Below are 461,373 nucleotides of genomic sequence, written 5' to 3' on the forward strand. Positions count from 1 at the left end.
ATCATCACTATTAGTGCTATCTTTGTCGATGGGTGTCCTTGTGAATGTGTCGATGTTTGTAAAATATGAAGAAAAATATAAAATAAAGAAGGAAAATGGCTATCCTTCGGAGAATATGGATAATAGCAAAAAAATATATGGTGTAAAAATGTAGGTCACTTTGATAGAGTATCTAAAACTCTAAGTCTAGGGTCTGCCCCCTAAGATACTTCTTTATTATCTTTCGGGTCAGCCCTTTTTTCATAGACTGCTTTACAGAGATTTTCAATCATGAATAGCCAAAAGGAGAGAGTGTATTGAAGAAAATCAAAAAAGTATTAGTAGCAAATCGCGGTGAAATTGCCATCCGTGTGTTTCGTGCATGTACGGAGCTTAATATTAGAACCGTCGCCATTTACAGTAAAGAAGATTCGGGAGCATATCATCGATATAAAGCTGATGAGGCCTACCTGACAGGAGAAGGAAAGAAACCAATTGATGCTTATTTAGATATAGAGGGGATCATTCGAATCGCAAAGAACGCCGATGTCGATGCCATCCATCCCGGTTATGGTTTCTTGTCCGAAAATATTCATTTTGCCAGACGATGTGAAGAAGAGGGGATTACCTTCATAGGCCCTCATTCAGAGCACTTAAATATGTTCGGTGACAAAGTAAAGGCACGTCATCAGGCCCAATTAGCCAATATACCGGTCATTCCTGGAACAGATGGCCCTGTAGAGACTTTGGAAGAGGTCATTGCCTTCGGGAAGGACCACGGCTTCCCGATCATCATCAAAGCTTCATTAGGTGGCGGAGGACGGGGAATGCGTATCGTCCGTAACCTGGAAAGCTTAAAGGAAGCTTACGAGCGCGCTAAATCTGAAGCAAAAGCAGCTTTTGGTAATGATGAAATTTATGTTGAGAAATTTGTTGAGAATCCTAAACATATAGAAGTTCAAATACTTGGGGACGAAGACGGCAATATTATTCACTTATATGAACGCGATTGTTCCATCCAGAGACGTCACCAAAAGGTAGTTGAAATAGCACCATCCGTATCTTTGACTGATCAGTTGAGAGAGGATATTTGTGAGGCAGCCGTCCGATTGATGGATAAAGTAAAGTATGTGAACGCAGGGACGGTTGAATTCCTGGTTGCAAATGAGCAGTTCTATTTCATCGAGGTAAATCCTCGTGTTCAAGTAGAGCATACGATTACGGAAATGGTTACCGGAGTGGATATCGTTCAATCACAATTAATGATTGCCGAAGGTCATGCACTACATAGTAGTAAGCTTGGCATACCTGTTCAAGAAGAAATCCGGACAAATGGGTTTGCGATTCAATCCCGTGTGACGACAGAAGATCCATTGAACAACTTTATGCCTGACACCGGGAAGATCATGGCTTACCGTTCAGGCGGCGGATTCGGGGTTCGATTGGATGCAGGTAACGGGTTTCAGGGAGCCGTCATTACTCCATACTATGATTCCCTTCTTGTTAAACTGTCCACGTGGGCTTTGACATTTGAACAAGCTGCATCCAAAATGGTCAGAAATCTTCAAGAATTTAGAATACGTGGAATCAAGACGAATATTCCTTTCCTCGAAAATGTCGTTAAGCATGAAAACTTTATAACAGGTAAATACGATACATCCTTTATTGACACGACACCTGAACTGTTTATTTTTCCGAAACGAAAAGACCGTGGCACAAAGATGCTTTCTTATATCGGAAATGTAACCGTGAACGGTTTCCCAGGAATCGAGAAGAAGAAAAAGCCTGTATTTTCAAAGCCCAGGATTCCGGCTCTTGACTTGAAACAAGACTTTAAACCTGGGACAAAGCAAATTTTAGATCAACATGGTGCCGAAGGGTTGGTTAATTGGGTCAAGGAACAAAACTCAGTGCTCCTTACTGATACAACTTTCCGGGATGCTCACCAATCTTTACTGGCTACGCGTGTCAGAACAAACGACCTGAAGCAAATTGCAGAACCGACATCTCACCTGCTTCCTGATATGTTCTCCTATGAAATGTGGGGAGGGGCAACGTTTGATGTAGCCTACCGTTTTCTAAAGGAAGATCCCTGGAATCGATTATTAACAATGAGAGAGGACATTCCCAATGTTCTATTCCAAATGCTGCTGAGAGCATCAAATGCCGTTGGATATAAGAACTACCCTGATAATGTCATTAAAGAATTTGTTGAGAAATCAGCATTCGCAGGTATTGACGTCTTCAGGATATTTGACAGTTTAAACTGGGTTAAGGGGATGGAAGTAGCCATTGATGCGGTAAGACAAAGTGGGAAAATCGCCGAAGCTGCCATTTGTTATACAGGGGACATTGAAGATCCTACCCGGACCAAATATAGTATTGATTACTATAAGAATCTGGCAAAAGAGTTAGAAGCAAGCGGAGCGCATATTTTAGCGATTAAAGACATGGCGGGGCTCTTAAAACCACAGGCGGCCTACCGACTTATTTCAGAACTGAAAGATACGGTCAGTCTGCCTATCCACTTACACACCCATGATACAAGTGGAAACGGTATATACACTTACGCAAGAGCCGTTGAAGCAGGTGTGGATATTGTCGACACAGCCCTTAGCACGATGTCTGGATTAACATCTCAACCAAGTGCCAATACACTTTATTACGCCTTGAAAGGAACCGAAAGAGAACCGAATGTAGATATTCAATCACTGGAGACTCTTTCCCACTACTGGGAAGACGTTCGAAAATACTATACAGACTTTGAAAGCGGCATGATGTCTCCTCATTCAGAGGTCTACAAGCACGAAATGCCCGGGGGACAATATAGTAACCTTCAGCAGCAGGCAAAAGCTGTAGGATTGGGTCATCGCTGGGAAGAAGTAAAAGAAATGTATGCAAGGGTCAACCACCTCTTTGGGGATATCGTAAAGGTTACTCCTTCATCAAAAGTTGTTGGGGATATGGCGTTGTTCATGGTTCAGAATGATCTGTCAGAGAAAGATGTCATTGAAAAAGGGGAAAAGATCGATTTCCCTGATTCAGTGGTTGAGTTATTCGAAGGATATCTGGGTCAGCCCCATGGCGGATTCCCGAAAGACTTACAAAGCGTGATTCTGAAAGGCCGCACACCATTAACCGTTCGACCTGGGGAGCTCCTAGATGACGTAGACTTCACAGCACTCAAAGAAAAGCTATTCGAAGACCTGCAACGCCCTGTCACCAGTTTCGATGCTCTTGGATATGCTCTATATCCTAAAGTGTTTATGGAATACGCACATACAATGGATCAATTTGGAGATATTTCCGTTCTCGATACGCCTACTTTCTTATTCGGAATGAGACTGGGTGAAGAGATTGAGGTTGAAATTGAAACCGGGAAAACACTTATTGTCAAGCTCGTTTCCATTGGCCAGGCTCAGGCAGATGGTACACGAATCGTCTACTTTGAACTGAATGGTCAGCCACGTGAAATTGTGATAAAAGATGAAAACATTAAATCGACAGTGGCAACCAAGATGAAAGCTGATGCTAAAAATGAGACTCATATTGGTGCTTCCATGCCTGGAACCGTGATTAAGGTAATTGCAGAGAAAGGAGAGGCGGTTGAAAAAGGGGATCACTTAATGATCACCGAAGCCATGAAAATGGAAACGACCGTTCAAGCTCCGTTTGCGGGGGTAGTGAAAGACATCTATGTGCAAAATGGTGACGCAATCAGCCCTGGTGACCTATTAATAGAAGTGCAAAAAGCATAAATAAAAAAGGATTCCGGTCATGACCGGAATCCTTTTTTGTTATGCTTTCAGCTTACTTCTTGAAATGAGCAGAATAAAGTAACAGAGTAATCCAAATAGACAAGAGATGATCAAAGCGTGCAATAAAGCTATACCTAAGTTTAATCTTGTGAACACCACGAGTGCTCCGGACATGACTTGAAGGGATACCAACGTAAATGCGATGATCCATCCCCAATAAATAACCTTTTGGTGCTTATGCTCTTTAATCGCAATATAAGTGATGTAAGAAATCCATAAGAAAATGAGTCCTGCTGCTGTCCGATGCCCCATTTGAATCCACTCATACAGATTGGATGGAAGACCCGGAGACGAGTTGACACATAACGGCCAATCTTTACACACTAAGCTCGAATCCGTGTGTCTGACTAAAGCACCGGTATAAACAACAATATAACTATATAGAGTGACTCCTATTGTATGGAATCTCATACGTTTATTAATGACCAATGAGTTGGCATCAAATTTCTGATCGACTTCAAAGATCAGAAGTGTTAATAATAGAATCGAAGCAAATGATATAAGTGAAATCCCAAAATGCAGGGCAAGTACGAAGTCAGATTGCCCCCAGAGTACAGCGGCAGCCCCGATTAAACCTTGCAATACTAAGAAAAAGAAAGAGAGTGCAGCAAGGAATTTTGTTTCACGCTTATAGCCAATCGCTCTCCATGACCATATCGATAATGCCAACACTAATAATCCTACACCGCCGGAGACAACCCGGTGTGCCAATTCTATGACAAGCTCGAACGTTATATCGCTTGGAATCAATTGTCCGTTACATAGTGGCCAAGATCGTCCGCAGCCCATACCGGATTCGGTCTTCGTTACGAGGGCTCCTCCCAATAGAACAAATAACATACCAAGAGTAGTGAGAACGGCAAGCCACTTTAATCCTTTGTGGACACCTTTATGCAATCTATTCACCTTCTTAATTAATAGACTCTACACACTTTCTAATTTATAAATATAGTAGAAAAATATATATGCCCCTACGATAATACATAAAAGGTCAGTAAAACTCAACCGATAAAATGTTACAGAATTATGAGCATGATAAATATTTATATGAAGAGAATAACTATTAGTAGATAATGACTAATTTGCAGAAAAACAAAATCTGTAAGCGCTTAGCATCGTTTTATGGTATGATGGGTTTAAAATGTTTGTAGAAATATGAAGAAACGTCTGCGTTTTTCTTTCTTCACAATTTCTTCACATTATTGTCTAATTCTCCCCCCAAAAGGAAAAAATATATGGTTTAATATAATATTGATAGCATATATACTATTTCTTATCTGTGCATGAATTAACAGATGGATATAGAAATAGTGAATCATTTCCTATATAGTATAGAGGTGGCAACTGGCCTCTGGCTTTTTATAGAGAGGAGGAAGAGAATGTCTAGTCGAATGATGACTAACGCTCAAGAAGCAGATTTGACAACCTCAACTGCTTGGAAGGATTTTTTAGCACTAATCAAAATTGGTATCGTTAATTCCAACTTAATTACTACTTTTACAGGTATGTGGTTAGCTTTTTACTTTACTAATACACACTTTCTAAATTCTCTTGATACGATGTTCCTGACATTGATTGGTTCTTCCCTTATTATCGCAGGTTCCTGCGCCATAAATAATGTATATGATCGAGACATCGATCCTCTGATGGAACGTACGAAGGGACGTCCTACCGTAACAGGTAAAATCAATGCACCTAAAGCATTGTCTATGGGATTAATTATGATTGCAGTGGGAATCATAATGTTATTTATGACCACCGTCACTGCAGGTGTGATAGGAATCATTGGGGTATTTAGTTACGTTGTATTATATACAATGTGGTCTAAGAGGAAATACGTAAGTAACACGATTGTAGGGAGTATCTCAGGTGCGGTCCCACCACTTATCGGTTGGTCAGCTGTAGATGCAAATCTGGATATCATCGCATGGGTTCTATTCCTGATGATGTTTATCTGGCAGCCGCCTCATTTCTACGCTTTAGCGATGAAGAGAGTGGAAGAATACAGAGCAGCGAATATACCGATGCTTCCCGTAGTAAAGGGATTTGCTACAACGAAGCACCATATCGTTGCATGGGTTGCAGCTTTACTGCCTCTGCCATTCTTCTTGATGGATTTAGGAATGTTCTTCTTTATCCTTGCAACAGCCTTTAACATTGGGTGGCTCGCACTGGGCCTCGCAGGTTACAAAATGAAAGATGATATTAAGTGGTCAAAACTTATGTTTGTCTATTCACTAAATTATTTAACTATCTTGTTTGTAGCGATGGTTATCGTTACCGTACTATAAGATTAGTGGGAATTCTTTCTGATAAGAAATCCAAATAGATATTTTTTATGAGTCCTTGTTTAATTCAAAAGTATATTACATGAAAGAGGGGTTTGATTAAGCTATGAAAGCAAGGCTATCTAAGTGGCGCTTATTCTCAATTGTAGCAATGTTAGCGCTAGTTCTTTCTGGTTGTGGAGAGCCATTTCTCTCCACATTACAGCCAGCTGGTGAAGTAGCACAGTCACAATATGATTTAATGATACTGTCTACATTAATAATGGTATTAGTAATCATTGTAGTAGTTATCGTCTATATGGTAGCGATTATTCGTTTCCGTAGAAAGAAGGGAGATACTACTATCCCGAAACAAGTTGAAGGAAGTCACACACTTGAAATCGTGTGGACAGTCATTCCAATCATCCTTCTTCTTATCCTGGCTGTTCCGACCGTAACGTCTACTTTCGAATTAGCTGATACAAAGGCTATGGATAAAAAAGACGCAGATGGTAATCGCGAAGCTTTAGTTATAAACGTTCGCGCAAACCTTTACTGGTGGGAATTTGAGTATGAGGATGAAAAAATCATCACTTCACAGGATTTAGTTGTACCAACCGATCAAAGAGTTTACTTCAATGTTACAGCTTCTGACGTTAAGCACTCTTTCTGGATTCCAGCTGCTGGAGGAAAGATTGATACAAACGTCGACAACGTAAACACATTTTTCCTTGAATTTGATGGAGAAAAGTCTAAAGATGCAGGCGGATTATTCTACGGAAAATGTGCTGAGCTATGTGGACCTTCTCATGCTTTAATGGACTTTAAAGTAAAAGCGCTTCCTAAGGACGAGTTTACGGCATGGGTAGAAGATATGAAAAATGCAGGAGAACCTAAACCATCTTCTGATTTAGCACAACAAGGACAAGAAATCTTCAATCAAAAATGCTTAAGCTGTCACGCAGTATCACCTCAGGATGGACGTCCGGAGTCAGCTCGTCTTGCTCCTAACTTAGCAACATTTGGTGAGCGTACTCGAATCGCAGGTATTCTGGATCACAACAAAGAAGAGCTGAAAAATTGGCTGGTAGATCCTGAACAGTATAAGCCAGGTAACAAAATGACAGGTACATATGGTAACCTGCAGGAAGACGAACTTGATGCCCTTGCAGAATATCTGATGGGATTAAAAGTTCAAGATTAATTGGGGATTAGTTAAAGGGAGGTTTAATCGTGAGTAGCTATGCACAGAAAAAAGGCTTCGGCGCGACTGTTTGGGACTATTTAACAACAGTAGACCATAAAAAGATCGCCATCCTTTACCTTATGGCTGGAGGATTCTTCTTCTTAGTCGGTGGATTAGAAGCTCTTATCATTCGTATACAGCTTGCTGTTCCTAACAATGACTTTGTTAGTGCTGGCTTATACAACGAAGTTTTAACAATGCACGGTACAACGATGATTTTCTTAGCGGCCATGCCGTTAATATTCGCATTCATGAATGCGGTTGTACCTTTACAAATCGGTGCTCGTGACGTTGCATTTCCTTTCCTGAATTCATTAGGTTTTTGGTTATTCTTCGCAGGTGGAGTTTTCCTTAACCTTTCATGGTTCTTAGGTGGAGCACCAGATGCCGGGTGGACTTCATATGCTTCACTCTCATTGGCATCTAAAGGACATGGTATTGATTTCTATGTACTTGGGTTACAGATTTCAGGTGCAGGTACATTAATAGGTGGGATCAACTTCCTTGTAACCATCATTAATATGCGTGCTCCGGGTATGACTTATATGCGTATGCCCCTATTTACATGGACAGTATTTGTTACTTCGGCACTTATTTTATTCGCGTTCCCTGCTTTAACGGTAGGATTATTCTTAATGTTATTTGATCGTATGTTCGGATCGAATTTCTTTGATGTAGCGAATGGAGGTAACACCATCATTTGGGAGCATTTCTTCTGGATTTTTGGTCACCCTGAAGTATACATCCTTGTATTACCTGCTTTCGGAATTTTCTCTGAGATCATTCCACATTTTTCCAGAAAACGTTTATTCGGTTACTCATCCATGGTATTTGCGACCGTACTTATCGGTTTCTTAGGATTCATGGTTTGGGCTCACCATATGTTTACAGTAGGTCTTGGACCAATCGCAAATGCCATCTTCGCCGTTGCGACAATGGCCATTGCCGTTCCTACAGGTATCAAAATCTTTAACTGGCTCCTTACGATGTGGGGAGGAAGTATCAGCTTCACGACTCCGATGCTCTACGCAGTAGCGTTTATCCCTACTTTCGTAGCAGGTGGAGTAACTGGAATCATGAACGCAGCTGCCACAGCTGACTATCAGTTCCATGATACGTATTTCGTTGTTGCCCATTTCCACTACGTAATCGTTGGTGGGGTAGTATTTGCTCTATTGGCAGGTACTCACTATTACTGGCCAAAAATGTTCGGTACAATGTTAAATGATTTCTTAGGGAAAATCGCTTTCTGGTTATTCTTTATCGGATTCCACTTAACATTCTTTATTCAACATTTCCTTGGTTTAATGGGTATGCCTCGTCGTATTTGGAAGTTCTTGCCTGGTCAAGGATTAGAAACAGGAAACTTAATCTCTTCTATTGGAGCAGGCTTCATGGGAGTGGCGGTTATTGTACTTGTTGTTAACGTCATCATGACTCAAGTCAAAGGGGTTAAAGTTTCTAATGACCCATGGGGAGACGGACGTACCATTGAATGGGCGATTCCATCACCACCACCATTCTATAACTTTAAGCAAACTCCGCTTATCCGTGGTTTGGATGCTTATTGGTTAGAAAAAATGGAAGGTAAAAAAGATTTAACACCGGCAGAACCTATCGGAGATATCCATATGCCGAATAACTCGATTTTACCGGTAATCATTTCACTTGGGTTATTCATAGCAGCATTTGGTGCTATGTATCATCCGGATGGTGATAAAGCATGGGCGATCCCTGTTCTGGTAATTGGAATGCTTATCACTTTAGGTGCAATGTTCTTCCGTTCTGTAATTGATGATCATGGATATCATGTTCATAAAGAAGATTTAATGGATGATGATAAAGGGGGTAAGGCATAATGCATGCTGAAGAAAAATTTACGCCAAAGACCTGGCCAGCCTCCCCTGAAAAGGCAACCCTTGAGGGGAAAAACAAGTTTATGGGCTTTTGGTTTTTCCTTGGTGGAGAAACGGTTCTTTTCGGATCTCTTTTCGCAACATATTTAGCGCTTAAAGACAGAGTACCCAGTGACAGTCATGCACTTGCTGCTGACATCTTTGATTTACCACTTGCATTTATTGCAACGATGTTACTTTTAACAAGTTCTCTTACAAGTGTTTATGCAATGTATCATATGAAGAACTATAATTTCCAACGCATGCAGGCTTGGTTATTAGTCACGGTTCTTCTAGGTGCAGCATTCCTTGGATTAGAGATTTATGAGTTTAATCACTACGTACATGAATACGGGCATACTTTTACTAGTAGTGCATTTGGTTCAGCCTTTTACACACTAGTTGGATTCCACGGAGGGCACGTAGCTTTCGGTCTCCTATGGATTGTAAGCTTAATGCTTCGTAACGCTAAACGTGGACTAAACCTTTACAATGCTCCAAAGTTCTATTTAGCTTCTCTATACTGGCATTTTATCGACGTTGTATGGGTATTTATCTTTACAGTAGTATACTTAATGGGAATGGTGGGATAAACTGATGGCGAATCAACAATCAAATTCAGGTAACCCAAGTGTAGATTACGAATATCGTCGTAAGAAAAATGCAGAGGACATGAGAATGCAGGTTACATCCTTCATGTTAATGATTTTCTTAACATTGGTGGCGTTCATTGCAGTGGCAGGAGATTTTGATAAGTACTTTATTGTACCTTTCATCCTCTTACTTGCGGTCGTTCAACTAATTTTTCAACTTTATTACTTCATGCATATGAGTCATAAAGGTCATGAAGCACCTGCATTGTTTCTGTACTCTGGTGCACTTGTTGCATTTATCACAGTGTTAGCATTTGTAACGATTGTATGGATCTAAAGAAAAAAGTCAGCCGGATGGCTGGCTTTTTTTGTGTGGAGTTTTGGTTTTCCCAATGTGCTTGTCGGGCCAACCCAGTCGGCTCCGCTTTTCATTGTCCAGCTCCAGCGGCTAGGCCCTCGAGGTCATAAGCCAATTCTGCCAAAAAGGCAAAAAACGCCTTTCCGGCAGAATCGTCCTATGCTTGTCGGGCCTGATCAAGCCGCTTCCGCTTTTATTGTCCAGCTCCGGGGCTTAGAGGCTCGAGGTCATAAGTCAAACATACCAAAAAGGCAAAGAGCGCCTTTCCGGTCTGTTCGTCTTATGCTTGTCGCCTCTGTGCAAAGCCCCTCCACTTTTCTAATTGTCAAGAACTTGTCATTACCTTCCGTTGAAGTGGGGGAGGGTTGTCAGTATAATGGGGATAGGTGTTAAATGTGAAATGAGGTGAGCAAATGCCTTTGGGTATTTTTGGTTTTATGGCTTTATGGAGCCCATTCTTTATATTGGCTTTAGTATTTATTACGGTCGTGTATTTCTTGATCACTGTCAAATGGAGAGACGGCTTTAAAGAAAGTGAAAAATTGACCAGCAAAGAAGCCACTTATTTTATTCTGGCAATGGTCCTATTTTATGGAATTAAGGGTTCGCCGGTGGAGGTACTAGGTACCATTTTATTTTCTGCTCATATGACTCAGATGGCGTTACTATATTTAGTGGTCACTCCACTGCTCGTATTGGGAATTCCTAAATGGGTCTGGAAAGCTGCAGTTGAGTTACCGGTGGTTAAGCAAGTATTTAAGTTTATGACAAAACCATTGATCTCTTTACTATCTTTCAATATCATCTTTTCGATTTATCATATCCCTCTAGTGTTTGATAATGTCCGAACTGATGCCACTCTACACGGTTTGGCAACCGTTATACTATTCTTATTATCTTTATTTATGTGGTGGCCTTTACTAAATCCAGTGGATGACGATATTGACTTAAGCGGGCTCAAGCGTATTGGATATATTCTTGGGAGTGCAGTCTTATTGACTCCTGCATGCGGATTGATCATTTTTGCAGAGAATCCTTTATATGCCCCTTACTATGATCCACAGGAGTTTCTTAAAGCGTTGGCACTATGTGTACCTGTTAACACTCTGGAAGGGTTGACGCTGACTGGTCCGGAGCTATTTACGGATATGTCTACACAAAATGATCAACAGCTTGGCGGAGTGATCATGAAGATTGTTCAGGAAATTGTATTTGGAGTTATGCTGTTCAACCTGTTTTTTCAATGGTATCGCCAAGATCAAGAGAAACAAGAAAAGCTCTCCTATGATCCCGTTGATCCTAAGTTGACAGAACAGTAACGTATGAAGGGATGATGAACGTCATTCCTCTGATTACATAGCATATTATCTTTAGAGAAGAGAGGAACAGAGATGGGTTTACCTATTTTACCTACCATTAGTACCACCTTTATTGTGTTGAGTGCAGTCACAGTTGCGATTGGCTGGTGGCAGATTAAACAGAGAAGAATTGAGCAACATCAAAAAACCATGACACTTGCAGGTGTTTTTGCGCTTATTTTTTTCATTATTTATATGAGTAGAACGATTTTTGTTGGAAACACGTCCTTTGGCGGCCCCGATAGCATCAAGATTTATTATACGATTTTCCTTGTTTTCCATATAACTTTGGCTACAACCGGGGCAGTATTTGGCTTGATGAGCTTGTGGACGGGCTATAAAGACCGTTTAGCAAGGCACCGTAAGCTGGGGCCGATTACGAGTTTTATCTGGTTCTTTACGGCTATTACAGGAGTCGCTGTGTATCTGCTTCTTTACGTATTCTATAAAGGCGGAGAAACAACTTCTGTCATTCGGGCAATACTCGGATATTAAACAAAAACCTATTATGTGATTCATCACATAATAGGTTTTTTTTGACTATTAAAAGGTGTGTTACTAAAGGGAATGGTAGAAGCACCGTCGAATGTAGAAATAGTAGAAGGGAGCAGATAAATCATGATTACAAAATTGAATCACGGGCAGTTTGAAGAATCTTTACAGTTATCCGAATATGCGTTTCAATATGTAGTACCAAGTGAAGACAGGAAGAGACGCCTTCAACAGACCAAAGATCATACTGTTTATGGAATATATGAAGAAGAGAACTTAGCTGCGAAGCTTCATTTGATCCCGCTCCAAATCCAGCTGGGTGAACATGTGTATCCGATGGGAGGTATTGCCGGAGTGGCCACCTATCCGGAGTTCAGAAGAAGAGGGTATGTGCGCCAATTAATGAATCATTCATTACGGAAGATGAAGGAAGATGGCACTGTCCTGTCCATGCTTCATCCATTTTCCATTGATTTCTATCGGAAATTTGGATGGGAAGTATTTGCATCTTTCCACAAGATACAGCTTGAGAAGAAGGATCTTGTACCATTAAAGCCTTACAGTGGCCGTATCAGGAGGTATAAGAAGGATACATACCCAAATGACTTGGAATCGATTTATGATCGCTATGCGGAGCAGCATAACGGGATGCTGGTACGTTCAAAAAACTGGTGGAGGGAAAGGAGCATCACCGATCTGTGGATAGCGATATATTATAACGATGCAGGGGAAGCAACCGGGTACCTTACTTATGAAGTGAAAAAGGAAAAGATGAAGGTGGAAGAGTTTGTTCCACTGACAAGTGATGCCAGAATTGGTTTATGGAACTTCATTTGTCAGCATGACTCCATGGTGAATGAAGCTGAACTTATATTGAACCCCTGTGAAGTGTTACCAATGATGTTGAAGGACCCAAGAGTTAAAGTGGAGAAGCACCCATACTTCATGGCTAGAATCGTCGATGTACAAAACTTCTTGAAGAGATATGTAAAAGAGATCGATTTTCCGTATCAACTTGTATTCTCCATTACGGATTCGACAGCGGATTGGAATAACAGCATTTTTATTCTTAATAAAAATGAAGTGATGGTTGGTGAAAAGATTGAGGCACCGATTTCGCTGGACATCAAAGCTTTCACAGCATTGATCTTTGGAGTGCATACCCCAGAGGAACTGGTCCAAATGGGAAAACTTCAGGCTGGGGAGGAGGATATTCATAAGCTCCAATCCTTATCCCAGGGGAAGCCTCCATTCTTTTACGATTTCTTTTAAGAGAAAATAAAGTATAAAAGACCAATTCCCTGCGAATGGGAATTGGTCTATATTCATAATTTGAAATTCGTTTTTATAATACCCGCCTCTTTAGCCGAATTAAACACGATAAGGATGAGCGGCCCGATAATAAAGCCCAATACACCAAAGAGTTTTAGGCCGAGGTACATGGCGATTAATGTAGCAAGCGGGGATAAACCAATGTGGGTTCCCATTACTTTAGGCTCTACCGTTCTTCTTATGATAAGAAGAATGGCTGCCAACACTGCGAGTTGAGTTCCTAATGCGATATTTCCTGTCAGCAGATGGAAAATAGCCCATGGTGCCAAAACGACGATTGATCCTATTAAAGGAATAAAATCAATCACCCATATGATAATCGACATCACAATCGCAACTTCTGGAGCAATGAATAGAAGTCCAATCAAGGAAACGACAAAGATGATGATACTCACCAGGAATTGCGCTTTAAAGAATCCAAAAATCACATAGGTGAGTCGGGAAGTCATAAACGCCACTTTCTCTGCTGTTCTTTCTGTCAGGTGACCATAAATGGATTTCTTAATTCGAGGTAAGTCTAACATGAAAAGAAAGAGAGCAATTAAGTATACGAGAAAACTCACTAAGTAATTGGGTATATAAGACAAAAACACACTTATCTTTTCAATATTGACAGAGTTGAGAATCTTCGTCTTTCCACTATTTAAAAAGCTTTGTACGTCTTCACTGAAGCTTCTCACTAGTTCATCAGGAAGATCCTCTGTCGCATTCAGCAGGCGATCCTCGTAATCAAGCCAAATATCGCTTAATTGGTTTACATATTTCGGTGCATCTTCTATCAGCTTAATACCTTCACCAACGACTTTTGTAGTAACGAAGAATGAGGATACGCTTATAAGTAGCAGGAACAGGATAAAAACTGAAAGTACCGCCATTCGACGTTTTGCAGAGAAACGATTTTGTATAAAGCTAACGGCAGGCTCAAGGAAAAGAGCTGTTATAATCGCAGTAATCAAGGGGACTGAAACAGGTAATATAAAAATAGCAACTATAGCCAGTATTAAGGTGATAAGTGTGATCAATAAAACTTTTTTCGTGAAAAACTTGGACAATGGTGTACCCCTTTCTAACAGAAACCTATTACTATCATTATATGAGAGAATGAGAAGAATGAACAGTAGGAAGAAAGTGAAATTCCGAAGCTTTTACATCTATTTATATTAGAGTCCAAGCGTTTCTAGAATAGGGCACTTAGTGGAGTTTGGATAAATGCTGAATGGGATGATAGAGAAAAGACTGTCCGAAGTTAGACAGTCTTTACATAAACTGATATTACCAGGCAAAGTTCGTTGCTTCTTTTTTAACATCTGCAATAAGTTTTTCACAAGAAGTGATCAGATGTTTAGGGAATTCTTCACCTTCCCCGTATTCTATACCGTGTGGGTAGTAATGTTTTCCTAATAATGGAGTCATAAGTTGAATAACGGCGTCATGCTTTCCGATATCTCCCTCAGTAGCAAGACCTTGGATTCGTAAATAGAAGATTCCTTCCCTGATTTCGAATTTACGATCGTATGTCACTCTTTCATAATCCCATTGACCTGCACGAACAAGTCCGTGAGATTCCATAATCTCGTCTAACCGGTTTAAGTCCACTTTTAAGCTTTCAAATTCAGTTCCTTCAAAACGCATAAAATTCCCTCCTATATTGTCCGGCATGAGGACTTACGAGCCCTGATGCTTTTCGTATGGTAGAAGCATTTATATCGGTGTATGTACAATGATACTAAATGCGGTATTTCTCATTCTTAATAATAGTGGAAAAACCTTTATCTTGCAATGTCTTCAATCATTTGAATTTGTCATTTTAAAAAAAATGAATAACCTGCAGGAGAAAGTGAAAGATATAGGAAGGAATTCGGAACGTATGAGGAGGATCCAAATGACAAAAATCAGGGACTTGATGACAAAGGATATTGAAACTTGTTCGTTACTGGACAATGTGTATGAGGTTGCTTTAAAAATGAAAGAACACAATGTAGGATCCATTCCCATCGTGGATGGTGATAAGATTGTGGGAATGATGACCGACAGGGATATCGTCCTCCGCTGTATTGCTGAAAAACATCCTGCTTCTTCAAAAGTAGAAGACATAATGAGTCAACACCTAATAACCGTAGGACCTGACACCGAAGCATCAGAAGCGGCCCACATCATGGCTGAGCATCAGATACGAAGACTTCCAGTCGTCGAGGGAGATAGATTGATCGGCATGATATCTTTAGGGGATTTTGCTATAAGGGAGTCCCTGGGTAGACAGGCCTACGTTGCGTTAGAAAACATATCCGAATCAAACTTCAGAAATAAACCGTTTTAATAGCGAGGGGATGGTCCAAACAGGATCATCTCTATTTATTTTGGTTCTAGAAACCTTTCCCCACCCGAGATTCATTTGTTTTAGAAGGAATGAAAATATGCTATCCTTTATACTAGACTGAAGTTTTTGAATCATAAACAATGGTATAATAATTCTAGTATTTGTGGCATATCCTGATAGAGAAAGTAGAGAGGAGGGAAATTTCTGAGAACCGTTTTGCGTATTTTGATCATTCTTGTCATTATTTTATTTATTGGTATTTATCAAGGTCAAAAACAAGAAAATGAGCCTCTTAAAGGACCAGAAACCCAAACTCTTAAAGAAGACAACGAAAACCAGTTAAATCAATCAATTGAAGCTCCAGGTGAACGACCTGCATCAGGTTTATCAACCTGGATTGGCAAAGATACGAAAAAGGTAATTGAAGCTTTTGGAGACCCAGAGCGGGTCGAACCAAGCTCATACGGGTATGAATGGTGGATCTACCCGATATCGGATAAACAATACATACAAATGGGCGTTAACAATCATAAAGTCGTTACGTTGTTTGCCATTGGGAATCAGGTGGATGTGGCTCCTTATAAATTGGGACAACGTTTGGAAGACATTTATCGTTTTACCATTGTGGATTCTGAAATCGTTGTAAATGACGAATCAGGTGCTTATCAGTTTGAATTAAATGAAGAGGACCTGAATACACGGCTTCTCGTAACCCTTGGAGATATTTATGCCCAGCTTTATCTGGACAAATTCACAGGAAGACTTACGAGTATCCGCTTTCTTGATAGTCAAACACTGATCGAGATGCATCCATATGAAATGATGTATAGAGGGGAATTGGCTGAGGAACAAGAGCCAAGCGAGGACGAATGGGATAAAGTGAATAGTGCAAGCGAACAGCAGATTTTTGATATTACAAATGTGATCAGACATCAATTCGAAGCAGATATACTAAAATGGGATGAAGAAACGGCAATGGTAGCAAGGGGTCATAGTCAAGAAATGTATGAAGAAGATTATTTCTCACATGATTCACCCACCTTCGGGAACCTAACTGAGCGTCTGGAAAGTGAAAATGTTATGTTCAAGACTGCAGGGGAAAACATCGCTTCCCAGTACTCGGACGCACCAGAAGCGGTTCATGGCTGGCTGAATTCAGAAGGCCACCGAAAGATTCTACTGGAACAACAATTCACCCATCTTGGCGTAGGGGTATATAAAAGGTACTACACACAAAATTTTATAGAGAAATTAGAAGACAAAGAATAAAAAGGTTGATTCCCTTACGTCTCAGGGAATCAACCTTTATTTTTGAAAAAAAGTCTACCGTTTCTTTTTGAAAATAAAAAATGACCCGGTAGAATGAGCAACAATCTTACCGTCTGAACTGATAACTTTCCCGTCCACTACAATGGTCTTGCTTCCCTGATGAACGACAGCAGCATGAGCAGTTAATCGGTCTCCTATCCCTGGTGCCAAGTAGTGAATGTTTAAATTTGTCGTTACAGCTCCATATCCTTCAGGAAGCATCATATTGGCTAATGTGCCCATAGCGGAGTCCACTAAAGTAGCGGTTACTCCTCCGTGAACGATCTGCAGTGAATTATGTGTAACGGGCGTAATCGGAATACTTATTTCGAAGTTCCCGTCTTTCACTTCGCGGTCCATGGCAAATATTCCGCCTATGATTGATCCATTTTCATTGCCTTTCTTACGTTTAACTCCTTCGAGAAGCTGTTTCAAGATTAGAAGATCCTCATCCGAAGCTCCTGTAAGACATTCATCTAACAACTGTTGTACCTGTTCTTTCATTTTCATACATCCTTTTCTTTATTCACAGCCAAAACATTCATTGGATACTGTAAAATCAACGTTACTATACATGTAAATATTACTACAAAAAGGAATGTATCACCATTCTTTTGAATCCTTCATAAAGTGTAGTAGGTAGATGCCTGTAATGGAGGTGTTCATATAATGGGTAAATCACTACACCCTAAGGTAAAAGAGTTTAAAGGATTTGTGAGAAAGCATCCGAAAATTGTGAAAGATGTGCGTAATGGTGATGCCAATTGGCAGGATCTCTTTGAAGACTGGTACTTACTGGGGGAAGATGATACAAGGTGGGATAAGTATAAAGATGAAGCCGCGAAAGAATCAAACCCAACCAACCAAGGAAGTAAAAGCGGCTGGATGGATCAGGTTGGAGATATGGTGAAAAAAATGGACGCTAATCAATTGCAACAACATATTAACAGCTTAAGTGAGGCCTTGGGAGCAGTACAAGGAGTACTTAGTCAATTTCAGTCAAATAACAATAGAGGATCAGGAACAGCAACCAAAACTGAAACACCATCTAAACCCTCCCATCCATTTTCATTCCGGAAAGATTAGGAGGGTGTCTAAAAATGCGAGCGGACATTATTGAGTATATTTATGCCAAAGAAGATCTGAAATTATTTTTAAGAGATCAGCCACAGTGGTATCGTACACTTTCTCGAAATCCCAATGAATTAGAGAAATTCGAAATTGCGTCGATTAACCATTTTCAAAAAACGATTCCTCATCGAGTACAAAAATTCTCAAACGGAGTCCAAATGGCCTCCATGATGATCAGTATGTTCCAATCAATGAATAGTGCCGAGAGTTGAGGCACTATTTTTTTGTGTGAAAGTCCAAAAAAAGTTTTGAGTAAAAAGCGAAACGGTTGGGCAAGGCTATTAGTAAGGAGTGGTGTACACGATGAAGAAAATCATATTTCTATCCATTGCTTTACTTATGTCATTAAGCGGCTGTAAGGAAAAAATGCCTGAACCGGAAAGCTTTACGTTTACTAAAAAAGTTGAGGCTGCGAAAGCTGAGGAAAAACCTCTTTCCATCAAACATATGGTACAAGGAAGTCAAGTGTATATTGAATGTATCGTTCCCAATGTAACATTCACATCAGAAAAAAGCGGAGCGAAAAAAGGAAAGATCGTCGTTCGTTCAAATACCGGCAATTTGTATAAGGAGTATCATACAGCCGCCTTTGTTGTAAAAGGGTTACCAAAAGGTGTGCATCTTCTCAACGTTGAAATAGTAGGGACGAATAACAAACCTTTAGGGATGAAAAAGCAGTTTTATGTGACGATTCAATAATCATTGTTTCCTAATGTCCGTCGTGAAATTTTTTTTCGCGGCGGTATTTTATGTGGATTCATACATCATTGGATAAAGTGGATAAAACCAAAAAATTCAATTTGCATATTCGCTTCCTTGCGTGAAACGTGTTAAAATATCGTTACGGAGGTGAGCGTTATGCTTGCTACTATAGAAAGAATGGAAATATTGGATTCAGCTGACGAATTATCTCAGTGGATTTTAGAATCTGATGTGGCAGAAAATTATCGTAAGTCTTTATATAAACTTCGCAACAATTCTGAAACTCAACGAAAAGTACAAACCTTTTCGCGAATGAAAGAAAGTTACGAAGAAGTTCAACGTTTCGGTCGTTACCACCCGGACTACAAAACCATCATGAAAGAAATCCGTGAAGTGAAAAGAGAAATGGACCTTGATGAGAATGTAGCGGAGTTCAGAAGAGTGGAAAACGAGCTGCAGGATCTGCTTGATCAAGTGAGCCTGCTAATTGGACATTCCGTGTCTAAAAATGTAAAGGTTCCTTCAGGGAATCCTTTCTTCTCAAGCGGAGGATCATGCGGAGGAGGCTGCGGATCTGGCGGAAGCTGCGGTTGTTCAGCCTAATCATATGGAAAGAAGAGCGGACAATGTGTCTGCTCTTCTTTTCATTTTGTGGTATTGATCCTTTTTCCTTACTGTCTTAACCGAACACAGTCCACACAGAGGTTCCCGCAGCAAAACATTTTTTCCTGGGGGACATAGAACCGATGCCGATATACATACAATGATCCTTCTTCCCTGAAAAAAATCGTATCAGAATGCAGTCTCTTTCCCCGCATCGCTCTAGCCGACCATTTTTTAATGGAGTACTCGATGTCACTCTTCTCTTTCTTGGATCTTATATAGATAAATGGGATGCCTGCGCTCCATTTCACATGCGCATCTTCAATCCCGTCCTCTTGTCGAAGTTGGTCGATAAAAAAGTCCCAAATCATATTCAAATCCATGGTGACCCTCCGTTCTGTCCTTCATTATGTAGTATTCACTGTACGCTTTGTTTAATGAAAGTTCACACCATTACGTATTGCTTACCGCCACATTATTATGCTAGACTTATAAAAAAGTGATTCCTAGAGGGGAAACTATATGTTAACGCAAAGACAAGGTTTAGTTGTTTGGTTACATAGTTTGAAGCATGCCAAGTCCCTGAGGCGATTTGGGAATGTTCACTATGTTTCGAAGAAAATGAAATATGTTGTACTTTATTGTAATCAAGATGAAATCGACACGGTAATGGAAAGAATAGCTGCCTATTCCTACGTGAAAAAGGTAGATCCTTCCCATAAGCCATTTATTAAGTCTGTTTATGAAAATTCCCGCCCGGATAAGGCAAAGGAATATGATTACAAAATGGGATTTTAATGTTTGCTGCCAAAGAGAGTTATTTTGGCAGCTTTTTTCTTAGGGGTGATACATCTCCCCATTACAAAAAGCTGCACGATTAACCTCCTTTATTGTAAAGGCAGTATATAATGATTTAATCGCAGTATTGCGATCAGATGCTGATAGTACAATGCTTTTTCCGGATAGAGAGTGGAGGGTTTCACATCCATTTGGATGATGACCCTGTCTAATTCCTTAGCCGTTTCTTCAAAAAGGGAGTAGCGCTGATTTGGTGTGATATTCGGATTTGGGATTCCTTCCCGGCAAACATAAATGGCTTGGAATTTGCCCTGTTCAGTAGGTTTCATCACGAGCGCCAGGGATGATACGGCACGGTTTTTAACAATAGTATGAAATGCCATCATATGCTGCAATCTCTCTTTATTGGCTTTTGCAAGCTCCATTAGTTCATAAATATCTGAATATCCTTCTCCTAATTCAATAAAACGTTGAATCATTCATTCAATCTCCTTTTCTTACCGAGTTTATCAATTCCTTATTATTTCAAACATATAGTGATAAGTAAAGATTCAAAATAACTTAGCGGGGTGATCGTGATGGTATGGTTATTTCTATTTATCGTCCTGGGATTATCAAGTTTGTATGTTATTGGCGAAAGACATGAAGCGAAAGAAATTGAATTAAAGAATAGTGATTCTTTTATCGTGACAGCCATTTTGTCTACGCTTGCGGCGCACGGAATTCTATCTCTGGTAGAGGAGGATGAATGGCAAAAATCTACGCTTCAAGATTTACAAGAAATTCTTTTAAGTAATGGCTTGGTGGATAAAAGTGAATGGGATCATATGCTTTCTGATCATTTAGACCAAGCGTCTTTTCCCGCAGGCAGTAAAGATCTAGATTTTGGTTAAATGATTGGAAATAATCTAAAAATATTCAACCATTAGCTGTCGGAATCTGCTATTCTTTATGTAACAGACGGAGTCAAGGAGTATAGTATGAAACGCATCCTATTTACATTTGGACTACTTATGATTTTGATTAGTTCCAGCATTCTTTTCTTTCAATGGATGGGATTCACAACAGAAAGTGCCGAAGAGTCTGGGGCTGTAAAGGTAAATCAATCTTATTCCATCACACATGAGGAAAACACATTTTTTGTGACACAAACCATTCATTTTTTATCAACAATCCCTAAACAAATAACCATTCAATGGCCAAGTGATGCAAAGGGTTTTTCATGTGTAAATGACAGAGGGGATAGGTGTTTAACGAAAGAAAATGGAGAATTCCAATTAAGTGATCTCTATAAAGACCTTAAAGAGATCACGATTACCTATTCATTCGAGAAGTCGATCAAAACAGAAGGTATGTTAGTGAAAGATTGGCACCCTGCACTATCTTCTATCAAAACGTTAAATACAGATATTCACATAACAGAAAAAAGTTTGAGGACTGGGAAATGGGTAGCAGGATATAAATCTGCCAGCCATAAAAAAAAGAACTATATAGATTATTATTCTTTCATTGGTCGGGGGGAGCCTTCCGCATTATACTGGACAGGGAATCCACTGATGGAGAAAGCTTCATCTACAGTGAGAATGTTGTACGATCGGACCGACATGAAAGAGGCTGAGGCAGTCCGACCAGGCTCATTTGAAGGATTTGTGACCGTCATCATCACGGATAAAATCCAGCACTATGTATCTCCATATTTGATTGTGAGGAACACAGCTGATAAGGAGCTGCTGAATGAACTGAAAGGGAGCTTACTGTATCAGCAGTATTATTCCACTGATGAAGAGGCTTGGCTTAAAGAATTTATCGTCAGTATCCTTTTGGGAAAACAACCGCACACTCCAAAATCTGCATGGGCTTATAAAGAAGTAATGGAAGGACTGACCTCTTCCCAATTGGATGCATTTAAACGGAGGATGGAAGAGGACAAGATCAAAACCGTTGATGCAACAAAATTAGATATGATGTTAGGAAAAGTTACAGGCTTTGACTCTACATTTTTTACTGAAAGTGTAAATGGAAAAGAGAATGTCCCAATGATTCTTAAAAGCAATAATCCTGTACTCCTCAACAAAAATTCACATAACCTGTCTTACATATTGTATAAACAGAAAGAACTTATTCAATTTCCACAAGCAGTTTCGGCTTTGGGGCTGGACATTCAAGAGATAAAGCCAAACGTATTTTTCACATCGTTGAATGGAAATACATTCAGGTTTTATGTGAATGAAGATTATTTTATTTATAATGAAGAAAATTACGGCTTAATAACGAATCCCATCCAAACGGTTGGGGGTTCCATTTATATGGATGTTCACTGGTTTGAGAAATTGTTCAAGGTAGAAGTGATGAATAAGGAAGCTTCCTCCGGATATGATGAAAGAACGTAAAAAGCCCTGCAGAACTTTCTGCAGGGTCCTTCTATATCCATTTCTGGAAAGAAGGCAAAGGGAGAGGAGAAACCGGAGGAAGAACTTATGGGGAATCGTAAGTCTTCTCCGCGGTTGGCAACAACATCAGTTAGGATGCTGTTACTTCCATTATCACCTATCAAAATGATTTTATACATGTTTTGGGGCAATTTCAGTATGTAGCGATATCTGTCGAGATATGATAGGATAGTGAAGAAAAAATACATATATGGTGGATGATTATGAGAGTAATATCAGGAACGTTAAAAGGAAGACCGTTGAAAGCTGTTCCTGGCAGCGGGACACGGCCTACAACAGATAAGGTGAAAGAGTCTATATTTAATATGTTAGGTCCCTATTTTGAAGGGGGCACAGGATTGGATTTATTTGCAGGAAGCGGTGGACTCGGAATAGAAGCCCTGAGTCGTGGACTCCATTCTGTGATTTTCGTGGACCGTGATGCAAAAGCATTTCAAACCATTAAGGCAAACCTCCACGATTGTGACCTGGTAGAGCAAAGCGAAGTGTATAGGAACGAAGCAACGAGGGCGTTAAAGGCAATTTTAAAAAGAGAGATAACCTTTGATTATATATTCCTTGATCCTCCTTATAAACAGCAGAAGCTTCAACAACTCCTGGAATTCATCGACGAGCACAATCTTCTGAATGAAAGCGGTTACGTCATGTGTGAACATGGGTCGGAGATTACACTGGGAGATAGAGCCGGGGGCTTGGAGAAAATAAGGGAAGAAACGTATGGAATTATAAGAATCTCTATTTTTTCCAAGGGGAACGAAGGAAGAAACGATAAATAGCTAGGGGGTAATATGATGACGAGCATTGCAGTGTGTCCGGGTAGTTTTGATCCCATTACATATGGACATTTAGATATCATTACACGGGGTGCGAAAGTTTTTGATCAAATTTATGTGGTGGTCTTAAATAACTCTTCTAAACAATCACTATTCTCTGTAGAGGAAAGAATTGAATTGATTCGTGAGGTTACGGGAGACATTCCTAATGTAGTTGTCGATTCTTTTCAAGGGCTCTTAGTTGATTACGCAAAGAAAGTCAATGCGAAAGCAATCATTAGAGGATTGCGTGCAGTATCAGACTTTGAGTATGAGATGCAGATTACCTCAATGAACAGGGTTTTAGAAGATGATATCGAGACGTTCTTCATTATGACGAATAATCAATATTCTTTCTTGAGCTCGAGTATAGTAAAAGAAGTGGCTAAGTATGGAGGCAACATATCCGAATTAGTACCGAAACGGGTGGAAGAATCATTAAAGGAAAAATTTAGTGATTTAAATAAGCCCTAATAATGAATACAGGGTTGATCCAAGTGTGCAGACTTTACCCTTCTCAGCTTGTGAGAAGTATATTGTCATAGCCAAAGGGATCAACCCCATTCTTTATTTTTAACCTTTTCTTCTTACATACAGAACAACATAGAGAATCAAACTGAATATCGTGATCAACGGACCTGCTGTCTTAAACCAATACAGCATTTCCGTCCAGAATGCATTGTTTTTCATGGCGAATACAGGGATGGCATTTGAGAGCTGCTCATCCGAAAATCTCTCGTATATCGGTTTCCAAATGATGATGGTCGTGACGGACGCGGCTATTCCATGAACAAATCGGGCATAGAAAAAGGGCTTGAACCGGATATCGGTTTCTGCTAATATGCTTGCCACTTGCGCTTGGACGCTGAACCCACTGAACCCCAATATAAAACTTGTAATAATGGCTTGCTGAAGCAGAGTAGCTTCATTTACTCCACTTGTCAGCTTAGAGCCTAACGTGATTTCAAACAAGCCTGAAATAAAAGGAATGCTTAATTGTTCTGGTAATTGGAGCAGAATAAATAGAGTTGAAAAGGCTTCAGCAATAAAGGTTGTAATATGCAAGTGATAAAGCATTTTATTGATGACCGAAAATAAGATAATGAAACCACCGATCATCAGTAAGGTTTGAATGGAAGAGGTGACAGCATCTCCCAAGAGTTTCCCTATAGGGCGCTTATCTTGCAGTCTTGTGCGATGAAGAGCAGAAAAGGCTTCCCGAATGATAAAGCCTTTTTTCCCGGAAGACCGATTTCTCAATTCTTCCTTCTCTTCTCCCCCATAGAATCTCATGACGACACCTACACAGATGTTTCCAATATAATGAGCGGCAGCTAAAACAATTCCGAGGGTAGCATTTTGAAAGAACCCAACCGATACAGCTCCAAATATGAATAAAGGATTGGAAGAGTTCGTGAAAGAAACAAGGCGTTCCGCTTCCAATTTCGTGATTTGTTCTTCCTGCCTCAGACGGGCCGTCAGTTTGGCTCCCGATGGAAACCCTGATGCCATTCCCATTGCCCACACAAACCCTCCGACCCCGGGGACCCGGAATAGTGGCCTCATCAAGGGTTCCAGCATGACTCCGATAAACCTGACTACACCAAAACCAATCAACATTTCTGACACGATGAAAAATGGCAATAACGAGGGGAATACGATCTCCCACCACATATCTAATCCCCGTATGGAGGCCTCAAGAGATTCTCCCGGCATTATGATGAGAGATGCCGCAAATAAAGTCACGCTCATCGATAAAGCCAAGGTTTTGATTTTCGATTTGAACAACCGGACTTCCCCCTCTTATGAAATAAGTTCCTTCTATATCAATTCCTTGTGAATCGGGAAAAAAATGATAAAATGGGATTAATTCAACTTGTCCTCATATTATTCAATATACTCATACATAATTGAAATAGACCATATGATGAAATGTACCGATAACTCGGCAAAAGGGGGAAGGGCATGGACAGACCCAAAATTGGATTAGCCCTCGGCTCGGGTGGGGCAAGAGGATTTGCACATTTAGGGGTTTTAAAGGCATTTGATGATGCAAAGATCCCTGTAGATATGATTGCAGGAAGCAGTATGGGGGCACTTGTGGGCTGCTTTTATGGGGTAGGGCATAAGATGGAAGACCTTTATAAGCTTTCCACCACCTTCAGAAGAAAATATTATTTAGACTTTACCGTTCCGAAGATGGGCTTTATTTCGGGTAAGAGGATAAAAGAATTCATTCAGCTTTTTACACATAATAAAAATATTGAAGATTTAAATATTCCCATAAGTGTTGTTGCCACAGATATTACGAATGGTGAAAAAGTGGTGTTTACGACCGGCCCTATCTCAAGTGCGGTCCGGGCAAGTATTGCGATCCCGGGTATATTTGTACCTGAAAGAATAAACGGACGCTTACTCGTGGACGGAGGAGTCATTGACCGGGTACCTGTTTCGGTTGTTAAAGAGATGGGTGCTGACATCGTCATCGGCGTCGATGTATCTCATGTGAAAAGGAATGCTGAAATCACAACGATTTATGACGTGATTATGCAAAGCATCGATATCCTTCAATTAGAAATCGTCGCACACCGTGAATTTGCTTCTGACTTTATGATCAGACCCCATGTGGAAATGTATAGCACCAGAGCCTTTAAGAATATTGATGAAATTATCGATATGGGGGAGGAAGAGGCGAAGAAGGTTATTCCTTCTATTCAGAAAGCTTTAGATAATTGGAAGGAGTAAAGAGCATGAAAACGAAAACATTAATCAGAACCTTAGTCATCATGACCATTATCATGGTTGCTACATCCTTTTATTATCTTCCCTTTTATGTAACGAAGCCGGGAGGGGCCCATGAACTGGATCCGATCGTAGAGGTGAAGAATGGCTATGAGGACGAAGGTGAACTAATGCTTACAACCGTCAGGATGGGAAGAGCAAATATATATGCCTATCTTTTGGCCAGCTTAAAAAAATACGAATATATCTTCCCGGTTGAGGAAATCAGAAGCCCTCATGAAAGTGACGAGGAGTATAATCTTCGTCAACTGCACCTTATGGCTGACTCTCAAAACCATGCCATTGAAGTGGCCTATAAAAAAGCGGGTAAATTCTATGAATACACCTACAAAGGTATATATGTACTGAATATTTATCCATCTATGCCGGCAGAAGAAGTCTTAATGCCTGGTGATCGTATTACAGCCGTTGATGGGAATACATTTCAATCTTCAGAGGAATTCATTGAATATGTCAGTAAGAAAAAAAGTGGGGATTCTGTGAAGATTACTTACGTTCGGGATAAGGAAGAAAAGGTGGAAACGATCTCCTTGGAGGCTTTCCCTGATATGCCGGATAAAGTTGGTCTTGGAATTACGCTAAGTGACGATAAAGAAATCAAAACCGACCCCTCGGTGAAACTGGATACTGAAGAAATTGGTGGTCCTTCAGCAGGATTGATGTTTAGCTTGGAGATTTATAATCAACTAACGAAGGATGACATTACGAAGGGTCATTCTATTGCGGGGACGGGTACGATTTCCGAAAAAGGGGAAGTAGGACGAATTGGCGGTATAGAGCAGAAGGTCATTGCTGCTGACAAAGCAGGGGCAGAATATTTCCTTGCTCCACATGAAACCGTTACAAAAGAAATGAAAGAAAAGTATCCTGAACTTGAATCGAACTATATTGCTGCCAAAAGGACTGCTGAAGACATTGGTACTGATATGAAGGTAATACCTGTGAAAACCTTTGATGAAGCATTAGCATTTTTACAAACATTAGCAAAATAGTCAAAGAGGCTGTATTAGGTCAGCCTCTTTCTATTTTTTTTATATCATTACAGGCGGTTGAGACCATTCCTGATGTAGCGATTTTTTTCGGGCTGACGCATTTTTTAAACCTAATGAAAATATTTCAGCGGCTCTGACATCTAATTCTATATCACTTTGATTAGCACTTGAAAGCTTACTGATTAAAGGCAAGGGCATTTCTTTTTTCTTAGAATGGAGAAATTCCCTTCCCATTTTATTCATTCCAAGCAGGCGGATATAGCTTGGGGAGGCGTGTCTGTTACGCATCTCTTCCTTGCGGGTATTCGTCAGAATATGCAGGAGCATTCGTTGAAGGCGTGTCCATGTATAGCGCTTTGTTTTAAGCTTCGTCATGAATTCTTCAAAGGAAGTCGAGGTTTTAACACACTCCTTCATCCGATTTTCTATCCCTTCTTCTACTTCATATATCTCCTTCAGTTCCTCTTTGGACGACGAAAGAAGCTTATACTGCAAAATCGTCCAATAATTTTCCCAGCGATGGAATCCTCCATACTCGAGTTGGTACTGAGCTAACTGATCAACGGATGTCGACGGGAGATAAGAATCAATCTTATGATCCCCCTCGCTCGTGAATATGTTTTTCCTTATGCTTGTTGCACTTGCAATTGAAGGAGAAGAGAAGTGTTGATCATGGTACCCGGCAGCTTCCCTTGTAATGGTGTACGCTTTAAGTGACGAGTGAATCTGGTTTCTAGCTTCCATATAATGAAACCCCAGTATATTATTCGGTTTACTTAAATCGATAACGGAGTCTCCGTTCCCTAGTGTTTGAAAGGCTTTGGCAAGGGCGGAAGGATAGCTCATGCCTTCCCGGATAAACCGACTGATATATGTATTATATTGCTCCCGATTTGCTTCAATGAATTCGACCGTTTTCTCAAAAGTATCAATATCCCCATCCTCGCTGCCGAAACAAAAACTCTCACAGCCTATGGAATCAAGGAGTGAAATGGCTCCCCTCGAAAAAATCTCAGCATGCTGAGTGGCAAAACAATAGGGAAGTTCAATCACGACGTCAACCCCTGCTTCTAAAGCCATTCTGGTGCGGGACCATTTAGAGACCAGCGCAGGCTCACCACGCTGCAGGAAATGCCCACTCATAACCGCAACCACTATATCAGCGCCAGTTGCATTCCTCGTTTCCCTTAAATGATGTAAATGACCATTATGAAAGGGATTATATTCTACTACTACACCTGTTGCTTTCATGAAATTCTCCACATCCTTTCTAAGTCAAAACTATCTGCTATGTAGATTATTATATAAGGAAATGATATAGATTCTCTCCTTTTATGACATAATCATAACTAATATTATAAAATATTTGAAAGTCCTTATATTTAAACGTTATAATTACAACACTATGGTTGTAAAGAGTGTAAAGAAAAAATATTGACAAACGGTATTATGAAAGCTATAATTACCTTTGTTGCCTTGAGGTGATTACATTGAAATGGTCAATAATACAATTACAAAAATTTAGAGACAAGGGACTTTCCATTGACGAAACGATTAATTTGGATGAATTGAAAGAAATCGATCCCCAAATTATAGAAGTCTCACCTATTCGAGTGTCCGGAAAGGCAGATATCGGTTCAAACCGCGTCACTTTCCATCTCCATATAGAAGGAAAGTTAGTATTACCTTGCTCAAGAACCCTTGTGGATGTTGATTTACCAGTTGACATTAATACGATTGAAACGTATCTTCTAAATGAAGCTGATTATGATCAGTATGGTGAAGAGGAAGTACATCGTATTCAAGGTGATGTTATTGATTTAAAACCGGCTATTAGAGAATTACTATTACTTGAGATTCCGATGCAAGTAATCAGTGATGAAGCGAGAGAACAAGATGAGATGCCTTCTGGTAAGAACTGGGAAGTGCTGACGGAAGAACAAGCTTATCAAGTCGAACAAGAGGAAGAGAAGAAAGTGGATCCTCGTCTCGCTGACTTAGCAAAACTTCTTGATCAAAACAAGAAATCTTAAAAGCGAAGTACCAGTTCGACTGGCTTCATAATGAGTATGAATCTCTTTTAAGGAGGTGGGAAGAATGGCAGTACCTTTTAGAAGAACATCTAAAACAGCAAAAAGACAACGTCGTACACACTTCAAACTACGTGTACCTGGTATGGTAGCATGCCCAAACTGTGGTGAAATGAAACTAGCACACCGTGTTTGTAAAGAGTGCGGAACGTATAAAGGTAAAGAAGTTGTAAACAAATAATATTGTTTACACCCGAAAAAAGCGTGAAAGAGGCCATGGCTCTTCACGCTTTTTTTATTGTCATTTTCAAGATAGACCTGTTCATCCCATACAGAAAACCTTACACTATAAGTAAGACAGGAGGGGTCTGAAAGTGGGAGAATATATCATACATATGAACAAAGATGGAATACTGCAGTTTATCATCAACCGCCCCGAGAAAAGGAATGCCGTCAGTTATGAAATTATGGAGGGACTCGAAAAAGCTTTAAATGAGTGTATATATAATGATCACGTGAAAGCACTCCTAATAACGGGAAGTGGGGATCGGGCTTTTTGTTCCGGTGGGGATTTGACTCAATTTCATAACCTTAAGACAGAGGGTGAAAGTTATGAAATGCTCAGTAAAATGGGGGGACTCATTACGAGGCTTGCCTTTCTGCCAAAGCCCACGATCGCCTTTATAAATGGAACGGCAATTGGCGGCGGATGTGAGATTGCAACGGCATGTGATTTTAGAATTGCTAAAAGAACTGCGAAAATGGGGTTCGTCCAAGGGAATCTAGCCATTACCACTGGCTGGGGAGGCGGAACCTTACTTCTTGAGAGGATTTCAGTGTCAAATGCGCTTTCACTCCTGATGACAGCCAGGGTAGAAGAAGCGGAATTCCTTCATGATATAGGGTTCGTAGATGAGTTAGTGGATGACATCATGCCAACCCATGAAATTCCCCTCATTAAAATGATCTCATTGAAATCAGAGGGGGTATTGAAGGCATATAAGCAGCAACTCCTTGAGAGATGGGATAAAAAAAGAGTAGAAGAGAATATCGTGAAGGAAATAAGGCAATGCGCTAAGCTCTGGGCAAGTGATGAGCACCATGAAGCAGTGGACAAATTCTTTGAAAAATAAGTGAAACATAACAAAATGGAACAGGTGAAGATTGACTCCCTGTTTCTATTTGTATGCTTAAAAAAATAGCGGTGCAGATTCTATCTTCTCTAGTAAGAGCATATGTATGGATAAACTGGATCTTACAGGGGGGATGGAAATGTCTTCGAATCGACAGGATGCATGGAGTCAAGATGAAGATGTATTGTTAGCGGAAGTGGTATTACGTCATATACGAGAAGGTGGTACCCAGCTTCAAGCGTTTGAAGAGGTAGGAAGAAAACTATCTAGAACATCAGCAGCTTGCGGCTTTCGCTGGAACTCATTTGTTCGCAAACAATATAAATCTGGAATCGAACTGGCTAAAAAACAGAGAAAGCAGTCTAAGAAATATTCTCCAATCGTTAAGGCAAACGAGGAAAAGCAGGAAGTGCCGAAACAACCAGTGGAGAGTTCCTCAGAGCTTGAAGTTCCGGAAGTGTTTTCAATGGGAAGCATGATAAATTATCTTCAAAAAGCAGAGGAAGCCGTTCGAAATGGGGAAAAAGTAAGGAATGAAAATACTCAGCTGCATGGACAAATCTCTTTATTGAAAGAGAAGCTTCAAGAGGTTGAAGAGGAGTTGAAAGAATACGAAGCAAAATTCAATCTCCTTGAAGAAGATCATAAGTCATTATTAGCTATTTTTGAAAAAGCAAGGAAAATGGCTCTATTGCAAGGAAATGAAGATAAGGTAAAGTTTCAGATGGATAAAAACGGAAACCTTCAGCGACTGAATAAATGAAGAGAAAAATAGGCTGGCTAAAGAATATCTTTAGTCAGCCTATCTTTGGGTTTGTATTAACTGATTTTCTGTTCCGTGACACCTTCAGGGAACCATACGTATGGGTTTTCACCTAAATCTCTTTCCACTTCGTATGTTACGGCTTCGAAGCCCATTTTCTCCCAGAACCCCTGGGATTTGATACGGGAATTTGTTTTAATGGGTAAACCAAAGCTTTTTGCGAATTCTACCAGCATTTTTCCATAGCTTTTGTTTTGATATTTTGGTAATACTTCAAGCTTCCATAGCTCCAAGTAATTTTGGGGAGGATCGAAGTACTGATCAAATCGGGCATTGCGCTGGTACAAACTCATTCTGGCAACCAGCGTATCGCCAAAGTAAATTCCATAAAATGGTGATTCACTGTCGTTTTCAATAATGTTTGCTTGTAAGTCTTCCAACATGGATAATTCCTGAACACCATATTCTTTAAATTTCTTAAACTCTTCGAGAGTTTTATAGTTTACTTTTAATTTCTCCACTTTCACTGCCATCGTATGACCTCCTAAATTGCTGAAAAATAAATCTGGAAAACATGATGAATCATGTATCCGTTTGCAGCTGATCGTGTGATCAAGCAAGTATTTATTATTATTATATAACAAATAAACAAAAAATTCTGCACTTAATTAAGAAAACGTTTACAATAAAGAAGAAGGAATTCGACGATTTTTGTAGAATTCGTAATATGAACAGATGTGTTCTATAAAGAAAGGGGAGAGATTGTGCAGAAGATTCTAATTGCAAATAGGGGAGAAATTGCTTCAAGAATTATTAAAACCTGTAAACAATTAAACATTCAAACAGTCGCGGTTTATTCCGATGCAGATCAGGATATGCCCTTTGTTAAAGAAGCGGATATTGCTCACCGCATAGGTGAATCACAGGTGAACCGCTCATACTTGGTAGTGGACAATATACTCGAGGTAGCTAAAAAGGAAAAAGTGGATGGGATCCATCCCGGATATGGTCTCCTATCAGAAAATGCGGATTTTGCCAGAAGAGTTGCAGAAGAAGGCATCTCATTTATTGGACCTGCTCATGATATCATCGAAAAGATGGGCGACAAGGTAGAGGCTAGAAGAGTGATGCAAGATGCATCCGTACCAGTCGTTCCTGGAAGTGATGGAGGAGTGGACACCCTTGATGCTGCCAAGAGTGTAGCAAATGAAATTGGTTATCCTGTTATGTTGAAGGCCAGTGGTGGAGGCGGGGGAATCGGTATGATTCGCTGTGAAAATGAGCAAGCGCTCGTTCAAAGCTTCGATTCTACTAAAAACCGGGCTAAAGCCTATTTCGGGAAAGAGGAAGTCTTTCTTGAGAAATGTATCGAAAATGCGAGACACGTTGAAGTACAGATCTTTGGAGATCATCATGGGAATTTGGTGCATCTTTTTGAGCGTAATTGCTCTGTGCAAAGAAGAAACCAAAAAGTGATAGAAGAATCACCTTCCCCTGGCCTTTCTCAAGAAACGAAGGAGAAAATGTTTGCATCTGCCATCCAAGCTGGTAAAGCAGTAGACTATACGAATGCTGGAACAGTGGAGTTCATCGTTGATGATGAGGAAAATTTTTATTTTTTGGAAATGAATACACGACTTCAAGTGGAACATCCGGTCACTGAATCCATCACGGGATTAGATTTAGTGAAGTGGCAACTTTTGGTAGCTTCTGGTGAGCCTCTTCCTCTATGCAAACAGGAGGAAATCCATGTAAACGGTCATGCCATTGAGTTCAGGGTATATGCTGAGGATCCAAAGACTTTTTACCCGTCTCCAGGTCAGTTAACGACCTTACGATGGGGTAAAGGGGATGATGTACGAATAGACAGCGGTTATGAAGAGGGGAATAAAGTCACTCCTTTCTATGATCCGATGATCTCTAAATGCATCATCAAAGGAGATGACCGTGAGGATGCGTTACATAAAGCCAAGCTCTTCTTTGAAGGGGTAAACATTGAAGGGGTTAAAACAAATGTCACTCTCTTCAAGGATATCATTGAAGATAGAGGCTTTATTGAAGGAACTTATACAACGAAGTGGCTACAGGACTTTTTAACGGCCAACCAAACGTAAGATTAATAAATGCAGGACATTAAGGTAGTGTCTGTAAAGAATTCAACTAAAAGAGAACAAACTGGAGGAATCAATCATGAAGGAAATTACATCATCAATGGCAGGAACGGTTTTAAATGTACTGGTAGAACAAGGTGGAGAAGTGTCTGTTGGAGATACTGTCTTAATGCTAGAATCAATGAAAATGGAAATCCCTGTTGAAGCTGAAACGGGAGGTAAGGTTTCTGAAATTAAAGTGAGTGTAGGGGATTTTGTCAATGAAGGGGATGTATTACTCGTTATTGAAGGTTAACTCGAGTATGCAGACATTAAGTCAGAGATGATGTGTTCATCTCTGACTTGTTTACGCATTTACATAAAACGACGGAGGGGATATTATGTCGACATCTAAAACGATCATCAACACTCTCGAACAAACGAGAGAAAGAATCACTTCGGGTGGTCAGCCGAAATATCATGAGAAATTGAAAGAACAGAAAAAGATGTTTGTTCGTGATCGACTTCAACAATTATTTGATAATGGGGATTATCAAGAAGATGGTATGTTTGCAAACAATAAGGCAGAAGATCTGCCTGCGGATGGAGTCGTAACGGCAATCGGAAAGGTTGGAGGCCAGACTGTTTGTGTGATGGCCAATGATTCCACTGTTAAAGCAGGATCATGGGGAGCGAGAACCGTTGAGAAAATCATTCGGATTCAAGAAACCGCGCTGAATTTAAAAGTGCCTATCTTTTATTTAGTAGATTCGGCCGGAGCTCGTATTACCGATCAGTTAGATATGTTCCCTAATCGACGTGGGGCAGGTAAAATCTTTCACAATCAAGTGAAAATGTCAGGAATGGTTCCGCAAATTTGTGTTCTTTTTGGTCCTTCAGCAGCTGGTGGAGCGTATATCCCTGCTTTTTGTGACATAGTGATCATGGTTGATGGGAATGCGTCTATGTACCTTGGTTCTCCTCGAATGGCAGAGAAAGTGATCGGTGAGAAAGTAACGCTTGAAGAAATGGGTGGTGCAAGAATGCACTGCACTGTCAGTGGATGTGGAGATCTTCTTGCAGCATCTGAAGAGGAAGCGATTGAAGAAGCGAAGAGATATTTAAGTTATTTCCCAGCGAATTATGAGCACAAGCCTGCCGTTAAGGAAGGTCTCGCTCCTAAGCATGAGAAGCTGTTGGAAGACATTATCCCGGAACATCAAAATGCACCTTTTAATATGTACGATTGCATAGATACATTAATTGATGAAGGAAGTTTCTTTGAAATGAAAAAACTTTTCGCTCCTGAATTAATCACGGGCTTCGGGCGCATGGATGGTAAAGTGGTCGGGATCATTGCCAATCAGCCGAAGGTAAAGGGAGGAGTCCTATTCCATGATTCTGCGGACAAGGGGGCGAAATTCATTCAGTTATGTGATGCCTTCCATATTCCGTTATTATTCCTGGCCGATGTACCTGGGTTTATGATAGGGACAAAAGTGGAGAGAGCCGGGATCATCCGCCATGGAGCAAAGTTGATAGCTGCCATGAGCTCTGCAACGGTTACGAAGATATCTGTTATTGTAAGAAAAGCATATGGCGCGGGTCTATATGCAATGGCAGGTCCAGCTTTTGATCCGGATGTTTGTATTGCCCTCCCTACAGCCCAAATTGCTGTAATGGGACCGGAAGCAGCCGTAAATGCGGTTTATTCAAATAAGATACAAGCTATCGAAGATCCAAAAGAGAGAATTCAATATGTTCAAGAAAAGCAGAAGGAGTATAAAGAGCATATCGATATTTACAAATTGGCATCGGAATTAATTGTTGATGAAATTACAGCACCGAATGAGTTGCGTTCTGTATTAATTCAACGTTATAAACTTTATGAAACGAAAGATGTTCAATTTAGTGAAAGAAAACATCCCGTATATCCTGTTTAAACAAGGTTATGTATGGCTCGTTCCTTTGGGACGGGTCTTTTCTTTCGAGTGAAGGATGATTCTTTTAGCCTATGGTTTTCTAGTTGCCGAAAATTTGGTAAACTATTCTTAAAAACTTGTATGAGTAAGGAGTCATTATGAAAATAGGAATCATTGGAGGAGGAGCGGTTGGGCTTTTGTTTGCAGGGTATTTGGGACAAAAGTTTGATGTCACTCTTATTGTAAGGAGAGAGCTACAGGTTCAGAGCCTGTTAATGGACGGTATAACTGTACATAAAGGAGGCTCTTCATTCATAACGCGTGTCGACTCTGATCTTCTTACAGAAGTTCCCATGAAGTTTGACTTCGTCATTGTGGCAGTGAAGGAATATGATTTAAAACCCCTGGAAAAAGTGTTGGAGCTTATGGATAAGAATCAACCCCTATTATTTCTTCAGAATGGAATTGGTCATTTGGAATGGGTGGAATCTTTGCCCCACCACAATTTACTAGCGGGTTCCGTAGAGCATGGCGCTCTGAAAGAAAACGACCACGTGCTTCATCATTTAGGAATAGGGAAGACAAATCTTGCTTTAATTAAAGGAGAATGGGGAGCTGTAGAAGAATTAGTATCACAGAGTATTCCTTCTTTTCCATTTTTGTTAAAACAAGACTTTGAGGAAATGCTCCTAACTAAGTTATTCGTCAACGTACTCATTAACCCTCTGACGGCTTTAACCCGGGTAAGGAACGGGAAGCTTGTTGAGAACCCACATCTTCATCAATTACAAAGGGGCTTATTCCAAGAGCTGCTTCTCCTATATCCTCATATGGAAAGAATTATTTCCTTTGAAGGGGTGGTGGAGATTTGCAAAAATACATACGAAAACAGGTCTTCCATGCTAAAAGACATTGAATCTGAAAGGAAAACAGAAATAGAGTCTATCTTAGGCGTTCTTCTGGAAAAAGCACAAAGAGAACACCATTTTGTACCCATCATGAATGTAGTATACAGATTAGTTAAAGGAATTGAACGAGAAGGTCTGGGGGGATAAAATGGCTTCAATTTTTTCGACCATCATTGCCATATTTGTGTTAATCCCATTTTTGGGATATTTCATCAGTTTCATTCTAGCGAAAGAGATTATGAAGAACCATCGGAAAGCCGTTCATCTGGCCATAGATGTTACAACCTTTTTATTAATCGTCTCAGTTCACTTCATCGTCATTGCCATTTGGCAAACCTCATACCTATGGCTGATCTTCCTTATCATTTGCTCCATTGGAGTTTTATTTGCCATCCTGTACTGGAAAGCGAAGGGTGAGATCCATTACCCTAAGGTGCTGAGAGGTTTCTGGCGACTGAACTTTCTGTTATTCTTTACGGCGTATATAACACTGATGATCACAGGACTGATCCTCCGTATTCTGGATTTATATTAGAAAAAACAACAGGCAAGTTTTTTCCTTTTCTTCACGTGGAATGATATACTCATCGTTAGGATATAAAGTGCTAGAAAAGGAGTCATTCAAATGGAAGTGGAAAGCTTAAACATTCCAGCAATAAATAAGTTCGCCTCTCAATACTTAAAACAAGAAGAGCCAGTCACTTCTTTTTTTCACTATAATGTAAACAGTTCCTCCGTCTATTCTGACCGGATGAAAGATTTAGCTTCCCGTCAGTTTCAGAGAGAGGATCTTGCAGAATGTATATCTTCTTATATGAAGTCATTGCCGTCATCTGAAAAGGTAGAAGAATCGCTGGGGAAATTGAGAAACGATGCCGTAACCGTCATCGCTGGGCAACAGGCCGGTCTAATGACTGGTCCACTCTACACCATACATAAAATCATTTCGGTCATTCAACTAGCCAGGAAACAGGAAGCTGAGTTAAAGCATCCTGTAGTACCTGTTTTTTGGATTGCGGGTGAAGATCATGATTATCAAGAAGTGAATCATATTTACGTTGAAAATGGATCAAAGCTTGAAAAGATCGGATATCCGGAGAGAATAACAGAAAAGAAAATGACCTCTCATATTACGTATGAAAAAACAGTCATGAAGAAATGGCTTGATGACATATTAGTAATACTGGGAGAAACAGAGCATACAAAACAGCTGGCATCCGATCTGACTAAAATGATTGACGAAGAAGAGGATATTGTTCGATTCTTTGCCCATTTCGTGATGAGCTTATTCAAAGATTTCGGATTATTGGTCATCGATTCTGCTTATCCCCTATTAAGGAAGCTTGAAGCAAGACATTTTCACCATTTGATTGAAAACAGTCAACCCATCACTGATAAGGTGCTTGAGCAACAAGAAGAAATCCGGAAAAATGGGTATGGAACTCAATTGGACATTTCCCCATTAGCCGCTAATCTATTTATCCAGCTTCAGGATGAACGTGCTTTGTTAGAAAGAGAAGGGAATAAGTTCTTTGAGAAGAATAGCGGTAAAGCCTATTCTAATCTTGAACTACTTTCCATTCTGGATGAAAGTCCGGAATCATTCAGCAATAATGTTGTCACTAGACCCATGATGCAAGAATGGTTATTTCCAACACTCGCATTTGTGGCAGGCCCTGGTGAAATTGCCTATTGGGGTGAATTGAAAAAAGCCTTTGAATATGTGGACTTGAAAATGCCTCCAGTTGTCCCAAGGTTAAATATAACCATAGTGGAACGAGAGATAGATAAGAGAATCCAAGATCTTCAATTAACTCTGCATGGAGTGATTACAGAAGGAGTTTCTACGGCTCGTGATGCATTTTGGAAGTCCCTTGAGCGCCCTGATTTAAAGTTTGAAATGAATGAAATACAGGAAGAACTGCAGCGTAAATATGAAAAGATTCGCGAACAGGCAGTTAGTATCGATCAGGGGTTACATCCGATCATTGAAAAGAATCTTGAATTCCACTTGAGTCAATTCGATTATCTACGCAACAAAGTGGACAAAGCCTTGAAGGATAAGAATTCATTAACTTTTAATCAATTCATGAAGGTGGAAAACAGTATCAGGCCAAATGAAGGCCCACAGGAAAGAACTTGGAATGTCCTTTATTTCTTAAACAAATACGGACCTTATTTTGTGAAAGACCTGACACTTCTTGAATTCACATTTGATGGGACTCACAAAGTGGTCTATATCTAATTGAAGACTCGTACGATATTAATAGTCTCGACAAGCAAAAAAATAAAAGGACCTAATTCGTTTTATATTGCGAATTAGGTCCTTTTTACGTTGTATAAAGACAAATTTCACCTATGGAAATTGTCTGGAAAAGAGAGAAAAACACTAATGAAAAATAGAGGAAATATTTTGCAAATAAAGAATTTAGAAAAGAGTGGAGAAAAGTGGGGGGATGTGGTACATTTGTGTTAGAAAGTGGGGGCAGTGCATATGTTCATGGGCGAATATCAACATAACATTGATAATAAAGGCCGTTTAATCGTACCTGCCAAGTTCCGTGATCACCTCGGAGATTCATTTGTCATCACCCGAGGATTGGATCAATGTTTATTTGGTTATCCCATGGATGAGTGGCGAGCTCTTGAAGACAAGCTCAAAGCCCTACCACTGACAAAAAAAGATGCCCGTGCCTTCACTCGATTCTTCTTCTCGGGAGCAACTGAGAGCGAATTAGATAAAACGGGTAGGGTGAATATTCCTGCTACACTTGTGAATTATGCACAATTAGATAAAGAATGCATTATTTTAGGAGTTTCCAATCGAATTGAGATTTGGAGTAAATCATTATGGGAAGACTATTTCACACAGTCTGAAGATTCATTTGCTGAGCTTGCAGAGAAGATGGTAGGGTTTGATATTTAACCCCCACAAAACGTTCGATTGGAAAGGTGAAGTCAACATGTTTAAACATACAACTGTATTATTAAAAGAAACGGTGGATGGTCTGGATATTAAAGAAGATGGAGTCTATGTAGATTGTACTCTGGGTGGAGCAGGGCATAGCGAGTACCTCGTGAGCCAGTTATCACCGGAGGGGCATCTGTATTGCTTCGACCAGGATGAAACAGCCATCAACCACGCAAAAGAAAAGCTTTCATCCTATCAGGATAGAGTAACATTCGTTCAATCAAATTTCCGGAATCTCAAGGAAGAACTTGAACAACTAGGAGTACATAGTGTGGATGGGATTTTATACGACCTGGGTGTGTCATCGCCTCAACTGGATACTCCGGAAAGAGGGTTCAGTTATCACCATGATGCTCCTCTCGACATGAGAATGGACTTGCAAGGTGACGTAACTGCTTACGATGTGGTTAATCATTGGTCGTTTGAAGATTTGGTTCGTATTTTTTACCGATATGGGGAAGAAAAGTTCTCCAAGCAAATTGCGAGAAAAATTGAAGCGGCACGTGATAAAAAGGCGATTGAAACAACGAGTGAACTAGTCGATCTCATTAAGGATGGTATTCCGGCCCCTGCAAGAAGAAAAGGCGGTCATCCTGCTAAGAGAGTCTTTCAAGCCATACGAATTGCCGTAAATGATGAACTGGGAGCCTTTGAAGACTCACTTGAACAAGCGATAGAGCTTCTCCATAAGGGAGGAAGAGTGAGCGTGATTACATTCCATTCCCTCGAAGATCGCATTTGCAAGACGATGTTCAAGGAGAAGGCATCAGGACCTGACCTGCCTCCGGGATTACCGATTATTCCTGAGGGTTATGAAGCAGAACTGAAGCTTGTAACGAGAAAACCGATCCTGCCTAGTGATGACGAATTAGAAGAAAATAACCGCGCTAGGTCAGCTAAATTAAGAATCGCAGAAAAAAATATATAAATAGAAGGAAACAGGAGGGAGAATTTTGAGTAACTTAGCCAGAAAGTACGAGCAGCAAAAAGTTGAGAAAACCAATCAATCCGTTCAAGCCAATCCTAAGCGCCTTAGTGAAGAGAGAAGATCCGTCATCACACCGGGGGAAAAGATCCTTGTAGCCATTTTCGCAGCGGTATTTTGCTTCTTAGCCGTTCAGATTGTGACAACACAAGCTGCCATCTATGATGTGAATAAAGATGTTCAGCACGTTGAATCAACGATTGAAAAGCAGGAAAAGGCGAATAATGACCTTAAGCTTCAAGTAAGTGAGCTTAGTACGTATGAGCGTATTCTTGAAAAAGCGAAAGAGCTTGGACTTAATTTGAAAGAAAAGAACGTTAAGGTTGTTGAGCAGTAATGAAAAAAAGACCAAGTATGAACATAGGGGCAGCCATCCTTTTCGGGTTTTTCGGCTTGCTCTTTTTTGTATTAATGGTTCGCTTTGTCACCATTCAGGTCACAGGGGAAGCTGAAGGTAAAGTCCTGGCATCACAAGCGGCAAAAAAATATATAAAAAGTCACATTTTAGAAGCTCACAGGGGAACGATTTTTGACGGGAAAGGTGAAGTCATTGCCGAGGATACTTCTGCCTATACGCTCGTAGCCATATTAAATCCCAGCATCACGAGTGATCCGAAAAAACCTAAGCATGTAACAGATCCCCGAAAAACAGCAAAAGCTCTGGCACCATACCTTGATATGGAAGAGAGCAAAATATATGACCGCCTTAATCAAGAAGGACCATATCAGGTGGAATTTGGTTCTGCAGGCAGAGATCTATCTCATCAAATGATGCTCGAGATTAAAGAAGAAAACATACCTGGAATCACATTCAGGAAAGAAGCAAAGCGTTTTTATCCTAATGGCTCATTCGCACCTCATCTTATAGGTTTTGCACAAAAAACCACTGCGGATAATGGTGATTCCAAAACAGTAGGGAAAATGGGTGTGGAAGCAAGTTTTGATGATGTGTTAAGTGGCAAGGACGGTTCGGTGGAATATAAGAGTGATGTTTGGGGATATTTACTCCCTAATGCTGATGAGCATGTTACCGCTCCCCAAGATGGGGATGACATCTATTTAACCATCGATAAAAAAATTCAAACGTTCTTAGAAGAGGCAATGAATGAAGTCCAGAAAAAATATAAACCTAAAAAAATGTTTGCGATCGTATCAGACCCGAAAACCGGGAAAATTCTAGCAATGTCACAGAGGCCGACATTCCACCCGGATTCGAGAGAAGGTTTATTGGATAACTGGACGAATATCATCGTGGAGGATACATACGAACCAGGCTCGACAATGAAGTCCTTTTCACTTGCAGCGGCTGTGAATGAAGGAAAGTTCAATCCCAATGAACTGTATGAATCAGGTAAATATTATGTTGAAAATGTCCCTAATCCCATCAGAGATCACAATGGTGGGGAAGGTTGGGGGACGATTTCCTATTTAGAAGGGGTCCAAAGATCTTCTAATGTGGCATTTGCGAACCTTTTAGATAAAATCGGTTTCAAGAAATACGAAGATTACTTACATGAGTTTGGATTCGGAAAAGCAACCGATGTCGGATTACCGAATGAGGCGTCCGGATCTATTCTTTATCATTATCCAATTGAAAAGTATACGACCATTTTTGGGCAAGGTACCACCGTTACACCACTTCAAATGATTCAGGCAGAATCTGCAATAGCTAATAATGGTGAAATGATGAAACCTTATGTGATCTCTAAAATAGTCGACCCGAATTCAAAGGAAGTCATCAAAGAAACAAAACCTGAAGTTGCAGGGAAACCCATTTCAAAAGAAACGGCTGAAAAGACGAGAGAATATCTCGAAACAACGGTTACTTCAGAAGATGGTACAGGTACGAGATTTGCCATTGAAGGTTATCGTGTTGGAGGAAAGTCGGGATCCGGCCAGATTCCTGATCCAGAAACGGGTCAATACATGAGAGGGAAAGAAAACTATCTTTTTTCATTCATGGGCATGGCACCTATTGAAGATCCTGAGCTAATTGTTTATGTCGGTGTTCAACAGCCTGAGTTGGAGAATAGTGAAATAGGGTCTGACCCTGTATCGGCTATTTTTAGACCGGTTATGCAGAATAGCCTAAAGTACTTAAACATTAAACCTCAGGAAAAAGTGAGCTTGAAAAAGTTGACACTTCCCGATACGAAAGAAATGAGTATAGAAGAAGCAAAGAAAGCTCTGGAGGCAGCAGGAGCTGCACCTGTTGTGGTCGGTAATGGCTCTAAAGTAGAAAAGCAATTGCCACAAGCAGGCAGTGATATTCTGCAAGGGGAAAGAGTCGTAATCAAATCCGATGGAGACACCACGATTCCGGATATGAAGGGATGGTCTGTAAGGGATGTCTTTAAAGTGGCAAATCTTGCAGGTCTGAAAATCAATATGGTTGGAAACGGCTATGCTGTCAGTCAAAATATTCAACCGGGGGTTCCTGTGGGAAAAGAAGAGCCTCTAGTGGTTAATTTTAGTACTCCGGAAGAACAAGTACAGCAAGATGAAGATGAGAATACAGAAGAACCACCGCTGAACTAAATAAATAGGGCTGACTTATGTATGTGACTCACTCGAGAGCACCTGGATCGATTTCTTTTGAACCGATTTAGGTATGAGTGTCATTCACATCGAAGTCGCCCTTTTCTTATGGGAACAATCGATAAAATTGACGTGAATGATTGCGCCTCCCTTATCCTTTCATTGATTTCAAACATACCCAAATAAGTCCAAGCATATAATGGAACGAGCCATAGAAGGGGAGGTTCCATTAGTGAAAAGAGTATCCAATGTAACGGTAAGGAAAAGGTTAGCAGTAGCGCTTGTAGTAGGAGTCCTGATTTTCTCCATTATTGATATAAGGCTGGGGTATGTTCAGTTTTTTAAAGGGGACTGGCTTACGAGTTTAGCAAAAGACTCATGGAGTCGAAACATCCCATTTCAACCGGAGAGAGGGAAAATAGTAGACCGTAATGGGGTAGAACTAGCTGGAAACCAAAGTGCCCCGACGATATTTGTCGTTCCGAGACAAATCACAGACCCTCAGGGAACAGCGGATAAACTGGCAGCTGTCCTTAATATTTCAGTAGAATCTGCATATAAATATGTTACACAGAGAGATAGTATGGTGTTGATTAAAGAAGCGAGAAAGATCTCATATGAAAAAGCGAAAGAGGTCAGGGACCTAAATTTAAAAGGGGTCTACTTAGGCGAAGACTCTAAACGCTATTATCCATACGGCAGTTATTTATCCCATGTGCTTGGCTTCGCGGGAATTGATAATCAAGGGCTGATGGGACTTGAATTGTCATATGATGAGGAGCTTAGTGGAGATAAAGGGTATGTTAAATTTTTCTCCGACGCAAAAGGAAAACGAATGCCTGATATGGCAGATGACTTTGAAAAACCGGAAAACGGCCTGGATTTAAAGCTTACGATTGATACGAAAGTCCAAACCATCGTGGAGCGTGAATTGGATATTGCTCAAGCGACTTACAACCCCGATGGAATTATCGCCATTGCTATGAACCCTAAAAATGGCGAAATATTGGCGATGTCAAGCAGGCCGACTTTTGACCCGGCGAATTTCCGGAATGTACCCCAGGAAATCTATAACCGGAATTTACCGATTTGGAGCACATATGAACCTGGTTCAACGTTTAAGATCATTACTCTCGCTGCTGCGCTGGAGGAAAATAAGGTGGATCTTTATAAAGAAAAGTTCCATGATCCCGGTCATGTTGAAGTTTCGGGATCCACCCTTCATTGTTGGAAGCGCGGAGGACATGGAACCCAAACATTTTTAGAAGTGGTCCAAAATTCATGTAACCCGGGATTTGTCGAGTTAGGTGAGAGATTAGGGAAAGAAAAACTATTCAGCTATATTCATGATTTTGGTTTTGGACAAAAGACCGGCATTGATCTTCAAGGAGAGGGGAAGGGGATTCTCTTTAATCTTGATCGAGTCGGTCCTGTAGAACAAGCTACGACCGCCTTCGGTCAGGGGGTTGCCGTTACGCCGATTCAACAGGTAGCGGCTGTATCAGCAGCCGTCAATGGAGGAATCCTGTATCAACCGTATATCGCTAAGGAGTTGATTGACCCTTCAACTGGAGAAGTGGTGATGAGAAAGACCCCTCAAATGAAGAAGAGGGTCATCTCAGAAGAAACATCAAAACAAATTCGTGAAGCATTGGAAAGTGTTGTAGCGAAAGGGAGCGGTAAGAAAGCTTTTGTAGATGGTTATCGGGTAGGCGGGAAAACGGGAACCGCTCAAAAAGCAAAGGATGGAAAATACTTAGAAAACAATCACATCGTTTCCTTTATGGGAATAGCGCCTGCGGATGACCCTGAAATTGTCGTGTACGTGGCTGTCGATAACCCGAAAGGCACCATTCAATTCGGTGGAGTCGTAGCAGCGCCTATTGGAGGCAGTATCATAGGCGATAGTTTAGAAGCAATGGGAGTACCAAAACGTAAAGGTCAAATTGAGAAAGAGATGACGTGGACCGATATTCCATTAATTGAAACCCCAGACTTAGTTGGATTAACAAAAAAAGAGTTACAGCAGCAGCTAGTGAATCTTAATCTGGATGTAAGTGGAAGTGGAGATAAAGTGGTCAGTCAATCTCCTGATCCGGGAGTGAAGATCAAGCAAGGCTCAAAAGTGAGGGTGTATCTTTCGGAATGATTTATGGGGAGAAAATCAACATGATGGTGTATTTGTGATATACTCTTTATTTATGCTAGGGGCTTTATATCCGTAAGGGGGAGCCCCGTTTTTCTTTAATTAGTGTGACAGAGTGCCATTTTTTCATAATCATAACGAACTAAGTTAAAAGGTTTATAGCTTTCATACGCATTTTTTTGTAAAATATAAAAAGGTTGCTTTCTACCTGTGAGGAGTTGAAAAGATGAGATTGCACACTTTGCTGGAAGTACTGCCGTTTTTCTCAGTAGAGGGTGAAGGGAATCCAGCTATTTCAAACATCGCTAACCACCATAAGAAAGTGAAAAATGGCGATCTATTTATCTGTATTAACGGATTAGAGGTTGATAGCCATTCACTCGCCCCACTGGCAGAAAAGAACGGTGCAGCTGCGATTCTCGCTGAGAAGAGCATAGAAGCAAACGTGCCGGTTATTATCGTACCGGATTCGAAGAAAGCAATGGCCATTCTAGCCGACTACTTTTATAAGCAGCCCTCCCATCAGCTTTTGTTGGTAGGGGTGACAGGCACAAATGGGAAAACCACGACCACCCATCTAATTGACCAGGTGCTTACACACTGTGGGATGAAGACCGGTTTAATCGGTACAATGCACATAAAAGTGGGGGATGAGTTACAAGTAAGTCATAATACGACTCCTGACAGCTTAACGCTCCAACAAACGTTTAAACAGTTTTGTGATAAAGGGGTACGAAGTGCGATCATGGAAGTCTCTTCACATGCGTTAGATCAGGGGCGGGTTCACGGCTGTGACTATGATATTGCCGTGTTTACAAACCTGACTCAGGATCATCTGGATTATCACAAGTCCATGGACGATTACCGAAATGCAAAAGGCTTATTGTTTTCACAATTAGGGAATACTTATTTTAAGAAATCCCCCAAATACGCCATCATTAATAAAGACGATGAAGCAGCTGATTTTTTTATCAGAGCAACGGCCGCACATGTATTTACATATGGTCTGTCTCCTTCTGCTGACTTCTATGCCAGAGATATTGTCCTGAATGCAACAAAGTCTGCTTTTACACTCGTTTCACCATTTGGAGAAAAAGAGATGGTATTAAATTTAGCGGGGCAATTTAATGTATATAACGCTTTGGCTGCGATTGCAACAGCCAGTGCAGCAGGTATATCCATCGAGGACAGCGTAAGAAGCCTGGAGAGAGCACATGGAATCAGGGGCCGGTTTGAAACGATTTCGGAAGGCCAGCCTTTCTCGGTTATCGTTGATTACGCACACACTCCGGATGGTTTGAAAAATGTATTAGAAACCATACAATCGATTACCAAGGGAAAGGTTATTGTGGTGGTCGGGTGTGGAGGAGACCGTGATAAGATTAAGCGGCCTATAATGGCAGAGATTGCCTGTGAATACGGGGACTTTGCTATCTTCACCTCTGATAACCCAAGAACGGAGGATCCTGAAAGTATACTCGGGGATATGGAATCAGGAGTGGTCGGCAAACAGTATCAATTAATAGTTGATCGGAAAGAAGCAATTAAAGAGGCTTTAAGTCTTGCAAAAGTTGACGATATTGTTCTCATCGCCGGGAAAGGTCATGAAACCTATCAAATTATAGGAAACAACGTATACGATTTCGATGACCGCGAAGTGGCCAGACAAATCATAAAGGGGATGTAAGCATGCTCTTTTATGATGATGTAAAGAAATTATTTCCTGAAACATCAGGAATACATCTACCCGGCTTTGCGTTTCTAGTAGTTTCAAATTCAACTAGTATGGGAATGGAAAAGGGACTATATGTCCCTTTTGGTGATGAAATAAACCTTTTCGAAAGTATTGATTCAGGAGCGATTGCTTCAATTTGGCCGAAGAATAAAGAAGTACCTTCATTTGTTCCGAACCACTTTCCATTATTTATGGTTGAAGATGTTTATAAAGCATACATTGACTTACTAGAGGATTACACACAAAATTACAATCAAGAAAAGTGGGAAATTATGACGAAGTTTATTTTTAACAGCGAATCTGAACAAAACCAAGTAACAGACGTATCATCGAGTGAATCCGGTAACGGAAAGGGAGGGGAGTAATGATGATGGAACAAGTGATCTTTTTTACAATCATTATGGCATTTCTTGTAACAGTATTGCTTGCCCCCGTTTTCATCCCTTTCCTGAGAAGATTGAAGTTTGGGCAGAGTATCCGTGATGAAGGACCTCAGTCTCACCAGAAAAAGACAGGCACACCTACAATGGGAGGAATTGTGTTCCTGGTCTCCATCGTGATTACTACATTTGTAATGACTGGTAAATATTCAGAGCCTGGTCCTGAAACCTATTTAATGATTCTTGTGACGGTCGGTTTTGGGCTATTAGGCTTCCTAGATGACTTTATTAAAGTGGTAATGAAGAGGAACTTAGGACTCACATCCAAGCAAAAGCTTATGGGTCAGATTGTCATTTCTGTCATTTTTTATCTAATCTTTAAGCAAAATGACTTTCCGACTACAGTTTCGATCCCGTTAACGGATTTTTCATTTGAATTAGGTTGGTTTTATTGTTTATTCATTATCTTTTGGCTTGTTGGATTTTCAAATGCTGTCAATTTAACGGACGGCTTGGATGGATTAGTATCAGGAACGAGCGCCATTGCTTTTGGTGCACTAGCCGTATTAGCCTGGAATCAATCCCAGTATGATGTCGCGATTTTCGGAGTGGCAGTAGTCGGGGCAGTACTCGGGTTCTTAGTATTCAATGCCCATCCTGCAAAAGTATTTATGGGAGATACAGGATCTTTAGCATTAGGTGGAGCGATCGCGACGATTGCCATTTTAACCAAATTGGAAATCATCTTAATTCTTATTGGTGGAGTTTTTGTCATCGAGACACTATCCGTCATCTTACAGGTAGCATCATTTAAGACAACTGGAAAGCGAATATTCAAAATGAGCCCGTTGCACCACCATTATGAGTTAGTCGGTTGGTCTGAATGGCGGGTCGTTGTAACGTTTTGGACCGTCGGTTTGCTATTTGCCGTTTTAGGAATCTATATTGAGGTGTGGTTATAATTGAAGAAGATAACGAAGTTCAAACATAAAAAAGTTCTTGTTTTAGGATTAGCAAAAAGTGGGGTAAGTGCTGCCTCTCTTCTACATAAGTTAGAAGCATTTGTAACGGTGAACGATCAAAAGCCCTTAGCTGAAAACCCGGAAGCTCAAGGGCTTCTTCAGGAAGGTATTAAAGTAATTTGCGGAAGTCATCCCATCGAACTTCTTGATGAAGGTTTTCAGTATGTGATTAAGAATCCTGGAATACCTTATAACAACCCATTAATTAAGAAAGCAATCGAAAAGAACATACCCGTCCTGACAGAAGTTGAGCTTGCCTATTTAATTTCCGAGGCAGAATTGATCGGGATTACAGGAACAAATGGAAAAACCACGACGACGACACTTCTGTTTGAAATGCTTAAAGAGGCCGATCAAAAGCCTCTTATTGCAGGAAATATCGGAACGGTCGCTTCTGAAGTAGCTCAGGAAGCGAAAGAAAATGAAAAAATGGTAGTTGAGCTTTCATCTTTCCAACTGATGGGGATCGAAGAATTCGCTCCTCATATTGCCATCATAACGAATTTATATGATGCCCATCTGGATTACCATGGAAACCTGAATGAATATTGGAAAGCGAAATCCAATATAACGAAAAATCAAACACAACATGATTATCTCATCTTTAACGCTGATCAAGAGCATGTGAAAGATTCAGTTGCCTTTACAAAAGCGCAATTGATTCCATTTTCAACGAAGAAAGAAGTAGTGGAAGGGGCCTATATTAAAAACGGGGCAGTCTATTTCAAAGATGAGTTGGTTGTCGAAGTTGATTCAATTGTACTACCGGGTGCACATAACCTGGAGAATATCCTTTGTGCGGTTGCGGCGTGTAAAATCTATGGAGTGCAAAATGAAAGTATTAAGAAGGTCCTTGGCACCTTTACGGGGGTGAAGCATCGAACGCAATTTGTCCGGGAAGTGAAGGGTGTAAAGTTTTACAATGATTCCAAAGCAACGAATAGCCTGGCAACGAAAAGTGCTCTTCATGCGTTTGAGGGTCCCACGATCCTGCTTGCTGGAGGCTTGGACCGTGGAAATGATTTTGATGACCTGATTCCATATTTGAAGAATGTAAAAATGTTGATCACCTTCGGGGAAACGTCTGAGAAGTTCGCGAAAACAGGAGAAAAGGCAGGGATACAATCCATTATTCCTGTCGATAATGTTGAAAAGGCAGTTCCTGTTGCTTTTGGACATTCCGAAGAGGGAGATGTTGTTTTACTATCCCCAGCATGTGCAAGTTGGGATCAATATCGAACTTTTGAAGAACGTGGTGACATTTTTATTGAAGCGGTGCATAAGCTTTAATAAGGGCTTGTCCATAAAGAGCATCCATACTTTAACAACCAGTATACCAATCCAAGATAAGTAGTTTTCCTTGCTCGAACGGCTCAAAATTTGTCTATTCGAGGTGTTTAAGATTGCCTTTAAAAAAATCGACTCCCGATTTTATCCTCATTATGGTTACACTCACTTTACTTGCGATTGGACTGATTATGGTATACAGCGCAAGCGCTGTATGGGCTGACTACAAATTTGATGACTCCTTTTTCTTTGCCAAAAGGCAAGTGCTCTTTGCGGGCGTAGGGTTATTCGCTATGTTTTTCATCATGAATGTAGAGTATTGGACTTGGAAAAATTGGGCCAAAATCATCATCATCATTTGCTTTGTCCTTCTTGTACTGGTGTTAATCCCGGGTATCGGGGTTCTAAGGAATGGTTCCAGGAGCTGGATAGGAGTAGGGGCGTTTTCCATTCAGCCTTCTGAATTTATGAAACTTGCCATGATTGCGTTTCTCTCAAAGTATTTATCGGAAAACCAGAAGTATATTACTTCTTTTAGAAAAGGAGTCCTGCCGGCGCTTCTCTTGGTATTCTCTGCGTTTGGAATGATAATGCTCCAGCCGGATCTGGGTACGGGTACTGTCATGGTTGGTACTTCAGTAGTGATGATCTTTATTGCAGGAGCGAGGGTCATCCATTTTGTCGGTCTCGGGATGATTGGACTAGTCGGCTTCATTGGACTTGTTATATCTGCACCTTATCGCATTGCACGGATAACCTCTTTTTTAGACCCCTGGCAGGATCCATTGAATAGCGGCTTCCAGATCATTCAGTCACTATATGCAATCGGGCCGGGAGGTTTGTTCGGATTGGGACTGGGACAAAGCAGGCAGAAGTTCTTCTATTTGCCCGAACCTCAAAACGATTTTATTTTTGCCATTTTAGCAGAAGAACTCGGTTTTATCGGGGGAACACTGGTCCTGCTTCTGTTTTCTTTGATTTTATGGAGAGGGATCAGAATTGCTTTAGGGGCTCCTGACTTATTCGGAAGCTTTTTGGCGTTAGGGATCGTTTCAATGATTGCGATTCAAGTGATGATCAATGTTGGGGTCGTAACCGGCCTCATGCCGGTCACGGGCATCACACTCCCCTTTCTGAGCTATGGGGGCTCCTCATTGACCCTCATGCTAATGGCTGTCGGTGTGCTCCTGAATATTAGCCGCTATACGAGACGGTAATGACTTAACAAAGAGATTGACTGTGAAAAACAGGTCAGAAGAAGTGAATGGCAAAATCCTGACAGTCAGGAACCCATCATTCACATCCTCCCCTGTTATTTACGGTCAGTCTCTTTTTGAATGAAAGAAAAAACGCTGAAATTCCTTGTTTTTATTGAAATAACGATAGGATATTCATTGGTGAGATGTTACAATTAATTACATATACGTAATGCATTATGATCAGACCTTTTCAAAATAAAGGAGAGTTTATTACTTTTGTTAACCAAATCTTTTACAATTCAATGACATACCTTCTTTATGTAGAAAATGGTGTTTAAAATAGAGGACAAGAGTCTATTAAATAGGATGGCTTCTTTCTGAAAAGGAATGGACGTACATATACGAAAAGGTGTATGGACAATGTAGCTTAGAAAATGCTGGATTATCTTGATCCGCGACCTGAGAAAAAACACCGGTATTTCCATCCTTCAACTCTAAGGTAAGGGTTTCTTGTTCAACATTATGTCATATGGCAGAAAATAACGTTCTGTTCCTCTTTTAACATTTGCTGCCTTCATATACAATGTAAGGTATCCCAATGTAAAGAGTACTTTCATTATAAGACGTGGTGAGAATTCTCTTATTCATGACTTAATGAATACAAAGTGAAATTGAGGAGAACGAAATGAAAAAAGAAAATGTTGTTTCCCTTGAAGATCGTATTCCTAAATTAAAACAACACCGAAAAAAGAAAGCGAATCGCAGACTGCTGTTTTTACTTTCTTTGTTCTTGCTTATGATTCTATCGGTTGTTTACTTTCAATCACCTTTAAGTCATGTTAAAGAAGTGGTGGTGCACGGGAATGAACTTGTTTCAAATGAGGCGGTTCTTCAGAAAAGTGGAATTGACAGCGGAATGAATTTGTGGAGTGTAAACAAAGATAAAACCGTGAAACAACTAAAGAAACTTCCTGAAGTGAAAAATGCGACGGTGAAAATGTCCTTTCCGAATTCCTATGAAATACACATCCAAGAATATGATAAAAAGGCATATCTATCGAAAGATAATAAATTCTTTGTCATATTAGAGAATGGGAACGTTCTGAATAAAGGTACTGAGTCAATACCCGTTGATGCTCCTTTACTCAGAGGTTTCGAGGAAGATAAGGTTTTAGTGAAAATGGTAGAAGAATTAGGGGAGCTTCCGAAAGAAGTTCAGCACCTCATATCTGAGATTAACCTGGTTCCAAAGAAAACAGATCAATATCACTTGACCCTATTCATGAATGATGGATTTGAAGTCAGTGCCACCATCCGGACCTTTTCAGAGAAAATGGTGCATTATCCCTCTATTGTCAGTCAATTGGACCCTTCAGTAAAAGGTGTCATCGATTTAGAGGTAGGTTCTTATTTCAGGGCATATGAAACGGAAGGTGAACAAAGCGATGAAGAGGATGAGGGTGAGAGGTAAGCATGTAATCCTCTCTCTTGTTTGTCTGGTGTTAGGTTTCATCCTTGCTTTTTCATTTAGTCTGGCTAACACAGAGCAAGCAGAACTTGGGAATCGAACGAATGGACAGTGGAAACAGGAAGAAGCATTGAGGGATCAAATCCTTGAGTATCAGCAGAAAAATAATAATCTGCAAGAAGAACTCTATGAAAAACAGGAAAAGGTCGTCAATATGGAGAAGGAATTCTCTAAAGAGAAACAAATATATTTTAACCTCGCAGAAGATGCTGAGAAGTATCGTATGTACCTGGGCAAAACGAAAGTGAAAGGCCCTGGGATAAACGTGACATTATCAGACGCTGACTACGATTCCAATGAAGAAAACGCCAATAATTATATTGTCCATGAACACCATGTCTTTAAGGTGATCAATGAATTATACATTGCGGGGGCTTCTGTCGTAGCGATAAATGGACAAAGGCTAAAGCATGATTCATACATACTGTGTAACGGTCCCGTTATTCAAATTGATGGAATCGAATATCCCGCTCCGTTTGAAATTACAGCTATTGGAGATCCGGAAGTACTTTCATCAGCGATGAATATCACAGGCGGCGTTAAAGACCAGCTTGTAAATGATAATATCATTTTTAAACTGGAAAAAAAGAATGCGGTAATTTTAGAACCTAGCATTAGTGAATCATAAGCAATGAATGGTCCCAAGGAATATTCGGACTGTTCGAAAGAAAGGGTTAGCTGTGAAAGTAAGGTGCGATGAATGGACAACAAATTAAAAATAAGTTTCACCCTTATTACGATTATTATTGGGTTTATGATTGCTATACAGTTCCAAACAGTCAAAGAACCTGTTGTCCGGGATACACGAGATATATGGGAACTACGAAATGCATTATTAAAAGAAAAAGAAGTCAATTCCAATCTCTATGCAGAAATGCGTGCAGTTGAAGCAAAGTTGGAACAATATAAGACAGAACAACAGTCGAGTCCAGAACGTGCGTTAAAACAAACGTTAGAGGAATTGAAAACAGAAGCAGGTTTGACTGAGAAAACAGGACCTGGTGTCATATTAACGATTGAACCTGCCATGGAAGAAATCCTTCTTGGCGAAAAAGTTCAGAATATATCGCCGGAACTGTTGGAAAGACTGGTAAATGAACTGAATCGATATGAAGCAATGGATATTTCCATTGATGGTCATCGTTTAATCAATACCTCTGTCATTCGGGATATTAATGGAGAAACCAAGGTAGATGGATTTTCAATAAAGAAAATACCATTTGAAGTGAGAGTATTAACCAAAGACTTAGAGTCTGCAAAAGGGTTGTATAACCGAATGCAGGTATCCCAGTCTGTTGAGGACTTCTTTATCGATAATCTTCGAGTCTCAATTTCAAAGCCTTTAGAAAAAGTGGTGGTTCCACCATATGAAGATACCATCCGGGTCCGTTTAATGGAACCGGTGAAGGAATAGGAGGGAACGGGTAATATGTGGCTTCCCCTTTTAGGGTTGCTGGTAGGGGTCGTATTGGGGCTTCTTACAGATATTAGAATTCCAGATGAGTACTCGAATTATTTATCGATCGCCGTCCTGGCTGCGTTGGATACATTATTTGGCGGCATACGTGCCCACCTCCAGAATATTTATGATGATAAGGTCTTTGTTTCTGGATTCTTTTTTAATATTTTACTAGCAGCAAGTTTAGCTTTTCTAGGCGTACATCTTGGTGTAGACTTATATCTGGCGGCTGTATTTGCTTTTGGGGTAAGATTATTCCAGAACATTGCAGTGATTAGACGAATACTTATTAGCAATTGGTCAAATAATCAAGAAAAAAGAGAAAAAAATTAGAATTTTAAAAGGGAATCGTTTTTGTTACGACGAATATCATAATAAGATATACTTAGAATAGTGTTTTTCTAGGGTTGTTGTTCCAAATAAACATTCTTTAAGGAGGTGCCATAGAGTGAACAGCAATGAAATTTACGTTAGCCTAGACATCGGTACATCCACAGTAAAAGTAATCATTGGTGAAATGACAAATGATTCCTTAAACATAATCGGTGTAGGAAATGTGAACTCAGAAGGAATCAGAAAAGGTTCCATCGTAGATATAGACGAAACTGTTCATACAATCAAGAAAGCAGTTGAACAAGCTGAAAGGATGGTTGGTTTATCTATAAGCCAGGTCATCGTAGGTATTACCGGGAACCATGTGTCGCTTCAATCGTGTCATGGTGTAGTGGCAGTATCAAGTGATAATCGGGAAATCGGTGATGAAGATGTTCTAAGAGTGATGGATGCAGCCCAGGTTGTTTCTATTCCTCCAGAAAGAGAAATCATCAATGTAATCCCAAGACAATTCATTGTTGATGGATTGGATGAGATTACAGATCCCCGGGGAATGATTGGTGTTCGATTGGAAATGGAAGGCACCATCATCACGGGATCTAAGACGATTTTACATAATACTCTTCGTTGTGTAGAAAAGGCCGGCCTTGAAATTGTCGATATCGTTCTTCAACCTCTTGCAGCTGGTTCAGTTGCTTTGTCAAAGGATGAGAAGAGCCTGGGTGCTGCGTTAATCGATATTGGCGGCGGCTCAACAACGATAGCGGTTTTTGAACATGGTCACCTTAAAGCAACAACTGTACTGCCTGTAGGGGGAGAACATATTACTAAAGATTTATCGATTGGATTAAGAACCTCAACAGACGATGCAGAGAAAATCAAAACAAAATATGGACATGCTTATTATGACCATGCATCAGAAGATGAAGTGTTCAGCGTGCCAATTATTGGTAGCGATCAACACCAGCAATTTAATCAATTAGAAATTTCTGATATCATAGAAGCAAGGCTGGAAGAGATCTTAGACCTCATTAGCCATGAGCTGAAACGAATGGGAATCAGAGACCTGCCAGGTGGATATGTGTTAACTGGTGGTGTAGCAAATCTTCCAGGTGTGTTAGAATTAGCACAAATCGTTTTCCAAAATCGTGTACGGGTGGCAATTCCTGATTATATTGGAGTTAGGGAACCTCAGTATACGACTGCAGTAGGTTTGATTAAATACGCTCAAAAGAATGCTAGATTACAAGGAAGATCTGTTAGTGCAGAACCAGTGCCTGTAGAGGCTGCTGAGAAGCGTCAATCCAAACCAGCTAATAAAAAGCCAAAACCTGCGAAGGTAAAAGAAGAAGAACATGAAGATGAAAAGGCCATGTCAAAAGTGAAAAAGTTCTTTGGATACTTCTTTGAATAAATAAAGGAATCCATAGATTCGACGAGTTAGGAGGATTTGTCATGTTGGAGTTTGATACAAATTTAGATTCTTTAGCGACAATAAAAGTTATCGGTGTCGGTGGTGGAGGTAACAACGCTGTAAACCGCATGATTGAGCATGGTGTACAGGGTGTTGAATTTATCGCTGTCAATACAGATGCACAAGCTTTGAATCTATCAAAAGCTGAAATAAAAATGCAAATCGGTGGTAAATTAACTAGAGGATTAGGAGCAGGTGCCAATCCGGAAGTAGGTAAAAAAGCTGCTGAAGAAAGTAAAGAACAGATCGAAGAGGCTCTGAGAGGAGCGGATATGGTCTTCGTTACGGCTGGAATGGGTGGGGGAACCGGAACTGGTGCAGCCCCGGTAATCGCTCAAATTGCCCGAGAAATCGGAGCATTAACGGTCGGTGTTGTGACACGACCTTTCACCTTTGAAGGCAGAAAGCGTTCAAATCAAGCAAGCGGTGGTATCGCTGCAATGAAAGAAGGGGTAGATACCCTTATCGTTATTCCAAACGATCGTCTGCTTGAGATCGTAGATAAGAGCACGCCAATGCTTGAAGCATTCCGAGAAGCAGATAATGTATTAAGACAAGGTGTTCAAGGTATCTCAGATCTAATCGCAACTCCTGGTCTTATTAACCTTGACTTTGCCGACGTAAAGACGATCATGTCTAACAAAGGTTCAGCACTCATGGGCATCGGTGCAGCATCTGGTGAGAATCGTGCTACGGAAGCTGCAAAAAAAGCCGTTTCAAGTCCATTACTTGAGACATCCATTGATGGAGCTCAAGGTGTACTGATGAACATTACAGGCGGCACATCTTTAAGTCTATATGAAGTTCAAGAAGCTGCGGACATTGTAGCATCTGCTTCAGATCAAGAAGTAAACATGATTTTTGGTTCCGTAATTAATGAAGAATTAAAAGATGATATCGTCGTAACCGTTATTGCAACCGGGTTTAATGAAGAGGTCATTCAACCTCCAAAGCAAACTCGACCAACATTTGGTGGAATGAAACCAAATCAAAGTCCAAACCCAAGCCAATCTATCAAGCGCGAACAACCTAAACGTGAAGAGCCTCAACACCAAGAGCCAGTGAGAACCTCTTCCAATCAAAATCAGGGAGCGGAAGAAACACTGGATATCCCAACCTTCCTTCGCAACCGTAACCGCCGTCGATAATTGCTTGACCATAAGAAATGCTAAACAGCCCCGAAGGCATCGATGCCTTCGGGGCTGTTTGTATGCATATTTATTTCCCCATATCCAACTAATCAAAATTCACTCCCAAAGCTTTTTTTATACCTAGAATCTTGAATATATTTAGTGACATATTTCGTTCTTATCTCTGAAAAGTTTTCCTCTGAAGCATACAAAAAATGACAACCTTTTAAAGGGTATGTACGATATACTTCTGATAAGTCATTCCTATCTTGAAATTTAAGTAACTGTCACTGGGTGAAGTTTCAAAAGGAGGGTAGAGATTGACCTTATATCTGGATGTCATCTGGTTGTTAAATCTGTTGGTAGACTTTTTTTTATTATGGTTAACTGGAATCATCTTAAAAAGACAATATGCCCTTTGGAGAATTGGACTTGGCAGTTTGATAGGATCGATCATTATTCTACTGGCCTTTTCACCATTTGCAACTCTAATAGGAAACCCCCTTATAAAATTATTATTTTCAATTATCATGGTGTACTCAGCTTTTGGGTATAGAAGATTGCGCTATTACTTAACAAATCTTCTTATGTTCTATTTTGTTACCTTTTTTACAGGTGGGATATTAATTGGGACTCATTATTTTATAAGCTTCGACCCTGGTACAGAATCCTCCATGTTGCTTGCAAGCATCCGTGGATTTGGAGATCCGATAAGCTGGGTATTTGTTATGCTGGCCCTGCCTCTTGCCTGGTATTTTTCTAAGGGCAGAGTGGATAGCATTGAGCATGTGAAGATTCAGTATGATCAGCTTCTGAAAGTAACCATAAAAATTGAAGATTTTCAATGTACCGTAAATGGTCTGGTTGACAGTGGTAACCAACTTCAAGACCCCATATCCAAAAGTCCGGTCATGATACTCTCCATCGCTGAGATAGAGGGGGGAATTCCAGAAGAAGTGAGGGCACTATGCCATGATGTTGATGTAATCTTCTCTGGAGAGAAAAATATCGACACACGCTGGTCTGACCGGATGAGAATTGTCCCCGCCCAATCGGTTGGAAGAAAAAGTCAACTTCTAGCTGCTATAAAGCCTGATTCTCTCATTCTAAAGGATCATGAATCCGAGTGGGCTATCCCGAATGGACTGATTGCCTTCAGGGAGGAACCGCTTTCAGCAGATGGGAATTTTCAAGCGATCGTTCATCCGAAAATGGCTTCACGTAAGCCGGTACTAAACGTTTCTTAAATCAATTATTACTACTATACTCACAATTTAAAGAAATAGAAGGGGGAGCAACAATGAAAAAATTCAAATTTAAATTTTTATATTATTGGTACAAACTGTTAATCAAACTTGGACTGAAGACAGATGAGATTTACTACATAGGTGGTAGTGAAGCACTTCCCCCTCCATTGACGAAAGAGGAGGAAGAAGTATTACTCAATAAATTGCCTAAAGGTGATAAAGCTGCCCGCTCTCTGTTGATAGAACGAAACTTAAGGTTAGTCGTATATATCGCCAGGAAGTTTGAAAATACAGGAATTAATATTGAAGACCTGATCAGCATTGGTACGATCGGCCTGATTAAGGCAGTAAACACTTTCAATCCCGAGAAAAAAATCAAATTAGCTACGTATGCTTCCAGATGTATAGAAAATGAAATTCTTATGTACTTAAGAAGAAATAATAAAATCCGTTCTGAAGTTTCGTTTGATGAGCCACTCAATATTGATTGGGACGGGAATGAATTACTATTATCGGACGTACTCGGAACAGATGAAGATATTATAACAAAAGATCTTGAGGCGACCGTAGACAAAAAACTGCTCTTTAACGCTCTACACCAGCTTTCTGATCGTGAAAAACAAATCATGGAGCTCCGCTTTGGTCTAATGGGAGAAGAAGAAAAAACCCAAAAGGATGTAGCAGATATGCTTGGAATCTCCCAGTCCTATATCTCCCGTTTAGAAAAGAGGATTATTAAGCGTCTAAAGAAGGAATTTAATAAAATGGTGTAACCTGTCAAGAACTGACCTTCTCTATAGAGGAGGTCAGTTTTTTTGTTTAAAACCATTAAAAAAATTTTTTATATGAATTTATCCAGATACCTTAAGGGATTTGGAGGGTATGAACCATTGCTTGCCAGAATGAAATGCATATTTTTCCTCTTCAAGGAAATACTGAATTTTGTACAGCAGCTCCTACAAGGAGGGGAAAGAATGACACGTAATAAAGTCGAGATTTGTGGTGTAGATACTTCCAAATTACCAGTTCTCAAAAATGATGAAATGAGAGTACTATTCAAGCAAATGCAAGCGGGCGACATTACCGCAAGAGAAAAACTTGTAAATGGGAATTTGCGCCTCGTCTTAAGTGTAATTCAACGCTTTAATAACCGTGGTGAGTATGTTGATGATTTATTTCAAGTAGGGTGTATCGGATTAATGAAATCCATCGATAATTTTGATTTAGGTCAAAACGTTCGATTCTCTACATACGCGGTTCCGATGATCATCGGGGAGATCCGTCGATATTTAAGAGACAATAATCCAATAAGAGTATCCCGATCACTACGAGATATTGCGTACAAGGCTTTACAAGTTAGAGAGAAATTAATGGGGGAAACATCCAAGGAACCGACTGCAGAAGAAATTGCCAAAGTTCTTGATGTATCCCACGAGGAAATCGTATTTGCATTGGATGCCATACAAGATCCCGTCTCTTTGTTTGAACCCATTTATAATGATGGGGGAGACCCAATATTTGTAATGGATCAACTAAGCGACGAAAAGAATCGCGATTTCCATTGGATTGAAGAAATTGCTCTTCAAGAAGGAATGAGACGATTAAATGATCGTGAAAAATTGATTATCAGCAAACGCTTCTTTCAAGGGAAGACACAAATGGAAGTGGCTGACGAGATCGGCATCTCACAAGCACAAGTATCAAGACTCGAAAAAGCAGCAATCAAACAAATGAACAAAAATATTCAATAAGAAAGAAAAGCGGAGGCGGCTCGTTCAGCCCCGACAAGCACAATAGGGAAACCCCAAAAGGCGCATTTTGCCTTATGGGGTTTTCATATTGTGACCTCGAGCCTCTAAGCCCTGCAGCTGGAGCTGGACAATTGAAAAGCGGAAGAGGCTCTATTAGCCATCGCTACATGTCAGAAAAGAAAGGCAGATCTCCTTCAGGTAGGTCTGCCTTTTTTTTTTGTTGCATACACTAGTAATAACTACTTGAATTGGGTGAATGAACAGTCTTTGAATGGATAGTACACAAGGAGAAACAACAAGAAGAGAGGGTGAAATCAGATGGTGCGTATATCTGAATTTCAGGTGAAAGATGTCGTGAGTATATCCGACGGACGGAAATTAGGGAATATAGGGGATATAGAAATTAACCTGGATACTGGAAGAATTGAGGCCATTGTCATTGGAAGTGGAGGGAAGATACTGGGTTTCTTCGGAAAAGATGAAGATATTGTGATTCCTTGGAGCAGTATTGTGAAAATAGGGGAAGATGTTATTCTGGTCAGATATAAAGAAAGTCATTATATTCAAGGTCAACTGCAGGAACCGAAACAAGCCCCCGATACATGACGAATCTTCGGAGACTATGGTACACTTAATAAAAACGAAGGAGATTCAACGTGTCTAAGGAGCCTTTTAATAGAGAAACAGAATCTTATTATTCAATAAATTCATGGACGAAAGATAATCCTGGGCTAGTTGCAGGGATCACGACCAGATGGGGTGGTGTCAGTACAGGACCATTTCAATCTCTAAATATGGGATTGCACGTGGGAGACGATGAATCTTCAGTGGTTCGTAATCGTCAATTACTTGCTTCCAGTTTAATGATGCCTGTTGAATCGTGGGCAGCTGCTGAACAAACCCATGGAAACAACATTCATAAAGTAGGAGAAGTAGACAAGGGAAAAGGTTCAGAGCACTATCACACCAGCATCAAGGATACCGATGGTTTTATTACAGGAGATGAAAATATTCTTTTAACGATGTGCTATGCGGATTGTGTTCCCCTCTATTTCCTGGACAAAGATTCGGGTACAATCGGATTGGCACATGCCGGATGGAAAGGAACTGTTTCACAAATAGGGCCCAAAATGGTCGATGCATATATGGAGAAAGGTGCCTCCATGTCTTCCCTGGAGGTTGTGATCGGGCCATCCATATGTAAGAATTGCTATGTAGTTGATGACTACGTGATCGATAAAGTGAAAAAAACACTAGAAGATGAAAACAACTTACCCTATAATTTAAAGGAAGAGGGACAATATTACCTCGATCTAAAGAAGCTGAATGAACAGCTTTTAGTGCAAACTGGTTTAAATGCCGAACAAATCCACACTTCTAGTTATTGTTCATCCTGTCACAATGATTTTTTCTCCTACAGAAGAGATGGTGGGAATACAGGAAGAATCATGAGCTTTATTGGCTGGAAGGAGAAAAAAGATGAAGGTATCTGAAAAATTTAAAATCATCCGGAAAAATATTGAAAATGCATGTGAAAGCAGTGGAAGAAACCCTGAAGACGTTCATGTTGTAGCGGTCACTAAATACGTTTCAATTGAGAGAGCCGAAGAAGCGGTTAAAGCCGGTCTCATACACTTAGGTGAGAACCGTGACGAAGGACTGCTATCCAAATGGGATGTTCTACAGGACAAACCCCAGTGGCATTTTATCGGATCTCTGCAAACTAGAAAAGTAAAACACATCATTGATAAAGTATCATACATACATTCTCTGGATCGTCTGTCATTAGCCAAAGAAATTCATAAAAGAGCGGACAAGCCTGTGTCTTGTTTTGTTCAAGTGAATGTTTCAGGAGAAGATTCTAAACATGGGTTATCTCCTCAAGAAGTAAAACATTTTATCGGGAGTCTAAAAGACTTCGCAAATATTAAAGTCGTAGGATTAATGACGATGGCTCCACATACGGACGATGAACCATTCTTAAGGACTTGTTTTAGACAGTTGAAAACAATCCAGGAAGAAATCAACGCATTAAACCTTCCTTACGCACCTTGTACAGAATTATCCATGGGGATGAGCAATGATTACATGATTGCAATCGAAGAGGGAGCGACGTTTATTCGTATTGGAACTGCATTAGTTGGAAATGACTGAGAGGGGATGAATACAAATGGGTATCAAGTCAAAGTTTAAAACGTTCTTTTTGCTGGATGAAGATGAATATGATTATGAAGAAGAAAAGTTTGAAGAAGAATACGAGGAGAAAAAGCCCATGAAGTCGCAGCTTTCAAATTCGAAACAAAATGTTGTAAGTCTTCAAAGTGTTCAAAAGTCTTCCAAGATGATTCTGGTTGAGCCGAGAGTATACGCAGAAGCTCAAGAGATTGCTGATCACTTAAAGAATAGACGCTCTGTCCTGGTAAACTTACAGCGGATTCAACATGATCAAGCGAAACGCATTGTCGACTTTTTAAGTGGAACTGTGTACGCAATTGGCGGCGACATTCAGCGTGTTGGAGATAATATTTTTCTTTGTACGCCTGATAATGTGGAAGTGAGTGGGAATATCTCTGAATTCTTAAAAGAAGAAGATCTATCAGATTCGAGGTGGTAATGTAAATTATGGTGTTGCTTTATGAGATTTTATACAACCTTATTCGAATATACTCCTGGGCTTTAATCATTTATATATTAATGTCCTGGTTTCCAAATGCAAGGGAGACGTCTATTGGACAGTTCCTTGCAAGAATTTGCGAACCGTATTTAGAACCGTTCAGACGTTTTGTTCCATCGATCGGGATGATTGATATTTCACCAATCGTGGCATTCATTGTTTTGAGCCTGGCACAATCTGGTTTATACCAATTATTTAGATGGCTGATTTAATCGGCCAGTATGCGATCAAATATCCTTTAAAGAACTGAAACCGGATTGAACAGTTTCAGTTCTTTTATTTTGGGTAAATCACATAGGAGGTGAGCATGTGTCTTCAATTTATCAACATTTCAGGCCGGATGAGAAAGAGTTTGTGGATGCTGTACTGGAGTGGAAACTGGCAGTGGAAAACCAATATGCGGCGAAACGAACGGACTTTTTGGACCCAAGGCAGCAGCATATTGTCGAGTCCGTCATTGGGAATAACGATGAAATCATCCTTACCTTCTTTCCGGAAAATACGGAACGGAAAAGAGCTTTATTGTATCCCTCTTATTATCAGCCTGAGGAAGAAGATTTTGGTATTAAGTTATTTGAAATACAGTATCCGTCCAAGTTTGTTACAATAGAGCATAGACAGGTATTAGGGACTCTCATGTCATTAGGGTTGAAACGGGAAAAATTCGGGGATATTTTATCTGAGGACGATACCATTCAACTCATGCTCGCAGATGAGATTTCTGAATACGTCCGGATGGAACTCACACAAATAGGAAAAGCGAAGATTTCCATGAGGGATATTCCAATGAAGGATCGAATCGAGAGTAAGGAAGAATGGATGGAAAAAGTGACTACTATAAGCTCACTGCGGTTAGATGTCGTTCTCGCAGCAATCTATAATGATTCCCGCCAAAAAGCTCAAACATTGATCAAAAGCAATCATGTAAAAGTCAATTGGAAGACGGTCGAAAATGCCTCGTTTGAAGTAGAAGCCGGGGATGTAATTTCAGCAAGAGGGTATGGAAGAAGTAAGTTAATGTCAATTGAAGGAAGAACGAAACGGGATAAATGGCGAATTTCTGTTGGAGTACTGAAATAATTTAAGAAAATTAAAGGAATTCTCCCACATACTGTCGAAATTTTAGTTATAATAAATATGTAATTCACCAAGTACTGGAGGTGGCTCCCATGCCTTTAACGCCATTAGACATACATAATAAAGAATTTAGTCGTGGCTTTCGTGGTTATGATGAGGACGAGGTTAATGAATTTTTAGATCAAATTATTAAGGATTATGAAATTCTTATCCGCGAGAAGAAGGAAACGGAAGAACGTTTAAACTCCTTGAATGAACGTTTAGGTCATTTTACAAACATCGAGGAAACGTTAAACAAGTCAATCGTCATTGCTCAAGAAGCAGGGGAAGAAGTTAAGCGCAATGCAATGAAAGAATCGAAGCTGATCATTAAGGAAGCCGAGAAGAATGCGGATCGCATCGTTAACGAATCTTTATCTAAAGCCCGTAAGATTGCCATCGAGATTGAAGAACTCAAGAAGCAGTCAAAGGTGTTCCGAACTCGTTTCAAAATGTTAATCGAAGCCCAGCTTGATTTACTGGATACAAATGACTGGGATCAATTAATGGAATTAGATCTGGACGCAACAGATTTAAAAACTTTAAAAGAAGAAGAGACATTGTCTTGACGAAAAGCGCAATACTTTCATATAATTGAACAACAATCTAAATTGCCATATTGAAGGCTAAGACAGGGACAGTACGTTTCTTATGATATTTCCTTTCTAGCGAGTCGGGGACGGTGTAAGCCCGACAAGGAACAAAGGTACGGAAGATCACCCTCGAGCTCTACTCATGAAATTCACTTCTGGAGAGTAATGAATAGCGTCTTGTTCACGTTACGAATCAAAACGAGTGAAGATCGATTTAGATCTTTATGAGGGTGGTACCGCGGGAAAAGCTTTCTCGTCCCTTTCCAGGGATGAGGAAGCTTTTTTTGTTTCCAGTTGGAATGGCCTGATTAAGAATCGCGGGATTTAGAAAAGATGGCAATTAAGAGAAACGTTTAGGAGGAAGATTTCATGGAGTATAAAGATACATTATTGATGCCCAAGACGGAATTTCCAATGAGAGGAAATTTACCGAAACGCGAACCGGATACACAGAAGAAATGGGAAGACATGAATATTTACCAAAAAGTGCAAGAGAGAACGAGTGATCGTCCTTTATTTGTTCTTCACGATGGACCTCCATACGCCAATGGAAATATTCATATGGGTCATGCATTAAATAAAATTCTTAAAGACTTTATCGTCCGCTATAAATCCATGAGCGGATTTCATGCACCCTATGTTCCAGGCTGGGACACTCATGGTTTACCGATTGAGCAGGCGTTAACGAATAAAGGCGTGAAGCGTAAAGAAATGACTATCGCAGAGTTCCGTAAATTGTGTGAGGAATATGCTTATGAGCAAGTTGATAACCAACGCACTCAGTTCAAACAATTAGGGGTACGTGGTGATTGGGATAATCCATATATTACTTTAAAGCCTGAGTACGAAGCTCAACAGATTAAAGTATTCGGTGATATGGCGAAGAAAGGCTATATCTATAAAGGTAAAAAGCCAGTGTACTGGTCCCCTTCAAGTGAATCAGCCTTAGCAGAAGCAGAGATCGAGTATCAGGATAAGCGCTCTCCTTCCATCTACGTTGGTTTCGCCGTTACAGAAGGTAAGGGTGTTCTTGAAGAAGGGACTCAATTAGTCATCTGGACGACAACTCCTTGGACGATTCCTGCCAACCTGGGAATTGCCGTGCATGAAGATCTAAGCTATGTCGTTGTAAATGTGAAAGAAAGCAGCTATGTAGTGGCAGAGGATTTATTGGAAGAAGTTGCGAAGAATCTGGAATGGGAAGATTACTCAGTATCCAAAAAGCTTAAAGGTGCGGAGCTTGAACATATGGTGGCAAAACATCCATTATATGATCGGGATTCCCTAGTTGTACTTGGGGACCATGTTACGACTGATTCTGGTACTGGATGTGTTCATACCGCCCCAGGACACGGGGAAGATGACTTTCTGGTAGGAAAGAAATATGGCTTGGATGTGTTATGTCCGGTAGACGATAAAGGAGTCATGACCTCAGAAGCGCCAGGATTTGAAGGCTTGTTCTATGATAAAGCCAATAAGCCGATTACCGAAAAGCTACAGGAAACAGGAGCATTGTTAAAGCTTAACTTTATCACTCACTCCTATCCACATGATTGGCGTACGAAAAAGCCTGTTATCTTTAGAGCTACTGCACAATGGTTTGCGTCAATCGATAAATTCCGTAAAGAACTGCTGGAAGCCGTTAATGAAACGAAATGGGTACCTGCTTGGGGGGAAACACGCCTTTACAATATGGTCAGAGACCGTGGAGACTGGTGTATTTCAAGACAACGTGCATGGGGGGTTCCAATCCCGGTATTCTATGCGGAAAATGGCCAAGAGATCATTTCAGATGAAACCATTGAGCATGTATCAAAGCTTTTCCGTGAACACGGTTCAAACATCTGGTTTGAAAAAGAAGCGAAGGATCTTCTACCTGAAGGGTTCACCCATGAAGGAAGCCCTAATGGGAAGTTCACGAAAGAACAGGATATCATGGATGTCTGGTTTGACTCAGGATCTTCACATCAAGCGGTACTTGAAGAAAGAGATGACCTCAAGCGTCCTGCAGACCTTTATTTAGAGGGCTCTGACCAATATCGCGGATGGTTTAACTCTTCCTTGACTACAAGTGTAGCAGTGACGGGTAAAGCTCCATATAAAGGCGTGTTAAGTCATGGATTTGCTCTTGATGGTGACGGAAGAAAAATGAGTAAATCATTAGGGAACGTAGTTGTTCCTGAAAAAGTGATGAAGCAGCTTGGAGCCGATATCCTTCGCCTTTGGGTTGCATCGGTTGATTATCAATCAGATGTTCGGGTATCAGATCCAATCTTGAAGCAAGTGGCTGAAGTGTATCGTAAAATCCGTAATACGTACCGTTTCTTATTAGGAAACCTTTCTGACTTTGATCCAAGTACCGATGCGGTATCCTTCGATCAATTAAGAGAAGTGGATCAATTCATGCTTGTGAAGTTGAATGATCTTGTGAAAAATGTGAGAAATTCATACGACAAATATGAGTTTGCAAGCATCTATCACGCAGTGAATAATTTCTGTACGTTGGATTTAAGTTCATTCTATCTAGACTTTGCGAAGGATGTTCTATATATCGAGTCAGAAAATCATTTCGAACGTCGAGCCATTCAAACTGTGTTATATGAATCCCTGGTTGCTCTTACGAAACTGATGTCTCCGATCCTTTCTCATACAGCTGATGAAGTGTGGGCGTATATCCCTGGAGTAGAGGGAGAAAGTGTCCAACTGACTGATATGCCTGAAGTGCAAGAGTTAAGAAATGCTGATGAGTTGAAGAAGAAATGGAATGCATTCCTGGAGTTAAGAGATGATGTATTAAAGGGTCTCGAAGAAGCTCGTAATCAGAAGATGATCGGGAAATCATTAACGGCTAAAGTGACCCTGTACGTGAATGATGAAACGAAAGCTTTACTCGCTTCCATTAAGGAAGACTTAAAACAATTGTTCATCGTGTCCGCCTTTGAAATCGGTGGAGCAGTGAACGCGGCACCAGAACATGCATTAAGTCTTGGTGAAAACAATATTGTCGTCGAAAAAGCTGAGGGTGAAACATGTGACCGTTGTTGGGTTGTCACATCCACAGTAGGCGAGGATAAGGATCATCCTACGCTTTGCACACGTTGTGCATCAGTAGTGAAAGAAAGCTATTCTCACCTGGCATAATAACGAAAGGCTGACCCGCATTTTATGTGAGTCAGCCTTTTTTATTTGTCCTTTTCTAATTCCAAAATTGCTATATCTTGCAACACAATTTTCAGGTGTGTTTCCCCCATACTATAAATGGAGGGATCAAAGATGACATATGACCGATACACATCCATTGTTCAAGAGCTGACAACATCCTTGCAAGAGCTGGAGGCAAGTCGATCTCAACATCCTTTAATTCAGCAGTATATTGATGATGAAATTACCGAAGTGAAACAAGCCCTAAATCGTGTTAGAGATAATCAATACGGCTATTGTGAAATGAGCGGAGAAGAAATCCCCTTTGATTTCATAAAGATGAACCCGACCTGCACAACGCTTCATGGTGCATTGGAATGGAGACGATTTGGAAAGATCTCATCTTATTCCTGAGAACTTAAGCGCGGGTTTCATCGTTCCCATTTAGTTTAAGTGTCTTTATTTCCCCTTTTATGCTAAAATGCAAAGGTAATCATTTTACGATGTTCGGAGGTTGCCTTTGTGTTTTATTATTTATTGGCTTTGGTTGTGATTGGACTCGATCAATTAACAAAATGGTTGGTTGTGAAACGAATGACAGAAGGAGAAAGTATAAAGATCATAGACAATTTTTTATATCTTACTTCTCATCGAAATCAAGGTGCAGCATGGGGAATACTTCAAGGGCAAATGTGGTTTTTTTACATTATTACAGTAGTAGTGATTGTAGGTATCGTGTATTATATGCAAGTCCATGCAAAAGGGCATTCTTTATTCAGTCTAAGTTTAGCCTTTATGCTTGGTGGAGCTATTGGAAACTTTATTGACCGTGTCTTTCGAAAAGAAGTGGTTGATTTCTTAAATACATACATCTTTTCCTATGATTTTCCGATCTTTAATATTGCCGATGCAGCATTAACCATTGGAGTAGCATTGTTACTAATTTACATGTATTTAGACGAACGAAAAGCAAAGAAGGAGAACAAAAATGGAAGTAATTCAGCACAACATACAGCAGGAAGACCAGGGAGAACGAATTGATAAAGTCGTAAGTCAGTTGAACAAGGAATGGTCCCGTTCACAGGTTCAACAATGGATAAAAGAAGGTCATGTCAAAGTGAATGGTGAGGCAGTCAAACCTAATTTTAAATGTCCAGCGGATGCGTTAATCGAGGTTTCGATCCCGGAACCCGAAGAGTTGGATGTAGAGCCGGAAGACCTCAATCTTGACATTTCCTATGAAGATGGGGATGTCATCGTTGTAAACAAGCCAAAGGGTATGGTCGTTCACCCTGCACCTGGGCATTATTCAGGGACAATGGTGAATGGTTTGATGTATCATTGTAAGGATCTGTCAGGCATTAATGGAGTTCTAAGACCGGGGATCGTCCACCGTATAGATAAGGACACTTCCGGCTTATTGATGGTGGCGAAAAATGACATGGCTCACGAGCATTTGGTAAATCAGCTTGTTGAAAAGTCAGTTACAAGAAAATATACAGCCATTGTACATGGCTTGATTCCCCACGAATACGGCACCATTGATGCTCCGATCGGAAGAGACCCTAAAGATCGCCAAAGTATGGCTGTAGTGGATAATGGCAAACAAGCGGTGACACATTTCAGAGTGCTGGATCGCTATAAAGATTTCACATTGGTCGAATGTGAATTGGAGACGGGTCGAACGCATCAAATCCGTGTGCACATGAAGTATATCGGCTTCCCGCTTGCCGGGGATCCAAAGTATGGACCACGTAAGACATTGAGCATAGAAGGACAGGCCCTTCATGCTGGAGTGTTAGGTTTTGTCCATCCCAGAACAGAAGAATATATAGAATTCACCGCGGAGTTACCTCCAGATTTCACTAAACTTGTGAAGCATCTTGAAAATAATCGTTGACAAATTCCGACTCGACCTTTATGATTTAGTTAATTGAATAAGTAACCTTTAATACGGTCCCGTGAGGCTGAGAAGGAGCATGTACGACCAAATCGTTTTGGCGTGCAATCAGATTACAACGATAAGTGTACCCTCTCATCCCTACGGTGAGAGGGATTTTTTATTTTAAAGAAACGAGGTGGCGAAAGTGACAAAGAAAGCAACGGTATTGGATCAACCCGCCATTCGAAGAGCACTGACAAGGATAGCTCATGAGATCATTGAGCGCAACAAAGGAATTGAAGACTGTGTTCTTGTCGGAATCAAAACTAGAGGTATATACATCGCTAACCGATTAGCGGAGCGAATTCATGATATCGAAGGCGAAAAGGTTCCCGTAGGGGAAATAGACATCACCCTATACCGAGATGACTTAACAAAGAAAACAGAAGATCATGAACCAGAGGTAAAAGGTTCTGACCTGCCTGTTGATATTACCAACAAGAAAGTCATCCTGGTAGACGATGTATTATTTACAGGAAGAACGGTCCGGGCAGGCTTGGACGCATTAATGGATCTTGGACGACCAAGTCAAATTCAACTTGCAGTCCTGGTTGACCGGGGACATAGAGAATTACCGATAAGGGCAGACTTTGTAGGAAAAAATATTCCTACGTCAAGCTCCGAAAAAATCATGGTTGCCTTAACAGAGGTCGATCAGGAAGACATCGTTGCAATTCACGAAAAAGAATAACGTAAGTCCTTTTAAGAGTGGTCCCGTGAGGCTGACAAAGGATGGGAATGAAGGTAGTAATAGGCCTTCTTGTACCCTCTTTGTGCCCTCTTTAGGACAAAGAGGGTTTTTTATGGGGAAATTTGGGTATTAGAGGAGGAAACATAAATGAATCAAAATCATCAAGTTGTGTTAGATGTAGAAGAAGTACCGAAGTTAGGAAAATGGATCACATTGAGTATACAGCATCTATTCGCCATGTTTGGGGCTACGGTATTAGTTCCATTCCTGGTAGGGTTAAGCCCTGGGGTTGCCCTTGTCTCAAGTGGATTAGGAACACTTGCTTACCTATTGATCACAAGAGGAAGAATCCCTGCATATTTAGGATCATCCTTCGCATTCATCGCACCTATCCTAGCTGCAAAGAGCTTTGGAGGTCCTGAGGCGGCCATGATGGGAAGCTTCCTCGCCGGGATCGTTTATGGAATTGTAGCATTGCTCATTTCAAAGCTGGGGCTGAAATGGCTTGTGCGGATTCTTCCGCCGATCGTTGTAGGACCTGTGATTATGGTTATTGGATTAGGACTGGCAGGAACGGCTGTTAATATGGCCATGTATGAAAATCCCGGGGCAGAAGAATTGGTTTACAGCAACACACACTTCATGGTGGCCCTTGCCACTCTGGGCATTACCGTGATCTGCTCGATATACTTTAAAGGCTTTCTCGGAATGGTGCCGATTTTAGCCGGAATCGTTGGTGGGTATACCATAGCGGCTTTTGCGGGATTAGTGAACTTTCAACAAGTGTTGGATGCTCCCCTTCTTCAAATGCCGGACTTCTTTATCCCATTCGTTGACTACACGCCAAGCTTCTCTTGGGAAATCGTGTCCATCATGGTACCTGTTGCCCTCGTAACCTTGGCAGAGCATACAGGAGACCAGATGGTTCTAAGTAAAGTGGTAGGACGAAACTTCATTGAAAAACCAGGTCTTCACCGCTCGATTCTTGGGGATGGGGTAGCAACTGTGATTGCATCCTTCCTCGGTGGACCACCTAATACGACGTATGGTGAAAACATTGGAGTATTAGCCATAACACGAGTGTTCAGTGTTTTCGTCATAGGAGGAGCCGCGGTTCTTGCCATCATGTTCGGGTTTATCGGGAAGATAACAGCCTTGATCGGGTCGATTCCATCAGCCGTCATGGGTGGGGTGTCCATCCTTCTGTTCGGAATCATCGCCTCTAGCGGCCTGCGCATGCTGATTGATAATAAAGTAGACTTAGGAAACAAGCGGAACCTGGTGATTTCCTCAGTGATCCTGGTAATCGGGGTAGGAGGGGCATTCGTGAAGGTCAATGAGCAGGTATCCTTATCCGGAATGGCTCTTGCAGCGATTGTCGGAGTACTCCTTAACCTTGTCCTACCAGGAAGAGAAGAAAGCGAAGGGGAAAACAACTTATTCGAAGAAGAAAATGCTAAGCATGATGTTGCATAGAAGCACCTTTTAACATGGTCCAGAGAGTCTAAGAAGGGTGAATTTGAACAAGACAGGCACGTGGAAATTTTCGCACTGTCCCTGTTGGTATGTTCAAAAACACCCTGTCAGAAAGTTGGCAGGGTGTTTTTTTGAAAGAAGAGGAGAAAGGGTTGTCCCATGATGAAGAACTTGTTGACAATGAATGATTTATCGAAAGAGGAGATCATTGAAATATTAGATACAGCTGAACGCTTTAAAGGGGGAGAAACGTGGAAGGAAGGCTCCAATAAATATGTCGCCAATCTTTTCTTCGAGGCAAGTACACGGACGAAGTGCAGTTTTGAAATGGCGGAAAGGAAACTTGGGCTTGAGGTCATTCCATTTGAAGCACAGACTTCAAGTGTACAAAAGGGAGAAAGCCTATATGACACGGTGAAAACATTAGAAAGCATCGGGGTCGAAACCGTAGTCATCCGGCACTCCCTTGAACGGTATTTCGATGAACTGGCGTCACTTAACATAAGTGTCATCAACGGAGGCGATGGATGTGGTAATCATCCTACCCAATGCCTTTTGGACCTGCTGACCATTCGTCAGGAATTTGGAGGGTTTGAAGGACTGAAGGTATCGATCATTGGAGACATCGCCCATAGCCGGGTGGCAAGATCCAATGCAGAAGCGTTAACAAAGCTGGGAGCAGAAGTGATGTTCTCTGGACCAAAGGAATGGTTCCCATCAAAGGATCGACATCAATATAGGCCGATAGATGAATGTATATCAGATTCCGATGTGGTCATGTTACTGAGAATTCAACATGAACGACACGATAGTACATCAAGCTTAACGAAAGAGGAATATCATGAAAGCTTTGGCTTGACGGAAAGTCGAAAAGCACGAATGAAACCAACCGGTATCATCCTTCATCCTGCACCGGTCAATCGTGGAGTTGAAATGGCAGATTCATTGGTGGAATGTGATCAATCAAGAATCTTTAAGCAGATGGAAAATGGAGTATTCATCAGAATGGCTGTTTTAAAGAGAGCACTTGAAATCAACTAACTAGGGGGAATTTGAAATGAATTGGTTAATCCGAAATGCACGTATTCTAGCAAAGAATGGTGATCTTGAGATAGTGGATGTGAAGGTGGAGAATCAGAAAATCATCGAGATGGGAAATGACCTCAAACGTACCGACCACCAGGAATTTCAAGCAGATGGATTATTGATTTCCCCAGGATTTGTTGATCTTCATGTCCATTTAAGGGAACCGGGGGGCGAACACAAAGAAACGATCGAAACGGGCACAAAAGCTGCTGCGAAGGGTGGTTTCACGACCATCGCTGCAATGCCTAATACAAGACCCGTACCTGACTCAGTAGAAAATCTGCAAGCCCTTAACCAGAAGATCTCTGAAACAGCCAGTGTCCGCGTTTTACCGTATGCCGCCATCACAGAGAGACAAATGGGGAAAACGCTAAATGACTTACCTTCCTTAAAGGAAAATGGGGCATTTGCATTCACAGATGACGGGGTAGGGGTGCAATCGGCAGGGATGATGTTTGAAGCCATGAAGAAGGCAGCCGGCATCAATGCATCCATAGTGGCCCACTGTGAAGAGAATACCTTGATTTATGGAGGAGCGGTCCATGATGGATCATTCTCTAAAGAGCATAACCTGAATGGAATACCTTCCATCTGTGAAGCCGTACATATATCCCGGGATGTGCTGTTGGCAGAAGCAGCAGGCGTACATTATCACGTATGTCATATCTCAACAAAAGAGTCGGTAAGAGTGGTCCGCGATGCTAAAAAGGCCGGGATCAAAGTGACAGCTGAAGTAACACCACACCATCTTCTCCTATGCGAAGATGATATTCCGGGACTTGATCCGAATTTCAAAATGAACCCGCCTCTTAGAAGCAAAGAAGATCAACAAGCGTTAATAGAAGGATTGCTGGATGGCACCATCGACTTTATCGCGACGGATCATGCACCTCATACTGAAGCAGAGAAATCAGAAGGGATGCAGCTCGCTCCTTTCGGAATTGTTGGATTGGAAACAGCCTTTCCATTACTCTACACACACTTTGTAGAAAAGGGAATTTTCACACTAAAGCGGCTAGTTGATTGGATGACGATTAAACCAAGCACAGCCTTTAATCTTCCGTTTGGACTACTAGAAGTAGGAGGAGAAGCTGATTTTACGCTTATAGATTTAAATGAAAAAAAAGTGATTGACCCAGCTGGATTTTTATCAAAAGGAAAAAACACTCCATTTAAAGAATGGGAGTGCAAAGGCTTTCCGAAAGCTACTTTTTATCAGGGATCTCTTGTATGGAATGAAGGAGGAAACAAACAATGAAAAGACAACTCATTTTAGACGATGGAACGGTATTCGTAGGAGAAGGCTTTGGAGCGAACAAAGAAACGATTGGAGAAGTGGTTTTCAACACAAGTATGACAGGATATCAGGAAATTCTATCCGACCCATCATACTGTGGACAGCTTGTCACTTTAACCTATCCTCTCGTGGGGAACTATGGAATCAACCGCGACGATTTCGAGTCCATCACACCAGCAATCAAAGCGTTCATTGTGAGAGAGGTTGCGGACTTTCCTTCTAACTGGAGAAATGAATCAACATTGGATGAATTATTAAAAATAAAAGGTATTCCAGGAATTTCGGATATCGATACCAGAAAGTTAACAAGGATCATCAGACAGCATGGAGCAATGAAAGGCATCATTTGTTCAGCCGAGTTGGATTCAAAAGAAATGCTTGAAAAATTGCATGACACCTCTCTAAGAACAGATCAAGTCATGCAGGTTTCCACCAAAACAGCATATGCCAGTCCGGGAAGAGGCTATCGTGTCGTGTTAATGGATTTTGGGATGAAGCACGGAATCCTGAGAGAATTAAACAAGCGTGATTGTGACGTGATTGTGGTTCCTTACCATACATCAGCGGAAGAGGTTCGTCGCTTGCAGCCTGACGGGATCATGCTCTCAAATGGGCCGGGGGATCCGAAAGATGTACCGGAAGCGATAGAAACGATTAAAGAGCTCCTGGGAGAAATTCCACTCTTCGGAATTTGTTTAGGGCATCAATTATTTGCTCTCGCGTGTGGAGGGGACTCCTTCAAAATGAAATTTGGTCACAGAGGAGGCAACCATCCAGTAAAAGACTTGAAAACTGGAAAAGTAGCACTGACCTCCCAGAACCACGGCTATGCTGTAGATGAAAAGTCATTGTCAGGAACAAGACTTCAAGTTACTCACATGGCCATCAATGATGGGACAGTAGAAGGATTAAAGCATTTAGACTTCCCGGCCTTCACGGTTCAGTATCACCCGGAAGCATCTCCCGGACCGGAGGATTCAAATTACTTATTCGATGATTTCTTACAACTAATGAAAGAAGAGAAAAGAAAGGAGCTTCAACATGCCTAAGCGTACAGACATCAAAAGCATCTTAGTTATCGGAAGCGGACCCATCATCATAGGACAAGCGGCAGAATTCGACTATGCAGGAACTCAAGCGTGTATCGCCTTAAGAGAAGAAGGCTACCGTGTCATCCTCGTAAATTCAAACCCAGCTACAATCATGACCGACGCTGAAATGGCTGATAAAGTGTATATCGAACCACTGACACTGGAGTTTGTCAGTAGAATCATTCGTAAGGAACGTCCGGATGCCCTACTTCCTACATTAGGTGGGCAAACGGGATTGAATCTGGCTGTTGAACTTGCTAATTCAGGAGTTCTAGAAGAATGTGGAGTGGAGATTCTCGGAACGAAGCTTTCTGCGATCGAGAAGGCAGAAGATCGTGACTTATTTAGAAATTTGATGAATGAACTCGGAGAACCGGTTCCAGAGAGTGAAATCATCCGAACGGTGGATGAAGCGTTTCATTTCGTAGAAAGCGTCGGTTTTCCAGTAATCGTAAGACCTGCCTACACACTGGGCGGAACCGGAGGAGGGATCTGTCACAATGAAGAAGAATTAATCGAAATTGTAACCTCAGGCCTAAAGTACAGCCCGGTAACTCAATGTCTACTGGAAAAAAGTATCGCAGGTTTTAAAGAGATAGAATACGAGGTTATGAGAGATGCAGCCGATAACTCCATCGTAGTGTGTAATATGGAGAACATCGATCCCGTGGGAATCCATACGGGGGATTCAATCGTCGTAGCTCCAAGTCAAACCCTAAGTGACCGGGAGTATCAAATGCTCCGTAATACAAGCTTAAAGATCATCCGGGCATTAGGGATTGAAGGGGGCTGTAACGTCCAGCTCGCCCTTGATCCGGACAGCTTCCAGTATTACATCATCGAAGTGAATCCAAGGGTGAGCCGTTCCTCAGCACTTGCATCAAAAGCAACGGGATACCCAATTGCGAAGCTTGCAGCAAAAATTGCGGTAGGACTGACCCTGGATGAAATGATGAATCCTGTAACAGGTAAGACATATGCAGCATTCGAACCTGCACTGGACTATGTGGTGACAAAAATCCCAAGATGGCCGTTTGATAAATTTGAAGCTGCCAAGCGTAACCTCGGTACGCAAATGAAAGCAACCGGTGAAGTCATGGCGATTGGCCGAACGTTCGAAGAGTCACTTCTTAAAGCGATACGTTCCCTCGAAAGCAATACGTATCATATGGAGTTAAGTGATGCTGAACAATTTACAGACCAGTGGATCGAGAAGCGGATCCGCAAAGCAGGAGACGAACGACTCTTCTATATCGGGGAAGCACTTCGTAGAGGAGTGACGATTGAAACCATTCATGATTGGAGCAAAATCGATCTTTTCTTCCTGTATAAAATGAATAGAATCGTAAAATTCGAAAAGGAATTAACCTTACATCCCTTCAATCTTGAGCTGGGTCAAAAAGCAAAGCGAATGGGCTTCTCAGACATCACCCTTGCGAAGCTATGGAATAGTACAGAAGCAGAATTGTATAGCTGGAGAAAAGAAAATGAATTAACACCTGTCTATAAAATGGTAGATACATGTGCGGCTGAATTTGAATCAGAAACTCCTTACTTCTATGGAACCTATGAGGATGAGAATGAATCCAAGGTCACATCAAGGGAGAGTGTCATCGTTCTTGGGTCAGGACCGATCAGGATCGGTCAGGGAGTTGAATTTGATTACGCGACCGTTCACTCTGTCTGGGCCATTAAAGAAGCGGGTTATGAAGCGATCATCGTAAATAACAATCCAGAAACGGTTTCGACTGACTTCAGTATCTCGGATAAATTATACTTTGAACCTCTTACGGTAGAAGATGTGATGCATATCATCGATCTTGAAAAGCCTAAGGGAGTTGTCGTGCAGTTTGGTGGTCAAACCGCGATCAATCTGGCAGATGAGCTGGTGAGAAGAGGAGTCAAAATTCTCGGTACATCCCTTGAAGATTTAGATCGAGCAGAAAACCGGGATAAATTCGAACACACCTTGAATGAACTGGGCATTCCTCAACCTGAAGGGAAAACAGCGGTATCTGTAGAAGGAGCCATTTCCATTGCTGAAAGCATCGGTTACCCGGTTCTGGTAAGACCGTCATATGTCCTTGGTGGAAGAGCGATGGAAATAGTGTATCGGGAAGAAGAACTTCTTCAATACATGGAGAATGCAGTGAAAGTGAATCCACAGCATCCGGTTTTAATCGACCGTTACCTGATCGGAAAAGAAATTGAAGTTGATGCCATTTCTGACGGAATAGACGTAGTCGTCCCTGGAATCATGGAGCATATCGAACGGGCTGGAGTTCACTCCGGAGATTCCATCGCGGTGTATCCTCCCCAACAATTGACGCGGGAACAGAAACAAACCATTGTCGATTACACGACTCGACTCGCAAAAGGCCTAAAAATTGTTGGGTTATTGAATATCCAGTATGTCATCTCGAAAGGCGAAGTATTTGTTCTGGAAGTGAATCCACGCTCCAGCCGTACAGTGCCATTCATCAGTAAAATCACGAATGTACCGATGGCGAATATTGCAACCAAGTCCATCCTTGGGATATCCCTGAAGGATCAAGGATATGAATCAGGATTAATACCTGAAAAACATGGTGTATATGTGAAGGTTCCTGTGTTCTCCTTTGCCAAGTTGAGACGGGTGGACATCACTTTAGGGCCTGAAATGAAATCAACAGGTGAAGTGATGGGGAAAGACCTAACACTTGAGAAAGCCCTCTACAAAGGAATGGTTGCAGCAGGAATGCAAATGAAAGAATATGGATCTGTACTCATGACCGTAGCAGATAAAGACAAAGACGAAGCGGTTCTCCTGGCGCAACGCTTTATCGATATCGGGTACCAAATCCTTGCAACAAAAGGTACGGCCGAGCATTTGGCAAAAGCCAATATTGCCGTACGCGAAGTGGATAAGATCGGATCCAGCGGACCAACCCTGTTGGATATCATCCAAAGTGGAGAAACACAGCTGGTCATCAATACCTTGACAAAAGGAAAACAACCTGCCCGGGACGGATTCAGAATTCGCAGGGAATCCGTGGAGAACGGTATCCCATGTCTTACCTCCCTGGACACAGCAGAAGCCATCCTGAGAGTGATTGAATCGATGACATTCTCAGCAGATGCGCTCCCATCACAGTCGAAAACGAAAGAGGCGGTTTTTCAATGATCGTAAATGAAAAGATGGTGGTCCTTTCTCATGAAAGAATAGCTGAAAACATCTTTGAATTAGTTCTACAAGGGGAATTGGTAAGAGAAATCAAAGCTCCAGGACAATTTGTCCATGTCAAAGTAGGGACGGGGATCGACCCTTTACTGAGGAGGCCGATTTCCATCGCCTCCCATAATCACGAAGATCGCACGATGACATTGATCTACCGAGCTGAAGGAAAAGGGACGACAATTCTTTCACAAACGAAAAATAGTGAAATAATAGATGTATTAGGGCCTCTTGGAAATGGATTCTCAATGGAAAGTGACAGTAGGACCGCTCTATTAGTAGGTGGAGGAATTGGAGTTCCTCCCCTCTACGGTCTTTCTAAAAAGCTGGTCGAAAATGGTTGGAAAGTGAAACACATCCTTGGTTTTCAAACTGAATCCGTGAGCTTTTATGTGAACAAGTTCAAAGAATTGGGGGAAACCTCTGTAGCCACAGTGGATGGAACCCTTGGCACTTCCGGGTTTGTAACAGATGTCATTCATAATGAAACTCCGGATTTTGATGTGTTCTACTCCTGTGGCCCTACACCGATGCTGAAAGCACTTCAATCCCAATTGGGTGACAGACGCGGATTCATTTCTTTAGAAGAGCGCATGGGATGCGGAATTGGTGCTTGCTTCGCTTGTGTTTGTCACAAACAGGATGATCCACAAGGGTCAAGCTACGTTAAGGTTTGCAGTGACGGACCTGTATTTCCAGTAGGGGTGGTGCTTTTATGAAATCATTACAAATCGAATTACCCGGATTATCATTAAAAAACCCGGTCATGCCAGCATCAGGCTGCTTTGGCTTTGGTCGCGAATACAGTCAGTTCTATGATTTAAGCGAGCTAGGGGCGATTATGATCAAAGCGACTACGGAAGAAGCGCGCTTTGGAAATCCGACTCCCCGGGTTGCAGAAACGAATGCAGGTATGCTGAACGCGATCGGGTTACAAAATCCCGGACTCACAGGTGTAATGGAAAACGAACTTCCTTGGCTTTCCCAGTACGATGTACCGATCATCGCGAATGTGGCGGGGTCTCAGATGGAGGATTATGTGGAGGTGGCAAGAGTCATCTCGACGGCAGAAAATGTTAAGGCCCTAGAGTTGAATATCTCCTGTCCAAATGTAAAGACAGGGGGGATAGCCTTTGGTACCATTCCCGAAGTGGCAAAAGAATTGACCGAGAGAGTAAAAGAAGTCTCGCAGGTCCCACTTTATGTAAAGTTATCACCGAATGTCTCCAATATTGTCGAAATGGCTAAAGCTGTTGAAGCAGGGGGAGCAGACGGTCTTACGATGATCAATACACTCCTCGGGATGAGACTGGATAGGAAGACTGGAAAACCGATCCTGGCAAATAAAACCGGGGGACTATCCGGACCAGCCATTAAACCGGTCGCGATCCGCATGATTTATGAAGTAAGTCAACAGGTGGATCTTCCGATTATCGGAATGGGAGGCATACAAACTGCTGAAGATGTGATTGAATATTTTTACGCAGGGGCTAGTGCCATCGCCGTCGGGACAGCAAATTTCGTGGATCCATTCGTGTGTCAGCGTATTATAAATGATTTACCACCAATACTTGATGAACTGGGAGTGGACCATATATCCCAATTGACCGGAAGGAGCTGGGGGAAGCATGAATCAAAAGCCGTTTATAGCTCTTGATTTCCCAACGTGGGAGAAGACATCAATCTTCTTAGATCAATTTTCAGAGAGTTTAAATGTAAAAGTCGGTATGGAGCTATACCTTCAAAATGGACCGGTCATCATTGAAAAGATTTTAAATAAAAATCATCGTATATTCATGGACTTAAAGCTACATGACATTCCCAATACAGTTTACGGTGCTATGAAGGGCCTTGCCGGTTTCGACCTGGACCTGATCAATGTGCATGCTGCAGGTGGCGGTATGATGATGGAAAAGGCTTTAGAAGGTTTACATGCCGGCACACCTGCTAATCATTCACGCTCGAAATTGATTGCCGTCACTCAGTTAACATCAACAACGGAAGAACAAATGCAGGAAGAGCAACTAATACCTAAAACGATCAATGAGTCTGTCTTACATTATGCCAAACTGGCAAAAGTGGCGGGTCTTGATGGAGTGGTATGTTCTCCCCACGAATCCTCTCTGATAAAAGAACATTGTGGTGTAGATTTTATTCGGGTCACTCCGGGAATCAGGTTGGCAGATGATCAAAAAGGAGACCAAAAAAGAGTCACCACACCACGTATGGCAAAAGAAATGGGGTCTTCCTATATTGTCGTGGGAAGAAGTATTACTGGAGCAAGTAACCCGGTTGAAGCATATGAACGAATCGTACATGAATGGGAGGGACTCTGAATGAAACAGGAAATCGCCAAAAAACTATTAGACATCGAAGCCGTATTTTTAAACCCGACGGAGCCTTTTACATGGTCATCCGGAATCAAGTCCCCGATCTATTGTGATAATCGACTGACGTTATCTTACCCTGTAGTACGGGACGAAATCTCTACGGGTCTTGTTGAGATTATTAAAGAGCAGTTCCCGGATGTGGAAGTCATTGCAGGAACGGCAACAGCCGGAATTCCCCATGCTGCATGGGTAAGTGAAAAACTAAACTTGCCCATGTGTTATGTTCGCTCGAAAGCAAAAGCTCACGGAAAAGGAAAGCAGATTGAGGGGAAAGCTGCTCCTGGTCAAAAGGTGGTCGTGGTTGAAGACCTCATCTCGACAGGAGGCAGCTGTATCACGGCTGTAAAAGCCTTAAGAGAAGCGGGCTGTGACGTATTAGGGGTGGCTGCCATTTTCACCTACGAGTTAGAAAAAGGGAAAAGCATGCTGCAAGAACACGATATTAAGGCGTATGCTCTATCCGATTACTCAAGCTTATTGGATGTAGCGCTTCAAAACTCGATCATTCGGGAAGAAGAACTGGAACAATTGAAGCTTTGGAGTGAAAATCCGGAGAAATGGGGCAGTTAAGGTCGAAAGCAACTCTTTAGTGAGTTGCTTTTCGTTTTTTATTGGGGTAAAACAAAAGCACTCCCACCCAAAGCCATTTCAGAGTGAGTGAAAGTGCTTCATTATTAAATATCAATTCTTCAACGAACGGACCAAATCCAAATCAGGTGTCACATATACCGTTTGCTGTCCTTCATAAATGACAAAGCCCGGCTTGGCTCCTTTTGGTTTCTTTACCTGTTTGACTTCAGTGAAATCAACAGGCACGGAGCTTGATTCCCGTGCTTTACTAAAGTAGGCGGCAATTTTAGCTGCTTCTTTGATTGTTTTTTCAGAAGGATTCTGACTCTTGATTACAACGTGAGAGCCTGGAATATCTTTCGTATGAAGCCATATCTCTTCTTTCCCTGCGACTCTGTTGGTTAAATAATCATTTTGTTTGTTGTTTTTTCCGACCAATATTTGTGTGCCATCGCTGGAAGTGTAGGTTTCCAGAACTGGTTTTACATTGGCCTTTTTCTTTTTCATTTGCTTACGGACCCTCAGGTAGCCTTCTTCTTCCAGTTCTTCTCTGATTTCTTCAACGTCTTTTGTTGATGCCGATTCTAATTGTTGAAGTAATTGTTCTAAGTAGACAATCTCTTCGTCGGCTTTTTCAATTTGTTCATGAACGATTTTCACTGCATTCTTTGCTTTTTGGTAGCGTGAAAAATAGTTTTGGGCATTTTTTGATGGAGATTTTTGCGGGTTGAGTGGGATTTTAATACTTTCCCCGTTTTCATCATAATAATTTACCACGCTAACCTCAGTCATTCCTCGTTCTACCGCATGTAAATTCGAAGTAAGGAGTTCACCAAGCAATTGATAACGATCCGCCTGCTGGGCATCCTCCAACGTTTTCTTTAATTTTTCAATTTTATTTACATTTTTATCCCGTTCGTTTCGGATGAATCGTTCCAAGTCGTTTCCTTGTTGTTTCACCCGGTCTCGTGCTGCCTTCTGATAGAAGAACCGGTCCAATAATTCACTTAACGAAGGAAACGTTTGTTTCTCTCCTTGCAAATGTTCCAGATCCAGCCAGTAAAACGTTTCTTTTTCCCCACTAATGAGAGTTGGTGTAGAGTCATTCGATTTTGCATGCTGAATTAATTCTATGAATGATTCAGCGATCGTAGACTGGTTACCGATTCCTGCACGGTGAACAACTTCTTTTGCATAAAGAGGTGAAATACCTGCAAAAGCTTGGACAATCTGCTTATCCAGTTTGCCGGAGTTAAAGTCCAGTGCTCTCAGAACGTCTTCACTGGTAGCAATAAGTGGATTTTTTTTATCTTGTTGTGGTGGTAAAACATACGTATGACCAGGCAAAACAGTACGGTGTGTATTCATACTTGGTGATATATGCTTGATGCTATCCAGAATCATATTTCGTTCTTTATCAACCAGAATGATGTTACTATGGCGGCCCATTACTTCGATGATCAATTGCTTGTATGATATATCGCCGATTTCATTTCTGCCTTTCACTTCAATTATTATCATCCGATCCAATTCAACCTGTTTGATCCCCTCTACAATATACCCTTCCAGATGCTTTCGCAGGAGCATACAGAACATGGGAGGGACAGAAGGATTTTCATAGTTTTCATTTGTGATTTGGACCCTTGAATAACTGGGGTGGGCGGATAATAGAACTTTGTGATTCTTTCCATTCGCCCGGATGATCATGATGATTTCATTTTTATAAGGTTGATGTATTTTGTTGATGCGTCCGTGCAATAAATTCTCGTTCAATTCTTTTGTCATGCTTCTAGTAAATAATCCATCAAATGACATATATAACATCCTTTGCTTTAAACGATTTCGGTGTATTTTAAATCTACCAGGATTGATCTTGGTCTCTGTGTATCAAATGTAACCGATTTTACCCCTCTCACAGGTAAAATGCAAAACATACGTAAATCATATCATTTTTTAGGACGAGTCTGAATAAGAATGCTAAGAGAAGGACAACTTTTCGTATCGTAGGAGGAGAGTGACATGGTTGCATGAAATTTCATGAGATGAGACAAGAGGACATAGAGCAGTCATTAAATACCAATTATCAAGAGGGTCTTTCAACAGATGACGTAGCAAACAGACGGAAGCAATTTGGGTACAATCAATTGGAGGAAGCTGAGAAGCAGTCAGCTTTGTTATTATTTTTCAGTCAATTTAAGGACTTTATGGTTCTTGTGTTATTGGCAGCCACACTCATTTCAGGATTACTGGGAGAATACATCGATGCGATTGCCATCATTGCCATTGTGTTAATAAACGGTTTTTTAGGTTTTTTTCAAGAGCGTAAAGCAGAGAGGTCCCTGCATGCTTTAAAGGAACTTTCAGCACCTCAGGTTTCGGTGTTGAGAGATGGCAAGTGGATGAAAATTGTTTCTAAAGAGGTCATTATCGGTGATATCATCCGCTTTGGAAGCGGGGATCGTATAGGGGCAGATGTGCGCCTCATTGAAACGAACAACCTGGAAATAGAGGAATCTGCTTTAACAGGGGAATCTGTACCTGTTACAAAATCGACGAACCCTGTCATTGGTGAAAATATGAGTCTTGGAGACTTAGAGAATATGGCTTTTATGGGGACAATGGTCACTAGGGGTAATGGTATTGGTGTGGTGACTTCGATCGGAATGAAGACAGCCATGGGACAAATCGCTGATATGATTCAAAAAGCTGAAACGATGATAACCCCACTTCAAAGAAAACTTGAAGAATTAGGAAAAATACTGATTTCCGTTGCCCTCGTGTTAACGGCATTGGTCGTTGGAATCGGTGTGATCCAGGGTCACGATATGTACACTATGTTCTTAGCTGGGGTTTCTTTGGCGGTTGCGGCCATTCCAGAAGGCTTACCTGCCATTGTAACCGTTGCCCTTTCCCTCGGCGTTCAGCGAATGATCAAGAAGAAAGCCATCGTCCGAAAGCTGCCCGCTGTTGAAACATTAGGCTGTGCATCGGTTATTTGCTCAGATAAAACAGGAACTTTGACTCAAAACAAAATGACGGTGACACATCTCTGGAGTGGAGGCAGAACCTGGACGGTAACGGGAACCGGGTATGAACCTGATGGCCAATTTTACAGCGGAGACCAAAGGGTCACACCTCACAGTGAAAATGCTCTTCAACAATTATTAACCTTTGGTATGCTATGCAACCATGCGGAACTCGTAACACGTGAAGAAAACTTTGTAGTTGATGGGGATCCTACAGAAGGGGCTCTTCTAGTGGCGGGGTTGAAAGCTGGATTGAGCCGGGAATCTTTGCAGAAGAAATTTACGATAGTAAAAGAATTCCCCTTTGATTCTACTAGAAAGATGATGAGTATCATCGTGGTCGACCAAAACGGGAAACACTTCTCTGTAACGAAAGGTGCTCCCGACGTTTTAGTCGGAAAAAGCGAATCCATCTTGTGGGAAGGAAGACTTCAATATAAATCAGCTGAAATAACCCAAAAAGTAGAAGAGGCAATCAGTGAAATGTCGTCCAATGCTCTTCGAAACATTGCGATTGCTTATAAACCCCTCAATGAAAGATCCATCGAAGGGATCGAAGAAAATGACATTGAAGAAGGGGTGACCTTCATTGGCTTACAAGGTATGATTGATCCTCCAAGACCTGAAGTGAAACAGGCAGTGAAAGAGTGTCGCGCAGCCGGTATAAAGACGGTGATGATTACTGGGGATCATATCTTAACGGCTAAAGCGATTGCCCAACAACTGGGAATCTTAAAAAACAAAGATCGCGTTCTGGATGGAAAAGCGTTGAATCAAATGGAGGTACATGAACTGGAAGAAATCGTGGAAGAGGTTTCGGTTTTTGCACGTGTTTCTCCTGAGCATAAATTAAAAATCGTCAAAGCCCTGCAAAACCGGGGACATGTGGTGGCGATGACCGGGGATGGAGTAAACGACGCTCCGGCTATAAAATCTTCGGATATTGGCGTAGCCATGGGAATTACCGGGACAGATGTAGCCAAGGAATCTTCCTCACTTGTCCTGTTGGATGATAACTTTGCAACGATTAAATCAGCCATCCAGGAAGGCAGAAACATCTATGAAAACATCAGAAAGTTTATTCGTTACCTGCTGGCATCGAATGTGGGGGAAATACTCGTCATGCTATTTGCCATGATCCTGGCCCTTCCACTTCCATTGGTGCCGATTCAGATTCTTTGGGTGAACCTTGTGACAGATGGACTTCCTGCCATGGCACTTGGTCTCGATAAGCCAGAAGATGATGTCATGAAGAGAAAACCAAGGCACCCAAAAGAAGGCGTGTTTGCCAGAGGTTTAGGCTGGAAGGTAGTTTCAAGGGGCTTCTTAATCGGAGGTGTCACTCTGCTTGCCTTCATGTTGTCGTATAAGACTCACCCCGATCACTTGGCGTATGCCCAAACCGTTGCCTTTGCTACATTGGTTATGGCGCAGCTCATTCATGTGTTTGACTGTCGAAGTGAAGTTTCTGTATTTTCAAGAAATCCCTTCGGAAACATGTATCTTGTGTGGTCCGTGCTTTCTTCACTCGTATTGATGCTTCTCGTGATATACATCCCATCCTTGCAGCCGATCTTCCATACAGTACCGATTGTGTTAAAGGACTGGTTCTTGATCATTGGTTTAAGCTCGGTTCCGACGTTTTTACTGGCAGGGTCATTTTTTGCAAGAAAAAAACAGTGAAATGTGGTATAATCCAAAAGGTAATAGAGAATAGCCTCTATTACCTTTTTTATATAGTGCTTAGTGCAAGCATGAAATCAGTTGATCTACATACGAATATCGTCAAAAGATTGGATGTGATCGTAATGGTTGTCAGTATGACAGGCTTTGGAAGAAGCAAAGTAGACTCTGAACAACATAATGTAACGGTTGAAATGAAATCCGTTAATCACAGGTTTAGTGAATGTTTCATAAGGATGCCCCGACAATTAATGAAACTTGAGGATAAAATTAAAAAACAAGTATCCCAGTCCGTTAAGAGAGGGAAAGTGGATATTTTCATCACCATTACCGGTGATGGCTTAGTACATAAAAATCTACATATTGACTGGAAGCTCATTCAAGATTATTATCAGTTAGTAAATAAAGTGAAGGAAACCTTCTCCTTAAAAGATGAAATGCAATTATCCCACCTCTTAAACCGGGAAGAATTTGTGATGATCGAAGAAATGGAAGAGGAAAACGAAGAGCTTGAGCAGTTGGTATTAAAAGCTGTAGAACAAGCGGCGAATGACCTTAGACAAATGCGTGAAAAAGAAGGAGAGCTCCTCAGGAAAGATTTTCTCACTCATCTCAATCATTTTGAGACCAAAATCGGTGAACTTACCGATCATGCTCCTGACGTTATCAATCAGTATAGAGAACGTTTAAGAAAAAGGATTCTTGAATACAATGAAACTTCCTTCGATGAAAGTCGTTTACTTACTGAGGTTGCCATCTTTGCTGATAAATCGGATATTACCGAGGAACTCACGAGATTAGAAAGTCATATTCAGTACTTTCATTCCTCATTGACCGGTGAAGGACCTGTGGGCAGGAAGCTGGATTTCATGATTCAGGAAATGAACCGGGAAGTGAACACGATTGGTTCGAAAGCAAACGATTCCTTCATTGCCACGATTGTTGTGGAACTGAAATCAACCCTGGAGAAGCTAAGGGAACAAGTGCAAAATGTAGAATAAGAAGTTTAGTTTCCTGTCATTCCGGCGAAACTAAACTATTGATTAGGAGGAGCGTTATGTCGATCAAGCTCATCAATATAGGATTTGGAAATATTGTTTCAGCTAACCGGATCATCTCAATTGTAAGTCCCGAATCAGCACCGATCAAACGTCTGATTCAAGATGCAAGAGACCGGGGAACGCTTGTGGATGCTACATACGGAAGAAGAACAAGGGCGGTTATTATTACGGATAGCGATCACGTTATTCTTTCAGCTGTTCAACCCGAAACCGTTGCTCATCGTTTAACTGATAAAGAGGATATAGTAGAAGAAGGGCAGGGTAAATAAATGAAAGAAAAAGGATTGCTGATCGTTCTTTCCGGACCTTCAGGTGTAGGAAAAGGAACTGTTCGTAAAGCGATTTTTTCCCAAGAAGATACAAGGTTTGAATATTCCATCTCCATGACCACTCGGAATCCCCGGGAAGGAGAAGTGGATGGTGTAGATTATTTCTTTAAATCAAGAGAAGAGTTTGAAGTGCTTATAGAGCAAGGGAAACTACTGGAGTATGCAGAGTTCGTTGGAAACTATTATGGTACTCCTGTTGATTACGTTCGAGAAACACTTGATGCAGGAAGAGATGTTTTTCTTGAAATTGAAGTACAAGGTGCGCAGCAGGTCAGGGATAAATTCCCTGAAGGTTTATTTATTTTCCTGGCACCCCCTAGTCTTTCTGAACTTCAGAATCGCCTCGTAACAAGAGGGACCGAAACGGATGATTTGATCCAGGGTAGAATGAATACTGCAAGAAAAGAAATTGAAATGATGAATCTGTATGATTACATCGTTGAAAATGATCAAATTGAACATGCGGTAGGTAAGATTAAATCCATTGTTCAAGCAGAACACTGCAAACGGGAAAGAGTGCAACAACGATACTTAAATATGCTGGAGGTTGAATAAATGTTAAACCCATCCATTGATTCATTAATGAAAAAGATCGATTCTAAATATTCGTTAGTCAGTATTGCTGCTAAGAGAGCAAGAAACCTGCAAGATACCGGGGATTACCGCTTGAACCAATATGAGTCTCATAAATTCGTAGGAAAAGCCCTTGAAGAAATTCAGGCCGGTCAATTATCTATGAAAGAAAGAGATGCCAAAGCGGTTTATGCCGATGAATAAGCATCATCATGCTTAATGAAAAACTCTAGGGGGGTTGACTCGAAAGATTTCATAATCTTTCGGGACAACCCTATTTTCTTTTTCTATCAATATCCTTCATAATAAAGGAAGGATAAAGTGTAATGGGGGAAAGCTGAATGATCAAGGGGAAAAAAATACTATTATGTGTATCTGGTGGAATTGCGGTATATAAAGCGGCTGCTTTAACGAGCAAGCTGGTCCAAAGCGGTGCCGTTGTGAAGGTCATCATGACAGAATCAGCACGAAAATTTGTGGCTCCACTTACTTTTCAGGCATTATCCCGTCAAGATGTATACTGGGATACCTTTGATGAAAAGGATTCGTCTAAGATTGCTCATATCGACTTAGCTGATTGGGCAGATCTTGTACTGGTTGCACCAGCCACGGCCAATATCATTGGGAAGCTCGCGAACGGAATCGCAGATGACATGATTTCAACAACCATTCTGGCAACGACAGCGAAAGTATGGATTGCCCCAGCCATGAATGTACATATGTATGATCACCCGGCGGTGAAGCGGAATATTGATACCCTTTTTGAGTTTGGCTACCGATTTGTCGAACCAAGTGAAGGGTATTTAGCTTGTGGATACGTTGGAAAAGGAAGATTGGAAGAACCTGAGAAAGTAGTGGAACTGGTTGATCGATATTTTTCTAATCGTGATAGCGATAGGAAGATATTAGAGGGGAAAAGAGTCGTCATCACTGCCGGACCGACAAGAGAAATGGTCGATCCCGTTCGTTTTTTCTCCAATCGATCAACAGGGAAGATGGGCTACGCCCTTGCAGAGGCGGCTGTGTCTCTTGGAGCAGAGGTCGTCTTGATTTCCGGACCATCTCATTTACCAATTCCAAAGGGAGTTGAATTTGTCTCCGTCACAAGTGCTGAAGACATGTACAATGCTGTTCATGAGGTGTTTCCAACAGCGGATATCGTTGTGAAGAGCGCTGCAGTCGCTGATTATCGTCCGAAAGAAACCTTCCTTGATAAGCTGAAGAAAAAGGATGGGAATCTAGTGATTGAATTTGAACGTACCAAGGATATATTGATGAGTCTTGGTGAGCGAAAGGAACATCAATATCTTATCGGATTTGCGGCCGAAACAACAAACGTTTACGAGTATGCGAAAGCAAAGCTTGAGAAAAAGCGGGCAAATATGATTGTTGCAAATAATGTGAAAGAAGCAGGTTCAGGGTTTGGAACGGACACGAACAAAGTATCGATTGTAACAATGGATGGTCCCATTCGAGAGCTGCCATTATTATCAAAGGTAGAGGTAGCGAAAGAAATCTATAAAGAAGCGATCCGGCAAATAGAGAAGGGTTCCTCCCATGAACGTAGCTAGTGTCATCGTAGATGTTCCTGCCATGCAGACGGATCGAACCTACGATTATAGTATTCCGGATGAATGGAAAGGCAGCATCGTTCCCGGCATGAGAGTCATCGTTCCTTTTGGACCCAGGAAAATTCAAGGCTTTGTCATTGAACTAAAGGAAAAAGGCGAAGTCTCGAAACTGAAATCGATTGTAGAGCCGATGGACCTTGTACCGGTCCTGAATAAAGAACTGCTAACATTGGGGAACTGGCTGACAGAGAAGACCCTTTGCTTTAAAATCTCAGCATTTCAAGCGATGCTTCCAGCAGCCATGAAAGCGAAATATGAAAAAATCTTTCAACTTGAGGAAAATATGAGTCCGGTTGAACTTAACCTTTCGTTACAACGCTTCTTTCAGAATGGAAGAGAAGTGTCCTGGAAAGCAATAGAAGAAAATGGGATGCTCCCTCTTGTTCATAAAGAGGTAAAAAAAGGTACGGTTGAAGTGATTTACAGAGTGAAAGCGAAGGGGAATAAGAAAACGGTTCGAAAACTGTATCTTAATGTACCTGAAGATGACCTAGAGGAAGTGAAGAACAGTCTGCCGCCTCAAGCAAGTAAGCAGAAACAAATCATAGAATACATGAGTCATTCTGCTCCTGGTGGGGACGGGATACTTGCCGCAACACTCCTTGAAGAGATGGCGACTACTTCATCTACCGTGAAATCGTTGGTCAATAAAGGAGTTCTGGTTGAGAAGAACGTTGAAATGTATCGTGATCCCTTTGAAAATAGGACGTTTGAGAAGACTTTACCGCTTTCTTTAACGTCTCAACAGGACCATGCGATTCGTCCTATACTGACCACCATAGATGAAGACAAACACCACACATTCCTTCTTTACGGAGTAACAGGAAGTGGTAAAACGGAAATTTATCTTCAATCCATTCAACGGGTCTTACAAGAAGGGAAGGAAGCGATTGTATTAGTTCCGGAAATCTCGCTGACTCCCCAAATGGTTCACAGATTCAAGGGCCGGTTCGGAAATGATGTAGCTGTCCTGCACAGCGGATTGTCAGTTGGTGAAAAGTATGATGAATGGAGAAAGATTCAGCGGAAGGAAGTAAAAGTGGTGGTCGGTGCCCGCTCAGCTGTTTTTGCTCCTTTTGAAAATATAGGCATCATCATTATTGATGAAGAGCATGAAACAAGTTACAAGCAAGAAGAAAATCCGCGTTATCATGCCAGGGACGTGGCCATTTATAGAGGGGAATATCATCAATGCCCTGTCATTTTGGGAAGCGCAACCCCTTCTTTGGAATCCTTTGCACGAGCATCAAAAGGTGTATATGGGCTCCTCACATTGGATAAACGGATGAATGATGGCCCCCTTCCTTCCGTTGATATTGTGGATATGAGAGAGGAACTGAGGAAGGGAAACCGTTCCATGTTCTCAACGGAACTATTCGAAAAGCTTCAGGACCGAATGGAAAAGGGAGAGCAAACCGTCCTATTTCTTAATAGGAGAGGGCATTCATCCTTCATCATGTGCAGAGATTGCGGCTTTGTCCTTCAATGTCCCAACTGCGACATCTCCTTAACCTATCACCGTTTTTCAAACGGCATGAAATGTCATTACTGCGGCTATGAAGAGGGAGTTCCCACTACTTGTCCTGAGTGTACGAGTGAGCATATTCGTTATTTTGGAACAGGGACTCAAAAGGTAGAGGAAGAATTGACGAAGCTTATCCCCGATGCTCGAATCATTCGTATGGATGTGGACACGACCTCCCGAAAAGGGTCCCACGAAAAGCTATTAACAGCCTTTGGAGAGGGAAAAGCAGATATTCTTCTTGGTACGCAAATGATTGCCAAGGGTCTGGATTTTCCGAATATCACTCTCGTCGGGGTCCTCAGTGCGGATACGATGCTCCATCTGCCAGACTTCAGAGCAGCAGAGAAGACGTTTCAATTACTTACTCAAGTAAGCGGACGGGCAGGCAGACACACGTTGCCGGGAGAAGTAGTGATTCAAACGTATACGCCGGAGCACTATTCAATCGAGTTAGCGTCTCATCATGATTACAACCGTTTTTATCAACAGGAAATGATGATGAGGAAAATGGGCTCCTATCCTCCCTTTTACTACATCACGATGCTCACATTAAGTCATGAGGACTTAATGAAAGTTGTGGATATTGCAGAGAAGATGACGAATTATATCCGTTCAAAGCTATCCGAAACAACGACCATTCTTGGACCTGTGGCGTCACCGATCCCCAGGATAAAGAATAGATATCGGTATCAATGTTTGATAAAATACAAGCGGGAACCAAATCTTGGTACTACGTTAAAAACAGTATTAGATCAGTACCAGCAGCAATATGCGTCTCAAGGATTAACAATCTCCATAGATGTGAACCCTTATATGATGATGTAACTATATTTTTACGGAAAAATGGAGGAGACTTATGGCAATACTTCCAATTGTAATGCACCCTGACCCAATCTTAGAAAAAGAATGTGAGAAGGTAACGGCATTTGACAAGAAATTAAAAAAATTATTGGCAAATATGTATGACACAATGCTTGAAGCGGATGGTGTCGGCCTCGCCGCTCCTCAAGTAGGAATCGACCTTCAGGTAGCAGTGGTGGATATCGGGGATGATACTGGTACGATCGAGCTTATCAATCCGGAAATCGTCGAGGCAGACGGATCTCAAACCGATCTTGAAGGGTGCCTGAGCTTCCCGGGGTTATATGGGGAAGTGACCCGTCCCTATTCCATCAGGGTCAGAACGTTTGACCGAAAAGGAAGAATGATTGAATTTCAAGCCCAGGACTTTTTAGCCAGAGCGATTCAACACGAAATTGATCATCTTCACGGTGTTCTATTTACCTCAAAGGTAGAAAAATATGTGACAGAAGAAGAATTAGAAGGGTATGAAGCTTAATGACGAAAGTGATTTTTATGGGAACGCCTGATTTCTCCGTTCCTGTTCTTCAATCTTTATTGGATGAAAACTATGATGTGATTGCGGTCGTGACACAACCCGATCGCCCAGTGGGGAGAAAAAGGATCCTCACTCCGCCACCTGTAAAGGTAGCAGCTGAAAAGAACGGGATACCAGTGTATCAACCAGAGAAAATAAAGAATGAAGATGAGTTAAACAAAGTGCTTGCATTAGAACCTGACCTTATCGTAACGGCCGCTTTCGGACAAATTCTTCCCAATGCATTATTGGAAGCCCCTCAGTATGGATGCATCAATGTTCACGCCTCTTTACTTCCTGAACTTAGAGGGGGAGCACCCATTCATTATTCCATTCTTCAAGGAAAAGACAAAACGGGCATCACCATCATGTATATGGTCGAAAAGCTTGATGCAGGGGACATTATCAGTCAAGTGGAAGTGGATATTGAAGAGCGTGACCATGTCGGTACCCTTCACGATAAATTAAGCGTTGCAGGTGCAGCGTTACTGATTGACACGGTGCCCAAATTATTGGCGGGGGACATCACCCCGGTCAAGCAGGATGATTCAAAAGCGACGTTTGCACGAAACATCAAACGCGAACAAGAAAAAATTGACTGGAAGAAAAGTGGAGAAGAAATCTACAACCATATAAGAGGACTACACCCTTGGCCAGTTGCTTACACCACATTAGAAAATTCTGTGATCAAAGTTTGGTGGGGAGAAAAAGTCGGCGGAACTTCTGCTGCACCTGGCGAAATCGTGAAGATTGAAGAGGATGGATTCGTTGTTTCTACAGGGAATTCAGTGGGTATGAAAATCACCGATTTACAGCCTTCCGGGAAAAAGAGAATGAGTGCAAAGGATTATCTGCGTGGAGCAGGTTCCCACTTAAAAGCAGGAATGATGTTAGGAGAAAATAATGAGTAAACAAAATAAAACCGTCCGTGAAGCAGCACTTGATGTCATTGAAGCGGTGGAAAAAAATCAATCGTATAGTAATTTATTACTCAATTCTGTGATTGAAAAAAATCAGCTACCGAGTAAAGATATTGGACTATTAACGGAGCTGACATACGGAACCATTCAACGAAAAATGACGTTGGATTTCTATTTAGCTCCATTTCTTAAGGGTAAGCTGGATGAGTGGGTTCGTCATCTATTGCGTTTATCCCTCTATCAGCTTGTGTACTTAGATCGAATTCCTGACCGTGCTGTTTTCTATGAAGCTGTAGAAATTGCTAAGAAGAGAGGACATAAAGGCATTTCAGGATTGGTCAATGGGGTCTTGCGTTCAGTCCAAAGGAAAGGGCTTCCTTCCCTTGACGCCATTAAAGATCCAATCGAGCGGGTGGCCATCGAAACGAGTCATCCTTATTGGCTTGTGAAGAGATGGGAAGAGCAATTTGGCCTGGAGAAAACGAAAGAGATGTGTGAAACCAATTTAATCGCGCCTAAACAAACGGCACGGGTGAATACAACCAAAATCACACGAGAAGAGCTTATCCAACTCTTGACGGACAACGGAAATGAAGTGAAAGAAAGCCCGATTGTGCCGGAAGCGATCCAGTCACTTCGAGGGAATCTGGCAAAGACGGATGAATATCGTAACGGACAATTCACCATCCAAGATGAAAGTTCCATGCTTGTCTCCTATGCGTTAAAGCTGGAAAACAGGATGAAAGTGTTGGATGCATGCGCAGCACCAGGGGGGAAAACGACTCACATAGCCGAAAAACTATCAGGGACCGGAGAAGTCCATGCATTGGACCTACATAAGCATAAGGTCAAATTAATCGATGAAAATGCCACTCGTCTTGGATTGGACAACGTAAAGACGGCAACCCTTGATAGTCGAAAAGCAGGAGAGAAGTTTGATAAAGAAAGCTTCGATCGCATTCTGGTGGATGCCCCATGCTCTGGATTAGGTGTATTAAGAAGAAAACCGGATATAAAATATGCTAAAAAAGAATCGGATCTTCTATCACTGCAAAAGATTCAGTTGGACATCCTATCAGCCGTTGCACCATTGTTAAAAAAAGATGGACTATTGGTTTATAGCACATGTACTGTGGACCAAAATGAGAATGAAGGCACTGTGTCGGCTTTCTTAAGTGATCATCCAGAATTTGAGCCTCAACCATTAGTGGATCTTCCGGATTCCATCACACCGTTTATTAAAGAAAACCAACTACAAGTATTTCCGCAGGATTTTGGCGGGGATGGGTTCTTTATATCGTGCTTTAGAAAAAAATGAGTCGAAATTGATCAAAATGTCGAAGTAAAGCAGGAAAATTCACCATAAAAGTCGTAAAAGTACAACAGCCCTTAATGAATCTTTTGATTATCCATTACTTTGTAATCATATGTTTATTTCATCAAAAATGATAAAAGCTGTAATATATTCGCTCTTTTCATTATCAACCTATTCAGCCCCCATTCAGAACGAATGGATAGCTGAACGTATTTAACAAAGATAATCGAAGTGAATTCATTTTTTTGAACTAAAGATGCACCCGACTATGAGTATAAGGAGCTACTTGAAACAGGTGCAGAAGAAGAGACGAGGTGACCTAAGTGAAAACTGTTTATTTTACGGACAAAGGGAAAGTGCGTCAACTAAATGAAGATTGTGCCGGCGTATTTGTGAATCATCATGGCGATCATTTAGCTGTTGTAGCAGATGGAATGGGTGGCCACAGAGCTGGAGACGTTGCCAGCGAGCTTACCACTTCCATCTTAAAGGATTTATGGGAGAAAACAGAGAAATTTCACACCGCTGATGAAGCCGAAAATTGGTTAAAATCAACTATTAACGAAGTAAACAAAGAAGTATATACTTATTCTCAATCCAATTCGGAGTGTGAAGGGATGGGGACGACTCTCGTTGGAGCCATTTGCACCTCCTTGTTTGCAACCATTGTCAATATTGGTGACAGCAGAGGTTATATTCTGAATGAAAATGGTTTTCATCAGTTAACAGAAGACCATACACTTGTAAATGAATTAGTCAGAAGCGGTGAAATTTCGAAAGAAGATGCAGAGCATCATCCAAGGAAAAATGTGATACTTAGAGCGATAGGCACAGAATCTTCAATTACGATGGATATTAAAACGATAATGTTTGAAGAAGAAGACGTTATTTTATTGTGTTCAGACGGTCTTTCTAATAAAGTCTCCCAAAAAGAAATGAAAGAGATATTGGTCTCTGACCACTCCCTTGAGAATAAAGGAGAGTCGCTTGTTCATTTAGCCAATGAATATGGCGGTGAAGATAATATTACCGTAGTAATTGTAGAGTTTGCCGCTGAAACGGAAAGCGGGTGATAACATGATGGAAGGAAAGCGCATCAGTGGGCGTTACAGAATCATTAAACTAATCGGCGGCGGAGGAATGGCCAACGTTTATTTAGCTCACGATGTGATTTTGGATCGTGAAGTGGCTATAAAGATGCTCCGGATCGATTTTGCCAATGAAGAGGAATTCATTAAACGATTCCAAAGGGAAGCTCAATCTGCTACAAGCTTGACTCATCCGAACATTGTGAGCATATACGATGTAGGAGAAGAAGACGATCTATACTATATAGTCATGGAATATGTCCATGGCATGACCTTAAAGCAATACATACAGCAGCATTCACCTGTTCATGTAGACAAAGCGATCGATATTATGAAACAGTTAACTTTAGCTATGTCTCATGCTCATCAGAATCATATTGTACACCGTGATATAAAACCCCATAACATTCTTCTGGATGAAGAAGGAAATGTGAAGATAACGGATTTCGGGATCGCGATGGCTCTTAGTGCCACTTCGATCACCCAGACCAATTCAGTCCTGGGATCGGTCCACTACCTTTCTCCTGAACAGGCGAGGGGCGGCATGGCTACGAAAAAATCAGATATCTATTCACTGGGAATCGTCATGTTTGAATTGTTAACGGGAAGACTTCCTTTTTCTGGGGAATCTGCGGTTTCAATCGCATTAAAGCACTTGCAATCCGAAACTCCTTCTCTAAGAAGATGGAATCCTGATATTCCTCAAAGTGTTGAGAATATCGTATTAAAGGCAACGGCTAAAGATCCATTCAGACGATATGAAAGCCTCGAGGATATGGATGACGCCTTGATGTCAGCCCTGGACCCCGATCGGATGAATGAACCTAAATTTGCGGTTCCCCTGGATGATGAGGCGACGAAAGCCATCCCGGTCATTACGGATCAGAATGCGTATTCGAATCTTGATGATACGATTGTCCATCATCAAGCGGACACCGACAAACTGCAAACGAAGCCGACCGCTCCTGTTCAAGATGGTAAGAAGAAAGGCAAGAAGAAAAACAAGAAGGTTGATCCTAAGAAAAAGGGTAAAAAGAAGTGGCCGATATTCATTATTAGTTTGTTCTTTTTGCTGATTCTTTTAGGGGTTGCTGCTATTACTTTCGTTCCTGAATTACTCGGGCCAAAAGAAATTCAGGTGCCGGATGTGACGGGCATGAATACAACTGAAGCTGTTTCAACCATTGTATCGGAATCATTTGTAGTAGGAGAAACAAAGGAACAATCAAGTGACACTATTCCTGAAGGGGAAGTGATCAAGACAAGTCCTAAGGCCGGTCGAATGGCGAATGAGGGATCTGCCATTGACATCTATGTCAGTACAGGTAAAGAGAAAATAGATATAGAGGATTTTGTGGGCAGGGAATTTGAGGATGTATCCTCTGAACTTGCAGAAAAAGGATTCACGGTAGAGAAAGAAGAAGAGTTCGATGAAGCCGAACCTGCAGGAATCATCCTAGACCAGGATCCGTCACCTGGAGTAGAGGTCGTGGCAGAAGAAACGACAATTACGTTCACAGTGAGCAAGGGAACTGAGAAGTTTGATTTGGAAAGCTTGGAAGGATTTGATCAAACTGCACTTGATAAATATGAAGCTTCGAATGGGATAAATATCATTGTTCAGAGTGAAGAATTTTCAGATGAGGTTGAAGAAGGTAGGGTGATTTCTCATAAGCCGGTTGCGAGTACTCCTATTAGTAAGGGTGAGGATGTTTACGTTATCATGTCTAAGGGTCCTGAGCCACCAAAGGAAGTACCGACCAAAGAGGTCACTCTGGAAGAGCTGATACCTTACACCAAGGACAATGGTGAGCCACAAGTCGTGGATATATTTATTGAGGACAAGAATAAAAATATCGAAGAAAGTGACGAACTCATCACAATTTATGAAGATACGACCATTACGATGAAGTTCACATTAGAAGGAAACGATGGTAAGTATCGTATTCTTGTTGATGAAAAAGAGTATAAAACAGGTACTGTCGAGTATCCTAAAGAAGAATAAATGACAATTGCCAAAGGGCTGTACCCGGGTTTTTAATGAACCTGACGGGACAGTCCTCTTGTTTTCATTTATAATGATAGAGAACCATGATACATAATATAGATGACTCAATTATTTTTATAAACATTTTGAATAGGAGGTTTCGAATGCCTGAAGGAAAAATCGTTAAAGCATTAAGTGGATTTTACTATGTGCTTTCAGAAGGAAGCGTTACACAATGTCGGGGCAGAGGTAATTTCCGTATAAATAAAATAACACCCCTGGTGGGCGACTATGTTGAATTTCAAGCGGAGAACAAAACGGATGGATACATTCTGAAGGTCTATGACCGTAAGAATGAGTTAGTACGTCCCCCTATTGCCAATGTCGATCAAGCAATACTTGTCTTCTCTGCAAGCGAACCGGATTTCAGCCCGGCTTTACTTGACCGCTTTCTTGTGTTGGTAGAGAGCAAAGAAATAGAACCACTTATTTGTGTAACCAAGATGGACTTACTTACTTCTGATCAAACAAATAAGATTGAACGATATGTGAAGGATTACCGCTCATTCGGTTATGAAGTCCTGATGACGTCTTCAAAAACCGAGCATGGTGTAGAGGAATTAACTCCGTATTTACGTGATAAAATTTCTGTCTTTGCCGGACAGTCCGGAGTAGGGAAATCGTCTTTGCTGAATGCCTTGAAACCTGAACTTGAATTAAAGACGGCTATGATCTCATCCCACTTAGGCCGGGGGAAACATACGACTCGTCACGTGGAACTGATTGATATTGAAGATGGGTTAGTAGCGGATACCCCCGGGTTTAGTTCATTGGAGTTTTCAGAGCTTGAAATAGAAGAGCTGCCACAATGCTTCCCAGAAATGGTTGAAGTTTCTGAGGACTGTAAATTTAGGGGCTGCCTCCATATCAATGAGCCGAAATGTGCCGTAAAAGCTGCCGTAGAAGCAGGCGAAATCCCCACTTACCGTTATGATCACTATTTAACGTTCCACAAAGAAATAAAAGATAGAAAGCCGAGGTACTAAACATGAAAATCGCACCTTCCATTCTGTCTGCAAATTTTGCAGAGTTAGGGAATGAAATTAAAGATGTTGAAAAAGGGGGAGCCGACTATATCCATGTGGATGTGATGGATGGTCACTTCGTTCCGAACATCACATTGGGCCCAATGATCGTGAAAGCGATTCGTCCGTTAACAACGTTACCACTGGATGTTCATCTTATGATTGAAAATCCAGGTCAATATATTGAAGCCTTTGCAGATTCGGGAGCTGACTATATTACTGTCCATGTAGAAGCAGACCCCCATTTGCACAGAACGATTCAGATGATCAAAAGCAAAGGTGTAAAAGCGGGAGTCGTCCTAAATCCTGGGACTTCGGCAGAAATGATCAAGCCGATTTTGCCGGATGTCGATATGGTTCTGTTAATGACAGTGAATCCTGGATTTGGTGGACAATCGTTTATTCCATCTGTCGTTCCGAAGATCAAACAAATTCGTGAATGGGCGAATGAAGTAAACCCTGAACTTGAAATAGAAGTTGATGGAGGCATTAACCCTGAAACGGCAGCCATTTGTGCTGAAGCAGGGGCTGATGTGTTTGTAGCGGGTTCTGCCATCTACAACCGCAGCGATCGAGGGGCGGCAATCGAAGAATTAAAGAGTTCTCTAGTATAAGAGACGACAGGGCTGATCCTTTTGGGTCAGTCCATTTTTGTAGAAAAGGAGTGGAGATAATGATGATCAATATAGTTGCAGGTGGTCCAGGAAGATACATCCCTGAATTGAAGGTATACGACGGGGAATTAGTGAAGTGGATAGGGGTGGACCGTGGAGTTTATACACTGTTGGAGCAATCCATAGAACCATGGGTAGCGTTTGGGGATTTTGATTCAGTTACCGATGAAGAATGGGATCTGATTCAAGAAAAAGTCCAGGAAGTCAATCGTTATAAGCCTGAAAAGAATGAAACGGATTTGGAGCTTGCCCTGAACTGGGCCATTGATCAGAATCCTGACAAAATCAACATTTTTGGTGCGACCGGTGGACGGCTTGATCATTTCATGGGCAACCTTCAATTATTAATGACTCCGAAGCTTTTAGATAAGGATATTGTAGTAGAAATCATAGACGTGCAAAATCGATTATACCTAGCCAAATCTGGAGAACATTCAGTTGAAAAAAGCCCGGAATTACAGTATATTTCCTTCGTTCCTATTACTCAAAGTGTCGAAGGAATTACCCTCTCAGGCTTTAAATATCCATTAAAAAACCGGAATATTTCAAGAGGTTCCACACTATGTATTAGTAATGAACTTATACAATCATCTGGTACTTTTTCCTTTTCAAATGGCATATTAATGGTGATAAGAAGCAGTGATTAAAGCTTCTAAAAACCAGGTAGAAAAGAAGACGTACTTAACTGAGACTGCTTGAATAGACTAAACTGTTGTCAAGCGAAACATTACGTTCTTTAGATTGTGGGGAGGGACTAAAAATGCGCTTTTATACAATTAAATTACCAAAATTCTTGGGTGGACTTGTGAGGGCGATGTTAGGAACGTTTAAAAAAGAATAAATGGTTTGTTGGAGGTGGCTTGAATGCCATCTTCTTTTTTGTTAGTAAGCCGCCTCCGCTTTTCTGGGATGTCCAGCTCCGGCTGCTAAAGGCTCGAGGTCATAAGTCAAACTAACCAAAAAGGTAAAAGCGCCTTTCCAATCTTCTCGCCACAGGTCGAGCCCCTTCCGCTTTTCTATATGTCCAGCTCCGGCGGCTAGAGGCTCGAGGTCATAAGTCAAACTAACCAAAAAGGCAAAAAGCGCCTTTCCGGTTAGTTCGCCTTATGCTTGTCGCCTCTGGGCAAGCCGCCTCCGCTTTTCGTGGTGTAAAGTATTTTTTCTTGAAAGGTTTTAATTGTAGTATTGCATTATAGAAAGTTGTGTGATAAATTATTAAAGTATCTTTATGATAATAAGCGAAATGTGGAACTGAAATTAACTTCAGCTTCTTGTTAGTGAGGAGGGAATATATTATGGCAAAACAATGCGTAGTAACAGGCCGTAAAGCTAGCTCAGGTAACGCTCGCTCTCACGCAATGAATGCGAACAAGCGTACTTGGGGTGCAAACCTGCAAAAAGTTCGAATTCTTGTAGACGGAAAGCCTAAGAAAGTATGGGTTTCTGCAAGAGCGTTGAAATCTGGAAAAGTAGAACGCGTATAATACTTAAAATGAGAAGGCGCCTAATTTAGGCGTCTTTTTTCATTCATGCACCATCTGCATGCACCAATGGATTCCTTTACTCTTAGAAAGCAAATGATTAATCTTTGAATAATAAGGAAAAAATAGAGGGTATACCCAACAAATAACGCTTGAGATAATAGTTTAGCTTTCAAAAACAGCATACTTATAGTAAAATGTTTTTAGCCAAGCATGTAATTAAAGGGGGAAAACATTCCATGTCCATCGAATTGAAAACGCAGTACGGACAAATTGATATTACGAATGATGTCATTGCAATGATTGCTGGAGGTGCAGCGGTGGATTGCTACGGAATTGTTGGAATGGCTTCAAAGAACCAAATTAAAGACGGTTTCACAGATATCTTACGTAAGGAAAATTTCACTCGCGGAGTGATCGTTCGTCAAGATGAAGAGGAAGTACATATTGATATGTATATTATTGTGAGTTATGGTACAAAAATTTCTGAGATTGCTCATAATGTACAATCCAAGGTTAAATATACTCTTGATAAGACCGTCGGCTTGGCGGTAGATTCAGTAAATATTTTTGTGCAGGGGGTTCGTGTCACGAACCCGTAGTGAGGAGGAAGATTCGTGTCGATTACATCTTTGGAAGGAAAACGTTTTGCTGAAATGGTGATACAAGGTGCCACCCAATTATCTGCGCATGCGCAGCTGGTTGACGCGCTGAACGTTTTTCCTGTTCCTGATGGTGATACTGGAACAAATATGAATTTATCCATGACTTCTGGTGCGAAGGAAGTTCAAAACCATATTCAAGGTCATATTGGAAATGTGGCTGCCGCTCTTTCAAAAGGGTTATTGATGGGAGCGAGAGGTAACTCAGGTGTTATCTTATCCCAATTGTTCAGAGGCTTTGGTAAAGCGATTGAAGGGAAAGAATCCTTATCAAGTGCAGAATTTGCCAATGCACTTCAAACAGGTGTGGAAACGGCGTATAAAGCGGTTATGAAACCTGTTGAAGGAACGATTCTAACGGTTGCGAAAGATGCTGCCAGAAAAGGTGTTTCTGTAGCTGAAACAGAAAATGATTTCGTAAAGCTAATGCAGGCAATCGTCGATGAGGCTCAGTCTTCGTTAAATCGTACACCTGATTTACTTCCTGTCCTAAAGGAAGTGGGAGTGGTTGATAGTGGTGGTCAAGGACTACTATTCGTATATGAAGGATTTTTAGCTGAACTAAAGGGAGAAAAGGTTTCAAATCAAGCTTCATTACCGTCGATGAATGATCTCGTGAGTGCCGAGCACCATAAAACAGCTCAAGATTTCATGAGTACGGAGGATATTGAATTTGGATATTGCACTGAATTCATGGTCAGATTTGAACAAGACAAACAATCATTTGATGAAGAAGATTTCCGTCAGGATTTAAGCGGATTCGGTGATTCCCTGCTTGTCATAAGTGACGATGAATTAGCTAAAGTACATATCCATTCTGAACAACCTGGTGATGTATTGACGTATGGTCATAAATATGGAAGTCTCATCAATATCAAGATCGAGAACATGAGACAGCAGCACAGCAGCATCGTTGGTGAAGCAAAGCCAGTGAAAGCTCAAGCTCCTGCTGCACCAAAAGAAGTTGACTTTGCCATTGTAACGGTTGCGATGGGTGAAGGGATCTCCGAGTTGTTCAAAAGCATCGGAGCTACCGCTGTGATCGAAGGTGGTCAAACGATGAATCCAAGTACGGAGGATATCGTGAAAGCTGTTGAAGAAGTCAATGCGAAGAAAGTCATTATCATGCCAAATAATAAAAACATTATTATGGCAGCAGATCAAGCGGCAGAAGTTCTTGAAATGGAAGTAGCTGTTGTACCAACGAAGACAGTACCTCAAGGTATGGCTGCATTACTTGCCTTTAATCCATCTGCCTCTGTTGAAGACAATAAGCAGTTCATGACTGAAGCTTCAAAGCAGGTCAAAACGGGTCAAATCACGTTCGCTGTAAGAGATACGAATATTGATGGTGTTGCGATTGCGAAAGATGACTTCATGGGAATCGTAGAAGGTAAGATTGTTATTTCTGAACAGGACCGTCAAAAGTCGGCGCAAAGCTTATTAGAGAAAATGCTGGATGAAGACTCCGAAATATTAACCATTCTATATGGTGAAGATGTAACAGAAGAGGACGTTCATTCATTAAAAGAGTATGTAGAAGAGCATCATGAAGATGTAGAAGTGGAAGTTCATAATGGTAAACAACCACTTTACTCCTATATATTCTCAGTTGAATAAGGAATAAAGGAAGGGGGCAGCTCTAAATTGAGTTTGTCCCCTTCAATTATGTTAGAATGGTTGTATAGTTGGGATGTTAAGTGAGGGGGAAAAGTCATGAAATACAAAAGTGTATTTGATATTATCGGTCCTGTTATGATTGGTCCATCAAGCTCCCATACGGCTGGTGCTGCCAGAATAGGAAGAATGGCAAGAAACCTGTTTCGCAGGGAACCGAAATGGGCGACGATATCCTTTTATGGATCATTTGCAAAAACGTACAAGGGTCATGGAACAGACGTAGCCATTGTAGGTGGAATCCTTGATTATGATACATATGATGAACGAATTATCGAATCAATCAATGTAGCAAAGCAAAAAGGAATAAAGGTCAAGTTTCAAGAGGAAGATGCCATCACGGATCATCCGAATACGGCTCGTATCCGGATGGGGGATGATCAAGGGGAAATCGAATTAGTGGGTATCTCCATCGGTGGAGGTAAAGTTGAAATTATCGAACTTAACGGATTCGAGCTCAAACTGTCAGGCCATCATCCTGCTATATTGGTCGTTCATGACGATCGATTTGGGGCGATTGCATCTGTGTCCAATATCATTGCCAAACATCAATTGAACATCGGGCATATGGATGTTTCGCGTAAAGAAAAGGGTCAGATGGCATTGATGACAATTGAAGTCGATCAGCCGATTGATGAAGCTGTCATTAATGAACTGACGTCACTGCCCAATATCACTCAAGTTACCCGGATATCCGATTAGTCAAGTACTATAATGATAGCGTTTACATTCAGGCGAGGAGGTCATTTAAATGTTTCGAAATGTAGCAGAGTTAGTTGAACTTGCTGAAAGTCAAAATAAGAAAATCTCAGATATTATGATTGAACAGGAAATAGAATTTACAGGCAAAACATTTGAAGAAGTATACAGTCAAATGGAGAGGAACCTTGAAGTGATGGAACAGGCAGTAGCCAGAGGACTGGAAGGTGTGAAATCACATTCAGGTTTAACAGGCGGGGATGCTGTGCTTTTACAAAAATATATTGAGAAAGGCCGCTCACTTTGCGGGGACACCATCCTTGATGCAGTAAGTAAAGCGGTAGCGACCAATGAAGTGAATGCTGCCATGGGGACGATTTGTGCGACGCCAACTGCAGGGTCTGCTGGAGTTGTTCCGGGAACATTATTCGCTGTTAAAAATAAGCTGAACCCTACAAAAGATGAAATGATCCGCTTCTTATTTGCATCTGGAGCGTTTGGGTTTGTTGTAGCGAATAACGCTTCCATCTCAGGTGCAGCGGGTGGATGTCAGGCTGAGGTTGGATCTGCCAGTGGAATGGCTGCAGCAGCGATCGTTGAAATGGCAGGAGGAACGCCCAGTCAATCCGCTGAGGCCATGGCGATTACCTTAAAGAATATGTTAGGTCTTGTTTGTGACCCGGTTGCGGGACTCGTTGAGGTACCCTGTGTGAAGCGGAATGCAATGGGAGCGGCCAATGCAATGGTTGCAGCGGATATGGCCCTTGCAGGCATAACAAGTCGTATTCCATGTGATGAAGTGATTGACGCCATGTACAAAATCGGTCAAACAATGCCGGTGGCTCTCCGTGAAACGGCTCAAGGTGGATTGGCTGCCACCCCTACAGGCAGGGAGCTTGAAGCGAAAATCTTTGGGGTTTCCCTGAATAAACGTGAAGACTCATAATGAAGGGCTAACGATCCAGGACATCAAGGGGATTGGTGAAGAAAAAGCTGTACAGCTGAATGCAATGGGGATTTATTCTGTTCTGGATTTGTTAGAATACCTGCCTTACAGGTACGAGGATTACAGGCTTCGAGACTTGGAGGAAGTCGCCCATGATGAGCGTGTCACAGTGGAAGGGAAGGTCCATTCAGAACCTGCATTAGTGTATTATGGGAGAAAAAAATCCCGTTTGACCCTACGAATATTGGTCGGTAGAAATTTAGTGCAGGCTGTATTTTTTAATCAACCGTATTTAAAGAAGAAAATAAACCTTCACGATACGGTGACCGTGACAGGGAAATGGGATAAGAACAGGCAAATCATAACGGTTCAGTATTTTCAGTCGGGACCCCATGGGAAACAGGGGGACTTTGAACCTGTTTATTCTTTAAAAGGATCTATTAAAAACAACACACTTAGAAAATTCATTAAAAAGGCTTTTCAGGACTACAGTTATTTGCTGACGGAGAACCTGCCTCATCATCTATTGGAGAAATATAAGCTGGCAAGTCGAAATGATGCTCTTTATCATCTTCACTTTCCAGATTCCACTGAAGACATGAAGCAGGCGAGAAGACGATTTGTGTATGAAGAGTTCTTGTTGTTTCAGCTGAAAATGCAGGCGCTTAGAAAATTTGAAAGAGAACATTCGTCTGGCATGCAGCAGCATTATGATCTGGATAAGGTCAAAGCTTTTATTGACTCTTTGCCGTTTCCTTTAACTGATGCACAAAAGCGAGTGGTAAACGAAATTTCAGCAGATATGAAGTCCCCTTATCGTATGAACCGCCTTTTACAGGGTGACGTTGGTTCCGGGAAGACGGTCGTATCGGCAATTGCCTTATACTCCAGTGTAACCGCAGGATATCAAGGGGCTTTAATGGTCCCTACAGAAATTCTGGCAGAACAGCACGCAAACTCTCTGAGTGAATTGTTGGAACCTGTGGGCCTTTCTGTTGCCCTGTTAACAAGCTCGGTAAAAGGAAAAAGAAGACGGCTTTTAGTAGAAAAATTAAAAGACGGAGAAATTGATATTCTTATTGGAACACATGCACTTATTCAGGAGGATGTTCAATTTAAGCATCTCGGACTCGTTGTAACCGATGAGCAGCATCGCTTTGGGGTGAATCAAAGACGTGTGCTCAGGGAAAAAGGAGAAAGTCCTGATGTATTATTTATGACAGCGACTCCGATTCCACGGACGCTGGCCATTACGGTGTTTGGTGAAATGGATGTAAGTATAATCGACCAAATGCCAGCAGGAAGAAAGTCGATTGAAACTTATTGGGCTAAGGCGGATATGCTATCAAGGGTGCTTTCGTTTATGGACAAAGAGTTAGATCAAGGCAGGCAGGCCTATGTGATATGTCCGCTGATTGAAGAGTCGGACAAACTGGATGTTCAAAATGCGATAGATGTATACAATCAATTGCTGCACTACTTTGAAGGACGTTTCAACGTCGGATTGATGCATGGAAGGCTTCACCCTGATGAAAAGGATGGAGTGATGAGGGAATTTAGTGCAAATCGTCTTCAAGTACTTGTATCCACCACGGTTGTTGAAGTTGGTGTGAATGTTCCAAACGCTACTTTCATGATGATATATGATGCCGAGCGCTTTGGGTTGTCTCAGCTTCATCAATTAAGGGGAAGGGTTGGACGTGGCGAACATCAATCCTATTGCATTCTTCTTGCCGAACCGAAAACAGAGGTTGGAAAAGAACGAATGAAGATCATGACGGAAACCAATGATGGATTTGTTCTGAGTGAAAAAGACCTTGAGCTGAGGGGTCCAGGGGATTTCTTTGGTAGAAAGCAGAGTGGGCTTCCTGAGTTTAAAGTGGCAGATATGGTGCATGACTATCGTGCGTTGGAAGTTGCGAGAGATGATGCTGCAGGCTTGATTCAATCCGATCATTTTTGGAAGAATCCCGAATATGAACCACTCAGGGAGTATTTATCCGGGTCGGGGATATTAGAGGGTGAAAAGCTAGACTAGACAGGCAGATTGTGAGATTATTTCTTGCAATCTGCTTTTTTTGATTATATACTACTATTAGTACCTAGTACTAATACTGGACGGTGTTGATATTGAGACTTTCAAAGAAAGAAAGACAGGGAAACCTTACAGACACGATAAAGGAAAATCCTTTCATAACGGATGAAGAATTAGCGGAGCGTTTTCGAGTAAGTGTGCAGACGATCAGGTTGGATCGTATGGAATTATCGATTCCTGAACTTCGTGAACGGATTAAATATGTGGCAGAGAAATCATTTGAAGATGAAGTAAAATCATTACCTATTGAAGAGATCATTGGAGAAATTATTGATATAGAGTTAGATCAGAGTGCGATTTCCATTTTTGATGTGAAACAAGAGCATGTTTTCGTTCGAAATGGGATAGCAAGGGGGCACCATTTATTTGCTCAAGCGAACTCTCTTGCTGTTGCCGTAATTAATGATGATTTAGCGTTAACAGCCAAGTCAACGATCCGGTTTACCCGACCTGTAAGGGAAGGTGAGCGTGTTGTTGCGAAAGCGAAAGTGATACATATGAAAGATCAAAAGGATCGAACAACTGTAGAAGTTCAAAGTGTAGTCGGTGGCGAACTCGTTTTCACAGGTGAATTTGAGATGTATCGCTCTAAAAAATCTGCAAAGGATGAAGCGTAGATGAAGTTAGCCGTAGATGCAATGGGCGGAGATCATGCTCCTAAAGAAATAGTTCTTGGTGTAAAACGGGCATTAAGTGAATTTAATGATATAGAAGTGGTCTTGTACGGAGATGAAAAGCAAATCAAACAGTACATCACACCAGGTGATCGATTGACAATCGTTCATACGGATGAAGTGATCGAGGCGACAGACGAACCTGTAAGAGCCGTCAAACGCAAAAAGAATGCATCGATGGTTCTGATGGCACAAGCGGTCAAAAATGGAGAAGCGGATGCGTGTATTTCAGCAGGGAATACAGGTGCCCTTATGACTGCTGGATTGTTCATTGTAGGCAGAATTGATGGAATCGAACGACCTGCCTTGGCACCTACTCTTCCAACATTGGATGGTAAGGGGTTTCTTATGCTCGATTTAGGTGCAAATGTAGATGCCAAGCCTGAACATCTGTTTCAATATGCCATCATGGGGAGCATATATGCCGAGAAAGTTAGAGGTATCAACAATCCTCGCATAGGTTTATTAAACATCGGGACAGAAGATAAAAAAGGGAATGAATTAACCAAGAAGACGTTCCAATTATTGAAGGACGCTCCTATTCATTTTATTGGAAATGTAGAGTCCAGGGACTTACTTGAAGGTCCTGCGGATGTCGTCGTAACCGATGGGTTTACCGGCAACATGGTGTTGAAGACGATTGAGGGAACGGCTCTTTCTGTTTTCTCTATGCTTAAAAAGACGTTTACATCGTCAACAAAAAATAAATTGGCTGCAGGATTAGTGAAAAATGATTTAAAGCAAATGAAGAATATGCTTGATTATACAGAGTATGGAGGCGCGGGCTTATTTGGTCTGAAGGCACCGGTGATTAAAGCCCATGGCTCCTCGAATGAAATTGCCCTATATAATGCCATGAGACAAGCCAGGGAAATGGTGAAACACAATGTCTCCAATACTATTAAGGATGCTATCAAAGGGAGTGAAGAATAACATGAGTAAAATTGCGTTCATTTTTCCTGGACAAGGTTCTCAAACTGTCGGGATGGGAAAAGAATTAGCTGACAAATACCCTGAAGTACAAGCGTATTTCACTAAAGCGGATGAAAGATTGGAATCGGAATTAACAAGTGTTATATTTGATGGACCGCAAGAAGAGCTTACTCAAACGACAAATGCACAGCCGGCTTTATTAACAACGAGCATCGCGATTCTAGATCGTTTAAAATCAGAAGGTATTACAGCAGATTATACGGCCGGACATAGTTTAGGTGAATATTCCGCCCTGGTAGCTGCGGGTGCCCTCCGCTTTGAAGATGCGGTGTATGCTGTTCGTAAAAGAGGGGAATTCATGGAAGAAGCGGTTCCAAGTGGAGAAGGCACGATGGCTGCTGTTCTGGGCATGCCAAGAGAGCCGCTAAAAGAGATTACCGATCTTGTAACGAAAGAGGGACATCCAGTAGGGCTGGCAAACTTAAATTGTCCTGGTCAAATTGTGATTTCAGGTACGGTGAAAGGAGTGGAACTTGCTTCAGAGAAAGCCAAAGAAGCTGGCGCGAAGAGGGTCATTCCACTTCAAGTGAGTGGGCCATTCCATTCTCAATTAATGAAACCTGCTGCAGATCAGTTTGTTTCCATTTTGGATTCAATTACGATTGAAGATGCAGCTGTACCGGTCATTGCGAATGTAACGGCAGAACCTGTAACCAATCGTGAAGAAATCAAGCGTTTATTAATCGAACAATTATACTCACCTGTTCAATGGGAAGATTCTGTTGAGAAATTGCTTGAATTAGACGTGGATACGTTCATTGAAGTTGGACCTGGTAAAGTACTCTCAGGTTTAGTGAAGAAAGTGAATAGACGGGTGAAAACGTATACTGTTCAAGATGAAGCATCCTTGGAACAAACCATCCAAGCCTTAAAGGAGGAAGCGAAATGAATTTAGAAGGAAAGGTTGCCCTTGTAACGGGAGCGTCCCGGGGTATCGGAAGGGAGATTGCCCTTGAGCTTGCCCGTGAAGGCTGTAATGTAGCCGTCAACTATTCTGGTAGTGAAGCGAAGGCTAATGAAGTCGTCGATGAGATTAAAGGTTTAGGCCGGGAAGCCATTGCCGTACAATGTAATGTAGCAGATAGTGATGCTGTTCAAGCAATGGTGAAGGAAACGATTGGCCAATTCGGTTCAGTGGATATTCTTGTTAATAATGCTGGAATCACGAAGGATAATTTATTAATGAGAATGAAAGAAGCTGAATGGGATGATGTCATCAACATCAATCTTAAAGGTGTTTTCCTATGCACCAAGGCCGTTACACGCCAAATGATGAAGCAAAGAAGCGGTCGAATCATCAATATTTCTTCGATTGTCGGTGTGAGTGGAAACCCTGGACAGGCAAACTATGTGGCAGCTAAATCTGGTGTGATCGGATTAACGAAAACAACAGCCAAAGAATTGGCACCCCGAGGCATCACGGTGAATGCAATCGCTCCGGGTTTCATTTCCACTGATATGACGGATCAGCTTCCGGAAGATGTACGTATAGAAATGTTAAAGCAAATCCCTTTAAGCCGCTTTGGTGATCCTCAGGATGTAGCGAAGGTGGTAACGTTCGTTGCATCTGAATCTGCTTCTTATATGACTGGGCAAACTCTCCATATCGATGGTGGAATGGTCATGTAACGGCAAAAAATAATAATTTATCAATTGTTTTCGTGGATACTCTTTTCATTAGAGGTCAAAATGCTCTATAATACTTGAGGGGAGGTGACAAATATGGCAGAAGTATTAGATCGTGTAACAAAAATTATCGTAGATCGTCTAGGTGTAGATGAATCTCAAGTAACTCTTGAAGCTTCTTTCAAAGAAGATCTAGGAGCTGACTCCCTTGATGTAGTTGAGCTGGTTATGGAACTTGAAGATGAATTTGACATGGAAATCTCTGACGATGATGCTGAAAAAATCGGCACAGTAGGTGATGCTGTGAACTACATAAAAGCAAAAGCTTAATCGTTAGATTGAATTAAAAGATAAGCACAAGCTGATCTTTCATTCAAAACCATTTAAAACTTGGTAGAGGTCTCACTTCTACCAAGTTTATTTGTGTTCTGACATGCGCAAGAAACTTTTGCGTAATTGCTTTTTTTAGCATAAACTTGATAAGTAGAAAAAAGAGAACATATAGAGCAAGGTGGAGTGCCTTATGCGGAAGCAAAGTAGAAACAAAGGAATATCCAGACATAAAAATGATAGTAAGTTTAAAACGTTTCAGGATGAAATCGGAATTCAATTTAATGATGAAAAACTACTTAAACAAGCTTTTACTCATTCATCCTATGTGAATGAGCATCGTCGTAAGCCTTATGAAGACAACGAACGCTTAGAATTTCTTGGGGATGCCGTTTTGGAGTTAACGGTTTCTCAATTTCTTTTCAAGAAGTATCCAATGATGAGTGAGGGTGAACTTACGAAATTAAGGGCAGCCATAGTATGCGAGCCTTCCCTGGTTAAGTTCTCGATTGAAATGAATTTCGGTGAACTCATCTTACTTGGTAAAGGTGAAGAAATGACGGGCGGTCGGGAAAGACCAGCATTACTCGCAGATGTCTTCGAGGCGTTTATCGGAGCGGTATATTTGGATCAAGGGTTAGAAACAGTGATTTCAATCCTTGAAAAAGTTGTCTATCCAAAAATTAACGTCGGTGCTTTTTCTCATGTGATGGATTATAAGAGTCAGTTACAAGAGCTGGTCCAACGGGGCAGTGCAGGGATGATTGAATACAGCATCCTTGAAGAAAGCGGGCCTGCCCATAACCGGCAGTTTATTTCCCGAGTGAGTTTAAATGACGATGAATTAGGCATTGGAAAAGGCCGATCTAAGAAGGAAGCTGAACAACAAGCCGCACAGAAGGCTCTTGAGAAGCTAAAACAAAAGCTAGACGCTAAATAGGGGGAAAGAAGATGTTCCTCAAACAACTAGAAGTAATGGGGTTTAAATCTTTTGCAGAAAGAATATCCGTGGAGTTTGTCCCGGGTGTTACAGCCGTTGTGGGACCAAACGGCAGTGGTAAAAGCAATATTATAGATGCGATTCGCTGGGTACTGGGTGAGCAATCAGCGAAAAGTCTGCGCGGATCGAAAATGGAAGATGTTATATTTGCCGGGAGTGATTCAAGAAAAGCCCTTAACATAGCAGAGGTAACCCTTGTCCTGGATAATGAAGACGGTACCCTTCCGATCGATTACAGTGAAATCAGTGTTACAAGAAGAGTGTACCGCTCTGGAGATAGTGAGTATTTACTGAATAAGCAACCTTGTCGATTGAAAGACATCATTGAATTATTCATGGATTCAGGTTTAGGGAAAGAAGCGTTCTCCATTATCAGTCAGGGGAAAGTGGAGGAAATCCTGAATAGTAAGCCAGAAGAACGTAGAACCATTTTTGAAGAGGCAGCCGGGGTATTGAAGTATAAAACACGGAAGAAAAAGGCGGAGAATAAGTTATTCGAAACACAGGAAAATCTTAATCGTGTGAATGATATTCTTCATGAGTTGGAAGGGCAGGTAGAACCCCTTAAAATTCAAGCTTCGATGGCACGTGATTATTTGGAGAAAAAAGAAGAGCTGGAGAAGTTCGAGGTCGCATTGACGGTCTATGATATTGAGGATTTACATAAGCAGTGGGAAAGGCTTAGTGAAGAATTTGAACATCATGGAAAAGAAGAGCTGGCACTTTCCACCCGTATACAAAAGAAAGAAGCCGTTCTGACCCAAACACGTGATAAAATTGCGGCTCTTGATGAGTCGATTTCAAATCTTCAGGAAGTGCTCCTCGCTACAAGTGAAGAATTGGAGAAACTTGAGGGTAGGAAGCAAGTATTAGTGGAACGTAAGAAAAATTCCTCTTCCAACGAAACTCAATTAATACAATCGATAGATGAAGCAGGGGAACAAATTCGACAACTTACTTCTGAAAAAGAAAAAGCAGAAATGGAATTCAAATCTATCGATTCAGTCGTTAAGGAACTAAAAGAGCTGCTCATAACAAAACAGAATCAATTTAAGCATTACAATGAAAATATTGAAGATGTAATAGAATCCTTCAAAAGTGATTACATTGAAAAGCTGAATCAGCAGGCGTCAGCCAAAAATGAAATCCAGTACCTTGAGCAGCAGCTGGAGCAACAATCCAATCGAAGCGGCCGATTAGAAGCAGAAAATGAAAAGTATGTGATTCAGCGTGATGAATTGCATCTGAGTCACAAAGAACTTTCGAAACTGCTGCAGGAGCAAAAAGAGGTAATCGATGAGCACATATTCTTCTATCGTGAGGAACAGCAAAAGCTTGAGTCGGTGAAGGCAAAATACGAAAAGCAAGAAAAAACCCTATATCAAGCTTTTCAATTCCTGCAACAGGCGAAATCCCGGAAAGAAATGCTTGAGGAAATGGAAGACGACTATACAGGTTTCTTCCAAGGTGTAAAAGAAGTCCTAAAGGAACGTGACGGTCAGTTAACCGGGGTTCAAGGAGCGGTGGCTGAACTGATAACCGTACCTAAATCATATGAAACAGCTATGGAGACAGCTCTGGCAGCCTCCATGCAGCATATCGTGGTTGATACTGAAGAAGACGGCCGAAAAGCCATTGCTTTCTTAAAGAAAAACCAATACGGCCGTGCTACTTTCTTACCGATGAATGTCATCAAAGGGAAATCGATACCCGATAGTCAAAAAAATATGCTGAAGGGTCATCCTTCCTTTATAGGAGTTGGAACCGACTTGCTGAATTATGATCAGCGTTTCCAAATGGTGATTTCGAACCTGGTTGGAAATGTGATCATCGCGAAGGATTTAAAGGGAGCAAATGAAATCGCTAAGCTTATACAATATCGCTACCGTCTAGTGACCCTGGACGGAGATGTGGTGAATCCCGGCGGGTCCATGTCCGGTGGTACCGTGAAGCAAAAGAAAAATTCGCTTCTCTCCCGAAAAGGTGAGCTTGAAGAAATGAAAGAAAAGCTTGCAACGATGGAAGACCAGACTGAACATCTTCAATCTCAAGTGAAATCACTGAAAGAAGAAAGCAGCTTCAGAGAGAAGAAGCTGGAAGAAATGAGGGTGAAAGGAGAGCATTTGCGACTCAAGGAGCAAGAGCTTCTTTCAAAGCTTCGTGAAAATGAATTATCCCAGCAGAATCTGGATGAAAGGCTTTCACTATATGATTTGGAGAAAAAAGACTTTACGTCGGTTAAAGAGAAGCATGATTCCAGAACGAAAGAATTAAGAGCGTCTCTGGATGAAATAGGAGAAGATATTACAAGGCTCGATCAAAAGATTAGCGAGCTTACTCTCCAAAAGAATAGTGAACGAACGTCCAAGGATGCTTTATTGAATGAAATCAGTGATATAAAAGCAAACCTGGCCGCACGAAACGAGCAATTGGTGAACAGTCGTAATCAATTAATTCGTGTGCAGGAAACGATCGTCGAAACAAACAAGCGAAAGTCGACTTTACAAGACGATTTGGAGTGGCTGCAGACTGAAATGAAGGATAATTTTTCAGGAGAAGAGCAGCTTGGGAAGAAGGCTGAAGAGTGTTCGGTTCAAAAATCAGAAACTTCAAATTTGATTTCTTTACGACGGGAAGAGCGCTTGAATCTTCAACATACGGTTGAAGACGAGGAGCTCCAGTTGAAAGAATTAAAGCGTCAGCATAAAGGGTTGGTAGGAGCTTTAAGAGACGAGGAAGTGAAAATCAATCGTCTGGATGTTGAACTGGAAAATAGACTTGATCATTTACGCGATGAGTATATGCTTTCGTTTGAAGCAGCTAAGTCAGATTATCCCTTAACGATTGGGGTCGAAGAAGCGAGAAAGAAAGTGAAACTTGTGAAATTGGCCTTGGAAGAACTGGGAACCGTTAATCTCGGTGCCATTGATGAATATGAACGAGTGAAGGAAAGATACGAATTTTTAGTAGAGCAGAGGAATGACCTGACGGAAGCGGTGGACACTCTTTATCTGGTCATTAATGAGATGGACACAGAAATGATCAAACGCTTTGATCAAACCTTCACGGCGATTCAAGTGGAATTTGAAGGGGTATTTAGAGCATTGTTTGGAGGGGGGAGAGCGCAGTTGAAGCTGACTGACCCATCTGATCTCCTTCATACGGGGGTTGATATAGTAGCCCAGCCTCCAGGGAAGAAGCTGCAGAACCTTGGGCTGATGTCCGGGGGAGAACGAGCCTTAACGGCCATTGCCCTGCTGTTTTCAATCCTCAAGATCAGACCCGTGCCATTCTGTATACTGGATGAGGTAGAGGCAGCTCTTGATGAAGCAAATGTACAGAGGTTCAGCCAATATTTAAAGAAATTCAGTGACGAAACACAATTCATCGTCATTACCCATCGTAAAGGAACAATGGAAGAAGCCCACGTGCTTTACGGTGTAACGATGCAGGAATCCGGTGTGTCCAAATTAGTATCAGTAAGACTGCAAGAAACAAAGGAATTGTTAGAAACTTAATGAGTGGGGTGTGAAAGTTGAGTTTTTTTAAGAAGCTTAAAGATAAATTTACACAATCTAGTGACAACGTATCAGATAAATTCAAAGATGGACTAAGTAAAACGAGAAATAACTTTACAACAAAGGTCAATGACCTGGTTGCGAGATACCGTAAAGTGGATGAAGAATTCTTTGAAGAGCTGGAAGAAATCCTGATCGGTGCGGATGTTGGTTTTGATACGGTCATGGAACTGATAGACGAACTAAAGCTTGAAGTGAAGCGAAAGAATATTCAAGACACAGATGATGTTCAATCAGTCATTTCAGAGAAGCTTGTTGAAATCTACCAAGGAAATCGTGATGAGGACAGCAACCTGAACATTCAAGATGATCAGCTGACGGTTTTACTGTTTGTCGGTGTGAATGGTGTAGGAAAGACGACGACCATTGGGAAGATGGCTCACATGTTCAAGGAACAAGGCAAGAATGTGGTACTTGCAGCAGGTGATACATTCCGTGCAGGAGCGATCGAACAGCTTGAAGTATGGGGTGAGCGTGTAGGAGTTCCCGTCATTAAGCAAGCTGCAGGAAGCGATCCGGCTGCGGTTATGTTTGATGCAGTTCAATCAGCTAAAGCAAAAAAAGCGGATATTCTTATTTGTGATACAGCAGGAAGATTACAAAATAAAGTGAATCTGATGAAAGAACTTGAAAAAGTGAAGCGGGTGATCGAAAGAGAAGTTCCAGGTGCCCCCCACGAAGTATTACTCGTTCTTGACGCGACCACAGGTCAAAATGCCATGGTGCAAGCGAAAACCTTTAAAGAAGCAACAAATGTCTCAGGAATCGTCCTGACGAAGCTCGATGGTACGGCAAAAGGCGGTATTGTCCTTGCGATCAGAAACGAGCTTGAGATCCCTGTGAAATTTGTAGGTCTAGGAGAAAAAATGGACGACCTCCAGCCTTTCGATGCTGAAAAGTATGTATACGGCTTATTCTCAAACCTGGTTGATAAAGAAGAAGAATAGATTCAAGAATCGATAGGGTAGCCTGTTTGGAAGACTTTGAGAAGTCGTCTTGCAGGTTACTCTTCTTTTGTGTGGGGAGTTTGGGATATTCTCTATGGAAAATCCATAAGTATTCTTGACAAACACCCGTAAACACTGTATTCTTCATATGTAAAGGTTTTTCACTTAACAAGGAGGGATATCCGTGCTGGAGAAAACGACCAGAATGAATTATCTCTACGATTTTTATCAATCTTTGTTAACTCCTAAGCAGAGAAGCTATATGTCCCTCTATTATTTGGATGATTTCTCTTTAGGAGAAATCGCTGAAGAGTATAATGTTAGTCGACAAGCAGTGTATGATAACATTAAACGAACAGAGGCCATGATCGAGGAGTACGAAGAAAAGCTTTTATTATTTAATAAATTTCAAGAACGCAACGAGATTCTTGATCAACTCAGACAAAAAATAGGGGAATCATCAATCGATTCTTCTCATTGTTTAAAACTCATTGATGATCTTGAAATATTGGATTAGGAGGCGGCATGAATGGCATTTGAAGGATTAGCCGACCGACTGCAAGGTACAATACAAAAAATCCGTGGAAAAGGAAAGATTTCAGAAGCGGATGTTAAAGAGATGATGCGTGAAGTTCGTCTTGCTCTTCTGGAAGCAGACGTTAATTTTAAAGTGGTGAAGCAATTCGTCAAGAAAGTAAGTGAACGGGCTGTCGGACAAGAAGTCATGAAGAGTCTTACACCAGGACAACAGGTCATTAAAGTTGTTCAGGAAGAGCTTACAAACTTGATGGGTGGCGAACAAAGTCAGATTTCCGTCGCTAAACGCCCTCCGACTGTCATTATGATGGTTGGTTTGCAAGGTGCAGGTAAAACGACGACCACTGGAAAACTTGCGAACCTGCTTCGAAAGAAACATAACCGCAAACCACTATTGGTGGCTGCAGATATTTACCGTCCCGCTGCCATTAAGCAGTTAGAAACCATCGGGAAGCAACTAAGCCTACCTGTGTTTTCGCTGGGAGATCAGGTGAGTCCGGTTGAAATTGCGAAAAGAGCCATCGAAAAGGCAAAAGAAGAACATCACGATTATGTTCTGATTGATACAGCAGGTCGACTTCACATTGATGAAAACCTAATGGGAGAGTTGAAAGAAATTAAAGAACTCTCAAATCCAGATGAGATATTCCTCGTAGTGGATGCCATGACAGGTCAAGATGCGGTTAATGTTGCCCAAAGCTTTAATGAGGATCTTGGCATATCGGGTGTTGTCCTGACAAAACTTGATGGTGATACCCGAGGCGGGGCCGCTTTATCCATCCGTTCAGTCACTGAAAAACCAATTAAATTTGTTGGGATGGGTGAGAAGATGGATGCGTTAGAAGCATTCCATCCTGAGCGCATGGCATCACGGATCCTTGGTATGGGAGATGTTCTTTCCCTTATTGAGAAAGCTCAGGCCAATGTTGATGAAGAGAAAGCCAAAGAACTTGAACAAAAAATGCGTACCATGTCTTTCACTTTTGATGATTTCCTGGAGCAATTAGGTCAAGTGAAGCAAATGGGCCCACTTGATGAGTTACTGAAAATGATGCCTGGAGCAAACAAAATGAAGGGCTTGGATAAGATTCAAGTCGATGACAAGCAGATCAGTCATGTTGAGGCAATCATCCAATCGATGACGAAGGATGAGAAAATTCATCCGGAAACCATCAATGCTTCGCGTCGAAAAAGAATTGCGAAAGGGAGCGGAACGTCCATTCAAGAAGTAAACCGACTTCTCAAACAATTCGAGGACATGAAGAAAATGATGAAACAAATGAGTGGGATGCAAGGAAAAGGTAAGAAAAAAGGGATGAAATTCCCATTTATGTAAGCAATTCGTTCGGTTTTTCAAAAGAAAAATTGAACTGTTAAGAAAAAACACTTTACAAACAAAATACACATTTGATATTATACTAACTTGTGTGAAACTATTCGGAGGTGCTTTAATTATGGCAGTAAAAATCAGATTAAAACGTATGGGATCAAAAAGATCTCCTTTCTATCGTATCGTAGTTGCAGATTCTCGTTCACCACGTGATGGACGTCAAATCGAAACAGTTGGAACTTACAACCCGGTTGCTAAACCAGCTGAAGTGAAAATTGATGAAGAGTTGGCTCTTAAATGGTTATCCAATGGTGCTAAACCATCTGACACAGTTCGTAACCTATTCTCAAAACAAGGCATTATGGAAAAATTCCACAATGCTAAAAACAGCAAGTAATCGATTAGATCGATGAAGGATCTTATTCTAACGATTGTGAAACCCTTAGTTGACCATCCGGACTCAGTCCACATCGAAACTGATGAAGGAACGAACGACATAACCTATAAGTTATCTGTTCATCCTGAAGACATGGGGAAGGTCATTGGGAAACAAGGGAGAGTAGCTAAATCGATTCGAACTGTGGTATACGCTGCAGCAGGATCTTCACAACAGAAGAAAATCTTCTTAGAGATAGTGGAGTAAGGAAGCCAACATTTGGCTCTTTACACGAAAGGGTCCTAAGACCTTGAACACCGACTCTATAGAATCAGGGGACTGACCCACAAAGGTTACTATATAGCCTTAAGACGTCAGTCCCCTTTTTCATAGGCTTATGCTGCATGATCTAAAGAAAGACCTGCACAATCCAACACTCCCCCAAGAGAACACCCTAAGGATAAAGTACGACAGCGTGGGGTGAATAGAAGGAGGAGGAAGAACTGTTGAATGTGATACATACGATTACGATTAAACAGGTGTTAACAGAAAAGAGTAAGGATCTGTTAATGAAACGATATGAAAGTCAAAAGTTTCATTTAGCCAAGGAAAGCGATCAGTTACAGTTCGAAATGAAAAAGATTGAACGTGGTAAGAAATACCCTTCTCATAAATTAAACCAGCACTTCGAAAGAGAATTGAATGAGCGGGCTGAAAAGATCAAGCTCTTGGATTTCCAAATCGAGCAGTTAAATATCCTTCCTATTGGAAGCGAGCTAAAGGAAAAGGAAGTCCAAGGTATGGTTGACATTCAAGTTGGTGACAATTGGGAAGAAGAAGCACTTTCTAAGACAATTATTATTGAAGATGGTATTGTGAAAGAAATTCGTTGAGGCAAGAGGTGAAAGTGATGGAAAAGTGGTTTAATGTAGGTAAGATTGTCAATACTCATGGAGTTAAAGGAGAATTAAAGATCGTTTCTACGACAGATTTTCCCGAGGAGCGATATCAAAAAGGTAACACACTTTATTTGTTTCAAGGTCAAAACCAAGAACCGATCAGTCTCGTGATCAAATCTCATCGAAATCATAAGAGCTTTGATTTATTGACCTTCGAAGGGTATGAAAATATCAATGAGGTTGAGAAGTTTAAAGAAGGTATCCTGAAGGTACAGGAAGACCAATTACAGGAACTTGAAGAAGGAGAATACTATTTCCACGAAATCGTTGGCTGTAAGGTCTTAACAACTGCCGGGGAAGAGCTTGGGACCATAAAAGAGATTCTAAGCCCGGGAGCGAACGACGTATGGGTTGTGAAGGGGCAAAGAGGGAAAGAATACCTTATCCCTTACATAGAGGATATCGTGAAGACGATCGACATAGAGAAACAGCTCGTTACGATTGAACCGATGGAAGGCTTGTTGTCATGATGAGGATTGATGTCCTGTCTCTATTCCCGGCTATGTTCGAGGGGATCTTTGGTGAATCGATTCTTAAGAAGGCTTACGAAAAAGAAGCCGTAAGCTACAATGTAATTAACTTCAGAGAATACGCTGATAATAAACATAATCAAGTTGATGATTATCCTTATGGTGGAGGAGCCGGAATGGTATTGAAGCCACAGCCTATCTTTGATGCGGTCGATGCCTTAAGGAATGAGAAACAATCAAAGCCAAGGGTCGTCCTGATGTGCCCGCAGGGTGAACGCTATACACAGCAAAAGGCAGAGGAACTTGCTAAGGAAGAACATCTCGTATTTATTTGCGGTCATTATGAAGGCTATGATGAGCGTATCAGGGAGCATGTTGTAACGGACGAAATATCGATTGGAGACTATGTATTAACTGGTGGAGAACTTGGCGCCATGGTTGTCATCGATAGTGTAGTTCGCCTGCTTCCTGGGGTGCTTGGGAATGAGGATTCACCCATTCAGGATTCGTTCTCATCAGGACTCCTTGAGCATCCCCATTATACCCGTCCGTCGGACTTTAGGGGGATGAAGGTACCAGATGAGCTGATCTCAGGGAATCATCGTCTGATAGATGAATGGAGAGAAAAGGAGAGTCTGAGAAGAACCTTTGAAAGAAGACCGGATCTATTAGAAAGCTATACACTCACAGATCGACAAAAAGCCTGGATAGAGGATTGGAGAAAGTCTAAATAGGCTATTGCATCCTGGTTGTCTGTGTGATATTATATTCTTTGTGGCTTAAGGGGTTATCCCCTGTTGCCATTGATCCCGATGTTCCGCTGCAATCTATCGCTTTTGTAAGAGCATCTGTTGGAAGGAGTTGAAAAAGATGCACAAATTAATCGAAGATATTACGAAAGAACAACTTCGCTCTGATCTACCATCTTTCCGTCCTGGTGATACAGTACGTGTACACGTTAACATCGTTGAGGGTACTCGTGAACGTATTCAGGTATATGAAGGAGTAGTAATCAAACGCCGCGGTGGCGGTATCAGCGAAACATTTACTGTTCGTAAAATTTCTTACGGTGTAGGTGTTGAACGTACTTTCCCAGTACACACACCAAAAATCGCTAAATTAGAAGTTATTCGTCGCGGTAAAGTCCGTCGTGCGAAACTTTATTACCTGCGTAACCTGCGTGGTAAAGCGGCACGTATTAAAGAAATTCGATAAGAACGTAAGAAAAGGAGCTTGGAGACAAGCTCCTTTTCCTTATTCTAGAAGACCTTTTCTTGTGTAATAAATAAATGTCCCACAGACGGACTGCCTATTTTAATGAAGCCACCTTTTTTTTAATGAGAAATACAAGAATTTCTAGTAGAATAGAAAAAGATAGAAAAATACATTGGGTGGTGGAGATGTGGTTAAAGAGAAAAATGAGTGGTGGGAGTGGATGAAGGCACTGTTGATCGCAGTAGGTTTGGCTGCAATTATCAGATTCTTTTTATTTGCACCCATTGTTGTCGATGGATTATCAATGATGCCTACTTTACATAATGGAGATCGAATGATTGTGAGTAAATTAGGGGAGCCGGAGCGATTTGATATCGTCGTTTTCCACGCACCTGAACAAAAGGATTATATCAAACGTGTCATCGGGCTCCCGGGGGATGAAGTAGAGTACAAAAATGATACATTATATATTAATGGAAAAGCGTATACTGAGCCATATTTACAAGAGTATAAAGATCAATTAAATGATGGTGTATTAACAGAAGATTTCACTTTGAATGATATCATTGAAAAAGGCACTGTTCCAGAAGGGGAAATTTTTGTGATGGGTGACAATCGCCGTTTCAGTAAAGATAGTCGTCACATCGGTACAGTTCCAATGGAAGAAGTGATTGGTGATACAAAAGTGATCTATTGGCCTGTTAAAGATATAGGTTTCGTGAAATAATAGAAAAAAGTTGTTTGGAGGTGGTCATATGACAATACAATGGTTCCCAGGGCATATGGCTAAAGCTCGTAGACAAGTTACTGAGAAGTTAAAACTTGTAGACATTGTGATTGAATTAGTAGATGCGAGAATACCGTTATCGTCAAGAAATCCAATGATAGAAGAAATTATTGGACAAAAGCCCCGACTTGTTTTGTTAAATAAAGCAGACATGGCAGATAAAAATAGAACGAATCAGTGGATTTCTTATTTTAAAGAGCAAGGAATAACAGCTCTTGCTGTAAATGCACAGGCTGGCAAAGGACTTCAAGTCATAGTTCAAGCCGCTAAAGAAATATTAAAAGAAAAGTTCGACCGCATGAAATCAAGAGGAATGAGACCTCGTGCCATAAGAGCCATGATTGTCGGTATTCCTAACGTAGGGAAATCCACATTAATCAATCGCCTGGCAAAGAAAAATATAGCGAAAACAGGAAATACTCCTGGAGTGACAAAAGCCCAGCAATGGATCAAAGTGGGGAAAGAGCTTGAACTACTCGACACGCCGGGGATTTTATGGCCAAAGTTTGAAGATCCGCAAGTTGGATATAAACTGGCATTGACCGGTGCCATTAAAGATACCATCCTGAATTTACAGGATATCGCCGTTTATGGTTTGCGATTTCTTGAAGAGCACTATCCAGACCGATTAGAAGAGCGCTACGGCCTTGAAGAAATTCCTGAAGAAGTAGTGGATAGCTTTAATGAAATTGGAACTAAAAGAGGCTGTCTGATGGCTGGTGGAGAAGTGAATTATGACAAGACATCTGAACTTATCGTCCGTGACATTCGAAATGTACAATTAGGACCCATGACGTTTGATATCATTGGTGAGACTGAGCGGGAGAGCGAATAATAAAGAGGCTGTAAAAAGGGGGAATCTCTTTTGCGCAGCCTCTTTATTTATGTGAAGTACATCCGATATAAAAAGGAGGAGCAATGTGAATACAGTACATATGACCATTAAAGAAATAAGGGAAATCATCAAGTCTGCTTCTGCTCATGATCCGATTCTTGATGAGTTGAGGAAGGACGAAAGAATTGGTGTCCAAAAACTATTAAAACAGATTGAACGCGAGCAGATGAAACGAGAGAAGGAAAGAGAAGAGTTTGGCGTCCTAACTCAATATGAACGTGAACTTCACCAACAGGGATTCACCCTCATTGCAGGAATCGATGAAGTAGGTAGAGGTCCTCTTGCAGGTCCTGTGGTGGCGGCTGCCGTCATACTGCCTCATGACTTCTATTTGGCGGGATTAAATGATAGCAAGAAGATAACAGAAGCAAGAAGAGAAGATTTCTATGAATACATCAGGGAACATGCAATATCTGTCGGAGTAGGAATGGTACATGCGGATGAAATTGATTCCATAAATATTTATGAAGCTACAAAAAAGGCTATGAGTGAAGCAATCGTCAGCCTGCCGGTTCAGCCTGAGTATTTACTGATCGATGCGATGAAAATTCAATCACCCTTTCCGAGTCAGTCGATCATTAAAGGCGACTCGAAAAGTATATCCATTGCCGCAGCTTCCATCATTGCCAAGGTAACACGTGACCGACTGATGAAAGAGTATGCCAGCACATACCCTGGATATGCGTTTGAGAGGAATGCAGGATATGGCACAAAGGATCACTTAGGCGGGCTGGAGAAATTAGGAGTGACCCCCATTCATCGAAAGAGCTTTGCACCTGTGAAGGAGCTGCTATAGAATAGCACCATACTGAAACGATTATGATTCACAATGAACGGGAGACAGGGATATGACCCATATTCATGGTATTAACAGTAAACAGCCCCTTGACCAAAGGCCCTTTTCCATTCAAAGTGGAAAAGTTCTATTTATCAGCGTCCATAATCTGTTAGGAGAGGGCAATGCAGTGGTGTCAGCCAATGGACAACGGTTTATTGCGAAAATTGAAGCACCAATGGAAGCTGGAGAACGTTATTGGGTAGAAGTGAAACAATCTGAAAGTAATGTAAGTCTACATCTAATCCCAAACCGTGGGCAAACTGGCGTAAAAAATGGGAAGCATGCCGCAGCGAATCTATTACAGTATTTTTCCATATCAACAAATGGCAAAGAAATGAACGAATTTGTTATGGAGCTAATGAAAAAAAACATTCCCATTCATAAAGAACTGCTAGTATTCGCAGAGAAACATTTGAAAGGGAAAGATTCATCAGAAAGTGTGGAAACCCTGGTTGAAATGGCTAAGAGGAACATGCCGCTTTCTGACAGGGTCTTTCTCTCCATGAAATCGGGAACTTCAACAGGCGGCATTTTATCCAAGATAAATGAGCTGGCTTCAAAGTTAAGCGGGACTGGAAGGGACATGGCCACACTCAATTTACTAAGAGGGATCCAGAAACCGTTGAATAGGCTGGCGTCAGAAAGACTTGTGATAAATGCATTATCCCGTTTAGTTGATACTTCCCAAACCTTCTCTAATCGATTAGGCCATTTCGATCTATTGAAGTCACTAGGAGTCTTTCCGAAAGAAATCCCCATGAATCAATGGAGGAAAGGGTTAAAGACAACGGTTGTAGAAGAACTGAAACAGTCTTCACACGAGCAGTGGGAAAGAAAGATAAATCTTCTAAGAACCCAATTGGCCAATCATCCAGGTCCAGCTCCCGTAAAGCTTCGGAATGACCTGGATCAGCTTCTATCTACGACTACCGGCATGGGTCGGGATATCCCTAGACTCTCTGGTACTCATATCGATAAATGGATGGATATAATATTGAGTTTGGAGACTGTACTAAATGGAGAAAGGGACGAACCTTCCTTTGTGGCAGCTAAAGAGCTGATGGGAGTAATTGGAGAGGGAAAGTGGCGGTCCATTGAGGTGAACTATATGAGGCTCTTGCAGTCCTATGGAAGAGGCGCACCTGCATCGAACATGGAACAGCTGTTTCAAAAACTCCACCTTCAGATAGAACAAGAACTCACTCAGACGATTCGGGGAGAAGAACTGGCAAAGGTGTTGAAAAAAGTAATTGGAACGTTTGGGATTAACTTGGAAGCTCAGTTACAAAAAAATGGGCAAGAGCTTCAAAATCATCCAACAATTAAGCAGCATCTCATCGGGCTAAGTCAAAATCACCCACTCTCCGATATTCGAATGCTAGCTGATGAACTTGTTCTCAAGATGAACCACCAGGTGCTTCAATCACAGGAGAGTTCTCCTTTTCTCACAATCGTACAACAATTCCCATTTTCTTTATTTGGACAGAGCACCGATATCACCCTTCAATGGACAGGTAAAGAGAAAGAAAAAGGTGTGATCGATGGAGACTACTGCCGGGTTTTATTTTATTTAGAGCTTGATATCATGAAAGAGACATTAATCGATATGCAGGTTCAAAACCGAGTGGTCTCCTTGACCGTTTGGAATGACCACCCAAACGCAGAGAAAATGTCCAGATCATTTATTCCTGGATTAAAAGAAGGTCTGGAGAAGCTGGACTATCAACTATCTATAATAAAGGTGAAAGCTCCGGATAAGCAGGTTGAGCTTTCTGATAAAATCATGGCAGAACGGTTTAAAACGTTTTCGGGAGTTGATTTAAAGATATGAAAAACCCTCATGAAAGAAAAGAAGCGATTGCCTTAGGCTATAATCAAAGTAGTGAATCAGCTCCAAAGGTCCTTGCTAAAGGGAAGGGAATCATTGCTGAAAACATTTTGGCTCAAGCAAAAGACCATCAAATACCTGTACAAGAAGACAAGAGCTTACTCTCACTTCTTGGGAACCTGGATATAGGGGAATCTATACCTGAAGAATTATATGGCGCTGTAGCGGAGGTTTTTGCTTTCATCTATCGCTTAGATCGGGATATAGCGGGGAAGGGATAATTTCTTTGTCAATCTAATATACTTCATGTCACTAAACGGTATGAGCACGAAATAGAATAGTGAATTATATTTTTTAAGAATAATAATTTCAAGGATAAACCCTTCAAAAACAATGGAGCATATGGAGTAATTCTACTATCTTAAGTTCAGAATTTTAAAATTAATATAATATTTTTAGCATAATGGTAGACAGATATACTGTCATTTTATACAATGAAAGCGCAGTCTATTTTTTGAAGAGTTTGATAGGAGGATGGAAAATGAATATCCATGAATATCAAGGTAAAGAAATCCTCAGAAATTACGGGGTATCCGTACCAAATGGTAAAGTGGCTTTTACAGCTGAAGAAGCAGTAGAAGCGGCGAAGACATTAGATTCCAGCGTGTATGTAGTGAAAGCCCAAATCCACGCAGGTGGTCGAGGTAAAGCTGGCGGAGTGAAAATCGCTAAAAGCCTGGACGAAGTGCGTACATATGCAGATGAGTTAATCGGTAAAACTTTAGTAACTCACCAAACAGGTCCTGAAGGTAAGGAAGTAAAGCGCTTACTTATTGAAGAAGGCTGTGATATTAAGAAAGAATATTACGTAGGTCTGGTACTCGACCGTGCGACTTCCCAAGTTGTCCTGATGGCATCTGAAGAAGGCGGAACGGAAATCGAAGAAGTAGCAGAAAAAACACCGGAAAAAATCTTTAAAGAGTACATTGATCCAGTTGTTGGATTAACAGGTTTCCAAGCGAGACGTATTGCATTCAATATCAATATCCCTCAAAAACTTGTTGGAAAAGCAGCTAAGTTCATGATGGGTCTTTACAACGTGTATGTCCAAAAGGATGCTTCTATTGTCGAAATCAATCCTTTGGTTGTAACAGGTGATGGAGACGTAATGGCATTGGATGCGAAGTTCAACTTCGATTCAAATGCATTATACCGTCAAAAAAATGTGATTGAATTACGCGATCTTGAAGAAGAAGATGCAAAAGAAATCGAAGCTTCTAAATATGACCTAAGCTATATTTCCCTTGACGGAAATATCGGTTGCATGGTTAACGGAGCCGGTCTTGCCATGGCAACGATGGACATCGTGAAGCATTACGGCGGAGATCCCGCTAACTTCCTTGATGTTGGGGGCGGTGCTACAGCGGAAAAGGTAACAGAAGCATTTAAAATCATTCTTTCTGATGAAAACGTTAAAGGTATTTTCGTCAATATCTTCGGTGGAATCATGAAATGTGATGTTATTGCAACAGGTGTTGTAGAAGCAGCTAAGCAAATCGGTCTTCAAGTTCCACTTGTGGTTCGTCTTGAAGGTACAAATGTTGACTTAGGGAAAGAAATCCTTAATAAATCAGGATTGAATATCATTGCAGCTGAATCTATGGCGGACGGCGCACAAAAAATCGTTGAGCAAGTAGGCTGAGAAAGGCGGGGGACTAATGAGCGTATTTATTAATAAAGATACCAAGGTTGTTGTACAAGGGATTACAGGATCAACAGCTCTTTTCCATACGAAGCAAATGCTTGAATACGGTACACAAATCGTGGCAGGTGTAACACCTGGAAAAGGCGGAACTGAGGTTGAAGGCGTACCTGTTTTCAATACAGTTGAAGAAGCAAAGAAAGCAACTGGCGTAAATGCATCCGTCATTTATGTTCCTGCTCCGTTTGCAGCAGATGCAATCATGGAAGCGGTAGATGCCGAGCTTGATTTGGCAATCTGTATTACAGAACATATCCCGGTACTGGATATGGTGAAGGTTAAGCGTTATATGGAAGGCAAGAAAACACGCCTTGTAGGACCGAACTGTCCAGGAGTCATCACTCCTGAAGAGTGTAAAATCGGGATCATGCCCGGTTACATCCATACAAAAGGTCATGTAGGGGTTGTTTCACGCTCTGGTACACTTACGTATGAAGCAGTTCACCAACTTTCCCAAGCGGGAATCGGTCAGTCAACGGCAGTGGGTATCGGTGGAGATCCTGTAAACGGAACAGACTTTATCGATGTATTGAAAGCATTTAATGAAGATGAAGATACGTATGCCGTCATCATGATCGGTGAAATCGGAGGTACTGCTGAAGAAGAAGCTGCTGAATGGGTTAAAGCCAACATGACTAAGCCTGTAGTAGGATTCATTGGAGGACGTACAGCTCCTCCAGGAAAACGTATGGGCCATGCAGGTGCGATCATTTCAGGCGGTAAAGGAACAGCTGATGAGAAGATTCGCGTTATGAATGAATGCGGAATTCAAGTTGCTCCTACACCTTCAGATATGGGCGAAACATTAATAAAGGTTCTTAAAGAAGAAGGAATCTTAGATAAATGTAAAACTCATTAATCATGTTTTGAGACTGATGGCATTCATGCTATCAGTCTCAGTTTTATATTCTCTATTAAAGAAAATTCAGGAGGTAATAAATGAAAGACCGTCGTCATATTCTATTTCATATGCATCATTGTCGGGGAATCGGATTGAAAGGAACAAAAAGAATAATAGAATCTCTCCAGGAATTACACTCTATCTTTGATTTATCCCCTTCCACGCTCCAACAAATAACCCTTTCTACCGCAGTCAATTCAGAACTCTTCTATAGAGACCTTCATTCATTTAATTCAGACCGATACAAAAAGCTTTATTCAGAAAATGATATAGACTGGATCACGATTATGGACGATGATTACCCTGCTTTACTGAGAAACGTATATGACCCCCCCTTTCTTCTCTTTTTAAAAGGAAACAGGAATCTCCTTCATGGACGAAAGAAATTGGCCATTATTGGTTCGAGAAATGCTACCTCTTATACGGAAAAAATTCTTCGCGATATGATTCCCCAGCTGGTGAAGAAAGAGATAGTCATTGTAAGTGGACTAGCGCAAGGTGCAGATACGTTGGCTCATAACGAAACGATTCATTCAGGTGGCCAAACGATAGGTGTCCTCGGTGGAGGCTTCAACCACATTTATCCGAAGCAAAATGAAGGATTAGCCCATCATATGATGAAGCATCAGCTTCTTCTCTCTGAATATCCCCCTTATATTAAACCTGAAAAATGGCAATTTCCTTTTAGAAATAGGATCATCAGCGGTCTTACCAATGCAGTGCTTGTTACGGAGGCAAGAAAAAAGAGCGGGACATTCATCACGGCTGATTATGCATTAAATGAAGGAAGAGAAGTATTATGTATACCAGGATCCATACATGAGCCGTTAGCAGAAGGAACCAACAGTCTAATCCAGGAAGGTGCAAGAATGGTCCTATCAATAGAAGATATTTTTTCAGAACTGGGAGTATAAATTAAGATAATATGATATAGAATCTTTTAATAAAGTAGGGTTTATCCCGATAATGATTGAATAATAACAAGTTATTTATACAAAATGGTTGCAATTATTGTGAAACTGTTATACATTTTGCAACAGGTATCTAAAACTATATATAAGAGAAATAAATCGTTAAAAGTAGTGATTATCTACACTGATATCAATTCTATACCTATGTGAATGAAAGTGTAAACGTTTCCGTTTCACTTGGATCATAAACATTCCAAGGTGCTATAAACAGTGATTATTTCCCTCTTTAAGGAGGCTAATTGGATGGCAGATTATTTAGTAATAGTAGAGTCGCCGGCAAAGGCGAAAACAATTGAGCGTTATTTAGGAAAAAAATATAAGGTCAGGGCTTCAATGGGCCACGTCAGAGACTTACCGAAAAGTCAAATGGGCGTTGATGTAGAAAACGAATTTGAGCCTAAGTATATAACGATACGAGGTAAAGGCCCTGTATTAAAAGAATTGAAAACAGCAGCCAAAAAAGTCAAAAAAATCTTCCTCGCGGCTGACCCCGACAGGGAAGGAGAAGCAATTGCCTGGCATTTGGCTCACAGCCTTGCCATGGACACCACTTCCGAATGTCGTGTGGTATTTAATGAGATTACGAAGGATGCGATTAAAGAGTCCTTTAAGCATCCACGCGCGATCAATATGGATTTAGTCGATGCTCAACAGGCACGCAGGATTTTAGATCGATTAGTGGGTTACAACATCAGCCCGCTCCTTTGGAAGAAAGTTAAAAAGGGTCTAAGTGCAGGGAGAGTACAATCTGTCGCACTAAGATTAATTATTGACCGGGAAAATGAAATCAAAAGCTTTACTCCAGAAGAGTACTGGTCAATAGAAGCTGAATTCACAAAAGGGAACGATACATTCCAGGCATCTTTTTACGGAATGGACGGTAAGAAGGTTGATCTGAAGACCGAAGAAGATGTGAAAGAAGTGCTTGGTAAAGTAAAAGGGAAGTCCTTTGAAATTAATAAAGTAACAAAAAAGGAAAGAAAACGAAATCCTGCTCCGCCATTTACAACTTCTTCACTACAGCAGGAAGCAGCAAGAAAATTAAACTTCCGTGCAAAGAAAACGATGATGCTTGCCCAACAATTATATGAAGGAATTGAGATGGGGAAAGAAGGCACGGTTGGTTTTATTACTTATATGAGAACTGACTCGACTCGTATTTCTGAAGTGGCTCAAAAAGAAGCGAACGAATACATCGTTAATAAATATGGGAATGATTTCGTTAAGCAGGCTGAGCGTAAAGAGAAAAAACAACAAAAATCTCAAGATGCCCACGAAGCCGTCCGTCCAACCAGTACATTAAGGGATCCGGCTTCAGTGAAAGAATATCTTTCAAGAGATCAATACAGACTTTATAAATTGATTTGGGAACGATTTGTAGCAAGTGAAATGTCACCGGCCATTATGGATACGATGAGTGTGGATATCGTAAATGGTTCCGTCATGTTTAGAGCAACCGGCTCTAAAGTGAAGTTTCCAGGCTTTATGAAAGTGTATGTTGAAGGATCGGATGATCAGAAAGAGGAAAAAGACAATCTTCTACCAGCCTTGGAAGAAAACGATAAAGTGAAAAGTGAAAGCATTGATCCAAATCAGCATTTCACTCAACCACCACCAAGGTATACCGAAGCAAGGCTCGTCAAGACGCTGGAAGAACTGGGTATTGGCCGTCCCTCCACTTATGCTCCGACTCTTGATACAATTCAACGAAGAGGCTATGTAACATTGGATAATAAGCGTTTCATTCCGACTGAACTGGGGGAAATCGTTTTAGAATTGGTGAGAGAGTTCTTCCCGGATATCATTGACGTCGAGTTTACGGCAAACATGGAGCGCAGCCTGGATGATATTGAAGACGGCAATGTGAAGTGGGAAAGAATCATCGATCGCTTTTATCAGGATTTTGAAAAACATTTGGAAAAAGCGGAAAATGAAATGGAAAAAATCGAAATCCGCGATGAACCTGCCGGTGAAGATTGTGAAGAATGCGGACATCCAATGGTATTCAAAATGGGTCGATATGGAAAGTTCATGGCTTGCAGTAATTTTCCAGACTGTAGAAATACTAAGCCAATCGTCAAGGAAATCGGTGTGAAATGTCCAAAATGTGAAAAAGGCAATATCATCGAACGAAAAAGCAAGAAAAAGCGTATTTTCTACGGTTGTGACCAATATCCTGAGTGTGACTTCTTATCATGGGATAAGCCGATCGAACGGAAATGTCCGAAGTGTTCAGAATTGCTCGTAGAGAAAAAACTTAAAAAAGGTAATCAAATTCAATGTACTAGTTGTGATTATAAAGAAGAAACTCAGAAGTAGTGTAAGTATCCTGTTCGTCTGAACAATAAAAAAGATTGATTGTTGAACAATGAACTTATACAATGTAACAAGGGACTGTCCCAACAGGTGATTTCTCTATTACCTGATGGGTCAGCCCTTTTCTGTTTGCATTTAATTAAAAAGACAAATTCATAATATGCTTTTGTCTTTTTTATCATTGTGCATTGGTGTACAATACAATGTGGTTAAGATGAAGGATTGATTTCCAGGAGGTTTATATAGATGGCAGTAAATGTTATTGGAGCAGGGTTAGCGGGAAGTGAAGCCGCTTGGCAGATTGCTAAGAGGGGAATAAAGGTTAACCTTTTTGAAATGAGACCGGTACGTCAGACACCTGCCCATCATACAGATAAATTTGCAGAGCTTGTGTGCAGCAACTCGCTTAGAGCGAATACATTAACCAATGCTGTTGGTTTATTAAAAGAGGAAATGCGGCACTTAGATTCCGTCATCATGTCAGCAGCCGATGCCTGTTCTGTTCCTGCAGGAGGAGCATTGGCCGTGGATCGTCACGAATTTGCAGCCCATGTCACTGATAAAGTGAAGAATCACCCGAATGTCATGGTATATAATGAAGAGGTCACGGATTTACCTGAAGGAATCACCATTATAGCAACAGGACCACTTACAAGTGAGAATCTTTCAGAGAAAATCAGAAAAGTAACGGGAGAAGAACATTTATATTTCTACGACGCAGCTGCACCAATCATTGAGAAAGATTCCATTGATATGGACAAAGTGTATTTGAAATCCCGGTATGACAAAGGGGAAGCGGCATACTTAAATTGTCCGATGACAGAAAGTGAGTTCAATCGTTTCTACGAAGCCCTTATATCAGCTGAAACGGTGCCTTTAAAAGAGTTTGAAAAAGAGATTTTCTTTGAAGGGTGCATGCCGATAGAAGTGATGGCATCCAGAGGAAAGAAAACCATGTTATTTGGTCCTTTAAAACCGGTGGGATTAGAAGACCCTAAAACAGGTAAACGACCATATGCTGTTGTTCAATTAAGACAAGATGATGCAGCAGGAACACTTTACAATATTGTGGGCTTTCAAACCCATTTAAAGTGGGGTCCGCAAAAAGAAGTGCTTCAATTGATTCCTGGACTTGAGAATGCGGAAATTGTCCGTTATGGGGTGATGCACAGAAATACCTTCGTCAACTCCCCCAATGTTCTAAAGGATACCTATCAACTAAAAGACCATGAGAACCTGTTTTTTGCCGGGCAAATGACTGGAGTGGAAGGTTATGTGGAATCTGCTGCCAGCGGGCTGATCGCGGGAATCAATGCAGCGAAATTGGCTGTAGGTGAATCACCCGTGGTGTTCCCTCATGAAACAGCGATTGGAAGTATGGCAAGATATATTACGACGGCCAACAAGAACAACTTCCAACCGATGAATGCTAATTTCGGTTTACTCCCTGATTCGCCCAAAAAGGTAAAAGGCAAAAAAGAGCGTAATGAGCAACATGCCAACCGGGCATTAGAAACAATTCAGAACTTTGTGAAAAAAGTGTAAAATTCATTGCAAGGGCAGCTGGGTTGTGTTACTATTTAGTAGCCCTTGTGAGGTGTTGAAAATGAGAAATCAATTATATGAACAATTACAATCCTTTACTGAATATATACAAATAGAAAAGCATTATTCTGCTCATACTTTTGAACAATATCGTCATGATATTGAAGAGTTCTACGTATTTATGAAAGAACAAGGTTTAAGTTCATTAAAAGATGTCGAGTATTCTGATGCGAGACTTTTTTTAACTAAGCTGCATGATCATGGTTTAATGAGATCTTCCATTTCTAGGAAGGTATCCAGTTTAAGAAGTTTTTACCGCTATTTAAATCGGGAAAAGCAGCTTACCGATAATCCATTTTCCTTTGTGAATCTTCCTAAAAAAGAACAGCGATTGCCTAAATTTTTTTATGAGGAAGAAATACAAGCATTGTTAGAAGCGTGCGGAGGAGACAAGCCTTTAGACATTCGCAACCGGGCCATCTTTGAACTTCTTTATGCTACGGGTATCCGCGTAAGTGAATGCACAAGCATACAGCTGAAGGACATCGATTTAGGGCTTTCTACAATCCTTGTTAAAGGTAAGGGTAACAAAGAGAGATATGTGCCATTTGGAAGCTTTGCTCACGATGCCATAGAACAATACATAACAGAGTCCCGCCCTAAGTTAATGAAGAATCAAACCCATATCCAATTGTTGGTCAATCATCGTGGCGGAGCATTAACCCAAAGAGGGATACGTCTTATCTTAAATAAGATTATCGAGAAGGCTTCCCTGACCGGAAAAATCCACCCCCATATGTTAAGACATACGTTCGCCACGCATTTACTTAATAATGGTGCCGATTTAAGAACGGTTCAGGAACTTCTGGGACACTCACAGTTATCATCAACTCAAGTATATACTCATGTATCGAAGGATCAGTTGAGAAAAACATATTTAGCACATCATCCACGTGCTTAAGAAGAGTTGGAGGTCAGGACATGGAACAATTCCACGCAACCACTATTTTTGCCGTCCAGCATAAAGGCAAATGTGCGATGTCAGGGGACGGACAGGTGACATTTGGCAATGCAGTTGTAATGAAGCATACAGCAAAAAAAGTACGGAAGCTATTTAATGGCAAAGTATTAGCAGGTTTTGCCGGTTCAGTTGCCGATGCATTCACACTATCAGAAAAGTTCGAAGGGAAACTTCAGGAATTTAATGGGAATCTTCCGAGGGCTGCTGTTGAGTTAGCTAAAGAGTGGAGAAGCGACAAAGTGTTAAGAAAGCTTGAAGCGATGTTGATTGTGATGGATGAAAATCACTTGCTGCTAATTTCCGGGACTGGAGAAGTCATTGAACCGGATGACGGGATTTTAGCCATTGGATCAGGTGGTAATTATGCACTATCTGCTGGAAGAGCTTTAAAACAATACGCAGGTGACCATTTATCTGCCAGGGAAATCGCCCAGTCTTCCTTACAAATCGCTGCTGATATATGTGTATATACGAATAACCAGATTATTGTTGAAGAGCTATAAACATTATTCATCAGGTTGAAATTTTTATATACTTTTACACTATAGGGAAAGTAAGGAGTGTGCCATTTGATGAAGAGTACTGATCACTTAACTCCAAGACAAATTGTTGAACGTCTCGATCAATATATTGTAGGACAAAAAGATGCAAAGAGAGCGGTCGCTGTCGCTTTGCGAAATCGATATCGCCGTAGCCTTCTTTCTGATGTATTAAAGGATGAAGTGATTCCAAAGAACATATTAATGATGGGACCAACCGGGGTCGGGAAAACAGAGATTGCCAGAAGAATTGCGAAGCTTGTCAGGGCTCCTTTTGTAAAAGTAGAGGCTACTAAGTTTACTGAAGTCGGTTATGTTGGGCGTGATGTGGAATCTATGGTGAGAGATTTAGTCGAAACGTCTGTCCGCCTGGTGAAAGAGGAGAAAATGGTAGGGGTTCGTGAAAGAGCAGCTGAAAATGCTAACCGCCGCTTAGTGGAACTCGTTGTACCATCCAAGAAAAAGTCCACCTCTTATAAAAACCCATTTGAAATGATCTTTGGTGGTAGTCAGTCTCAGGGCACTTCTGACGAAGAGGAAGAAAAGCAGGAAGAGATTTCCCTTCAAGAGCAAAGGCGCATAGTGGAAACAAGACTTCAAAATGGTGAACTTGAAGAGGAGTTCATCACGATTGAAGTAGAAGAGCAGCAACCCTCCATGTTCGATATGCTTCAAGGCTCCGGTATGGAACAAATGGGCATGAATATGCAGGATGCTATGAGCAACTTCATGCCAAAGAAAAAGAAAAAACGTAAATTAAAGGTGAAAGAAGCAAGAGTCGTTCTTACAAATGAGGAAGCTCAAAAGCTTATTGATATGGATGAAGTTACCCAGGAGGCAGTTGTGCGTGCAGAACAATCAGGAATCATCTTTATCGATGAGATTGATAAAATAGCAAGCAAGAGCTCTGGCCAATCTTCAGCCGATGTTTCGAGAGAAGGGGTTCAGCGTGACATCCTTCCTATTGTAGAGGGATCTACGATTGTCACAAAGCATGGTTCGGTGAAAACAGATCACGTGCTTTTCATTGCCGCAGGTGCCTTTCACATGAGTAAACCATCTGATCTGATTCCGGAATTACAAGGACGTTTTCCAATCAGAGTGGAACTACAGAAGCTATCTACAGAAGACTTTGTACGTATACTCATTGAACCTGATAACGCAATCATTAAACAATATATCGCTTTAATGGAAACAGAAGGTATACAAATTGAATTTTCTGACGATGCTATTCGTAGACTTGCTGAAATTGCCTATGATGTAAACCAGAACACGGATAATATAGGAGCGAGAAGACTTCACACCATTATGGAAAAACTTCTCGAGGATCTTTCCTTTGAAGCTCCTGATATTACATTGGAAACGATTAATATCACACCAAAGTACGTGGATGATAAGTTAGGCGCCATAGCTAAGAATAAGGATCTGAGTCAGTTTATTCTATAAGTTTTCACCTTCATTCTATTGGGTAAAGATAGATGAATCAATCAGAATACAAAATTAAATAATAGATACACTTAAGTTGTAGTAGGAGGAAATGTAATGAATTTATTAGGTAAAACAAGAACCATTAACGCTATGCTGCAAAAAGCAGCGGGTAAACCAGTTAACTTTAAAGAAATGTCAGAAACACTTAGCAAGGTCATTGAAACAAATGTATTCGTTGTAAGTCGCCGAGGGAAATTGCTTGGCTACGCCATTAATCAGCAAATTGAAAATGAGCGAATGAAACAAATGCTTGCTGATCGCCAATTCCCTGAGGAGTATACTCAAAACCTGTTTAATGTTCAAGAGACTTCTCCAAACCTGGATGTTAACAGTGAATATACTGCTTTCCCTGTTGAAAATAGAGAATTCTTCAAAAATGGGTTAACGACAATCGTTCCTATTATTGGTGGGGGTGAAAGACTGGGTACATTAATTCTTGCCCGTCTTGAAGCAAGCTTTGAAGATGATGATCTGATCATGGGTGAATATGGTGCAACAGTAGTAGGAATGGAAATTCTTCGTGAAAAAGCGGAAGAAATCGAAGTGGAAGCTAGAAGCAAGGCTGTCGTGCAGATGGCAATCAGTTCTTTATCATACAGTGAGCTTGAAGCGATTGAGCATATCTTTGAAGAGTTAGATGGTAATGAAGGCCTTCTGGTTGCTTCTAAAATTGCCGATAGAGTGGGTATTACCCGTTCAGTAATCGTCAATGCCCTTCGTAAATTAGAAAGTGCGGGAGTAATTGAGTCTCGTTCCCTGGGAATGAAAGGTACTTACATTAAAGTATTAAACAATAAATTCTTAGTTGAGTTAGATAAGCTTCGTACAAATTAATCCAAAAAGAGCTGTTCCCTGTTAAATGGGGAACAGCTTTTTTTTTGGTTATTTTAATGCTCGCTTCTGAAGGCATGCTCCGCTTTGTATCGTAGAGGCTCGAGTTAATAAGCCAATCACACCAAAAAGTCATAGGGCGCCTTTCCGGTGTCCTTAACTTATGCTTGTCGCTTCTGGGCAAAGCCCCTCCGCTTTTGTATTATCCAGCTCTGGGGCTTAGAGGCTCGAGGTCATAAGTCAATGCCACCCAAAAGGCAAAGGGCGCCTTTCTAGTGTCCTTAACTTATGCTTATCGCCTCTGGGCAAAGCCCCTCCGCTTTTGTAGACGGAAATGTCTGATTGTTTAGGGAAAATAAGCCGAATGGACTATTGGTAATCTTTCATAAGGTATTGTCATATATGGCACGAATAGTACAATAAAGTTACAACAATGTTACGACTATTTTCGACAGTTTGATAAAAAAAGATGGCAGAGTGAGTAATATAATGACATTCACCTCTTGAAAGGTGATATTTTCGTGTGTAAAAGAATGATAAAAGGTGAACCCCCCATCTTGAACCCACATAAAGTCGGATTTCATTCTTATGATAGCGAATCAGAAAGTTATATGTATATGTAACATACATGTAATAAAATTAGAAAAATTCACATTAAATTGGTAAAATATCCTTGGTAATTTAAGGGTTAAATATAGATTAAAAGTCACGAATTCTTTGAATAACGCCCTCATTCTAGAAAATTTACGGAATATTCGTAGACACTAATCTTGCTAAACATTACAATAAATACTGTTGCATGCTAAATTTGTAAAAAATAGTAGTATCTTGTCAAAAAAACGGATAGAGGTGCCTTAAGTGAAATTATTTTCCAACACTTTCACCACTCTGGAAAGAGGACTGAATTACGCCTCGTTAAATCAAAAAGTGATTTCTCAAAATATCGCAAATGTCGATACTCCAAATTATAAAGCTAAAGAAGTGGAATTTAAGACAATGCTGGACCAGTCAGTTCAACAAATGGATGCCAAAAAAACGGATCAACGACATTTCAGTTTTCAGTCAAGTAGTCAACATCCAGCGGTTAAAACAAAAACAGCTTATCAATATAATCACAATGGAAATGGTGTCGATTTAGATCAGGAAATGTCAGAAATGGCTTCGAATCAAATCTATTTTAATGCCTTAACCGATCGAATTAATGGTAAGTTTAACAGTCTTCAATCGGTTGTAAGGGGAGGTAAATAATCATGGCGATATTTACAGGTATGAATACAACAGCATCCGCCCTTACTGCCCAACGCTTAAGAATGGATGTCATTTCATCAAACATGGCGAATGCAGACACAACAAGAGGAGAAATGGTGGGGGGAGAATGGCAGCCATATAAGAGAAAATCTGTTGTGATGACCCCAAAGGAAAATCAATTTTCTTCATTTTTAAATAAAGCCATGCATACAAGGGACAATCCCACTGTTGGAAGCGGCGTAAAGGTTTCCAGAATCGAAGAAGATGACGAAACACCATTTAAAATGGTGTACGATCCAGAACATCCTGATGCGAATGGCGAAGGATATGTGCAGCTGCCCAACGTAGATCCATTACGAGAAATGGTTGACCTCATATCGGCGACTCGTTCGTATGAAGCAAACGTTACTGTGTTTAATGCGAATAAAGCGATGTTAATGAAATCATTGGAAATCGGTAAATAGAAAGAGGTTATAGATCTATGGCAATACATAATATAGGTTCGATTAATCCTGGAATTATTAGTCCGTCAATTGCAAAAAAAAATGTCTCTCCTTCAGAAGCTACGGAGAATTTCAGTCAATTACTTAAACAGTCCATTGACGAAGTGAATTCCATGCAAGTTCATTCAGATCACATGACTGACAAGCTTGTACGGGGAGAAAATGTTGATCTTCATCAAGTGATGATCGCTTCACAAAAGGGAAGCATCACATTACAAACGACCATGGAAGTACGAAACAAAGTAGTAGAAGCCTACCAAGAAATAATGAGAATGCCAATGTAGTAGACTCATTCAGTCATGTACCGGAGGATTGTAATGAATGATTCGTTTAAGAAATATACAGAACAGATAAAGTCTTATTGGGCAAGCAGAACAAAAAAACAGAAAATAAGTATGGGAGCAACCTTTCTGATAACAGTCATTTTGATTAGTGTTGTGAGCTTTTTTGCAACTAGAACGACTCTTGTCCCCCTATACAGTAATTTATCACCTTCAGAAACCGGCACGATAAAAGAAAATCTTGATGGTAGAGGAATCCCCTCGGAGATTTCCGATGGTGGATCAACCATCATGGTTCCTAAAGAACAAGTAGATACATTGAAGGTTGAATTGGCTGCAGAAGGTATTCCTAACTCGGGCAGTATTGATTACTCCTTTTTTAGTCAAAATGCCGGGTTTGGTATGACTGATAATGAATTTAATGTGTTGAAGCTGGATGCGATGCAAACAGAACTTGCTCAACTCATGAAAGGAATCGAAGGAGTACAGGATGCTAAAGTCATGATCAATCTCCCAGAAAAGCAGGTGTTCTTAAGTGATGATATACAACAAGCATCAGCTTCGATTGTATTAAATACAAATCCAGGTTTCACTTTTGATCAAAAGCAGATTAAATCACTTTACCATCTGGTATCCAAAAGTGTTCCTGATCTCCCTACAGAGAATATCGTCATCATGAATCAATTTTTTGAGTATTTTGACTTGGAATCCCAAAATAATTCAATGGGTGGAGGCAACTTTGCTCAACAAATGGATGTAAAGAAAGAAATTGAACGGGATATACAACGTCAAGTTCAGAATATGTTAGGCACACTGATTGGATTTAACAAAGTGGTTGTATCGGTTACAACTGATATAGACTTTACCCAGGAAAACCGTGAAGAAAACCTTGTTACACCAGTGGATGAAGAAAACATGGAAGGAATAGCCGTAAGTGCACAACGAATTACAGAAACCTTCTCGGGTGAAGGAGCAAACCCGGGTGGGACACCTGGAGCCGGTGATGCTAATGAGCCAACAAATACTGGTGATACTTATGGTTCCGGTTCAGAATCAAACGGTGATTATGAACGAATGGAGGAAACGATTAACAATGAAGTCAATCGTATCCGTAAAGAAGTAGTTGAGAGCCCATATAAAATAAGGGACCTTGGGATTCAGGTTATGGTGGAACCGCCAAATCCTGAAGAGATAAATTCCCTGCCACAAGACAGGGTGGATGATATCCGCCAAGTATTATCGACCATTGTAAGAACTTCCATTGATAAGGAAGCCAATCCTGAATTGACAGACGAAGCAATAGAAGACAAAGTGATCGTCTCGGTTCAACCATTTAAAGGAAAAGTCGATATGGCATCTGAAGAAAAATCTGTTCTTCCCTGGTGGACCTATGTGGTTGGAGGAATACTTCTTATTGTCATTCTACTTTTAGTATTCTTCCTGATTCGCTCCAGAAAGAAAGAAAAAACAGAAGAAATGGTGTACGAAGAAACAAGGGAACCTGTCCATATACCGGAAATCGAGCCTAAAGAAGAAACAGAAGGTACGATTCGCCGGAAACAACTTGAAAAAATGGCCAAAGAAAAGCCTGAAGAATTTGCAAAATTATTACGGACCTGGTTATCAGAGGATTAGGAGGGATGAATGTGGTTAGAAGAGAGAAAGACTTAACGGGAAAACAGAAAGCAGCCATCCTCCTGATCTCTCTTGGTCCTGATGTATCCGCATCAGTATACAAGCATTTGTCAGAAGAAGAAATCGAGAAGTTAACGTTAGAGATTTCCGGAGTCAAAAAGGTGGAGACTGAAGCGAAAGAGGAAATCTTAGAAGAATTTCACCATATCGCCATCGCTCAAGATTATATCTCCCAGGGTGGGATTGGCTATGCCAAAACAGTATTAGAAAAAGCACTCGGATCAGACCAAGCATTGGCGATCATTAACCGTTTAACTTCATCTTTACAAGTAAAGCCTTTTGACTTTGCACGGAGAGCCGATGCTGCTCAAATTCTCAACTTTATACAAAACGAGCACCCTCAAACCATTGCATTAATTCTATCTTATCTTGAACCACAGCAAGCAGGCCAAATTCTTTCTGAACTTCCTCAAGAAGTTCAAGCAGATATTGCCAGGAGAATCGCGATCATGGATGGAACTTCTCCGGAAGTGATAAGTGAAGTGGAAGCAATCCTTGAAAGAAAGCTTTCGGCTACTGTGACCCAGGATTATACGCAGACGGGTGGAGTCGAGGCAGTAGTCGAAGTGCTGAATGGGGTAGATCGTTCTACGGAGAAGACCATTCTGGATGCATTGGAAATACAAGATCCTGAATTAGCTGAAGAAATCAAGAAGAGAATGTTTGTGTTTGAAGACATTGTCACCCTTGATGGACGTTCCATTCAACGTGTCATTCGCGATTGTGCTAACGAAGATCTGCTGCTGTCCCTCAAAGTATCAAGTGATGAGGTGAAAGAAGTGGTATTTAGAAATATGTCTAATCGCATGGTGGAAACCCTAAAAGAGGAAATGGAATTCATGGGGCCGGTTCGATTACGGGATGTAGAAGAAGCACAGTCACGGATTGTAGCAGTGATAAGAAGGTTAGAGGATTCCGGTGAAATCATCATAGCCCGTGGTGGAGGAGACGATATTATTGTCTAGAATCATTAAATCCTCCATTGCTCGAACCATTGATGAAAACAAAAAACTGATATCCCTTAAAAGGGTTAAAACACTGGAAGACTTCAATCAACATGAAGACAACGACCTTGAAAAGAACAGAGTGGCCGAGGGAAATCACATTATCAATAAAGCGAATGAGAAAGCAACTCGAATAATCGAAGAAGCGAAAGAGATGACTCTCCATGCTCAAAGTCAAATTGAACGCGAGAAAGAAAAATGGCTGGTTGAGCGCGAGCAACTCATGCAAGAGGCCTATAATGCCGGATTTCTTCAAGGCGAAGAAGAGGGTAGAAACAAAGGTTATCAAGAATATCAACAGCGATTAATGGAAGCCAATGAAATGACCGAAAGAAATAAGCAGCAGTATCAAGACTATATTCAAAATGCTGAGAAGGTCATTGTCAGCTTAGGGATTACATGTGCTGAGAAAATCATGAATCGGAAACTTCAGGAAGAACCCGATCATTTCTTTTCGATCGTGGAACGGGGATTAAAGGAGGTAAGGGATCTGCCTCATATTCAAGTTCATGTTCATCCGTCCAGGCATAAGCTTTTAGTTGAAAACAAAGATGAGCTTGAAGTCATGTTCCCAACGGATGTTCAATGCTTTATTTATGCCAATGATGATCTTCAACCTGAGGAATGTTACATAGAAACCAATCAGGGACGTGTCATTGTGAGTGTGGACTCCCAATTAAGAGAGTTAAAACATAAACTTCTACATTTTCTGGAAGGTGATGTTGAATGAAAGCAGCAGATCTCATTCAACATATCCCCCAGATTCCAACTTTCAAAAAGTTTGGAAAGGTAAAACGGGTTGTAGGGTTAATGATCGAATCTCAAGGGCCCGAAAGTTCTGTAGGTGAAGTCTGTCACATTCATATTTTCTCCCGTGGCAAACAAAAAGTGATTCTGGCAGAAGTGGTAGGGTTTAATGATGATTTAGTGATCCTCATGCCTTATACCAATATGCAGGATATTTCTCCCGGCAGTTTAGTAGAAGGGACGTCAAAGTCATTAGAAATCAAAATTGGACCATCCTTAATAGGGAAGGTGATAGATTCCCTGGGACATCCACTTGATGGAAGTCACTTACCGAATGGCTTAAGTACGACATATACAGAGCAAGATCCTCCCAATCCTTTATCAAGACCACCCATTAACGAAAAAATGGAGGTTGGTGTAAAAGCTATCGACAGCATGCTGACTGTAGGTAAAGGCCAAAGGGTCGGTATATTTGCTGGGAGTGGGGTAGGAAAAAGCACACTGCTTGGAATGATTGCCCGAAACACGAAAGCGGATTTAAATGTAATTGCGTTAATCGGTGAGCGGGGCAGGGAAGTAAGGGAATTTATTGAAAGAGATTTAGGAGAAGAAGGATTAAAGCGAACGATTGTAGTGGCAGCCACGTCTGATCAACCTGCACTAATGAGGATTAAAGGAGCCTTTACGGCTACTGCCATTGCGGAATATTTCAGGGATAAAGGAATGAACGTCATGCTCATGATGGATTCCGCGACACGTGTAGCGATGGCTCAGAGGGAAATCGGATTGGCGGTCGGTGAACCACCGACCACTAAAGGGTATACGCCATCTGTATTTGCTATTTTACCGAAACTATTAGAAAGAACAGGAACTAATGTACTCGGGAGCATTACAGCATTTTACACCGTGTTGGTAGATGGTGATGATTTAAATGAGCCTATTTCTGACACGGTCAGGGGGATATTGGATGGTCATATTGTGCTTGACCGTCAAATCGCAAATAGAGGTCAATATCCGGCTATCAATATTTTGAAAAGTGTGAGCAGGTTAATGAATCATCTGGCATCTAAGGAACATTTACATGCCGCTACGAGAATAAGAGAGTTATTAAGTACTTATATGAACTCTGAGGATCTTATCCAAATTGGTGCTTATAAAAAGGGTACTTCCCGTGAGGTTGATGAAGCCATCCAATACTATCCAGGTATCATCTCCTTCTTGAAACAGGGAGTATACGAACAGGTTTCTCTCCCTGCAAGTGTTGATGAACTTATAAAGCTATCGGAAAAAGGTGGATGAATCGAGTGAGTTATCAATACAGATTTCAACGTATTTTAACGTTAAAAGAAAAAGAAAAAGATGAAGTGCAAGAAATGTACAGGGGTTCCATTGAAAAGTTTGAAAAAGTTGCCGAGAAGCTTTATGAGTTTCTGAAAAAGAAAGAAAATCTCGAACAGCATCAAGAAACCAAGTTGCAAAATGGTTTATCTGTACAACATATTCGTCATCATCAACAGTTCATCACCAATCTTGAAAGAACCATTTCTTATTACCAGGACCTGGTGATACAAGCAAGGAACCGGATGAACTGGTGTGAAGAAAAACTTGTAGATATGAACGTAGAAGTAAAGAAATACGAAAAGATGAAGGAGAATGATCTCCATCGCTTTTTGCAAACGAATCAACAAGTGGAAAATAAACAATTAGATGAAGTATCAGTCGTTCAATATATGAAACGGGGAGTTAGGTGATTTCATGGCAAAGGTGATCGAAGAGGAATACAAAGAGCAGTCCAGTCGTTTCCAAAGAGTTGTGTTTATCATCTTCATTCCTCTCTTGTTTACTATAACCTTCGCTCTCGTAATCATGACAGTTGCAGGAATCAATGTATTTGAAAAAGCGCAATCATTCAGCTCGGACATCCCTTTTCTTGCTAATATCCTTCCTTCAAACGAAGCTCGGGAAGCAGACGAATTACATGAGCGAATGGTCTCTCTACAAGCTTCAATCGAAGATCAAGAGGCGAAAATTGCTCAGCTTCAAAATGAAGTAGATAAAAAAGACAGTGATAATGCACAACTGCAAGCAACCATACAGCAGCAAAAAGAAGAGCTTGAAGAGTTACGGCAGATTGGTGAAGAAAACAAACGGGCCTTTAAAGAGGTAGTCAATACATTTGAATCCATGTCAGCAAAGAGTGCTGCCCCTGTTCTGATGAAAATGGATGATGATGAGGCAATGAAGATTCTATCAAATATCAAACCTGATACGCTAGCAGATATTTTAGAAAAAATGCCCCCGGAGGATGCAGCCAGATACACGGAGCTACTCTCGACGGTGGAAAGATAGGCTAGGTCATGAGAGGAGGTGAAAAAGTGGAAATCGGAATAGGTACCCAAGCTCCCAACTCTCCCATGGGGATGAGAAAGGAATCAACGCATTCTAAGAAAGAAATGGATGGGTTTTCAAAACTTTTAGGATTTGTATCGAATCATGTGGTTGAAAGGGAAGAAGTAAAACAGCCCGAGACACTATCTCTTCTGGTTAGCCTGCAAGGTATCTTACGTGCAACAGAGGTTGGTGAAGTTGGATTATCAAGTGGGCAATTAGAAGACTTATCCCGATTAAAGGAATTTGACTTTGACCAAATCGCTGAAATAGTTGGTGTGGATAAAGAAACGGTCAAAACACTTTTCTCTGAGCTTCAATCCGCTCTTATTGGGACTGAGCAATCTTCGTCTTCATCAGGTGATAATGTAGAGGATCTTCATGAAATCCTGCTGGGAACGATGCAGTTGTTGCAATCCGCATTAAAAAATGAGGTGGGGGGCATAAGTGGAAAAGGGCCAGTGGAAGAAGTGACCAGACTTGTAAAGGTCATTGAACTTTTGGCAGCTAACCGTGACTTACTTGTGGTGGAAGCATCAAAAGCGTCCGAACTGAAAGAGATGATGAAGATGGTTCAAGCGGGTGTAGATCATTCCCTGACCAAGGAGTTTAATCAGGCGAAGGATTGGTCGAGGATATTAAAAGATGCTTTTCAACGCCAAGCACCTGTGCAAACAATGGAAAAGCAGTCTTCAACAGAAGGGGTCACAGTGGAAAAGAAAAGTATTCAACCGATTCAGGCAAGCCACATACACTTTGTTCTTCCGAAAACAGAATCCGTTTCCATGAGTCTCTCATCAGGAAATCGCTCCGTTCAATATGAACAATTCGTGAAAGAATTTCAGAATATCATAAGTAAATCTCAAATGGTGTCACAGCCGAACATGAGTAAGCTGTTAATCAAGCTGTACCCAGAGCAACTGGGCTCACTAAGGATTGAACTTCTACAACAAAACGGAGTGATGACCGCAAAAATATTAGCTTCAACGGCAACTGCGAAAGAAATGCTTGATTCTCAAATTCAAGGATTAAAGCATGCATTTACATCTCAGAACCTCCAAGTAGAGAAGATTGAAATCTCACAGGCGTTAACAGATGCTGAGCGGCAATCCAAAGGGCAGTCACAGCAACAGTCCTCACAACAGCAAAAGCAGAATCAGTCACATGGAGGAAGCGGGGAAGAAGAAACTCAATCCTTTAAGGATTATCTCGTAAATACCGAAATATAGGTGATAATATGACGAAAATCGATCCAAGCTTACTATATTCCACCCTCCAAACAAAACAGCGTGAAGGTGGAAAGGATATTATGGGAAAAGATGACTTCCTGAAAATCCTGATGACACAATTACAGAATCAAGACCCGTTGAATCCGATGCAGGACAAAGACTTCATCGCACAAATGGCTACCTTTTCATCATTGGAGCAGATGACGAACCTGACGAAAACAATGGAGAAATTTGTGGATAACCAAAGTCAATCACAATTGATCTCATACAATCAGTTTGTTGGCAAACAAGTGACATGGCATAAAATTATAGAATCAGAAGCGGGCGATGCACCCGAAATACAAGAAGGACAGGGAATCGTAAAAGGAGTCCGCTTTAAAGGTGACTCTGTTGAATTCATCATGGAGGACGGAACAATCCTGACTCCCGGGAATATTTCACAAGTGAATACGACGGATACCCCGGAAGCTTCTCTCGTTAATGCATCTTTATTAATAGGAAAGAACGTAACATGGAACAGTGAAGATGGAGAGATGAGCGGAATCGTTCAATCCGTTTCAAAGAAAGATTCACTTATTTGGTTTCATACAGAAGCAGGTGACAAAATTTCCAGTGATAAATTAATTAAAATCGAATCATAGGGAGTGGTTGTATGGAAAAGACATTCTTTCATCGTTCACCACAACCGATTGTACCAAATAAGACGAAAGCTATTTCTAAACCTTCAACATCATCATTTGCTTCCCAATTAGATAAGGCCGTTCAACATGTACCCCACATACAGATTAGCAAACATGCAATGGTAAGGATGGAGCAACGGGGAATCTCTATTTCTCAACAAACTTGGGAGAAGATAGGGTCGAAAATAAACGAAGCAAAATCGAAGGGTGTCGGGGATTCTCTGGTGATTCTGAAAGATGCCGCGTTAATCGTAAGCGCAAAAAACAAAACGGTGATCACAGCTTTGGACCGTGACGAAGCACATTCTCAGATTTTCACCAACATTAATGGAACGATATTAATAGATTCATAGGCTGGACCTTTTATGGAGGCCTGTAGCTGTGGACTGATTGAAGCAGCTAATAAGAAAGGGGAAAAATCATGCTACGTTCAATGTATTCGGGTATCAGTGGAATGAAAAACTTTCAAACAAAACTGGATGTAATCGGAAATAATATTGCTAATGTAAATACGTACGGGTATAAAAAAGGGCGTGTCACATTCCAGGATTTAATGAACCAAACCGTTTCTGGTGCGAGTAGAGCAACTGAAAACCGTGGAGGTCAAAATGCAAAGCAAGTAGGTCTTGGGGCATCTCTGTCGTCCATTGATACGATTCAAACTCAAGGAAGTCTGCAGACAACAGGCAGATCCTTGGATGTAGCCATCTCGGGTGACGGATTTTTTGTTGTGAGACAAGGAAATAACGAAATGTTTACCCGTGCCGGGAACTTTTATTTAGATTCAAACGGAAACCTTGTGACAGGTCAAGGAAATCTTGTACAGGGGTATCCGGTTACTAATGACGGTGCAGTCAATCAGAGTGGGGCGACTGATATCAAAATTGATACTAATACCACAATGGCACCACAGGCTACGAGCAAGGCCGCTTATAATGGGAACTTAAAGTCTAGTGCCGTCGATGGTACTGTAGTGGAGCTTGAAACGAAAGTGAAGGATTCACTAGGTAAAGATATTAGTATTAAGTTAGTAATGGAGAAATCCGGTCAAAATCAATGGGGAGTTACAATATCCAGTCTGACCGATGACGTTACAGTCGCCAATGGTCAAGATACCGTTTTGAATTTTGACGAAGAAGGGAAATCAACTTCTCAGGTGCCTTTCCCTATAGTTTTAAATAATCAAACTGGTGCAAATCCTACCCAAACAATCGATCTGGATTTCTCCAAGATCACTCAGTTCGATAGCTCATCCTCCGCTAATGTAGATACTGTTGACGGAAACTCAGAAGGGTACCTTGAAAGCTTCAACATAGGTTCTTCCGGTGAAGTGAATGGGGTATTTTCCAATGGTGAAGTGAGAGTTTTAAGTCAACTGGCATTAGCTACTTTTTCTAATCCGGGTGGGTTGACGAAAGCCGGCAATAATCTGTTCCAGGCTTCAAACAACTCAGGCCTTCCGAACCAGGGGCTAGCTGGAGAGGGAAGAGGGGCACTTCAGTCTGGTGCCCTCGAAATGTCCAACGTGGACCTATCCGAAGAATTCACTGAAATGATCACGGCTCAGCGTGGTTTCCAGGCAAATACACGTATTATCACAACGTCGGATGAAATCCTGCAAGAGCTTATAAACTTGAAACGTTAATTCGTTAAAAAGGGAGGAAGGGACTGACATCTAACAGATTTTACCTTAGATTGGGGGATGGATGTCAGTCCTGAAATTTATGATCACGTTAACCAGACTGAATGGAAAGTCATTTACGTTGAATGCTTTATACATAGAAACAGTAGAAGCGTTTCCGGACACTACGATTCTATTAACAAATGGCAGACGATATGTTGTGAAAGAAACAGTGGATGAGGTTGACTCCCTTACACTTTCTTTCTTTCAAAAAGCAAATTTACTCAGCATGCCCCATGAGGGAGGGAGTATCAGTTGAAGAGTAAAGCCCTGACAATCATGATGATCCTGTTGGTTACGATTACACTTGTCGGTGTGATTGCGTTAGTTGTCATTCTGAAGTTTTCAGGTGATGAAGAAGCGAAAGAGCCTTCCATAGAAGAAGTGATTGAAAACTCGGTGGACATACCTGAGACGACAACCAATTTAATGAGTAATGATTTCATTCGTATTTCCTTTAAGATTCAAACAGATAGTAAAAAAGCAAAAAGTGAGTTGGAAAAGAGAGATTTTCAAGTGAATAACATCATCATAGAAGAGCTTTCAGAATTGAAAGCAGAAGAACTGCAAGGGAAAAAAGGAAAAGAAATGATCGAAACGAAGGTTAAAGACAAGGTAAACTCCCTTATGCAAGAAGGAATGGTAGAAAAAGTCTATATCACCTCTATGATGATTCAATAAGAAAGATATTATGAGTGTTTGGAGGTGAAGTGGTGGCGAGTGAAATTTTATCTCAAAGTGAAATCGATGCTCTCTTGTCAGCTCTCAATACAGGAGAGATGAGTGCAGATGATTTCAAAAAAGAAGAAGAAGAGAAAAAAGTGAAAGTGTATGATTTTAAGAGAGCTTTACGGTTTTCTAAAGATCAAATTCGAAGTTTAACGAGAATACATGAAAACTTCGCCCGGATCTTGACTACATATTTCTCTGCTCAATTAAGAACTTATGTTCAAATAAATGTTGCTTCTGCTGACCAAATCCCATACGAAGAATTTATCCGTTCCGTTCCGAAAATGACCATCTTAAACGTATATGAATTACCACCATTGGATGGAAGGATCCTTATGGAAATCAACCCGAATATTGCTTATTCGATGATGGATCGGGTGATGGGTGGAAGGGGAGTCAGCGTTAATAAAGTAGAGAATTTAACCGAAATTGAAACGAGAATTATGAGTCAGCTCTTTGAACGGGCGTTTGAGAATTTAAGGGAAGCCTGGAGCACTGTGGCTGATGTAGATCCACTTTTTGCGGAATTTGAAGTGAACCCGCAATTTCTTCAAATGGTGTCACCAAATGAAACGGTTGTGGTTATTTCATTAAACACAACGATTGGTGAAACAAGTGGAATGATTAACATCTGCATTCCACACGTTGTACTGGAGCCGATCCTTCCTAAATTATCAGGAAGTTATTGGATGGAAAGCAAACGTAAAGAGAGCAAGCCGGAAGAAACGGCACATCTAGAAAGAAGAATCAAGAAAGCCCAAGTGCCGATAGTGGCTGAATTAGGACGTTCTGATATTTCAATTGAAGAGTTCCTTATGCTGGATATTGGTGATGTAATCGAAATGAACACCCGAATCGATGATCCATTAACGATCAGAGTGGGTGATATTCCTAAATTTACAGCTCAGCCAGGGAAGTCAAATAAGAAACTGGCCGTTCAAATTTTAGATTCGTTGAAGGGGGGAGACGACGATGATGAGTGATGATATGTTATCACAAGATGAAATTGATGCGTTGCTTCGTGGTTCTGCAGAACCTGAAGAGGAAACAGAAGAGCGCAAAGAGATAAATAGCAATGATTACATTAGTTCTATGGAAGAGGATGCTTTAGGTGAAATCGGGAACATCTCCTTTGGGAGTTCGGCAACGGCTTTATCCACGTTGCTCAATCAGAAGGTTGAGATAACGACCCCTAAAGTAATGATCATTGATAAAAATTATTTAGAAGAGGAATTTCCTCATCCTTATGTCGCCATTCAAGTTCAATATACTGAAGGATTTTCAGGAGTGAACCTGCTGGTGATCAAACAATCAGATGCATCCATCATCGCTGACTTGATGCTTGGTGGAGATGGAAGGAACCCATCCAGTGATTTGGGGGAAATCCAGCTTAGTGCGGTTCAAGAGGCAATGAATCAAATGATGGGTTCTGCTGCAACCTCCATGTCTACGGTTTTCAGTAAGAAAGTGGATATTTCACCACCTTCCATCGATTTGATGTACATACCTCAAGGAGAGGGAGAAGAAAACCTTCCTGATCAAGATCTATTAGTAAAAGTATCATTCTCATTGAAAATCGGAGATCTCATTGATTCGAGCATCATGCAGCTCTTGCCCTTAAGTTTTGCCAAGAGTTTGGTAGATGAATTAATGAATGGTGGAGCTACTGACGAAGTTGCAGCAACGGTTACACCGACCGTGGAACTTCCTGCTGCTCCACAAGCAGAGCCGAATAGCGGTATGTATGAGGAACCTGTCCGTGTTTCCCATCCGCACGCGTCTCCTCAGCATTTGGGGGGGCAAGGGGTGCATGGAGAAACCGTAAATGTACAACCGGCTACATTTAGTCATTTTGAACCGACAACATTGGGACAACAGGAAACAAAAAATTTGAATATGCTACTAGACATTCCCTTGCAGGTTACGGTAGAGCTCGGAAGGACGAACCGATCAGTCAGGGACATACTCGAGTTATCGTCTGGTTCCATAATAGAGCTTGATAAATTAGCGGGAGAACCGGTTGATATCCTTGTAAACAGTCAATTGATGGCTAAAGGGGAAGTAGTAGTGATAGATGAGAACTTTGGTGTCAGAATTACGGACATTGTAAGTCAAAGTGATCGTATTAAAAAACTTAAATAACTTAGACGATGATGGAGGATGACGATAATGGCTAATAAAATTCTAATTGTAGATGATGCGGCTTTTATGAGAATGATGATTAAAGATATTTTGACGAAAAATGGGTTTGATGTAGTAGGAGAGGCAGCCGATGGAAGTCAAGCTGTTGATAAATACAAGGAACTGAAACCAGACCTTGTCACCATGGATATTACGATGCCGGAAAAAGACGGTATTGCAGCTCTGAAGGAAATCAAAGCAGTTGACGCCGGTGCGAAAATCATTATGTGCTCTGCAATGGGTCAACAAGCAATGGTGATTGATGCCATACAAGCGGGTGCAAAGGATTTTATCGTTAAACCATTCCAGGCCGATCGTGTAATCGAAGCCATTCAGAAAGCTCTAGGCTAACAGATTAGTAAGAAGGTGCATGTATTGAAGAAGATTCAAATTATAGTGAGTCTTATTGTTTTTATCATTACTGCAAATGCTGTGAATGTAACAGCATTTGCAGAAGTGAATAATGTCAAGGACTGCATAGAACATCCAGAGAAATGCAATGAGCAGCAAAATGATGAGGCTGACACCTCAGGCGCAGCTACCTCGGTTACTTTTTTGGATTATTTTAAAATGATCGTTGCTCTTATCTTTGTAGTTGCTCTCATATATTTTTTGTTGAAATTTATCAATCAAAAAGGAAGGTCCTTTCAACAAACGAAATTAATCAATCATTTAGGTGGAACGCCCCTCGGGGGAAATCGTTCTGTCCAAATTGTTAAGGTAGGCAAACAAGTACTGGTACTTGGTGTAGGAGAAGATATTCAGCTATTGAAAGAGATTCAGGATGAAAAAGAAAAAGAAGAGATACTATCCTTTTATCAGGACGCTCAATATCCTGATGCCAAAACAGCCGTTTCCAGTTGGTTAACAAAGGTAAAAGGTCCTTCTCAATCCTCTGATACAAGTTCATTTCAATCACAGTTGAAATCACAATTGGAGGAAATGAAAAAGGGAAGAAAAAAGATGTTCAAGGATCTAAAGAAAGAGGAGAATCATTCCGATGAATGAATTCATGGAGTTTTTTAATAGTAGTTCTGCAGATAATGTATCGACAAGTGTTAAGCTGCTATTACTATTTACCGTCCTTTCACTGGCACCCAGTATTCTGATTTTAATGACATCTTTTACCAGGATCATGATTGTCCTATCTTTTGTCAGGACTTCTCTTGCCACACAACAAATGCCGCCGAATCAGGTATTGATTGGAATTTCTTTATTTCTTACATTTTTCATCATGGCTCCAACTTTTCAAGAGGTAAACGATGAAGCATTGACCCCTCTTTTTAATGAAGAGATTAATCTTGAAGAAGCTTACGACAAGGCTTCGATCCCGTTTAAAGAATTTATGAGTAAGCACACAAGACAAAAGGATTTAGAGTTGTTCTTACAATACTCCGGGGCTGAACCACCCGATTCTGTGGAAGACATTCCTCTTACATCCTTGGTACCGGCATTCGCGTTAAGTGAAATTAAGACGGCTTTTCAAATAGGATTTATGATTTTTATTCCTTTCTTAGTCATCGACATGGTGGTAGCGAGTGTCTTGATGTCCATGGGGATGATGATGCTCCCTCCTGTTATGATTTCATTGCCTTTCAAGATTTTACTGTTTGTGTTAGTGGATGGCTGGTATTTAGTAATAAAATCTCTTTTACAAAGTTTTTAAGTAGGTGAGTTTCAATGAATGCTGAATCTGTTATCGCGATCGCGGAGCGTGGAATATATGTAACCCTCATCGTTTCCGCTCCATTACTGCTGTTGGCCCTTATAGTAGGGTTGATCGTCAGTATATTTCAAGCAACAACACAAATACAGGAACAAACTCTTGCATTTATTCCTAAAATCGTGGCGGTCTTGGTCGGGATTGTTTTCTTTGGGCCTTGGATGTTAACGAAGCTTGTGACGTATACCTCACAAATCTTCTCAGATTTAACAAGGTTCGTAGGGTAAGAGAATGGAAGAGCTTGTACCCATTCTATCGGTTTATTTACTAGTGTTTGTTAGGGTTTCGGCTTTTTTTGTTACGATGCCCCTGTTTTCATACCGTAACATACCTGCACAACATCGGATCGCTTTCTCGGTGGTACTCTCCTGGGTCATGTATTATACGATGGAATCCACGGCATTTGAAATCAACGGCCATTATTTTTTGTTGATCATGAAAGAAGCCATGATCGGACTTCTCATCGGTTTTGTTGCCTATATGATTGTGACGGCCATCCAGATAGCCGGAGGGTTTATAGACTTTCAAATGGGGTTTGCCATTGCTAATGTGATCGATCCCCAAACAGGAGCACAAAGCCCTTTGATGGGTCAATATCTATATACATTTGCGCTTCTTTTATTGCTTGCTCTTGATGGTCATCACCTGCTCCTCGATGGAATTTTTTATAGTTATCAGCTGATCCCGATTGATAGCCCATGGATACCCTTTGGAGATGAGAGATTAATCGACTATGTTATGAAATCTTTTAACTCGATGTTCATCATTGCTTTTCAAATGTCGATTCCTGTTGTCGCAACGCTGTTCCTTGTGGATGTGGCCTTGGGGATTGTGGCTCGTACTGTACCGCAGTTAAACGTCTTCGTCGTAGGGTTTCCTATCAAGATTGCCGTTGCATTTATCGTGCTGTTCATTGTAATGGGCGTGATGTTTGCTGTCATGCAGCAGCTTTTTGAAATGATGTTCGTGACCATGAGAGATTTAATGAAAATTATTGGAGGCACATAAATTGAAGTGGCTATCATTAGACCTACAGTTTTTCAGTGGGGAAAAGACGGAGAAAGCGACTCCAAAAAAAAGGGATGACGCGCGGAAAAAAGGACAAACAGCAAAAAGCCAGGATGTGAATACAGCAATCATCCTTCTTGCCGTTTTTTTATTCCTTACGTTCAGTGCTTCATATATCGGGAATATTGTGTTCGATCTCTTTAATCAAACCTTTCAGGAATACATGCTGATGGAACTGACAGAGAATACAGTTCAAGTCATAACCATGGATATTATGAAAGAACTTGCATTGCTTCTCGGTCCGATTATGTTAGTGGCCTTACTTGCCGGGTTGGTTTCGAATTATATTCAAGTAGGGGTCATGTTTACGACTAAGCCGCTTGAGCCGAAGCTTGAAAAGATTGATCCCATTAAAGGGTTTAAGCGTATCTTCTCTTTAAGAGCAATCGTTGAACTATTAAAATCCATTCTGAAAATTTCCTTCGTAGGTGCGATCACGTTTGTCATTCTCTGGAAGAATATTGATCAAGTGTTAAGCTTATCGTTTAAGTCAGTGGGGGATTCATTAGCGACGATGGCGAGCTTAACTGTACAAATGGGAATCGCTGCTTCACTGGCGCTACTATTCTTATCACTATTCGATTTCCTTTATCAGAAATATGATTTTGAAAAAAATATTCGAATGTCAAAGCAGGATCTAAAAGATGAACATAAAAACATCGAGGGTGATCCGCTGATTAAATCCAAAATTAAGCAGAGACAGCGTGAAATGGCCATGAGACGCATGATGCAGGAAGTTCCGGAAGCGGATGTGGTGATTACAAACCCTACTCACTTTGCCATTGCACTTAAATACGATGAGAATAAAATGGATGCGCCTTATGTAGTGGCGAAAGGCGTTGATTATCTAGCACAGAAGATTAAATATATCGCCAATGAAAACGACGTGGTGATGGTGGAAAATCGTCCTTTAGCCCGGTCCCTTTATGACTCGGCTGAAATAGGCGATGCCGTTCCGGAAGAGTTTTTCAAAGCAGTTGCAGAAATTTTAGCTTATGTTTACCGAATAAAAAATCAAATGTAAGCAGTTAGGAGAGAAACAATGTCAGCAAGAGATTTATCCGTACTAGCCAGTGTCATATTAATCGTTGCCATGCTTATCATCCCGTTCCCATCCTGGTTATTAAGCTTATTGATCATCGTTAATATTTCACTTGCACTCCTTGTACTCCTAACCACGATGAATATGAATGAACCATTGCAATTTTCTATATTTCCTTCCCTATTATTATTGTTAACACTTTTTCGATTAGGTCTAAATGTTTCCACAACGAGATCGATCCTTAGTAAAGGTGAAGCAGGGGACGTTGTGGAAACCTTTGGAACATTCGTTGTAGGAGGAAATATTCTCGTCGGTCTCGTAGTATTCATCATCCTCATCGTGATCCAATTTATTGTCATAACAAAAGGGTCTGAGCGTGTGTCCGAGGTTGCGGCAAGATTTACACTTGACGCGATGCCCGGTAAGCAGATGAGTATAGATGCCGATTTGAATGCCGGGATGATTTCAGAGCATGATGCCAGAAATCGCCGGGAAAAAGTAGGTCGGGAAGCAGATTTCTATGGTGCCATGGACGGGGCATCTAAGTTTGTTAAGGGAGATGCCATAGCAGGAATTGTCATTGTCATGATCAATTTAATCTTCGGTATTATTATCGGCATGACACAACAAGGGCTGCCTATCGCCGAAGCGGCAACCCGTTACTCCTTACTTACAGTCGGAGACGGAATCGTCAGCCAGATTCCTGCCCTATTGATCTCAACAGCCACGGGCATCGTGGTAACAAGAGCGGCATCTGAAGGGAATCTTGGACAGGATATCATGAATCAGCTACTGGCTTATCCTGCGATGCTGTATGTAGCTGCCTTCACGATTTTCATGCTGGGTGTAGCAACTCCTATTAATGATATCTTAACCATTCCAGTGGCAGCCCTTATGGGGATAGGAGCCTTCATGCTTTCACGATCACCTAAGGAAACTGAATCTGACATGATGGAAATGGAAGAAGAAGTAGAGCAGGACGAAATGAAAAGTCCGGAGAGCGTCGTGAACTTACTGAATGTCGATCCCATTGAATTTGAGTTCGGATATGGTCTGATTCCCCTTGCCGATACGAATCAGGGAGGAGATCTCCTTGACCGGATTGTAATGATACGACGTCAATTAGCGATAGAGCTGGGGCTGGTCATACCTGTAGTGAGGATCCGGGACAATATACAACTTCAACCGAATGAATACCGCTTGAAAATAAAAGGCAATGAGATGGCTCGTGGAGAGCTTTTGCTTGATCATTATTTAGCCATGAGTCCAGGTGTGGAGGATGATTCGATTGAGGGAATTGATACAATCGAGCCATCATTCGGTCTTCCGGCTAAATGGATTTCAGAAGAAATGAAAGAGCAGGCAGAAATATTCGGATATACGGTTGTGGATCCGCCGTCAGTGGTGTCAACCCACATAACCGAAATGATTAAAACAAATGCTCATGAGCTACTGGGCAGACAGGAGACGAAACAGCTCATAGATCACCTGCAGGAATCCTACCCGATATTAGTGGAAGAAGTGACACCGAATCCTTTAACAGTAGGTGAAGTACAAAAAGTATTAGCCAAGTTGTTAAAGGAAAATGTGTCTATCAGAAACTTGCCGATTATTTTTGAAACACTTGCTGACTATGCCAAAATGAGTTCAGATACAGATCTTTTAGCTGAATATGTCAGGCAATCGTTGGCTAGACAAATTACCAGTCAATATGTCCAAGGAGATGCTTCCTTAAAGGTTGTGACTATGGCAGGAAAGGTTGAAAAATTGATTGCCGACGCCATTCAACAAACGGAACATGGAAATTATTTATCCATGGATCCAAATGATTCTCAAGGAATCCTGGAGGCAGTCGCATCTCAAGTGGAACAGTTGTCCCTTATGGAGGAGTCACCGATTATTCTGTGTTCCCCTGCTGTGAGAATGTACGTAAGACAATTAACAGAAAGGTATTTTCCACAAGTACCGATCATTTCATATAACGAATTAGAAGCAAATGTAGAAGTACAAAGTTTAGGGGTGGTGAATCTCGGATGAAAGTAAAGAAATATGCAGCACCTTCCATGAATGAGGCAATGAAAAAGGTCAGAGCTGAATTAGGGGATGATGCCGTCATACTAAACTCTAAAGTAGCATATACGGGTGGTTTCATGGGGTTATTCAAAAAGAAAATGATTGAAGTCATTGCTGCCATTGATCCAGAGGTTGAAAGTGAAAAGATAGAGATGAGTAGAATGAAAGCAAAATCTGCACCAATCGCTCATTCTTCTCCACCCGAAAAAAAATACGAAGTTCCTAATAAATCGGTAGAGTCAGAATTAAAAGAACTAAAACAAATGATTTCTACTATTAAATCAAAAAATCAATTCGAGAAATTCGCTGAAGATGTTCAAGAAATCTTGCTATTTCTCAAAAATCATGACATTAGTGATACCACTCTCTTCCGGTTGGGGGACTATCTAGAAGAGAGAATCAAGAGTGGATTTCTTCCAGGGAACAATCGAAACGAATGGGCTAGACAGGAAGTCAAACATTTTCTGGAGGGTCTTCTGAAAGGAATCGCTTTGGGTGGTATGAGTTACAAGAAGAAATACATTAACGTGATAGGCCCAACGGGTGTGGGGAAAACAACTACTCTAGCGAAAATGGCGGCTGAAGCAGTCATAGAGAAACGGATGAAAATAGCTTTCATCACCACGGATACGTATCGTATTGCAGCGATCGAGCAACTAAAGACATATGCAGGTCTGTTGAATGTTCCAGTAGAAGTTGTCTATAAAATAGAAGACTTTAAAAAAGCAATCGATAAATTCCAGGACTACGACCATGTTTTCATTGATACTGCAGGCAGGAATTTCAGAGAAAAGAAATATGTAGAGGATTTGCGGGGAATTATTGACTTTGACCACCAGATGGAGACGTTTCTGGTTCTTTCCCTGACGAGCAAGGAGAGGGATATGGAGGAAATCATTTCACAGTTTTCTTCTATTGACATTGATCGGTTCATTTTCACGAAATTAGATGAAACATCCAGTTACGGTTCTATGATCAATATGATGACAGAGGTCAAGATAGGTGCATCTTATGTAACGATCGGTCAGGATGTACCGGAGGATATTACCGAGGTGAATGTGGAAGAAATAGGTCATTTACTAATGAAAGGATTTCAATATGAGAGATCAAGCATATAACCTAAGGCGGAAAATGGTCAATGGCGACTCTTCCCCCGCTAAAACGATGGCAATAGTAAGCGGAAAGGGTGGGGTTGGTAAATCGAATATCTCCACTAACCTTTCTGTTTTGCTTGGTAAAGAAAATAAGAAAGTATTATTAGTTGACCTGGATATCGGCATGGGAAATATTCATATTTTACTAGGAAGTCATCATTCTTACTCAATCATGGATTATATTGAGGAAAAAGAACTAGATATCGACACGATTATATGTGAAAATGTTCATGGTATCTCTTACATAAGTGGGGGGAATGGTCTTAAGAATATCGTGGAGTGGCAGGATAAGCAGATAGAACGGTTCTTTGAAGTGATGAAACATATAGTTCAAAAGTATGATTACATTCTTTTTGATATGGGTGCAGGAGCTACGAAAGAAACGTTGGAATTTCTCTTGGCGATGGATGAAATCATTGTTGTCACGACACCTGAACCTACCTCGATTACAGATGCTTACTCGATGATGAAATATATTTATATGAGGGATCAAGAGAAACCGTTCTATCTGATATGTAATCGGGCGGAATTCAAGAAGGAAGGTCTTGAAACGATTACGAGATTACAAGAAACGGTGAGGAAATTCCTTCATAAGGAGATCGTTTCTTTAGGGGTCTTACCTGAAGATTCAACGGTCAGGAAGGCGGTCATTCATCAAAGACCCATAGTCGTCGGATACCCTGCTTCAGCCATGACCTTAAGTCTTCGTACAATGTTACATCAAATTGTCGGGGGACCTTTTCGACCAGTGAGTAATCAGACAGGTTTTTTAAAGAGTATGAGAAATTTATTTTTTGGGAGGTAAAATTCCTGAATGAAAAAAGTTCTAGTTGTAGATGATTCAGCATTTATGAGAAAACTTATTGGTGATTTTCTAACAGCCTCCAAACAGCTAGAAGTGATAGGAATTGCTAGAAATGGTGAAGACGCGATCTCAAAAATTAAAAAACTCCGTCCTGACGTCGTGACCCTTGACGTGGAAATGCCAAAGATGAATGGAATAGAAGCCTTAAGGAGAATCATGGGGGAATGTCCGTTGCCTGTTGTGATGCTCTCATCTACAACCAAAGAGGGGGCGGAGGAAACCGTCAAAGCCATGGAGCTTGGAGCTGTTGATTTTATCGCGAAACCTTCAGGAACCATTTCATTGGACCTTCATAAAGTTCAAGATGAAATGGTTGAAAAAGTAATATCGGCAAGCAAGGTGAATATGACGAAAATAACCAGCGCTTTTCGAAAAAGGACAGAGTCGGTAGATTCAAGTGAACCTGCTAAAGGAGCGGTACGAACGTTACCTTCTGACCTGAAATGGACAAGGGATTCACGGAAATTGGTCCTTATAGGAACATCAACAGGAGGTCCGCGCGCTTTACAGCAGGTGCTGACAGAATTATCTCCTCAACTGGATGCACCAGTGGTAGTGGTACAGCACATGCCACCGGGCTTTACCAACTCACTGGCCAATCGGTTAGATGGTCAATCCGAAATTAAAGTGAAGGAAGCGGAGCATGAAGAAATTCTCCAAAAAGGAACAGCATATATCGCACCGGGTGGTTTTCATACAAAGGTGGTCGAGCATGGAGCACATCTAGCCTTTGAATTATCAAAGGAAGAAGCACCACGAAATGGTCACAGACCTTCCGTGGACGTATTGTTCGAATCCGCAAGCTTGATTCCGAATTATGGAAAAATAGCTGTCATAATGACAGGGATGGGCTCCGATGGCTCTGAGGGATTGATCAAGCTGAAAGAAACAGGCGAAGTGAGGGCCATTGCAGAATCAAAAGAGACTTGTATTGTGTTTGGAATGCCGAAGTCGGCTATCGCTACAAATTTAGTGGACAGCGTGGAACATATCGAGGATATTTCTCAATCTATTATGAAGTACATGTTGTAGAGAGGTGTGGAGCACATGGAATTGAGTCAATATTTAGAAGTTTTTATAGAAGAGAGTAAGGAAAATCTACAAACCTGTAATGAGCAATTACTGGAATTGGAGAAAAACCCTGAAAACCTGGCGATTGTTAATGAAATTTTTCGTTCAGCTCACACGTTAAAAGGAATGTCTGCAACGATGGGGTACGAAGATTTGGCAAACCTTACCCATAAAATGGAGAATGTTCTGGATGCTATACGTAATGAAAAAATTAAAGTGACACCAGAGATATTGGATGTAGTGTTTAAATCCGTTGACGACCTGGAAGCAATGGTGTTTTCTATCGCGGAGGGCGGAGATGGGAAACGGGACGTGACAGAAGTAGTCACCCTCCTCCAAGCAATTGAAAAGGGTGAAAGTTTACAATCAGCAAGTAATGAAGCTGCCGCAACCATAGCGCCTGAAATACATACATTGTCCATGAAGTACGAAGCATTTGAACAAACCGTTATTCAGCAATCCTACGAGCAGGGTTTCCGATGCTTTGAAATTACCGTTTCCTTGCGGGATGATTGTCTGTTAAAAGCAGCAAGAGTATATATGGTTTTCGAAGTGCTGGAAAAACTCGGAGAAGTCATTAAGTCTTTCCCTACTGTCGATCAGCTGGAAGAAGAACAGTTCGATCAATCCTTTGTTATAGCTGTTGTGTCAAAAGAGGATGCAAGTGACATAGAAAAGAGTATACGTAACGTCTCTGAGGTTGAAGAAGTCACGTTAATGGAACTGTCCTCACATCATATTCACAATAAAGAAATGAATGCAATGGAGGAACAGTCACCAGTTGCAGTTGTAAGAGAACAGGAAGACATGATACCTAAAGAAACAAATAAAACATCAAAACAATTGAATCCATCGAGCAAAACGATACGTGTAAACATTGAGCGACTGGATGTACTGATGAACCTTTTTGAAGAACTTGTCATAGATAGAGGCAGATTGGAACAAATCTCAAAAGATTTAAATAATCCGGAATTAAATGAAACGGTTGAAAGAATGACGCGGATTTCCGGAGACTTACAAAGCATCATCCTCACTATGCGGATGGTTCCTGTGGAAACGGTATTTAACCGCTTTCCCCGCATGGTAAGACAACTTGCAAGGGATTTAAATAAGAAAATTGAATTAGAAATCATAGGGGCGGAGACAGAACTTGATCGGACGGTGATCGATGAAATCGGAGATCCACTCGTCCACTTAATTCGTAATGCCCTGGATCACGGAATTGAAATGCCTGATATTCGCTCGAAAAATGGTAAGCCTGAGCAAGGGACAGTCAAGCTGAAAGCCTATCATAGCGGAAATCATGTATTTATTGAACTTGAAGATGATGGTGCAGGTATTAATAAACAGCGAGTGATGGAGAAAGCGATTCAAAAAGGAATTGTATCAGAAGAAGTGGCGCAAACCTTATCCGATCGACAAATCTATGAACTTATCCTGGCGTCAGGTTTTTCAACAGCTGACCAAATCTCAGACATCTCTGGTAGAGGTGTTGGATTGGATGTAGTTAAAGCGACGATCGAGTCATTAGGTGGTGCCATTACAATCGACTCCAGTGCTGGTCAAGGATCATTGTTTTCTATTCAATTGCCATTAACCTTATCGATTATTTCTGTGATGCTTGTTGAGATTGAAGCTGAGAAATACGCAATCCCCCTTTCTTCCATTATCGAGACGGCCATAGTCAAAAAAGAAGAGATCATGAATGCACATAATCAAAGAGTGATAGATTTCAGAGGCAAGGTGGTTCCTTTGTTATTCCTGGAGGATGTATTCGAAGTTCCTAAAGATTCAAAGGATGAAGAGTATTATTCTGTCGTAGTTGTCCGCAAAGGAGAAAAAATGGCAGGTTTAGTAGTGGATTCATTCATTGGTCAACAGGAAATCGTGCTGAAATCTTTAGGGAATTATCTTAATGATGTATTTGCCATTTCGGGTGCTACCATATTGGGTGATGGGCAGGTAGCACTGATTGTTGATTGCAATGCATTGATTAAATAGGAGGTAAGGGAAATGAGTGTAGTGTCAGAGACGATGGAAGACCTAAAGTTGATCGTATTCCAATTGGTGGATAAGGAATATGCCATTCCTGTCGATCAGGTCAGATCAATTGAGAAGCCACAGCATATAACGAGAGTGCCTAGAACGCCTTCCTATGTTAAAGGTGTAATAAATTTACGTGGTGTCGTAACCCCCATCATCGATTTAAGAAGCCGGTTCGATTTACCCTCTTCTGTGCCAACCGAGAGCACCCGTGTGATTATCGTTGGTTTAGATGATAAAGAAGTAGGGTTTATCGTCGATGCGGCAAATGATGTGTTGGATGTAGAGAGAGAAACGATTGAACCTTCACCGGAGGTTGTCGGGGTAGTAGAAGCAGAGTACATTGGTGGAGTAGTAAAGCAAAATAAACGATTATTGATTCTACTTCATTTAGACAAAATACTGCAATCCATCTAAGGAGAACAGATACGAATGGGTTATGAGAAGAAAATATCGTCAATGCACTTAGATATTTTGAGAGAAATTGGAAATATTGGAGCGGGGCATGCAGCAACTGCCCTCTCTACTCTTCTGGATAAAAAAATTGACATGAAGGTACCTAGTGTCCAGGTTGTTACATTCGATGAAATGATGGACATGGCAGGAGGACCGGATAATGTTGTCGTAAGTGTGTTCTTAAGAATTGAAGGGGATGCACCGGGAAGTATGTTTTTTTTATTGCCACTTGAACAAGCTTCTACTTATATTCGAACAATGATACAGGATCGCTCGTTTTCCTTTAGTGAACCACCGTATTCAGAATTAGGTTTATCAGCCATGCAAGAGTTGGGGAATATTCTCTCAGGTTCTTATTTGTCTTCCTTATCCGACTTTACGAGACTTAAGCTGTTACCTTCTGTTCCCGCTTTATCTGTAGATATGGCTGGTGCCATTATCGGTTTCGGTTTACTGGAAATTTCTCAGGTAAGTGATTATGCGATTGTCATAGATACAGCCTTAAAAGAAGAAGAATTTGAGGAATCGGAAAGTATCAAAGGTCACTTCTTCCTCTTACCGGATCCCGATTCATTTGAAATCATCTTCCAATCCCTCGGTGTGAAGCTATGATTGAAGTGAACACAGTGGTAAGGGTGGGGATTGCAGATATGAATATCGTTAGTAAGGGAAGTTCAATTCGTACATCGGGATTAGGTTCTTGCATTGGGGTGGTATTATACGATGAGCTTATCAAATTGGCTGGTATGGTCCACGTCATGCTCCCTCATTCATCATTAGGGAAAGAGCCTTCCATGAAATTAGCTAAATATGCAGACACTGGAATAGATGAACTCATCCGACAACTGGGAAAACGGGGTGCGAAAGTTGAAAGACTTAAGTGCAAAATGGCTGGCGGTGCACAAATGTTTCAATTCAAATCAAAAAGCGATGTGATGAGAATTGGCCCAAGGAATGCTGAAGCGGTCAAAGAGGCTCTCTTGAAGCACCGAGTGCCAATTGTTGCAGAGGATTTGGGTGGTAATAAAGGGAGAACCATCGAATTCTTCACGTCGACCGGGATCCTTCATGTTCGCACGGTAAATGAAGGAACAAGAGAATTATGAGTCAATGAAGAGTTTCAAGGAGTAACAGGAAAGATCCACTCGTTTTCTCATACCATGGAGTTCTATACCTTAATGCAAATTTTAAGGAAGAAAATAGTAAGCAAGGAGGATTCATATGTCTCAGCAACCCCCTCGAACAGATGAACAACTATATTGGGAGAAATGGATTAACAGTCGTGATACCCAGGCAGGTGACATGCTAGTAAAGAAATACATGCCCCTTGTGTCGTATCATGTTCAGAGAATTTCCGTTGGGCTGCCAAGAAACGTCTCGAGAGAAGATATAAAGAGTCTTGGGTTGATGGGTTTACTGGATGCACTTCAGAAGTTTGATCCAACAAGAGATCTGAAGTTCGATACATATGCTTCGTTCAGAGTCCGGGGAGCCATCCTCGACGGACTGAGAAAAGAAGACTGGCTACCAAGATCAACAAGAGACAGGGCGAAGAAAATCGAAGCCAAAACAGTAGAGCTGGAACAAATTTTATTACGCCACGTGACCGCAGAGGAAGTGGCAGCCTCATTAGAAATGGCTCCTGAAGAAGTATATCAAACCACCAATGAACATTTCTTTGCCAATGTCCTTTCCATGGATGAGCAACTAACCGATGAAGATCATGACTCTCAAAGCTATTCTATTAAAGATGATAAGACGATCACACCTGAGGAAGAAGTGCTGAAAGGTGAAAGGGTAACAGAGTTAGAGAAAACGATTCTGACGCTTTCTGATAAAGAACAGCTTGTGTTAAGCTTATTTTATAAAGAGGAATTAACTTTGACGGAAATCGGGGAAGTCATGAAACTGTCAACCTCACGAATTTCACAAATACATTCCAAGGCCATTTTTAAACTGCGCAATTTATTAGGCTCTTGAACCAACGCTATTGATTATCGGTGCAGTCAATGAGCACAAACCATAGATATTGATGGACTGTTCCCACGAAATACGTATAATGGAGCAGTCCTTTTATATAATTAGGAAATACTAAAATCAAACTAAGTTAAGGTGATGACATGGTAACATTCCTGCTTTTTATATCTTTTCTTCTTAATATCGTCTCCTTGCTTGCGATCGTCATTTTATACTCAAGGCAAAATCGTTTTCTTAACATGGAAAAAGAACAAAAGAAAATGATCATGGAACTCGAAGAAGTCATTTCTACTTATTTGATAGAAATGAAAGAAGAGAACGAAGAGTTCATTAGGACTTTTAATCAACATGCTAAAAGTCAAACACGTATCACTGACAAAACGGATGATGAAATTGGAAACAGCTCCCCGCTTCAAACCAATCCCAAATGGTCAGGAGCAGGATATAAGCAAGCTTCAAAGGCCTATAAGCAAACGCCAACACCACAAAGAGGAGCTGTCGAAAAAAAGTTGGAAGTGAAACCAACAGTAAAAACCAACGACGATCCCCTTATCCAAGAGGTTCTCTCACTTAAAAAAGAAGGGAAGACCATCGAGGAAATAGCTCAAACTGTCGGAAAAGGGAAAACGGAAATTGAGCTCCTGCTAAAATTCCGTCAAATTATGTAGGAATGTCTTGATTGGTTGGAGTAGGTATGCTATAGTATTCATGGTGTTATTACACACGTTTCTCGATTGAGGTGGATGGTGCTATTCAACCGAATAGTTTCTACTACAAGATGACGGAAACGGAGGAGAAAACAAAAACCATTTAGGAGGAAACACACATGTCAGTAATTTCTATGAAACAATTGCTAGAAGCTGGTGTACATTTCGGACACCAAACTCGCCGTTGGAACCCAAAAATGAAGAGATACATCTTCACTGAGCGTAACGGCATCTACATCATCGACCTTCAAAAAACAGTTAAAAAGGTTGAAGAAGCTTATAACTTCGTGAAAGAATTAGCTGGTAACGGCGGTAAAGTTCTTTTCGTTGGAACAAAAAAACAAGCACAAGAATCTGTTAAAGAAGAAGCAGAACGTGCTGGTATGTACTACATCAACCAACGTTGGTTAGGTGGAACACTTACGAACTTCGAAACGATCCAAAAACGTATTACACGTCTTAAAAACATCGAGAAGATGGAAGAAGACGGAACGTTTGAAGTACTTCCGAAGAAAGAAGTAGTACAACTTAAAAAAGAACATGAACGCTTAGTAAAATTCCTAGGCGGAATCAAAGATATGAACACGCTACCTGATGCATTATTCATCATCGACCCTCGTAAAGAGCGTATCGCTGTAGCTGAAGCACGTAAACTTCATATCCCTATCGTGGGTATCGTTGATACTAACTGTGATCCGGATGAAATCGATGTTGTCATTCCTGCGAATGACGATGCAATCCGTGCGGTTAAGCTTCTTACAGGTAAAATGGCTGACGCTATTTTAGAAGCTAAGCAAGGTGAAGAAGCAGCTGTAGCAGCTGAGTAATCAATGAAAGGTGATAAGAGGGCTTACCCTTATCACCTTTTTTTAAAGAGTATTCACATCTACTGTACTCTACTATAGAGGCAGTACATTTTATGACTTTCGCCAAACGGTGATAAAAGTCTACATAGTCAAACTAAGGAGGAAACCCACTATGGCAATTACTGCACAAATGGTTAAAGAACTTCGTGAAAAAACTGGCGCAGGAATGATGGATTGTAAAAAAGCGTTAACAGAAACTGACGGAGATATGGACAAAGCAATTGACTTCCTACGTGAAAAAGGAATTGCGAAAGCAGCTAAGAAAGCTGATCGTATTGCAGCAGAAGGTACTACTTACATTGCAAGCGAAGGGAATACTGCTATCATTTTCGAAGTGAATGCAGAAACTGATTTCGTTGCGAAAAACGAAAACTTCCAAAGCCTTGTTAAAGAACTAGCTGATCACTTACTAGCTAACAAGCCGGCTTCTGTTGAAGATGCTCTAGATCAAAAAATGGCAAATGGTTCAACTGTAAGTGAATTCATCAATGCCGCTATCGCTAAAATCGGAGAAAAAATCACTCTGCGTCGTTTTGAAATCCGTACTAAAGGTGATAACGCTGCATTCGGTGAATACCTACACATGGGTGGCCGTATTGCTGTTCTGACTGTAGTAGAAGGTACGACTGATGCTAATGTAGCGAAAGATGTTGCTATGCATGCTGCAGCATTAAATCCTAAGTATGTATCCCGTGATCAGGTTTCTGCTGAAGAAGTAGACCGTGAGCGTGAAGTACTTAAGCAACAAGCATTAAATGAAGGAAAGCCTGAAAACATCGTAGAAAAAATGGTTGAAGGCCGCCTTGGGAAATACTTCGAAGATATCTGTATCCTGGATCAGACATTCGTTAAGAATCCAGATCAAAAGGTACGTCAATACCTTGAAGCGAATAAAGCTACTTTAACTGATTTCATCCGTTACGAAGTAGGGGAAGGTCTTGAAAAACGTCAAGACAACTTTGCTGAAGAGGTAATGAGTCAAGTTAAGAAATAATAAAAGCTAAACAATTCTTAGTAGGGAACACTTAGCGTGTTCCCTATTTTTCAAGAAAAATTCTATTTTTATGGAGGTTCCCATGAGCGTTCCAAAATACAAACGTGTCGTTCTGAAACTTAGTGGAGAAGCATTAGCAGGTGATGATGGCTTCGGAATAAACCCTTCTGTCATTAAAAATGTAGCAGAAGAAGTAAAAGAAATTGCTGAACTTGATGTTGAAGTTGCAGTTGTTGTTGGCGGAGGTAATATCTGGCGTGGTAAGATAGGTAGTGAGATGGGAATGGATCGTGCATCTGCTGATTATATGGGGATGCTGGCTACCGTTATGAATTCTTTGGCTCTACAAGACAGCCTTGAGCAAATTGGCATCGAAACCAGAGTTCAAACTTCAATTGATATGCGTCAAGTGGCAGAGCCATATATCAGACGCAGAGCCATCCGTCACTTAGAGAAGAAACGTGTTGTGATTTTTGCAGCAGGTACCGGAAATCCTTACTTCTCAACTGACACTACTGCGGCACTTCGAGCAGCTGAAATCGAAGCAGAGGTCATCCTGATGGCTAAGAACAACGTAGATGGTGTATATTCAGCAGATCCTAAGAAGGACGAGACGGCTGTTAAATATGAAGAACTTTCCTATTTAGATGTTCTGAAAGAAGGTTTGGCTGTAATGGATTCAACAGCTTCTTCTCTTTGTATGGACAATGATATTCCGCTTATTGTATTCTCTATTATGGAGGATGGGAATATTAAGAGAGCCATCACAGGTGAGAATATAGGTACAATCGTTAGGGGGAGAGAATAATGCCAAATACGATCATAACAAACGCAAAAGAAAGAATGACAAAAGCTATTCAAACATTTTCTCGTGAGTTAGCAAGCATCCGTGCAGGAAGAGCAAACGCATCTCTACTTGATAAGATTACCGTTGATTACTATGGTGCACCCACACCTGTTAACCAATTAGCAGGTATTTCAATTCCGGAGGCTCGTATGTTAGTCATCCAGCCTTATGATAAATCAGCTTTAGGTGATATTGAAAAGGCGATATTGAAATCAGACTTGGGAATTACACCTACAAGTGACGGGAACATTATCCGGATCGTTGTTCCAGCATTGACGGAAGAACGTCGTAAAGAACTTGTGAAGCTTGTGAAAAGAGAAGCTGAAGATGCAAAAGTGGCGATCCGCAATATTCGTCGTGATGCAAATGATGATCTTAAGAAGAAAGAGAAAAGCGGGGACATTACAGAAGATGACCTTCGTGGATATTCTGATGATGTTCAGAAAGCAACAGATGAAAGCATTGTCAAGATTGATGCTATTGCAAAAGATAAAGAACAAGAAATGTTAGAAGTATAATTAATCATATTCTAATCCTAAGGGGCTGACCTATAAGTGAACTCATATTCCTTATGGGCCGGTCCCTTTGTTTTATGCTTGTTTAGAGTGTTTATGATGATAGCCGGCTTCTCCATTTCTCTGATTGCATGATTTTATCGTTTTGAGAGAAGACATCGTTTAACGTTCAAAATACATATATGAAAGTACATAATCTATTTTCTTGAAGATATCTTCCTTGTTTTTTGATATGATAGTAAAGGTAAATATTATTTTTTGGATTGTTGGTGGAGGATTTTTATGCTAAACAAGCTTAAGCAATGGAAAAGACAGCAAACTTCCGAAGAAGTGGATGATCGATTTCAAGAATTAGTCAAACACCCGATTCCGGGTCATATAGCTATAATTATGGATGGTAATGGACGGTGGGCAAAAAAAAGAGCCTTGCCAAGAGTCGCTGGACATCATGAAGGTATGAAATGTGTCAGAAGAATAACCAAATTGGCAAACGAATTAGGTGTAGAAGCTTTAACTCTATATGCTTTCTCAACTGAGAATTGGAAACGTCCAAAAATGGAAGTTGAGTTTCTTATGAAGTTGCCAGAAGAATTTCTAGGAACCTTTTTACCTGAACTAGTAGAAGAGAACGTTCAGGTGAAAATGATGGGTTCTCCTGATGCCTTGCCGACCCACACTAAGAGAGCCGTCACTAAGGCGATGGAAGCGACGGAGAATAATGACGGTCTGATATTAAACTTTGCTTTAAATTATGGCAGCCGCTCAGAAATTATTGATTCAATGAAGCATGTCTTAAAAGATGTTCAGAATGGAATACTAGATGAGAACGAATTGAATGAAGAAGTGTTTTCAAGTTACTTGATGACGAAAGATTTAAAAGATCCAGACCTGCTTATTCGAACGAGTGGAGAAATCCGCTTAAGTAACTTTATGCTTTGGCAATTAGCTTATACAGAGTTCTTTTTTACAGACGTACTGTGGCCGGATTTTGGCAAAGAACATTTAATAGAAGCAATTGAAGCATATCAAGGTCGTTCAAGAAGATTTGGTGGGTTACAAAGCGAGGAATCCTAATGAAACAAAGAATTATTACAGCAGTGATAGCTGCAGCGATATTTTTGCCAATCATCATTTTTGGTGAAACACCATTTATTATTTTAATGTATCTTATTGCTTCCATCAGTTTATACGAAGCATTAAAGATGAGAGGGCAATGGATTTTTACCATTCCCGGGTTATTATCTTTGGCCCTTTTGTGGGTATTTTTGATCCCAACCGATGCTATCGGGATCTTAGCAGACTTTGGCTATTCCAAGATCGAAATGGCTTTTCTTGCCGTGCTGCTCTTCTTAACCTATACAGTAGCAACTAAGAATCGTTATACATTCGATGATGTGTCATTTGCTCTGTTAAGCATTTTATATGTAGGAATTGGTTTCTATTACTTCATGGAGATCCGTTTGGATGAAGGAGTACAGTTTGTTTTCTACGCTTTATTTATCATATGGGCAACAGACTCAGGAGCTTATTTCATCGGAAAAGCAATGGGTAAAAAGAAGCTATGGCCACAAATCAGTCCGAACAAAACCATCGAAGGTTTTGTTGGCGGGATAATCTGTGCCATCGTAGTTGGAGTTATCATGACGTTTTTCACAGACCTTGATATGTCCATTCCTAAACTTATGATCGTGACTGCTATTCTATCTGTCTTTGGTCAAGTTGGAGACCTGGTCGAATCAGCTTTGAAAAGACATTACAAAGTAAAAGATTCCGGGCACTTATTACCTGGACATGGGGGAATGTTGGATCGTTTTGATAGTTTATTATTTGTGTTTCCCCTTCTTCACTTTCTTTTATAAAGGTAGAAGGTTTTTAGCGGGAGGAGTGTAGTTGTTGAAAAAGATTAGCTTATTGGGAGCTACCGGTTCTATAGGGACACAAACCCTTGATATAATCCGTGAGAATCCTGAGGAATTCAAACTGACAGCTATGTCTGTTGGCAGAAATATAGAAGAAGCCAGAAAAATGATTCTTGAATTCAGTCCTCAATTGATTTCTGTTCAACGAAAAGAGGATGCTGAATTACTAAAGAAAGAATTGTCTTCCGTAAAGGTTCTATATGGGGAAGAAGGCTTGGTGGAAGTTGCTTGCCATCAGGATGCGGACGTACTCGTTAACGCAGTGCTGGGAAGCGTGGGGCTTCACCCCACATTACAAGCCATCGAGGCAGGGAAAATGATTGCGATTGCCAATAAGGAAACGCTTGTAACGGCTGGGCATCTGGTGATGGAGGCTGCCCGGAAAAAGAATACTACTTTACTGCCGGTTGATAGTGAGCATTCTGCCATATTCCAAGCGCTGCAGGGAGAACAAGAAAAGAATATTGAAAAACTGATCATTACAGCATCCGGAGGCAGCTTCAGGGACCGGTCAAGAGAAGATTTAGTGGGTGTCACAGTAACAGAAGCCTTGAATCATCCTAACTGGTCAATGGGAGCAAAGATTACCATCGACTCTGCTTCAATGATGAACAAAGGGTTAGAGGTCATCGAAGCACATTGGTTATTTGATATTCCTTATGACCAAATTGAGGTGGTGCAGCATAGAGAGAGCATCATCCACTCCATGATTCAATTCCATGATTCATCTGTGATGGCTCAATTAGGTACTCCTGATATGCGTGTTCCGATTCAATATGCTTTAACCTATCCGGACAGACTTATTAGACCAGGTAAGAGATTGGATTTAGTCGAAATGGGTAAGCTTCATTTCGAAGAGATGGATTTAAATCGTTTCCGCTGTCTTGCTTTTGCCTATGAAGCAGGAAGGATCGGCGGCAGTATGACGACGGTACTTAATGCTGCAAATGAAGCGGCAGTTTCCATGTTCCTGGAAAACAAGATATCTTTCCTGGACATTGAAGCGTATATTGAGAAGGCTATGTCTACTCATCAAGTGATACATAGACCAGATCTTGAAACCATACATGAGATTGATCAACAGACTCGACAACTTGTTTCAAGCTGGTTGTAGAGTACTTGGGCATGTTTACATGTTCTAGAACGTAGTATGATAGTGGACATGTTTCTTACGCTTACTTCAAACATTTAGATCTGTTACCAACAGGTTATAAAAAAGGTGGTTTTTTATTTGCAAACGGTGATTGCCTTTGTTGTTATTTTTGGAGCTTTAGTATTTTTTCATGAGCTTGGACATTTAATTTTCGCGAAGCGTGCAGGCATTTTATGCCGTGAATTCGCAATAGGGTTTGGTCCTAAAGTGTTTTCATACAAAAAGGATGAAACAACCTATACGATTCGCTTATTGCCTCTTGGGGGCTTTGTCCGAATGGCCGGTGAAGATCCGGAAATGGTTGAGCTAAAGGCCGGGCATCGGGTTGGTCTTGTACTCGATCAGGATGAAAAAATAAAAAAAATTGTCTTAAATAACAAAGATCGCTATCCGAACATTCGTGTCATTGAGGTAGAAGAAGCGGATTTGGAGCACAGACTGCATATTCGTGGATACGAAGAAGACGGGGAGGAACTGAAAACCTTTTTGATCTCCAGGGACGCTGTATTCATTGAAGATGGTGTCGAGACACAAATCGCTCCCTGGGATCGACAATTTGCATCTAAGTCACTACCCCAACGGGCGATGGCTATTTTTGCCGGGCCTCTATTTAACTTTATTTTAGCTTTCTTCATTTTCATCCTTGTAGGCTTATTGCAAGGGGTTCCTACGAATGATCCTGTACTTGGAGAACTCACAGAAGATGGAGCGGCAAAAGAAGCCGGCCTTCAGAAAAATGACGTGATCTTAAGTATAGACGGTAAAGAGATTTCGACCTGGGATGATATTGTCACCATCATACAGAAGCACCCAGGGGATGAGCTGCGGTTTAATGTTGATCGTAATGGCTCAAACACAGAGATTCCAGTCACCCCAAAACCTCAAGAAATAGAAGGGGAAGAAATAGGGATCATTGGTGTTCATAGTCCTGTTGAAAAGTCGCCTCTCAAAGTGGTGACCAATAGTGCACAGCAAACGTATGAATGGACCAAAATGATTTTTGTTCTATTAGGAAAGCTTGTGTCCGGTGAGTTCTCGATCGATGCGTTATCAGGACCGGTCGGAATCTATCAGTCAACGGATGTTGTGGCTAAATCAGGTATATTCTACCTGATGAGATGGGCAGCCATCTTAAGTATCAACCTGGGAATTATGAACCTTCTGCCAATTCCTGCCCTTGACGGAGGCAGACTCCTGTTCTTCGCAGTTGAAGCGGTAAGAGGAAAACCGGTGGATCGCCAAATGGAAGGAATGGTCCATTTTGTCGGGTTTGCCCTTCTCATGGTTCTCATGCTCGTTGTTACATGGAACGACATTCAACGATTTTTCTTATAAAATATGATGCATGAATCATGAACAGGCAGTTTCTCCCTCCAGAATCAAAAAATGAGGGTGTCACTGCCTGTTGATTTAAGATAAAATAGTGAAAAGGAAATTCACACATTACATAAATAATATATATGGTAACTGAGGTGCTAATAGATGAAGCAGCGTAATACATTCATCCCTACTTTAAGAGAAACACCAGCTGATGCAGAAATTAAGAGTCATCAGCTTCTCTTGAGGGCAGGATTTATAAGACAAAATGCAAGTGGTATTTATAGTTTTTTGCCATTAGGAAATAAAGTATTAAAAAAAGTGGAAGAGATAGTTCGTGAAGAATTAGATGCAGCAGGTGCTGTTGAAATGCTCATGCCTGCCCTGCAACCTTCCGAGCTTTGGAAAGAATCGGGACGCTGGGGAACGTATGGACCTGAATTAATGAGAATGCATGATCGCCATGATCGTGAATTTGCCCTTGGAGCAACACACGAGGAAGTGATTACAAGTTTAGTAAGGGACGAAATTAAATCCTATAAACGTCTACCCCTCACGATGTATCAAATTCAAACTAAATACCGTGATGAAAAGCGTCCACGTTTTGGACTCCTTAGAGGAAGGGAATTCATTATGAAGGATGCCTATTCATTCCATTCTTCTTCTGAAAGCCTGGACGAAACATACAATGCATTATTTGAGGCGTATTCAAATATATTCAACCGATGCGGGCTCAATTTCAGAGCAGTTATCGCTGACTCTGGAGCAATGGGTGGTAAGGATACACATGAATTCATGGTGTTATCTGAGGTCGGCGAAGATACGATTGCATACTCCGATCATTCCGGTTATGCAGCGAATATCGAAATGGCTGAAGTAGTGGATTCCTATACTCAATCGTCTGAAGATATGCTTGAATTAGAAAAGGTATCAACACCAGAGAGTAAATCGATAGAAGAAGTTTCCTCTTTTCTATCTATCGAGAAAGCTCAATGTGTGAAGTCGCTACTATTTAAGGTAGATGATGATTATGTACTGGTATTATCCCGAGGTGATCACGATATTAACGATATCAAAGTGAAGAACCTTCTAAATGCAAGTGTAGTTGAATTGGCATCAGCCGAAGAAACGAAAGAGATCATCGGATGTGAAATCGGATCAATTGGCCCTTGTTCATTAGATAAAGACGTGAAAATCATTGCTGATCAAGCAGTTAAATACATTCGAAATGGTGTATCAGGAGCAAACGAAGCAGGCTACCATTTCACAAATGTGAACCCTGAACGTGATTTTGAGGTTTCTCAATACGCAGATCTACGCTTCATTCAAGAAGGTGACCCTTCTCCTGACGGAAATGGTACGATAGTTTTCGCAAAAGGAATTGAAGTCGGACATGTATTCAAACTGGGGACAAGATATTCAGACGCATTAGGCAGCTCATTCTTGGATGAAAATGGCCGATCTCAGTCGATTATCATGGGTTGTTACGGAATAGGTGTCTCTCGTACCCTTGCAGCAGTTGCAGAGCAATTTAATGATGACAATGGTCTGGTTTGGCCGACGAATCTTTCACCATATGACCTTCATTTAATTCCGATTAATATGAAGGATGAATCACAGGCTATACTTGCTAACGAACTATATGACACATTTATAGAAAATCGTTATGATGTATTAATGGATGATCGGGCTGAGCGTCCAGGCGTTAAATTCGCTGACTCTGATCTGATTGGACTTCCGATTCGTATAACGGTCGGAAAGAAAGCAGGGGAAGGCATCGTTGAAGTGAAAGTAAGAAGAACAGGTGAGATGCTGGAAGTTCATAAGGACGAGCTTCTACCAAAACTGCAAGAATTATACAAGACTCTTTCTTAAAAAGAAAAGGGCTCGACTTTAAAGGAGGCAATCCTTAGCTGTCAGCCCTTTTTCTACTGTAAATAACACGATTAGAAATGGGGGAGAAGGATCATGGAAGAAAAGCCCCTGGGCAAAAGAGAGAGGTTTCAGCTGTTGCTAAAGCAATTAGGGTTAACAGAGGATGCCTTTGTAAAATACTTTCCAAACGCTGAAATTGAAAAATTAGCGGTGTTTCGCAAGGAGAAGAAATGGCATTTTTACTTTACATTCGAGGAAATCATTCCTTGTAACGTGTGGAGTAAATTTTCAATCGCACTGCAAACATCCTTTAAACATATTGCAAACGTAGGATTTACGGTAAAAGTGGTGAATACCCAGATATCAGATCAGCAGATTCTAGACTATTGGCAGGAGTGTGTGAAAGAAATTCAAGGTATATCGCCGCCATTATTAAAATTATTAAATACTCAAAAGCCGAAAATCAATGGAAATAAAATTATTGTGGTTGCTTCCAATGATACAGAAGCAACACAGTTAAAAAGAAAATACGGTGAAATGATCACCTCTACTTTCGAGAACTTTGGCTTTCCTAAACTAGTATTGGATGCAGAGGTAAGTCAAGTAGAGGAACAAAGCAATGAGTATGAGAAATTTTTAGAAGAAAAGCTTAAAGAAGATCAAGAGAGAGCCAAACAAGCCCTTATTGAAATGGAAAAGGCTGAAAAAGAGGAAGCAAGTGGTGCACCCAGCGGTCCATTCATGCTTGGTCTTACGATTAAAGACGATGCTGACTTCCGGAAGATTGAAGAGATTTATGACGAAGAACGACGGATTGCGATTGAAGGATATGTTTTCGATTGTGAAACACGTGAATTACGTAGCGGTCGTACTTTATTAACATTTAAAGTTACAGACTACTCAAGTTCGATCCTGGTCAAAATGTTCTCGAGGGACAAAGAGGACGCTGCTATCATGAACAATATGAAAAAAGGTATGTGGGTCCGCTGTCGTGGAAGCATTCAAAATGATACATTCGTGCGTGACCTGGTGATGATCGCCAACGATGTGAATGAAATCAAACCGGTTCTGAGGTTGGATACTGCTCCCGCTGATGAAAAAAGGGTGGAGCTTCACATGCATACTCCAATGAGTCAGATGGACGCCGTTTCTTCAGTGGCAAGCCTTGTTGGCCAAGCAAAAAAATGGGGGCATAAAGCGGTTGCGATAACGGATCATGCCGTTGCACAATCCTTCCCGGAAGCATATAGCGCAAGCAAGAAGAACGATATTAAACTTCTCTATGGTGTGGAAGCCAATCTTGTTGATGATGGGGTTCCAATTGCCTATAACGACCGGGATCTTCCTTTAGAAGATAGTACTTATATTGTCTTTGATGTTGAAACAACCGGACTTTCGGCCGTTTACGACACCATCATTGAACTCGCTGCGGTGAAAATCAAAGATGGTGAGGTCATCGATAAATTTGAATCGTTTGCCAATCCTCATCATCCTTTATCCGCTACAACCATTGAATTAACGGGTATTACTGATGATATGGTGCAAACGGCACCTGAAATAAACGATGTTCTTCACGACTATCATAAATGGGCAGGAGAAGATATATTAGTTGCACATAATGCTTCCTTTGATATGGGTTTCTTAAATGCAGGGTATCAAAAAGCAGGACTGCCTAAAGCGACTAATCCTGTCATCGATACGCTGGAGCTTGCCAGACTACTGTATCCTCAATTCAAGAATCATCGTTTAAATACGTTAGCCAAGAAATTTGATATTGAACTGACCCAGCATCACCGAGCGATCTATGATGCGGAAACAACTGGATATTTGTTATTGAAAATGCTGAAGGATGCCGTTGAAAAAGGAATCACCAATCATAATCAATTCAATGATTACATGGGGAAAGGTGATGCATACAAACGGTCAAGACCCTATCACTGCACGCTGATTGCCCAAACGGAAGAAGGTTTAAAGAACCTTTATAAACTAGTATCCATTTCTCACATGAATTATTTTTTCCGTGTTCCGCGAATTCCCCGCTCCCAGCTTCAAAAGTATCGAACGGGAATTCTAGTAGGTTCAGGCTGTGACAAAGGCGAAGTGTTTGAAGGGATGATGCAGAAAGGGAAAGAAGAAGTTGAGGAAAAGGCTCAATTTTATGATTACCTGGAAGTTCATCCAAAAGAAGTCTATCAACATTTAATCGAGTTGGATTTGGTTCAAAGTCAGAAAAACCTTGAAGATATCATAAAAAACATTGTGGATCTTGGTAAGAAATTGGATATACCGGTAGTGGCTACCGGTAACGTGCATTACTTAAATGAAAACGACAAGATTTACCGAAAGATTCTCGTTGGCTCTCAAGGCGGGGCGAATCCGTTGAACCGACACGAACTTCCTGATGTTCATTTTAGAACAACGAATGAAATGCAGGATGCATTCTCTTTCTTAGGGAAAGAAACAGCGAAGGAAATTGTTGTGGATAACTCCAACAAAATAGCCGATCTTGTAGATGTCATTAAACCAATCAGAGATGATCTATATACGCCTAAAATTGAAGGCGCTGATGAAGAGATGCGTCGCATGAGTTATGCCATGGCGAAAAGCATTTACGGAGAGAACCTTCCTGAAATTGTAGAAGCAAGGCTCGAAAAGGAATTAAAGAGTATTATCGGGCATGGGTTCGCAGTCATCTATTTAATTTCACATAAACTCGTGAAAAAGTCATTGGATGATGGTTACCTGGTAGGATCCCGGGGATCAGTAGGGTCTTCTTTTGTTGCAACAATGACAGAAATAACGGAAGTGAATCCTTTATCCCCCCACTATGTATGTCCATCTTGTAAGAAATCCGAGTTCTTTGATGATGGATCGGTAGGATCCGGGTTTGATTTGCCCAATAAAGATTGTCCTGATTGTGGAATTCCATACAAGAAGGATGGTCATGATATTCCGTTTGAAACATTCCTTGGATTCAAAGGAGACAAAGTTCCTGATATCGATTTGAACTTCTCGGGTGAATATCAGCCTAACGCCCATAACTATACGAAGGTTCTGTTCGGTGAAGATAATGTATATCGGGCAGGTACAATCGGTACTGTGGCGGAAAAGACCGCCTACGGGTATGTAAAAGGATACGCCAATGATCATCAGCTGCAAATCCGCGGAGCAGAAATCGATCGATTGGTAAGTGGATGTACCGGAGTGAAAAGAACTACCGGACAGCATCCTGGAGGGATCATCGTAGTACCTGATTATATGGATATCTACGATTTCTCACCCATTCAATTTCCTGCTGATGATTCAAGCTCGGAATGGAAAACAACACACTTTGATTTCCATTCCATTCATGATAATCTTTTGAAGCTTGATATTCTTGGTCATGATGATCCAACCGTTATTCGTATGCTTCAGGATTTATCAGGTGTCGATCCGAAGACGATTCCGACAGATGACCCTGAAGTGATGAAAATCTTCAGTGGAACGGAACCGCTCGGAGTGACGGCGGAACAAATCATGTGTAAGACCGGTACACTCGGAATCCCGGAATTCGGTACACGATTTGTTCGTCAAATGCTTGAGGATACAAAACCGACGACATTTTCAGAGCTTGTTCAAATTTCAGGCCTTTCACATGGTACTGATGTATGGCTTGGCAATGCACAAGAGCTTATTCATAATAACATTTGTAATCTGAGCGAAGTAATCGGTTGTCGTGATGATATTATGGTTTATCTCATCTATCAAGGACTCGAGCCTTCACTTGCCTTTAAAATCATGGAATTTGTACGTAAAGGGAAGGGACTGCAGGATGAATGGGTAGAAGAGATGAAAAAGAATGGGGTACCGGATTGGTATATTGATTCTTGTCTGAAGATCAAATACATGTTCCCGAAAGCCCATGCTGCTGCCTATGTATTAATGGCTGTTCGTATTGCTTACTTTAAAGTGCATCATGCTCTTCTTTACTATGCAGCTTACTTCACCGTTCGTGCAGAGGATTTCGATATTGAAGCAATGGTGAGGGGATCTCAGGCAGTCAGGGCTAAGATAGAAGAAATCAACAGCAAAGGCCTGGATGCATCTCCGAAAGAAAAGAACACGTTAACGGTACTGGAGTTGGCCCTTGAAATGTGTGAGCGGGGTTACAAGTTTCAAAAGGTAGATCTGTATCGTTCACACGCCGCTGAATTTGTGATTGATGGAGATTCATTGATTCCACCGTTCAATTCGATTCCCGGCCTTGGGACGAATGCGGCCATCAATATTGTGAATGCAAGACAGAATGGGGAGTTTCTCTCTAAAGAAGATCTTCAACAAAGAGGTCGCGTCTCCAAGACAATCATTGAGTACCTGGACAATCACGGCTGCTTGGAAGCCTTGCCGGATAAGAACCAATTATCCCTGTTCTAAGCTGATACCATGGGAATTGTTTGCATAAAAATGTTGATTATGGTATATTTTTATTGGAAATACTAAAGATAGCTCTAAAGGTAGAAGAGTGGGGTCGCACCCCACTCTTTCGTTATTACATGGAGATTTTTTGAACTATCATTTCTAGTCTTGGTGCAAGATTTTCATATAGACCAGGAGGTAAGTATGAGCAAAATAACAACACTTGTAGAAGAACTTGTTACACCAATCTTAGACGACATGTCATTAGAACTCATCGATATGGAATATGTGAAAGAAGGATCCAATTGGTTTCTTCGTGTATTTATCGACAAAGATTCAGGTGTTGACATTGAAGAATGCGGAATAGTAAGTGAAAGACTTAGTGAAAAGTTAGATGAAATTGACCCAATTACTCATAATTACTTTTTAGAAGTTTCTTCACCCGGAGCTGAACGTCCTTTAAAGAAAGAAAAGGACTTCGAGAAAGCCATCGGCAAAAACGTTTATGTGAAAACATATGAGCCGTTGAACGGTGAAAAGGCCTTCGAAGGCACACTTCTTTCCTATACTTCAGACCAATTAGCATTAGAAGTAACCATTAAGACTCGAAAAAAGAAGGTTGAAATTCCAACAGATAAGATAGCGATCGCACGATTAGCTGTTACATTTTCATAGGAACTAACCGCAATATAAAGGGGGATGAAACCACCATGAGCACTCAGTTATTAGATGCTCTTACTGTTTTAGAGAAAGAGAAAGGCATTGCAAGAGATGTCATCATTGAAGCAATTGAAGCTGCACTTGTGTCGGCTTACAAACGAAATTTCAACCAAGCACAAAATGTCCGTGTAGACCTTAACCTTGAAACGGGTACGATGAGAGTTTTCGCTCGTAAAGAAGTTGTAGACGAAGTATTTGATTCCCGCCTTGAGATTTCTGTCGAAGACGCCGGGGAAATTAACCCTAGCTACGAGGTTGGAGACGTTGTGGAGTTGGAAGTTACTCCAAAGGACTTTGGCCGTATCGCGGCACAAACAGCTAAACAGGTTGTTACCCAACGAGTAAGAGAAGCTGAAAGAGGAATTATCTATTCCGAATTTGTGGATCGCGAAGAAGATATCATGACAGGTATCGTTCAACGTCAGGACAACCGCTTTATCTATGTGGCACTTGGCAAGATTGAGGCGCTTTTACCAGTGAGCGAGCAGATGCCAAATGAAACATATAAACCTCATGATCGTATTAAAGTGTTTATTACAAAAGTTGAGAAGACGACAAAAGGTCCTCAAATCTTTGTTTCAAGAACACACCCCGGATTACTGAAGCGGTTATTTGAAATCGAAGTTCCTGAAATCTTTGATGGAACGGTAGAAATCAAATCTGTTGCACGTGAAGCCGGAGATCGCTCTAAAATCTCTGTTCATGCAGAAAATTCCGAAGTAGATCCCGTTGGAGCTTGCGTGGGAACCAAGGGTGCACGTGTACAGGCAATCGTAAACGAATTAAAAGGTGAAAAAATTGACATCGTTCAATGGTCAGAAGATCCTGTGACATTCGTAGCCAATGCTTTAAGTCCATCGAAAGTGCTGGATGTACAGGTGAATGAAGTTGATAAAGCGACAAGAGTAGTTGTTCCGGATTATCAACTTTCACTTGCAATAGGTAAACGTGGCCAAAATGCCCGTCTTGCAGCCAAATTGACAAACTGGAAGATTGATATCAAGAGTGAAACAGACGCTCGTGACCAGGGATTATATCCTCGAGAAGAGTCATTCCTTCCTCAAGATGAAGAGGAAGAGTATGATAACGAGCCTTTAAATATTGATTTTGATAATCAAGATTAAGAGGTGAGTCAGATGAGTGTAAATAAGAAGATCCCATTGCGTAAATGTGTGGCAACGGGTGAAATGAAACCGAAGAAAGAAATGATACGGATTGTCCGCTCGAAAGAAGGGGAGGTTTCCATCGATCCAACGGGTAAGAAGTCAGGGCGTGGAGCTTATCTTTCCAAGGATAAAGACATCATTTTACAAGCAAAAAAGAAAAATACATTAGCCAATCAATTACAAGCGAAAATAGATGAATCTCTTTACGATGAATTGATTAGCCTTGTGGAGAAGGAGTAACGTTTAGCGTATGAAACAAAATCGTTGGATGTCACTTTTAGGATTGGCGAATCGGGCACGTAAGATTATTTCAGGTGAAGAGCTTGTTATTAAAGAAGTTCGTAGTGGACGAGCAAAACTTGTCATTCTTTCCAAAGATGCTTCTGCTAATACGTACAAGAAAATCACGGACAAATGTAAATCCTACAATGTCCCGGTTAGCTTGGTGGAAAGCAGAAACGATTTGGGCCTGGCCATTGGAAAAGAAGCCAGGGTAGTGGTGGCTATAATGGATGCAGGCTTTGCCGGGAAATTATCCGAACTGCTCGATGAATCTCAGTGGGGGTGAACATATGAGCAAGATGCGTGTTTATGAATATGCAAAAAAATACAATGTTTCAAGCAAAGATGTTATCGGAAAATTAAAGCAACTGAATATTGAGGTATCAAACCATATGGCAACTATAGAAGACGACGCAGTAACTAAATTAGACGCGATGTACAAAGGGGATTCAGGCAGTCAGAAACCTAGCCAAAAGGATTCCAAGACAAATGCATCAAAGACAGATGAAGCTCCTAACAAGGAAAAAGTAAAATCAGCACCGAAAAGTCGTGAAGGAAAAAAACACGAACAACAGCACCAATCAAAGGAGAAGAAGGTCTTCAATAATAATAATAATAACAACAACAAAAACAAAAATAACAAACAAAACAGGCAAAATAAAAATTTCAAACAGGCTCCACAGCAACAGCCGCCTGCCAAGAAAAAAGAACTTCCTTCAAAAATTACGTTTTCAGATTCATTGACAGTTTCAGAGCTCGCGAAAAAGCTTCACAAAGAGCCGTCTGAAATCATTAAAAAGCTATTCATGCTTGGTGTCATGGCAACAATAAACCAAGAACTTGATAAAGAATCAATTGAGCTGATTGCAGGAGAATATGGAGTCGAAGTAGAGGAAGAGATCAAAGTAGATGCCACTGATCTTGAAGTATACTTCACTGAAGATACACAAGAACAAGTAGTAGAGCGTCCATCTGTTGTGACAATCATGGGTCACGTTGACCACGGTAAAACAACTCTGCTTGATTCCATCCGTAACACGAAAGTAACGGCAGGAGAAGCTGGAGGAATCACTCAGCATATCGGTGCTTATCAAGTAGAAGTCGATGAAAAGAAGATCACCTTCCTTGATACTCCTGGACATGCTGCCTTCACAACGATGCGTGCCCGCGGTGCTCAAGTAACCGACATTGCGATCATTGTTGTTGCTGCTGATGATGGGGTCATGCCTCAAACAGTCGAAGCAATCAACCATGCCAAAGCTGCTGAAGTTCCAATTATCATTGCCGTTAATAAAATGGACAAAGAAGCTGCGAATCCGGATCGTGTAATGCAAGAACTCACGGAATACGAACTGGTTCCTGAAGCATGGGGTGGAGATACAATCTTCGTACCACTATCTGCATTATCAGGAGAAGGAATCGATAATTTACTTGAAATGATCGTTCTTGTCAGTGAAGTGGAAGAGCTTAAAGCAAATCCGAATCGCCTTGCTCAAGGTACGGTAATTGAAGCACAATTAGACAAAGGCCGGGGATCTGTAGCGACTTTACTTGTTCAAAACGGGACATTAAAAGTTGGAGACCCTATCGTAGTAGGAAATACATTCGGACGTGTTCGTGCAATGGTCAATGACCTTGGTCGCCGTGTGAAAGAAGCGGGTCCATCTGCTCCTGTTGAAATCACAGGTTTAAATGATGTTCCTCAAGCAGGGGATCGTTTCGTTGTATTTGAAGATGAGAAAACGGCTCGTTCCGTTGGTGAATCTCGTGCTTCTCAAGCTCTGCAAGCTCAGAGGGGAGAGAAGTCCAAAGTAAGCCTTGAGAACCTGTTCGAACAAATGAAACAAGGTGAAATGAAGGATCTCAACCTTGTTCTTAAAGCGGACGTTCAAGGTTCGGTAGAAGCTCTTGCCGCTTCATTGCTGAAAATTGAAGTTGAAGGTGTAAATATCCGTATCATCCACACTGGTGTGGGAGCGATTAACGAATCAGATATTACACTGGCAGCAGCGTCCAACGCCATTGTTATAGGCTTTAATGTTCGTCCTGATGTAAATGCGAAACGTACGGCTGATGCTGAAGGAGTAGAAATTCGATTACACCGCATTATCTATAAGGTAATGGAGGAAATTGAAGCTGCTATGAAAGGGATGCTGGACCCTGAATTCGAAGAAAAAATCATTGGTCAAGCAGAAGTTCGTCAAACATTTAAAGTGTCTAAAGTTGGTACTATTGCGGGAAGCTATGTAACAGAAGGTAAAATTTCTCGCGACAGCGGCGTTCGTCTAATTCGTGATGGAATTGTTATCTTTGAAGGTGAACTGGATGCCCTTAAACGTTTTAAGGATGACGCTAAAGACGTAGCCAAAGGTTACGAATGTGGTATTACGATTAAAAACTTTAACGATGTGAAAGAGGGCGACGTAATCGAAGCCTTCATCATGGAGGAAATTACACGTAAATGATCACATATGTTGAATGTGAGTGCATGATTTATGATTCTCACTCTTTAAAAGAAAAGCGGGCGGTCCTGCAGAGGGTCTTGTCACGCCTAAAACAAAAATTTAATGTATCTGTCTCTGAAATCGGACACCAGGATGTATGGCAACGAACCAGGATTGCCATCGTCACCGTCGCTTCTTCCAAAGGAGCCAGTGAAAGAGAAATAGAGCATGCATTGAAATTCATTGATTCTTTTCCGGAGTGGGAGAGACTGGAGACCCAAATCGAGTCGTTATAGAGAGTTGCTTATGTTCCAACATATAACCATTAACGATATATAAGAGGTGATATTGATGAGCCATCGTGCGAATCGTGTTAGCGAGCAAATGAAGAAAGAGCTCAGCGATATTATCGGACGAAAAATAAAGGACCCACGCATTGGCTTTGTGACAGTTACAGACGTGCAGGTAACTGGTGATTTACAACAGGCAAAAGTGTATATTACCGTTCTAGGTGGAGAAGACCAAAGAGAAAACACGCTTAAAGGTCTGGCGAAGGCAAAAGGGTTCATCCGTTCTGAAGTAGGACAGCGAATCCGTCTGCGCAAAACACCTGAAATTATTTTTGAGTTTGATGAATCGATTGATTATGGTAACCATATTGAAACTTTATTAAGAAAAGTTCAAGATGAACCAGAAGAGTCTAAAGACACAGATGAGTAACTAGAAAGGGCTGATCCGGAAGGAATGACAATTCCAATGGATTAGTCCTTTTGTTTTCTAATTGTTGTATTATAGAAGAAATAATAGTGGAGGTATTAACATGAATGGAATCCTGCCCCTATGGAAGCCCCGTGGCATGACGTCACATGATTGTGTATTTAAATTAAGGAAGCTCCTTAGGACGAAAAAGGTGGGCCATACAGGCACGCTTGACCCTGAAGTATCTGGTGTACTTCCAATTTGTATTGGAAGAGCGACGAAGATAGCAGAGTATATTACAGCATCGGGAAAAACCTATGAAGGGGAAGTCACTCTCGGTTTCTCGACTACGACAGAAGATGCTTGGGGTGAACCTGTTGTAGAGAAGGCGTTGGACCGTACGATTACCAGAGCGGAGGTTGATGAGATTCTCAGAAGTTTAACCGGCGATATTACGCAAACCCCTCCAATGTATTCAGCGGTAAAGGTAAACGGTAAACGGTTATATGAGTATGCAAGACAAGGTATTGAAGTTGATAGACCATCAAGAACCGTTCGTATCCATAAGCTTCAACTACTGGAGGATTGGGATGAGTTAGACAGCAAAAATCCCGCTTTCTCATTCGAAGTGGCTTGTGGCAAAGGGACTTATGTGAGAACCCTTGCTGTTGAAATTGGGAATAGACTTGGATATCCAGCTCATATGTCAGCCCTTACCCGTACACAATCAGCCTGTTTTAGGAAAGAGGACTGTTTTACCTTAGAAGATGTGAAAGAGTTCGTTGATAATGGGAATCTACAAGGACTTATTCTCCCACTGGAAATGGGGCTTTCTCATTTGCCGAAAATGGCAATTAATGATACATTAGCAGAGAAAGTGAAGAATGGAGCACGCTTGGAAGAGCCTGAGGATTGGCCGGAAACGAGTGAAGTAGTGATGGAGTATCATGGCAAGGTTATAGCCATTTATCGCCGTCACCCGGACAAGCCAGGGGTGATCAAGCCTGTCAAAGTGCTTTTCAACGACTAGTGAAAAAAGGTGAAATACTGTGAAAGTGATAACTGTACATCATCCACATTCAATTAGTAAGAATGATTTTCCATCCCTTGTTTTGGCTCTAGGGTACTTCGATGGGGTGCATAGAGGACATCAGAGGGTGATCAAGGCAGCAGTAGAAAAAGCGAAGGAGCTCAAAGCTTGTAGTGCGGTGATGACATTTGATCCTCATCCTTCAGTTGTATTAGGTCATAAGCACAAGCATATACACTACATAACGCCTCTGGAAGACAAGAAAGAAATTATAGAGGAACTGGGTGTGGATTATTTATTTATTGTCAGATTCACATCAGAATTTGCAAGTCTGATCCCTCAGGACTTCGTTGATCAATACATCATTGGGCTCAATGCACTGCATGTAGTAGCAGGCTTCGATTACTCATATGGACGTTTAGGAAAAGGGACGATGGAAACACTTCCATTCCATTCACGCGATATGTTTACTTCTACTACAATTTCGAAACTTACAGACGATAACTCCAAAGTAAGTTCGACGTTCATAAGAGAATGCCTTAAAGAAGGCGACGTAAAGAAGGTTCGTCAGCTCCTGGGCAGGCCGTTTAAGATGAAAGGGACAGTCATACACGGGGATAAGCGAGGCAGGAAAATTGGCTTTCCTACTGCCAATATTGAGTTGGCCTACGACTATCTTACTCCTAAAGTGGGAGTGTATGCTGTTAGAATGAAAATTCATGATAAATGGTTCGATGGTGTATGCAATATCGGTTATAAGCCTACTTTTAAAAATCCTGACGAATATTCTCTATCAATCGAAGTTCACATTTTTGATTTTCATGCATCAATATATGGCGAAGAAGTGTATATCGAATGGTATGAAAGAATTAGAGATGAACAGAAGTTTTCGGGGATAGAGGAATTAATCTCGCAAATTCAGAAAGATAAAGACAAAGCAATCCACTACTTTTCGGGAATTTGAGGTTTATACTTGATTTTTGTTGAAAAGAGTAGTATTCTAAATAGCGTATGAAATGAACCTTTGCTTGGCATCACGATTCACCAACGGCTGCTCAGTAACAGGGGATTTGAAAGAAATTATTAGGAGGTGAAAAGGATGGCTATCACTAAAGAGCGTAAAAACGAACTTATCAGTGAATACAAAGTACATGAGAACGATACTGGATCTCCAGAAGTTCAAATTGCTGTCCTAACTGAAGAAATTAACAACCTGAACGATCACTTACGCGTTCACAAGAAAGACCACCACTCTCGTCGCGGTCTTCTGAAAATGGTAGGTCACCGTCGTAATCTATTATCTTACCTACGTAAGAAAGATGTACAACGCTACCGTGAGTTAATCAACAAATTAGGTTTACGTCGATAAACAGACAAAGGAAGCGGGATTATGTCCCGCTTTTTCTTTAGTTTTGATAAGTGGGAATCTTTGTATGATCCCCCACTTATTTTTAAAAAATTTTATCACGAAAAGTATTCAATTATATAGTTTTTGTCTAAAATACATAATATGTACATAAGAGTTAATTCGAGTCCTTAATGCGAGTAAATAGAACTTTCCATTGAGAGAACATGCTATATTTACATAGTTCCTTATGTTATTCATCCAAACGAATATAACGGCACAAATGTGCATGATATAGAATAGTTTATTTACAATATTTATCCGGGTTGGGTACAGGCCGAACCCTTTAGTGATATATAAAGAGAGGGGCACACTTTATGGAACAAACTAAACAAATCTTTTCCATTGAATGGGCAGGAAGAGAATTAACGGTCGAAGTAGGCCAATTTGCCAAACAAGCCAATGGAGCGGTAATGGTACGCTACGGAGATACTGCGGTATTAAGTAGTGCAACAGCTTCAAAAGAGCCAAAACCATTAGATTTCTTCCCACTTACTGTGAATTATGAAGAAAGATTATATGCTGTTGGTAAAATCCCAGGAGGATTTATTAAACGTGAAGGACGCCCAAGTGAAAAAGCGATCCTGGCAAGCCGTTTAATCGACCGTCCTATCCGTCCATTGTTCGCAGATGGATTCCGTAATGAAGTACAAGTAATCAGTATAGTGATGAGTGTAGACCAAAACTGTTCATCTGAAATGGCAGCTATGTTCGGATCTTCACTGGCACTTTCTGTTTCTGATATCCCATTTGAGGGTCCGATTGCTGGAGTTATAGTTGGTCTGATTGATGGTGAATTTATTATTAACCCATCAGTGGAGCAGCTGGAGAAAAGTGAGATTCATTTATCTGTTGCCGGTACGAAAGATGCCATCAACATGGTTGAAGCAGGTGCAGATGAAGTACCGGAAGAGACAATGCTTGAGGCAATCATGTTTGGTCATGAAGAAATAAAGCGCTTAGTCGCTTTCCAAGAGGACATTGTTGCTAAAGTCGGTAAAGAAAAATCAGAAATTCAACTTGTTGAACTTGATCAAGCCGTTGAAGCGGAGGTTCGTTCAATATGTGAAACCGAACTGATCCCTGCGATTCAAGTTCAGGAAAAACATGCCCGTGAAGAAGCAATTAAAGCGGTTAAGAAAAAAGTGATGGCTGTTTATGAAGAAGAGAAGGAAGCCGATGAAGCTACACTGAAGCAAGTGAAAAAGGTATTAGACAAGCTTGTGAAAAATGAAGTTCGTCGCCTGATTACGGAAGATAAAGTCCGTCCTGATGGCCGTAAAGTCGATGAGATTCGTCCACTTTCTTCCGAGGTTGGTTTATTACCAAGAACACATGGTTCAGGACTGTTCACACGTGGGCAAACTCAAGCACTAAGCATTTGTACATTAGGTGCTTTAGGAGATGTCCAAGTTCTTGATGGTCTAGGAATTGAGGAATCAAAACGATTCATGCATCATTACAATTTCCCTCAATTCAGTGTAGGGGAAACGGGCCCGATCAGAGGACCAGGTCGTCGTGAAATCGGACATGGAGCACTGGGAGAAAAAGCCTTGGATCCGATTATTCCAAACGAGAAAGACTTCCCGTATACAATCCGCCTTGTTTCCGAAGTACTTGAATCAAATGGTTCAACTTCCCAAGCAAGTATCTGTGCAAGTACATTAGCGATGATGGATGCCGGTGTTCCTATTAAAGCACCTGTAGCAGGAATCGCCATGGGTCTGATCAAATCTGGTGAAAACTATTCCATCTTAACGGATATTCAAGGGATGGAAGATCACCTGGGTGACATGGACTTTAAAGTAGCCGGGACTTCTAAAGGTGTAACCGCTCTTCAAATGGATATCAAAATTGATGGGCTATCCCGAGAAATTCTTGAAGAAGCACTTCAACAAGCGAAAAAAGGAAGAATGCAGATCCTTGATAGCATGTTAGCAACAATCGGTGAAGCAAGAACCAGCCTTTCTCAATATGCACCGAAAATTTTAACCATGCATATTAACCCTGATAAGATCCGTGATGTTATTGGACCAAGTGGTAAACAAATCAATAAAATCATCGACGAAACAGGCGTTAAAATTGATATTGAGCAAGACGGAACAATCTTCATTTCTTCTACTGATGAAGAGATGAACAAAGTTGCTAAGAAAACAATTGAAGATATAGTAAGAGAAGTTGAAGCTGGACAAATGTACCTCGGGAAAGTAAAACGAATTGAAAAATTCGGTGCATTTGTAGAAATCTTCAGCGGTAAAGATGGACTGGTCCACATTTCTGAACTTGCAGAAGAGCGTATTCGCAAAGTTGAAGATGTGGTAGCGATCGGCGATGAGATCCTTGTTAAGGTTCTTGACATTGATAACCAGGGTAGAGTCAACTTGTCTAGAAAAGCCGTTCTTAAAGAGCAGCGTGAAAAAGAAGAACAAAACCAGGCATAATCTTTTGAGATTGGCAGGCTGTCCTGTAAGGAGCAAACTCTCCTCCGGGACGGCTTTTTTTATCTTTACAAATGGAACGAATATCATCCAGCTACGGGGCTTAGAGGCTCGAGGTCATAAGTCAAAGGTATCAAAAAGGCAAAAAGCGCCTTTCCGATACCTTCGTCTTATGCTTGTCGCCTCTGGGCAAAGCCCCTTCGCTTTTGTTCTACCTTTTCCTTTACTAACATATGTTTTTAGGAGAAGGAAGGTGGACAGGTATGGAAAGAAAATACTTGATTGGAATTAGTCTAATTGCTATTCTGACTTTAGTTGTAGTTGAAAATCCATTATCAGATCAGTATGTGACAGGACTAAAACAAGAATCGTTAGAAGTGAATGGAGTAAGCGAACCCAATGATCTAACCCGAAAAATAAAAGAAGAAGCAAAATTGAGGGAAGTCCCAGCTCAAGATGCTGTAATAGATACAGTTTGGAAAGCTACACCAGGATATAATGGTTTGAAAGTGGATGTAGAAGCGTCTCTTCAAAATATGAAAAAACAAAAATCTTTCGATGAAGATAAACTGATCTACAAGCAAATCCCTCCTGAAAAGCACTTACCTGATTTACCTGCTTCCCCTGTTTACCGAGGGAATCCGGATAAACCAATGGTCTCCTTTATTATCAATGTAGCATGGGGAAATGAATATATCCCGGATATGCTTGCAACTTTGAAAAAACACCAAGTATATGCTACGTTCTTTTTAGAGGGGAGATGGGTGAAAAATAACCCGGACTTAGCGAAGATGATCGTAGATGCAGGGCATGAAGTGGGAAATCATTCATATTCTCACCCTGATATGAAAACATTGGAGTCAGCAAAAGTAAGAGAAGAATTGAAAAAGACGAATGAAATAATTGAAGTGACCACAGGGGAGAAAGTGAAGTGGTTTGCTCCACCAAGCGGTAGCTACCGGGAGGAAGTCATAAATATTGCAGACGAAATGCATTTGAGAACGATCATGTGGAGTGTGGATACGATTGATTGGCAAAAACCACAACCAAGCGTGTTAATCGAGCGTGTAATGAGAAAGATGCACAAGGGAGCTATTGTACTGATGCACCCGACAGCTTCTACGGCCAATTCGTTAAACATGTTGATTCTTCAAATAAAAGAAAAAAATTTAAGACTTGGTACGATCTCAAGCTTGGTTAAAGAAGAGAGAATCGTGGAAGACGTCGATAATTCGTCAGAACAGGGAAATAGTAATAAGAAGCAGTAAGTTTGCATCATGAATAGGAGGAAATTTCTTGATAAAGAAATATACATGCCAAAATGGACTAACAATCGTGCTGGAGGAAATACCTCACGTTCGTTCTGTAGCGATTGGGGTCTGGATTGGAACCGGCTCACGCAATGAAACGGAACAAAACAACGGGATATCCCACTTTTTGGAACATATGTTTTTCAAAGGAACAAAAACGAAAACGGCCCGTGAAATAGCAGAGTCCTTTGACAGCATCGGCGGACAGGTCAATGCATTTACTTCAAAGGAATACACCTGCTATTATGCAAAAGTATTGGACAATCATGCGGATTATGCATTACATACACTTTCTGATATGTTCTTTAACTCTACCTATGTAGAAGACGAATTGAATAAAGAAAAAAATGTAGTGTATGAAGAGATTAAAATGTATGAAGATACCCCGGATGATATCGTTCATGACTTACTAAGCAAGGCGATCTATGAAGAGCATCCACTTGGCTATCCGATTCTAGGAACGGAAGAAACACTGAACTCATTCAATCAAGCTAAATTGAAAGAGTACATGCATGACATGTACACCCCGGATCAAGTAGTGGTGTCTGTAGCAGGAAATGTGGATGAAACTTTTATCAAAGAAGTCGAGAAGCTATTCGGATCTTATGAAGGTGGTAAAGGACCTGAGGACCGTGTGAAGCCTGCCTTTCACAACAATAAGCTTGCCCGGAAAAAAGATACAGAACAAGCCCATTTATGCTTAGGATTTGACGGTCTGCAAATCGGGCATCCGGACATCTATAACCTGATCGTATTAAACAACGTGTTAGGTGGCAGTATGTCATCCCGTCTGTTTCAAGAGGTTCGCGAACAAAGAGGACTTGCGTATTCCGTGTTTTCTTATCATTCCGCATATGAAGATAGCGGGATGGTTACCATTTATGGAGGGACAGGAGCCAATCAGTTAGATCAATTATTTGATACGATCGATAGCACCCTGCAAGCACTGAAAGATGATGGTATTACGTCTAAAGAATTACTAAACAGCAAAGAGCAATTAAAGGGTAACCTTATGCTGAGTTTAGAAAGTACGAATAGCCGGATGAGTCGAAACGGGAAAAATGAGCTGCTACTAAAACGCCACCGTACGCTGGATGAGATTGTCGAAGAAATCGACGGCGTTACGATGGACAAGGTAAATCAGTTAGCCCTTGACATCTTTAAAGATGATTATGCTATATCCCTCATCAGTCCGGATGGGAATCTCCCTCAAAATATGAGGAAATAACAGGAAAAAGCAGACTGCTTAAGTCTGCTTTTTTTTTGAACGATCTTTTCTCAAAGATTGTTGCTTTTTAACATAAGCTCTGCAAGGCTCTGTCAAATATTTAGCTGGACAGGTGAGACCCCACAGGCGAAGCAGAGCAGGCTCACCGCCATTGTATTTATTGATTTGTTTCAAGGATACATGCTCAGTAAGTTGATTGCAGCGGAAGGATGATGGACTCCTGCGGGAACCACGCGGAAAGCGAGCAAATCAAATATTACTTTCTTCTCTAAAATAACAACAAGCTTTACGAAAAGAGTTTTTTTGAATGAATCCTCACATCGGATGGAAATAACGAAGAATTTCTTCTAAAAAAAGTGGACAGTGTATACATTGTAATACAGAGCTTTTTTAGGGAGGAAACCTTCATGAGATTAAGCGAGTTAAGCGGAAAAGAAATAGTCGATTATAAAAAAGCAGAACGTCTTGGAATTCTTGGGCAAACCGATCTTGAATTCAATGATAAGTCTGGAAGCATAAATGCGCTTATCATTCCGACCGGTAAATGGCTGCGAAAGCAAGGCGGGGAAATCCGGGTACCTTGGCATCAAATCAGAACAATCGGAGCGGATATGATCATTCTGGAAGTATCGAATGAATAACGAAATAGAACATCAATTGAAACGGGGCCACCCCGTTTTTTTATTTGGCCTTGCAATTAAATAAGATGTCCCTCTCGAAAACGCTGGAAGGAGTCAGTGAAATAGGAAGATACATATAGTACCATCTGAATGAAATTTGTCTACGACTATTATCCCGTCCTGTCCTCTTACATCCGCTCCTTTACCAAAACAATCCCACATTCTAGACAGTCTCTACCTGCTTTTCTTCTCACCCATTAGGTATGTGCAACATACACTGTTGAAGTGAAAAGGGATTTAGAATAGCGATTATGTAAAAAGTAGGTGAAATCAGTGATGCTGACCGGAATGCAGATCGCAGTTCTAGGCGGAGATGCTCGTCAACTTGAGATTATTCGGAAGCTTACTGAGTTGGATGCAAAAATCTCACTCGTAGGTTTTGAACAACTAGATCATGCCTTTACAGGGGCTACGAAAGAAAAGCTGAGTGAAGTGGACTTTTCAATTATTGATGCCATAATCTTACCTGTACCCGGCACGAATCTACAAGGAGAAATTGATACGATTTTTTCCAATGAGAAAATCGTTTTAACAGAAGAAGTTGTGTCTCAGACGCCAGAGCACTGTACGATCTATTCAGGAATTAGTAATAAGTATTTGGATGAAATAATGTCTTCAACGAATCGGGAACTTGTTCAGCTGTTTGAGAGAGACGATGTTGCCATTTATAATTCTATTCCTACAGTAGAGGGAACGATTATGATGGCTATTCAACATACAGACTTTACGATTCATGGATCTACGATTGTCATATTGGGTCTGGGTAGGGTAGGTATGAGTGTAGCTAGAACGTTTCATCATTTAGGCGGAAAGGTCAAGGTTGGTGCCCGGAAAAGTGAGCATCTGGCCAGGGTGACTGAAATGGGCTTAGAGCCATTCCACTTAGATAACTTAGAAAAAGAGGTTGAGAATTGTGATATATGTATTAACACAATTCCAGTGCATATAGTGAAGGCTGCTGTAATAGCCAAAATGCCGGCTCATACATTAATCATCGATTTGGCTTCAAAGCCTGGGGGTACAGATTTTCGTTATGCAGAAAAACGGGGAATTAAAGCATTGTTAGCCCCGGGATTGCCAGGGATCGTGGCACCTAAGACAGCTGGCCAGATACTCGCCAATGTACTTTGTCAATTGTTAGAGGAAGATCTTGATTTAGGAAAGGAGAGTTCATCATGAGTGTGAAAGGAAAACGAATCGGGTTTGGTCTGACAGGTTCTCATTGTACGTATGATGCCGTATTCCCGGAAATTGAACGATTAGTGAATAACGGAGCAGAAGTGATGCCGATTGTGACTTCAACTGTTATGAATACGGAAACGAGATTCGGTAAAGGAGAAGACTGGATTAAGCGAATTGAAGACGTTACGGGTCATAGGGTGATCGATTCAATCGTAAAGGCAGAACCACTCGGTCCTAAAATTCCATTGGATTGTATGGTGATCGCTCCCCTTACAGGAAATTCAATGAGCAAATTCGCAAATGCAATGACAGATTCTCCAGTGTTGATGGCTGCTAAAGCGACTCTTCGTAATCACCGTCCTGTAGTACTGGGGATATCGACAAATGATGCTCTTGGCTTAAACGGTGTAAACCTAATGAGATTAATTTCAACCAAAGATATTTATTTTATCCCATTTGGTCAGGATGCACCTGAAAGCAAACCGAAATCAATGGTAGCCAGAATGACGCTGATTCAGGAAACGATAGAAGCGGCTATAGAAGGAAGACAGCTTCAGCCTGTTGTAATCGAAAGATATTTAGATTAATAGACGGAGAAGGCTATCAACTTGCACTGTTAAGATGGCCTTCTTTTCATGTATAAATATTTAATGTTTTATAAATAATCAAGGCATAAATATAAAATTCCCTATTGTCGAATAATTGTTTATGTTAAAATATTCTTTATTATAGTAATAGACTAAAAGGTATACCTACTATGAGAATACTGAATGGTTGGAAGGAGAGAAGATTTTGAATACAATGGGATTACATGTAGCGGTTGTCGGTGCCACAGGTGCAGTTGGACAACAGATGCTACAAACACTAGAAAAAAGGGACTTTCCAATAAAACAATTGACATTATTGTCTTCGGCCCGTTCAGCCGGGTCCACCGTTACCTTTAAAGGGAAAGAATGGACGGTTGAAGAAGCTAAGCCCGAAAGTTTTGAAGGGGTAGACATTGCTTTATTTAGTGCAGGGGGTAGTGTATCCAAACTTCTTGCTCCTGAAGCCGTTAAACGTGGAGCTATCGTCGTCGACAATACAAGTGCATACCGAATGGATCCAGATGTTCCTCTTGTTGTTCCAGAGGTGAACGAAGAAGATATCAAACTTCATAATGGAATCATTGCGAATCCTAACTGTTCTACGATCCAGATGGTGGCAGCACTTGAACCGGTTCGTAAACAATATGGTTTATCGAAAGTAATCGTGTCAACCTATCAAGCCGTTTCAGGGGCAGGTGCAGTGGCCATCGATGAGCTTCACGAGCAATCACAAGCCATATTGTCCGGTGAATCGTTTGAGCCAAGTGTGCTACCTGTAAAAGGGGATAAAAAGCATTATCAGATAGCGTATAACGCCATTCCTCAGATTGATAAATTCCAGGAAAATGGCTTTACTTTTGAAGAAATGAAAATGATCAATGAAACAAAGAAAATTATGCATATGCCGTCATTAAAGGTATCGGCAACATGCGTAAGGTTACCTGTTGTAACAGGTCACTCAGAAAGTGTATATATTGAAATTGAGAAGGGTTCTGTAACCGTGAATGATATCCACTCACTGTTAAAAGACGCTCCTGGAGTAACTTTAGAAGACGTCCCGGAAGAACAGATTTATCCGATGCCTGCACATGCAGTAGGAAAGCCGGATGTATTTGTCGGCAGGGTGCGTAAAGATCTTGATGAAGACAAGGGCTTCCATATGTGGGTTGTGTCTGACAACTTACTTAAGGGAGCGGCTTGGAACTCAGTTCAAATCGCAGAAAGTCTAATGAAACTTGGTATAATTAAATAACGAAGAGGGACCATTGCAGCTATAGATCTACTTATTTCCACTAATCGTTCTCACATACCTCTTGAACATATGACAATGAGGTGTAGTCATGAAAGTGATCGTACAAAAATTTGGTGGAACGTCTGTACGTGATGAGGCAAGTCGCTTAAAGGCGCTTGCCCACACAAAGCAAGCGATTGATAAGGGGTATAAAGTGGTGGTAGTCGTTTCAGCTATGGGAAGAAAAGGTGAACCTTACGCTACTGACTCCCTATTATCCCTTATCGGTGGCAGAAATACTTCAATAAGTAAGCGAGAGCAAGACTTATTATTATCTTGTGGAGAAATCATTTCCAGTCTGGTCTTCTCTAACATGCTTCTTGAGCATGGAATCCGGTCAACCGCTTTAACTGGGGCTCAAGCCGGATTCCGGACTAATAATGATTTTAACAATGCGAAAATTTTGGAAATGAGATGCAGCCGTTTGGTCAAAGAGCTTGAAGAACACGATGCAGTGGTGGTAGCCGGCTTTCAAGGTGCAACGAAAGATGGTGATGTCACCACGATAGGCAGAGGGGGAAGTGATACTTCGGCTTCTGCATTAGGAGTGGCATTAAAAGCTGAATTCATCGATATCTTCACCGATGTTGAAGGGGTCATGACTGCCGATCCCCGCATATCATCGAAAGCTAGACCTATTACGGTTGTTTCTTATAATGAAGTATGTAATATGGCATATCAGGGAGCAAAGGTGATTCATCCAAGAGCAGTTGAAATTGCGATGAATTCAAATGTTCCAATCCGGATTCGTTCTACTTATTCAAAGGGTGAAGGGACGCTTGTGACTACACTTGAAAATACAAAAGCACACAAAGAATTCCGGAGTCATCCCGTAACAGGAATAGCCCATGTACCGAACCTTACGCAAATAAAAGTATTCGCGAAGGAAGACCAATACAATCTGCAAGCTGAAGTCTTTAAAGCGATGGCTAAAGAAGGAATCAGTGTTGACTTCATTAACATCTCGCCACGGGGAGTTGTTTACACTGTTGCATCATCCCTGGCTGAAGGTGCGATATCGGTTCTGAATAAAATAGGTCATAAACCTATTGTCGAGTCAGAATGTGCTAAGATTTCAGTAGTGGGAGCCGGGATGACGGGTGTTCCAGGTGTGACTTCAGCCATCGTATCTTCTCTGTCCAACGAAGGAATTCGAATCCTCCAGTCAGCAGATAGTCATACGACTATTTGGGTTCTGGTGAAAGAGATGGACCTGATTAATGCGATAAATGCACTTCATGATACGTTTCAACTACAAGAGAGAACCGCTACATTCAGGATAGGATAAACTTAAGAGGAGAGTGACAAGATTGAATTTTGGCCGCGTTTCTACGGCGATGGTTACCCCATTTGACCGCAAAGGAAATATCGATTTCACCAAGACGACCCAATTAATTCAATATCTGATTGAAAATGGATCAGATTCGTTAGTAGTAGCCGGGACCACAGGTGAGTCTCCGACTTTAACAAAAGAAGAAAAGATTGCTTTATTTCGACATGTTGTAAAAGTAGTAAACGGAAGAGTACCTGTTATTGCAGGAACGGGGAGCAATAACACCCACGCCTCAATCGAGCTTACCAAAAAGGCGGTAGAGGCAGGCGTAGATGCCATCATGCTGGTGGCTCCATACTATAATAAGCCGAGTCAGGAAGGGCTATTCCAGCATTTCAAGGCGATTGCTGAATCAACAACCTTACCTGTCATGCTGTATAATATCCCTGGACGTTCAAGCGTCAATGTTTCTCCGGATACCATCATTCGATTATCAGAGATTGAAAACATTGTAGCTGTTAAAGAAGCAAGCGGTGACTTGGATAGCATGACTGAAATCATTTCACATACATCAGACGACTTTATGCTATACAGTGGTGATGACGGACTTACTCTCCCTGTGTTGTCAATAGGTGGAACTGGAATCGTGTCTGTTGCCTCTCATATCATCGGAAACGAAATGCAAGAGATGGTTGCTGCGTTTACAAGTGGAAATCATTTAACGGCAGCCGGTCTGCATCAAAAGCTTCTTCCGGTCATGAAAGGGTTATTTGCCAGCCCAAACCCAACTCCGGTTAAAACTGCCCTGCAGATGAAGGGTCTGGACGTTGGATCTGTCCGCTTACCATTAATTCCACTCACAGAAGTGGAAAGAGCAAAGCTGTCTCAATTATTACAAGTATTATCTTAAGTAAAAGACTGTGAAGGCCATCCTTCACAGTCTTTTATTTTAGACAGGAAAAGGCACTAAAATCAGTAATAGATTAATTTATTTTTAAAGAAGAAGGATTTAGTCATGTAGTATCGAAATAGTAATGTAGTAAAATTGAATGCAGTCTTTTTCCTAATTTTATTATAGGTAGGATAAAATTGGTTGTACTCCCAAAAAATTATCAAGTATAATAAACGTAACTGATTAAAGATCGGGAAAGGCACAGCATAGGAGGACATAACGTGAGTAAGACAAAGAATGAAAGTATAAAGATCATACCGCTCGGAGGAGTAGGAGAAATCGGTAAGAACATGTACGTGATCGAAGTGGATCATGAGATTTTCGTGGTTGACGCGGGGCTGATGTTCCCTGAAAATGAAATGCTCGGAATTGATATCGTCATTCCTGACATTCAATACTTGATCGAAAATAAAGAACGTGTGAAAGGGATCTTTTTGACTCATGGACATGAGGATAGTATTGGAGCGATTTCATACGTACTAAATAAGATTAAAGCACCTGTTTACGGCACCCGTTTAACGAATGCTCTTGTTAAGGCACGATTGAAGGATGAAAATGTCAAGGAAGATGTGAAATTCTATACGATTCACTCTGATAGCCACCTGACTTTCGATGGAGTGAATGTAACGTTCTTTAAAACCACACATAGTATTCCGGATTCTGTTGGTGTATGTATACATACATCCGAAGGAGTCATCGTACATACCGGGGAATTCAAATTTGATCAATCTGCTAAACACCTTTATCGACCGGATTTAGGCAAAATGGCTCAAATCGGTGAAAAAGGGGTGCTATGTTTGTTGTCTGACAGCAAAGAAGCGGAGAGACCCGGCTACACAACCTCAGAGGCCGTCATTGAACAACATATAACAGACGCTTTACGAATGGCATCCGGTAGAGTGATTGTAGCTTGCTTTGCATCTAATTTAATTCGACTACAGCAAGTGTTTGATGCTGCAGATCAAAATAATCGTAAAGTGGTCGTAGTGGGTAAGAGTTTGAAGAGAGTATATGATATAGCATTGAAATTAGGCTATCTTCACGTCCGGGATGAGATGATCATCGGCATGGATGAGATTGGTGACCATCCTAAAGATGAAGTCGTCATCATCGCCACCGGAACACAAGGAGAACCGTTTGAAGCCTTGCAGCGGATGTCAAAACGCTCCCATCGTCTTGTGAATATCGAAGAGGGTGATACAGTCCTTATTACGGCTTCACCTTCGCCTGGCATGGAAGTCATTGCAGGAAAGACAATTGACATGCTTTATAGAGCAGGAGCGAACGTCTTGACCGCTAATAAGAAGGTTCATGTATCAGGGCATGGGAGTCAGGAAGATCTAAAGTTTATGTTGAATATCATGAAGCCGAAGTATTTCATTCCTATTCAAGGGGAATATAAAATGCTGGTGGCGCATAGCCAGATCGCTCACGACATCGGTCTTCCTTATAAGCAAATTTTCATTTTGGATAAAGGTGATGTGCTTCAATACAAGGACGGTAAGATGAGAATGAGCGGCCGGGTGCAGGCCGGGAATGTGTTAATCGATGGAATTGGTGTAGGGGACGTTGGGAATATCGTCCTTCGCGACCGTAAACTATTATCTGAAGACGGTGTCTTTACGGTCGTAGTGACGATCAACCGCAGATCTAAATCGATTGTGTCAGGTCCTGAAATTATATCACGAGGCTTCGTTTACGTGAGGGAATCAGAAGAATTGATTGAAGGAGCTGGAGGTATCGTAACGGATGTAGTACATTCCTATCTGCAAAAAGGTTCATTTGAATGGACAACCATTAAACAAGATATCAGAGATCAGCTCAATTACTATTTATTCAATAAAACGCGAAGAAGACCAATGATTTTACCGATCATCATGGAAGTTTAATGCGTGAGGCTATTTGTTTCTAACAGATAGCCTCCGTTTTTTGTTTGATTCCAAAGTATAAAGTATGAAAACACCCCCTTATTAAAATAATAACAAGAGAATGGAATGAAAAGGAGATGTTTTCATGGAACTAAATCATGGGCGTATGCAGGATCAGCCAAATAAAGGCCAGGATGATAATAAAGATAAACCATCAGGATTAATGGAAAAGATACAGCAATTAGGGCAAACGAATGTCCCGCAACTCTCTCAGGATTCCAATATCCATTGCTTGACGATTGTAGGACAAATAGAAGGGCATATGCAGCTTCCGCCACAAAATAAAACAACGAAGTATGAGCATGTTATTCCTCAGCTCGTAGCCATTGAGCAAAATCCCAAGATAGAGGGATTGGTGGTCATATTAAATACGGTAGGGGGAGACGTGGAAGCGGGACTCGCCATTTCTGAGATGATTGCTTCACTCTCTAAACCTACAGTATCTGTTGTGTTGGGTGGAGGACATAGCATCGGTGTGCCGATTGCCGTATCATGCGATTTCTCGTACATTGCGAGCACCGCTACAATGACAATCCACCCGGTCCGATTGACTGGATTGGTGATCGGCGTACCACAGACTTTCGAGTACTTGGATAAAATGCAGGATCGGGTAGTTAGTTTCGTAACCAAGCACAGCAATATATCGGAAGAACAATTTAAAGACCTGATGTTTGCAAAAGGTAACCTTACTCGGGATATCGGTACGAATGTAGTCGGTGACGATGCTGTCGAATACGGCCTGATAGATGGAATCGGGGGCATTGGGACAGCCATTAAAAAGATTAATGAGTTAATTGAGATGAAAAAGCAATCGGATCAACAAGAGGGGTTAGTACAATGATCCTTTATACAGTGGTTCCCAATGATCTTGTATTTCCAACAGATGCAAATGAATTCAGTGGTCAAATGATGATGGAATATCAGGGTGTTCCTATCCTTGTTCAGCAGGAGGAGAACCGGTATCGAATTGTCAGGGTCATGAGTAGTGACCCTGCGCATTATCTCGATAATCAGATTTGCCCAGGTGAATTTATCAACAATTAAGGACGAAAGAGGATTTTCCCGAAATAGTGGTTATGCTATAATATTACTGGAAGAGACAAACATGATGATACTTTAAGTTAACGGGAAGGGTCTGACACCTTAGGCACATAGATTGCCCCAAAGGATCAGCCCTTTCTTCATCTTTATGTACATATGAAGAAAGACTTCAATAGAATTTAGGTGAATTGGATTGGCAAAACGAAAAAGAAGAAAAAAACGATCTGCAACGGGTTCAACCTTAAAACAAACCATTAAATATGAAATTACAGGAATGATCCTCGCTTCCCTCAGTTTGATTTCAATCATTGAGCTTGGAGCTGTAGGGAAAGCAGTGGTGTACTTCTATCGATTCTTTCTGGGTGAATGGTATATGGTTGCCCTCCTGTGGATGCTGTATGTGGCAGGATACCTCATGGTTAAACGAGAGATTCCTATGTTATTTAGTCGCAGACTTATCGGGGTTTACATCATCATCGCGAGCTTCTTGCTATTGAGTCATGTGAAATTATTTGATTTGCTCTCAAATGATGGATCTTTCGATAATCCAAGTGTCATCATGAATACGTGGGATTTGTATTGGATGGATGTAAGTGGTGAGACGAGTACATCAGATCTTGGCGGAGGAATGATAGGGAGCGTTCTATTTGCCGTTTCTTATTTTTTATTTGACTCTCAAGGAGCAAGAATTGTAAGTGCCACATTCATATTGATCGGAATCATACTCGTGACAGGTAAATCCATCGGGGATGTGCTGGGAAGAGCGGGTAAGCGCTTTGGTGCATTCTTAAGCGGACAATGGTCTGCATTCAAACAAGATATGAGTGATTGGAAAGAAGATCAGTCAAAGAAAAAAGAAGTGAAAGAAAAGAAAAAGAAAGAAGTTCCTGTGAAACAGGAGAAAGCGGTTGAAACACAGCAGCCTCAGGAAGAGGAAACGAGAGAACCGATTATCTCCAACTTCGCGGAACGTGCATACGGAGGGGCACAGACTAAAGAACAACCATCCGCTGCAGGAGCGGGAATGAATGATGAAAATGATGAGGCTGCAGCTAAAGATAAGTCCGGTTCAGAAGGAGAAGCGGATTCTGCACCACCGATTACGTTTACTGAGGTAGAAAATAAGGATTATAAACTACCTTCTATTTCGTTATTAAAGAGTCCTAGAAAAACAGATCAGAGTAATGAATATCAACTGATCCATGCCAACGCAGCCAAACTTGAAAGAACCTTCCAAAGTTTCGGTGTGAAAGCGAAAGTTACACAAGTTCACTTAGGTCCAGCCGTCACCAAGTATGAAGTACACCCGGATGTAGGTGTGAAAGTAAGCCGCATCGTAAACCTTAGTGATGATTTAGCGTTGGCTCTTGCGGCTAAAGATATTCGAATTGAAGCTCCTATTCCAGGGAAATCGGCTATCGGTATAGAAGTTCCTAACTCAGAGGTGGCCATGGTGTCTTTAAGAGAGGTGCTTGAAGCTAAGGAACATAATAAACCGGATGCCAAGCTCCAAATTGGTTTAGGACGGGATATTACGGGAGAAGCCGTACTTGCAGAATTGAATAAAATGCCTCACTTACTTGTAGCCGGGGCCACAGGAAGCGGAAAGAGTGTCTGTATTAATGGTATCATAACGAGTATCCTAATGAGAGCTAAACCACATGAAGTTAAACTCATGATGATAGATCCGAAAATGGTTGAATTGAATGTATATAACGGGGTACCGCACCTATTGGCTCCCGTTGTAACTGATGCGAAGAAAGCTTCACAGGCATTAAAAAAGGTTGTAAGTGAAATGGAGCGGAGATATGAATTGTTCTCTCACACAGGGACAAGGAATATTGAAGGCTACAACGACTACGTTAAGAGACAGAATCTTGAAAATGAAGAAAAGCAGCCGCTGCTTCCGTATATTGTGGTCATAGTGGATGAGCTGGCTGATTTAATGATGGTTGCTTCAAACGATGTAGAAGACGCTATCACCAGACTCGCACAGATGGCACGTGCCGCAGGGATCCATTTAATTATTGCGACCCAGCGTCCTTCTGTTGATGTTATTACAGGGGTCATCAAAGCTAATATACCATCCAGGATTGCGTTTGCCGTATCATCTCAAATCGATTCCAGAACCATCCTGGACTCAGGGGGCGCAGAAAAACTATTGGGTAGAGGAGACATGCTCTTTATGCCTGTAGGGGCTTCAAAGCCTACAAGGGTACAAGGCGCCTTTTTATCTGATGAAGAAGTTGAAGAAATCGTAGACTTTGTCATTTCTCAACAAAAGGCACAGTATCAGGAAGAAATGATTCCGGACGAGATACAAGAAGATGAGAAAACGGGCGAAGCTGAAGACGAACTTTATAACGATGCAGTTCAGTTAATTGCTGAAATGCAAACCGCTTCCGTGTCCATGCTTCAAAGAAGATTTAGAATTGGTTATACAAGAGCAGCACGATTGATTGATGAGATGGAAGTAAGAGGAGTCGTTGGACCTTATGAAGGAAGTAAGCCGCGAAGCGTCTTGATCGGTAAACCTTCAGAAGAGCAAAGCTCTTAACAAAAAGTGTGTTACCCTATTCAAAGTGAACGGGGTAACACACTTTTTTTATGTAAAATCCAAGGATTAAATCTCAAAATGTATCCGTTTTAAATGATGTCATTCTAGTTTATCCACTAATGTGTTATACTATTAAAAGCGTTTACAATTGTAATGTCGTTGTTTTAATTTTGTAAAGATTGATAATCTATAACAACCTTACTGTAAATTATTTGTAAAATAACTCCATGAAACCCTATTCATCTTTATATTTTTTCTATTTTTTTACAAATAAGGATTCTAAATTGTCATTCTAGTCATTTTTTTCGACAAAATCACACAATGCTATTTATTTATGAAAAGAAAAGTGTTATAGTATTTTCGATTAGTAGGAAAGATATACATCAGAGGTCTGATGTCTTGAGAAAATTTGGTGGTGGTTCCAGTGACAATAAAGACAGACAATCGACATTTATACTTACAAGTGATAGACCGTTTGAAGAAAGATATCGAAGCGGGGATATACAAAGAAAAAGAAAAACTCCCGTCTGAATTTGATCTCTCCAAACAACTGGGTGTGAGTAGGGCTACTCTCCGGGAAGCTCTCAGAATTCTTGAGGAAGAAAGTGTCATCGTACGACGTCATGGTGTAGGTACATTTGTAAACGCTAAACCGCTCTTTACTTCTGGTATTGAGCAGCTAAACAGTGTAACGAACATGATTAAGCAGGCTGGTATGGAGCCAGGGACCATTTTCTTAAGCTCAACAACTCAAGAAGCTACTGAGGATGATGTGAAGAGGTTTACTTGCAATGAAGAGGACGACGTGATCCTGATTGAACGGGTTCGTACTGCAAACGGGGAACCGGTTGTGTATTGTGTAGACAAAATTCCTGAAAAGATTATGCCGAGGAATTTCACCCATGAAGATAATTCGATTTTCACCGTTTTGGAAAAACGCGAGAATAAGAGAATCACTCATGCTGTTGCACAAATAGAACCTATGGGCTATCACGATAAAATCTCCCCTATTCTAAATTGTGAACCAGAAACGGCACTACTCGTATTAAAGCAAATGCATTTTGATGAAAACGATGAGCCGATTCTGTACTCAGTAAACTATTTTCGGTCAGACAAATTTAGCTTCCACGTATTAAGAAAGCGTGTATAACAACAATCCATCTTTCTACTAATTTATTACAATATTAGGGGGTACTCTAGGTGAAAAAACGTAAAATGAGTTTAGCGTTGTCATTTGTTCTAGCTGCAGGTACATTATTAGGTGCTTGTGGAACAAGCGAGGACAAAGAAGGTGCATCTAGTGGTGAAGGTAACAAAAAAGAAGATCAATTTACAGTAGCAATGGTTACGGATGTTGGTGGAGTAGATGACAAATCTTTCAACCAATCTGCTTGGGAAGGTTTAAAAGCTTTCGGTGAAGAGCACGACTTAGAAAAAGGTAAGAAAGGTTATGACTACTTACAATCACAATCTGATGCTGACTATGCTACTAACTTAAACACATTGGCTCGTCAAGACTTTGACTTAGTATATGGTATCGGCTTCCTTATGGAAGGTGCAATCAATGATATTGCACAACAACAAAAAGATTCTCACTTTGCAATCGTTGATGCTGTTGTAGATCAGCCAAACGTTGCAAGTATCACATTTAAAGAGCAAGAAGGTTCATTCCTTGCCGGAGTTGCTGCTGGACTAGCAACGAAAACGAACAAAATCGGCTTCCTTGGTGGAATGGAAATTCCAGTAATCGAGCGTTTCCACTCTGGCTTCATTGCTGGTGTTAAATCAGTCAATCCCGAAGCGGAGATCGTTGCAGACTATGCAGGAGCATTCGATAAAGCTGAACTTGGTCAAACAATCGCGTCTAAGATGTACTCACAAGATGTAGACGTTATCTTCCATGCAGCTGGTGGTACGGGTAATGGATTGTTCAAAGAAGCACGTGACTTAAAAGAAAAAGACCCTTCCCGTGAGCTATGGGCAATCGGAGTTGACTCCGATCAATCAGCAGAGGGTAAAGTTGGGGATCATAACATCATCTTAACTTCTTCTTTAAAGCGTGTAGATAATGCGGTTCTGGATCTTTCTAATAAAGCAAAAGAAGGGAACTTCCCGGGTGGAGAAGTTATCTCTTACGGTCTTAACGAAGAGGGTGTTGGATTAGCTGAACTTAACGAAGAGCTTTCTAACAAAGACGAGGTTATGACTAAAGTTGATGAATGGAAAGAAAAGATCATGAGTGGGGAAATTACTGTACCTGAATCTTTAGATGCAGCAAACTCATTCTCAGCTAACTAATTGAACAGGGATAAGGGGGCCAAGGATAGCCGGCCTCTTAACCCTTTTTTAGAAGGAGTATTCATAATAATTAAAATTTTAATTGAAGTATAGAAACTTCTTTCTATCTTTCATTTAGAGTTTTAATCGGGGCAACCCTTTTTTTTCTAGAGTATTAAGGTCTGACCTCTAACTACTAGATAAATATCCCTAGCCTATGCAAGGAGTGATTAGCAATGGATTATGTAATTGAGATGCTGAATATTCGTAAAGAATTTCCAGGCATCGTAGCAAACGATAATATTACCCTCCAGCTCAAAAAAGGTGAAATTCATGCGCTTCTAGGTGAAAATGGAGCAGGTAAGTCTACACTGATGAATGTTTTATTTGGACTTTATCAGCCTGAACAAGGAGAAATTCGTGTTAAGGGGCAGAAAGTAAACATCACCAATCCCAATATTGCCAATGACTTAGGGATCGGAATGGTTCACCAGCACTTTATGCTTGTTGATACCTTTACAGTAACAGAGAATATTATTCTTGGAAGAGAGCCGAAGTCCGGTGCAACAGTGGATATTAAAAAGGCAGAGAAGGATATTCTGGAAATCTCAGAAAGATACGGTTTGAAAGTGGATCCTTCCGCTAAAATTTCTGAAATTTCAGTAGGAATGCAGCAGCGTGTTGAGATTTTGAAAACACTTTATCGTGGTGCAGAGATTCTGATCTTCGATGAGCCTACAGCGGTACTGACTCCACAAGAAATCAAAGAGCTTATTCAAATCATGAAAACTCTAATTCAAGAAGGCAAGTCTATCATTCTTATCACTCATAAGCTGAAAGAGATTATGGAAGTGTGTGATAATGTAACCGTTATCAGAAAAGGAAAAGGGATCGGGACGGTGCAAGTATCGGAAACCGATCCGAATCATCTTGCCAGTCTGATGGTAGGACGTGAAGTGACCTTTAAAACGGAGAAGAAGGAAGCCACTCCTACTGACAATGTACTCGAAATTCGAGATTTGAACGTAAAAGATCACCGCAACGTTTCCGTTGTAAAGGGGTTAAACCTGGAAGTGAAAGCCGGGGAAATCCTTGGTATTGCGGGAGTTGACGGGAACGGTCAAAGTGAACTGATTGAAGCGATTACAGGGTTATACAAAGTTAATAGTGGCTCGATCAAGCTGAATGGAAAAGAAATAGTCAATATGAAACCGCGCAAGATTTATGAAACAGGTGTAGGTCATATTCCTCAGGATCGCCACAAGCATGGTTTAGTCCTGGATTTTCCAATCGGTGAAAATATGGTTCTACAAACCTATTACCAAAAGCCTTACTCAAATAAAGGGGTATTAAGCTATAAGAATATTTACAATCAAGCGAGAAAGCTAATTTCAGAGTTTGATGTAAGGACACCTTCTGAATATACCCTTGCAAGGGCATTATCCGGTGGTAATCAGCAAAAAGCGATCATCGGTCGGGAAATCGATCGTGATCCGGATCTGTTGATTGCTGCCCAGCCTACCCGGGGGCTGGATGTAGGAGCGATCGAGTTCATTCACAAGCGTCTGATCGAGCAGCGGGATAACGGGAAAGCCGTACTATTACTTTCATTTGAATTGGATGAAATCATGAATGTAAGTGACCGTATCGCCGTCATTTATGAAGGGCAAATTGTAGCAATTGTGAATCCAAAAGAAACAACCGAACAAGAACTTGGACTACTGATGGCTGGTTCGAAGAGGAAGGAAGCGGGGGAGAACACACATGTCTAATCGATTAACAAATATATTAATCCCGGTTATTTCGGTCCTTTTAGGAATTATTGTCGGAACCATTATTATGCTTGTGAGTGGGTATGATCCAATTGCAGGATATTCTGCACTATGGCAAGGTATTTTCGGAGAGATCTACTATGTAGGGGAAACGGTGCGTCAAGTGACTCCATACATTCTTGCTGGATTGGCTGTTGCCTTTGCATTCAGAACCGGATTATTCAATATCGGGGTCGAAGGACAACTGATTGTAGGTTGGCTTGCAGCAGTGTGGGTAGGGGTCGCTTTCGATGAGTTACCTAAGATCATTCACTTACCGCTAGCTGTAATCGCAGCGGCATTAGCTGGCGCATTCTGGGGCTTCATTCCAGGATTACTGAAAGCAAGATACCGTGTACACGAAGTAATTGTTACGATCATGATGAACTATATTGCACTTCACGTAACGAATGCGATTATCCGTGATGTATTGACGGAGCGCAAAGATCGTACGGATTATATCGCAGAGACGGCTTCATTAAAGTCCCCATTCTTTGAGGCGTTAACGGATTACTCAAGACTGCATTGGGGGATCTTCATTGCCCTTCTGTGTGTCTTTATCATGTGGTTCCTTTTAGAGAAAACGACTCGTGGATATGAACTGCGTTCCGTAGGCTTTAACCAACATGCTTCTCAATACGCAGGAATGAACGTAAATGGAAACATCATTCTCTCTATGGTCATCTCTGGAGCATTTGCCGGACTTGCAGGTGCTATGGAAGGATTGGGAACATTTGGATACGCTTCGATCAAAGGTGGATTTACAGGGGTCGGATTCGACGGGATCGCTGTAGCTTTATTGGGAGGAAATGTTGCCATTGGTGTTGTGTTCGCAGCGCTGTTATTTGGAGGGCTAAAAGTAGGTGCATTGAATATGCCTCTTGAAGCAGGCATTCCAAATGAACTAGTAGACATCATAATTGCCCTTATTATTTTCTTTGTAGCATCTGGTTATATGATTCGCTATCTGATTCAACGATTTAGTAAGAAGGGGGTGAAATAAGTGGGCTTCATCGATATCTTAACAATCCTTATTCCATCAACATTATTGTGGGCATCACCACTTATTTTCACTGCTTTGGGCGGAGCGTTCTCTGAACGTTCTGGTGTGGTTAACATCGGACTTGAAGGACTAATGGTCATTGGAGCTTTCTCAAGTATCGTTTTCAACTTGGCGTTTGCCGACACATTTGGTGCGGCAACACCATGGGTAGCCCTGCTTATTGCCATGGTCATGGGGGCGTTACTTGCTGTACTCCATGCGGTTGCTTCCATTACATTCCGGGCCGATCAGGTAGTGTCCGGAGTGGCAATCAATCTGCTTGCCATCGGTTTAACTCTTTTCTTAGTTAAACGTATTTATGGCAAAGGTCAAACAGACATCATTTCTGAAGGCTTTGGAAAAGTGGATGTACCGCTACTTAACAAAATTCCGGTTATTGGAAATATTTTCTTCTCCAACACTTACTGGCCACCATTCGTAGCCATTCTTGTGTCGGTCATCGTTTGGTTCATTATGTTTAAAACTCCATTTGGTCTGAGATTGCGTTCCGTAGGTGAGCATCCAATGGCTGCTGACACAATGGGAATCAACGTAACGAAAATGCGCTATATCGGGGTTATCATTTCCGGGGCTTTTGCAGGAGTAGGCGGAGGAGTATATGCCCAGTCGATTTCGTCCGACTTTAGTCATGCAACGATAAGTGGACAGGGATTCATGGCCTTAGCTGCTTTGATCTTCGGTAAGTGGCATCCCCTTGGCGCAATGGGTGCAGCATTATTCTTTGGATTCGCTCAAAGCTTAAGTATCATCGGATCGAGTATCCCATTATTTGAGAATATTCCAAGTGTATATCTGCTAATCGCACCATATGTATTGACCATCCTTGCACTTACCGGATTCATCGGCCGTGCAGATGCACCTAAAGCACTTGGTACACCGTATATCAAAGGAAATCGTTAATCCATAACATAAGCACCAATCAAAGGTATCTCGACATTCGAGGTACCTTTTTTTTGAGGTTCTTTTGATTATTGATAAAAACAAAAGAATGAATCATAAATGAATATTATCCATGCATATACTAGTTTACTCTATGGGTATTTTTCCAATAGAGGAAGATGCTTGAAATCAACATATCACTACATGTATAGTTATACATAAATACCGCACAATAAAGGTGTTTATAACTTTTTTGATATCAAAAATGACGGAAGTGTTGAACTAAGGAGGACGGTACGATGACAGCCATAAATGAAGTAGTAAAGAAGAAACAGGGGTACACGCTACATATCGTTCAAACGGATAAGTATAAAACCAACAGTCTGATCTTGAAAATGAAAGCTCCACTAGATCAAGAATCAGTGACCTTACGCGGATTACTCCCTCATGTGATGCAAAGCAGTACAAAGACCTATCCGAGTACAACGGAATTACGATCCTACCTGGATGAATTATATGGTGCGAACTTTTTTACGGATTTAGGTAAAAAAGGTGAGTACCACGTGGTCAGCATGTCAGTTGAAATCGCCAACGAAAAGTTTTTAAGGGACTCAGAGCCGTTACTTCAAAAAGGAATAGAATTTTTAGCAGACGTCCTGCAAAATCCTCATATTGAAAATAACGAATTCGATAAGAAAACGGTGGAGAAAGAAAAACGAAACCAGAAGGTAAGAATACAGGCAGTATATGACGATAAAATGCGCTACGCTAATTCCCGGCTTGTAGAAGAAATGTGTAAGGGAGAGCGTTTTGCCCTTCATGTCAATGGCATTAGTGAAGAAGTAGAGTCCATAACGGCCAAGAGTTTATATGAATATTATCAAAAAGTCATGAATGAAGATCAATTCGATCTTTATGTCATCGGAGATGTAGATGTTGCGGAAGTTGAAAATCTGTGTGATCAACTCCTTCAATTAAACGAACGTACCCCTCTCGAAGTCGATTCATCGAAAGTGGAACAAAAAGAAAGGGAAAACGTCGTGAAAGAAAAGCAGGATGTGAAGCAAGGTAAGCTGAATATGGGCTACCGGACACATACACAATATGGCGATGATGATTACTTTGCCCTTCAGGTATTCAATGGCATATTCGGTGGATTTTCTCATTCTAAATTATTCATAAATGTGAGAGAAAAAGCGAGCTTAGCTTATTATGCAGCAAGTAGACTGGAAAGTCATAAAGGATTATTGATGGTTATGTCCGGCATAGAATTTGAGAAATATGATCAAGCAGTCGGAATCATCAATGATCAGCTGCAAGCCATGAAGGATGGAGACTTTACAGATGGTGAGATCGAACAGACGAAAGCGGTCATCCGCAATCAACTGCTTGAAACCATTGATACGTCCCGTGGGTTGGTTGAGGTCCTTTATCATAATGCTGTCGCCCATGAAGAAATTGATCTAAAACACTGGTTAGATGAAATTGAGAAAACGACGAAAGAAGATATCGTGAAAGCTGCAAATAAAGTCGAACTTGATACCATCTACTTTTTAACAGGAATGGAGGGATAAGGATGAAGAAAATTTCCTTCGATCAACTACAGGAAAACTTATATTATGAAAAAATGTCTAATGGACTGGATGTCTATATTCTCCCGAAAAAAGGATTCAATAAGACATATGCTACGTTTACGACGAAGTACGGAAGCATCGACAATCATTTTGTCCCTCTGGACGAAGAAGGATTCGTTAAGGTTCCAGATGGAATCGCCCACTTCTTGGAGCATAAATTGTTTGAAAAGGAAGATGGTGATGTATTCCAGCAATTCAGCCGCCAGGGAGCGTCGGCTAATGCTTTCACATCCTTTACACGAACGGCTTATCTATTCTCAAGTACCACCAATGTAGAACGAAATTTGGAAACGCTTATAGACTTTGTTCAAGACCCGTATTTTACAGAAAAGACAGTGGAAAAAGAAAAAGGCATCATCGGTCAGGAAATCACCATGTATGATGATAACCCTGACTGGCGATTATACTTTGGTGTGATTCAGAATATGTACAAAAATCACCCGGTGAAGATTGATATTGCAGGAACGATTGAGTCCATCACACCAATCACGAAAGATATGTTGTATCAGTGCTATAACACATTCTACCACCCAAGCAATATGCTTCTCTTTGTAGTGGGGGCTGTAGACCCGGATCAAATCATGAATCAGATTCGTTCGAACCAGGAAAAGAAGGATTATGAAAAAATGCCTGAGATCAAGCGGAGATTTGATGAAGAACCGGAAACGGTTGCTGAGAAGAAGCAGGTCCTTAAGATGAATGTGCAAAGCCCTAAGTGCCTGGTAGGTCTTAAAGCGCCTGAACCACATCAGCAAGGCAAGGAAATGCTTAGACAAGAGCTTTCTATGAACGTTTTCCTGGATATGTTATTCGGTAAAAGCTCGACGTATTATTCTGAACTATACAATGATGGCTTGATTGATGAAACATTCCACTATGACTATACACAAGAAAATGGCTTTGGATTCCTAACTGTCGGCGGGGACACGGAAAAGCCGGATATCCTTGCTGAGAAGGTACAATCGCTGCTACTTAAAGCCAAACATGAATCTCTCTTTACAGAAGAGGGACTAGAAAGAACGAAGAAAAAGAAAATTGGTGCGTTTTTACGTGCCATTAATTCTCCTGAGTTTATTGCAAATCAATTCACACGCTATGCTTTTAACGAAATGGATTTGTTTGAGGTCGTACCTACACTTGAATCATTAAAGTATGATGATATTCAAACCGTTGCGAGTACCATTATTAGTGAAGAGCGCTTTACGGTGTGTCAAGTAGTTCCGAAATCGTAATATCGGAGGGAGCTGCCCGAGGGTAGCTCCTCTCTTTATGGAGACATTGAGGTGGAAACAGATGAAATATGCTTTAATAACAGGGGCTTCAGGGGGAATCGGAAGCAGTACGGCTTTAAGCTTGGCAGAAGAGGGATGGAATTTATATTTACATTATCATTCGAATGAAAAAGCTATAACAGAGCTGCTACATAAGATTGAAAAGTTTGGGGTGGAGGCCATCCCCATTCGGGCAAATCTTGCCCACCCGAGAGAAATCGGGAGTCTCGTGAACGGTATCTTCCAACTTGATGCCATTATATATAGTAGTGGGAATTCAAGCTGGGGAATGTTTCAAGATCAAACTGAAGAAGAGGTGGACTATATGATTAACGTTCATGTGAAAAGTCCTTTACTTCTTATTCAAAAGTTATTGCCTAAGCTGATAGAACGTAAGGGGAGTATTGTAATGGTAAGCTCCATTTGGGGACAAATTGGCGCAGCATGTGAGGTCGTTTACTCAACTGTTAAGGGTGCGCAATTGGCATTTGTGAAATCATTGAGTAAGGAGCTTGCTCTAAGCGGGGTAAGGATCAATGCAATCGCTCCAGGGGCAGTTGATACATCGATGATGAGTTCGTTCTCTGAAGGGGAACTAGAAGCTATCAGGGAGGAGATTCCAATGGGTCGTCTCGCTCAGGCGGATGAAATTGCCGACTCGATTCAATTTCTCACTTCAGCCAAAGCCTCTTATATCACAGGTCAAACCATTTCCATCAATGGTGGGTGGCATACATGAAAAAGTTTTTTGGTCAAAAGATTATGGCGAATAATTTTTCCTCCGGGATACAAACTAAGGTTGTATTTCAATAAAGGAGGTCATGACAAATGTCTGTATTAGATAACTGGTCTGATTGGAAAAACTTCTTAGGTGATCGTCTCAACCAGGCTCAACATGGTGGAATGGAAAATGAAACGGTTTCTGACTTAGCTTACCAAATTGGTGACTACTTAGCGAATCAAGTCGAAGCTAAGAACGATCAGGAAAAAGTGTTAGCGGATTTATGGTCTGTCGCTTCCCCTGAAGAACAACATGCCATTGCGAACATGATGGTTAAACTTGTTAATAACAATGGTACTCGTTAAGGAGAGGGATTTTTTCCTCTCTTTTTTATATGCTTCAAAAAAATCACTTGAGAAGTCTATACTTCTTTACTATAAACAGCTTATGAGGTCTAAAATGAGAAATTGTACATATTTATGTAGGTTTTGCTTTTCTATTACCGGAAAATCATTTATTATAATACCTAGATGTTTAAATAAATTTTCCGAATTATGTCGACTTTTATCGAATTGGAATGTCACAGTTTTTTCAGGAGGGAACCAATGGAACGCAAAGAATGGTATTTAGAATATGAAATTCAAAAAAATCGTCCAGGCCTCTTAGGTGATATTTCCTCGTTATTAGGAATGCTTTCTATAAATATAGTGACGATAAATGGAGTAGATGAAGGCAGAAGGGGAATGCTTCTTCTTGCAAACAATGATGAACAGATTACGAGGCTTGAGTCCATCTTACAAACGATGGATACCATTAATGTAACAAAGCTCCGAGAGCCGAAATTACGGGATCGCCTTGCCGTTCGTCACGGCCGTTATATTCAGCGTGATGCCGATGACAAGAAAACGTTTCGGTTTGTTCGTGATGAGCTGGGTTTATTAGTAGACTTTATGGCTGAGCTATTTAAGCAAGAGGGACATAAGCTTGTTGGGATCAGAGGAATGCCCCGGGTAGGGAAGACCGAATCCATTGTGGCATCAAGCGTATGTGCAAATAAGAAATGGCTCTTTGTCTCTTCTACTTTGTTAAAGCAGACAATAAGAAGCAAACTGATTGAAGACGAGTATTCATCTGAAAATCTATTTATTATTGACGGAATCGTTTCAACTCGCCGTGCAAGTGAAAAGCACTGGCAACTAGTAAGGGAAATCATGAGATTGCCTGCTGTGAAAGTAATCGAACATCCTGATGTATTCGTTCAAAACTCTGAATATTCACTTGAAGATTTTGATTATATCATTGAACTTAGAAACGATCCTGATGAAGAAATTACATATGAATTAGTAGAACAAAATAATTTATTTCAAAATTCCGATTTTGGAGGTTTTGATTTTTAATATTGGAAGGTGTTAAGTGGTGACGGAATTAGGAAATCGTTTAAAGGAAGCCCGTGAAGCTAAAGGTTACGGCCTCGATGATTTACAAAGAATAACAAAAATTCAAAAACGCTATTTGATTGGGATTGAAGAAGGCTCGTATGACGCGATGCCTGGGAAGTTCTATGTGCGTGCATTTATTAAACAGTATTGTGAAGCGGTCGGTCTTCCTCCTGAAGTGATTTTTGAGGAGCATAAGGAAGAAATTCCAACTACCTATGAAGATGAGATACCGGTTTCCCTTTCCAGGGTCCAGACGAGAAAGTCTGTATCAGAAAGCTCTACAAGGGTATTTGACTTCGTGCCCAAACTGCTTATAGCCCTGTTTGTTATTGGTGCCTTGATTGCCGTATGGGTATTCTGGCAAGGGAAGGTGGGGGATAAAGCCCCTGAGACACAACCTTCAGAAAATCAGCAGCAAGTTGATGTAGATGAGAATCAAACGGCTGAAAGTGAAGAGCCTGAAGAAGAAACCAAAGATAAGAATGAAACAGAAAGTAAATCTTCAGAAGATGAAAATGCTAAGGAAGATAAAGAACAAAAACCAGAACAATCATTAGAAGCAGTGAATTCTTCAGACTATAAAACGACGTATGAATTAAAAAATGCAGAAGAGTTCAAGTTGCAATTGTCAGCTAAGGGAGACACCTGGGTAAAAGTCTTTAACACCGACGAGCAGGTTTTGTTTGAAGGTCTACTAAAACAGGATAATAAAAAGGACTTTGACTTTTCCGGTGAAAAACAGGCATACCTCATCATAGGGGATGCTTCAAACACGGATATTAGTGTGAACGGCAAAAAACTTGAATATAAAATCTCTGCAACGGATGTCGTAAGGCAGGATATTATCATCAATTACGAACCACAATCAGCGCAATAATTGAGATGAAAGGAGTTTTAATAACTCCTTTTTCTTACATACTATAGTTAGAACGTGTTTTTTAAGTATTGGAGGTAGAAAGGTGAACTTACCTAATAAGATTACAGTTTCAAGGATATTTTTAATTCCATTATTTTTAATCATTATGCTTGCACCTTTAAACTGGGGTGACATGATGTTTCTTGGGGCAGAAATGCCGGTCAAGCACTTTGTAGGGGCTTTGATATTCATCATTGCGGCAACAACCGATTGGGTAGACGGTTATTATGCACGAAAACTTGACCTCGTGACGAACCTTGGGAAATTCTTAGATCCATTAGCGGATAAATTGCTTGTATCTGCTGCATTAATTGTTCTGGTTGAGCTTGGTCTTGCCCCGTCATGGATTGTCATTATCATCATCAGCCGTGAGTTTGCGGTAACAGGCCTTCGCCTTGTGTTAGCCGGTGAAGGGGAAGTGGTTGCTGCGGGTCAACTTGGAAAGATCAAAACATGGGCACAAATCATCGCTATTTCAGCGCTGCTTCTGCATAATGCCATTTTCGAACTGATCAATCTGCCATTTGCGACCATTGCTCTTTGGGTGGCTATGTTCTTTACGATTTGGTCTGGGTGGGACTATTTCAAACATAACAAAAAAGCATTTGTAAATTCGAAATAAAACGTTATAACAAGGGGATTGATTCTACTGGAATCATCCCCTTCTTTACATCAATGACAGGGGGAATAAGGATGAATGCAGAGATCATAGCGGTGGGATCAGAACTACTATTAGGTCAAATCGTCAATTCCAATGCTCAATTCATTTCAGAGCAACTGGCTGAAATGGGGGTGAATGTCTACTACCACACGAGTGTTGGAGACAACCCTGAACGATTGCAGCATGCGATTTCAGTAGCTCAAAAGAGAGCAGACTTGTTGATTTTCACTGGTGGACTTGGACCGACGAAGGATGATTTGACGAAAGAAACCATTGCCAAGTCATTAGGTAGAACTTTGACCTTGGACGAAGATGCATTGAAATCAATAAAAAGCTATTTTATAAAAGTCAATCGGGAGATGACCCCCAATAATGAAAAACAGGCTCTCATTTTAGCGGGCTCTCAGGTGTTGAAAAACGAACATGGTATGGCTCCCGGCATGCTATTGAAAAAAGATGCTAAAGCATACATGCTTTTACCCGGACCTCCATCTGAAATGAAACCGATGTTCAGTACTTACGGCAAACAGGCCATCCAAAAATTATTAAAGAAGAAAGAAATCATCCATTCCCGGGTCCTGCGCTTCTTCGGCATTGGGGAAGCTCAGTTGGAAACAGAATTGGAAGATCTGATTGAACAACAAACCAATCCAACCATTGCCCCACTGGCTGGTGACGGAGAAGTTACACTGAGGCTGACGGCCAAACACGATTCGAAAGGTGTTGCCATTACCCTATTGGATGAGCTGGAAGTTGAGATTATGAATATTGTAGGAGAATACTTCTACGGCTACGATCAGGATTCCCTCGTCGAGGTGGGATTCAAATTATTAAAAGAGAAGGGTTTCACACTATCCTGTGCAGAGAGTTTAACCGGGGGGCTCTTTCAAGCTCAATTAGCATCTTTACCAGGAGCATCCTCCATCCTGAATGGTGGGGTGATCTGCTACCAGGATGAGGTCAAGAAGAAGATACTCTCCGTGAAAGAGAGTACGCTTGAACAGCATACCTCAGTAAGCGAAAAGTGTGCCCAGGAGCTTGCTGAAAATGTAAGAGAGCTTTTATCAGCCGATATTGGGATCAGCTTTACAGGTGTGGCAGGTCCCGGTTCACACGGAGGGCAACCTGCAGGAACCGTTTGGATCGGGTTGTCCATGAAAGATCAGCCAACTAAAACGTTTCATTTGAATCTTGGCGGCGGACGAAATGCTAACCGGATGAGAACGGCGAAGTATGGTTGGTATTATTTGATGAAAGAATTGAGTAAGTAATTGTACTGAGGCTGTCTTCTGATATGGAAGGCAGTTTTTTTGTGCTAAACCGCTCTAAATTCAATCCAAAACACCCAGAGTAAAAAACCGAATGAATGTTCGATTTTTTTCTTGTTTTCTATTATAAAAACGTTTATAGTATAGATAGGTTGGATTTGAGACAAGCTTATAAGTTGTCAATTTCAAGTTCTATATTCAAAGGAGGAAGATTTGTGAGCGATCGTAAAGCAGCCTTAGATATGGCGTTAAAACAAATAGAAAAGCAGTTTGGTAAAGGTTCAATCATGAAGCTTGGGGAGAAAACGGATAGAAACGTAGTAACATGTCCAAGTGGTTCACTTGCACTGGACGCTGCTCTTGGAATAGGCGGATATCCACGTGGAAGAATCATTGAGGTATATGGTCCCGAATCATCCGGTAAAACAACAGTAGCACTTCATGCGATTGCAGAGGTTCAGGCTCAAGGAGGTCAAGCTGCATTCATTGATGCAGAGCATGCACTTGATCCTGAGTATGCTCAAAAGCTTGGAGTAAACATAGATGAATTATTGCTTTCTCAACCTGATACAGGTGAGCAGGCATTGGAAATTGCTGAAGCGCTTGTACGTAGTGGAGCAGTGGACGCTATCGTTATCGACTCTGTTGCAGCCCTTGTACCGAAAGCAGAAATCGAAGGGGAGATGGGAGATGCTCACGTAGGTCTTCAAGCCCGTTTAATGTCACAGGCTCTTCGGAAGCTTTCAGGTGCCATCAATAAATCGAAAACCATCGCGATTTTCATTAACCAAATTCGTGAAAAAGTTGGAGTCATGTTTGGAAATCCTGAGACGACTCCCGGTGGACGCGCACTGAAGTTCTATTCTTCTGTTCGTTTAGAAGTCCGTCGTGCTGAGACCCTTAAGCAGGGGAATGAAATGGTAGGGAACAAAACGAAGATTAAAGTAGTGAAAAATAAGGTGGCTCCACCTTTCCGTGTAGCTGAAGTAGATATCATGTACGGTGAGGGGATTTCTAAAGAAGGTGAAATCGTCGATCTTGGATCTGAGCTCGATATTGTCCAGAAGAGCGGTGCCTGGTATTCTTATAACGAAGAACGCTTAGGTCAGGGTCGTGAGAACGCGAAAATTTTCCTCAAAGAAAACCCGGAAATCCGCAGCGAAATCATGCTGAAAATCCGTGAACATTACGGATTGGATACAGGTCGAGCTGAAACCGATGATAAAGGTGAATTAAGTCTTTTAGAAGACTAACCAAATATAAGAGAAGCAGCCATTTTCGGTGTGCTTCTCTTTATTATGTATGATAAGCTATTAGTTGGTAGAAAATAGTAATAGTGTTTTTCTCTAAAGCTGATCGCCTATAGTTATGAAAAGCATGAAAATAATCGTGTTCTGATGATAACTTCTAAATTCAACAAAAAATTTTCAAATAGCTGCATGGTGTCAAAAAATCATCCATAACCCCAGAGTGACAGTGTCAATTTATGTCGAATGGAAAAAATCCCTTGAGAAATCTAGGGATAGAGGGCTCAACCCCTTGACAATAAATTTTCAGAGATTTAAAATTAACATGTATATTTTACAAATTTTTCGAATGAATATTTGAAAGCCTAGCGCTGTATATTTTGTTCAAGTGAGCAATGTACAAGCCGACATGTAAAAGACATGATGTTAGTTCATAGCAAGAGGAGGTGAAATAATGCAACCTATAACAATCATCTCCATTTTGCTTGGCCTTATCGTCGGTGTAGTTGTTGGATACCTAATTCGTAAGTCCATTGCTGAAGCAAAGATTGCTGGTGCTAAAGGTTCAGCAGAGCACATTTTAGAAGATGCGAAGCGCGAGGCAGATGCTCTGAAGAAAGAAGCACTATTAGAAGCAAAGGACGAAAATCATAAACTTCGCACAGAAATGGAAAATGACCTTCGTGAACGAAGAAATGAATTGCAGAAACAAGAAAATCGTTTGATGCAAAAAGAGGAAAACCTCGATCGGAAAGATGAAACGCTTGATAAGCGTGAAGCCTTACTCGAGAGAAAAGAGGGGACTCTTAACGAGAGACAACAACATATTGAAGAGATGGAAAGCAAAGTGGACGAGATGGTACGATCACAGCAAACAGAGCTAGAGCGTATCTCGAGCTTAACTCGTGATGAAGCGAAAGGAATCATTCTTGACCGCGTTGAAAATGAACTCTCCCATGATATCGCCATTATGGTCAGAGAGCATGAAACACGTGCGAAGGAAGATGCAGATAAGAAGGCGAAAGAAGTCCTTTCACTGGCTATTCAACGTTGTGCTGCTGAACATGTGGCAGAAACAACGGTTAGTGTTGTGAACCTACCGAATGATGAGATGAAAGGTCGAATTATTGGGCGAGAAGGACGTAACATTCGTACGCTGGAAACTTTAACAGGAATTGATTTGATTATTGATGATACTCCTGAAGCAGTTATTCTTTCTGGTTTTGATCCGATTCGTAGAGAAACGGCTCGAATTGCATTAGAGAAGTTAGTTCAGGATGGACGTATCCACCCTGCGCGAATTGAAGAGATGGTCGATAAATCTCGACGTGAAGTGGATGAATACATCCGTGAAGTTGGTGAACAGACAACCTTTGAAGTTGGCGTTCACGGTCTTCACCCGGATTTAATTAAAATCTTGGGACGTTTAAAGTATCGTACAAGTTACGGTCAGAACGTTTTAAAACACTCAATGGAAGTGGCGTATCTATCCGGGTTACTAGCAGCAGAGCTTGGTGAGGATGAACGACTCGCTAAACGTGCTGGATTACTTCATGATATCGGAAAAGCGATCGACCATGAAGTAGAAGGAAGCCACGTAGAAATTGGTGTTGAACTGGCAACGAAGTATAAGGAACACCCTGTTGTCATTAACAGTATTGCCTCTCACCACGGAGATACAGAGCCTACGTCCATCATTGCCGTACTGGTTGCTGCAGCTGATGCTTTATCTGCTGCGAGACCTGGCGCAAGAAGTGAGACGCTTGAGAACTATATCCGCCGATTAGAGAAGCTGGAAGAAATCTCAGAGTCATATGAAGGCGTTGAGAAATCTTTCGCGATCCAGGCAGGACGTGAAGTTCGTATTATGGTTAGACCAGAAGCCATTGACGATTTGGAATCTCACCGATTAGCGAGGGATATCCGTAAACGGATCGAAGATGAGCTCGATTATCCAGGCCATATTAAAGTAACGGTCATCCGTGAAACTAGGGCTGTCGAATACGCGAAATAAGAGGTTGACTCGAAAAGGGATATCCCTTTTCGAGTCAGCTTTTTTTATCGTTTATATGCTCCCTGGACGGATGAATAGACGACAGGTTTTTTGTGATACAATAACTACAAGACTGAATACATATAGAGAAGGGAATTTTCATGAAAATTTTATTTGTTGGAGACGTTGTCGGTTCAATGGGCAGGGAAATGATCACAGAATACCTGCCGAAGTTAAAAAAGAAGCATTCACCGGATTTCACCATCGTGAACGGGGAAAATGCTGCTTCAGGCAGAGGGATCACGGAGAAGATTTACAAACAATTTTTGCAAGATGGTGCCAATATGGTAACTCTCGGTAATCATACTTGGGACAATAGAGACATTTTCAATTTTATCGACTCATCAAAACAAATGGTAAGACCGGCGAATTTCCCGGAAGGAACCCCTGGAAGTGGTCTGGTGTTTGCTGAAGTGTATGGAAAAGAGGTTGCCGTTATCAATGCACAAGGGAGAACGTTTATGCCGCCCCTTGATGACCCGTTCAAGGCTCTGGATGAACTAGTAGCCGAAGCAAAGAAGAGAACGTCCATTATCTTCGTTGACTTTCATGCAGAAGCAACCAGTGAAAAGCAGGCGATTGGCTGGTTATTGGATGGCCGGGTATCTGCTGTAATAGGCACCCATACACATGTGCAAACAGCTGATAACCGCATCCTGCCCAATGGCACAGCATTTATGTGTGATGTCGGTATGACAGGCCCATATGATGAGGTACTGGGAATGAGTAAGGATTCTGTTCTGAAGAGATTTCAGACCAGTTTGCCCGTTCGTTTTGAAGTTCCAAAGACAGGTCGTAAAATTTTGAGTGCCTGTTTAATAGATGTTGATCAAAAAACGGGTAAAGCCAAGAAAATCGATCGTATCTTAATTAACGAAGATCATCCATTTATGGCAGAATATTAAATGTTTTCGTTCCTTTTTTCAGTGAGACCGGAATGATTTGTCCATTTCCTGAATATAGTATCAGTGGAATCATTTATACCAAGTTTGTTCTTTACCACGGACATACGGTATGGGGGAAATGACAAGGAGGAAAAGGAATGGAAATATTAAAAGTTTCAGCAAAATCTAATCCTAATTCTGTAGCTGGTGCACTCGCCGGTGTTCTTCGTGAAAGAGGAGGAGCTGAGATACAAGCGATTGGTGCAGGGGCTTTAAATCAAGCCGTTAAAGCAGTTGCGATTGCCAGAGGCTTTGTGGCTCCCAGTGGTTTAGATTTGATATGTATCCCGGCATTTACAGATATTCTGATCGATGGGGAAGAGCGTACGGCGATAAAGTTAATAGTGGAACCAAGATAATATACCATAGGCTGTTCATTAAAGAGGGGATTCTTTAGTGGACAGCCTTTCTATTTTTCCATAGTATTATTAAAAGGTAAGTCAGGCACTTGAAAGGATGAAGAAACATGTTATTTGATGCACACTGTGATGTATTGATGAAGCTATACTTAGAACCGGAGAAGAAAGCATTTCAATCTAAGCATACTTTACATATTACCTATCCACAGCTGGTGGATAGCAGAAGTAAGATACAATTGTTTGCTATTTATATCCCATCCAATTTGAAGCCGGGTCAACGATTTCAAGCTGCCCTGGAAATGGTGAACTTATTTCATAATCAAATCCTGAAACCCAATCCTAAGCTTAAATTTGTCACCTCGAAAAGAGATATAGAAAAATTAGCGCATGATGAAATCGGGGCAATGCTAACACTTGAGGGCATTGAAGCGATTGAAGAGGACCTTACCAAGCTTGAAATTCTTTATCGGCTTGGGGTCCGTTCTGCAGGTTTAACGTGGAATTGGGCAAATGCTGCAGCAGATGGAGCACTGGAGCCAAGGGGTGGAGGATTAACCAATTTTGGCCATGAGGTCGTTTCATTCTTAAACGAGAACAGGATGTGGACAGATGTTTCCCATTTAAGTGAGAAAGCTTTTTGGGATACAATCGAAAGTGCTGAATATCCCATCGCTTCTCACTCGAATGCTTACTCCATTTGCCCCAACCCCCGGAATTTGAAAAACGGACAAATTGAAGCGTTAATCAAAAAGGACAGTGTCATGGGGATCACGTTTGTACCGCCGTTTCTAAACAAAAAAGGTACAGCGGCGATTTCAGATGTCATCAGGCACATTGAACATGTATGCAGTTTGGGTGGAGAGGATCACATTGGATTTGGATCGGATTTCGACGGAATATCAGAAACAGTACAGGGGTTATCATCATTCGATCAATATAATAACTTAATCAACACACTTCAACGATATTATAGCGAGAAACAGGTGAAAAAATTCCTGTTCGAAAACTTTGTTGGAAGATTACCAGATTGATTACTGAACCAGACATTATAGAAATACCTTTAATGTTTTTTTGTACCAGGAATAAAGTGTTCATATTCATAATCTCTTTAATACAGTAGTGATTTAAATAGAATAGTGATAAACTGATAGAGTGAATACAATGAAAAAAGTTGAAACAATCCTTTGTAGTAAAAGATTGTTTGAACGAAAAATGAGAATACGCTTCTCTAATAGATGTTGCAAAAATTGATTGAAGGGGTGTAATAAATGAAGGAACAACTTTCATGGAAAGTTGGTGGCCAGCAAGGTGAAGGGATAGAGAGTACGGGTGAAATCTTTTCTATGGCCCTCAATCGCCTTGGGTATTTCTTATATGGTTACCGGCATTTCTCCTCTCGTATTAAGGGAGGACATACAAATAACAAGATTCGGGTAAGCACAACACAAGTGCGTGCGATTGCTGATGACTTAGATATTTTAGTTGCATTTGATCAGGAAACGATTGATGTGAATTATAAAGAATTACATAGCAATGGTGTGATTATAGCTGATGCGAAGTTCAAGCCAGAAAAGCCTGAAGATACGGATGCTTCTCTCTATATCATTCCTTTCACTCAGTTGGCTACGGAACTTGGGACGTCGTTAATGAAGAACATGGTAGCGGTAGGTGCGACCTGTGCCGTTCTCAACCTGGGTCCAGACGTTTTCAAGGAAGTAGTCGAAGAAATCTTCGGGCGTAAAGGTGAGACGGTAGTAGAGAAGAACATGGAAGCCATCAAGCAAGGATATCAAACGATGAAAGATGAGCTTGGAAGCAAGGTCGGTTCATTACAACTGAAGGAAGCCGATGGAAATAAGCGCATGTTCATGATCGGGAACGATGCGATAGCTCTCGGTGCTCTGGCTGGTGGGGTTCGCCTGATGGCAGCATATCCAATCACTCCAGCTTCTGAAATCATGGAATATCTTATTAAGAAGCTTCCGATGGTCGGAGGAACGGTTATCCAGACAGAGGATGAGATTGCAGCCGCAACGATGGCAATCGGGGCGAACTACGGGGGAATCCGTTCATTCACAGCATCGGCTGGTCCTGGTCTTTCACTTATGATGGAAGCAATCGGCTTATCCGGTATGACAGAGCAGCCTTTAGTAGTGGTGGATACCCAACGTGGAGGACCGTCCACTGGACTTCCGACGAAACAGGAGCAGTCCGATTTAATGGCCATGATTTACGGTACGCACGGAGAGATTCCTAAGATCGTCCTGGCTCCAAGTACTGTACAGGAAGCATTCTATGATACAGTAGAGGCGTTTAACTTGGCTGAAGAGTATCAATGTCCAGTCATCATTCTTTCTGATCTACAGCTTTCATTAGGGAAGCAAACGGTAGAACCACTTGATTACAGCAAAGTGGAGATTCGTAGAGGGAAGCTTGTCGGCACTGAATCAGAGTTAAATGAATTAGAGGCAAAGAAATACTTTAAACGTTTTGAAGTGACTGAAGATGGTGTATCACCACGTGTCATCCCTGGAATGAAAAACGGCATTCATCATGTGACAGGAGTCGAACATGATGAAACAGGGAAGCCGTCTGAGTCTCCTGTAAACAGACAGGCACAGATGGATAAACGTATGCGCAAGGTGGAAAACATACGCTTTAACAATCCAATCCACACTCATGCACCACATGAAGCTGCCGATTTATTATTAGTGGGTTTCAACTCAACACGTGGAGTAATTGAAGAAGCAATGGAACGACTTGAAGCGGATGGGGTGAAAGTGAATCATGCTCATATCCGCTTAATTCATCCGTTTCCGGCAAATGAGCTCGAGCCACTGATGCAATCAGCTAAGAAAGTGGTTGTGATTGAACATAATGCTACTGGACAATTAGCCAATATAATCAAAATGAACGTAGGGTATGGAAATAAAATCACGAAAATGACAAAGTATGATGGCACACCCTACTTACCAAATGAAATTCATTCAAGATGTAAGGAGTTGATCTGATCCATGGCTACCTTTAAAGATTTTAGAAATAATGTTAAACCCAATTGGTGTCCTGGGTGTGGAGACTTCTCTGTACAAGCTGCGATTCAACGGGCATCGGCAAATGTAGGGCTCGATCCTGAACAATTGGCTGTCGTATCCGGAATCGGTTGTTCCGGACGTATATCAGGTTACATTAACTCGTACGGTTTTCATGGCATTCACGGACGTTCCCTTCCAATCGCTCAAGGATTGAAGATGGCGAATAAGGAATTAACCGTTATCGCTTCTGGTGGGGATGGAGATGGGTTTGCCATCGGCCTTGGCCATACCATCCATGCGATCCGTCGTAATGTAGATGTCACATACATTGTTATGGATAACCAGATCTATGGGCTGACCAAAGGACAAACCTCTCCTCGTTCGTCATCTGGTTTTAAGACAAAGTCAACGCCTCAGGGAAGCATAGAGCCAGCACTGGCACCGATGGAAATGGCACTAACAGCAGGTGCAACCTTCGTTGCTCAAAGTTTCTCTTCTGACCTGAAAGAGCTGACAGCGATAATTGAAGCAGGACTTAATCACAAAGGCTTCTCATTGATCAACGTGTTTAGTCCTTGCGTAACCTATAACAAGATCAATACGTACGACTGGTTCAAAGAGAACCTGACAAAGCTCTCTGATGTTGAAGGCTATGATCCATCTAATCGTGAACAAGCAATGAATACGCTTATGGAGAAGGATGGACTGGTGACTGGATTGATTTATCAAAACAAAGAACAGCCTTCATACCAGGACCTCGTAACCGGGTATTCTGAAGAGCCATTAAGTACACATGATTTAAAGTTAGATGAGGATAAATTTAATGAATTAGTCAAAGAATTTATGTAATAGAATAAACCGGGCTCCTCACTTAGGTGCCCGGTTTTTTAATTTGTTGATTTCTTCAATTAAGTGAGCATTTGTGAATTGCAGGTGCTGAATTGTGTTTTCATAGCTATTCATTTTATTTTTAATTGCAGCTGATTCTTCTTCATGGAAAGTGAATACGTCTTCCTTCATAAGCTTAATGTTCTTCCTTAGTGAATGAAGGGTATTGGTATATGCCTCTTTTTCGTCTATCAGTTTTTTTAGTGATGTTTCTATTTTTTGGATATAGGCTGATTTTTCGATTTGCATTTTGGATGCCTGTTCGAGCTGAATCGCTTTGGTGGTAAGTAAGTCGTCGTAATGGGATGTAGATTCTGAAAGAATTTGCTGGACTTCATACAATTCTATTTCTCTTAAGTAAAGTTGAGCTTTTAAGGATTCGTTTTCATCCGAAAGGTTGTAATTTTTATATTCCTCAAAGCTATTCAGTTTGAGCAAATGTTGTTTCTGTAATGAGCCCTCAATTTTCAATTCCTCAATTAGCTCCTTCAACTTAAGAAGTTCCATTTCTTTTACGTAAAGCTCATTATTTAAGAATTTATTCTGATCCGAGAGGTTATTGTTTTTATATTTCTCAAAGTTATTTAGTCTGTCTGAATTTAGTTTTTCTTCATTCCACTTAATTTTCAGCCCCACGAGGAGCTCTTCCATCTCCAGTAATTCAATTTCTTTTGAATATAACTGTTTTTCCATATGTTGTTTATTAATCGTTAGTAATTCTTTTTCTTTTATTAGATAACTATGTGACACTTGTGATGAAATGATTTCTTTTTCAAGGGCAGTCTTAGTTAAATAGTTATGTTCGACCAGTTTTTTTACTTCTGTCGAGTAGAGGAGGTTTATTTTACGCAGTTGATCCTTTAATTGATTAATGGTATAACGAAGCTTTTTTATTTCCTTTTCTTGAGATTTGTAGGCAGATTTATATTTTATGGAAAGTTGCTCATTTTCTTCAACTTTTTTTTCAATCTGTATTCGAAAGGCTTCATTTGAGTTTTCTAGACGTTGATTTTCTTTTTTTATGGAATGGATTTCGTGGGCAAGATAGTGCTTTTCCAAGGTTGAACACTTATGTTTGTATTTCTCCAATTCGGATTTATAATGGATTATTTGCTGTTGAAGTTGGATTGGTGAAAGATATTTCATGTTTGAATACTCCTTTCTGTATGCTTTTATTATTTATATGTACCAACCGAGGCGAAAGCTATTTGTCCATAAAATAAGCCATGTAAACTTCCCAGCGTTTACATGGCTTTTATATATTTATAATTAATATCATTGCAATGATAGGAAATCGTTCACGTTCTAATATTCATTTAAAGAGGTAGCGTAACCACTTATATGCATAGATTAAACACTTTATCATAACATTTCATTCTAATGGTAATTTTCAAAATTTCACATATTAAATTGTTAAAGGTCCTACATTCCCCCTTTCCTTATGTTATATGATATGACGCTTAAGAAACAGGAGTACAGTCAAATGTCTATAGAATTAGCCTATTTTTTAATAGTAATCGAAAAACTATTAATAAGCCTATTATTTTTTTTTGAATAAATAGGTATTTACTCTATACCAAATTCTTTATCGTCCATAGGATATAGTGTGATATAAATATTCATTTAAAGGAAGGAAGGATTTTTTTGAAGAAGCGTAAACAAATTAGGGGTTCCCAGACTCCTACACCATCTCCGTCTCCGATTCCACTGGATCCGAATGATTTAGCACCAGAATGTATTCGTGTAGACAAAGTATATGACTGGGTGTTCTTTGCGAACAAGTATGAGAACAAGAATTTCATTCCTGATGAAGCGTGTCGTGCAGCAGTCAGCGCGGCTCTTGCGGCAGGTCAAAGAGTAGAAGTACAAACAGCTCCGGTTGACCCATCGGATGTAAGTGTGACTGGTACCATTCTTGAAAATGGTAATCCTGGTAGAGTCTTGATTGTTTGGACAGTACCTGTTGAAGTAACAATTCTAATCGAAGGTGTAGCAGAGTGTTCGTTTACTGTGCGTACACAATTTACCGATGAGATTATGCTTTGTGTGCCTACTGGTATCACCAATGAAAACTTAAATATCAGAGCGACTCAAGTCATTGCCAGCTCAGGAGGAGTATTAATGGGACCTGATCCATTCGGGCCTATGATTCCTTTAAAAGTTGTTCTTTGTAAAGACGTCCAAGTAGAATATCCGGTCAAATTAGAAGTCCTGGCAAAGTTCTGTTTCCCGCGTCCTAACAATATCAGAGTCCCTGAAGAAAAACTTCGTTGTGATTTAAGCCTATTAGAGTTCCCGCGTCAATGTCCAGGGTTATTCCCGGTTGATAACTGTGAATGCCAGGCGACAGCTCTTGCAAGAAATGAAGATACTGACGCAACATTCGGATCTGGTGCAACAGCTGATACAGTAACAGGTCTATCAACTTTAAGAGCTGAAATTTGTCAAGAGTGCTCACTTGCAGACAGTACATGGTCTTACTCTTTCACTGATACAGAAGTAGGCCCTACTCCAGCACCGACTGCAACAGGATTCCAACCTGATTTCTCCTTTACTTTCGATCCATCATCTATCGATAGAGTAACCTGTGGTGACGATGCACTTACTGCGGTTGGAGAAGGAATTCGTTACTTTGACGGAGCACCTGAACAATTATTCTATGAACTTCAAATTTTTGATGCACCTACTGAAGGCTTCCGCTTAATCTTAAGAAATACGGCTAATGTTGTCATCTTCGATAGTGGAGTGGTAGATGCATTGGTTGAGTTTGGTGAGTGTGAAACATTTGCAGACTTACTTGGAGGCTTGGATGACTAATTAAATGAAGGAGAGAGAACTCTCTCTCCTTTTTTTTAACATGTAAACAAACCGTACATAAGATAATACAAAGGAATTATTGGAGGTGAAAAAGGTGACCGAGGAGGAGTATAAGCTTAACCATGGCACAGAATATCCGGAATTAATGAATGATATTCATATGATATCTGAAGAAATACAATCTCTCTATAATCATTATTCGAAACGAATTAAAAATGTGTCGGAAGAATTGTCCAGAGAAAGGTCCAAACATCTTGTCTATCAATCAGAAATTGCGGAAAATCATCATACCATCCTAATGCTGACAGAACAGATTGAATTTCTGCTTCAAAATATTGAAATGAAATATGAGTTAGATCTTGAACTGCAACAGGAATTAATGAAGAAATCCCTTTCCGATGAAACTGAATTGCCCAATGACAAAAACTTTCAGGTAGCATATAAGGAAGAAAGCATACAAGATAACTCAAAGGATGTCCATCTTGCACCTACACCAATCCCGGAAGTTAAAATAATTTATGAAAGTGCTCAAGGTTACATGAAATCACCACTCGAAAAAATTAAAAATGAAGCGATATCCTTATTAATTGAAGCGAATGAGTACTTTTTGTCAGAGAAAAAAATTTTATTTGAAGTTGAGGTATATAATAACGTTTTCGTTAATCTTATTGATTGGTTACGAATGCACCGAAAACAATACATGCGTCCAATTAAAGAAAGGTGGTATACAATAGTGTGGAAATTTTTATGGGGTAAGGAAGAGGAAAACAATCATCCGGAAATACTGAAAAAACTTAATCTGATTGAAGAGCAATTGGTATCACATTCAATGAAATTCAATGAAGTCAAGGAGACGTTGATAAAGAGCAATGAAAGTGAGGAAACAACCAAGAGTTATTTACAGAAAATAAGTGTATTGAACGATGAGTTAAAGAAAATCGAAGAATATTATGAGGATGAACTTCATTCATTAAAGGATCAATTGGAAGATTATAAACAAAGAGAAAAAGACCTTGAAAAAGAAGTAAGTTTATTGAATCAAAAATATACAGGTAATCAAAAGGAAAAAAGTAATCGGGAAGCTGAAATGGAAAAGGAGTTGGATAAGCTAAAGAAAGATCTTCAATCTCGATCCAATAAGAAAAAAGAAATTTACCAAAATATGAAGCAGCAGCAGAAAAAGCAAGCTTCTCATGTTAATCCTCAGTTCGATGAATACGGCAATATACCTATGGCTTCTGAATCGAAACGTACCATGTTTAATCCCAACAAGTATATGAGGTAGATTGAAAGGGGTGATAATAATGCAATCCAAAGATCTCAATGATATTTATAAGCGGAAAAAGAGAGTACCCATTGGAATTAAGAAAGAGGATCGAATCAAAATGGAAGTTAAGAGAACGAAATTTAAATTCAAGGGATGCGGGTGCAACGCCTAAAGAAATCGTAAGGATGCCTTGGCGGATATACAAAAAGATTATGATTGAGGTGAAAAAGGGGCTACCGAATGAAGCTTGCGGGTTGATTTCGGGATCCACGAATCTTTGTCAGACGATTTGGCCAATGAGAAATACTGAACCTACACCATATTCTTTTGCCATGGATCCCGATGAACAAGATCATGTCATGGCTAAAATGATTCATAAAAAAGAAGTTTTTATGGGAATATATCATTCACATCCGTATGGAAGTCCTGTTCCCTCAAAGGACGATGTTACTTTCTCACAATTTCCGGAGGTTTATTATTTTATAGCCGCTGTCGGTGGAAGGAAAGAAGAGATAAGATGTTACACGATCAATAATGGGAAGGTTAAACATATTGACATTGTGTTTGAATGAAAGAGTGCTGAATGCACTCTTTTTCTATGGACTGGGTGATGATACAAGCACTTTGCTTTCATTTACATAGAGTGGTATTATCACTTACTTTGATGAAAGAGGGGAACTAAGTGAAGGTATCAATTATTATTCCATTTTACAATTGCGCATATATTGACCAAGCCATTCAGAGCGCTCTTCGTCAGACCTATAAAGATATTGAAGTCATAGTTGTGGACGATGGTTCAACTCAATATGTTGAAAAAATCCAACCGTTCAAAAACCGGATAAAGTATATAAGGAAGTCAAATGGTGGAACGGCATCCGCTTTAAATGAGGGGTTAAGGCAAGCGACAGGGAAATATTTCGCCTGGTTGAGCTCAGATGATATGTTTCTAGAAAGCAAAATCGCTAGGCAACTAGCTTATATGAATTCAATTGGCTCCAAAGTTTCTTATACAGCATTTAAAACCATTGATATAAATAATAAAGTGGTGAACGAGATCCACTCCAGGAGAATGAACAGAGATGCATTCCAGAGGGTCTTATTAAAAGCATGTCCTGTTAATGGATGCACAGTAATGGCGGAAATCGATTTAATAAAGCAGGCAGGGTGGTTTGATGAGAGGCTGAAATACACACAGGACTACGAGATGTGGTGCCGCTTGAGCCTTTATACCAAGATGCATTATTTGGATGAAGTGCTTGTTTTATATAGGGTCCACGCCAGAATGGGTTCTGCAAAACACGGGGCGGGGATGGTGAAAGAATCACAGCATATCCAAAGGAAATATCAGAATTTCTTTAAAGTGGTACGGAAAAAGTATTAGCTATATTCAACAAAAAATCATCAATCAATTGGTTTTATCAATTGATTGATGATTTTTAATTGTCCGGGAAGTCAGAAAGAGTAGGACATATAGGTCTCCTTCAATCCATCTTGAATGGAATAGTTGGGTTTCCAGGATAAAATACGTTTTGCAAGTGTGTTATCTAAACAACTATGCTTAATATCCCCCTGTCTATCTACTGTATGGAAGGCGCGAATTTCATCAGTATGATAATTATTTAATAATTCGATTAATTGGAGAATCGATGATCTTTCCCCGGTACTTATGTGCATCATCATCTGTTTACCTTTATCGGCTGCAGCAAAATTAGCTTCCACCACATCTTGTACAAAAACATAGTCCCGTGTTTGCAGACCGTCCCCATTGATTTTTAACTGTTCATTCTTCTTAAGTTTCTCCAGAAATACAGCAATGACCCCTCCTTCTCCTTTAGACGTTTGCCTGGGTCCATAGACATTTCCGTACCGAAGGATGGTGAATGGAATCTGAAAGGTATCGTGGAATAGTTTTATATAGTTTTCAGCGGTAAGCTTTGATAAACCATAGAACGATATTGGGGAAGTCTTGTGTGATTCGTCAATCTTTTCACTGGAGACATTCCCATAGACGGCTGATGTAGATGAAAAGACGAAATTCTTCACGGGATAATGCCTGCATGCATCCAATAAATTGATGGTTCCTGCAACATTTGTGTGCATATCATCGAGTGGGGAAGAGGTGGATCGGGACACATCAGCCTGGGCAGCCATGTGAAAAATATAATCTGGTTTTTCCTTAAGGATGACTTTTTGTGCTGCAGGAGTAGAAATATCCAACTCATGAAAAATGGATAAAGGATTTATATATTCCTTCTTACCACTGCTTAAATTATCGATAATATGAACAGAATAGCCTTTAGAAATAAGTGTATCCACTAAATGTGAGCCTATAAACCCAGCCCCGCCTGTAACGAGTGCTTTCATAAGACACCTAACCTTTTGTTATTTTTAATAGCATATGCCTGTGGACGAAGATTTGATTGAACTTGAGCCCCTTTAACCAAAACTATAAACCTATGGACTTTAGCATTTGTGTGAAGTGTTTACAGTACTGTGCATGACTGAACTGAGATTTTAAGTGAAGCAGAGCATTTTCGATGATGTAATTACGGAGTTTGGAATTGTGCATAAGTTCTTCCGCCTGTTGAACGGCATGCTGAATGTTTCCGATTTGATAATACTTACCGGATTGGTTATGCAAAATCGAACTCCTCACTCCATCTGAGTCTGTTGTAAGAACGGGACACCTGCAGCTCATAGCTTCTAACAAAGAATAGGGAGCCCCCTCGACTTTTGAGGTTGAGCAAAGAAACCCTCCTGAATCGCCGATTCTCGAAAAGTAACCAGGCATTTGATTATTTGGTACATTTTGTAAAACATGTACATATTTATCCAGGTTCAATCTGCTTTTCAATTGGATAAAATCATTTCTTTCCTTTGGGGTGGACAAACTAGGGTCCTCAAACATGTATAATTCAATCATTTTATTCGTTTTAATTAATTGATGACCAATGTGTAAAAATTCACGCCAATTTTTGTTGTCTTCTAATCTACCAATCCAGGCAACAATGGGTCTGTCTCTTTTAGGATGTTTTTGGTAGGTGAAGGCTTTATGATCAAAGCAATTATTAAACCCAAAAATAGGAGTGGATTTGAAAAACTCTCTGAAAATCACCCCAATATGGGGAGTCTTGGGATACAGGAGTGCATGACAATACTTCTGTACATACGGAATTGCATTTTGTAATTGTGCCCGAGCTACACTCTGAGGTCCAAACCCTTGAATCTCAAGAATGATTTTCCCTTTAAATCCTAAATTTCTGAATCTTTCCATCCCCGCATAATCGGAAGTGATCACCATGGCATCATACTTTCCTTTCTGCAAAATGTTCTTGATCTCCTGATCATCATTCGTTATGAACACATTTGATTTCTCATGATTCAATAAATCTCTCCGCTTACTGTAATATAAAAAATCACACCGGATCCCCGCTTCTTTTAGGGCGATGGACCTTTGCCTGTTTAACGTTTCAACCCCTCCACTAGGTACATAAAAAACGAATAGTATTTTCATTTGATATCCTCCAATCATTTAATACGAGCAAATAAACTACCCTATTATTCTTATATGTAAGTTAACCCTGTTTGTAGAGGGCTAAGTGGCTAATATTTTGGAGAATGACTTATTTTACTTAATTTCTATGTCAAAAGATACAAGCAGTACATAGAATATCGGGAGAAGTTATTCGTAAAGCCTTGAACTATTTGTAGTTGTTATAATCGGGACCTGCTATCCGATTGGGGTAGATTAATTTTAAATATAATGAGGTGATAGGGTTGAAAGATTTATACCTTGTAGGGGCAGAACAAAAGTCAAAAGTGATGAAGGATTGGGAACAGTTTAAAAAAGCTGTAGTTTTAAAGTTGGATGGGGTGACCAAAGAAGCAGAAAGAGTCATCGAGTATATTTCTCCACAGGAGGTGTGTCCTGCACATGAAGCTTCCATTTCATTTACGGCCGCTTCACTAAAAGATGATAGGCTGTTTGTATGTACCCAAACAGAAATCCTGGTCTACAATACCTCTACTCATAAGCTCATAGACTATTATAGTTTGCCATTATTCAATGATGTTCATCATGTGAAACCAAGGAAGAATGGGAACCTTTTGGTCGCTAATACAGGATTGGATATGGTGGTAGAAATAAATCGGGCAGGTGGGATCGTAAATCTGTGGAATGTGATGGGCGAAGGGCCATGGAGTCGATTCGACCCAAATATTGATTATCGCAGGGTTCCTACTACAAAACCGCACTTGTCACATCCCAATTTTGTCTTTGAACTGAATGATGAAGTTTGGGTGACCAGGTGCCTTCAAAAGGACGCCATTTGTTTAACCGACAGAATGAAGAGAATAAACATTGGTCGTCAGTTAATACATGATGGGGTCGTCTTTAATGGGAAAATCTATTTTACACAAGTTGACGGAAGAATAGTCATCGTAAACGCTAAGACACTTAAAATGGAGAGAGTAGTGAACCTTGTAGAAATCAGCAAACATCAAGAGAAAATAGGATGGTGCAGGGGAATTAAGCCTATATCAGAAGATTTGGTGTTGGTGGGTTTTTCTAGAATACGTCCATCAAGCAAAAAAAACAAAGATGGTTCAACTCAATATGTTGGTGATTTTGGTGTCATGCCAACAAGACTATCTTGTTTCAATATTAAATCGAACATGCTGGTTTGGGAAAAAAATCTTGAGGAGTATAACTTCAATGTAATTTATTCAATTCATTGAAATGATGCTTATTCGTTCATCAATCAACAAGCAAGACCGTAATACATCATTTTTAAAAATGGAGTGAAATAGATGTTACCGAGAAAAAATTACCTTAGGCATGTGTATGGAAAACGTGGATCAGTTGTTAATAGTATCGGGAACAGAACCCACGATTCTTTGAATCACAAGAAACTCACCATACCAGATACACGATTAAAATCCATTCTAGAACAATTTCCAAAGGATTGATGGTTGATGAATATATTAATTGCGACAGTGTTTCCTCTACCGGGGGGAGGCATATGGTCTTTTGTCTCTAACTTGTCGGCTTACCTTGTCGGGCAAGGTCATAATGTAGATATTTTATGTACAAGGGATAATAACTCAAAAGTGGTTATATTGAATTCTGAGACAGTGATTGATCTTAGCCAGTACCGTTCCTATGTCGAGAAGAAATTAATGAGATCTGTCCCCCATTTGGTGAGAAGTCCCTGGGTATACCACGCGGAGTTAAATCGGTATATATTTGAGCAGGGGATTACCAATGTCGATATGACTAAGTACGATATCATTCATGCACAGGATGTCATTTCAGCAGTGGCATTAAGCCGTGTCAAGCCCATGGGAGTCCCGCTGATTACAAGTGGACATGGTTTTTTAACTGGTGCCATATTCCATCAGAATAAATCCTTGAATATTAATACAGAGGATCAAGCGATATGGAACTCATTCATAATCCAGTATTATGCCCGACTAGAACAAGTAGGATATGAATCCAGTGATTTCATTCATACTTCAAGTCAATGGATGAGAAGAATCATCGAAAACGAATTCAAAATCGATACTTTCAAAATTCACACCTATAAATATGGTGTAGAGCTTTCTCATTTTAATGTTGACACCCCTATCAAGCGTAAGCCTGCGAAGAAGATCATATTAGTCAATAGTCGCCTGGTCTATTTAAAAGGACTGCACAATTTAATAGAAGCTCTCTCATTCTTGAAGTACAGGGATAAGTGGGAATGTTGGATTCTGGGTGAAGGGGAACTTGAAGCAAGCTTAAAAGAAAGCTGCCGAAAACTAGGAGTCGAGAAAAATGTATTATTCTGGGGAAATACTTCAAAAGTGAAAGAAATATTATACCAATCCGACATGCTTGTTCTCCCGAGCCTGCAGGAAAACCAGCCTTTTGCAGTAATAGAAGCACAGTTACTCGGTGTTCCTACAATTGTCAGCAATGCCGGAGGACTTCCGGAGATGGTTGAAAATAATAAGAATGGTTTCATTATAGAAAAAGGGAATAACAGGCAGTTGTCGGAGAAGATAGAATACCTCTTGAATAATCCAGCAATACGTGACCAAATGAGTAAATATGCTTCCCAAAAGGGGAAGGAATTGTGGGATGTAAATATATTAGGACGGAATATTGTCCAGCTATACTCTAATGCCCTTCAAAAGAAAAAAAGGTTATGGTAATATCTGTCAGGACATACGCCTTTTTTGAAAATAGAGAGAGTAGTCTAGGACATGGCCCCCTTCAAAACATAAATATATAAGAGGAAGAAAAAGGAGAGGTGATCATGAAGATTGTAACTGTTTTGGGAACACGGCCTGAAATCATCCGACTGAGTGTAATCATGAAGAAGTTGGATTTGCTGGCGGATGACCATATTATTGTCCATTCAGGGCAGAACTTTACCCACTCCCTAAATGGGATCTTCTTTAAAGAACTGGGATTAAGAGAGCCGGATTATGTGTTGGCAGGTAAACAACAATCACTTGGAGAACAACTTTCATCATTATTTAAAGAGCTGGAGAAAATCTTACTGAAAGAAAAACCGGACAAGGTGCTGGTGTTGGGGGATACAAATAGCGGTTTGAGCGCAATTCTCGCAGAAAGAATGATGATCCCTGTCGTCCATATGGAAGCTGGAAATCGTTGTTTTGACTTGAATGTACCTGAAGAAAAAAACCGGAAAATTATTGATGCCGTATCTTCCTATAATCTTGTTTACACACCATACAGCAAGACTAATTTACTCAATGAGGGCATGACATCCAGTAAAATCATCATTACAGGGAACCCGATCTTCGAAGTTCTTAACCAATATGATGTACAGATCGAGGGTAGCTCCATCCTTCAAGAGTTAACTTTAGAAAAAAAAGAATATTTCCTGGCGACTATCCACCGTGCAGAAAATGTTGATAACCCGACACATTTAACTACTATCGTGAATGCACTTAATCAGCTGGCCGAAACTTATAAAAAGCGGATTATCCTCAGTACTCATCCTAGAACTCGATCGAAACTACATTCATCCCCACATTTACAATTACATCCATTAATCGGGCTTCACGAACCATTCGGATTTTTTGACTTCATAAAACTTGAGAAAAACGCATTTTGTGTGTTGACAGACAGTGGGACAGTTCAAGAGGAATGCTGTATATTTCATATTCCGACTGTAACGGTCAGAAAGACAACTGAACGGCCGGAAACGGTGGATTGCGGCAGCAATTTCATTTCAGGGTTAAAGGAAACGGCCATTTTAAATGGTGTGAAAGTAATGTGCTCAAAACCATCAAAGTGGGTTTGTCCAGCCGAGTATCTTGATACAAATGTTTCTGATAAAGTGATTAATATTCTACTAGGGGGTTCAGACATTGTTTACTAATAAAACAATTCTTGTAACGGGTGGTACTGGATCATGGGGAAATGAACTGGTATCTCAACTGCTTGAAAAAGATCCAAAGGAGATTCGTATATTTTCCAGGAATGAAACGAGCCAGGTATTAATGAAACAAAAATTTGAGAATCATCCTAAGTTGACCTTCATCATTGGGGATGTAAGAGACAAAGAAGCGGTTTCAGAAGCAACTAGGATGGTCGATTATATCTTTCACCTGGCTGCTCTTAAACACGTTCCTGTCTGTGAATACCAGCCTTTGGAGGCATTGAAAACAAACGTAATGGGCACTCAGAATATTATAGATGCAGCAATTGAAAATAATGTTGAAAAGGTCATCAACATCTCCACTGATAAAGCCGCGAATCCTTCCAATTTCTATGGATTCACAAAAGCAATGGGTGAGAAATTGATCATTAATGCAAATGTATTAACGGATAAAACAAAGTTTGTCTGTGTTCGCGGAGGAAATGTATTGGGTACAAATGGAAGTGTCATACATGTATTTAAACATGGAATCAAGACCAAATCCAAAATTGGTATTACAGATAAAAAAATGACCCGTTTTTTTCTTACAATAAAGGATGCTATTAAACTTCTTTTTAAAGCAACATTTGAAAGTCATGGAGGAGAAATCTTTGTTATGAAGATGCCGACGTGTAAAATCATCGATCTTGCCCAAGTATTGATTGATCAGTATTCTCCTGACAAGGAAGTGATAGTGGAGGAATCGGGAATCCGTCCAGGAGAGAAACTCCACGAGCTTCTCTTAACGGAATTTGAAAGTCATAATACGATTGTGTATGATAACGAGTATTTTGTCATCCTCCCGACCATACCTATCAAGGGGTTAATGGAATATTACGAGGACTTCCCCCAAGTAGATTTAGATACGTATTCTTCCAGTGACAATATCATTCATTATGATCAGATCAAAACAATGCTGAAAGATGGGGGTTTTCTAGAATGAATATCCTCGTTCTGGGGGGACACGGAATGGCTGGCCATGTCATAGTAGAATATTTGAGACGTTGTGGCCATCACGTTTTATATACCGTTAGAAAAGAAGATCCCAAAGGTATCTTATTAGATGTTAGGGATCTGGAAAACGTAAGAAAGGTTGTGTCGGAGCATAAGGTTGAAATCGTCATCAACGCCACAGGACTTCTTAACGATTACGCTGAAACTCATGTTAAGGAAGCCATTCAAGTGAACAGCCTTTTACCTCACTTATTGATGGATATGGTAAATGAATATGGAGGTAAGCTGATCCATATCAGCACAGACTGTGTCTTTTCTGGAGACAAAGGAAATTATACTGAAAATGCCCAAAAAGATGGTTGGAACGTTTATTCCCAATCAAAATCACTTGGCGAAATCGAAACTCCGCCTCATCTGACCGTCCGTACTTCCATCATAGGCCCGGAATTGAAAAAGGACGGTATCGGTCTCCTTCATTGGTTCCTTCAACAGAGAGGGAATATAAAAGGATATAAAAATGTCTTCTGGAATGGTGTAACGACTCTTGAATTGGCAAAGGCCATTCAAGCTTTGATTGTGGAGAATATTTCAGGGCTGTACCATTTAAGTGTTGATCAAAAGATATCCAAATATGAGCTCCTGCTTCTATTCAAGGAAATTTTCGAACATGATGAAGTAGATATTATCCCTGTAGACGAACCAGTGCATGATAAGACTCTTATTCATACAAGAAGGGATTACAAGTTTCCGGTGAAAAGCTACAGGGAGATGCTGAATGAACTTCGAGAATGGATGAAAGGGGAATGAATAAGGTTTTCATTACGGGTTCATCTGGTTTTACAGGTAATCATGCATGTAAGTATTACGTTAATAAAGGCTATGAGGTCTACGGTGCAGTTCGTCACCATCAACATCCCCAGAAAAATGTTCGGCACGTGGACTGTGATTTGATGAATGCAGATGCTTTGAGTGATATGCTTAAATCTATTCAACCGCGTTTTATCCTTCACCTTGCTGCTCAGAATCATAGTGGTCGCTCATGGGAAGAACCGATATCCACCATGAATACAAATGTAATAGGAACGATGAATCTTCTTGAAGCAGTAAAAAAAGCTGCTCCCCAATCCACTGTTCTCATCGTTGGCTCTGTTATCGAGTATAATCCATGTCAATCACAACATCCCAATCATCCATATGGCTTATCTAAATATATGCAAATTCTTGTATCATCCAGCTGGTCAACGTTCTATGATCTGGACGTACGAATAGCGAAGCCTTCCAATTTGATAGGACCTGGGAATTCAAATGGCATTTGCTCTCTGCTTGCCCAAAAATGTTTAGATTATCGGAAAGATAAATCGAAAACTTTTCACTTTCATAACATCCTTGATCATAGAGATTTTGTAGATGTAAGGGACGCCATTGTAGCCTACGATTTAATTCTGCATAAAGGAAAAAGGAATCATAGTTATACAATAGCCAGAGGTGAAACCTTCACTTTTTTAAAGATTGCGAAAATGTTGAAGGAGCTTTCACAAAGTGATCTTCCATTATTCACCGAACACTTTCACCACACACCTGACATTCACTTTGAAAATTCCTCTCTTCATCAATTATTGTGGGAACCCACCTTATCACTGCAAGAAAGTTTGACTGATATCCTCGAGTACTTCGAAAACCATTAAGCGGGCATCTCATTGCGACTGGAACTTTATGTCGTAATGAGATATTGGTGTTCACTAAAAGTAAATGTTGAACTTCTTGAACAAATCTTCGATATCGATCTTTCTTCTGCCTACATATTGAGCCCTTTTAAGTAGTACACCGTCTTTGATCACTTTTTTTTCAATGACAGCAGGCGAACCGTGTATGACAAGAGTTTTCGCTTTTTTTATCCTTTTATTATCAAAATGAAGGTAAGCCATTCTTAATAGGTTATAATAAATTCCTTCATAATTAACGTTGTAAGGATGAACAGTTCTAAATAAGTGAAGAACTGTTACCTGTGGATCGCAGTGACAGCGATATCCAAAAAGCCATAATTTGAGCGATAATTCCACATCTTCATGTCCCCAGGTTGAAAACCCTGTTTCGAACCCACCGATATCGTTAAACACCTTATGGGATATAATGATACAAGCCCCTGGTAATACGGCTGTTTCAAACAATGAATTCCGTTTTTGATGCCACTTTATTTTGAGTGCAGGAGTCAAGGATTGGCCATATCCCTTGATGGATGGATCATCAAGGGATCCTATGGCAGGGCATACAGCGTCGCTTGTCCCTTTGACGATATGGTAAACTAAACGGTCAATCCAGAAATTTTCGAACGTCATATGAGCATCACAAAATGCTAAATATGGATATTTAGCTCTTGAAGCCCCCAAGTTTCTGGCATTTGCCGGACCTAATGCATTTGCACGGATATACGTCACTTTGTGCCGGTGTAAATAATTTTCCAGAAAATTGCAGCACTTATCTGTCGAACCATCGTCCACTATAATTGCTTCTATCTCAATATTTGTCTTAACCGTAAACAATGAGTCCAAAGTCATTTTCACATTCTTACCTTCATTGCGTACTGGAAAAATGATTGATACTTTTGGAGGCTCTTTTCCCATAGTATCGCTCCTTTGCTCTGATATAGTTTACGGTAGTGTATGGGGAAAACGGTTTTTTCGTGAATGCAGAAAAAGGCTGCTTTTCTTAGCAGCCGGAATTTTATTAAGAAATGGAACAGAGGAAAGGGGGATTAGTGATAATTTCCTTGTTGTATACAAGAGGATTGCCTGTCTCATATTCTACCACTTGCCCGTTTGCCTCTTCTACAATTATTTGACCTGCAGCTGTGTCCCATTCCATTGTAGGTGCTAATCGGGGATAGTAATGAGCACTACCTTCTGCAATCATACAGAACTTCAAGGAACTTCCAATAGAAGTGAACTCAAGTTTCCCTTCCTGTACTTGTAAAAGCTCAATATAGTCCTGAGTGGCTTTGGATAGATGGGACCTGGATATGAGTACTTTTTTGTTCGATGAGGATGAGGAAATGATCAATGTCGATTTTCTATCCCTGGAAGTACCCGCATGCATTATCTTGAAAGCGCCTTTGTTTTTTTCAGCATAATACAGAATATCAAGGGCAGGGGCGTATATTACCCCCAATACTGGTCGATTCCCTTGGATGAGAGCGATATTGACGGTGAATTCATCATTCTTCTTGATAAACTCCTTCGTTCCGTCCAGGGGGTCAATCAACCAAAATGAAGTCCAGTTCTTTCTCTCTTTAAAGGGGATTGTGTCGCCTTCTTCACTGAGTATCGGGATACTTATCGAGAGCTTACATAGTTCAGTTTTTATATATTCATGGGACAACTGGTCTGCAAGAGTTAAGGGTGATAAATCTTTTTTTTGATGAATGTTATACGTATCGTCGTATACTTCCAAAATTCTTTTACCCGCTTGTACCGCAATTTCTATTATGTCCTTCACCAAATCGTTTCAACTCCTTATGAAAGACTCCTTTAAATAAGGCTTTTAAATCAATTTATTGTTCTTTAAATACTGGACGATTTGCTCTACAGATTCTTCAACGGTCTGACATTCTGTGTCAACGATGATTTCAGGCGATTCAGGAATTTCGTAGGGTGAATCAATTCCCGTAAAGCCTTTTATTTCACCCTTAACCACTCTTTGATAAAGCCCTTTAGGATCTCTTTTTATGCATGTCTTAACGCTTGCATGAACATAAATCTCAATGAATTCTTGTTTTTGGAAAAGAGATCTCACGAATGCTCTATCCACTTTAAAGGGGGATATGAATGCAGCTAATGTTAATACTCCTGCATCGACAAACAGTTTTGACACTTCTCCAACTCTTCTGATATTTTCTTTACGGTCTTCTATTGAAAATGATAAGTCCTGATTTAATCCATGTCGAATATTATCGCCATCAAGTCGGTAAGTGTGAATCCTATGTTCGTGCAATGCTTTTTCAAGCTCTACTGAAATGGTTGATTTTCCTGAGCCGGACAATCCCGTAAACCAAAGCAATGCACTATTATGTCCGTATAACTTGTGTCGATTTGCTTTCTCTACTTTTCCCTCATGCCATTTAATATTCTTTTTCTTCACCTTTTTACCTCCTTCATTTCCGGAATTTATAGCCAAAAGAAATATATCAGCACTACAGTTGTGAGCATCGTAATGATATTCAGTGGTATGCCCACCTTAAGGAAATCCTTAAAATGATATCCTCCGGGACCATATACAATCAGGTTTGTTTGGTAACCGATTGGCGTTGCAAAACTTGCTGAAGCAGCAATGGTCACCGTGACTGCCAATGCAATCGGATCTAAATCCATTGTCCTTGATACTTCCAGAATAATAGGAAACATCATGACTGCAGCTGCACTGTTAGTCATCATTTCAGTGAATAGATTGGTGAGAAGGTAGACAGCCAGAATAATGGAAAATACTCCTAGAGGTCTGGAAGCCTCCATTAATAAAGTAGCAATATAAGTGGCAACACCTGAATTTATTAAGGCATAGCCAATGCCAAACGAACAGGAAACCAGTAACAATACATTCCATTGGATAGCATTTTTCACCTCTTGGGCAGATACAATCTTCAATAGAAATAATACTAAAGCGGTACATGCCATTCCTGTCAGCATAGATATAAAGCCCAGTGTCACCAAAAGGATCATAGTGCCTAATAATGCGATAGAGAACCATCCTTGCTTTGAATGTCTGTGGGTGCTGATTTTATTTTCAATAGGTGATGCGTAATAAAAGTCATTTGTATGGACTTTTTTATGAAAATCAGATCCCGTAACGAGTAACAAAATATCTCCAGGTTTTAACACAACATCTCCAATTTTGGCTTTTATGCGCTGATTTTGTCTATGGACAGCGATGACGGCCGCATTGTGTCTACTCCTGAAATTTGTATCTTTGATCTTTTTATATAATAGGGTTGAATGATGTGATACGACAGCCTCCACCAATTGATGAAAAGGGAAGTATGAACCGGTATTGCTTTGTAGTTGAAGCCCCTTACTGAACTGAAGCTCTGTGATTGTCGTAATGTCCCCTATGAAAATTAAACGATCATATTTTTTAAGAATGGTTGCATTTGTGACAGGGGTAATGATTTCGTCATCACGAATGATACTGACAAGAAATAGCCCTTTTAAGCTCCTTAATCTGGCCTCTTCAACACTCTTGTCGATATATGGGAATTCTTCAAGTACTAGGATTTCACCTGTAAACTCCCTCAAGGAATCTAGGTTTTTAATGGGGCTGCTTTGACGGACTGGCAACAGGTAAGAACTGAAAAATATAAGGTAACATAAACCAACGAGGGTTATTGGAACCCCGATCTTACTAAGTTCGAAAAACGTGAAGCCCCGAAGGTTATGATCTAGAAGTAAACCATGCACGACAAGATTCGTCGATGTTCCGATGAGTGTAATAGTACCGCCAAGAATTGTCGCATAAGATAGTGGGATCAGGAATTTCGAAGGGGAAAGATGATGATCTTCACACCACTTCTTAACAAGAGGGGTGAAGGCAATGACAATGGGGGTATTGTTAAGAAAAGCTGATAGGAAAGAGATTGGGAAGAGAATCTTTGCAAGTACGTGTTTTCTTGAAGTTGAATGATTCAGCAACAACTGAAAAACGTGATCGACAATTCCGCTGTTTTGAATACTACCAGCTATTATAAACAATAAACCGATGGTCAGCATCCCTTCATTAGAAAAGCCCCTTGTAGCTTCCTGAGGCGTAATGATACCTGTTAATACGAATAGGAGAAGAGTTGCGGGTAGAACGATTTCGGGCCGTTCCAATTCAAAGACCAGGCATGAAAGCATAACAATCATTCCAAATATTACAATATAAAATTCTATCATGATGTCGACTCCTTGTGTATACCTTGATCTATGAATCACGGCTCATTTCATTAATTAGTACTTCAATCACTTCTGGTCTCGAAAATTCCTTAGGTGGCATGATTCCATCTTTTAACATTTTGCGTACTTTGGTTCCGCTCAAATGAATGTGAAATTCTTCATCATGAGGGCACGTTTTTGTAGTCGCCATCGTAGCGCACTTAATACAATAAAATGCATGTTCAAATTTTAATATCTCTATTCCTATCTCCTCTTTTGTAAATTCGGAGAAGATTTCCTGAGCATCAAATGTTCCATAATAATTCCCAACTCCTGCATGATCTCTTCCCACAATGAAATGCGAACAGCCGAAATTTTTCCGTACTAAACTATGGAATACAGCCTCACGAGGCCCTGCATATCTCATCGCTGCAGGAAAAGTAGACAATAGGACCCGATCTTTAGGATAGTATTCATCGAGTAGTATTTTATAGCTTTTCATTCGAATCTCTGCAGGGATATCGTCTTGCTTTGTATCTCCTACTAATGGGTGAATCAATAATCCATCGACATTTTCCAGGGCTGTTTTTTGAAGGTATTCATGGGCACGGTGTATGGGGTTCCTTGTCTGGAATGCGACGATGGTGTCCCAACCTAACTCTGTAAATCGTTCCCTTAATTGTTTTGGTGTTTGAAAATCCCTTCTAAAACAATCAGGGAATTGAAGAAGCTTAACGGGTCCAGCTACATACACATCCTCTTTTATAAAGGTCTTCTGAACACCGGGGTGAAGTTTGTCCAATGTTTTAAATACGAAAAGTGCTTCCGCTTCTTTACAGTATTCATACATTTCTTGTATATCCATCATACCGTAGACTACTCCATCCTCTCCTTTAAGAAAAACGGTATCACCAAGTGAAAGACTATCTTTCACCTCATTAGAAATAGGGAGCGTAATGGGTAAACTCCATACCAGCCCATTTGCCAATCGCATGTCTTTCAGCACATTCAGATAGTCTTTTTGGTTCATGAATCCCTGTAAGGGGCTAAAGGCACCTGTGGCAATCAGGACTAAATCGGAAAGCCCCCATGAATCCAACGTGATGGATGGAAGGGAGGACATACGAGTCAACAGCTCATCACGTTCTTTCCCTTTTACGACCTGGTCAATGAGTTTACCGCCATGTGGGGTAATCATAATAATTTCTCCTTTCATAAAATATCGATTTTATTAATAATGCGGACCAGTAACATGATCATCACCTATCAAATGATGAAGTGTAGATCGATCACCTGACTCTTACTAGTTTATGTGAAAAACAGTGAGAGGAGAGGGCTGTAGTATAAAACAAACATCAGCCTACAGTCGAAACGAAGGCATCTTTTTCAGTACCGCTACGTAAGGAGAAACATATAATAATAGTATTTTCGATCATTAGGTTCTGATTGACTTCCTCTGAAAAAGTACTGGATGAACCATAAACCCAAGCGCATCAATATAGGTGTTTGTTACATATGAAAGAACTAAATCATATTTCATTCTCAGTTTTCATAAGATACATAGACAACATCAATAGGGTGGTGAGCATTAACATGAAATTAAAGATCAATGAACATGATTGGGGATCTATTCCAGCCTATACCTTATCAGCCATCCGGTTTTTTTGTACGGAAAATAATTACCATTTCAATTGGAACAAAGAGGAACAAATGGTGGAAGTGAAAAGTTCTCTTCATGGAAAAAAAGTATGGCTATCAGTGAATACATCGAATGAAAACATAAATCATGAGATTAATGAAAAGGTGAAAGAGGTATTAACTCATTATGGGGTTGATATTTCAATAGTGGGAAATACTGAAGAGCCTAGTGAGGGGGATCTATTTATTGAACTAGTGTTGAGCAAACCAAAGAACGATAAACGGTTTGTTTCATTAGGATATAACGAAAAACTGAATTCCATCAATGTCAAAAAAAATCTCTCGTTCTATAAGGATGAGCTGCATTTCAATGGGTATTATTTATTGCCCGAGCGCCACTCAATTCCACATCTTAGATGTTCCGTGCAGTGTAAGGATGAGGAATTCCTACTTAATGAAGGTCCTTCCATTTTGACGACTTGTGTACTAAAAACACTACTGGGGAAGCAAAAACCTACCTTACTCGATATGGATGTTCTGCATTTATTAAAAACGACAGATAAGCTTGTAGAGGATACCGGAATAAATAAGGGCGAGATGCAGAAGCCAAATAGGCATAGCCAGATTGATGATAAAGAATACGAAGAAATCAAAAAGCAGAAAGCGGACAGGAAAATTCGAGAAGCCCAGGTAAAAAAGCCTTCAGCTGAAATATATTTTGATTATCATGTACTACCTAATCGAAAACTGGAAAGATATTCTATCAAAGCCGGCTTTTTTATAAAGAATACCGGAAACGTAGACTTATTGAATCCAAAAATCTGCTTTCGAATGAACCCTCCTGATAAAATTGAAATTGGAGGACAGATCCTTCCCCCCGAAATGAGTGATATCTTTTCCATTCAAGGTCAAAACGGTGCACAAGGATGGAAGTATATGGGGAAAGACTGGCTGGAAAAGGCATACGCAACTGGCGATTATTGGATTGAATCTATACAGGAATCATTCATCCCGCCGGGTGAAACAATTACAGTGGAGGGATTGCAATTTACGCTGGAAAATCTTGAAGAACAGGAAACTTCTACTATTTTAGGGTTTGTGTTATTTGAAGAACAAGAGCTCCAGCTCAGTTCAAACAATAAAATCATGATTACCTATTAACAATAAAAAGTTGCCCAGGGTCTCCCTGGGCAACTTTCTTTATTACTGTCGTCATTCTCTTGAACTGGCATCCTTTTGTGTACCCATCTTATTTGAGGAAGCTTTTTGACGAGGTTTAATTATATGAGTCTGACTTCTCTTTTGGTTCTCAACCAAGCGTTTCAGTTCAAATAGATTGTGAGTCATTATGGAATTATGGTCACGGATAGAATCCACTTCTTCAATAAATTCTATAAATCGCTGTTCGACTTCTTTAAATTTCTCCATTAGAGCTTCATTCTGGTGGATGAAGTGAAGCTCTTGCTCCTGCTCGACCGCTTCAATCCGTTCAGCTTGTTGTTTTGACCGTTGATCAATATCGGCAAATTGGGTGGAAAACCACCACTCATTCTCTTCAAATTGCTTTTGATATTCGCTGATAAACGTTTTTATATACTCCATTTTTTGCTTTTCTGCTTCCACTAACTGATCCTTTGCGAACTGCAAAGAATCAAGAGTATGTTTTCTCTCAGACATCAGCTTTTCTAACTCTTCTGTTTTAGAAATAAGGCTATAGAACATTTCTTTCTTCGTTTCTTCGGAATGAGCTAAAGCAGCATTTATATCCGAAATATGCTGTTGTTGACTATGGACTTTCGTATTTAACGATTGATTTAGTTGCAGTAATGTTTGATTTTCATTTAGTAACGTTTTGTTTTCAGTTGATGACTTGTTATGACTTTCTTCCAGCTTGGATAATGAAAGTGAGAGGCTATTGAGTTCATTTTCCGAATGAAGGAGCTTTTTTTCTAGTTCGTAAATGGATGTAGCTTTCTCTTGCAGGAGCCTTTCCTTATGGTAAAGCTGTTGACGGAGTGAATCTCTTTCTTCATCCAGCCTGGACATGGAAAGGGCCAGGTTTTTCCGTTCTACCTCAGTTTGAACCAGTTTTTTCTCCAACTCTTTTACCGTTTCACCTTGTTCCAAAAGGGATTCTTCCTTGCTGATAAGCTTATCCTGAAGTGTTTTCACTTCATCCTCTAATAAGGATAAAGATACTGATAGATTTTTTCGCTCCATCTCGGTCCGAAGCAGCTTTTGCTCTAATTCATTAACCGTTTCAACCTTCTCTATAAGGAAATTTTCCTTGACGTGTAGTTGATGATGAAGCTCATTCACTTGATACTCAAGCTTCTCTTTCCCTTCTTTAAATCTATTTCGATCCCTCATAAGTTCTTCCTCAGAAACCCGGTTTACTTCTAACTCCTCGTTTAGGTGCTCCAATTGGTGAAGCTTTAAAGTGAAAAGTTCTTTATAATGCTGAACCTCTGCATACAGATAGCTTTCTTGTAATCTTTCAACGGTTTGATTCAATTCATCTATTTTGGAATGGAGGTATAATTTTTCTTGGTTTTCAATGTGATACATAGGCGTCTTTATTTTATCCTTTGCTATTTGAATCTCCTCCCTGGGTATTTGTCTTACTTTACGTTATGCACCATTTGGAAGGGGAGTTACATGGATGAAAGCCCATTTATCCAGGTATGCTGGAAGTTTCGAACAAATTTCAACACTTAAGCGCCTCTATTGTATGTAGCCTCAAAAACCTTTATACTATTATAATGTGCAAGAATGTATATCTTCTTAGATTATTTTATAATAGAAGATAAGCGGTTTGGTTATAGAGGTAGAAAGGGGATTTTTCATGAACGAAGAGCAACGAAAGCATGGACAACAATCGAAGTCTGTTACTCCACCGGACCAAAAATCCGAAAAGGACTACAGTAAATACTTTGAAAGTGTCTATATCCCACCATCGTTAACAGATGCCAAAAAGCGTGGGAAGGAAGAAATTAAATATCATAATGACTTTACGATTGATGATCAATATAGAGGTTTAGGAAAAGGCAAGAAATTCTATATTCGTACGTACGGTTGTCAAATGAATGAACATGATACAGAAGTGATGGCAGGGATTTTCATGGCATTGGGCTATGAAGCGACGAATTCGACTGATGATGCAGATGTGATCCTTTTAAATACATGTGCGATTCGTGAAAATGCCGAAAATAAGGTGTTTGGGGAATTAGGGCACCTGAAGCATTTGAAACGGGAAAAACCTGAGCTGTTAATCGGTGTATGCGGGTGTATGTCCCAGGAAGAATCCGTTGTGAATAAAATCCTGAAAACATACCAGCAGGTTGATATGATTTTTGGAACCCATAATATTCACCGTCTTCCTAAAATCCTGTCCGATGCTTATATGTCCAAAGCAATGGTCGTAGAAGTTTGGTCTAAAGAAGGGGACGTCATCGAGAACCTTCCGAAGGTACGCCGCGGTAACATTAAAGCATGGGTGAACATCATGTACGGCTGTGACAAGTTCTGTACATACTGTATCGTTCCATACACAAGGGGTAAGGAACGAAGCCGCCGTCCTGAAGAAATCATTCAAGAGGTACGACAACTTGCCGCCCAGGGGTATCAGGAAATCACACTTCTTGGACAGAACGTGAATGCCTATGGTAAAGATATCGAGGGTCTTGAATATGGCTTAGGAGATTTAATGGATGACCTTCGAAAAGTGGATATTCCACGCATTCGATTTACGACGAGCCACCCTAGGGATTTCGATGATCACTTAATAGAAGTCCTTGCGAAAAAAGGGAATCTGGTTGAGCATATTCATTTACCGGTTCAATCCGGTTCGACAGATGTTCTGAAAATCATGGCACGTAAGTATACACGTGAGCAATTCCTGGAATTAGTAAGGAAAATTAAAACAGCGATGCCGGACGTTGCTCTTACAACTGACATTATCGTCGGATATCCGAATGAAACCGACGAGCAATTTGAAGAAACACTTTCTTTATATCGGGAAGTTGGATTTGAATCGGCCTTTACGTACATCTATTCTCCTAGGGAAGGTACCCCTGCGGCGAAAATGAATGACAATGTACCGATGGAAGTCAAAAAGGAACGGCTTCAACGATTAAATGCAGTTGTGAAGGAATACTCTGCTGAAGCGATGAAGAACTATAAAGGACATATCGTCGAGGTACTGGTGGATGGAGAAAGTAAGAAAAACCCTGACATCCTTGCCGGTTATACCCGACGCAGCAAGCTTGTCAACTTCAAGGCTCCTAAAACAGCCATTGGAAAAATTGTAAAGGTTAAGATCACAGATGCTAAATCGTGGTCACTGGATGGGGAAATGGTCGAAAAAGGCCTGATTGGATCAGAATTTCAAGAACCGGTAGAGGTGAATTAATATGGCAAAGTACACAAAAGACGATATTATGAAGCGGGCAGAAGAGCTTGCAACGATGATTGCTGAAACAGAAGAAGTGGATTTCTTTAAACGAGCAGAAGCTCAGATTCACGAAAATCAAAAAGTGCGTGAAATGATCGCAAGTATTAAGAGCTTACAAAAACAAGCGGTTAACTTTCAGCACTATGGTAAGACAGAAGCATTAAAAATGGTTGAAGAAAAGATTGAAAATCTGGAAAAAGAAATCGACGCCATTCCAGTCGTACAACAATTTAAAGAGTCTCAAACGGACGTGAATGATTTACTGCAAATTGTTGCTTCCGTCATTTCTAATAATGTGACGGATCAAATCATTGAAACCACCGGGGGAGACTTACTCCGTGGTGAAACCGGATCACAAGTGAAAAACTCAACGCCTGGAAGCTGTTCTTAATAGAAGAATTGTGTAAATAGGTGGATAATTAAAATAAAAACGATCTCTGCTTAAAGGAATGTCCCTTTCTTGCGGAGATCGTTTTTTGTGTTTAGTTTGATCTTTTGCTAATGTTTCTTTTTTCGTTTTAGTTGTGCGCTCCATTATAGAAAAGTCTGGTAAGGTACTTCGGAGCCTCGTCACATCCCGGCCCGTATTTCTAAGGACATGATCCCTTTTTCGTCTTGCCTTGCTTTTTGACATAAATACATCCTCCTCTTCGAATCAACACTTCATTGCTGAATCTTAGTTTACCATTTTTCTATGGTGGCGGGTAGTGCATTCCGGAACATTCAATGGGTATTCGCATACAATACATTATCTCGCAACAATCCCATTATGTAATTAAATTTACTCGCACAAACACCTAGATAGTCGCATAAGATGAATTGAAAATGAATGAGGAGGTTCGCTCGAATGGCAGAATATAGAGAGATTATTACTAAAGCGGTCGTAGCGAAGGGACGTAAATTCACACAGTCTCATCATACGATTAGCCCGCCGCATAATCCATCGAGCATTTTAGGCTGCTGGATCATTAATCATCAGTATGAAGCACACAAAGTTGGCAAGAAGGTTGAAATTCACGGTTCATACGATATCAACGTATGGTACTCCCACAGTGACAACACAAAGACATCCGTTGTAACAGAGAGAGTACAGTATACAGACTGCATTAAGTTGAAATACCGTGATCCTGATTGCTTAGATGATATTGAAGTATGTGCTCGAGTACTGCAACAGCCGAATTGCTGCGAAGCGGTTATTTCACCAAATGGTAACAAAATCATTGTTCACGTCGAACGTGAATTCCTAGTGGAAGTTATAGGAGAAACGAAAGTATGTGTCCTTGTAAATCCTGAAGGTTGTGACGATGAAGACTGGGATTGCGACTTAGATGATGAAGAATTTGAAGAGTTAGATCCAGACTTCTTAGAAGGAGACGAAGAATAGCATTTACTAGGAAGACGGCCTCTTCCTAGTTTTTTCTTCTTCAGAGTTAAAGGGAATTTATCGCATAAGGGATGGTAAACAGTACAGGGGGCATCTCTCTAGATGCTCTTTTTTTCGTGGGAGAAACCAACCACCTGTAAAGGTGATTGGTCTGAACTCTAGAATACTATTCATTTTATTGTATGTTAAAATAGAAAAGATATAGAAACAAAACACCTAGTATTGAAAGGATTTTTTACATGAAAAAGATTTTAGTCCTGGCAGAAAAGCCTTCTGTCGGTAGAGATATTGCCAAAGTACTCCAGTGTACGAAAAAAGGAAATGGATTCTTAGAAGGAAACGACTATATCGTCACTTGGGCCCTGGGACATTTAGTCACATTAGCAGAGCCTGAAAGCTATGATGACCGCTACAAAGCATGGAAGCTTGAGGATTTGCCTATGATTCCCCCATCCCTTAACCTTGTGGTCATTAAGAAGACAGGGAAGCAGTTTAGCTCAGTGAAATCACAAATGAACCGTCCGGATGTCAAAGAAATCGTCATTGCCACTGATGCCGGAAGGGAAGGGGAGCTTGTTGCCCGCTGGATCATTGAGAAGGCCAGGGTAAATAAACCGCTGAAACGGTTATGGATTTCATCTGTCACCGACAAAGCGATTAAAGACGGATTCAATAAACTGGAAGATGCCAAAAAATATGAAAATCTCTTTGCAGCTGCCCAAGCGAGATCTGAAGCCGATTGGTATGTGGGAATGAATGCAACCAGGGCTTTGACTACCAAGCACAATGCACAGCTATCATGTGGACGAGTACAAACACCTACGTTAAGCATCATTGCACAGAGGGAAGAAGAAATCAGGAACTTTAAACCACTAACGTATTATGGCATACAGGCCACGACGGATCGCGGTACCTTTATTTGGTCAAACCGTAAAAATAAAGATACGAAAACATTTTCTCAAGACGAAATGAAAAACGTCATGGCTTTATTGAAGGACAAAAAGGAAATCACTATTCAATCAGTAAAAAAATCAGAAAAGAAAAATCACGCTCCTTCTTTATATGACTTAACAGAATTGCAAAGAGATGCTCATAAAATCTTTGGCTATTCTGCTAAAGAGACACTTTCCATTATGCAGAAATTGTACGAGCTACATAAATTAGTGACTTATCCAAGAACAGATAGCAAACATTTATCCAGCGATATGGTCGCGACATTGAAGGACAGATTGAAAGCAGTGAGCGTACAGCCTTATCGTAAAATGGCTCATTTAGCGTTGCAGAGTTCAAAACAGCTTTCAAAAGCATACGTTGATGACCAAAAGGTGACGGATCACCATGCCATAATACCGACGGAGGAGACACCTTTCCTACAAAAGTTACAGGACCGTGAAAGAAAGATCTATGATCTAGTCGTGAAACGCTTCTTAGCTGTATTCTACCCTCCATATCTTTATGAACAAACGACGATAGAAGCCTCGATTGGGACTGAAACCTTTCAGACGAAAGGAAAGCGGATTGTAGAAATCGGTTGGAAAGAAGTATATGATTTTGATTCAGAAAAAGATCAAGTGCTATCAAAAATGGAAGAAGGGGATATATTTTCCGTTCTGTCTATAAGAGAAACAGAAGGGCAGACGAATCCTCCCGGCCGTTTTAATGAAGGAACACTTCTATCCGCTATGGAAAACCCAAAGAAATTCATGAAAGAAAGTAACAAAGATCTTCTCGACACCATACATGAAGCAGGGGGACTGGGTACAGTTGCGACAAGGGCAGATATAATTGAAAAGCTTTTTAACTCAGGAGTGATTGAACCGAAAGGAAAAGAAATTCTGATTACCTCTAAAGGAAAGCAATTATTGGAATTGGCCCCTCTTGAATTACAATCCCCGACACTTACAGCAGAGTGGGAGCAAAAGCTTGAAAAAATCGCAAATGGATCTCTTAATAAACAAGTATTCTTAAAAGAGATTAAAGATTATACGAATAAGTCGGTTAATGAAATTAAGAACTCTACTAAGAAATTCTCTCATGATAATCTGACAGGAACGAAATGTCCTGACTGTGGCAATCTGATGCTGGAAATAAAAAATAAGCATGGGAAGAAATTGGTCTGTCAAGATCGCGAGTGCGGTCATCGCAAAAATATTAGCAAAAAAACCAATGCGAGATGCCCTAATTGCCATAAACGCTTAGATCTAAGAGGAGAAGGGGAAGGGCAGATGTTCACTTGTGTGTGTGGGCATAGAGAGAAACTTTCAACCTTTAACGATCGAAGAAAAAAAGAAAAGAATAGCAAAGCAAACAAAAAGGATGTAAATAAGTATTTGAAATCACAGCAGAAGGATGAGCCGGTCAACACTGCATTAGCTGATGCTTTGGCTAAATTTAAACTGGATCAGTAATTTTTTATAGGGATGACTCCCCATTTTAGGAGTCATCCCTATCTTTTTTTAAATATAATTGATAGAATATTTATAATTATGTGAAAGTGAGGTGGGTGTAATGACATCAATTACCATTCAAGAATTTTTTGAAGCAATTGAAACAGGTGACAAAGAGACAGTAGAACTTTCATTGAGAAATGACACAAATCTATGTAACGCAGATAATGAACAAGGTTTAATTGCATTAGGAGTGGCTGCACATTATGGTCATAAGGAGATCGTCGAGCTTCTTCTGAATTTTGGTGCGGATATCAATTCCATATCAAATTCGAAAGTTTCCTACATTCCTTCTAATACGGCTTTACATGCTGGAATCGCCGGGAAAGCTTCTAAAGAACTGTTGGAGTTTTTATTAAAACAGGGAGCGAATGTCAATCAGCCCGATTCATCGGGGCACACACCGTTACATATTGCTGCTTTCGACGGAAGTGAAGAAATTGTGTCCCTGTTACTGGCTCACGGGGATGGACGAGAGATACATTCAGGGAATGACCGTACTCCATTGGAAATTGCAAGGGAAAGGAATAATATAGAATTTTTAAAAGCTCATGAAGAATTTGCAAAAGGAAAAGTACAGTAGCTTCCAACATGTAAAATGCACCTCTTCTGAGAGGTGTATTTTATTTTTGTGATTTTATTTAAAAGAGTGTCGATTCAAGCAAATAGATTCACTATATATGTATTATGTTAAGAAACTTTTTTCGAACAATGTAATCCCTTACATTGTTTATTTGACAGTCTTTAGCTTATATATAAATTATTTATTAATTCGGAAGAAATAATATTTTTAGAAAATTCTGTTGTTTTTTGTCGTTTCTCATATTAAAATAAACGTTAAATTCATTTACTGAAGGGAGGACATCGTGATGCTAACATTTCTTGCATCCATCTGTATTCTAGTAGTAGGTTATTTCATTTATTCAAAGGTGGTAGAGGGTATTTTCGGTATTGATGATAGCAATGTGACTCCTGCATACTCAAAGAAGGACGGCTTGGACTATATGCCCATGAGCTGGTGGAAAGCAAGCCTGGTTCAATTGTTAAACATTGCGGGGTTAGGTCCGATCTTCGGGGCAATTTTAGGTGCTTTGTATGGGCCGGTGGCATTCCTATGGATTGTGATTGGCACCCTGTTTGCGGGAGCGGTTCATGATTACTTTTCTGGAATGTTATCACTTAGGCATAATGGAGCTCAGTTTCCTTCTATCGTAGGAAAATATTTAGGAAAACCTGTACAATCCGTTATGAACATTTTATCGATCGTGCTGATGATTCTCGTAGCCGCTGCTTTTACATCGGGCCCAGCACAACTAATGGCAGAGGTGACACCGCTTAATTTTATGACGTCACTTATCATTATTTTTACATACTTTCTCATTGCGACTGTCTTACCGATTAATAAGATTATTGGAAAGGTTTATCCGTTCTTTGGAGCCATCCTTATCTTTATGGCAGTTTCGATTGGGATTGGGTTGTTTTTCTTTGAACATCCAGTCCCCAATCTAACATTTGAAAACTTACATCCAAATGATTTACCTTTGTGGCCTTTGTTAATGGTTACCGTTTCATGCGGGGCAATCTCTGGATTCCATTCCACTCAAAGTCCCATCTTAGCCAGAACCTTAAAAAAAGAAAGTGAAGGACGAAAAGTATTCTATGGAGCAATGGTGGCTGAAGGAATCATCGCATTGATCTGGGCTGCAGCAGGTATGGCATTCTTTAATGGAACAGCGGGGCTTCAAGAAGCATTGGCAGCCGGCGGACCTGCAGGAGTGGTAAATGAAATCAGCAAAACGACGTTAGGCACGTTAGGTGGAGTACTTGCTGTCCTGGGTGTAATCATTCTTCCCGTCACAACTGGGGATACTGCGTTAAGATCATCAAGAATGATGCTTGCTGATTTACTGAAAGACGTACGTAAGAAAGAGGTTGAAGGGAAATGGCTGCCGGTCTTGTTAGTTATTCCGGTGGCAGTCCCTACGTTTTTACTTACTCAAATTGACTATACCTTCCTGTGGAGATATGTTGGATGGTCCAACCAGGTAGTAGCAACCGTTATGTTGTGGACTGCTGCCATTTATTTATTACGTCAAGCAAGATTCCACTGGATTTGCAGTATTCCTGCACTGTTTATGACAGGAGTTGTAAGTTCGTATATTTTTTACGCTCCAGAAGGTTTTGGTCTACCCTATTCAACAGCAATGATGATTGGTTCCGTCATTTGGTTGGCAGTCTTGATTTGGTTTGTGGGACAAATAGTGAAATACAGACCTAGAAGGAAACAATTACTAGAGATGAAGTCAGTAAGTTCATAACGATTATCGACAAAAACAGCCTTTTCAGTAGAGAAGGCTGTTTTTTATTTGGAAAGTTCAAATGCTCTTGCACAGACCTTCAGGAATGAGAATGAATGAATCAAGAGGGTAGCCTGTTTTTTTGTCGATTGAAAACTGAATTTTCTAAATATTAAAACAAATAATTCTACAAAATTCGTAATGAAAGTATGCTACCTTAAGAGAAACCATTCATTTTATAGAATGTACATAATGACAAATCCGGAACGTAGTTAGTGTTACAGAATGTATAGTGCATTCTGTAAATGTACGAGTTAAAATAAAGTGAAAATACTTAAAATTCAGATTTTTTTAGTCGGTGAAATCTAGTAAGTGTGAACCAATGGAGCAAAAAAACAATGAAAGCGCTTACTATTTTATAAAATCTATTTGTGTAGGGGGTAATGAAATGTCAGATTTGGTGAAAATTGGACTTATTCAAGCTTCTCATGATGTAGATGGGAGTGAAAGGGTAGACGTCCATAAAGAGCAAGCGATCAAAAAACATGTGGAACTGGTACGGGACGCAGCAAAAAAGGGAGCTCAAATCATTTGTTTACAGGAAATCTTCTATGGTCCTTACTTTTGCTCCGAACAAAATCCAAAGTGGTATGACTCTGCTGAAGAAATACCAAATGGTCCAACAACAAAACAGTTTCAGGCGTTAGCCAAAGAGCTGAGTGTCGTCATCGTTCTTCCAATCTATGAGAGAGAAGGAATAGCAACTTACTATAATACGGCAGCGGTCATCGATGCAGATGGATCCTATCTCGGAAAATATCGAAAACAGCATATTCCACATGTTGGGGTTGGAGAGGAAGGTTACGGATTCTGGGAGAAATATTACTTTAAACCAGGAAACCTTGGGTACCCGGTATTCGATACTGCTTATGCAAAAGTAGGAGTATATATTTGTTATGACCGTCACTTCCCGGAAGGTGCCCGCTTATTAGGATTAAAAGGGGCAGAAATTGTGTTCAATCCATCTGCAACGGTAGCCGGTTTATCTGAATACTTATGGAAGCTTGAGCAGCCAGCCCATGCGGTGGCAAACGGCTACTACTTAGGAGCTATTAATCGTGTTGGTTTTGAGGGTCCTTGGAATATGGGTGAATTTTACGGACAGTCCTATTTAGTCGATCCGAGAGGCAGCTTTGTTTCCATTGGAAGCAGAGATAGTGATGAGGTCATTATCGGTGAAATGAATAAGAAGCTTTTGCGTGAAGTCCGGGATACATGGCAGTTCTATCGAGATCGCAGGCCTGAAACTTATAACGATATGACGGCTTTACTTCCTTAAAATATTGAGGCTGACGGTGAACCATCATTGTCAGCCATGGGGTGTTTAACAGGTTATGGAAATTAATAGGAAATGGATAGGGGGAAGTCAGTTTGTCTAACACACTTTCATTACTCAATCTTGAGAAGAATTTTCTCGAAGCCCATGAGGGATTGACCAATAGGGAAGCCGTGGAGGAAGCGAATCGCTGCTTGTATTGTTATGATGCTCCGTGCATAGTAGCTTGTCCCACAAGCATTGATATACCTTCATTTATTAAAAAGATTGCATCCGGGAACTTGAAAGGATCGGCAAAAACAATCATGTCTGCAAATCCTGTGGGTGCGAGCTGCTCACGTGTCTGCCCGACAGAAGAGCTGTGTGAAGGGGCTTGTGTACTGAATCATTCTACTAAGCCAATCATGATTGGAGACCTGCAGCGATATGCAACAGATTGGGCAAGACATAACGACACGGTGCTATTTGAAGCAGGGGAACCAAATGGGATCAAAGTAGGGATTATCGGAGGGGGACCAGCCGGCCTATCGGCTGCAAGGGAACTTGCCCGCTTCGGATATGAAGTAACCATATATGAAGCGGAAAAGGAAGCTGGAGGCTTAAATACTTATGGAATCGTATCTTTCCGACTTCCCCAGAGCATATCTTACTGGGAAGTGGAGCAAGTAAAGAAATTGAATGTCGATATTCGAACCAATGTCAAGGTTGGTCAAGACATATCTGCAGATGAAATCGTAGAGAGCCATGATTTTGTCATCTTGGCGGCAGGAATGTCCCATGTTCCAGATTTGAAAATTGAAGGGGAAAACTTAAAAGGTGTTCATGACGCCATTGAATTTGTTAAGGCAACGAAAAGTGGCAAGCTGTCGCAAGATTATGTAGGCAAAAAAGTGGTGGTGATCGGAGCGGGGAATACAGCCATTGATGGAGCCACCTGTTCTGTCCGCTTAGGAGCAGAGAATGTAAAAATCTTATACCGACGTACACAAGAAGAAATGACGGCTTATGATTTTGAATACGAATTTGCAAAACAGGATGGAGTAGAATTCCGCTGGCTAACGTCACCTCAGAGAATTATAGGAAATGATGCAGGAGAAGTAACGGGAATCGAATGTATCAAGATGGAGTTAGGAGAGCCTGGTGAGGATGGAAGAAGACGTCCGATTCCTGTCAAAGGCTCACAGTTTGTGCTTCCTGTTGACGCAGTCATTAAGGCGATTGGCCAAACTCGTCATCTATCACTTATTGAACAATTCGATCTGGAGCATTCAGACGGTGTGGTACAGGTTAATCTAGAAACCTTCCAAACCTCTAATCCAAAGATTTTCGCCTGTGGAGACGTTGTTTTTGGTAAGGGAGTAGGAGAAGCAATGGTCGTTACGGCTGCAGAGCAAGGGAAGCTTGCCGCCTATCAATTACATGCACAATTGGAGAAAGTCCACGTGAATTAAGATTGTCCTAGGGGGGGAACTCATGGCAAATTTAAACATTGATTTAGCAGGAATAAAATCACCTAATCCATTTTGGCTGGCGTCTGCGCCACCGACGAACTCGGGTTACCAGGTTCAAAGAGCATTCGAGGCCGGTTGGGGCGGTGCAGTATGGAAAACATTAGGGGAGCCTATTATTAATGTATCTTCAAGGTTCGCAGCCGTAAGCTTTAATGGTCAAAAAGTAGCAGGATTCAACAATATCGAACTCATTACCGATCGACCATTAGAAGTGAATCTGAAGGAAATCTATGAAACAAAAAAGCGATTTCCGAATCATGCAATCATTGCATCATTAATGGTAGAGCCTAAACAAGAAAAATGGCATGAAATCGTAAAGAAGGTTGAAGACGTCGGAGTTGATGGGCTGGAGCTGAATTTCGGATGTCCACACGGAATGGCTGAACGGGGAATGGGATCTGCGTCCGGTCAGGTACCAGAACTCGTCGAGAAACAAACCTTTTGGGCCAAAGAGGTGGCCAGGACACCTGTAATTGTAAAATTAACGCCAAACATTACAGACATTACTGTCACAGCTGAAGCCGCTGTCCGGGGTGGAGCAGATGCAGTAAGTATGATCAATACAATCAACAGTTTAGCAGGTGTTGATCTGGATTCTTGGAATACCATTCCGCATGTAGCCGGAAAAGGTGCTCATGGAGGATATTGCGGACCTGCAGTAAAGCCAATTTCATTGAACATGGTTGCCGAATGTGCCAGAAATCCTCGTATCAATGTTCCGATCTCAGGAATGGGAGGAGTATCCAATTGGCAGGATGCCGTCGAATTTATGCTTATGGGAGCATCTGGGGTCCAGGTTTGCACTGCTGCTATGCATCACGGTTTTAGAATAGTCGAGGATATGCTTGATGGCTTAAATAATTATTTGGATGAAAAAGGGATTGCTTCAGTTCAGGATATCGTCGGGAAATCAGTACCGAGATTTTCTGATTGGGGAAATCTTGATCTTAATTATAGTGTTGTGGCAAAAATCAACACGGATGTTTGTATTAATTGCAATAAGTGTCATATTGCCTGTGAAGATACGTCTCATCAATGCATTGACATGCTAAAAGACCCTAAAGGAAACAGCTATTTAAAAGTGCGGGAAGAAGATTGTGTCGGATGTAATTTATGCTCGATTGTCTGTCCGGTTGATGGGGCTATTGACATGATAGAAGTTCCAAGCGGCCATATGCCAATGACATGGAATGAACGTCAAGCGGTAGTAGGGAGCTTATCCGAAGCTAAAGTAAACGCGGCGAAATAAATCTGGAGGTATGGAAATGAATAAAATTATTCAAAATGGAACCATTGTGACGGCAACAGACACATATAAAGCGGATGTGCTTATACAAAGTGGGAAGATCGCAGCCATAGGTAAAGGGTTTGATACTAGCAATGCAGAAATAATTGACGCGAAAGGAAAGTACATTTTCCCCGGTGGGATCGATCCCCATACTCATCTGGAAATGCCCTTCGGTGGGACGGTATCAAAGGATGATTTCGAGAGCGGAACCATTGCAGCTGCCTTTGGAGGAACGACGACACTCATTGATTTCTGTTTGACCAATAAGGGAGAACCACTTCAAAATTCCATTGATATATGGCATGCGAAGTCTAAGGATAAAGCAGTCATAGATTATAGTTTCCATTTAATGATCGGGGAAATCAATCAAGAAGTTCTATCACAGCTTCCTGAGGTGATGGATAAAGAGGGGATTACATCGTTCAAAGTCTTTATGGCCTATAAAAATGTATTCCAGGCAGACGATGAAACGCTATTTAGAACCTTAATTGCCGCGAAGGAATTAGGAGCACTCGTCATGGTACATGCCGAGAATGGCGACGTTATTGAGTATTTAACCGAAAAGGCTCTAGAGGAAGGGAAAACGGAACCAATTTATCACGCGCTGACGAGACCGCCTGAACTGGAGGGTGAAGCGACTGGCCGCGCAGCCAAACTAACCGGATTGGCAGATTCCCAATTATATGTTGTGCATGTTTCCTGCTCTGATGCCGTTGAGCAGATTTCAGCAGCAAGAAGTAAAGGATTGAATGTCTGGGGAGAAACATGTCCTCAGTATCTTGTGCTTGATCAAACCTATTTAGAGCGTCCAAACTTTGAGGGAGCTAAATACGTTTGGTCGCCTCCCCTTCGTGAGAAGTGGCACCAAGATGTTCTCTGGAATGCCTTGAAAAGTGGACAGCTGCAAACATTAGGGTCTGATCAATGCTCATTTGATTTCCAAGGGCAAAAAGATCTTGGGAAAGATGATTTCACTAAAATCCCGAATGGCGGACCGATTGTTGAGGACCGTGTATCCATATTATTCTCAGAAGGAGTTGAAAAAGGGCGGATAAGCTTAAACCAGTTTGTTGATATCATGTCTACGCGTAGTGCAAAGCTGTTTGGTCTTTATCCTCAGAAAGGGACCATTGCTGTAGGTTCTGATGCAGATGTGGTCATTTTCGATCCAAGTGCTGAGAGGGTGATAAGTGCTGAAACTCATCATATGGCAGCAGATTATAACCCGTTTGAAGGCATGAAGATAAAAGGTGAACCTGTTTCTGTATTGTCCAGGGGTGAATATGTCATTAAAGACAAACAGTTCGTCGGTAAGCTGGGAACCGGAAAGTATATTAAGAGAGCAAAATACGGTAAGCTTCTTTCAAATGAAGAGAGTGAAGCACTTCAATCCTCTAAATCTTAAAAACTTTAGAAAAAAATGCATCTTAACTGTAGAACAACTCCTGCCAGAGGAAGGGAGACTGCCTTCCTCCGGCCTCTCTTGTCAAAGATATGGTTTTGCCATTCGAAGCAAAAAAATAAGGGGTGTTCAAGATGAAGAAAAGTTATTTAAAGTCTCCGGATTTATTACCGATTAAAGAGAGCGAAAGAAAAATCACCAAGCTTGGCTATTCATTTATGTGGGTTGGAATGGTTGTCGTTCTCGCAACCTTCGCCATTGGGGGTGCCGGGGTCGTATCCCTACCTCTGCCTCTTGTTGTTCTGGCCACCATTATTGGGTCTCTTGCGATTGGTCTATTTATTACATTAACCGGGGATATCGGGATTGAGCACGGGGTATCATTTCCGGTTTATATGAGAGCACCTTTTGGAACGCTGGGAACCCATATTCCCTCTGTAGTTCGTGGTCTGGCAGCATCAATGTGGTTTGGAATAAACACCTACTTTGGTGCAACAGCGATGAATGGTATTTTAAATATTTTATCTGGTTTTGATAATTGGTTTGTTTGTTTCATGATTTTTGCCGTCCTTCAATTAGTGAATACAGCTCTTGGGATTAAAGCGGTGGAAAGGTTTGCCGACCTTGCCGCACCGGTCATCATTCTTATTTCTGTATGGATGTATTCATCCTTATCTGAATCAGCCGCTTCTCAAGGAAGGGACATTTGGAGCTGGGTTGAAAGTCCGGTAACAGGTGCTGCCACGTTTACTGCTTTTCTGGTAGTCATCTTTAGTAATATGGGATTTTGGGCCACACTATCTGCTGATATTCCGTCCATTTCCAGATTCATGAAAGCTCCAAAAAATGAGCGGAATTGGTTTAAGAGAAACAAAAGCTCGATCATTGGTAACCTTGTAGCTCTCCCTATTACTCAATCATTTATGGTGTTAATTGGTGGGATTTCGTATATTGCCGTTTTAAATTATGATCCCGTCGTAGCCCTTCAAGAAGCAGCGAGCGGATTCGTTTTAGGGGTCCTCCTTCTGATGATCGTCCTGGCTCAATGGTCAACGAATATTGCTGCGAATATCGTTCCGGCTGCAACAATATTCTCTAATGTCGGGGGACCGAAATTCCCGTTCTGGGCAGGGGTCATCACTGCTGGTATTGTGGGTACGATCGTACAACCATGGAACCTTTTTGGTGTAATCATTCCAGTTCTACTATTCGTAGGAGGCATACTGTCAGCCATCGTGGGGATTTTAATTTCAGACTATTATTTTATCAGGAAGCGAAGAGTCAATGTACCTGCATTATATGAAGAAAAAGGACAATTCAAGTATATGAATGGAGTGAATCTAGCCGGGTTCATCTCATGGATTATTGGGGGAGTTGCCGCCTATTACGTTCCAAACTTCTCATTTTTAGTCGGCTTCGGGGTTGGAGCTCTTTGCTATTATGTATTGGCTAAATTCTGGTGGTTTAAGAAATACGAGCAGGCAGAACTAATTGACCCGAGTGATGAGAAATATCTTGGATTGTCTGTCGGCCGCGATTGGGAAATTCAAGTCGAAGAAGAAGTCGTTGTCTCGGAAGAATCCCCAACAGGAACAAGTTTTTCTTAATAGGCATGGTTTTCATTGGATCATGAAGCAGGGTAGTTCTGAAGATACGTTAGAAAGGGTGTCGGCATGTCTGATTATCAAGAGTTTTTAAGTGAAAGGGATAAGATTGATTTTCTCATTCAAAAAGGCTTTAAAATTGAGAAAATAACAGAGAACCTAAGTGGGGCATTTGTTCTGTTTAAGCATACTGAAAATAAAAGAAGTGCCACTCTTCATGTGAAAACGGCAAATGCACGAAAATATTTTTCAAATCTATTACTTCAAAACTAATAGTTGAAGGGGGGAGCTTGGATGAGTGACGTTATGGGACCGCGTGAAGGAAAGGAACTGACACTCTTTCCTGGAAATATGCAAACGTCTGATGAGCTAATCGATTGGGTGTTAGCCGTCTTATCTTCACAACAGCTATCAGATGAAGAAATAATGAAATGGTGGAGTGAAGAGATCCAGTTTGCCATCCCCTATATAGAAGAATAGAAGCAAAATGAAGGATTGGTTCCGCCAATCCTTTTTCTCCATTTCCCAAAGGCAGAACATAAGGAGAGAAACATGAAAAGTAATTACTATTTCTCAGTAGAAGATATTCTAGTAAGAAAGTACTTTGAACATGCTAAAGTGATTGCTGGGCACAATGGTCTAAGCCGTCAGGTGAAGTGGGTCCATGTAGTCGAAGTAACTTCGATAAAAAATCTTCTTAACGGAAATGAACTGATTCTTTCTACAGGAATCGCTTTACAGGAGGAAGAGACCTTTCTTTCACTCCTTCAACAGTTAATCGAAAGTGAAGCAGCAGCGATTTGCATTGAACTTGATACCAATATTTCCACGATTCCGATTTCTGTATTAAAGTGTGCAGATTCATTTGATTTTCCTATTATCGTGTTTCAGAGGGAAGTTCCGTTCGTTAGTATAACTCAGGATATTCACTCCGTACTCATCAATCAGCAATACGACATGATAAAAAAACTGGATTCATATGCACAGGAGTTAAACAGAAGGCTGCTCGGGGTTAATCACTTCAGAGAGATCCTTCAGGTTTTACATAAGGAGCTTACTGTACCTGTACTCTTTCAGTTGAAAGAACAAGAGGTGGAAATCTATCCACTCATGTGCTCACCGGATGAAGAGAGAATACGAAAAAGTTATCACAGTCATAAAGATACCCGTAATCACCATTTTGCCTCCACTAAAGTTATTTTATTTGACCAGGAATACGCAGAGTTATGTATATACAGAAGCGATCATCCTTTTAGTGAATATGAGCTTCTCATATTGGACAGAACTTCAACGGCGTTAGCCCAGTATTTAATGAGAGAATTGTATTTTAACGAGCAAAAACGGTTAGAAGACTCCAAATGGATTACCTGTTGGTTAAAAGGAGAACAGTCCTATGAGAGACTCTCCGCATTTTTAGCCGACTTAAAAGTACAAGTCAATGGTGGAGTCGTCTGTATTTGCCAGACGAACAGGCTGAATGAACAAGAGCCGATTGATTTTACCTATTTTAATCTTGTCACCAGAAGTATTTTTGAACAGCAGGGTTTTCGTGTGTTACCCGAAAGAGTAGGGAATGATCTCATTTTCATTCTTCTGGACACAAGGAGGACAGGAGATTGGAAATCGAGAGTCACCACTGCCTACGAAAAGATTCTTCAGTCTGATTTCTTTAAAGATTCTTCACAAACAGTATTTGCAACTGGCAAATACCAAATGGAGACGATGGAAATTCACAAGAGCTATGAAACTGCTAAAGACAGTCTCATGTTTCAGTCAAAGGTGGATGCTTCAAAGGCGTATTTTTTCTTTGATGATCTGCATTTATACAGGCTGATTTCAATCGTTAACAACAATGTGAATCTTTGGGAAATGATCGAAGAGTACCTCACACCGCTCCTTGATTATGATCGTAAACATGATGGCAGTCTATTGAAGACGTTGAAGGTTTTCCTTGCATGTCAGGGATCAAAACAGGAAACCTCGAAACAACTATTTATAGTAAGACAAACACTCTACCATCGCCTCAAAAAAATTGAGGATTTACTTGGAGATGATTTTATGACCTCTGATAAACGTGTGGCCATCGAGTTTCTCCTTGCTGCCCATGATTATTTGCAACCACTTAGCTCTTTGAAAGAGTCGAGGATTAATTAATGGTAAAGTGTCAAATTGAGAAGCCAGGTTCTTTTACACAATGTCTAATGAAACCACTGACAATTTCTTTCATAATAAAACTATAAACTATACGACAGGTTCTACACCACGGAGAAAAATCCGATGGAAAAATAAGGAGGAACTAGAATATGACGATCATTAAAAAAGACGTAGCTGTATTAAAGAATTACATTGGAGGGGAATGGGTTGATTCTCTTAGCTCACAGACGTTACAAGTAGTGAATCCTGCTACAAATGAAGAGATTGCAAGAGTCCCGGTTTCTACTAAAGAAGACGTAGCTAGGGCTGTGAAAGCTGCTAAACAAGCCTCACAAACCTGGAAGAAGACGCCGGTTCCAAAACGTGCCCGTATTCTATATAAATACCATTCTTTACTTTCTGACAATCATGAGGAGTTGGCCAAACTGGTTGTACAGGAAAATGGTAAATCATTTAAAGAGGCGTATGGTGAAGTGCAGCGGGGGCTAGAGTGTGTGGAATTCGCCTGTGGTGCACCGACTTTAATGATGGGTGAAACGCTGAGTGGTATTGCAGAGGATATTGACTCAGAGATGTTCCGATATCCACTTGGTGTAGTGGGGGGGATTACGCCTTTTAACTTTCCTATGATGGTACCCCTGTGGATGTTCCCGCTTGCAATTGCGTGTGGAAATACTTTCGTGTTGAAGCCATCAGAAAGAACCCCGATTTTAGCCAATAGGCTTGCAGAGTTATTAACAGATGCAGGAATGCCCGATGGTGTATTGAATGTCGTGCATGGTGCACATGATGTCGTAAATGGATTGATCGAGCATAAAGATATTGCAGCCATATCCTTCGTCGGGTCTCAGCCGGTGGCTAAGTATGTGTACCAACAGGCTGCCTCTCATGGGAAAAGGGTTCAGGCCCTATCCGGGGCGAAGAATCATCATGTTGTCATGCCTGATGCAGATATGAATAAAGCGGCTGAGCATATTATCAGTTCAGCGTTTGGCAGTGCCGGCCAGCGATGTATGGCTTGCAGTGCCGTAGTGGTTGTAGGGGATAATGAACCGTTTGTTAAGGCATTAAGTAAAAAAGCAGATGAATTATGTATTGGTAACGGGATGGACGAAGAAGTGCTACTCACTCCCGTCATTCGAAAAGAACATCGAGAGAAGACACTGGGTTATATTGAAAAAGGACTGCATGAAGGTGCAACCCTCTTACGGGATGGGCGTAAAGAAATGGATGACTTCAAGGAAGGAAACTTCTTGGGTGCAACGATCTTCGACCATGTTTCACCGGATATGACCATTGCAAAAGAAGAAATGTTTGCCCCTATCCTCAGCTTGTTGAGAGCCAAGGATCTGGATGAAGGTCTTGATTATATACGTCAATCAAGGTATGGAAATGGTGCTACGATTTACACGAAAGATGCAAAGGCAGTCCGACAGTTCAGAGAAGAAGCAGACGCTGGAATGCTGGGTATTAACGTTGGTGTTCCTGCGACAATGGCGTTCTTCCCATTTTCAGGGTGGAAGGATTCTTTCTATGGGGATATGCATGTAAACGGTAAAGACGGAGTAAATTTCTATACTAGGAAGAAAATGATCACTTCTCGATTTGATTTTTAATCAGAGTTAGGGGGAACTTTCATGGTGAAAGCAGGTCAATCTCAAGATGTATGGTTAAGGAATGATGAAAAGCTGATTTGGCATTCCATGAAACCATACAATCCCGATGGAACAATGGTTGTTACAGAGTCTGCCGGGTCCTGGATTACAGATAAGGATGGTCAAAGGTTTCTGGATGGCATGGCAGGGCTATGGTGTGTAAACGTAGGATATGGTCGACAGGAATTAGCAGAGGCAGCCTATGATCAGCTTAAGAAAATGGCTTACTTCCCACTAACACAAAGTCATCAGCCGGCTATCGAGCTTGCAGAGAAATTAAATCAATTACTTGGGGATGACTATGTCATTTTCTTTTCCAATAGTGGATCCGAAGCAAATGAAACCGCCTTTAAGATTGCCAGGCAGTACCACCAGCAAAAAGGGGAACATGGACGGTATAAAATTTTCTCCAGATATAGAGGATATCACGGGAATTCCATGGGGGCCCTGGCCGCAACAGGTCAGGCTCAGAGGAAATATAAGTATGAGCCGTTAGCTCCTGGGTTTATCCATATCGCTCCACCTGATTGCTATCGCGATGAAACATCGGGGGAAAATCCACATGATCTTCCTGGTGTAAAAGCACTTGATCAAGCCATGACCTGGGAATTGAGTGAAACGGTGGCTGCGTTGATCATGGAACCGATCATCACAGGAGGTGGGATTCTCGTTCCACAAGATGAATATATGAAAGCGGCGAAAGAAGTTTGTGAGAAGCATGGAGCACTTATGATTGTCGATGAAGTAATTTGTGGCTTTGGTCGTACAGGCAAGCCATTTGGTTTCATGAATTATGATGTGAAGCCGGATATCATCACGATGGCAAAAGGAATTACAAGTGCGTATCTTCCGCTATCAGCAACAGCCGTGAAGCGTGAGATATATGAAGCGTTTAAAGGATCTGAGGAATATGATTACTTCCGCCATATTAATACATTCGGTGGAAACCCTGCAGCATGTGCCCTTGCTTTGAAAAACATTGAAATCATGGAGAGTGAAAAGCTTTTTGAACGATCTGCTGATCTTGGTGAAAAGGCATTGAACACTTTGAAAAATCATTTGCAAGATCATCAATATGTTGGAGATGTCCGAGGAAAGGGTCTGTTAATTGGAATTGAAATGGTAAGTGATAGGGAAACAAAAGAACCTTTAGACGTATCGAAGGTCAATGAGGTGATTGGATACTGTAAGCAAAAAGGGGTAATCATAGGGAAAAATGGGGCAACAGTCGCTGGTTACAATAATGTGCTAACTTTATCACCACCATTAAACATAGAAGAGGAAGATCTGGATCTGTTATTATCCACGGTGATGGATGGGATCAAGCAACTTCAATAATAGTGAATGGAAAAACACCTGTTTGTGCAGGTGTTTTTCCATTTTTCAGGGAATAGAATTTTATGGTAAAATGAACGAGTAGGAATCAAGGGGGAGGGGTTGAGCATCATTTTCAAAGGGATTGATCATATTCAGTTTGCTGCTCCAAAAGGCTGTGAAGAGGAAGCTAGAAAGTTCTTTGGTGAAATTCTTGGTCTTAACGAAATACCGAAACCTGAAAATCTTCAAGGGAGGGGCGGCTGTTGGTTTCAATATGGACCACAGGAAATTCATGTAGGGGTACAAAATGATTTTGTACCAGCAACAAAAGCGCATCCGGGTCTACTTGTTACAGATTTAGCTGCGCTTAAGCGTACCCTATTGGAGAAAGGTATCAGGATAAAAGAAGATACACCGATTAACGGTAGAGATCGCTTTTTCGTCTCAGATCCATTTGGAAATCGAATTGAATTTTTAGAATATCATTAATAATGAATGCACCTCATGAATCAGGAGGTGCATTTTCATTTTCAAAACACTATTCATGAATAGATTTATCCACATCTTTCTCCGTAGATAATTCTTCTGAAGCGCTTGGCACCTTTCTTTTTTCCACATTGATAAGGTCAGAAGAATAAATCGAGGTGATAACTTGCCCGCCCATTACTTTTGCCCGGATGAGCAGTGGTTGGTTATAAGCGTTTCTAAAAGTGAAGTCAGGTCCATACCAGCTAACTGTAGCGTCTCTGCCCTTTGGCACGTATGGAACCCTCTTTGAATGATGATACCGTTCCAATATTTTTACGCCTGCCTGGTCAACGGCATTAAATAAAGTAGATGATACCTGACAAATCCCTCCCCCAATATCTTCTGATAGTTCCCCTTTTACAATTACGGGAGCTTTTTTATATCCCTTTTCTTTCGTTCTTCTTCCTACCACTCCATTAAAGGAGAACACTTCTCCAGGGAACACAACCGTATTATTGATTTTTTCGGTTGCTAAAACAATATTTTGAGACCGTTCCTTATTATGCTTATTGAAATATGTGACGTATCTTCCAATAAGCTGTGTCCGGATGTGCGCAAGGATCTCACTATCGACTTTGGGGTGTAGGGTCATAAGGGGGGCTTCCATATTGACTGATCCTCTGGAAAAGAAGAAGGAATGAACCAGTTCACGAAATTTCCTTTCATTAAGTTTGTAGCCGGCTCTTTCTGAAATAATTTGATTATTCTCATTGATATAAGCATTCAGAGGAGGGGTATAAACTTGATTTTGCACTTCTGAAACTAGTTCCTCATATTGACTTTCGTCCATTATTGGTTCATCTACCAATGGTATTTTTAATGAATTACGTTCTATAGAAATTGGCGTATGATTTTGAAATTGTATATGTAATTGATCTTGACCATTCATTACAGGAAACAGTAATAGACCAATTGTACTAAGTTTAATCAAGAGCATATGAACCCTTCCTTTCTAATGTAGTATCGGTGGAAAAGGCTTCTTTCATGTCAAATCCTAATTGCCAAAAATTGATGGTTATGTATTTGCAGCTGTGATTAAAAACTAAGAAAAAAAAGAGGTCTTTACATGCTTTATTTATTCAGGTCCATGATGGTTGTGTCTTTACTTTTTTCATGCAGTCCTAAACCTGCGGGGGCAATGCCTAGTTTTACTGTAGAAATACTTCCGTGGGATCAAGTGAAAGATATCATTCCAAAACAATCTTATTTTACGATTATTGATATAGAAACCGGCCTTTCTTTCAAGGTTCAAAGAAGAGCGGGAAGTAAACATGCGGATGTACAACCAGTTACTGAAAAAGACACGAAAATCATGAAATCCATCTATGGGGGAAAATGGAGTTGGGACCGTCGTGCAATTCTCGTTTTAGTACATGATCAATTAATATCTGCCTCAATGAACGGGATGCCGCACGGAGCAGGTGCTCTCCAAAACAATTTTCCGGGACATTTCTGCGTGCATTTTTATGGAAGTACAACCCATAAAACGCCAACGCCTGATTTGGCACATAAGATCATGATTTTAAAAGCAGGTGGAAAACTGGATGAGTTTCTATACAAATTGGACCCCTATGAGTTGATCAGCGTAATGGAGATTGCTGTCAATCAGCAGGATGAAAAGCTGATTTCACAAGTTATGTTTGGAAGTGGCGGGTCCGTCCTTAAGAGAGTGAAACATATTGATGTTACAGAGAGATCGATACTTCCTGTAGAGGATTTACCGATACTTGTTGGAATGAAGCTTAAGCTAAGAGTGAAATGGATACGTTCCAATCAATCTGTAGAAGAAAATAACGTTCAATTCATCATTCGGAAAGATACGATTGAGGATCAATGGAAAATAGACGGGCATGCTTTTCTTGAGGAAATGGAATAAGGAGCCATTAAGATACATTATTTCCCTCCAGTGGATGAATTCTTATTCTTTATAAGCGTTTTTAATATGCAAAATAGGGAAAAGGGTATATAAATGAATCGTGGAGGGAACACACCGATGTTTGATTTCGTAATAAATTTAATTAAGGAGCTTGGAATGTGGGGGTTATTCGCTGGAAATGCGATTGAAGCATCATCCTTGCCATTTCCGGGAGCCCTCGTGACGCTGACATATGGTTACCTTTTGGATCCATCCTGGACGAAGCTAATCATTTTATCATTCACAAGCAGCTTGGTATATACGGTATTTAGTTATATCCCATATGGAATAGGATATAAATTAAAAGATAAAATCAAAGAAAAAACAAGCTCGAAGAAAATGGCTAAAGGTCAGAAATGGTTTCGGAAATGCGGATTGTGGAGTATTGCCATCACGAGACCGCTTGGCATTGGTAACTATATTTCTTATGTTGCAGGTATTAGTAAAGTGAACAAATGGAAGTTTGGCGGACTGACGTTCATCGGAATATTTCCCATTACCCTCACGATGTTAATAGTCGGCAAGAATGGAAACCTTAAATATGTACAGTCTTTAATGAGTAACATACAAACCTACCTTCTCATTGGAGGGGCTATACTGGTGATTGGTTTCTTATCATATAAATATTTTTTCAAATTGAAGGCAAAAAACACCAGCTGTTTGAACGGTGAGTCAAACATTGCAAAACAATCCGAATAAACAAGACATCGATTCGCTCCTCATTTTGGAAGCGGATTTTTTTGTGAAAAAAAAGAGATGTACCCACTAATCTTGAGGTGACCATATCCGGTTTCCTCAATCTACTACATGCTCCATCCGTTATACGTGTGATATAATGAATAGTCGAGATTAGTAGATTTACTTGGAAAGGTTTGAATGAAACCATGACACAATATACTCCAATGATAAAACAATACTTACAAGTAAAGGCAGAATACCAGGATGCCTTTTTATTTTTTCGTTTAGGTGATTTTTATGAAATGTTTTTTGACGACGCCATTGCCGCATCGCAGGAACTTGAAATAACGTTAACAAGTCGTGATGGGGGAGGGAAGGAGCGTATTCCCATGTGTGGTGTACCGTATCATTCTGCCCCTAACTATATAGAGCAACTCATCGATAAAGGCTTTAAAGTAGCGATTTGTGAACAAACCGAAGATCCGAAACAAGCTAAGGGAGTTGTGCGGAGAGAAGTTGTTCAGCTCATTACACCAGGTACGGTTATGGATGGAAAGGGCCTGAATGACAAAGAAAACAACTATATTGCTTCTGTGACCGATTTTAATGATGAAACATACGGACTGTCTTATAGTGACTTAACAACAGGGGAAACAAAAGTGACCTTGGTCACAGATGGCCTTCAAGCATTGCTGAATGAATTATCCACGATTGGTGCGAAGGAAGTCGTCATTCATCCCGATCTTAGTGAAGCGATACAAGGAAAGATTAAAGAACGAAATGATGTTACCTTGTCATATGAGAAAGAAGCTGACGGCGGAGAAGATTTTGCTCATCTCGTTGCTCCTTTAAAACAAGATAAACTAATAAAAGCTTCATCCATCCTTTTTCATTACCTCTTCCGTACACAGAAGAGAAGCCTGGATCATTTACAAGTAGTTGAAACATATCAGCTTCATCAATTTATGAAAATGGATTATTATTCAAAGCGAAATTTGGAGTTGACAGAAACGATCCGCTCAAAAGGAAAGAAAGGTTCGCTTCTATGGCTATTAGATGAAACGATGACGGCTATGGGAGCCCGGTTACTCAAGCAATGGATCGATCGACCACTTATTCATAAACAGGACATTGAAAAACGTCAAACGGTTGTCGAAGTGTTATTGGAGCGATTCTTTGAGAGGCAGGATCTTAGAGAACGATTAAAGGAAGTGTATGATCTGGAGAGGCTCGCCGGGCGGGTTGCGTTCGGTAATGTGAATGCACGTGATCTGATTCAGCTGAAAAAATCACTTCAGCAAGTACCCCTGTTAAAACATTTGGTCGGATCACTCGAAAATGATTCAACCGATGATCTCGTAAAGAAACTTGATCCATGTGAAGAGCTAACAGATCTTCTTGACCTGGCTTTAGTGGAAACCCCCCCTCTTACAATTAAAGAGGGAAGTCTGATTCGGGATGGGTATCATGATGAGCTTGATCAATACCGTGATGCAAGTAGAAACGGGAAGTCCTGGATTGCTCAACTTGAACGTGATGAGAGGGAAAGGACTGGAATCAGGTCCCTTAAAGTTGGATTTAACCGGGTCTTTGGCTACTATATCGAAGTAACGAGAGCAAACCTTCAACACCTGGAAGAAGACCGCTATGAAAGAAAACAAACATTAACAAATGCGGAGCGATTCATCACCCCGGAGTTAAAGGAAAAAGAAGCTCTTATCCTTCAAGCCGATGAAAAAAGCGTGGATCTGGAATATGAACTGTTCCTGGGGATTCGTGAAAGCGTGAAGGAATTTATACCCCGCCTTCAGAAACTCGCGAAACTCGTAAGTGAATTGGACGTTCTTCAATGCTTTGCAACGGTCAGTGAAAAGCGTCATTATACCCGCCCTGCCTTTAATGAAGAAAGAAGAATCCTGTTGAGGGACGGACGTCATCCGGTTGTGGAAAAGGTGATGGGTGCTCAGGAATATGTTCCGAACGACTGCGATATGGATCAAGAAAAAGAAGTCTTTCTTATAACAGGACCGAATATGTCGGGGAAAAGTACCTATATGAGACAGGTGGCTTTAACGAGTATCCTTGCTCAAATTGGGTGTTATGTTCCTGCCAGTGAGGCAAACCTGCCAATCTTTGATCAAGTATTTACGCGAATTGGTGCAGCGGATGATCTGATTTCAGGTCAAAGTACTTTCATGGTTGAGATGTTAGAGGCGAAAAATGCGATCATCCACGCGACCCAGCAGAGTTTAATATTATTTGATGAAATTGGACGTGGTACTTCCACTTATGACGGCATGGCATTGGCTCAAGCGATCATAGAATACATTCATGAACATATAGGGGCAAAAACCTTATTCTCTACTCACTATCATGAGCTGACGGTTCTTGAAGAAGAATTACAAAAGGTAAAAAACGTACATGTAAGTGCCATGGAACAAAACGGGAAGCTCGTATTCCTTCATAAAATCAAGGAGGGAGCAGCTGACAAAAGTTATGGAATTCATGTTGCCGAGCTTGCCGAGCTGCCTAAAGCCCTGATTGAAAGAGCGAACGAAATCCTTCTTGAGCTTGAGCGCAAGGATAAGCCTGATTACTCCAGAGAAGTGGCTGCTGCAATGGAATCAGCTGGTGGGAAACACGAACCAAATGAAGAAGATCTTGCCCAGCTATCCTTCTTTGCTGCTGAGAAAAAGGGGAAAAAAGAAAATCTTACTTCTAAAGAAAAGAAATGTTTAGATGAGCTTAAAAAGCTCGATATCCTGGAGATGACTCCATTGGATGCAATGAACACCCTCTATGGGATCCAAAAAAAGTTAAAAAATTAAAGGAGGTGAAACTGTGGTGAAAATATTTCAGCTTGATGATGCGCTTTCTAATAAAATTGCCGCCGGTGAAGTGGTGGAAAGACCCGCTTCTGTCGTGAAGGAGCTCCTTGAAAACAGCATAGATGCAGGCGGATCTGTGATCGAAATTCATATAGAGGAAGCAGGTTTACATTCGATACGCATCATTGATAATGGTGACGGTATTGAAGAGGATGATGTACAAACAGCTTTTAAGCGTCATGCAACCAGTAAAATCAAAGACGAAAATGATTTATTCCGAATCCGGACTTTAGGATTTAGAGGAGAAGCGCTCCCGAGTATTGCTTCTGTTTCTCATTTTACGTTAAAGACGAGTACGGGAGAAGGTCCAGGTACGTGTATCGAGCTTGAAGGTGGAGAAATCAACTCACTCGAAAAAACGTCGTCAAGAAAAGGCACAGATATCACAGTTTCACAATTGTTCTTCAATACACCCGCACGATTAAAATACATGAAAACCATTCACACTGAGCTGGGAAACATTATAGATGTGGTGAACCGGATTGCCCTGGCTCATCCTAACGTTTCAATCAAGCTTTTGCACAACGGTAAAGCTTTATTACACACCAATGGTAATGGAGATGTCCTGCAGGTTCTGGCAGCAATCTATGGGGTAGGGATTGCCAAAAAGATGGTTCCGATTGAAGTGAGCTCACTTGATTTCAAGGTTAAGGGCTTTATCTCCCTGCCGGAGGTTACACGTGCCTCCAGAAATTATATTTCAACGATGATCAACGGGCGGTTTATTAAAAACTATGCTTTGGCGAAAGCGATCGGCGAAGGATATCACACACTTCTTCCTATTGGTCGTCACCCCATCGTCCTTCTGAGTATAGAAATGGATCCGATTCTGGTAGATGTCAATGTACATCCTTCCAAAATGGAAGTCCGCATTAGTAAAGAAAGTGAATTAAATACATTAGTTACTGAAGGAATCAAAAATGTGTTTAAAGGAAAAGAATTGATTCCTTCAGGATCCGTGGCACCGAAGATTGTACAGCCGAAATCAGAGCAAACGTCCATGAGCCTGGATCATTCGGCTAAAACTCCTTCGAAAGAGGAGAGGGCGGGATTCGCAGGGGCGGTTCGTGAACGGTTGCTTCCTAGAGAAGAGCTGGAAAAGCTTTATGAGCCAAAACCAGAAATGAACGAATCCCATGAGGCAAAAATTCCTGTTTCAGATAAACCGGCAGTTCCGGACTTAACGCACACACTTGAGGAAGAAATGGAATCTCAGGATACAAAAGAGGGAGAAGTATTCAATGAGAAAGGTCACTCTCCTAGAGTTCCACCACTTTACCCTGTTGGCCAAATGCACGGTACGTATATCTTCGCCCAAAATGATCGTGGCCTATATATCATTGATCAACATGCAGCTCAAGAACGAATAAAATATGAGTTCTTTAAAGAAAAAGTGGGGGAGGTTGCGAAGGAGCTCCAAGAACTCCTGGTCCCGCTTACCCTAGAATTTTCTACAGACGAGTATATTAAGATTAATGAATACCGCCATCTTCTGGAAGAAGTCGGTGTGTTCCTGGAAGAGTTCGGCTACAATAGCTTTATTGTCCGGGCACATCCTCAATGGTTTCCAAAAGGGGAAGAACAGCAAACCATCGAAGATATGATCGAACAAGTATTGAAAATGAACCGGGTTGATATCAAAAAACTCCGGGAAGAAGCGGCTATTATGATGAGTTGCAAAGGTTCGATCAAGGCGAACCATCATTTGCGCAATGAAGACATGCAAGCTTTACTGGACGAACTGAGAAGAACGAGTGATCCATTTACCTGTCCCCACGGCAGGCCAATCATCATTCACTATTCAACTTATGAAATGGAAAAAATGTTTAAAAGAATAATGTAAAATAAGCCGATGGAATACTGCTAATCCATCGGCTTTTTCTCTGTAGTCATTAATCACCAGTGGCAGATCCTATGTTGTTATAAGCAAAACACCCTACAAGAATAATAGAACCATTCCTTGAAGGTACTGGGAAGATGATCTGAACAGATAATTAAATATCATAATATGCCTCACCCAATTAAGGTGAGGCATAGGTTGTCCTAATTTTATCCAGCTGTTGCAATAGCACTAAAACTCTCAGGACCGACTCTGATAGTCCCAATAGCTGAGGCGCTTATATATGCGGTATATACTAGAGGTCCACTTTCCGGCTTAGGGGCATTAAAGTTTGCGCCAGAAAATGTAATAAGCTGTGGCCCCAATATCTCAAGACTCAATTGCTGTTCTGCAGAATATACAGTTGTTAAACCTGATTGTTGCGTCCCTCTTACTACAGTGATATTGACACTAGTTGCAAGCGGAACTAAAGGTAACTGTACAGCAACAGTTCCACTGAACTCCACTCTTATCTGTCCAACGGTTGCCTTTGACACGTCTAACCCCACCACGCCAAATAAAGAATCGGTACCTACAAGGATTGGAGTTGTTAAAGTGTTTGCCAAACTGGCATTTTGACTTGTTCTACCATCTAGGAAGATACCCATCATCTCACCTCCTCTTTACTAAACTAGTATATGTTATGCTATTTAACTATTAATGACTGTGCTCGTTGATTATAAATGAAAAAAATACACCAAGCAGCTGTGTATATAAGTTTGGGTCATTCTGATAGGGACCGATGATAGATAAGAGAATTACATCAGAAAAGGGGGCTATAAAGGGTGGTGCACCTTAAGAAATATCAAGGCTATAGCAATTTAAGTAGGACTTCTGAACATATTAAACTACAATAATAATATTATAGAAACTAAGTTATTCTGTTTTTAAAGAGTTTCTGATTATTCGAGCAATTAATCAGAAACAGATTGTAAGGGTTTTTGGAAATAAAAAGGTTTAAAGTGATAGAGATTGAAACGTACTGTACCTCTATATGACGAAAGAGCTTAATAGCCCTTTCGGTTTTTATATATGAAATTTATCTGAATGCATTTTTGTAGAAGGAATTCTTCTCACATAAAGCTAATACTAAGATATAGATATTTTCAGAAAATTCCATATATAATAGGGGGAAATGGAATGAATGGAGACATAGAGCTTCTAAGGGAGAAAAAGAATAAACGCCTTAAAGTTACATTATGGACAGCGGGCGCCATCATGTTCATCATGCTTGGAATCCTAATTTTTGCAAATTATTACATTGACAGATCGCTGCCTGTTACAACTGGTTCCATTTCTTTAAAAGGGTTATCCGAAGATGTAGAAGTGATCAGGGATAAAGACGGTGTGCCCCATATTCTTGCTCAAAATGAAAAAGACCTGTATATGGCACAAGGCTATGTACAGGCTCAGGATCGCCTATTCCAAATGGACCTAAGCAGGAGACAGGCTTCAGGGCGATTGAGTGAAGTGGTCGGTGAGAAAGCAGTTGATCGGGACAAGTTCTTCCGGACATTTGGTTTGCGGAGGGCAGCGGAAGTTTCATTTGCAGCATATCCTGATGAAGCCAAGCAGCTTCTCGAATGGTATGCAGGTGGGGTCAACGCTTATATGCAAGAAGCCACAGATGAAGGAAAGCTCCCTATTGAATTTACCCTGCTTGGTTATAAACCTGAAAAATGGACTCCCATTGATTCATTAACCATAGGGAAGTATATGGCATTTGATTTAGGGGGCCACTGGCAAGGTCAGGCGTTCCGATATTGGGCGTTAGAAAACCTGCCAAAGGATAAAGCCTATGATTTGTTTCCGTCATACCCTGAAGACGCTCCTACCATTCTATCGGATATAGGAGAAGTTCAGGTTGATATGAAGCAATCATTTGCCGGTGCAGTCATTCCACCTGAGTTTAATGGGAGCAACAACTGGGTGGTGAGCGGAGAGAAAACAGCCAGTGTTAAGCCCCTCCTGGCAGACGATCCCCATCTCTCATTGGGAACTCCTTCGATATGGTATCAGATGCACCTGGAATCACCACAAGTCAATGTGAGTGGAGTGATTTTTGCCGGTATTCCAGGAATCATCCTTGGTCATAATGAGCAAATTGCGTGGGGGGTAACAAATACGGGACCTGATGTTCAGGACTTATATGTTGAAAAACGAAATGAAGAAGATCCTTCTCTGTTTTTATATGATGAAAATTGGGAAAGGGCAACGATCATAGAAGAGCCCATTAAAGTAAAAGATGGTGACACCATTCCTTATGAAGTCACGATCACAAGGCATGGTCCGGTAATTTCAGAATTTGCTCATCAAAATGAGAGTGAAAAAGTACTATCAATGAGATGGACAGCACTTGATCCAAGTCTGGAACTTCTTGCAATCCTTAACATCAATAAGGCAAAGAATTGGGATGAATTTGAAGAAGCCTTAAAGGATTTCCATGTTCCTACGCAAAATTTCGTTTTTGCCTCAGAGGATGGGACGATTGCGTATAAGGCAAATGGGAAAATTCCTATAAGGAAAAAAGGGAACGGACTTCTGCCTGTTCCCGGATGGGATCCTGAGTATGAATGGGAAGGATTTATACCATTCGAAGAGCTTCCAAAAGTCATCAATCCCCAATCGGGTTTCATTGCAACAGCAAATAATAAAGTAGTTTCCGATGAATATCCATATCACATTAGTCATCACTGGGCTCAGCCATATCGGTACATGAGAATATCGGAGTATTTAGAATCGGAAAATGATCTCACTCTTTCCGATATGAAAGACCTTCAAATGGATCAGATGAATCTACATGCACGTGAAATGGTTCCCATCCTTATTGAAGATATGGAGAGTGGCTCGCTAACAGCTAAAGAAAGAGAAGCGGTTGAGTTGCTGAAGTCCTGGAACCATAAAGATGATAAAAATTTTGCTGCGCCACTCGTTTTTCATCAATGGATAAACGAAATTTCCACTGGGCTATTTAAGAAGGAAATTCCAAGAGATATGATCAAATTGTTTGAAGGCCGGCAAAGTATCGTGGATGAACTCATTCGAAAAGCTCATAACGGAGAGGAGTCTCAGTGGTTTGTGGACAGGGGAGGGTACAAAACTTTTATATCAGCTTCATTAACCCAAGCAATAGACGAGCTGGAAGAAGCTTATGGTTCTTCAATGGACGAGTGGGAGTGGGGACTGTATCATAAAGTATACTTTGAACACCCATTATCGGGAGCTTCTTCCGTGTTGAAAAGGTTCTTAAATGACCGGGATCCCGAGCCCGTGGGAGGAAGTAGGGTGACGGTTGGCGCTGCGAGTTACAATGAGAGTGGAATCGTCAATCATGGTGCTTCATGGAGATTTGTTATTGATACAGAGACCATGAACAATGGTTATCATATTGTAGGTCCAGGACAAGCGGGGCATTATAAAAGTAAATGGTATCAAAATCAAATAAACGCATGGAAAAATGGGGACTATCATCAAACATCCATTTCAAACCCAGATGGGGATAGGTTAATTTTAAAAGCAAATTAAAGTCTATAGCAGCTGGTCATCAAAGGTTTAAAAACAATTTCTACATGAAAAATAATGAACATCCATAACCAGCCTGGAGGACCCCTCCAGGCTGGTTATAGTATGAGAGTTTCATATCGTTGAGTTTTATCCCTAATAGAAATGGGTACAATCACTTCTAAGAAGAAAGGAGGAAACAGCTTCTTATATTGAATAAACATAAAAGAATCGGGTATACTGGCAAGATGTGATTTAACAACCTCTATCATTATGGTACGATAATATGTAACGAAACATTTACATAGAAAGCAGTGAACGTATGACAAGAATTGAAAAAGAGAAAGTGATCGTTCTTATTGGTCCGACTGCTGTAGGGAAAACCAATACAAGTATAGAACTTGCCAAGAGGTATAATGGCGAAATCATAAGTGGTGACTCCATGCAGGTGTATAAAAAAATGAATATCGGTACCGCGAAAATCACACCTGAAGAGATGGAAGGAGTCCCACATCATCTGCTTGATATTAAAGATCCATGGGAATCCTTTTCTGTAGCAGACTTTCAGCAACTTGTCCGAAAGAAAATTTCAGAAATTCACTCACGTGGAAAAGTCCCTCTTATAGTTGGGGGTACAGGACTGTATATTCAGTCCGTATTATATGATTATCAATTCACTGAAACTCCAGGTGATGAACACTTTCGTGAGGAATTAGAAGCAAGCCTTGAGAAAAATGGTTCCGAGTGGCTCCATGATCGGTTAGTTTCTGTGGATCCCGTTTCAGCAGGGAATATTCACCGGAATAATACCCGTCGAGTCATTCGTGCATTGGAGATTTATCATTGTACTGGAAAGACAATGTCTGAGTATCAAGAAAAGCAATCCCAGGAGCTGCAGTACGATGTTGCTTTAATTGGGTTAACCATGGATCGGGAAAGACTTTATGAAAGAATAAATCTTCGCGTTGATCTGATGATGAAACAAGGTTTGTTAGAAGAAGTAAAAGAGTTATATGATGAAGGAATAAGAAATGTTCAGTCTGTTCAAGCCATTGGGTACAAAGAACTTTACGATTATTTTGATGGTACAGTTAGCTTGGAACGGGCGATAGAAAGCCTAAAGCAAAATTCAAGAAGGTATGCAAAGCGCCAACTTACATGGTTCAGAAATAAAATGGATGTTGCCTGGTTCGATATGACAAATGACAGTCAGCGCACCAAAAATATTGAGGATATTTCAGAATTTATTGCAGGAAAGCTACAATTAAAGTCGAATAAGTAATGTAGAGATAGAAGAGGAGGACTAACCATGAAACAATCCATTAATATCCAAGATCAATTCCTTAATCAATTGAGAAAAGAGAGTTCACTATGTACGGTATTTTTACTGAATGGATTCCAAATCCGTGGACAAGTGAAAGGTTTTGATAACTTTACAGTGCTGTTTGAATGCGAAGGAAAACAGCAGCTTGTATATAAGCATGCCATTTCAACATTCGCCCCACAGCGTAATGTCCAAATAAATTTCGAAGAACAAAGCAATTAATAGGAAAAACAGCGAAAGCTGCCCCGAGGGGCAGCTTTTTTTGTAGTCATTTTTAGTATGATTAATCATATATGACATGAATCTGATTCATGATTGCAAGAAATAATTAATGAAACGAAAAGTAATTGAATAGGATGATAAGAGAGGCTTTTTTTATATGTCCCTCACTTATAATGTTCCAATTTAGTTTTCAATAGTTATGAATATGATGAAACGTTATGAAAAATAAACGAAGCAAAACACTCCGTATTTCTTTTTATTTCTCGGGAAAGCGCAGGAATAGACAGAATTCTTCTAATTTGTCGAAAAAAACAGGTGAAATATAGGCGTTTGTCACCCTAAAATCTTCAGGAGCGTATACTGTCTTAAGAATGGTGAGGTGAATCCATTGGATCAACCAATGAGAATGAAAAATAATGGACAAATCAGCATTGTATTGAATTCTCAAAAACGGAGTTCAGTAAAAGATTCGTTGAGGCATGATTCCGTTCCTCAGTCGCTCCCTCAAGAGCATGTCGCATTAAAAGAAATAGAAGAAGAGCTTGGATCTCTGGTCGGAATGGAAGAAATGAAGAAAATGGTGAAAGAAATCTATGCTTGGATATATGTTAATAAGAAACGGGAAACAATGGGGTTGAAAGCGGGAAAACAAGCCCTTCATATGATGTTCAAAGGAAATCCCGGTACAGGAAAGACTACTGTCGCAAGGATTATTGGAAAACTGTTCTTGAAAATGAATGTACTATCTAAAGGACATTTAATTGAAGCAGAGAGAGCTGATCTGGTTGGTGAATATATTGGTCACACAGCTCAAAAAACAAGGGACCTTGTAAAAAAAGCACTAGGTGGGATTTTGTTTATCGATGAAGCGTATTCACTGGGCAGAGGGGGAGAGAAGGATTTCGGGAAAGAAGCCATTGATACACTTGTCAAACATATGGAAGATAAGCAGCATGAATTCATCTTGATCTTGGCAGGATACTCGAGGGAAATGGAACATTTTCTTACCTTGAATCCCGGCCTCCAATCACGATTTCCACTCGTTTTTCACTTTCCTGATTATACAGTTGATCAGCTGATGGAAATCGGCAGAAGGATGTTAGAGGAAAAGGAATATTTATTAAGTCATGATGCAGAAAGGAAGATTCGGGAACACCTTCACTCAGCAAAAAACACACTATCTCCTATGGCATTTTCAAATGGCAGGTATGTACGAAATGTATTAGAGAAGTCGATTCGTGCTCAGGCAATGAGGCTGCTAATGGAAAATTGCTATGATCGACATGATTTAGTAACAATCCGCAGCAATGATTTAATGTTTAACAAAGGGTCATCTGAATGACTATACTTAGTAAATACCTAGTAATATAAAAATCTATAAAAAAATGCATTCATAAGTGAATGCATTTTTTTATTATACATGTGCTCGTAAGCTCCTATTGGGTAACCTCCATTTATATAAATAGGATAGCACCCGTAATGTTGTTGTAATCACGAATAAAGAGTAGAGTTCAAAGGCTGAATGGACAATTCCAAGCCCGATTGCTGCTCCACACAGGACTGCCCACACAGCATAAATTTCTGACCGAAGCACCAAAGGTTTACGACCGGCAAGGAGATCACGAATGATACCACCACCGCTCCCTGTCAGTACAGCTGCTACAATAATAGCACTTATCGGATGATTCATTTCAGAAGCATACAGTGCTCCTTGGATAGCAAAAGCTGAAAGGCCTATGGCATCAAAGAAATTCCCCCATTTTCTCCAGTGTTTCAGGAGATTATTAGGGAAAAGAAAGACAGCTGTAATGGCAAGGAGGGCAATCTGAAACAACATGCCTTGCTCCCATAGAGCGGAAACAGGGACGCCAATCAGTAAATTCCGAATAGCTCCTCCACCGAATGCTGTGACAATACCTAATATATAAACACCGAGGATATCGTATTCCTCTTCCATGGCAATGATAGCTCCTGAAATAGCAAAAGCAATGGTACCTACAATACTCAATACTTCCCAAGTCATACACATTCCCCCTAACCCTATTACAATATGCTACATGCCATTATGTAGATTCTTGAATGAGTGTGATTTCGTAAATTCAAACATACTGATTTTAACACGTCTGCACTTAATTGCAACCATTTTTCACTGCTTTTAACATAGAGTTTACGAGTCGGATTTGTTATGATGAAGATGAAATCGAAATGTACAGAAAGAAGGATGTTTATTGAAGAATGAAATGAAGGAAAAAGTCATTCTGGTTGGGTGTCAACTGGAAGAAGATGACTTGCGTTTTCAATATAGTTTAGCGGAGCTTGAAGAACTGACTGAAACGGCTCAAGGTCAAGTGGTGTCTGCTCTCACTCAAAAACGGGACCGCGTGCATCCTGGTACATATATCGGGAAGGGAAAAGTAGAAGAGCTGGTCATGTTGGAAGAACAATTTGAACCGGATATCATCATATTTAATGATGAACTTTCTCCGAGTCAAATACGAAACTTATCGAAAGATTTACATGCAAGGGTGATCGATCGAACTCAACTCATTCTGGATATTTTCGCTGGGCGCGCTCGTTCAAGAGAAGGGAAATTACAAGTAGAGCTTGCACAACTTCAATACTTACTTCCAAGATTAATCGGGCAGGGAGCATCTCTCTCAAGATTGGGTGGAGGGATTGGAACAAGAGGGCCAGGTGAGACAAAACTCGAAAGTGATCGGCGTCACATTCATCGCAGAATTGATGACATTAAGAAACAATTACAAACCATTGTCGAGCATAGAGAAAGGTATCGTGAGCGAAGAAAGCGTAATAAAGCCTTTCAAATTGCACTGGTAGGTTATACAAACGCTGGGAAATCGACATTGTTTAATCGAATTTCATTAGCAGATTCTTATGAAGAGAATCAACTCTTTGCAACATTGGACCCGATGACACGAAAAATGCCCTTGCCCAGTGGCTACTCAACATTACTTACGGATACTGTCGGATTTATTCAGGACCTCCCTACTACATTAGTAGCGGCATTTCGTTCTACCCTGGAAGAGGTGAAGGAAGCGGATCTGCTTTTACATGTAGTGGATAGTTCAAATCCAGATTACAGTCAGCAAGAAAAAACGGTTCAGTCATTATTGAAAGACTTGGATATGAACGGAATTCCTCAGTTAACAATATACAACAAGCGGGATGTGGTGGACCCTGACTTTGTTCCGGGTAGTGAATGGGATCATATCATGATCAGTGCCTTGAACGAAGAGGATCGAGGTCAGCTTTTATTAAGAATAGAAAAAATCGTGAAAAAATATATGACATCTTATCATGTGCTCATCCCAGCAAATGAAGGGAAGCTTCTTTCTCAATTAAAAAAGGATACGATCCTAAGAAAATTAGAATTTATAGAAGAAAGCCAGGTTTACCAATTGACGGGCTATCACTTAGAAGATCATCCAATCGCAGGCAGCATCAAGAAATTTCAAAGGTAGAAGGGAAACAAAAACCTCATGTTTGAACAATTAGTGCACGGAAACACTCTAAAACCATTGGTATCAAAAGTTGAAGCAAGCATTAAAGAGATACACAACCAAATTGAAGAACGAGCTGAAAATAACCAGTTCAAGGTACTTAAATCTTTTCAAAAGCACCGTGTAAGCGATTCTCACTTCATACCTTCCACTGGTTATGGTTATGACGATGCAGGAAGAGACACATTAGAAAGTATTTATGCCGATGTATTCGGAGGAGAAGCAGGACTGGTACGACCTCAGATTATTTCAGGTACTCATGCGATTTCCATCTCCTTATTTGGTGTACTTAGACCTGGGGACGAACTAGTGTACATAACGGGAAAACCATATGATACCCTGGAAGAAATTGTTGGGATTCGCGGCGAAGGAACGGGGTCACTGAAAGACTTTCAAATTGGCTATCAAAGTGTAGATTTACTCCAGTCAGGAAAGGTCGATTATGAAGAGGTGGCAAAAACGATTTCTTCCAAAACAAAAATGGTGGGTATTCAGCGGTCTAAAGGATATGCCAACCGACCTTCCTTTACTATAGAAGAAATCAAAGAAATGATTGATTTTGTAAAAGAGATCAACCCTGAAATGGTCGTTTTCGTTGACAACTGCTACGGTGAATTTGTAGAAGAGAGGGAGCCTTGTCACATCGGAGCAGACTTAATGGCAGGCTCCCTGATCAAAAACCCTGGTGGAGGTCTTGCTAAAACTGGGGGTTACATCGTAGGAAAGAAAGAATACGTAGAGGCATGTTCATATCGAATGACCTCCCCTGGAATAGGGGCAGAGGCAGGGGCATCTCTTTATAGCTTGCAAGAAATGTATCAAGGCTTCTTTTTGGCACCCCATGTGGTGGCACAATCATTAAAGGGGGCCGTCTTCACATCGGCGCTCTTAACGGAACTTGGCATGAACACAAATCCAAGTCCCAATGCAAAGCGAACAGATTTAATCCAGTCCGTACAGTTCGATGACAGAGATAAGATGGTCGCATTTTGTCAGGCAATACAGTTTGCATCACCTATAAATTCTCATTTCACTCCATATCCCAACTATATGCCTGGCTATGAGAATGATGTCATTATGGCGGCAGGTACATTCATTCAAGGCTCCAGCATTGAATTATCTGCAGACGGACCGATAAGACCGCCTTATGTGGCATACGTTCAAGGGGGATTAACTTACGCCCACGTGAAAATTGCCGTTTGCTCAGCAGTAGATAATTTGATTGAAAAAGGTTTAATCACTGTGACAAAAGGATAATAAAGTAGTAATTGGATAGTCTAAATCTGACTATCCTTTTCTTCTGAATTCTTATGTAAGAAAAACTAACATTTAATTGACAGAACTCCTTACATTACATATAATAAAGTCAAGAAGGAAAACAGAAGGAGGAATCAAGATGAGCGGTAGTGAAATTCGTCGAACGATGGCATTATTCCCAATTAGTATTGTCATGCAGCTCACGGACCTAACAGCTCGTCAGATTCGATACTATGAAGAGCACCAATTGATCAGCCCTGCACGTACTGAGGGGAATCGTAGGCTCTTTTCCTTGAATGACATTGATAAGTTATTGGAAGTAAAGGATCTGTTAGATCAAGGCATCAACATGGCTGGGATTAAGAAGATATTTGCGGTATCCAGTCATAATGAAAGTAAAGTAGTATCTGACGTAAGTAATGAAAAGGAAGAAAAAGCACGACAGGATCTATCCGATGACGAGCTGCGTAAATTACTCCGAAATGAATTGATGCATTCTGGTCGATTTACTAAAGCATCTTTGCGTCAAGGTGACATGTCCCGCTTTTTTCATTAAATAATACCTTTAATAAACTTGAGGAGGAACACGAAAATGGCAAAGTATACTCGAGAAGATGTTTTAAGATTAGCGAATGAAGAAGGTGTCAAGTTCATCCGACTCCAATTCACTGACATTCTGGGGACGATTAAGAACGTAGAAATCCCTCTTAGTCAGCTTGAGAAGGCATTAGATAACAAGATGATGTTTGACGGATCTTCAATTGAAGGATTTGTTCGAATTGAAGAATCAGATATGTACTTATTCCCTGATTTAGACACTTGGTTAGTATTCCCGTGGACAGCTGAAAAAGGAAAAGTAGCCCGACTAATCTGTGATATCTACAATCCAGATGGTACTCCATTCGAAGGAGATCCGCGTAACAATTTAAAGCGCATCTTAAGTCAAATGGAAGAGCTAGGGTTTACTGACTTCAATTTAGGACCTGAGCCGGAATTCTTCCTCTTTAAATTAGACGTAAATGGTGATCCGACATTAGAATTAAACGATAACGGTGGCTATTTCGATTTAGCTCCTACAGATTTAGGTGAGAACTGCCGTCGTGATATCGCATTAGAACTGGAAGAGATGGGATTTGAAATCGAAGCATCTCACCACGAAGTTGCCCCTGGTCAACATGAGATCGACTTTAAATATGCAAGTGCATTAAGAGCATGTGATGATATCCAAACATTTAAGTTAGTGGTTAAGACGATTGCACGTAAGCATGGATTACATGCAACATTCATGCCTAAGCCTCTATTTGGTGTAAATGGATCAGGAATGCACTGTAACATGTCCCTATTCAAAAATGGGGAAAACTCTTTCTTCGATGAAAAGGGAGATCTGCAATTAAGCGATACAGCTCGTCAATTCCTTGCAGGTATCATTAAACATGCAACTGACTTTACAGCGATCACGAACCCGACTGTAAACTCATACAAGCGTTTAGTCCCTGGATATGAAGCACCTTGTTATGTTGCATGGTCTGCTCGTAACCGCAGCCCATTAATCCGTATCCCTGCTTCTCGTGGGTTAAGCACACGAGTTGAAGTCCGAAGTGTTGATCCCGCGGCTAACCCATACCTGGCGATGGCTGTATTACTGGCAGCTGGATTAGATGGAATCAAAAATAACCTTCCAGCACCTAAACCAATCGACCGCAACATTTATGTGATGGACAAAAAAGAGCGTGAAGAAGCGGGAATCGTAGATCTTCCAGCGACATTACACGCTGCATTAGAAAATCTTAAAACAAATGAAGTAATTGTTAAATCCCTTGGAGAACACATCTTCGAACATTTCGTAGAAGCGAAAGAAATCGAATGGGATATGTTCCGTACACAAGTACACCCATGGGAACGTGAGCAATATATTCAAATGTATTAATCCTTAATAATTGCTATTAATTATAAGCAGTGGGTGGTAGCGAAAAATGCTACCACCCACTGCCTTTTTAGAACCTTCAAAAGTATAGAAAAAAATAAGCCGCTATTATACATAGCGGCTTAACGTATTAATGTACTTGGCGATAAACTCCGACAACTTTTCCTAAAATGGATACATTACGTAAAATGATCGGTTCCATTGTTGAGTTCTCTGGCTGTAATCGTACAAAATCTTTTTCTTTGAAAAAACGTTTTACAGTTGCTTCATCTTCCTCTGTCATCGCTACGACGATATCTCCATTGTTTGCTGTTTGTTGCTGACGTACGATAACAAAATCCCCATCCAAGATTCCGGCCTCTATCATACTGTCACCCATGATTTCCAGCATGAAAACCTGCTCATCTGAAGGTGCCATACGCTCAGGCAGTGGAAAGAATTCCTCGACATTCTCAACAGCCGTAATGGGTTGACCGGCTGTAACCTTACCAATTAAGGGAACATTCACAACTCGTTGGCGTGGGATTGTATCCTCTTCAAGGTTTAAGATTTCGATGGCTCTTGGTTTAGTGGGATCTCTACGAATAAGACCTTTGCTCTCTAACCTGGCCAGATGTCCGTGTACGGTGGAACTAGAAGCAAGACCAACGGCTTCACCAATTTCCCGTACGGAAGGTGGATACCCTTTTTCTCTTACTGCAATTTTAATATATTCTAGTATGTCTTGCTGTCTTTTAGACAATTTTGTCATGTTCACGCACCTCTATTATAGATCTTATGTTCCCATTATAGCATGTCTTTCCAGTCGGTACAAACATAAGTTCGAATTTCTGTTGACACCAAACGAATGTTCGTATTACAATGAGTATAACAAAAACAGAACAAACATTCGTATGGAGGTTTTATTATGTTAACACATATTTGGAATCGTTTCTCTTACATTATTATTTTATTTGTCTTAGCACTTTTATCAGCAGTATATTTTCTAATAGTCACGGCAAGTCAACCTTCTTACCAAAGCATCACTGTTCAGGATGGAGACACTCTTTGGACTATTGCCAAACAGTATAATGAAGAATATTCTATGACAGTGGAAGAATTTATCGCATGGGTAGGAGAGGAAAATAATCTTACATCATTCTCAATCCAACCAGGTGAATCACTTGTGTTACCTATAGAAAATCCAACATTATCTACCCATTCAGATTATGAATTGGTAATGAACGAAGAATAGAGGGATAGAAGATGAAGGCAGTAATTTACTGCAGAGTCAGTACAAAGAAAGACACACAGGAAACATCCTTGGAACGTCAAGAAGAGGAACTAGTGAAATTGGCGCAAGACCACCAATACGAAGTGGCTGCTATCATAAAAGATCAAGCAAGCGGTTTTGAATTAGATCGTCCTGGTGTTCTTGAACTTCTTGATTTGATTAAAGATGAGTCTATTGGTGCTGTTCTCATCCAGGATGAAACAAGAATTGGCAGAGGGAATGCCAAAATTGCTCTCATTCACTGTTTACTAAAAGAGGAAGTCAAGATTATCAGTCAAACCCATAGTGGGGAGCTACACTTATCTGAGTCAGATTCTATGGTGATTAATATCGTAAGCATGGTTGAGGAATATCAAAGAAAACTCCATAATTTGAAAATCAGACGAGGGATGAAAAGGGCAGTGGAAAATGGTTTTCAACCTCATAAAAATCTAAAAAATAAAGGAAATGTGGATGGAAGAGAGCGGATTGAAGTACCGGTTGAGGAAATTGTCCGTTTAAGGAAGAACGAACTGACTTTTGCTGAAATTGCAGCAACATTAAGAGGGTTCGGGTATGATGTCTCCAAAGCTACAGTACATAGGCGTTTTAAAGAATATATGACTTCAGTTGAAAATGCGTAACTCTTGTTTTATCTCCTTGAATCTAGTAACATGGCGATAGTATTACGTTCAAATTTTAGTTGTGTTTTAGAATTTGCTGACTATGCAATAAAGGAGTTTTTATAGATGCTTTCAAAAACGAAAATGAATCGAATCAATGAACTTGCCAAAAAGTCTAAAAGTAGCGGACTAACCGAACAAGAAGCAAAAGAGCAGTCCAAGTTGAGAAAAGAATACCTGGAAACGTTTCGTCAATCGATGAAAGGGACCATTGAAAATACAAGAATCTTTGATCCGGAAGGTAATGAAGTGACACCTAAGAAGATTCAGGATATACAGACTAAAAAGAAAATGCATTAGATTAATGAACGGCCAGGTCCATTTTAAAATGGACCTGGCCGTTTTTTCCTTCTTAACCCTTATGAAATCATAAGGGTTTTTATTTTCAACGATTATAAAGTCATGTTATCATTCAAGATAGTTGTATAAACTAACAAAGAAGATTAATATTAATAAGGTACAATAAAAGGAAGGATGTCTGACATATGTTTGATAACACAGATCAATTAGCAATTAATACAATCCGTACATTATCTATCGATGCAATTGAAAAAGCAGGTTCAGGACACCCTGGAATGCCTATGGGAGCAGCACCGATGGCGTATGCTCTTTGGACAAGATTCATGAATCATAATCCGAAAAATCCTGAGTGGTTTAACCGGGATCGATTCGTTTTATCCGCTGGTCATGGATCAATGCTATTATATAGCCTGCTTCATTTATCGGGATATGATGTTTCAATGGAAGATCTTAAAGAATTCCGTCAATGGGGAAGTAAAACACCGGGACACCCGGAATACAAACATACCCCAGGTGTTGAAGCCACGACTGGACCACTAGGGCAAGGAATCGGTATGGCCGTCGGTATGGCATTGGCTGAAAGGCATTTAGCTTCTACATACAATAAGGATCAATACGATATGGTAGACCATTTTACATATTCTATTTGTGGAGATGGAGACTTAATGGAGGGTGTGGCCTCTGAAGCAGCTTCTCTAGCAGCTCACTTGAAATTAGGTCGACTTGTCGTTCTCTATGATTCAAATGATATTTCACTTGATGGAGAGTTAGACAAATCTTTCTCTGAAAGTGTGGAAGGCCGCTTTGAATCGTATGGTTGGCAATATATTCGTGTTGAAGACGGGAATGACCTTGATGAAATCTCCAAAGCAATCGAAGAGGCTCAAGGTGATACTAGCCGTCCTACTATGATCGAAGTTAAGACGGTCATCGGATACGGAGCTCCTAATAAATCAGGGAAATCTGCTGTTCACGGTGCTCCACTAGGTGAAGACGAAATGAAGCTTACGAAAGAAGCTTATCAATGGACGTTTGAACAGGATTTCCATGTACCTGAGGAAGTTTACAGTAGATTCGAGGAAAGAATCCAACAAGTAGGTTCTGAAAAAGAAGAAGCCTGGGCTGACCTATTCATTAAATACAAAGAAGAGCATCCAGAGCTTGCTGTCCAATTAGAAGCAGCAATCAAAGGTGATCTTCCAGAAGGTTGGGATCAAGATATCCCGGTATATGAAGAAGGAAAAGCACTAGCAAGCAGAGCTTCTTCTGGTGAAGTGTTAAATGCGATTGCAAAGAAACTTCCTTCATTTATTGGTGGATCAGCTGACTTAGCCGGATCTAACAAGACGATGATTAAAGATGAAGCAGACTTTACTCATGAATCGTATGAAGGTCGTAATATCTGGTTCGGTGTTCGTGAGTTCGGTATGGGTGCAGCCATGAATGGTATGGCTCTTCACGGCGGTCTGCACGTATTCGGAGGGACATTCTTCGTATTCAGTGACTATTTAAGACCTGCTATCCGCTTAGCGGCTCTAATGGGCTTACCTGTGACATATGTATTCACGCATGATAGTATTGCTGTCGGAGAAGATGGACCTACGCATGAACCTGTAGAACAGCTCGCTTCACTTCGTGCCATGCCTAACCTTTCTGTTATCCGCCCTGGTGACGGAAATGAAGTTGCTGCAGCATGGAAATTATCCTTAGAGTCAAAGGATCAGCCTACGATGTTAGTTCTATCTCGTCAGGACCTCCCAACTCTTAAAGGTACTGCAGATAAAGCATATAACGGCGTAGATAAAGGAGCATATGTGGTATCTGCTTCCGGCAAGGAACAGCCTGATGCCTTACTGATTGCAACTGGTTCTGAAGTGCATTTAGCAGTAGACGCTCAAAATGCACTTGAAAAAGACGGAATCAGCGTATCTGTCGTAAGTATGCCGTCTTGGGATCGCTTCGAGAAACAATCAAAAGAATACAAAGAATCTATTCTGCCTAAGAGTGTGAAAAAACGTCTTGCTATCGAAATGGGATCTCCAATGGGTTGGGATCGTTATGTAGGAGACGAAGGTGACATCTTAGCGATTGATGGATATGGTGCATCTGCACCTGGAGCAAAAGTCATGGAAGAGTACGGCTTTACATCTGAAAATGTAGTTTCAAGAATCAAAGCATTGATACAGTAATAATTTAAAGACATCAAAGGTCGACTCCTTAATACTCTTAAAGGAGTCGACCTTTTTTAAGCTGAATGGCATTGTCAATTAAAAAGAGTATGTGTGAAAGAAAATGGGTAAATGATGAAAACTCCCTATACTTTACAACTTGAGACAATCCCCGATATTTTGAGTTCACTTGCCCTTCGACAAAACTAGTGTAGATTTTCAACATTTTCCGACAATGACTCCTCTCTAGTTGATTTATACTATATGAAAGAAAGGTAGGAGGGTGTAAAGGTGCGAAACTATCAAATCTATTGGATTGAAGAAATGTTTGTTCAGCACTATTATGGTCGGGAAAGAATATTCTATCAGCTGTTTTCCGAATGGGAAGCAAGTTCAGGGGAGCTTCACGATATCATCTCGAAACAAGTAAATTACATTACCAGGCCAATTCCATACCTTCCTACTCAAAGAATCCTGCAGCACGAGATCGGTAAAATTGAAGGAGCGGCTTGGGTTGATTCTGTTGCATCAATTGAAAAGATCGATACAGGTGCTACACTTGTTCTCAATGAAAAATGGATGACCCTCAATGCTTGGGGTCACGATGAATCTGAATATATCTTTTTTGAGATCCTGCGCAGAAATATGGGTCAATTGCTCGCAATCGATATCCAAAATGAACGTTTTGGATGGTTAAAACCGATAAAACAAAGAAAATTTATATATTAATAAGAAATTATGACAGAAATATTGTATAATGTTTCATGGTTTAGTACACTTTTATAAGGACAACATGAAGGAGGAAGTAAGAGTATGTCAACGACTGGGTTACTTATTCTAGTTGGAGTTCTAGCATTACTTGCTGGAGTTGCACTAGGATTTTTCATTGCTCGTAAATATATGATGAGCTATCTTAAGAAAAATCCACCAATTAACGAGCAAATGTTACGCATGATGATGATGCAAATGGGTCAAAAACCTTCGCAAAAGAAAATCAATCAAATGATGAATGCAATGAATAAGAACACGAAGTAATAGATAGAAGCACTCAGGTGATGAGTGCTTTTTCTATTTGTGACAAACTATTTACGATAATGAGTTTATAATCATTCTATTGTCATTTAGGCTAAATTGATTATTTTAGTCAATTCAAAAAAACTTAATGATTATCATTCAGATTAAAATTGAATTTATGATAGAATATAGTCCGGAGGGAGTCATATGAAAAAATGGATGATAGCTTCACTGTCTCTCATGATTATTGTTGCCGGATGCAGCAATAAGCCTCAAGAAGTGATGGATGAAGAAACACTTGAAATTCAAAATAGTGCAGCTGGAGAAGCGCGCGAATATTTAAATTATAAAGTGAACAAAGAGAAGAAATCAATCAATCGTGGTCTTATTACGATGATGATTAACAATCGCAGTGATATGGATGAAATCGAGACTGGCCTCATGTCTTTATCCACCGAGCATTTTTCACCGGAGGATTATGTATACCAGGAAGGTCAATATCTAAAAGGTCTAAATTCATGGCTGGGAAGAAAGTCTAAATCAAATAAATCAGGGCTTAATCCTGCTCTGGAGATTAAGGATGATATGGGCTGGGAACAACAAATGGAGCTTGAAAAAAAGAATCCCATGTATCTCGCTTATATCCATGAACAGAACTACGTTGACTCGGAAGGAAAAATAAAAGGGATTTCCCTCGGTCTTGCTATGAATACCGTAGATTATATTCGAGTCGAAGATGAAAATAAGCTCATGCATTTTGATGAGGCAAAGATCGATGACCAACAGTTAGAAGAATACGGAAAGAAGATAGCTAACACCGTTGTCAGTAGGGTGAAAGCCAATAAGGAACTGAAAGATGTCCCTATACTGATATCCCTTTATAAACTTCAACCATTGAATAGTGTAGTGTCCGGCAACTATATTACTTCCAGTTATGTTGACGAAAATGATAAGTCTGCAAAAAAATGGAATGATGTAACGGATAAATATTATTACTTCCCTAGTGATGAAGGAGAAGAGAAGGATCGCGATCTACATAATCGGATACGTGATTTAGAAGATTATGTTTCGAAATATTTTTCACACCAGGATATTGAGTTTGTCGGAAAAGCCTTATACCAAAAGGACACCTTGAATAAACTCGTGATTGATGTACATACAGGAATGGTGAAAGAAACAGAACTAATAGGCTTTTCTCAGGCAATTGGTCCTGAAATTGTTGATTACTTCCCTCATACGCCCGTTTACCTATATGTGAAGACACCGAAGGGTCTGAAAGCAACCATTGTAAAAGAAGTGGACCAAGAACCATTTGTTCAAATCCATTAGTATAATATCAATTATAAGAACATCTCTTAAGACATTAAGAGGTGTTTTTTTTTGATTATTAGTCTTATCAAAAAAAGATTTCTCATTTTTTTGAAATTTGGTAAAATAAAGAGTCGATTTATTATAGATAAGGGGGAGAGAGAATGAAAGTCTTTTTAGATTTAAAGTGGTTTTTTTTGCAAGAGAAAAAGTCATATATCACAGGAACCATCCTGCTTTTAATTGTTGCATTTCTTCAATTGATTCCACCAAAGATTGTAGGGGTTATTGTGGATAGTATCAAAGAGAACTCATTGACCCGTGAAGACATGCTGAAATGGATTCTCATCCTTATCACCACGGCTGTATCCATGTACGGACTTCGGTTTGTATGGAGGATCATGATTTTTGGTTCGGCGACCAAACTTTCCCGCTTGCTTCGGAATCGGTTGTATCATCATTTTACCAAGATGTCGCCTTCCTTTTACCAAAAGAGGAGAGTCGGTGATTTGATGGCGCATGCCACCAATGATCTTCAAGCGATTCAACAAACGGCAGGAGTCGGAGTATTAACGTTTGTAGATTCCATATCTACAGGAGGTTTCGTGATACTGGCCATGGCTTTTACAATTAGTTGGAAGCTTACCCTTATTGCTTTGATCCCAATGCCGTTCATGGCAATGCTGACGAGTTATTATGGTACCCTTCTACATAAACGATTTCATAAAGCTCAAGAAGCATTCTCATCCTTAAATGATAAAACGCAGGAAAGTGTAACGGGAATCAAGGTTCTTAAGACGTTTGGACAAGAGAAAGAGGATATCGAATCATTTAGAAAGCAATCTGATGATGTAGTGCAGAAGAATATTGCTGTTGCAAAAGTGGATTCCCTTTTCGATCCAACTATTTCCATCATAGTAGGGATTTCTTTCTTTTTATCGATTGTATTTGGGTCAAGACTTGTCGTGAGTGGAGAGCTGACAATAGGAGAACTGATCTCATTTACTACCTACCTGGGACTTCTCATTTGGCCGATGCTCGCATTCGGATGGTTATTTAATATTGTGGAGAGAGGGCGTGCGTCTTACGACCGTGTATCACAGTTGTTAAATGAAAGGGTAGACGTTAAAAATCATGAAGGGGTGTTGGATCGAGCACCTTCAGGAAATATAGAATATAAAATTGAGTCCTTTTCTTATCCAAATGAAGATGTGCATGCTTTAGAGAATATTCACTTTTCCTTAAAGAAAGGTCAAACGTTAGGAATTGCAGGGAAAACGGGAGCAGGTAAAACAACCCTATTAAGGTTATTACTAAGAGAATTTGAAGGGTATAAGGGCGAAATAACGTTCGGAGGGCAGATGATCCAGGGTTACAAATTATCCTGTTTACGTGAAAGTATTGGTTATGTGCCTCAAGATCATTTTCTATTTTCAGCCACGATTTTTGAGAATATAGCTTTCACTCATCCACTTACCCCCATAGAAAAAGTGGAAGAGGCGGCCTCACTTGCGCATATTCATGAGGATATCGTTCATTTCAGTGAAGGATACGGAACTGTGGTCGGTGAAAGAGGGGTTTCTTTATCTGGTGGACAAAAGCAAAGGATCGCGATTGCGAGAGCCCTGTTAATGAATCCAGAGATACTCATTCTTGACGACTCATTGTCAGCTGTTGATGCGAAGACAGAAGAATCCATTTTGACATCATTAAAGGAAAATAGAGAAGGAAAAACGACCATGATCACTTCTCATAGATTAAGCGCCATTCAACATGCAGATCTGATCATTATTCTCGATGAAGGGAAGGTCATGGAGAGAGGCACTCATAGCGAACTGATGATGAAAAAGGGATGGTACCGGGAAATGTATCTGCGTCAACAGTTAGAAGAAATAGTGGAGTATGGGGGATAAGATATGGATACTATACCGACTTTAACGGCGAAAGAGCAGCGAAACATATTTTTTCGTCTAATGAAATATACAAAGCCGCATAAAAAAACGATTTTATTTGCATTTTCATTATTACTGCTGACAACGATAGGCGATGTCTTTGGACCAATCATCATCAAGGTCTTTATAGACGATTATTTAACCCCAAGAGAGTTTCCGTACGGTCCACTTGTAGGATTGGGAGCGACCTATTTATTCATTCAAATAGGGAATGTATTGATCTCTTACTTTCAAATATTGAAGTTCCAAGAGATAGCTCTGAAAATCATTCAGCAGATTCGTGTAGATGTTTTTACGAAGGTCCAGGGGTTAGGAATGAGGTATTTCGATAAAACCCCTGCAGGAAGTATTGTCTCACGGGTTACCAATGATACGGAAGCGATTAAAGATATGTTTGTGAGTGTACTGGTATCCTTCATTCAGGGAGCATTCCTATTAACAGGTATCTTTATCGCTATGTTTGCACTCAATACCCGGCTGGCTTTCTTCTGTTTATTCATCTTGCCGGTCATTTTTATGATTATGAATCTTTACCGCAAGTTTAGCGCCATCTTCTATCAGGATATGCGCGAGAGATTGAGTCAGCTTAATGCAAAGCTTAGTGAGTCTCTTCAAGGAATGTCCATTATCCAGGTGTTCAGGCAGGAAAATAGACTAAGGGAAGAATTCGGCGATATCAATGAAAAACACTATTTAGCTGGAATGAAAAATATAAAAGTGGATGGATTATTATTAAGGCCGGCCATTGATCTGGTGTATGTAGCGGCATTAATTGTAGTTTTAAGCTATTTTGGCGTGACATCATTCAATCAGCCTATTGAAATAGGGGTTTTATATGCCTTTGTTAATTATCTGGACCGATTCTTTGAGCCGGTCAATCAAATCATGATGAGACTATCCATGTTTCAGCAGGCAATCATTGCCTCTTCCCGTGTCTTTAAGCTGCTGGATGAAGATGAACTTTCCCCAGCACAGAATGTAGAGAATCATTCGAAAGGAACCATCGGTGAAGGTGAAATAACATTTGACAATGTTTCATTCTCTTATGATGGGAAAAGAGATATCCTTAAGAATATTTCATTTACCGCAAGACCTGGAGAAACGGTCGCTTTAGTGGGACACACAGGTAGTGGAAAGAGCTCAATCATCAATTTACTCATGAGGTTCTATGAATTTGATCGTGGAAATATTCTAATAGACGGTCAAAACATTAAGTCTTATCCAGTAGAGGAGCTGCGTCGGAAAATGGGGCTAGTCCTACAGGATCCATTTCTCTTCTTTGGAACCATCAGAGATAATATAAAGCTTTATTCAGAAGCCATGACGGATAAAGAAGTGGAGAAAGCTGCCACATTTGTTCAAGCCAATACTTTTATAGAAAAACTACCTGAAGCATATGGGCATCCAGTGGTTGAGAGGGGATCAACGCTTTCGAGTGGCCAAAGGCAATTAATCGCTTTTGCAAGAACCATCGCAACCAGACCGAAAATACTTGTCCTGGATGAAGCAACGGCCAATATCGATACGGAAACGGAAGAAGCCATTCAAGGGGCATTATCAAGAATGAGAAAAGGAAGAACAACGATTGCCATTGCTCATAGACTCTCTACGATTCAAGATGCAGACCTCATAATGGTTCTTCATCGGGGGGAGATTGTCGAGAGAGGAAGTCATCAGGAATTACTTGTTCAAAAAGGGATTTATCACAAGATGTATCTTCTTCAAAATGGCTTAATTGATGGCATGGAAGATGCCGTTACAAGTACTTGAAGGTATGAAAGGCAGACTCTATAAATTTAGAGTCTGCCTTTTGGTCATTGATATTTATATTAGAATAGTATAATTGTATTCAATCATGCATTAGCTCATTTGAGGTGAGCACTTTTTTATGTATAGGGAGTTGTAGCTATTTAACAGACGATCAAGTTCCTGACTAAATTGAATAGCTTGAGGTGACGTGAGTCCATTTTCAGCAACAATATCAATTAATTGAGCACGCTTTTTTTCAATTCGTTCGAGAAGCTCTTTTTTAGACACGGCTGTTTCCTTTCTTTTGTATGTCCTTACAAACGGAATACAAAACTAGTAATAACTGTAACTTTTTATTAGTATAACGAATATCGAACTGTTTTTCAAAGCAAAATTATTGGTTATTAAAAAAGAAAAGAGAGTTTAACACATTTGAAAAAGTAAAATGTGCTTGTAATATGATGGTCACAAATCTTTCACACAAACATTCCTCATAGAAACCGGTTTTGTTTGATAGAATAGAGATATATACTGAAATGTAGGAGTTGTAAAAATGTCTGACTTTAATATTTTCTTAGCAATTGGGGCCGGTTTCCTAAGCTTCATCTCTCCATGCTGCCTTCCATTATATCCCGCTTTTCTTTCTTATATAACAGGAATGAGTGTGAATGAGCTCAAAACAGATAATGCAATGCTTCAAAGAAGAAGTTTATTACATACTTTGTTTTTCTTAGTCGGTTTCTCGGCAATCTTTATCGCCATCGGTTTTGGTACTTCCCTTATCGGAAACTTCTTTTTGGATTATAAAGATCTCATTCGTCAGCTTGGAGCTATCTTCATTGTGATATTTGGATTGGTAGTCATAGGCGTATTCACACCGGAAACATTGATGAAGGACCGTCGCATTGAATTCAAGAATAGACCGGCAGGCTTTTTTGGCTCCGTATTAATCGGAATGGCATTCGCTGCCGGCTGGACACCATGCACGGGGCCGATTCTTGCTTCGGTTCTGGCTCTTGCCGCCTCTAATCCAGGTTCTGGCGTCATATATATGACAGCTTATGTATTAGGGTTTGCCATTCCGTTTTTCATTCTGTCATTCTTTATCGGAAGAATGCAATGGATCAGAAAAAACAGTGGAAAGATTGTAAAGGTAGGAGGATATGTGATGATTGCGGTAGGAATCATGCTATTCTTTGATTGGATGACCGTCATTCTAGCTTACCTTACTTCGGTATTTGGAGGATTCACTGGGTTTTAAACCAATAAAATAATAGAATAGAATATACATTTCATTACGTTTTATGGTATAGTTTAAATGGATGAATTAGGAAATTAGATATAACAGACATCGGGTAGCGTATACAAGGAGGAAACATCTGTGGCAACGATACTTGTAGTGGATGATGCGAAATTTATGAGAATGACTCTTGGAAGCATGCTTTCCTCTTCCGGTCACGAAGTCGTAGGGGAAGCAGAGAATGGACTTATCGCTGTAGAAAAGTATCGTGAACTTCAGCCGGATCTGGTGACTATGGACATCACGATGCCTGAGCTGGATGGAATAGAAGCGGTTAGAAGGATTTTATCCGAGTTTCCCCAAGCTAAAGTAATCATGTGTTCAGCTATGGGCCAACAAAAGGTAGTGGTGGAAGCCATTGAAGCGGGTGCGAAGGACTTTATTGTGAAACCCTTTGACGAAGTAAGGGTAGAAGAAGCCATCAAAAGAGTTTTAGGGTGATAAATGGAAAGAGAGGTTAAAGCTCTATACAACCTCTCTTTTTTGTGTTTTCGTTTTTTTCTCATTTGGGCTATAATAGGGAAAGGTATGAAAGTAGAAAATAAAAGGATGATGATGGTTTATGATGATAGCTTCATCCATTGTTGCGATTTGCATGGGTTTTATGGTGATATTTATTAGAATGAAGGCTCAGAAAAAGCCTGTTAGCAGCAAGAAGATTATCTTACCTCCTTTGTTTATGAGTACAGGTGCGTTAATGTTCTTATTTCCTGTTTTTCGAGTCACTTTAGGAGAGTTTCTAGAAGCGATTACCGTAGGCATGATCTTTTCTATATTGTTGATCAAGACTTCCAAATTCGAAATTCGTGATAATGATATTTATTTAAAACGTTCTAAAGCGTTCGCATTTATTTTGATTGGGCTCCTATTAATACGAATATTGGCCAAATCCATTCTAAGTGCATCGATCGATTATGGTGAACTTAGTGGGATGTTCTGGATTCTTGCCTTTGGTATGATCGTTCCATGGAGAATCACCATGTATCTTCAATATAGAAAGCTGCACCAAGAGCAACAGGATTTAACAACGAATTCAATTTAATTCATGGGGGAAAATAGCAGGGTGATTTCTATCACGCTGCTATTTTATTTGGAAATTTCTTCACGTGAGATTACGATTTCTTTACAAAGGAGACCAATATGCTTAGGGTTGAGTCATTTAGGGCAAAGAGAGAGATGAAGAAAATAACAAGAGATATTGGTGGGATAAGTATTGTTTACACTAGCAGATATTTGGACGTTTTTTCTGGCATTCTTTTTAACACTGCCATTGGTCACCATCGTCCATGAAGCAGGTCATATCCTCGTTGCTCGCATTTTTGGTGCAAAGATAAAGTTTTGCATTGGAACCGGTAAGCATTTAATGAGCATTGGTCCACTGGAAGTTAAGAGAATGTATTTTATGGAGGGTTGGTGTCAATATACAGAATTGAAGTATAATAAGGTGTGGGTTCATGTGCTTATTTACATGTCTGGAAGTTTATTTAACCTGATTGCGATTTTAGCCATTAACTTCCTGATATTTGAAGGAGTCATTCCTGTTCACATCTTTTTCTATCAATTTGTGTATTTTTCCGTTTATTTTATATTCTTTTCATTGTTTCCTTTTCGAAATGGAGAAGGGAAACCAAGTGATGGACAAGCGATACTTGACGTCATTAGATACGGTAAGGCAGAGGATCCCATTGATTAATCATATAAAAAAGGTAAACGATTATCGTTTACCTTTTTTTGCTTTCTTCCATTTATAAAACAGGAATGCAGCACCTATAATGAAAATTAAATACAGCACAATCGGAATAATTAATATCGATCCCATCGTCTTTCCTTCCTGTCATCTAGAATAAATGTTCGTAGGGGGTTACATCTATTTGCATTTCGTTTAGTTTTTTTCGAAGAAACTTATGATCCCGTTTCGGAGTCGCCAGGATATACCCTCTGATGACTAATTCCTGAGAAATGGAAGAGGCTCTGTCTTTTAAAGCCAATTCTCCAATTTTACCTGCAATTTTTTGCTTTGCTACGTCTCTAAATAATTCGGGTACGGGTGTGACCAACTCATTGAGCATTTTCTTTTCCTCATCACCCCATAAATGGATGGTTTCATTCACATAATGCTCTTCCCAGTCCAAATCGGATTTTCCATCCTCTTTAGGAAATCTCTTTAAGAATTTCCTGAACATAAAGAATCCACCAATAGCAAATGAAGCCACTAAAAATACGACCCAAAACAGTATGAAATATAAGAACCAACCTTCAAGCATGCTTTCACCTCAATTTTTCAAAAAGCGTATGTATCGTATTCATTATAGACAAGGGAAAAGCTTGTGACAAGAATATCGTTGTTTTTACAAAAGAAGTCTATACTGTTCTCAATTAGAAATGATATACTAATAAATAACAAATATCGCGAAAATTCTTTCTATTTCGATTCTCGTGCTTGGATGGATAGGGGGCTCACAGGATGATCTATAGAGGGAGAATAGTATCAGTGCTCATGGGACTTTTACTAGTCTTAACATGGGATTTTATTTATTACTTTGTTTTGCATTATCCAGTCGATTTGAAAGTGGATTTGGTATTCACTCTATTGATTCTCTTTATCAGCTACTATATGGGGAAGAATTATGACACAAGCTATAAAACGTTAGCTGCCCTGCGAAAGAGTGAAGAGAGGGTGAAGCTTCTCAATGAAGAAATGCAGCATGTGCTTCAGAGTATCGATGAAGTAGTCTTTCATACCAATTCCAAAGGAGAGTTTCAATTTCTGAATCAATCCTGGGAAGACTACACGGGATATACAGTTAAAGAAAGTTTACATAAGAATGCACTTCATTTTATTTCCCTACATGAACGTCATGAAATTCTTCGAATGGTAAGACAAAGCATAAGCTTGAAAAAGGAGAAAATGAAAATGGACTTCTCTTATCAGAAGAGGGATGGTCAGTTTCGTTGGGGTGAAGTGAATGTTAAGTTAAACTATAATGAAAATGGTGAACTTCTTGGTACGGTAGGAACCATCTCAGACATTACCGAAAGAGTACATAATGAAGAAGAATTGATTGAAATGAATGAAACGTTAGCCATTGAATCTCAAAAACTATCTGTCGCAGGGCAATTAGCAGCCGGAATTGCACATGAGGTACGTAATCCCCTTACGTCGATCAACGGCTTCTTACAGTTATTAAGAGATGATGCTGATGAGAAGACGAAGGAATACTTAGGGATTGTCTTTTCTGAAATTAAGAGGATTGAACTTGTGCTGAGCGAATTGTTGATCCTTGCAAAGCCGCAATCCGTTACATATAGACGAATCAATATTATCGAGACCCTTGATCATGTTGCGAAATTATTAAATACGAATGCCATTTTATATAATATTGAAATCCAAACCGATTTTCATGAAAGGGAGCTCCATATTCGTGGAGATGAAAATCAGCTAAAACAAGTATTCATTAACTTACTTAAAAACGCGATAGAATCGATGCCTCATGGAGGAACGATTACGATAAGTGCAGACTTGTCCTCTTATAACAAGGTTCAATTAATCTTCAAAGATGAGGGAGTAGGCATGAAAAAAGAAACGCTGGATAAACTCGGAGAGCCTTTCTTCACAACGAAGACAAAAGGCACGGGCTTGGGTCTCACCATATGTCTGAGAATTCTTCGTGATCATGGGGCGGATATCAGGGTGCAAAGCGAGCAGGGAGAAGGAACCACCTTCCATATCATGTTTGAAGCTGTTCAGGCCACAGAGAGAAAAAGGAGGGAAACCTTACAAAACCAATGAACTAAGAACCCTTATGGATCGAACATAAGGGCTCTTTCTCGCGGGTAATAGGCTGTATATTTAAAATATTTATAAGATTTAAACTTTGGAAAAATTAGAAAATTCTTCTTTACCAGTCTATTCTCCCCGTGATAAGATACTTTTTGCCGGCTTATCATTAATTGAAGAAAGCGATTTCCTATAGGAATTGCTTGCCTTCTATACTTGAACATGTTGATTGAGACAGAGAGGGGAAAACAAGTATGAAAAAAGTATGGTTTTTAGGTCTGGGTCTATCTTTAGCATTGGTTGGATGCTCCGATTCAGGTTCTGACGAAGCTAAAAAAGAGGAAACAACAAATGCAAAGGAAGAAAACGCAAATGTTGCTGGAGATATAATGGATTTTTATTTAAATTTAACAACAACCGTCAATGGTGTTGATATTGATCTTAATGGATATGAAGAAGCGATAGCAGGAGAAGAGCCTCCTGCAGGAGAAGAGTTGAAAAAAATGAAGGAAGCTGCTGCAGCATCAGCAACTGAATCTGCTAAAGCTGTAGAAAGCATGGAAATCCCGGGAGGTCTTGGTGATCATAAAGATGCGGTGGAATCATTCAAAGCGACCCTGACAGAATCATATAATATGAAAGCTGAAGCACTTTCTAAAGAGGGCGAAACAGATTTAACGGCAGCCAATGAAAAATTAAACGAAGCAGAAAACCAAATCAAAGAGATTCTTGATGAAGCAGGGTTAGTAAGCGCAAGCTTAATAAGTGATCTAAACGGATGATAAATTTAAAAAGCGACTCCATGAAATGATGGAGTCGCTTTTTATTTTCATATAGTCGCCTTTTTCGCTCCTTTTACCTATATATAAGATGAGGGGAGTGAAAAGGATGGAAACTATTATTTCATTCGTTTCTGATGTAGGTTTTCCGATTGTTGTCACGGTGTATCTGCTCTATCGTATTGAGACGAAGCTGGATGCCGTAATCACGTCGATACAAACACTACCTCAGCAGTTAAAAGAATAATAGAAAGGAGGCTCCTCATTTCACATGGGAGCCTCCTTTCTCTTTATGAAAGCTCAATAAAGAATTAAAGTGATATAGGAACGAATGTTCTGTAAGTTGACATTTTTTTTACGTATAACTTCTTAGTTTGATATAATTTAGGGAGATAATCAATGACCGGAGAGGGGACAACAGCAGTGAAATTTATTCATACCGCCGATTGGCATTTAGGTAAACTGGTTCATGGCATTTATATGACAGAAGAACAACGCTATATATTAGAGCAATTCATAGAGCTTGTAAAAGAGGAGGAGCCCGATGCAGTCGTGATTGCAGGGGATCTTTATGACCGATCCGTTCCTCCTACTGAAGCTGTAGAGTTATTGGATGAGGTATTATTCCGGATAAATGTAGAATTAAATACACCAATAGTGGCTGTATCCGGAAATCATGATAGTGCAGAACGATTATCATTTGGTTCATCATGGTACAAGCATAGTCATTTTTACTTGAAAGGGAAGCTGACAAATGACTTTACTCCAATCACGATTAATGGGGTTAATTTCCACTGCGTTCCCTATGCTGAGCCTGGTAATGTCAGACAAATCCTTGAAGACGATTCAATCAATTCTCATCACGCTGCAATGGAAGCGATTGTGAACCGGATTGAAGAAAAGATGAATCCGAATGAACCACATGTCTTTGTGGGTCATGCATTTGTACTTGGGGGTAAAACCACAGATTCAGAGCGGACCCTTTCTGTTGGAGGATCCGGCTGTGTCGGTGCCGATGTGTTTAAGCCTTTTCATTACACAGCCCTGGGGCATCTTCATAGTCCAGATGCCATCAGGCATGAAACGATTCGATATTCCGGATCTCTATTAAAATACTCTTTTTCTGAAGCGAGTCAGCGAAAATCAGTGTCCATTGTAGAATTGGATGGGGACGGATCATTCCAATTACGAGAAAAAGTGCTTCAGCCGAAACAAGATATGAGAGAACTCCAGGGACTGATGGAAGAGCTTCTTGATCCCGCATTCTATCAATCCCAGAAAGTGGATGACTATTTAAAGATTACGTTACATGATGAAGGAACGTTAATCGACCCCATCAATCAATTGCGCCAAGTTTATCCGAACGTCCTTCATTTGGAGCGGAAAATGGATCTCACCGATGCAAAAAAGAAAAATACGTTCCGTGTACTAGAGGATAAGAAAAGGTCGGAGCTTGACTTGTTTAAAGAATTCTATGGGGATATGACGACAGGTGAATTTACCGATGAAAAGGAACAAGTCCTACAGAACGTTATAGAACAAGCGAGAAAGGAGGTCGATCAAGCATGAAACCTCTTCAATTAGTGATGCAAGCCTTTGGACCCTATGCAGGAAGAGAAACGATTGATTTTCGTTCGTTGGGGCATCGCACAATGTTCGTGATATCCGGGAAGACTGGTTCAGGTAAGACGACTATTTTTGATGGAATATCCTATGCGATATACGGAAAGGCAAGTGGTGAAGATCGCAGTCCGACTGAACTGAGGAGTCAATTTGCAAGTAATGATGTTATTACGGAGGTAGAGCTTACATTCAGTTTAAGAGGCAAATCGTATCGTATTTGGCGCTCCCCTCAGCAGGACAAAAAGAAAGCAAGAGGAGAAGGCTACACAACCATCAATGCCCGATCTGAATTATACGTATACGATGAAGATGGGAAAGAACAGCTACTGGCGGCTAACGTCAGAGACGTGGATGAGAAGATCAAAGGGTTAATTCAACTGGATGCCAATCAATTCAGGCAGATCCTGATGATTCCCCAAGGAGAGTTTCGAAAGCTCTTAACTTCAGACAGTAAAGATAAGGAGCTTATCCTGCAACGTTTATTCCATACAGAGCTCTATAAGACCATCCAGGAAAAACTGAAATTTGAGGCAGACGATTTAAAGAAGTCAGTAGAAACCTCTATGGAAGAACGAACAAGGGAATTACTTAGAATTCATTTTGAAGAAAATGAAGAGCTTCAATCATTATTATTAGAAAATCCATTGAATGACCACCATATTCTTCACCTTCTTCCAGCTCACATAGAGAGCATGGAAATAAGGGAGAAAGAAATACAGCTTAACTATGAAAGTGTGCAGGAGAAAAGAGATGATCTTCAGAAGCAGCTTCAAGAAGCAGAAGGGTTGGTCGATCAATTCGTTCTTCAAGAAAAACTAAGGGAACAGAAAGAATCCCTTTTAAAATTAAAGTCTGAAATCGAATCAATCGATCGAGACATTTTATTAGCACAGCGAGCTTCCCGATTAGTTCCACAAGATGAGTATTGCCATAAACTAAGTCGAAACTTGAAGGAACTGAAGGTTCAATTAGCTCAACTTACCGAGGAAAAGAATTCAATCACACAAAAGCTACAAGTAGCTAAAGAAACATTAAAAGAAGAAAAGAATAACGAAAATCTCAGGGACGAGGTTTCAAAGAAAATCACTCAACTCGAAGAAATGGAGAAAGATATAGATTCTCTGGATAAGTTGATGAAAGATACCAAAGAAATGAAAGAAAGTTATGAGAAGCAGCAAGACATCGTCAAAAAACAGGAAGAGCAGATTTCATTTTTACAAGAAGGCATAAAATCCCGGGAGAAACGACTTGAAGAAGGCGAAAATGGTCAAGAAGATTTATTTAAATTAGAAAAATCTTTGCAAGAAAATCAATCATTTCTTGAACAGGTAAATGAAATAAAGAAGATGGATCAAAAATTTCAGCTTGTCCATAAACAAGAGCAAAAATTAAAAGAACAGTATCTTCACCTTCAAAAACAAAGTATGGATGCGTCTGAAACTCTGGCCCATTTAGAAGAAAAGTGGCACTCTGCTCAAGCTGCTCACCTTGCAAAAGGGCTGGTTGATCATGCACCTTGTCCCGTTTGTGGCTCAGAACATCATCCACACCCTGCCGCCAGTGTTGATTCATTACCCTCTCAGGAAGATTTGAAAGTGGCGAAGGAAAAGCAGGAGGAACTCAACCAGGAAGAAAAAAGGATGAGCCTTGCGATTGCTCAAGAGGAAACAAAAATGCAGGGTATTCAGGATCAGATAGACGATATCGTTCGGAAAATTCGTGTCAAGAGAAGCGATTTTGATCGGGACGAAATAGATGATACTCTTTCTCAAATGACATCAGAGATGGAAGCATTGAAACGTACAATGGCTGAAAAGAAAAGAGAAGTCGAACAAGCAAAGGTACTGAGGGAGGAAGTAAGAAAAGGAAGGGAAAAGCTAGAAGAACTGGACGGCTCAAGGTTGAAAAATCTAGACAAGCTGCAGGAGCTGAATACTCTCTTCCTTACAAAGGATACGACCCTTCAAAAGGTGAAGGAAGGTATTCCTTATGAGCTCAGATCAAAAGATCAATTTAACAAAGTGTTAAAGGAGCAGAAGCAAAAAAGAGAAGAGTTGAAGACGGCATACGAGCGCGCCCAGAAGCAATACTATGAGCTTGAGAACATGTACAGTGTAAAAGAGTCACAAGTGAGAGACAAAGAAACGCAGATAGAAAAAGTAGATGATGAGATGAAAACAGAACGTGAAGCATTCCTTACGCTTCTTACAGAACAAGGTTTTTCCCATTATAAAGCATTCCAGGAAGCAAAAAAGTCTGAAGCAGAAATCCTCGGTCTTCAAGAAAAAGTGAAGAAGTATGGTGAAGACCTGCGTTCTGTTTCCGATCGTCTACATGACATCGAAAAGCACTTACAGGATAAACATAAGCCTGATGTGAAAAGCATTGAAGAAAACATATCACGGGTTACCGAGGAACTTAGGCTTGTAAATGAAAAATTTAATAAAATCATGACAAATACGAAAGAGAATAAACTTATCCTTTCAAGGGTGACAAGCATAAATGAAGGGATAAAGCATTTAGAATCCAGATATCAAATGGTGGGACACCTGGCAGAAGTGGCCCGGGGTCAGAATGCAAATCGAATTACATTTGAAAGATATGTGCTGGCGTCATTCCTTGAAGATATTCTTCAAGTGGCAAATGAACGATTAATCAAAATGACGTCGGGGCGATATCAACTGATTCGAAAAACGGATAGAAGTAAAGGAAACGTCCAGAGCGGTTTAGAGCTGCTCATATTTGATCAGTACACAGGTCAGGAACGGCACGTTAAAACTTTATCCGGAGGGGAGAGTTTCAAGGCATCGTTAGCATTGGCCCTCGGACTTGCAGATGTCGTGCAACAGTATGCTGGTGGCGTCTCACTTGAAACGATGTTTATTGATGAAGGATTTGGTACCCTCGATCCAGAGTCCCTTGATCACGCAATCGAAGCACTTATGGATATTCAAAGCAGTGGGAGACTAGTTGGGTTAATTTCTCATGTTCCAGAGTTGAAAGAAAGAATCGACGCTCGTCTTGAGGTCATATCGTCCCAAAGTGGAAGCAGAACCGAGTTTCAGTTTTTGGCTTAGTTCAATTCATACATGGGAGCTTCACAATAACGATGAAAACAGTCAAAGAGACATCTCTTTGACTGTTTTCAATTGTGGCAAGAAACTTATCAAGAATATAGAAGTGATTTGTGCATGGGTGATCCTTAATTGGTATTGGAGGTTTGATTTCTTTTATGTAGGACATAAATAGAGATAAAACAGTCTGAAATTTGGAGATAACCTATGAAAAGCATTCGTCCTATTTTAATTCCCCGACAATTAATACTATTACTTATCCTTTCAACAGGCTTATTAAATCATGTCATGCTTATACCAAGCATTCTAAATGCAGCCGGGAGAGATGGATGGATCAGTATCCTCTTATCCTATCCAATTTTATTTATCGTGACATTATTCATTTATTACATAGTAAAGAATTCCCCGCAGGAAGGGTTCTATCATCTACTTAATCAAAAGTGGAATAAATGGTTTGTTTTCCTATTCTCACTGCCAATGTGTTTATTTTTATTATCAAGTGCATATATAACCTTTGTTGATTTAATAATATGGTTAAGTGCCTATTTTTTAGCTGATGTCCCATCCCTATTAGTGGTAGGAAGCATCTTCCTTATCTGCTTCTTAATTAGTTGGTCAGGGATCAAACATATGGCCATCGCGAGTGGGATTTTATTGCCATTGGTTATGTTATTTGGTTTTTTTATAGCTTTTACAAACACCAATATGAAAGATCCCAGTCTATTGTTACCGATTTTTAGTAATGGATATGAGCCTGTCTTTAAAGGGATGATTTATGTATTATCCGGTTTACTTGAATTATATTTGATTGTCTTAATACAGCCTTATAGTGAAGGGAAAATTAAATTTCACCATTTAATCGTTCTCGGTCTAATTTTCATGGGCTTAATGTTTGGGCCATTAACCGCTTCCATCATGGAATTTGGTCATATAGAATCAGCGAATATGAGGTATCCAGCTTATGAACAATGGAGAATTTTATCCATTGGGGAATTTATTACTCATTTGGATTTCTTCGCTCTCTATCAGTGGTTATGTGGTGCCCTTATCAGAATTAGTTTATTCATGTTTCTGTTGGCCGTTTTTTTTACGAAAAAGAAGAATCGTTATCAAATATCACTAAAAGTGATGGTGCCAATTTTTTTAATATTGCTGGTACTTATTTTTATAGATGTTGATACGTATTTTTTTTATAAGTTCTTATTTGAATACTTTTTTCCCGCAACCGTTGTCCTTTTCATCGTACAAATTATTACGTCAGCAGTGATCCTCCGATTTATTAAGTAAAGGATGTTCAAAATGAAGAAGTCTTCGAAAGAAAAGCGGATAGAGGAAGAAAAAGTGGACACTTTGAAAGAGTTAAAGCAATTATTTTCAAAGAGTCATGATTTACTTATTCGAGAGCATTTTTTTTACGATGAAGTGGTCACCCTGGTATATTTTGAGAGCTTGGTCGATCGACATTACCTCGATCAATTCATTCTCCCAAAATTAGAAGAAGGTCCAGAAAAGTCCTATGCAAAAAAGGTGGCGGGGAATTTCCAAGCTGTAGAAGAAACAGGGAAGTCCCTGGATATGCTCTCTACTGCTCTATTCAACGGGTATATTTTGTTTTTCATCGATGAAAAAATTATCTCTTTACATGCAGGAAACTTTCCTAAACGGCTGCCAGAAGAATCCTCGCTTGAAACATCAATCCGGGGGCCAAAAGATGGATTCGTTGAAGATTTGAATACAAATATATCTTTAATTAGGAGAAGACTTTTCACGCCAACCCTTTCAGTGGAGAAATTCAAGATAGGTACCCGCGGTCATACAGAAATTGCCATCATGTACCTGAATGATGTAATCGATGAGCGTATTCTCAATGAGTTATATACAAGATTGAAAAAAGTGGATATAGATGTTCTAACCAGCAATCAACAGTTGGAATCGATGCTGGACGACAACCCTAATTCCATTTTCACTAATTTCGATTTCACAGGTCGCCCCGATTTTATCGTTGATTCATTGGTTCAGGGAAGATTTGCCCTCTTGGTGGATGGCTACCCTACAGTTTCCATTGCGCCAATAAACCTCTTGTTACAAACGAAGTCACCAGAAGATTCAAGTATTAACTACGTATATGTATCTCTGGAAAGAGTCCTGCGAGTAGCAGGGGTTTTGATATCAGCTTATTTACCAGGATTATGGGTTGCATTTTCCGCTTATAATATTGAACAAATTCCCTATCTGCTCGTGGCGACGATCTCGATTTCCAGGTTCGGCCTGCCACTTTCCGCTCCTGTTGAGATGTTTATCGTCCTATTCTTGTTTGAGTTTTTTAATGAGGCAGGTGTCCGTCTACCCAGGGCGATTGGTCAGACGGTTTCTGTGCTTGGTGGACTGATTGTAGGAGATGCCGCCATACGTGCCGGGTTGACATCCCCAACCATGCTGGTCATTGGAGCCATTACTTATATTTCGTCATTTACACTCGTCAATCAAACGTTGAAATATGGAACGACGGTATTAAGGTTCGTTGTATTGCTCATTAGCACTTTTTTTGGATTATTCGGTGTTGTTATGAGTTTTATTCTGACGGTTTTATATTTAGCGACAAAATCTTCCTTTGGTACTCCATTTCTTGGTACAGTAGCTCCCATCAGTTGGAATGAAGTCATTCGGTCATTTTTCCGCTTGCCTATTCAATTTTATAAAAACCGTACCCCTTCAACCAGCCCGGATGACGATACAAGAAAGGAATAAATCAGCGTGAACAACAAGATAAGTAAACTCATCTTAGTTACATCAGTCTTACTATTAACAGGATGTACGGGTTCAAAAAACATTCAGGATCTTACGTATATTGTCTCGATTGGATTGGATTATAATGAAGAAAATGAGGAATATACAGCATATCTTCAAGGCTTGAATTTTGCCAATGTAGCAAAACAGGAGGGAAGTAAGCCTTCGGAACCTGTTCCGACATTTGTGGGTTCTGCTTCCGGGAAAACCCTGAATCTGGCTGTAAGAAACCTATATAAAGTATCAAGGCCATCATTATTTTTTGGACATACAAAAACGCTCGTCGTCTCAAAAAATGTGTTGAAGTACAAATTCAAAGAGGTCCTGGAGGATGTGGGCAGAAATCGCTCATTAAGGCCGAATCTGCTCCTTTTTACAACTGACGAGAGCATGGAAGAAATCTTTAAGATGAATGGTTTGTTTCATTATCCTCCCGTTTATACAGTTTTGCTGACAGAAGAAACGATAGAGTCTTTACAAGATGATATCGGTGCTACAAGTTTAATGCATTTTTTAAGGGTATACTATGAACCGATGGGCACGGCATTCATCCCGAATATTAGTATTGATAAAAAATCCTGGAAGGCGGATCAACCTTACCCTGTACTTTACTTGAACGGGTATAGTCTGTTTCAACAATCACAATTCAAAGGAGACCTTCCTTCTAAACCCTCAATCATCGTTGATTGGTTGCTTACCAAAAAGAATCAAATAGATTATCCCTTGTATATTGATGATGAATTAGTATCTACCTTTAAACTATTGACGAAGGAGCCGAAAATAAAATATAAGAAAGAAAAAGGTGATTTTCCCTCCTTTTCACTTGAAGTCAGCGTGAAAGCAGAGCTAATTGAAAAATTACAAGAGGCTCCATATAAAGAAGTGAAAAGTACTCTTGAAAAGTCTTTGGAAAATGAAATTGAAAAAGTGTACAACATTGGGCTGGACAAACAAGTGGATTTACTGAATGTAGGTGAAAAATGGTATAGACACCATCCACAAAAATTTAGCAAGCTTGAAGAACAGCATTCATTTTATTTAACAGAAAATTCATTAGACCAAGTGAAAGTAAAGGTGGATATCACTCATTTCAACGCCTATCGTTACGATCACAAAAGCTTGGAATAAGATTAAGGCGGAAAAACACCAAAATAAATTGGTGTTTTTCCCATTTTCTCTTTCAATTTCCAGATCAATTGAATACCATGGAAATAGTAAGAATTTGAATGGAGGCATAATTGATGAAAATAAGTATTTACATATTATTATTGTTAGTATCAGCCGTAGTTGCAATTGGGTGGAGCTGGAAGAGACTGCTGGATTTCAATACCTATAAAAAACCTTTCTTGGAGGGAGTCGCTCTTCAATTTATATTTCTTCTTTTTGCATCGGTATGGTGGTTCATTACTGAGGATACTTCAGCCGGGGTCATAGGTGTTTTCTATTATTTTCTTGCATTCCTTACGATAATGGTCGTTCATGGCTTTACCCTGCACTATTTATTTTCCAAGAAAAAAATGCAGGAACGGGAAGAATGAGTGTGGTAGGAGTCGATGCTGGCGGAACGTTAACCAAGATCGTGTATGAAGAAAATGGCGCGCTGCATTTTAAAACCTTTTCCAGTGAGCAGCAGGTGCTTCAGTGGCTTGGAATCCTGGCCCAAAATCATAAGCTTTACATTACGGGAGGAAAAGCAGAGAAGTGGGGTGGGATTTTTCCACATGCACACATCATTGGAGAATTCGAAGCGGTATGCAGTGGAGCTAAACTTCTCCTTAAAGAGGAAAAAAGTGATCTGAAACAATTCACCCTCATAAATATAGGTACAGGGACGTCTTTTTTTAAGGTTGATGAAAACGGATGTGAAAGATTACTCGGTAGTGGGTTAGGGGGCGGAACCTTAATGGGATTGGGAGGTCTACTAACTGGAGAATCTGACTATTACGAGCTGGTACGGTTATCAGTAGAAGGCAAACGAGAACTAGTTGATTTATCAGTGAGAGACGTATATGAGGCAATGAATTCTCCAGTTCCTGAACATTTGACAGCTGCTAATTTCGCTAAAGGGGATTCTTCTTCTAAGAAAGCAGACAAACTGCGGGCTCTAACGAATATGATAGCCGAAACCATTATTCTCCTTGCATCCCAAGCGTCTAAAGCCCATAAGTTAGAGAATTTCGTGTTTATTGGAAGTGCATTGAATTCAAATCCCGCTTTAAAAGAGGACCTTTCACAATTTCAAGATATGTTATCCTACACCCCTATTTTTCCAGAGAAAGGGGCATACGCTGGAAGTCTGGGAGCGTATGATGTTGGAAGGGTGTCAGAGCATTCACAAAATAGACAATGAATATTGCCTCTGCTGATTGTTTTTTTATCCCCTTTTTACTAACATAGAATGGGAGATATAGATAAAGTCGGAGGAGATAAAGATGTCAAAAACCAAAACATTCATTGTGGTGATGACCATCATCGGGATTCTCCTTGCAGGTTGCAGTAATAGTAACTTTCAAGCAGAAACAGATTATGAAGTGAAAGAATTTTCTTATACGAATCAAAATAATCAAGAAGTCGGTTTGAATGATTTGAAAGGACAAGTCTGGATCGCAGATTTCATATTCACTAATTGTGAAACAGTTTGTCCACCTATGACATTCAATTTAACGAAGCTTCAAGAAAAGCTGAAAGAAGAAGGGGTAGAGGAATACAAAATCGTTTCCTTCAGCGTAGACCCTGAAAACGATACACCGGACGCATTAAAAGAATATATTTCAAACTTTGAAGCAGATACAAGTAAATGGGAACTACTTACAGGCTATGAATTTGACGAGGTAAAAGACCTTGCGGAACATTCCTTCCGCTCGATTGTTGCCGACGATCCTAATTCCGATCAGATGATTCATGGTACCAGCTTCTACTTGGTGAATCAAGAAGGTACTGTCGTAAAAACGTATAGTGGCAATAGTGACGTTCCTTACGATGAAATCGTACAAGATATGAAAACATTAACTCAAGAGGGGTCTAAATAGACTTTTTACGAAGGAGAATCACATATTTTCAGGTGATTCTCCTTTATTACTATTGAATTTCCATTCCAAAATCAGGTTTTTAAGGATGATAATGTTAAAATGGGGAGTCGCTATGGGTTTAGACCCAATGGAATCGTGAACCAGAATTATGATAAAGTAAAAGAATCTCAACTAAATTAAGAGGCAGCAGGTGAAGAACCATTCGAAACTCAAAAGGTATGATGATGATTGATATAGCCATAACCCTATTTATTTTGATATGGGTATTGAAATCTTTTTCAGATGGAGATGTATGGAAGGGGATCTTATTCGCCATATGTTTTGCCATAATGGCCGGAGTCCTATTTTTCCGGTTCAAAAAGAAAAGATAGAGGGAAGGTGAGAAGATGGGGAAATAATGCAATCAGCTTATTTATTATTATAAAGGGAAAGACGAGTTTACATATAGAGAGATTAAGGTATAAAGGGTTAGATGAATATCATCGTTTGTAGCTTAGAGGAAAGTAGGAAAAGGAATCATGAAAGAATTATGGAGCGCATTTGGTTGGGTTCTTCCAATTATTATAGTTGTGACGATTTCCCTTATCTTTGCGGTCTCCTTTTGGAAGAAAAGAAAAGGGAAGGGCAGATGGATGAACTTACTGCCTGTTCTATTTACGTGCATAACGATAGGAGGCATCTGTTTAATTACCCTGACTCCATTGACTGGTGGAAATGTAGCTGAGGGATCGGTGAATTTTGATCCCTTCTCTAATCTTAAGTTGAATTTAATTTACCGAAATCATTTAGATGTTCCCATTAGAAATCTGTTGGCCAATATATTATTGTTTGTTCCATTAACCTTTTTTATAGCTTGGTGGATGAGGCATTCGAAACAAATTATTCTGATGGTCACGTTTATTGGGGCGCTTTTTTCCTTTGGTATTGAATTTGCCCAATATTATTTACCATTAGGAAGAGCGACGGATATAGATGATTGGATAATGAATACGCTAGGTTCATTTATAGGTGGCCTCTTATTTGTGATCGCACGTTTTATCTATAATATTTTGAAGATCAATAAGAAAATAAACTGAGAGTATTAACGATATCGTTAATGCTCTTTTTTAGTGTAATATTATCGAATAAATGCTAAAGCGGCATGTTCAATTCCAAAACGGTGGATATAGATTAGGATTCAGATAAACTTTCAACGGAAATGTATAGTCCTTCTCCTTAAACAAAAGCTAACATTACATAAAAGGAGGTGAGTTCTCTTGCTGAAAAAAGGACTTAAAGGAATCCTGATAACGGCTGCATGCATCGTGATTTTGTTCCTCATCATGCACTGGGATGTGAAACAAGGTGTGAAGAACTATACGAGAACTCACCCGGTTACGGAAACCCTTTCTCGTAAAGCTGTAATCAACGTATACAATACAGGGAAGGACTTATATGAAAATTTGTTTGAGGATATTAAAACAGCAGATGAGCTTGTTTGGATTCATTTTTTCATTTTCAGGGACGATCAGATTTCCAACGAGTTATTTGATTTGCTGATTGAAAAGGCTAAGGAAGGGGTAGATGTTCGATTGTCTGTCGACTTCCTTGGTTCAGATATTAAGAAGGAAAGTATAAAGAGGATGGAAGAAGGAGGCGTGAAGATTGTTAAAAGCAGGCCACTATCCCTGAAGAATATCTTCTATTCCCTTCATCATCGGAATCATCGCAGGCTCATTTCCATTGATCAAAGAATTGCCTATATTGGAGGATTCAATATGGGTGATGAATATTTAGGGAAAGACCCGAAGCTTGGCTACTGGAGGGACTATCATATACGGTTGGAGGGTGAGGCAGGAATTGAGGTGGCCCAGCAGTTTAAAAGGGACTGGATCGAGGATGGGGCAGAAAGTATGGAGATCGTATATCCTACTCGTACTTCAAATGAAAATGAGGGGAGCAGCGTTCAATTCTTGTTCTCAACAGGAGACAGTATTGTAGATAAGACTGTAAGCTGGATTAACAGTTCGGAAGAGAGTATCACAATTACAACACCATATTTTTTGCCAAATCGAAAACTTATATCAGCCCTAAAGGAAGCAGTGAAGCGTGGGGTAAAAGTGAAGATCCTCATCCCGGACGATACAGATGCATGGTTCACGAAGCCGCCAAGTTACAGAATAGAGAAAACTTTGCTAGAGAGCGGAGTGGATATCTATTTGTATGAAAAAGGATTTTTCCACGGTAAAGTACTGGTCATTGATCATAAATGGGCTGATATTGGTACAGCCAATTGGGATCCACGGAGCTTCTACTTAAATGATGAAAGCAACTGCATCATTCTGGATGCAAAAGTTGCCGGAGAATTAGAATCACTCATCCATAAAGACATAAGTGATAGTGAGAAACTGACCATGAAGGCTTTTAATGAACTCCCTGCCTGGGAAAAAGCGCTCCGTAAAACGCCCGAATGGGTATATTATTACTTCTAAGAATAAATAATTTTTATTGAATAAGAAAATATGGTAAAGTGATTTCATATCTTAAAAAGAATACACCTTACTGAAGAAAGGGATTGTCCATGAGCGAGCTCTTGTTTGTATCTTTGTTTATTCTTTCGTTATTGGCTTTTAAGTTTTTTAACGTGTTAAAGAAGAAACATTTATCAAAGTCTCACAAGTCTGTAGCAGTAAGTATCGTGATCTTCTCTGTTATCGGCATGATGTTGACGGTCCTCTTTTATCTTCCAAATGCATCTTAAAGAAAACAAGCTATACACCGATTTAACGAGTAAACACACAAGAGAAGCGTCCTTGTGTGTTTTTTTATGAAATTCCTTACCATCCAGCACTCACTAGTCGACAGAGCCCCTAGCAAATATCATGTTAAAATACATAGCTGCTTTCATTTGGCCGTGAATTTGTTATGATTGTAGAAGGTTTATTTTATATATAAGCAAGAGAGTGAATTAAGCATAATTCGTCGAACATATTAATGTACGAAAGGCAATAAAGGAGAATATAGATGAAAGCTGCAATGATTTTTGACATGGATGGAACGTTATTTCAAACGGATCGTATTCTAGAAGCTTCACTTCATGATACCTTTCAACAACTTAGAGATGAAGGAATGTGGAAAGGGGATACACCTCTTGAAATATACAGAGAAATTATGGGTGTCCCTCTTTCAGTTGTGTGGAAAACACTTTTACCTCATCATCCCTTACATATACATGGGAAAACGAATGATGTATTTCATGAAAAACTGATTGAAAATATTCAGAAAGGAAAGGGAGCTCTCTATCCGCATACGGAAGAAATATTAGCCTATTTATCAGGGAGAGGGTTTCCGATCTTTGTGGCAAGCAACGGATATCCTCATTATTTAAAGACGATCGTCGAGTACTTTCACTTGGATCGGTGGATCTTAGACAGCTACAGCATTCAGGAAATACAATCAGATGACAAAGGGGAGTTGATTCGAAAAATCAAGGAGGATCACAAACTTACCCATGGGGTTGTGATTGGAGATAGATTGTCTGACTTCAAGGGAGCAGAGGAAAACCACTTTCTTTCGATAGGTTGTGCTTTTGATTTTTCCCAGGAAAAAGAATTACGTGAAGCGGATATTGTGGTTGAAGATCTTTTGGAGGTTAAAGAGTATCTGGAGGAAATGAAATAAAGGAGGGGTTCGTGTGGAGGATGAACAACTAGCCGTCTTTGATGAATACGGTAATAGGCTTGGAGCAGCCAGTCGTTCCGAGGTGCATATAAAGGGATATTGGCATGAAACCTTTCATTGTTGGCTTGTGCATTATGATGAAATTTGTGGAGAGACCTATATTTATTTCCAAATGAGAAGTGATGAGAAAAAGGATTTCCCTAGCTTACTTGATATTACCGCCGCTGGACATATCTTGTCACAGGAGAAGATTGAAGACGGTGTGAGAGAAGTTCATGAAGAGCTTGGACTTCATCTTACGATAGATGAACTTCAATCATTAGGAATCGTAAAAGGGGAGTTAATTCAACGGGATATGATTGATCGGGAACTAACTCACGTATTCCTGTATTCCAAGCCGGTTGCATATGACGAATTTCAACTTCAGTCAGAAGAAGTGTCCGGTATTTTCCGTTCGACTCTTCAAGACTTTAAAGCGCTCGTTCAACAAACGAAAGAGGAAATCGCCGTAGAAGGATTTCTTATTAATGAAACAGGGAAAAAGGACTTCATTAAGCAGAGGGTGAGTTACCATCACTTTGTTCCACATAAAAGATCCTACCTTCTTGAAATTATTGAGCGCATATCGGCTCATCTTTAGAAATTAATTCGTACTTCCCATGGTCAATATGGATAATTAAGGCTATTATAGTAATCTAGTACATACATAATGTGATAAGAGAGTAGGAGGACACACTTGAACGGCACAGCACATATGGCAATTGGAGCAGCAACAGGATTTATTGTGGCCAACTCATTTGGATCTGGTCCTGACATAACGGCCGCACTTGTGGCAATAGGCGGGGTATCCGGACTCATGCCTGATATGGATATTGACGGAAAGCTTAGTAACAAGGTTACTTTTTCACCAAAAATGATCAGAGCAGTGGCACAAATCATTGGTTTTTTAATGATGGTATACAGCTATCTTGAAGGAATTGGGAAAGAACGATGGCTTGGTATAGGATATGGTGCTGGAATGATGATTCTCGCAAGTTTCATTACACAGAGAAGAATGCTGATGATTACAGGCATCGGTGTGACAGCATGCGGTTGGCAGTTGAATGAAACATGGTTATGGTTGTTAGGTATCTATATTTTCATTGCCTCATTCGTTTCACATCGAAGTTATACTCACTCTGTACTTGGCATTTTATATTATGGCACGATTGCTCATTATCTAGAGTCATCTTTAATGATTGATGGGGTATTTGAAGCATGTGTGATTGGATATGCCAGTCATCTGATCGCGGATATGAAAGTTCTTCCTTTCAATAAGAGAGGCATAAAGCTTTTCCTTCCTCTTTCATCTAAAGAAATCTAAAATGTGTTTACACCCACTTGACCATTATTTCCCGATACATTAAAATAATGGAAACACTTTATATCGTTAAATGCGATGAGGAAGAAGAGTAGACGAACGAAACATTTCAGAGAGCTGATGGCTGGTGAGAATCAGTATGGTGAAATCGTTGAATGGGCTTTTGAGCATCCAGGCTGAAATTAAGTAGGTTATGGCGGAGGGTCTCACCGATAAAAGAGACGATGTATCGAAGGCGACTTCTGTACAGATGAGCGCGTTTACTAAAGTGTAAGCGAATGAAGGTGGCACCACGGGTTTCCCGTCCTTTTTTAGAGGATGAGAAGCCCTTTTTGTGTTTATTTTTATTATTTTGAGCGGAGGGAATTGTTATGGAAAAACAAGTTTTGACGGGGATTAAGCCAACAGGACGTATTCATCTGGGGAATTATATTGGTGCAATCAAACCGGCATTACAATTGACAGAGAACCAATCCTACAATACAGCTTATTTTGTTGCGGATTATCATGGTTTAACGAAGATACATGATGGGCATGAAATGAAAGAACTCTCTTATGGAGTGGCAGCGGCTTGGTTAGCATTAGGTTTGAATCCTGATCGAGCGATCTTTTATCGTCAATCTGATGTACCTGAAATCTTTGAATTGAGCTGGATTCTGTCTTGTTTTGCACCGAAAGGATTAATGAACCGGGCCCATGCATATAAATCAATGGTTGAAGAAAATCATTCCGCCGGCAGGGAGATGGATGCGGGCGTCAACATGGGCTTATTCACTTATCCTATATTAATGGCGGCGGATATCCTTTTATTCCAAACGGAACTGGTTCCTGTTGGAAAAGATCAAATTCAGCATGTTGAAATTGCAAGAGACATAGCAGAAAACTTTAATAAACAATATGGAGAAACATTTGTTCTTCCTGAATATGTTATACAGGAAGAAACATCTGTTCTACCGGGACTCGATGGCCGGAAAATGAGTAAAAGTTATAACAACACCATTCCATTATTTGAAGAACCAAAAAAACTCCAAAAACTAATCAATAAAATCAAAACAGATTCTTCATCTCCTGAAGAGCCTAAGGATCCTGAAACATCCGTCTTATTCTCTCTTTATAAAGAATTTGCAACCTCCGATCAAGTTGAAGAAATGAGAAGGAGATTTCAAGAAGGAATAGGCTGGGGGGAAGCGAAAAAAGAGCTATTCCAAGTAATGAATTCATTTATCGAGAAACCAAGATCGAAATATGAAGAACTGATGGCCTCCCCTCATATGCTGGATGTCATCTTACAAAATGGAGCAAAAAAAGCACGGGAAAAAACAATCCCATTCATGAAAGAGATTAAAAGGAAAGTAGGGATTTATCATTGAAATAGAACATGTTGATGAAGCGTAAAATGAATATTTTTTATTCAGATAATTCATAATTCTCATTGACATTTCTTCTTCTATGTTATAAGTTATGGGAAAGTTATTTTTCACAAAATCAAATAGTTTCTTATCAAGAGAGGTAGAGGGACTGGCCCGAAGACACCTCAGCAACCAGCCGCGAGTTTTGGTATGGTGCTAATTCCAGCAAGTTGATGTCAACTTGGACGATAAGAGGGAGAACGAATGTACAAAACCTTCTTATTTTCACTAAGAAGGTTTTTTTGTTTTTTCCCTTTTCGTATTCAAGATAGAAAAGGAGAGAAGAATGTTGAATAAACATATTGATACAATGCTTGTCCAGGCAGGAAACCGAAAAGATCCTGCAACGGGTGCTGTGAGCTTACCCATTCATTTATCGACTGCCTATGAACATAAGGGGATTGGCCAATCGACAGGCTATGATTACACAAGAACTGGGAATCCAACCCGCGCCACCTTGGAAGACACCCTGGCTCAATTGGAGGAGGGGAATAGAGGATTTGCCTTCAGCTCGGGGATGGCAGCTATTCAGGCGATTCTCAGCTTATTTTCCAGCGGGGATGAATGGATTGTTTCGAAAGACCTTTACGGAGGAAGCTACCGTTTATTCGTGCAGTATGAGGCACAATATAGCATCAAATTTCATTTCGTCGATACAAGTGATATTGGCTCCATAGAAGAACAAATATCAAACAGAACAAAGGCCATTTTTGTTGAAACCCCAACCAATCCATTGATGAATGAAGCAGATATTTCTGAGATTGCCGGCATTGCTAAGGCCAACGGGTTGCTCTTAATTGTGGATAATACCTTCTATACACCTGTTCTGCAAAAGCCGCTCGCTGAAGGCGCAGACATTGTCATTCACAGCGCCACGAAATACTTAGGGGGCCATAATGATGTATTGGCCGGTGTTGTGGTCGTAAACACAGAAGAGTTGGCGGGAAAAATCTATACCATTCAAAATTCAATCGGAGCGGTTCTCGCTCCTTTTGATTGTTGGCTCTTATTAAGAGGGATGAAAACCCTTAGTCTCAGAATGGCTCAGCACGAAAAAAACGCAAGAAAATTAGCGGAGTATCTTGATGAGCATGAATGTGTGACAGACGTTTTATATCCGGGAAAAGGCGGCATGCTTTCCTTTCGTATCGCAAAGGAAGAATGGGTTGCTCCTTTTCTCCAACACTTAAAAGTTATTACGTTTGCTGAAAGTTTGGGAGGGGTCGAAAGTTTTATCACCTATCCCGCTACCCAAACACATGCAGACATTCCTGAAGAAGAACGGAAAAGGCTTGGTATCTGCAACAGACTCCTGCGGTTTTCTGTAGGAATTGAATTTATTGATGACTTGATTGAAGACCTGGAGAATGTTTTTCAACAATTTGAAAAAGAGGTGCTTACGTATGAGTAAAAAACCATTTTCACTTCAGACGTCACTCATTCATTCTCACGGAGTTGATAAAGAAACAGGAGCGGTCTCTACGCCGATTCATCATGCAACAACTTTCCATCAACAGGATTTTGATCAGTATGGCACATATGACTACAGCCGTTCAGGGAATCCAACGAGGGAAACCGTTGAAGAAACGATCGCTGAATTAGAAGGCGGGGTAAGGGGCTTTGCCTTTTCATCCGGAATGGCGGCAATCTCAACAAGCTTCTTATTATTGTCCAGTGGTGATCATGTTCTTGTATCAGAAGAAGTGTACGGTGGGACATACAGAATGATTACCGAGGTCCTCACTAAGTTTGGGATTGCATACTCATTTGTGAACATGAAGGATCTACATGAAGTGGCTTGTTCAATTAAGCACAATACGAAAGTGATTTATATGGAGTCACCATCCAATCCGCTTCTGAATATCACCGATATTGAAGGAGTCGTAAAACTTGCCAAGGCGAATGGATGTTTAACGTTTCTTGATAATACATTCATGACTCCCCTCCTGCAAAGACCGATCAGTCTAGGTGTGGATGTTGTCCTGCACAGTGCCACGAAGTTTCTTGCCGGACATAGTGATGTCTTGGCAGGGCTTGCCGTAACGGGAAATGAGGAGATTGCCAGGAAACTTGCTTTCTTGCAGAATTCGTTTGGTGCTGTCCTCGGTGTTCAGGATTGCTGGCTGCTCTTAAGAGGGCTGAAAACACTGCATGTACGATTGAAGGAATCATCAGAATCGGCTTATAAGATTGCGACCTTCTTAGAAAAAAGAAAGGAAGTAGAAGAGGTGTATTATCCAGGATTGAGCTATCATCCAGGTCGTGAAATTCAAATTCGACAAGCAGAGGGTCCTGGAGCGGTTCTTTCCTTCCGATTAAAAGGGGAAGAAGAAGTGAAGCAACTCATACAAAATGTAAACATTCCCGTGTTCGCCGTAAGTTTAGGAGCTGTTGAATCCATCCTATCCTATCCATCAAGGATGTCACATGCTTCTATGCCAAAAGCGGAACGGGAAAGAAGAGGTATTACAGATGGGTTATTACGATTATCAGTAGGACTTGAAAACGTGGATGAGTTGATTAATGACCTTCAGAACGGTTTAGATAGTATACAAAAGATCAATCGGAACAACGTGATAAATTTATAAAAAAGGAGGGAATGTCATGAAGCCGTTGCTGGAAGCTCTGAAAGAGAGAATTTTAATTGCAGATGGAGCCATCGGAACGTTGTTGTATTCATATGGAGTGGACAGATGCTTTGAAGAACTGAATCTTTCTCACCCAAATGAAGTGTTGAAAGTCCATAAAGAGTATATTGATGCAGGAGCAGATATCATTCAGACCAATACCTATGGAGCCAATTATCAAAAGCTTTCCAGATACGGATTGGAGGATTCGGTTAAGGAAATAAATACGGCTGCAGTGCGTCTGGCAAGAAAAGCCGCGGGTGAAAACACCTATATTCTGGGCACCATCGGAGGAATCCGAGGCATTAAACAAAATGTGTCGCTGGAAGAAATCAAAAGAAGCTTTCGGGAACAGCTATACTGTTTATTACTAGAGGGTGTAGATGGCATTCTGCTTGAAACCTATTATGATTTCGAAGAATTAACCACTGTATTAAACATTACTAAACGTGAAGCAGACATCCCTGTCATTGCTCAAGTTTCTTTACATGAAACGGGAGTTCTTCAAAATGGAATGGAGATAAAAGACGCTCTTCAACAATTAGAATTATTGGGGGCCGATGTTGTCGGCATCAATTGCCGCATGGGGCCATTTCATATGGTGAACTCATTAGAGGAAGTACCATTACCTAAAAGGGCATTTCTATCCGTCTATCCCAACGCCAGTCTGCCAAACTATGAAGAAGGTCGATTCTATTACTCTGCTGAGCCTGATTACTTTGGAGATATTAGCAACGAATTGCGACTGCAAGGTGCGAGAATCATTGGGGGCTGCTGTGGAACCACACCTGATCACATACGGTCTGTTGCTGGCAGGTTAAAAAGCCGGGAGCCTGTGAAAGGGAAAGTGGTGAAAGCAAAAAAGGCTGTTCAGTTATCATCACCATCTATCAAAGGGAACTTGCTGCATGAGCAAGTAAGAGAAAAGAAAACGATCATTGTGGAACTCGATCCCCCTAAGCATCTGGACACGAAGCTGTTCTTCCAAGGGGCTGAGGCATTAAAGGAAGCCGGAATTGATGCACTCACGCTTGCTGACAATCCGTTAGCATCCCCGCGTATTAGTAATGACGCCATTGGTAGCCTGGTCAGGTCCAAATTTGATCTTACCCCTTTAGTTCACATCACTTGCCGGGATCGAAACCTGATCGGACTTCAATCCCATTTAATGGGGTTACACACGTTAGGAATACACAATATATTAGCGATTACGGGGGATCCGGCCAAGATTGGAGATTTTCCCGGGGCAGCATCCGTTTATGATTTATCTTCTCTTGAACTCATTGAATTGATTAAACAGAATAATGAGGGGATTTCCTTCTCAGGTAAATCACTCCGGGAACGCACTCAATTTTCAGTAGGTGCAGCTTTTAATCCGAATTTCCGTCACTTAGACGCTTCTGTCAAAAGGCTTGAAAAGAAAAAGAATGCCGGTGCTGACTATTTCATTTCTCAACCGATCTTTGGGAAAGAACAGCTGATTCAAGTACATGAAGCTACGAAGCATTTAGATGTTCCGATCTTTATCGGAATCATGCCGTTAATCAGCTCGAGAAATGCAGAATTTCTCCATCATGAAGTGCCTGGGATCAATGTTCCAGAAGAAACAAGACAAAGAATGAAGGAAGCGGGAAGTGATCCCGTTATTGCAAGGGCTGTCGGAATGGAGATAGCAAAAGGCTTACTTGATACAGCAATAGATCTGTTTAATGGCATTTACCTTATCACACCTTTTGTCAGATATGATATGAGCATTGAACTGATTCATCATATACAAGAAAAAACCAACACAGAAAGAGAGGTTCCCTATGGCCATCACTTTGTTTGAAGAACAGCTTAGAAAAAAAATACTCGTACTCGATGGAGCAATGGGAACGATGCTTCAACAAGCGAATTTATCACCGGAGGATTTTGGTGGAGAAGAGCTTGAAGGATGTAATGAAAATCTGGTTTTAACAGCGCCGGAGGTCATCTATCAGGTCCATCTGGAATATTTAAAAGCCGGAGCTGATGTGATTGAAACGAATACCTTTGGTGCAACTCCCATCGTACTGGACGAATATGATATAGGCTATAAAGCATACGAAATCAATAAAGTAGCCGCTGAAATCGCTAAAAAAGCAGTAAAAGATGTCGCAACTTCCGAGTGGCCAAGGTTTGTTGCAGGATCACTGGGTCCCACTACCAAAACCTTATCTGTTACAGGAGGGGTAAGCTTCGAAGTGTTAGTAGACAACTATCGTGTTCAAGCAGAAGGTCTTCTCGATGGAGGAGTGGATGTACTGCTGCTTGAAACGAGCCAGGATGCGTTAAATGTAAAAGCAGCAAATCTTGGAATTCGAAGTGCTTTTGAATCCAGGGGGAAAGAAATCCCCATTTTGTTATCCGGGACCATTGAGCCAATGGGCACTACACTCGCCGGACAAACAATTGAGGCATTTTATTTATCACTTGAACATTTAAATCCTTTGGTCGTTGGTCTAAACTGCGCAACAGGACCTGAATTTATGCGAGACCATATCCGTTCCTTATCGAGTTTAGCTACTACCTATGTAAGCTGTTATCCGAATGCAGGACTTCCTGATGAAGAGGGAAATTACAATGAGACCGCAGATTCTCTCAGTATAAAGATGAAGGGTTTCGCCGAGAAAGGCTGGCTGAATCTTGTTGGAGGGTGCTGTGGAACGACACCGGAGCATATTCGTGCCCTTTCAGAAGTGGTGAAGGGATTACCTCCCCGTCAACCCAATGAGTCTCACCCTCATGCGGTGTCAGGAATTGAAGCGTTCGTCTATGAGGATGCAGACAGAAGACCGATTCTCGTCGGAGAACGGACGAATGTCATCGGTTCACGTAAATTTAAACGATTGATTGCAGAGAATAAGATAGAAGAAGCGTCAGAGATTGCAAGAGCACAGGTTAAAAATGGAGCTCAGGTGATCGATATATGCCTTGCAGATCCCGATCGTGAAGAAGTAGAAGATATGAATGTATTCATACAAGAAGTGGTAAAAAAAGTAAAAGTTCCTCTTGTCATTGATTCAACGGATGAGAAAGTGCTTGAGACCGCTTTAAAATATTCTCAAGGGAAAGTGATCATTAACTCGATTAATCTTGAAGACGGAGAAGAGCGGTTTGAGAAGATTACAAAGCTGATGAAGGAATACGGAGCGGCGGTTGTAGTAGGAACGATTGATGAAATAGGAATGGGAGTGTCAGTCGAGCGTAAAGTAGAGATTGCCATTCGTTCTCATAAACTGTTAACAGAGAAATATGGGATAGCTTCAGAAGACATCATCTTTGATCCTCTCGTTTTCCCAGTGGGAACGGGAGATCAGCAATACATTGGATCAGCCAATGCCACCGTTGAAGGGATAAGGCAGGTAAAGGAAGCCCTACCGGAATGCCCTCATATTTTAGGGGTTAGTAACGTTTCTTTTGGTCTGCCTCCTGTCGGAAGAGAAGTCCTAAATGCTGTGTATCTTTATCACTGTACGAAGGCTGGCCTTGATTATGCGATAGTCAATACGGAGAAATTAGAGCGATTTGCATCTATTCCTGAAGAAGAAATTCGAATGGCGGAGAAACTATTATTTGAGACGACTGATGAAACCTTGACTGAATTCACAGCATTTTACAGAGGGAAAAAGAAAGAAGTAAAGGTACCAGTCAACACTATGACTCTAGAAGAAAGACTGGCTCATTATGTGGTGGAAGGGACGAAGGAAGGACTGATTTCCGATTTAAATATCGCTTTGGAAAAATATGACGCTCCCCTTGAAATCATCAATGGTCCTCTTATGGATGGAATGAGTGAAGTCGGAAGGTTATTTAATGATAATCAGCTGATTGTAGCGGAGGTATTACAGAGTGCCGAAGTGATGAAAGCATCCGTTGCTCATTTGGAACCACATATGGAACAAACGGAAAGTTCATCTTCTAAAGGCAAAGTGATCCTAGCTACGGTTAAGGGGGATGTTCATGATATTGGTAAGAATCTCGTTGATATTATCCTCAGTAATAACGGATATAAAGTGATTGATTTAGGCATTAAAGTAACACCTCAGGAACTGATCGAAGTCATACGGAAAGAGAAGCCCGATATCATAGGTTTGTCCGGGCTCCTTGTGAAGTCTGCCCAACAAATGGTCATTACTGCTCAAGATTTAAAACAGTCTGATATTTCAGTTCCTCTTGTAGTAGGAGGTGCGGCCCTCACCCGAAAATTCACTACAAACAAAATTGGCCGGGAATACGATGGACTGGTGCTTTATGCGAAGGATGCAATGGATGGGCTTAGCATCATGAATGGGATTCAACATGAAGAAACAAGGCTGCAGTTGGAAGAAGAGAGTCGCGAAAAGTTAAGCAAGGTCGTTTCGACTGAAGATTCACCGAATCGAAATACATCTTCTGTTGCGGTGAAAGTACGTTCTACAGTTGCACAGGATGTAAAAGTTCATGTTCCTTCTGATTTAATTCCACACACCATAAAAGAATTTTCACTTGATCAAATTCATCCCTACATTAATCAGCAAATGCTTCTTGGGCATCATTTGGGGATTAAAGGGAAAATTTCAAGATTACTGGAAGAAGGGGACGAACGAACAGTCGGCCTTAAAGCAGTGACTGATGAATTGTTCCAGAAAGCAAAAAGGGAAGGGATGATTCAGGCATCTGCACGATATCAATTCTTCCCAGCTCAATCAGATGGTGATGATGTTGTTATTTATCACCCGGGGGATCCTCACACAGTAATCGAACGATTTCATTTTCCAAGACAAGCAGGAAATCAGCATTTGTGTTTAGCAGATTACTTACGGCCTGTAGAAAGTAGAGAAATGGATTATGTCGGTTTCTTTGCGGTAACGGCCGGTGTGAAAATTAGGCAGTGGGCAAGAGAGATGAAGGAAGAAGGCCGATTCCTGGAAAGTCACGCACTGCAGGCTCTTGCCTTGGAAACAGCAGAAGGGCTGGCTGAAAGAGTGCATGAGATGATGAGAAGCCGGTGGGGGTTTCCAGATCCCGTTGATTTCACGATGCAGGACCGGTTCCGGACTCATTATCAAGGACAGCGCTTTTCATTTGGGTATCCGGCGTGTCCCGAACTTGAAGATCAGAAGAAGCTGTTTAAGCTTATTCAACCTGAAAGAATCGGAATCCAATTAACAGAAGGATGTATGATGGAACCGGAAGCATCGGTAACAGCGATGGTCTTCGCTCATCCGGAAGCAAGATATTTTAATGTACTATAAATACCATACTAAAAAGGCAACTTCCCAAAGTGGAGTTGCCTTTTTGTTTTTGTGGCGATAAGTTTAGCAGTCTATTCTTATTATTCTTTTGGCAAGACCGACAGAGGTCCACTAATTCAAAATAAAAATGGAAATCTGGGTAATGAAAGAATTTATTGGTTAGGGGATGAAGGAAAATCTGCTTGTAGAGTAATAAAGGGGAAACACAGAGTCAAAAAGAGTGATCTTCTGTTTTAACACTTTGATTACTGAACTCGTTTTCGAGTATTTCCAGTATTCTTTCTTCTGAGAATCCTGTGATCATCGATAGATTGCGTAAACCGGGCTTGATTCCTATAGACACACAGAAATGATAAGCACTTTGGATAGCAAGTGTTTCAATACACTTTCTTGTCAGATTGTTTTTCATTCTCTCATCAGCTCCCAACTATTTTGACAAATGACTAAGTAGTAGGATTACGACATCATATTTAGATTTGCGGTTGGTTTCTAGTAGGAGATTCATATACACACCGAAATAGTATATCGAGACATACCTGCTGTCTATTTCTCAGTTAATACTCTCATTATACACTTTATATTGTGAATTGTAGAGTTGATTTTACAAAACAATGTAATATTTTTAGAATATACTTATAATTCCACCGGGTTTATATATATAATTTAAAGAGTGCAGTAAAAGGTATTACTTAGGGGGATCGCAATGAAATTTATAAGATTGAGCCTGATGTTGGTTTTGTTTCTTTCTGCGTGTACTGGAATGGGCGAAAATCTCCCACATCAAAAACTGGATTTGAGGGAAACATCTAAAGCGCTTCAAAAATCTATTTCAGATCATGGAAATGGAATCTTTCTGTATGATAATGGGACCGGAAGTACGCTTGTTGTGTTAAATGGAAGTGTAGTAGATCTAAATGCTAAAAAAGCTCCCTATTATGAAAACATTGATTTTGAAGTAAGAGAAAGCACATTATGGATTTCCTTTACTGAGCACTTTGAAATAAACTATTCGCAAAAAGAGGTGACTAATCAATTAATATATCGCATTAATAGAAATGAATTTAAAGAGAACTTTGATACGATTAAAGTGTTGAAAAATGATAAGGAAATTCCCATTACCAGTGTAATTAGCGGGGAATTTTAGGATGAGAAGTGAAAAGGATGAATATAGTTACAATACTAGAGCAAATGAATATGAGTGGTGTCCATTTAAGATGGATGTGTTGAGGGGACGGACCTGTCATGCTCTTAATTAAGAGTGTTTAAATGGAATTCTTGTATGAATGTGATATATAATGAAGAATGGTATAAGAAAAAGTCGAAAGTTGATGGATCGACTCAACCTGTAAGACAGAAATTAATGAAGATGTAACAAGAGAAAAGAGCCTGAATTACCTACTACTCATTGCGTCAGACAGGGAAGAAGAAATTGATATAAATATATTGGATATCATAGGAGGAATTCTACATGCATAGGAATCAGGAACTACATACATTTTTATTAAGTAAAGCTCGTCAATTAACGGAAGATTGGTATAGCTCCCTTGATAAAAGCACTTCAAACGGTGTTTATTCTTCCTCAGATCCCAATGTGATAAAAACGTTAAAAAATCAAAACTTTATGTTTCACGGCATTCTTTGTAATGTTTTTGCTGAGGATAAAGAAACGTTTAACAAGAAGATCGATGAATGGGTCTTGACCATTGCGGAGGATAAGGAACATTTAGAAACCCCAAATCACTATATTCTTAGAGAATTCACGAGGGTTAGACATCAATACTTGGAATTCTTGAAAGAATATGCAGAAACTCATATGGAAGAAAACATCTTTGAACAATTTAGCCTTTGGAATCAAGTCATTATTGAAGCATTTGACCGGGTTATGTTGCGTTTTGTTGAGCTGCAAACGGAAGTGGTGGAGCAGCAGATCCAATCCCAGCAGGAAGTCATCAATGAATTAAGTTCACCTGTCATATCCTTGAACGGACATACAGCGCTTTTACCCCTTGTAGGTAATATCGATCCTACACGTGCGGAATTAATATTAGAGAATGCTTTGGAACAATGTGTTAATAAGGAAGTTTCTCAATTGTTCATCGACTTATCAGGAGTTGTACTGATTGATACGATGGTAGCCCATCAAATCTTTCAGCTGATTGATGCACTTCAGTTGATCGGAGTTAAGCCGATTTTATCTGGGTTACGCCCTGAAATCGCACAGACAGCTGTCCAGCTGGGATTGAATTTTGACAACCTGACAATTACTTCTACCTTGTCACAAGCCCTGACTATTAAAAATAATGAAGTCGAATATTGAGCATAAAAAACATTCGTACATGGTGTATGGATGTTTTTTTTGTAGGGGTATTGGAGAGTGTAGAAAAAAGAAAAAACACTTCGAAGTAAAGTATCTTGAATTAAAGGTAATTTTCGTGTATGATATAGATAGAAATTAAGCAAGATTATTACTAAGGAGTGAATCGATTATGAACTTAAAACCACTTAAAGGGCAGCATCACGTTTCTGCCATTACAGCGAATGCTAAGAAAAATTATGAATTCTATACAAAAACACTAGGGCTTCGACTCGTAAAAAAATCCATCAACCAGGACGATACATCTGTTTACCATCTTTTCTATGCAGATGAAAGAGGAAATCCAGGGACGGACCTTACATTCTTCGAAATTCCACAGGCGGGGAATACGTATAAAGGGACGAACAGTATCTCATTAACGGCACTGAGAGTGAACACGGATGAGTCTTTAGCTTATTGGAAGAATCGCTTTGAAGAGATGGGTGTTGAGCATGACGAAATTTCTCACCATAGTGGGCGGGCAACACTAAGCTTCCGTGATTTTGAAGGTCAGCGCCTCATGCTTGTGTCAGATGAAAAGAACGAAGGAGTTCCAGGTGGGAAGCCATGGGATAAGAGCCCGGTACCCGTGGAGCATGGGATTGTTGGCCTGGGTCCGATTACGCTGACGGTTGCTCGTGGGGAAAACACGGCAATGGTACTGAAAGACGTATTAGGTTTTACAGAAACAAGGGCTTTTCCTTCATATGTAGATGGGCAACCGGATATTCGCGTATTTGAAACAGGGGAAGGCGGTACTGGTGGAGAGGTATATCTTGAAGAGAGAAATGATCTTCCACAGGAAAGACCGGGAAGAGGAAGTGTTCACCATGTAGCCTTCCGTGTGGAAGATGAAGATGAATTACGTAAATGGGTTGATTGGGTCACACAGAATCGCTTGCCGAACTCAGGTTTTGTTGAACGATACTATTTCCGTTCACTCTACTTCCGTGAACCAAATGGTATTCTTTTCGAACTGGCTACTGACGGACCAGGCTTCGAGACCGATGAAGATTTTGATACTTTAGGTGAAAATCTATCACTTCCACCATATTTTGAAGCGCAAAGAAATTCCATAGAAGCGAAGTTAAAACCCTTGGATACAAAAGAATAAAGGAGGAAGTCAGCTTGAAACATATATTTAAACAAGGAAGTAAAGACTTACCCACACTTCTTCTCCTTCATGGTACAGGTGGAGATGAGCGTGACCTATTACCGCTGGCTGAAATGATTGAGCCCGATGCTTCTGTATTAAGCGTAAAAGGAAATGTGGATGAAAATGGAATGGCCCGCTTTTTTGCACGCTTACGGGAAGGTGTTTTTGATGAAGAGGATTTAGTCTTTCGAACCCAGGAATTGAATGAATTCATTGATAAGAGTGCTAAAAACTACGGGTTCGATCGTCAAAATATTGTTGCGCTGGGATACTCCAATGGAGCGAATATCGCGGCAAGTTTAATGTATCATTACAAGGATGCATTAAAAGGTGGAATCCTGTTTCATGCTATGGTTCCTAGACGAAATGTCAAACTTCCAGACTTAAGTGACGCCCTTGTATTCATTGGTGCAGGAAAGCGAGATCCACTTATCCCCATGCAAGAAACAATGGAACTCGTTAAGAATCTTCAAGATGCCCGAACACAGGTAAGAGAGTTCTGGACAGAAGGTGGACATGAGCTACGTCGTGAGGAAGTAGATGAAGCTAAAAGATGGTTTGAAGAAAACTTTAAATAATTTTCAGAATCCGGAAGGGGAGAGTCTTCCGGATTTTTTTAATGATCAATTGTATTCTACTCTTTCATAGGCAGTCAACACTCGTAGCATTCCAAGGGTCAATATACCCTTCCATTCTTTTTGGGCAATCGGCCAGGTATCGTCATATTGACCGAACCAGGACCAATTCGGCTGCCAATAACCTTTCTGTTGTTGATTTTCAATTTCGACATTCAATTGCATATGTACCTCCTCTTTTAAGGCTTCATAAAACGGGGAAGCGGGATGACTGGCTATCTGCAATGGTTTTGCTACATATTCATTCCAGCGTGATGGATCGGTACAAACCGTCTTTCGTACGGAAGAAGAAAGTATCTTATAAAGAATGGATTCCGTTTCCCCTTTCACCTCAGAAAGGAGTCGATCATAACAGAGAAAGTCATGCATCTCTATTGGGTGTGATAGATTCTTTAACTCTGCGACCGCTCTCTCAGTCCATTCTTTTAAACGAGGGTGCTCTGGACTAAATAAATGAAAATAACCTACTATTTCAGCATTAGGGTTAGCCCAAGTCGTTTGAACCCCGCTATGGCCCTTTTCAGGATCAAAATGCCACCATGGTGCATGGGGAACCCAATTAACCTCTTCAGAAACAGCATGCCAGCCGCTGATCTCCTCATCGTATGTGTCTTGAAGGTAGCTCATCGCTTTTTGAACGATAGGGTGTTCGGATGAAAGCTTCAAATCCTTTGCATGCTGTAACCCAACGGTTGTTGCCATTGGAGATGAACGGTCCAATCGAAAATCAGGCTCTATACTGTGGCCGAATCCTCCGTCCGTATTTTGGAAATGTGCTAGTTCTTTGATTGCTTCCTCTTTAGTTCCTTCTTCATAGAAAAAGGTAAATAGCTTTTGTTCAAGTGGTCTCGCGTGGGTTTTAATATAGATAGCTGCTGAATTCCACTGTTGTATTGTCAGTTTCATAAGAGACGCTCCTTTATCGTGACTTAGATTGAATGATCATTATCGCTACCTTAATACTTTATCTATTGGGTGAGAGAATCCCTTCTTTTTAGATGATTTGTTGGATTATAAAGGAACGTCCCCTGGTATTTTTAGAATTTTCAAGAAACATGAGAAGGATAGAAACTTCTATTATTCTAATGAAAATCGATGCCTGATTTTCGGCGGCATCGTTTTTTTATTGGGGTTATAATAAAGTAAGAATGAAACAGTGGAGGAATGAGGATGATTTCAGCCGAACTACAAAGGGAGTATTATCAAGCGTTAGTGGAAAGAAGATCGGAATACGAAGGGGTTTTTTATGTAGGGGTTAAAACGACAGGTGTGTTTTGTCGCCCGACTTGTCCGGCTAGAAAGCCTAAATTTGAGAACTGTGAATTCTATGGAACAGCTCAACAAGCCCTTCTGGCATCGTTTCGACCCTGTAAAAGATGTCAGCCCTTATCGCACCCCAATAGTATCTCAGATGTTGTAAAGATGCTGGTAGAGGCTGTGGAAGAAAATCCAGAAAAACGTTGGAAGAATAAGGATTTTCAGGAGCTATCCATAGATGCATCTACTGCACGGCGTCATTTTAAGAGGCGGTTCGGTATGACCTTTGTAGAATATGCCAGAGCCCGAAGGATGGGGATTGCCATGAAGCACATCCGATCAGGGTCGATGGTGATGGATGCTCAACTTTCAACGGGATATGAATCAAGCAGCGGATTCAGAGATGCTTTTTCAAGAATTATGGGAACGGCACCAGCTTTGTCTCATCAACAACACATACTTAAAGCAGCTTGGATTGATACGAAACTTGGACCGATGATTGGAATTTCAGACGAAGAGGCTTTATACCTGCTGGAGTTTGTTGATCGTCGGGGTCTGGAGAAAGAAGTGGAGAGACTGAGGGAGAAAACAAAGGCAGCAATCGTCCCCGGTTCTACAGAGCCACTAAAATTCATCGAAAAGGAATTGAACGCCTATTTTGAGGGCACTTTATCAAGTTTCCAAACTAATTTAAAAATCATCGGAACTCCTTTCCAACAAAAAGTTTGGAGAGAATTGCAAAGGATACCCTATGGACAAACCAGATCCTACACTGAGATTGCTGAAAATATTTCCAATCCAGCAGCTGTTCGAGCAGTCGCAAGGGCCAATGGGTGTAATCAGCTTGCCATCATCATTCCTTGTCATCGGGTGATAAGAGCGAATGGAGATCTTGCCGGCTATGCAGGTGGTCTTAACAGGAAGAAATGGTTGATTGAACATGAAAGCAAGATGAATGAAGGAATCATTCCCGACTGAAATTATAGATGAGGAAACCAATCTCATTTCTTTGTTGCAGAAGAAGTGTATTGCTACTAGACTATGAAATAGAGTCCTTTACAGAATCGGGAGCAATGTACAAATGAATGTAGTAAGAAAGGGTACTATTTTAGGTATAGCAGCAAGCATACAAGGATTGGCCATGGCTATGTTTTTGTTTCCACATTTCATCCCTTCAGGTGGGGCTGCAAGTGTAAGTGTGCTATTAAACTATTTGCTGCATGTCCCATTTGCCATTACGCTATGGGTGTTGAATGCTGCTCTTTTACTAGCTGCGGTTAAATGGTTAGGAAAAGAGAATGCACTTTGGACCATGTATTGTGTGACAGTCACGTCGTTTGTAGTTAATTTCTTAAATTCTTATCTAATCGGGACGGTCTCAATTGTTTTCGTAGATTTATTGATTGGCAGCATCCTTTTCGGAATCGGGATAGGGATCCTGTTCAGAATGGGAGCATCCTCTGGTGGGATGGACATTTTAGCACTTATTATTTCAAAGCTGAAAGGGTACACCCCAGGGAAGACTTTATTCGTCATTAATGGCAGTGTGCTACTATTAACAGGAATCGTAGTAGATTTAAAAATCATTCTTTTTGCCTTAGTCTGCCAATTCATAGGAACAAGAATCCTGGATATCATTTGTCAACTGGAATACAAACGAAGCCTCAACCGCCTCGGAAATCAGTAAACAGAAGGTCCGACCCTATTTTGAGGGACGGACCTTCTGTTTATGATATATCTTTGATGATAGATTTGACTGTATGTTCTGGTGAGTTTTCGAAAAGTGAGATATATTGAAAAAGTTTGTTTTTGGGAAGCAGATGTTTTCGAATTTCTTTAGCCGTTTTTCCCTCCAGGTGTGCTTTCATAACGGCTTCTTGAAGGTTCTGAAGATAGGCTAGTTTCTTCTCTAAAAGCTTTCTTCCTTGCTTCAAGTATCCTTGATGTGAACAATACACTTCTTGAAAGGAATACTGCAGGGTTCTGTCAATTGATCGAATGAGCTCTGGTACAGATTCAAATGAAAAATTAGATGTAGGAGAATGGAATAAGTATAAATCCCCTGAAAAGCAAATGCCCTTTTCCTCATCTATGAGAACGATGTGATCATCAGCGTGCCCCGGTGTATGAACAATTTGAAACGAATGCCCGTCCGTTTTAAATACGTCTTCTTCAAGGGGAAGCGGGTGAAATGCCTGGCGGTTATGCCAGAACATAGCTCTGTAAAAAGGCAGTTTAGTGCTGTGAGAGCACTTTTGTACCCCTAACGGATGAATCCATTGAGGAATGGAGTAAAACCTTTCGATCCATGAACTGTTACCCGTGTGATCCTCATGATGATGAGTATGAATCACTTGTTGGATAGGAAGCTCTTTTACAATTTTCCGCACTTCGTTTTTCATACTGTAAGGTCCTGTATCAATAAGGATATCGTCGACTCGAAAAATGTAAACCGGCATCCTCTGACCCATCGTTTGAACGTTTAGTTTAAATGATTGTATCAATTTAGTTACCCCTTATGATTTAGTGTTATAGTACATAGTTCGAATGAAAGTTGAAAAATCCTGCATGAATTCTTATTTTTGAGGGGAATATCCATAACCAAGGTATCTAATTGGTTGAACATGGTATAATTTACTATAATTGGTGTATCAAACGCTTTTAAAGGGGTTTTTAATGTATGACAGGGAAACGGAAGTCTTTGCTCTTAATCCTAACCATCTTGATGGTGATCACCATCATACTGCTCGATAAAATGGGTTTAAAAAAAACGATTGAGTCTTGTGAGAACCATGGCAGTGTTGTAGAGGTGGAAGAAGGAATCCTGTCATGGAATGTATCATGTAAAAAAAAGTAATATTGGTGTTGAATTTAAAATTTGGTTAAATATGTGAAAAAATTCACAAAACTGCACTGGAAATATTGGTGATGGGGTGTGATTTTGGAGCCCCTAGCAGTAAATACGAGGGACGGACCTCAGTAACATCTATTCCTGACAGACTTATAATGGTAAACTAGAGAAAAGAGTAGATAAATTACATGGGGGGAAATGCCTTGCAGAAGTGTAATGTATGCAAGAATCAGTTTCAATGGAAAGAGTTATTATTCTCCATTTGGAGGTCTTATAAACCTATTGTATGCAGTGAATGTGGTAAAAAACATACGATTAATTTCACCTCGAAATTTATTGTTTCTTTTCTCATCATTGTTCCAGCGGTTGTATTCGGATTAATGATTGCACCCGAACAGGGTTTATCAAAGCCGCTCACGTTTGGTGTAATCGTATTATTGGCTATGGTTATTTCACTATTTCTTCCGTTATTTGTGAAATATGAATATAAGAACAGATAAGAAAGAGAGCTGCCGATCACAGGCAGCTCTTTTCATTTACCATAAATCACCCAGAATAATTTACAAGATTAGGAAAACACTAAGAGAAAAAGAAAAGGAGTCGAAAGATGGAGGACAAAGACATAAGATTGACTACCGCAGAAATTTCCGCTTTGTGGACGACATATATTAAGTGCTCGGCGCTAAATTGCTTTTACACCCATTTCCTTACATACTTGAAAGACGAAGGAATCAAATTCATCATCGAAGAAAGTCTACAGACAAACGTAGAGATAATGAGTAAGATTAAGACTCTCTTTATGTCTGAAGGATTTCCTGTACCAAATGGCTTCACTGACAGGGACATAGATACAACCGCACCACCCTTATATACTGATTTATTCGCTCTTAGTTTTGTTTACCGCGGAGGTCAGGTCACGAGCGGTCATTACACTACTATAGTGGGGGCCGTTGCCCGTAAAGATGTATATGACCTTTTTGAAAAAGTGCTGACGAAATCATTATCACTATATAAACAATCATTGCAATTAATGTTGGAAAAAGGGATCTATGATCGTCCACCAAAAATGAATTATCCCCATTCTATAGAATACATTTCAGAGCAGCCGACTTTGTTGGAGAGCTGGTTAGGTGAAACAAGGCCACTTAATGCATTGGAATTGAGTGAATTATTCTTTGTAATTGAGAGGAATTGCATTGGAATTATTTTATTGAAAGGATTTATACAAGTTTCTAAAGATATCGAAGTGAAGAATTATCTAAAAAAAGGAAAAAAATTAAGTGAAAAGCAGATTACCACTTTTAATAATGTGCTGGTAAAAGATGATTCATTTCCCACTTATCCGGTATCCATGGAGGTAACAGATTCAAATGTGGCCCCATTTTCAGAGAAATTGATGCTTTTTTTTATCTCGTCTTCAAACTCAGTGGGGCTGTCAACACTTTGTCACGCCATCACGATGTCTACAAGGAAGGATTTAGCCGTTCATTATACACTTTTTGTGACAGAAATCATGAAATATGGTGCAGATGGCCTTAAGCTGTTAGTTGAACGTGGATGGTTGGAGCAGCCACCACAGCAGAAGAGTCGTGAGGACTTGAAGGAATGAAATCTGATTGGGAGGTATGTGGATATGGTTTCGAAGCTTCTTTTTATTTTTCTAATTGGAATGATTACGCTGCTGAACATCGATTTAATAAAAAATCGGGTTAAAAATGCAGTAAGGTATAAGTTCGCTGGCGTGGTATCGGCATTTTATTTAGTGCGGTAGTATGACATATGTATGTTAATGTATCCAACCCTTCAATTTAGGTTTGGATCTTTTATTTTCTTGTGAGTGAATTTGTTCATAAGTTACACTGTTAATAAGGAAAACGTGTGCAATGTAAAATCCAAATGGAAAGTGAGAGATAAAATGTCCATTACATATAAATATTTTCAAGGTGAAAACGATTTAGCTCTTCAATATGATTTCTGGAGAAAAATAACCTCTACACTTCCCTTTGCCTGGAAGCCGACTATGTCCCCATTAATGTTTAAAGAACAAAACGAATTTGACCCGAGGTCACGTTGCTTTGCCTATGATGGTGATGATCTTGTTGGATACATGAGCTTTACAGGGAGAGGTGATTTTGTCTCTCTTGGTTACCCTTGGGTCTTATCAGGGTATGAAGGGATTCAGGATGAATTATTTGAGCGGGTGTACGGTTTTGCTGTAAGCGATGAGTACGGAGGTAAGATATTGGCTCAACGTTTTCGTGAACAGTGGGAGAATCAGATTCTTTATTTTGAAAAAATGGGATTTGAAATCACGAATGAATCCGAATTAATTGGCAGATATCTAACGAATGTAGGAAGTAAAGAAGATATTGAGTTCTCATGGGAGATCTCCAATGAGTTTATATTTGAAGATTGGCGTTCCATTATGGAGGAAAATGATGAAGTGAATGAAGCCCAAATCAAAATGATGGAAGAATACTATTCTTCCGTTGATTTTGACTTTTCCATTGCGTTTTTTAACGAGGAACAAATGATTGGCGTCATGGGAATAACATTACGTGATGATACAAAGTATAGTGAAGTATTGTCATTTGGAATTTTACAAGAATTCAAGACTCATAAGGGTAAAATGATTAATGTGTTAATGAACGAGGCAAGGTCAATGGGAGCCATAACGATTACATTTCATTCTTCAGATATTCCTGAAAAGGACATCCAAAAGGAATTGGGTTTAAGTGAGCTTACGAAAGATATCATGATGGTAAAGGAGGTATAAGCTCTTGTTACAAGTCTGAAAACCATGATGATAGCAGTGCGGAAAATGTAAGGGATTTCTAAAATTGGCAGGCAGTCTCCCATTCATCACAAAATGTTCGGAATTTCTTCAGCTATTATATGACAAAGCAACTTCAGATAGTATAGAATAATAGATAATTAAGGTAAGGCTTCAAGAGCATAGAGTGCATCATGCAATTGTTTTGAAAATCGATTTTTACATTAATGATAGTTAATAGAAGTAAAACGACTCTCAAATAATTGGCCTGATTCATTTCATTCTTTTGGTAGGTTGTGCTGTTTTAAGGAGAGAATTGATGCTAGAATACAACGTTCATCAAGGAGTCGGCAAAGAGTATGTGGTGTTTCTCCATGGAATCGGTGGAAACTCAAGAATTTTCGGCAAGCAGCTCGATATATTCAAGAAATCTTATAATGTAATAACGATTCATTTGCCCGGGCATGGAGAGTCCCCAAATATAGAATCATATAATAAAAAATTCACCATTGATCTAAATATACGTGAAGTTCTTAAGGTACTTGATCACCTTAATGTGGAACGGGCTCATTTTATCGGCATTTCTCTTGGCTCGGTTCTCATACACGCTTTGCTTCAAACTGCTCCAAATCGCGTGAAAAGTGCAGTTTTAGGAGGGTGTATTACCAGGTTTAATTTACTATCCAATACACTTCTTAAAATTGGTGATACAGTAAAAAATATGATTCCATTTATGTGGTTATATAAAATTTTTGCCTATATTATGATGCCTAAAAGCAATCACAGAGTTTCACGAAAGTTATTCATCCGTGAAGCAAAGAAAATGAACCGTAATGATTTTCTCGGGTGGTATCGCCTTACCCCTTATGTGAAATCAACATACACTTCTGTACAAGAAAAGGCTTCTCATATTCCCAAGCTTTACATATCCGGGAAAGAAGATCACCTATTCGTAAAGTCTCTCGATCAGGATACAAAAGGAGACCCCTCTGCTACGAAAGTGTTCATTGAAGATTGCGGACATGTTTGTAATGTAGAAAAGCCAAGGGAATTTAATCGACTGGCACTTGATTTTATTTATAAGAACCAGGGTGTGCCATTACGCAAGGTTCAATAAAAAACAGATGTTTCCCATTTCCTTATCGAGATGGGAGCTTTTTTTGTGAATGCATGATATTCACAGACTAGATTACGATATTAAAGGTTTACATAATAATATATTCAATCCTACAGAAAAGGGAGTGGAAATATGGGAGATTCTTTGGATGATAGCTATTTAGATAATGTTGAACGTGTGAACGAGCTTACGTGCATGAACATTTACCAATGTGGGAGGGAAGAACGCTACGACCGAATAACCCGGCTCGTGAAAGAAGTATTCCAGGTTGATGTGTGCCAGATCAATCTAATGACGGATAAAGAACAGTTGTTTAAATCTTCTGTGGGGATAGGGTTACCAGGGGAATCGGATGCGGTAAGTCGATCGCCGGTACGCGAGTCATTATGTCAGTATGTCATTGTAGATAAAGATTATTTTGTAGTCGAGGACACTTTAAAGCATGTTGAATCACCAACGTACCATTATGGAGAAAAGTATGGAATACGATTCTATGCGGGCGTCGGATTAAAAGTGAAATCAGGACATGTGATTGGGACACTCTGCATTGTCGGACACGCTCCAAGAACTTTTTCTTGTAAAGAATTGGATCTCCTTAGAAGCTTCGGGAAGTGGGTAACAACCGAAATAGAGCTTCAAGAAGAAATGACGTTAAAAGAAAGTCGGGAAACCTATTTAAAGAAGTTGTATTCCATTTTCACTTCAACTCAATCATTAGAAGAGAAGCAGCAACAATTGCTTGATACCTTTTCGCGTCTATTAAAAACCCGTTTACTAGGCATGTTCTATAGGAAGAAAAATCAGTTTCTTCCTATAGCCGGTGAAGAAGACCTTTCATCGTTCTTGAATCAGGAACTTCAAAGGGAAATACATACCTATTTAACGGTTTCCAGTCGTAAAGGGACCCTTGAGATTAATGACACTCAAGTTCATCTTCTGCCAATAGTCGATAATGGGGTATCAAAAGGATGTTTCTTCTTCATTGATGATTCATGTGAAGAAGATTCCTTGCTTCACCAACACTTGAAACTGAACGAAGATTTATTAAATTTGGGTAGCGAGTGGATGAACACAGAGTATATCCGGATGGAATCACATCTTGAAATTCAGAAGCTACTAAGAACCGACGAGCTAACTCAATTAAAAAATAGAAAAGCGTTAAATGAGGACCTAAAAGACTTGTACACAAAGACGATAGACTACGCATTGTTGTTCCTGGATATCGATCACTTTAAAGGGATCAATGACACCTATGGTCACTCAGTTGGTGATTATGTGTTAAAGGAGATAGGTAAACGTTTAACCTCATTGAAACAAGAATATCCTGTTGCATGCTACCGGATCTCAGGAGATGAATTTGTGCTTCTAATAAAAAATGAAAATGCAAATACGGTTAAAATGTTGGCTGAAACAGTATTAGGGGCTTTTTCGGTACCTGTTGTATTTGATGGCGCAAACGAACTGATAGTGGGAGTGAGCATTGGCGTGAGTGTCTCCTCTGGTAATGAAGTGGATGACTTTAAGTCTACGATTCAGCGTGCAGACCGGAATATGTATGATTCAAAGCGAAGTGGCGGAAATCGAATTACAATGGAATAAGAGTTATAGAATGGAGAAATCTCTGTTAAGGAATCTGATGGATTCTTAACAGGGATTTTTTTGTTCTGTGGTTTAGGATTTAGAGAAAGGGAATATGGAGAAAGGAATGTTTAGGTTGAGTTAAGGGCAATGATTGGGAGGTATCTTTGGGGAGGTCCGTCCCTTAAAGGAATTGATGAACCATTAAGAGAATATAGTATAGATTGGTGTTCGAAGGGGAGTTGTGGATTTGGTGAAGGAGTTTATGAATTTTAGGTATGAGGAGTATCCTTTTGAGTTGTTTTCGGTATCTCATGTGATAGCAGTGATCATTTCGTTTGGATGTATGATCGGTTTGTATGTGTTTAGAGATCGACTAAGCGGCAGTGGTAAGGGTGTGTTGAAATGGCTTCTCGTGGTGCTGCTGGTTTTGAGTGAAGCATTATTTCAGGTTTGGTACTTTATCAATGATCAATGGGATGTAGCCATTAATTTGCCGTTTCAATTATGTTCCATCTCATTGTATCTGTGCACGGTCATGCTTATTACGAAAAACTATAGGATCTTTGAAATCAGTTTTTTTGCCAGTATGACAGGTGCCTTTATTGCCATCGTGACACCTGAGTTGTTTTTTGGTTTTCCCCATTTTCGTTATTTTCAGTTTTTCTTAGCACATTTGGCGATTGTAATATCCTGTTTGTACATGGTATGGATCGAAGGCTTCACATTGACGTTCCGGTCTATGGTGAGGGCATTCATTGCTTTAAATCTGATTGCGGTCATCGTGTTCATGGTGAACAGATTGGTAGGAGCAAATTATATGTTTCTTTCTCATAAACCTTATAATGCAAGTCCCATAGACTATTTAGGCGAGTATCCGTACTACCTCCTGGCTCTTGAAGGTGTCGCCCTTATATTATTCAGCCTTCTTTATATACCTTTTTATTTCATTAAAAATAGGAAAAGTGGAGGAAATATAAATACATGAAACTTTCCTGGGTCTCAATCCGTCTATTAACATATAAGAAAAGTCAGGTGCAGGAATGATGAGTAATAGTATAATCATAAGTAGTATCATTTTGGTTTCTTACGGTCTGGGAAGTATAACAGGTGCTTATTATATAGTGAGAATGTTTACCGGTGAAGATATTCGTAAACTGGGAAGCGGGAATGTCGGAGCAACGAATGCAGGTCGAGCTATAGGGAAAAAAGGTTTTCTTCTGACGCTGCTGATAGATGCCGGGAAAGTGATTCTTGCATTAGTGATCACGGCACAATTGGCTGAAGGTGAGAATTACTACGTACTCAGTTCTATATTTGTCATGATCGGACATCTCTTTCCAATCCAGCTTGGACTACATGGTGGAAAGGGAGTAGTTGCTTATTTAGCATCTGCATTATTTCTTAATCCCCTTACCATTGGGATTTTCGCCATCACTATGGGAATCTCATATATGATTTTGAGAAAATACACCATTGCCGGTTTTCTTTCAATGGCAACCATTCCGATTACGGCATATGTGATTGAGGATTCATTCACCATTTTTATCGGATTATTGTCACTTTTTGTGATGGTACTGTTGGTCCATAAACGATAGCTTAAGCAATCTGCGGATACATAGGAGGTACGAGAATGGAGAACCTTTCTCTTCAATATAAAATTGCAAGTGAATCATATGAGTTTCAACAAATCTATACATTGAATTATCAGACCTTTGTAGAAGAAATACCTCAGCACGAAGGAAATCCAGAACGCAAACTGATTGATAAGTTTCACGATGAAAATACATATGTTATTGCTAAAGATGAAAGTGAAGTCGTTGGCATGATAGCGGTTCGTGCCAAGCGTCCCTTCTCTTTGGATTTAAAACTGAAAAACCTTAATGAATATTTACCGGCTGGTGCCGTTCCTTGTGAAATTCGCTTATTATCTGTAAAAGAAGCATACAGAAGTACGAGGGTTTTTTATCAATTATGTGAGCGTTTAGTATCTTATTGTTTGGAGAAAGGATATACGATGGCTCTCATTTCAGGAACCGTTCGTCAGCTAAAGCTATATAAACGAATCGGTTTTCAGCCATTTGCCGATCTCGTGGGGGAGGAAGGGGCCAAATTTCAGCCAATGTATTTAACCCGTGAGAGCTTCGAAAATTCCACGAAAGCCTTTCAGCGATTAATGATTCGCAAAACAGAAAGTTCAGTTCCCCTTTCATTCCTTCCAGGACCGGTTCCACGTCATGAAAAGGTAGAAAAAGCTTTCAAAGGAGATGCCGTTTCTCATAGAAGCAGCTCGTTTATTCTTGAAATGGGAGAAGTTAGAAGATCATTATGCGAGATGACAAACTCAAACTATGCAGAAGTTGCAGTGGGAACGGGCACCCTATCTAATGACATGGTTGCAGCTCAGCTGAAATGTCTGTCAGGTAGCGGCCTGATTCTCGCAAACGGAGAATTTGGGTACCGGTTGATTGATCATGCAAACAGGTTTGATTTACATTATTATAGGCTAGAAAAAGATTGGAATGAAGCTATTTCATTAGGCGAAGTGGAAAGTTTACTCCAGGAAAATCAGAACATAAAATGGCTATGGACGGTTCATTGTGAAACGTCGACAGGCTACTTGTATGACCTGAACGGGCTACTTTGTCTGTGTAAAAGGTATGGGGTGGAGCTATGCGTCGATGCCTGTAGTTCGGTTGGGACCATTCCAGTGGACTTTAAGGAAGTGTACTTTGCCACAACGGTCAGTGGGAAGGGATTAGGCTCTTATCCCGGCCTCGCCATTGTATTTCATCGAGAAAAAATACAGCCCAGTCCGTCAATTCCAAGGTACCTGGATATGGGAATGTACGAGGTCAATGGAAGCATCCCGTATACCCACTCATCAAATCTGGTAATGGCCCTAAAGGAGGCACTGCATTTTATTGAATATGAAGTTCATGAAAAAATAGCTCTGAGAGTAAGATATCTGTTAACTCAAGGAGGATTTCATATACTAGGGAATGAAAACTATTCTCCAGGAGTGATTACAATGGCATTGGAGAGGGAACAGTGTAGTAGACAGTTTGGTGATGTTTGTAAAGATAAAGGTATTTTATTAAGCTACGAAAGTGATTATTTAGTAAAGAGGAATTGGGTGCAGGTAGCACTTATGGGAAGACAAAACGAACGAAAGGTTTTGGAAGCAATGAAAATACTCAACAGAGAATATCAAAGCAATGTCGATTCAAGGGTTGTGAAATGAGTAAGATATCCCGTTTTATCTCTCGCTTCAAGACATACAAATTGATTGGGTTTGCACTCGTAACCTTATGGTTAAAGACCGTGTTGGTTTCTTTTATTGGATTTAATTTACGTATCGAATCCTTTTTGGACTTATTACTCATCATATTCAATCCTCTTGGTTCGTTAATGCTATTAATTGGATTCAGTTTTTACTTCTCTAAGAAGATAAAACCTGCTGTTGTCGTCCTAGTTATGGGGATTGCAACCGGGCTTTTATACGGTGATCTATTATATTTTCGATTTTACTCTGATTTTGTTACTGTTCCGATTTTATTTCAGTTTAAAAATGTAGGGGGGATTGGACCAAGTACCTTTGAACTAATGAGTCCCTGGGATCTCCTCTTAATTGTAGATTTCCTTCTTATCGGGTGGTTATTAAAGAGAAAGTGGACGGCTACCTCTTCCATTGAGGTTTCAAGGAGGTGGAAGCTTTCATATATCGGGTTGAGTCTATTGTTACTGCTCGTTACAGTAGGATTAGGGCTGGTGAAATCACCATATTTATTTGCTGAATCATATGACAGAGAGCAAATGGTCAAATCAGTGGGTCCATACAATTATCACCTATTTGATATCGGGGTCGAATCTACGGTACCTTTCACCAAGATGCTTGCCAGTAAATCAGACACGGAAGCATCCATTAAATATACACAATCCAAGAAACATAACAACTCAGATTTGTTCGGTGTTGCCGACGGAAAAAATGTTGTATTGATCAGTATGGAATCCACCCAAAATTTTGTCATCAACCAAAAAGTCGGCGGAGAAGAAATCACACCTTTTTTAAATTCTTTAATCAAGGATAGTTTTTATTTTAATCAAATTTATGATCAGACAGCTCAAGGGAAAACCTCAGATTCTGAATTCATGATCGATACAGGGTTATATCCACTGGCAAGCGGTTCAGCATTTGTTCGCAAACCGGATAACCATTATAAAAGCATGCCCCATATTTTGAAAAAGAAAGAAGATTATTATGCGGCCGTTTTCCATGGAAATGATCGTACTTTTTGGAATCGTGAAATAATGTACAAATCGTTAGGCTACGATCGGTATTTTTCGAAGAGAGACTTCAATGTAACGGAAGAAAACTCTGTTAACTACGGATTAAAGGATATCCCGTTTTTCCAACAATCCATTTCTTATCTTGAGAAATTACCCCAACCGTTTTACACACGTTTCATTACGCTAACCAATCACTTTCCATTTTTATTAGAAGAAGAGGATAAACTTATACCAGAGGCTTCAACAAAAGAAGATGTTGTGAACCGTTACGTAACAACCGTACGTTATGAGGATGAAGCGATTAAATCATTGTTTGACAGGCTTAAGAAAAATGGAATGTACGAAAATACTATTTTTGTACTATATGGAGACCATTATGGGATCTCAGAAAAATATGAAAATGGAGTTTTTGAGCTTTTAGGGCAGGAAGACACTCCGGTGAATCATGTGAAACTTCAACAAGTTCCACTCATTATCCATGTGCCTGGTGAAGATGGAAAAACGATCAAATCGATAGGAGGAGAAATTGATATTCGTCCAACCATTCTCCATTTATTGGGGATTAAAACGACGGATAATCTTTCATTTGGACATAATCTGTTCACTCGAAAAGAAGACCATCCAGTCATTTTCAGGGATGGTGACTTTGTAACTGAAAAGTACGTCTTTAAAGACAATGTTTGCTATGATAAGAGCAGTGAAGCATCAACTTCTGAATCATTATGTGAGCCGTTTAAAGAAACTGTAAGAAAAGAGTTAGGCATGTCTGATGATATTATATATGGAGATTTGCTGAGGTTTTTAGATTAGACAAAGAAAACCCGGCTCTGCAGTAGAGTCGGGTTTAGTGTTGCATATATAATTTTCTATAATATTATTATGTAAACTTTAGTCATTCCTTGTTCGTTCCCTATTCCCTAAAAGACTTAATCTGTCTGAATTTATTTCGTAGAATCTTCCATTAAAGCCAATCACTCCTACTCTAAATATGCGGTTTGGGTCATTTAGGCTTATGTAGTGTCTATTTATTCGTAATGTAAATAATCCAGAAGTATAGGCTCCATCACCGTTTGCTAGCTTAATCCTCTCTGTAATGTTCCCCTCGCCACTATCCATTTCAATGATAGAGCAGTCTTCATTGCAGTCAATATTATATTCCTCTTGCAGCCAAAGGGTAAAATCTTTTTCTGTGGGCTTATTGAGAATGGTTATGATGCATAGTGTTATGATTAGACCTATTAAAAACAGGATTGTCGATCTTTTGCTCATCGTATTAGCCTCCCTCCAGGTTATAGTGCCCTGGAAAATATTGATAAAGTAAGTGTATCATAGATTAACAGCGATGGGATTATTCCAAGAAAAAAGCCCAGGATAAAATCTCCTAAGCTTTTGGTGATGATTATTGTTTGGTTGTGAGGGGTAGTCGAATTTTCACGACAGTACCCTTATTCAACTCACTTTCGTATTCAATCATTCCACCCATTTCACGAATGATTTTATTCGTTACCATGCTCCCAAGGCCGGTGCCCTTTGTTTTCGTTGTGTAAAAGGGTAAACCGATCTTTTTCAGCTCATCCCCAGTCATCCCTTTTCCCGTGTCTGAAATATTGATGACCACATTGTCCCTGGTAGAGTCTTCTTTTAAAAAGATGGTGATTTCCCCACGTTCCTCAATTGATTCAATTCCGTTCTTTATGACGTTCATAATCGCTTGCTTCATATGATGCTCATCACCCTTAATATAATGGGTGCCATTTTGGTGGAATAGTATCGATGTATTCGAATAGGAGGCGAATGGTCTTAGTAAGTCGACACAGTCCTGAAGCACTCTTTCCAGGTTGAGTGTAGACAGCTGAAATTCACTTGGTCTTGCTACGCTTAGGTAGTCTGTGATGATTTTATTCGTACGATCTAATTCATTCAGAATAAGAGGGGAGTACCTTTTAAACTGTTCATCCTCAGTATCCTCGCTTAGATGCTGTATGAATCCTCTAACGGTTGCAAGGGGGTTGCGAATCTCATGGGCAATAGAAGCCGCCATCTGTCCCACCATATTCAATTTATCGAGATACACCATTTCTTCAATCTGTTTGTTCGTTCGAATCAAATGTTCAATAATGAACACCAGTGCCACAAATGTAAAATAGAAAACAGTGAAATAAGTGAAATAAAACGGCAAATGAAGAATAGGAATATAGTTGTAGATAATCATGATGTAAAACAATGAATGAAACAGGAAGATGATTGTACTTCCCAGTAATTTATATTGTGTCTTTAATAACATCTTACGAAAGAGAATGCCTATTACAAACGCCAGCACGGAGACCGTTATTCCAACCATTACATATGGACCACCTATTAAATGGCGGAAGATGATCACGCATCCTAAAACGATCGATCCTGATAATAATCCGGCGTAGATCGTCGCAATTAAAATCGCGATCATTCGTAAGTCAAAATGAGTTTCTCCAAGGGTTTCAATCGGATAAAGCATACACAATAAAGCCCCAAAGGATGCGATAAGACCGTAAGTGATTTTATGTTTATAATGTGGAACTTGTTTTTCTTTAAATGGAAATAATACGTTTGCATTATACGTAAAGGAAAATAAAATTGTAATATTGACCAACAAAGTTTTGATTAATGTAATCAAAGAAAAGCCTCCAAAACCTAATTTACCTGGAAAAAGAAAACAGTTCCAGCCTATCCAAAATTTGAATATACAAGTATTAAAAATACTGCATTTTCCCCTTTGAGTCAAATCTTACAATTAGATGAGGGACGGACCTTGAAATTATTAATAGAAAATGGCTGGATAACTTGAATAATATGATTAAAACAAGATTTTCGTTGTTTAAATGAAAGGCGGATGGTGCTCTATTAGAGGTCCGTCCCTCACTTTTAGCAGGTATTTTGAAGGTGAAAATAGAATATATAAGTTATACAAGCCGGTTTTTGTGGGCTTTGATGGATTGGTTTGGTGTATGTTACATAGATCATTTTGGTTCCAATGAGATGAGTTCAGTAGTTGTCGCGGGATGTTAATCTTAGGAGGAGGAACGAGAATGATTGAAGGACAGGTAATAGATCAATTGCAGCAAGTGAAAATAAAGCATAAGAAGATTCCCCTAAAAGAGGTAGTGAAGAGAGCTTTCCTCATTACCATCGGGGCGATGATCATGGCGGTTGGGCTTGAAATATTCCTAGTCCCGAACCAGGTCATTGACGGAGGAATCGTTGGCGTCTCGATTATGCTCTCCCATATTACAGGCGTTAAACTTGGTCTTTTCATCTTTATTCTCAACATCCCCTTTTTCTTCATCGGATATAAACAAATCGGAAAAACCTTCGCATTCTCAACATTATATGGAATTATCATATTATCGATTTCAACGACATTTCTTCATCCGGTAGCTGCCTTCACACAAGATATTCTGCTGGCTTCTTTATTCGGCGGCATCGTTCTCGGAATAGGAGTGGGTATGGTCATTCGTTACGGTGGATCTCTGGATGGTACGGAAATCCTTGCTATTTTATCAAGTAAAAAGCTGCCCTTCTCTGTTGGTGAAATCATAATGTTCATCAATCTGTTTATTCTGGCTTCCGCCGGATTTGTGTTTAGCTGGGATAGAGCCATGTATTCACTTCTGGCCTATTATGTAGCATTTAAAATGATTGATATTACTATTAAAGGACTGGATGAATCCAAATCGGTTTGGATCATAAGTGAAAATTACAAGGAGATTGGTGATGCCCTCTTACACCGACTGGGGAGAGGAGTGACCTATTTGAAAGGAGAAGGGGCCTTTTCAGGAGACGACAAAAAAGTCATATTCTGTGTCATCACTCGTCTGGAGGAGGCGAAACTTAAAGATATCGTTGCAGAACATGATCCTTCCGCTTTTCTAGCCATTGCGGACATAGCAGAGGTAAGGGGCGGGAGGTTTAAGAAGAAAGACATTCATTAGTTGTAAGAGAGAAGTACAGTATAGGAAAGCTCTATACTGTACTTTTTATTGATTTGACCTTGAACATGATTTTTTAGGCTAATGATACAAATGATACATAGGAAGTGTTCTGTTCAGTAATTCCTTATTGTCGTCCCCTGTCGGTTATAGTATGATAAGCTAGATTATCACGAGGGGGGGAAAAGAGTGAAGAAAATCATGTTGCTTGTACTATTTTGCTCTTTTGGAATTTTCCAGCAGATAAACGATATTCAGGCTCATAGGGGAGAAGAGGTCATTCAGGATCAAGCTCAAATTGCCTATCTTGACGATGATTCTTTCTCTTTAACTTCTTCTTTAGTGACGAAGAAAATAGAAGATAAAAGCAAAATTCCTTTTAAAAGAATTCTGACTCTAATTCTTCCCACTCTTTCCAATGACGGACTATATTCCCATTATAGAGGGGATTCAACCGGGTTTGGGGTCATCGTGAAATATCACTCCAACTATCTTTAATGACTGTCATATTCACACACAGTATGATTAAACGATAGAGGAGAAATGATAAATGGACGTCATCATGTTAATAAAAGCATTCATATTGGGTATGGTCGAAGGGTTAACGGAGTTTGCTCCTGTATCTTCCACTGGCCATATGATTGTAGTAGACGATTTATGGATCCAATCGAAAGAAATACTGGGTAAATATCCGGCAAATACGTTCAAAGTTGTGATCCAAGTAGGCTCAATTTTAGCAGTTGTCATTGTATTTAGAGAGAGATTTAAAGATTTACTCGGATTTAATCACCGTACCGCAAGTAAATCATCCAATTTAAAATTAACTCACATACTGGTTGGATTAATACCCGCAGTGATTCTAGGCTTGTTATTTGAGGATTATATAGATGAGCACCTTTTTTCGCTTAATACAGTTCTGGCTGGTTTAACGATCGGTGCTTTCCTCATGATTGCAGCGGATTTGTTTCGTCCCAAAAGCGTCACAGTGGAAAACGTCGATGGGATAACACATAAAAAAGCGCTGGTGATCGGGCTTATTCAATGCTTATCATTATGGCCAGGTTTTTCGCGGTCAGGCTCCACCATATCTGGAGGAGTATTACTAGGATTGAGCTACCGGGCAGCATCAGATTTCACATTCATTATGGCGGTTCCCATCATGTTGGGAGCAAGTTCGCTTTCTCTTATGAAGAACTGGATGTATTTTACCCCTGAGTTTTTACCGTTTCTATTGGTTGGGTTCTTAAGTGCATTTCTATTTGCTTATCTGTCGATACACTTTTTCCTGAAGGTGATCAATAAAATCAAGCTAATTCCATTTGCGATTTATCGACTTGTCCTTGTTGCGATTATTCTTATTGTTTTTATTTAATCACTCTTGACAGTTAGAAAATACTACCATATAATTTCAATAACAAATTTATTCTGAATTGAATATACTATACGAAAGCTAAGATGAGGACATGAGTCTTTCCGCTTTTTCTTGATCAGAGAGCAGGGTCACCGGCTGAGAGCCCTGAAGAAAAGGAAATGATTTACCACCTCGGAGCTATTATGGTGAAATGTCAGTATCCATAATCGGGAAAACCGTTATCTTACTTAAGCGAAGAGTAATATTTTACACTTCTGAATTAGGGTGGAACCACGACCGCACTCGTCCCTTGGTTAGGGATGGGTGCGGTCTTTTTATTAATTGAATAAAAAAGTGATGAAGAGGACACGAATCATTTGCTGTTTTTCTTACCAGAGAACAGGGTCACGTGGCTGAGAGCCCTGAAGAAAAAGAAATGATTTACCACCTTGGAGCTATTATGGTGAAATGTCAGTATCCATAATCGGGAAAACCGTTATCAACTTTGAGCGGAGGGCTTTTGTTTAGCACTTCGGAAATAGGGTGGTACCACGACCGCATTCGTCCCTTGACAGGGATGAATGCGGTTTTTTCTATATAAAAAATGATTGGGAGGAAACAAAATGTCAATTCAATCTGAAGTGGAAAAACGAAATCACAGGAAACTAGGTCAGGAGCTGGAGTTATTTGTATCGATGGAGGAGGCACCCGGGATGCCTTTTTATCTACCGAAAGGAATGCTATTAAGAAATGAGTTAGAAGACTTTTGGAAGAAAGAACATCGGAAAGCAGGATACCAGGAGATTAGGACTCCCATCATGATGAAGCAGGAGCTATGGGAAAAGTCGGGCCACTGGGATCATTACCATGAGAATATGTATTTCTCAGAGGTAGATGATCAGAAATATGCGATAAAGCCAATGAGTTGCCCAGGGGCAGTCTTGATCTATAAAAGCAAGAGAAGAAGTTATCGGGAGTTACCCCTTCGTTACGGTGAACTAGGTTTAGTTCATCGACATGAGCTATCGGGTTCATTAAGTGGATTACTGAGAGTCCGTTCCTTCACACAGGATGATGCTCATCTATTTGTAAGGGAAGACCAGATTCGATCGGAGCTTCATAAAGTATTGGATATTATCGATCTTTTCTATAGCAAATTCGGGTTTGACTATAAGGTCGAGCTTTCTACCCGCCCGGAAGATTTTATGGGCTCCGTTGAAATATGGGATAAAGCTGAAGAAGATCTGGAAGGTGTATTGAAAGAGAGAGGCGTCGATTATCGAATCAATAAAGGAGACGGTGCTTTCTACGGGCCGAAAATAGACTTTCATATATTGGACGTTCTTGGTCGAAGCTGGCAATGTGGTACGGTTCAACTTGATTTCCAAATGCCTGAAAAATTCGGTTGTGAATATATTGATGAAGACAATGGAGCAGTCAGACCGATTATGATTCACCGAGCCATTTACGGTTCGATTGAACGCTTTATGGCAATCATCATTGAACATTTCGGAGGAGATTTTCCACTTTGGTTAGCTCCCCACCAGATCAAAATCCTTCCGATTTCAGACGCACACTTCCAATATGCTCAAAGTGTGAAGTCTCAATTAGAAAGAGAAGGGTTTAGGGTAGATGTCGATGATCGCGTAGAAAAAGTCGGTCTGAAAATCAGGGAAGCAGAGATGCAAAAAGTTCCTTATATGATGGTAATAGGAGACAAGGAGGTCGAGAGTGATACTATTTCGTTACGGAAGAGGAAGGAAGGAAACGTAGGTATGGTGAAGATAAAAGAAGTTATGTTGAAATTACAAGAAGAGGTAAATGACTTGGGTAGTAGGGCGAACTAAATAAAAAAATTCACTTGAACATTTCCTTTATTTTCTATACAATTAGAGAAGGAAAATTCTGAATAGTGAGAGAGGGGGAGAAGGAATGTTAATCAATCAACAATCATATATCAGCATTTCTTCTCCTATAAAAAGAACTAAAAGGGTATTCATTCCCTTTTTAGTTCTTTTTTTATGTCCAGGGGAGGAATATAGATGAGATACAAGCGTGTATTAATTAAATTAAGTGGTGGAGCGCTGGCGGATAAGGAAGGAAATAATTTTGGGACTGAAGAGCTTGATCACATTGCAGGCGAAATCATGTCGATCGTCAATATGGGGATTGAAGTTTCCTTAGTTGTGGGTGGCGGCAATATTTTTCGGGGAAGCTTGGCAGATACATGGGGAATAGAGAGGGTAGAAGCGGATAGTATTGGAACTCTCGGAACCATCATCAACAGTCTGATGCTTAGAGGTGTGTTGAAAAGTAAGACTGACAAAGAAGTTCGAGTGATGACTTCTATCCCTGTTTCAACGGTTGCCGAACCGTATATTCGTCTTCGCGCCGTTCACCATCTTGACAAAGGATACATTGTTATTTTCGGGGGTGGAAACGGTCAACCCTTCGTAACGACGGATTATCCAAGCGTTCAGCGAGCCATCGAAACGAATAGTGAGGCCATCCTGGTAGCGAAGCAGGGGGTCGATGGTGTTTTTACGAGTGACCCTAAACGAAATAAAAACGCGAAGATGTATCACAATTTAAATTATGATGACGTTGTAACGAATAATATTAAAGTCATGGATCAATCAGCTCTGCTGTTAGCAAGAGACTATAAACTCCCTGTACACATTTTTAACTTCGACCAGGCAGGAATCATGGAGAAAATATGCTCTGGTCAGAAGCAGGGAACGCTGATAAATCATGAAGAGACGAGATTTTGAGAAGATGAATATAACTATGATTTTATGAATATGAGTGATCGGATTGGTTGCAATAGGAAAGGTGAAAAATAATGGAGATCAAGATTCATCACAAATTTGATTCGAATATGCTGGATGAGATATGTGAAGTGTACCAGTCAGCAGGATGGTTGAAGCACTCAAATGAAGTAATCACCAAGGTTTTTCAAAGAAGTGACATTGTAACTTTGGCTATTAGTGATGGAAGGGTCATTGGAGTTGGAAGAGCTTTAACGGATGGAGTGTTCAATGCCGCGATTTATGATGTGGTCGTTCACTTAGAGTATCAAAAAGATGGAATCGGCAGTCTCATCTTGAGTGACCTATTAGAGCAGTTAAAAGATGTTTCCTGCGTTCAGTTAATCTCGACAACCGGTAATGAAGAGTTTTATAGAAAACATGGTATGAAGAAACTGAAATCGGGTATGGCAAGATATTTGAGCTCAAGTTTGACGGAAGAGTATTTGGAATAAGGTACAATGAACAAAAGAGACAGCCCCTTGGGACCGTCTCTTTTGCTTACACCATTTCCTTATACAGTTTTTCACACTGAATGGCCAAATCAAAGTCCGAATCCGTCAGACCATTTTCACTCCAAGAGGTTAACTCTACAATAACCAATTTGTATTGAATCGTTATAAAAGGATGGTGATTCACTTCCTCGGCTGCCTCTGCCAGTTTGTTAACAAACCGTATTCCTTCAAGGTAATCCTTGAATCGATAGCGCCGTTCAATCCATTTCTCTTCTATTAAACGCCATTTCTCAAGAGTTTCAAGATTTTGAGCAATGGCAGCTTCACTTAACTTCTTCATACTGTAACTCCTTTCCTACCAAAAATGACATCAAGACCATTTTGAATAAGACGTGCAAACCGATCCTGCTTACTTAAAACGTATAAGTCTTTCAGAAGATCTTCCTTTAACTGAGATTCAGGCTCGTGAATCTGCAGAAGTTCAATGATTTCAAGTCTAAGCAGCCACTCTTCAGGGAAATCCTCTTTAAGTCTTCCTACTATACTATGAGTAAGATCTGTGGAAAAGGATACTTCTCTCAGTTCTCTGACCTCTCTGAAGAGGCTGTCTAAGGGTGTAAGATCAGCAGATCCCACATTCTCTTCTTCGATAAGAGGAGTGTCGCCGAAGAAAGCATCATAGTCTGCCGCATGTGGCCGCGCTGAAACGACCTCACTGCCTACTGCCAAATCGTATGTCCCCCACGAAGGGTGGAATAAAATTTCTTCACCCAAAGTCACCAAGCATTCATCAATGGATATGAGGACAAGACGGTGATGATGAAAGACGAGATTCGTCACATGTCCAGACACTTCAATTCCACCATCAAATGTCATTTGCATCATTTTGTTCGTCTCGATGCCCATCTTCTTTAAATCCGTTTTGGTCTGGTTCTCAAGGATGGTGCCATCTTGAAGGATACCTATAGGAGCACCAAAGCCTTCTGCATGATTATCTGTCCCATGATGATCCAGTTGTTCGTTTTGGATGGAAAGTGAAGTAGGCCCAACGGTTTTGACGTAGATTGCTTCACCTCGCTCATTTTTTATTGCTTCTTTGAAAGTACCGGTGATTTGTAAACCCGAATTATATTCGATATGAGCAAGTTGGTTAGACCGAATCGCTTTATCAATCGCTTCAGTTCCACCTTTACGAAAAGCCATGGTCTCACCGAATCTTTCTACTTCTTCAATGAGTTGTTCGAAACTTTCACAAACAAACAATTGAGTTTGCATGGAGGTAACATCATAGCTGGTTAGAGTGGCTTCTTCGATTGTGAACGGTCGTTTGATCACTTTACTTGATAAGCAGTGTTTGCTTTCTCCAACCGATGACAGCAGTCCTGCACCGAAGATTTTCGGTTGATGAAGATCCCCGATTAAACCGAATTCCACTGTCCACCAAAAGATTCGCGAAATTTGTTCTGCTTCAGAAAGACCTGAAACAGCCTCTTGCTTTTCAATTAACGCCTGCTTTGCTCCTTCAATTTCTTCCAATGTGGAGCTTGGATCCTCCATCACAATGGATAAATGCCTGGTTGCCTCAAAAGCTTCGTGTTCTTCTTCAGTGGCAAAAGCGTTCGCTCCGATATTGCCGATGATCTTTACAAATCGGGAATAGGTTTCATCAAACAGAATGGGAGCGTGTCCGGCTGCTTCATGCAATATATCAGGAGCAGGGGTATATTCAATATTCGATTTTTGACGAATATCCGTTGCTATTGGGAGAATACCGTGAGCTTGAAAATCAAAGAACGCTGTACCAGGGATCAAACCGTCTACAATCGCTGCCCTCCAGCCAATTTTCGCTAAGTGTCGGTTCATATCACTGACCTTAGGAATTTCGTGTATGTTAATACCGGAAGCTTTTAATCCTTCTGTGAATGCTTCATGTGCAGTATCTTCCAAAAAATGATGATTCTGTCTCATTACATAACGCCAAACGGCATGATTGATAGGGGTGTAGGAATGGTAATGCTGCTCAGCTACAAATGGCCGTAAATGACTCGGAATGGTTTGGTTCATATTAAATTCTCCTTATTTCTGAATGTTATTTAGTGCTTAAACGCTTTTATGTGTGAAAGTTTATGCATACAAAAAATCCCTGCTGAAAAAATCAGCAGGGACGAATAAGATCGCGGTACCACCCTTGTTGTAAGCGAATTACTTACCACTCAAATTGATAACGGACAATAACCGTCTTGTTCCACTATAGAACAAGAAGCTCAAGAAACGTAATTCATGATTTTCCTATGTACTAGTTCCCAGCACCACTAGCTCTCTAAAACAGGAAGGAAATCACTACTTCAAATCCATCACAGCTCTTCACATATATGTATGATCAAGATGCTTTATATCTTAAACGCTTTTAAGCATTAAAGTCAAGCGGCATTTTTACGGAGGATAAAATAATATAACTCAACTGGCCGTGGATCTATAAAGCCAGACAGATAAAAACGCCAGGAAATCCTGGCATTTTTATTTATAAAATTTGCGTTTTTTCCTTAGGATCCTGAAGTTTCATTTGTTCTAATTCGAGTCTCATTTTCTGGGTTTCAATCACAAAGTTTTCGTGCTTCAGTTTTTCCAGTTCCAGTTGGTCTTCTATCATTTTTTGCTTTAGCTTGGATTGTTTTTGGAAATGGTCCGTAATGATTCCGAGGATGGGTATTGAAAAAATCATGATAACAGCAATGGTTCCAGTCATGACAATCCTCCTTTTTCTCCTAATCGTATTCGTTACTTAATAGTTAAATTATAACAAAAATCGAGATGGATTAGTATAGAGTGTGATAATGTTAAGGTAGAATCTTCATAGTAGAGTATACGAATAAAACCATGAAAGAGTTTCATCATTTTTTAATAATAGGGGGGATTACAGTGAAGGGGACAAAAAATTTTCGTGAAATGGAAACATCCCGTTTACGTTTAAGAGAACTTAGACTAAATGATGCACATTTTATCTTGAACTTGTATTCAGATGAAAATGTGTGTAAGTTTTTCTATGACGAGGAATTGTATTCGAATATTGATGAGGCCAATAACTATATAGAGTGGAATACTTATTGTGAAAACAAAAACCATAATCGCTGGGGGATCATAAGGAAAGCGGATGGAGTTATAATGGGAACCGTCGGATTTCACTTGTGGGACCGCTATAATCATATTGCGGAAATAGGGTATGATTTGGCTGAGGAATTTTGGGGAGAAGGCTATATGAGTGAAGCCGTGGAAAAATGCTAGGAATACGGGTTTGAATTTTTACGTCTTAATCGGATTCAGGCTTATGTAGCACCAGAAAATCATTCCTCCAACCGTGTCCTGGAGAAGCTTGGATTTAAAAAAGAAGGGATTTACAGAGACAAGCATTTTTTTCGTGGGGAATACTATGACCTCTATTGTTATTCATTGTTAAAGAGAGAGTGGAAAAGACTATAAATTCCACTTCTTCTGCACATACTCGAGCATCGTCTCCCGGTATTTTCTAACAATGGAATTTATGATGAAGTAAGTGAGGAAACCGAATAAGGGGATATTGATGAACATCCCTATAAAGAATGCTTTTCCCAATTGCACCCCTACGTCTACTGCTTCACTGGCGTAGTCTATAGAAGGATCCATTACATCAATGGGGTAGAAGAGATATCCTACAATAAGATTTAAGTAGAAGAAGAAAGGGAAAGCCCAAATTAAGGAGATCCCTCCTACTAATCCAGCGAATGAATTCCCTTTAATCATCTTCGCACAAGCTGTGGAAATGAATGGACCTATACCAAAAGAGGGAACGAAGTTGATTAATAATCCAACTGTGAATCCCAATGCAATACTGTGAGAGCTATCTTTGAGACGCAATAGTTTTAGAGTAAGACATTTACATTCACGAAGCTTTTTTCTAATCATGAGATCAACACCAATTATCGTTTACTTCATACTCAGTACATAGTATGGTCAACTTTCAGTATTCTAAATAAATTTTTAAGATTTCATGAACTTTTTTTACAACATTTCTTTAAGAAAGTCTGTAACATGTTATCCTAGAAGTAATAGAATTTTAGGCAGAGCGAGGATAAAAGATGAAACTAACGAAAAAAATACCCAATATGGTCACGTTGGGAAATCTGTATTGCGGTTTCTTATCAATTGGGTTTGCCGCAAGCGGACAATTTAAAAACGCAGCAATACTAATTATCATTGGCATGATGCTTGATAGCATGGACGGCAGACTGGCGAGGATGCTGCAAGCGGATAGTGTATTAGGAAAGGAATTGGATTCATTAGCTGATATTGTTACGTTTGGAGTTGCACCTTCCTTTCTTGTGTATTATACATATTTCTTTCAATTTGGTTTACTAGGGTTTATCGTGGCAGGGTTATTTCCATTATTCGGAGCTTATCGCCTCGCAAGGTTCAATACCAGTCCACCGAAATCGTCTCTTCATTATTTCGTGGGGGTACCAATTACGGCAGCGGGCGGTATCCTGGCGATTCTCACCCTATTTGGAGACTTTATACCAAATATCGTGACAACCGTCATTTTCACCGCAATGTGTTTTCTTATGGTGAGCCGCATACGAATCCCGAGCCTCAAGGAAGTGCCTTTACCAAAGTATGGAACGATCGTGACTCTCTTCATTGGAGCATTACTATTCGTCATCTACAAAGGGACCTATGAGCAGTTTCCCTATCTAATTTACATTGCTACACCCCTTTATATTGCATATCTTACGTATCGATTTATTAAAAGATAAAATGAAAGAGATCCAGGCATGCATTGCCTGGATCTCTTTACATTATTCAGTCAGCACTCTAAAAAAGCTACCTAACTCAGTCTACTAGATGAATTATATGAATCCCATAACGAGTCCACCAACTGCTCCTGTGACCACGACGATCCAAGGTGGAAGTTTCCAAAATACCAGCATGCTAAACAAAACCGCCGCAAAGGCAAAGTCTTGTGGAGCAAGAATGGAGGAAGTCCATATCGGATGGTAGAAAGCTGCGATCAGGATTCCAACAACAGCTGCGTTCACTCCCATAAGAGCTCCTTTTATCTTAGGATTCCTACGTAGAGAATCCCAGAATGGCAGCGTCCCTAAAATGAGTAGAAAAGCCGGGAGAAAAATAGCGAAAGTTGCAAGCAGTCCGCCTTGCCATCCATTAATGACAGCACCAATATAAGCTGCAAAAGTGAAAAGAGGGCCAGGAACCGCCTGTGCTGCACCATATCCTGCCAAAAACGCTTCTTCCGTTAACCAACCGGTAGGAACAAACTCACGTTCAAGAAGTGGCAATACAACATGACCACCGCCAAACACCAATGACCCGGAACGGTAAAAGCTATCGAATAAAGCGATCCATTCAAGTGATGTCAATTCCCTCAGGAACGGAAGAAGAAACAGTAATCCGAAGAATAGAGACAAACAAATCACTGCAAATCTACGGGAAATCGGAAAGTCAATCCGGGATTCAGCGTCGGGTTTATGTTGCTTAAAAAGAATAAATCCAATAAATGCGGATACAAAAATGACCCCAATTTGTGAAAACGCCGTTTGCCATAATAAAATGACCACTAAAGCGAACAATGCAATCGCTTTTCGTTTTAAGTCGGGCGTCAACTTTTTGGCCATTCCTAAAATAGCATGAGCAACCACGGTAACTGCGACAATCTTCAACCCGTGTATCCACCCGGCATCTGCCACATCCAATCCTTGCAGTATAATGGCGAAAAGAATCAATGCAATGACAGAAGGGAGTGTAAAGCCTAAAAATGAAACAATTCCTCCTAACACTCCTGCACGCATAATACCAATGCCCATTCCAACTTGAGAGCTGGCAGGCCCCGGGAGAAATTGGCATAGAGCGACCAGGTCTGCGTAACTTCTCTCATCCATCCATTTTCTTCTGCGAACATATTCCTCATGGAAGTATCCTAAATGGGCAACAGGCCCACCGAAAGATGTCAGCCCCAATCTTGTAGAAATAAATAGTATTTCAATCAGCGACTTTAAACTTCTAGATGTTTTCATTATATTTCACCTTCTTTGTTAGTCTTTGATTTCTTTAAATAGCTCATAGGCTTTTTCACGTGCTTCACTGAGTACTTTATTGCCTTTATCTGTAGTCGAATAATACTTCCTGATCTTTCCCTCCACGTTTTTCTCTTCTTTTGTTAGTAGTCCGTCAGTCTCCATTGAGTGAAGAATAGGGTACAGTGTACCCGAGCTTATGCTGTAGCCATGTTCTCTTAATTCCTCTAACATCCATGTACCGTAAATCGGCTCTTCTTTGGCATGATGGAGTATATGGATCTGTATAAATCCCAGAAAAAGTTTCCGTAATACTTTGTCTTCCAATGTAACACCTCCCAATATTCAAATCGAAATCCAATATCGAAAGTCGATATCGAAATTTTATAAAAAGACTATAACATGAAAAATATACTGATTCAAAGGTTTGACGGCAAATTTACAAACTCTTAACAAAAGGTACTTACGAATGTAAAAAAGCCATATCCACTATGGATACAGCTAACGTTCATCATCATCCCTATTTTTATAAAAAAATGAATGGGTTTTGACTAAGCCAATCAAAAATAAGGCAATGGCAAAGTAGGCGGGCAGAAGATGTGTAAACGAGGTGTACCCTATAGCAAAATGAATATATATCCCCGAAATAAAGGCAGGTAGACCCCCGATTAGAAGAGTCCGCCAAACCCACTTGTTTCCTTGCTGAAAGCCCCAAAGGGAGAGAGTTAAGACTAGTAATCCGACACTTAGTAAAGCGCTGCCGAACCCTGCTCGATCATGTGCAATAACGGGAATGAGATTCTGGTTGAATTCATGAAGAATCTCCGGTGGCATACAGAGGTAAAGGAGATCCGTCGGAACAAAAACAGAAGTAACCCCTAAGTAAGAAATGATGATACCTCCAAGAACAAAAGAAAATCCAAGTACGACAAATGCAAGCTGACCATAAAGGGATTGCATCCATATATTATGATTCCTTCGATTTCCAGATGAGGGAGTTCCTTTTACCCCCCTTGTATGAAGCCAGCCATATACGTAAAAAGGCAGCAAAACGAGCCAAAATAAAAGATGAAGCCAGTCAAAATAGCCATAACCTATAAATAAGAAAATCCCCATAAATCCTGTAGTGGCAGCAATGTCAATTGACTGTTTGGCCCATAGCAAACCTCTCCTGACACCATGGAAGGAAAGCTGCATATACACAATCCCTCCAGAAATCATTGTACCTGCTAACGTCATCCGATCATGAGCCATAAATTTAACAATTCGGTCGTTGAATCCAGAAATCGATTCCCTTTGCATCCCCAGGTAATGCTCATCATATGGCAGAATCACCGACGTTAAACTAAAAAGGAAGGCTAAGAGTCCCCCTATTAAAATAAATAAACCAAAATACCAGTAAGATTTCCATCCCTTTGGAGGAGGTAATTGATCGTTCAAATCATCCAGTAATGCCTCGTTAATTCGTTTGGTTAAACCGGGACCGGAAAAGACATAACCATCTGAAAGGAGGAGGAGGTCTGCACCTGCACTTAGCAGAGAGAGTGCCTGACCTGGTTCATGAACTCCACCTGAAGTGATGATTGAGAGAGCAGGGATTACTTTTTTGTATGAACGAACAGTTGAAAGGAGAGCGTTGAATTCATTTTCTTCTACAACGATTCCTGTAATATCCTCAACGTTAAGTTCGTAAAGAAGTTCCAACGTTGGATTTGAGATGAAAATCGGTTTGTCACTATGTAACTTAGGATGTATATCATCACCTTCGACAATATACCCATCTGCAAATCCATCTAATCTATTCATCATCATAGATAATTCTTGCTGTGTCCCTGACAAGCGAAAGATGAAGGGCTGTTTTTTTCTAATCTTCTTTAATTTCTCAAGAGTCTTCTCTAAACCAATGGATTCAATGGGATCCGAGAACTGTATACGCTGCTCTTTATGATTCATAAAGGGGTGGTACGATTCTGGTGTTGGCTGTACCGTTACCGGACCAATCTCAATAAAGCCAAATCCCAAATGGGTAAATGCAGATGTACCGTTTAATATCGGATCAATTTTACCGGATAGACCCACAGGATTGACAAACTCTATCCCTTTAATTTGTCTATTAAAATAGGGGGGACACTCTTCTCGTCCCAAAAAATTGATAATGTGAGGACCCAGGGGGAGAGAAGCGATCGTACTCATTCCTCTATGTATAATCTCTCTCGACACGTAAGCAGGGAGTTTGGATAAAACGGGTTTGAATATTCCGTGGTAGGACCAATCAGGCATAGTACATTCCTCGCGATTTATTAGTAATACCATTATTTTAACAGGGAATTAAAGAGAAAGGGGAGTGAACTTTGAGCATAAGTTAGTGTTTCTGAAAAATTCGTTGGAAGTAATATATACATAATTACTAAAATGGCACGCTTGTGAATTTTTTATAGTTCATTCCTCTCATATTCTGTTAAGCCGGTTATATATCATAAAATACGGCGATATACTTTACAGGTTTATTTCAACGGAAAAGGAGAGAGTGTATGATTAAAAAGATTAGTATGACCGTTTTAGCACTATTTTTATTGCTGCCGTCATGGAGCCAGGCAGGTTCATTTGGTAAGGGTGATCCTTCTGGAGTTCCCGGACAGTGGTATGTAGGTACAACTCCCTCGTATGTGGCCCCTTCCAAGCATCCGATCCTCTTTGTTCATGGATTAAATAGCTCTTCTAACACATGGTGGAATGAAAATAATATGTATGACACAGCCTATCAAAATGGTTATGAAACCGCTTTTATCGATCTGTATCCAACAAAGAATATGTGGGATAACGGTGCCCTCCTGTCCCAGAAAATTCGCGACATATACAATTACTACGGTGAAAAGGTAGTGGTAGTGGCCCACAGTAAAGGGGGCATAGATACGCAATCGGCACTTGTACACTATGGTGCCTATCCGTATGTCGCACGGGTAATCACCCTTTCCACGCCACATTATGGTTCTCAGCTGGCAGATCTTGCTTATAGCAGCTGGGCAGGATGGTTAACAGGCATTCTAGGAAGTAAGAATGATGCCACTTATTCACTGCAAACAGGATATATGAGCTATTTCCGCTCTGAAACGGACCCTCATCCGAATGTAAATAGAAATCCGATCTATACGTTTGGAGGGACGAAATGGGGAAGCTTCGGAAGCTCTCTTTATTGGGGTGGGTTGTATCTTAGAGCTTATGGAAGCAACGATGGTGCCGTTACAGTCAGTAGTTCGAGACTCCCCTATGGGACAGAACTGAGAGTGGGGGACTGGAATCACTTCACTATCAAAGAAGGTTCCTCTACCTTTAATTTGTTCAAAAATTATTTGAATGAAGCGACCAATACGTCAGAATTTAACGCTCAAAGTGTGGTCGAGTCAAACGATGCAGAGAACGCTGCCTCTTTTGTTAGAGGAGGAGAATTTAATGGAAAGAAACAAGAAAAGGTCGTAGTAGAAGAGGAGGCTCAGTCCGTAACATTTGATTGGATAAGCAATAGCCCTTCATCACAATTAATCCTGAAAGATCCCGGTCAAAAAGCAAATTTTATCTTCAAGGTAAAAAAGGATGAAAGTGAATACTTTAACGGTGCGTATCACCATACGGTTACCGTTCAAGATCCAACACCAGGGGAGTGGACGATTGAAGCATCTTCATCTTCGGCTGAAAAGTATCTTTTAAATGTGTCTTTTGAAAGCTCGATGAATGATGCATTGAGTATCCATGTAGCTCAGGATGAATTCAGCTTGAAAGCCAAGGACAGTCAGCTAAGGTTTAAAACTGTCATGACCATTGAATATTACAAGGATGGTAAGTTGAAGAAGAGCAAGGTGAAAACAAAGAACGACTCCTTAAAACTTCCGAAGCTTGGAGAAGGAGTTTATAATGTGACCATTGATATAGAAGGAAGCAAGGACAAAAATACGATCCAAAGAACCTTCATTAAAACCATTTACGTTGATGATTCAGGGAAGATTTATGGACAGTAGGATAGGTTGGAAATTGAGAAGCTGATGTTCCATTAGCTTCTTTTTTAATGTGGAATAGGGACTGAACATAAAGTCTCCCTCCATTAGTTTGACAAAAATCAACAATTTCCGAAAATGCATAGGGAATTATATCCAAACGTTACTCCGTATTTCAGTTCCATAGTTTCATTTTTGCAAATAGAAAAGGGTTTCAATCCTTTTATCTCTAAATAGATTAGGGAGTCGAAATAAAAGGAGGAATACAGAATGAAGAAAAAATTAATGGCTGGTGCACTTTCGGGTGTGTTGGTAGCATCAGGAATCGCTTACTCTGCACCGGGTGCATCTGTACTTGCAAATGGTCCAGGATACAATGGAAACGAGACGATCAAAAACGAGCGACTTCATAATTATGAAGAAATGGCGAGCATGCTCCAACATTTAGATCAAAGATCAGATGCTCTTTCTTTAGAAGTATATGGTCAATCCGTCAAAGGACGAGATCTTTACCTTGCTAAATTTGGAACAAATGAAAATAACCCTACGATCCTATACTTAACTCAGCAGCATGGGAACGAAACATTGACGACTGAAGGGGCTCTTCAGTTCATCAAGCACCTTACTTCGAACTCAAAAGAAGTAAAAGAAATGCTCGAGAACGTAAATATATTGGTTGCTCCGCGATTAAATGTAGACGGAGCAGAAGGGGACGTTAATTTCTCTCTAGAGGATTATGTATCGGGAACTCACACCCGCTATAATGCGAACGAAGTCGATCTAAATCGCGATCATGTGGACCGGGAACAACCGGAAACACAAGCTCTTCATGAAAACGTTCTTCAAAAATACAAGCCTGATTATATGATCGACCTTCATCATCAAGGAGCCGAAACAACGCTTGGAGATACAGATGAGCTTGTGTCAGGATCAATTCTTTATCCTACTAATGAAAATGTAGACCCTGAAGTCGTCGAAAAGTCAAAACAGCTCGGATCAGTCCTTTACAACACGGTCGAACACCGTGGATTCGGTACTTTGTCCAAATACATCGGGGGAACGGCACCGACGATCAGCCGTAACGGACTGGCGGTTGAATATGGAATAGCAACCCTTCTTTTTGAAATGAGAGGAATGGCTGATCATTATCGGGATGATTATGTTCTGGGTCAAAAGAGTAATGGGTACCTTATTAAGCAAGCGGTCATTAGTTTAGAAGCTACGGCAAAAGCTATTGCTTACGGGTCAATAGAAAATGCGGATACTTCTTTCTGGGACACGCTTCCTGAAAGTTCATACAATCGTAGTGAAAGTGAATAAAATTGCTCAAAAGGGGTCCTTTCTTAACGGAAACGCCCCTTTTAAAGTTGGAATAATTATTTAAATATACTCTCCATATTTTTCAGCCACATAATGAAATTGCCTGGAGAGAGCGAGTACCGGCGATTTTTGATTATTTGTATAAGGATGAAATAGAGAAAGACTTCCTACTTGGAAGTCTTTCTCTATTTCACGATCATCACGGGACATTTAGCCCTTTTTGCGACTTTATGGCTTACACTTCCCAAGACCATTTCTTGAAATGCATTTAATCCCCTGCTTCCGATGACTACTGCATCGAAGTTGTTTTTGTTTGCATGTTCAACAATGGTCGGACCCGGTTCTCCGTGTAAAAAGATAATCTCATACTCGATGCCTTCATGCTTGGCTTTTTGTTCGATCATTTGCAGTTTCTGCTTCCGTTTATCTGTTGCATCCAGTCCCCAATGGTGGAGAACATCTTCCTTGGATTGCTTACCGTCCACTACATAAACAATATCCATTTTAGCGCCTTCATGGCATTTTGCGAGAGCGATCGCTTTTTCTCCTGCCCTTAGGGAGTGTTCAGATCCGTCTGTTGCGAGAAGAATGTGTTTGAACATTGCAATTCCTCCATCCGATGAAAGCGTTTAGTATTTAGTTCTATATTATTATTCGATATCCTCTAAGGTTATTGAAGATTTTTTTACATGTTTTTGAATTGAAGTAGATAAATAGTGAAATTAAGAGGAAATGAAAGAAAAAATGTTATGTTTGCGCTTTCATACTTGTTTCACAAATCGATTCATCCATTATATAATGTCCCTTGTGTTAAACGGCCCCGACTTTCATGAGAGTTGAAAGTCATAAATAATAGGAAGAGGTGCATTATGAGTTTAAGTCAAAAAATTAAATATGAGTGGTTTGGTAATATTCGTGGAGATGTGTTAGCCGGTCTTGTCGTGGCTATGGCATTGATCCCGGAGGCAATTGCGTTTTCTATTATCGCAGGTGTCGATCCAATGATAGGATTATATGCTTCCTTCTGTATTGCAGTAGTGATTGCGTTTGTAGGCGGTCGTCCGGGAATGATTTCTGCCGCTACGGGTGCTACAGCACTGGTCATGGTGACGTTGGTTGCAGATCATGGTTTACAATACCTGTTAGCAGCGACCATCCTAACGGGTGTGATTCAAATTATCATGGGTGTCCTTAAACTAGGCCGCTTAATGAAATTTGTACCACGTTCCGTTATGGTTGGATTTGTGAACGCACTTGCTATCTTGATCTTCACTTCACAGTTACCACACTTTGTTGGTGAATCGTGGATCATGTATGCAATGGTTGCTGGTGCATTGGGGATTATATACATTTTACCCCGCTTTACAAAAGCAGTCCCATCACCACTAGTAGCCATTATCGCTGTGACTGTTTTCGCGGTGCTGACAGGAAGTGGAGTACGTACAGTTGGAGATATGGGAGAGCTTACTCAAGCCTTACCAATTTTCTTGATACCAGATATTCCATTTAACTTCGAGACATTGCAAATCATTTTCCCATATTCTTTATCCATTGCCATTGTAGGGTTAGTTGAGTCTCTATTGACTGCATCTATTGTTGATGATATGACAGATACCACAAGTGATAAAAATAAAGAAGCAAAAGGTCAAGGGATTGCGAATATCGTATCGGGTCTTTTCGGTGGAATGGCTGGATGTGCGATGATCGGACAATCGGTTATTAATGTTAAGTCAGGTGGACGAGGACGTTTATCAGCATTTGTGGCTGGTACTTTCTTGATGATCTTAATCCTCTTGCTCAATGATTTCCTGGTTCAAATTCCAATGGCCGCGTTGGTTGGAGTTATGATCATGGTATCCGTTGGGACATTTGATTGGTCTTCAGTGAAAAACTTACACAAAACGCCGATTACAGATAGTCTTGTTATGATTGCAACAGTAGTCACTGTATTGTTTACACATGATTTATCCAAAGGTGTTCTTGTTGGGATTATCTTAAGTGCTATATTCTTCGCTTCCAAAATATCAAAAGTGAAGATTACTACGATGGCTTCTGAAAATACTCATAAGAAGGTATACCGTGTGTCAGGTCAATTGTTCTTTGCTTCTGTTACGGAATTTGTTGAAAGCTTTAATTTCAATGAAGATGTGAAGGAAGTAACACTGGATTTAACTCACACACATCTATGGGATGATTCTGCCGTGGGAGCGATTGATAAAATCGTTATCAAGTACTATCAGAATGGCGTGAAAGTAAATCTGATTGGTCTGAATACTGAAAGTAATAAATTAATTGATAGATTGGCTGTGCATAACAAGCCGGGTGGATTAGATAAAGCTGTTAACCATTAAGTAATAATCTGAAAAATTCCTTGGTCAAGTGATCAAGGAATTTTCTATATATACTTCTTTGTAAAATATACACTCAAAAACCAAAGAAATATGAAAAACGGTTGAAATAAGCATATAAGTATTTTATTATATAAGCAGGAGCTTATATGGGATTCGTTAGAAAGGTTCTTATTATTTTCTTATTATATAAGTAAATAATAATATGCTAATAATATAAATGATTGAGGAGGTGTTTACATGCTTAAATCAAAAGTTGATATTGAAAGGGCGGCAACAATGTTAAAGCTTCTGGGGGATAAAACCCGTCTTACTATGGTGAAACTATTAGAATCCAATGACTGCTGTGTGTGTGAGTTTGTCGAGATTTTCAAAATGAGTCAGCCTGCCATCTCACAGCATGTTCGTAAATTGAAAGATGCAGGACTTGTAAGGGAATTAAGAAGGGGTCAATGGGTCTTTTACTCTCTTAACAAAGAAAGTGATGCGTATCCGTTTGTTCAAAGCTTGTTGGAACACTTGCCTAATCAGGATGATCGATTAACAGCATTAGAAAAGCAAGGATTACGCATTTCTTGTAATTAGGAGGAGGGTTTCCCGTGTTATCAGTAATTTTAGCTACCATGATTTTTGTGGCCACATTGGTCCTCGTGATTTGGCAGCCTAGAGGATTGTCCATTGGATGGTCTGCTTGTGGAGGAGCGATCCTTGCCTTGATTGTAGGGGTTGTCGACTTCCAGGATGTTGTGGCTGTGACAGGAATAGTCTGGAATGCGACTTTAGCATTCATTGCTATTATCATTATTTCATTAATTTTGGATGAAATCGGATTCTTCGAATGGTCCGCTCTACATATGGCAAGGGCTGCAAAAGGGAATGGAGTCAAAATGTTTGTGTACGTTTCCCTATTAGGAGCGGTTGTCGCAGCTTTTTTTGCGAATGATGGAGCTGCGTTGATATTGACTCCGATTGTTTTGGCAATGGTGAGAAACTTGAACTTTGAAGAAAAAATGGTTTTTCCATTTATCATGGCAAGTGGATTCATTGCCGACACGACTTCATTGCCCCTTGTCGTCAGTAATCTTGTGAACATCGTATCAGCCGATTTCTTTGATATCGGGTTTGTGGAGTATGCATCAAGAATGATCATTCCAAACTTCTTCTCATTGTTTGCAAGCATCCTGGTACTGTATCTGTTCTTTAGAAAAAGCATTCCAAAGAATTATGATGCCAGCCAGCTAAAGAAACCGGTTGAAGCGATTAAAGATCAGCGTATGTTTAAGCTATCCTGGATTGTGCTTGGTATATTGCTTGTTGGTTACTTTATCAGTGAATCACTGCACATTCCTGTATCGATCATCGCAGGTATCGTGTCAATTTTCTTCTTATTAATGGCTAGGAAAAGCTCAGCCGTCAACACGAAAACTGTCATTAAAGGTGCTCCATGGGCGATTGTATTCTTCTCGATTGGAATGTACGTGGTAGTGTATGGTTTGCGTAATGTAGGACTGACGAATGTGTTAACCGATGTTATCCAAGTGGCCGCTGATCAAGGGCTGTTCGTCGCTACGATTTCCATGGGATTCATTGCAGCGATTCTGTCATCGGTCATGAACAATATGCCGACCGTTATGATAGATGCGATTGCGATAATGGATACGAACACTACAGGGGTTATTCGGGAGTCCCTAATTTATTCCAATGTAATTGGTTCTGATCTTGGTCCGAAAATCACCCCGATTGGTTCACTGGCAACCCTCTTATGGTTGCACGTCTTATCATTAAAAGGCGTGAAAATCTCTTGGGGACAATATTTTAAAACAGGGATTATTTTAACCGTACCAACGTTACTCATTACCCTTATTGGTTTATATATCTGGTTAATGATCATATCTTAAAACTTACAACAAAAGGAGCTCGATTACTATGTCTAAAAAAACACTATACTTCTTATGTACAGGTAACTCATGCCGCAGCCAAATGGCAGAAGGTTGGGCGAAGCATCATTTAGGAGAAGATTGGGATGTGAAGAGTGCAGGTATTGAAGCGCATGGATTAAATCCTAACGCCGTTAAAGCAATGAAAGAAGCGGGAATTGATATTTCAAACCAAACTTCTGACATAATCGATTCTGACATTTTGAACAACGCAGATTTAGTTGTTACCCTTTGTGGTGATGCAGCTGATAAATGCCCAATGACCCCTCCGCATGTCAAGCGTGAGCACTGGGGGTTCGATGACCCGGCAAAAGCCGAAGGAACGGATGAAGAAAAATGGGCATTCTTCCAACGCGTACGTGATGAAATCAGCGATCGCATCAAAACATTTGCTGAAACTGGAAAGTAAACAGAAATAGAGGGACGGACCTCATTGTGAATTGTAAATGTTAAGTATTGTACAATAGGTCCGTCCCTCCTTATAAAGCCGAGAGATTCTTCTCGGTTTTTTTCATACAAACATAGTAAAGGGAGAGGGATTTTGATGGTTAAGGTTGAAATTTTTGATCCGGCAATGTGTTGTTCGACGGGGGTTTGTGGTCCCAGTATTGATCCTGAGCTTACTCGCGTCGCGAATGCTGTATATTCACTTGAAAAACGAGGGTTTGATATTAGCCGATATAATTTAGCGAATGATCCAGGGGCATTTGCTGACCATGAGGTGATCAATCGTATTTTGCATGATGAAGGTCCGGATGCTTTACCTGTCACGCTTGTTGATGGGAAACAAGCCGCTGTTGGAAAATATCCTTCAAATGAAGAGTTTGCACAATGGTTTGAAGTACCGGCTGAGGAATTGAATGAGAAAAGAAAAGTACGACTGACATTGGATATTAATAAGAAATAAGAAAGTTGGGGTAGAGTGTTCACATCGTTTCAATTAGAGGCTGTCCATCATACACCATTCCTCTTTTTTACAGGTAAAGGAGGAGTGGGGAAAACGTCTACGGCGAGTGCAACAGCCATTGCCCTTGCTGATGAAGGAAAAAGGGTGTTGATCGTCAGTACAGATCCAGCTTCCAATTTACAGGATGTATTAGAAACCGAACTTACCAATCAACCTAAACAAGTTCCAGGATTACCGACTTTATACGCTTGTAATCTTGACCCGGAAGAAGCAGCGGCTTCATATCGTGAAAAAGTTATTGGACCATATAGAGAGAAGCTCCCAGAAGCTGTAGTAAGTAATATGGAGGAACAATTGTCTGGTGCTTGTACAGTTGAAATTGCCGCTTTTGATGAGTTTACAAGCTTGCTTTCAGACCCTGACATAGTAGATCAGTTTGATCATATTGTATTTGATACGGCACCGACAGGTCATACACTCCGTTTACTGCAGCTTCCAACCGCTTGGACGGGGTTCTTGGAAGAGAGTACACATGGAGCTTCTTGCTTAGGACCTCTTTCAGGGCTTGGAGACAAGAAGGATTTGTATTCTTCCACTGTTAACGTTTTATCCGATAAGGAAAAAACAGCTCTTGTACTTGTTGCACGGCCGGACTCTTCAGCGTTATTGGAAGCTGACCGGGCATCAACAGAACTCCAGGACATTGGAATAAAAAATCAAATGTTGATTGTAAATGGATTAATGGGTAAGCATCAATGGGATGATACGATTGCATCGGCCTTTTACAACCGTCAGCAAGAAGCATTACGTTCAATGCCGATTGCTCTCAAGGAAATTCAAACGTATTCGCTACCTTATGTAGCGTATTCCTTAACGGGAACGAATTCCTTGAGGCAATTATTCTCTCATGTAGAGGTAAACCCGAATGCCGTAACTGTTGATGACGTTGAATCAATTGAAATTCCCGGATTAAAAGAAGTGATAGATGACTTCTCCAAGAATAACACCCGAGTCATTTTCACAATGGGAAAAGGAGGAGTGGGGAAAACCACTATTGCTTCTGCCATTGCTGTTGGATTGATTGAAAGGGGACATAAGGTACATTTAACCACAACAGATCCTGCAGCACACTTAACTCATATGTTTCAAGAAGAACGTGGGAAGGACGACTTAAGAATCAGCCGGATCGACCCGAAAGAAACGGTTGAGTCGTATAAAAAATCTGTTCTTTCTAAAGCAGCAGAGGGTCTCGATGAAGAAGGAATGGCGTATCTGAAGGAAGATTTAAACTCTCCTTGTACCGAAGAAATCGCCATCTTCCATTCCTTTGCAGGGATAGTGGGGAAAGCGGATGAAGAAATAGTCGTAATCGATACTGCTCCAACGGGCCATACTCTGCTTTTACTGGATGCAACTGAATCTTATACGAAAGAAGTGTCGCGTTCAAATGGAGAGGTGGAAGACCATGTGAAAAATCTACTGCCACGCCTTCGTAATCCAAACGAAACGAGCGTATTGATAGTGACATTACCTGAAGCTACCCCTGTTTTCGAAGCGAAACGACTTCAGGAAGATTTGCATCGAGCAGAGATTCACCCAAAATGGTGGGTCATCAATCAAAGCCTATCTGCAACGGACACAACAGATCCCGTGTTAAGAGGCAGGTCTGTTGCAGAGCGTGAATGGATACAAAAAGTGCATAACGATTATGCAAACAAGACCGCTCTCATTCCATGGATGAGCGAAGAAAAGATAGGGTACAAAAAACTGATGGACTTTTCTAAGTAAAGGTGGATGACAATGAATTATAATGAATTAGTGAAAGACCGAATTTATATCGGGGGTTTCGAAGATGCGGACTCAGTTCATGATAAAGTGGATATAATCGTCGACTTGCGAGCTGAAGCACCTGGAGTGGAATTTGATGATGTGTCCCGCATGCATCGTCCCATTGTAGAGAATGCTGATCAACAAGAAGAGTCGGTAAGGCGTGCAATCGATGAAGTGGTAACAGCCTATCAAAATGGCAAAAACGTCTACTTCCACTGTAACGGAGGAAGTAACCGAACAGGAACGGTCGCAGCAGGAACTCTCCTGTCACTGGGAGAAGCCTCCACACTCGAAGAAGCCGAAACGAAAGCAAAGAATGTCCGACCAAAAATCAACATCAAACCAGAACTGAAAAATGTATTAAAAGAGTTATATCCAAAGAATTGAGGGACGGACCTCAAAAAGAAATGGGGATTGTATACAATGAATATTACGAATGAAGCAAAAGAAGTACTGTTGAATGCAATGGAAGAGAAAAAATCGGAAGGTATCAGATTTTTTCTTAATCAAGGTGGATGCTGTGGGCCTCAAATGGGTGTTTCTTTAGATTCAGCTCAAGCCACAGATAAAGTGGAAGAAATTAATGGGGTTTCGGTTGCCTTTGATACGACTGTGATTTCTATGACTGATGATGTCACATTAGATGTCCAAGATGGGGGATTAGTATTAGTGGGTGTTCCGGATAGCGGCTGCTGTTAAGGTTATCCTAAATAGAAAAAGCCTGCTCTGGGTACTTATTGTACTTAGAAGCAGGCTTTTTTTATGATGAAGGATGAAGAATTTCCAGTAAAGAAACCAACAGAGAAAACCCTGCCGGTCTGGCAAACCCTTTAATTAATTCCAACTGCATCAAATGATAGCTTCACAGCATTAACTTCTGCTGAAGCGCTTCCATATAAATCGGTTGCAGATTGGACAGCTGCAGCTCTTGCCTGACTGAAGGTTGAGGAAGCTGTCAGGTATACTGTATTCATACGGTAATAAATATCCCCAAGCTTTTCACGGCCAATTCCGGGAACGCTTATTCCATAATGATTACCACCTTCACTTAATAGGTAAGCCTGCTTGTTGATGATTCCACTGTTTGTATGAACACCGCCATTATCTCCTGTACCAGTATAACGTTTAGAGTAGTGGTCAGGGTCACCGTATTTAGCAGGGTTGCTCATGGAGCGGAGGGCATCACCGGATGTGCCAGGTGTATAAATATCTTCTCCAATCTCGAAATCCGGATTTGATCCATTCTCGTATTCTACCAATGTACCAAAAATATCTGAAATCGCTTCATTTAAGGCTCCCGATTCATTCTGATATACAAGGTCAGAAGTAAAGTCTGTCACCGCATGAGTTAATTCATGGGCCACAACGTCAATACCGCCTGAAAGTGGGGCAAACGTCGTGCCATCCCCGTCACCATACACCATTTGAGATCCATTCCAGAAGGCGTTATTGTAGCCGCTACTGTAGTGAACAGAAGACACCAGGCGAGCGCCTTGATTATCATAAGAATTACGATTGTGGTTATCCTTATAGAAATCATACGTGACACCTGCGAAATAATGAGCATCAACCGCAGGAGCATCATATGCAGCATTTAGGACATTATCGCTATCCGACCACAAAGTGCCCGGTAAGAAAAATTGTGGGAAGAAGGTACGATTGTTCATGTTGTATGTATACACGCCATTTCCCCGGGTATTATCCTGCAAATAGTACTTTCCACTTGAAAGGGTGGTGTTCAACGGTTTAGAGTCACCTAATACGCCCTTACCGGTTCCTACTTGATTTGTTCCTGTGACTTCATGCATGTCATTGTATTTATTTAATATCTTTCCGGACTTCGCATCAATAAAATAGTTCCAGTTACCAGGAGCCGGTTCTAAATAATTCAGGTTTACAAAATAGGCAAAGGAAGCAGAATCACCATCTGTATAGACGACTAATTCCGGTTTAGCCTCTCTTTCTAGTTTTGGATCAATTCCAAGATCTTTCTTAGCGATCTTTAAGGCTTTATTCGCGTTCACTTTCTTATTTGGTGATGTTATCTTTTGATCCAGGTCAGCTACGACAGTACCGGAGAAAGCTTGAAGTGTGCCATCTTCATTTACAACTGCTGACTGTGTGGAACCCCAAACAGGTACCCCATGGTAGGTTTGCTGAATGCGAACGACTCTATTTCCAAGTTCATCTTTTTCAACAGACAGTACCTTGAACTGCTCGTCCGATTTCTTTTCGGAAAGCTTGAATTTCGCCTTGTTCTTCTCTAAAAAGGAAAGTACGATTGTCTCCGCTTTTTTCCCGGATGGGGAAGATAATAGTCCTGAAACAAATTCCGGTGTTCCTTCTTTTTTATTCATTTGAAAGAGAGCATTGTCAGATGGTGCAGCTAAACTCCCCGAAGCCATCATTCCTGACAGCAAGCCAATGGATAACCCCACGCTAATCATTTTCTTTTTTTTCAAATCAATCCCTCCTATTATTCTAAAAATTCTGTCAAAAATAGATTATCATAGAATAGAAGAAGAAGGTATTGAGAAAATGCAGGACTTTTTGAGGGTATAGAGGAGGTCAATAATGGTCGTTTTCAGGAAAATTTTCATGAAAACGAATCTTTTTATTAGATATAAAACTTTTGTTGGAATTTGTTATTTTTTTCTAGTGTTAATATAAGCCGGGTGGGCTAAAAAGGTGAGGGGTTCAGGGCAGCCAGTGATTATGAAACTAGGTAACTATCAAATCTCGAAGCATTTGGCTTTCTAATTATGTTGGGGAAGTAGATTAAATCATTATAAAAAACCCCTCAACCAATGGGTTAAGGGGTGCTTACTACTAATTAGTATCTTACAGCATCGTAAGAATTAATTCTTCCATGTTGGAAGTAAGAGCCTGTACCACTGATAGGATCAGCTGTTTGTTCGATTGCTTGACGAATTTGAACATTGTTTCGTCCTTGCCCTGCAAGTAATCCTGCTAAACCTGCAACGTGAGGGGAAGCCATCGATGTACCTGACATGTATGAGTAGCCATTGTTAGGCATGGTGGAAGCGATGTCAACTCCAGGTGCGGTTACATCCACCCATGTTCCGTAGTTTGAGAAGGAAGCTTTACGGTCTCTGGAATCAACTGCTCCTACGGCAATCGCATTAGGATAAGATGCTGGTTCAAACGTTGTTGATACTCCGTCATTTCCTGCAGCGGCAATCACGACAGATCCTTTATTCCAAGCATAATCAACGGCATTTTTTAAAGTTGTGGTATTACAGTCGCAACCAAGAGAAAGATTTAGAACTTCAGCACCTTGATCTGCAGCGTAGCGAATCCCTGCCGCGATATCATCAAGTGATCCACTTCCGTTGGCATCTAATACCCGAACGGCAAGAATCTTTGTATTAGGAGCCATACCGGCAACCCCGGTTCCATTGTTCGTTTCAGCCGCAGCCGTACCTGCCACATGGGTACCATGTCCATTTAAATCCATTGGATAATAATCATTGTCGACGAAATCATATCCACGAATCGTTTTGCCGTCTAAGTCAGGGTGGTTATAATCTACACCTGTATCAAGAACGGCGATTTCCTGACCGCTGCTTCCGCGTGCAAGATCCCATGCACTAGGTGTATACGTGTTTTGAGGTCCATATTGGTATCCTTGGTAGTAATAATCATTTGGGGTCCAGGTGGCTGAGAAGGTATAGTTCGGTTCTACGTATTCCACATTCGGGTTTTTGCTTAATGCTTTTACGGTTGCTTCTACATTTCCTACTTTTAACACTTCGAAAGGCTTTTTCTTATTAGCTTTTTCCTTTACTGAAGAAGCATTGACTTTTTTGAGGGTGCTTCCTTTTTCAGACTCTGCCACACCGTCTTTAAATTTTACAATAACCTCACCTTTTACATAGCTGCCTTTTTCGAGGCTTTTACTGACAACTGTCTTTTTCGGGGCTTTCTCAAGAGGGTTTTGATCTTGTGCAAAGGCACTTCCTCCGAAACTAGGTACGAGAGCAAGTGATGCAGCTAAAGATAAAGCAGCAATTTTTTTAAACTTCATAATAGCATTCCTCCGTTTTTCTTTTTTTTTTGGCTCAACGACAAATGAATTGAGTAGTAAATCGTTTGCTTGTTTAATGACCCCCTCTTATGAAAATTCACAAGAATAATTGAGAGTGTGTATGGGAAACTATGTATATGATTCTTGCTAACTAGGATTCTAGCAGACCCTTTAGAAAAAAAGAATAGGGCAAAAATTAAGGATTTGTAAATATAAGGAATGAAAATCCGGTCAGTGACAAAATTCACCGAGAATCATGAAAACTTTCCTCTAAACGCCCTCAAATATTAAAATGATTATAGGAAAACAGTCACGCATTTTCCCAACATCATTTTTAAAATAATGAGGGACGTACCTCCAGATTCGGTGAGTATAGTAGGTTGATTTCAGGCAAAAATTCAATAATTAGCATAATTAGAAAGAGCGAATTAGAGGTCCGTCCCTCTATGTAGTAACATTCAATTTTAAAAATACACCTTTTCATTTTTTTTTCACAACTCCATAGTACATTTAATAATGGCTAATAAGTCAGTTCAAGAAAGATAAAAAAACGAAATTCATTGATCTGAACTTATTAAGATTAAGTATTCCTTTTACCAGTCAATCAATAAAGGAGATTAAAGATGGAAACAGCAAAGAAATTAGAATCTGCCCCGAAGCAAACTAAGAAACAAGAAAGAGCTGCGCTATACCAAACTGTATGGAGATGGCATTTTTATGCAGGAATCATTTTTGCCCCGTTTTTAGTTATTTTAGCACTGAGTGGTGCAGTGTATTTATTCAAGCCACAAATTGAATCCGTCCTTTATAAAGATGTTTATTTTGTACAGGAAGAAGGCACTTCTATGATCAGTCCTTCTGCACAAATGGCAAAGGTCAAGGAGGAAGCCCCTGATCAAATTGTCACCTCGATGAAAGTGTATGATGACCCCTCTCGAACAATGGAATTCAGTGTAATGAATAATGGTAAGATGTCTTCGGTGTATGTCAATCCTTATACAGGAGATGTCACCGGATCAATAAAAAAAGATGAGAAATTTACAGAAACCTTTAAGAAGCTACATAGTGAATTGATCGTTGGCGGTACGGTAGCCAATCGATTAGTAGAGCTTGCTGCATGTTGGGCTATTATTTTACTGATAACAGGTCTGTATGTATGGTGGCCGAGAAACAAAGCATCGATTTGGAGTACAGTCATACCAAGGTTCAGACAAAAAGGCAGGACATTCTGGAGAGATATGCATGCAGTGCCCGCGTTTTGGTTATCACTATCCATTTTGATCCTCATCCTGACCGGCCTGCCGTGGTCCGGTGTGATGGGGGAGCAAATCAACCGACTGGCTACTTCGACCAATACTGGATTTCCACCATTTGCTACTAGTTTTGGAGAAAAGCCTCAATCGGTAGTAAGAGCGAAAGATGTGGCTGAGGATGTACCTTGGGCATCGGAAAACATGGCAGTACCTTCATCTACTACAGGTGGATATGTTCCATTATCTTTAGAAGATGCTACGTATATAGCAAGGAATGAAAACATAGAAAAACCGTATACGATTTCTATGCCACAAGGGGAGAAGGGTGTATACACCATCGCTACTTCTCATTCAAAACCAGGGGATAACGCGACTCTCCATGTGGATCAATACTCAGGTTCCATCTTAAGTGATGTACGCTTCAGTGAATATGGCATTATGGCTAAAGCCATCACGATGGGGATTGCCTTACATGAAGGCCGCTTATTTGGACTGGCAAACCAAATCATCTGTCTTATCATCTGTATTGGGTTGATCGGAATGGTAGTAAGCTCACTCATCCTTTGGAGAAAACGCAAACCAGAAGGTAAATCGGGTGCGCCATCTAAGTCAAAAGATAAAAATATAACAAGAGCGGTCTTTTTCATCATGTTGGTATTAGGTGTTATCATGCCACTCGTGGGTATTTCCATTATTATTGTTTTTTTACTGGACCGTTTTGTCTTTCCCCAGATCAAACCTTTAAAAGCCTGGATAAATTAAAAAATAAAGGAGTTTAAATAATGAAAAAAATCATTACTGTTTTAGGAATCGTAGTATTAATTGAGGTGTTATCAGCTTGTACAGCCAATTCCAACTCTTCGGCCAGTGAATCAGAAACAGCTAAGCTAGTGGAAGTGGATATCTCCCTACCAGAAAACATATCGCCAAATGAGGAAAATACATTAAAGGTAAAAGTAACCCATGCAGGTGAAAATGTAGAGGATGCGGATGATATACAGTTTGAAGTATGGAAAATGAACGACAAAGAGGAAAGTGAAATGATTGAGGCAACCCATGAAAAAAATGGGGTATACAGTATAAGAAATACATTCAAAGAAACCGGCGTATATTATATTCAAACCCATGTAACGGCACGTGATATGCATGTGATGCCGAAGAAGCAATTCATTGTCGGAGACGTTTCTAAAGAAGAGATGGAGAAAATGAAACAGATGGAAGAAGATAGTCATCAAGAAGGAGAGAGCGGAGGGCAACACCATTAACAGGAAAAGGACTTCAGTGGATGAAGTCCTTTTCTAATTGATGTAAGATCATTTAATGAGCTTCTACCGCTTTATTTAATGATTGATAGATTTTCATACTTGAAATATTTATACCTATCTGTACAAATTCAATACTCATTTCTGGGCGCATTCCTGATAAGATCGGCTCGATTCCAAGTAATTTAAGGCTATCAATCAGTTTCATGATTCCTTGCTGGAATAATGGATTCACTTCATACACACCGGAAAGGTCGATGATTAATTTATGAATGGATAGCTTCTTACACTCAAGAAGGACATGTTCTGCCATCATTTCTCCACGTACTTCATCCACTTGTCCAATGAGAGGCAAAACAGCCAAGTCGGAGAAGATGGGAACGACTGGAGTGGATAAGGACAAATATTTTTCTACAGATATTTTCAGTTGTTCTTCTGCATATTCGCTATACGCTTCACAGAAAGCGGAAATCATTTTTGTGAAAGATTGATCGATATCATGTGTGATTTGCAGAAGGATTTCCTTCGATACGAAATCATCATTACGAAGAATGATATCTTCTAAGACCACTTTTTTATATAAGGAGGATTTACTAATCGACATATTTAGAGGGACACCCTGACTGCAAGCAAGTCTTCCTATTTCTTTTCCCCACTGACTTGATTTGTCTTCGTTTTTTTCTCCTCTAAGCAGGCCTTCACCTAATTGTTCGATAAGCTGCTCAAAATAAGGCAGGCTTTCATTCCTTCCTGCTTCCATATAATGTGTAGGGTAAGCAGCTAAAAGGTCTGAGAAGATCTTATTGGCGATTTCCTGTTTTCTCTCAATCAATTGATCTCCAATAGATGTAGTGATTGTGTGGTGAGTCATTTTTCTCCTCCAGATGTATGTTTTTCCTTTATTATAAAGTATTATTAATTTTTAGTATAGGCTGGAAAGACTAGAATAATAGTATACCAGGTATATTGACAAAATAGATATTATTACCTTATAATTTCATTAATTTAAAATATTTCCAATTAGATGATGAAGAGAAGATCATAATGAAGAAATTGATGTACAGAGAACTCTATTAGCTGAAAAAGAGCCATCATGATCATTATGGTAAAAGACTTGGAGTTATGTATGAAGCTATTTCATGTAGTGAATACATCGGGATCTCCCGTTATAGAGAAAGGATATTAGGTTGTATCCGAAGAGGTTGGTATGGTGACATGCCAACAAACTGAGGTGGTACCGCGAAGATAAACTCTCGTCCTCAAGATTCATTTCTTGAGAATGGGAGTTTTTTATTTTGATAGAAGGAGTGTTCTGTATGAACCCTGTATTAATGGAAGTTCCAACCGTATTAGAAACCGAAAGATTAGAATTAAGAATGCCTCACCCGGGTGATGGCAGAATAGTGAATGCAGCTATTAAGGCATCCCTATCTGAATTAAAACCGTGGTTAGGGTTTGCACAGAGTGAACCTTCGGTGGAAGATACTGAAACAAACACACGTGAAGCTCACGCGAAATTCTTAACAAGGGAAAGTTTGAGGTATCTCATCTTCCGAAAAGATACAAATGAATTCGTCGGTTCAACAGGCTTTCACAACATTGATTGGAGTGTTCCGAAATTCGAAATCGGTTATTGGATTGATACCAGAATGAGTGGGCATGGTTACATGGTGGAAGCCGTTGGGAAATTGACCGATTTTGCATTAACTGAATTAAAAGGAAAAAGAGTGGAAATCAGGTGTGAATCCACAAATGGGAGGAGCAGGTCGATTCCTGAAAGGCTTGGCTATGTGCTGGAAGGGGTTCTGCGCAATGAGGATCTTTCGGTTGATGAGGAGCGGCTGACGGATACGTGTGTGTACGGAAAAATCTAAATAGGTGATGCAGGGTATTTATCTAGATCCTGCATCACCTATTTCAATCGTCATTTTAACGACAACTTATTTTTAAGCTGCTTCTGATTCTTTCGAATGGACTTTTTTCATGAATTCGTTTACATCCCCAGGGACTCTGCGATCGATCTTTGAAACGATATACACAGAAAGGAATCCAATTGGAACCGTTATTAACCCGGGTACATTAAACTGTAGAAATTCAGGTAGGGTAGCTTTAAAGAAAATCATGTACATAGAAGCAATCAGGCCAATAACAAGGCCGGCAATTGCACCTTTCTCTGTCATTCCCCTCCACCATATACCCAGGATGAAAATTGGTGTAAACGTACTTGCAGCTACTGTAAATGCCAGCGCTACCAGATGTCCGATAGATGCTTCTTTTACCAATAGACCAAGAACACCGTAGAGAATACCAAGAATGATAATCGAAACCTTTCCTGCTAAAACACGTTCTTTTTCTGTTATGTTTTTGCGGAAGAATGTTGCATATAAATCATGGGCCAATGCACCGGAGCTTGCAATGAATAAACCGGATAGGTTTGAAAAGACGGCAGCAAATGCGCCCGCAATAACAAGACCAAGCAGCCACTCCCCACCAAGGGCCTGGGCAGTAGAAGGAACAACCATATTGTTTCCTCCGGATATCAGGTCTTTCATAACACCTGGATCTGTGTCTCCGCTTAGAAAAATCGAGCGCCCGACCACTCCAAGATATACGGCAAAGAAAAAGAAGACACTTGCAATACCTATTGCCATAAGAGCGGATTTACGAGCTGCTTTAGCACTAGGGTTTGTGTAGAAACGAAGCAAAATATGCGGAAGTCCAATCGTGCCTAGTGAAAGTCCGATTGTCATTGAAATGGTTTGCCAGAATGATGGGAAGTAATTGCCGGTCCCTGTCCAAGCAGCTCCGTCAAAAGGTATATCCTTTCCATCAGTAGAAAAACCGGCAGTTCCTGAAATTACCCCTTTAAATTCATTAATCGTAGCAAGGATTTCCTGGTAATGTAGTCCACCATAGATAGCAGCACCAACCATAAGAAGAAAGGCACCTAGACGAATCCATAGTTCGAGGGCCTGGTTAAGTGTAGTACCCTTCATACCACCGATTCCAACGTAAAAAATCATGACAGAACATGTGAAAATGATTCCAAATTCATAGCTTGTCCCGAAGAACATATTTAAAATTTGCGCAGCACCAAGTAACTGAGGGGCTGCATAGAAGCCCGAAATGGCTAGAACCACCGCAACTGCTGCGAGACGTGCGCGTTTGCTGTGAAAACGATACGCTAAAAAGTCTGCCACCGTATAGGCTCCGAATCGGCGCAGGGGACCTGCTACGAATATAGCTAAAAGAGTTAGACCAATAGAAAAGCAAAATGCATAATAAGCACCATCATACCCAAGTTGATAGGTTAAACCGGCAATACCAAGAAAGGTTGCTGCGCTTAAGTAGTCTCCTCCTATAGCTGATCCGTTAGTAAACCAGCCAAAGCTTCTACCGCCAACAAAATAATCAGAAGCAGTGGCGTTTCTTTTTGATAAATAGGTGATATATACGATCGTCCCCATTAAAAGGAGTGTTAAAAGGAATTTTGGTTCTAGTAAAACGCCCATCAATCGATTCTCCTTTCCTCAGAAGATGTATTGGAGTGGGTGGGAATGTGGTGATCATTCTTTAAGCGTTTCTCGTAGAGAGTAGTATGTACATAGGCAATGATGAAAGCCATCGCCATTGCCACGATACTTGTGAAAAACCAGCTATACGTCATACCACCCCACATACGTGAAAACATAAAACCATCTGCATACCAATTTAATATCGGGATTGATAAGATAAAAACATAATAAAATAGCGTAAGTTTAATTCCAGTGCTGAATTCACCCTTCATGATTTTTCTTGTTTCCGGATCGAGTGGCTCAAGTTCGCTGACATCTATAGTGTCTGCTGCCACATAATCATATTCTGAATACTCTCCAGCCATAAAAGACCCCTCCTTAAGGAATGTAATGTGGTTGATTATTAAGTGCTGTCCTCCTTTGCAGAAGCTGATATAGTATTAAATTGATTCTACGATATAAGACGAATAGATACCTTACAATAAATTATCAGAAATATACAAATATTTAATATAATCTAATTTTTACTCTATAATTCAGATAAGAATAAGACATTATTTTGTATATCATAGAAAGGCAGGATGGAAGTCAAGTGTATTCGCTGAAGCTAGTCGTAAAAGATCAATTGGAATATGAAAAGCTGGAAGACTGGATTACAGAAGAATTTATGGGAAACATTGCACTGGTGGAGGAAGAAGTGAAACCAACTGATATACATATAGCCATTTTCGAAGTAAGTACATGGCTTGATTGGGTGAAAATATACCGATTTCATAAACGTAATAAAGAATGCAAGATCATTCCTTTGCTGGAACCATCATTATTGAATACTTCACCCCTTGCAATGGAACTGAAATTAAGCAGTTTACTAGTCAAGACTGTAAAAAAGCATAAATTTATTCGAATATTAAAACAGACTTTAGGGGGTATTTCAAGTGAGGATCATGTATTGACTAGTGATAATGTCATTGGGCTACATCAGGAACCAAAGAAAGGGAACCACCACACGTTACCTTTTCAAGAAGCATTTTTACGAAGATTACTTTCTGGGGAGATAAAATCTGAAGAGGAATTGATTCAATCCCGATCTCTCTTTCCAGTGGATGGGCTTCCAAATGTAGTATGTTTTATACAGGGATTTATCAGATGCCCTGCCTGGAAAGATGAGCAAGATTGGCATGCATCTATGATTATTCAAGACTACTTTAGAAAGCGCTTTCTCAAAGGGAGGATTTCTTTTTTATCTTACCGCAAACACTTGCTTATGCTCATTCGGCTTCCTTCGAAGTATGGATCTTTAAAGGACTGGAAAGAAGGAGAAGAAAGTATTCTTGATGCGATTGAGGGATTAGAAAGGGAGCATGGGATCCATCTTTATATTGGTGTTGGGTCCATCTATCGAGAACCACTTCTCCTTCATCAATCCTATCGGGAAGCATATAAAGCCAGGCGTACGTCACCATATGAGAGATTATCCCTTCGTTATTATGAAGAGATTACAAAGGACCAGCAGATACAGAAATGTACGGACTATATAGCTCAGTGTTGTACGGATAATCTTTCTATAAAACAAGTAGCCAAACAGATTAATTTTAGTGTACCGTATTTCAGCAGGATTTTTAAACAAGAAACGGGACGGAATTTTGTTGAATATGTCACCTTTGTTCGTCTTCAGCGTGCCGTGTGGCTTTTACGCCATACCAACCATACAATTGAGTACATTGCTGAAGAACTTGGATTCAATACACCGAATTATTTTAGTGGTACCTTCAAAAAATATGTTGGCCTTTCACCAAGAGAATACAGGAGGACGGAAGAAATTATTTTTATTTAATAAGGCAGGGGAGCAGACGATCTTTTGTGACCATGCAGCTGGTTAAGGAGTAATTATTTCCCGGTTTAAAAGGATATCAAGAGGAGGCGTTTCTCAATGAGAAGCGCCTCTGTAATAAGGACTCTTTAAGATTTAACCCAATCTTTCCTCAACATACTATACTTTACAAGATCCTCATAATGATCATATAACCATTGACCATCCCGCGTGATGCCTTCTTTCTTAAAACCTAAACGTTCCGGGATGCCAAGGCTTTTCTTATTATTGATGGCACATTGGATTTCTACCCTGTTGAGGTCCATTTCAATAAATAAATAGTTTAATAGAGAGGAAACGGCACGTGTAATGATCCCTTTTCCTTGTGCTACTTCAGAAAGAAGGTATCCAATGCTGGTGCTCTTGCTTTTCCAATCAATATAATGCAGCCCGATCATACCGACTAATTCCCCTTGATAGCGTAGCCCGGCATCGAATCCGTTGTTATCCGCGTAATTCCGGATCCATATGGGGATGATCGGTTCTAAATCCTGAGGAGACCGGCGTTTATCAACCCATAGAAGCCACTTGCGAAGATGATTCCGGTTTGAATCAATCAGTTCGTATAATTCCTCTTTGTGGTGTTGTTGAAATAGCTCGATTGAGATTTCTCGATCTACTGTGAATGAAAACATGAGGGACATCTCCTTTAAGATATTTAGAAGATTATACCATATTTTTCGTGTTTATAGAGAGTAATCTAAGTAGGGTGTATTTTCTGTTTCGGTGTATTTTCATTGTGTTTTTACTATATTACGGAATTCCAATTCTTCTCAACACTTATAAATCCCTTGAAACATTGCCATACTTTAAGTAGTATAGATAAGTAGAAAATTGTAGAGTTTTGAAATGAGGGTTTTAAATGGAAAAGAAATCCATATACGGATTAACATTAGATCAACTGACAACATGGCTGGTCGAACACGGTCAAAAGAAATTCCGTGCGGCTCAAGTGTGGGATTGGTTATATAAAAAGAGAGTGACAAACTTTGCGGATATGAAGAATCTAAACGCTGACTGTGTACAGTTGTTGGACGATCACTTCTATCTTCATACACTCACTCAAGAGGTTAAACAGGAATCTAAGGACGGCACAATCAAATTCTTGTTCAAGCTTGAGGATGGTAACCTGATAGAGACTGTTCTTATGCGTTTTAATTACGGACTGAGTGTGTGTGTGACGACTCAGGTCGGATGCAACATCGGTTGTACATTCTGCGCGAGTGGACTACTCAAGAAAAACCGGGACCTATCAAGCGGTGAAATTGTCGAACAAATCATGAATGTCCAACATCATTTGGATGAAGCAGGAAATGGAGAACGAGTCAGTCATATCGTCGTAATGGGAATTGGTGAACCATTCGATAACTACGATAACATGATGGACTTCTTCCGAGTAGTGAATGACCAAAAAGGTCTTTCGATCGGTGCTCGTCACATCACTGTATCAACAAGTGGCCTGGCAGATAAGATTTACAAATTTGCCGACGAAAACATTCAAATCAACCTGGCTGTTTCCTTGCACGCACCAAACAACGAATTACGTACGAAGATCATGAAGATCAACCGTGCGTATCCACTTGAGAAGTTGATGCCAGCCATTGATTACTATTTAGAAAAAACCAATCGACGAATCACCTTTGAGTATATTTTATTGAGCGATGTGAACGATCATAAAGAAGAGGCTATACAGCTAGCCAAATTGTTAAAGAACAAGCGTCATCTTTCTTATGTGAACTTGATTCCTTATAATCCAGTTGACGAACACAACCAATATCAAAGAAGTACGAAAGAAGCGATTGTTGAATTCTACGGTACATTACTTGAACATGGAATCAACTGTGGAGTCCGTGTGGAACAAGGGACGGACATTGATGCAGCTTGCGGTCAATTGAGAAGTAAGCAGATTAAAAAAGACAAAGTAAAATCTTAATACTTTATATTTAGCACATGAATTCCTGAATGGGATTTGTGTGTTTTTTTTGTGATTGTTGAGACTGAATATGAGATTGGATTCCATATTTTGTTAAAATACGCAATAAATCATTATTTTGGCGCAATTCCACTCGATCATGACGCAATTCCAATTTAACAGACGCAATAAAATGAATTTTGACGCAATTAAGAAAGAAAACGACGCAATTCTCCTATCGAACTACTTTAAAAATTAATGAATGCCAGTACGAAAAGCCATATTTGGTAACAACAGCTAATGACCAAATAAGATTTGATTCATTTTATCCAATAAGGAGTGAAGAAACAATGTTTTATTAAAAGTAGCTACTTTTCTTGGAATAAATTCAATATATGTTGAATGTATCGTTCTATAAATATAGAATGAATGTTAGGAAGAAATTTTTGGGAATGAGGTGTTCTACTATGGATGTACTCCATACGACAAGCCGAAAAAGAGAGACATATGAAGTAAGAATCGAGGCTTCTCTACTTTGGGAATGCGCTTTGGGGATTGCTGCCATCACAAATACAAGGCTTATCGATACGTTAGAAAAACCGAAAGAGTCATGGGACAAGTTAAAAAAATCTTTATCTGAACCGTTGATAGAGGATTTGAAATACGTTGAAAAGAATAATACATGGAAATCCCTACTGCTCTTGTTGCATCAAAAAGAGTTTCGGGATTTATCTGATTTCATAACGTTTTTGGAGGGAGTGGACGATCAAAAACTCAGATTCATTTGCATTCCATACATAGGGATGAAATTTCAAGAACTTCGAAAGCATGCTTCAAAAGGTGATGAGTCGTCACGAAACAGATTGAAAAAGCAGACGAAGGATAATCCGTATTTTCCAGGATATATTGAGTTTATCTGCACCACAAATATCCAGAATTTAAGGGATCACTTGAAGAGCGTCATGACCCGGTGGTATGAAGAAGTGATCATTCCTAAACAAGAGACGCTAATTCAGATATTGACAAGGGATAAAGAGTCCAAGGAAAGGATGAATGAAAAACTGAAGCCCGAGGCCATGGTTGAGTGGGCAACGGGAGGGATTACTTATCTGCCTGAGCCCAGTGTACCTACCGTCCTGCTAATCCCTCAGTCGATTTACCGCCCTTGGAACGTAGAAGGGGATGTTGAAGGAGTCAAGGTGTTTTATTATCCCGTAGCCAATGAAAGCATTTATCCGGATGATAAGGATATGCCAAGCTATTTTCTGGTCCAAAAGCATAAAGCCCTTGGGGATGAAGCGCGTCTCAGAATGGTGAATTTCCTGAAGGGGTCAGATCGTACACTTCAGGAAATCACGAATGAGCTGAACATGGGGAAATCGACGGTCCATCATCATTTGAAGATACTCAGGTCCGCAAGGCTGGTCGAAACTCTGGATGGGAAGTATCACCTGAAAGCGAATGCGGTTCAATCTTTATCGAATGAATTAATGCAGTATTTAGCTGGGGATTAAAAGGGGGAAATGATATGGGTGAGCGTGCGGTCAGGCTAAATCAAGTGGAAGATTTCCCGCCCTTAAAGAAAAACTACTCTGTTTTCCGATTCATGGGTGGCAATCTGATTTCATTTTTCGGTGATCAAATCTATTTAATCGCAATTCCTCTAATGGTATTAGCCCTCACTGGATCACCTGTGAGTATGGGGATTGTGGCGGCGCTTGAACGGCTGCCGATTCTATTGCAGCCCTTCGCAGGTATCATGTCCGATACATTCAACCGGAAGCACCTTCTCCTTTTATGTGATTTAGGGCGATGTTTACTTGTTGGGATGATTGGGGTTCTATTTATCATGGAGGTACTGGAGATGTGGATGGTATACCCCGTTGTGTTCGGTATCGGATGTTTTAGCCAAATTTACAATACATCTCAATTTGCCTCAGTACCAAGCTTAGTGAGAAGAGAAGACCTTCAAGCTGTGAATTCACTAAATTCCGGGATATTTAATTTGGCGGTTTTTCTGGCACCAGGTTTGGGAGGGCTGATCATTTCCTTTTTGAATCCTGGATATGCCCTGTTGGTGAACAGCGTCAGCTTCCTGGTATCTTTTCTTGCCATTGCGAGTCTCCGGATGAAGATGAATGAGAGAGATTCATCAAGGCATTCCTTCTGGGGAGAAATCAGGGAGGGATTTGAATTCGTTGTAAAGACCAAGCCGATCCTGTACACCAATCTAGCCATGGTATCTTCTGTGTTCGGAACTACATTGTTTCTCACATTATTGGTATTTCACCTGAAAGATTCCATCAGTTTAAATACGGTCATGATTGGTTGGTTATTATCAATAGGGGGAGTAGGTGCGACTCTTGGCGCGGTTACGTCAAACCTTTTTCGGAAACGGTTTTCTTATCGGAGCATATTATTTACGGCCTCTGTCATTGGAGGGCTTTCAATCCTGTGTTTCGGCTTTATAGAAACCTATTTTTGGCTTATGATCATGAATGCAGTAGGGACCTTTTGTGCTTCGATGATGAGTCCATGCATTATTACAATCAGGCAAACGCTGACACCTGATCACTTATTGGGAAGGGTGCAGGCCACAAGCCGCCTCATGACTTGGGTATTCATGCCCCTGGCCGCATTTCTTGCAGGAATACTGGCTGAAGCAATAGGCACAGACCTGACCATCATGCTTGCTGGAGGCATCTCGACACTCGCTTCCATTCCCTATCTACATCACAGTTTGAAAGATAAGTAGAGGGACGGACCTTCCCATTTCTGTTTTATGGTAGGATGGAAATGGAAGCCATTTTGGTGGGGAGCATTCAGATATGATTACTGAAAGTCAATTTAAAGGGAGATTAAGAAAGATCGATTTTAATCGTCCTGATATAAAGTGGCACAAGAACGTATTCAACTAAGAAAGGGGAGCAGAGGATGCAATCGAGTCATCACGACATCACCATCATCGGAGCAGGTGTGAGCAGTGTGTTTCTCGCTTACACCTTGATGAAGCACAATGAACATGTCTCCATCCACATGATTGATCTCGGTAAAAAACTGAGTGAACGTACATGTGGTTTAGATGAAGGAGGAGGATGTACCTGTGAAGGAATGTGCAGTAAATACATTGGGTTTGCAGGTCTTGGGAAATCAGAAGGAAAATTTAATTATACGAATGATTTCGGAGGAGAGCTTGGCAGGAAAATTGGAGAACAAACGACACTTGATTTGATGAAGGAAGTAGACGATATTCTCTGCGAGTATGGCGGTGACATCATCCCTTCCTATAGCACGAAAAATCAGATGCTTTCGAATAGAGCCGGTATGGCTGATTTAAAAGTACTTTCGACAGAGGTCCGTCATTTAGGAACACGCTTGGCGAGTGAGGTTTTTCAAAAAATGTATGAGGTGCTGAAAAACCGTATTACGTTTAGTTTTGAAACTCATGTAGAAACAATCACTAAAAATGAGGCGGACTTTCATTTAAAATCCAATATTGGTGATTTTACGACGGGGAAATTAGTGATTGGTACAGGAATGAGTGGCAGCACATGGCTGAAAGAACAAGCAGGGTCACTTGGACTTTATCCAGGAGAAACCCGTCTGGATTTGGGGATTCGTGTGGAAATGAAAGGTAATCAGCTTCAATCGATATTAAAAGATACATTTGAAACCAAGCTTAAGATCGAGAGGGAATCATTCAGTGCGACAACCTATTGTATGAATCCGCGAGGGAGGATCATTCGGAAGCACCAGCATGGCTTAGTTATGCCTGATGGACAGAATGCCCGTGAAGAAGATACACCAAGTGCGAATCTGAACTTCAGCTTGTTCGTTCCACGCTATTTTCTCTCCCATGATGAGGCAATGGGCTATGCAATGAATATCATAGGTGGAATCAATCAAGGACGAGATCGGATTGTCGTTCAGAGATTGGAAGATTTCAAATCAGATAGGAGTACAGAAACGTTGGATGGGAATCTGGTAGGTCCGTCCCTCAAAGCGGATTATGGGAATCTTCGGGAAGAGGTTCCAGAATTTTATGTGATGGCGCTCGAGAAGTTTTTTGCTTCTTTGGAAAGGCTTATTGGGGAGACTATACACCCTGATACACTTTTGTACGGTTTGGATGCGAAGTTTTATGAACCTAAATTACCGACGGATCAGAACTTTGAAACAGATGTGTCAAATCTGTATCTGATTGGTGACTGCTCCGGAGAAACCCATTCCTTATCGCAGGCAGCGGCAAGTGGTATTTATTTAGGGAAATATCTGGGAATATAGGGTTAACCACTTAATGATAAATTTGGAATAATTTGAAACCTTTCTGTTTGTTCTTTCGTACTAGTAGAAAAGAACAGGCAGAAAGGATTTTTTTATGGGATTAAGAGTAGAACAAAATGATTTTGGATATGAAACAAATGTAGATAATCATCCGAATAAGCAGATGAGTATGTACGCCTTCCTTCGATTATTGGGAGTTTTTATTTTCGTTGGGTGGGGAATCATGTTCTTCACTGTCCCTCTGGATCTCAACCATAAATCCGAATGGGTTCATGTGAAGGGCATTCATTTAGATGGGAAAATGATGGGAGAATTCTTTTTATGTTTGATCACGGTAGGATTCATATATTTTGGATTGCTATATTTATATTTTAAAAAAATGTGGGGGAAAACTTTTTTATTGATTTCTCTATTTTGTCTTGGTGTAATCGATGGTCTCTTTTTTTTCTTTTCATTATAAATTGTTTTGTCTAAAATATAAGAATTTTCTAATGAATGGAGGCAGCTTAAATTGAATTACTATTTCAACTTATTAATAACGATAATCATCCTAGTAATTGGAACCGGTATGGCATTCTTCATTGACCAATTCAGTAAACAATTAGAAAAGTTCCTTCCTTCTAGGTACTTATCCTTTACGATCATCGCGATACTCTTCACACTAATGACGGGCGCTACGGTAATGACCAGCTCATTTGGAGGGTGGAGCATAATGGATACGGCTTTCATTTCCAGCCTTTGCTTTTTTGCACTGGGATGGCTCACCAATATTTCAAAACGAGCGGGAATTAATCAAGCATCGACGGCCGCTAAGTTCATCACGAATAATCAATTTAAATATGAATATGAATCAGCGAGTTCTTCTAATAAGAGTCCTTATTTTATTGCGAGTCTGCTTTTTCTCGTTTTGAGTTGGGGGATTTCATTTTGGATGGCTTACAGTTAATAGGATGAGGAGGGATGTGTTTTGTCTGATTGGGGTGTCTTGTTTCTATTATTCATGATTATTATGACAGTCCTGGCTTTGACTGATTTTATGATTATGAAAGTTACAGGACAGGATAAAAAGAAGAGAATTTGGGCGGGAGTCATATGTTTACTCCTTACACCCGTGGTTTTTATCTTGACTGGTTTATCCGTAAGTCCGTTTGATCCTTCTGGTTTTGGAACAGGTATGGTCATGATGATATACGGGACCTTTTTTGCATTGAATGCAATAGGAATCATTGTGGTTGGATTGTTCTCTGAATAAGGAATAGCGGCTTTTAGAATTCTTACAATACGAAGGGCAGGTTGATAACATGGTAGAACTTTTTTCTTATAATTGGCAAATACGGGAAGAATGGTTTGATTGGTGCAGGGAAATCAATCAGGAAGAGCTGACGAAAGAGCGTATAGGCGGGATGGGGAGCATTCTGAAGAATCTCTTTCATGTAGCGGACTGTGAGCAAATTTGGATGAATCAATTACAAGGGAAACCCGTGATGAAAAAGGATTTCCATACTATTTCATCACTAGACGAAGTCATTGAGTTTTCAGAAACGACCCGTCAGCAAACGGAAAGCTTTCTGTCATTATGGACTTCCTCCTATGGAAAGAAAGAATTTAATATGACATCAAGATCAGGTAGAACATACAATTTTACATACAAAAAGGTTATGCAACATGTAGTGACGCATGAGATTCATCATATTGGTCAATTATCCGTGTGGGCAAGGGAAATTGGAAAAAAGCCGGTGTCGAGTGATTTTATTTTCAGATGATGTATATGTAGCAGATAGAAAAGGAGGACTATACATTGAATAAACAACAAAAGCCATTCATCGAAAAAGTAAAAATCATTCTAGGTGACAACTATGCGACCATTGAGGATACGAATGATTTGACCATTGCAGAATTGAAAGAACTTGTCAGTTATCTGGATCAGAGCCCACCTTATCATTCACTATCTAACTTGAAGATTCTTGTGAGTCAAACATTCTCCCAGGAAGCGGATGAGTATTTAGAGAGGAAAGGATATGAACTGGTTGATGAATTTGTTACTGTGTGTAAAATGCTTGAGAAGTCGGAAATCAATCACTCTTTTACATTGAAAAATTTACATAAAATTTCAGAGAATGAGTTTGCTCATATTTGGATGCATACTATGGAGGGCTCTCTTAATGCTCCATCTAGTTTAACCATGCCAGAACAGATGAAAAGTGTCGCAAACGAACTAGGTGACAGCTATAAGGATTCCTGCATTGCGATTTATGAAGGAAATCAGCCTATTGGCGTCATAATGCCACATATAGAACCAGGCACGGTGGATGAGGGAAGGTTGTTTTATTTCGGATTGATTCCTGATGAAAGAAGCAAAGGAAAGAGCAAGCTCCTTCATAAACTGGCACTTAATCTGTTAGCTAGTGAGTTTCAGGCAAAAAATTATATCGGGGGGACAAGTAAGAATAACGCTCCGATGATTCGAACATTTCTTGCAAATGGGTGTGAAGTGAAGGAAGTGAACAGGGTGTTTTATAAGAAATCCCTTTAGTACTGTGACCAGCAGTGTTATAATGGATGAATTGTTCAAGTAGAAAAGGGGAGTTAATACCTTATGAAATATATGAAATCACAAATGAAACAGTTAATCAGAGATAATAAAGAATTGCAAAGTCGTCTGAAAGTATTGATGGATGAGATGAATTTAGAGCGTACATTCGCTCTTAAAGCATTGTATCATTCAGAGGTTGCAGAAGGCGGAAAATACCAGGCTGCCTATCAAGCGTTAGACCAACCAAAGGAGTAAGTTTTTTTCTCTGAAATCCAGGATAGTATACTCATACAGGTGACATGACCTGAGTTTAGCATGTTTTAAAAAAATAATACTGCAAATAGGCGGCCAGGTAGGAGAGGATATTCCCTCATTACCTGGCCATTTTCTTTTTCATTCAGCAAAGATCTCATGCAAGAGAGGATCCTCATCTAAAATCTCCAAGGCTCTTTGTCGATAACTGGAATCATGTAAATAGGTATAACGATTAGGTTTTATCGATGTACTCATTAAAATCGCTTCTTTGTATTCTGCTTTTATTAATCCGATTGTTTTAACATAATCAAAAAAACCAGTTCGTGTAAAAACTTTTTCGATACGTTCTATTCTATGCTCTTGAACTTTTGCCATGATATAGGTGGCGATACCTACTTGAATCCCATGCATTTGAGGTGTTTTAGAAATGATTTCAAGACTGTGGGAAATCAAATGCTCTGAACCACTGATGGGAGCACTGTTTCCGCTAATGACCGTCGAAACCCCTCCCATTGTTAAGGAACTGACTAATTCTTTAAGAAGGATTTCATTTTTCAATTCATGCATCGGTGTCCGGATGAAGCTATTAACGGCTTTCTTACTAAGCATATAGGCGAAGGCATTTACAGAACCAACCCCGTTTTTTTCTTCAAATTCCCAATCATATAGTGCTGTCAGGTTTGACATCAAATCGCCAATCCCCGCCAGGATAAAGCGATCCGGTGCGTGCTTAATAATATCTAAATCTACAATGATTCCATATGGAACCTTGGCAGGAACCGTCGTCTTCTTACCATCGACGATTAAAGAGCAGTTACTGCTTGCAAATCCGTCGTTTGATGGGGCAGTTGGAATCGATATGAATGGACTTCTTCTGGAAAATGCAACATATTTACCGTAATCAACAACTTTTCCACCTCCTACCGCGATAACGACATCAAAGCGGCTCCATGAAAATGCGGCAGAAAGTAATTCATGGATATCCATTTTATCATCCAGCTTTACGCACTCAATAGTGAGACTGGACAAGGCGTTTTCTATTGTATTTTTTAAAGTGGTATTTGAAAATTCATCAAATAATACGATAGCGTTGGAGAATGGGTGCCTTTTTAAAATATCGTCTAGCCGTGACAATACGTCAGAGCCAACCTCTAAAATAGAGGGAATCGGAATGTTTGTGACCGAATTTGTCATGGGTTGTATTCTCCTTTATTCTCGATTTTTACTCACCCTACACCTTCCACAATTGTCAGAAGGATTCCTTTAAATCATTAGGGTTTTCTCTTAAGATCCAAATGTTTGACTTATAAATCCATATGTATTATATTAATTGACAGGTCAATGATTGACCCATCAACTAATGTGAAGGAGGAGGATGCTTTGTCCATCTCTTGTCGTGAAGAAGAGAAGATAATTGTTCAACTAAATGATATATATAAGCAGATGAGTCCTAAGTTTGAGCGTTGTACCGGAATTAGTCAGTCTCGTTTGGATCTTTTGCACAAGTTATTTGAAGTGGAAGAAATCAGTCAAACCGCCCTACAAAGAGAAGTGAATATCGATAGTGCAGCCGTGACGAGACACTTAAAGCAACTTGAAGGAAAAGGGATGGTTTCCCGCCGTAAAAATCCTGATGATAACCGGTTTACTTTTGTCCGGTTGACAGAAGAAGGCCGTAAGAAAATAGAGGCTTATCGTGAAGAGAAAGAGATCTTTATCACAAAAGTCTTTAAAAGCTTTACAAAAGAAGAACGTGCAGTTTTATCGCACATGCTAAATCGTATTCAGGATAATGTATCAGAGATCGAATACTAGATAGTTTAGACTTATTTATATAAAAGGAGAATGCATCATGAATCAAACAAAAATCAATGACTTTAACCAAATCATCACAGGCCGTCGCTCCATCCGTAATTATGACCCGACTGTAAAAATCAGTAAAGAAGAAATGACTGAGATACTAACCGAAGCTACTCTTGCACCATCATCTGTAAACTTACAGCCATGGCGTTTTGTTGTAATCGATAGTCCAGAAGGGAAAGAAAAACTTGCACCTCTTGCGAAATTCAATCAGACGCAAGTCAAATCTTCTTCTGCAGTGATTGCGGTATTTGTAGATATGAACAGCCTCGACTATGCGGATGAGATTTACGATCAAGCAGTAGAAGAAGGGTATATGCCTGCAGAAGTAAGAGACAGACAGCTACCATCTATTAAGGGATTACTACAAATGATGACGACTGAACAGTTCAGGGAAATGAATCTCATAGATGCAGGATTAGTATCCATGCAACTCATGCTTGCTGCACGTGCTCACGGATTTGATACAAATCCGATTGGTGGATATGAAAAGGATCAAATTGCTGAAGCATACGGTATGGACAAAGACCGTTACTATCCAGTCATGCTGATATCAATCGGAAAAGCGGCAGATGCAGGCTATAAATCTGTTCGCCTGCCAGTAGAATCCATCACGGAATGGAAATAAGAAAAGAGGAGAAATTATATGATTATTATCCATGCAGAATTTCATATTAATCCAACCAAAGAACAAGCATTTTTAGAAGAGATTCGCCCACTTGTAGGAGCATCCAGAGGAGAAGAGGGAAACATCTCATATGACTTAATGAAAGATACTGAAAGAGAAAGTGTCTATACAATGGTAGAGGTGTGGAGGGATGCTGCTGCCGTTGAGAATCACAATGCGAGTGAGCATTTTGCTTCATTTGTTAGGAGAGCACCTGAGTATTTAGCGGCTCCTTTAGATGTGAAGATTTATGAAGGAAATAAGGTAGAGAAATAATTAATTTAAAGGGCACCCGACTTTTGGTTGGGTGCTTTTTTTCATTAAAGAAAATGCCAGGCGCATAAGCACCCGACATTTCAACTACACTTCAATAATAATGGGTAAAATCATAGGTTTCCTCTTCAGGTGCTTGAAAAGGTATTGGCCAACGTCTTTTTTAATCGCCTGTTTCATTTCTTTCCAGTCCCGAACATTTTCTGCAGACAATTCATCTACGACTTTTTTAACGAGATGGTTTACATCCTTTAATAGGTCTTCTGAATTTCGTACAAAAACGAATCCCCGTGATATGGTATCAGGCCCAGAAACAATCGAATGCTCCGACTTACTAAGGGTAATGACAATGATAAGCATTCCATCTTCAGAAAGTTGTTTTCGATCACGTAACACTATTGATCCGATATCTCCGACGCTCAAGCCATCTACAAAGGTGTCTCCTGCAGGAATGGCACGCGTTTGTCGGGCAACGGAATTCTCGATATCAACGACTTCACCGTTTTTTATTATAAAAGTATTTCCTGCTTCTACTCCTACCGATTCAGCCAGGATTCGGTGATGATGCAGCATTCGGTATTCACCATGTATAGGAATAAAGTAAGTCGGCTTCATTAATGTTAGCATTAGTTTTAAGTCTTCTTGATACCCGTGTCCTGACACATGCATGCCTGTTGTACTCCCACTTCCGTATATCACGTGGGCACCAAGTTGAAATAAATTATCCAGAATTCGTGATACGTCCTTTTCGTTTCCAGGTATGGGTGAAGCAGCCAAAATGACAGTATCACCTGGATAAACGTATACGTCCCGGAAGCTTCCAGTCGATAGGCGCCCTAGTGCAGCTCTGGGTTCCCCTTGACTTCCCGTACATAAAATCGCTACCTTTTCAGGAGGTAATGCATCAATTTCACGGGCATCGATCAGCATCCCGTCAGGCACGGTTAAATATCCCCGTTCCATGGCGACTGAAACGACATTGATCATGCTCCTTCCTAATAAAGCCAGCCTCCTGTTTGTCTTAATGGAAGCATCGACTACCTGTTGGACCCGGTTGACATTGGAAGCAAAGGTTGAGACAAAGATCTTTCCAGTGGCTTTCGAGAAAGCTTCATCCATATGATTTCCCACCATTTGTTCAGAAGGGGTCAAGCCGCTCCTCTCCGCATTCGTGCTTTCAGAAAGTAAGACCATTACCCCTTCATCACCGATCCGGGCCATTTTATGAATGTCTGAGTATTGATGATTGGCAGGGGTTAAGTCGAATTTAAAGTCTCCAGTATGTACGACATTTCCTTCCGGCGTATGAAATACGATACCTAAACAATCGGGAATGCTGTGACTTACCTTGAAGAAAGAAACATCGATCGTTCCGAAATTCAGGTTGGAATTTGAGTCGATGGTTACAAGTTTTGTCTCTCTTATAAGCTTGTGCTCTTCTATTTTTAGTTCGATTAATCCCAAGGTGAAATGTGTTGCATAAATGGGCATGTTAATTTTTTTTAGAAGATAAGGAATACCACCTATGTGATCCTCGTGTCCATGAGTGACAATTAATCCCCGTATTTTATCTTTGTTTTTTTCAAGATAAGTAACATCAGGAATGATTAAGTCGATTCCCAAAAGACTTTCATCAGGAAACTTACCTCCACAATCAATGATGACAATATCATCACGATGTTGAATGACATACATATTTTTTCCGATTTCATTGATTCCGCCAAGTGCAAAAATGGATAATGCCTGTTCATTGGTATGCAAGAATGAACCCTCCATGACAAATTGTTTTGGTTATTATGCCCGTATAGGTTGATATCATTAAGGTGGATTTTGTTTTGAGAGATAAAAAGTTACGTTAAATGATTAATATATGGTAAATTATGCTATTATTGTTTAAGAAAGTTACATACTAAGGAGTGATGGTGATGACATCAACAAAAACATGGACAGAAGTAGATCAATATTTCACGAATAAACTTCAAGTATCAGATCCACTTATGGATTCTGTATTGAAAGCAAATAGTGAAGCAGAACTGCCTGCAATCGATGTATCTCCGAATCAAGGGAAGTTCCTCTCTTTGCTCGCACGTCTTAAAGGAGCGAAACGCATATTGGAAATCGGAACCCTTGGAGGCTATAGTACGATCTGGCTTGCCCGTGCTTTGCCCGAGGACGGTCATCTTGTAACCTTGGAATATAGTGAAAAACATGCAAAAGTCGCTGCAAAAAACATACAAAACGCTGGAATGGATCGAAAGGTGGAAATTAAGATAGGTGCTGCCTTGGATACATTGCCGACTATTGAGGGTGAATTTGACTTTATTTTCATCGATGCAGACAAACAAAACAATGCAAATTATTTAAAATGGGCACTCGAGCTTTCTCAACCTGGAGCTGTCATCATTACAGATAATGTGGTACGCGCTGGAAGAGTAATTGATGATAATAGCGGAGATGAAAGCGTTCAAGGTGTTCGCCATTTTGTTGATATGTTGTCTAAAGAGCCCCGAATTGATTCAACGGTTGTTCAAACCGTCGGGTCTAAAGGTTACGATGGGTTTGTAATGGGGATTGTGAAGGGCTAAAAATTTTTATTGTATTTTATGGCATTCTTATGTAAAATAAATGAAAATTCATAATCTTAGATGTCATGATAGGAACGAGTAGTGACTTATCTCCCTGGTGAAGAGAGCTGATGGCTGGTGGAAATCAGTACAAAGATAAGCGCGAATTACCTCCTTAAACATTCTCTGTGAACCCTTAGTAGTAGAGAACGGCCGGTCCGTTATCCGTATGAAGTGGAAGAGAAATCTTCAATGAGGGTGGTACCGCGTTAACCACGTCCCTTTTTTAGGGGCGTGGTTTTTTGGTGTGATTTTTAGTCGAGGAGAGTGGATAACGGCGAAATCTTTGATTTAACGGCGAAATTCTCATTTTATCGGCGAAATCACAAATTCGTAATTGGCAATCAAAATATATCAGCAATATTTTCATTTTATCAGCAAAATTAAAATAATTTCAGAAACCCCACCAACCTAACAAATATTTAAACGAAACATATTAATCAAGGAGGAATGATCATGCAACACAAGTGGGAATCACTTTCGCAAGAACAACAGGCAGAAGTAGAAAGGCAGTTAGCCGTATACAAAAATGGAGTGCATGAAATCATTCCAGAAACAGAATTAAGAAACAAACTCGTCAAGTCAATTGCAACTGGAGTACCATTGAAAATCAAGCTGGGTCTAGACCCAACCGCTCCTGATGTTCACCTGGGTCATACGGTTGTTCTGAACAAATTAAGGCAGTTCCAAGAAAACGGTCATATCATACAGCTCATTATTGGGGATTTCACCGGTAAGATCGGTGATCCAACTGGCAAGTCTGTTGCAAGGAAGCAGCTGACTGATGAAGAGGTAAAAAGAAATGCCCAAACATACTTTGAGCAATTTGGGAAAGTCCTGGACAAAGAGAAGGTGGAGCTTCATTACAATTCAAAATGGCTGTCATCGTTGAATCTTGAAGATGTGATTCATTTGTCCTCTAAGATAACGGTTGCTCGATTAATTGAAAGAAACGATTTTTCGAATCGGTTGTCAACAGGGAAGCCAGTATCGCTTCATGAGTTTTTCTACCCGTTAATGCAAGGATACGATTCCGTCGAATTAGAAAGTGATGTGGAGCTTGGCGGGACGGATCAGCAGTTTAATGTGTTGATGGGGCGGCATCTTCAGGAGCATTATAACCAGGAAAAACAAGTTGTCATATTACTTCCTTTACTTGAAGGCCTTGATGGTGTAGATAAAATGTCAAAATCAAAACATAATTACATTGGAATTGATGAAGAGCCTAACCAAATGTTTGGGAAGACGATGTCGATTCCTGATGAATTGATCATCAAATATTTCAACCTGATAACGGACATATCTTTAGATGAGAAATCGAAAATAGAGAAGGAATTAATCGAAGGGACACTCCACCCCAGAGATGCCAAAATACATTTAGGAAAAACCATCGTGTCTATGTACCACGGTGAAGAAGCAGCCGGGCAAGCCGTAAACAATTTTAAGGAAGTATTCCAAAAAGGCGCCCTGCCTGATGATATTCCAGAGATAAAGTGGACTGGTGAAAGTAGAGTGTCCATCATCGACTTACTTGTTGAGTTAAATATGCAAGCTTCAAAGAGTGAAGCGCGGCGGATGATTCAAAATGGAGGAATCAGAATCAATTCAGAAAAGGTTCTGGATATACAAGTAGAAGTACAAATTGAAGATGGACTGATTGTACAGGTAGGTAAGAGGAAATATAAAAAGCTGCGAAAAATATAAATAGTAACTCAGTAAGAAAGTCGTCTAATCAACATGAATGGATGGCTTTCTTATTTTTTATAAATCAAATATTTTTGATTTATTAGTTGACTTAATGGAATATCTTGCATATATTAAAGATATATCAAATAAATTTGATTTAAAAGGAGCAGATAGTATGAATAAACAAATTCCATTAACAGATATATCACTGGATTCAACCTTCAGTAAATACGAAAAAAAATTCAAGGCACTTGCAGATCAAAAAAGGTTGTTTATCCTGCATCAAATTACTGAAATGGGAGAAGTGTGCGTATGTGACTTATCGGATAAATTAGACTTACCCCAATCTAAACTTTCCTACCATCTGAAGATTTTAATGGACGCTGAGTTGATCTTTAAAGAAACTCGAGGCACTTGGAGTTACTATACATTAAATCACACTGAAATGAATCACTTGTTATCAGAGCAACTTTGCTGCTTGTTTAGGAAGGAATAAGATGCTCAATCTCTTTATGGTTTATTAATCAATAAAAATTGATGTAAGGAAAGGAAGATGTTTTGAGAAAGAGCTTGCTTAAATTCGATTTATTAATCAAAAAAAGTTGATATATAATTTACGATAATTAATCAAGAAAATTGATTAATTAAAATGGAGGTAGTCAAAATGACTATATTGAAAGATTTCATCAGTATTGCTCTTGAACTAACTGTGCTGTTTGTCGGAATTTCCTTTGTTATTCATTTACTGCAAGGACTCATTCCCTATAAAAGGATGGAGGAGCTGATGGATAGAAGCCATCCTCTGTTGAGTGCTCTGATTGCTGTTGGTTTTGCGTTCGTCACACCATTTTGCTCCTGTTCAACCATCCCTATTGTCGTAAATCTATTGCGAAACAAAGTCCGTTTTCCCATTGTGATGATTTTCCTTTTTGCGTCTCCTGTACTGGATTTAACGATTTTGTCCTTGATGACATACTTACTGGGATGGAAAGTAGCCATTGCATATACAATATTAACCACTTCTTTTTCTATTATCATCGGATTTGCGTTGAGTGCATTTGGATTTGAAAGACAACTAAAAAATGTCATGGTAGAAAATTTCTCAGCCCCTGAGAATGGAATCGACATTAAGAGAGCGATAAGAGAAACACTCACACTTATGAGAAATGTCTATCCTTTTCTTATTATCGGGGCTGGGATTGGTTCGGTTATTCATGGTTCTGTTCCAACTGAATGGATTACAACCTATTTAGGAGGAGAGAATTGGTGGCTGGTGCCGATAGCTGCGATTATCGGGATTCCTTTATACATCCGACTATCTACAATGATCCCGATCTCTCAAATTCTTATTGCTAAAGGTATGGCACTGGGACCAGTAATGGCTCTAATGATTGCATCAGCAGGAGCAAGCCTTCCGGAAGTGACTTTACTCCAAAGCATCTTTAAGAAGAAGCTCGTGTTTGCATTTATTGGCTCTGTCCTCATCATGTCTACTATGTCGGGTTTCTTATTTTACTTTATATAAGGAGGTGGACAAATTGAATTGGTTAAAGAGCTTGATTGGTCAGAAAGAAAAGAAGGATTGCTGTAAAGTGAAATTGGTTGAAGTAAAAGAAGAGAATGCTAAAAAAGAATGTTGTCAAAAATGAAAAATGAAGCCCTCGTTTTCTAACGTAGGGCTTCATCTTTTTTTGTTAGTATTTTAAGTTAAGGGTGTTTGCGACTAGATGTATTAAAATCAATGAGTCGCCGTTTCTTTATTTTATTTAAGTTATAATTTCCCATATAATGAAAACGAAGAGAAGAAATGAGGTTTCAATCCGTTATTTGAAACATAGTAAAAATTGAATATCATTTCAAAGCAGATCTGTTGTCTAATGAGCAACTTATAAGAGATTAAGAGGAGAGCTAAAATGAGTACAATCACAATTGAAAAAGCAAGAATGCAAGATGCAGAAATCCTTACAGATATAAAAAGGAAAGTGTTTGATGCTGAAAAAGAAAAATGGCTTCCATATGCAGAGAATGTGGTCGATTACAATATCCAGCCACCAGGCTACGACTCCATCGAGATGGGGAAGTATATGATCCGAGAATTGAATTATTTCAAAATCCTTTATCAAGAAGAGCTTGTTGGAGGTGTGATTGTCACGTTAGAGGGAAAGCGCCACGGAAGAGTCGACCGTATCTTTGTTGATCCGGAGTTCCAAGGAAAAGGAATTGGTTCATCTGCCATAAGATTAATAGAAAGAAAGTTTCCACAGGTGAAATCGTGGGAACTTGAGACATCCAGTCGGCAGCTGAATAATCATGCCTTTTACGAGAAGATGGGGTACACGAAAATCTTTGAATCAGAAGATGAATTCTGCTATGAAAAAAGGGTAATACTTGATGCTACAGAAGAGGTTGAGACGAGGGAGATTCTCATTCAAGGTGATACCTTGGGACAAGTTGACCTTTCTCGGCTACAAGTGGAACAGAGCGACATGACGGAGACGGATTTCTATGGGATCGCCGGGGGTCATACCACATTTAGCAACAGTAATCTAATGGGAGCTCAATTTAACAATTGCAATCTAAGTGAATCCCGCTTTCAAAATATTAATTTCAAAAAATCCCTGATTGCTGATTTGAATCTTTCACATAGTGAATTCGCCCATGTGACTTTCGGTGGCGTTTATGTTCATGATACGACTCTTGAAGATGAGGAGGAGCCTGTAAGATTTGAGCGTTGTGATCTTAAAGGGAGTCCGTTTAAAAGTTGTAATCTGAATAATGTTGAATTAATAGATTGTGAGACGGAGGGAATGAGGATCAATAATATTTTGGTGAAGGATCTTTTGGATGCGTATGGAGTAGTACATAAGAAGAGGTAAAGTGAAAATCTCCAGACACCCGATTTAGGCGGAAGTCATAAGATACTTAATGACAGACAGAAAGGAGAGGTGTCTTTCTATATGAATCCTTATCAATTTTATCGTCAATTCAAACCTTTTCATTTAGATGGTTACTCGCGTGTTCAGGAGGATCAATCACTGTTAAAAGATATACAAAAGGCAATTAACGGAGAATATAGTGCGATCGCTTGTTATAAAAAACTTGCCAAATTGGCCCCAACCGAAGAAGAGAAAAATCGCATTCGAGAAATTCGAAAAGATGAAATGCGCCATTTCAAAGCTTTCAGTGATATCTATACGAATATAATAGGAGTCCCGCCCACTCCTCAATTGCAAGAAGGTTGTCCTGATTCATACAAAAGAGGTCTTGAATTCGCCATAAAAGACGAGCAAGAAACGGTTGATTTCTATTTAGAGATTGCTGATGGCGCCCAAGATTCCTATATAAAGGAATCATTCCGTCGGGCTGCTGCAGATGAACAAAATCATGCCGTTTGGTTTTTGTATTTCTTTATCAAGAACCAAGGGAGCTGGAGACAGGAGAGGCAAATGGATTACGGCGCAAAAGGAGCACTTGAGGCAACTTCACTCACTGTCCCTCAAATGCTCGTTTATGCCATGCAGGATGAATACCTGGCTCAGGCTAGATACGATCGAATCATACAGAATTTCGGTAATGTTCGAACCTTCTTAAGAATAAAAGAAGCCGAGCTGCGACATATTACAGCTTTGCAAACCCTTTTCCAGCGCTATGGTGTGCCATTGCCTGAAGATAATTCTCAAGCCTATACCTCAACTCCTGATTCGATTAAGAGTGCATACGCAGCAGGAGTTGAGGGCGAAATTGATAATATTGCTATGTATAATAAATTTCTGACTAACAATCTTCCTCAAGATGTAAGATTTGTTTTTACACAATTGAGAGATGCTTCACAGAATCATTTAGCTGCTTTTGAGAGAGGGTTAGCCAGATGATGTGACCGAAGGATCCTCATTTCGGCATCTTGATTCCAGTATTGATAAAAAAATGAAAAAAAAGAGATAGATGAGCTTGTCATCTATCTCTTTCTTCGCTTACTTAAATATCCCGAATGGCTTTCCTACAGGAAGTGTTTCTCTCCCAAAGTGGGTGTTCAACACACTTGCCGCAGAGCCGTAGAAGCTGAATAATGCAATAAACAACTCGGAAATGGCCGCTAATTTATGCATTGCTTCAGGTGCAATCCCTAGTGTAGACAGGGAAAGGCCGATAAATAAGAAATCAATCAGGACAAATATAATGAATAAGACCTTATGTGTTTCCATGGCGCCAACGGTCATAAAAATACTGAAAATCAGGTAACCGATATACGCAATCCCCAGTTGGTGTGGATCTACAGCAGCCGCCGCTGCTTCTCCAAACACACCGAATGAAATTAACCAGGATGTTCCGACTCCAAGCCAAAATAGACCGAATGCTCCAAATGCAGTGGATCCGAACGTATTATTATGTTTTGCATCTCCAAAACATGCAATCAGCTGTGCAATTCCACCAAGGAAAATCGCCCATGGTAATACAAATGAAACCCCATCCGTCCATCCAAGTTTCGCTGAAGAAGCGACAAGGGTAACCATAGCTAATCCGAAAAGTCCAAGAGCAGATGGATCCGCTGTAGCTATTTGAACTCGTTGAATATTTTGTGTTTGATTCATGCTGATACCTCCTATTAAACATACTTGACTAATTTACATAAAAAAGTCTCCATATGCAATAGAAAATATTATGTAAGCATAACTTTCATAAAAAATGTGGTATTTTTGATGTAGTTTAGGTATAAAAGTGAGGTTCGCTGATAAAATTTTTTCATACACTAATCCAGCTCTCATAACCTCATCAAAAGAGTCGATTTCAACCAGATTACGACTCATCCAATGAAAATTCATCAAAAACATACTCACTAATGAAAAAACTCCCGGATTATCCGCAAAAAGATAATCCGGGAGTTCTTCCTTCTGAACGTACATCCAATTCACAACAAAAAAATGCATGAATTGAGTCTATCCTACATACATATCAACAGGGGACAAATATTTTACTCGAGCGATCCTCTAGAAGGGGGTGAGGGTGGTGGAGAACTACTTTATTTTCATGCTGATATTTCAAGCAGGAAGTTTCATCATTTCGTTGTTGAATCATATTGAAAAGTAGAGGGCTCCTTAAAGATTTTTCCGGACTATGACTGGCCTCATAGTTCGGATTTTTTTCTGTCGGATCGCTTCCCTTATAGTCTATGTAGATCTTCTCACGAATATACGTTTCTATTAATATAGTAATCGATGACGTACAGTTTCTAAATTTGCCTATTGTTGTTATCATGGGATTATTGAAGAAATCCAATTAAGGAACTTTCTCTTACATACAAACATTTCCAGAAAGGAACCAGACACGTGAAGGTCATACATCAAAAACTTATAAAAGAGCGATGCGGTACTGTTTCTTTCAAAAGGGGAGAGGGCTATTACCGTTCCAATAAAGTGAAAATGGACGAATTAAGTTCGAATTATTGTGAAGCGACCGTTATGGGGGAGGAAGATTTCCACGTAACCGTTACAGGGGGAGCTAATGGAGAACTCCACGCAAAGTGCAGCTGTCCCAAACTGGCATCATTTGATAAAGATTGTCAACATATCGCAGCTGTCCTGCTCGCTATTCAATATGAGCAGCGTCGGGGAAACAGCCAAGAAGGGGGAGTAACAGAAGAATTTTTCACCTTGTTTCAGGATGAATCCATACGTTCCACTGGTCACCAGAGGCATTTTGAAAATAGACAAGTACTGCAATGTGAAATACTGATTAAGCCTGTAACCTTAAAAACTGGTGGAGCTATGATCGGGATTGAATTAACGATACACTCTGTCAAGGTTCAACAGGTTAGGGGGTTTCTACAGAGCATCAAAGAAGGAGTTCCCTTCCAACTTTCAGAATCATTCATTTTTAATCAACAATTTCATTGCGTTGAAACCGATACCGATCCTGTGATGCAACAGCTTAGTATAGTGGCCCAGGAAGAGACGATATACTCTTCAACTGAAGTGAACACTAATGAACAATTGCTCATCCCACCCTCAGCATGGGAGCGGCTTTTACCGTTTCTTATAAAGGCACCAAGGGTTAAAGTAGAGCAAAGCCAGTACACCGTAGAAGGGATCAAGCTATTGAAGACCCCGCTTCCATTGAAGTTCGAATTTGGCCAAAATGAGAATGGAAGCTACCTTTTACACATAACCGGGTTAAAAAATATGATCGTCCTTGATGAATATCAAGCCGTTTTTCATGAAGGAACAATGACCCGACTGGACACCAGGGATTGCAAGCGTCTTTCTGAATTAAAGCGGCTTCTCAGCAAATCAGGAACAGACTCGATACCCATTCCTCAAACCAAGATAGGCTTTTTTCTTGAGAAAGTAGCGATTGGTTTAAAGAAATTGGGGAAGGTCACAATCTCGGACGGAATTTCCAAAAGCTTGGAAAAATCGCCGCTTGTGGCAAAGCTGTATCTTGATAGAGTGAAGAATCGCTTGCTCGCGGGTCTTGAATTTCATTACGAAAATGTAGTGATTCACCCATTGGAAAATCGCGAACCACCATCGGGATCCTTACTAATTAGAGAGGTGGAGAAAGAAGATACCATCCTTGAATTAATGGAAGAGTTCACTTTTGGAAAAACAGAAGGCGGTTATTTTTTACACAATGAGGATCAAGAATATGAATTTTTAACGTACGGAGTGACTAAGATTCAGAAGCTTGTCCAGATCTACGCGACTACGGCAGTTAGAAACCGTGTCTTTAAGGGCAATAATGGTCCGAAGATTCGGGTCAAGGTGAAGAAAGAACGAATGAACTGGCTGGAATTCAAGTTTGAAATGGATGGGATCCCTGACCGGCAGATCATGGAGATCCTGGAGGCATTAGATGAAAAACGTAAATATTACCGGATGCGAAACGGGTCGCTTCTTTCACTGGAATCCACTGAATTCCAGGATATTCAGCGATTTCTTCATACGTCACAAGCGGAGAAAAAGGATTTAATCAAGGGACTCGAGCTGCCATTGCATCAAAGTCTTCAACTCCTGGACTCAGTTGATACGAGCCACACGTTCAAATTAGGGGAATCGTATAAAGAGTTCCTGCAACATATCATGAATCCCGGCAGTATGGATTTTGCCGTACCACCAACCTTGAACACACTGTTGAGAAAATATCAAAAAGACGGCTATCAATGGATGAAAACCCTGGCCTTTTATGGTCTTGGCGGGATCTTAGCAGACGATATGGGGTTAGGAAAAACCATCCAAAGCATTTCTTTTATTGTTTCTGAATTAGATGAGATTAGGACCCAGAAACTTCCGGCTCTGATTGTTTGTCCTTCGTCCCTCACCTATAACTGGCAAAGTGAATTTACGAAGTTTGCTCCTGAAATACAAGCAGTGATACTGGATGGAAATAAAGCAGAACGAATGAAGAAGCAGAATGGATTAAAGGGTGTCGATGTGATCATCATTTCCTATCCGTTACTTCGGAGTGACATCAAGTGGTATGAGCAACAGAAATTTCACACGGTGTTTTATGATGAGGCTCAGGCGTTTAAAAATCCAATAACGCAAACAGCAAGAAGCGTAAAGAAAATCGAAGCCAATCACCGTTTCGCACTAACGGGAACACCTGTTGAGAACTCACTCGAAGAGCTGTGGTCAATCTTTCACGTAATATTTCCGGGGTTATTTCGAGGGCTTAAAGATTACAGTCGTCTTACAAAAAAAGATATCGCCAAAAGAATTCGCCCGTTTGTCCTGCGCAGGATGAAGGAAGATGTTTTATCAGAACTTCCTAAAAAGCAGGAGATCATGGAATCTGCGGAATTGCTGCCACCTCAAAAGGAATTGTACGCTGCTTATTTAGCCAAGCTGCGTCACGATACGCTTAAGCACCTGGATAAAAATACTTTGAGGAAAAACAGAATCAAAATTCTGGCTGGTTTAACCAGACTTCGACAAATATGCTGTCATCCAGGTTTATTTGTAGAGGGCTACCAGGGAACTTCAGCAAAATTCATTCAGCTCATGGAGATTTTAGAAGAATCAAGGCTTTCAGGCAGGAGGGTGTTGATTTTTTCACAGTTTACTAAAATGCTTGAGTTAATCGGAAGAGAGCTTTCGGCAAAGGGGCAGACCTTCTTTTACCTTAATGGTTCAACGCCTTCTGAAGAGCGGGTAGGCATGTGCAACAGTTTTAATGAAGGCGAACGCGACTTGTTTCTTATTTCATTGAAAGCGGGAGGTACGGGACTCAATTTAACAAGCGCTGATACCGTCATCCTCTATGATACATGGTGGAATCCCGCTGTCGAAGAGCAAGCAGCGGATCGAGCCCACCGCATGGGGCAAAAAAATGAAGTACAAGTCATCAAGCTCATTTCCCGCGGAACCATTGAAGAAAAAATGAATGAGCTGCAAGATAAAAAGAGACACCTCATTCAAGAGGTGATCGACCCTGAAGATAAAATCGTTTCTTCCATGACGGAAGATGAGCTTAGAGAAATATTATCGTTATAGTCAATATAAAGGTGGAGCTTCTATATAAATGAAGCTTCACCTTTTATTTATATATTCCTCCTGAATTTAAGAAAGAAGGCTCATCGAACGAATAAATATTTTATAAATAAGCATGATAATTGGGAAAGAATAGAAAGTTTCATGCGATGAAGATATTGTTGTTTTTTCAAAATGGTTGTGATCTATTATTTGAAATGAATGTGACAACTAATGATAAAAATTTGTACATAAAGTCAGGTGTAATTCATGAAAAGACGTTCAAAAACAAATAAAGAAGATGAAACAAATACGACCTCCACACCTCAAGATAATAACAAGGGTACATCACAAGAGATTCAATTACATCCAAGCTTAGAAGAAAATCTAAAGTCCATCTCAAAAGCAATTGGAAATAGTGATGATGTTGTCATAAGGAAAATTAAATTAGGAAAAGGAGGGTGCATAGAGGCAGGGATCATTTATACAGATGGTATCGTTGACACAAAATCAATCTATGATTTTATCTTAGAACCTCTCATGATTGACTTTGATTCTGAAGACAATAGTGATACTGAAAGAGATTTATTGGATTGTTTGAGAGATTCTGTTGTTGCTGTTGGAAATATTCAAGAATGTAAAGATTTTCAGACACTATATTCCACTCTCTTTTCTGGACACGTCATCGTATTAATTAATGGATTTACGAGAGGGTTCACTATCGATTTAAGTGGAGGAAAGGACAGGGAAGTAGCAGAAGCCACTCAGGAATCTGTTGTCAGAGGACCGAGGGAAGCGTTTACAGAGTCGTTACGGACGAATACAGCTTTGATAAGACGGAAAATCAATGATTCAAACCTTTGGGTAGAGTCTAAAAAGATTGGGAGAGTCACCAAAACACAGGTTTCTGTTATGTACATTAAAGGAATCGTCAATGACAAAGTGCTGGAAGAGGTAAGAGAGCGTCTTGATCGAATTGAGATTGATGGGATATTAGAAAGCGGTTATATTGAGGAACTGATTGAAGATAAAACATTCTCTCCATTCCCTACAATATATAACACAGAACGCCCCGACGTGGTTGCTGCTTGCCTTTTGGAAGGACGTGTAGCCATTTTGGTAAATGGTACTCCCTTTGTTCTAGTGGTCCCTTCATTATTCACCCAGTTTTTCCAAGCTGCTGAAGACTATTATCAAAGATGGGATTTTAGTACCCTCATACGTTTCCTTCGTTTAATTTGCTTTTTTATCGCTTTATTAGCCCCTTCAATTTTTATTGCTGTCACTACGTATCATCATGAGATGATACCGACCCCACTCCTTATTAGTCTGGCGTCTCAGCGTGAAGGTGTACCATTTCCTGCTTTTGTCGAAGCACTAATAATGGAAGTGACGTTTGAAATATTACGGGAAGGCGGTATAAGGATGCCGAGAGCAATCGGACAAGCCGTCTCCATTGTTGGCACATTGGTCATTGGAACAGCAGCGGTAGAAGCCGGAATTGTGTCTGCTGCAATGGTCATTGTTGTATCTATTACAGCGATCGCGAGTTTCGTGGTACCGTCTAACAATATGGGTATTTCTATTAGAATGATTCGCTTTTTATTTATGGGATTGGCTGCGTCATTTGGCATTTTCGGGATTACCGCTGCGTTTATTGCAATGATACTCCATTTATGCAGTTTACGTTCGTTTGGCATTCCTTATATGAGTCCTTTTGGACCGTTTAATGTTGAAGATCAAAAGGATTCCCTATTCAGATTTCCTCACTGGGGATTGATCTCACGCCCACATTTAATGAATCACCAGAATGTGAATCGTGAAAATAGTCCATCCCCAACCCCACCTGATAATCAATAATAGATGTATGGAGGTTGTTTGATGCTTAGAAAAACAATAACTCTCCTTTATATTTTTCTTTTGATTCTTTGTACTACCGGATGTTGGAACCGGGTTGAGTTAAATGAACTGGCCATAAGTGTAGGTCAAGGAATTGATAAAGAGGATGGTAAATACAAGGTATCTACGCAAATTGTTATTCCGAGTGAAGTCGCTTTAAAAGCAGGTACGAGTTCTGGAATACCCGTAACCCTTTTTACAGGGACTGAAGAAACCGTATTTGAAGCAATGCGGGAAATAACGACTGTCAGTCCGAGGAAGATTTATCATTCTCATCTCAGGATTCTTGTCATTGGGGAAGAATTGGCCAAAGAAGGGATAGGGAAAGTGTTGGATTTTTATGCAAGGGATCATGAATACCGGACAGATTTCTTTATTGTAATTGCCAAGGAAACGACTGCTGAGAATATATTATCAATGTTAACTACAATTGAGAAAATACCGGCAAACAATATGCTTTCCTCTCTGGAAACCTCAGAGAAAACATGGGCCCCGACAACCTCCGTAACCTTACATGAACTTATCCGGAGCCTGGTGACTGAAGGAAAGAGTCCAGTACTAACAGGTATTGAAATTAAAGGTGAACCTTCTATTGGAGATAACGTTCAGAACATAGAACAGATTAACCCTGCAGCCTATTTAAAATATTCCGGCATAGCGGTTTTCAAGAGAGACAGAATGTTGGGATGGTTAGACCAGGAACAGAGTAGAGGGTATAACGTCATCATTGATAATGTGAAAAACACGGTGGCTAATGTTCAGTGTCCAAGTGAAGGGGAAATGAATTTTGAGGTTATACAGTCAAAAACCAAAGTAAAAGGAAAAGTGGAAAATGGAATACCCAAAATTGAAGTTTCTATCGAGTCCGAAGGAAATATAGGAGAAGTGAAATGCGCCATTGATTTAACAAAACCAAAAACCATTTATGAATTAGAGAAGCAAACAGAGGATAGTTTTGTGAAGCTCACTCAAGAAACAATAAAAACAGTTCAGGAAGATTTCGGAGTCGATATTTTCGGATTTGGTGATGTCATTCATCGTTCAGACCCTGAGTCATGGAAGAAGCTAAATAAGGATTGGAATGAAAAACACTTCACTGATCTTGACGTGAATGTGAAAGCTGATATTAAAATACGCCGTTTAGGTAAGATAGGAAACTCATTTTTACCTGAAATGAAGGAGTGACCATAATGTGGGCAACGCTGGGAATTGTTATTATAGCTATCCTCATTATTATGGCTGAAGTACCTTCCCTTTTAAAAAATAAAGCTAAAAGAGAGCTATGGGTATTTTCTGTTCTATTCGTTATTGGAGTTGGATTAAGCATATCGAGAGGTTTAAATGTCAGTCTCCCAAATCCCTTGGACGTACTCATCATCGTATATAAACCTCTCAGTGATTTGCTCACGTCGTTGTTACATCCATAGTAAATGAGGTGTGAATTCTTTTGAATAACAAAAAAATAGATCTTCCTCAGTTTACTATACTTGTAATACTCATTACCATTGGAGATTCTATTCTTGTATTACCGGCAATACCGGCTGCTATAGCCAAACAAGACGCCTGGTTATCAGCGATTCTGGGATTACTAATTGGTTTATTTGTCGTCTATTTATTGGGAACGGTAGGGAAACTATATCCTCATTTGACATTAGTGGAATATAACGAAAAAATCCTTGGAAAGTGGCCAGGAATTTTTGTTTCGATTCTATTTATTTTTTATCCGCTGCTATCTGTTGCTGCTCATGTAAGAGAAATCGGGGATTTTACAACAACACATATCATGACTAATACACCTGTGTTAATGGTTAACCTGTTATTTGTAGTCATTATCGTCATGGGGGCACGATTAGGCATAGAAGTGATTGCGAGATCAGGAGAAATATTTTTCTTTTTCTTTACGATCCTATTTGTAGTATTTATTATCGCACTTGTTCCCTTAATTGATTTGAAGAATGTGCAACCTATTCTTGAGGGTGGGATAAAACCCGTCATTAACGGTGCCTTTACAGTGGTGGCCTTTCCTTTTATGGAATTAGTGGTATTTTTAATGGTTTTACCCTATGTTAATCATCAAAGAAAAATCAGAAAAAGCTTCCTCATAGGTTCTTTATGTGGGGGGCTTGTATTAGTCATTATCATTTCTTTTACGATTCTAATACTGGGGTACGATCTTACACAAAGGTCTTTTTATCCTACATTTGCTTTAGCCAAAGTGATCAGGATTGGTGATTTCCTGGAAAGGATAGAAGTGATATTAGCCGTGATGTGGATTTTAACCACCTATTATAAGATTACGTTTTATTTTTATATTTTGAACGTAGCATTAGCCCAAATAGTAAGAATAAAGGAATACAAGGTACTCCTCTACCCAATGGGTATGATTGTCACTGTACTTTCAATCGTCATTTCTCCTAATGCAGCCTATTTTAATAATACGATTTCAAAATATTGGCCATTTTATGACAGTACATTTAGCGTGTTTTTACCTTTGCTTCTATTGATTGTAGCTTTCATAAGAAAAAATGGAAAAATAGGTTATAACCAAGAAAAAAGTAACACTGATCATTGAACGAAGCATAAGAATGGTTTAGTTATTGAAAAGTTGTAATTTTTTCACTGAGTGGGTGTAAGGGAGGGCTACCTCATAACAACATACAAAATAAATTCAACCCAGTTGTTTGTATTGATTTTCTTGTTTGAATTAGGCAGTTCAATTATCGTGGGATTAGGATTTGAAGCAAACCAGGATGCATGGTTAGTGATCCTATTAGCTATGATAGGTGGAATCATTCTATTTCTTTTGTATGAATCCCTTTTTAGACAGTATCCCAACCTTCTATTAACGGAATATGTGGAAATGATAGTAGGGAAATACCCTGGCAAAATCATTGCTTTTATGTATATTGTTTATTTTTTCTATATTTCAGGAAGGGTATTGCGGGATTTCGGAGACCTTCTCATTACCACTACACTTAGTCAAACACCATTAGTGGTCATAAATTTACTCATGGTACTATTGGTTGTTTACGCCTACTATTTAGGGATCGAAGTTATTGCGAGAACTGGTAATATATTTTTCATAATCCTAACGATCCTCGCTTCATTGTTTTTTATATTCGTATTTATTGATCGCCTCCCGCAAATGGAGCATCTTCAGCCTGTACTTGAAAAAGGGTGGCTTCCTGTTTTAAAAACAGCATTTCCCTTAACCTTAACATTCCCTTTCGGTGAACTTATCGTGTTTACGATGATTTTCCCATTCTTAAATAGAAAGGAAAAGTTATTGAAGACAGGGCTTTTTGCAGTAATATTTAGTGGTACCGTACTCATTGTAACCATGGTTGTCATCCTAAGTATACTAGGGCCAACTATAGGAAAAAATACAGAATTCCCCCTTATGGAGGCAATAGAAAAAGTAAATATTGCAGAAATAATTCAACGTTTAGATCCCATCGCACTGGGGATATTCATTATTGGTGTCTATTTTAAAATCACCCTATTCTTTTTTGCGGGTATGTATGGGTTTGAGAGATTGTTTCGTATCAAGAAGCAAAAATTCTTTATTTTACTGTTGGGTACAGCTATTCTTGCAAGCTCGGTATTTATGGCTGAAGGGTTTACTCAGCATTTACAAATAGGTCTCAAAGTTGTTCCGATATATGTACATATGCCATTCCAGGTGTATATTCCAATATTATTATTTCTAATAATGGTAGTGAAAAGATTATTCAAAAAAAGGAGTCGCTCCCTGTAGAAGGTCAATTTATTAACATGAAAAAATGTTAGGTTGAGCTGGAATAGACTCTTTAGCAAAGGGGGGCACATATGGCGTTGGCTATGACTGAAAACGAAATCACGCTTGCCATTATTCAAAGCCTTAAAGACGGTAAAAAAAATGCGTTTCTTGAAATAATAGAAGAATTGCAGCCCTATGACATAGCTCAGCAATACTTAAATGTGCCATCAAAACATCAAAACAAATTCCTATTATTTATACCTTTAGAGCAATTAACAGAATTCATTCAGGAAATTGATAAAGATATTCAATTAGTGGTGCTACAAAAGCTGGGGATTGAAAAATCATCTAAAGTCCTGGACTTGATGGAAAATGATAATCTGGCCACTTTATTGACCGACCTTAAACCTGAGAAGATTGAAGAACTCTTGTCAGAAATGAACCAAGAGGAATCTCAAGTTGTTATGAATTTAATGAATTACCCTCCAGAGACGGCTGGTAGAATGATGAACAACCGCTATGTATGGATTCCGAAGCATTATACAGTCCGTGAGGCAGTGGATAAATTGAAGGATTTTGCCGAATTGGCTGAATACCTTAACTACTTGTATGTAATCGATGAGGAAAAGAAACTAATTGGCGTTATTTCTTACAAGGATTTGTTACTAGGGGAACTACAGGATAAAATTGAAACGATTATGTACAGCAGAGTGGTCAAAGTAGATGTGTATACGGATCAGGAAGAAGTAGCCAAGTTGATTAGTCGGTATGATTTCATTACGATTCCGGTCATTGATGAAAATGGGAAATTGGCTGGTGTCATTACCGTTGACGATATTATAGATGTCGTCATTCAAGAAGCAAATGAGGACATTGAAAAGTTGTCAGCTTCCGGAAAATCGATTGACTTCAACACCAAACCATTAGTAGCCGCCTATCGTCGATTGCCCTGGCTGATACTGCTATTATTCATTGGACTCGTTTCAGGAAGCATCATTAATATGTTTTCTGCCACACTGGAGCAAGTCGTGGCACTCGCTTTCTTTATGCCCATGATTGCTGGAATGACGGGTAATACCGGAACTCAATCACTTGCTGTAGTCGTAAGGGGGCTTGTTTCAAACGATTTAGACTTTGGGCAGGTATTGAAGCTGATCATCCGTGAGCTTTCAGTTGGTATCATCATTGGAGTGACATGCGCAGTGATGATTGCTATCATTGCATTTATTTGGCAAGGAAATATCATATTAGGTCTGGTAGTCGGGAGCTCCTTACTCATCACTCTGATTATTGGGACGTTGGCAGGGACAATTATTCCGCTCGTCCTATACAAGTTTAATGTTGATCCTGCTGTTGCTTCTGGTCCATTAATTACTACAATCAACGATATCTTGTCTCTGATGATCTATTTTGGGATTGCTACCATGTTTATAACGAGATTAATGTAAGGGATATGGGCGAGCTTGAAAAGGAGCATGAATGTTATGCTCCTTTTTTTGATTAGAGGGAATTGGTCTGAAAATTCAGTATTGTTTTGCGGTTTGGGAAAAGTACGCAATAAGGGGTAAACTATTATGCGAAAATAACATTGACCACACTGGTCAAAAAAAGCTATAATAAAATTGACCGATGTGGTCAAACGCTTGTCCCCTTAAAGGAGGAAGAGAAAATATTGTTTAAAACATTGAACATAGATCCTGAGAAAGAAGAAAGGATCATTAATGCAGCAACTCAAGTTTTTGCGAAGAATGGTTACCAAAATGCCTCAACAAACGCGATCGTGAAGGAAGCAAAGATTTCAAAGGGAATTTTATTTCATTATTTTAATAGCAAAAAGGATTTGTATGTTTCACTGTATGAACATCTATCCGACTTATTCACTGAGAAGATTTATGAGCGTATTGACTGGAAAGAGCGCGATATTTTCGTTACGATTCGTGCAGTAACGTTGATAAAGTTTGAGCTTTTTGCCATTTATCCGCACCTCATAAATTTCCTTACTAGTGCATTTCTCGAAGAAGCACCTGAAGTGAAAGATGATATCGAGCAGATTAAAGTTAAAATGGTGGAGAACAGCTTTGCAAAATTATTCTCCAATATGGATACATCGAAATTCAAAGAAGGAGTCGATGTGAAAAAGTCGATTCAAATTATTTATTGGACCTTTGAAGGAATAGCCAATCAACAACAACAAAAGGCTAAGACACTTTCCGTAGAAGAAATTAATCAAGAAGAAGTTTTGGCTGAAATCGATTCCTACATCGAATTATTGAAGGTATCATTCTATAAATAAGAAATAAGAAATAAGAAATAGGAAAAGGGAGGATGAGATCCATGAATGTGATTGAAATTAATGAATTAACAAAAACGTACGGAAAGTCCAGAGGGATTACCGACATCAGTTTCCAGGTGGAAGAAGGGGAAATCTTTGGCTTTATCGGGCCAAACGGCGCAGGAAAATCAACGACGATTCGAACCCTCCTTTCGCTGATTCATCCGACGAGCGGCAGTGCGAAAATATTCGGTAAGGATTGTATTGAGTCCGCTCCAGAGATTGCGAAGGAAGTAGGATATCTGCCATCTGAAGTGTTCTATTACGACAATATGAAGGTAACGGATCTTCTTAAGTATTCTGCCAGCTTCTACAAGAAAGACTGCACGAAGAGGATTAAAGAATTAGCTGAAGTGCTGAACTTAGATTTAACAAAGAAGATTGATGATCTCTCACTTGGAAACAAAAAGAAAGTGGGAATCATTCAAGGGTTGCTCCATGAACCGAAGCTCATTATCCTGGATGAACCAACATCAGGTTTGGACCCTTTAATGCAACAAAAATTTTTCGAACTGCTTCAAGCTGAAAATAGGAAGGGAGCCACGATTCTATTTTCTTCTCATATATTAAGTGAAGTTCAGCGACTATGTGATCGAGTAGCGATCATTAAAGAAGGAAAAATCGTTCAAGTTGAAAAGATCAGTACGTTAAAAGAAAACAACCATAAGAAATTCAAACTTGAAATGAAAAGTGATGTAGATCAATCATACTTCGAGCTTGAAGGTGTGAGTAACCTTGAAGTGAATCAAAATCATGTAAGCTTCCTGTTCAGGGGGAATATCAACACGGTGATGAAGAAGATTGCCGATATCCAAATTACGAATCTTTGGATCGAGGAGCCGGATTTAGAAGAAATCTTCATGCACTATTACGAAAAGGAGGCTTGATCCTCTATGAATATCTTTTTATATGAATTAAAGGCTTATCGTAAGTCCACGATTATTTGGACCGGTGCACTCGTTGTGTTAGTGATCCTGTTTATGTCAATGTTTCCTTCTATATCTAAAGAAATTAATGAATTTAAGAAGCTCCTGGAAGGATTCCCAGAGGGAGTAAGAAAAGCGTTAGGTATTCAGGTGGACAGTATAGGATCTCTAAATGGTTATTATTCGTATATTTTTTTATACATCACACTATGCGGTGCGATTCAAGCAATGAACCTGGGAATCTCAATTAGCTCGAAGGAAATTCGTGAAAAGACAGCTGATTTTCTATTGACTAAACCAGTAACCCGTACGAAGATCCTTTTTTCTAAAATACTCGCAGCTATAACATCGCTGCTTTTTACAAATATCGTATATGTGATTGCAGCAATCACTGTGGCGAATGTAGTGGAATTGGAGAATTTCAGTCTGTATGTATTCTTGCTGATTTCTTTAACTCTCTTTTTCACTCAATTGATTATGTTTGCCTTTGGACTCATCACGGCTGTTATATTTCCTAAGGTGAAATCGGTAATCAGCTTATCACTCGGTGTCGTGTTTGCCTTTTTTCTAATAGGTATGGTTGCAGCTGCTGAGGAGGCTACTCGTTATTTATCTCCATTCAAGTATTTTGACTATAGCTATATCATGAACCATGAGGGATATGAATGGTCATTCCTGATCTTAGGGATCTTCTTGATTGTCCTTTCACTGATCGGAAGCTTCGTTATTTACAACAAAAAAGATATTCATACGGTGTAAGGGGAGGGGAACAAGATGAACGTATATATAAGAGAAATGAAGGCTCACCGTAAATCCCTTATCATTTGGTGTATAGGGATGATTGCCTTGATCGGTTCGGGTATGGGGAAGTTTGCAGGATTCTCTTCTTCAGGTCAATCGATGAATGAGCTAATGGCTCAAATGCCAAAATCACTTCAAGCATTTCTAGGCGTAGGTAGTCTCGATATGTCGACTGCCAGTGGATTTTATGGAGTGCTCTTTCTGTATATATTGTTGCTCTCAACGATTCATGCAACAATGATTGGTGCAACAATCATTTCAAAAGAAGAAAGGGATAAAACCATAGAGTTTCTGTTCGTAAAACCATTGCCCAGGAAGAAAATCATAGGGATTAAATTGTTGGCAGCTCTTACGCAAGTTGGGATTCTGTCGATCATCACATGGTCAGCTTCTTTACTAATAGTAGGAAGATATAGTGAAGGAGAATCCATTATCAGCGATATCGGAATCACCATGTTTGGAATGTTAATTTTACAAGTATTATTTTTAGTAATCGGAACGGCGATTGCAGCTTCGACCAAAAAGCCTGGGAAAGCCGCTACATTAGCAGCGGGCGTTTTATTAGTCACCTTTATCCTTTCCTTTGCCATCGACCTGAGCGAAAAAATCGAAGGCTTGAAATACTTCACACCATTCAAGTACTTTGAAGCGAAGACTGTGATGGATGGCGGTTTGGAATTGATGTTTGTTGGGATTTCAGTTGTTTTGATAGGGGTTCTGGCGGTATTTACGTTTATTCTTTATGACAAGCGGGATTTGAATGTATAGAAGTAAGTAAGCTAATGATGAACAATATAAGGTACGAGGATAAACTGACTGGGTTTATTTCCTATGCCTCAAAGTCGCAAGAAAAAACCTAAGGTAAGAAATCCGATAAAAACTTGACTAATCGTAGGAAAGAGGCTGGGACAAAACTAAAAAATCACCAATTAAAGACGAACAATAGAAGTGTAGGTTCTTAATATCGCTAATGATTTCCGTGCAAGACTACGCTTTCCGCGGGTAGCCCGTGAGCCTCCTCGGCAAGCCTGCGGGGTCTCACATAAGCTACTTTTCCCGCAGGAGTCTCCGTCTTGCACTCCAATCAACCGCTGGATACTGCTAAAATCAAATGGACCAAAAATAAATAATAAACCCGAACCAATCTGCCTTTAAGAAGCGGATTGGTTCGGGTTTCACTTAGACTAAAACACTTTTGTCCCAGCCTCTAAATGAATAGTTTTATAATTTTCCTTTTAGTTCTTCGATCTGTTCCAAATGCCTCTTTTCATGGTACCCAATAAACGGTACCCATTCATCTAATCGGATAAGTCCGAAAATAGGATGAGGATATGCTTTTTTCTGTAATTCTTCTTTGCTTGTTGTATAAAGAAAGGTGAGAAGGTCTTTACGGGAATTATTCAGTTTGTCCTTCATTTTCTGAAGTGTAAGACTTTCTTCAGTAGGAATGACAAATGGAGGTGCATCTACTTTTGTCGATCGGTCCACCGTATAGTGTATCGGCTTCGATGGCACTTCCTGCGCTTCACCTTTGGCTAACGTTGATTGAATCGCTTTCGTCAACGATCTTTCCATTAGGTACAGATGATCGAGCACTTGCATGATTGTCCATCGATCTTCTTCAATTCTTTTGTTTAAATCATCATTGGTTAAATCGCTAACACTATTCAATAGGTCAGAACGGATGTCCTCAATTAGTTTGATTTCTTTATCCATACTAGTTCCTCCTCAGGGGTGATTTCATTATTCATTTTACTCTTGAGAAAGATCGAGGTACAGTAATTGCACTTTTGAAAAAAACTCATTGGATTTGAGCTTTTCAGGTGAAATAGTAGTTTTTAGACGGAAATTTAACTTTCACTTCCAGCCTTTTGTCCTTCTTCATCAAAATCAGGGGCAACAGCTTTCCGGATGAATAACGAAATAAGGAAGGCGACGGCAGCTAAGGCAAGAGCAAACCAATAAGCATGATGTACACCATAGGTCATGGCATTATTTAAGAGCCCCTCTGTTACCTCACCCGATCTCCCTTCAATATACCCAGCCTGACTTTGTGTCATGATGCTGACAAAGATTGAAACACCCAGAGCCCCTGCGACTGGCTGCAGGGTGTTTGCAATAGCAGTTCCATGTGGATACAAATGCTTTGGCAGTTCATTTAACCCATTCGTTTGTGCAGGCATCATGATGGCTGAAATGGATAGCATCAGAACCATATAGAAAAGAACGAATAACCAGATCGGTGTAGATGGATTAATCGTGCTGAAGAAAATCATTACCCCCACTAAAGTTAAGGTTCCTGGAATGATCAGTTTTCTCGGGCCGTATTTATCAAATAACGATCCCATCGTTGGAGACATCAGACCATTTAAGAGTGCCCCGGGAAGTAATAATAATCCCGCTGCTTTTGCAGAATATCCGAGAGGTCCTTGTAAGTACATTGGCATGACAATTTCAGATGCAAACATAGCCATGATGACGATGACGAAAATCGAAACTCCTCTCGCATAGCTTTTATATCGGAAAACACGAACATCGAGAAGTGGTTCATCCAGCTTTAATTGACGAAGGACAAATAGGAACAGGCTAATAACCGAGATTGAAATGATCAAGATGATTTTCATAGATGTAAACCCGGCAGCTTCCTCTCCTGCTGAACTAAATCCATAGACGATTCCTCCAATACCGATAGAAGAAAGGATAATGGACAAGATATCCACACTGGGACGAGTAATTTCGCCGACATTTTGTAAATATTTTAGAGCGAATAGAATAGAGAAAACGGCGAAGGGAATGACCGTAATGAATAACCATCTCCACCCTAACAAGTCGACAATTACACCAGAGAGAGTCGGTCCGATCGCTGGTGCAAACATAATGACCAGTCCGAACGTACCCATGATTTTACCGCGGACTTCCGGTCGGTAAATTAATAATAAGGCATTCATGATGACAGGGATGAGTAAGCCGGTCCCAACAGCCTGAATCATCCGGCCGGCCAGCAACATAGGGAAATTCATGGCACATGCAGCAATCACCGTGCCGAGAAGAAACACACTCATCACACCGATAAACATTTGACGAGTCGTGAACCATTGGATAAGAAGGGCCGAGATTGGCATCAGCACACCCATGACGAGCATGAATCCTGTTGCTAACCACTGAACCGTGGGAGCATCGACGTTAAATACAGCCATTAATTCGGTTAGGGCGATATTTAACAACGTTTCATTTAATATGGCAAAAAAAGCACCGATCATAAAAGTAATGAGGATCGCTTTTGTATTGATTTGTGATGACATGTTGTTCCTCCATTAAAGATTAAAATAAAATACTTATCTATAATGCTTGATTTTGAATGATTTCTCAAGGGAATTGTTCCGTAAATCACGAAAAAGAGGGGTGTCACATGGACACCCCTCCAGACCATTCTTATGCTTCTCGTTTTCTTCTTCTAAAGCGGTGGAAGACAAGATACATCATCGGAACTATGATCAGCGTTAATACAGCTGAGAACATGATACCTGAAATAATGGTAACAGCAAGTGGTGTAAAAAGGGCATCTCCGCTGACTGCAACTGGTATAAGTGCCACAATCGATGTGAGAGCTGTTAATAGAATTGGACGAATACGGGTACGTCCTGATTCCACGACAGCTTCTTTCACACCCATACCATTCTTCAATCCCTGTTCAATAAACTCAATTAACACGACAGAGTTCCTCACAACAATCCCGGTTAATGACACCATACCCATGACAGCTAGGAAGCTGATCGGGGTTTGAGTAACGAATAACCCTAGAATCGCACCTGCAATCGCAAGATAAACCGCGACAAGAACCAAGAACGGAAGTGATAAAGAATTAAATTGAAGGGCAATGACTAAATATACTAAGAATATAACGATTGTAAAGAGTATGGTGATTTCAGAAAAGAAGTCATTCTGGGCTTGATTTTCTCCACCAAGTGTAATCGAATAATCATTATCATCAAGACTTTCTCGTGTATCATTCAATATATCCTGGACATTTTCTTTATAGTTCTCCTCATTCTCAGGGAAGGCACGAATCGTGATTGCACGCTCTCCGTCTTTATGAGGGATGAGTTGAAGTTCTTCTTTCTTCTCGGGAGTCACTAGCTCATCAAGAGAAATCAGCTTCGGTGGTCCAGCAGGATTAGCAGTTTCAGCGGGAACCTCAAGAGAAGACAGGTCTACTTCTTCATCATTTCCTTCCAAAACCAGTATCATATCACGTTTAGTGACACCATTATCAAAGGCTTTCATCGGAATGCCTTCTGTAGCCAATCGCAGCTGTTGGCTGATCTGATTGATCGTAACACCATTTTCCTCGAGAAGCTCCCGGTTAGGAGCATATTCAACCGTTGGCTCCATTTCCCCGACATTATCAACGACTAGATCAGTATCCAGTTTTTCAATTTCAGATGAAATCTTATTACGAAGTTCAATTAATTTTTCCATCTCAGGACCAGAAACCGTAACTGTAACGGGAGCCCCTGCCGGTGGACCTTGCTGGATTGTTTCCATGAAGATCAACGCAGTTGGATACTCTTCTCTCAGTTTGTCAGTCCAATCGTCAATCAGACCTTGAGCCGTTTGGTTTTCACGGTCGACTCTCGCGACTAATTGACCTGTATTTTGACCGGAATTTGATAGAGAGCTGTTGAATAAGTTAGGTAATCCTGTACCTGCAAAAGCAGAGGTTTCATAGACACCATCATCTGTTTTTAACAATTGTTCCATGTCTTCTAAAGTGCTCGCTGTTTCTTCAATCGTTGTGCCGATTGGCAATGTTACATCCACCGTAACTTCTTCTCGATCCGCTGACGGGAAGAATTCAAATGGTGTAAGAGCAATCAGGCCAAAGATGGCGGTTGTGAAGACAAGGCCGATGGCAGATACCACGAAAGGTCGCTTTGAAAACTTCTTTAGAAGAGTATCAGCATAAAAGTCAGCCAGTTTATTCAATGGTTTTCCTAGTAAACCAGGAGCATCAGATACTTTTTTCGTTGTTTTACTATAAAGCAGGTATCTCATGATTGGAACAAAAATCAATGCAACGAGTGTTGATGCGATGATCGTCGTAATCAGAACAGTCGGCAATGCTCTTATGAACGCTCCATTTCCTCCTGATAAGAAAATAAGAGGTAGGAAGGTGAATACAATGGCCAGAGAAGAGGTCACGATCGAAACCCAGATCTCTTTGACACCATTTACGGCCCCCATAAGTGCACGATCACCAAGCTTATAGCGACGTTGAATATTGTCATTCACTACAATCGAGTCATCCACAAGGATACCGAGGGCGATGATGGCACCGATGACAGAAATTTGGTTAAGGTCAACACCGGCAAACGGTAGAGGAATCAACCCCATCAAGACGGAAATAGGAACCGCTAATGCAACCACGAATGCTCCAGATACGGTAAGTCCTAATGCCGTTGTCAAAATAACCGCTACAACGGAAATCGCAAGGGACATAAATAATCCATCAAAGATGTCTGTTACAATCGAAGCCTGAGAGTAATAAGGTTCAAGTTTCACATCAGAAGGAAGAGACTTTGCCAGTTCATCCACTTTATCGCTTACTTTCTCATCTACAGAAGGGATATCCTCCCCTGACTGAACAAATGCTGTAAAGGATAGGGATGGCTTTCCTTCAAATGTGACGATATCCTTTACTTCTTTAGGAGCTACTTTAATGTTGGCGATGTCTTGTAGATAGACTGATTCTCCTTGAGGGTTCTTGCCAACAAAAAGCTCTTTCATTTCATCAAGAGTCGAGGAATGATCAACCGTTAATTGAACGACTTCGTTATCGACTTCTTGCTTTCCTAGAGGAGTGGGATAGTATTCGTCATTAATCGCACTCATGACAGTCGAAGGATTGAGTCCGGACGACTTTAGTTCATCCTGTTGTAATTCGATAACAATTTCTTCTTCAGGTAATCCTTTTACCGCTACACTGGAGACACCAGTGATTTCCTTGACTTCTTCCTGCCAACGATTCATTTCCTCACGAAGAGAGAGAAGGGATTCCTTGTTATCACTTGTGAGATGATAGGAAACAATAGGCATTTTAACCGTGGATTCGTTAATTTCAGGATCGAATACTTCGTCAGGAAAAGAAGTCGATGCATCGGAGACAGCTTGTCGCACATCTCCAAACACTTCTTTTTTGTTTTCTCCATCTTCAACCTCTACAATAATAGTAGAGAAACCGGCTGAAGAGGAGGAGCTGATTTCTTTAATCCCATCAATCGACTGGAGGGAAGATTCGATGGGATTGGTAATCGTCCTCTCAACTGAGTCAACGGTTGCACCTGGATAGACGGTGCTCACCGTTCCGATGTTTACACTGGTTTCCGGGATTTCTCGCTGTGGTAATTGTAGGAACGTTAATACACCGATAATCAGAAACAAAACGACGAAAATCAGCGTGATTTTGGAACGGTTTAAAATAGCTTTCAACATGAATGTTATCCTCCTTTAATAATGTTTTGACTAACGGGTCAAATTGATTTTAATAATTTGATTATTTGCTTATATAACAGTCATTAATTCGGTTGACTCACTAGTCATTTTACCTGTATTTTTTCTATAGTCAAGAAATAATGTTCTTCTATTTTTGTCAGAGTATGGGTAGAATGAGAGAGTGAATACCTGGATTTAGAGGTGTAGAAATGGACAAACGAAACGCAATACTTGAATCAGCAGTGGAACTCTTTGGAGCCCATGGTTATAATCATACATCCATGCAGCAAATCGCCGAAAGTGTCGGAATTTCCAAAGGCTCCCTTTACTCATTTTTTCAATCAAAAGAAGATTTAATCATATCGATTTATGAACATTATCAGCAGCTCGTATTTGAAAGGGCATTCGTTGTCGGATTAGATGGTAAGCTACCTCCTTTGGAACGGTTCGCCAAGCAGTTCCAGGTGCAATTCGAAGGGATATTGGAATACAAGTCCTATATGAAAATGCACATGCGAGGGGAGTCCGCGAAGAATAGTGACAAACTTGCTGCCATGGAACATCGCATGAGAGGACGTCTGTTCAGCTGGCTCGAACATAATCTATTAGACGTGTTCGGGGAGAGTATCAGGCCATACAAATGGGATCTTATGTGGATGACACAGTCCATTTATTCATCATATATGATGTTGATGATCTCACATGATAACGCTCTCGATCCAGAAGAACTCGGCGATCATCTGGTGAAGCAGATCTCTCTGCTGGCAAATGATTTCATGAATGGAAACAGCTCGCCACTTTTGGACGATGACATGATGAAATCATTTACTGTCAGCATGGACAAAGAAGGAGCCTTCATTTCGTTTGAGAAAAGGGAGAATGCATGGAAGGCCCTTTATGAAAAGATCAACGGATTGAGCGAAGCTCGTGGTGTGTACTTCTTGAACATAGCGAATCGGATTACAAAAGAATGCCGCGACTCGGTGCCAGAAGAGTTGATCATTAAAGGATTATTTCGATTGTTGGCGGATGAAGAGGAATTAAAAACAGAAGCTGAAGAATTAGAAAGGCTGCTCCTTCCTGTTAAATAGGGAGGGGTTTTTTCTGTTTATTTGCAGGGAAAGATTGACTTAGAAATCTAATATCATAAAAACTTAATATAAAAATGCATTAAAGATCTCCAATCGTTATTCATACAATTTCTCCTCATTTATTTACTAAAAGGATATTCAGTTTTGGAATAGGCTATCACCACCCCTATAAAAGTTCCATTAGAACCGAAAATGGCACAACTTCAATAGTTTTCTAGACGATTGGTAAGACAAAACTCCTGTTTTTTCAATACCATAATAAAGACCATATCATTTAAAGGAGGTTTTTTTATGGCATTTCCCAGTAATGCACAATATACCCCGGTACTTGTTGGGGGAGTACCAATATTTGACGTCTTGGGGGATGAGAGTCCCGTATCGACGGATATTGTAGGCAATTCTACTTTCCCAGCAGGTTTCTTTGCGTACGATGGTACCAATGTCTATTTCCGGTTAAGGTTGAATGGCGATCCCCGGAATAATCAATTAACGGGCTTCAGAAATTTCTCGTGGGGCGTTTTGATTAACACAACAGGTGTAGCAGGAACTTACGACTGGCTTTTTAACGTGGATGGGTTGAATAATCGAGTGAGTTTAATTCAGAATACGGTTAAATTAGTCAATTCTTGGAATGATCCAGCAGAAGGGACGGGGGGAGGGAATCCGAACTTCGCACAGCCGATAACCAATTTCGACTTTGCCAGGGTAACACCTGCCGATTCCAGCATCGGAGGAGATCAGGATTTCTTCCTCGACTGGTTTCTACCGGCAAGTACCGTATTTTCTTTCTTAGGAATTAATGCATCCTCAGCCATTCGTGCAGTGTATTTTTCATCGGCAAACTCCAATAACTATAATAAGGATTCATTAAGAACAAGTGAAGGCTTTTCATTCACTAACGCCTTTACAGATCCAGTCACTCCGGATCAGGCTGACATCAGGGCGAGGCTTTCAACGAACAAAGTATTGAATTCAGGACCGCAAACCGTCGTCCTTGGTCAGCAGGCGACTTGGACAGGTACCGTGACGGTTACAAACACAGGCCGCTCCCAGGCTACCTCGGTATTTCTTGATGACATCATCGGTCCTGATCAAGTGAATTCATTCGTCGTGAATTCAACCACGCAAGGACTCACCACGTATAACCCAGCAAGTAAACTGCTTACATGGAACGTAGGGAATTTAAACCCCGGTGTCACCGCATCATTGACCTTCACCTTGAATGGTGCCTTTACAACAAGTGGTTCAAGAAATTTAGACAGGGTGCAAGCGACTGGATTCGATACATCTTCAGGTAATGCCATTCAGTCTAACACTTCCGTCGTCACCATTAACGTCCAACAGACAGCCACCATCAACGGGACAATAACCGATCAATCATCAGGTTTGGTACTCCCGAATACAACGGTGTCCCTACTTCAAGGGATGAGCGTTATTGCAACCACTCAATCGAATGCAAGTGGATTTTATACGTTTACCAATGTGGTACCTGGAAACTATACCGTACAGGCTGCTAGAACGAACTATGTAACCGGGACAGCTAATGTGACGGCTGTAGGAGGTACGTCGACAACGGCGGATATAGCACTTGTACCTCAGCCGAGTACGATTTCAGGAAATGTATCTAATGGTGGTGCCATTAACAATGCAACCGTGCAGCTTCTCAATAATTCAGGAGCAGTAATAGACACGACAACCACTAACGTAGCAGGAAACTATTCTTTCGTAAATGTAACTCCGGGTATTTATAACGTATCTGTTATCGCATCCGGTTTTCAATCTCAAGCTAAATCCGTCATGACAGAGCCCAACCAGGCAGCGGTCGTCAATTTCACACTTATCGCAAACCCCGGCTCTATTTCGGGTACCGTCCGGGATTCCTCCGATAATACAGCCATCCCACTGGCAATCCTAGAGCTGCTTGATTCAAACGGGGTACTCATTGCCACGACCACGGCAAATGGAAGCGGTCAATATACCTTTAATGATTTAGGAGCAGGAAATTATCAAGTGAGGTCATTCGCTACCAACTATAGTACAACGACAGTATCTTCAACGGTTACAGCTGGTATTACAACAATAACAAACATTTTCCTTGAACCAAATCCTGGTTCGATTCAAGGAACCGTGATAGATAGCGATACCATGGCGGCGATTTCAGGAGCCACAGTACAGGCAGTAAATAGTCAAAATGTCATCGTGGCGGCTACGACGACCGATGGGAGCGGTCAATTTGCCTTTGATAGTCTTTTACGAGGATCATATTCTCTTATCTTTACAGCAAGCGGATATGCGACCCAAAACCTCGGTGCAATTGTGAACTCCAACGCCATCACAGTTGTAAATGCTTTTCTATCTAAACTTGCTGGAGCCCTCGCCGGTACAGTCCAGGACCTTAATGCTGTAGCGATACCAGATGCAACGGTAACTATTTTCCAAAACAATATTCAGATTGGTAGTGTAGTAACTGACGCAAATGGTAATTACATGGTTCCCGGACTGCCTCCAGGAAGCTATACGGTTGTTGTCAGTGCACCGAATTACACGACCGAAATCGTTGCAGGTATGATTGAAAATGGTCAAACCACCACTTTAAATGTAACGTTGAACGAAGATCCAGGTACATTGACGGGGTTTGTAAGAGATACGAATAATGACCCGATTGCCGGTGGAAGTGTTACGGTTCAAATCAGTACTGGGGCAGGAATCATTGTAGCTACAACTGTTACAGCATCTGATGGATCCTATACGGTTCCGAGCCTTGCGCCGGGAAATTATACCGTTGTCGCAGCAGCATCTAATTTTCAGGCAGCCACACAAGGGGTGACGATTGTTTCCAATACCATCTCTAACGTGAACTTTAACTTAGAGGCAAATCCGGGATCAATTTCTGGAATCGTTTCGAATGCACAAACAGGCACGCCGATTATTGGAGCCAATGTGGAGGTAAGAATAGTTGATTCAAGTGGAGCAGTCATCGCTACCGTTTTGACAGATGAAAATGGGGAATATATTGTAAATGGCTTGGCCCCAAGTATTTACACGGTCGTTGTTTCAGCACCAGATTTCCAAACCAATGCCACTACTGTGCAAGTCAATTCAAACCAAATAGTGGATGGAAGCATCGCACTTGAACCGGATCCCGGGCAGATAACGGGAACAGTCGTAGACAGTGTTGGAAGTAATCCCATTTCTGGAGCAAGTGTCAGCATTGTGAATAGCTCTGGTGCCTTGATTACAACTGTATTAACGGATTCAGATGGAGTATTCATGGTTGAAGGACTCGCACCTGATAACTACACAGTGAATGTATTTGCGAACAACTTCCAAAACGGGACAGTGGGAGCCCTTGTTATATCAGGGCAGACAACGCCTGTTTTGGTTTCACTGGACCCTGATCCAGGAGCAATTACGGGGACCATCAGCCCCATTGTAACGAATACAACCATTCAATTACGGAATGTTAACAACGTATTAATCGATTCTATCGTACCAAATCAGGACGGAACATTTTCTTTCAATAATTTAACACCCGGAACCTACATCGTCTCAGGCTCGGCTCCTAACTATTCAACCGCCCAAGCTGGAGTTTCCGTCCTGGCGAATCAAACTTCAACCGTGGAATTAACCCTTATCCCAAATCCGGGATCTGTATCAGGAATCGTGACAGATAATCTGGGGAGTCCCGTCGGAAATGCCACTGTACAAATCTTTGATCAAAATAATATTTTGATCGGTTCCGGATTCACTGACTCATCTGGACAATATATTGTCGGAAACCTCCCAAGCGGGTCTTTCAATGTGGTTGTCAATTCACCAGGCTTCGGGCAGGTCATTACAGGGATCTTTGTAGGGGTCGGTCAAGATTTAATCGATGTAAATATTTCCTTGATTCCGAATCCGGGATCCATTAACGGTCAGATCACAAATCGAACCAGTGGAGACGCGATTGCAGGCGCAACTGTAGTCATCATTGATGGAAGTTCTCAAATTCCAGTTGCAACTACGACAACTTCAGTATTTGGAAACTATTCTGTAAGTGGTTTAGCACCTGGTTCTTATATTGTCTCAGCTTCCAAAATGAATTTTACCACAGAGCAAATCGGTACCATTGTTATTAGCGACACGGATACGAGAGCCGATTTATCCTTAGGCGAAAATCCAGGTACTCTGGAAGGAGCTGTTGAAGATACCAATGGAAATCCAATTACCGGCAATGGTATTCAAGTTTCAGTCTACAATGAAAACAATGTGCTGGTTGTTTCTTTCCTGGCCAATTCAGACGGGACCTACACTGTGCCATCTCTTGCACCGGGTACGTACTTCATTACAGCAACGGCACCAAATTATTCTTCTTCAACCGTCTCAGCCATCGTAGAATCCAATCAAACAACCACCGTAACAAATGTTTTAGCTGCAAATCCAGTAACGTTAACCATTCAAGTCCTTATTGAAAATACCGCGACTCCAATCCAAGGAGCTACGGTCACGGTCAGGCACGCCAATAACATTCCGATTGCAACAGGAATCACTGATGAAAGTGGATTTGTCACGTTTTTCTCTTTACCGACTGGTATATTGAATATCACAGCTGATGCTTCTTCGTTTGGAACGGATACGAAGTCTGTTATCGGCGGAGCGGGAGATATTTTGTTTGCATCCCTGAGTCTGGCGCAAAATCCTGGTCAACTTCAAGGGTTCATTTCAAATCTTTCTAACGGAGATGCCATCCCTAATGCCGTCATTCAACTTTACGATTTCACGAATGTACTCGTCCAAACCACTTTATCCAATCAAAATGGAGAATACACCTTCTCTGGAGTCTCCCCTGGAGTTTATACGGTTATTGCCAATGCAACAGATTTTGGGCCCGAGACGGCTGGTGCCATCATTGAATCAAACCAAACCAATTTATTAAGCTTTGCATTAAGACCCAATCCGGGTACCGTACAAGGATTTGTCCGGGACTCTATCACGCTTGACCCGATTGCAGGTGCAACGGTAGAAGTCAGGGAGCTTTCAGGATCGGGTCCAATCATTTTCACTACGATTACGGATGCTGATGGATTTTTCCAAACGACAACGTTATCACCAGTTGTGTATGTGTTGGTGGGAAGCAGTCCTGATTTTGGTACTAATGCTGTTGCGGCAGAAGTAAGTAGTGGGGGAATTACCAATGTTGAAATCCTGCTCACACCAAACCCGGGCTCGCTCACTGGTATAGTCAGAGATGCAGTAACCTTACAAAGACTGGCGGACACACTTATAAGGGTCATTGACAACCAGGGAACTATAGTGGCAACCGTGCAGACGACAGTGGATGGAACGTACCTTATCGAAGGGCTGGTTGAAGGGGGTTATACCGTATCTGCCATTAATCCTAACTATCAAACCGAAATCGTTCAAACCACGATTCAGCCTAATTCTATGACTTTCTTGGATTTTGATCTACAGGGAAATCCGGCTACTCTTAGCGGGTCCATCGTTGATGCTTTCGATCAGTCCCCATTGACCGGGGTAATTGTCGAGGTCTATTTGGGTGGAACCGACACACTGGTAAGGCGTGTACTCACTGACGAAAATGGGAACTATTTGATCGAAGGGCTGCCTCAAGGAACCTTTGACGTGAAGGCTCAGCTTCAAGATTACGCCATTGGTGTGAACACCGTATTTTTATCACCTGGTGAAATTGAAGTGCTTAATATTGCACTTGTTCCATTCCCTGCAACCGTTCAAGGTACGATTCGGGATGCTGTGACACTTGACCCCATTAGCGGAGCTCTTGTGAAAGTGGTCATACCGAATACAGATATCACCGTCGGAAGCATCATTACATCCAGTGACGGTACGTATTCAATCGGCAATTTACCACAGGGAAGCTACAATGTAGTCATATCAGCAAACGGCTATGCCACAGAGGTTATTCCTGTCATTCTTGTTGCAAATGGTACAGAGACGGTGAATGCCGATCTAGATCCGAATCCATCCACGATTACGGGTACCGTGTTAAATGCCCAAACGGCCACGGGAATACAAGGTGCGCTGGTGAGAATTTTTAACTCTGACGGTGTATTTATAACCAGCATTTTAACAGATGAGAATGGTTTCTATGCTATTTCTGGCTTGGCAGCAGGTCAGTTTACTGTAATAGCGAGTGCAGATGGTTTTGCCAATGGAATTAACATCGTTACACTATCACCAGGTGAAACCGAATCCCTTAATTTCAGCTTATCCAACCAAATCGCAATTCTTAGAGGGATTGTGAGGGATAACGTGAACAATCAACCGATTCAATCTGCTTTAGTTCAAGTTTTTAGAATAGGAACATCGATTCCAATTGCCTCTGTTCTAACAAATGGATCAGGTGAATATGTGATTGAGGGGTTAGACCCTAGAGAATATCGTGTCGTCTTCTCAGCTGATGGATACGCAAGTGAAGTATTCAGGATTTTCCTAACCAATGGTGAAGTCCGGACACTTAATGTGAACCTGCAGCGTCAGCCGGCAACCATCTCAGGTAAAGTAACCGATGCGTCTACGGGGTTACCAATCCAAAGTGCCGGCGTCATTACGGTAATCAGTGGAAGTGGAATCGTCGTAGCGTCCACCTTGACGGACCAAGAAGGAAATTATATTTTAACTGGCCTGGCACCTGGTGACTACAATGTAATCTTCTCAGCTGATGGATACGTCAGATCGACGTTCATGATCACATTAAGCCCGAATGAAACAGCCGTCCTAAATGCCGCTTTAGAACCAAACCCCGCTACCATTACGGGAAATGTAAGTGACGCGAATACGCTCGCTCCAATTGAGAACGCAATCATCCAAGTATTCACACTGGATGGGACACTACTGGGAGTTACCCTTACCGATATGAATGGGAACTACACTATCTCAGGTTTACCCGGAGGAACAGTCATACTGGTCGTGCGTGCTCAAGGATATCAAAGTCAAATGCAAAACGTCTCCGTAACGAGAGGAAACACGGCGACGGTCAACTTCTTATTAGAGGATAATCCGTCAAGCGTAAGCGGGATCGTCACAGACATTCGAACCGGCGAACCCATTTCCCAAGTTCTGGTTCAAATCTTCCCGGTAGGTTCTAATGTTCCGATTCGTTCTACCTTAACCGATCCCAATGGATTCTATATCCTGACGGGATTACCAGCAGGAGCATACGTCATTCGATTCACAGCACCAGGATATCCGGTTAAAGAGATTTCAATTGTGCTCCAAGAAAGTCAAGACCTGCAGTTAAACGTTCAATTAGGAGAAGAAGCCCCACCTCCACCACCTGGTAGTATTAGACCTGAATGTATCTCTGTAGAAAAAGTGTACGACTGGGTCATCGCAACCCACAACACCACTCAATCCGTCAGCCTCTCATCTGATTGCATGGAGCTCGTAGATGACCTCGTGGCAAGAGGGCACGGAATAGATGTGAAGTGTCAGGTCAGTCCAAATACCGAGCCAAGATGCTCGCTCATTTCGTTCGAAAGAGGAACACCGGGTATTGTTGTGATTCGAGTGGAAGCGCTCTTGCTTGTGACCATCCAATCTCAATCCAATGAAGAAGAATTCTGCACTTTGGAAGTACCAATTTTCTTTGATAAAAAAATGGCCGTATGCTTACCAGAAGGAATGGATGCAAGCAATGTGAACTGCTCTATAGTGGATATAAAGTGTCGTGGGAAGGAAGGAAGCCTTACTCGTGAGCAAGTGAAGATACAACTCATCGCATGCCTGGAAGTAGTAATACTTCATCCCGTCATTCTTGAAGTTTTAGGAACATTTTGTACACCAAGAACCTTTGTGAAGCGTGTGGAAGAAGACGATATGTGTTAGGAAAAAACGAGGTGCCCCAGCGGAGGGCACCTTTTTATTAGAGTGAAAGCTTTCTCTGAAATTCCAAAATGTTTTTTCGATGAAAAGGGGAGTCTGTTTGATCGTTTACGCATGCATGGGTGGACAGAGATAAACGGATATGCAAGAAGAAGAGATATATGGCAAGTAGAGAGATTTTATCGTTTTGATAGTGGTGAACAGGATTGGACAGATTCGCCGTTAAATTTGAAATTTCGCCGATAAATCAAAAATATCGCCGTTATCTCCCATCTTAGCCTATGCATCATCAGGAAAATTAATCCCAAATGTACCCAAAACAGCCTCATACTAGAATAATAGTCGCTTCGAAACCTTTTTACTGGGAAAATTCACGAAAACTATCCAAAATACCAATGAATTTTGAGGAAAATGCTAATATTACCCCCAAAATCCCCAAATAGACTACACAATTAGGAAGATATCACATACCTCCCACACTTCCATTCAGCCTAAACTTAACCTCTCCCACCACTATTTTCCGACAACATGTTTCAAAATTCCACAAACGGGGTAAAGGAATGTTGGCGCAATTATACGGTTATACTAAATCCGTGGGTCGTCAGGACTAGATTAGATCCTGGACGGCTTTTGTTTTGCCTAAAATACATAAATAAAGGAAGGTGTAAACTGTGGAGAAATGGATGAAATTTCTGGAGGTTAATGCACCTCGAATTCTTGATTTGACGATTGAGCATGCAGTGCTCGTCGGACTTGCGATTATCGTTGCCCTTTTAATCGGGATACCTTTAGGGATATATTTAACGACCAATGATTATTTGGCGGAGACGGTTTTGCAGATTGCGTCGGTTATGCTGACCATTCCCAGCATTGCCTTGTTTGGGGTGATGATTCCAATCTTTTCAATCATCAATCAGGGGATAGGGTTTGTTCCGGCCTTTGTGGCATTGGTTCTCTATTCGCAGCTTCCTATTATACGGAATACATATACTGCGATTCGAAATGTGAGCCCTGAGATGCGTGACGCGGCGAAGGGAGTCGGGATGAAGACTCATCAACGTCTGCTGCGCGTTGAGATTCCAAATGCATTTCCTGTAATCATGGCGGGGATCAGAACAGCCGTCGTCTTAAACATAGGAATCGGTGTAATTGCAGCTTATATCGGTGCTGGTGGCCTCGGAGTCCTTATTACTCAAGGGATTTCCAGAGGAGACAATTACTTAATAATTAGTGGTTCTGTAGCGGTCGCGATATTGGCGATGATTGCAGATGCCATCCTTTTATGGATTCAAAAGCGATACACACCAAAAAGCATTGCATAAAGTGGAAGAGGTGAAGAGATGATTACATTTGATCATACAACGAAGACTTACGAAGGTGATGTGACAGCGGTTAAAGGTGTCGACTTTACCGTTGAGAAGGGTGACATAGTCGTTTTATTAGGGCCATCCGGGTGCGGGAAAACCACCTTATTACGAATGGTGAACAGGCTGGAATCGATTACAGATGGGAGAATCGTCATCGACGGCCAGGACTCAATGGACTTGAATCAAATTGAATTGCGGAGAAAGATCGGGTACGTCATTCAGAGTAACGGTCTGTTCCCTAATATGACCATTGAGGAAAACGTCATGATTGTTCCCGACATGCTGGGCTGGGGCAAGAAGGAAAAGAAAGAGCGGTTCAATAAGCTGATGGAAATGATCGGACTTAGCGGAGATACATTCGGTAAGAGATATCCACATGAATTATCCGGAGGACAACAGCAGAGAATCGGTGTTATTCGTGCGCTGGCAGCAGATCCTCCAGTAATGTTGATGGACGAACCGTTTGGGGCACTTGATCCAATCATTCGTGAAAAAATACAGGATGAGTTTCTACAGATACAGCGTGAAGTGAAGAAAACAATTCTGTTTGTGAGTCATGATATCGATGAAGCGATTAAAATGGCTGACAAGATTGTTCTGTTGCGTGGAGGAGAAATCATGCAGTACGATACCCCATCAGAAATGCTTGTCCGTCCAAAAAGTGATTTTGTTTATGAGTTCTTTGGTAAAGATCGTGCCATTAAAAGTTTAAGTTTACATACGATTGAAAACTTGAAGAACATCATAGGCTTAGCTAACTTTGATGAATCCATTCCTGATACGAAAACGATCAATATTCGTCATGATCTTCGAAATACGTTGTCGATGCTATTAAATCAAGAAGCTGACCAGGTCATCGTGACGGATGACGCAGGTATTAAACAAGGGGCCATTACGATTGATCTTGTACAAAAATACTTACACTATGAGATCAAAGGAAAAACGAACCTGGATCAGAAAGGATGATTTTGTGAATACAAAAAAGGTTGTCAGTAATGTTGTTCGGTATTTCGTATATGCACTGGTCATCCTTTTCTTTGCCTGGGCTATTAAAAATCAATACTTCGATTATATGTTCAGTCAATCAAAGACGTTTCTTCTTTTATTGAAGGAGCATTTGCAGCTTGTTTTTGTTTCTTCCATATTAGCACTTATAGTCGCGGTACCAGCTGGAATCTTGATTACACGAAAGCAGTTCAGACGAGCAGAGTGGATCGTGTCTAATACAGTCAATTTTGGACAAACGATACCGAGTTTAGCGGTTCTAGCCCTTATGATCAGTATATTAGGAATCGGCTTTAAAACAGCCATTTTTGCACTGTTTATATATTCTCTTTTACCGATTTACCGAAATACAGTTGCAGGTATTGATTCAATAGACGAGAACCTCATTGATGCAGCCAGAGGGATGGGAATGAAACCTTATCAAATCCTTTTCCGCATTGAACTTCCGAATGCAGCATACTCAATACTGGCTGGAATCCGAACAGCGGTCGTGCTGAACATCGGAACAGCTGCCCTTGCCTATGTCGTCGGTGGTGGGGGATTAGGAGTATGGATTTTTACAGGTATTCAATTGTTCGATAATGGATACTTAATCTCAGGGGCCATACCTGTTACGATTCTGGCGATTTTGGTAGATTTACTACTGCGATTGGTGGAGAGAATCGTCGTTCCAAAAGGTACCAAACAAACATTAGAAATGTAATTCATAATCAGGAGGTGACGACCGTGAAACGGAATTCAAAGTGGATAGGGATCCTCATCCTGACTCTTATGCTAAGCGCCTGTTCAAACGTAGGAATAGGAGGCAAACAAATATCCGTTGGGGGAAAGAACTTTACAGAGCAATACCTTCTTTCTGAGATGACCGCCTTTTTATTAAAAGAAGAGGGTTTTAAAGTAAAACAAATGAACAACCTTGGAAGCACGGTTGTTCGTAAAGCATTGGAAAACGAGCAGGTGGATATGATGTGGGAGTACACTGGGACTGCACTCATTACCTATATGGGGCAAGAACCGATGTCAGACCCTGAGAAAACTTTTCAAAAAGTGAAGGAGCTTGATGCAAAAAGGGACATTCATTGGATGAATATGTCCAATGTGAATAATACTTACGCGCTGGCTATGAATCAGGATCAGGCAAAGAAATTGGGTATTGAATCCATCAGTGATCTTGCTGAATATGTAAATAACAATCCTGGAGAATTAACAATGGCGTCTGACGCAGAATTTGCGAATCGTCCCGACGGTCTTCCTGGAGTAGAGGAGTTGTACGGTTTCAAATTCGGTTCCGGACAGATCAAACAGATGGATCTCGGTCTGACGCAAAGGGCATTGAATAACCGCCAAGTAGATGTTTCGGTTGCCTTTGAAACAGATGCAACGATTGTAGATTATGACTTGGTAACGTTGAAGGATGATAAGAAATTCTTTCCGCCATACCGGGCAGCGGTTAGCATAAATAAAAGCGTTTATGAAAAATATCCGGAAATCAAAGATATTACGGCAAAATTAGCCGATAAACTTAACAGTGATATTATGCGTGAACTGAATTATAAAGTGGATATCGAAGGGAATAGTGTATCCGTAGTGGCTCATGACTGGCTTGTTGAGAATGAGTTGATTAAAGAATAGAACAAACCTAAAAGAAAGAACTAAACCGTCTTTGGTTTAGTTCTTTTTTTGAATATAATACCCACTTTATAGCTCATCCGTCTAAGCACAAAACGGGGAAGTGAATAGTTTATAGTAATCACGTCTTTTTCCAAGGCAGCACTGGAGGAGTTTTCTTGAAACCTACTGTATCTATTGTTATACCTTTTTATAATTGTTCCTATGTCGATCAGGCGATTCGTAGTGCATTAAATCAATCTTATTCAAACATTGAAGTAGTTGTAATTGATGATGGATCAACGAAAGAAGTTGAGAGGCTAACACCCTTTTTAAATCAAATTACCTACTTAAGAAAAGAAAATGGTGGAACGGCAACGGCTATAAATGAAGGAATAAAGAGAGCGAATGGAGAATATATCGCTTGGTTGAGTTCAGATGACTATTTCGATTATCTGAAGATAGAGAGGCAATTGGATTATATGTTACGAAGGGGGGCTAAGGCAAGCTTCCACAATTATGATGTTATTAACCAGACTAATGAAGTGTTGCTCCCCTTCATTGGAAAGAGATTTACCAATGCAGAAGAAATCTATCATACCTTTTTGACTATCAATCCCGTCAATGGGTGTTCCATCATGGTTCATAAGGATGTGTTCAAAGATATAGGGTATTTCAGTACAGATCTTAAATTCACTCAAGATTATGAGATGTGGAACAGAATGTTAATCAATGGGTATGTCATATATTATTTAGATGAGGTGTTATTGAAATATAGATCACACCCTGAGTCGGGAACTAGTAAACATCCTGACAAATTGAAGAAGGAGGTATCCATTATTAAACAACATTATCATCAGAAGATACTTCATTATCTATCAGAAAATGGATCTGCATTGAAGAGCATCAGATTCTAAGAGATGAAAATGATCATGAGAATTTACTGGCCCCCTACTATCCTTTACCACATTCAGATTAGCGATCCATCCATATTCGGCAGCTTTAATTGCTCAGACAGACTCCTTAACCGAACCAGAAGAGCCACTCTTCTGGTATATTTATGTAGCATGTTATATTAATTCGTTTGTATATAATCCAGTGTCACATAAAGTGGGGGGGTGCATATGTTTCGTAAAATGAGATTCGGAAGAAGCAATCGAACGTGTATATGATAAACTATCTTTAAACGGAACTGTGTTGATGCCCTTGGAGGAGTCTTCCTTTAGGGAGAAATCCGCCTGGGTTGAGGATCGGTTCGGTGTCTCATGCAGTTGAATTTATCGAAAATTGATGAATAATATCAGACTCTCGACAAACTATTCTTCCTATACGGAAGTATAAATTGAGAATATAAATATAGTAAACATACTACATAAAAAGGAGGCATTTAAATGAAAACTGAAAAACAGAAAATGCTCGACGGTGAACTCTACGAACCATGGGACCCGCAATTAATGGAAGAGAGAAAACAAGCCCGTTATTTAACTCGCATGCTTAATCAAACGACAGAAGAAGATGATGAGAAGAGAGTGGCTGCCATAAAAAGGTTGTTCGGATCTACTGGGGAAAGCATTTATTTAGAGCCTGACTTCAGATGTGATTATGGATATAACATTCACGTCGGCAATCATTTCTTTGCTAATTTTAACTGTGTGATTTTAGACGTGTGTGAAGTCCGCTTCGGAGAAAATTGTATGCTCGCACCTGGAGTACATATTTACACAGCGACCCATCCAGTGAATCCGGTTGAGCGAAACAAAGGACCGGAATTCGGAAAGCCTGTCAAAATTGGAGACAACTGCTGGTTCGGTGGAGGCGCAATCATTAATCCCGGAGTGACGATAGGTGATAATGTGGTAATTGCTTCAGGTGCAGTCGTGACAAAGGATGTCCCGTCTAATGTAGTGGTGGGTGGAAATCCTGCCCGTATCATCAAGGAGATTGACTTGGAAGATAAGAGATAGAGCGTTTTTACACATCAGAGTAAAGCAGCTGGAACAGTCTATCCCAGCTGCTTTACTTAAAACTTCTCCGGAAACTGCTTGACAATTCCTTCTGAAAAGGCATCAGAAAGGAGAAGAATATGGGCCTTCCCATTATCAAAGCTTTTAATGTTCCCTTTCCAGTCTTTCTTGATTCGTGTGACTGCTTCATCAGTGACGAATTGCAGGTGCATATATAACAGGTCTTTTAGCGCATTTTCGGTCCAGTATGGATTTGCTTGTGCTAAGAATCCTGCAATGTCATCTGCATTTCGATACCATTCTTTGTTTAATCTCTCAACCTCTGCTTGCTTTCCATTTTTAGCAGCATCAACGATTTTGCCTGCCAATACAATATGCTCAGTCAACAAATCAGCCAGCTTATTACCAGCCTCTTCACCGTAATAAGGTTTGATTGCGTTCCCGATGTCTTTCTGATTTTGAAGCAATCGTGCAAGCACCACATCCTGGTCCCCTAATCCATCAACAGCACTAATAATATAGTTTCTGGTATAGATAACATGATCGTTCCATAAAATTCTCATGTCTTCTTTTCCTTTCACGCTGGCTACACTTACACATTCAGCCTGCTTAGATTCAGCTGGAGTACTGAGTACAGGTAATAATGAAAGTGTTATCATCACACCCATCACAAGAATTCCAATCTTTTTCACTAAAACTCCTCCATTCATTTGGCTTTCGCCTCTTATTATTCGCTTCTTTTCCCCATTCACTCATAGAAACCCAGTTGGTAAAATGTGCTGATATATTTGAAATGGAAATCTGCGAAAGAGTAGATGTCACTAATTATCCTAGCGGGGAAGAGTTGACAACAACCTTTAGGCCAAATGAGGAGAGGGTGGTAAACAGTTTGCTGGGGAACTCCTCTTTTTGGGGATGAAATAAACTTGGGAAGAGTTCTATTTTTAGAAAAAAGGCTGTCCAATTTTTATAAAAACTCGTTGCTTGTCCTCACCTTCCGATCACTTTCGACATAAAGTATTCTATGGAGGTGATGCATTGGCAAGAAAATTTCAAGTGTATCTTTTTATCAGTCCACCAGTAACTCATTCCAAGTTTGACTTGGGATCTCCTTCTCTCTCAAATATGTACGTTGCACAGTTTGGGGTTACTCTTCGGCCCCTTGCTTAGTAAGAGAACAATGGTTATAAGATCAACAGTTCATACTGAAAAAAATGAAGCGAGCACCAGTATGAAACTCCGCCGGTCAATTAAAAAAAAATGATGAATAAGAACGAGTTTACAGAAATAGAATAAAACCTATAAGAATGTTTCCTCCATAAATATAGAATCGTGCATAAAAAATGTTCCCTTCTCTACAGGGAACATTTTTTCGTAATAAACAATAGGCACAAGTAGGAAAAGTCCAAGCAAGCTTGTCCATATGTGAATATAGTACTATATGTCATACTATTAGGAGGAAATAATATTGAAAACTATATTGATTGATCCTGGTCATGGAGGTACTGATCCAGGTGCTGTTTACAATGGGAATGAAGAGAAAACCTTCAATCTCTTAACATCCCTTATTGTAAGGGACTTTTTATCGAAAAATTACAATGTGAATATTTTGATGACGAGAACTGGAGATGAAACGCTATCTTTAACGGAAAGATCAAACCTCGCCAATCGTACTAATCCAGATTTCTACTTGTCCATCCATCACAATGCTGGAGGTGGAACCGGGTTTGAAAGCTATGTGTATAATGGCAGTGTTCCCTCCCAGACTATTACCTATCAAAGAATCATTCACGATGAAGTGACTTCAGCTATTAAGTCATCTTATAAAGTTTTTGATAGAGGGAAAAAGAGAGCGAATTTTCATGTGTTACGTGAAACGAACATGTCTTCACTCCTATTAGAGATTCTATTTATTGATAATCCAAAAGATATTGCGTTATTGAACAACGCTACATTTAGAAACACTGTAGGAGTGGCTATCGCAATAGGTGTTGCAAAGGCTTTAGGTTTACCTGCGAAAATAGCGAATGAGAAAGAACTATTCAAAGTGATTGCTGGTTCATTTACAAAGCGTGAAAATGCTGAAGATCGGGTAAATGAGTTGAAAAGAAAAGGTATGAATTCATTCATTGATATTGTGGTCGTCTTGGATAAAACCTATTACAGGGTCCAAACCGGTGCTTTTACAGAAAGAGTGAACGCGGAAAAACAAGTGGCCAGCCTAAAAAAAGCGGGTATTGAAGCATTTATTTTAGTAAGAGTCGACGATGATAACCCTAAGCCCCCTTTACCTTCTCCGACTAATCCGCCAAAACCTACACAGCCTCCTCAGCAACCGGGAATACAGTATTCGATCCTGGGTACATCTGTATTACGAGCTGAACAACTAGATGACTTTGCGAGAACGGTTAACCAGTATGCTCCACTTTTAGGCAGATTCTATCTCTTTTACGGGAATCTTTATGGAATCAGAGGAGACGTAGCTTACGCTCAAGCTATACATGAAACCAACTATTTCAGGTTCACGGGACAAGTCAAACCAAATCAAAACAACTATGCAGGGATTGGAACTACCGGTCCTGGTAATGACGGAGCATCATTTAAGACTCCTGAAGAAGGGGTTCTTGCTCATATTCAGCATTTGTACGCATATGCATCAACCAATCCAATTCCCCAAGGTCAATCACTGGTGGATCCCCGATTTTCATTAGTAACACGAGGGAGCGCAAAAAACTGGACAGACTTGAATGGAAAGTGGGCAGTGCCAGGGACTACCTATGGACAAAGTATCCTTTCTATTTTTAATAGAAACATCCAAAATGCGATAAAAACAATAGATGAACAAAAAATTGTGTTAAATGATACTCTTGGAAAATTGAAATGATGATAGTGGAGTGCCTCGATGGATGGCACTCTTTTTGGGTTGAAAGAGGAACCAAAGTATATTTGTCTTTTTTTATCATAATACACTGCTCCAGAGTCAATACTAAACGTATGTTCGGGAGGTGAACTAGATGGAAAAGAAGAGTTTTGAACAGGTTTATGAAGAATACAAGAAGCAAGGTGAATTCCAGGCTAAAGTAGAAATGGCTCAGGAGCTTGCAACTGGCGCGGAACAGATTGTAGCCGTTCGCCGAAATGAGGATGACGATCTCATCGCTTTTAAAACCGAAAGTGGTAGAGAGCTGGATTATATCACTGCACTCGAAGAAGCAAAGTCAGGAAAACTGGCTCATGTTGATGTGATTCACCGGTATGGCCGAGATGTCCTTCGCAGTGAACCCGACGGATTAAAAGAGAATAATCTTAGTGAACTTCCTTCTTTTTAAAAAGAATAAAATCGAGCATAAAACTTTGATTGGTTTTATGCTCGATTTTATTAATGGAGGTATCCTTGATTATCAACACCGGTAATGAATAAATCCTCTTTCGACCCTCAGTCTTCTTCTTTCAGTAAATGATATATCATCCGTTCCCGGTCATCAAAAAATTGTTTCATAATCTTATAATGGCTCGTATCTTCCAATGTGGCCTCCAATAAACCTTCTTCTGTTAATTCAATCAGGGAAGAAGAGGGGTATGCCATCAGAATGGGTGAATGAGTGGCAATAATGAACTGGGAATCATCATTCACAAGTTCATGTATCCTAGAGAGCATGGATAACTGTCTTAAAGGGGATAGTGCAGCTTCGGGCTCATCCAGTATGTAAATCCCTTTACCTCGGAAACGATTCATAAAGGTTGAGAAAAAGGCTTCTCCGTGTGATTGCTCATGAAGCGATTTCCCTCCGAATGAATCAATCACTCGGGGCCCAAAAGAGGGCTGCTGATCCATTTCCTCAATATTCGTCGCAACATTGTAAAAGCTTTCTGCCCTCAAGAAAAACCCATCCTTAGGTCGATCCACTCCCCTCACTATTTTCAAGTACTTATCCAGATTCGAATACGAATCATACGTGGAGAATGAAAAGTTCAGCGTACCTCCTTCAGGATTAAAACCAATGGCCATTGCAATGGCCTCAAGAAGAGTTGATTTCCCCATTCCGTTTTCCCCCACAATAAATGTAACATGGGGGTGAAAGGTGAGGTCTGTCAGGCTCCGAATACTTGGAATATGAAAAGGATAGGAATGAAAGGAAGGAACGTTTTCGCTATGAAGTGACACTTTTCGAATATATGGCTGTGAATGTAATGACATAATGCCCCTCCTTTTTATCTATAGATTAGCATAACTAAACAGAATCCGGGTACAAAAAAATGCCCTCACGATTTACGTAATGGCATTCCATTTTATTATCTGGAAGGTTCGAAAAGAACAACACTTTCTATAGTTGTAGCCAAAAGGCTAATGTCTGTAAACTCTTCAACTTTCATTGAATCCATATATGTGATTTGAAAACAATCCTTGTCCAACTGGTAGGTAACGGTCATAACAGGTGAGTGATCATGACTTGATATCGTATGAACAATCTCACTATCCTTGAATTCCTTAAGAGTCTTGAGCATGGTTAAGATATTTTCTAGTGACATATAACATGTCTCCCTTCTACTTGCTCGAGGGATTGACTAAATACAGTCTCTTAGACCCAATGAAACTTAAGTATAACATATAAACGTAAAAATAGAAACATCTGTTCTGAAAACAACTGGAAATGAGCTCTTGGTCTCATAGAATATACGTATAGCTCCTTTTTTGTTTTCATATGATGAAAGAAAGGCGGGTGATGACAGATGGCAGATCAACAATCAAGGGATGACCCTTCCAAATTGAATTATCCAAATGACATGCTGGTTATTATTCGAAATGGATTAAAGCCCGCAAAGTCCAAAAAAGTAATCGTCGTTGGAGCGGGGATGAGTGGTTTAGTCGCAGCTTCTCTATTGAAAAAGGCTGGGCATGACGTAACGATATTAGAAGGTAATAAGCGAATTGGGGGTAGGGTATATACTGTACGCAAGCCCTTCACCCCCGGTAACTATATGGACCTGGGAGCCATGAGGATCCCCGATAACCACAAGTTAGTGTTCGAGTATATCCGTAAATTCAACCTGCCCTATCAAGAATTCATCAATAGTTCACCAAGAGATTTACTATTAGTAAACAATATCCTAACAACAAGGGAACAATACGAAAAAAATCCAGACATTCTACAGTATCCGTTACCAGAAAGTGAAAAGGGAAGAACGGCTTCGGAATTGTTTATTGAAGCGACCAAACCCTTTATTGATTTATATAATAACAGTACCCATGATGAACAGCAAAAATTAATTAAACGATACTCTGGTTATTCTATGGGACAATTTTTAGCAAACAACCCATTTGGTAAGTCATTATCCTTAAATGCAATACGAAAAATCAACGTCATTCTAGGGATAGAAGGATTCCCTGAGTTCTCATTCGTAGACATTTTAAAAGACATCATTTTTCCTATATTCAGGAAACAAACAAAATTTTATCAAATAGTAGGAGGAAACGATTACTTACCTTACGGATTTGTACAAGAGCTTGGGTCACACATTCTACTGAATCAAAAAGTGACCCACATTATTCAATCCGATGTCGGTGTAAGCGTTCGCGCAGTAGACCCCGGAGACGGATTGGTGAGGGATTACAATGCCGATTATGTCATCGTAACCATCCCTTTTACTGTCTTCCAGTTCATCGATGTCATACCTTACGATTCAATATCCTTTAAAAAGTGGCAGGCAATTCGGGAAGTAACGAATGTTCCTTCCGTGAAAATAGGAATCGAATTTCGTCGTCGTTTCTGGGAAGATTTGAATTACGGAAACATCGTGTCAGATCTTCCCACACGCTTTACGTATATACCGAGTCACGACAAGGGTAGTAACAAACCTGGGGTCATGTTAGCGAGTTACAGCTGGGGACAGAATGCACTCTTATGGAACAGCAAATCAAAAGAAGTAATCATTAAAGAGGTTTTAGAAGATCTCTCTAAAATCTATGGCGAACAGGTGTATACAGAAATGTTGAACTATGTAGTCTACAACTGGAGTAAAAACCCATTCTCCGCAGGATGTTTTACCCTTTATACCCCTGGGCAGGCAAGTGATATCGGCGATTATATTAAGAAACCCGAAGGCAGAATTCATTTTGCTGGAGAGCACACGTCCTCCTTTCATGGTTGGATCGAAGGGGCGATTGAGTCAGGGGTGAGGGCAGCCAATGAAGTGAATAGCAGATAAGGGTTTAAAACGCATGAGTTTGCTCATGCGTTTGTTAGTTTGTATAAGAAGTATTTAATAGAGAATACAACATCAATAAAATTTTATTGGAAAACAATAAATATCATTATATAATTTAGAAAAACATGGTATCAGAGGTGTGTTATGAAACGAGGAACGACGATTTTTTTAAAAGGGGCAGTAGTGGCACTAGGAGCGATTGTATTCATCCTTTGTGTTGTCTGGTTGCCAACCATGGCAAAGCATTCGGCTGATCTATTTCCGGAATTCGCTTATTTGAAATGGCCGGTTCTAATAGGGTTATACTTAACAGCGGTTCCATTTAATTTAGCGCTGTATCAAGCTTTTAAGCTTTTAAAGTGTATTGAAAAGAAGCATGCTTTTTCAGGAAAAGCAATAAGGGCTCTTGAACGAATTAAACTGTATGCCTTACTGATTACTGCCATTTATGTGGCAGGTATAGTGTTTCTACTTATCCAAAATGCTCTTCATCCGGGTATTGCCATGGTTGGGATTATTATCAGCTTTGCGTCTGTCACCATTTCGATTTTCGCAGCGGTTCTTCAGGAATTGCTGAAGAATGCAAATGAACTAAAATCTGAAAATGATTTAACTGTATGAGGTGAGTATATGACGATTATCATTATATTGATGTGATTCTGGTTAAGAGGGAAATGCAAACCTGTAAGATCTAGGAAATCCGACCGAATCACGGAAAAAACCTTCTACTCTATCCCCCCCCTGCATAAGGTTAACTATTAAATACTTTATATAGGGGTACTGATGATGTCGTATAAGTCTCGAAACAACAATAGCTTATTCCCACTAGTATTCGTCTCTATGAAAGCCATCATTCGGGTAGTATTGATCGGTATTGTCCTCATGTATTTGACCGTATGGTTGATTTCGTCGACGGCTATTAAATTGAGGGTGGATAGTTTACTTTATTCATCGATGTCCGAACTCGTCCCAAAGGAAACGTTTCTTATGATGTTGTCACAGGAGATGACTGGACTGCGAGCTACCAATGAGGAAGCATTAAACAGTGATTTTGATTGGTTGGAAAGCGTCACAAACGTTTCACTCCTTGATCCACGTAGTTTATTTGGACGGGAAATCCCCGGGATCGAAAATTATCATACTCACATAGCCGTTGCAGGGAAAGGGACAGACATTACGAACCTCCCAAATGAATCACCGGCTCCAACAGAAGATCAGTTGAAAGATCAGGAAATTGATCAGAGCCAAATCGATCAGGCCAACAACAACTCAGGAGACGGTGTTCAAGAGATTGATGAAAAATCCGTTTACATCTATCATTCACACAGTTGGGAAGCATTCAGCCCGCTGATTAAGAATAACGATTCGAAAGATCCAGCCAGTACCAACGAGAAGGTCAACGTCATTGCTGTCGGATCCAAATTGAAGCAAGAGCTTGAAGCAAGGGGGATTGGAGCAGTCCAGGATAAGACAGATGTAAACAAAGCTCTCAAAGACAAGTCATGGACATATTTTGAATCCTATCAGTTATCAAGGGGTCTAGTACAAGAAGCCATTGCCCAAAACGATGACCTAACGTACCTGATTGATATCCATCGGGATTCTCAGCCACGAAGCATCACTACCAAAACCATTAATGGTAAAAACTATGCACGTTTATTTTTTATCGTAGGAAAAGAAAACAAAAACTTCGAAAAGAACCTTAAGATCGCAAAGGAATTGAATGCTAAACTGGAGGAAAAATATCCTGGCATCAGCCGGGGTGTCTTCATCAAAACAAGAGCAGAAGGTAACGGGGTCTACAATCAGGACCTAACCGAGAGAGCCATGTTACTTGAGTTTGGCGGAGTGGAAAATAACTTAGTGGAATTGTATAACTCTACAGAAGCCTTCGCCGAGATCTTTGCAGAATATTACAAGAAGGATGCTGTCGAGGTGAATGCTCAATAAGTGATAGGGAGAAAAGACGTATGCCACGTGGTGGACGTCTTTTTTCTGTTCCCAAGGAGAGTCGTTTCCGTAACGGCCTCAATTATCTTCTAATGTTCCTCCTCCAACGATATCCCAAATAAAATATCCCCACCACCACTGAACCAGCCAACAAAATACCCGTACCCTTATCTGCATCCAGCACATTCACCACCACGAATGCCTCAATCAACAACGAAGGAATCTTCCCGACAGAGCTGATAATAGAAAAGACAACAATAGAAATAGAGCTGAAGGCAGCGGCAACGGTTACCACACTTGAAGGCACAAACGGAACCATGCGAAATAAGAATAAAAGAAAGATCCATTCCGCTCCTGACGCTTCTTTTAATTTGAGAAAATATTTGTTAGACAGAACCTTATCAATACCTGCAAACTTTATTCCTTTTCGATACAAGTAAAAACTAACAATGGCCCCTAATGATTCACCAAGTATGGAAATTCCGACTCCTGGCCAAAACCCAAATGCGGAAATATTAAAGGCCGTCAAGAAAACACTTGGCAGGAAGCCTAGAATACTGATGAATATATTGATGGTTATACTGATAAAAATGAGAGACCAACTATCAACGGCGATAAATTCGTTCATGAAATGCTGCAGTGTGTAAGTCATATTTTAATTCCTTTGTAAGAGATTAGATTATCAGAATAATACATCTGGAATCCTTTTGGAACAATTTTATTTTGTAAGGAGTGGATAAGAAACATGATCATGAACATTGCCAAAGGTGTGCAGATGAATGCAGACATATAGTTTAAGTAAAGAAAAATAAGCAAGCAGCAATCCAATTCCTGGATTGCTGCTTTTTAACTGCTTGATTTTCCACGATTTTTCCAATGAATTGAGCCAACATCGCTATGCGGATGGCATTCCTTTTTAAGATAATTGTATTCATCCTCAAGTTCCAGGAGCGTCAATTCAAATAATTGCTTGTTCCCTTTTTTGAATATGTTGTGGACAATTAATTTGTTTATTAACTCGTTTCTTCGATGATGAATCGCTTCCTGAAGAATTTTCCCCATATTTAATCACTCCTCTATAAATGTATACGAGCAGAGGAAGAGGCTCTTTCATTTTAAAAAGCCCTCTTCCTAGTAGATAAGAAGAAGGCTTTATGTATCAAACTTCAACTCATCTTCCAAGCGAAATGCTTGTGGAATTAGCACAGTGTTCTGCAATGTAGAATCTGTTGCTGAGGCATCATCGGGCCAGTCCCTCTTCCTCTCTGGATAAGCGGCTATATAGTTGTAATGGATTTATTATATTATATATATAAGTATTCATAGTTGTCAACTAGGAATTGGATGATGGGTATAGAATAGATGATTGGAACTGACTCTCATTCCTATACTTTTTACCAATTCAGACACAGAATCTTTTTCTAATCAACAAAAAACATGATAATCTGTATACATAAACGCAATTATTGGAGTGAATCGTATGAAGACAGTGGTTGTCGTAGGTGGAGGTATTACAGGATTAACAGCTCTGTACCATCTTCAAAAAATGTCTATAGAACGAGAAATAGAGATCGAGTTAATTCTAATCGAGCGAGATCGGCAGCTCGGCGGAAAAATTAAAACCATAAGAGAAGGCGAATTCATTATGGAAGCGGGAGCAGATTCAATCGTAGCCCGTAATGAAGGGGTGCTTCCTCTAGTTGAGGAAATTCAACTTCAAGAGGAACTCGTCTATAATGAAACGGGCACATCCTACATATATACAAATGGGGAATTACACAAAATACCCCAAGATACGATTTTTGGAATTCCCATGTCCGTTGAGTCTCTCAAAAATAGCACCCTGGTCTCAGAAGAAGGGAAGACTGAGGCACTTAAAGACCTTGAAACGGAGAATACTCAGTTTACAAAAGAGAGTTCCATCGGTGATTTTTTAGAAGCATTCCTGGGTAAGGAACTTGTTGAGAAGCAGGTAGCTCCAGTATTATCAGGGGTCTACTCTGGAAATTTGCATAAGCTCACAATGGCTTCGACACTCCCATACTTACTTGAATATAAAAACGAATACGGCAGCATCATTAAAGGTCTATCTGCAAATAGACAAAAATTCCAAGGGGCATCCAATAAAAAGTTCATCTCGTTTAAAAATGGATTATCAACCATCATTGACCGTTTAGAAGAAAAATGTTCCAATGGGACATTTTTAAAGGGAGTAGAAACAACCAAGCTCCAAAAAACAGGAGACAAATATGAGCTGATTCTTAATGGTCACGGGAGGCTTAAAGCGGATTATGTGGTATTCGCAACACCTCATGACATAACCCAGAAGATTCTGACTCATGAAAACCTTGAACCTGTTTTTAACAAATTGAAAAACTCTTCACTTATTTCGATTTACCTTGGATTTAACATTCCAGATGATGAACTTCCTGCTGATGGAACAGGCTTTATCGTATCAAGCGGTAGAGATGTGAAATGTGATGCATGCACATGGACGAGTAGGAAGTGGAAGCATACATCCAATAATCAAAACCTTTTATTGAGACTTTTTTATAAAAGTACAAACCCCCATTACAATGAGTTGAAAGAGTTTAGCGAGGCAGAACTTGTAAGCACGGCACTTGAAGATATCAGAAAAAGTGTGGGCATAGACGGAGATCCGATTTCTGTCGAAGTAACGAACTGGAAAGACCTAATGCCAAACTACCATCTTGAGCACAGTCAGTCTGTACAATCGTTAGACGAAAATCTCGCAACTGAGCTGCCACGTGTGAAGCTGGCAGGTGCTTCATACTTCGGAGTGGGTATTGGCGCGTGTATTCAAAATGGGAAGAAAACTGCAGAATGGATTATAGATGAGTTAGAGGAGAATGGTTGAGGGAGATAAAGAATAAAGGAAAAGAGCTTTGAATTTTCCAAGCTCTTTTCCTTTATGTTTGCACGGGTTATGAAATCATTCGTCATTCTTCATTTTCTTTTTGAAATATTCAAGAGTATTTTCTAAACCGGAGTTCAGATCATATTGAGGTTCCCATTTTAGATGGTATAGAGCTTTCGAATTTGAGAGGTGACTGTGTAAAATATCTCCTTCCCGCTTCGCTTCGTAGTTTGGCTTTTGCGAAGAGTGTAGTTGGTTTGAAAGTAGGGTGTAGAGTAGGTTGACGCTGGTTTGGGTGTTGGTGCCAATATTGATGATTTGATTGTCGGCGTTTGTGATGGCAAGAAGATTTGCCCGGGCTACGTCCTCTACGTAAACAAAGTCCCGAGTCTGGTTTCCATCCCCAAAAATAATTGGTATTTCAATCTTTAATAGTTGCTCAATAAAAATGCTTATAACTCCGCCTTCGCCATCGGACCTTTGCCTAGGTCCATATACATTGGCGTATCGCAAGATGGTGTATGGAAGATCATAGAGCTTATTAAATAGTTTGATATAGGTTTCCGATACTAATTTTGAGGTACCGTAAAAGGAAATCGGACTAGTAGAGCTCTCTTCATTAATCATCTCATTTGTATATCCATAAACTGCACTGGAAGAGGAGAAGATGAATTTTTTCACACCGTATCTGGTACTGTACTCCAATAACTTTACGGTTCCTAATACATTGACTGCCGCATCTTCTGCAGGATTTTCCAGTGATTTAGCTACGCTCACTTGGGCAGCGAGGTGCATAACGATGTCGGGTTTTTCTTTTTCGAAAATTCTTTCAACTTTATCGGATAATAGATTTTTTCTATATATTTTAACTCCACTTGGCACGTTTTCCTCCCTGCCATTAGAGAAGTTGTCTAGAATAATTGGGGTATGACCTTCAGCGAGCAGTATTTCTACGAGTTGTGAGCCGATAAATCCGGCACCGCCTGTAACTAAAATCTTCATGTGCGATCCTGGATCAGTTCATTCTCCCTCATGATGAGTCTCCTTTCTTCATAAATATGTTTGATAGATCTTTTCGATTTTTCTCGTCATAACTTGGCTGGTCAAGTGTTGACGAGCATAGGATTCAGCAGCGTTAGCAAACCTAAGACGTTCTTCCTTATTCGTTATGAAACGCTTTATCGCCTGTGCCAGTTGTTCAACGTTACCTGGTTCACAAAGTATGCCTGTTTCTTCATGTTGAACCATTTCCGGGATTCCGCCACATGTAGTGGAGATGACCGCTTGCCGGGAAAACATTGCTTCCATGACGGATAGGGGAAAGTTATCATTCACAGTTGCTAATACATAGATGTCAGACATGGAAAGAATATGGGGTATATCGTGTCGTTTCCCAAAAAAGATCACGTTATTTAGCTTAAGTTCTTTCGCTTGTTCAATCAGTTTTTCCTTCATGACCCCATCTCCGACAATCCATACTTCTACATTACCAAGGTGTTCACGAAGCTCGGACAATGCTTCCAAGAGAAATCCATGACCTTTACGTGGTGACAGTCGGGAGACACACGTTAGGATAGTGTTTTCATGATTTTTATGAGGGAGTGGATTAAAATCGATGCCAGTATGAACGGTGACCATCCTTTCAACTTTTGCACCGAAATCCATTAAATTAGGTCGAAAGGAATCTGAAATCATCACGATTTCAGTACTTGCTTCAATGCCTACTTTCTCAAGTTCAGTAAAGTAGGCTTCTTCAATGGAATCTTTCTGCATTTTGTTGAATTTTAAGCGACTTTTCGTAAAGAACCCGTGTGGCGTAAAGAGTAAAGGTTTTTGGTATGTTTGGTTTAAATGTCCCAGGATGAAGATGGCAAACAGGTCTTGAGCGTGTATGATGTCATATTGCTGGAGATTTTTTTCTTTGAGAAAAATTCCAAATACATGAAGGTAACTAAGGTTTTTGACGATTTTTTCATTGACTTTTCCGTAGCGTCTATTCATAAACTTACGGGCTTCAGAGGCAGCTTCGGGGATCCATTCTTCCAGCTGTTCTGAAGACATATGGTTTGGCGCTAGTACATCTACACTATGACCTACCTTTTCAAAACCGTTTTTTATAGAAGTGATGTAATGAGATAATCCACCTGTATGAGGGTATTGAAAAAATGTAACGTATAAGATTTTCATTGGCTTTGAATCATCGCCTTTTTTCTTCTGACCGAATGGTTGGAGAGTGAGAGACTCCTTATAGTCTCTTTCCACATCATAATATTGATCCATGATGGCAAGAAGAGAGGGATGAATGTTGAAAGGGGGCATTCGACTCAAGTTTTCTCATCCTTTCGTATCTATTTATAGATTCCCAGTTCACTTCCCCAGGTTGATATTTTTTCTAAATGGTAGGGAAGAAGCTCACCTCCGCGGTTGTCAAAGATACGTCTCAGCTGAGTGTGTAATCCTTTTTCGAGGGTTCGTTGAAGGTACGCCATTTTGTATAAATGAATGGGTTTGGTTTTAAATTCGATTCCATATTTCTTCATTTCACTCGTGTATACGTCGACCGCATGGGTGCGAATTTCTTCTGCATTGCTTTGCCAATCCTTCCGAAAACCTAGTAAAATTTCTACCAGGACAATCATGTCAAACCATGTTGGGGCATATTTGGCTGATTCCCAATCAATGAATTGAATCGCCCAGGGTTCATTTTTGCTGACATCTTTTGAACAGATATTCTGCATATGAAGATCTCCATGTGTAATGGAATAGCCGCTGGCCAATAGTTCCGGAAAGAATTCAGGACCGTTACTGTATATGTTTTTTAATGGTTTATAATGTGGTTTGATGATGTCCTTCAATTGTTTATCCTTCTTGGCATCGTCTAGAAATGTCATTGTATTTGAAATGAATTTTTCCCGATCATTTTTCATTTTTACCGAGTTGTAAATGGGAAACCAATTTTGAAAAGTCTTTTTTTCTTTTTTGAATTTTTCTTCATGGGTGTGGGCGTGAAGTTTAGCAAGTGTTGGTATAATATAATCAAAATGCTTGGGAGTAAAGGTCAGCTGTCCGCGAATTTGGCGGACAAACTCCATGAACACCCAAGTATCACTTCCTTGTTTCTCAATCAGGTAGATTCCAGGAAGAAACTCTTTTAAAAAAGGGTAGGCTTGACTGTAGACATTAATCTCGACTTCATTTTTGTATTTGGTAGAATGGTAGATTTTAAAAATGATAGGGAAGGTGTCTGTGTGTTTCTCTAGCTGAAGCTGATAAATGCTGCTTCTTTTAGTCGATTTAAGGTTTTGGATTGATGAAGCCTGGATGGTCACTTTACTCCCAAGGGATGTGGAGAGTTTTTCTTCAATTCCATGTTTATGAAACATAGATATCAATTCTTGTGGTGTATACATACTCAATCACTCCTTCTTTTTTTCCACGCATTCCGCAGGTGAGACATGGTACTCCTTATAAATGGCATAGGGTCATCATAGGCAAGAAGAGCGAATACCTTTTTTCCTCTGAATCCATAAAAGAAGTCTTTTAAGCTCATTTCTCCATTTTTTCTTTTTTCAAGAAAGGTAAGGAAGTAACGTACCAAGTAAATCCATTGAACACCGTCAATTTGCTGTAGTTTTGGAGATGGACGTTGACCTGTAAGGTACTGGTAATATTGAAGGGCAAAATCAACTCCGGAGTGTCCGGTTAAACTATGGGTCAGCCAGAACCTGGGATTGATTTCAATGAGCTTATATTGCCCATCCCGTGGATCTTTTTTATACTCGATCATACTTACTCCTTTTAGTCCCAACTCTTTCAATAGTGGAACACCTACATCGATAAGCTCAGGTATCCGTTTGCTCACGATGTGTGCTCCCGTTCCGAATTGTGAAGGGAATTGGTGGTTTTTTTGGAGAGTGAAAAGGGCAAGTAATTCCATATCCTCATCGAAAAATGTCGCCACTTTATAGAAGCATTGGTTGTCTCCAGGAATGATTTCCTGAATAATTAGCTCACCGAACTTGCGATAAATAGGATAGATTTTCTTTAATTGGACGGCGTCTTGAATCTGAATGGCTTTCTTATTAACATGTTTTCTGAATTCATGTCCGAACACAGGCTTTAAAATACACGGAAATTCTAATTGAGTAACCGCCTCATCAAGCTCCTCTTCATTTTCCACAAAAAAGGTTTTGGCTGTTGGGACATTATATTCCAATGCTAATTCATAGGTCTTCTTTTTATCTAATAAATCCATAATTAAAGAGTGATCGGGATATAAAAACAGGTAGTACTGGGATAATTCGTTCCGGTATTTTGAGATGAAGACAACATAATCATCTGCACCTGCGTATAGCACAGGCTTCTTATCAAGGTTCATTGCTATTCCTTTTAAAAAAGACAGCAGCTCTGCTTCTTGGGTCAAGGGGCTTGGACATACCCCGCATGTTGCAAGTCTCGATTTCCCCTTTGAATAGGGTCCTTCTGTATCAAATGCATATACATCAATTCCTTTTCGGGAAAGGGCATGAATGATGCCGACTCCATTTGCGCTTAAGTCAAGTACAACAGCTGTATGAGATGACAACATTATTCGCCCCCCGAAGCTATTAGGTTTTGGTAAATATGTTCGATCTTTCCAACCATGGCTTCCCGAGTGAGATGATTTTTGGCATATTGATACGCATTGCTTCCCAGTTTCCTTCGCAATGCTTCATTTCCAATCAAGAGTTTGAGCTGAGCTGCTAATTGACTGACATTTCCTGGCTCAACAATGATTCCGGTTTCATTATGATGAACGATTTCCGTAATACCACCGCAATTAGTTGTCAGGATCGCTGCACCACTATGCATGGCTTCGATAATGGAAATGGGAAGATTGTCATTGACGGTTGGAAGTACAAAAATATCTGTTTTACTTAGTATGGCAGGGACATCATCGCGTTTACCTAAGAATCGAACGTTTGATAGTTTCAGCGATCTGACTTGAGCTTCAAGCGCTTCACGCATTTCTCCGTCTCCGACAATTTGCACCTCAACCTGATGACTTGTTCCATTCATTCGAGAAAGGGCATTAAATAAATCCGAATGTCCCTTTCTAGGTCCAAGTCTAGCGATGCATGAAATTACAATTTTCCCACTCGTTTTCCCACGATCAATGGTTTTAAAATCAATCCCTGTATTGATGGTTGTCAGATTTACAGGTTTCGCTCCTAGTGTACTCAATGGATCACGGAAAGAGTCACTCAAAATGACCATATGGGTCGCGTATTCAATCGCTTTTTTCTCAATCTCTTTGTAATACACTTCTTCCACTGACCCTTTTTCAATTCGGTTAAATTTGACTCTGCTAAAGGTGAACATGCCATGTGGAGTGAAAAGAAGAGGTTTACCTAAATCTTCATTGAATCTCCCTAATATATTGGCCGTGAATAAATCCTGAGCATGAAGTATATCGTATTTTTCCAGTTTTACAGATTTCATCATCTGTTCATAGATATAGAGTAAACGACAACTTTGAATGATTTTACTTGTGTATGATCCGTATCGTTGCTCGAAAAAAGTCTTTAATTCAGGAACAATCACCTCACGCAGCTTTTCTGCATTCACTTGTGAAAACTGATTCGGAGCAATCACATCCACTTTGTGACCTAAAGACCTTAAGCCTTCTCGAAGAGTTGTAATGTAATTGGAAAGACCACCCGTATGAGGATAGTCCCAAAAAGTCGCTATCAGAATGGATAATTTCTTACTTCCAGGTTTGCTTTTCATCTTTTTAGTCTTTGATTTCTTTTTGCGTTCTTTTTTTCGTTTAGAATCTTTACCCTTATCCTTTATTTTTGCCGTTATGGATTTTGACTTTACTCCATAATATTTATCGAGTGCAGAAACAAGATAAGGATAAGGAAAAAATAGTTCTTTCATTTCCAGACCCTCCTTATAACTTCAAATGCTTCAGCATATGGTACCCCAACCGTCATGCCTCGGACACTAGCTAAATGTTTGACTCCCTCATAGGAACGCGGATGTGGAAACTCTCGCATTTCCACTTCATAATGTTTTAAGGAAGCAATTTTCTGAACAATCACCGATGAAATGTTCACATAATAATTTGGTTTAAATTGTTTATCATTTGTATGGGTATTCCATTCACTTGAGGATACCGTTTCAAATGTGATCAATTCAATCGGTTGTTTATTTGGTAGAGGACGAACTGCTGTTAAAACGGCTTGAAACGTAATTTGGTGATCAATATTCAAATCGCCGTAATGATGGGTAAAAATCTTGGTAGGTTGATAGATATCAATTAATTTTTCAATTTCCTTAGTAAATAGATGAAGAGGCATCATTTCTAATTCCAGGTTCGGATGCTCCAGAAAAATAACTTCTTTAATCCCAATCTCTTTGTTTGCTTTCCGGGCAAGCTGCTGAATGTGATGGGCCTCTTCCTTTCTTCCGTTTGCTGTAATGATCGAGACGACTCTATTTCCTTGATCTACTAACCGTTTTAGCGTGCCAGCTGTCCCAAGTAGTTCATCATCTGGATGTGCTGCTATGACCAATACAGTTTCTTTCATTCCCTTCACCCCATTCTAATCTCTATTACATTACTATATGTATCCTTCTATATTGTCGAAACAGACACTAGCACAGGGCTAATGTCTGTTTCTTATTTTTTCTTTTTCGTTTGACCAATACTAATTCCACCGCTGGTAATTTGTAACCGTACATATCCATCACCATCAATCCATATGAAGAAATCAGGTCCGGCTGTTAAAAATGTCCCTTGCTGATCCAGTAATTTAATTCCGGCATATACATTGATTTTGTCACCGAGTGTGAAATATTTATTCAAAATCGAGGTATGGAAGTCGCCTTTAACCTTGGTATGAGAAGATGGTGATACTGTCTTACTAACCTTTTTATTCGTTTTCTGGTGGAATGGTTGTAATTTCGATTCTTTAATTGGGGTGTTGGTGTGTAAGATATCGAAATCCCGCTCTTTAGTATTTTTCACTTCGTCTTTAACGATACTTTTTTGTTTATGATTACTGTTTTTGACTTGGTTATTAGTGCGGGTTAGTTTGTATTTCACTTCAGTCCCGGGTGACTTAGAGCTTAAGATATCAGATTGAACTTGTTTATTAGATGGAGTAGATTTTGTTTCGTTATCTTTCACTTTCATAGGTGAGACATCTGTAGACTTGACGTCCTTTTTTACTTCTTTGATAGATGAAGCAGATTGTAAGATATCAAAGTGAAATTCTGTAGTAGGTGCAGGGGAATCTGATTCATCACTTGCTGATTCTTCAGCTAAGTGATCTGCACGATCGACATCATTATTTCCTTCTTTGGTTGGCAGGCTCAAGTTTAAGGTGTTGGTTTCATCAGCACTTTTCTTATATGCATCGACGATTTTTATAGTTTTTAGATCAGTCCGATTTAGTTTGTATTTCATTTCTTTTCCCGGTGGGCTCGAACTAAGGATCTCGAAATTGAATTCGGCAGCATAATGCTTATGTTCAATAACGATTTTCTTTGCCATGAGGCAAGCGCGATTTAGTTTGTATTTCACAACTATCGCTGAAGGAATCGGGTCTTCGGTAGTAGATTTTATATTTTTATCTTCGTTTATGTTTTTACCCGGTCGGTTATCCAATCTTGTTCTAAATGGAGCTGTATCATCATACGAATTCCCGGGATATATAACGTCAGTATCCATTGTTAATGATGATTGATTAGAAATATCTTGATCAACTTCATCTTTCTCTAATAAGGTATAGAGCTGCAAAAGGTCTTCATGTAAAACTGCTTTCATATTTTCTTCTTTCAAAATGATGTTACGAGTACCTTCTTCATTGGCCGGGCCGGCAGAGTAAGTTTGTTTCGTCACATCTGATTCTGATATGTGGGAGGGGCGCATAGATTTCATTTCATGTGGCCGTTCCTCATGAGAAACCTTATCGTTAACTGGTTCATCTTTTTGAGTGTTAATATAGGTTTTTTGATCATTTTGATGAATGTCTTTTCCAGTCACTTTTTTAAACGTTTTTTCCTGTTCATGCTTAATTTCGATATTCTCTTCTTTTCTTTCTTCATTGTCACATTGGCTGTTTTTTTGTACATGTTGTATGGGTGGTGAGCTAGCTTGATATTTTGATTGGTGGATACTGTTGTTGCGATCGATATAATTGAATCTTTCGAATGGTCGCACCTCCCTGGATAGTAAGCGTGGACATTTGCCGCGTCTTTTACGGTGTTTTGGCTTGGGAATTCGAGAAATTACTATGCTGGGTTGATCTTCTGTTGTTAGAGTGATGTCGAAAGAAGGTCGCTCAGTCGAATGATGGTGAGTATGGGTTTCGTTCAAGCTGCTCATCATACTGTGAATGATTTGAGATACATGAGTTTGATTTAGAAAAGGAGCATCTTGCAGCTGTTCTCCTACGGGAAAAGTAACAGATTCTTTATTGGGTTTTTGGTAGCTCACAAAGATGGATTGATTGTGGCAAGGGGGCATATAGTCATCGTAATAAAAGGAGGAAAAGATCCTTGGCAATATATGTTCATTAATAAAAAGATAACAATTGGGCATGTGCTTCACTCCATGTCTCTGTATCTATTAATAACCTATTCAAAAGCCCGGTTAGAGTGAGCGGAATTTGAGATAATACCATAAAAATAGGCTATACATTCCTTTTTTACATACATATATTGATTATGAATTGTAGACAAAATGTAAAGGAGTGGAAAACCTATGGTAGAAGAGTTTGATGATTACACTAGAAAATACTCCGATCATCATGACGAGGAAGAGCATTGTGAGGGGGACCCCGATGAGCAAGAAGAGTTATGCTCAGGAGACGCCGGGGAAAAAGAAAAACCAGGCAATCAAGATCTTCCTGAAACAGAGGAGAACTGTA

General features: G+C 40.4%; 430 protein-coding genes, 1 pseudogene, 2 riboswitches and 6 other annotated features (2 of these 439 cut by a window edge). Of the genes and pseudogenes, 369 read left to right on the forward strand and 62 right to left on the reverse strand.

Going from position 1 to position 461,373, the window contains the following annotated elements; genetic code table 11:
• Both ACOSV2_RS02380 and pyc read left to right on the forward strand, forming a co-directional pair.
• Nucleotides 1–154: the end of an FtsW/RodA/SpoVE family cell cycle protein gene (locus ACOSV2_RS02380; RefSeq protein ID WP_428973791.1), read on the forward strand. The gene continues 1,064 nt to the left of window position 1, outside the view; the window shows 154 of its 1,218 coding nt (coding positions 1,065–1,218); its start codon lies beyond the left edge, outside the window; the stop codon is at nucleotides 152–154.
• A gap of 142 nt (nucleotides 155–296) precedes the next feature.
• A complete protein-coding gene (gene pyc / locus ACOSV2_RS02385) occupies nucleotides 297–3,737 on the forward strand; it encodes a pyruvate carboxylase (RefSeq protein ID WP_428973792.1) in 3,441 nt (1,146 codons plus the stop codon).
• A gap of 39 nt (nucleotides 3,738–3,776) precedes the next feature.
• Here the strand turns inward: pyc and ACOSV2_RS02390 are convergent, their stop codons facing one another.
• The gene (locus ACOSV2_RS02390; protein ID WP_428973793.1) at nucleotides 3,777–4,694 is read right to left on the reverse strand and encodes a COX15/CtaA family protein; all 918 of its coding nucleotides are present in this window, start codon (nucleotides 4,692–4,694) and stop codon (nucleotides 3,777–3,779) included.
• Nucleotides 4,695–5,176: 482 nt separating this feature from the next.
• Here ACOSV2_RS02390 and cyoE point away from each other — a divergent pair, with 482 nt between their 5' ends.
• The 8 genes from cyoE to ACOSV2_RS02430 all read left to right on the forward strand — a co-directional run bounded on the left by cyoE (nucleotide 5,177) and on the right by ACOSV2_RS02430 (nucleotide 13,278).
• Nucleotides 5,177–6,088: a heme o synthase gene (cyoE, locus tag ACOSV2_RS02395; RefSeq protein WP_428973794.1), complete on the forward strand. Its 912-nt coding sequence runs from the start codon at nucleotides 5,177–5,179 to the stop codon at nucleotides 6,086–6,088.
• A gap of 103 nt (nucleotides 6,089–6,191) precedes the next feature.
• A complete protein-coding gene (gene coxB / locus ACOSV2_RS02400; RefSeq protein ID WP_428973795.1) occupies nucleotides 6,192–7,268 on the forward strand; it encodes a cytochrome c oxidase subunit II in 1,077 nt (358 codons plus the stop codon).
• Between the two features lie 29 nt (nucleotides 7,269–7,297).
• Entirely contained in the window at nucleotides 7,298–9,169 is a 1,872-nt protein-coding gene (gene ctaD, locus ACOSV2_RS02405; protein WP_428973796.1) for a cytochrome c oxidase subunit I, read from the forward strand.
• Nucleotides 9,169–9,798 carry a cytochrome (ubi)quinol oxidase subunit III gene (locus ACOSV2_RS02410; RefSeq protein WP_397553908.1) on the forward strand — a complete coding sequence of 210 codons (630 nt, stop codon included), beginning with the start codon at nucleotides 9,169–9,171 and terminating at the stop codon, nucleotides 9,796–9,798. The genes ctaD and ACOSV2_RS02410 overlap by 1 nt, the downstream gene beginning before the upstream one ends.
• A gap of 4 nt (nucleotides 9,799–9,802) precedes the next feature.
• Complete coding sequence (gene ctaF / locus ACOSV2_RS02415) at nucleotides 9,803–10,135, forward strand: cytochrome c oxidase subunit IVB (RefSeq protein ID WP_044337517.1); 333 nt, start codon at nucleotides 9,803–9,805, stop codon at nucleotides 10,133–10,135.
• Between the two features lie 434 nt (nucleotides 10,136–10,569).
• Entirely contained in the window at nucleotides 10,570–11,475 is a 906-nt protein-coding gene (gene ctaG, locus ACOSV2_RS02420) for a cytochrome c oxidase assembly factor CtaG (protein ID WP_428973797.1), read from the forward strand.
• Nucleotides 11,476–11,547: 72 nt separating this feature from the next.
• Entirely contained in the window at nucleotides 11,548–12,009 is a 462-nt protein-coding gene (locus tag ACOSV2_RS02425; protein ID WP_397553909.1) for a DUF420 domain-containing protein, read from the forward strand.
• 123 nt (nucleotides 12,010–12,132) lie between these two features.
• The gene (locus ACOSV2_RS02430; protein ID WP_428973798.1) at nucleotides 12,133–13,278 is read left to right on the forward strand and encodes a GNAT family N-acetyltransferase; all 1,146 of its coding nucleotides are present in this window, start codon (nucleotides 12,133–12,135) and stop codon (nucleotides 13,276–13,278) included.
• A gap of 53 nt (nucleotides 13,279–13,331) precedes the next feature.
• Here ACOSV2_RS02430 and ytvI read toward each other — a convergent pair whose 3' ends face one another.
• Nucleotides 13,332–14,390: a sporulation integral membrane protein YtvI gene (gene ytvI / locus ACOSV2_RS02435; protein ID WP_428973799.1), complete on the reverse strand. Its 1,059-nt coding sequence runs from the start codon at nucleotides 14,388–14,390 to the stop codon at nucleotides 13,332–13,334.
• 220 nt (nucleotides 14,391–14,610) lie between these two features.
• Nucleotides 14,611–14,970: a YugN family protein gene (locus ACOSV2_RS02440; protein ID WP_113968337.1), complete on the reverse strand. Its 360-nt coding sequence runs from the start codon at nucleotides 14,968–14,970 to the stop codon at nucleotides 14,611–14,613.
• 250 nt (nucleotides 14,971–15,220) lie between these two features.
• Between ACOSV2_RS02440 and ACOSV2_RS02445 the strand changes: the two genes are divergently transcribed.
• Together ACOSV2_RS02445 and ACOSV2_RS02450 are read left to right on the forward strand one after the other, a co-directional pair.
• Nucleotides 15,221–15,655: a CBS domain-containing protein gene (locus ACOSV2_RS02445; RefSeq protein WP_428973800.1), complete on the forward strand. Its 435-nt coding sequence runs from the start codon at nucleotides 15,221–15,223 to the stop codon at nucleotides 15,653–15,655.
• A 216-nt stretch (nucleotides 15,656–15,871) separates the two neighbouring features.
• Nucleotides 15,872–16,924, forward strand: coding sequence for a CAP domain-containing protein (locus tag ACOSV2_RS02450; RefSeq protein ID WP_428973801.1), 1,053 nt, complete (start codon nucleotides 15,872–15,874; stop codon nucleotides 16,922–16,924).
• A gap of 54 nt (nucleotides 16,925–16,978) precedes the next feature.
• Here the strand turns inward: ACOSV2_RS02450 and ACOSV2_RS02455 are convergent, their stop codons facing one another.
• Entirely contained in the window at nucleotides 16,979–17,467 is a 489-nt protein-coding gene (locus ACOSV2_RS02455; RefSeq protein WP_428973802.1) for a PaaI family thioesterase, read from the reverse strand.
• Between the two features lie 165 nt (nucleotides 17,468–17,632).
• Here ACOSV2_RS02455 and ACOSV2_RS02460 point away from each other — a divergent pair, with 165 nt between their 5' ends.
• From ACOSV2_RS02460 to ACOSV2_RS02475, 4 genes are all read left to right on the forward strand, one after another.
• Nucleotides 17,633–18,049: a YlbD family protein gene (locus ACOSV2_RS02460; protein ID WP_397553915.1), complete on the forward strand. Its 417-nt coding sequence runs from the start codon at nucleotides 17,633–17,635 to the stop codon at nucleotides 18,047–18,049.
• A 14-nt stretch (nucleotides 18,050–18,063) separates the two neighbouring features.
• The gene (locus tag ACOSV2_RS02465) at nucleotides 18,064–18,306 is read left to right on the forward strand and encodes a YlbE-like family protein (protein WP_113968333.1); all 243 of its coding nucleotides are present in this window, start codon (nucleotides 18,064–18,066) and stop codon (nucleotides 18,304–18,306) included.
• A 91-nt stretch (nucleotides 18,307–18,397) separates the two neighbouring features.
• Nucleotides 18,398–18,793 (forward strand): hypothetical protein, encoded by a 396-nt coding sequence (locus ACOSV2_RS02470; RefSeq protein WP_324747998.1) that lies wholly within the window; start codon nucleotides 18,398–18,400, stop codon nucleotides 18,791–18,793.
• Between the two features lie 159 nt (nucleotides 18,794–18,952).
• Nucleotides 18,953–19,399 (forward strand): YlbF family regulator, encoded by a 447-nt coding sequence (locus ACOSV2_RS02475; protein ID WP_113968331.1) that lies wholly within the window; start codon nucleotides 18,953–18,955, stop codon nucleotides 19,397–19,399.
• Nucleotides 19,400–19,467: 68 nt separating this feature from the next.
• Here ACOSV2_RS02475 and ACOSV2_RS02480 read toward each other — a convergent pair whose 3' ends face one another.
• On the reverse strand, nucleotides 19,468–19,782 hold the full coding sequence (locus tag ACOSV2_RS02480) for a hypothetical protein (RefSeq protein WP_324748000.1): 315 nt from the start codon (nucleotides 19,780–19,782) through the stop codon (nucleotides 19,468–19,470).
• A 139-nt stretch (nucleotides 19,783–19,921) separates the two neighbouring features.
• Between ACOSV2_RS02480 and ACOSV2_RS02485 the strand changes: the two genes are divergently transcribed.
• A complete protein-coding gene (locus ACOSV2_RS02485) occupies nucleotides 19,922–20,197 on the forward strand; it encodes a YlbG family protein (protein ID WP_428973803.1) in 276 nt (91 codons plus the stop codon).
• Between the two features lie 89 nt (nucleotides 20,198–20,286).
• Here ACOSV2_RS02485 and ACOSV2_RS02490 read toward each other — a convergent pair whose 3' ends face one another.
• Nucleotides 20,287–20,676 carry a DUF7147 family protein gene (locus tag ACOSV2_RS02490; protein ID WP_428973804.1) on the reverse strand — a complete coding sequence of 130 codons (390 nt, stop codon included), beginning with the start codon at nucleotides 20,674–20,676 and terminating at the stop codon, nucleotides 20,287–20,289.
• 96 nt (nucleotides 20,677–20,772) lie between these two features.
• Between ACOSV2_RS02490 and ACOSV2_RS02495 the strand changes: the two genes are divergently transcribed.
• From ACOSV2_RS02495 to coaD, 4 genes are all read left to right on the forward strand, one after another.
• The gene (locus ACOSV2_RS02495; protein ID WP_428973805.1) at nucleotides 20,773–21,090 is read left to right on the forward strand and encodes a hypothetical protein; all 318 of its coding nucleotides are present in this window, start codon (nucleotides 20,773–20,775) and stop codon (nucleotides 21,088–21,090) included.
• A gap of 87 nt (nucleotides 21,091–21,177) precedes the next feature.
• Nucleotides 21,178–22,587, forward strand: a complete 1,410-nt coding sequence (locus tag ACOSV2_RS02500) for a hypothetical protein (RefSeq protein WP_428973806.1) — start codon at nucleotides 21,178–21,180, stop codon at nucleotides 22,585–22,587.
• A gap of 263 nt (nucleotides 22,588–22,850) precedes the next feature.
• Nucleotides 22,851–23,423, forward strand: coding sequence for a 16S rRNA (guanine(966)-N(2))-methyltransferase RsmD (gene rsmD, locus ACOSV2_RS02505; protein ID WP_428973807.1), 573 nt, complete (start codon nucleotides 22,851–22,853; stop codon nucleotides 23,421–23,423).
• 15 nt (nucleotides 23,424–23,438) lie between these two features.
• Nucleotides 23,439–23,933, forward strand: a complete 495-nt coding sequence (gene coaD, locus ACOSV2_RS02510) for a pantetheine-phosphate adenylyltransferase (protein ID WP_428973808.1) — start codon at nucleotides 23,439–23,441, stop codon at nucleotides 23,931–23,933.
• A 99-nt stretch (nucleotides 23,934–24,032) separates the two neighbouring features.
• On the opposite strand, the gene ylbJ is transcribed toward coaD, so the two are convergent.
• Complete coding sequence (ylbJ, locus tag ACOSV2_RS02515; RefSeq protein WP_428973809.1) at nucleotides 24,033–25,247, reverse strand: sporulation integral membrane protein YlbJ; 1,215 nt, start codon at nucleotides 25,245–25,247, stop codon at nucleotides 24,033–24,035.
• Between the two features lie 177 nt (nucleotides 25,248–25,424).
• Between ylbJ and ACOSV2_RS02520 the strand changes: the two genes are divergently transcribed.
• Nucleotides 25,425–26,204 (forward strand): patatin-like phospholipase family protein, encoded by a 780-nt coding sequence (locus ACOSV2_RS02520; RefSeq protein ID WP_113968323.1) that lies wholly within the window; start codon nucleotides 25,425–25,427, stop codon nucleotides 26,202–26,204.
• Between the two features lie 5 nt (nucleotides 26,205–26,209).
• Entirely contained in the window at nucleotides 26,210–27,253 is a 1,044-nt protein-coding gene (locus ACOSV2_RS02525; RefSeq protein WP_428973810.1) for a SepM family pheromone-processing serine protease, read from the forward strand.
• Nucleotides 27,254–27,292: 39 nt separating this feature from the next.
• Here the strand turns inward: ACOSV2_RS02525 and ACOSV2_RS02530 are convergent, their stop codons facing one another.
• A complete protein-coding gene (locus ACOSV2_RS02530; RefSeq protein ID WP_428973811.1) occupies nucleotides 27,293–28,504 on the reverse strand; it encodes a nucleotidyltransferase in 1,212 nt (403 codons plus the stop codon).
• A gap of 239 nt (nucleotides 28,505–28,743) precedes the next feature.
• On the opposite strand from ACOSV2_RS02530, the gene ACOSV2_RS02535 reads away from it, so the two are divergent.
• The 4 genes from ACOSV2_RS02535 (at nucleotide 28,744) to ACOSV2_RS02550 (ending at nucleotide 31,179) form a co-directional block, all read left to right on the forward strand.
• A complete protein-coding gene (locus ACOSV2_RS02535; protein ID WP_324748010.1) occupies nucleotides 28,744–29,286 on the forward strand; it encodes a YceD family protein in 543 nt (180 codons plus the stop codon).
• 64 nt (nucleotides 29,287–29,350) lie between these two features.
• Nucleotides 29,351–29,524 carry a 50S ribosomal protein L32 gene (gene rpmF, locus ACOSV2_RS02540; RefSeq protein ID WP_044337494.1) on the forward strand — a complete coding sequence of 58 codons (174 nt, stop codon included), beginning with the start codon at nucleotides 29,351–29,353 and terminating at the stop codon, nucleotides 29,522–29,524.
• A 133-nt stretch (nucleotides 29,525–29,657) separates the two neighbouring features.
• Nucleotides 29,658–30,416 carry an enoyl-CoA hydratase/isomerase family protein gene (locus ACOSV2_RS02545; RefSeq protein ID WP_428973812.1) on the forward strand — a complete coding sequence of 253 codons (759 nt, stop codon included), beginning with the start codon at nucleotides 29,658–29,660 and terminating at the stop codon, nucleotides 30,414–30,416.
• A gap of 139 nt (nucleotides 30,417–30,555) precedes the next feature.
• Nucleotides 30,556–31,179: an RsfA family transcriptional regulator gene (locus ACOSV2_RS02550; RefSeq protein ID WP_113968318.1), complete on the forward strand. Its 624-nt coding sequence runs from the start codon at nucleotides 30,556–30,558 to the stop codon at nucleotides 31,177–31,179.
• A 56-nt stretch (nucleotides 31,180–31,235) separates the two neighbouring features.
• Here ACOSV2_RS02550 and ACOSV2_RS02555 read toward each other — a convergent pair whose 3' ends face one another.
• Complete coding sequence (locus tag ACOSV2_RS02555) at nucleotides 31,236–31,712, reverse strand: N-acetyltransferase (protein WP_428973813.1); 477 nt, start codon at nucleotides 31,710–31,712, stop codon at nucleotides 31,236–31,238.
• Between the two features lie 231 nt (nucleotides 31,713–31,943).
• Here ACOSV2_RS02555 and ACOSV2_RS02560 point away from each other — a divergent pair, with 231 nt between their 5' ends.
• The 46 genes from ACOSV2_RS02560 to pyrE all read left to right on the forward strand — a co-directional run bounded on the left by ACOSV2_RS02560 (nucleotide 31,944) and on the right by pyrE (nucleotide 80,565).
• Complete coding sequence (locus ACOSV2_RS02560; protein ID WP_428973814.1) at nucleotides 31,944–33,293, forward strand: acetyl-CoA carboxylase biotin carboxylase subunit; 1,350 nt, start codon at nucleotides 31,944–31,946, stop codon at nucleotides 33,291–33,293.
• A 76-nt stretch (nucleotides 33,294–33,369) separates the two neighbouring features.
• Complete coding sequence (locus ACOSV2_RS02565; protein WP_113968315.1) at nucleotides 33,370–33,585, forward strand: biotin/lipoyl-binding carrier protein; 216 nt, start codon at nucleotides 33,370–33,372, stop codon at nucleotides 33,583–33,585.
• A gap of 85 nt (nucleotides 33,586–33,670) precedes the next feature.
• Entirely contained in the window at nucleotides 33,671–35,212 is a 1,542-nt protein-coding gene (locus ACOSV2_RS02570; RefSeq protein ID WP_428973815.1) for an acyl-CoA carboxylase subunit beta, read from the forward strand.
• A 137-nt stretch (nucleotides 35,213–35,349) separates the two neighbouring features.
• Nucleotides 35,350–36,246, forward strand: coding sequence for a ketopantoate reductase family protein (locus ACOSV2_RS02575; RefSeq protein WP_428973816.1), 897 nt, complete (start codon nucleotides 35,350–35,352; stop codon nucleotides 36,244–36,246).
• 1 nt (nucleotide 36,247) lies between these two features.
• Complete coding sequence (locus ACOSV2_RS02580) at nucleotides 36,248–36,634, forward strand: DUF3397 domain-containing protein (protein ID WP_113968312.1); 387 nt, start codon at nucleotides 36,248–36,250, stop codon at nucleotides 36,632–36,634.
• 90 nt (nucleotides 36,635–36,724) lie between these two features.
• Nucleotides 36,725–38,344, forward strand: a complete 1,620-nt coding sequence (gene bshC / locus ACOSV2_RS02585; RefSeq protein WP_428973817.1) for a bacillithiol biosynthesis cysteine-adding enzyme BshC — start codon at nucleotides 36,725–36,727, stop codon at nucleotides 38,342–38,344.
• A 249-nt stretch (nucleotides 38,345–38,593) separates the two neighbouring features.
• The gene (gene mraZ / locus ACOSV2_RS02590; RefSeq protein ID WP_113968310.1) at nucleotides 38,594–39,025 is read left to right on the forward strand and encodes a division/cell wall cluster transcriptional repressor MraZ; all 432 of its coding nucleotides are present in this window, start codon (nucleotides 38,594–38,596) and stop codon (nucleotides 39,023–39,025) included.
• A gap of 37 nt (nucleotides 39,026–39,062) precedes the next feature.
• Nucleotides 39,063–39,998, forward strand: coding sequence for a 16S rRNA (cytosine(1402)-N(4))-methyltransferase RsmH (gene rsmH, locus ACOSV2_RS02595; protein WP_113968309.1), 936 nt, complete (start codon nucleotides 39,063–39,065; stop codon nucleotides 39,996–39,998).
• A gap of 25 nt (nucleotides 39,999–40,023) precedes the next feature.
• A complete protein-coding gene (gene ftsL / locus ACOSV2_RS02600) occupies nucleotides 40,024–40,392 on the forward strand; it encodes a cell division protein FtsL (RefSeq protein ID WP_397551765.1) in 369 nt (122 codons plus the stop codon).
• Nucleotides 40,392–42,593 carry a penicillin-binding protein gene (locus tag ACOSV2_RS02605; RefSeq protein ID WP_428973818.1) on the forward strand — a complete coding sequence of 734 codons (2,202 nt, stop codon included), beginning with the start codon at nucleotides 40,392–40,394 and terminating at the stop codon, nucleotides 42,591–42,593. Before ftsL ends, ACOSV2_RS02605 begins: the two co-directional genes overlap by 1 nt.
• Nucleotides 42,594–42,825: 232 nt before the next feature.
• Nucleotides 42,826–44,742: a stage V sporulation protein D gene (locus ACOSV2_RS02610; RefSeq protein WP_397551763.1), complete on the forward strand. Its 1,917-nt coding sequence runs from the start codon at nucleotides 42,826–42,828 to the stop codon at nucleotides 44,740–44,742.
• Nucleotides 44,743–44,965: 223 nt separating this feature from the next.
• Nucleotides 44,966–46,426 (forward strand): UDP-N-acetylmuramoyl-L-alanyl-D-glutamate--2,6-diaminopimelate ligase, encoded by a 1,461-nt coding sequence (locus tag ACOSV2_RS02615; protein ID WP_428973819.1) that lies wholly within the window; start codon nucleotides 44,966–44,968, stop codon nucleotides 46,424–46,426.
• Between the two features lie 2 nt (nucleotides 46,427–46,428).
• Complete coding sequence (locus tag ACOSV2_RS02620; protein ID WP_428973820.1) at nucleotides 46,429–46,839, forward strand: hypothetical protein; 411 nt, start codon at nucleotides 46,429–46,431, stop codon at nucleotides 46,837–46,839.
• Nucleotides 46,840–46,841: 2 nt separating this feature from the next.
• Nucleotides 46,842–47,816: a phospho-N-acetylmuramoyl-pentapeptide-transferase gene (gene mraY / locus ACOSV2_RS02625; protein ID WP_428974269.1), complete on the forward strand. Its 975-nt coding sequence runs from the start codon at nucleotides 46,842–46,844 to the stop codon at nucleotides 47,814–47,816.
• The gene (murD, locus tag ACOSV2_RS02630; RefSeq protein ID WP_428973821.1) at nucleotides 47,817–49,166 is read left to right on the forward strand and encodes a UDP-N-acetylmuramoyl-L-alanine--D-glutamate ligase; all 1,350 of its coding nucleotides are present in this window, start codon (nucleotides 47,817–47,819) and stop codon (nucleotides 49,164–49,166) included.
• Between the two features lie 113 nt (nucleotides 49,167–49,279).
• Nucleotides 49,280–50,380 carry a stage V sporulation protein E gene (gene spoVE / locus ACOSV2_RS02635; protein ID WP_428973822.1) on the forward strand — a complete coding sequence of 367 codons (1,101 nt, stop codon included), beginning with the start codon at nucleotides 49,280–49,282 and terminating at the stop codon, nucleotides 50,378–50,380.
• 667 nt (nucleotides 50,381–51,047) lie between these two features.
• A complete protein-coding gene (locus ACOSV2_RS02640) occupies nucleotides 51,048–51,833 on the forward strand; it encodes a cell division protein FtsQ/DivIB (RefSeq protein WP_428973823.1) in 786 nt (261 codons plus the stop codon).
• Nucleotides 51,817–52,518 carry a DUF881 domain-containing protein gene (locus ACOSV2_RS02645; RefSeq protein ID WP_258549570.1) on the forward strand — a complete coding sequence of 234 codons (702 nt, stop codon included), beginning with the start codon at nucleotides 51,817–51,819 and terminating at the stop codon, nucleotides 52,516–52,518. The genes ACOSV2_RS02640 and ACOSV2_RS02645 overlap by 17 nt, the downstream gene beginning before the upstream one ends.
• A 72-nt stretch (nucleotides 52,519–52,590) precedes the next feature.
• Nucleotides 52,591–53,304: a DUF881 domain-containing protein gene (locus ACOSV2_RS02650; RefSeq protein ID WP_428973824.1), complete on the forward strand. Its 714-nt coding sequence runs from the start codon at nucleotides 52,591–52,593 to the stop codon at nucleotides 53,302–53,304.
• A gap of 15 nt (nucleotides 53,305–53,319) precedes the next feature.
• Complete coding sequence (locus ACOSV2_RS02655) at nucleotides 53,320–53,682, forward strand: small basic family protein (protein ID WP_113968298.1); 363 nt, start codon at nucleotides 53,320–53,322, stop codon at nucleotides 53,680–53,682.
• Nucleotides 53,683–53,797: 115 nt separating this feature from the next.
• A complete protein-coding gene (gene ftsA, locus ACOSV2_RS02660; protein ID WP_113968297.1) occupies nucleotides 53,798–55,096 on the forward strand; it encodes a cell division protein FtsA in 1,299 nt (432 codons plus the stop codon).
• A gap of 41 nt (nucleotides 55,097–55,137) precedes the next feature.
• Nucleotides 55,138–56,304: a cell division protein FtsZ gene (gene ftsZ, locus ACOSV2_RS02665; protein WP_113968296.1), complete on the forward strand. Its 1,167-nt coding sequence runs from the start codon at nucleotides 55,138–55,140 to the stop codon at nucleotides 56,302–56,304.
• 302 nt (nucleotides 56,305–56,606) lie between these two features.
• Nucleotides 56,607–57,533, forward strand: coding sequence for a sigma-E processing peptidase SpoIIGA (gene spoIIGA, locus ACOSV2_RS02670; protein ID WP_428973825.1), 927 nt, complete (start codon nucleotides 56,607–56,609; stop codon nucleotides 57,531–57,533).
• A gap of 53 nt (nucleotides 57,534–57,586) precedes the next feature.
• Nucleotides 57,587–58,306, forward strand: a complete 720-nt coding sequence (gene sigE / locus ACOSV2_RS02675) for an RNA polymerase sporulation sigma factor SigE (RefSeq protein ID WP_113968294.1) — start codon at nucleotides 57,587–57,589, stop codon at nucleotides 58,304–58,306.
• Between the two features lie 201 nt (nucleotides 58,307–58,507).
• Nucleotides 58,508–59,284 carry an RNA polymerase sporulation sigma factor SigG gene (gene sigG, locus ACOSV2_RS02680; RefSeq protein ID WP_113968293.1) on the forward strand — a complete coding sequence of 259 codons (777 nt, stop codon included), beginning with the start codon at nucleotides 58,508–58,510 and terminating at the stop codon, nucleotides 59,282–59,284.
• Between the two features lie 318 nt (nucleotides 59,285–59,602).
• Entirely contained in the window at nucleotides 59,603–59,890 is a 288-nt protein-coding gene (locus tag ACOSV2_RS02685; RefSeq protein ID WP_428973826.1) for a YlmC/YmxH family sporulation protein, read from the forward strand.
• Between the two features lie 50 nt (nucleotides 59,891–59,940).
• Nucleotides 59,941–60,777 (forward strand): peptidoglycan editing factor PgeF, encoded by an 837-nt coding sequence (pgeF, locus tag ACOSV2_RS02690; RefSeq protein WP_428973827.1) that lies wholly within the window; start codon nucleotides 59,941–59,943, stop codon nucleotides 60,775–60,777.
• Nucleotides 60,764–61,438, forward strand: coding sequence for a YggS family pyridoxal phosphate-dependent enzyme (locus tag ACOSV2_RS02695; protein ID WP_428973828.1), 675 nt, complete (start codon nucleotides 60,764–60,766; stop codon nucleotides 61,436–61,438). Before pgeF ends, ACOSV2_RS02695 begins: the two co-directional genes overlap by 14 nt.
• A gap of 16 nt (nucleotides 61,439–61,454) precedes the next feature.
• Entirely contained in the window at nucleotides 61,455–61,898 is a 444-nt protein-coding gene (locus ACOSV2_RS02700; protein WP_113968289.1) for a cell division protein SepF, read from the forward strand.
• A gap of 8 nt (nucleotides 61,899–61,906) precedes the next feature.
• Nucleotides 61,907–62,170, forward strand: a complete 264-nt coding sequence (locus tag ACOSV2_RS02705; protein ID WP_428973829.1) for a YggT family protein — start codon at nucleotides 61,907–61,909, stop codon at nucleotides 62,168–62,170.
• Between the two features lie 97 nt (nucleotides 62,171–62,267).
• On the forward strand, nucleotides 62,268–63,038 hold the full coding sequence (locus ACOSV2_RS02710) for a YlmH family RNA-binding protein (protein WP_428973830.1): 771 nt from the start codon (nucleotides 62,268–62,270) through the stop codon (nucleotides 63,036–63,038).
• A gap of 89 nt (nucleotides 63,039–63,127) precedes the next feature.
• Nucleotides 63,128–63,643: a DivIVA domain-containing protein gene (locus tag ACOSV2_RS02715; protein WP_113968286.1), complete on the forward strand. Its 516-nt coding sequence runs from the start codon at nucleotides 63,128–63,130 to the stop codon at nucleotides 63,641–63,643.
• A gap of 50 nt (nucleotides 63,644–63,693) precedes the next feature.
• Nucleotides 63,694–63,931, forward strand: a binding site (T-box leader).
• Nucleotides 63,932–64,036: 105 nt separating this feature from the next.
• Nucleotides 64,037–66,808 carry an isoleucine--tRNA ligase gene (gene ileS, locus ACOSV2_RS02720; RefSeq protein ID WP_428973831.1) on the forward strand — a complete coding sequence of 924 codons (2,772 nt, stop codon included), beginning with the start codon at nucleotides 64,037–64,039 and terminating at the stop codon, nucleotides 66,806–66,808.
• 132 nt (nucleotides 66,809–66,940) lie between these two features.
• Nucleotides 66,941–67,222 (forward strand): hypothetical protein, encoded by a 282-nt coding sequence (locus ACOSV2_RS02725; protein ID WP_324748037.1) that lies wholly within the window; start codon nucleotides 66,941–66,943, stop codon nucleotides 67,220–67,222.
• 108 nt (nucleotides 67,223–67,330) lie between these two features.
• Complete coding sequence (lspA, locus tag ACOSV2_RS02730) at nucleotides 67,331–67,849, forward strand: signal peptidase II (RefSeq protein ID WP_148968679.1); 519 nt, start codon at nucleotides 67,331–67,333, stop codon at nucleotides 67,847–67,849.
• Entirely contained in the window at nucleotides 67,797–68,708 is a 912-nt protein-coding gene (locus ACOSV2_RS02735; RefSeq protein WP_428973832.1) for an RluA family pseudouridine synthase, read from the forward strand. Before lspA ends, ACOSV2_RS02735 begins: the two co-directional genes overlap by 53 nt.
• Nucleotides 68,709–68,895: 187 nt before the next feature.
• Nucleotides 68,896–69,441 (forward strand): bifunctional pyr operon transcriptional regulator/uracil phosphoribosyltransferase PyrR, encoded by a 546-nt coding sequence (gene pyrR, locus ACOSV2_RS02740; protein WP_428973833.1) that lies wholly within the window; start codon nucleotides 68,896–68,898, stop codon nucleotides 69,439–69,441.
• Between the two features lie 147 nt (nucleotides 69,442–69,588).
• Nucleotides 69,589–70,917, forward strand: coding sequence for a uracil-xanthine permease family protein (locus ACOSV2_RS02745; protein ID WP_428973834.1), 1,329 nt, complete (start codon nucleotides 69,589–69,591; stop codon nucleotides 70,915–70,917).
• Between the two features lie 162 nt (nucleotides 70,918–71,079).
• Nucleotides 71,080–71,958, forward strand: a complete 879-nt coding sequence (locus tag ACOSV2_RS02750) for an aspartate carbamoyltransferase catalytic subunit (RefSeq protein ID WP_428974270.1) — start codon at nucleotides 71,080–71,082, stop codon at nucleotides 71,956–71,958.
• A gap of 16 nt (nucleotides 71,959–71,974) precedes the next feature.
• Nucleotides 71,975–73,261, forward strand: coding sequence for a dihydroorotase (locus ACOSV2_RS02755; protein ID WP_428973835.1), 1,287 nt, complete (start codon nucleotides 71,975–71,977; stop codon nucleotides 73,259–73,261).
• Nucleotides 73,258–74,349 (forward strand): carbamoyl phosphate synthase small subunit, encoded by a 1,092-nt coding sequence (locus tag ACOSV2_RS02760; RefSeq protein ID WP_428973836.1) that lies wholly within the window; start codon nucleotides 73,258–73,260, stop codon nucleotides 74,347–74,349. The genes ACOSV2_RS02755 and ACOSV2_RS02760 overlap by 4 nt, the downstream gene beginning before the upstream one ends.
• Complete coding sequence (carB, locus tag ACOSV2_RS02765; RefSeq protein ID WP_428973837.1) at nucleotides 74,342–77,554, forward strand: carbamoyl-phosphate synthase large subunit; 3,213 nt, start codon at nucleotides 74,342–74,344, stop codon at nucleotides 77,552–77,554. Before ACOSV2_RS02760 ends, carB begins: the two co-directional genes overlap by 8 nt.
• Nucleotides 77,551–78,324, forward strand: coding sequence for a dihydroorotate dehydrogenase electron transfer subunit (locus ACOSV2_RS02770; RefSeq protein WP_428973838.1), 774 nt, complete (start codon nucleotides 77,551–77,553; stop codon nucleotides 78,322–78,324). The genes carB and ACOSV2_RS02770 overlap by 4 nt, the downstream gene beginning before the upstream one ends.
• Nucleotides 78,321–79,262: a dihydroorotate dehydrogenase gene (locus ACOSV2_RS02775; RefSeq protein ID WP_428973839.1), complete on the forward strand. Its 942-nt coding sequence runs from the start codon at nucleotides 78,321–78,323 to the stop codon at nucleotides 79,260–79,262. Before ACOSV2_RS02770 ends, ACOSV2_RS02775 begins: the two co-directional genes overlap by 4 nt.
• Nucleotides 79,234–79,941: an orotidine-5'-phosphate decarboxylase gene (gene pyrF / locus ACOSV2_RS02780; RefSeq protein ID WP_428973840.1), complete on the forward strand. Its 708-nt coding sequence runs from the start codon at nucleotides 79,234–79,236 to the stop codon at nucleotides 79,939–79,941. The genes ACOSV2_RS02775 and pyrF overlap by 29 nt, the downstream gene beginning before the upstream one ends.
• Nucleotides 79,942–80,565 carry an orotate phosphoribosyltransferase gene (pyrE, locus tag ACOSV2_RS02785; RefSeq protein WP_428973841.1) on the forward strand — a complete coding sequence of 208 codons (624 nt, stop codon included), beginning with the start codon at nucleotides 79,942–79,944 and terminating at the stop codon, nucleotides 80,563–80,565.
• Between the two features lie 111 nt (nucleotides 80,566–80,676).
• Here the strand turns inward: pyrE and ACOSV2_RS02790 are convergent, their stop codons facing one another.
• Complete coding sequence (locus ACOSV2_RS02790) at nucleotides 80,677–82,380, reverse strand: Rqc2 family fibronectin-binding protein (RefSeq protein WP_428973842.1); 1,704 nt, start codon at nucleotides 82,378–82,380, stop codon at nucleotides 80,677–80,679.
• Between the two features lie 212 nt (nucleotides 82,381–82,592).
• On the opposite strand from ACOSV2_RS02790, the gene ACOSV2_RS02795 reads away from it, so the two are divergent.
• From ACOSV2_RS02795 to ACOSV2_RS03480, 138 genes are all read left to right on the forward strand, one after another.
• A complete protein-coding gene (locus ACOSV2_RS02795; protein ID WP_428973843.1) occupies nucleotides 82,593–85,274 on the forward strand; it encodes a cation-translocating P-type ATPase in 2,682 nt (893 codons plus the stop codon).
• Nucleotides 85,275–85,399: 125 nt separating this feature from the next.
• Nucleotides 85,400–86,275, forward strand: a complete 876-nt coding sequence (locus tag ACOSV2_RS02800; protein WP_428974271.1) for a YicC/YloC family endoribonuclease — start codon at nucleotides 85,400–85,402, stop codon at nucleotides 86,273–86,275.
• Between the two features lie 56 nt (nucleotides 86,276–86,331).
• Nucleotides 86,332–86,604, forward strand: coding sequence for an extracellular matrix/biofilm regulator RemA (remA, locus tag ACOSV2_RS02805; RefSeq protein WP_044337446.1), 273 nt, complete (start codon nucleotides 86,332–86,334; stop codon nucleotides 86,602–86,604).
• Nucleotides 86,605–87,219 carry a guanylate kinase gene (gene gmk / locus ACOSV2_RS02810; protein ID WP_113968269.1) on the forward strand — a complete coding sequence of 205 codons (615 nt, stop codon included), beginning with the start codon at nucleotides 86,605–86,607 and terminating at the stop codon, nucleotides 87,217–87,219.
• Nucleotides 87,220–87,441, forward strand: coding sequence for a DNA-directed RNA polymerase subunit omega (gene rpoZ, locus ACOSV2_RS02815; protein WP_113968268.1), 222 nt, complete (start codon nucleotides 87,220–87,222; stop codon nucleotides 87,439–87,441).
• A 137-nt stretch (nucleotides 87,442–87,578) separates the two neighbouring features.
• Complete coding sequence (gene coaBC / locus ACOSV2_RS02820; RefSeq protein ID WP_428973844.1) at nucleotides 87,579–88,808, forward strand: bifunctional phosphopantothenoylcysteine decarboxylase/phosphopantothenate--cysteine ligase CoaBC; 1,230 nt, start codon at nucleotides 87,579–87,581, stop codon at nucleotides 88,806–88,808.
• Complete coding sequence (gene priA / locus ACOSV2_RS02825; protein WP_428973845.1) at nucleotides 88,795–91,218, forward strand: primosomal protein N'; 2,424 nt, start codon at nucleotides 88,795–88,797, stop codon at nucleotides 91,216–91,218. Before coaBC ends, priA begins: the two co-directional genes overlap by 14 nt.
• A gap of 31 nt (nucleotides 91,219–91,249) precedes the next feature.
• Nucleotides 91,250–91,732 carry a peptide deformylase gene (gene def / locus ACOSV2_RS02830; protein WP_428973846.1) on the forward strand — a complete coding sequence of 161 codons (483 nt, stop codon included), beginning with the start codon at nucleotides 91,250–91,252 and terminating at the stop codon, nucleotides 91,730–91,732.
• Entirely contained in the window at nucleotides 91,732–92,682 is a 951-nt protein-coding gene (gene fmt, locus ACOSV2_RS02835) for a methionyl-tRNA formyltransferase (protein ID WP_428973847.1), read from the forward strand. Before def ends, fmt begins: the two co-directional genes overlap by 1 nt.
• Nucleotides 92,675–94,009: a 16S rRNA (cytosine(967)-C(5))-methyltransferase RsmB gene (rsmB, locus tag ACOSV2_RS02840; RefSeq protein WP_428973848.1), complete on the forward strand. Its 1,335-nt coding sequence runs from the start codon at nucleotides 92,675–92,677 to the stop codon at nucleotides 94,007–94,009. Before fmt ends, rsmB begins: the two co-directional genes overlap by 8 nt.
• A gap of 320 nt (nucleotides 94,010–94,329) precedes the next feature.
• Complete coding sequence (locus ACOSV2_RS02845) at nucleotides 94,330–95,079, forward strand: Stp1/IreP family PP2C-type Ser/Thr phosphatase (RefSeq protein ID WP_428973849.1); 750 nt, start codon at nucleotides 94,330–94,332, stop codon at nucleotides 95,077–95,079.
• 4 nt (nucleotides 95,080–95,083) lie between these two features.
• A complete protein-coding gene (gene pknB, locus ACOSV2_RS02850) occupies nucleotides 95,084–97,099 on the forward strand; it encodes a Stk1 family PASTA domain-containing Ser/Thr kinase (RefSeq protein WP_428973850.1) in 2,016 nt (671 codons plus the stop codon).
• A 146-nt stretch (nucleotides 97,100–97,245) separates the two neighbouring features.
• Nucleotides 97,246–98,127 (forward strand): ribosome small subunit-dependent GTPase A, encoded by an 882-nt coding sequence (rsgA, locus tag ACOSV2_RS02855; RefSeq protein WP_113968261.1) that lies wholly within the window; start codon nucleotides 97,246–97,248, stop codon nucleotides 98,125–98,127.
• A gap of 2 nt (nucleotides 98,128–98,129) precedes the next feature.
• Nucleotides 98,130–98,780, forward strand: coding sequence for a ribulose-phosphate 3-epimerase (gene rpe, locus ACOSV2_RS02860; protein WP_428973851.1), 651 nt, complete (start codon nucleotides 98,130–98,132; stop codon nucleotides 98,778–98,780).
• 59 nt (nucleotides 98,781–98,839) lie between these two features.
• The gene (locus tag ACOSV2_RS02865; protein ID WP_428973852.1) at nucleotides 98,840–99,487 is read left to right on the forward strand and encodes a thiamine diphosphokinase; all 648 of its coding nucleotides are present in this window, start codon (nucleotides 98,840–98,842) and stop codon (nucleotides 99,485–99,487) included.
• Nucleotides 99,488–99,600: 113 nt separating this feature from the next.
• Nucleotides 99,601–99,681: a stage V sporulation protein SpoVM gene (gene spoVM, locus ACOSV2_RS02870; RefSeq protein WP_032088878.1), complete on the forward strand. Its 81-nt coding sequence runs from the start codon at nucleotides 99,601–99,603 to the stop codon at nucleotides 99,679–99,681.
• A gap of 454 nt (nucleotides 99,682–100,135) precedes the next feature.
• Nucleotides 100,136–100,324 (forward strand): 50S ribosomal protein L28, encoded by a 189-nt coding sequence (rpmB, locus tag ACOSV2_RS02875; protein ID WP_034755741.1) that lies wholly within the window; start codon nucleotides 100,136–100,138, stop codon nucleotides 100,322–100,324.
• Between the two features lie 236 nt (nucleotides 100,325–100,560).
• Entirely contained in the window at nucleotides 100,561–100,923 is a 363-nt protein-coding gene (locus ACOSV2_RS02880; RefSeq protein ID WP_034755738.1) for an Asp23/Gls24 family envelope stress response protein, read from the forward strand.
• A 15-nt stretch (nucleotides 100,924–100,938) separates the two neighbouring features.
• Nucleotides 100,939–102,603, forward strand: coding sequence for a DAK2 domain-containing protein (locus ACOSV2_RS02885; RefSeq protein WP_428973853.1), 1,665 nt, complete (start codon nucleotides 100,939–100,941; stop codon nucleotides 102,601–102,603).
• A gap of 96 nt (nucleotides 102,604–102,699) precedes the next feature.
• The gene (sdaAB, locus tag ACOSV2_RS02890) at nucleotides 102,700–103,362 is read left to right on the forward strand and encodes an L-serine ammonia-lyase, iron-sulfur-dependent subunit beta (RefSeq protein WP_113968257.1); all 663 of its coding nucleotides are present in this window, start codon (nucleotides 102,700–102,702) and stop codon (nucleotides 103,360–103,362) included.
• A gap of 49 nt (nucleotides 103,363–103,411) precedes the next feature.
• Nucleotides 103,412–104,305: an L-serine ammonia-lyase, iron-sulfur-dependent, subunit alpha gene (gene sdaAA / locus ACOSV2_RS02895; protein WP_113968256.1), complete on the forward strand. Its 894-nt coding sequence runs from the start codon at nucleotides 103,412–103,414 to the stop codon at nucleotides 104,303–104,305.
• Complete coding sequence (recG, locus tag ACOSV2_RS02900) at nucleotides 104,292–106,343, forward strand: ATP-dependent DNA helicase RecG (protein ID WP_428973854.1); 2,052 nt, start codon at nucleotides 104,292–104,294, stop codon at nucleotides 106,341–106,343. The genes sdaAA and recG overlap by 14 nt, the downstream gene beginning before the upstream one ends.
• A gap of 92 nt (nucleotides 106,344–106,435) precedes the next feature.
• The gene (gene fapR / locus ACOSV2_RS02905) at nucleotides 106,436–107,017 is read left to right on the forward strand and encodes a transcription factor FapR (protein ID WP_113968254.1); all 582 of its coding nucleotides are present in this window, start codon (nucleotides 106,436–106,438) and stop codon (nucleotides 107,015–107,017) included.
• The gene (gene plsX / locus ACOSV2_RS02910; protein WP_428973855.1) at nucleotides 107,018–108,007 is read left to right on the forward strand and encodes a phosphate acyltransferase PlsX; all 990 of its coding nucleotides are present in this window, start codon (nucleotides 107,018–107,020) and stop codon (nucleotides 108,005–108,007) included. It abuts the gene before it with no gap.
• 1 nt (nucleotide 108,008) lies between these two features.
• Nucleotides 108,009–108,956 (forward strand): ACP S-malonyltransferase, encoded by a 948-nt coding sequence (gene fabD / locus ACOSV2_RS02915; RefSeq protein ID WP_428973856.1) that lies wholly within the window; start codon nucleotides 108,009–108,011, stop codon nucleotides 108,954–108,956.
• On the forward strand, nucleotides 108,953–109,696 hold the full coding sequence (gene fabG / locus ACOSV2_RS02920; protein ID WP_428973857.1) for a 3-oxoacyl-[acyl-carrier-protein] reductase: 744 nt from the start codon (nucleotides 108,953–108,955) through the stop codon (nucleotides 109,694–109,696). Before fabD ends, fabG begins: the two co-directional genes overlap by 4 nt.
• A gap of 93 nt (nucleotides 109,697–109,789) precedes the next feature.
• Nucleotides 109,790–110,023: an acyl carrier protein gene (gene acpP, locus ACOSV2_RS02925; protein WP_113968250.1), complete on the forward strand. Its 234-nt coding sequence runs from the start codon at nucleotides 109,790–109,792 to the stop codon at nucleotides 110,021–110,023.
• A 193-nt stretch (nucleotides 110,024–110,216) separates the two neighbouring features.
• Nucleotides 110,217–110,963: a ribonuclease III gene (rnc, locus tag ACOSV2_RS02930; RefSeq protein ID WP_113968249.1), complete on the forward strand. Its 747-nt coding sequence runs from the start codon at nucleotides 110,217–110,219 to the stop codon at nucleotides 110,961–110,963.
• Nucleotides 110,964–110,974: 11 nt separating this feature from the next.
• Nucleotides 110,975–114,541 carry a chromosome segregation protein SMC gene (gene smc / locus ACOSV2_RS02935; RefSeq protein ID WP_428973858.1) on the forward strand — a complete coding sequence of 1,189 codons (3,567 nt, stop codon included), beginning with the start codon at nucleotides 110,975–110,977 and terminating at the stop codon, nucleotides 114,539–114,541.
• 17 nt (nucleotides 114,542–114,558) lie between these two features.
• The gene (gene ftsY / locus ACOSV2_RS02940) at nucleotides 114,559–115,548 is read left to right on the forward strand and encodes a signal recognition particle-docking protein FtsY (RefSeq protein WP_428973859.1); all 990 of its coding nucleotides are present in this window, start codon (nucleotides 114,559–114,561) and stop codon (nucleotides 115,546–115,548) included.
• A 184-nt stretch (nucleotides 115,549–115,732) separates the two neighbouring features.
• Complete coding sequence (locus ACOSV2_RS02945) at nucleotides 115,733–116,065, forward strand: putative DNA-binding protein (protein WP_113968246.1); 333 nt, start codon at nucleotides 115,733–115,735, stop codon at nucleotides 116,063–116,065.
• 12 nt (nucleotides 116,066–116,077) lie between these two features.
• A complete protein-coding gene (ffh, locus tag ACOSV2_RS02950; protein ID WP_428973860.1) occupies nucleotides 116,078–117,421 on the forward strand; it encodes a signal recognition particle protein in 1,344 nt (447 codons plus the stop codon).
• A 118-nt stretch (nucleotides 117,422–117,539) separates the two neighbouring features.
• Nucleotides 117,540–117,812, forward strand: coding sequence for a 30S ribosomal protein S16 (gene rpsP / locus ACOSV2_RS02955; RefSeq protein WP_113968244.1), 273 nt, complete (start codon nucleotides 117,540–117,542; stop codon nucleotides 117,810–117,812).
• A 12-nt stretch (nucleotides 117,813–117,824) separates the two neighbouring features.
• Nucleotides 117,825–118,058, forward strand: coding sequence for a KH domain-containing protein (locus ACOSV2_RS02960; RefSeq protein WP_428973861.1), 234 nt, complete (start codon nucleotides 117,825–117,827; stop codon nucleotides 118,056–118,058).
• Between the two features lie 239 nt (nucleotides 118,059–118,297).
• Nucleotides 118,298–118,684, forward strand: coding sequence for a YlqD family protein (locus tag ACOSV2_RS02965; RefSeq protein WP_428973862.1), 387 nt, complete (start codon nucleotides 118,298–118,300; stop codon nucleotides 118,682–118,684).
• 17 nt (nucleotides 118,685–118,701) lie between these two features.
• On the forward strand, nucleotides 118,702–119,220 hold the full coding sequence (gene rimM / locus ACOSV2_RS02970) for a ribosome maturation factor RimM (protein ID WP_113968241.1): 519 nt from the start codon (nucleotides 118,702–118,704) through the stop codon (nucleotides 119,218–119,220).
• On the forward strand, nucleotides 119,220–119,954 hold the full coding sequence (gene trmD, locus ACOSV2_RS02975) for a tRNA (guanosine(37)-N1)-methyltransferase TrmD (RefSeq protein WP_181778051.1): 735 nt from the start codon (nucleotides 119,220–119,222) through the stop codon (nucleotides 119,952–119,954). The genes rimM and trmD overlap by 1 nt, the downstream gene beginning before the upstream one ends.
• A 136-nt stretch (nucleotides 119,955–120,090) precedes the next feature.
• Nucleotides 120,091–120,435: a 50S ribosomal protein L19 gene (gene rplS / locus ACOSV2_RS02980; RefSeq protein WP_032088854.1), complete on the forward strand. Its 345-nt coding sequence runs from the start codon at nucleotides 120,091–120,093 to the stop codon at nucleotides 120,433–120,435.
• Nucleotides 120,436–120,622: 187 nt separating this feature from the next.
• On the forward strand, nucleotides 120,623–121,162 hold the full coding sequence (gene lepB / locus ACOSV2_RS02985) for a signal peptidase I (RefSeq protein ID WP_113968239.1): 540 nt from the start codon (nucleotides 120,623–120,625) through the stop codon (nucleotides 121,160–121,162).
• Between the two features lie 28 nt (nucleotides 121,163–121,190).
• Nucleotides 121,191–122,057 carry a ribosome biogenesis GTPase YlqF gene (gene ylqF / locus ACOSV2_RS02990; RefSeq protein WP_113968238.1) on the forward strand — a complete coding sequence of 289 codons (867 nt, stop codon included), beginning with the start codon at nucleotides 121,191–121,193 and terminating at the stop codon, nucleotides 122,055–122,057.
• A 100-nt stretch (nucleotides 122,058–122,157) separates the two neighbouring features.
• Complete coding sequence (locus tag ACOSV2_RS02995) at nucleotides 122,158–122,913, forward strand: ribonuclease HII (protein WP_428974272.1); 756 nt, start codon at nucleotides 122,158–122,160, stop codon at nucleotides 122,911–122,913.
• A gap of 52 nt (nucleotides 122,914–122,965) precedes the next feature.
• Complete coding sequence (locus ACOSV2_RS03000) at nucleotides 122,966–124,786, forward strand: hypothetical protein (RefSeq protein WP_428973863.1); 1,821 nt, start codon at nucleotides 122,966–122,968, stop codon at nucleotides 124,784–124,786.
• On the forward strand, nucleotides 124,783–125,064 hold the full coding sequence (locus ACOSV2_RS03005; protein WP_113968236.1) for an EscU/YscU/HrcU family type III secretion system export apparatus switch protein: 282 nt from the start codon (nucleotides 124,783–124,785) through the stop codon (nucleotides 125,062–125,064). The genes ACOSV2_RS03000 and ACOSV2_RS03005 overlap by 4 nt, the downstream gene beginning before the upstream one ends.
• A 260-nt stretch (nucleotides 125,065–125,324) precedes the next feature.
• Nucleotides 125,325–126,485 carry an ADP-forming succinate--CoA ligase subunit beta gene (gene sucC / locus ACOSV2_RS03010; RefSeq protein ID WP_113968235.1) on the forward strand — a complete coding sequence of 387 codons (1,161 nt, stop codon included), beginning with the start codon at nucleotides 125,325–125,327 and terminating at the stop codon, nucleotides 126,483–126,485.
• A gap of 16 nt (nucleotides 126,486–126,501) precedes the next feature.
• Entirely contained in the window at nucleotides 126,502–127,404 is a 903-nt protein-coding gene (sucD, locus tag ACOSV2_RS03015; protein ID WP_044337414.1) for a succinate--CoA ligase subunit alpha, read from the forward strand.
• 80 nt (nucleotides 127,405–127,484) lie between these two features.
• Entirely contained in the window at nucleotides 127,485–128,360 is an 876-nt protein-coding gene (gene dprA, locus ACOSV2_RS03020) for a DNA-processing protein DprA (RefSeq protein ID WP_428973864.1), read from the forward strand.
• 300 nt (nucleotides 128,361–128,660) lie between these two features.
• Nucleotides 128,661–130,736 carry a type I DNA topoisomerase gene (gene topA / locus ACOSV2_RS03025; RefSeq protein WP_428973865.1) on the forward strand — a complete coding sequence of 692 codons (2,076 nt, stop codon included), beginning with the start codon at nucleotides 128,661–128,663 and terminating at the stop codon, nucleotides 130,734–130,736.
• 243 nt (nucleotides 130,737–130,979) lie between these two features.
• Complete coding sequence (trmFO, locus tag ACOSV2_RS03030; RefSeq protein ID WP_428973866.1) at nucleotides 130,980–132,278, forward strand: FADH(2)-oxidizing methylenetetrahydrofolate--tRNA-(uracil(54)-C(5))-methyltransferase TrmFO; 1,299 nt, start codon at nucleotides 130,980–130,982, stop codon at nucleotides 132,276–132,278.
• A 61-nt stretch (nucleotides 132,279–132,339) separates the two neighbouring features.
• Nucleotides 132,340–133,239 (forward strand): tyrosine recombinase XerC, encoded by a 900-nt coding sequence (gene xerC, locus ACOSV2_RS03035; protein WP_428973867.1) that lies wholly within the window; start codon nucleotides 132,340–132,342, stop codon nucleotides 133,237–133,239.
• 20 nt (nucleotides 133,240–133,259) lie between these two features.
• Nucleotides 133,260–133,802 (forward strand): ATP-dependent protease subunit HslV, encoded by a 543-nt coding sequence (gene hslV / locus ACOSV2_RS03040; protein WP_397551714.1) that lies wholly within the window; start codon nucleotides 133,260–133,262, stop codon nucleotides 133,800–133,802.
• Nucleotides 133,803–133,871: 69 nt separating this feature from the next.
• On the forward strand, nucleotides 133,872–135,284 hold the full coding sequence (gene hslU, locus ACOSV2_RS03045) for an HslU--HslV peptidase ATPase subunit (protein WP_428974273.1): 1,413 nt from the start codon (nucleotides 133,872–133,874) through the stop codon (nucleotides 135,282–135,284).
• 96 nt (nucleotides 135,285–135,380) lie between these two features.
• Nucleotides 135,381–136,160 carry a GTP-sensing pleiotropic transcriptional regulator CodY gene (gene codY / locus ACOSV2_RS03050; RefSeq protein ID WP_113968229.1) on the forward strand — a complete coding sequence of 260 codons (780 nt, stop codon included), beginning with the start codon at nucleotides 135,381–135,383 and terminating at the stop codon, nucleotides 136,158–136,160.
• Between the two features lie 855 nt (nucleotides 136,161–137,015).
• Nucleotides 137,016–137,405 (forward strand): flagellar basal body rod protein FlgB, encoded by a 390-nt coding sequence (flgB, locus tag ACOSV2_RS03055; protein WP_428973868.1) that lies wholly within the window; start codon nucleotides 137,016–137,018, stop codon nucleotides 137,403–137,405.
• A gap of 2 nt (nucleotides 137,406–137,407) precedes the next feature.
• On the forward strand, nucleotides 137,408–137,869 hold the full coding sequence (flgC, locus tag ACOSV2_RS03060; RefSeq protein ID WP_428973869.1) for a flagellar basal body rod protein FlgC: 462 nt from the start codon (nucleotides 137,408–137,410) through the stop codon (nucleotides 137,867–137,869).
• A gap of 17 nt (nucleotides 137,870–137,886) precedes the next feature.
• A complete protein-coding gene (fliE, locus tag ACOSV2_RS03065; RefSeq protein ID WP_428973870.1) occupies nucleotides 137,887–138,192 on the forward strand; it encodes a flagellar hook-basal body complex protein FliE in 306 nt (101 codons plus the stop codon).
• A gap of 33 nt (nucleotides 138,193–138,225) precedes the next feature.
• Entirely contained in the window at nucleotides 138,226–139,824 is a 1,599-nt protein-coding gene (fliF, locus tag ACOSV2_RS03070; RefSeq protein WP_428973871.1) for a flagellar basal-body MS-ring/collar protein FliF, read from the forward strand.
• Nucleotides 139,825–139,829: 5 nt separating this feature from the next.
• On the forward strand, nucleotides 139,830–140,849 hold the full coding sequence (gene fliG / locus ACOSV2_RS03075) for a flagellar motor switch protein FliG (protein WP_428973872.1): 1,020 nt from the start codon (nucleotides 139,830–139,832) through the stop codon (nucleotides 140,847–140,849).
• Nucleotides 140,842–141,618: a flagellar assembly protein FliH gene (gene fliH / locus ACOSV2_RS03080; RefSeq protein ID WP_428973873.1), complete on the forward strand. Its 777-nt coding sequence runs from the start codon at nucleotides 140,842–140,844 to the stop codon at nucleotides 141,616–141,618. Before fliG ends, fliH begins: the two co-directional genes overlap by 8 nt.
• Nucleotides 141,615–142,934, forward strand: coding sequence for a flagellar protein export ATPase FliI (gene fliI / locus ACOSV2_RS03085; RefSeq protein WP_428973874.1), 1,320 nt, complete (start codon nucleotides 141,615–141,617; stop codon nucleotides 142,932–142,934). The genes fliH and fliI overlap by 4 nt, the downstream gene beginning before the upstream one ends.
• Nucleotides 142,935–142,939: 5 nt before the next feature.
• Nucleotides 142,940–143,386, forward strand: a complete 447-nt coding sequence (fliJ, locus tag ACOSV2_RS03090) for a flagellar export protein FliJ (protein ID WP_397551706.1) — start codon at nucleotides 142,940–142,942, stop codon at nucleotides 143,384–143,386.
• Between the two features lie 4 nt (nucleotides 143,387–143,390).
• Complete coding sequence (locus ACOSV2_RS03095; protein ID WP_428973875.1) at nucleotides 143,391–143,984, forward strand: MotE family protein; 594 nt, start codon at nucleotides 143,391–143,393, stop codon at nucleotides 143,982–143,984.
• Between the two features lie 26 nt (nucleotides 143,985–144,010).
• Nucleotides 144,011–145,252 carry a flagellar hook-length control protein FliK gene (locus ACOSV2_RS03100; RefSeq protein WP_428973876.1) on the forward strand — a complete coding sequence of 414 codons (1,242 nt, stop codon included), beginning with the start codon at nucleotides 144,011–144,013 and terminating at the stop codon, nucleotides 145,250–145,252.
• An 8-nt stretch (nucleotides 145,253–145,260) separates the two neighbouring features.
• Nucleotides 145,261–145,893 (forward strand): flagellar hook assembly protein FlgD, encoded by a 633-nt coding sequence (gene flgD / locus ACOSV2_RS03105; protein WP_428973877.1) that lies wholly within the window; start codon nucleotides 145,261–145,263, stop codon nucleotides 145,891–145,893.
• A gap of 11 nt (nucleotides 145,894–145,904) precedes the next feature.
• Nucleotides 145,905–146,285: a TIGR02530 family flagellar biosynthesis protein gene (locus ACOSV2_RS03110; protein WP_428973878.1), complete on the forward strand. Its 381-nt coding sequence runs from the start codon at nucleotides 145,905–145,907 to the stop codon at nucleotides 146,283–146,285.
• A 68-nt stretch (nucleotides 146,286–146,353) separates the two neighbouring features.
• Nucleotides 146,354–147,577: a flagellar hook protein FlgE gene (locus ACOSV2_RS03115; RefSeq protein WP_428973879.1), complete on the forward strand. Its 1,224-nt coding sequence runs from the start codon at nucleotides 146,354–146,356 to the stop codon at nucleotides 147,575–147,577.
• A 79-nt stretch (nucleotides 147,578–147,656) separates the two neighbouring features.
• Entirely contained in the window at nucleotides 147,657–147,872 is a 216-nt protein-coding gene (locus tag ACOSV2_RS03120) for a flagellar FlbD family protein (RefSeq protein WP_397551794.1), read from the forward strand.
• Nucleotides 147,869–148,294, forward strand: a complete 426-nt coding sequence (gene fliL, locus ACOSV2_RS03125; protein WP_428973880.1) for a flagellar basal body-associated protein FliL — start codon at nucleotides 147,869–147,871, stop codon at nucleotides 148,292–148,294. The genes ACOSV2_RS03120 and fliL overlap by 4 nt, the downstream gene beginning before the upstream one ends.
• Nucleotides 148,295–148,326: 32 nt before the next feature.
• Nucleotides 148,327–149,325 carry a flagellar motor switch protein FliM gene (fliM, locus tag ACOSV2_RS03130; RefSeq protein WP_428973881.1) on the forward strand — a complete coding sequence of 333 codons (999 nt, stop codon included), beginning with the start codon at nucleotides 148,327–148,329 and terminating at the stop codon, nucleotides 149,323–149,325.
• The gene (gene fliY, locus ACOSV2_RS03135) at nucleotides 149,315–150,484 is read left to right on the forward strand and encodes a flagellar motor switch phosphatase FliY (protein WP_428973882.1); all 1,170 of its coding nucleotides are present in this window, start codon (nucleotides 149,315–149,317) and stop codon (nucleotides 150,482–150,484) included. The genes fliM and fliY overlap by 11 nt, the downstream gene beginning before the upstream one ends.
• Before the next feature lie 27 nt (nucleotides 150,485–150,511).
• Complete coding sequence (locus ACOSV2_RS03140) at nucleotides 150,512–150,874, forward strand: response regulator (RefSeq protein WP_149155517.1); 363 nt, start codon at nucleotides 150,512–150,514, stop codon at nucleotides 150,872–150,874.
• Nucleotides 150,875–150,898: 24 nt separating this feature from the next.
• Entirely contained in the window at nucleotides 150,899–151,531 is a 633-nt protein-coding gene (locus tag ACOSV2_RS03145; RefSeq protein ID WP_428973883.1) for a flagellar biosynthetic protein FliO, read from the forward strand.
• Complete coding sequence (gene fliP / locus ACOSV2_RS03150) at nucleotides 151,524–152,189, forward strand: flagellar type III secretion system pore protein FliP (protein ID WP_428973884.1); 666 nt, start codon at nucleotides 151,524–151,526, stop codon at nucleotides 152,187–152,189. The genes ACOSV2_RS03145 and fliP overlap by 8 nt, the downstream gene beginning before the upstream one ends.
• 14 nt (nucleotides 152,190–152,203) lie before the next feature.
• A complete protein-coding gene (gene fliQ / locus ACOSV2_RS03155; protein WP_113968210.1) occupies nucleotides 152,204–152,473 on the forward strand; it encodes a flagellar biosynthesis protein FliQ in 270 nt (89 codons plus the stop codon).
• Nucleotides 152,474–152,477: 4 nt separating this feature from the next.
• Entirely contained in the window at nucleotides 152,478–153,254 is a 777-nt protein-coding gene (gene fliR, locus ACOSV2_RS03160) for a flagellar biosynthetic protein FliR (protein WP_428973885.1), read from the forward strand.
• 1 nt (nucleotide 153,255) lies between these two features.
• The gene (gene flhB / locus ACOSV2_RS03165) at nucleotides 153,256–154,338 is read left to right on the forward strand and encodes a flagellar biosynthesis protein FlhB (protein WP_113968208.1); all 1,083 of its coding nucleotides are present in this window, start codon (nucleotides 153,256–153,258) and stop codon (nucleotides 154,336–154,338) included.
• Between the two features lie 18 nt (nucleotides 154,339–154,356).
• On the forward strand, nucleotides 154,357–156,393 hold the full coding sequence (gene flhA / locus ACOSV2_RS03170; protein WP_113968207.1) for a flagellar biosynthesis protein FlhA: 2,037 nt from the start codon (nucleotides 154,357–154,359) through the stop codon (nucleotides 156,391–156,393).
• Nucleotides 156,390–157,547: a flagellar biosynthesis protein FlhF gene (gene flhF, locus ACOSV2_RS03175; RefSeq protein ID WP_428973886.1), complete on the forward strand. Its 1,158-nt coding sequence runs from the start codon at nucleotides 156,390–156,392 to the stop codon at nucleotides 157,545–157,547. The genes flhA and flhF overlap by 4 nt, the downstream gene beginning before the upstream one ends.
• The gene (locus ACOSV2_RS03180; protein ID WP_428973887.1) at nucleotides 157,528–158,388 is read left to right on the forward strand and encodes a MinD/ParA family protein; all 861 of its coding nucleotides are present in this window, start codon (nucleotides 157,528–157,530) and stop codon (nucleotides 158,386–158,388) included. Before flhF ends, ACOSV2_RS03180 begins: the two co-directional genes overlap by 20 nt.
• Before the next feature lie 9 nt (nucleotides 158,389–158,397).
• Nucleotides 158,398–159,480, forward strand: coding sequence for a protein-glutamate methylesterase/protein-glutamine glutaminase (locus ACOSV2_RS03185; protein WP_428973888.1), 1,083 nt, complete (start codon nucleotides 158,398–158,400; stop codon nucleotides 159,478–159,480).
• Between the two features lie 15 nt (nucleotides 159,481–159,495).
• Nucleotides 159,496–161,520 carry a chemotaxis protein CheW gene (locus tag ACOSV2_RS03190; RefSeq protein WP_428973889.1) on the forward strand — a complete coding sequence of 675 codons (2,025 nt, stop codon included), beginning with the start codon at nucleotides 159,496–159,498 and terminating at the stop codon, nucleotides 161,518–161,520.
• Between the two features lie 33 nt (nucleotides 161,521–161,553).
• Nucleotides 161,554–161,979 (forward strand): chemotaxis protein CheW, encoded by a 426-nt coding sequence (locus tag ACOSV2_RS03195; RefSeq protein WP_428974274.1) that lies wholly within the window; start codon nucleotides 161,554–161,556, stop codon nucleotides 161,977–161,979.
• Between the two features lie 15 nt (nucleotides 161,980–161,994).
• A complete protein-coding gene (locus ACOSV2_RS03200; protein ID WP_428973890.1) occupies nucleotides 161,995–162,630 on the forward strand; it encodes a chemotaxis protein CheC in 636 nt (211 codons plus the stop codon).
• Nucleotides 162,627–163,124: a chemotaxis protein CheD gene (locus ACOSV2_RS03205; protein WP_428973891.1), complete on the forward strand. Its 498-nt coding sequence runs from the start codon at nucleotides 162,627–162,629 to the stop codon at nucleotides 163,122–163,124. The genes ACOSV2_RS03200 and ACOSV2_RS03205 overlap by 4 nt, the downstream gene beginning before the upstream one ends.
• A 115-nt stretch (nucleotides 163,125–163,239) precedes the next feature.
• Nucleotides 163,240–163,998, forward strand: a complete 759-nt coding sequence (locus ACOSV2_RS03210; protein ID WP_397551690.1) for a FliA/WhiG family RNA polymerase sigma factor — start codon at nucleotides 163,240–163,242, stop codon at nucleotides 163,996–163,998.
• Nucleotides 163,999–164,138: 140 nt separating this feature from the next.
• On the forward strand, nucleotides 164,139–164,663 hold the full coding sequence (locus ACOSV2_RS03215; RefSeq protein ID WP_428973892.1) for a DUF6115 domain-containing protein: 525 nt from the start codon (nucleotides 164,139–164,141) through the stop codon (nucleotides 164,661–164,663).
• Nucleotides 164,664–164,821: 158 nt separating this feature from the next.
• Complete coding sequence (gene rpsB / locus ACOSV2_RS03220) at nucleotides 164,822–165,529, forward strand: 30S ribosomal protein S2 (RefSeq protein WP_034760179.1); 708 nt, start codon at nucleotides 164,822–164,824, stop codon at nucleotides 165,527–165,529.
• Nucleotides 165,530–165,680: 151 nt separating this feature from the next.
• Complete coding sequence (gene tsf / locus ACOSV2_RS03225) at nucleotides 165,681–166,562, forward strand: translation elongation factor Ts (protein ID WP_428973893.1); 882 nt, start codon at nucleotides 165,681–165,683, stop codon at nucleotides 166,560–166,562.
• Nucleotides 166,563–166,644: 82 nt separating this feature from the next.
• Entirely contained in the window at nucleotides 166,645–167,370 is a 726-nt protein-coding gene (gene pyrH, locus ACOSV2_RS03230; RefSeq protein ID WP_113968196.1) for a UMP kinase, read from the forward strand.
• On the forward strand, nucleotides 167,370–167,927 hold the full coding sequence (gene frr / locus ACOSV2_RS03235) for a ribosome recycling factor (protein WP_397551687.1): 558 nt from the start codon (nucleotides 167,370–167,372) through the stop codon (nucleotides 167,925–167,927). The genes pyrH (ACOSV2_RS03230) and frr overlap by 1 nt, the downstream gene beginning before the upstream one ends.
• Before the next feature lie 279 nt (nucleotides 167,928–168,206).
• Nucleotides 168,207–168,998: an isoprenyl transferase gene (locus ACOSV2_RS03240; RefSeq protein WP_113968194.1), complete on the forward strand. Its 792-nt coding sequence runs from the start codon at nucleotides 168,207–168,209 to the stop codon at nucleotides 168,996–168,998.
• Complete coding sequence (locus ACOSV2_RS03245) at nucleotides 168,998–169,783, forward strand: phosphatidate cytidylyltransferase (protein ID WP_113968193.1); 786 nt, start codon at nucleotides 168,998–169,000, stop codon at nucleotides 169,781–169,783. Before ACOSV2_RS03240 ends, ACOSV2_RS03245 begins: the two co-directional genes overlap by 1 nt.
• 34 nt (nucleotides 169,784–169,817) lie before the next feature.
• Complete coding sequence (gene dxr / locus ACOSV2_RS03250; RefSeq protein WP_428974275.1) at nucleotides 169,818–170,957, forward strand: 1-deoxy-D-xylulose-5-phosphate reductoisomerase; 1,140 nt, start codon at nucleotides 169,818–169,820, stop codon at nucleotides 170,955–170,957.
• A 117-nt stretch (nucleotides 170,958–171,074) separates the two neighbouring features.
• The gene (rseP, locus tag ACOSV2_RS03255) at nucleotides 171,075–172,331 is read left to right on the forward strand and encodes an RIP metalloprotease RseP (protein WP_397551684.1); all 1,257 of its coding nucleotides are present in this window, start codon (nucleotides 171,075–171,077) and stop codon (nucleotides 172,329–172,331) included.
• Between the two features lie 147 nt (nucleotides 172,332–172,478).
• Nucleotides 172,479–174,188: a proline--tRNA ligase gene (locus tag ACOSV2_RS03260; RefSeq protein ID WP_428973894.1), complete on the forward strand. Its 1,710-nt coding sequence runs from the start codon at nucleotides 172,479–172,481 to the stop codon at nucleotides 174,186–174,188.
• A gap of 93 nt (nucleotides 174,189–174,281) precedes the next feature.
• Entirely contained in the window at nucleotides 174,282–178,601 is a 4,320-nt protein-coding gene (locus ACOSV2_RS03265; RefSeq protein WP_428973895.1) for a PolC-type DNA polymerase III, read from the forward strand.
• Between the two features lie 186 nt (nucleotides 178,602–178,787).
• Nucleotides 178,788–179,258: a ribosome maturation factor RimP gene (gene rimP, locus ACOSV2_RS03270; RefSeq protein ID WP_428973896.1), complete on the forward strand. Its 471-nt coding sequence runs from the start codon at nucleotides 178,788–178,790 to the stop codon at nucleotides 179,256–179,258.
• 35 nt (nucleotides 179,259–179,293) lie between these two features.
• Nucleotides 179,294–180,427, forward strand: a complete 1,134-nt coding sequence (gene nusA, locus ACOSV2_RS03275) for a transcription termination factor NusA (RefSeq protein ID WP_113968188.1) — start codon at nucleotides 179,294–179,296, stop codon at nucleotides 180,425–180,427.
• Between the two features lie 12 nt (nucleotides 180,428–180,439).
• Nucleotides 180,440–180,709, forward strand: a complete 270-nt coding sequence (gene rnpM / locus ACOSV2_RS03280) for an RNase P modulator RnpM (protein WP_113968187.1) — start codon at nucleotides 180,440–180,442, stop codon at nucleotides 180,707–180,709.
• Between the two features lie 10 nt (nucleotides 180,710–180,719).
• Nucleotides 180,720–181,037 carry a YlxQ family RNA-binding protein gene (locus tag ACOSV2_RS03285; protein WP_428973897.1) on the forward strand — a complete coding sequence of 106 codons (318 nt, stop codon included), beginning with the start codon at nucleotides 180,720–180,722 and terminating at the stop codon, nucleotides 181,035–181,037.
• Between the two features lie 4 nt (nucleotides 181,038–181,041).
• Complete coding sequence (gene infB / locus ACOSV2_RS03290) at nucleotides 181,042–183,216, forward strand: translation initiation factor IF-2 (protein ID WP_428973898.1); 2,175 nt, start codon at nucleotides 181,042–181,044, stop codon at nucleotides 183,214–183,216.
• Nucleotides 183,213–183,491 carry a DUF503 domain-containing protein gene (locus ACOSV2_RS03295; RefSeq protein ID WP_149155542.1) on the forward strand — a complete coding sequence of 93 codons (279 nt, stop codon included), beginning with the start codon at nucleotides 183,213–183,215 and terminating at the stop codon, nucleotides 183,489–183,491. The genes infB and ACOSV2_RS03295 overlap by 4 nt, the downstream gene beginning before the upstream one ends.
• Before the next feature lie 55 nt (nucleotides 183,492–183,546).
• Nucleotides 183,547–183,915 (forward strand): 30S ribosome-binding factor RbfA, encoded by a 369-nt coding sequence (rbfA, locus tag ACOSV2_RS03300; RefSeq protein WP_113968183.1) that lies wholly within the window; start codon nucleotides 183,547–183,549, stop codon nucleotides 183,913–183,915.
• A gap of 100 nt (nucleotides 183,916–184,015) precedes the next feature.
• Nucleotides 184,016–184,924 carry a tRNA pseudouridine(55) synthase TruB gene (gene truB, locus ACOSV2_RS03305; RefSeq protein ID WP_428973899.1) on the forward strand — a complete coding sequence of 303 codons (909 nt, stop codon included), beginning with the start codon at nucleotides 184,016–184,018 and terminating at the stop codon, nucleotides 184,922–184,924.
• Nucleotides 184,925–184,943: 19 nt separating this feature from the next.
• Nucleotides 184,944–185,888 (forward strand): bifunctional riboflavin kinase/FAD synthetase, encoded by a 945-nt coding sequence (gene ribF / locus ACOSV2_RS03310; RefSeq protein ID WP_428973900.1) that lies wholly within the window; start codon nucleotides 184,944–184,946, stop codon nucleotides 185,886–185,888.
• A gap of 135 nt (nucleotides 185,889–186,023) precedes the next feature.
• Nucleotides 186,024–186,293, forward strand: coding sequence for a 30S ribosomal protein S15 (gene rpsO / locus ACOSV2_RS03315; RefSeq protein WP_034760125.1), 270 nt, complete (start codon nucleotides 186,024–186,026; stop codon nucleotides 186,291–186,293).
• Nucleotides 186,294–186,646: 353 nt separating this feature from the next.
• A complete protein-coding gene (gene pnp, locus ACOSV2_RS03320; RefSeq protein ID WP_428973901.1) occupies nucleotides 186,647–188,770 on the forward strand; it encodes a polyribonucleotide nucleotidyltransferase in 2,124 nt (707 codons plus the stop codon).
• A 260-nt stretch (nucleotides 188,771–189,030) separates the two neighbouring features.
• Nucleotides 189,031–190,035 carry a polysaccharide deacetylase family protein gene (locus ACOSV2_RS03325; protein ID WP_428973902.1) on the forward strand — a complete coding sequence of 335 codons (1,005 nt, stop codon included), beginning with the start codon at nucleotides 189,031–189,033 and terminating at the stop codon, nucleotides 190,033–190,035.
• Nucleotides 190,036–190,063: 28 nt separating this feature from the next.
• Nucleotides 190,064–191,305, forward strand: a complete 1,242-nt coding sequence (locus ACOSV2_RS03330) for a M16 family metallopeptidase (RefSeq protein ID WP_428973903.1) — start codon at nucleotides 190,064–190,066, stop codon at nucleotides 191,303–191,305.
• A gap of 407 nt (nucleotides 191,306–191,712) precedes the next feature.
• Nucleotides 191,713–191,946, forward strand: a complete 234-nt coding sequence (locus ACOSV2_RS03335) for a YlmC/YmxH family sporulation protein (protein ID WP_113968177.1) — start codon at nucleotides 191,713–191,715, stop codon at nucleotides 191,944–191,946.
• A 315-nt stretch (nucleotides 191,947–192,261) separates the two neighbouring features.
• The gene (dpaA, locus tag ACOSV2_RS03340) at nucleotides 192,262–193,164 is read left to right on the forward strand and encodes a dipicolinic acid synthetase subunit A (protein ID WP_113968176.1); all 903 of its coding nucleotides are present in this window, start codon (nucleotides 192,262–192,264) and stop codon (nucleotides 193,162–193,164) included.
• Complete coding sequence (locus tag ACOSV2_RS03345; RefSeq protein WP_113968175.1) at nucleotides 193,161–193,754, forward strand: dipicolinate synthase subunit B; 594 nt, start codon at nucleotides 193,161–193,163, stop codon at nucleotides 193,752–193,754. Before dpaA ends, ACOSV2_RS03345 begins: the two co-directional genes overlap by 4 nt.
• 214 nt (nucleotides 193,755–193,968) lie before the next feature.
• The gene (gene asd / locus ACOSV2_RS03350; RefSeq protein WP_428974276.1) at nucleotides 193,969–195,006 is read left to right on the forward strand and encodes an aspartate-semialdehyde dehydrogenase; all 1,038 of its coding nucleotides are present in this window, start codon (nucleotides 193,969–193,971) and stop codon (nucleotides 195,004–195,006) included.
• A gap of 88 nt (nucleotides 195,007–195,094) precedes the next feature.
• Entirely contained in the window at nucleotides 195,095–196,333 is a 1,239-nt protein-coding gene (dapG, locus tag ACOSV2_RS03355; protein WP_428973904.1) for an aspartate kinase, read from the forward strand.
• A gap of 22 nt (nucleotides 196,334–196,355) precedes the next feature.
• On the forward strand, nucleotides 196,356–197,228 hold the full coding sequence (gene dapA / locus ACOSV2_RS03360) for a 4-hydroxy-tetrahydrodipicolinate synthase (RefSeq protein WP_428974277.1): 873 nt from the start codon (nucleotides 196,356–196,358) through the stop codon (nucleotides 197,226–197,228).
• 263 nt (nucleotides 197,229–197,491) lie between these two features.
• Nucleotides 197,492–199,159, forward strand: a complete 1,668-nt coding sequence (locus ACOSV2_RS03365) for a ribonuclease J (RefSeq protein ID WP_428973905.1) — start codon at nucleotides 197,492–197,494, stop codon at nucleotides 199,157–199,159.
• A 145-nt stretch (nucleotides 199,160–199,304) separates the two neighbouring features.
• The gene (locus tag ACOSV2_RS03370; protein WP_113968458.1) at nucleotides 199,305–200,039 is read left to right on the forward strand and encodes a ClpP family protease; all 735 of its coding nucleotides are present in this window, start codon (nucleotides 199,305–199,307) and stop codon (nucleotides 200,037–200,039) included.
• Nucleotides 200,036–200,242, forward strand: a complete 207-nt coding sequence (locus tag ACOSV2_RS03375) for a YlzJ-like family protein (protein WP_113968171.1) — start codon at nucleotides 200,036–200,038, stop codon at nucleotides 200,240–200,242. Before ACOSV2_RS03370 ends, ACOSV2_RS03375 begins: the two co-directional genes overlap by 4 nt.
• A 190-nt stretch (nucleotides 200,243–200,432) precedes the next feature.
• The gene (locus tag ACOSV2_RS03380) at nucleotides 200,433–202,796 is read left to right on the forward strand and encodes a DNA translocase FtsK (protein ID WP_428973906.1); all 2,364 of its coding nucleotides are present in this window, start codon (nucleotides 200,433–200,435) and stop codon (nucleotides 202,794–202,796) included.
• Nucleotides 202,797–203,220: 424 nt separating this feature from the next.
• Nucleotides 203,221–203,946: a GntR family transcriptional regulator gene (locus ACOSV2_RS03385; RefSeq protein WP_148993639.1), complete on the forward strand. Its 726-nt coding sequence runs from the start codon at nucleotides 203,221–203,223 to the stop codon at nucleotides 203,944–203,946.
• A 50-nt stretch (nucleotides 203,947–203,996) separates the two neighbouring features.
• A complete protein-coding gene (locus ACOSV2_RS03390) occupies nucleotides 203,997–205,094 on the forward strand; it encodes a BMP family lipoprotein (protein WP_428973907.1) in 1,098 nt (365 codons plus the stop codon).
• Between the two features lie 215 nt (nucleotides 205,095–205,309).
• Nucleotides 205,310–206,845, forward strand: coding sequence for an ABC transporter ATP-binding protein (locus ACOSV2_RS03395; protein WP_428973908.1), 1,536 nt, complete (start codon nucleotides 205,310–205,312; stop codon nucleotides 206,843–206,845).
• Nucleotides 206,838–207,887: an ABC transporter permease gene (locus ACOSV2_RS03400; RefSeq protein ID WP_113968166.1), complete on the forward strand. Its 1,050-nt coding sequence runs from the start codon at nucleotides 206,838–206,840 to the stop codon at nucleotides 207,885–207,887. The genes ACOSV2_RS03395 and ACOSV2_RS03400 overlap by 8 nt, the downstream gene beginning before the upstream one ends.
• The gene (locus tag ACOSV2_RS03405; protein ID WP_428973909.1) at nucleotides 207,888–208,847 is read left to right on the forward strand and encodes an ABC transporter permease; all 960 of its coding nucleotides are present in this window, start codon (nucleotides 207,888–207,890) and stop codon (nucleotides 208,845–208,847) included.
• 278 nt (nucleotides 208,848–209,125) lie between these two features.
• The gene (gene yfmF, locus ACOSV2_RS03410; RefSeq protein WP_428973910.1) at nucleotides 209,126–210,400 is read left to right on the forward strand and encodes an EF-P 5-aminopentanol modification-associated protein YfmF; all 1,275 of its coding nucleotides are present in this window, start codon (nucleotides 209,126–209,128) and stop codon (nucleotides 210,398–210,400) included.
• Nucleotides 210,401–210,402: 2 nt separating this feature from the next.
• Nucleotides 210,403–211,692 carry an EF-P 5-aminopentanol modification-associated protein YfmH gene (gene yfmH / locus ACOSV2_RS03415; RefSeq protein ID WP_428973911.1) on the forward strand — a complete coding sequence of 430 codons (1,290 nt, stop codon included), beginning with the start codon at nucleotides 210,403–210,405 and terminating at the stop codon, nucleotides 211,690–211,692.
• A 61-nt stretch (nucleotides 211,693–211,753) separates the two neighbouring features.
• Nucleotides 211,754–212,470 carry an elongation factor P 5-aminopentanone reductase gene (ymfI, locus tag ACOSV2_RS03420; protein WP_428973912.1) on the forward strand — a complete coding sequence of 239 codons (717 nt, stop codon included), beginning with the start codon at nucleotides 211,754–211,756 and terminating at the stop codon, nucleotides 212,468–212,470.
• 89 nt (nucleotides 212,471–212,559) lie between these two features.
• The gene (locus ACOSV2_RS03425) at nucleotides 212,560–212,817 is read left to right on the forward strand and encodes a DUF3243 domain-containing protein (RefSeq protein ID WP_428973913.1); all 258 of its coding nucleotides are present in this window, start codon (nucleotides 212,560–212,562) and stop codon (nucleotides 212,815–212,817) included.
• A gap of 240 nt (nucleotides 212,818–213,057) precedes the next feature.
• Entirely contained in the window at nucleotides 213,058–213,849 is a 792-nt protein-coding gene (locus tag ACOSV2_RS03430) for a DUF3388 domain-containing protein (protein WP_113968160.1), read from the forward strand.
• 19 nt (nucleotides 213,850–213,868) lie between these two features.
• On the forward strand, nucleotides 213,869–214,768 hold the full coding sequence (locus ACOSV2_RS03435) for a helix-turn-helix domain-containing protein (RefSeq protein ID WP_428973914.1): 900 nt from the start codon (nucleotides 213,869–213,871) through the stop codon (nucleotides 214,766–214,768).
• Nucleotides 214,769–214,850: 82 nt separating this feature from the next.
• Nucleotides 214,851–215,429 carry a CDP-diacylglycerol--glycerol-3-phosphate 3-phosphatidyltransferase gene (pgsA, locus tag ACOSV2_RS03440; protein ID WP_148969300.1) on the forward strand — a complete coding sequence of 193 codons (579 nt, stop codon included), beginning with the start codon at nucleotides 214,851–214,853 and terminating at the stop codon, nucleotides 215,427–215,429.
• A gap of 71 nt (nucleotides 215,430–215,500) precedes the next feature.
• Nucleotides 215,501–216,739 (forward strand): competence/damage-inducible protein A, encoded by a 1,239-nt coding sequence (locus ACOSV2_RS03445; protein WP_428973915.1) that lies wholly within the window; start codon nucleotides 215,501–215,503, stop codon nucleotides 216,737–216,739.
• A 212-nt stretch (nucleotides 216,740–216,951) separates the two neighbouring features.
• Nucleotides 216,952–217,989, forward strand: coding sequence for a recombinase RecA (recA, locus tag ACOSV2_RS03450; RefSeq protein ID WP_113968156.1), 1,038 nt, complete (start codon nucleotides 216,952–216,954; stop codon nucleotides 217,987–217,989).
• Nucleotides 217,990–218,437: 448 nt separating this feature from the next.
• On the forward strand, nucleotides 218,438–219,997 hold the full coding sequence (gene rny, locus ACOSV2_RS03455) for a ribonuclease Y (RefSeq protein WP_428973916.1): 1,560 nt from the start codon (nucleotides 218,438–218,440) through the stop codon (nucleotides 219,995–219,997).
• 140 nt (nucleotides 219,998–220,137) lie between these two features.
• Complete coding sequence (locus ACOSV2_RS03460; protein WP_428973917.1) at nucleotides 220,138–220,941, forward strand: TIGR00282 family metallophosphoesterase; 804 nt, start codon at nucleotides 220,138–220,140, stop codon at nucleotides 220,939–220,941.
• 137 nt (nucleotides 220,942–221,078) lie between these two features.
• Nucleotides 221,079–221,339 (forward strand): stage V sporulation protein SpoVS, encoded by a 261-nt coding sequence (gene spoVS, locus ACOSV2_RS03465; RefSeq protein WP_034760060.1) that lies wholly within the window; start codon nucleotides 221,079–221,081, stop codon nucleotides 221,337–221,339.
• A gap of 107 nt (nucleotides 221,340–221,446) precedes the next feature.
• Complete coding sequence (locus ACOSV2_RS03470) at nucleotides 221,447–222,370, forward strand: dipeptidase (RefSeq protein WP_428973918.1); 924 nt, start codon at nucleotides 221,447–221,449, stop codon at nucleotides 222,368–222,370.
• A 237-nt stretch (nucleotides 222,371–222,607) separates the two neighbouring features.
• On the forward strand, nucleotides 222,608–224,350 hold the full coding sequence (locus tag ACOSV2_RS03475; protein WP_428973919.1) for a 2-oxoacid:acceptor oxidoreductase subunit alpha: 1,743 nt from the start codon (nucleotides 222,608–222,610) through the stop codon (nucleotides 224,348–224,350).
• Between the two features lie 3 nt (nucleotides 224,351–224,353).
• Nucleotides 224,354–225,220 carry a 2-oxoacid:ferredoxin oxidoreductase subunit beta gene (locus tag ACOSV2_RS03480; protein WP_324748146.1) on the forward strand — a complete coding sequence of 289 codons (867 nt, stop codon included), beginning with the start codon at nucleotides 224,354–224,356 and terminating at the stop codon, nucleotides 225,218–225,220.
• 18 nt (nucleotides 225,221–225,238) lie between these two features.
• On the opposite strand, the gene ACOSV2_RS03485 is transcribed toward ACOSV2_RS03480, so the two are convergent.
• Complete coding sequence (locus tag ACOSV2_RS03485) at nucleotides 225,239–226,405, reverse strand: hypothetical protein (protein ID WP_428973920.1); 1,167 nt, start codon at nucleotides 226,403–226,405, stop codon at nucleotides 225,239–225,241.
• A gap of 498 nt (nucleotides 226,406–226,903) precedes the next feature.
• Between ACOSV2_RS03485 and ACOSV2_RS03490 the strand changes: the two genes are divergently transcribed.
• The 4 genes from ACOSV2_RS03490 (at nucleotide 226,904) to ACOSV2_RS03505 (ending at nucleotide 230,724) form a co-directional block, all read left to right on the forward strand.
• The gene (locus ACOSV2_RS03490; protein WP_324748148.1) at nucleotides 226,904–228,076 is read left to right on the forward strand and encodes a hypothetical protein; all 1,173 of its coding nucleotides are present in this window, start codon (nucleotides 226,904–226,906) and stop codon (nucleotides 228,074–228,076) included.
• Between the two features lie 94 nt (nucleotides 228,077–228,170).
• Nucleotides 228,171–229,361 carry a hypothetical protein gene (locus ACOSV2_RS03495; protein WP_428973921.1) on the forward strand — a complete coding sequence of 397 codons (1,191 nt, stop codon included), beginning with the start codon at nucleotides 228,171–228,173 and terminating at the stop codon, nucleotides 229,359–229,361.
• A 71-nt stretch (nucleotides 229,362–229,432) separates the two neighbouring features.
• Nucleotides 229,433–229,915: a Mov34/MPN/PAD-1 family protein gene (locus tag ACOSV2_RS03500; RefSeq protein WP_428973922.1), complete on the forward strand. Its 483-nt coding sequence runs from the start codon at nucleotides 229,433–229,435 to the stop codon at nucleotides 229,913–229,915.
• A gap of 110 nt (nucleotides 229,916–230,025) precedes the next feature.
• Nucleotides 230,026–230,724, forward strand: a complete 699-nt coding sequence (locus tag ACOSV2_RS03505; protein ID WP_324748150.1) for a glycosyltransferase family 2 protein — start codon at nucleotides 230,026–230,028, stop codon at nucleotides 230,722–230,724.
• A gap of 71 nt (nucleotides 230,725–230,795) precedes the next feature.
• On the opposite strand, the gene ACOSV2_RS03510 is transcribed toward ACOSV2_RS03505, so the two are convergent.
• Nucleotides 230,796–231,707, reverse strand: a complete 912-nt coding sequence (locus ACOSV2_RS03510; protein ID WP_428973923.1) for an NAD-dependent epimerase/dehydratase family protein — start codon at nucleotides 231,705–231,707, stop codon at nucleotides 230,796–230,798.
• A gap of 82 nt (nucleotides 231,708–231,789) precedes the next feature.
• Nucleotides 231,790–232,857 carry a glycosyltransferase family 4 protein gene (locus tag ACOSV2_RS03515; RefSeq protein WP_428973924.1) on the reverse strand — a complete coding sequence of 356 codons (1,068 nt, stop codon included), beginning with the start codon at nucleotides 232,855–232,857 and terminating at the stop codon, nucleotides 231,790–231,792.
• A 263-nt stretch (nucleotides 232,858–233,120) separates the two neighbouring features.
• On the opposite strand from ACOSV2_RS03515, the gene ACOSV2_RS03520 reads away from it, so the two are divergent.
• The 6 genes from ACOSV2_RS03520 (at nucleotide 233,121) to ACOSV2_RS03545 (ending at nucleotide 239,415) form a co-directional block, all read left to right on the forward strand.
• Entirely contained in the window at nucleotides 233,121–234,080 is a 960-nt protein-coding gene (locus ACOSV2_RS03520; protein ID WP_428973925.1) for a hypothetical protein, read from the forward strand.
• 237 nt (nucleotides 234,081–234,317) lie between these two features.
• A complete protein-coding gene (locus ACOSV2_RS03525; RefSeq protein ID WP_428973926.1) occupies nucleotides 234,318–235,538 on the forward strand; it encodes a glycosyltransferase family 4 protein in 1,221 nt (406 codons plus the stop codon).
• Nucleotides 235,539–235,642: 104 nt separating this feature from the next.
• Complete coding sequence (gene wecB, locus ACOSV2_RS03530) at nucleotides 235,643–236,737, forward strand: non-hydrolyzing UDP-N-acetylglucosamine 2-epimerase (RefSeq protein ID WP_428973927.1); 1,095 nt, start codon at nucleotides 235,643–235,645, stop codon at nucleotides 236,735–236,737.
• Nucleotides 236,727–237,719 carry a polysaccharide biosynthesis protein gene (locus ACOSV2_RS03535; protein ID WP_324748156.1) on the forward strand — a complete coding sequence of 331 codons (993 nt, stop codon included), beginning with the start codon at nucleotides 236,727–236,729 and terminating at the stop codon, nucleotides 237,717–237,719. The genes wecB and ACOSV2_RS03535 overlap by 11 nt, the downstream gene beginning before the upstream one ends.
• Complete coding sequence (locus ACOSV2_RS03540; protein ID WP_324748157.1) at nucleotides 237,716–238,537, forward strand: dTDP-4-dehydrorhamnose reductase family protein; 822 nt, start codon at nucleotides 237,716–237,718, stop codon at nucleotides 238,535–238,537. The genes ACOSV2_RS03535 and ACOSV2_RS03540 overlap by 4 nt, the downstream gene beginning before the upstream one ends.
• Entirely contained in the window at nucleotides 238,534–239,415 is an 882-nt protein-coding gene (locus tag ACOSV2_RS03545) for an NAD-dependent epimerase/dehydratase family protein (RefSeq protein WP_428973928.1), read from the forward strand. Before ACOSV2_RS03540 ends, ACOSV2_RS03545 begins: the two co-directional genes overlap by 4 nt.
• A gap of 54 nt (nucleotides 239,416–239,469) precedes the next feature.
• Here the strand turns inward: ACOSV2_RS03545 and ACOSV2_RS03550 are convergent, their stop codons facing one another.
• The 5 genes from ACOSV2_RS03550 to sat all read right to left on the reverse strand — a co-directional run bounded on the left by ACOSV2_RS03550 (nucleotide 239,470) and on the right by sat (nucleotide 244,825).
• A complete protein-coding gene (locus tag ACOSV2_RS03550; protein WP_324748159.1) occupies nucleotides 239,470–240,351 on the reverse strand; it encodes a glycosyltransferase family 2 protein in 882 nt (293 codons plus the stop codon).
• Nucleotides 240,352–240,454: 103 nt separating this feature from the next.
• A complete protein-coding gene (gene cysQ, locus ACOSV2_RS03555; RefSeq protein ID WP_428974278.1) occupies nucleotides 240,455–241,222 on the reverse strand; it encodes a 3'(2'),5'-bisphosphate nucleotidase CysQ in 768 nt (255 codons plus the stop codon).
• A gap of 45 nt (nucleotides 241,223–241,267) precedes the next feature.
• Nucleotides 241,268–241,864, reverse strand: coding sequence for an adenylyl-sulfate kinase (gene cysC / locus ACOSV2_RS03560; RefSeq protein WP_428973929.1), 597 nt, complete (start codon nucleotides 241,862–241,864; stop codon nucleotides 241,268–241,270).
• 26 nt (nucleotides 241,865–241,890) lie between these two features.
• The gene (locus tag ACOSV2_RS03565) at nucleotides 241,891–243,648 is read right to left on the reverse strand and encodes an SLC13 family permease (protein ID WP_428973930.1); all 1,758 of its coding nucleotides are present in this window, start codon (nucleotides 243,646–243,648) and stop codon (nucleotides 241,891–241,893) included.
• 28 nt (nucleotides 243,649–243,676) lie between these two features.
• Nucleotides 243,677–244,825, reverse strand: a complete 1,149-nt coding sequence (gene sat, locus ACOSV2_RS03570) for a sulfate adenylyltransferase (RefSeq protein WP_428973931.1) — start codon at nucleotides 244,823–244,825, stop codon at nucleotides 243,677–243,679.
• Between the two features lie 395 nt (nucleotides 244,826–245,220).
• Here sat and ACOSV2_RS03575 point away from each other — a divergent pair, with 395 nt between their 5' ends.
• Nucleotides 245,221–246,426: a hypothetical protein gene (locus ACOSV2_RS03575; protein WP_428973932.1), complete on the forward strand. Its 1,206-nt coding sequence runs from the start codon at nucleotides 245,221–245,223 to the stop codon at nucleotides 246,424–246,426.
• Nucleotides 246,427–246,477: 51 nt separating this feature from the next.
• Here the strand turns inward: ACOSV2_RS03575 and ACOSV2_RS03580 are convergent, their stop codons facing one another.
• Nucleotides 246,478–247,833 carry a hypothetical protein gene (locus tag ACOSV2_RS03580; protein ID WP_428973933.1) on the reverse strand — a complete coding sequence of 452 codons (1,356 nt, stop codon included), beginning with the start codon at nucleotides 247,831–247,833 and terminating at the stop codon, nucleotides 246,478–246,480.
• 277 nt (nucleotides 247,834–248,110) lie between these two features.
• Here ACOSV2_RS03580 and miaB point away from each other — a divergent pair, with 277 nt between their 5' ends.
• The 17 genes from miaB (at nucleotide 248,111) to ACOSV2_RS03665 (ending at nucleotide 268,602) form a co-directional block, all read left to right on the forward strand.
• Complete coding sequence (miaB, locus tag ACOSV2_RS03585; RefSeq protein ID WP_428973934.1) at nucleotides 248,111–249,676, forward strand: tRNA (N6-isopentenyl adenosine(37)-C2)-methylthiotransferase MiaB; 1,566 nt, start codon at nucleotides 248,111–248,113, stop codon at nucleotides 249,674–249,676.
• 1 nt (nucleotide 249,677) lies between these two features.
• Nucleotides 249,678–250,109, forward strand: coding sequence for a RicAFT regulatory complex protein RicA family protein (locus ACOSV2_RS03590; RefSeq protein WP_113968135.1), 432 nt, complete (start codon nucleotides 249,678–249,680; stop codon nucleotides 250,107–250,109).
• A 456-nt stretch (nucleotides 250,110–250,565) separates the two neighbouring features.
• Nucleotides 250,566–251,102: an outer spore coat protein CotE gene (locus ACOSV2_RS03595; protein ID WP_113968133.1), complete on the forward strand. Its 537-nt coding sequence runs from the start codon at nucleotides 250,566–250,568 to the stop codon at nucleotides 251,100–251,102.
• A gap of 239 nt (nucleotides 251,103–251,341) precedes the next feature.
• A complete protein-coding gene (locus tag ACOSV2_RS03600) occupies nucleotides 251,342–253,510 on the forward strand; it encodes a DNA topoisomerase III (protein ID WP_428973935.1) in 2,169 nt (722 codons plus the stop codon).
• A 100-nt stretch (nucleotides 253,511–253,610) separates the two neighbouring features.
• Nucleotides 253,611–254,132: an ankyrin repeat domain-containing protein gene (locus ACOSV2_RS03605; RefSeq protein WP_428973936.1), complete on the forward strand. Its 522-nt coding sequence runs from the start codon at nucleotides 253,611–253,613 to the stop codon at nucleotides 254,130–254,132.
• 286 nt (nucleotides 254,133–254,418) lie between these two features.
• Nucleotides 254,419–255,867, forward strand: coding sequence for a carbon starvation CstA family protein (locus ACOSV2_RS03610; protein ID WP_428974279.1), 1,449 nt, complete (start codon nucleotides 254,419–254,421; stop codon nucleotides 255,865–255,867).
• 427 nt (nucleotides 255,868–256,294) lie between these two features.
• A complete protein-coding gene (locus ACOSV2_RS03615) occupies nucleotides 256,295–257,185 on the forward strand; it encodes a nitrilase-related carbon-nitrogen hydrolase (protein ID WP_428973937.1) in 891 nt (296 codons plus the stop codon).
• 92 nt (nucleotides 257,186–257,277) lie between these two features.
• The gene (locus tag ACOSV2_RS03620) at nucleotides 257,278–258,633 is read left to right on the forward strand and encodes an NAD(P)-dependent oxidoreductase (protein WP_428973938.1); all 1,356 of its coding nucleotides are present in this window, start codon (nucleotides 257,278–257,280) and stop codon (nucleotides 258,631–258,633) included.
• Nucleotides 258,634–258,655: 22 nt separating this feature from the next.
• Nucleotides 258,656–259,942: an NAD-dependent dihydropyrimidine dehydrogenase subunit PreA gene (gene preA, locus ACOSV2_RS03625; RefSeq protein ID WP_397551635.1), complete on the forward strand. Its 1,287-nt coding sequence runs from the start codon at nucleotides 258,656–258,658 to the stop codon at nucleotides 259,940–259,942.
• Between the two features lie 16 nt (nucleotides 259,943–259,958).
• A complete protein-coding gene (gene hydA / locus ACOSV2_RS03630) occupies nucleotides 259,959–261,386 on the forward strand; it encodes a dihydropyrimidinase (RefSeq protein WP_428973939.1) in 1,428 nt (475 codons plus the stop codon).
• 131 nt (nucleotides 261,387–261,517) lie between these two features.
• Entirely contained in the window at nucleotides 261,518–262,990 is a 1,473-nt protein-coding gene (locus tag ACOSV2_RS03635; RefSeq protein WP_428973940.1) for an NCS1 family transporter, read from the forward strand.
• A gap of 66 nt (nucleotides 262,991–263,056) precedes the next feature.
• On the forward strand, nucleotides 263,057–263,260 hold the full coding sequence (locus tag ACOSV2_RS03640; RefSeq protein ID WP_113968125.1) for a hypothetical protein: 204 nt from the start codon (nucleotides 263,057–263,059) through the stop codon (nucleotides 263,258–263,260).
• A gap of 21 nt (nucleotides 263,261–263,281) precedes the next feature.
• Nucleotides 263,282–263,467, forward strand: coding sequence for a hypothetical protein (locus ACOSV2_RS03645; protein WP_113968124.1), 186 nt, complete (start codon nucleotides 263,282–263,284; stop codon nucleotides 263,465–263,467).
• Between the two features lie 72 nt (nucleotides 263,468–263,539).
• Nucleotides 263,540–265,141 carry a PucR family transcriptional regulator gene (locus ACOSV2_RS03650; RefSeq protein WP_428973941.1) on the forward strand — a complete coding sequence of 534 codons (1,602 nt, stop codon included), beginning with the start codon at nucleotides 263,540–263,542 and terminating at the stop codon, nucleotides 265,139–265,141.
• A 149-nt stretch (nucleotides 265,142–265,290) separates the two neighbouring features.
• Complete coding sequence (locus ACOSV2_RS03655; RefSeq protein ID WP_428973942.1) at nucleotides 265,291–266,757, forward strand: CoA-acylating methylmalonate-semialdehyde dehydrogenase; 1,467 nt, start codon at nucleotides 265,291–265,293, stop codon at nucleotides 266,755–266,757.
• A gap of 21 nt (nucleotides 266,758–266,778) precedes the next feature.
• Nucleotides 266,779–268,134 (forward strand): aspartate aminotransferase family protein, encoded by a 1,356-nt coding sequence (locus tag ACOSV2_RS03660; RefSeq protein ID WP_428973943.1) that lies wholly within the window; start codon nucleotides 266,779–266,781, stop codon nucleotides 268,132–268,134.
• A 99-nt stretch (nucleotides 268,135–268,233) separates the two neighbouring features.
• Nucleotides 268,234–268,602, forward strand: coding sequence for a VOC family protein (locus tag ACOSV2_RS03665; RefSeq protein WP_113968121.1), 369 nt, complete (start codon nucleotides 268,234–268,236; stop codon nucleotides 268,600–268,602).
• A gap of 49 nt (nucleotides 268,603–268,651) precedes the next feature.
• Here the strand turns inward: ACOSV2_RS03665 and ACOSV2_RS03670 are convergent, their stop codons facing one another.
• The gene (locus tag ACOSV2_RS03670; protein ID WP_428973944.1) at nucleotides 268,652–269,578 is read right to left on the reverse strand and encodes a VanW family protein; all 927 of its coding nucleotides are present in this window, start codon (nucleotides 269,576–269,578) and stop codon (nucleotides 268,652–268,654) included.
• 129 nt (nucleotides 269,579–269,707) lie between these two features.
• On the opposite strand from ACOSV2_RS03670, the gene ACOSV2_RS03675 reads away from it, so the two are divergent.
• From ACOSV2_RS03675 to mutL, 4 genes are all read left to right on the forward strand, one after another.
• Entirely contained in the window at nucleotides 269,708–270,517 is an 810-nt protein-coding gene (locus ACOSV2_RS03675) for a hypothetical protein (protein WP_428973945.1), read from the forward strand.
• 117 nt (nucleotides 270,518–270,634) lie between these two features.
• Nucleotides 270,635–271,255 (forward strand): DedA family protein, encoded by a 621-nt coding sequence (locus ACOSV2_RS03680; RefSeq protein WP_428973946.1) that lies wholly within the window; start codon nucleotides 270,635–270,637, stop codon nucleotides 271,253–271,255.
• Between the two features lie 185 nt (nucleotides 271,256–271,440).
• A complete protein-coding gene (gene mutS / locus ACOSV2_RS03685) occupies nucleotides 271,441–274,062 on the forward strand; it encodes a DNA mismatch repair protein MutS (protein WP_428973947.1) in 2,622 nt (873 codons plus the stop codon).
• A gap of 13 nt (nucleotides 274,063–274,075) precedes the next feature.
• Nucleotides 274,076–275,965 carry a DNA mismatch repair endonuclease MutL gene (gene mutL / locus ACOSV2_RS03690; RefSeq protein ID WP_428973948.1) on the forward strand — a complete coding sequence of 630 codons (1,890 nt, stop codon included), beginning with the start codon at nucleotides 274,076–274,078 and terminating at the stop codon, nucleotides 275,963–275,965.
• Nucleotides 275,966–276,171: 206 nt separating this feature from the next.
• Here the strand turns inward: mutL and ACOSV2_RS03695 are convergent, their stop codons facing one another.
• Nucleotides 276,172–276,612: a hypothetical protein gene (locus ACOSV2_RS03695; RefSeq protein ID WP_428973949.1), complete on the reverse strand. Its 441-nt coding sequence runs from the start codon at nucleotides 276,610–276,612 to the stop codon at nucleotides 276,172–276,174.
• 529 nt (nucleotides 276,613–277,141) lie between these two features.
• On the opposite strand from ACOSV2_RS03695, the gene ACOSV2_RS03700 reads away from it, so the two are divergent.
• From ACOSV2_RS03700 to spoVK, 4 genes are all read left to right on the forward strand, one after another.
• Nucleotides 277,142–279,526 carry a penicillin acylase family protein gene (locus ACOSV2_RS03700; RefSeq protein ID WP_428973950.1) on the forward strand — a complete coding sequence of 795 codons (2,385 nt, stop codon included), beginning with the start codon at nucleotides 277,142–277,144 and terminating at the stop codon, nucleotides 279,524–279,526.
• Nucleotides 279,527–279,824: 298 nt separating this feature from the next.
• Entirely contained in the window at nucleotides 279,825–280,784 is a 960-nt protein-coding gene (miaA, locus tag ACOSV2_RS03705) for a tRNA (adenosine(37)-N6)-dimethylallyltransferase MiaA (protein WP_428973951.1), read from the forward strand.
• 27 nt (nucleotides 280,785–280,811) lie between these two features.
• Complete coding sequence (gene hfq / locus ACOSV2_RS03710) at nucleotides 280,812–281,048, forward strand: RNA chaperone Hfq (RefSeq protein WP_113968114.1); 237 nt, start codon at nucleotides 280,812–280,814, stop codon at nucleotides 281,046–281,048.
• Nucleotides 281,049–281,436: 388 nt separating this feature from the next.
• Complete coding sequence (gene spoVK, locus ACOSV2_RS03715; protein ID WP_428973952.1) at nucleotides 281,437–282,390, forward strand: stage V sporulation protein K; 954 nt, start codon at nucleotides 281,437–281,439, stop codon at nucleotides 282,388–282,390.
• 72 nt (nucleotides 282,391–282,462) lie between these two features.
• On the opposite strand, the gene ACOSV2_RS03720 is transcribed toward spoVK, so the two are convergent.
• A complete protein-coding gene (locus ACOSV2_RS03720; RefSeq protein WP_428973953.1) occupies nucleotides 282,463–283,071 on the reverse strand; it encodes a trimeric intracellular cation channel family protein in 609 nt (202 codons plus the stop codon).
• Between the two features lie 217 nt (nucleotides 283,072–283,288).
• Here ACOSV2_RS03720 and hflX point away from each other — a divergent pair, with 217 nt between their 5' ends.
• The 4 genes from hflX (at nucleotide 283,289) to glnA (ending at nucleotide 287,753) form a co-directional block, all read left to right on the forward strand.
• Complete coding sequence (hflX, locus tag ACOSV2_RS03725; protein WP_428974280.1) at nucleotides 283,289–284,530, forward strand: GTPase HflX; 1,242 nt, start codon at nucleotides 283,289–283,291, stop codon at nucleotides 284,528–284,530.
• 18 nt (nucleotides 284,531–284,548) lie between these two features.
• On the forward strand, nucleotides 284,549–285,826 hold the full coding sequence (locus ACOSV2_RS03730; RefSeq protein ID WP_428973954.1) for a methionine gamma-lyase family protein: 1,278 nt from the start codon (nucleotides 284,549–284,551) through the stop codon (nucleotides 285,824–285,826).
• Between the two features lie 139 nt (nucleotides 285,827–285,965).
• Nucleotides 285,966–286,382 carry a MerR family transcriptional regulator gene (locus tag ACOSV2_RS03735; RefSeq protein WP_113968110.1) on the forward strand — a complete coding sequence of 139 codons (417 nt, stop codon included), beginning with the start codon at nucleotides 285,966–285,968 and terminating at the stop codon, nucleotides 286,380–286,382.
• A gap of 36 nt (nucleotides 286,383–286,418) precedes the next feature.
• Nucleotides 286,419–287,753 carry a type I glutamate--ammonia ligase gene (gene glnA / locus ACOSV2_RS03740; protein WP_428973955.1) on the forward strand — a complete coding sequence of 445 codons (1,335 nt, stop codon included), beginning with the start codon at nucleotides 286,419–286,421 and terminating at the stop codon, nucleotides 287,751–287,753.
• A gap of 127 nt (nucleotides 287,754–287,880) precedes the next feature.
• On the opposite strand, the gene lexA is transcribed toward glnA, so the two are convergent.
• On the reverse strand, nucleotides 287,881–288,501 hold the full coding sequence (lexA, locus tag ACOSV2_RS03745; RefSeq protein ID WP_113968108.1) for a transcriptional repressor LexA: 621 nt from the start codon (nucleotides 288,499–288,501) through the stop codon (nucleotides 287,881–287,883).
• A gap of 156 nt (nucleotides 288,502–288,657) precedes the next feature.
• On the opposite strand from lexA, the gene yneA reads away from it, so the two are divergent.
• The 9 genes from yneA (at nucleotide 288,658) to ACOSV2_RS03790 (ending at nucleotide 298,197) form a co-directional block, all read left to right on the forward strand.
• Nucleotides 288,658–288,984 (forward strand): cell division suppressor protein YneA, encoded by a 327-nt coding sequence (gene yneA, locus ACOSV2_RS03750; protein ID WP_181778039.1) that lies wholly within the window; start codon nucleotides 288,658–288,660, stop codon nucleotides 288,982–288,984.
• Nucleotides 288,985–288,995: 11 nt separating this feature from the next.
• On the forward strand, nucleotides 288,996–289,646 hold the full coding sequence (locus ACOSV2_RS03755) for a YneB family resolvase-like protein (RefSeq protein WP_428973956.1): 651 nt from the start codon (nucleotides 288,996–288,998) through the stop codon (nucleotides 289,644–289,646).
• A gap of 105 nt (nucleotides 289,647–289,751) precedes the next feature.
• Complete coding sequence (locus tag ACOSV2_RS03760) at nucleotides 289,752–289,985, forward strand: DUF896 domain-containing protein (protein ID WP_113968105.1); 234 nt, start codon at nucleotides 289,752–289,754, stop codon at nucleotides 289,983–289,985.
• A gap of 185 nt (nucleotides 289,986–290,170) precedes the next feature.
• Entirely contained in the window at nucleotides 290,171–292,174 is a 2,004-nt protein-coding gene (tkt, locus tag ACOSV2_RS03765; protein ID WP_428973957.1) for a transketolase, read from the forward strand.
• A gap of 270 nt (nucleotides 292,175–292,444) precedes the next feature.
• On the forward strand, nucleotides 292,445–292,882 hold the full coding sequence (gene sirA, locus ACOSV2_RS03770; protein WP_428973958.1) for a sporulation inhibitor of replication protein SirA: 438 nt from the start codon (nucleotides 292,445–292,447) through the stop codon (nucleotides 292,880–292,882).
• Nucleotides 292,883–292,966: 84 nt separating this feature from the next.
• Entirely contained in the window at nucleotides 292,967–293,188 is a 222-nt protein-coding gene (locus tag ACOSV2_RS03775) for a YneF family protein (protein WP_113968102.1), read from the forward strand.
• Nucleotides 293,189–293,374: 186 nt separating this feature from the next.
• Entirely contained in the window at nucleotides 293,375–294,496 is a 1,122-nt protein-coding gene (locus tag ACOSV2_RS03780) for a CamS family sex pheromone protein (RefSeq protein WP_428973959.1), read from the forward strand.
• A 143-nt stretch (nucleotides 294,497–294,639) separates the two neighbouring features.
• Nucleotides 294,640–296,388, forward strand: a complete 1,749-nt coding sequence (locus ACOSV2_RS03785) for an ABC transporter transmembrane domain-containing protein (protein WP_428973960.1) — start codon at nucleotides 294,640–294,642, stop codon at nucleotides 296,386–296,388.
• A gap of 3 nt (nucleotides 296,389–296,391) precedes the next feature.
• Nucleotides 296,392–298,197: an ABC transporter ATP-binding protein gene (locus ACOSV2_RS03790; protein ID WP_428973961.1), complete on the forward strand. Its 1,806-nt coding sequence runs from the start codon at nucleotides 296,392–296,394 to the stop codon at nucleotides 298,195–298,197.
• A 90-nt stretch (nucleotides 298,198–298,287) separates the two neighbouring features.
• Here the strand turns inward: ACOSV2_RS03790 and ACOSV2_RS03795 are convergent, their stop codons facing one another.
• Entirely contained in the window at nucleotides 298,288–298,464 is a 177-nt protein-coding gene (locus tag ACOSV2_RS03795) for an aspartyl-phosphate phosphatase Spo0E family protein (protein WP_113968098.1), read from the reverse strand.
• Nucleotides 298,465–298,729: 265 nt separating this feature from the next.
• Here ACOSV2_RS03795 and ACOSV2_RS03800 point away from each other — a divergent pair, with 265 nt between their 5' ends.
• The 4 genes from ACOSV2_RS03800 (at nucleotide 298,730) to ACOSV2_RS03815 (ending at nucleotide 301,169) form a co-directional block, all read left to right on the forward strand.
• Nucleotides 298,730–299,437: a cytochrome c biogenesis CcdA family protein gene (locus tag ACOSV2_RS03800; protein ID WP_428973962.1), complete on the forward strand. Its 708-nt coding sequence runs from the start codon at nucleotides 298,730–298,732 to the stop codon at nucleotides 299,435–299,437.
• A 120-nt stretch (nucleotides 299,438–299,557) separates the two neighbouring features.
• Nucleotides 299,558–299,917: a response regulator gene (locus tag ACOSV2_RS03805; protein WP_428973963.1), complete on the forward strand. Its 360-nt coding sequence runs from the start codon at nucleotides 299,558–299,560 to the stop codon at nucleotides 299,915–299,917.
• Between the two features lie 121 nt (nucleotides 299,918–300,038).
• A complete protein-coding gene (locus ACOSV2_RS03810; RefSeq protein ID WP_113968095.1) occupies nucleotides 300,039–300,518 on the forward strand; it encodes a CcdC family protein in 480 nt (159 codons plus the stop codon).
• A 171-nt stretch (nucleotides 300,519–300,689) separates the two neighbouring features.
• On the forward strand, nucleotides 300,690–301,169 hold the full coding sequence (locus ACOSV2_RS03815) for a site-2 protease family protein (protein ID WP_427597414.1): 480 nt from the start codon (nucleotides 300,690–300,692) through the stop codon (nucleotides 301,167–301,169).
• 145 nt (nucleotides 301,170–301,314) lie between these two features.
• On the opposite strand, the gene ACOSV2_RS03820 is transcribed toward ACOSV2_RS03815, so the two are convergent.
• On the reverse strand, nucleotides 301,315–301,740 hold the full coding sequence (locus ACOSV2_RS03820) for a DUF2621 domain-containing protein (RefSeq protein ID WP_428973964.1): 426 nt from the start codon (nucleotides 301,738–301,740) through the stop codon (nucleotides 301,315–301,317).
• A gap of 200 nt (nucleotides 301,741–301,940) precedes the next feature.
• Here ACOSV2_RS03820 and ACOSV2_RS03825 point away from each other — a divergent pair, with 200 nt between their 5' ends.
• From ACOSV2_RS03825 to metH, 22 genes are all read left to right on the forward strand, one after another.
• Nucleotides 301,941–303,266 (forward strand): ATP-binding protein, encoded by a 1,326-nt coding sequence (locus ACOSV2_RS03825; RefSeq protein ID WP_428973965.1) that lies wholly within the window; start codon nucleotides 301,941–301,943, stop codon nucleotides 303,264–303,266.
• 242 nt (nucleotides 303,267–303,508) lie between these two features.
• On the forward strand, nucleotides 303,509–304,036 hold the full coding sequence (locus ACOSV2_RS03830; RefSeq protein ID WP_428973966.1) for a hypothetical protein: 528 nt from the start codon (nucleotides 303,509–303,511) through the stop codon (nucleotides 304,034–304,036).
• 106 nt (nucleotides 304,037–304,142) lie between these two features.
• The gene (locus ACOSV2_RS03835; RefSeq protein ID WP_428973967.1) at nucleotides 304,143–304,280 is read left to right on the forward strand and encodes a YvrJ family protein; all 138 of its coding nucleotides are present in this window, start codon (nucleotides 304,143–304,145) and stop codon (nucleotides 304,278–304,280) included.
• A 176-nt stretch (nucleotides 304,281–304,456) separates the two neighbouring features.
• Entirely contained in the window at nucleotides 304,457–305,602 is a 1,146-nt protein-coding gene (locus tag ACOSV2_RS03840; protein WP_428973968.1) for an exonuclease SbcCD subunit D, read from the forward strand.
• Nucleotides 305,599–308,733: an AAA family ATPase gene (locus tag ACOSV2_RS03845; protein WP_428973969.1), complete on the forward strand. Its 3,135-nt coding sequence runs from the start codon at nucleotides 305,599–305,601 to the stop codon at nucleotides 308,731–308,733. Before ACOSV2_RS03840 ends, ACOSV2_RS03845 begins: the two co-directional genes overlap by 4 nt.
• Before the next feature lie 204 nt (nucleotides 308,734–308,937).
• Nucleotides 308,938–310,017: an endospore germination permease gene (locus tag ACOSV2_RS03850; RefSeq protein WP_428973970.1), complete on the forward strand. Its 1,080-nt coding sequence runs from the start codon at nucleotides 308,938–308,940 to the stop codon at nucleotides 310,015–310,017.
• A 12-nt stretch (nucleotides 310,018–310,029) separates the two neighbouring features.
• A complete protein-coding gene (locus ACOSV2_RS03855; protein ID WP_428973971.1) occupies nucleotides 310,030–311,478 on the forward strand; it encodes a spore germination protein in 1,449 nt (482 codons plus the stop codon).
• 6 nt (nucleotides 311,479–311,484) lie between these two features.
• Nucleotides 311,485–312,645, forward strand: a complete 1,161-nt coding sequence (locus ACOSV2_RS03860; RefSeq protein WP_428973972.1) for a Ger(x)C family spore germination protein — start codon at nucleotides 311,485–311,487, stop codon at nucleotides 312,643–312,645.
• Between the two features lie 113 nt (nucleotides 312,646–312,758).
• Complete coding sequence (locus tag ACOSV2_RS03865; protein ID WP_428973973.1) at nucleotides 312,759–313,055, forward strand: hypothetical protein; 297 nt, start codon at nucleotides 312,759–312,761, stop codon at nucleotides 313,053–313,055.
• The gene (gene coaW / locus ACOSV2_RS03870; RefSeq protein ID WP_428973974.1) at nucleotides 313,052–313,867 is read left to right on the forward strand and encodes a type II pantothenate kinase; all 816 of its coding nucleotides are present in this window, start codon (nucleotides 313,052–313,054) and stop codon (nucleotides 313,865–313,867) included. The genes ACOSV2_RS03865 and coaW overlap by 4 nt, the downstream gene beginning before the upstream one ends.
• Before the next feature lie 82 nt (nucleotides 313,868–313,949).
• Nucleotides 313,950–314,546, forward strand: coding sequence for an SCO family protein (locus tag ACOSV2_RS03875; RefSeq protein WP_428973975.1), 597 nt, complete (start codon nucleotides 313,950–313,952; stop codon nucleotides 314,544–314,546).
• A gap of 518 nt (nucleotides 314,547–315,064) precedes the next feature.
• Nucleotides 315,065–315,622: a VanZ family protein gene (locus ACOSV2_RS03880; protein ID WP_428973976.1), complete on the forward strand. Its 558-nt coding sequence runs from the start codon at nucleotides 315,065–315,067 to the stop codon at nucleotides 315,620–315,622.
• A gap of 180 nt (nucleotides 315,623–315,802) precedes the next feature.
• Nucleotides 315,803–317,017 carry a cardiolipin synthase gene (gene cls / locus ACOSV2_RS03885; RefSeq protein WP_428973977.1) on the forward strand — a complete coding sequence of 405 codons (1,215 nt, stop codon included), beginning with the start codon at nucleotides 315,803–315,805 and terminating at the stop codon, nucleotides 317,015–317,017.
• Nucleotides 317,018–317,106: 89 nt separating this feature from the next.
• Complete coding sequence (locus ACOSV2_RS03890; RefSeq protein WP_428973978.1) at nucleotides 317,107–317,286, forward strand: hypothetical protein; 180 nt, start codon at nucleotides 317,107–317,109, stop codon at nucleotides 317,284–317,286.
• A gap of 263 nt (nucleotides 317,287–317,549) precedes the next feature.
• The gene (locus tag ACOSV2_RS03895; RefSeq protein WP_428973979.1) at nucleotides 317,550–318,206 is read left to right on the forward strand and encodes an HAD hydrolase-like protein; all 657 of its coding nucleotides are present in this window, start codon (nucleotides 317,550–317,552) and stop codon (nucleotides 318,204–318,206) included.
• A 13-nt stretch (nucleotides 318,207–318,219) separates the two neighbouring features.
• Entirely contained in the window at nucleotides 318,220–318,846 is a 627-nt protein-coding gene (locus ACOSV2_RS03900; RefSeq protein ID WP_428973980.1) for an NUDIX hydrolase, read from the forward strand.
• A gap of 96 nt (nucleotides 318,847–318,942) precedes the next feature.
• Entirely contained in the window at nucleotides 318,943–319,569 is a 627-nt protein-coding gene (locus tag ACOSV2_RS03905; protein WP_428973981.1) for a metal-dependent hydrolase, read from the forward strand.
• Nucleotides 319,570–319,635: 66 nt separating this feature from the next.
• Nucleotides 319,636–319,878 (forward strand) — a binding site (T-box leader).
• A gap of 59 nt (nucleotides 319,879–319,937) precedes the next feature.
• Complete coding sequence (locus tag ACOSV2_RS03910; RefSeq protein WP_428973982.1) at nucleotides 319,938–320,936, forward strand: tryptophan--tRNA ligase; 999 nt, start codon at nucleotides 319,938–319,940, stop codon at nucleotides 320,934–320,936.
• A gap of 124 nt (nucleotides 320,937–321,060) precedes the next feature.
• A riboswitch (SAM riboswitch) is annotated at nucleotides 321,061–321,170 on the forward strand.
• Nucleotides 321,171–321,261: 91 nt separating this feature from the next.
• On the forward strand, nucleotides 321,262–322,386 hold the full coding sequence (locus ACOSV2_RS03915) for a methionine biosynthesis PLP-dependent protein (protein ID WP_428973983.1): 1,125 nt from the start codon (nucleotides 321,262–321,264) through the stop codon (nucleotides 322,384–322,386).
• Nucleotides 322,379–323,563, forward strand: coding sequence for a cystathionine beta-lyase (metC, locus tag ACOSV2_RS03920; protein ID WP_428973984.1), 1,185 nt, complete (start codon nucleotides 322,379–322,381; stop codon nucleotides 323,561–323,563). Before ACOSV2_RS03915 ends, metC begins: the two co-directional genes overlap by 8 nt.
• A 16-nt stretch (nucleotides 323,564–323,579) precedes the next feature.
• Nucleotides 323,580–325,430, forward strand: coding sequence for a bifunctional homocysteine S-methyltransferase/methylenetetrahydrofolate reductase (locus ACOSV2_RS03925; protein WP_428973985.1), 1,851 nt, complete (start codon nucleotides 323,580–323,582; stop codon nucleotides 325,428–325,430).
• Nucleotides 325,411–328,857, forward strand: coding sequence for a methionine synthase (gene metH / locus ACOSV2_RS03930; RefSeq protein WP_428973986.1), 3,447 nt, complete (start codon nucleotides 325,411–325,413; stop codon nucleotides 328,855–328,857). The genes ACOSV2_RS03925 and metH overlap by 20 nt, the downstream gene beginning before the upstream one ends.
• 211 nt (nucleotides 328,858–329,068) lie before the next feature.
• On the opposite strand, the gene ACOSV2_RS03935 is transcribed toward metH, so the two are convergent.
• Nucleotides 329,069–329,266 (reverse strand): hypothetical protein, encoded by a 198-nt coding sequence (locus tag ACOSV2_RS03935; RefSeq protein ID WP_428973987.1) that lies wholly within the window; start codon nucleotides 329,264–329,266, stop codon nucleotides 329,069–329,071.
• Nucleotides 329,267–329,560: 294 nt separating this feature from the next.
• Between ACOSV2_RS03935 and ACOSV2_RS03940 the strand changes: the two genes are divergently transcribed.
• The 4 genes from ACOSV2_RS03940 (at nucleotide 329,561) to ACOSV2_RS03955 (ending at nucleotide 332,944) form a co-directional block, all read left to right on the forward strand.
• Complete coding sequence (locus tag ACOSV2_RS03940) at nucleotides 329,561–330,001, forward strand: hypothetical protein (protein WP_428973988.1); 441 nt, start codon at nucleotides 329,561–329,563, stop codon at nucleotides 329,999–330,001.
• 324 nt (nucleotides 330,002–330,325) lie between these two features.
• The gene (locus ACOSV2_RS03945) at nucleotides 330,326–331,174 is read left to right on the forward strand and encodes an STAS domain-containing protein (RefSeq protein ID WP_428973989.1); all 849 of its coding nucleotides are present in this window, start codon (nucleotides 330,326–330,328) and stop codon (nucleotides 331,172–331,174) included.
• A 169-nt stretch (nucleotides 331,175–331,343) separates the two neighbouring features.
• Nucleotides 331,344–332,324: a ring-cleaving dioxygenase gene (locus tag ACOSV2_RS03950; RefSeq protein WP_428973990.1), complete on the forward strand. Its 981-nt coding sequence runs from the start codon at nucleotides 331,344–331,346 to the stop codon at nucleotides 332,322–332,324.
• A gap of 14 nt (nucleotides 332,325–332,338) precedes the next feature.
• Nucleotides 332,339–332,944, forward strand: a complete 606-nt coding sequence (locus tag ACOSV2_RS03955; RefSeq protein WP_428973991.1) for an alpha/beta hydrolase — start codon at nucleotides 332,339–332,341, stop codon at nucleotides 332,942–332,944.
• A gap of 45 nt (nucleotides 332,945–332,989) precedes the next feature.
• On the opposite strand, the gene ACOSV2_RS03960 is transcribed toward ACOSV2_RS03955, so the two are convergent.
• Nucleotides 332,990–333,907, reverse strand: a complete 918-nt coding sequence (locus tag ACOSV2_RS03960; RefSeq protein WP_428973992.1) for a hypothetical protein — start codon at nucleotides 333,905–333,907, stop codon at nucleotides 332,990–332,992.
• A 264-nt stretch (nucleotides 333,908–334,171) separates the two neighbouring features.
• Between ACOSV2_RS03960 and ACOSV2_RS03965 the strand changes: the two genes are divergently transcribed.
• Nucleotides 334,172–335,236 carry a bifunctional transcriptional activator/DNA repair enzyme AdaA gene (locus tag ACOSV2_RS03965; protein ID WP_428973993.1) on the forward strand — a complete coding sequence of 355 codons (1,065 nt, stop codon included), beginning with the start codon at nucleotides 334,172–334,174 and terminating at the stop codon, nucleotides 335,234–335,236.
• Nucleotides 335,237–335,339: 103 nt separating this feature from the next.
• Nucleotides 335,340–335,945, forward strand: a complete 606-nt coding sequence (locus ACOSV2_RS03970; RefSeq protein WP_428973994.1) for a YitT family protein — start codon at nucleotides 335,340–335,342, stop codon at nucleotides 335,943–335,945.
• A gap of 40 nt (nucleotides 335,946–335,985) precedes the next feature.
• On the opposite strand, the gene ACOSV2_RS03975 is transcribed toward ACOSV2_RS03970, so the two are convergent.
• Nucleotides 335,986–336,762, reverse strand: a complete 777-nt coding sequence (locus ACOSV2_RS03975) for an MBL fold metallo-hydrolase (RefSeq protein WP_428973995.1) — start codon at nucleotides 336,760–336,762, stop codon at nucleotides 335,986–335,988.
• Between the two features lie 176 nt (nucleotides 336,763–336,938).
• Here ACOSV2_RS03975 and ACOSV2_RS03980 point away from each other — a divergent pair, with 176 nt between their 5' ends.
• The 10 genes from ACOSV2_RS03980 to ACOSV2_RS04025 all read left to right on the forward strand — a co-directional run bounded on the left by ACOSV2_RS03980 (nucleotide 336,939) and on the right by ACOSV2_RS04025 (nucleotide 347,677).
• Nucleotides 336,939–337,115 carry a hypothetical protein gene (locus ACOSV2_RS03980; protein WP_428973996.1) on the forward strand — a complete coding sequence of 59 codons (177 nt, stop codon included), beginning with the start codon at nucleotides 336,939–336,941 and terminating at the stop codon, nucleotides 337,113–337,115.
• A 197-nt stretch (nucleotides 337,116–337,312) separates the two neighbouring features.
• A complete protein-coding gene (locus ACOSV2_RS03985) occupies nucleotides 337,313–337,609 on the forward strand; it encodes a TIGR04104 family putative zinc finger protein (RefSeq protein ID WP_428973997.1) in 297 nt (98 codons plus the stop codon).
• A gap of 107 nt (nucleotides 337,610–337,716) precedes the next feature.
• A complete protein-coding gene (locus tag ACOSV2_RS03990; protein ID WP_428973998.1) occupies nucleotides 337,717–338,718 on the forward strand; it encodes a DUF3231 family protein in 1,002 nt (333 codons plus the stop codon).
• Nucleotides 338,719–339,024: 306 nt separating this feature from the next.
• Nucleotides 339,025–339,885 carry a hypothetical protein gene (locus tag ACOSV2_RS03995; protein ID WP_428973999.1) on the forward strand — a complete coding sequence of 287 codons (861 nt, stop codon included), beginning with the start codon at nucleotides 339,025–339,027 and terminating at the stop codon, nucleotides 339,883–339,885.
• A gap of 316 nt (nucleotides 339,886–340,201) precedes the next feature.
• Nucleotides 340,202–340,999 (forward strand): alpha/beta fold hydrolase, encoded by a 798-nt coding sequence (locus ACOSV2_RS04000; RefSeq protein ID WP_428974000.1) that lies wholly within the window; start codon nucleotides 340,202–340,204, stop codon nucleotides 340,997–340,999.
• A 132-nt stretch (nucleotides 341,000–341,131) separates the two neighbouring features.
• Nucleotides 341,132–342,598: a sensor domain-containing diguanylate cyclase gene (locus ACOSV2_RS04005; RefSeq protein ID WP_428974001.1), complete on the forward strand. Its 1,467-nt coding sequence runs from the start codon at nucleotides 341,132–341,134 to the stop codon at nucleotides 342,596–342,598.
• A 244-nt stretch (nucleotides 342,599–342,842) separates the two neighbouring features.
• Nucleotides 342,843–343,565, forward strand: coding sequence for a YwaF family protein (locus ACOSV2_RS04010; RefSeq protein WP_428974002.1), 723 nt, complete (start codon nucleotides 342,843–342,845; stop codon nucleotides 343,563–343,565).
• Between the two features lie 58 nt (nucleotides 343,566–343,623).
• Nucleotides 343,624–344,175 carry a glycerol-3-phosphate acyltransferase gene (locus tag ACOSV2_RS04015; protein WP_428974003.1) on the forward strand — a complete coding sequence of 184 codons (552 nt, stop codon included), beginning with the start codon at nucleotides 343,624–343,626 and terminating at the stop codon, nucleotides 344,173–344,175.
• 35 nt (nucleotides 344,176–344,210) lie between these two features.
• Nucleotides 344,211–345,821: an aminotransferase class V-fold PLP-dependent enzyme gene (locus ACOSV2_RS04020; RefSeq protein WP_428974004.1), complete on the forward strand. Its 1,611-nt coding sequence runs from the start codon at nucleotides 344,211–344,213 to the stop codon at nucleotides 345,819–345,821.
• The gene (locus ACOSV2_RS04025) at nucleotides 345,818–347,677 is read left to right on the forward strand and encodes an LTA synthase family protein (protein ID WP_428974005.1); all 1,860 of its coding nucleotides are present in this window, start codon (nucleotides 345,818–345,820) and stop codon (nucleotides 347,675–347,677) included. The genes ACOSV2_RS04020 and ACOSV2_RS04025 overlap by 4 nt, the downstream gene beginning before the upstream one ends.
• A gap of 78 nt (nucleotides 347,678–347,755) precedes the next feature.
• Here the strand turns inward: ACOSV2_RS04025 and ACOSV2_RS04030 are convergent, their stop codons facing one another.
• Complete coding sequence (locus ACOSV2_RS04030; RefSeq protein ID WP_428974006.1) at nucleotides 347,756–348,136, reverse strand: hypothetical protein; 381 nt, start codon at nucleotides 348,134–348,136, stop codon at nucleotides 347,756–347,758.
• A gap of 130 nt (nucleotides 348,137–348,266) precedes the next feature.
• A complete protein-coding gene (locus tag ACOSV2_RS04035; protein ID WP_428974007.1) occupies nucleotides 348,267–349,520 on the reverse strand; it encodes an ATP-binding protein in 1,254 nt (417 codons plus the stop codon).
• Between the two features lie 412 nt (nucleotides 349,521–349,932).
• On the opposite strand from ACOSV2_RS04035, the gene ACOSV2_RS04040 reads away from it, so the two are divergent.
• The 6 genes from ACOSV2_RS04040 to ACOSV2_RS04065 all read left to right on the forward strand — a co-directional run bounded on the left by ACOSV2_RS04040 (nucleotide 349,933) and on the right by ACOSV2_RS04065 (nucleotide 355,445).
• Entirely contained in the window at nucleotides 349,933–350,835 is a 903-nt protein-coding gene (locus ACOSV2_RS04040; protein WP_428974008.1) for a YitT family protein, read from the forward strand.
• A gap of 186 nt (nucleotides 350,836–351,021) precedes the next feature.
• Nucleotides 351,022–351,330, forward strand: a complete 309-nt coding sequence (locus ACOSV2_RS04045; protein ID WP_428974009.1) for a hypothetical protein — start codon at nucleotides 351,022–351,024, stop codon at nucleotides 351,328–351,330.
• 52 nt (nucleotides 351,331–351,382) lie between these two features.
• A complete protein-coding gene (locus ACOSV2_RS04050; protein WP_428974010.1) occupies nucleotides 351,383–352,204 on the forward strand; it encodes an undecaprenyl-diphosphate phosphatase in 822 nt (273 codons plus the stop codon).
• Nucleotides 352,205–352,275: 71 nt separating this feature from the next.
• Nucleotides 352,276–352,497: a binding site (T-box leader), on the forward strand.
• A gap of 34 nt (nucleotides 352,498–352,531) precedes the next feature.
• Nucleotides 352,532–352,755 (forward strand) — a binding site (T-box leader).
• Nucleotides 352,756–352,806: 51 nt separating this feature from the next.
• Nucleotides 352,807–354,030 carry a threonine--tRNA ligase gene (thrS, locus tag ACOSV2_RS04055; protein WP_428974011.1) on the forward strand — a complete coding sequence of 408 codons (1,224 nt, stop codon included), beginning with the start codon at nucleotides 352,807–352,809 and terminating at the stop codon, nucleotides 354,028–354,030.
• A 195-nt stretch (nucleotides 354,031–354,225) separates the two neighbouring features.
• Complete coding sequence (gene pyrH, locus ACOSV2_RS04060) at nucleotides 354,226–354,954, forward strand: UMP kinase (protein WP_428974012.1); 729 nt, start codon at nucleotides 354,226–354,228, stop codon at nucleotides 354,952–354,954.
• A 71-nt stretch (nucleotides 354,955–355,025) separates the two neighbouring features.
• Nucleotides 355,026–355,445 carry a GNAT family N-acetyltransferase gene (locus ACOSV2_RS04065; RefSeq protein ID WP_428974013.1) on the forward strand — a complete coding sequence of 140 codons (420 nt, stop codon included), beginning with the start codon at nucleotides 355,026–355,028 and terminating at the stop codon, nucleotides 355,443–355,445.
• A gap of 46 nt (nucleotides 355,446–355,491) precedes the next feature.
• On the opposite strand, the gene ACOSV2_RS04070 is transcribed toward ACOSV2_RS04065, so the two are convergent.
• The 3 genes from ACOSV2_RS04070 to ACOSV2_RS04080 form a co-directional block, all read right to left on the reverse strand.
• Nucleotides 355,492–355,785 carry a 4a-hydroxytetrahydrobiopterin dehydratase gene (locus tag ACOSV2_RS04070; protein WP_428974014.1) on the reverse strand — a complete coding sequence of 98 codons (294 nt, stop codon included), beginning with the start codon at nucleotides 355,783–355,785 and terminating at the stop codon, nucleotides 355,492–355,494.
• On the reverse strand, nucleotides 355,782–357,509 hold the full coding sequence (locus tag ACOSV2_RS04075) for an aromatic amino acid hydroxylase (protein ID WP_428974015.1): 1,728 nt from the start codon (nucleotides 357,507–357,509) through the stop codon (nucleotides 355,782–355,784). Before ACOSV2_RS04075 ends, ACOSV2_RS04070 begins: the two co-directional genes overlap by 4 nt.
• Before the next feature lie 93 nt (nucleotides 357,510–357,602).
• Nucleotides 357,603–357,812: a binding site (T-box leader), on the reverse strand.
• A 154-nt stretch (nucleotides 357,813–357,966) separates the two neighbouring features.
• Nucleotides 357,967–358,191, reverse strand: a complete 225-nt coding sequence (locus ACOSV2_RS04080) for a hypothetical protein (RefSeq protein ID WP_299741187.1) — start codon at nucleotides 358,189–358,191, stop codon at nucleotides 357,967–357,969.
• Nucleotides 358,192–358,391: 200 nt separating this feature from the next.
• Between ACOSV2_RS04080 and ACOSV2_RS04085 the strand changes: the two are divergent.
• Nucleotides 358,392–358,922, forward strand: a pseudogene (locus tag ACOSV2_RS04085) (GNAT family N-acetyltransferase).
• On the opposite strand, the gene ACOSV2_RS04090 reads toward ACOSV2_RS04085, so the two are convergent.
• Complete coding sequence (locus ACOSV2_RS04090; protein ID WP_428974016.1) at nucleotides 358,917–359,384, reverse strand: DUF2062 domain-containing protein; 468 nt, start codon at nucleotides 359,382–359,384, stop codon at nucleotides 358,917–358,919. The pseudogene ACOSV2_RS04085 and the gene ACOSV2_RS04090 overlap by 6 nt on opposite strands.
• Before the next feature lie 173 nt (nucleotides 359,385–359,557).
• Here ACOSV2_RS04090 and pssA point away from each other — a divergent pair, with 173 nt between their 5' ends.
• The gene (gene pssA / locus ACOSV2_RS04095) at nucleotides 359,558–360,232 is read left to right on the forward strand and encodes a CDP-diacylglycerol--serine O-phosphatidyltransferase (protein WP_324748259.1); all 675 of its coding nucleotides are present in this window, start codon (nucleotides 359,558–359,560) and stop codon (nucleotides 360,230–360,232) included.
• 93 nt (nucleotides 360,233–360,325) lie between these two features.
• On the opposite strand, the gene ACOSV2_RS04100 is transcribed toward pssA, so the two are convergent.
• The 3 genes from ACOSV2_RS04100 to ACOSV2_RS04110 all read right to left on the reverse strand — a co-directional run bounded on the left by ACOSV2_RS04100 (nucleotide 360,326) and on the right by ACOSV2_RS04110 (nucleotide 363,790).
• Nucleotides 360,326–361,510, reverse strand: coding sequence for a chromate transporter (locus ACOSV2_RS04100; RefSeq protein ID WP_428974017.1), 1,185 nt, complete (start codon nucleotides 361,508–361,510; stop codon nucleotides 360,326–360,328).
• Between the two features lie 18 nt (nucleotides 361,511–361,528).
• Nucleotides 361,529–361,837 (reverse strand): PadR family transcriptional regulator, encoded by a 309-nt coding sequence (locus tag ACOSV2_RS04105; RefSeq protein WP_428974018.1) that lies wholly within the window; start codon nucleotides 361,835–361,837, stop codon nucleotides 361,529–361,531.
• A 174-nt stretch (nucleotides 361,838–362,011) separates the two neighbouring features.
• Nucleotides 362,012–363,790: a dihydroorotate dehydrogenase gene (locus ACOSV2_RS04110; RefSeq protein ID WP_428974019.1), complete on the reverse strand. Its 1,779-nt coding sequence runs from the start codon at nucleotides 363,788–363,790 to the stop codon at nucleotides 362,012–362,014.
• A gap of 251 nt (nucleotides 363,791–364,041) precedes the next feature.
• On the opposite strand from ACOSV2_RS04110, the gene ACOSV2_RS04115 reads away from it, so the two are divergent.
• Both ACOSV2_RS04115 and ACOSV2_RS04120 read left to right on the forward strand, forming a co-directional pair.
• Complete coding sequence (locus ACOSV2_RS04115; protein ID WP_428974020.1) at nucleotides 364,042–365,523, forward strand: lipase family alpha/beta hydrolase; 1,482 nt, start codon at nucleotides 364,042–364,044, stop codon at nucleotides 365,521–365,523.
• A 246-nt stretch (nucleotides 365,524–365,769) separates the two neighbouring features.
• Entirely contained in the window at nucleotides 365,770–366,819 is a 1,050-nt protein-coding gene (locus ACOSV2_RS04120; protein WP_428974021.1) for a M14 family metallopeptidase, read from the forward strand.
• Between the two features lie 185 nt (nucleotides 366,820–367,004).
• Here the strand turns inward: ACOSV2_RS04120 and ACOSV2_RS04125 are convergent, their stop codons facing one another.
• Nucleotides 367,005–367,421, reverse strand: coding sequence for a universal stress protein (locus tag ACOSV2_RS04125; protein ID WP_428974022.1), 417 nt, complete (start codon nucleotides 367,419–367,421; stop codon nucleotides 367,005–367,007).
• A 267-nt stretch (nucleotides 367,422–367,688) separates the two neighbouring features.
• Between ACOSV2_RS04125 and ACOSV2_RS04130 the strand changes: the two genes are divergently transcribed.
• The 8 genes from ACOSV2_RS04130 to ACOSV2_RS04165 all read left to right on the forward strand — a co-directional run bounded on the left by ACOSV2_RS04130 (nucleotide 367,689) and on the right by ACOSV2_RS04165 (nucleotide 374,540).
• Nucleotides 367,689–369,170 (forward strand): SulP family inorganic anion transporter, encoded by a 1,482-nt coding sequence (locus tag ACOSV2_RS04130; protein WP_428974023.1) that lies wholly within the window; start codon nucleotides 367,689–367,691, stop codon nucleotides 369,168–369,170.
• 237 nt (nucleotides 369,171–369,407) lie between these two features.
• On the forward strand, nucleotides 369,408–369,752 hold the full coding sequence (locus ACOSV2_RS04135) for an ArsR/SmtB family transcription factor (protein ID WP_427597343.1): 345 nt from the start codon (nucleotides 369,408–369,410) through the stop codon (nucleotides 369,750–369,752).
• A 14-nt stretch (nucleotides 369,753–369,766) separates the two neighbouring features.
• Nucleotides 369,767–371,065, forward strand: coding sequence for an arsenic transporter (locus ACOSV2_RS04140; protein WP_428974024.1), 1,299 nt, complete (start codon nucleotides 369,767–369,769; stop codon nucleotides 371,063–371,065).
• A 28-nt stretch (nucleotides 371,066–371,093) separates the two neighbouring features.
• Nucleotides 371,094–371,513 carry an arsenate reductase (thioredoxin) gene (arsC, locus tag ACOSV2_RS04145; RefSeq protein WP_428974025.1) on the forward strand — a complete coding sequence of 140 codons (420 nt, stop codon included), beginning with the start codon at nucleotides 371,094–371,096 and terminating at the stop codon, nucleotides 371,511–371,513.
• Nucleotides 371,514–371,648: 135 nt separating this feature from the next.
• Complete coding sequence (gene arsD, locus ACOSV2_RS04150; RefSeq protein WP_397551549.1) at nucleotides 371,649–372,011, forward strand: arsenite efflux transporter metallochaperone ArsD; 363 nt, start codon at nucleotides 371,649–371,651, stop codon at nucleotides 372,009–372,011.
• A gap of 15 nt (nucleotides 372,012–372,026) precedes the next feature.
• Nucleotides 372,027–373,799 carry an arsenical pump-driving ATPase gene (gene arsA, locus ACOSV2_RS04155; RefSeq protein WP_428974026.1) on the forward strand — a complete coding sequence of 591 codons (1,773 nt, stop codon included), beginning with the start codon at nucleotides 372,027–372,029 and terminating at the stop codon, nucleotides 373,797–373,799.
• Nucleotides 373,800–373,811: 12 nt separating this feature from the next.
• On the forward strand, nucleotides 373,812–374,228 hold the full coding sequence (locus tag ACOSV2_RS04160; protein ID WP_428974027.1) for a protein-tyrosine phosphatase family protein: 417 nt from the start codon (nucleotides 373,812–373,814) through the stop codon (nucleotides 374,226–374,228).
• A 36-nt stretch (nucleotides 374,229–374,264) separates the two neighbouring features.
• Nucleotides 374,265–374,540, forward strand: coding sequence for an adhesin (locus tag ACOSV2_RS04165; protein WP_428974028.1), 276 nt, complete (start codon nucleotides 374,265–374,267; stop codon nucleotides 374,538–374,540).
• Nucleotides 374,541–374,671: 131 nt separating this feature from the next.
• Here the strand turns inward: ACOSV2_RS04165 and ACOSV2_RS04170 are convergent, their stop codons facing one another.
• Nucleotides 374,672–376,288, reverse strand: coding sequence for a M4 family metallopeptidase (locus ACOSV2_RS04170; protein WP_428974281.1), 1,617 nt, complete (start codon nucleotides 376,286–376,288; stop codon nucleotides 374,672–374,674).
• A gap of 386 nt (nucleotides 376,289–376,674) precedes the next feature.
• Nucleotides 376,675–377,889 carry a S8 family serine peptidase gene (locus ACOSV2_RS04175; RefSeq protein WP_428974029.1) on the reverse strand — a complete coding sequence of 405 codons (1,215 nt, stop codon included), beginning with the start codon at nucleotides 377,887–377,889 and terminating at the stop codon, nucleotides 376,675–376,677.
• Nucleotides 377,890–378,512: 623 nt separating this feature from the next.
• Between ACOSV2_RS04175 and ACOSV2_RS04180 the strand changes: the two genes are divergently transcribed.
• Nucleotides 378,513–379,904 carry a PepSY-associated TM helix domain-containing protein gene (locus ACOSV2_RS04180; protein ID WP_428974030.1) on the forward strand — a complete coding sequence of 464 codons (1,392 nt, stop codon included), beginning with the start codon at nucleotides 378,513–378,515 and terminating at the stop codon, nucleotides 379,902–379,904.
• A gap of 20 nt (nucleotides 379,905–379,924) precedes the next feature.
• Entirely contained in the window at nucleotides 379,925–380,407 is a 483-nt protein-coding gene (locus tag ACOSV2_RS04185; RefSeq protein WP_428974031.1) for a FixH family protein, read from the forward strand.
• Between the two features lie 52 nt (nucleotides 380,408–380,459).
• Here ACOSV2_RS04185 and ACOSV2_RS04190 read toward each other — a convergent pair whose 3' ends face one another.
• Nucleotides 380,460–381,275 carry an STAS domain-containing protein gene (locus ACOSV2_RS04190; protein ID WP_428974032.1) on the reverse strand — a complete coding sequence of 272 codons (816 nt, stop codon included), beginning with the start codon at nucleotides 381,273–381,275 and terminating at the stop codon, nucleotides 380,460–380,462.
• Between the two features lie 445 nt (nucleotides 381,276–381,720).
• Between ACOSV2_RS04190 and ACOSV2_RS04195 the strand changes: the two genes are divergently transcribed.
• Nucleotides 381,721–382,278 (forward strand): GNAT family N-acetyltransferase, encoded by a 558-nt coding sequence (locus ACOSV2_RS04195; protein ID WP_428974033.1) that lies wholly within the window; start codon nucleotides 381,721–381,723, stop codon nucleotides 382,276–382,278.
• Between the two features lie 72 nt (nucleotides 382,279–382,350).
• On the opposite strand, the gene ACOSV2_RS04200 is transcribed toward ACOSV2_RS04195, so the two are convergent.
• Both ACOSV2_RS04200 and ACOSV2_RS04205 read right to left on the reverse strand, forming a co-directional pair.
• On the reverse strand, nucleotides 382,351–383,919 hold the full coding sequence (locus ACOSV2_RS04200) for a sodium/solute symporter (RefSeq protein WP_428974034.1): 1,569 nt from the start codon (nucleotides 383,917–383,919) through the stop codon (nucleotides 382,351–382,353).
• Nucleotides 383,916–384,284, reverse strand: coding sequence for a hypothetical protein (locus tag ACOSV2_RS04205; RefSeq protein ID WP_428974035.1), 369 nt, complete (start codon nucleotides 384,282–384,284; stop codon nucleotides 383,916–383,918). The genes ACOSV2_RS04200 and ACOSV2_RS04205 overlap by 4 nt, the downstream gene beginning before the upstream one ends.
• A 227-nt stretch (nucleotides 384,285–384,511) precedes the next feature.
• Here ACOSV2_RS04205 and ACOSV2_RS04210 point away from each other — a divergent pair, with 227 nt between their 5' ends.
• The gene (locus tag ACOSV2_RS04210; RefSeq protein ID WP_428974036.1) at nucleotides 384,512–385,753 is read left to right on the forward strand and encodes a helix-turn-helix transcriptional regulator; all 1,242 of its coding nucleotides are present in this window, start codon (nucleotides 384,512–384,514) and stop codon (nucleotides 385,751–385,753) included.
• Between the two features lie 125 nt (nucleotides 385,754–385,878).
• Here ACOSV2_RS04210 and ACOSV2_RS04215 read toward each other — a convergent pair whose 3' ends face one another.
• The gene (locus ACOSV2_RS04215) at nucleotides 385,879–386,424 is read right to left on the reverse strand and encodes a GNAT family N-acetyltransferase (protein WP_428974037.1); all 546 of its coding nucleotides are present in this window, start codon (nucleotides 386,422–386,424) and stop codon (nucleotides 385,879–385,881) included.
• 227 nt (nucleotides 386,425–386,651) lie between these two features.
• Between ACOSV2_RS04215 and rlmN the strand changes: the two genes are divergently transcribed.
• From rlmN to ACOSV2_RS04265, 10 genes are all read left to right on the forward strand, one after another.
• Nucleotides 386,652–387,722, forward strand: coding sequence for a 23S rRNA (adenine(2503)-C(2))-methyltransferase RlmN (rlmN, locus tag ACOSV2_RS04220; protein ID WP_044337210.1), 1,071 nt, complete (start codon nucleotides 386,652–386,654; stop codon nucleotides 387,720–387,722).
• A gap of 446 nt (nucleotides 387,723–388,168) precedes the next feature.
• Entirely contained in the window at nucleotides 388,169–389,215 is a 1,047-nt protein-coding gene (locus ACOSV2_RS04225; RefSeq protein WP_428974038.1) for an ArsR/SmtB family transcription factor, read from the forward strand.
• A 14-nt stretch (nucleotides 389,216–389,229) separates the two neighbouring features.
• Nucleotides 389,230–390,456, forward strand: coding sequence for an MFS transporter (locus ACOSV2_RS04230; RefSeq protein WP_428974039.1), 1,227 nt, complete (start codon nucleotides 389,230–389,232; stop codon nucleotides 390,454–390,456).
• Nucleotides 390,457–390,635: 179 nt separating this feature from the next.
• The gene (locus tag ACOSV2_RS04235; RefSeq protein ID WP_428974040.1) at nucleotides 390,636–391,985 is read left to right on the forward strand and encodes an NAD(FAD)-utilizing dehydrogenase; all 1,350 of its coding nucleotides are present in this window, start codon (nucleotides 390,636–390,638) and stop codon (nucleotides 391,983–391,985) included.
• A 94-nt stretch (nucleotides 391,986–392,079) separates the two neighbouring features.
• On the forward strand, nucleotides 392,080–392,445 hold the full coding sequence (locus ACOSV2_RS04240; protein ID WP_428974041.1) for a hypothetical protein: 366 nt from the start codon (nucleotides 392,080–392,082) through the stop codon (nucleotides 392,443–392,445).
• Nucleotides 392,446–392,496: 51 nt separating this feature from the next.
• Complete coding sequence (locus ACOSV2_RS04245) at nucleotides 392,497–392,931, forward strand: hypothetical protein (RefSeq protein ID WP_428974042.1); 435 nt, start codon at nucleotides 392,497–392,499, stop codon at nucleotides 392,929–392,931.
• Nucleotides 392,932–392,952: 21 nt separating this feature from the next.
• Nucleotides 392,953–393,237, forward strand: coding sequence for a hypothetical protein (locus ACOSV2_RS04250; RefSeq protein WP_428974043.1), 285 nt, complete (start codon nucleotides 392,953–392,955; stop codon nucleotides 393,235–393,237).
• Between the two features lie 49 nt (nucleotides 393,238–393,286).
• Complete coding sequence (locus ACOSV2_RS04255; protein ID WP_428974044.1) at nucleotides 393,287–393,748, forward strand: DinB family protein; 462 nt, start codon at nucleotides 393,287–393,289, stop codon at nucleotides 393,746–393,748.
• A gap of 35 nt (nucleotides 393,749–393,783) precedes the next feature.
• Nucleotides 393,784–394,518, forward strand: coding sequence for a hypothetical protein (locus ACOSV2_RS04260; protein ID WP_428974045.1), 735 nt, complete (start codon nucleotides 393,784–393,786; stop codon nucleotides 394,516–394,518).
• 63 nt (nucleotides 394,519–394,581) lie between these two features.
• Nucleotides 394,582–394,773 carry a hypothetical protein gene (locus ACOSV2_RS04265; protein WP_428974046.1) on the forward strand — a complete coding sequence of 64 codons (192 nt, stop codon included), beginning with the start codon at nucleotides 394,582–394,584 and terminating at the stop codon, nucleotides 394,771–394,773.
• Between the two features lie 138 nt (nucleotides 394,774–394,911).
• Here the strand turns inward: ACOSV2_RS04265 and ACOSV2_RS04270 are convergent, their stop codons facing one another.
• A complete protein-coding gene (locus tag ACOSV2_RS04270) occupies nucleotides 394,912–395,967 on the reverse strand; it encodes an iron-containing alcohol dehydrogenase family protein (RefSeq protein ID WP_428974047.1) in 1,056 nt (351 codons plus the stop codon).
• Between the two features lie 186 nt (nucleotides 395,968–396,153).
• Between ACOSV2_RS04270 and ACOSV2_RS04275 the strand changes: the two genes are divergently transcribed.
• From ACOSV2_RS04275 to ACOSV2_RS04285, 3 genes are read left to right on the forward strand one after another with little or no spacing between them, the layout of a single operon-like run.
• Nucleotides 396,154–396,588: a MarR family winged helix-turn-helix transcriptional regulator gene (locus tag ACOSV2_RS04275; protein ID WP_428974048.1), complete on the forward strand. Its 435-nt coding sequence runs from the start codon at nucleotides 396,154–396,156 to the stop codon at nucleotides 396,586–396,588.
• 37 nt (nucleotides 396,589–396,625) lie between these two features.
• Nucleotides 396,626–397,261, forward strand: coding sequence for a nitroreductase family protein (locus ACOSV2_RS04280; protein ID WP_428974049.1), 636 nt, complete (start codon nucleotides 396,626–396,628; stop codon nucleotides 397,259–397,261).
• A gap of 18 nt (nucleotides 397,262–397,279) precedes the next feature.
• Nucleotides 397,280–397,576 carry a putative quinol monooxygenase gene (locus ACOSV2_RS04285; protein WP_428974050.1) on the forward strand — a complete coding sequence of 99 codons (297 nt, stop codon included), beginning with the start codon at nucleotides 397,280–397,282 and terminating at the stop codon, nucleotides 397,574–397,576.
• Nucleotides 397,577–397,660: 84 nt separating this feature from the next.
• Here the strand turns inward: ACOSV2_RS04285 and ACOSV2_RS04290 are convergent, their stop codons facing one another.
• Nucleotides 397,661–399,334 (reverse strand): ribonuclease J, encoded by a 1,674-nt coding sequence (locus ACOSV2_RS04290; protein WP_428974051.1) that lies wholly within the window; start codon nucleotides 399,332–399,334, stop codon nucleotides 397,661–397,663.
• A gap of 164 nt (nucleotides 399,335–399,498) precedes the next feature.
• Between ACOSV2_RS04290 and ACOSV2_RS04295 the strand changes: the two genes are divergently transcribed.
• The 6 genes from ACOSV2_RS04295 (at nucleotide 399,499) to ACOSV2_RS04320 (ending at nucleotide 405,755) form a co-directional block, all read left to right on the forward strand.
• Entirely contained in the window at nucleotides 399,499–400,158 is a 660-nt protein-coding gene (locus tag ACOSV2_RS04295) for an O-methyltransferase (protein WP_428974052.1), read from the forward strand.
• Between the two features lie 56 nt (nucleotides 400,159–400,214).
• Nucleotides 400,215–400,423: a binding site (T-box leader), on the forward strand.
• A gap of 230 nt (nucleotides 400,424–400,653) precedes the next feature.
• Nucleotides 400,654–401,901 (forward strand): tyrosine--tRNA ligase, encoded by a 1,248-nt coding sequence (gene tyrS / locus ACOSV2_RS04300; RefSeq protein ID WP_428974053.1) that lies wholly within the window; start codon nucleotides 400,654–400,656, stop codon nucleotides 401,899–401,901.
• Nucleotides 401,902–402,058: 157 nt separating this feature from the next.
• Nucleotides 402,059–402,379, forward strand: a complete 321-nt coding sequence (locus ACOSV2_RS04305; RefSeq protein ID WP_428974054.1) for an ArsR/SmtB family transcription factor — start codon at nucleotides 402,059–402,061, stop codon at nucleotides 402,377–402,379.
• 168 nt (nucleotides 402,380–402,547) lie between these two features.
• The gene (locus tag ACOSV2_RS04310) at nucleotides 402,548–403,408 is read left to right on the forward strand and encodes a permease (protein WP_428974055.1); all 861 of its coding nucleotides are present in this window, start codon (nucleotides 402,548–402,550) and stop codon (nucleotides 403,406–403,408) included.
• A gap of 388 nt (nucleotides 403,409–403,796) precedes the next feature.
• Nucleotides 403,797–404,759, forward strand: a complete 963-nt coding sequence (locus tag ACOSV2_RS04315; RefSeq protein WP_428974056.1) for a GNAT family N-acetyltransferase — start codon at nucleotides 403,797–403,799, stop codon at nucleotides 404,757–404,759.
• A gap of 81 nt (nucleotides 404,760–404,840) precedes the next feature.
• Entirely contained in the window at nucleotides 404,841–405,755 is a 915-nt protein-coding gene (locus tag ACOSV2_RS04320; protein WP_428974057.1) for a ferritin family protein, read from the forward strand.
• A gap of 99 nt (nucleotides 405,756–405,854) precedes the next feature.
• Here ACOSV2_RS04320 and ACOSV2_RS04325 read toward each other — a convergent pair whose 3' ends face one another.
• Complete coding sequence (locus ACOSV2_RS04325) at nucleotides 405,855–406,472, reverse strand: acetate uptake transporter (RefSeq protein ID WP_428974058.1); 618 nt, start codon at nucleotides 406,470–406,472, stop codon at nucleotides 405,855–405,857.
• Between the two features lie 735 nt (nucleotides 406,473–407,207).
• On the opposite strand from ACOSV2_RS04325, the gene ACOSV2_RS04330 reads away from it, so the two are divergent.
• From ACOSV2_RS04330 to ACOSV2_RS04380, 11 genes are all read left to right on the forward strand, one after another.
• Nucleotides 407,208–410,372, forward strand: coding sequence for an SNF2 helicase associated domain-containing protein (locus ACOSV2_RS04330; RefSeq protein ID WP_428974059.1), 3,165 nt, complete (start codon nucleotides 407,208–407,210; stop codon nucleotides 410,370–410,372).
• 246 nt (nucleotides 410,373–410,618) lie between these two features.
• Nucleotides 410,619–412,208 carry a spore germination protein gene (locus ACOSV2_RS04335; RefSeq protein WP_428974060.1) on the forward strand — a complete coding sequence of 530 codons (1,590 nt, stop codon included), beginning with the start codon at nucleotides 410,619–410,621 and terminating at the stop codon, nucleotides 412,206–412,208.
• Between the two features lie 21 nt (nucleotides 412,209–412,229).
• Entirely contained in the window at nucleotides 412,230–413,432 is a 1,203-nt protein-coding gene (locus ACOSV2_RS04340) for a Ger(x)C family spore germination protein (protein WP_428974061.1), read from the forward strand.
• A gap of 5 nt (nucleotides 413,433–413,437) precedes the next feature.
• Complete coding sequence (locus ACOSV2_RS04345; RefSeq protein WP_428974062.1) at nucleotides 413,438–413,674, forward strand: hypothetical protein; 237 nt, start codon at nucleotides 413,438–413,440, stop codon at nucleotides 413,672–413,674.
• A 20-nt stretch (nucleotides 413,675–413,694) separates the two neighbouring features.
• On the forward strand, nucleotides 413,695–414,819 hold the full coding sequence (locus ACOSV2_RS04350; protein ID WP_428974063.1) for a GerAB/ArcD/ProY family transporter: 1,125 nt from the start codon (nucleotides 413,695–413,697) through the stop codon (nucleotides 414,817–414,819).
• 51 nt (nucleotides 414,820–414,870) lie between these two features.
• On the forward strand, nucleotides 414,871–416,004 hold the full coding sequence (locus ACOSV2_RS04355) for a GerAB/ArcD/ProY family transporter (protein ID WP_428974064.1): 1,134 nt from the start codon (nucleotides 414,871–414,873) through the stop codon (nucleotides 416,002–416,004).
• Between the two features lie 71 nt (nucleotides 416,005–416,075).
• Nucleotides 416,076–417,434, forward strand: coding sequence for a magnesium transporter (gene mgtE / locus ACOSV2_RS04360; RefSeq protein ID WP_428974065.1), 1,359 nt, complete (start codon nucleotides 416,076–416,078; stop codon nucleotides 417,432–417,434).
• 224 nt (nucleotides 417,435–417,658) lie between these two features.
• Complete coding sequence (locus tag ACOSV2_RS04365) at nucleotides 417,659–418,279, forward strand: TetR/AcrR family transcriptional regulator (protein WP_428974066.1); 621 nt, start codon at nucleotides 417,659–417,661, stop codon at nucleotides 418,277–418,279.
• A gap of 41 nt (nucleotides 418,280–418,320) precedes the next feature.
• A complete protein-coding gene (locus ACOSV2_RS04370) occupies nucleotides 418,321–419,205 on the forward strand; it encodes an ABC transporter ATP-binding protein (protein ID WP_428974067.1) in 885 nt (294 codons plus the stop codon).
• Nucleotides 419,206–419,211: 6 nt separating this feature from the next.
• The gene (locus tag ACOSV2_RS04375; RefSeq protein WP_428974068.1) at nucleotides 419,212–420,003 is read left to right on the forward strand and encodes an ABC transporter permease subunit; all 792 of its coding nucleotides are present in this window, start codon (nucleotides 419,212–419,214) and stop codon (nucleotides 420,001–420,003) included.
• 15 nt (nucleotides 420,004–420,018) lie between these two features.
• Nucleotides 420,019–420,813 carry an ABC transporter permease subunit gene (locus tag ACOSV2_RS04380; protein ID WP_428974069.1) on the forward strand — a complete coding sequence of 265 codons (795 nt, stop codon included), beginning with the start codon at nucleotides 420,019–420,021 and terminating at the stop codon, nucleotides 420,811–420,813.
• 453 nt (nucleotides 420,814–421,266) lie between these two features.
• Here the strand turns inward: ACOSV2_RS04380 and ACOSV2_RS04385 are convergent, their stop codons facing one another.
• From ACOSV2_RS04385 to ACOSV2_RS04395, 3 genes are all read right to left on the reverse strand, one after another.
• A complete protein-coding gene (locus ACOSV2_RS04385) occupies nucleotides 421,267–421,761 on the reverse strand; it encodes a DinB family protein (protein WP_428974070.1) in 495 nt (164 codons plus the stop codon).
• A gap of 134 nt (nucleotides 421,762–421,895) precedes the next feature.
• The gene (locus ACOSV2_RS04390) at nucleotides 421,896–423,347 is read right to left on the reverse strand and encodes an MDR family MFS transporter (protein WP_428974071.1); all 1,452 of its coding nucleotides are present in this window, start codon (nucleotides 423,345–423,347) and stop codon (nucleotides 421,896–421,898) included.
• Nucleotides 423,348–423,477: 130 nt separating this feature from the next.
• Nucleotides 423,478–426,537, reverse strand: a complete 3,060-nt coding sequence (locus ACOSV2_RS04395) for an efflux RND transporter permease subunit (protein WP_428974072.1) — start codon at nucleotides 426,535–426,537, stop codon at nucleotides 423,478–423,480.
• 209 nt (nucleotides 426,538–426,746) lie between these two features.
• Between ACOSV2_RS04395 and ACOSV2_RS04400 the strand changes: the two genes are divergently transcribed.
• The 8 genes from ACOSV2_RS04400 to ACOSV2_RS04435 all read left to right on the forward strand — a co-directional run bounded on the left by ACOSV2_RS04400 (nucleotide 426,747) and on the right by ACOSV2_RS04435 (nucleotide 441,417).
• Nucleotides 426,747–427,628 carry a TetR/AcrR family transcriptional regulator gene (locus tag ACOSV2_RS04400; RefSeq protein WP_428974073.1) on the forward strand — a complete coding sequence of 294 codons (882 nt, stop codon included), beginning with the start codon at nucleotides 426,747–426,749 and terminating at the stop codon, nucleotides 427,626–427,628.
• A 291-nt stretch (nucleotides 427,629–427,919) separates the two neighbouring features.
• A complete protein-coding gene (locus ACOSV2_RS04405; protein WP_428974074.1) occupies nucleotides 427,920–435,476 on the forward strand; it encodes a carboxypeptidase regulatory-like domain-containing protein in 7,557 nt (2,518 codons plus the stop codon).
• Between the two features lie 680 nt (nucleotides 435,477–436,156).
• Nucleotides 436,157–436,795 carry an ABC transporter permease gene (locus ACOSV2_RS04410; RefSeq protein ID WP_428974075.1) on the forward strand — a complete coding sequence of 213 codons (639 nt, stop codon included), beginning with the start codon at nucleotides 436,157–436,159 and terminating at the stop codon, nucleotides 436,793–436,795.
• Nucleotides 436,796–436,813: 18 nt separating this feature from the next.
• Complete coding sequence (locus ACOSV2_RS04415; RefSeq protein WP_428974076.1) at nucleotides 436,814–437,806, forward strand: ABC transporter ATP-binding protein; 993 nt, start codon at nucleotides 436,814–436,816, stop codon at nucleotides 437,804–437,806.
• 4 nt (nucleotides 437,807–437,810) lie between these two features.
• Entirely contained in the window at nucleotides 437,811–438,548 is a 738-nt protein-coding gene (locus tag ACOSV2_RS04420; RefSeq protein WP_428974077.1) for an ABC transporter permease, read from the forward strand.
• Between the two features lie 23 nt (nucleotides 438,549–438,571).
• The gene (locus tag ACOSV2_RS04425; protein WP_428974078.1) at nucleotides 438,572–439,477 is read left to right on the forward strand and encodes a glycine betaine ABC transporter substrate-binding protein; all 906 of its coding nucleotides are present in this window, start codon (nucleotides 438,572–438,574) and stop codon (nucleotides 439,475–439,477) included.
• 155 nt (nucleotides 439,478–439,632) lie between these two features.
• A complete protein-coding gene (locus ACOSV2_RS04430; RefSeq protein ID WP_324748337.1) occupies nucleotides 439,633–440,370 on the forward strand; it encodes a glycosyltransferase in 738 nt (245 codons plus the stop codon).
• A 474-nt stretch (nucleotides 440,371–440,844) separates the two neighbouring features.
• Complete coding sequence (locus ACOSV2_RS04435) at nucleotides 440,845–441,417, forward strand: sugar O-acetyltransferase (protein WP_324748338.1); 573 nt, start codon at nucleotides 440,845–440,847, stop codon at nucleotides 441,415–441,417.
• A gap of 56 nt (nucleotides 441,418–441,473) precedes the next feature.
• On the opposite strand, the gene ACOSV2_RS04440 is transcribed toward ACOSV2_RS04435, so the two are convergent.
• Entirely contained in the window at nucleotides 441,474–442,127 is a 654-nt protein-coding gene (locus tag ACOSV2_RS04440) for a glycosyltransferase (protein WP_428974079.1), read from the reverse strand.
• 758 nt (nucleotides 442,128–442,885) lie between these two features.
• On the opposite strand from ACOSV2_RS04440, the gene ACOSV2_RS04445 reads away from it, so the two are divergent.
• Together ACOSV2_RS04445 and ACOSV2_RS04450 are read left to right on the forward strand one after the other, a co-directional pair.
• Nucleotides 442,886–444,301 (forward strand): N-acetylmuramoyl-L-alanine amidase, encoded by a 1,416-nt coding sequence (locus tag ACOSV2_RS04445; protein WP_428974080.1) that lies wholly within the window; start codon nucleotides 442,886–442,888, stop codon nucleotides 444,299–444,301.
• A gap of 130 nt (nucleotides 444,302–444,431) precedes the next feature.
• Nucleotides 444,432–444,746, forward strand: coding sequence for a DUF3892 domain-containing protein (locus ACOSV2_RS04450; protein ID WP_324748341.1), 315 nt, complete (start codon nucleotides 444,432–444,434; stop codon nucleotides 444,744–444,746).
• A gap of 107 nt (nucleotides 444,747–444,853) precedes the next feature.
• Here the strand turns inward: ACOSV2_RS04450 and ACOSV2_RS04455 are convergent, their stop codons facing one another.
• Nucleotides 444,854–445,615, reverse strand: coding sequence for an AAA family ATPase (locus ACOSV2_RS04455; RefSeq protein WP_324748342.1), 762 nt, complete (start codon nucleotides 445,613–445,615; stop codon nucleotides 444,854–444,856).
• Between the two features lie 95 nt (nucleotides 445,616–445,710).
• On the reverse strand, nucleotides 445,711–445,947 hold the full coding sequence (locus ACOSV2_RS04460; RefSeq protein WP_428974081.1) for a hypothetical protein: 237 nt from the start codon (nucleotides 445,945–445,947) through the stop codon (nucleotides 445,711–445,713).
• Nucleotides 445,948–446,148: 201 nt separating this feature from the next.
• Here ACOSV2_RS04460 and ACOSV2_RS04465 point away from each other — a divergent pair, with 201 nt between their 5' ends.
• The 3 genes from ACOSV2_RS04465 (at nucleotide 446,149) to spoIIP (ending at nucleotide 449,574) form a co-directional block, all read left to right on the forward strand.
• Nucleotides 446,149–447,624 (forward strand): flavin monoamine oxidase family protein, encoded by a 1,476-nt coding sequence (locus tag ACOSV2_RS04465; protein WP_428974082.1) that lies wholly within the window; start codon nucleotides 446,149–446,151, stop codon nucleotides 447,622–447,624.
• A 144-nt stretch (nucleotides 447,625–447,768) separates the two neighbouring features.
• Nucleotides 447,769–448,245, forward strand: coding sequence for a DUF2975 domain-containing protein (locus tag ACOSV2_RS04470; RefSeq protein ID WP_428974083.1), 477 nt, complete (start codon nucleotides 447,769–447,771; stop codon nucleotides 448,243–448,245).
• Nucleotides 448,246–448,410: 165 nt separating this feature from the next.
• Nucleotides 448,411–449,574 (forward strand): stage II sporulation protein P, encoded by a 1,164-nt coding sequence (spoIIP, locus tag ACOSV2_RS04475; RefSeq protein ID WP_324748346.1) that lies wholly within the window; start codon nucleotides 448,411–448,413, stop codon nucleotides 449,572–449,574.
• A gap of 82 nt (nucleotides 449,575–449,656) precedes the next feature.
• Here spoIIP and ACOSV2_RS04480 read toward each other — a convergent pair whose 3' ends face one another.
• Both ACOSV2_RS04480 and fbpA read right to left on the reverse strand, forming a co-directional pair.
• Entirely contained in the window at nucleotides 449,657–450,226 is a 570-nt protein-coding gene (locus ACOSV2_RS04480; RefSeq protein ID WP_324748347.1) for a TVP38/TMEM64 family protein, read from the reverse strand.
• Nucleotides 450,227–450,420: 194 nt separating this feature from the next.
• Nucleotides 450,421–450,636 (reverse strand): Fur-regulated basic protein FbpA, encoded by a 216-nt coding sequence (gene fbpA / locus ACOSV2_RS04485; protein WP_324748348.1) that lies wholly within the window; start codon nucleotides 450,634–450,636, stop codon nucleotides 450,421–450,423.
• Between the two features lie 106 nt (nucleotides 450,637–450,742).
• Nucleotides 450,743–450,850, reverse strand: a riboswitch (SAM riboswitch).
• A gap of 204 nt (nucleotides 450,851–451,054) precedes the next feature.
• On the opposite strand from fbpA, the gene ACOSV2_RS04490 reads away from it, so the two are divergent.
• Nucleotides 451,055–452,452, forward strand: coding sequence for a protoporphyrinogen oxidase (locus ACOSV2_RS04490; RefSeq protein ID WP_428974084.1), 1,398 nt, complete (start codon nucleotides 451,055–451,057; stop codon nucleotides 452,450–452,452).
• A 75-nt stretch (nucleotides 452,453–452,527) separates the two neighbouring features.
• Here the strand turns inward: ACOSV2_RS04490 and ACOSV2_RS04495 are convergent, their stop codons facing one another.
• The 7 genes from ACOSV2_RS04495 to ACOSV2_RS04525 form a co-directional block, all read right to left on the reverse strand.
• Nucleotides 452,528–453,454: an NAD-dependent epimerase/dehydratase family protein gene (locus ACOSV2_RS04495; RefSeq protein ID WP_324748350.1), complete on the reverse strand. Its 927-nt coding sequence runs from the start codon at nucleotides 453,452–453,454 to the stop codon at nucleotides 452,528–452,530.
• Between the two features lie 48 nt (nucleotides 453,455–453,502).
• On the reverse strand, nucleotides 453,503–454,771 hold the full coding sequence (locus ACOSV2_RS04500) for a glycosyltransferase family 4 protein (RefSeq protein ID WP_428974282.1): 1,269 nt from the start codon (nucleotides 454,769–454,771) through the stop codon (nucleotides 453,503–453,505).
• Nucleotides 454,772–454,800: 29 nt separating this feature from the next.
• Nucleotides 454,801–455,862 (reverse strand): hypothetical protein, encoded by a 1,062-nt coding sequence (locus ACOSV2_RS04505; RefSeq protein WP_428974085.1) that lies wholly within the window; start codon nucleotides 455,860–455,862, stop codon nucleotides 454,801–454,803.
• A 2-nt stretch (nucleotides 455,863–455,864) separates the two neighbouring features.
• Entirely contained in the window at nucleotides 455,865–457,040 is a 1,176-nt protein-coding gene (locus tag ACOSV2_RS04510) for a carboxylate--amine ligase (RefSeq protein ID WP_428974086.1), read from the reverse strand.
• Nucleotides 457,040–458,374 (reverse strand): glycosyltransferase family 4 protein, encoded by a 1,335-nt coding sequence (locus tag ACOSV2_RS04515; RefSeq protein WP_428974087.1) that lies wholly within the window; start codon nucleotides 458,372–458,374, stop codon nucleotides 457,040–457,042. The genes ACOSV2_RS04510 and ACOSV2_RS04515 overlap by 1 nt, the downstream gene beginning before the upstream one ends.
• Nucleotides 458,371–459,027 (reverse strand): PIG-L deacetylase family protein, encoded by a 657-nt coding sequence (locus ACOSV2_RS04520; RefSeq protein ID WP_324748354.1) that lies wholly within the window; start codon nucleotides 459,025–459,027, stop codon nucleotides 458,371–458,373. Before ACOSV2_RS04520 ends, ACOSV2_RS04515 begins: the two co-directional genes overlap by 4 nt.
• 92 nt (nucleotides 459,028–459,119) lie before the next feature.
• On the reverse strand, nucleotides 459,120–460,940 hold the full coding sequence (locus tag ACOSV2_RS04525) for a hypothetical protein (RefSeq protein ID WP_428974088.1): 1,821 nt from the start codon (nucleotides 460,938–460,940) through the stop codon (nucleotides 459,120–459,122).
• A gap of 267 nt (nucleotides 460,941–461,207) precedes the next feature.
• Between ACOSV2_RS04525 and ACOSV2_RS04530 the strand changes: the two genes are divergently transcribed.
• A protein-coding gene (locus ACOSV2_RS04530) for a hypothetical protein (protein WP_428974089.1) crosses the window boundary here: on the forward strand, nucleotides 461,208–461,373 show its start. Its footprint extends 956 nt past the window's final position; the window shows 166 of its 1,122 coding nt (coding positions 1–166); its start codon is at nucleotides 461,208–461,210; its stop codon lies off the right edge, out of view.

Source organism: Rossellomorea sp. DUT-2, from assembly GCF_052665285.1.

Bases quoted from the DNA above. Each gene is read 5' to 3' on its own strand.
- ACOSV2_RS02410 (WP_397553908.1), top strand. From the start codon at position 9,169: ATGCATGCTGAAGAAAAATTTACGCCAAAGACCTGGCCAGCCTCCCCT.
- ACOSV2_RS02760 (WP_428973836.1), top strand. From the start codon at position 73,258: ATGAAAAGACAACTCATTTTAGACGATGGAACGGTATTCGTAGGAGAA.
- smc (WP_428973858.1), top strand. From the start codon at position 110,975: ATGTTCCTCAAACAACTAGAAGTAATGGGGTTTAAATCTTTTGCAGAA.
- yfmF (WP_428973910.1), top strand. From the start codon at position 209,126: ATGACAGCCATAAATGAAGTAGTAAAGAAGAAACAGGGGTACACGCTA.
- asd (WP_428974276.1), top strand. From the start codon at position 193,969: ATGGGATTACATGTAGCGGTTGTCGGTGCCACAGGTGCAGTTGGACAA.
- ACOSV2_RS02470 (WP_324747998.1), top strand. From the start codon at position 18,398: ATGAAGAAAATCATATTTCTATCCATTGCTTTACTTATGTCATTAAGC.
- flhA (WP_113968207.1), top strand. From the start codon at position 154,357: ATGTCAGCAAGAGATTTATCCGTACTAGCCAGTGTCATATTAATCGTT.
- gmk (WP_113968269.1), top strand. From the start codon at position 86,605: ATGAAAGAAAAAGGATTGCTGATCGTTCTTTCCGGACCTTCAGGTGTA.
- ACOSV2_RS04160 (WP_428974027.1), top strand. From the start codon at position 373,812: ATGAATTATAATGAATTAGTGAAAGACCGAATTTATATCGGGGGTTTC.
- glnA (WP_428973955.1), top strand. From the start codon at position 286,419: ATGGCAAAGTATACTCGAGAAGATGTTTTAAGATTAGCGAATGAAGAA.
- ACOSV2_RS03875 (WP_428973975.1), top strand. From the start codon at position 313,950: ATGTCAAAAACCAAAACATTCATTGTGGTGATGACCATCATCGGGATT.
- ylqF (WP_113968238.1), top strand. From the start codon at position 121,191: ATGACAATACAATGGTTCCCAGGGCATATGGCTAAAGCTCGTAGACAA.
- rny (WP_428973916.1), top strand. From the start codon at position 218,438: ATGCAACCTATAACAATCATCTCCATTTTGCTTGGCCTTATCGTCGGT.
- ACOSV2_RS03590 (WP_113968135.1), top strand. From the start codon at position 249,678: ATGGCAAAGTACACAAAAGACGATATTATGAAGCGGGCAGAAGAGCTT.
- ACOSV2_RS02575 (WP_428973816.1), top strand. From the start codon at position 35,350: ATGAAAATAGGAATCATTGGAGGAGGAGCGGTTGGGCTTTTGTTTGCA.
- thrS (WP_428974011.1), top strand. From the start codon at position 352,807: ATGTCAATTCAATCTGAAGTGGAAAAACGAAATCACAGGAAACTAGGT.
- ACOSV2_RS02455 (WP_428973802.1), bottom strand. From the start codon at position 17,467: ATGAAAGAACAGGTACAACAGTTGTTAGATGAATGTCTTACAGGAGCT.
- ACOSV2_RS03675 (WP_428973945.1), top strand. From the start codon at position 269,708: ATGCTTTATTTATTCAGGTCCATGATGGTTGTGTCTTTACTTTTTTCA.
- rpmB (WP_034755741.1), top strand. From the start codon at position 100,136: ATGGCAAAACAATGCGTAGTAACAGGCCGTAAAGCTAGCTCAGGTAAC.
- ACOSV2_RS03565 (WP_428973930.1), bottom strand. From the start codon at position 243,648: ATGATAGAATTTTATATTGTAATATTTGGAATGATTGTTATGCTTTCA.
- fliP (WP_428973884.1), top strand. From the start codon at position 151,524: ATGAATGAATTCATGGAGTTTTTTAATAGTAGTTCTGCAGATAATGTA.
- acpP (WP_113968250.1), top strand. From the start codon at position 109,790: ATGGCAGAAGTATTAGATCGTGTAACAAAAATTATCGTAGATCGTCTA.
- ACOSV2_RS03680 (WP_428973946.1), top strand. From the start codon at position 270,635: ATGTTTGATTTCGTAATAAATTTAATTAAGGAGCTTGGAATGTGGGGG.
- ACOSV2_RS02750 (WP_428974270.1), top strand. From the start codon at position 71,080: ATGAAGAACTTGTTGACAATGAATGATTTATCGAAAGAGGAGATCATT.
- ACOSV2_RS04135 (WP_427597343.1), top strand. From the start codon at position 369,408: ATGCTTAAATCAAAAGTTGATATTGAAAGGGCGGCAACAATGTTAAAG.
- ctaF (WP_044337517.1), top strand. From the start codon at position 9,803: ATGGCGAATCAACAATCAAATTCAGGTAACCCAAGTGTAGATTACGAA.
- ACOSV2_RS03200 (WP_428973890.1), top strand. From the start codon at position 161,995: ATGGGTTATGAGAAGAAAATATCGTCAATGCACTTAGATATTTTGAGA.
- ACOSV2_RS04070 (WP_428974014.1), bottom strand. From the start codon at position 355,785: ATGAAGAAGTTAAGTGAAGCTGCCATTGCTCAAAATCTTGAAACTCTT.
- ACOSV2_RS03430 (WP_113968160.1), top strand. From the start codon at position 213,058: ATGGAACGCAAAGAATGGTATTTAGAATATGAAATTCAAAAAAATCGT.
- ACOSV2_RS03910 (WP_428973982.1), top strand. From the start codon at position 319,938: ATGGAAAAACAAGTTTTGACGGGGATTAAGCCAACAGGACGTATTCAT.
- ACOSV2_RS03115 (WP_428973879.1), top strand. From the start codon at position 146,354: ATGCTACGTTCAATGTATTCGGGTATCAGTGGAATGAAAAACTTTCAA.
- ctaG (WP_428973797.1), top strand. From the start codon at position 10,570: ATGCCTTTGGGTATTTTTGGTTTTATGGCTTTATGGAGCCCATTCTTT.
- ACOSV2_RS04115 (WP_428974020.1), top strand. From the start codon at position 364,042: ATGATTAAAAAGATTAGTATGACCGTTTTAGCACTATTTTTATTGCTG.
- ACOSV2_RS04520 (WP_324748354.1), bottom strand. From the start codon at position 459,027: ATGAAAGAAACTGTATTGGTCATAGCAGCACATCCAGATGATGAACTA.
- trmFO (WP_428973866.1), top strand. From the start codon at position 130,980: ATGGCAGTAAATGTTATTGGAGCAGGGTTAGCGGGAAGTGAAGCCGCT.
- ACOSV2_RS04075 (WP_428974015.1), bottom strand. From the start codon at position 357,509: ATGAACCAAACCATTCCGAGTCATTTACGGCCATTTGTAGCTGAGCAG.
- ACOSV2_RS04180 (WP_428974030.1), top strand. From the start codon at position 378,513: ATGGAAACAGCAAAGAAATTAGAATCTGCCCCGAAGCAAACTAAGAAA.
- fliG (WP_428973872.1), top strand. From the start codon at position 139,830: ATGAATGTGGTTAGAAGAGAGAAAGACTTAACGGGAAAACAGAAAGCA.
- ACOSV2_RS03545 (WP_428973928.1), top strand. From the start codon at position 238,534: ATGAATAAGGTTTTCATTACGGGTTCATCTGGTTTTACAGGTAATCAT.
- rsmB (WP_428973848.1), top strand. From the start codon at position 92,675: ATGAGTAAACAAAATAAAACCGTCCGTGAAGCAGCACTTGATGTCATT.
- pyrE (WP_428973841.1), top strand. From the start codon at position 79,942: ATGAAACAGGAAATCGCCAAAAAACTATTAGACATCGAAGCCGTATTT.
- ACOSV2_RS03400 (WP_113968166.1), top strand. From the start codon at position 206,838: ATGTCTAATCGATTAACAAATATATTAATCCCGGTTATTTCGGTCCTT.
- coaD (WP_428973808.1), top strand. From the start codon at position 23,439: ATGACGAGCATTGCAGTGTGTCCGGGTAGTTTTGATCCCATTACATAT.
- ACOSV2_RS03650 (WP_428973941.1), top strand. From the start codon at position 263,540: ATGAAAAGTAATTACTATTTCTCAGTAGAAGATATTCTAGTAAGAAAG.
- ACOSV2_RS02775 (WP_428973839.1), top strand. From the start codon at position 78,321: ATGAAATCATTACAAATCGAATTACCCGGATTATCATTAAAAAACCCG.
- sdaAA (WP_113968256.1), top strand. From the start codon at position 103,412: ATGTTTCGAAATGTAGCAGAGTTAGTTGAACTTGCTGAAAGTCAAAAT.
- ACOSV2_RS04120 (WP_428974021.1), top strand. From the start codon at position 365,770: ATGAAGAAAAAATTAATGGCTGGTGCACTTTCGGGTGTGTTGGTAGCA.
- ACOSV2_RS03345 (WP_113968175.1), top strand. From the start codon at position 193,161: ATGAGTGTGAAAGGAAAACGAATCGGGTTTGGTCTGACAGGTTCTCAT.
- ACOSV2_RS03580 (WP_428973933.1), bottom strand. From the start codon at position 247,833: ATGTATCACATTGAAAACCAAGAAAAATTATACCTCCATTCCAAAATA.
- pssA (WP_324748259.1), top strand. From the start codon at position 359,558: ATGAAACTAACGAAAAAAATACCCAATATGGTCACGTTGGGAAATCTG.
- ACOSV2_RS03515 (WP_428973924.1), bottom strand. From the start codon at position 232,857: ATGAAAATACTATTCGTTTTTTATGTACCTAGTGGAGGGGTTGAAACG.
- def (WP_428973846.1), top strand. From the start codon at position 91,250: ATGGCAATACTTCCAATTGTAATGCACCCTGACCCAATCTTAGAAAAA.
- ACOSV2_RS04515 (WP_428974087.1), bottom strand. From the start codon at position 458,374: ATGAAAGAACTATTTTTTCCTTATCCTTATCTTGTTTCTGCACTCGAT.
- ACOSV2_RS03215 (WP_428973892.1), top strand. From the start codon at position 164,139: ATGGTAACATTCCTGCTTTTTATATCTTTTCTTCTTAATATCGTCTCC.
- ACOSV2_RS03915 (WP_428973983.1), top strand. From the start codon at position 321,262: ATGTTGAATAAACATATTGATACAATGCTTGTCCAGGCAGGAAACCGA.
- coxB (WP_428973795.1), top strand. From the start codon at position 6,192: ATGAAAGCAAGGCTATCTAAGTGGCGCTTATTCTCAATTGTAGCAATG.
- rimP (WP_428973896.1), top strand. From the start codon at position 178,788: ATGAGCAAAATAACAACACTTGTAGAAGAACTTGTTACACCAATCTTA.
- ACOSV2_RS03575 (WP_428973932.1), top strand. From the start codon at position 245,221: ATGAAATTAAAGATCAATGAACATGATTGGGGATCTATTCCAGCCTAT.
- ymfI (WP_428973912.1), top strand. From the start codon at position 211,754: ATGAAATATGCTTTAATAACAGGGGCTTCAGGGGGAATCGGAAGCAGT.
- arsC (WP_428974025.1), top strand. From the start codon at position 371,094: ATGTCTAAAAAAACACTATACTTCTTATGTACAGGTAACTCATGCCGC.
- frr (WP_397551687.1), top strand. From the start codon at position 167,370: ATGCCAAATACGATCATAACAAACGCAAAAGAAAGAATGACAAAAGCT.
- wecB (WP_428973927.1), top strand. From the start codon at position 235,643: ATGAAGATTGTAACTGTTTTGGGAACACGGCCTGAAATCATCCGACTG.
- ACOSV2_RS04195 (WP_428974033.1), top strand. From the start codon at position 381,721: ATGAACCCTGTATTAATGGAAGTTCCAACCGTATTAGAAACCGAAAGA.
- ACOSV2_RS03510 (WP_428973923.1), bottom strand. From the start codon at position 231,707: ATGAAAGCACTCGTTACAGGCGGGGCTGGGTTTATAGGCTCACATTTA.
- rnpM (WP_113968187.1), top strand. From the start codon at position 180,440: ATGAGTGTAAATAAGAAGATCCCATTGCGTAAATGTGTGGCAACGGGT.
- ACOSV2_RS04495 (WP_324748350.1), bottom strand. From the start codon at position 453,454: ATGAAGATTTTAGTTACAGGCGGTGCCGGATTTATCGGCTCACAACTC.
- ACOSV2_RS03950 (WP_428973990.1), top strand. From the start codon at position 331,344: ATGAACTTAAAACCACTTAAAGGGCAGCATCACGTTTCTGCCATTACA.
- ACOSV2_RS04345 (WP_428974062.1), top strand. From the start codon at position 413,438: ATGTGGGCAACGCTGGGAATTGTTATTATAGCTATCCTCATTATTATG.
- ACOSV2_RS03005 (WP_113968236.1), top strand. From the start codon at position 124,783: ATGAAAAACCCTCATGAAAGAAAAGAAGCGATTGCCTTAGGCTATAAT.
- ACOSV2_RS03925 (WP_428973985.1), top strand. From the start codon at position 323,580: ATGAAGCCGTTGCTGGAAGCTCTGAAAGAGAGAATTTTAATTGCAGAT.
- ACOSV2_RS03655 (WP_428973942.1), top strand. From the start codon at position 265,291: ATGACGATCATTAAAAAAGACGTAGCTGTATTAAAGAATTACATTGGA.
- ACOSV2_RS03540 (WP_324748157.1), top strand. From the start codon at position 237,716: ATGAATATCCTCGTTCTGGGGGGACACGGAATGGCTGGCCATGTCATA.
- ACOSV2_RS04215 (WP_428974037.1), bottom strand. From the start codon at position 386,424: ATGTTTTCATTCACAGTAGATCGAGAAATCTCAATCGAGCTATTTCAA.
- ACOSV2_RS02640 (WP_428973823.1), top strand. From the start codon at position 51,048: ATGAAAAAAGAAAATGTTGTTTCCCTTGAAGATCGTATTCCTAAATTA.
- ftsZ (WP_113968296.1), top strand. From the start codon at position 55,138: ATGTTGGAGTTTGATACAAATTTAGATTCTTTAGCGACAATAAAAGTT.
- rsmD (WP_428973807.1), top strand. From the start codon at position 22,851: ATGAGAGTAATATCAGGAACGTTAAAAGGAAGACCGTTGAAAGCTGTT.
- mraY (WP_428974269.1), top strand. From the start codon at position 46,842: ATGATGGAACAAGTGATCTTTTTTACAATCATTATGGCATTTCTTGTA.
- ACOSV2_RS02500 (WP_428973806.1), top strand. From the start codon at position 21,178: ATGAAACGCATCCTATTTACATTTGGACTACTTATGATTTTGATTAGT.
- ACOSV2_RS03895 (WP_428973979.1), top strand. From the start codon at position 317,550: ATGAAAGCTGCAATGATTTTTGACATGGATGGAACGTTATTTCAAACG.
- rsgA (WP_113968261.1), top strand. From the start codon at position 97,246: ATGCCTGAAGGAAAAATCGTTAAAGCATTAAGTGGATTTTACTATGTG.
- fabG (WP_428973857.1), top strand. From the start codon at position 108,953: ATGAATTTAGAAGGAAAGGTTGCCCTTGTAACGGGAGCGTCCCGGGGT.
- ACOSV2_RS03375 (WP_113968171.1), top strand. From the start codon at position 200,036: ATGATCCTTTATACAGTGGTTCCCAATGATCTTGTATTTCCAACAGAT.
- arsD (WP_397551549.1), top strand. From the start codon at position 371,649: ATGGTTAAGGTTGAAATTTTTGATCCGGCAATGTGTTGTTCGACGGGG.
- ACOSV2_RS03825 (WP_428973965.1), top strand. From the start codon at position 301,941: ATGATCTATAGAGGGAGAATAGTATCAGTGCTCATGGGACTTTTACTA.
- fbpA (WP_324748348.1), bottom strand. From the start codon at position 450,636: ATGGGGAAAATTCTTCAGGAAGCGATTCATCATCGAAGAAACGAGTTA.
- ACOSV2_RS04450 (WP_324748341.1), top strand. From the start codon at position 444,432: ATGGAAAAGAAGAGTTTTGAACAGGTTTATGAAGAATACAAGAAGCAA.
- ACOSV2_RS04065 (WP_428974013.1), top strand. From the start codon at position 355,026: ATGGAGATCAAGATTCATCACAAATTTGATTCGAATATGCTGGATGAG.
- ACOSV2_RS03945 (WP_428973989.1), top strand. From the start codon at position 330,326: ATGCATAGGAATCAGGAACTACATACATTTTTATTAAGTAAAGCTCGT.
- ACOSV2_RS03775 (WP_113968102.1), top strand. From the start codon at position 292,967: ATGTCAACGACTGGGTTACTTATTCTAGTTGGAGTTCTAGCATTACTT.
- ACOSV2_RS02685 (WP_428973826.1), top strand. From the start codon at position 59,603: ATGGTGCGTATATCTGAATTTCAGGTGAAAGATGTCGTGAGTATATCC.
- ACOSV2_RS04030 (WP_428974006.1), bottom strand. From the start codon at position 348,136: ATGAGCAAAAGATCGACAATCCTGTTTTTAATAGGTCTAATCATAACA.
- rpsP (WP_113968244.1), top strand. From the start codon at position 117,540: ATGGCAGTAAAAATCAGATTAAAACGTATGGGATCAAAAAGATCTCCT.
- ACOSV2_RS04285 (WP_428974050.1), top strand. From the start codon at position 397,280: ATGATTATTATCCATGCAGAATTTCATATTAATCCAACCAAAGAACAA.
- ACOSV2_RS04230 (WP_428974039.1), top strand. From the start codon at position 389,230: ATGGGTGAGCGTGCGGTCAGGCTAAATCAAGTGGAAGATTTCCCGCCC.
- ACOSV2_RS02645 (WP_258549570.1), top strand. From the start codon at position 51,817: ATGAGGGTGAGAGGTAAGCATGTAATCCTCTCTCTTGTTTGTCTGGTG.
- ACOSV2_RS02465 (WP_113968333.1), top strand. From the start codon at position 18,064: ATGCGAGCGGACATTATTGAGTATATTTATGCCAAAGAAGATCTGAAA.
- ACOSV2_RS03820 (WP_428973964.1), bottom strand. From the start codon at position 301,740: ATGCTTGAAGGTTGGTTCTTATATTTCATACTGTTTTGGGTCGTATTT.
- hfq (WP_113968114.1), top strand. From the start codon at position 280,812: ATGAAACAATCCATTAATATCCAAGATCAATTCCTTAATCAATTGAGA.
- ACOSV2_RS02460 (WP_397553915.1), top strand. From the start codon at position 17,633: ATGGGTAAATCACTACACCCTAAGGTAAAAGAGTTTAAAGGATTTGTG.
- ACOSV2_RS03755 (WP_428973956.1), top strand. From the start codon at position 288,996: ATGAAGGCAGTAATTTACTGCAGAGTCAGTACAAAGAAAGACACACAG.
- ACOSV2_RS02995 (WP_428974272.1), top strand. From the start codon at position 122,158: ATGACCATTAAAGAAATAAGGGAAATCATCAAGTCTGCTTCTGCTCAT.
- rpmF (WP_044337494.1), top strand. From the start codon at position 29,351: ATGGCAGTACCTTTTAGAAGAACATCTAAAACAGCAAAAAGACAACGT.
- ACOSV2_RS03595 (WP_113968133.1), top strand. From the start codon at position 250,566: ATGGCAGAATATAGAGAGATTATTACTAAAGCGGTCGTAGCGAAGGGA.
- ACOSV2_RS03830 (WP_428973966.1), top strand. From the start codon at position 303,509: ATGAAAAAAGTATGGTTTTTAGGTCTGGGTCTATCTTTAGCATTGGTT.
- ACOSV2_RS03735 (WP_113968110.1), top strand. From the start codon at position 285,966: ATGAGCGGTAGTGAAATTCGTCGAACGATGGCATTATTCCCAATTAGT.
- metH (WP_428973986.1), top strand. From the start codon at position 325,411: ATGGCCATCACTTTGTTTGAAGAACAGCTTAGAAAAAAAATACTCGTA.
- rimM (WP_113968241.1), top strand. From the start codon at position 118,702: ATGGAAAAGTGGTTTAATGTAGGTAAGATTGTCAATACTCATGGAGTT.
- ACOSV2_RS02705 (WP_428973829.1), top strand. From the start codon at position 61,907: ATGGTGTTGCTTTATGAGATTTTATACAACCTTATTCGAATATACTCC.
- ffh (WP_428973860.1), top strand. From the start codon at position 116,078: ATGGCATTTGAAGGATTAGCCGACCGACTGCAAGGTACAATACAAAAA.
- ACOSV2_RS03000 (WP_428973863.1), top strand. From the start codon at position 122,966: ATGACCCATATTCATGGTATTAACAGTAAACAGCCCCTTGACCAAAGG.
- ACOSV2_RS03645 (WP_113968124.1), top strand. From the start codon at position 263,282: ATGAGTGACGTTATGGGACCGCGTGAAGGAAAGGAACTGACACTCTTT.
- ACOSV2_RS02520 (WP_113968323.1), top strand. From the start codon at position 25,425: ATGGACAGACCCAAAATTGGATTAGCCCTCGGCTCGGGTGGGGCAAGA.
- ACOSV2_RS04340 (WP_428974061.1), top strand. From the start codon at position 412,230: ATGCTTAGAAAAACAATAACTCTCCTTTATATTTTTCTTTTGATTCTT.
- fliY (WP_428973882.1), top strand. From the start codon at position 149,315: ATGATGAGTGATGATATGTTATCACAAGATGAAATTGATGCGTTGCTT.
- ACOSV2_RS03480 (WP_324748146.1), top strand. From the start codon at position 224,354: ATGGCTACCTTTAAAGATTTTAGAAATAATGTTAAACCCAATTGGTGT.
- ACOSV2_RS04015 (WP_428974003.1), top strand. From the start codon at position 343,624: ATGAGTAATAGTATAATCATAAGTAGTATCATTTTGGTTTCTTACGGT.
- ACOSV2_RS03205 (WP_428973891.1), top strand. From the start codon at position 162,627: ATGATTGAAGTGAACACAGTGGTAAGGGTGGGGATTGCAGATATGAAT.
- ACOSV2_RS04305 (WP_428974054.1), top strand. From the start codon at position 402,059: ATGAATAAACAAATTCCATTAACAGATATATCACTGGATTCAACCTTC.
- carB (WP_428973837.1), top strand. From the start codon at position 74,342: ATGCCTAAGCGTACAGACATCAAAAGCATCTTAGTTATCGGAAGCGGA.
- ACOSV2_RS03720 (WP_428973953.1), bottom strand. From the start codon at position 283,071: ATGACTTGGGAAGTATTGAGTATTGTAGGTACCATTGCTTTTGCTATT.
- ACOSV2_RS04325 (WP_428974058.1), bottom strand. From the start codon at position 406,472: ATGAATCAAACACAAAATATTCAACGAGTTCAAATAGCTACAGCGGAT.
- ACOSV2_RS04255 (WP_428974044.1), top strand. From the start codon at position 393,287: ATGGTAGAACTTTTTTCTTATAATTGGCAAATACGGGAAGAATGGTTT.
- ACOSV2_RS04505 (WP_428974085.1), bottom strand. From the start codon at position 455,862: ATGTATACACCACAAGAATTGATATCTATGTTTCATAAACATGGAATT.
- ACOSV2_RS03110 (WP_428973878.1), top strand. From the start codon at position 145,905: ATGGAAAAGACATTCTTTCATCGTTCACCACAACCGATTGTACCAAAT.
- ileS (WP_428973831.1), top strand. From the start codon at position 64,037: ATGGAGTATAAAGATACATTATTGATGCCCAAGACGGAATTTCCAATG.
- hslV (WP_397551714.1), top strand. From the start codon at position 133,260: ATGGAACAATTCCACGCAACCACTATTTTTGCCGTCCAGCATAAAGGC.
- ACOSV2_RS04500 (WP_428974282.1), bottom strand. From the start codon at position 454,771: ATGCCCCCTTTCAACATTCATCCCTCTCTTCTTGCCATCATGGATCAA.
- fmt (WP_428973847.1), top strand. From the start codon at position 91,732: ATGACGAAAGTGATTTTTATGGGAACGCCTGATTTCTCCGTTCCTGTT.
- ACOSV2_RS03960 (WP_428973992.1), bottom strand. From the start codon at position 333,907: ATGAAACTGACAATACAACAGTGGAATTCAGCAGCTATCTATATTAAA.
- sigG (WP_113968293.1), top strand. From the start codon at position 58,508: ATGACACGTAATAAAGTCGAGATTTGTGGTGTAGATACTTCCAAATTA.
- ACOSV2_RS02650 (WP_428973824.1), top strand. From the start codon at position 52,591: ATGGACAACAAATTAAAAATAAGTTTCACCCTTATTACGATTATTATT.
- ACOSV2_RS04165 (WP_428974028.1), top strand. From the start codon at position 374,265: ATGAATATTACGAATGAAGCAAAAGAAGTACTGTTGAATGCAATGGAA.
- fliE (WP_428973870.1), top strand. From the start codon at position 137,887: ATGGCAATACATAATATAGGTTCGATTAATCCTGGAATTATTAGTCCG.
- ACOSV2_RS03295 (WP_149155542.1), top strand. From the start codon at position 183,213: ATGATCACATATGTTGAATGTGAGTGCATGATTTATGATTCTCACTCT.
- ACOSV2_RS04205 (WP_428974035.1), bottom strand. From the start codon at position 384,284: ATGGCTGGAGAGTATTCAGAATATGATTATGTGGCAGCAGACACTATA.
- rsmH (WP_113968309.1), top strand. From the start codon at position 39,063: ATGTTTAAACATACAACTGTATTATTAAAAGAAACGGTGGATGGTCTG.
- rpsO (WP_034760125.1), top strand. From the start codon at position 186,024: ATGGCTATCACTAAAGAGCGTAAAAACGAACTTATCAGTGAATACAAA.
- pyrH (WP_428974012.1), top strand. From the start codon at position 354,226: ATGAGATACAAGCGTGTATTAATTAAATTAAGTGGTGGAGCGCTGGCG.
- ACOSV2_RS04370 (WP_428974067.1), top strand. From the start codon at position 418,321: ATGAATGTGATTGAAATTAATGAATTAACAAAAACGTACGGAAAGTCC.
- truB (WP_428973899.1), top strand. From the start codon at position 184,016: ATGAATGGAATCCTGCCCCTATGGAAGCCCCGTGGCATGACGTCACAT.
- ACOSV2_RS02550 (WP_113968318.1), top strand. From the start codon at position 30,556: ATGTCTTCGAATCGACAGGATGCATGGAGTCAAGATGAAGATGTATTG.
- ACOSV2_RS02525 (WP_428973810.1), top strand. From the start codon at position 26,210: ATGAAAACGAAAACATTAATCAGAACCTTAGTCATCATGACCATTATC.
- ACOSV2_RS04020 (WP_428974004.1), top strand. From the start codon at position 344,211: ATGGAGAACCTTTCTCTTCAATATAAAATTGCAAGTGAATCATATGAG.
- ACOSV2_RS04265 (WP_428974046.1), top strand. From the start codon at position 394,582: ATGAAATATATGAAATCACAAATGAAACAGTTAATCAGAGATAATAAA.
- ACOSV2_RS04400 (WP_428974073.1), top strand. From the start codon at position 426,747: ATGGACAAACGAAACGCAATACTTGAATCAGCAGTGGAACTCTTTGGA.
- ACOSV2_RS03995 (WP_428973999.1), top strand. From the start codon at position 339,025: ATGTCCATTACATATAAATATTTTCAAGGTGAAAACGATTTAGCTCTT.
- ACOSV2_RS02700 (WP_113968289.1), top strand. From the start codon at position 61,455: ATGGGTATCAAGTCAAAGTTTAAAACGTTCTTTTTGCTGGATGAAGAT.
- ACOSV2_RS03335 (WP_113968177.1), top strand. From the start codon at position 191,713: ATGAGATTAAGCGAGTTAAGCGGAAAAGAAATAGTCGATTATAAAAAA.
- ACOSV2_RS03855 (WP_428973971.1), top strand. From the start codon at position 310,030: ATGAAGAAGTCTTCGAAAGAAAAGCGGATAGAGGAAGAAAAAGTGGAC.
- ACOSV2_RS03610 (WP_428974279.1), top strand. From the start codon at position 254,419: ATGCTAACATTTCTTGCATCCATCTGTATTCTAGTAGTAGGTTATTTC.
- ACOSV2_RS03180 (WP_428973887.1), top strand. From the start codon at position 157,528: ATGAGAGATCAAGCATATAACCTAAGGCGGAAAATGGTCAATGGCGAC.
- ACOSV2_RS02725 (WP_324748037.1), top strand. From the start codon at position 66,941: ATGACATATGACCGATACACATCCATTGTTCAAGAGCTGACAACATCC.
- ACOSV2_RS03865 (WP_428973973.1), top strand. From the start codon at position 312,759: ATGAAAATAAGTATTTACATATTATTATTGTTAGTATCAGCCGTAGTT.
- ACOSV2_RS02485 (WP_428973803.1), top strand. From the start codon at position 19,922: ATGTTAACGCAAAGACAAGGTTTAGTTGTTTGGTTACATAGTTTGAAG.
- ACOSV2_RS02770 (WP_428973838.1), top strand. From the start codon at position 77,551: ATGATCGTAAATGAAAAGATGGTGGTCCTTTCTCATGAAAGAATAGCT.
- ACOSV2_RS04375 (WP_428974068.1), top strand. From the start codon at position 419,212: ATGAATATCTTTTTATATGAATTAAAGGCTTATCGTAAGTCCACGATT.
- ACOSV2_RS03245 (WP_113968193.1), top strand. From the start codon at position 168,998: ATGAAACAAAGAATTATTACAGCAGTGATAGCTGCAGCGATATTTTTG.
- ACOSV2_RS04090 (WP_428974016.1), bottom strand. From the start codon at position 359,384: ATGATTAGAAAAAAGCTTCGTGAATGTAAATGTCTTACTCTAAAACTA.
- ACOSV2_RS03460 (WP_428973917.1), top strand. From the start codon at position 220,138: ATGAAAATTTTATTTGTTGGAGACGTTGTCGGTTCAATGGGCAGGGAA.
- lexA (WP_113968108.1), bottom strand. From the start codon at position 288,501: ATGACAAAATTGTCTAAAAGACAGCAAGACATACTAGAATATATTAAA.
- ACOSV2_RS03210 (WP_397551690.1), top strand. From the start codon at position 163,240: ATGTCTCAGCAACCCCCTCGAACAGATGAACAACTATATTGGGAGAAA.
- ACOSV2_RS03140 (WP_149155517.1), top strand. From the start codon at position 150,512: ATGGCTAATAAAATTCTAATTGTAGATGATGCGGCTTTTATGAGAATG.
- ACOSV2_RS04415 (WP_428974076.1), top strand. From the start codon at position 436,814: ATGATTACATTTGATCATACAACGAAGACTTACGAAGGTGATGTGACA.
- ACOSV2_RS03285 (WP_428973897.1), top strand. From the start codon at position 180,720: ATGAAACAAAATCGTTGGATGTCACTTTTAGGATTGGCGAATCGGGCA.
- ACOSV2_RS02490 (WP_428973804.1), bottom strand. From the start codon at position 20,676: ATGATTCAACGTTTTATTGAATTAGGAGAAGGATATTCAGATATTTAT.
- ACOSV2_RS03195 (WP_428974274.1), top strand. From the start codon at position 161,554: ATGGAAGACCTAAAGTTGATCGTATTCCAATTGGTGGATAAGGAATAT.
- ACOSV2_RS04110 (WP_428974019.1), bottom strand. From the start codon at position 363,790: ATGCCTGATTGGTCCTACCACGGAATATTCAAACCCGTTTTATCCAAA.
- tkt (WP_428973957.1), top strand. From the start codon at position 290,171: ATGTTTGATAACACAGATCAATTAGCAATTAATACAATCCGTACATTA.
- preA (WP_397551635.1), top strand. From the start codon at position 258,656: ATGGCAAATTTAAACATTGATTTAGCAGGAATAAAATCACCTAATCCA.
- spoIIP (WP_324748346.1), top strand. From the start codon at position 448,411: ATGTCGTATAAGTCTCGAAACAACAATAGCTTATTCCCACTAGTATTC.
- ACOSV2_RS03240 (WP_113968194.1), top strand. From the start codon at position 168,207: ATGCTAAACAAGCTTAAGCAATGGAAAAGACAGCAAACTTCCGAAGAA.
- ACOSV2_RS02735 (WP_428973832.1), top strand. From the start codon at position 67,797: ATGGAAGTAATTCAGCACAACATACAGCAGGAAGACCAGGGAGAACGA.
- ACOSV2_RS03605 (WP_428973936.1), top strand. From the start codon at position 253,611: ATGACATCAATTACCATTCAAGAATTTTTTGAAGCAATTGAAACAGGT.
- ACOSV2_RS04125 (WP_428974022.1), bottom strand. From the start codon at position 367,421: ATGTTCAAACACATTCTTCTCGCAACAGACGGATCTGAACACTCCCTA.
- ACOSV2_RS04315 (WP_428974056.1), top strand. From the start codon at position 403,797: ATGAGTACAATCACAATTGAAAAAGCAAGAATGCAAGATGCAGAAATC.
- coaBC (WP_428973844.1), top strand. From the start codon at position 87,579: ATGATCAAGGGGAAAAAAATACTATTATGTGTATCTGGTGGAATTGCG.
- ACOSV2_RS03990 (WP_428973998.1), top strand. From the start codon at position 337,717: ATGGAGGACAAAGACATAAGATTGACTACCGCAGAAATTTCCGCTTTG.
- sucC (WP_113968235.1), top strand. From the start codon at position 125,325: ATGAATATCCATGAATATCAAGGTAAAGAAATCCTCAGAAATTACGGG.
- ACOSV2_RS04455 (WP_324748342.1), bottom strand. From the start codon at position 445,615: ATGTCATTACATTCACAGCCATATATTCGAAAAGTGTCACTTCATAGC.
- ACOSV2_RS04190 (WP_428974032.1), bottom strand. From the start codon at position 381,275: ATGACTCACCACACAATCACTACATCTATTGGAGATCAATTGATTGAG.
- tsf (WP_428973893.1), top strand. From the start codon at position 165,681: ATGGCAATTACTGCACAAATGGTTAAAGAACTTCGTGAAAAAACTGGC.
- ACOSV2_RS03890 (WP_428973978.1), top strand. From the start codon at position 317,107: ATGAGCGAGCTCTTGTTTGTATCTTTGTTTATTCTTTCGTTATTGGCT.
- sdaAB (WP_113968257.1), top strand. From the start codon at position 102,700: ATGAAATACAAAAGTGTATTTGATATTATCGGTCCTGTTATGATTGGT.
- pyrH (WP_113968196.1), top strand. From the start codon at position 166,645: ATGAGCGTTCCAAAATACAAACGTGTCGTTCTGAAACTTAGTGGAGAA.
- ACOSV2_RS04010 (WP_428974002.1), top strand. From the start codon at position 342,843: ATGAATTTTAGGTATGAGGAGTATCCTTTTGAGTTGTTTTCGGTATCT.
- ACOSV2_RS03730 (WP_428973954.1), top strand. From the start codon at position 284,549: ATGTTTGAACAATTAGTGCACGGAAACACTCTAAAACCATTGGTATCA.
- ACOSV2_RS02800 (WP_428974271.1), top strand. From the start codon at position 85,400: ATGGTTGTCAGTATGACAGGCTTTGGAAGAAGCAAAGTAGACTCTGAA.
- ACOSV2_RS03425 (WP_428973913.1), top strand. From the start codon at position 212,560: ATGTCTGTATTAGATAACTGGTCTGATTGGAAAAACTTCTTAGGTGAT.
- mraZ (WP_113968310.1), top strand. From the start codon at position 38,594: ATGTTCATGGGCGAATATCAACATAACATTGATAATAAAGGCCGTTTA.
- ACOSV2_RS04435 (WP_324748338.1), top strand. From the start codon at position 440,845: ATGAAAACTGAAAAACAGAAAATGCTCGACGGTGAACTCTACGAACCA.
- flgD (WP_428973877.1), top strand. From the start codon at position 145,261: ATGACGAAAATCGATCCAAGCTTACTATATTCCACCCTCCAAACAAAA.
- ACOSV2_RS02555 (WP_428973813.1), bottom strand. From the start codon at position 31,712: ATGGCAGTGAAAGTGGAGAAATTAAAAGTAAACTATAAAACTCTCGAA.
- rnc (WP_113968249.1), top strand. From the start codon at position 110,217: ATGCGGAAGCAAAGTAGAAACAAAGGAATATCCAGACATAAAAATGAT.
- ACOSV2_RS04280 (WP_428974049.1), top strand. From the start codon at position 396,626: ATGAATCAAACAAAAATCAATGACTTTAACCAAATCATCACAGGCCGT.
- ACOSV2_RS03185 (WP_428973888.1), top strand. From the start codon at position 158,398: ATGAAAAAAGTTCTAGTTGTAGATGATTCAGCATTTATGAGAAAACTT.
- ACOSV2_RS02790 (WP_428973842.1), bottom strand. From the start codon at position 82,380: ATGTCATTTGATGGATTATTTACTAGAAGCATGACAAAAGAATTGAAC.
- dprA (WP_428973864.1), top strand. From the start codon at position 127,485: ATGAAAGACCGTCGTCATATTCTATTTCATATGCATCATTGTCGGGGA.
- ACOSV2_RS02445 (WP_428973800.1), top strand. From the start codon at position 15,221: ATGACAAAAATCAGGGACTTGATGACAAAGGATATTGAAACTTGTTCG.
- ACOSV2_RS02605 (WP_428973818.1), top strand. From the start codon at position 40,392: ATGAAAAAAAGACCAAGTATGAACATAGGGGCAGCCATCCTTTTCGGG.
- ACOSV2_RS04235 (WP_428974040.1), top strand. From the start codon at position 390,636: ATGCAATCGAGTCATCACGACATCACCATCATCGGAGCAGGTGTGAGC.
- ACOSV2_RS03470 (WP_428973918.1), top strand. From the start codon at position 221,447: ATGTTATTTGATGCACACTGTGATGTATTGATGAAGCTATACTTAGAA.
- tyrS (WP_428974053.1), top strand. From the start codon at position 400,654: ATGCAACACAAGTGGGAATCACTTTCGCAAGAACAACAGGCAGAAGTA.
- ACOSV2_RS03700 (WP_428973950.1), top strand. From the start codon at position 277,142: ATGAATGGAGACATAGAGCTTCTAAGGGAGAAAAAGAATAAACGCCTT.
- priA (WP_428973845.1), top strand. From the start codon at position 88,795: ATGAACGTAGCTAGTGTCATCGTAGATGTTCCTGCCATGCAGACGGAT.
- ACOSV2_RS04310 (WP_428974055.1), top strand. From the start codon at position 402,548: ATGACTATATTGAAAGATTTCATCAGTATTGCTCTTGAACTAACTGTG.
- pyrF (WP_428973840.1), top strand. From the start codon at position 79,234: ATGAATCAAAAGCCGTTTATAGCTCTTGATTTCCCAACGTGGGAGAAG.
- ACOSV2_RS04335 (WP_428974060.1), top strand. From the start codon at position 410,619: ATGAAAAGACGTTCAAAAACAAATAAAGAAGATGAAACAAATACGACC.
- ACOSV2_RS04050 (WP_428974010.1), top strand. From the start codon at position 351,383: ATGGACGTCATCATGTTAATAAAAGCATTCATATTGGGTATGGTCGAA.
- pnp (WP_428973901.1), top strand. From the start codon at position 186,647: ATGGAACAAACTAAACAAATCTTTTCCATTGAATGGGCAGGAAGAGAA.
- ACOSV2_RS03800 (WP_428973962.1), top strand. From the start codon at position 298,730: ATGTCTGACTTTAATATTTTCTTAGCAATTGGGGCCGGTTTCCTAAGC.
- flgC (WP_428973869.1), top strand. From the start codon at position 137,408: ATGGCGATATTTACAGGTATGAATACAACAGCATCCGCCCTTACTGCC.
- ACOSV2_RS04390 (WP_428974071.1), bottom strand. From the start codon at position 423,347: ATGTCATCACAAATCAATACAAAAGCGATCCTCATTACTTTTATGATC.
- ACOSV2_RS02570 (WP_428973815.1), top strand. From the start codon at position 33,671: ATGTCGACATCTAAAACGATCATCAACACTCTCGAACAAACGAGAGAA.
- ACOSV2_RS03550 (WP_324748159.1), bottom strand. From the start codon at position 240,351: ATGGGAAAAGAGCCTCCAAAAGTATCAATCATTTTTCCAGTACGCAAT.
- rbfA (WP_113968183.1), top strand. From the start codon at position 183,547: ATGAGCCATCGTGCGAATCGTGTTAGCGAGCAAATGAAGAAAGAGCTC.
- pknB (WP_428973850.1), top strand. From the start codon at position 95,084: ATGATGGAAGGAAAGCGCATCAGTGGGCGTTACAGAATCATTAAACTA.
- flhF (WP_428973886.1), top strand. From the start codon at position 156,390: ATGAAAGTAAAGAAATATGCAGCACCTTCCATGAATGAGGCAATGAAA.
- ACOSV2_RS02795 (WP_428973843.1), top strand. From the start codon at position 82,593: ATGAAATTTCATGAGATGAGACAAGAGGACATAGAGCAGTCATTAAAT.
- cyoE (WP_428973794.1), top strand. From the start codon at position 5,177: ATGTCTAGTCGAATGATGACTAACGCTCAAGAAGCAGATTTGACAACC.
- mgtE (WP_428974065.1), top strand. From the start codon at position 416,076: ATGGCGTTGGCTATGACTGAAAACGAAATCACGCTTGCCATTATTCAA.
- hflX (WP_428974280.1), top strand. From the start codon at position 283,289: ATGAAGGAAAAAGTCATTCTGGTTGGGTGTCAACTGGAAGAAGATGAC.
- fliQ (WP_113968210.1), top strand. From the start codon at position 152,204: ATGAATGCTGAATCTGTTATCGCGATCGCGGAGCGTGGAATATATGTA.
- ACOSV2_RS04025 (WP_428974005.1), top strand. From the start codon at position 345,818: ATGAGTAAGATATCCCGTTTTATCTCTCGCTTCAAGACATACAAATTG.
- fabD (WP_428973856.1), top strand. From the start codon at position 108,009: ATGAGTAAAATTGCGTTCATTTTTCCTGGACAAGGTTCTCAAACTGTC.
- ACOSV2_RS03670 (WP_428973944.1), bottom strand. From the start codon at position 269,578: ATGCTCTTGATTAAACTTAGTACAATTGGTCTATTACTGTTTCCTGTA.
- ACOSV2_RS04100 (WP_428974017.1), bottom strand. From the start codon at position 361,510: ATGAAAACATCTAGAAGTTTAAAGTCGCTGATTGAAATACTATTTATT.
- ACOSV2_RS04380 (WP_428974069.1), top strand. From the start codon at position 420,019: ATGAACGTATATATAAGAGAAATGAAGGCTCACCGTAAATCCCTTATC.
- ACOSV2_RS02715 (WP_113968286.1), top strand. From the start codon at position 63,128: ATGCCTTTAACGCCATTAGACATACATAATAAAGAATTTAGTCGTGGC.
- hslU (WP_428974273.1), top strand. From the start codon at position 133,872: ATGAAGAGTACTGATCACTTAACTCCAAGACAAATTGTTGAACGTCTC.
- ACOSV2_RS02655 (WP_113968298.1), top strand. From the start codon at position 53,320: ATGTGGCTTCCCCTTTTAGGGTTGCTGGTAGGGGTCGTATTGGGGCTT.
- ACOSV2_RS03615 (WP_428973937.1), top strand. From the start codon at position 256,295: ATGTCAGATTTGGTGAAAATTGGACTTATTCAAGCTTCTCATGATGTA.
- sat (WP_428973931.1), bottom strand. From the start codon at position 244,825: ATGATTACCCCACATGGCGGTAAACTCATTGACCAGGTCGTAAAAGGG.
- yfmH (WP_428973911.1), top strand. From the start codon at position 210,403: ATGAAGAAAATTTCCTTCGATCAACTACAGGAAAACTTATATTATGAA.
- ACOSV2_RS04490 (WP_428974084.1), top strand. From the start codon at position 451,055: ATGAAGACAGTGGTTGTCGTAGGTGGAGGTATTACAGGATTAACAGCT.
- ACOSV2_RS03970 (WP_428973994.1), top strand. From the start codon at position 335,340: ATGAATGTAGTAAGAAAGGGTACTATTTTAGGTATAGCAGCAAGCATA.
- ACOSV2_RS02880 (WP_034755738.1), top strand. From the start codon at position 100,561: ATGTCCATCGAATTGAAAACGCAGTACGGACAAATTGATATTACGAAT.
- ACOSV2_RS04130 (WP_428974023.1), top strand. From the start codon at position 367,689: ATGAGTTTAAGTCAAAAAATTAAATATGAGTGGTTTGGTAATATTCGT.
- rplS (WP_032088854.1), top strand. From the start codon at position 120,091: ATGCACAAATTAATCGAAGATATTACGAAAGAACAACTTCGCTCTGAT.
- ACOSV2_RS03120 (WP_397551794.1), top strand. From the start codon at position 147,657: ATGATCACGTTAACCAGACTGAATGGAAAGTCATTTACGTTGAATGCT.
- ACOSV2_RS02565 (WP_113968315.1), top strand. From the start codon at position 33,370: ATGAAGGAAATTACATCATCAATGGCAGGAACGGTTTTAAATGTACTG.
- ACOSV2_RS03850 (WP_428973970.1), top strand. From the start codon at position 308,938: ATGAAAAGCATTCGTCCTATTTTAATTCCCCGACAATTAATACTATTA.
- ACOSV2_RS03880 (WP_428973976.1), top strand. From the start codon at position 315,065: ATGAAAGAATTATGGAGCGCATTTGGTTGGGTTCTTCCAATTATTATA.
- ACOSV2_RS04000 (WP_428974000.1), top strand. From the start codon at position 340,202: ATGCTAGAATACAACGTTCATCAAGGAGTCGGCAAAGAGTATGTGGTG.
- ACOSV2_RS04040 (WP_428974008.1), top strand. From the start codon at position 349,933: ATGATTGAAGGACAGGTAATAGATCAATTGCAGCAAGTGAAAATAAAG.
- bshC (WP_428973817.1), top strand. From the start codon at position 36,725: ATGGAAGTGGAAAGCTTAAACATTCCAGCAATAAATAAGTTCGCCTCT.
- yneA (WP_181778039.1), top strand. From the start codon at position 288,658: ATGTTAACACATATTTGGAATCGTTTCTCTTACATTATTATTTTATTT.
- rpoZ (WP_113968268.1), top strand. From the start codon at position 87,220: ATGTTAAACCCATCCATTGATTCATTAATGAAAAAGATCGATTCTAAA.
- ACOSV2_RS02580 (WP_113968312.1), top strand. From the start codon at position 36,248: ATGGCTTCAATTTTTTCGACCATCATTGCCATATTTGTGTTAATCCCA.
- miaA (WP_428973951.1), top strand. From the start codon at position 279,825: ATGACAAGAATTGAAAAAGAGAAAGTGATCGTTCTTATTGGTCCGACT.
- trmD (WP_181778051.1), top strand. From the start codon at position 119,220: ATGAGGATTGATGTCCTGTCTCTATTCCCGGCTATGTTCGAGGGGATC.
- spoVS (WP_034760060.1), top strand. From the start codon at position 221,079: ATGGAAATATTAAAAGTTTCAGCAAAATCTAATCCTAATTCTGTAGCT.
- ACOSV2_RS04175 (WP_428974029.1), bottom strand. From the start codon at position 377,889: ATGAAGTTTAAAAAAATTGCTGCTTTATCTTTAGCTGCATCACTTGCT.
- ACOSV2_RS04440 (WP_428974079.1), bottom strand. From the start codon at position 442,127: ATGAATGGAGGAGTTTTAGTGAAAAAGATTGGAATTCTTGTGATGGGT.
- ACOSV2_RS02745 (WP_428973834.1), top strand. From the start codon at position 69,589: ATGAATCAAAATCATCAAGTTGTGTTAGATGTAGAAGAAGTACCGAAG.
- ACOSV2_RS02480 (WP_324748000.1), bottom strand. From the start codon at position 19,782: ATGGATTTGAATATGATTTGGGACTTTTTTATCGACCAACTTCGACAA.
- miaB (WP_428973934.1), top strand. From the start codon at position 248,111: ATGAACGAAGAGCAACGAAAGCATGGACAACAATCGAAGTCTGTTACT.
- topA (WP_428973865.1), top strand. From the start codon at position 128,661: ATGGCAGATTATTTAGTAATAGTAGAGTCGCCGGCAAAGGCGAAAACA.
- ACOSV2_RS03445 (WP_428973915.1), top strand. From the start codon at position 215,501: ATGAATGCAGAGATCATAGCGGTGGGATCAGAACTACTATTAGGTCAA.
- ACOSV2_RS04005 (WP_428974001.1), top strand. From the start codon at position 341,132: ATGGGAGATTCTTTGGATGATAGCTATTTAGATAATGTTGAACGTGTG.
- ACOSV2_RS02440 (WP_113968337.1), bottom strand. From the start codon at position 14,970: ATGCGTTTTGAAGGAACTGAATTTGAAAGCTTAAAAGTGGACTTAAAC.
- infB (WP_428973898.1), top strand. From the start codon at position 181,042: ATGAGCAAGATGCGTGTTTATGAATATGCAAAAAAATACAATGTTTCA.
- dpaA (WP_113968176.1), top strand. From the start codon at position 192,262: ATGCTGACCGGAATGCAGATCGCAGTTCTAGGCGGAGATGCTCGTCAA.
- ACOSV2_RS03695 (WP_428973949.1), bottom strand. From the start codon at position 276,612: ATGATGGGTATCTTCCTAGATGGTAGAACAAGTCAAAATGCCAGTTTG.
- ACOSV2_RS02530 (WP_428973811.1), bottom strand. From the start codon at position 28,504: ATGAAAGCAACAGGTGTAGTAGTAGAATATAATCCCTTTCATAATGGT.
- fliI (WP_428973874.1), top strand. From the start codon at position 141,615: ATGAAAGCAGCAGATCTCATTCAACATATCCCCCAGATTCCAACTTTC.
- ACOSV2_RS03395 (WP_428973908.1), top strand. From the start codon at position 205,310: ATGGATTATGTAATTGAGATGCTGAATATTCGTAAAGAATTTCCAGGC.
- ACOSV2_RS03965 (WP_428973993.1), top strand. From the start codon at position 334,172: ATGATTTCAGCCGAACTACAAAGGGAGTATTATCAAGCGTTAGTGGAA.
- ACOSV2_RS03640 (WP_113968125.1), top strand. From the start codon at position 263,057: ATGTCTGATTATCAAGAGTTTTTAAGTGAAAGGGATAAGATTGATTTT.
- ACOSV2_RS03485 (WP_428973920.1), bottom strand. From the start codon at position 226,405: ATGAAATATCTTTCACCAATCCAACTTCAACAGCAAATAATCCATTAT.
- ACOSV2_RS02865 (WP_428973852.1), top strand. From the start codon at position 98,840: ATGATGATCAATATAGTTGCAGGTGGTCCAGGAAGATACATCCCTGAA.
- ACOSV2_RS03660 (WP_428973943.1), top strand. From the start codon at position 266,779: ATGGTGAAAGCAGGTCAATCTCAAGATGTATGGTTAAGGAATGATGAA.
- ACOSV2_RS03265 (WP_428973895.1), top strand. From the start codon at position 174,282: ATGGAAGAAAAGCCCCTGGGCAAAAGAGAGAGGTTTCAGCTGTTGCTA.
- ACOSV2_RS03790 (WP_428973961.1), top strand. From the start codon at position 296,392: ATGGATACTATACCGACTTTAACGGCGAAAGAGCAGCGAAACATATTT.
- metC (WP_428973984.1), top strand. From the start codon at position 322,379: ATGAGTAAAAAACCATTTTCACTTCAGACGTCACTCATTCATTCTCAC.
- remA (WP_044337446.1), top strand. From the start codon at position 86,332: ATGTCGATCAAGCTCATCAATATAGGATTTGGAAATATTGTTTCAGCT.
- ACOSV2_RS03370 (WP_113968458.1), top strand. From the start codon at position 199,305: ATGCAGGATCAGCCAAATAAAGGCCAGGATGATAATAAAGATAAACCA.
- ACOSV2_RS02620 (WP_428973820.1), top strand. From the start codon at position 46,429: ATGCTCTTTTATGATGATGTAAAGAAATTATTTCCTGAAACATCAGGA.
- ACOSV2_RS04510 (WP_428974086.1), bottom strand. From the start codon at position 457,040: ATGTTGTCATCTCATACAGCTGTTGTACTTGACTTAAGCGCAAATGGA.
- ACOSV2_RS04240 (WP_428974041.1), top strand. From the start codon at position 392,080: ATGGGATTAAGAGTAGAACAAAATGATTTTGGATATGAAACAAATGTA.
- ACOSV2_RS03780 (WP_428973959.1), top strand. From the start codon at position 293,375: ATGAAAAAATGGATGATAGCTTCACTGTCTCTCATGATTATTGTTGCC.
- ACOSV2_RS04410 (WP_428974075.1), top strand. From the start codon at position 436,157: ATGAAATTTCTGGAGGTTAATGCACCTCGAATTCTTGATTTGACGATT.
- xerC (WP_428973867.1), top strand. From the start codon at position 132,340: ATGAGAAATCAATTATATGAACAATTACAATCCTTTACTGAATATATA.
- rpe (WP_428973851.1), top strand. From the start codon at position 98,130: ATGAAAATCGCACCTTCCATTCTGTCTGCAAATTTTGCAGAGTTAGGG.
- ACOSV2_RS04185 (WP_428974031.1), top strand. From the start codon at position 379,925: ATGAAAAAAATCATTACTGTTTTAGGAATCGTAGTATTAATTGAGGTG.
- ACOSV2_RS03935 (WP_428973987.1), bottom strand. From the start codon at position 329,266: ATGAAAAACAATCTGACAAGAAAGTGTATTGAAACACTTGCTATCCAA.
- ACOSV2_RS02430 (WP_428973798.1), top strand. From the start codon at position 12,133: ATGATTACAAAATTGAATCACGGGCAGTTTGAAGAATCTTTACAGTTA.
- ACOSV2_RS03600 (WP_428973935.1), top strand. From the start codon at position 251,342: ATGAAAAAGATTTTAGTCCTGGCAGAAAAGCCTTCTGTCGGTAGAGAT.
- ACOSV2_RS03980 (WP_428973996.1), top strand. From the start codon at position 336,939: ATGACAGGGAAACGGAAGTCTTTGCTCTTAATCCTAACCATCTTGATG.
- ACOSV2_RS03940 (WP_428973988.1), top strand. From the start codon at position 329,561: ATGAAATTTATAAGATTGAGCCTGATGTTGGTTTTGTTTCTTTCTGCG.
- ACOSV2_RS03810 (WP_113968095.1), top strand. From the start codon at position 300,039: ATGATGATAGCTTCATCCATTGTTGCGATTTGCATGGGTTTTATGGTG.
- ACOSV2_RS04225 (WP_428974038.1), top strand. From the start codon at position 388,169: ATGGATGTACTCCATACGACAAGCCGAAAAAGAGAGACATATGAAGTA.
- ACOSV2_RS03095 (WP_428973875.1), top strand. From the start codon at position 143,391: ATGGCAAAGGTGATCGAAGAGGAATACAAAGAGCAGTCCAGTCGTTTC.
- ACOSV2_RS02475 (WP_113968331.1), top strand. From the start codon at position 18,953: ATGCTTGCTACTATAGAAAGAATGGAAATATTGGATTCAGCTGACGAA.
- ACOSV2_RS04460 (WP_428974081.1), bottom strand. From the start codon at position 445,947: ATGTCACTAGAAAATATCTTAACCATGCTCAAGACTCTTAAGGAATTC.
- sigE (WP_113968294.1), top strand. From the start codon at position 57,587: ATGAAAAAATTCAAATTTAAATTTTTATATTATTGGTACAAACTGTTA.
- coaW (WP_428973974.1), top strand. From the start codon at position 313,052: ATGAGTGTGGTAGGAGTCGATGCTGGCGGAACGTTAACCAAGATCGTG.
- ACOSV2_RS04320 (WP_428974057.1), top strand. From the start codon at position 404,841: ATGAATCCTTATCAATTTTATCGTCAATTCAAACCTTTTCATTTAGAT.
- nusA (WP_113968188.1), top strand. From the start codon at position 179,294: ATGAGCACTCAGTTATTAGATGCTCTTACTGTTTTAGAGAAAGAGAAA.
- ACOSV2_RS03260 (WP_428973894.1), top strand. From the start codon at position 172,479: ATGAAGCAGCGTAATACATTCATCCCTACTTTAAGAGAAACACCAGCT.
- dapG (WP_428973904.1), top strand. From the start codon at position 195,095: ATGAAAGTGATCGTACAAAAATTTGGTGGAACGTCTGTACGTGATGAG.
- ACOSV2_RS03325 (WP_428973902.1), top strand. From the start codon at position 189,031: ATGGAAAGAAAATACTTGATTGGAATTAGTCTAATTGCTATTCTGACT.
- ACOSV2_RS04405 (WP_428974074.1), top strand. From the start codon at position 427,920: ATGGCATTTCCCAGTAATGCACAATATACCCCGGTACTTGTTGGGGGA.
- ACOSV2_RS02755 (WP_428973835.1), top strand. From the start codon at position 71,975: ATGAATTGGTTAATCCGAAATGCACGTATTCTAGCAAAGAATGGTGAT.
- rpsB (WP_034760179.1), top strand. From the start codon at position 164,822: ATGTCAGTAATTTCTATGAAACAATTGCTAGAAGCTGGTGTACATTTC.
- ACOSV2_RS04270 (WP_428974047.1), bottom strand. From the start codon at position 395,967: ATGACAAATTCGGTCACAAACATTCCGATTCCCTCTATTTTAGAGGTT.
- ACOSV2_RS04465 (WP_428974082.1), top strand. From the start codon at position 446,149: ATGGCAGATCAACAATCAAGGGATGACCCTTCCAAATTGAATTATCCA.
- sucD (WP_044337414.1), top strand. From the start codon at position 126,502: ATGAGCGTATTTATTAATAAAGATACCAAGGTTGTTGTACAAGGGATT.
- ACOSV2_RS03475 (WP_428973919.1), top strand. From the start codon at position 222,608: ATGAAGGAACAACTTTCATGGAAAGTTGGTGGCCAGCAAGGTGAAGGG.
- mutS (WP_428973947.1), top strand. From the start codon at position 271,441: ATGACACAATATACTCCAATGATAAAACAATACTTACAAGTAAAGGCA.
- hydA (WP_428973939.1), top strand. From the start codon at position 259,959: ATGAATAAAATTATTCAAAATGGAACCATTGTGACGGCAACAGACACA.
- ACOSV2_RS03760 (WP_113968105.1), top strand. From the start codon at position 289,752: ATGCTTTCAAAAACGAAAATGAATCGAATCAATGAACTTGCCAAAAAG.
- ACOSV2_RS04470 (WP_428974083.1), top strand. From the start codon at position 447,769: ATGAAACGAGGAACGACGATTTTTTTAAAAGGGGCAGTAGTGGCACTA.
- spoVM (WP_032088878.1), top strand. From the start codon at position 99,601: ATGCGCTTTTATACAATTAAATTACCAAAATTCTTGGGTGGACTTGTG.
- plsX (WP_428973855.1), top strand. From the start codon at position 107,018: ATGAAGTTAGCCGTAGATGCAATGGGCGGAGATCATGCTCCTAAAGAA.
- ACOSV2_RS04395 (WP_428974072.1), bottom strand. From the start codon at position 426,537: ATGTTGAAAGCTATTTTAAACCGTTCCAAAATCACGCTGATTTTCGTC.
- ACOSV2_RS04170 (WP_428974281.1), bottom strand. From the start codon at position 376,288: ATGATTAGCGTGGGGTTATCCATTGGCTTGCTGTCAGGAATGATGGCT.
- ACOSV2_RS02960 (WP_428973861.1), top strand. From the start codon at position 117,825: ATGAAGGATCTTATTCTAACGATTGTGAAACCCTTAGTTGACCATCCG.
- ACOSV2_RS03190 (WP_428973889.1), top strand. From the start codon at position 159,496: ATGGAATTGAGTCAATATTTAGAAGTTTTTATAGAAGAGAGTAAGGAA.
- codY (WP_113968229.1), top strand. From the start codon at position 135,381: ATGAATTTATTAGGTAAAACAAGAACCATTAACGCTATGCTGCAAAAA.
- ACOSV2_RS02695 (WP_428973828.1), top strand. From the start codon at position 60,764: ATGAAGGTATCTGAAAAATTTAAAATCATCCGGAAAAATATTGAAAAT.
- ACOSV2_RS04480 (WP_324748347.1), bottom strand. From the start codon at position 450,226: ATGACTTACACACTGCAGCATTTCATGAACGAATTTATCGCCGTTGAT.
- fliR (WP_428973885.1), top strand. From the start codon at position 152,478: ATGGAAGAGCTTGTACCCATTCTATCGGTTTATTTACTAGTGTTTGTT.
- ACOSV2_RS03635 (WP_428973940.1), top strand. From the start codon at position 261,518: ATGAAGAAAAGTTATTTAAAGTCTCCGGATTTATTACCGATTAAAGAG.
- ACOSV2_RS03835 (WP_428973967.1), top strand. From the start codon at position 304,143: ATGGAAACTATTATTTCATTCGTTTCTGATGTAGGTTTTCCGATTGTT.
- fliF (WP_428973871.1), top strand. From the start codon at position 138,226: ATGAATGATTCGTTTAAGAAATATACAGAACAGATAAAGTCTTATTGG.
- ACOSV2_RS02615 (WP_428973819.1), top strand. From the start codon at position 44,966: ATGAGATTGCACACTTTGCTGGAAGTACTGCCGTTTTTCTCAGTAGAG.
- ACOSV2_RS04295 (WP_428974052.1), top strand. From the start codon at position 399,499: ATGACATCAACAAAAACATGGACAGAAGTAGATCAATATTTCACGAAT.
- ACOSV2_RS04385 (WP_428974070.1), bottom strand. From the start codon at position 421,761: ATGGATAAAGAAATCAAACTAATTGAGGACATCCGTTCTGACCTATTG.
- ACOSV2_RS03845 (WP_428973969.1), top strand. From the start codon at position 305,599: ATGAAACCTCTTCAATTAGTGATGCAAGCCTTTGGACCCTATGCAGGA.
- ACOSV2_RS04080 (WP_299741187.1), bottom strand. From the start codon at position 358,191: ATGACTGGAACCATTGCTGTTATCATGATTTTTTCAATACCCATCCTC.
- ACOSV2_RS02425 (WP_397553909.1), top strand. From the start codon at position 11,548: ATGGGTTTACCTATTTTACCTACCATTAGTACCACCTTTATTGTGTTG.
- ACOSV2_RS03785 (WP_428973960.1), top strand. From the start codon at position 294,640: ATGAAAGTCTTTTTAGATTTAAAGTGGTTTTTTTTGCAAGAGAAAAAG.
- ACOSV2_RS03525 (WP_428973926.1), top strand. From the start codon at position 234,318: ATGAATATATTAATTGCGACAGTGTTTCCTCTACCGGGGGGAGGCATA.
- rlmN (WP_044337210.1), top strand. From the start codon at position 386,652: ATGGAAAAGAAATCCATATACGGATTAACATTAGATCAACTGACAACA.